This window comes from Chryseobacterium sp. 6424 (genome assembly GCF_003692615.1).
Classification (GTDB): Bacteria; Bacteroidota; Bacteroidia; order Flavobacteriales; family Weeksellaceae; genus Kaistella.
In genome coordinates, this window is sequence record NZ_CP023540.1 from 1,730,140 (window position 1) to 2,191,512 (window position 461,373).

Consider the following 461,373-nt stretch of genomic DNA (forward strand, 5'->3'; position numbering starts at 1 on the left):
AAAACTATCCCGAGGGAAACCAAAACTCCTATAGCAGTAAGTTTCTTAGTATCGAAGTGAGCGCCTTCAACTGCGTTTGACATTTGTTGTGATTTTAATGCGCAAATTTATATTAAAACCTAATTACATGAATATATTATTTTAATAAACTTGCAGCAGCATAAAAAAAACTCCCGGTTGGGAGTTTTATGATTAAGCTTTAATGTAAAGTGCTTTTTTAATTTCTTCTTTCACTTTCTCAAGTTTTGGGAACCATTCTGCGAATAATGCTGCGGAATATGGTGCCGGTGCGTCTGGTGTGGTAATTCTTTTTATAGGCGCATCCAGATAATCGAAAGCTATTTGCTGTACCATGTAAGTGATTTCAGTCGCGATGGAACCCAGCGGCCACGCTTCTTCTAAAATAACCAGTCGGTTGGTCTTCTTTACAGAGTTGATGATGGTCTCATAATCAAGCGGGCGAACGGTACGAAGATCAATGACTTCTACCGATATGCCTTCTTTCTCCATATCTTCAGCTGCCTGCATCGCTAATTTCATGATTTTACCGAAAGAAACCAAGGTAACATCCTTACCTTCTTTCTTAATATCTGCTTTACCGATTGGGATGTAATATTCTTCTTCAGGGATTTCCATCTTATCGCCGTACATCTGCTCAGACTCCATAAAGATTACAGGATCGTTGTCCTGGATGGCACTTTTTAACAGTCCTTTTGCATCGTAAGGGTTTGAAGGCACTACCACTTTAAGCCCTGGGGTGTTGGCAAACCAATTTTCCAAAGCCTGGGAGTGTGTTGCACCTAACTGACCTGCAGAAGCTGTAGGACCACGGAATACGATAGGGCAATTCCACTGGCCACCGCTCATCTGGCGAATTTTAGCGGCGTTATTGATGATCTGGTCTATACCTACCAGAGAGAAGTTGAACGTCATGTATTCTACGATCGGGCGGTTACCATTCATGGCAGAACCTACGGCGATACCGGTAAAACCAAGCTCTGCGATTGGGGTATCTATCACTCTTTTGGGCCCGAACTCATCCAGCATTCCTTTAGAGGCTTTATAGGCTCCGTTGTATTCCGCTACTTCTTCCCCCATCAGATACACGGATTCGTCTTTGCGCATTTCCTCGCTCATTGCCTGGGCAATCACTTCGCGAAAAGTATATTCCTTCATATTTATTGAAAAATTAGATTACAAAAGTAAGCATTTTTAGACAGAAGGCACAAAAAAAACACCCCAAGCGGAGTGTTTAGTATCTTTAGAAGCAGGTTTTAGTTCACTTTATGCCAAGTTTGCGTTTTCACAGCGATTCCCATTACGATGGCTTTCACTTTCAATTCATTTCCTTCGCGCACTACTTCGGTTTTATAGGATTTACCGTCTTTTGGGTTGGTGATGGTACCGTTGACGAATTCTTTTCCGTCTTTAGAAAGTCCGCGGATAATTTCCAGACCGATCAATGGTTTGTTTTTACGGTCATCCTTACATTTCACACAGTTGGCATTTTCTGGCTTAATCAGCAGTTGGGTGATCTTGCCGTAATATTTACCATCATTTTTCTTAAAGATTTCGACGATAGATTTGGGTTTACCGGTTTCATCATCGATGGTTTTCCATTTACCTTCAATTTGGGCATAAGACAATGTTGCAAATAACATGGCAACAAAAGCGAAGATTATTTTTTTCATTGATAAAATTATTTAATTTTTATTTTGATAAATGTAACTAAAAAAAGTTAAACACAAAATATTTTTATATGCCAACCATTGCTTTCATTGCCTTACGGAAGATTTTAGGATTAAACATTAGTTTAATTTCCGGTTAATCACACGGTCCATATAATCCTGATACCAGGCCTTGGCCTTCATTTGGCCCTGTTTTACTTCCGCGTTATTTATTTTGCCTATCAAATTATCTTCAAAACCTAAGTCCTGTTTGTCGTACAGTCCTGTGAATGATTTCCCGTCGAAAAGATGAATGTAGTCGCCAATGATAAACTGCTCAAGCCCAGAGGAATTTACGATAAGATAATCCTCTGGCGTAGGAGTCACCAAACTACGGCCCCAACTGCGGATTTTCTTGTTATATCCCATTAAGTCGGCAAGTGTAGGGTAAATATCCATCTGCTGGGCTGGCTGTGTGACAACGCCTTGTAAACCATATCTTTCGTTCGGAGAATAGAATAATATGGGGATCGCAAAACGGTTCATGGCCTTTTCATATTCAGGATAACCTACCTGGTTGGTATGATCTGCTACCAATACAAAAATGGTATTTTGGAACCACGGCATTTTTTTAGCGGTCTCGAAGAACTTTTTCAGCGCATAATCGGTGTAGCCAATCGGCGCATGGATATCAAGTGTTCCTTTCGGGAATTTGCCTTCGTATTTCTGTGGAACTTTGAAAGGATGATGAGATGATACCGAAAACATCGTGGCCATAAAAGGTTTTTTTTTAACAGCAAGGGTGTTTGCGAAATATTGGAAAAACGGCTCATCCCAGATACCCCACATCCCATCGAAATCCGCATCATTGTTATATTCGGTTTTGCCATAATAATGTTTGAAACCTAAAATATTCCCAAACCCCTGAAATCCCATTGACCCGTTGGGCGCACCATGAAAAAACGACGTGTCATAACCCATTTCATTGGATACTGAGACGATGGACTGTATCTTTTGGTTGGAATAAGGGGAACCGGTAAAAGCATCCTTCAGTGCCGGGATACCGGCAAGGATGGAGCTCATCCCATGGATAGACTGGCGGCCGTTCGCGTAGGCATTTTCTGCGATCAGGCTATGCGCTGCCAGACTGTCGATAAACGGCGTGTAAGAAACAAAACCATCAATTTTTGTATCGCGGTTAAAGGCGCCGATGTATTCTTTACCGAAACTTTCGAGTATGAAAATAACCACGTTGGGTTTAGGCTCCTCTACTTTGCGGATATAGGTTTTATATGGCTTAATATTTTGCTGGATGAAGTCATCATCCACAAACTTTACTTCTTTGAAATTATTACTGCCCAATGTCCGGAAAAACGAAAAAACACTGTTTAGCACTACGTTTGCCTGTAACGGATTCTTTACATGACGGTTAGCATCCACCATATTGATAGGGCGTGTAGAGTGCCGGAAATCCCCGCGAATGCCACCAACCACCAGCGTAGCCACCAAGCACAGCGTTACCACCGATGACACAAAATACTTCCACTTTACCAAGATATTTCGTGGCTGTATCTTTACTTTTTTATAAAGAAAAACCCAAAGCGTCATCAGCACGATATACGATAATATCACAAAAGGATGCTCGAGTATCGAAACAAAAAACACCTTCGCCAAATTATCCTCATGCTGCGCTACACTCATCGCCGCCATTGTAAGACGTGCCTGAGAGAATTTGTAATAAATGAAATCACCGAAATTCATCGCGTACGCTACCCCGTTGGTAATGAAATACAGCCAGAAAAGAAATCTCTGATAGTATAGCTTGGTATTCACCGTAAGTGGTACCAAACTAAGCAGGATGAAAAGCGCATTCACATACAGAATGGCCGTGGTGTCAAAAGCCGTCCCATGGTAAGTCAATACCAGATAATCCTGAACGCCATCTATTTTAATAAGATTCCGGTTAAAAATATAAAAAAGGAGTCTAGCGGCCTGGTAAAAAAGATACGCCAGAAGAATGCGGTAGAACAAGGTGGCAGTTTCCTGCAGTCGAAGGTCTTTCATCAGTAAAAACAATGGCGCAAATTTACACTAAATTCGTGTTTGTGCGATAGAAAGCCAGTTTCCGGAAATTTAAATAAAACCTTACTTTTGTATTACCTAATAAACAAAAGCATCCCTGCATGAATTTCATCAAAAATAATCTTGCCAACGCATTTACCCTCGCTAATCTGTTTTCAGGAAGTGTCGGTGTTATACAACTGCTTGCGGGTAATTATCACCTCACCGCGCTGTGCATCATCATTTCGCTGATTCTTGATTTTTTTGACGGTTTCGTGGCACGCGCGATGAAATCAAACTCTAACTTAGGCGCTCAACTGGATTCGCTGGCCGACATGGTGAGTTTTGGCCTGCTGCCAGGCATTGTGATGTACGAGGCGCTGGAGCCATTCGGTCAACAGTTTTTGGGGATGCAACTGCCATTTAGCATACAATATTTCGGGATCTTCATTGCTTTGTTTTCGTGTCTGCGACTGGCAATCTTCAATTTAGATGAGGAACAGACCTATTACTTCAAAGGTTTAAACACACCCTCCAACACCATATTGGTTTTCGGTTTGTACTATGCGTTTTTAGAGAATGGCAACTTTGCTTTCCTGTTTGAAAATGCGGCATTGCTTGTTCTATTCACCATCATTTCTTCCTGGCTGTTGATATCGCCGATAAAAATGATTGCCATGAAGTTTAAATCAAAGAAAATCTCCGACAATTCCCCCAAAATTGTACTGTTGGTAGGTGCCATTGCTATTCTGCTCCTTTTCGGCATCACCGGCATTCCGCTAACTATGCTGTATTATCTGGCCGTTTCGCTGGTCTTCCAGAAAAAACTCGGCTAAACTTTTATTAAAACTGATGAATTTAAAACTCCATAAACCCCTTTGTACCTTCGATCTCGAAACTACCGGCACCAATGTTGCCAAAGACCGAATCGTTGAAATCAGCATTCTGAAAGTCTATCCGGATGCTTCGCGCGAGAGCCGCACCTGGCGTGTAAATCCCCAAATGTACATCCCGAAAGAAGCCACCGCCGTACACGGCATCAGCGATGATGATGTAAAAGACGCACCGAAATTCCCCGAAATCGCCCCCAAAGTGATGGAGATGATTACCGGCACCGATTTGGCAGGCTTCAACAGCAACCGTTTCGATGTGCCTTTACTTGCGGAAGAATTATTACGCGCTGGTTTTGACTTCGACCTAAATAAGTTCAAACTTGTGGACGCACAGACGATTTTCCACAAAATGGAACCACGGAACCTTACCGCAGCTTACCGCTTCTATTGCAGAAAAGAACTTGTAGATGCCCATTCCGCGGAGGCTGATGTATTGGCGACTTTCGAGGTGCTGGATGCGCAGGTAGGCCATTATCCGGATTTACCAAAGGATATTGCCGGTCTTAGCGAATTTTCCTTCCACCACAAATTTGCAGATCTAGCAGGTTTTATCGCTTATGATGCAGAACAGAAAGAAATCTTCACATTCGGGAAATACAAAGGCCAGCGCGTGAAAGACGTCTTCCAGAAAGATTTGGGATATTACGGTTGGATTCAAAACGCTGATTTCCCACTTTATACCAAAAAAGTGCTCACTGCTATTCAGTTAAAAAGCAGATTTTAAAAAATATTCTTGTATGAAAATTATTTGCATTGGTCGTAATTACGCCGCACACGCCGCAGAACTGGGGAACGAAATCCCTGAAAATCCGGTGATCTTCATTAAACCCGATACCGCAGTGCTGAAAAAAGGTGCGGATTTCTATATCCCAGAATTCTCGCAAGATGTACATTATGAACTGGAAGTCGTGTTGAAAATTTCAAAAGGAGGCAAGTACATTCAGCCTGAAAACGCTGCACAATACTATCAGGAAATCGCACTCGGTATTGATTTTACGGCGCGTGATCTGCAGAGCCAGCTAAAAGCGAAAGGTTTGCCTTGGGAATTGGCGAAAGGTTTTGATGGCTCCGCGGTGATTACAGAGTTTTTCCCGAAAGAAGATTTCGATGTGAAAGACCTTCATTTCTCACTTCACAGAAACAAAGAAATGGTGCAAAATGGCCATACGAAGCAGATGATTTTTTCGCCGGAGGACATCATAGCGTTTGTATCGAAATATTTCACGTTGCGTGTGGGCGACCTTATCTTTACCGGCACCCCGGAAGGCGTAGGAAAAGTGTACGAAAACGATGTGTTAGAGGCTTACCTGGAACAACAGAAAGTGCTGGACCTAAGGATTCAGTAAACGTAATTTTTCTGTCACAGATAATTTTTGTAATTTTAAGAAAACAAAACCTAAAGTTATGACAAATATCGTATTGCCCGTAGATTTTGGAGATTCAACCGAAAAACTCATCAGCAGCGCAGTAAAATTTGCAAAAGAAGTGAATGGCCGCATCTGCCTTATACATGTGGCACCCGCGGACATTGGTTTTGCCATTGGCGACATGGGTTTCCAGTACTTTCCGGAAGTGGAACAAAATGAGATCAAGGAAGAGCTTCTTCAACTAAATAGCCTTGAGCAACGAATCCTAAGCGAGGATCTGGAGTGTGAACACCTACTGAAACAAGGGGTGCCCGGCGACATCATTTTAGAATATGCCAAAGAGAAAAACGCAGGCTATATCGTAATGGGTTCGCACGGACGCAGCGGTATTTATGATGTATTTGTAGGTAGCCTTACCAAAGAACTCACCCGCCGGTCAACCATCCCGGTACTTGTGATCCCGATGCATTAAGTCACCTTTATCATTAAAATACAAATCCCGGAACTGCGACAGCACTTCCGGGATTTACATAAAATTAGACGAATCAATTATTTAGTCTTCTTTTCTGTGGATTTTTGGATCGTAGTACGGATACTTACCTTCCGTAGGAGAAAAATACTCTTTATCCTTATCTCCCCCAAGCTTTGAAACCAATACCCAGCACCAGTAGGTGAACAGCGCCGAAGCTACCAGAAATAAAACCCAGTTGATCAGGTTACCTGCTGCATCAAACAAACCGAAAGACCATTTAAATGCATCGCTTAAGAAGAGAAAGAAAGACGTCATTTTTTCCTTTTTTAAATTAACTTTGCACAAAAATAATAAAAATGTTCCGATTACTTTCAAAAGAAAGCAATATTTTTTCTGCTCCGGTTTATATTGGTGTACTTCTTTTAATTGTTATTGGATTTAATTTTTTGGATTTCAACAGGTTAGGAATCCTCTCTGCGGCAATTACGTTTGCGGGCGTGGCTTTAGGCTACTTTTGTTTCAACGCAATAGCGCTTAATTATCAGACCCATCTGCCGCTTTTTTTGTACACAGCATTTATTTTTGCCCTATACCCGGGAAATCTTGATATTGGCATCGCCGTTTCTCTTTTCACCAATGCCATTATTCTGTTGTTACTTACCAATCCCGATATGTCGGTCCGTAAAAACTCTTATGTGCTGGTAGGAGTCTTGTTGGCGCTTAATTTTATCTTTTTGCCCACTACCTGGCCCATGTCGCTGTTCGTTATATTTCACATTATCGGCACTTCAGATCGGGTGGGGCTGCATTTTTTCAGGCTGTGTTACGGCATTTTAGTGATTGCGCTATCCTATTTCAGCATCGCCTATTTCTTGGATATGAATGCGTGGGATGATGCGTATTTTCCGTTCGGGAAATTCAGGCCATCAAAGAACCTTCAAGACCTGTTCTGGCTGATACCGACCGCTGTGATGCTGATTCATGCTGTTTGGGACCATTTCCGCAACTATAACCGGAAAAGCCCGGCAAGTAAATTCAAATACACATTTTTACTTGTATTTTCGGTAGCGCAACTTATCACCATTGTACTGTACATGGGCAACAGCTACGAATATCTGTTGTTACTTGCGTTTCCGTGTGCGATCATCCTCAGCAGGATGCTGAAATTTCTACCTAAAAGCTGGCTACAGGAAACTGCGCTCTGGCTTCTTATTCTCTCGCTGGTTGGTTTTAAACTGGCTAATTTTTAGACTTAAATTATAAATGAAGTATGATTCAGATTGAAGAAAAACTCATCTCCGAAGATATATTTTCCGAAGAGTTTGTATGTAACTTAACCAGATGTAAAGGCGCCTGCTGTGTTGCCGGAGACGTAGGTGCCCCACTTGAAAAATATGAAACCGAGATACTGGAAAATATTTTCGATCAGGTGAAACCTTATCTTCGGCCTGAAGGTGTAGCCGCCCTTGAAGGACAGGGGACCTGGACAATTGATCCCCACGATGGTGATTATGTAACCCCGATGGTGAACGGGGAAGAATGCGCGTACGTTATTTTTGACGATAAAGGCATTACAAAATGTGGCATTGAAAAGGCCTATGAAGATGGCGCAGTAGAGTGGCAAAAACCCATCTCGTGCCACCTCTACCCGATTCGTGTGACGGAATATTCGACCTTCACCGCGCTCAACTATCATGAATGGGAAATCTGCAACCCAGCCTGCGAACTGGGTAAGGAACTAAAGGTGCCGGTATATAAATTCCTGAAAACGCCTATTACACGAAAATACGGTGAAGAATTTTATGAAACCCTTTGCGAAGCAGCCGAAGAATGGGACCGCGAATTCAATCCAAAGAAAAAAGGTTACCTTTAAAATAAAAAAATGTCTGAACACTTTGAACTTTTAGATATTTACAAAGCCGTCATTTCGGTGATCGCTGGTCTTATTTTGGGTTTCGAGCGCGAAATGAAAGACAAATCCGCAGGTTTGAAGACCATTACTGTAATTTGCCTCGGCTCTACCCTTTTCTCTATCATCTCCTACAAGCTGGCAGGCAATGGCGACCCTACACGGATAGCCTCTTATATCGTGAGCGGCATTGGCTTCCTTGGCGCCGGTGTCATCTTCAAATCGGGCTTTACAGTGTACGGACTAACCACTGCCGGGGTGATATGGATTGCGGCGGCCATTGGGATGGCGATAGGCTTCGGTGAAGTGTATATGGCTTTTACCTTTTTGGTTTCGGCGATATTGGTAATAAATGCGGGCAGTTTCATTTCTCGTAAATACCTACCCCAACACCTCAACAAAATCCTGAAACTACAGTTGAATGAAGATAACTTCCGTGAGAAAACAGAATTAATGGAGCAGATCCGCAGGTTTGCCTCGCGCGCGGAAGAAATCGCTATTGAAAAGAAAGACCGTCATATTACGCTGACGCTTGAGATTCGTATTAAGAATTCCGAATTGGTGAAATTTGAGCAGTATCTTGTAGAAAACGAACATCTGTTATATTTCAGTTACTGATTCTCCGTAAAAAAAGCCGCCGCATCGTAGATGCGGCGGCTCTTTTGGCGTCTTTTTATAGACTTATTTTTTAATTTCCTCTAAAAACTCGTCGTGTGAGATCTGAGATTCATTTTTTGTAGCTTTTTCAAGGATCACATCTTTCAGTTTGGCCATCCCAACTTCAGAAGAGATCTGACGAAGCTGATCCTGATCTTTCAGCATTTCTACCGCATATTTCTGGATTTCTTCATCACCTAAATGGTGGATACCGTAAATCGCCAATTGGTTTCTTACCAACTGCTCTGCCTGTGCTAATACATCAGCATAATCAAGCTTTATTTCGTTATCGTTCATCAGTTTCCCTTCGATGATCTGGAATTTCAGTTGCTTCTTCTCGGATTCAAGGATTTCCTTAGCTTGGTTTTCATCCTTTACATTTTCATTGCTGAACATCAACCATTTTACCAAGAATTCCTCAGGTAGCTGTACTTCTTCTTTTTCGTTGATTTGCTCGAGGATTTTATTTACGAAGTGTACATCTGCATTCTGCTGAAAGTATTCATCAAGTTCGGTTTTCACCTTTTCTTTCAGTTCATCTTCGGATTTAATGTTTCCTTCACCATATACTTTATCGAAAAGTTCCTGGTTAAGTTCCGCAAGATTCAGTGCGTAGAAGTCTTTTACCTTCACTTCGATTTGGTCGTGGTGCAGGTGTGCGGTCTCTTCTTTACCGAAGCCGAGTTCAGAAGCAAGGGTTTCGTTATTTTGAAGATCTTCTTTTGAAACTTTTACAGAATCATCCATTTTAAGGTCTTTCACAAGATTGAAAGCCTCTTTTTTCTCGTTGTTAATCACGATGTTCTTTGGCGGATGGTTGTGCGCACCTTCAGCATCCTCTTCTACTACTTGGCTGATTTCCAATGCGATATGAGAATCATCACCGATGTTTTCTTGTGCAACCTGTTCAGCAAAACGCTTCTGCATATTTTCGATGCTCTGCATGATTTCCTTCTCAGAAGCTTCTACTTTATAATGTGGAGCCTCATATTTTGCAAGGTCAATAGTGAAATCTGGCTCATAACCTACTTCAAATGCTACTGAAAGCTGCTCTGCATTCAGGTTCAGCTCATCTACCGGCTGTGGGATAGGCTGGCCTACAAGGCGCAGGTTTTTTTCGTTGATATAACCGTTCAGTGCTTCAGAAACCTGCTTGTTGATTTCATCGTACGCAATCCCGGCTTCATATTGTTTTCTTACCATGCTCAGGGGCACTTTTCCTTTTCTGAAACCCGGAACCTGTGCATTTTTAGCATAATTAATCAGTTGTTTTTCAACTTTTTCCTTATAATCCGATTTATCTAAGGTAACTGTAAGTAACGCGCTTACTTCATCGTGATTGGTCGCTGTAACGTTCATTGTTATATATTGAAATTTTAGTTCGCAAAAATAGGAATTTTTTTTAGAATATTGGGTGGTTTATTGCTAAATTAAAAAACGGGAATGCACTACACACAGAGTTCTTCCCGCTGAAAATCAATCGTATCTGTTAATTGATGCCAATTACCGCGTTCACATCTGTCTCACCACCGGTGGTTTTCCCCTGCTGATTGGTTGCTGTAGGGAAATTTTGCTGGGCAGTAGCCGGCAGATGTACTAGTTTAATAACTGTATTTGCGTTGTTGGTGATGCTTTTTACATGCCATTCGGTGCGCAGACCTAGTTTCTGCCCGTCGGTTCTTACCACATCATTGTCGCGGCGCAAAATAGTGATGTCCGTTCCTGCAAACTCGTAGGTAATGAAATGCTCGTCTTTTTCTTGAGCAATTTCCTCATTCACACTGTCATAGTGGTCATTGTGTTTTACCAGGAAATCAAGTGATACATCATACGTTTGGCCTGCCAGAAGTGTAAGCTTTTTATCCGCAATCCCACCAATATAATTAATCGTTTGTCGGTCTTGCGGGTTGTTTTTATTCACCGCGGTCAACACTACTTTTTCAATTTCATCATGTTCATGGATATCTTCAGGAATATCGGCTGAATCGCGGCACGAAATCACCAGAACAACAGCAAAAAGCAATAGTAAGAGTTGGGTTACATTTTTCATTTTTAAATATTTTTATTGGTTAAATTAAAATTTGAACTGAAGTGTAGCGACGATATTCCTGCCCGGTTCTGGCATAAAATAGCGCAGGCGGTTAAGATATTCGCGGTAGTCTGTATTGAAGATATTATTGAACTTAAGGTGAACATTGATGTTTTTCAGCGGGCTGATCCCTACCCCGAAATGGAAGATATTATAACCCGGCGGCGGCGTACTGTAGTCAATTTCGCGGGAGACCATCATTCCGTTTTCAATGAAATCCACTGTTTGATTTCTCATAGGAAAACGCTTCTGCCGGGCTGTCGTTTCGTTTTCAAGCCTTATATAAAATTTGGACTCGGAAGTCGGTTTCCACTCGATCACATTGCGCCAGTGGGTTGGCATCATCAAAATCAATGGTTCATCATGTGAATAATCGTGCCCACGCAACAGGCTGAAAGAGGATGTCCAGCTCAACAGGTCCGAAACTTTCAGCGCCATATCCGCATCTATCCCTAAAATCTGTGCTTTGATCTGCTGATAGTTCCACACCACGAAAACGCCACGATTGGTGGTTTTCACACCTGTTGGCACCTGATTTATGAACGAATCTGAAAACATCAAGTAAGGATTAATCTCCACTGTAAACCCTTTCAATAAACTTGCTTTTGCCAATGCGGTAAAGTTCAGGCTGTACATCGTTTCTTTACCAATGCGCAGATCACCTTCTTCCATAATCGCCGCGGAATGATGCAGGCCGTCCGCGAAAAGTTCTGCCGCGTTGGGCGCACGATCGGTCTTTGCCGCATTAAATCTTAAAGTGAAATCTTTCCCTACCATATAGTTCATGCCAATATTACCCGATAAGTTGTGATAACCCAATACCGGCCTTGCCAGCACACGACTCCCGCTTTCCTTAATAAAAAACTGCGGATACAGTGTGGTGTAAGTATCCCAAGTTGATCGGTCGTAATATTTATACGCATCGAAACGGTTAAAATCATATCTGATGCCGGCTTCTACATCAACTTTGGGGTTAATCGCATATTTGAAAATCGAAAAGGCACCGGCGTCATAGCGGTAATAATCAGGGATCAAGCGGCGTGCTTCTGTAGCTGGATTGGGGTAATTATCTTGCATCCTGCCAGAAATGCCACTTTCCAAGCTCCATTTCCCTCTTTCTAAAAGATGACTGAGCGTGGCCTCATGCGTGGTTAACTGCAGGTCCATCGAAGGCACATCGCTGAGTTCTCCTTTACGGATATCAAATTCCTGCCGTTGGTTTAATTGAAAACTGTACTGAAAATCTAACCGTCCAAAGCCTGCAAACCTTTGATAAGCAGAAATCTTTGCAATATGATGTGTGACTTCTTGCCTCGGTGCGCCGATGTCGTAACTGAAGTCATCTAAAAAATAAGGCTGCCCGAAATTGATGGCCTGATAAAAATCCTGCGGCCCTCCTAAATGTGCTCCCTTAAAGATCCCAAACGTCTGCTGAATAGCGCTGTAACTAAGATCTATGCCATGCAAAAAACTGCGTTTCCCTATTGAAAAATTGAATGAGCCTATATCAGCACCCGTATTTTGAAGGGTATGATGAGACACATACTGGTCGCCGAGCTTCCGGTAACTACCCCCAGATTTCACAAACCACTGGTTTTCCCAGGTCTTTACAATTTCTGTCGACACTTCACCACCACGCCCGTTACTGATGGCAGAAAACTTCAGGTTTCCGTACAGCGAATCTTTTTTGGCGATTTCAGCTGGCTCTAACAACACTACACCGCCGGAGACTTCGTTACCATACCGCAGCGCAGAGGCACCTTTCACCACATCAATATGGCCGAACTGGTTCACATCCACATTCGGGGCGTGCTCTACTCCCCACTCCTGCTCAGCCATTTTCACACCATTATTCAGAATCGAGACACGTGTGCCATAAAGCCCATGGATAATAGGTTTCGAGATATTGTTACCCGTTTTCAAAGTGGTGACACCGGAAATATTCTTAAGTAAATTCCCAAGATTTTCTGGGGCACTTTTAGCGATTTCTTCTTCATTAAGCGTTCGCAGCACCACAGATCCCCCTTTTTTGTGGTTGGCGTGTATGGTAACTCCCTCAATGTCACCACTGTGATGCTCCAGACTTATGTTAATCATCAAATCCCTATCTACATTGATGAAATCGGTGAAATTATTACAGGCCGGGTGTGTGACCAAAAGTTTATGCGTTCCTTTCTTTACCCCGCTTAATTTGAAATTACCGTTGTTGTCAGAAGTGGTTTCAAGCGTCCCAAGTACGAGTCGCGCACCCGAGAGTACTGTTTTGTCATGAAAATCCTGTACGGTACCGGTTATTGTAAAATTTTTTTGCGCATGCATGAGTGTAATTCCAAACAGGAAAAACACTATTTTAAGAAGTGAATTCATTAAATAGATAAATTGCGCAGATGATTCTGTGAAAAATCTGCATAGTGACACATGATTTAAATTAAATTAAACAGCGTACACTGGGGGACCCCGAAGATAAAAAGCAGTAAAGGACTGGGAGTTGAAGCCATGAGCCACAAACCAATTGACCACCGATACAGCCTCTGCCTCGGAAAAAGCAAGAGGGAATTCCGCTGGAATCACAGAATGGCCGGTGCTTAAGAAATGACACCAGATACACGAAGCCGAATGCCCCGCCAAGGTTTCCTTGGAAAAGGTTTTCTCCGTATTCTTTTTCGCGAATTTCAGCAGAACCGGGCTGTTGTGCTGGTGCAGGCCCTGGGCGAATAACGCAACGAAAAGATAAACCCCCAAAAAGAGAGTTGATAAGAACTTTGCTATATCCTTATTCCTAAACATCCGGGCGAAAATAAGGATTTTATCCGAATCGGCGAAACAAAAACCGCGCATTTAAACAAGAATTAAAACAGCATCTTCCACTCTCAAAAACAAGGTTTATTTAAGGGAGTTTTTGTAAATTTGTAGTGAAAATTTTGAGTATGAAAGAAAGCGCTGTAAAAAAAATTGCAGTTTTTACGTCAGGTGGCGACGCACCTGGGATGAACGCCGCACTGCGGGCAGTTGTACGTACTGCCAGCCATTATAACATTGACTGTTATGGTGTAAGAGAAGGATATAATGGTCTTATAAATGATGATTTTACCAAAATGGGCCCGCGCTCGGTAAAAAATATCATCACCGAGGGAGGCACCATCCTGAAATCAGCCCGTTCCTTGGAATTCAAAACCAAACAAGGGCGCCAAAAAGCCTTCGATAACTGCCAGAAACATGACATTGATGCACTGGTTTGTATCGGTGGTGATGGCACTTTTACCGGCGCAAAAATTTTCAATGAAGAATTTGGTATTAAAGTAATTGGTGTGCCAGGTACCATTGATAATGATATTTTCGGTACTGATAACACCATAGGTTATGATACCGCACTGAATACCGCGATGGAAGCCATCGATAAAATACGTGATACCGCTACCTCCCACAACCGGGTATTCTTCGTGGAAGTGATGGGACGTGATGCCGGCTTCATCGCACTGAACAGCGGGTTGGCTACCGGCGCGATTGACATCCTGATCCCGGAACGCAAAGACAGCATCGAAGACCTCTTCAAAACCTTCGAACGTGCGGAAAAAGCCGGAAAGGCATCCAGCATCGTTGTAGTAGCAGAAGGTGAAAAGCTGGGCAGCATCTATGATCTGGCCAAAGCCACCAAAGCTGGTTTCCCGGATTATGATATTCGGGTGGCAGTTTTAGGACACATACAGCGCGGTGGTTCGCCAAGCTGTGCAGACCGTGTACTTGCCAGCCAACTTGGTTATGCAGCTGTAGTAGGACTTATGGAAGGCCGTACGAATGTGATGGCCGGTCTGAAATCTAATCAGATTGTTTATACGCCCATCGAGGAAGCCATTAAAAAACATAATGAAATTGACGCTAACCTGCTGAAAATTTCAGAAATTCTGGCCATCTAATTTAAATTAACATTATTAATCATTAAAAAAAACAAAATATTATGTCGACAATTAAAGTAGGAATTAACGGATTTGGTAGAATCGGACGTCTGGTTTTCCGCGTAATGACGGAAAGAGAAAATATCGAAGTTGTTGGAATCAACGACCTGATTGATGCTGATTACATGGCTTATATGCTAAAGTACGATTCCGTACACGGAAGATTCAACGGTGAAGTTTCCGTAGAAGGAAATGACCTAATCGTCAACGGAAAAAGAATTCGTGTAACTGCTGAAAAAGACCCTAACAACCTGAAATGGAATGAAGTAGGCGCAGAATATATTGTAGAATCTACCGGGCTTTTCCTTTCTAAAGAAACTGCGCAGGCACACATCAACGCTGGCGCTAAAAAAGTTGTACTTTCCGCTCCTTCAAAGGATGATACCCCAATGTTTGTAATGGGTGTAAACCACATGGATCTTACGGATGATATTAAAATCTTTTCAAACGCTTCTTGCACCACCAACTGCCTGGCCCCGCTTGCAAAAGTAGTGCATGATAATTTCGGTATCGTGGAAGGCTTGATGACTACTGTACACGCTACTACAGCCACACAGAAAACAGTTGACGGACCATCGATGAAAGACTGGCGAGGTGGTCGCTCTGCACTTAACAACATTATCCCGTCCTCTACCGGTGCCGCAAAAGCCGTAGGTAAAGTTATACCTTCCTTGAACGGCAAACTTACCGGCATGTCCTTCCGTGTACCGACTGCGGACGTATCTGTGGTAGATTTAACGGTTCGTTTAGAGAAAGCTACTTCTTACGAAGAGATCTGTGCTGCGATGAAAGCCGCTTCAGAAGGTGAACTTAAAGGTATTTTGGGATATACAGAGGATGCGGTGGTTTCTCAGGATTTCGTAGGCGAAAAAAGAACTTCTGTATTCGATAAAGACGCCGGAATCATGTTATCACCAAACTTTGTGAAATTGGTGTCATGGTATGATAACGAAATGGGTTACTCTAACAAATTAGCAGACCTTTTGGTACACTCCGCAAGTTTATAATAAGCAAGACATACCTCTTAAAAACCTTCCTTCCCGGAAGGTTTTTTCGTTCATAAACACCACGTCAAGATTTTATAGGCAAGATTTTTGTACAAACTCCAAATAAAAAATGCTTGCAAAACCGCAGTTTTATAACGCTCCACACTTCCGGAGTTTTTGGGAAAAAGGAAATGGAAAGGAACTTCTGGATTGGGCAAATATCACCATCGACATACAGGACTTTGATCAGTTTGCGCCACTTTACCATCAGTATGACGAGCTGGCCGATGATGTAGTGAAGGAAACCTATCTGAAGATGCCTTACAAACAAGCGAGCTCGCTGATCCATCATGGTGCCAGCAACAGGATCTCCGTTGATGATGACTATCCAGATATTCTTAAAGAATTCTTCATGCAAATGCAGCAAGTACCTGTATGGTTGAATAGAGACCTGGCAAATGCAGGCGCCCGTTTCTGTATGAGAAGCGGCACCAATGCCCTCATTATCCTTCGTGATTTTTCCCTTATGGGCGGTTACGATTATGCCTATCTGAATAAGCCTCTGATCTTTACCGGAATCTTGAAAAAAGGAGCCGTAAAAAGACTGAAGGACACCCTTGAATTCTGGATTGGCGTTACGCGTGAAAACGCGCTTGAAATTAATTCCGAAGCTTATCAACTCGTTGTCCGTACACGGTTGATGCACGCCTATGCACGCTTAAAAATAAAATCTGAAAGCACTAATTGGGATTACGAAAAATGGGGTGAACCTATTAATTATTGGGATATGATCGCCACGTATACCGGTTTCAGTCTGGTATTGATGCAGGGTTTACGGAAATTAGGGCTCGAAATTTCTGAACAGGAAGAACTCGGTGTTTTTCATCTTTGGAAGTACATTGGATATCTGCTCGGTATCCCAGCGGTATATTTGCCAGAGAACCGTCAAGAGGCGGTAAAACAATTATACCTCTGGAGTTCGGTACAGGACCAGGGCGATGAGGATTCTGTGCAACTCGCCCGTGCGCTGCTGGATGAAAATCTGGAAAATACCATCTACAAATATCCTTTCCAGCGGAAAATGCTGCTGAAGCTTCATCAAAGCATGAACTGGTTTCTGCTGGATGAAGACATTAATGAAAGACTACAAATTCCGAAGGTTGGGATAGCCACCGCTTTCCCGAAATTCATCATAACCGCCAACAAAATCGCACAAAGAATTTTCAGCCTTGATGATCCCGAGAAATATCAAAAACTTGTCATACGCGGTGATAAAGACCAAGTGCAGGTGCTGGAGGATTACATAAAACACTCCCCAAAAGATTTCAGGTATTAGAAATAAGAAAGGTCCGCAAAAATGCGGACCTTACTGGTTGTGTTTAACTAAAGTTTTATCTGACGATCATTTTGGTAACAGCTACCCCGTTTTCAGATTCCAGTTGCACCAGATACATACCGGATTTCAATACGTTCAGGGAAATGGTTTCCTCTCCGTTTTCCTTGTTAAGTTTCACTGTTTTAACGAGTGCACCAGATAAATCATACACGGAGACAGTGCCGTTTTTAGCATTGGTAAATCTTAGGTTGGCTAAACCGTTAGTAACCGGATTTTGCGCAAGCTTCAGTGAAACATTGTTTTTATTAGTACCTGTTTCATCTGTAGCTAGGGCTTGGGCGGCCGCGTTACCGAATATCCTGAAACCTCCCGGCTCTATCGTAATCGGCGCCGATGTACTGTTAACTGCTATTGTAGAATTATCCATGAGATTTACCCAGTTGCCGGTGTACGGAAAATCTGGAACTATGTTTTGTGGACTCAGCGTAAAGTTCGCCAAGATGACTACATTCTTCAATGCTGAAACAGCCGTTTCTTTCCAGATATAAATCCTAGGTGTCAGATTGCCGGACTCTACAGTGAAGGTTTTGGTATTAAATACTTCGTTAGACAATCTCAGTTCAAGGATTTTTGCCCAGGTATCAAATACCGATTTTCTGTCTGTATTGGTGTCATAGCCTAACCCGAAGGCGGTGGGTTTCGGGCTTAGCTTACAATCGCCCGGCAAAGAATCACCTTCCGTATTTACCGTTACACCATCTTCGCAGGTAAAGATACTTTTGTCATATCCAAGTTCTGCAAACTGCCAGATCATCTTTGGGCCTGGAACCGTAAGGAAAACTGCGCCATACGCTTTCTGGCGCTGCAATGCGTTGTTTAAATTCTTTGTGTCATAACCACCTGCCGCGTTACCGAAAGTGATATTCTTGTACATCAGCCTTTCTTCATCATGACTTTCACCATAACTCATGGCTCGTCTTTCGGTGAAACCGTGTGCTTCATAATCCACTCTGCTGAAATTGCTGGAAGCAGCGAACCCCATGGTATTCTGGTTATAGGCATTGGTATGTTTGTCCCACATCATAATTCCTTTACCTTCGCCGATGCGGTAATTTGCCCACTGCGTTTCCTCGGAATCGGTACCCAGGTGTTCAAAAATAATGTATGAAGACGCGTCATGGCTCCATTGGTTATCGGCATAGCCACGCAGGATGTTCACACGGTCAATTTGAAAACTGTTGGTACAGGCATCATCGCTGGCTGTGCAGTTTTGTGTAAAGCCTTTGGTTAAATCCCATCGGAAACCGTCTACTTTATATTCTTTAATCCAATGCTCGATGACACGGTTTACGTAATATTTTGTTTCCGGTTTTGAATGGTTAAAATCATTGAAAACATTGTAAGAATGCTTCGGTACCTGATTGAAATAAGGGTTATTGGCAGCGGTATCACCAAAGCCATCACCATCAGGATCATTCATCCATAACCTTTGTAACGGACTACGGCCAGTGGCGTGGTTCAGTGCGATATCTAAAATCACCGCAATACCATTCTGGTGGCAGAGATCAATAAATTCCTTGAATTTTTCGGGTGTTCCGTATGCTTTATCTAACGCATAGTGGAAGGAGGTGTTGTAGCCCCAGGAATTGTTGCCTTCAAATTCCATCACTGGCATCAGTTCAATAGCGTTGATCTTAAGTGATTTAAAATAAGCCATCTTATCAATCAGTGATTGCCAAGTCCTTTCAGTCGTAAAATCACGCACCAGCAATTCATAAACGATCAGGTTTTCTTTCGCTGGTTTCGCAAAGTTGGTAACCTTCCATGGATATTCAGATTGAGCGGTTTGGATAACCGAAACTTCAAACTGCTGTCCCGCCGGATATGCAGGCAGATTCGGGTAAACCATCGCATTTTGATTGATATACGGATCATCATATGGCGACAGCACGATTGGTGAATAAGGATCCGCGACCTTCACACCATCAGCGGCTCTGTACTGAAAAGTGTACACTTGCTGTGGCGTAAGCCCGGTAATCTCAATCCAATATAAATCAGGGTTTGTTGTGTCTCGCTTCATTAGATAGGCATCACTCACGGTCCAGTTATTAAAACTTCCAATAACGTGCAAGTGAAACTTATTTGGTGCGTAGATCGCCAGCCCCACTTTGGTAGGGTCCGCAGGATCATAATTAATCCCTTGTCTGATATAAGAAGGAATGGCTTGAGATACCACAGGTAATGCTAACGTGATATTAAAGGATTTGGTAACACTGCTGGTACCTGTGGTCGCAACAACATCAATCGTTGCAGTCTGGTTTGCGGTATAAGCATAGTTAAGTGTGGCAGATGCTGAAGGAGAAGTGTAAACAGTAGTCCCATTAGCTTTAACGGTATAAGTCGCTGCTTGAGAAGAAGTCCCCGTAATGTTAATCACCGCGCCTGGGTTTACCACCGTCGTGCTTCCGGAGAGTGGGTTGGTAAGATTAAACTGAAATTTCCCCACAGCCAGACTAATATCCTGGGATTGATAAGAACCATTCTGGGTTTTTACAAGAAAACTGACTTTTGAAAGCGGCTTTTCTCTGTTTCCGTAAAACGATTTCACCGTGTTCATCGTAAAAGTGTACGTCCCGGTAGATCCGGAGCTTGATACATGCGTGAGCTTATTGGCGGCGTTAGAGGCTCCCCAACTGCCGTTCGTAGGCGCGTCTGCCTGTACATTCGAAGAATCTGTGGACCAAGCCCAAAGATATAACGCCTTGGAGGCGGCCACACCAAAGGCCGTTTCGTTTACGGTAAACGTAATGGTGATAGATTCAGTTTCATCAAACTGTGACGGGTTAACCGAATACTGTATATTTTGTACTTGCTGCGCAAAAGCTACAGATGGTAACAGCACAGCCAAAATAAAGGCATAAAAATATTTCATCTGAATTTATTTAAGACAGTAAAAATAATAAAAATACCTGTCTTTAAATTCTTTATTTTATGATATTCAGCTGGTGATGTACTTTGGTAATTAAGATCCTGCTTCTTGCGGTTCCTGCGGCAGCATCTTACCCTGATCGCGGATGACCGATGTATTCTCTATGCTGAAGTTTTTGCCGGCAAGCAGTTCGGTAAGCAAAGTACGCATCTGTTCGGCGGCCACCTGTGGTAAATGCGATTTGCGGGCAGCTTCCATTACCTGCCGTTTTCCGTTTTGCTGAACTTTGGCCAAGTCATCTTTACTAAAAAGGTTAAAGAACTGCTCTTCGATGTTGTAATATTTGTAATCGGTTTCTGTAGAAAGAATTTCGGGTGGCGGAAAATGCACAAGCCTCACCGAACGGTTTTGCTCATCAATTTCCCATTTAAATTTCTCGAAATCATATCCTACCAACACTTTAGCCTGCACAATTACGAGCGCTTTTTTCTTCGATGGAATAAAATTAAATATCCGTGAAGTCTCTTCATAGTTATAAATCTCATTGAAATGTCCTTCCGCAGATACAATTTTGAAGACTTTGCGCATGCTTTCAGCAATGGTGTGCGAACTTTCGGTAATCACGGGTGGTGGCGAAACTGTTTTTTTTAAGGCTAAAAAAGTGATCAGCCCGCCCAGCATCAGCCCCAAAAGCAGCATCAGCAAAATCATCAAAGAGTTTACTGATTCGCTTTGTGTCATCTGATACATAAAAAATCCGAGGGATATTACCACGGCCAAGCCGATCAGCCAGATGATGGTTTTTGTATTTTTAGTATTCATGCACAATTATTTACACATCTGTATCAAATAAAGTGCAAATAGCGCATTGAAGGAAATTTATTGACCGGGATATTTCGGCGGTAGGATGAGTTCATCCCATTTCCCTTTGAGTTCAAGCTTTTTGAAGTAATAATTTCGGGCTATCATCCTTAGCATCAGGTCTTTGTCCACCAGATTCCAGAAACTTTCACCATGTACTTTTCGCGGCTTTCGGATTTCATGGAAAACGGTGGTCCAGTTATCGGGATTATGGTCAAACTCAATGATACCGCAGTGTTCTGGTATTTTATCATGATCTACCATCCCCATCGGAAGCAGGAAACTGAATTGATTGCACAAATAATCGCCACATGAGATTTTATCGTGTTTCAAGAATTTCTCTTTGGTTTTCGCATTCTGATAATGCTTCTTGAAATCGTTTTTGAAGTCGCTTTTAGAAAGTTTTATTTCAAATTCGTGGCTACAGCCGCCTTCATTCACCACCAGAATATCAGCTTCCCAGTCGGAATGGAAATGATTGGTGAGTACCAGATCTTTCTCAAAATCGCAGAACTGATTGATGAAATTATAGGTAAGTTCTTCTGCCTTAATCATTTAAACATATTTATGAAACCAGCAAGCTACAGCCTCGAATGTCCGAATGGTCTATCCGGCCTAAAACCTGAAAGGTGTGACCTGATTTTTTACCCAAATCCTGTGTCGCAATAAAACTGCAACTGTGTCGGTTTGCCAGGTCTATAATATTTATGGCACCGGTGCGGCCATCTTCCATATAAGAAAACGGGTCTTCGGTATTGCGGATTAACACGCGCATCCAGGCCGGGCTTTGGTAAATGTTTTCACCCATAGAATAAGCCTGCGATAACAGTTCAGTCATCGAATATTCCGAAAAAATACGGTCTGTACCAAATCCTTGCTGTAAAATCCTCAGCAGTTCATCCTTGGTCATCTCCTCTTTTCTACCTTTCATGCCGCCTGTTTCAATAACGGTGAAGTTTTCATTTGCATATAATTTCTGACCGTTTTTTTCAGTGGAATCTAAAAAATCCAGCAACGCAAAAGACACCCCGAATAACACCACCTTTTTGTTTTCTACAGAAAGGCGATGCAAAAGTTGCCAAAGTTCTTCATGATTATACAGAAAATAGCCGTTTTCTGGTTTGGTAGATTTCTTCATCAGGTAATCCACCATATAAATCAGCGATGAATGTTGCTTCTCGAGGTAACTGGGCAATAGGCCAAGAAAAACATACTCTTCCGGCGGGCCTATAAACTGGGTGAAACTGCGGTAAATACTTTGCTGATACAGTTTTTCATCAGCAATATGGTGTTTTGAAAGCGTCATTCTTGTCGTCCCTGAACTCTGGAAGAACAAACTGCTTTGTTTACCCGCATCAAGGATGGTATGGTTCTTAAACATCTCGATGGGCAGAAACGGTATCTTATGCACCTCATCCACAGATTCAGGAGAAATATGAAGGTAGTCCACAAATTTTCGGTACACTTCTACCTGTTTATACTGATGCAGAAAAGTCTCCAGACAGTGTTGGCGGAAAGCAGCTTCGGTGTTGATATTAAATATAGCGTTCATTGGAAAATGCCTGAAGTTAATTTTAAGACTCGAAAGTCCTGAGGTCGAATTGTTCACCGGTGAAGACACCATAAGTAAAATAGCTGATCCAGTCGCCTAAATTGATGTATTTCGCCTTCGCTTCAAGATCAAGTATCATAGGGAGATGGCGGTGTCCGTAGATGAAATAATCAATCTTTTCTGTTTTCAGTTTTTCTTTAGAGTAAATGATCAGATACTCTTTATCTTCTCCTAAAAACGCTTTGTCTTCCTCGCCCGAAATCATTTTATTTTTAGTAGAAAGGTACACGGCGATTTTCATTGCAATATCCGGATGAAGCCACCGGAATGCCCATTGCGCCAACGGATTGGTAAAAAGTTTTTTCATCCTTTTATACCCTTTATCTCCCGGTCCCAGTCCGTCACCATGTGCCAATAGAAAATGTTTTCCGTTGATATCGAAATATTGCTTTCCAAAAAAAACCGTACAGCCAATTTCTTCTTCAAAATAGTTTTTCATCCACAGATCATGGTTGCCTACGAACATAAAAAGCGCAATACCGGCATCTTTAAGCTCCGCAAGTTTCCCCAAAACCCGTACATATCCTTTGGGAATTACATGATGCCACTCGTGCCAGAAATCAAAAAGATCACCCATTAAAAACAACACCTGCGCGTCGTGCTTAATCTCCTCCAGCCAGCGAATGAATTTTTCTTCACGGATTTTGCTCCGTTTGGCGTCCGGCGCACCAAAATGCTGGTCTGACGCAAAATAAACTTTCTTATCTGGCTGTAAATGAATCTGTTTCATGGGCTAACAAGGCATTCCGATGGATTATGAATTAAGAGGGCAATTAATTTTCTTCAGCAAACCATTCTCCGTAAGAGTTTTCGGTTTCATGAAGTTTAAGGTAAGCGAGTTGCACATGTGACGGGAGTTGCCGTTTAATTTTATCAGCGATTTCATAGAGCATATTTTCGCACGTAGGCTGGTAGTTACAGAAAATCACTTTATGCCCTTTCTCCTCCAGCTCTTTCCCCAGTTGAAGATGCGGCGAAGCGCCATTTACTAACACCGCATGATCCCAAATATCTACAATCTCTGATTTTACAATGCTTTTTATATCACCAAAATCTACCACCATCCCATTCTTCGGATCGCCCAAATCGGCTATGGGTTTCCCTTTCACACTCACAAACAATTTATAAGAATGCCCATGCATGTTTTTGCATTTGCCATCGTAATTATACAGAACATGAGCGGTCTCAAAGGTGAAAATCTTGGTAATTCTTATCATGGTGCAAAGATAACGAAAGTTGATTTATCATCTTGCCAGATGAAAAGTTGCGTTTGCCTATGGTACAAAACAAAAAGTGCCACAAAGATTTCTCCCCATGGCACAAAAATATAACCAAAAAAATTACTGAAATTGCGCAGCTTCCGTGGAATCCTTCATAGCGGTAACCGAAGAATTGCCAGCGGTAATAATCGTTTGTAACGCATCAAAATAAGAAGTACCAACGAAGGTCTGATGCTTTACAGCCCTAAAACCTTCTTTCTGAAGGGCAAACTCTCGTTCCTGAAGTTCGCTGTAACCAGCCATACCCCGTTTTTTGTATGCTAAAGCCAGTTCAAACATCGAAGTATTCAGCGCATGGAAACCGGCAAGGGTGATGAACTGAAATTTATAGCCCATTTTTGCCAGTTCCTCACGGAAGGTCTCCATTTCAGCGACAGAGAGTTTCGCGGCCCAGTTGAAGGAGGGCGAGCAGTTGTAAGCAAGCATTTTACCGGGATATTTCGCGTGTATCCCTTCAGCGAATTTCCATGCATATTCTAAGTCAGGATTGCTGGTTTCCATCCAGATAAGGTCTGCGTACGGCGCATACGAAAGTCCACGGTCGATGCCCTGTTCCACCCCATTTCTCACATGATAAAAGCCTTCGGAAGTACGTTCCCCGGTAATGAACTTACGGTCGCGTCCATCAATATCAGAGGTTAGCAAATCAGCGGCATCAGCATCTGTACGGGCTACCAAAACAGTAGGCACACCGCAAACATCAGCAGCAAGCCGTGCCGCGATTAGTTTGTTTACCGCTTCCTGGGTGGGTACCAAAACTTTACCGCCAAGATGTCCGCATTTTTTGGCAGAAGAGAGCTGATCTTCAAAATGTACCCCGGCTGCACCTGCCTCGATCATCTGTTTCATAAGTTCATACGCATTGAGGTTTCCGCCAAAGCCTGCCTCAGCATCTGCAACAATAGGGACCAAATAGTTTTTGCGGTTGACTTCATCTACCCTATTAACGGACTGAATTTGGTCTGCGCGCAGTAGCGCATTATTGATTTTTTTAACAACACTTGGGACCGAATTGGCAGGGTAAAGGCTTTGATCAGGATACATTTCCCCGGATAAATTGGCATCTGCTGCCACTTGCCAACCAGAGAGATAAATCGCCTCCAGTCCTGCGTCAACCTCCTGTACTGCTTGGTTTCCGGTAAGTGCGCCAAGGCCGGCAACAAAATCCTGACGGTTAAGCTTCTCCCAAAGTTGCTGCGACATTAGCCGGGCAATGGTATGCTCGATGTTATAAGTCCCACGCAGTCTAAGGACTTCTTCGGCACTGTACGGTCTTTCAATGCCTTTCCAGCGGGGATTTTCTAGCCAGTCTTTTTCAAGTTGGGCTGTTTCGTTTTGATTTTTCATAATATTTAGATTTATTTTAATGATGGTGATTTCAGAGATATTTATAAGTTTCGAGGGTAAGGAATTCCGCGAAATAATCATTTAATACCAAATCGCTGAAAATCTCAGCTGCCAGCGAAAATTTTCCGTTTTCAAACCGTTCAGTCCCTATATATTGACGGATTTTCTGTAATTCTTCTTCCTGCCACTGTAAAATGAGTCCGGGTAAAAGCCGTCGCCCATCATCAAGTTTCACATCATTTTTAAGCCACTGCCAAAGCTGTGATCGGGATATTTCTGCTGTTGCCGCATCTTCCATCAAGTTATAAATTGCCGCAGCACCTACGCCCATCAACCACGATTCTATGTACAGAATCCCAACATTGATGTTCTTTCTAACCCCTGATTCCGTTACTTTTCCCTCAGGGACTTCAAGCAGGTCTTCGGCTGTAATTTGATATTCAAGAAACTTCTTATCTATTTGATTTGGTTGTGGCATATACGCATCAAAAATATCTTTTGCTATCGCTACCAGGCCAGGATGCGCCACCCATGTCCCGTCATGCCCATTCTTCACCTCACGCTCTTTGTCTGCCTTTATCTTTTTGAAAGCGGCTTCGTTTTCTTTCACATTATCTTTCACCGGTATATGTGCGGCCATACCACCAATTGCGTGTACATTTCTGCGATGACACGTCTGGATTACACTTTTAGAATAGGCTGCCATAAATGGTGATTCCATTGTGACCTGATCCCGGTCCGGAACCGTAAATTCAGGCAGATTCCTAAACTTTTTTATGTAAGAAAATATATAATCCCAACGTCCGCAGTTGAGGCCGGCACTATGTTCTCGCAGTTCATACAGGATCTCATGAAGCTGGAAGGATGCGGTGATGGTTTCAATTAAAACGGTGGCTTTGATGGTACCGTTGGGAATGTTCAGGTATTGTTGCGAGAACATGAAAACCTCGTTCCACCATCGCGCTTCGCGGTAATGTTCTAATTTTGGGAGATAGAAATAGGGCGCACTGCCTTTTTCAATTAGTTTCTGCGCATTCCGGAAGAAATAAATCCCGAAATCTATCAGCGACGCAGAAGCCTGGTCACCGTTAATGAGGATATGTTTTTCTTCCAGATGAAGACCGCGTGGCCGAACCTGTAATACGGCAGTACGCTCGTTCAGACGATATGCTTTGCCACTTTCATTCAAGAAACTGATGGTGCCAGTTACAGCATCGCTTAAGTTGATCTGCCCGTTCATACAGTTCTCCCAAGTGGGCGAATTGCTGTCCTCGAAATCTGCCATAAAAGTTGACGCACCCGAATTGAGTGCATTGATAATCATCTTACGCTCCACGGGCCCGGTAATTTCAACACGTCGGTCGAGCAAATCTGCGGGAAGCGGCGCGCATACCCAATCCGATGTGCGGATGTGTTCGGTATCCGGGAACAATCTAGGCATTTGGTGATGATCAAAATCTACCTGCTTCATGGCACGTGCAATGAGAAGTCGCTTTCTGGCTGAGTTAAATTTCTGATGCAACTGCACAAGAAACTCTTTCAATTCAGGTAAAAAGATTTCTGGATAAGCTTTTTGGGTAGTTATTCTAAAGTCTTCTGTAGATATCATAATTCAAATAATTATCAGTCCGCATAGCAAATCTACTTAAAATATTTTCACCATCAGCGAACGTTCGCTAAAATATCAGCAGAATAATTATGCAGAAAATATAGATTTTTCGTTAGCTTTGTATTCATCAGCAATTTAAAATACAAATCACGAATTATATAACAAATGGTACAGGACGGAGGATTGATAAAGTTAATTTTCGGACTGAAAGTGAAACAGTTGCGACAAAGGAAAAATCTGTCCTTACAAGAAGTAGCTGCCTTAACCGGAATCTCGAAATCTTATCTGAACGAGATTGAAAATGGTAAAAAATACCCAAAGCACGATAAAATCATCCCCATCGCGGCAGCGCTGGGCTGCACTTACAATGATTTGGTCTCTACCAAACTTGATAAAACGTTGGCACCTGTGATGGAAATGGTACAGTCGGATTTTTTTAAAGAAGTGCCACTTGAACTTTTTGGCATCAATAAGAATAACCTAATCGGCATCATCAGCGAGGCGCCTAAGCAAGTAACCGCTTTTGTAAATACGCTGATTGAAATCTCAAAAAATTATAACCTCAGCAAAGAGAATTTCTATTTTGCCGTCCTGCGAAGTTTCCAGGAACTTCATGACAATTATTTTGAAGAAATTGAAGAAAAGGCAGCGGCATATACCTCTAAAAACCATTTATCAGGCAACCCAAAAAGCGATGAGCTGGCTGCGTTGTTACAAAAAATTTCGGTTACGAAATTGAGACGGTGGACTTTGAAAGTTACGGCGCCGGCGGAAAACTGCGTTCACTGTTCATTCCTGAAAAAAACTGCTTCTACTGAACGCGCTGCTGAACGAAAACCAAAAGACATTTATATACGCAAAAGAAATCGGGTTTGAAGTATTGCAGCTAAATCCCCGCCCACACACCTATTCATGGCTTGATTTCAAAAGTTTCGAAGAGTTGTTGCATAATTACTACGCCTCTTATTTCGCGGGCTGTTTGTTAATCCCAAAAGAAGTCTTGAGTAAGAAAATCTGGCAGTTCTTTCAGTTACCGGTATGGCATCCCGCGTCTTTCGATCAGTTGATGTCGTCATTTACAGATTCTCCCGAGACTTTTTATTACCGGCTCACCAATATACTCCCGCAGGATTTGGGTATTAAGGATTTATTTTACCTCTGTCTTACCCGTAAAAAGCATAGTGACGATGTACATATCCTAAAAGAACTTCACCTGAATCAGCAACAGGCACCTTATGCAAATGCTACGAGCGAGCACTATTGCCGAAGATGGGTAGCCATTAAAAACCTGCAAAACCTATCTGAAAACCAAACCGTTACAGCAGCACAAATCTCCCATTACAAAGACAGCGGCCTCAGTTACTTGGTAATCTCTACCTCGCAGAAAAATCCGTTTTCGGACGGTACTAACCGCAGTTACTGCCTTGGGATTTTATTGAACAGTAGCATCATCAAGAAAATTAATTTCCTAAAAAACGGAAGTATACCGGCCATTAACGTAGGAATTACCTGCGAGTCCTGCAGTATATTGGATTGTGAGGTCCGGCAGGCCCCTCCTGTTCGGCTAGAAAAGGAAATCTTCAGCCAGCAGATGATTCGCTCGGTAGAAGCTATAAGACAACAGGTTCTTCAATCCTCCTAAATACTATGTCAGTCACCGATCTGCTATTCCCGAACCGCTGCCTGGAGTGTAACAGGATTATCGCCGCAGATGATCTTGTTTGCGCGTTGTGCTATAGCCTGATTAACTTCCGGCATTATGATTTTGAGGAAAAAAATCCATTACAGGAGAAATGTGGTCTGTTATTTCCGGTGAAATATGCATTTGGACTGATGCAATTTGAAGATGAAAGCCTGAGCCGGAAAATTGTACATCAACTTAAATATGCCAACCGGGAGAAAGTGGGCAGCATCCTTGCCGACTGGGTTGCGGAAAGAGTTAAATTCAACAAAGACAAACCGGACGTACTAATCACCATTCCGCTGCATCCAAAGAAAATGAAATCCCGAGGCTATAATCAGTTACATTTATTTGCAGAACGCTTATCACAAAGATTAGGCATCCCGTGTGACCACAGTCTGCTAAAAAGAAATTCGCACAAAACAGCACAGGCCAGAAAAGACCGTAAACACCGCGCAGAAACGGAAAACCAATTTTCGTGCACGCGAGAAGTATCAGGTCAGCATATACTGATCATTGATGATGTTTTCACGACCGGCAATACCATGAGTTCGGCCGCGTGGGAGTTGCTACAATCGGGTGACAACATGGTTTCTGTACTTGTAATGGCGGTGGATTAGCGCTGTAGCTTCTCGCCGTAACTTAGGTCGCCGGCATCGCCCAAACCTGGGGTTATATACCCTTTTGCCGTTAATTTTTCATCAATAACCCCTACCCAGACTTTGGCGTCGGGATATTCTTTCTCAATGGTTTCAACCCCTTGTCGCGAGGCAATAGCTGCGACTATATGTAATTGTGATGGCTTGCCGTGGCCCAGCAAATCCTTAATGGCTTCAATAAGACTTGCGCCTGTAGCCAACATAGGATCAGCTACAATCAAAGGTCGGCCATCAATATTGGGGCAGGTAAGATAATCCTGTTTTATAGAAAAATAATCATTGGCATCGTGTTTCCGGTAGGCAGCCACGAAACCGCAATCGGCTTTGTCGAGATAATTTAAAATACCCTGAAAAAGTGGCACACCTGCACGCAGAATGGTCGTGATAACCGGCTGAACCGCAATTTCTTTTACCTTAATCTTATCAAGCGGAGTGGTGATTTCTATTTCTTTCTGCACTAATCCTTTGCTGATTTCAAAAGCGGCAATTTCGCCGATGCGCTCCATATTTCTGCGGAACTTCATCCGGTCGTTCTGGATTTCGATGTTACGAAGTTCGTTAATCCAAGTATTTACAAGTGAAAACTGATCTGATAAAACAATGGCCATAATTGTATTTTGGGTTAAATTTCGGAAAAATAAAAATTAAAAAAAAAGCCTTCCAGAAAAAATTCTGAAAGGCGCATGTTATTTCTGTCGGAAATAAACTTCAATAGGAACACCGGTAAAACCGAAATGTTTCCGAAGTTGATTTTCGGTAAATCTCTTATAAGGCTCTTTCACATACTGTGGAAGGTTACAGAAAAATACGAACTGTGGGCTAGGCGTTGGCAACTGCACACAATATTTTATCTTCACATATTTCCCTTTGGTGGCAGGTGGTGGTGTGTGCTCGAAAACCGGTAGCATCACCTCATTCAACTTAGAAGTCTTTATTTTCTTCGCACGGTTTTCATAGACTTCCATAGCGACTTCCACTGCTTTCAGGATTCTCTGTTTCGTCAATGCAGAGATGAACAGAATAGGAATATCCGTAAACTGACCGATCCGTTCTTTAATTTTATTCTCGAAATCGCGGGTGGAATTGGTACTTTTATCCTCTACAAGGTCCCATTTGTTCACTAAGATGACAATGCCTTTGCGGTTTTTCTGTGCAAGGCCAAAGATGTTCATATCCTGGGATTCCCAACCAAGGGTAGCATCTACCATAATAATCACCACATCGGAATATTCAATAGAACGGATAGACCTCATCACCGAGTAGAACTCCAGATCTTCTTTTACTTTAGCTTTACGGCGCATTCCGGCGGTATCTACAAGCACAAACTCGTGGCCGAATTTATTATACAGCGTCTCGATAGAATCTCGTGTGGTACCCGCAACATCGGTAACAATATTACGCTCTACATCTAAAAGTGCGTTGGTAAGAGTAGATTTCCCTACGTTTGGGCGACCGGCAATGGTGATTTTCGGCAGGCCTTCGAAGGGATCTTTATATTCTGCGGTAGGAAATTCCTTCACGATATCATCAAGCAGTTCACCAGTACCGGATCCTGTTGAAGAAGAAAGTGTATAATATTTCTCAATGCCTAATTGATAAAATTCGGTCGCAGCAAGTTCTTCAGTGGCAGAATCCACTTTATTCACCACCACATAAACTGGTTTGGTTGAGCGGCGCAGCATTTCGAAAATTTCCTGGTCGGTATCAGTAAGACCTTCCTCCACATTCAGCATGAAGATGATAGAAGTCGCCTCATCAACGGCTAACTGCACTTGCTTGGAAATTTCTTCCTGAAATACATCGTCTGTATTTACCTCATAACCACCAGTGTCAATAACCGTAAATTCTACCCCATTCCAGTCAGATTTCCCGTAATGACGGTCGCGCGTAACACCCGCAACAGAATCTACAATCGCTTCCCGACGTTCCAGGAAACGGTTAAAAAGTGTGGACTTACCAACATTCGGCCGTCCTACGATCGCAACAATATTGCTCATAAAATTTGTTTAATAATAAGATTATTAATGGGTTACTTCAACTTTTGAAGCCCAAAAATTTTTGCAAAGATAGTTTATTAAAATTTGGCATGAAAACGCACGGTAAAAATGCTTGTCTAAGCAAAAAAAGACTGGCTATAGCCAATCTTTTATATTCTACACACGCTCAATCTCTGCACCTAAAGCGCGGAGGCGGCCATCAATATTCTCATAACCGCGGTCTATCTGTTCGATGTTATGGATGACTGAATTCCCTTCTGCCGAAAGCGCCGCGATCAGCAACGCGTTACCCGCCCTGATGTCTGGCGAAACCATGGTGGTACCACGCAGTGGCGATTCGTGATTAAGGCCCACGACTGTAGCTCTGTGGGGATCACAAAGGATGATTTGCGCACCCATATCAATGAGTTTATCGACAAAGAACAGCCTGGATTCAAACATTTTCTGATGAACCAGCACAGTACCTTTCGCCTGGGTCGCCACTACTAAAATAATCGAGAGCAAATCTGGGGTGAAACCCGGCCACGGCGCATCTGAAACCGTAAGAATTGATCCATCAATGAACTTTTGAATGGTATATTGCTCCTGAGAAGGGATAAATATATCATCCCCACGCTGCTCCAGCCGAATACCGAGTTTACGGAATGTGTTAGGGATCACGCCAAGCTCTTCCCAGCATACGTTTTTAATGGTAATTTCAGATTTTGTCATGGCAGCCAAACCAATCCATGAACCGATTTCCACCATATCCGGCAACATTGTGTGTTCTGTCCCGCTAAGTTTTTCCACACCTTCAATGACAAGCAAGTTGGAGCCGATACCTGAAATATTGGCGCCCATGCGGTTGAGCATTTTGCATAATTGCTGCAAATAAGGTTCGCAGGCAGCGTTGTAAATACTTGTTTTCCCTTTTGCAAGTACAGCGGCCATTATGATATTGGCTGTACCAGTGACGGAAGCTTCTTCTAAAAGAATGAACTTACCCGTAAGTTGCGCCGCTTTCAACGAATACAGATGAGCGTTCTCATCATATTTGAATTCAGCACCCAGTTCTACAAAACCCTGAAAATGGGTATCTAGACGGCGGCGACCAATTTTATCGCCTCCGGGTGTTGGCATATACGCTTCACCAAACCGAGCGAGCATTGGACCTAAAAGCATGATGGAACCGCGCAGTTTGGAGCCATCTTCTTTAAAATCATCTGATTTTATGTATCCGAAGTTTACCGCATCGGCTTTGAAGGTATAATCGCCGTGGCCATTCTTGGTAATTCTCACACTAAAGTCGCCTAGAATTTCGATGAGGCGATTAACGTCGTGGATATCGGGGATGTTCTTAATCCGTATTTCATCATCAGTCAGCAGTACGGCACACAGGATCTGCAATGCCTCGTTTTTAGCGCCTTGCGGCGTAATCTCTCCCTGAAGTTTTTTTCCTCCTTTAATCTTAAATGTTCCGCTCATTCCCTACTTCCTGTTTTTATTTTGATGAAAATTTCTTTTTTTGTTTTGGTTGTTTTGCTGGTTTTGGCTATTCTGCCCGTTTTTACCATTAGATTTCCCGTTGCTACGGTTGTTCGCGTAGTAGATCTTGCTTTTTTCAAGGGAATCAATACCGGTAAGATCCAGCCGGTTTTCTGAAAGATCCTTTAAATGACGGAAGATCACCTCATCCTGTACATGTTCTTTGTTATATACATTGTAGGATTTCTTCATATTGTTTGCGATCACTTGTATCAACGCGTCTTTTTCATCACCAGGCTCTAATTGTATCGCCTTTTCGATCAGTTGTAAGATGCTTTTCCCGTAAAATTTAAACTCACCCTGAAGTTTGGGATATTCCATACGTTTGGGCTTTTCCTTTATTTCTTCGATGGTAGGAAAAGGAAACGGCGAATCGACATCCAAGTCGTAACCGGAAAGTATAAAAAGGTGATCCCAGAGTTTATGTTTGTAATTATCTTCGTCGCGAAGTTGGGGATTGCGCTGTCCCATAAAATCGACAATAGCAAATGCCATCTCATTACGCTCTTCTTTAGTCGCAAGCTCTTTGCATCGGGTGACGAGCTGCTGTATGATTCTGCCATATTCAGGCATATGGAGCCGCGGCCTCGAGGTGTTATATTCCATGACTGCAAATATATGAATTAGTTTCAAGGTATTATGCGGCGTGCTACTACAGAAATCTTCGGATTAAATTAATTTCCGACAAATCTTTTGCGCTCTTCTGGTGTGGGAAGAAAGCATTTCTGTGAGGCCAGTTGCTGCCTGTGTTTGGAAATTCGGTCATAGAAAAAATCGGTGATCGCGGATGGTAAGAACCTTAAATAGCTTAGCAAGCGGTACTTGCCACCCAGGATTTTTGCGATGGCAAAAGCTGCCTGCGACTTCATATAATAAAACCCTCCGGGCCCGGGTTTCCAGAGGTACACCGTATCGAAATTTTCGGTGCGCAGGTTTCTTTCAGTGAGAAATTGCTGTCCAAAATCAGACTGCAGCGCCGCGAACATGATTTTCTTCTGATGATCATTCTCAAGAATCCATTGTACCCAGTGATTACAGAAGCCGCAATCGCCATCATAAAAAACGTAATATTTATTTTGATCAAGCATTTCAATTTATTTTTTCGGGGAGTAAATTATGTTTAAACCGAAGGTCTTTCTCTAAAGTCAGCAAATACTTTACCAGTTGCGTGCGTTGCTGGGTAGATAAATTTGACTGTGGATGTACCAAAAGGTAGGAATCCAGCGGCATTTCGTGATTTCCAACCATTTCAACGGCTTCTTTCAGTTTGTGCGCCTGCCGTTTAGGCTCATAAGTAGCGAATACCGAGAAGTTAAGGTGCTTCCTGCCTTCATCAATATGGCTTTTCATGAACCAGCCGACAGGTTGCAAACGTGTATACCAAGGGTAATTTGTTTCATTACTGTGGCAATCGTAACAACTGTTTCGGATAATGGCCGACATATATTCAGGTGCTTTTTTAATTCTTAAAAAATCCATATCGGGATTTGTCATCGGATTATTCCGTTCTACAGGAAAAAATTGTATCAAAATGAATGCTATAAACAGTACTGCTAATAACTTTTTCATATTTCATGGCATATTTAAAAAGGAAATTACGAATTATAATTTATTTCTTTACTTTCATTCGTAGCGATAGATATTATAAATTGAATCTTCTTTTTCAATTGATTGAAACTTATTATCTTTGCACTGTAAAAATTTAACAATACACATTATGTCATTAGTAGGAAAAAAATTCCCGAATATTGCGATTGACGCAATGAGCGAAATGGGAGATGATTTGAAAATCAACATCTTTGAAGAAGCAACTTCTAACCAACAAAAAGTGTTGCTGTTTTGGTATCCAAAAGACTTTACTTTCGTTTGCCCTACCGAATTACATGCATTCCAAGAAGCTTTAGGCGATTTCGAAAAAAGAAATACCAAAGTGATCGGTGCGTCTTGCGATACCAATGAAGTACACTTTGCATGGCTGAACACATCTAAAGATAACGGCGGTATTGAAGGCGTAACTTACCCAATCCTTGCAGATACGCACCGTCAATTGGCCAACATCCTTGGGATCGTTGACCAAGAGTTTGAATATGATGAAGAAGGAAACGAAATCTTCTCTGGCTCTAATGTAACTTATCGCGCCACTTATCTGATTGATGAAACCGGAAAAATCTTCCACGAGTCTGTAAACGATATGCCATTGGGAAGAAACGTAAAAGAATATCTAAGACTGATTGATGCCTATACCCACGTACAGAAGCACGGTGAAGTTTGCCCTGCAAACTGGGAAGAAGGGAAAGATGCGATGCAGGCTAACAGAAAATCCACAGCCGAGTATCTAGCTTCTAAGAACTAAAAAAAGCAATCACCTTATTTTCACTAAAAAATAATAATATGTACACAGAATTAGCTGAAGACACCCTGCAACAGTTGGTAGCGGATCACGATAAAGTAGTGGTTCAGTACGGTGCTACATGGTGCGGAAACTGCCGCATTATGAAACCGAAATTCAAAAAACTGGCTGCAGAGAATGAAGAGATCCCTTTCTATTATGTAGATGCGGAAAAACTGCCAGAAAGCCGCAAATTGGCAAAAGTGGACAACCTGCCTACATTTGCCATCTTTAAAAATGGTGAACTGATAAACCAGGTACAAACCAACCAGGCAGAGAGTCTTATTAATCTTTTTAATGAATTAAACTAATGAAACTACCCATCATCAGACAGTTTTATCAAACCCAAACCCCTGAGAAGCTAGAGGCTACGCTGGAGGTTCTGGAGGCATTCTGCGAATTTCGTGGTGCTACCGATGAAGACCTGAACGTTGCCGGAGAACTGATAACCAATATCTGTGGCGCATTAGAAGTTCATCAAAGTGTAAATAACGGGGTTGCGGAACGCGATGCGCTTAATGGATTTGCGCAGAAGGTACTGGGATCCATTGATAAATAAGACTTTTATAGTCGTTGAATAAAATAAGGCAGGAAAAATTGATTTTTTCCTGCCTTATTATTTATCGCTTGCCGGCTTTTTTGCCGTGCTCGTGTCTTTGGTGTTTATCGTGTTGCCGTTTGTCATCGAACTTTCGGTTCTGCTGCTTCCTCACATCTTTCTGGTAGGCATTATTTCGGCTTTTGTTATGCCCGGGCGTGTAATCCCTGGCATTTCCACCGTAGATTTTTTTCATTTGTCCCGGTGCGTTCCTTCTGGCAGTGTTGTTTTTAGAGTAAACAGTATTGCCTTTTCTGGCAACCACTCCCGGTCTGCCATAGACAGCGTCTCGCCGTACTACCCTGCCGTTTTGGTACACATTGCCGTTTCTGTCCCGGTAGATCTCTCCCTGGCGGTACACATTACCATCCGGCGCACGATAAACGCCATTATTGTTGGTTGGGTATCTGTTATTACCGTACACATCATTTGTGGTTCCACAAGAAGTTAAGGTAAGGGCAAGCCCAAGTACTGCGGATATTTTGATAAGATTTTTCATAATTAATATTTACAAAGACAATCGTTTCAATCATAATGCCAAAATCGCCTATTTATTGCCTGCTTATTGTAATAAAATATTAATTAACAACTTTGCTGCGGCGTTCCAATAATAGAATATCCCGCCACACACCATTCATCTTACCGATTTTTTCTCGAAAACCTACTTCGCGGAACCCGAACTTTTTATGTAACGATATACTGGCTATATTCTCACGGAAAATGCCCGCCTGAAGCATCCAGAAACCTTGCTTTTCACTGTCCTCAACCAATTTTCCGAGCAGTCGCGCGCCTAATCCCTGGCCGTGTACCGAATGGGCAAGATAGATACTCACCTCTGCCACACCACGGAAACAATCGCGCGGGCTCACCGCCTGTATTGCAGCCCAACCTACAACTTTACCATGTTCATCCACGGCAACAAAACGGCAGTTCTGCAGATACTTCAAATCCCAGGCTTCCCAACTTGGCGCATCGCGGTCGAAGGTGGCGTTACCGCCTGCGATCCCCTCTTTAAAAATCGAGATGATGGCAGCCCCGTCTTTAGGCTCTACAGGTCTTATCAGATAATCCATGACTATAATTGCATTAAGACAAATATCATTAAATGATTATGAGCGAAGTTCACGTTTCAGGAATTTGGCTGTAAGACTTTTCTTTGATCTCGCGACTTCTTCCGGGGTGCCTTTCGCGATGATCTCACCGCCTTTATTTCCGCCTTCCATCCCTACATCGATAATATGATCGGCAAGTTTTATCACATCTAGGTTATGCTCGATGATTACAAAGGAATTACCGAGGTCCACTAACTTATTGATGGCATCCATCAGTACCTTCACATCTTCAAAATGCAGTCCGGTAGTAGGTTCATCCAGAATATAGAGTGTATTTCCGGTTTGTTTTTTAGACAGTTCTGTGGCCAGTTTTATACGCTGTGCCTCGCCACCGGAAAGTGTGGTGGATTGTTGCCCCAACGTGATATATCCCAGACCGACATCATGTAAAGTCTTTACCTTGGCATAAATTTTCGGTAAGGGCTTAAAGAATTCAGTAGCTTCATCGATCGTCATCTCCAGCACATCGGAAATGGATTTACCTTTATACCTCACCTCTAGAGTTTCGCGGTTAAAGCGTTTTCCGTTACAGGTTTCGCAATGCACATATACATCAGGCAAGAAATTCATTTCGATCACTTTCAGTCCACCACCCTGGCAGGTTTCGCAGCGGCCGCCTTTTACATTAAAGGAAAACCGACCTGCTTTATAACCACGGATCTTAGATTCGGGGAGTTCGGCAAAGAGATTCCGGATATCGGTAAACATGCCGGTGTAAGTGGCGGGGTTTGAACGTGGTGTGCGCCCAATAGGTGCCTGATCCATGTCCACGATCTTATCGATATGCTCAATACCTTCAAATTTTTTATACGGCAATGGCTCCTGAACGGCACGGTAGAAATGTTTATTTAGAATAGGATAAAGCGTTCCGCTGATGAGTGAGGATTTGCCACTTCCTGAAATACCTGTTACCACCACGAGTTTACCCAGCGGAATTTCGAGCGTTACGTTCTTCAGGTTATTGCCGGTGGCGCCTTTCAGGATCAGGGATTTTCCGTTTCCTTCCCTGCGTTGCGCGGGTATCTCGATTTTCCGTTTTCCGGTCATATAATCCGCGGTCACGGTATCAGCTTTTAGCAGATCCTCAGGTTTTCCCTGCCACAGTACCTCCCCGCCGAATTTGCCGGCACGCGGGCCGATATCCAATACTTCATCGGCTTCCAGAATCATGTCTTTATCATGCTCCACCACCAAAACGGAGTTGCCGATGTCGCGCAGATTTTTCAGTGAGTTTATCAGTCTTTCATTATCTCTCTGGTGAAGACCAATGGAAGGCTCATCAAGGATATAAAGCACATTAACGAGCTGCGAACCAATCTGTGTCGCCAAGCGGATGCGTTGTGATTCGCCACCCGAAAGCGTCCGCGAACTGCGGCTGAGACTCAGGTAATCTAGCCCTACATCAAGCAGAAACTGCAGACGTGTTTTAATTTCCTTTAAGATTTCGTGTGCGATGACTTTATTTTTCTCACTGAATTTATCTTCTATTTCGTTCAGCCACTGCATGAGATCCAGCAAGGACAGCGCGTTGACTTCCGCAATGTTCTTACCGGCGATCCTAAAACTTAAACTGGTTGGCTGCAGGCGTGTCCCTTTACATTCGGGGCAGGTTTCTTCGGTGGTAAAATGTCTTTCAAGCAGGGTGGCGTCATAGCTTTCCTTATCATCAATCATCTCTGTAATGATCGGCACTAAACCATCGAAATTAACTTTTATTTTCTTTGTGATGCCCGCATATTTCAGGTCTTTGTTAAATTCTTTATGGCAGCCGTGATAGATGTAGTGCAAGGCTTCTTCGGGGATGTCTTTAATGGAGGTAGAAAGACTCAAACCAAAGATTTCCAGAATGTTTTTTATCTGCCCGACAATCCATTTATTCGACTTCATATCTTCCAATGGCAACATACCTCCCTGGTTTACGGAGAGTTTCGGATTCTCGACAAAATAATCGGTGTTTACCTTCTGTACGGTGCCAAGGCCTTTGCAAAACGGACAACTGCCTTTTGGGGAATTGAATGAAAAGGTATTCGGTTCGGGCAAGGCAAGCGATTGTCTCGACTCGGAATCCATCAGGTTCTTTGAGAAATACTCGATATCGTTGCTGCCTAATATCTGGATGCCGATGGTGCCATCACCCATTTGCATCGCTGTGCGGATGGATTTTTCCATGCGGTTTTCGGTGGCGCTTTCACCAATGATCCAGCGGTCGATCACGATATCAATATCGTGGGTTTTGTAACGGTCGAGTTTCAAGTCGTTTTCAATATCCTGAATTTCACCATCAATTCTGGCCTGCGAATAACCTTTTTTGGCCATCTGAATGAAAAGTTCATGATAATGCCCTTTTCTTGAACGAATGACGGGTGCCAGCAGCATTACTTTACTGCCACTGTAATTTTCTTTTATCACCTCTATTATCTGTTCTTCGGTATAGCTTACCAACTTTTTTCCTGTGGTAAGGGAATACGCATCTGATACGCGCGCGAAGAGCAGCCGTAGAAAGTCATATAACTCCGTTACGGTCCCTACGGTTGACCGCGGATTTTTGTTTGTGGTTTTCTGTTCAATCGCGATTACGGGTGAAAGTCCGTCAATTTTATCAACATCAGGTCGCTCCAGCCCACCCAGAAACTGTCTTGCATAAGCCGAAAAGGTTTCGATATACCTACGCTGTCCCTCAGCAAAAATGGTATCGAAAGCCAACGAAGATTTTCCGCTGCCCGACAGTCCGGTAATCACCACCAGTTCATTACGTGGGATTTTTACTGATATGTTTTTTAGGTTATGTTCGCGTGCGCCATAAACCTCTATATATTCTTTATTATTTTCCATGTAGGGTTTCCTGAAATTTTGTGTTTTAGGAGTCTGCAAAAATACGGATTTTTTGTGGGTTAGCCATTGCAGCAAAAGCATATACAAAAACCGTACGCAGCCGGTTACGCACATGGAGAGTGCTGTTTATTATCCTATAGCAAGACGCCGCAGGCGTGGCTTTTGTATCTTTGATTTATATAAAATCATACACTTATGAAAGTAGATATCTGGAGTGACATCCGCTGCCCATTCTGTTATGTAGGCAAAAAGAATTTCGAGAAGGCTTTGTCCGATTTTTCAGATGCGTCGGATATTGAGGTTGTTTGGCATAGCTTCCAGCTGGATCCGCAACTGAAAACACAACCCGAACGCGATCCTTATGACTTTTTCGCGGAAGCAAAACAAATCCCTCTCACACAGGTAAAAGCCATGCACCAACATGCGTTGCAAGCCGGAAAAATGGCTGGCATTGATTTTAATTTTGATGAATCAAAGGTTGCCAATTCCTATCGCGGACATCTTCTAATCCAATATGCAAAAACCAAAGGTCTTGGGGATGAGATGAAAGAATTGATGTTTAAAGCCCAATTCATTGAAGGGAAAAACATAGATGACCCTGCTACCCTGCTTGAAATAGGCAAACAGGCCGGTTTTACAGAAGAGGAGATCAATATCGCACTGGCTTCAGATGATCTGGCGCACGCTATATCTCAGGATGGTCTCATGGCGCGACAATTAGGCATCAATGCCGTACCTTTTTTTGTCTTCAATGATAAATATGGTGTTTCCGGGGCGCAGCAGCCCGCACTCTTTCTGGAGGTGCTCGAGAAATCCTGGGAAGAATTTTCCTCAGGTGACAAAGGGCTACAAATTATTAATGAAGGAGACGTATGTGATACCGACGGAAACTGTGATTAAAACCAATTCATTTTAGGTCTGAATATTGATGCAAAACTCATAAAAACTATATATGAGTCGTGGATTTGTAAAAGAAGATGACCAGGAGGAAATCCCCATCGTGCCACCCCGAGCGGATTTACCTGTCGGAACAGAAAACCTGGTGACACCGGGCGGATATAAGGAACTGCTAAGTGAACGCGAAAAACTGCTTGCTGAACAGGAACAGCTAGATGCCTCGAATGAAAAAGAGTATCGCATCGCCGTCAATTATCTGAACGCCCGCCTTCATCTGCTGAACGAAAGGATTAACAGCGCAAAAGTGGTTGACCCAACCAGATTTCCCCAACAAGAGGTTCATTTCGGTACTAAAGTGACGATAATGAACATCAATAATCAACAACAGCAGACTTTCGAGATTGTAGGTGTGGACGAAGCAAAGATCTCTAAAGGTAAAATTTCATTCATCACACCGTTGGCAAAAGCTTTAACCGGTAAGAAGGTGGGTGAAAGCGCTATCCTGAAATTACCCGGCAGGGAAACAGTGTTCAAGATTTTACACATCAGCTAAAGGCGGTTATTAACATACGTCAATGCACGCCTTTGTGGTCATCCGTATCTTTGCATTAGAAATTAACACCCAAAAATATATCATTATGAAAAAATTATTATCGGTACTTACCATGTTGCTGTTATCAGTCTCAACTTTTGCGCAGCTTACCCTTAAAAGTGACCCCGCACACTCCAGAATTCAGTTTACAGTGATGCATTTAGGCATCAATGACATCACAGGAAACCTTGAAAAAGCAAACCTGACAATAAACGCAAACGAGAAAAATTTTGTAAATTCTACAGTGAATTTCTCTGCCGACATCAACTCGATTAACACGCACATCGAAGCACGCGACAACCACTTGAAAAGCGCGGATTTCTTTGATGCAGCCAAATATCCGACACTACAGTTTACCAGTACATCGCTTAAAAAAGTACGCAACAATTATTATACACTAAAAGGTAACCTTACGATGCACGGCATTACCAAACCTGTAACACTAACGCTGGTATACCGCGGCTCCACCGTGAACGCCATGAATAAAAAAACAACCTATGGCTATCAGGTAATGGGAACTTTGAAAAGATCCGACTTCAAGGTTGGTTCTAATTTCCCCGAAGCAGTCATCAGTGATCTGGTAAGAATTAAAGGTGACTTCGAGTTGACTTCAGAATAAAAAATGATGATTAAAGATTCTTTAGAGGAAATCCAAATTCGGGTTTCCTTTTTTATTTAAAAGCGTGGAAGCGCTTAATGACAGTCGGTGAGAAAGTATATCGGCTCGTTTTGGTGGTGGCAGCCTTCACATCAAGCTCATACCAAGGTGAAATACCTGTGTTAAAAGGATTCTGAAGGATATGGATGTCTTGTGCAGGCATAAAACTTTCGGCAAGTAAGTACAGTCTTTTCCCTGCAGTATTCTCAGCCACGCCGACAATCATCACCAGATGGCCGGGGCTTCCGGGTTTTATAATAAAGTCACCGGGTTGGATGTCGGTATTTCTTTCAACTTCAAATGATTCGCGATCCAGGGAAATCGTCCCCGCATACTGAAAAATAATACTCAGGTAATCGCGGAACGCCAAATAATCATCCCGCAGGTCCTCCGTTTCAATAAACTGTACCTTTTTATTTCTTTCCACAGTCCTCAAACCCTTGCGGTAATCTGCCCAGGAATAGAATTGCCTGCTAGTGAACTGAAAACCAATCTCTTCAAAACGTTGCCGCGACCAAAGATACTCCGCATACAGGCGCATCCACGCATCGGCGCACTGCTGCAAATCGCGGTTTCCTACATCAATTTTTAAGACAGCAGCATGATTGGCCTGATTTTCTATGGGGACAGCGCGGAAATCGCGTACCGGAAAACCCGGTGGCAATAAGGGGAAATTCACAAGATACTCGCCAAAGCTTCCAGGCTGTGTTTTCACCCACTGGTAGCCGCCAGGCGGGCTGAAACGGGTGTTGATCTTATTTTTGGTTTGGTCAAACTTCAGTTCCTGTGTTATTTCAGTCACTTGCGAAGCCATTGGCTGAAAAACAAATGATAAAAACAGAAAAAAAAGCCGCGTGGTTGCCACTAAAGGTTATTTTACCAAATTTAACCATTATTTTGAAATATCCACTGATGTAAGAGTTATAAAAAAACATCATTATATTTGCTTCTATCGAAATGAAAAATCTGCTTTGGGGATTAATGCTGTTCACTAATTTCGCTGCTGTTTCTGCACAGCAGGACAGCATTTATATACATGTTGCACTGCACGAGAGCAGTAACCTTATCACCGTAAACCAAGAAATTGCCTATACCAACCGTACGGCGACACCGCTACATAATATTAAACTGCTTAACTGGGTGGCCGCCTACAAACCGCAAACTACCGAACTGGCGCACCGCAAACTAGAAGACCGGAAGAATGACCTTTATTTTGCTAAAAACAGTGCGCTTGGTAAATTACAACAACTGGATGCCACTATCGGGAATAACAAAGTACCAGTTCAGCACCTAAATGATGAGAACATTTATTTTCCGCTTACCGAACCGCTGGATCCCGGTGAAAAGATAACAGTAAAACTGCAATACCAACTGCTGCTGCCTTCAACGGATTTCACCGGTTATGGCTTCGCGCCCGGCACTTGGGCCTTAAAATACTTCTTCCTAGCGCCTGACAGTTTCGAGACGCATGAACAGACGCCGAGATTCTATACCGACACTGAGGAGAACCAAAGTCCCGGAAATTACTGGAAAATCATCCTGGATGTACCGGCAAATCATTTCTCGCAGAGCAATTTGCCCGCAAAAGCGTCCAACTATTTTGAAGGAACCCTTAGCGGAGATCCGGAAATACTAATCTCAGCAAATAAAAATCCCGTCATCATCGCACAAGTCGGTAACCAGCAGGTCTCTGTAGCGTTCGGCTATGCACTTACCGAGTCGGAAAAGGAACATCTGGAGTTTTATCTACCGCTTCATCTAAAATATATTCAGGAAAAAACGGGTTTCCTACCACAGAAAATTTTCATCTCGTCAAAATTCCGGAAGAATGAAAGTTTCATTGGGATAGATGACATTGATTTCTGGAAGTTCCATTATCAGCTTTTCAGTGAGAAAGAACAGGTTGACCTTACTTACTTCAGCATCATTTCAAAGAACGTCATCGAACAGGCGGCGATCACTGAAAAAAACACGAATCACTGGATCATTAACGGACTGAAGACCCATCTCGAAATTCAATACATCGACGAAAATTACCCTGACCGTAAATTGCTTGGCGACCTTCCCGAAAACGTGAAGATTTTCGGCATGAAACCACTGAAATTCTTCTACGCCTCAAAACTGCGTTTGGCAGAGCGCTACGGATTGGCGTACCAATATATGATCACGCAAAACCTTGATCAGGCGATTAATGAACCTTTCCAAAACCTAAGTAACTTCAACGCGACTGCTATCAGTCATTTCGAAACCGGCACTTTGTTTTCTTTCCTTGCCGAGAAAATGGGGCAGGAAAAATTCGATGCGTTTTTAAAGAACTTCTTAGCACAGAAAAAAGAACAACAGATTACGCAAGAGGATTTTCTGGATCAGTTGACGGTCGCTTCGGGCTATTCGGCAGAATTCCTAGAGACGTTCATCAACCACAAGAACCGTGTGAATTTTAAACTTAAAAGATACTATAAAAAGTCAGACGCGCTTGAACTTAAAATTTCAAAGAATACGGCGCTAAGCATCCCATTTGTTATTGAGACTGAAAATGCCGAGGGTAAAACCGAAACCTTCTGGTTTGATACTGACCACAATAAAGGCAACAAACTCTACAAAATTCCGCTGACTGAAGCTGAAAAAATCGTCATAAACGATGATTACACCTTCCCAGAGTCGAACTTCAGAGATAATTACCTGTACACCAAAGGACTATTCGCGAATACGAAACGGATAAAACTGAGACTTTTCAATGATATTCCCAACCCCGAATACAATGAAATATATCTGAATCCTAGGATCAACTTCAATGCGTATGATAAAGTATTGGTGGGGGTGAATCTTCGAAACACCTCTTTCTTCAACAGAAAGTTTGTGTATTCGTTAACACCTTATTTTAGTTCCGGAACGGGCAAACTCACCGGATCAGGCGGCATTGCCTACTCTTTTCAGCCCGCAGAAAGTTTTTACCGTTCGCTTGATATAGGATTTTCGGCCTCACATTTCCATTACGACTATGATTTGACCTATCAAAAGTTTTCAACTTTTGCCAACATCAATTTCTCTAAAGATCCGCGGAGCGCTATCGGGCGCAGTTTAGCTTTTTCCTATAATTATTTCGAGAAAGACCTCAACCCGTTACTTGACCCGGAGAAAGAATATGGCAAATATAACCTGTGGAGCTTGGGATACAGCTACGCTGACCGCCGGGCCATCCATGAAAAGTACTTTGGGACTAACCTACAGTGGATGGAGGATTTCCAGAAAATCATGGCGGAGGCATCTTACCGTTGGGAATTCGCAAAAGACAAGAAGATTTTCTTCCGGTTTTTTGGGGGGTATTTCCTTACCAATAAGACCAAGAACAACCTGTTCGATTATGGTATTTCCCGTGTCAGCAATTATTCATTCTCCTACGGACTTTTAGGGCAAAGCGCCACTTCCGGCCTGTTATCGCAACAGCTCATCCTCGCAGAAGGCGGTTTTAAATCTAATGTTGGCAACACAGCCAACCAATGGATCACATCGGTCAATGTAGATTCGCACGTCTGGAGATGGTTCAACATCTATGCGGATGCTGGTATGTATAAAAGCAAGCACCGCAAAGCGGAATTCATTTGGGATTCGGGTATCAAGGTAAAGGTGATCCCGGATTTCTTGGAAGTGTACTTCCCCATCCAAAGTTCATTAGGTTTTGAGCCTTCCTATAAAGACTATGCACAGCGTATACGCTTCACCTTGATGCTGAATTTTTCGGCTATAACCGATTATTTCAGACGAGGCTGGTTCTAAGGAGACTTTACAGGGGAATTTTTGTAAATCACTTTAAATGAAAGCACAGAAAAAAAGCCGCCTAGCAGAAAACCCATTGCCGCACCCATCAGAATATCCATAGGGAAGTGAACGCCCAGATAAATTCGGCTATACGATACCATACCTGCCCAGAAATAAAGGAGATACGGCAGATACCTGTGTTTATGACGTAAAAGCATACTCATTAAAGTGCTGATAAAAAAAGTATTGGAAGCGTGACTGGAATAGAAACCATATTTCCCGCCGCATTTTACTTCGCGCATCAATGCATCTAAAGTAGGATCGTGGCACGGCCGTAATCTGCCGATTCCGCTTTTAAAAATACCGGCAAGCTGATCCGAAATGGTTACCCCTAACGCTATGAAGATCAGGATAAAAACCACATGACGCACGGCATAGCTTTTCACCAATAGATAAAGGAAAATTACGTAAAGCGGCACCCAGATCCAGGTGGCGGAAACCATGATCCAAAACTGATCAAACGTGTTGCTGCCTAGATTATTAAAGAACAGAAAAACCTCTTTATCCCACTGTATAACTTCGTGCATATCAACGGCTTACTGGTCCTGTATAATCGTCATTATCTGCCAAGTTCACTTTAGGAGGTTCATTGTCCAAAGCGGTTTTCTGAGCAGATTCGGCTAACGGATTATAATCCTGCGCAGCCTGTTTCACCTTATCGATCTCACGCTTTATCTCGGAGACTGGGTTGTCAGTTTCTTTAAGGATTTCAGTCTTCACATCTTCCATGGCACCGCGCATTTTGCGTACACCCTGTCCCAGGTCACGGGCAATCTGCGGAAGTTTATCGGGCCCAAAGAGGACCACAATCGCCACCGCTATTAACAACATTTCGCCTATACTTAATTCCATCCCGTAAAATTACAAAAGTTTATCAAACTGATTAAGTGAAGTTTTAATGCGTACGCTTGTTTCGGAAAACGTAATACACAATGACCGCACTGGCCGACATCAGAACAAACCCAAGGAAAAACGGTGCCCCCGGAAATATAAACGGTGCCGAATCGTGCGTAAAGTAATAAAAAGTGTTCGTCATTAAAGGCGGACCAATAATGGCGGTAAGGCTTACCAAACTCGCCAGCGCGCCCTGTAGTTCGCCCTGCTCATTCCGTGGGACTTCCACCGAAATTACCGACTGTAAAGCTGGGCCGGCGATCCCGCCAAGACCATATGGGATAAGAAACGCAAACATCATCCAGCTTTGTGTGGCAAATGCAAACAATAGCATCCCGAGAGCATATAAAGTAAGTCCGTAGAAAATACTTTTTTCGTTCCCAATTTTGGGTTGTATGTATCGGATTAGATATCCCTGAACCAAGGCAGCCATAAACCCTGAGATCCCAAGGGAGATGCCTACCAAGGTTTCTGTCCAGTTAAATTTGTACATTGTATAGAAAGTCCAGTTGGTTTGCACCGCATGTCCTGCGATATATACGAAAATAAGCGCAGCGATAAGACCTAAAATCTGTGGATATTTTCGCAGTTGTAACAGCGAGCCGACTGGGTTTGCACGTCTCCAGTTGAATGGTCGCCGGTTTTCCTTCTCTAAACTTTCGGGGAGTATAAACCAACCGTAAAGGAAATTCACAAGACATAGTACAGAAGCCGCATAAAAAGGGATACGGGCACCGTACTGCCCCAGCACACCGCCAATCACCGGCCCAATGATAAAGCCCAGACCAAAAGCGGCGCCTATCATCCCAAAATTCTTCGCACGGTCTTCATCAGTGGAAATATCGGCAATGTAGGCACTTGCCGTAGTAATGCTGGCACCGGTGACGCCGGAGAACAGCCTGCCGACAAATAACCAAAAGATTGTCGGAGCCAATGCCTGTATCATGAAATTAATTGAAAAGCCGAGCAATGAAAATAAAATAACCGGTCGGCGCCCATATTTGTCACTCAATCCACCTAAAACCGAGGCAAAGATGAACTGCATGCCGGCGTACGCAAAACTCAGCCAGCCACCATATTGTGAGGCTACACTAAGATCGGGGTTGTTTATTAGCTCCTGGATCAGCTTTGGGACGACAGGTATGACAATGCCCCACCCCGTAATATCAATTAGCAGGGTGATGAATATGAAGCCAATGGCAGCTGATTTCTGTTTCTTTTTCATTCCAATATGCAAAGATAGTTTTTGTAACAATACCCCATCTTTATGAAAACAAAAAATCCTTCTTGCGAAGGACTTTTTGAGGAGTGTATCTTTTTATTTTCTTTTATCTTCTGTCACCTTATCTGCTGCCAGTTTATTCGATGTACCTGCAGGATTTTTCTTCTTCAGCAAGTCATACGAAACCGCAGATGCAATGAACCAGGTAGAATAGGTACCGAAGCCTACCCCAATCAGGAGCGCAAACATAAAGCCCCGAAGATTTTCCCCACCGAAAATAAAGATGGCCAAAATTACAAGGAAGGTCATGAAAGCTGTGTTAAAGGTTCTTCCCAAGGTACTGGAGATGGAATCATTAAACAATCCTTCAAGAGTAAGTGATTTTTTCTCGGCTAAATATTCACGGATGCGGTCGAAAATAATTACAGTATCATTAATTGAATAACCAAGAACCGTAAGAATCGCCGCAATAAAATCCTGATTGATCTCCATATTAAACGGCATCACGTTTTTCAGGAGTGAATAAACCCCAAGAATTACGATAGCATCGTGCACCAGTGAAGCGATTGCCCCGGTAGAGAACTGCCATTTCTTGAAACGTACAAGGATGTAAAGGAAGATCCCCGCCAACGCGATCAGCATGGCGATTGCACCACCACTCTTAATATCATCAGCCACGGTTGGTCCTACTTTTACAGAACTTACAATACCATAATTGCTGGCACCAGAATCTTTAAACCCGCTAATCTGCGCGTCCTCCGGAAGATATGGCTGTAGGCCTGTGAAGAGTTTGTTCTCAACATCCAAATCTGCTTCAAGGCTTTCTTCATCAACCCTGTAATCGGTTGTAATTTTCAACTGGTCGCTGCTTCCGAAAGTCTTTACATCAACTGCATTTTTTTGTCCTTCTTTATTTACGAACTGCTTTTCCAAACTCTCCGCAGCTTCATCGGCTACAACCGGATTTGCAAAACGTACGACATAGCTTCGGCCTCCTTTAAAGTCTACCCCATATTTAAAACCTGAAGTAAAAATGGATGCAAGACAGATTAAGGTAATAATCCCAGAGAAAATATAAGCAAGTTTTCTTTTGCCGATAAAGTTAATCCAAGTATTTCTGAAAATATTCTTACTAAATTTCGTCCAAACTGACAGGGATTTCCCTTTCTCGAGTCTGCTGAAGATCAATACTCTGGTCAATACCACACACGTGAACATCGAAAGCAGGATACCGATACCCAATGTTACAGCAAAGCCCTGAATAGGCCCGGTACCGAAAATATACAGTACAATGGCAGTAAGCAAGGAGGTAATGTTACCATCAATAATCGCTGAAAGCGAGAATTTGAAGCCTTCGTTATACGCCTCGCGGATGTTTTTACCAGCGAAGAGTTCTTCCTTGGTTCGTTCATATACAATTACGTTGGCATCAATAGACATCGCCATAGATAATACGATACCCGCAATACCAGGCAATGTAAGCGTAGCATCCACCGAGTCCATGATTCCTAGCAGATAGAAAAGGTTGATACTAATGGCGATGATGGCGTAAACACCGGCTCCGCCGTAATAGAACAACATGTATAAAATAATGATTACAAACGCGATGATGAAGGAATACATACCGGCCTGTACAGATTCTGCGCCCAGCGATGGCCCAACGACCTCAGCCTGAACGATCTTCGCACCGGCTGGCAATTTACCCGCTCCCAGTACGTTTACCAAATCCTGCGCTTCTTCCTGTGAGAAACTGCCCGAGATTTGGGTACGCCCGTTCGGGATTTCATTTACGACATTCGGTGCGGTATATACCACATTATCAAGCGTTACCGCTACTGGTTTGTTTACATTGCGACTGGTAAGCGTTTTCCAGTCTTTGGATCCTTTGGAGTCCATCTGCATATCCACCACAATTCTACCAAGGTCATCATAATTTACCCTTGCAGATTCTACAGCGCCATCTACTGGTGCTTTCTGGTTGATATTGCCACGGATGGCATACAGCACCAAATTATTCGGATCGTTGACTTCCGGCTTATATCCCCACATAAATTGAGAATATTTCAAGTTTTGTGGTCTTAAATTTTTCGCAGCTTCGCTGTTGAGGATTTTATTTACAACCGCTGTATCAGAAAGTTTTACATTGGCTACACCATTAGACCTCAGCGTACCCAATTGCATCAGCGCTACCAAGTTTGTATTGGCAGGCACCCCGATAGAATCCGCTTTTGCGTTAACGATCGTGTTTAACTGCTCAAAATAAGGTAATACTTCCTGAACCTGCTGTACTTCCCAGAACTGAAGTTTGGCAGAAGTCTGAAGCATTTTCTTCACGCGGTCGATATCTTTTACGCCTGGCATTTCTACGGAGATACGTCCGGTACGTGGTACACGCTGAACGTTTGGTTGGGTAACGCCCATTTTATCGATACGTGTACGGATGACTTCATAGGCGGTACCTGTAGAAAGTTCGATGCGGTTTTCTATGATATTCCTAACTTTATCGTCGGGTGTGTTGAATTTGATTTCAGAAAGGTTGGTATTCCCGAAGATTTCAGGGTCGGCAAGTTTCAGGTTGGTTCCCTTTTCTTTATTTACCTGCTCGAATTGGGTAAAGAAATCTTTAATGTAAGTATTGGTAGAGTTTTTCTGTTGCTGATCTGTCCTGTCCAATGCCTCGATGAGTACAGGGTTGGTGGAGTAATTGGTAAGGTTGTTCACCAAATCTCTCTGGTTAATTTCCAATAGAACGTTGATGCCGCCTTTAAGGTCTAGCCCAAGTTTCATCTCTTTCTCTTTGGACTTTGAGTAATATAGTTTTGTAAAACCGAGATTCAGGGTGTCTTTTGAAAGTCTGGCCAGTTCTTTCTGGTATTTCTCCGGATTATCACCGGCTATTTCAGTGGCCTGCTTCTCCAACTTGCTGGCATACCAGGTAGGCAACAATTCGTTAAGGCAAATAAGCCCAAGAATGACTGCAACCAGCGTAATAAGTCCTTTTCCTTGCATTGTTAATAGTTTACAACATTAAAATTATAGTCGGCAAATATAATGATTTTCACTACAATTAAGAATTTTTAACAGAATAATTTGGAAGGCCGAACAATCATCAATCACAGGTATTATTTGCCCTTTAGAGAATGCTAATACGGCACAAAAAAAGGAGAAACTTTCAATTTCTCCCTTAAACCGCCGCATTTTGCCAATACGATGTTGTGTACTTTATTTTTTCTAGAAGAAATTAACAGCAACAAATCCTCCGAAGTTGTTTTGATTGGTTTTCATAGGGCCATACCAGTCAAAATTTGATGCCGCTCCGAAAGTAATATCTCTATAAGTCAATCCGGCACGAAGCATTATATAACTTCTCGTATGAAAGTCATATCCTAGATTATGGGTATATAATCCTTGTAATCTTGTATAAATATTTAATTTTTCGGTTAGTTTTGGTTTGTATTCCACTAATGCAAGAGCATCAAAATTTGCGTTTTTTGATAAATCAACTCTTGGATTTATTATTGCTAATAATATAGTTACCCCCGAAAATCGGACAGTAAGTTTAGTTGAAAAAAAACAATTAAATTTACGATATGTCACAGCGAAGAAAATTCAATTCAGGATTTAAATTTAAAGTAGTGGTGGAAGCTTTGAGCGAGCGATACACTATGCAGGAACTCGGCCGAAAGCACGATCTGCACCCCAACCAGATTTCTTCATGGAAGAAAGAGTTCCTGCAAAAAGGCGCCGATGTTTTTGGTAAGGAGACCGCTGCAGAAGATAAAAAAGAGGATGTCGACAAGCTTTATAAGGTTATCGGTCAGCAGAAAATGGAGATTGATTTTTTAAAAAAAGCCTTGTCATGAAACAGTGCCGCCGAGCCCGTAAAGCTCATATTGACAAGGCCAATGCGCTCAGCGTTAAAAAGCAGTGTGAGGTGTTGCAGATATCGCGCAGCTCCCATTATTACAGGAAAGTTCCGCAAAGCAGTCTGAACCTGAATCTGATGCGGCTGATCGATGAAGAGTTCCTGAACCGTCCCTGGAAAGGAGTTCCCAGGATGACCAACTGGCTCCAAAAGGACATGGGGTATACCATCAACAAAAAGCGTGTGGAAAGGCTTTACCGGGTGATGGGTCTGAGTGCTTCGGCACCTGGCCCTGCCACCTCCAAAAAAGGCAAAGGCAAGAAACACAAGATCTTCCCATATCTTTTGAGAAATTTAAACATTACGGCTTCCAATCAAGTTTGGGCAATGGATATCACCTATATTCCTGTGCAGGGCGGCTATCTTTATCTTTGTGCGGTAATCGATCTGTACAGCAGGTTTGTGGTAGGCTGGAGCCTGAGCAACACGATGACTTCCGAATGGTGCCGCGATACCGTGGAGACGGCCATTGGAAAATACGGCAAGCCTGAAATCTTCAATACCGATCAGGGCAGTCAGTTCACTGCAGATCTCTTCACCGAATTTATCACCAAACAGGGAATAGCCCTAAGCATGGATGGCAAAGGACGGGCGTTGGATAATATTTTTATTGAAAGACTCTGGCGAAGTGTGAAATACGAGAATGTTTATCTGTATGCTTATCAGGATGGACGAGCGTGCTATGACGGCCTGAAACAGTATTTTCAATATTACAACAACGAGAGAAGGCATCAAAGTCTTGCATACGAAGTACCTGCGGAAGTCTACGACCGTACAAAGAAGGAGGCGGCATAAATGAACTTTCACACAGTTTTACACATTCCCACACTACACGGAAAAATCTTTGAAGGGATTTTTCCTATGTGGAAATTTGCAAAACTGCTACCCTTAAAAACAAATAAAATCAAACTTAACTTTTAAGATTTACTGTCCAAACTTTGGGGGTAACTATAGATACGGTATTGTTTCTACGGCCCACCGAAAGTTTAACGATCTTTCTTCAGCAATTAGGAAGAGGTTTGCGCTTATCGGATGATAAAGATGTCCTAACGGTTTTAGATTTTGTTGGACAAGCCAGGGACGAGTACGACTTCGAAAATAAATTTCGTGCGCTTATTGGCAAAACAAATACTACAGTTCTCAAGGAAATCGAGCAGGATTTTCCTCATTTACCTTTAGGATGTTCGATCGTATTAGAGAAAAAAGCGAAAGATTTTATCCTTGAAAATATAAGGAAAGCGACCTCTATTAATAAACGACAATTGGTCTCTAAAATCCAGAAATTTCAACATGATACCCATTTAGAACTCACCTTAAGCAACTTCCTTGCGTTTTATAATTTACGACTCCAACAGGTGTATAAAAACCATACTTTTAACGAACTCTTAGAAGAAGCAGTAAGAAAGCCTTTTAATAAAGTTAATTATGCCAGCTATAAATCGATGATTTCCAATAAGCTTATGGCTACGGAATCGCTGAGTTATTTCAAATTCATTTTAGAATTAATTGATCAAAATTTCGAGCTCGCCAACTTGGAGTGGTCAGAGAATAATAAAATATTAGCAACTATGGTTTTTTATGATTTCTATCAAAGCGCCTCCAAAGAGATGTCGCTTGAAGACGGCATTAGAAGAATAGGCGAGAACAAAGACATGGTAAAGGAGCTTCACGATTTCATTTCCTTCAAGATAGCGCAGATCAATTATGAGGAATTCCCACTCGAAGATTTTGCATTTCCTTTTCCACTGAAACTACATTCAAGGTATACAAGAGATCAAATTTTAGTGGCGATGCAATTAAGCACAATAGAAAGTAAAAGTTCAAGCAGGGAAGGGGTTGCAGAAAATAAGCTTCTTAACTGCGAGGCCCTTTTCGTGAACTTAAAAAAGTCGGAAGAAGATTTTTCACCTACTACAATGTATGACGACTATGCCATTAATGAATCCTTATTTCATTGGCAATCTCAAAATAAAACCGCCGATACTTCAGTGAAAGGAAAATCCTATATTAACCAGTTGAAAAGTAAGAAGATCATTCTTTTATTTATACGAGAATCAAAAACAGACGCTGACAGTTTTACGCGGGGCTACGTATTTGTTGGCCCAGTTAGTTTCGTTGAATTTACGGGCTCAAAACCAATGTCCATCACTTGGCAACTAAGCAAAGAAATGCCACATTTCCTGTGGCGAGATTCCGCAAAACTACAAGTAGGTTAAAATTAATTATTACATTAGATGCTATTGCAACAAAAAACCATGTTGCCTCTTATATAATACTTAGTATTGAATCTGTTCAACTAGAAATTAATACAACCCACAAAAAAACCGCTCCGCAGCATGCGGAACGGTTGTGGCCCAGCTTGGGCTCGAACCAAGGACTTGCTGATTATGAGTCACTTTTTTTATGTTTTATTATATTTTTAGTTTAATTTATAATACTTTATTTCTCTCTGATTATCAATATTTTACACCGTTTTAATTTTCAGATTATTTTATTTTATCTTACTTTTACAACATAAATGTTCGTCAAATGTTCGTCAAATGTTCGTCAAAAATTTAAGATAAAATCATGACTACTTTTCAATTTACTCTCAAAAATGGTTCAAAAGCCAATGGTGAAAAAAGTATCGTTGCGCTGTTTATTAAAGACCGCAAAAATACCAGCTTATCAATTCAGAAATCGTGTAAAGAAGAACAATGGAGTTTTGAGACAGAACGGGTAAAAAAGAGCCATCCGGAATACCAAAAAATCAACACTTTTATTGAAAAATATAAAATGATTATCCAAAAAATCATCGATGATTTGGAGGATGAGAATATCCAGTACACCCTACCTGATTTAATTGACCGCATAAAAAACTTTAAGGGAAAAGGAAAGACAAAAACTTTTACCGAATTTATTTCTGAAAACACCGAAAATCTTAAATCTCTGGACAAATTAGGTTCTGCTAAAATTGAAAAGCAGACGCTGCAATCGCTACAAACTTTTCTTGGCAAAAAAGATATTGGGTTTAATGAGCTATCTTTCCAATGTCTAAAGAAATATGAGAATTATTGCGTTTTGAAGGGAAACAAACCAGCTACGATTGGAATGAGACTTCGCACGATCCGCTATATTTTCAACATGGCGATAAAGTCTAAAATTATTAAGGAATCTCAATACCCGTTTAAAGAATATAAAATATCAAGTGTAAAAAGCACGAGCAAAAAGGAATTTTTGACACAAGATGAAATCAGCAAACTTATCAATTACGAACCTGCAAATGAGTACGAACAATTTGCCAAGGACATGTTTCTCTTCAGCTATTACGGGCGCGGAATCAATTTTATAGATGTGTTAAAATTAGAAAAGAATGGCATATACAATGATACGGTTAGTTATCTGCGCACTAAAACCGGCGTTGCTGTACGATTTAAACTTACCGAGATTTCCAAGGAAATTATTGAACGGTACCAATCGGATCCTGAATCTAAATTGATATTTAGAATTCTGAAGGACAACAACACGGAAGTAACCTATGTAAAAAACAAGTCCGCCAAATATTTACAGGTGTATGTAAATCCTTATCTGAAGACGATGATGTCGAAACTAAAAATCAGCAAAAACATTACATACTATTGCGCAAGGCATTCCTTTGCAACTGCTCTCAAGTTTAATAATGTTTCAATTGAAATCATCCGTGAAGCATTGGGACATAAGGACATTAATTCTACCATGTCTTATCTCAATTCTTTACCTGATGCAAAACTGGATAAGATTATTGAGGATGTTATTAAATAGGGATTTTACTTTCTGTTCAACGAAACTGGTATTCAATGACATTGAAGTTGTGATTTTATCGAACATTCCTCGTCCTATAATCTAATCATTATTTAATATCTTCATAATTTCTTCCATTGTTTGAATTAAAATTTCAAAGCTTGGACTTTCCCCTACAATCATATTGCTTTGCATAATTTTATAATCGTTTCCCCATTCTTTAATCACTTCTTTGGGAGGAATAATATTGATAAATCCCTTTTTGTGATTTTCATAATTAATCCATTTGGAACGATTCATTTTCTCTCTAAATACCACAATCTTCTCAAAAAGCTCATCATCTACTAAAGCATTTTTACCATAATCGCTATAATAAAGTTGATACAAATCGAACAAATGACGACTCATCCTCTCACCTCTAATTCGATCTTTCGGTTTTGAAAACTCTTCATGAAGCAAAAGAATTTTTTCCAAAAAAGTTTTTGTCGGCACGGTAACCAATACTTCAAATGGCGGTAGTGAAAATGGAGCTTCTTCGTAATAATCTTCAATAAATGATTGAACCATTTTTCTCTCGGAAGGTTCGGTCATTGCTCTTGCGCCCATTTCAATTAATACCTTTTGTTGAACATAACTTTCTTGAGGCATTACACTTTTATAAACCAACTCTAAGTGATTAGGATCACTTAAATCGTCCACAATTTCTGAATATTTGATTTCGTAATCGTTTGGAGAAATACCCAAGTTCTTCAACTGGCATTCTAATTCTTCTCTAAAATCCGATATCACAAACTTCCCCGCAGTTTTACGCAGTTTCTTCATTTGTGTTATTGTGTCGGGCTCTGCAGAAAACCCCAATAAATTTCTATCAATAATCAAATCAACATCTTCGGAAAAGCGTTCGATAATTTGATACGCTTTGCTTAAAGAAGTTCCACCCTTAAAAATAATCTGATCCTTATATTTTGACTGAAAAACGGCGCGTAACACCATACAAACCCACCAATCCTTTTCTATTGCAAATGGCGCATAACCTGTAGATAAACCTAACTGATTTAAAGTTTCAACCCGCTGTTCCTTAGTAAGTTGTTGATGCCACATTTTATGATAGGTTTATATTTTTAATTCTTTTCTGAATCCAAACTGGTGCAAATTTCAGCTGAGAATTCAAGATATTTTCGTCTAATTTCTTAATATATGGGATAAGTTTTTCTTCAAAAGCTTGTGAAATATTTTTCTCGCCAGTAATTTTATACGCCTGAATGATAAGTTGCAGCAGGCCATCTTTTACAGCCAAATTTCTCGGAGAAGTTTTCTTGAACTTAATTTTGCTTTTCCCTATGTTGATTTCCCGTTGCGCACCATCGGTTAAATATACAGCGTGCAAAGGAATTTGAGTGGAAAGTCCGAGAAGATACATTGCCATAACCCCCGTAGGTGCAATCCTGGCTTTATCTCGTTTGGCAATCTCTTTAGCAATCTGTTCTATACTTGGATAAACAATTCCTAAAAGCTCATCCTTTTTTGGGTTTAAATAAATTCCATGAGCCAAGCGAACGACAACCCCTTGCTCTTCCAATCGACGAAGGACTTGGCGGATATTTTCTGGAGTGCCAAATTTTTGAAAATCTTCTGCGAAAAATATTTTTCCCTTTGAAGACTTCCTTATCTTGTTTTCTATTTGACTATGAGTATTTTGCATCACTTTTTGAAAATTATTTGTCACAAATTTAGTAAATATTTGTGACAAAAGATAGAGAGGCTACAATCGCTTTTGCAACAATCTAAATTAAAATTTTCAATTTCCTATTCCCTAAACCTCCTGAAATTTTCTGCCTGCTCAAAAATTTCTTTGTACACTTCGTCGCGGGTTACGGGTGGATAGCCGTGTTCGGCAAGCTTCAAAATTAAATCTACTTTCAGTTCGGCTTTGATGTCTTCTCTTTCGCTCCAGTCGGTATATTTGGCTTTGTCATCCACGATGATTTTGATGTCTTTGGCGAGGGCAATGAGTTTTTCTTCAGGATACTCAAATTTGTATTTGTCCCGGATTTCTTTCAGGATATCATAGAAAGATTTCTCCTCGAAGTCGATTCCTAATTGCTCGAAAGAATATTTCTCCGTTTTTAGATCGCGTAGCAAGTCCGCCATTTGTCCGGCAAGATCATCCAAAACATCGTTGGCCAAAACCATATCTTCACTTCTTTCATTGTATTTGTCTACAATCGTTTGAAGCCTTTTAGTGAAATCAACCCCTTTTACTTTATTCACTTTCTTGAAATCATCAATTGCCATTTTCAAAAGCCGTTGCAGAATCTTAATTTTCGTATTCGGAAGTTTAATGCGGTCGATTCTTTCCAGATACTCTTCACCGAAAATATCTATTTTTTCTCCTGCGTTTTCATCCATTTTGAAAACTTCTTCCACACCGTCACTTTGTACGGCTTCTTCCACCATTTTAGCAACGCGGGCGTTCATCTGCGCAATATCCGGTGCTTCTTTTTTCGTAAGTTTATAAATGATGGAACGAATTGCCACAAAATAATGGATCTCCTCTTTCTCAGAATAAGTAAACGCTTCCGATGAACAGCAGATGTTATACGCCTCCTTCATCTTCCGCACGATTCGCATAAAGCGCTTTTCCAAATCTTCAGTCGTTTGGACAAATTCTGCTGCTAAATTGAGGTTTTCCAATTGCTGAACCGGGCTGCCTTCAAAGTAGGGTTTAGTATTGAAGTTGTGGAATATTTTCCGCAGCAAATCCAACTGGTCTTTTACAATGGTAATGGCTTTATCAATGTCTTCAAACTCGTTTTGGTCTTCTTTATTGAATTTCGCCAAAGCATAATTCATATTGTTTTTGATGCCGATATAATCTACAACCAAACCTTTATCCTTCCCTTTAAATTTTCGGTTGACCCGTGAAATCGTTTGAATCAGAGAATGCTCCTGAATGGGTTTATCAATATAAATACTGTCCAGAAACGGTACATCAAAACCTGTAAGCCACATATCTACCACAATGGCGATTTTGAAATTGGATTTTTCCTGCTTAAACTGCCGGTCCAGTTCCTTGCGGTCGTCTTTCGTTCCGAGCAGTTCATACAAATCCTTTTCATCATCTTTATCCCTCGTCATCACCATATTGACTTTGGCAATCGGTTTTAACTCCTTCATTTCCTTTTCAGAAAGTTCTATGCCGTCCTCATGCGTTTTGATGATGCCCCATTCCGGGCGGAGTTCTAACAGTTCTTTATAAAAATTGTACGCAATCTCCCTGCTCGAAGAAACAAACATCGCCTTTCCGCATACCGTTGCACCTTCGTTTACCCGATTTTCATAGTGTTTTACAAAATCTTCTGCAACGGCTTTCAGCCGGTCTTTGTCGCCAAGAATGGCATTCATTCCGGTAGTCGCTTTTTTGCTTTCTTCCACCTGATATTCGCTGGAACCTTCTGCCACGCACTGGGCATAGTATTCTTCTATCTCTTTTAGTTTTTCCGTTTTCAGGATTACTTTTGAGGCACGGCCTTCATACACAATCCGTACGGTGATTTCATCCTGAACAGATTCGTTCATCGTATAGGCATCTACCACATCGCCGAAAACTTCAAAAGTTTTGTCGATCGGTGTTCCGGTGAACCCTACATAAGTGGCGTTGGGCAAGGACTGATGCAGATAATAGGCGAAACCGAAACTGGTCTTCACCTCCTTATCGGTGATTTTAAGATTTTTATCGAGGTTAATTTGCGAACGGTGCGCCTCATCCGAAATACAGATGATGTTGTTCCGCTCGGAAAGCAGTTCGGTATCTTCCGCAAATTTGTGGATGGTGGTGAGAAAAACTCCGCCACTTTCTCTGTTTCGCAACTGGTTTCTCAGGTCTTCGCGAGATTCTACGCTTACGATATGATTATCACCAATGAAGTTTTTGGCGTTGGTAAAAGTTCCGGACAGTTGCTCGTCCAAATCGGTACGGTCGGTGATGAGGATGATGGTAGGACTTGCCATTTCTGTACTCCGCATCAGCAAGCGAGAAAGATATAGCATGGTGTAGCTTTTCCCGCATCCGGTGGCTCCGAAATAGGTTCCGCCCTTGCCGTCGCCCAAAGGTTTCCGGTGGGCTAAAATATTTTCGTACAGTTTTCTGCTGGCGTAATATTGCGGATACCGGCAGACAATTTTCTCCTGCTTCTTGCCGGTGTCCGGGAAAAAGATAAAATTGTGAATCACATCACGAAGTCGGTCTTTATTGAATAGCCCTTTGATCATCGTGTAAAGCGAGGCAATTCCGTCTTTGGAAATCTTTTCGTGGCTTTCGGCTTTTCGCCAACCGTAGAAAAATTCGTACGGCGCAAAAAGCGAACCCGCCTTATTATTCACTCCATCGCTGAGCACCAGAAACGCATTGTATTTCAGCAGTTCGGGGATGTCCCTTTTGTAGCGGATGGTGAGTTGCTTGTAGGCATCGTGGATGGTGGTATTTTCCTGAATGGCAGTTTTAAATTCAAACACCACCAAAGGAATTCCGTTGATGTACAGAATACCGTCCGGAATTCTTTTTTCCGAACCCTTTATCTCCAACTGATTCACAAAGTGGTAGATGTTTTGGTCTTTGTCGGAATAATCGATGAGCTGGATGAACAAATCTTTTTTAGAGGCGTCTTCGCGTTTCAGCGTGAAACCATCGGCAATGAGTCGCAGAATATCACGGTTGCTCTCGTAGAGCGCCGAAGAGGAAAAATATTCCAGTTTCAGGATGATTTGCTGCACCTCGCCCGGCGAAATATCCGCATAAATCTGATAGAGGAAATTTTTTAAATCCTCTTTCAGCAGTACCTCTTCCAGCGTTTTGTGGATGTGCAACCCAGAAGTATGCGGTATGCCCTGCTCTGCCAACAAGGATATAACGCTTTGCTCTAATTGGGATTCGGTGAATTTCATTAAAAAATGTTAAAATATTAATTTCTAATAACAAAAATAAGTATTTTAGCAGAGAATTTATGGAAAATAATCAAAACACTTTTATTGCGCCAAAGTTAACAGGTTCTCGTTTTGATGACCATTCTATACCCGTAGATCTATTAGAAAATTTTGCAGTTCTTCAAGATTTGATTTTCGACATTGCAAAAGACATTTATTTAGAACAAAATCCCGAAAGACAGCGCGTTCCTAAAGGTTTTACAGATGATGTTTATTTAAAACTAGTGGATGTAGATCCGGGAAGTGCAATTGCTAAATTTATTTTGGCAAGCACTATCGGCTTATCGTCCGGTCTTTTCCCAAAAAACATTGAATATTTCGAACAGGCAAAAGATAAATTAATACAATTTGTTGAGCAATCAGAAAAAAAAGAAATTACACCCGAATTCAAAGACAAGTATAAATTTTATTTCAATAGATTAGGTAAAAACTTATTAGAAAACGAAGAATTGATATTAAATCCTAATTCTACTTCCCAGTATAAATCAGCAATCAATATCACTACCAGGAAACAAATTATACTTTCATCGAATAATAACCGCGAATACAGCAGTTCTATTACAATTAATGCTCTGGTTCACGAACTGGATCAGGACAAAAAAACTTTTGGTATTACTTTCGGCGAAACGAAATTGCAAAACATACCCTGCGGAGATTTTTTCCATGAAATTCTTTCTGCATTTGTAGAGTTTAAAAACAATGCACTTATATCTATAAAAGCCACCGGTATTTACAATAGCAATGATAAACTGGTTAAGATTGATGAGATAGAGTCTGCCAATATTCTCGATCCGCTGGATGTCTCCGTAAGACTTAAAAATCTTTCCGAATTGAAAGACGGTTGGTATCATGGTGAAGGTAAGGGATTGAATTCTGAAAATCTGAAAAAATTTGAGAATGCTTTTTCATCTTTTTATGATTCACACCTTCCACTTCCTGCAATTTTTCCTACCATTGATGGCCATATACAATTAGAATGGTCTATTAACCAGTCTGAAATATCCCTCGAAGTAAATACAGATGACTTTACAGCAGAATATTTTGCTTCTGATATTAACAGTGATGATTTTGAAGAAGTTCACTTATCATCATTATTACAGGAACACGCCTGGGAAACCATTAATAAAGACATTTCATTAAAAATGATAAAAGTTTAATGAAAGAGGAAACACTATTACACAGACAAATACACCCCACATTTATTTTGGGAAAAATTATATCTGCACAAGTATTTGAGATTTCATCCCAAGTCTTTACTCCTACGCCGAAAGATGATTTTAAATTATCGGTTTATAATGGTGAAAAATTTACTCCAAAAGAATCTTATGAACATTATACCAAAGAATTAGTTTCTGCCGGAACTGCTTCTGTAACGATACGCGAATGTAAATCTCAGGTACTAAATGTTACAGAAGATAATGATCCTTTTGATGGACATAGTTACATTGATTATACAGGATTATCAAACGGTGAAATAAAAGCAAAAGCAAAAAAACTTAAGGCTATAGCCATAACCCGTGGTTTAACCTATATTCCTGAAGAATATTAAAACCGCGAGATTCTCGTTAAATCTCGCGGTTTTTAAATAGTTTATTGGGTAGGCGGTAGGCCCTGCTCTGCCAACAGGGATATAACGCTTTGCTCTAATTGGGATTCGGTGAATTTCATTGGTTATTTATTTGAAAATCTTCTAAATTTAATTTCTGTTTTTTATCATATGAACCTTTCCAAACAGTTTTGGTTAGTTTTTCCAAGGAAATGTTTTCGACCAAAAATTTCACCCATGCTTCTTGAAATACATAATCGTCGTGAACTTCATCATAATGGCAAAAATTTGTATTACAGTCAAAAGGATCGTTTTGCCCTTCATCTTGTGCAGTCGGCCTAATTGAAAATGCATAGTACAAACATTTCAAATCAAAATGATTAATTTTTTTTGAAAGCTCAATTTCGTCGTTAACAAGCCTTATTACTTCGCCAGGTTTTAATTTTCCAGGATTTAATACTTCTTTATGAACTACCTTATCTTTAATAATCGTAGTAATTTTTTCATAATTAAATCTATCTTCTTCAGAAAGATTATTCCAATTAACAAATTCTATTGCTAAATCACTCCTATTTGTGTTAGAAATCTTGGGAACTTGAATTAATTTAATACTGTACTCCTGTGAATCAAAAACATCATTAGGTAGTGCATTTTTATATCTATCAATAAATTCCCTCAAATCTTTAACCTCTTTGGAAAGTAACGTTTTACTGGCAATACTTTGCCCGCTAGTTCTAATTCGGGAAAACTGCAATGCAAACGATAGTGATTCATTCAAAGCATATTCTTCACCAAAAAAATCTATTAGCTTGCTTTCGAAATTATAAAGTAAAGATTGGCATTCTCCAAAAATCGTGATACCAATTTCATCTTTTTCAATATGTCTATGCTCAATTTTATTTCTCAGTTTTATAAAGAAATCTAGATTAGCTTTTTGTGAAAGGCTTAGTTGTCCATATTTAGTAATGCATGTTTTCAGTTCCCATGCTTTTTTTTCTCCTTCAATTAATTCATATCGTCCACTTTTATTTTTATAATAGAATTTATCACCAATGGTGTAGTGGAAATGCGCTTGAAACAATTTAGTCCATGCCATAATCATATTTGTAATATAGCCTTCGACTCTATAATTAGTCCGGGGCTTATTATAAATCTCTACTGCTAAAAGCGCACATTCAATCGCATTTTCGAGAATAACCTTTGTCTTTCCTTTTCGTAGTTGCATTTTTATATTTTAATCAGGCATCTCTTCCAAAATTTGACGTGTTGTCTCTTCTGTTTCGATCCAAGAAATTGTAAGGTCGATAAGTTTTTTTAAACTTTGAACATCCTTCCCTTCCCATTTTCTTTCATAGTGAGTTTCGTCATTTCCCAACCAAACTGCTCTTTTTGCAACATTTTTTATATTATCACTTTTAATGTAATCATTTATAACTGGCATTAACATTTTGGCTTTAATTTCACTTTCTTTTTCGGGATATAATTTGCAGGAATAATCCTTTATTAAAAATTCTAAAGCTTTTCGGAAGCCTACACCCGAAATCTGGTCAAGATTGTAGTGTTCTGCAGTTTCAGCTTGATTGTATATGGTTATAAAATTTGGTGAAATACTAGAAATTATTTCACTAAATTTTTTAACTTCAAGAAACCCTCCAATAGCATTTTTATAAAAATAAGTGTTCGATTGTAACTTTTCGTAAACAGTTACAAAAGCCTTTCCACAAGCCAAATTTGTGCATATTATAAAAAAACTTAATTCAGAATTTTTTAATGAATGTGAATTAGTTTTTGGAATTATGTGTTTATGGCAGTAAGGACAAAAATCTATAATTCTGCCAATATCGAATACCCGACTATCCAAATGTATTTGCATAATTTTATTGTTTTTATTTCGCCATCGCGATTTTCCTCAGCAGCCGTTTTTTTATTACTTTACATTTTAAATCATAAAATGTCCTTTACTTTTAACTAAGTCTTTGCTCTAATTGGGATTCAGTGAATTTCATGGTTTTTATTTTTTAGACAATTTCGTCGTCATCAGTTTCGGTAGATAAATCATCAATTGCTTTATCTATAATATCTTCCTTTTCAGCTATTTTTTTCTTTGCTCTATTTTCTAAAATTGCTACAATTTTACTCATACCTGGGATTCCATCCAATTTATCAATGGCGATTTGGAATTTATAGCTTTGCTCTAGAGCCTCCATTAATGGGTGATCAGAAGCCTCATAATTTGAAATTAACTTTCCTGGATTTTCTGACGAAACTTGTAGAAAAGCAGAAAGTAACCGATATCTTAATTCTTCACTCTCTTCATGATCATTAAGATTATTTATTTGCTTGGATAGTCCTTCGTATGTTTTACTTAAAACCTCTTTATGAGAATACTCTTCGATTAATCTTTTTGAAAGATTAAGTTTTTTATTTGCCGAATACGTAAACCAAAGTACTGGTATATAGATAGGAATTATTGCCAAAACTAGCCGTGGCAATTTGAGAATGGTTTCCTCAAGTTGATGACCACTAAATATATAATAAATACTCACGCACACAGGTAATAAACTGACAGCGATCATCATATATATACCTCTATTAAAACTTTTTCGTAAATCACTTGATTGTTGCATTTCTTCCGTTCTTTTTGCTGAAAATGCCGAGGACAAACCAGCTGTCATTGCATTGGGCAATAAACTTTGTATTTCATCTATATTAGCTTTATATCGATCTTTATGATCTGACTCAAAAAGCGAGAATTTTTCTTTATATTCTATATTAATACTATTAACTCTATTAGTAGCCACATTAATTGCAGTATCTAACTCAGAATATATTTCTTCAAGTTGTTCTTTCTTTCCTGGAATATGCATTGCAGACCCATCTTCCTCTTCATCATCATATCCAAAAATATCTTGATATAACTCATCAATGTCTTTTACTCTATTATTAATTAGAGAGAGTGAAGTTTTAGATTTGTTAGCATTATTTTCTACAGAATTAATAAAACCTTCAATTCAGCTAGTTTTTCATCTAAATTTGGATAATTTTCAGTAAATGAATCGATTTTATCAATTCTTTCGCTTAATTCCGAAAAATTATTTTTTGCTTTCTCGTCAATTTGTTCAATTTGTGTTTTAAGAACTGTAATTTCATCCTTCTTACTTACTATCTCGTTGAAAAAACTCTCCGCATCCTTCAATTTTTGCTCAATATTAGAAACAAAAGTAGTTGCTTCATTAAATCTCTGCTCACTTCTATTCTTATATTCTGCTGCTTTTCGCGAACTTTGAAATGCTTCAGATTGAGATTCAGATGTTTTGGAAACGATTTCTTTTCTAATTTCATTATCCTGCGCTTCAAGTTTAGTTATTCTTTCCCATAACTTCTTTCTCTCGTCTTCCAGATACTGAACTTTCTTTTTCAAATCTTTATCTTCAAAAAATGCCATAGTTAATGTTTTTAATTTTCCACCGCCATTTTACCCAGCAGCAGGCTTTTTAGTTCTTCGAATTTTTGGGTTTGTCTGGTAATTAGTTTTATTTTTTTTATTAAATTACCTATTATTCCATCATATTTTTTAACTATTTCATTTTGGGGTATTAAAATCTTGAATGCTGTTAATTGCGGAACAGTTAATTGATTTTGAACAGAACCTGAATCGTCGAATTCAAATTTATTAATGTAATCAAAAAGATATTTTGCAAAAAAATCTTCATTCGGTATTACTACAATTAATCTTACAATAGGAACAAAAGGCTCATCTCTTAAAACACAAAATCCAATTGTACCTCTTGCGGAAATAGAAATGCTTTTTTTGAAAATTTTTGCCTCGTTTGTAAATCCATAAAGACCTTCATCGGTAACACCATTTGAATAAATGGGAATTCTACACTCAGTAGACTTAATGTTTGAAAATACATTGGGTCTGTCACCTCCCGCTGATAGCGTTGCAATTTCTTTAATCGGTTGCAAATTCCACCCCTCCGGAATTTCCTTGCCCAGTTCTTCGTTGTATACCATTTTTCCTCCGGAAGATTTGTAAGTTGGGTGGGTGGTTGATGGTTGATGGTTGTGGGATTCTTTGCTCTTTGTTCTTTCTTCTTTGTTCTCAACCGGAAATTCAAAATCCTCAAACCAATGCTTATAAATGGTTTGTGCGGTTTCCTCTAATTTCCAGCAAAGTTTTTTGTTCAACAGGATGCGCTGCTCCACGGCTTGGTATTCCGCAACGATCTCTTTTTGCTTTTCGAGGGAGGGCAAAGGAAATTTCATATTCAAAAAATCTTCCCACTCCAAACTTCCTCTTACACCACCAACGGCCAAAAAACATGCTTCGCGGTCAAACTCGCTTCGCGTAAACCACATCATAAGATAATCTGGAGAAAGACTGCCTTCATCTACAATTTCAAATATTGGATAAGCTTGCGATATAATACCGGGCTCGTTCTTTTTCCATAACGCAACGGGCATCTTTTTATCTCTGCGCACTTGCATAACGCTACACGCAAACTGATTTTTGCGAATAATCTTGTAAGTGGACATATCTGTTCCCACCACATTTGCAACAGAAGTAATGAAGTTTTTATTAATGGTCAAACCTGCCAAATTGCTTATTTCCAAATTCCGGTTACGCTCGTCCACCAATCGGATATAGTCGCCCAGTCTTTTATAATTCGAATGCATACCCCAATTTTTCAAAAACTTTCTTTAAATCCTCATTGCTCTGCTGCTCTTCTTTCAGCAAGCCTACGATGTCCTGTTGAAGCTCCGTCATTTTCTCATGATAATCCACATTCTCATCGCGGTTTACAAACTCGATGTATTTGCTGGGCACCAATGAATAATCTTTGTTTTTAATTTCTTCTTTCGTGGCAGAATAGCAATATTCTGGGATGTTCTGGTAGGAAATACCCTCAACAATATCTTCATTGGGCGTCCACTGTTTTGTGGTTTCATCGTAGTTGTTCGCAGTCTGCCAGCGATGGTAGGTATGGGCGATATTGTAAATGTCGAGTTCCGAAAACTGCGTGAATTTTTTCTCAAAAGGAATCCCCTTTTCCCGCAAATCCATAAACAGGACTTCATCCACACGGTGGCGATAGCGGCGTATTTGGTCGCCTTTTTCCACGGTGTGTTGCTTTTTATTTTTGTTCAATATCCAGAGCGTTACGCTGATATTGGTAGTATAAAACATATTCTGCGGTAGAATGATGATGGCTTCCACGAGGCCGTTTTCTACGAGTGTTTTTCGGATGGCTTTTTCCGTGCCGTCGCCACTCAGCGCACCGTTGGCAAGGATGAAGCCCGCCACGCCGTTCTCGGAAAGTTTGGAAACCATGTGCAAAATCCAGCCGTAATTGGCATTGCTGGTAGGCGGAACTTCGTAGCCGTTCCATCGTGGATCGTCCACCAGTTCATTCGCAGCACGCCAGTCCTTTTGATTAAAAGGCGGATTGGCCATAATGAAATCGGCTTTCAAATCCTTATGCTGGTCGTTGGAAAAAGTGTCTGCCGCCACCTCGCCAAGATTTGCGGAAATCCCGCGGATAGCGAGGTTCATTTTTGCCAGTTTGTAGGTGGCATTAGTGTACTCCTGCCCATAGACGGAGATTTGCTTCTTGTTGCCGCTGTGCTCGTTTACAAACTTTACCGACTGCACGAACATTCCACCGGAACCGCAGCAAGGATCATAGATTTTGCCCTCGAAAGGTTCTATCATCTCAGCAATCAAGTTTACAATGGATTTTGGGGTGTAGAATTCGCCTTTGCCCTTTCCTTCCGCCAAAGCAAAATTGGAGAGGAAATATTCGTACACGCGACCTACCAAATCGTGCTCCTTATCCGCAATGGTATTTATTTGATTAATGGTATCCAGCAATGCCGAAAGTTTACTCACATCCAGCCCCAGTCGGGAAAAATAATTATCAGGAAGTGCACCTTTCAGCGCAGGATTGTTTTGCTCTATCGTAAAAAGCGCGGTATCTATTTTCAGGGCGATGTCGGATTGCTTCGCCTGCTGCATCATGTAGCTCCAACGCGCTTGCTCGGGTAGATAGAAAACATTTTTCATGGTGTAGAATTCCACCATGTCGGTAAACTGTTCTTTGCCTTCGGCAATGAGTTCCTGTTTTCTTTCTTCGAAGGTATCTCCTGCAAATTTCAGGAAGATGAGACTGAGGACAATGTGTTTATATTCAGCAGATTCCACAGAACCCCGCAATTTGTTTGCGGAATCCCAAAGTGTTTCTTCAATGGATTTGGACTTGGTAATTTTTTTGGCCATTCAAATTATCGTTATTCTTCAAAAATAAGAAAAAATAACTTTACTATATTTTCTTTTAATTTGATTCTCTGAACATCTCGGTTCTTTTTCTTCAGGTAGAATCTCGGTTAGATAGTCGTTCCTTAACAAAACCCACTATTTAATTTATTTTTAAAAACAGGATTAGAAAACAGCATAATTTGTATCTTATAAAATAAGAAAATAATTTTCTGTTTCAGTAGTTCCATCATTTTCTTCATGTTCCAAGCGGTTGCAGCTAGTAATGCATTGATTTGTGGTCCCGTTTCTCCCATGAAGTAATTTTTTGCCAGCCTAAAATCGGTTTTTAAATGTCCGATGATAGGTTCTATTGCCGCTCTGGTTCTAAATTTTTTGCGCTTTGTCTGCTTTTGATAAGCAGTGTCTTTTTTTCTTGGAGTGCTTGGGATGGAGATTTTCACGCCCTTTATTTCTGATTTTCCTCTGCCACCTCTATCGTAAAGGAGTTCTTTTGGGAGCTTTTGACCACCGGTTTCCATCTGTTCCAAAAGTGGTTCTATGGTGTGACCATCGTAAGGAGTTTGCAAAAATGCTTTAATCCCGAGAATGATTTTCTTGCCTTTGTTGGCGGTGGTTATCAAACCTACCTTATTCCCAAATTCATACTGGCTATGCGCTTTTCCTTTGGCAATACATCGGGTAAAAGGCTTGTGAATGCTGTAAATTTTATCGGCATCGTTTCTTTTTTGTGTGACAACCTTGGTGTATAATGTCATTAAATCTTTATAAAATTCTTGCTGTTCTGCATTAAAATTCCGTTGCAATTCACGAATCAGTCTCATGGCGATGGTTTTGAGCTGTCTTTGAGATTTCCTTGCCGCTTTTGCCCGCTTGGGATGTTTTCCGTTGTAGGTGTTGCGCACCATTTGTTTGCTGACTTTTGTGTAGCGTTGTCTTTGTTTTATGCCTTCATTTCCGGCTATTTTGTTGCAATAATCAATCACTTTTTTGCACAATTTTGCATCGGTAGGAAAAGAGGTATTATTCTCCTGAACGGTAGTATCGGACAAAACAAAATTTGAGGTGTTCGTCTTGGCATCGTGCATTCTTACGCTGTAGGCAAAGATTTTTTCGATACCTTTTTCGCCAATTCTTTTTCGGAAATGAACAAAATTACTCGGGTCACAAGGAAATTCGTGTTCAAAGAAAACACTGCCACAAAAATGCTGCATATAAGGATTCATGATCCAGGCTTTTTCCAACGTCTCATCGCCCAAATTATACAAATGTTTCAGTAGCAAACAACCCACCATAAACCGAATCGGATGGCTCGGATTGCCCACTTTGGAATACAAGGGCGAAAATTCTTTCTCAAAATAATTCCAATCTATTTTTTCTGAAAGTAGAACAAGTTCATGCTCGTGGTCAATAAAATCCACCAACATTGGGCGGAATAATTCTGGCTTCTTTTCTGGATTTTTCCCCAACATATTTGCAAGGTTTTAATGCTCTAAGATACAAATTCTTGCAATAAAAAACAAGCTATTCTAAACCCAAAATACTAATAATCAGTAAATTATAGGTGGTTTAAGGAGAGACTAGATAATATTAGCCAAGATTCTACAATTTTTTCATTTTTCAAGTAAAACCTTCACTACCTATGATTTTTCGAGAATTTAAATTCCAAATGCAGAATCCTCTAGCTCATAAAATTTTATGATGTTACCCCCTTAAATTGATAATATTTTTAATGCTTTTATAATAATGTTCTTATTTTTCACCTGCTTATTAAAATCTTCATATGTGAAAACAAAATCTTTAGGCATAGTTTACTGTATTTAATATATAATCAGGCATCTACAAGGTTTTTAGCCTTGAAAATTTATAATAAAATGTCCAGTTTTTTAATAAAAAAACTGGACAAACAACACTTGATTCACCTACTCTCATACCCCTCCTTAAACTTCAAGAACTTTTCTGCGTCCTTTGGATTTTTCTGCATCCATTTGTTCATCAGCATGGTGTTATGTTCCAGCTGCTTTACTTGCGCTGTTTCATAAATCGCCTTGTTTTCATTCTTGATCTCCTTGAGGATTTCCTCTCGAACCTCGGTCTTGGTGCGGATGCTCTCTCGGTACCAAGTTTTTCCGAGATAAACAGTTGCTGATAAAATAAAAAATGTAACCAGCAATATAGCCAGGATTCCGAAAAACCAATATTTAACTGTATCTGATTTCTGATGGAATTTTTCCAGATGCTTTATAACGTCCGGAGATAATTCTGCGATAATATTGTTGGGGATGGATTTAAGCAATTCCTGCCGTTTTAGATTTTCTTCATGTGCCAGTGCTTGGATTTTCTTCACATCCTCCTTGATGTCGCAGTACATGTGGAAAATCGCCTTCCCCGAAATTTCTACCGCCTTATTACTTTCTATGACGCGGTGCAAAAGTTCGATGCCTGCATCTTGTGAAGAATAATTTTCTGTATTCTCTTGGTTGTTAAATTCGTTGTTATTCATTTTCTTTTTTTTATTGATGTTTTTTTTAAAGACCTATCGCCTCCTTTTTCTCTTCCTCAGCAATTCGTCGTCAGCCGCCGGTGTGTAGCTCGGTTTGAGCAGTTCCTTCACGGCATTCTCAATCTCCTTGAGGGCTGATTTTTCCGGATGCTTTATTTCGTTCGTTTGCGGATTACTCTGACTGAAAATCGCCGAATGGTGGTTTTCCGCATTCCGGTTTAGGATTTCTTTGATGTCCTTAATCTTCAGTTTACTGGTGATCTCCGAAAGTTTGTAACCGGGATGGTACTGCCTCTGGGTTTGGTCGTTTATGTCCTTTAATCTAACAATCCGCATCCCCGAAATACCGTCCTTCACATTCTGCGAGAGCGTCACTCTGTAACCACATCTCCGCATATAATCCACCAAGTCGTCAAAATTTCTTGAGACCTTCAGACAGTTTTGCAGAACTTTCAGCATCTGCTGCTTTTTCTCTTTCCCTATTTCCACATCTGTTTTCAGGTTCATCTCTTTGCAGACATTTCGAACCGATTCACCAAAGCGTTTCCCGATATTGGCAGATTTTACCGTGCATTTACCATAAACATCTATGCGGTTCACGATGAAGTGGATATGTTTCTGCTTCGTGGAATGGTGGACATCCAAGACGATCTGGTTATTTTCTGTAAGTCCCACATCCTTCAATGATTTTAAAGCCAGTTCCTTCAACTCTTCGTTCGTCAGACTGTCGCCAATTTCCTTTGGTGGAGAAATGTAACCCGTCAAAGCCCATTTCTTTACATTCGGATTTCTCTCGGCGACAATCTTCATCTCTTCAAATCTTTCCTCCGGCATTGTTGAAAGCAGGTTGTTGGAATAAACACATTCCGCCGTGCCTTTGTCATTACCGTTGTATTCAATCGCAATCTTACTGATCCTCCTCGTCGTTGCCGAATTGTTCATGCTTGATGATTTGTTGGTAGAGGTATTCCCGGATCAACCTCGTTGTGGTTTGAATTTCCTCAAGAATCTCTTTCTTGTTTTCAAACTCATTCCATTCTCTGTTCCGGAGCAGATTGGATATCCTTATAAAATTGTTGCCGTAATTCAACAGAACCGCGTCGGTTTGAAACTCGTTTATTTTGAGTTCTTTTTCGGTTGAAACCAGTCTTAAATATTTTGATATTTTGAGTTTGTAGAAGTCAGCCTCCTTTTGAATTTTCTCAAACTCCTTTTCGGTAAAACGAACTGAGACTACCTTCGAAAATTGGTTCGCCGTCTTCTTTTTCAAACCTCCCTCTCTACCGATTTCGCGAAAGCGGTTCCTTCTTTTTTCTTCTGCAACCTTTGCAATTTGCTGCTCGGAAATCTGTCTTACAAACTGTTTTAAAAAGTCATTTTTCATATTGTGTTTATGTGGTGTTTAATTTTTTTATAATTTTAAACTATGGGCTTGAATCGTAGTTCCAGACATGCGTTTCCGACGATAGGAGGAAACCAAAATGTTCCAATTTTACGATGAGCGGATACGCTTATTGTAAACATTGGGTACTTTTTGCACTAAGTACATGGCAAGTTTTTACCCAGCTTTTTTAGAGCATTCCACCTGTGCTTATTTTGCGCAGGCCGGCTTGTATGAATCTTCATCTTTTTCTCCTGTAAATATTCCGGTTTCCCTCGGACTCGTGTATGGCTGTTTGATTTTTTTCAAGCTTATTTTCAAGTGTCTTTTCTTCCTGTGATATCAGGAAATCATTCAGATCTTGATGACGGAAATATTCATTCGACCGGTCATCTGCCTCCGGGAATATTTTCAAAATTGAATCCCTGCACTGTTCGCCGGCGCGGTCGTTATCCAAGTACATTTCGACAGATTTATAATTTCCAAAAAGCCCGGATGCCTTGTGAACCATGGCGACAGAGTTCAGAATTAGATAGTCGGAAGGTGTCTTTTCTGGTTCTAAAATTTTATGGGAGAGGTAATCGGTAAAGCCCTCGAAAACCTTGAGGTTTTCAGAATTATTTTTTATCGTGGTGATATCCTTTTTTCCAAGACAGATTTTGGAAAAACTGCTGCGGATTTCGTAGCCTCCCGAATCGTTTTTAAAACCGAGCCCAAAATATCTCTTGTCGTTAATCCGGTAGTGGACTTCGCTCAATGCCGATTTTTGTGACTCGAGTTTTCTTGATTTCAAATAGTCTAACAATGCCGGGTGAATAACTTCCTTTACTTCGAGAATTTGATTTGTATTTTCAGTAGTAATTGCTTCCGTCACACTCGGCTTTTTATAAGAAAAATCGAAACGAGAAAGATATTCAAGAGCATCGGATACAGTGCATTGTTTGAGCTCCTGAACTATCGACACGACATCGTATTGTTTTCCAGTGCCAAAATCAAAGGCAATATTTTTCACATAATTCATTAATAAACTTGGCGTTCGTTCTTGTCGATTGATAGCATAATAATAGGCTGTTTTCGGATGTTCTTTGCTTGGGAATAGAGAAAAACTTTCCATTACTTCTTTGATGCTGATATTCTCGTTCGCTTGTTTGCAGTTCATTTTTTGTGTTTTTTAAAGTTTATCTTTTTATATCCAGTTATGTTTTTACCGTTTTTCCATACCTGCCTACTTAAATATTGAATATCAGTTAGTTATATTAATTAATGACTTACCTTGTTGTTACCTGTTAATTGGATCCCTTCTTTAACTATGGTAGTTTTTAGGTAAAGTCTTATCTATTTGATTACCTTCATAAAAATTTGAAAATGAGTTCTGTAAGTCCACTTAGGTAAGTAGGTAGGATAAATTGAATGTCAAGGATTTAAACTTTCTTTCAGTCAATCTTTCTTCGGATCAGGTAGCCGTAAACCTGCAGTTTCGGATGCTTGATTCTTTCATACTTGAGCCTGGTGAGCGCCTTTCCGACCTTGATGTTGTTCAATCTTAAATTCAGGGCGTTGTTCATTGCCACAACGATGTCCGTCGCCGTAAGAAAATCCTTGATGTCCTTCGATTTCTCGAAGTGTGCGGAAACGATTTCCTGCTCAAGTGAAAGCTGGGAAAACTGCTCGTTCCTCAGCTCATTAGCCTCTATGTCCGAGAGCGTCATTTCCGGTTGGTAAATTTTTCTTTCAAAAGCATTGTGGTACGCCTGCGCCCATACCTTGTCTATGTCTATTTCCTTGGAATAATTGAAGTTAATGCTTAAAACTTCGAAAACCAGCCACCTTACGCTTCCTGTCTCGTCGGTAAGGAAATCTGTTCTGTTGGTGGAGGCAACAAAGGAACATATCCTATCCATGTTCTCCGGCTTCCGTCCGTAAGGCACCCTTACTTTTGCGCCGCCCATCGAGATGAAGGATTTCAGGGTGTTGACATCCGATTTGGACAGCACGGCCAGCTCGTCCGCATTGAGGATGAAATTTTTGCAGATGGCAATGATGCCGTCCTTGTCCACTGTGACATTTTCGGAATAATAATCCCTGAGCCCGTCCGGGATGAGGAACCGCAGGAAGGTGGTTTTGCCCGTGTTCTGTTTGGAGCTTGCCAGCACGAGGCACTGCTTGTTGACATAGTCTTTCTTCAGGGCGCAGAGCACGGCGCGGGTCAGCCACTTCTCGAGGTGGTAGCGGAACGCTTCGCTGTCGTTGGTCCGGACAAATCCCGCCAGCTTCCGGATATGGTCTTCGCCGTCCCAGCCCGCGAGTTTTTTAAAGTATTCCGCTATCGGGTTGTATCTCTTTATCAAGTGGCTCCGTACGAGGATCTCCAACTTCTGCATGGTGATCTGCATCCCGGCCTGTACGAGTTCTATCAGCAGGGAGTTGATGTTTAGCTCCGTCCAGCTGTCCTTTCCCTTGAGCGATATTTCTATCTCCAGGGCGATGGCGTTAAAGCGAAGGTCATACTTGCTTTCAAGATACTTCATCACCATATCGAAAATGGTAGTGGTCTCGGAAGCGGTTTGGTACAGAACAGGGATTTTTTGCTCCTCAGCCGGCTTGTTGGTTATTTCTTCCATCGCTCCAGAATTTCCTGCTCGAATGCGTCATAGTCATCATTTTGTATTTCCTCCACATTATCCCCCAGAAGATAAGCTTCGAGGTCCTCTTTGCGAAAGTAGATTTTCTTTTGCCCCTTCTTTTTGTAGGCCTTCAATTTGCCGTGGTGTTTGAGTTGGTAGAGATAGTCCGGATCCAGGTTGAGGAACAGCGCAGCCTCTTCCTTAGAATAGATGTTCTTGGTTCCGAGGGCGAGCATCTGTAGCGCCTTCGAGGTAAACTCTTTTTGCGAGTTTACCAAAGTGGACATTTGGCTTTCTAGCGCAGCTAGTCTTTCTTGGTCTTTCATTTCGTTGAATTTTGTTGAGGCCAAGATATTTCCCAAAGAAAAAGCCGCCTAAAAGCGACTTAAAAAGTTTTTTGTAAAATAAAACAACCTAAAGAAATGTGCATTTCGCAGGAGGTTTTGTTTTATAATATATTATGAAATTTAATTTTAAAAACGATAAAAAATCGCATTTAAATAATTGATTTACAATAAAATGATTAATCTAAAATATTTATCTGACAAATTGAAAATACCCATATTCCTACTAAAAAAGACATCAAGAAAGATATTTCGACAAATTTTTAGAATTTATGGGCTGGTTTTCTAGTTCTCCCTTCCGTGTCAGGGCGGAAGCTGTTTCGTTTATGATTTCGGCAGTCTCCGCCTGAGAATATTTTTCCGCCTTACATTTTTCAATCAGGTCGGTATATCGGGAGAAGAAGTCAAGGATAGGTTGAATACTCACGCCGTTTCGTGGAATTTTTGTAAAAATAATCTTGCCATTCTTTCTTTTTCTTAGCAGAAAATCCTCTAGCGGCTGTCTAGATTCCTCACTTATAAAATACTCCGTCATAAGGTTAGATATATTCAAATTTGTCGTGTTCCTTAACTCAAATGGAAAGTCCGAGGTTTTCAGCAATCGGTTATTTTCGTCAGCCAATAAATGAATCTCGGTGCTGATATCCTTATGAATCTGTATCTCTCCTGCTAGGCTTTCCTTAGTATGCTGAATTTCTTTTTTCAATTCGGCAGCATGATGGGTAACCGTATCGGCAGCATTTTGCTTCTCCAAGAAAACAAAGCGTTCGTCATATCTCTTCCTTTGAAATTCTCGAAACGCTTTCAGAGGTTTTCCGGGGTGATCCATTTTTGCCTCAAGCAATACCAAAATAATGATCTGTATAACGATATAGAAAAAGACTTCAACAAAGTCCGGCTCCATCTCCTGTATCTGCATCAGTATCTTTACGCCCCAGAAAAATGAAAGTACAACGGATATGGCCAATCCCGACACCACTATTAAAAAACGGTCTGTGTTCCAACTGTTATACCAACTGGCTTTCTCTGAACGATAATAATTGATAGCAAATGGGCTTACAGCGAACCAGATCCGGCCAAGAAGAAAGCTCGGAATGAGTATTGTGAAAATTAGTATCGTGGTATAAGCGACAAGATATATACTATCCATTTAGTTTCTATACAAAATAACAGCACTAATATAGCAATAAAATAAATTTAAAATGTTCGTCAAATGTTCGTCAAAAATAAAAAAAAGACACTTACAAAATTTCGTAAGTGTCTGATTTTTAGAGTGGCCCAGCTTGGGCTCGAACCAAGGACTTGCTGATTATGAGTCAGCTACTCTAACCAACTGAGTTACAAGGCCAGAAAACAGATTCATGGCATTCCTCTGTTTTGCGAGTGTGCAAATGTAAAAATTTTTCCTATATCATGAAAATTTTTATGCTTTTTCCTGACATAATTCTACCAAAACCCCATTCGTAGATTTCGGATGCAGAAACACTACCAGTTTATTATCAGCGCCATCTTTGGGCTCTTCAGAGATAAATTCAAAACCTTCATTCTTCAGACGCGCGATTTCTTCCACGATATTTTCCACCCCAAAAGCTATATGATGGATGCCCTCCCCTTTTTTACCAAGAAAACGGGCAATCGGGCTGTCAGCATTGCTGGCTTCTAGCAGTTCTACCTTACTGTCGCCCACTTCATAAAAAGAGGTGGTAACGCCTTCGCGCGCTACCTTTTCCTGTTTATAGGATGATTTCCCTAAAAGTCTCTCAAAAAGCCGGTCGGAGGTTTCCAATGATTTCACGGCGATGCCTATATGTTCAATTTTCATGATTCACAAGTTTAAAAAAATCCAGTGACAGTAACAAATCATGCAGAACAAGCACTGCATTTCATCGATATTCCGTCTCTGAAAGTATCAAACAAAAATACTAAATTTGCACTATGAACGAAAGTAACAGACAAAGAAAAGTAGCACAGATTATACAGGAAGACCTGGCAGAACTCTTCCGTAAGCAAGCCTCGGAAAGCGCACAGAATTTTCTGGTGACCGTTTCTGATGTTAAAATAACAGCAGACCTTAGTATTGCCAAAGTGTACCTGAGCATCTTCCCGACTCATTTCCGCAAGCAGATTATGAAGGAGATTGAGGACAACAAATCTGCTTACCGAAACTTCATGGGTCAGAAAATGGGCAAGCAGGTAAGGATCATCCCTGACCTTCATTTTTACCTCGACACCACGCTCGATGATGTGGAAAAAATAGAAAAAGAACTGAAAGGCGAAGGCGACAACCCTATTCTGTAACTCCTGATTTTGCTGTAGGTTTTGAAGAATACGCCGATTTACATTGCTACACGCTACCTTTTGGCCAAAAAAGGCAGCACCGCCGTTACGTTTATTACGTGGCTCGCGGCCATTGCCATGATGGTGGCTGTTACGGCGATGTTTATCATTATCTCGGTATTCTCCGGTTTAGAAGATTTGAACAGAGATCTTATCGCCAATCTTCATGCAGACGTTACAGTGAAAAGCGCTTCGGGAAAGACGCTGCGCAACCTCGGCGAAACCGAGAAAATATTGCTTGCTGAACCCGAAATAGCACATTTCTCGAAAGTGATTGAAGAGAAAGTGTACCTCAATTTCCGAGGTAACGGTGATATTGCCAACCTGCGCGGCGTAGATTCGGCGTATATTTTTGTAAACCCCATCGATCAGAATATTTTTTACGGTTCTTATCCAAGTTTTAAATATTCTAACGAAGTATTGCTCGAAAACAAACTCGACAACCGCCTCAGGATCCCTGTTGGGGAGAGTTCGGAAGTCGCCAGCCTCATGATGCCCAAACGCGGTACCGGCATCATCAGCAAAGAGGAAGATATCTTTAATAAACGAGACATCTATGTTTCCGGTGTTTTCCCCGGGAACGATCAGCTTGATAACACCATCATTTCTCCCATCGAACTTACCTGGGAACTTTTAGAACTTCCGAAGAAATCTGCCTACCAGATTGTCATCAAACTTAAAAATCCTGAAGCAGCGGATACGGTTAAAGCAAAACTGGCAAAAAAACTGGGCACAGACTATCTACTTACCACAAAATCTGAAGAGAATGCCGCCTTCTGGAAGATGATAAACACCGAGAAACTTTTTATCTATCTCATTTTCGCGCTGGTAATTTTCATCACCACCTTTAATCTGGCGGGGGCCATCATCATCCTTCAGCTTGATAAAAAGGAGCAGGCGAAATCGCTTATTTCCCTTGGGCTTAGTCTAAAATCGCTTCGTTACATATACTTTTATACCGGTATCTTAATCGTAATTTTCGGGTTGCTGAGCGGTTTGGTTTTAGGCACAACCATCAGTTATTTCCAGATTGAAACAGGTTTTTTTAAAGCCGGCGCGGGATCTGACCTGCCTTTCCCGGTACGGATCCGGGCCGTGAATTATTTGGTTGTCGCGGCTACCGCAGCAGTATTCGGACTTGTGGTCTCCTGGTTCTTTTCAAAAATCAACAGGGTTTATTTCACCAAATAAACTTCACCTTTCAGTAATTTTAATCTTTAATGAAAGTTGGTAAGATTTATTAACTTTGTTTCCTATATTGAACATCCATGAAAAAAATCGCCTCATTTCTGCTGGCTTTCATCGTTTCCGCAGTTTTTGCACAGCCAGCGAACTATTATAATGGGACTGCCGGATTGACCGGTTATGCCCTGAAGACCAAACTTTTCGAAATTATCTCGAACGGGCACATTGACCGAGGCTATGGCAGCCTGTGGGATGGCTACAAAGTTGGTGATTTAGATAAATATTACGAAAATGACAATTCGATCCTAGATATTTATTCTGAAAAACCTGCCGGTCCCGATGCGTATAGATATACCCCTGGCACCAACCAATGCGGTGGCACTACCCCATCATCAGAAGGTGGTTGCTATAACCGCGAACACCTTTTCCCGCAAGGATTTTTCAATGAAGGTGCTCCCATGAAAAACGACTACCACCATGTGAGGCCTACTGATAACGTGGTAAATGGTAAGAGAAATAATTACCCTTTCGGCACGGTAGGTACAGCGAGTTGGACTTCTACCAACGGCTCGAAACTCGGTACCAGTAATTTCCCCGGCTATGGAGGGACGGTGTTTGAACCTATTGATGAGTTTAAAGGAGATGTGGCGCGCAGCCTGCTCTACTTCATTACCCGATATGAGGATAAGGTGCAGGGCTTCGATACCAGCAACGTGCACAACCCACAGGATGGGAGCAGAACCCGCGTTTTCGAGCAGTGGTACATTAATCTGTTGATCAGTTGGCATTTGAAAGATCCTGTTTCGGCATTTGAAATCGCAAGAAATAATTATGCATACACCTTCCAGGGAAACCGGAACCCTTATGTGGACCGTCCTGAATTCGTAACGATGATCTGGACTTCTACACTCTCCACCACCGAAACATCCGAAGCGGTAAGCACCCTGCGAATTATCCAAAATCCGATAAGCAATGGAGAACTGAGGGTTGAGGGGAAAAACCTTTCAAAGATACCTTCAGCACAAATCATCTCTGCCACCGGACAGGTTGTTCAGCAAATTCCCCAACCTTTCAAGAACGGGAATAGTATCAAGCTTCAGCACAGAAACAAAGGCGTTTATTTCCTGAAGATACAGCAAAGGACTTTTAAATTTATCATTCCATAGAATACTTTGAGCCGACTAAAAGTCGGTTTTTTCATGTTTAACAGAATCATGGTTAAATATCATTATATATAGCATTCACTACAATAATTGTTTGTGTAACTTTGTGCTCCAATTTATTTTAAAATGAAGAAACTAACTATTCTTTTCCTGAGTTTCGTATTTTCGATAACACTGGCACAGGCACCAGCAAATTATTACACCGGAACTGATGGCCTTACCGGCGCACAATTAAAAACCAGACTCTACCAGATTATTTCTTCCGGTGCTTCGGACATGGGCTATGATGGCCTTTATAGCGCTTACCCAAGTACTGATACAGATAAATATTACGAAAATGACGGTAGTGTATTGGACATTTATTCTGAAAAACCTACCGGTACAGACCCTTATACATACCGCCACGGACAGAAAAAATGCGGAAACTACGGTGCAGAAGGCGACTGCTATAACCGCGAACACATTGTGCCACAGAGTCTTTTTAATTCTAAGCGTCCAATGGTTTCGGACCTTCATCATGTAAGGCCAACGGATGGTAAAGTGAATGGCATGCGCAGCAACTACCCGTTCGGTATGGTAAACAATCCGTCTTTCACTTCAAAGAACGGTACCAAGGTAGGCCCCAGTGCCTCACCCGGATACAGCGGCACAGTTTGTGAACCCATTGATGAGTTTAAAGGAGATGTGGCCCGGATGATACTCTATTTTGTCACAAGATACGAAACACAACTAAGCAGTTTCTCTACTGGTAATATTCTTGGAGGATCGGCTTATCCAGGATTACAGACCTGGGAACGCGATGTCTTGCTGGCGTGGCATGCACAAGATCCGGTTTCACCATTAGAAATCGACCGGAATAACGCAACGTTTGCTATCCAGAAAAACAGAAATCCCTTTATTGACAGACCAGATTGGGTACAGCAGATTTGGGGAGGAACACCCATTATTGACAATCAGGCCCCAACAGCTCCTTCAAATCTTCAGGTAACCAGTACAAGTACTGCGTTTGCAACCCTATCCTGGAGTGCCTCTACAGACAATGTAGCGGTGACTTACTACAAAATTTATGTGAACGGAGTCTTTCACAGCAATTCAGTTAATACAACGGCTACAGTATCCGGTTTATCCCAGGGGACGACCTATAGCTTCTACGTCACCGCCGTGGATGCCGCTGGCAATACATCTGCAGCGAGTAATACGGTAACTACAACTACACTTACGGATAATCAGGCACCTACAGCGCCAACCAATCTCGCCGTAACCTCTGTAGGAAGTAACAGTATTTCTATACAATGGAGTGCCGCAACAGATAATTACGAAGTGACTTCCTATGATATTTATGTAAACGGGGAACTTCAGGGTTCCACCAATACAACAAGCACCAACGTTTCTAACCTTAATCCCGCTACCACTTATACTATATATGTTTTAGCAAAAGATGCAGCAGGTAATGTATCACCTGCAAGTAACACCATCACGGCGACTACCAATGCTATCGGTATTAACTGTGGTGATGAAAACTTCGATAACATACCCGCAGCTTCCTCTAACTACTCCACTTATAACTGGACCAGCAAAGGAATCTCTTGGACTTCAGAAGACTCGCGCACCGACCAAACGATAAACGGACCTGCAATTACGATCCGCAACGGCTTCCTCACCGCACTTTCAGTTCCCAATGGAATCGGTAATCTAACGGTGACAACACAACTTAAATATTCTGGCTCCCCAGGCACGCTAAAAATCTTAGTGAATGGTGAAGATACAGGCAAAACAGTTCCTTATTCTAGTCAAGTGACAACAACCACAGTAACAGGCATTAACATCTCCGGCACCGTCGAAATCACGCTACAGAATACCAGCACAGACAACCGCGTAGCCATTGATGATATGAAGTGGACCTGCTATGCAACCGCTAGCGTGAAAGAAAATGGTGACTCAACAACATTTACCATATATCCGAACCCAGTAAAAAATGGCGAACTGTATGTACGTGGCGCCAGACTTGCCGATATGGAATCTGCACAGATTTTCGACTTCAGTGGCAAAATGGTTCAGTCGGTTTCAAAACCTTTCAAAAACGGTTCGGTTATCAAACTCAATAACTTACCGAAAGGCATTTACATCCTGAAAGTTGGGCAGCAAAACGCTAAATTTATCGTACAGTAATCCACCTTTTGATTACAAAAAAAACCGGTTCCAAGAGCCGGTTTTTTCATGCAAAATTTTTAAAGTAGCATGAAATATTCACGTTAAAACTGCCTGCATTCACGCCGTAATTGCTAATTTTGAATCATGGAACACACCAAGCTAGGCCTTATTGGCCGAAATATCTCCTACTCTTTTTCAAAAAAATATTTCGAGAACAAATTCCGGCAACTGATGCTGCAAGACTTTGATTATCATATCTATGATTGTGAAGACCTTGCACAGGCCCAAACGTTGCTGAATAATTCGCAGATCTTAGGATTAAATGTAACCATTCCGTACAAAGAAAAAATCCTCCCTTACCTTGATGAACTCAGTGAGGAAGCGCGCGAGACTGGCGCGGTAAACTGTATTTTACTGAAAGATGGTTTAAAAAAAGGCTTCAATACCGATGTGTATGGCTTCGAAAAGACGCTCGCACTTCATCGGAAAGCGCATCACCAAAGCGCCATCATCCTCGGTGATGGCGGCGCGGCGAAAGCCGTGCAGTATGTATGTAGAAAGTTACAGATTCCATTCAGCACCTATTCGCGGCGCGGCGATTTGCGACTTCAGGATCTTGATGCACACTCTGTAGCGTCCCACGAGATCATCATCCAATGTACGCCGGTAGGCACTTTCCCAAATGTGGATGACTGCCTGGAGTTTGCGTTCGATGCGCTTACCTGTAACCATCTGGTTATTGACCTGATCTATAACCCCAGCGAAACAAAATTCCTACGGAAAGCAGCCGAAAAAGGCGCTAAAACCGTAAACGGACTGTATATGCTAGAGCAGCAGGCAGAAAAAGCCTGGGAAATTTGGAATTTTCAAAAAAAATAAATTAAATTAGTGCGCTATAAACACACTTGATAAAAAAAATGGCCATTAATCTAATAAAAGTTTGCTATGATTACAGAAGATCCAATCTCTGACCAGAATGGGGAGAAACCACTAGAAAAAGTTTCGCACAATCCCGCAGAAAACACCCAAAGTTCCGCTGAAGCCGCTTTCGACGGGCAAGGCGCCTATACTACCGGCAACGAACCAACAGAAACTGATGCGCAGGACAACGGAAATACAGGTCCTGATACTTCAGAAAGTACTGAGAGTAATTCAGTTGAAGTAAACGATACCGCCACAGAAGAACAACTGCCGACGGAAGACTTTGCAGTAATAGATCAGCACGAGGACACACCGGAACACGAAGACGATGCTTCTGATAAAATAGCCACACTTACCCTCCCGGAACTGCTGAACGAGATGGAAGACATCAGCCGGAAAGATGATGCCGGCAGCTTTCAAAAACGTTTTTCCCAACTCAAGGAGCAAGCCACGAAACTCATTCACGCGGATACTGAAGAGCAGAAAAGCAAATTTTTAGCAGAAGGAAATGCTGCTGAAGACTTCAGTTACCAGCATCCGGAACAAGCCAGATTTTCGACAACATCCAACCTCTTCCGCGAAAAAAACGAGGCCTATACCAAAAAACAGGAAGAAATTCAGCAGAAAAACCTCGAAGAGCGACAAAACATCATTGAAAGACTTAAGAACCTCTATACAAATACCGAAGCCGGCACCAATCTTTTCAAAGCCATCCGCGAGATAAAAGAAGCCTGGAAAAATGCGGGACAGGTGGCAAAATCTGAATTCAAGTTGTTAAACAACAACTATTTTCATCACCTGAACCAGTTCTATCAAATGCTCGACATGAACAAAGAGTACATGGAGCAGGAATATGCACACAATCTGGAAAAACGCCAGCATATTATCGAACGCGCCAAAGAACTTGAAACCGAGCCGGCCGTACAAAAGGCATTGAATGAACTTCAATACCTCCATAAACTCTGGAAAGAAGAAGCCGAGCCTGTGGCAGAAGAATTCCGTGAGAAAACCTGGGAAGAATTCAAGGAAATCTCTAACAGAATACATGACAGAAAAGCAGAGCTTTCCGCACAGATTGATGTAGAACAGCAGGAAAACCTCGAAAAGAAAAATAAAATCATCGAGGAAATCAAAAAAATTGCTGCGCCTGAAAAAGAGGCCAACCATTCTTACTGGCAAAACGCCATCCGCCGCATCGAAGAACTCAGAAGTGATTTCCTGAAAATCGGCAGCGTCCCACGTCGTGTCTCTAACCAGAACTGGAATGATTTTAAACTGCATCTAAAGAACTTCAATACCGCTAAAAACGAATTTTATAAAAGTTTAAAGAATTCTCAGCAGGCCAATTTAGAGCAAAAACTAAAACTCATACAAACCGCGAAAGACAACAGCACTTCCGAAGACTGGGATGTTACAGTGCCACTCTTTAAAAAACTACAGGAAGACTGGAAGAAAGTTGGCCACGTACCAAAGAACATGACCAACAGGGTGTGGGATGAGTTTCGGGATGCCTGCAATACGTTTTTCAACAACTACCGCGAAAAAAACAATACCAGTGGCGATAACTGGAAAGAAAACTACAAGCAGAAAAAAGCGCTGCTTGATGAACTTAAAGAAATCACCAACGAAGAAGGCAGCGTAGAACGCATCGAACAGATCAAAAACAACTGGAACAGCATCGGGAAAGTACCGCGCGAAAAACTCAGCATCAATACTGAGTTCAACAAAACGCTCCGTGAAAAACTGAAGCTGAACAAAATCCATGAATACGACCTGAAAGAAGAAGGCCTCTCTGAAAATCAGCTTACCGATAAAGCAAGGAAGATCAAAAACCAGATTGCGGATATCGAAGCAGAAATCGTAAAAATGGAGAACAACCTCGGCTTCTTCACCAATCCTACCCGCGAAAACCCACTGTTGAAGGAGACTTACGAAAAAATAGACGAGAAGAAGGCACAGCTTGAAAGTATGAGGCAGAGTCTGCACAACATACTGGTTGGCGAAAACCAGTAGTCACATACCGGTATCCCGGAAAAACCAAAACACCCGGCAGCAGTTGGGTGTTTTTATTTTAAATGAAGCTATACGAAAATGACAGACGAATTATACATGACACGCTGCCTGGAACTGGCAAAAATGGCACATGGCAATTGCTATCCCAATCCCATGGTGGGCAGTATTATTGTACACAACGGAATCATCATCGGTGAAGGATACCACCAAAAAGCAGGATGTGGCCACGCAGAAATCAATGCCATAAATTCAGTTGAAAACCCAGCGCTTTTACCCGAATCTACCATGTATGTCACTTTAGAGCCGTGCGCACATTACGGCAAAACCCCGCCATGCGCTGAAAAACTCGCGGAGATTGGTTTCAAAAAAGTAGTGATTGGCGCTATGGATAGTCACGAAAAAGTGAATGGTAAAGGAAAACAGATCCTCGAGAACGCAGGCATCGAAGTCAAGACTGGCGTGCTAGAAACCGCGTGCCGCGAGATCAATAAAAGATTTTTCACGTTCCACCAAAAGAAAAGGCCCTATATTATCTTAAAATGGGCACAGTCGGCAGATGGTTTCATGGATCAGGACTACAAACCTGTGCAGATAGGCAACGAACTCACCAAACAATTCGTCCACCAACTCCGCTGCCAAGAACACGCTATCTTGGTCGGCGCAAACACAGCCCTGCACGACAACCCAAGCCTTACTACACGCGAAATCGAAGGGCGCAATCCCATCAGAATCCTAATTGATCCGGGACTTAAAGTGCCCGATGACTTTAAAATTTACAATGACGAAGCACCAACCCTGGTACTCAATACGAAAACAGAAGCAGAAGTGAGCGGAAATAAATTTCTGAAGGTCTGCAAAGAACATTTATTGGAAGACTGCATGAAAATCCTGCATGCGCAACAAATACAGTCGGTGCTAGTGGAAGGAGGCAGTTTTACGCTGCAAAACTTCATTAACGCGGGCCTGTGGGATGAAGCCTACATAATTAAAAATGAAAACCTTTTGCTTCACAACGGTACCAAGGCTCCGGTTTCTCAGGCGGCACCTTCTGAAACCGCTGTATTTCGCGATAATATCATTGAATATTACAAAAATACCTGAGTTTGGACTTTTCATTCAAAACCATAAAATCCTCTGTAGAAAATGTACTGCTTCGTGAAAAAGGCAGTAAGTTTATAGGATTTGTATTTCCTGTTCGTGATGAGGGTGAGATAAAATCAGCCCTTCAGAAAATACATGCCGAACATCCGAAAGCCACTCATCACTGTTATGCTTTCCGCCTAGGACTGCGCGGCGAGCAGTATCGCGCAAACGATGACGGCGAACCAACCGGCAGCGCAGGACTGCCAATCTATAATCAACTTCTCGCACATGACATCACCAATATCCTCCTTATTGTCGTAAGATATTACGGTGGTACAAAACTGGGGGTTTCAGGATTGGTGAAAACTTATAAGGAAACCGCAAAGCTAACTTTAGAAGCCTCCGAAATTATCATAAAAGAACTTGAAAGTCAACTTGAAATCAGTTTCAGTTTTGAAAAGCAAAACCAAATATTCACTCTGTTAAATAAATTTGACGCGAAAATCAGCGATTTCATCAGTCACGACCAATGTACCATAACCGCTTCTGTAAAAACAGCGTTAAAAGAAAACATCTCGGAACAATTGTCCGAGATGCAAAATATTGAATATTCCTTTTCTGATTAATCTCTGCGTCCCATTAGCATGGATGCCCAGTAAAGCAATTGTGCCAGAGAGCCCAATGCTGCCACTAAATAAGTTCTTGCGGCCCATTTCAGACTATCCTGCACGCCTACATATTCTTCTGCGGTCACCGTCCCGGTTTCCTTCAGCCATTTCATGGCGCGGTTACTGGCGTCATACTCCACCGGCAATGTCACGAAGGCAAAAAGTGTTGTAACAGCAAACATCAGTACGCCTACCCCAAGCACGGTGGTATTACCATTTGGGTTTTCGATGGTTTGTGTCGCAGCCATCAGCATGATCCCCGCGATCAGTACGAATTGCATTAAATTTGAACTGATGTTTACAAGCGGTACAAGTTTCGAACGAAGTTGCAGCATTGAATATCCCACCGCATGTTGCACAGCATGTCCACATTCATGCGCGGCCACTGCCGCCGCCGCTGCGTTACGCTGCATATAAACTCCCTCGGAAAGATTCACCGTCTTATCCATAGGATTATAGTGATCGGTCAACTGCCCGGGGACTGAAATTACTTTTACATCATGAATATTGTTGTCGCGTAGCATTTTTTCTGCCACCTCTTTGCCAGACATCCCGTTTCTGAGGTGAACTTGTGAATAATATTCGAATTTCGATTTCAATCTTGATGAAACAAGCCAGCTCACCAGCATCGAGATCCCAATAATTACATAATAACCTGTCATTTTATCTTACTTTTATATTTAAAATTACCATCACTTAAGTTGTAAAAAACATGCCAAACTTTTAAAATCTGTTTTAATCATCTATCTTTGTTTCATTAAATAAAAACCATGTCGGAAGTTACAGTAATTGAGGTAAAAACCAAAGACGATCTACAGCGTTTCATCCGTTTTCCGATGGAACTTTACAAAAATAACAAAAATTATGTTCCGGCCTTAATCAACGAAGAAAAAAACACGTGGGATCCTAAGGAAAACCCGGCGCTGGACTACTCAGAAGCCAAACAGTATCTGGCCCTTAAAAAGGGTAAAGTGGCGGGCAGAATCGCCGTCATCATCAACCATAAGGAAGCTCAGGAACTGGGGATCAACAAAGTACGTTTCGGTTGGCTCGACTTCATTGATGATATAGAAGTTTCAAAGATGCTTATCAATACCGCGGTGGCCTTCGCAAAACAAAATAACATCAAAAAAATTGAAGGTCCGATGGGTTTTACCAACCTCGACAAAAGTGGCATGCTGACCATGGGGTTTGACAAATTGGCCACGATGATCGGGCTTTACAATCACGCCTATTATCCGCAACACCTCGAACGGCTGGGCCTTGTAAAGGAAAAGGAATGGGTAGAGTTCGAGATGGAATTCCCCACGGTTCTGCCGGAAAAAGTGGACCGTTTCAGCAACCTGATCGCAGAGAAATACAAACTGCGCGTCATTCATTTCAAAAGTAAGAAAGAAATCTTGCCGCTGGTGGAACCGATGTTTAAACTGCTTGACCAAACCTACAGCGCACTCTCTACTTACACCCCAATCTCCGATGAACAGATAAAAACCTACCGAGAAAAGTATTTTCCGTACATCGATAAAAATTATGTGATTTGTGTGGAAGATGAAAACCATGAGCTTATTGCTTTTGCTGTTACCATGCCTTCCTACTCGCACGCTTTGCAAAAAGCCAAAGGCAAGCTGTGGCCCTTTGGTTGGTGGCATTTCCTACAGGCCGGCCGCCGGAATGAGCGTGCCAACTTCTACCTAATTGGTATTCACCCAGAATATCAGCGGCGCGGCGTTACCGCCATCATCTTTAAGGAGATTTTCATCAGGTTCAGAAAAATGGGTATAAAATTTGCCGAAACCAACCCGGAGCTGGAAGAGAACAAGAGCGTACAACTGCTGTGGCAGGACTACAATCCTGTCAACCATAAACGTCGCCGTACCTATTCACTGGAAGTCTAAAGAACCGGATTATGAAAAAACAATTGTACATTTACATGGGTATGGTGCTGGCATTCATCATTTACAACCAGTTTTTCCAGCTGCCGGATGAACGTTTGAACGCCTTGATCAATATACTTTTTGCCAGCTTCCTGTTCCTATATATCGGTTATATGGCGTTCTTGGTCCTTAAAAGACTAAAGCGGAACCGGTAATCATTTAGATTCATTCTAAATACCATTTTAGCCAGATTTGTAACGGATTTCAGCGGCTATTTTTTTTCTCTGTCGCACATATTCCGTAAATTTGTTGATTCAAAAAATCGATGTAGATATGAATATTCCAGAAAATTATATCCCAATACTTATTCAAATCGCCGTAGGCTTTGGTTTCGTGCTTCTTTGTATTTTGGGTACACACTTCCTGGGTCCGCGCCAACGAGAAGATTCCGTTAAAAAGAATGAAAACTTCGAATGTGGCATTGATGTAGAAGGTAACGCCAGAACGCCGTTTTCGGTAAAATACTTCCTTACTGCCGTACTGTTCGTTCTGTTCGATATTGAGATTGTGTTCTTCTATCCTTACGCTGTAAACCTGCGTGAATTTGGGGTAGAAGGTTTTCTAGCCGTGCTTACTTTTATTTCTGTGTTTTTCATTGCGTTCATTTACGTATGGAAGCGCGGTGCCCTCAATTGGGATAAGTAAGTGCTATTATTAACTTTTTAAAGAAACTAAACATGTCAGATACTAAACCAGTAATCAGAATGGATGCCGAACCTCCTGAGGGGTTCGAGGGCGAAGGATTCTTCGCTACCAAGCTCAGCAGTGTGATAGGTATGGCCCGAAAATATTCTTTATGGCCGCTGCCGTTTGCCACCTCTTGTTGTGGTATTGAGTTTATGGCGGTACTGAACCCTACTTACGACGCCTCACGTTTCGGTATGGAACGGAACTCGTTTTCACCACGTCAGGCAGACATGCTGATGGTATGTGGTACCATATCAAAAAAATTAGGCCCTGTGCTTAAGCAGGTGTACACCCAAATGGCAGAGCCACGTTGGGTAGTGGCCGTAGGTGCTTGCGCCACCAGTGGCGGGATCTTCGATACCTATTCCGTACTGCAGGGGATTGATAAAATCATCCCAGTAGACGTATATGTACCGGGCTGCCCACCAAGACCAGAGCAAATCATTGAAGGGGTGATGCAGGTGCAGGCGCTTTGCGAAAGCGAAAGCATCCGCCGCAGAGATATGCCCGAATACAAACATTTATTGGAATCCTACGGAATAAAATAAGAAAGATGACCAACGAATTTGTATTAGAAGCCATCAGCCGGGAGTTTCCGGATTCTGTGATTTCACACGCCGAACCTTACGATTTTTTAACCCTCGAAATCAAAAAAGAAGACATCAAAAAGGTAATTCATTACCTGCGGGATTCTTCGCTACAGATAAACTTCCTGACCGATATTTGCGGCATCCACTATCCGAACGATCCTGCAAAAGAAATCGGTGTCATCTATCATTTACATAACATGATGACGAATTTCCGTATTCGCCTCAAAGCCTTCATGCCCCGTGAAAATGCAGAAGTTGATACCCTTACCGACCTGTATGCAGGTGCCAACTGGATGGAGCGCGAAACGTTTGAATTCTTTGGGATTAAATTTAAAGGTCACCCGGATCTGCGTGTGATTCTTAATATGGAAGATATCGGCTATCACCCGCTTCTGAAGGAATACCGCTTAGAAGACGGCACCCGTACCGATAAAGATGATAAAATGTTCGGAAGATAAAACAGCAACAGTATCCTGGTTTGCCAGGATGCTTAAAGCCATCTCAATATGAAAGACAACGCGTTATCAAATATACTGAACCAGCACGAAGCCAAAGAACAGATCGATGGACAACTGTACACCCTCAATCTAGGGCCTACACACCCTGCTACCCACGGGATCTTCCAGAATGTTCTTACGATGGATGGGGAGCGTATTTTACACTCTGAGCAAACCATTGGCTACATACACCGTGCTTACGAAAAAATCTGTGAGCGTAGAAACTTCGCTCAGATCACCACCCTTACCGACCGTATGAACTATTGCTCAGCGCCTATCAACAACATTGGCTGGCACCTGACAGTAGAGAAACTCATCGGTTGTGAAGTTCCGAAACGTGTAGATTATATGCGCGTGATCATGATGGAACTTGCCCGTATCGCCGACCATATGGTTTGCAATGGCGTTATCGCGATGGATGCCGGGGCTATTACCGGTCTTACCTATCTCTTCCAGGAAAGAGAAAAGATCTACGAACTTTATGAACAGGTTTGTGGCGCCAGAATGACAACCAATATGGGACGGATTGGCGGCTTTGAAAGAGATTTCAGCCCTAAATTCCATGAACTGTTACAAACCTGGCTGAAGAATTTCCCAAAAATCTGGGGCGAATTCTGTACCCTGAACGAGAGAAACCGAATCTTTATGGACCGTACCATCAATGTAGGTCCTATTTCTGCTGAACGTGCGCTTAGCTATGGCTTTACCGGGCCTAACCTGCGTGCGACCGGTGTAGATTATGATGTACGGGTGGCCGATCCATATTCCTCTTATAACGATTTCGATTTCATCATCCCTGTAGGTACCAGCGGCGATACTTATGATCGTTTCATGGTGCGCCAGCAGGAAGTTTGGGAAAGTTTAAAAATCATTGAACAAGCCTACAAAAACCTGCCGGAAGGTAATTTCCATGCAGATGTACCTGAATTTTATCTGCCGGAAAAAGCAGATGTGTACAACAACATGGAAGCCCTCATCTATCACTTCAAAATTGTAATGGGCGAAACCGATGTCCCTAAAGGAGAAGTGTATAATTGTGTAGAAGGAGGTAACGGCGAATTAGGTTTCTATCTCGTGAGCGATGGTGGCCGAAGCCCTTACCGTCTGCATTTCCGCCGTCCATGTTTCATCTATTACCAGGCCTATCCTGAGATGATCAAAGGTGGCATGATCTCCGACGCGGTGGTTACCATGTGTTCGATGAACGTAATTGCCGGTGAATTAGACGCTTAGCAGAATTATAAAATTTAGATTATTATTAGATTAATCTAACTATCAAACAAAAAAAATTAGATCAGCGATAAGATTTTCAGGATGCGATTTCGTGTAAAATCTACAATCTAAAATCTAAAATCTTTAATATGAGCGAAACCATAGCTTTTCAGCCTGAAACCTTGAAGCAGGTACAAAAAATTATCGCCAGATATCCGGAAGGCCGACAAAAATCTGCACTCATCCCGGTACTCCATCTAGCACAGAAAGAATTTGGTGGCTGGCTAGATGTTCCCGTGATGGATTATGTGGCCGGCATCCTGAATATCAAACCTATTGAAGTGTATGAAGTTGCTACTTTCTACACCATGTTCAATATGCAGCCGGTAGGCAAATACGTACTCGAAGTCTGCCAAACAGGCCCTTGTATGGTAAGGGGCAGCGATCAGATCCTAAGCCATATCCGTGAAAAACTAAACATTAAGAATGGTGAAACTACTGCCGACGGTCTATTTACATTAAAACCAGCGGAATGTCTCGGCGCTTGTGGATACGCACCCATGATGCAGCTTGGCAAATTTTACCACGAAAATCTAACCATAGAAAAAGTAGATGAAATCCTTGAACTTTGCAGACAGGGAGCCATTGCTTTAGACTAACTTTATAAGAAATGAGTAAAAAACTTTTACTTAAAGACGCACATATCGAAGGCATACGTTTTTTCGACGTATACCGGAAGCAGGGTGGCTACGAAGCGGCAGAAAAAGCGCTAAAAATGACTCCCGATGCCATCGTGGAAGAAGTGAAAACCTCTGGCCTCAGAGGTCGTGGTGGCGCAGGATTTCCTACCGGGATGAAATGGAGCTTCCTCGCAAAGCCAGAAGGCATCCCACGGTATCTGGTAGTAAATGCCGATGAATCCGAGCCAGGTACTTTCAAAGACCGCTATCTGATGGAGTTTATTCCACATCTGCTGATTGAGGGGATGCTGATCTCTTCATTCGCGCTAGGTGCAAACACCGCTTACATCTACATCCGTGGTGAATACTCCTGGATACCGGACATTCTTGAACAGGCGATTGATGAAGCCAAAACAGCCGGTTTCCTAGGTAAAAACATTCTAGGAACAGGCTATGACCTTGAAATATACGTGCACCGCGGAGCTGGCGCCTATATCTGTGGTGAAGAAACCGCTTTGTTAGAGTCACTCGAAGGTAAACGTGGTAATCCGAGACTGAAACCGCCGTTCCCGGCTGTGAAAGGTCTTTGGGAATCCCCAACGGTGGTGAACAACGTGGAAACCATTGCCGCAGTTGTTCCTATCATCGATATCACTGGTGCCGAATATGCGAAGATTGGTGTAGGACGCTCGACAGGTACAAAATTAATCTCTGCTTGCGGAAACATCAACAAACCTGGCGTGTATGAGATTGACATGACCATCACGGTAGAAGAATTCATTTATTCAGATGAATATTGCGGAGGCATACCAAACGGCAAAAGATTGAAAGCCTGTATCCCTGGCGGAAGCTCGGTACCCGTTGTGCCAGCGAATCTGCTGTTGAAAACCATCAATGGCGAACCCAGATACATGAACTACGAATCATTGGCTGACGGTGGTTTTGCAACCGGTACCATGATGGGTTCCGGTGGCTTTATTGTTTTGGATGAAGACCAGTGTATCGTAAAACATACCATGACACTTGCGCACTTCTACGCACATGAAAGTTGTGGACAATGTACACCATGCCGCGAAGGCACACCGTGGATGTACAGAATTCTTAAAAAAATTGAAAACGGTGAAGGAACAATGGCAGATATTGATCTGCTTTGGGATATCCAGCGAAAGATTGAAGGGAACACCATCTGTCCGCTTGGCGATGCAGCCGCGTGGCCTGTTGCAGCAGCAATCAGACATTTCCGGGATGAATTCGAGTGGCACATCAACAATCCGGAAGCTTTGACCCGAAACTACGGCCTGGCACATTACGCAGACCCTATACCTGTACCGGCAAACTAATAAATCCCGAAAGGGGCGGTTTAACAAGGCAATTTAACACTGCCAAAAGCGATCATTATGAGCGAAGAAACTAAAAAATTTAAAATTACCATCGACGGGCAAACCACCGAAGTATTGCCGGGCACTTCTATCCTTGAAGCCGCCCGCCAGATCGGCGGCCGCTCTGTACCACCCGCGATGTGCTACTATAAACCACTTGAAAACAGCGGAGGCCGATGCCGCACCTGTCTGGTAGAAGTATCAAAGGGATCTGAAGCAGATCCCCGACCTATGCCTAAACTTGTGGCAAGTTGCCGAACCGGTGTAATGGACGGGATGGAAGTAAAAAACCTTACCTCCGAAAAAACACAGGAGGCACGCCATGCAGTTACCGAGTTTTTACTCATCAATCACCCATTGGATTGCCCTGTGTGTGACCAGGCTGGGGAATGCCACCTACAAGATTTGGGTTACGAACACGGTTTAGAGCGTACCCGTACCGAATTCGACCGCAGAACGTTCGATTCTGAAGACATCGGGCCTTATATAAAATTACACATGAACCGCTGCATCCTGTGTGCACGATGTGTACTTACCGCAAATCAACTTACCGAGGAGCGCGAGCACGGAATCCTTTTCCGTGGTGAAAAAGCAGAAATCTCTACTTATCTGAACAAAGCCCTGGATAATGATTTCATAGGAAATGTGATTGATGTTTGCCCTGTTGGCGCCTTGACTGACAGAACTGCACGATTCGCACAGCGTGTATGGTTTACCAAACCTGTAAATGCGTCTTGCAGCTGCGAAAAATGTTCCGGTAAAGTGGTATTGTGGATGAAAGGAGAAGAGATCATCCGTGTAACTGCCAGAAAGGACCAGTACGATGAAGTAGAGGAATGGATCTGTAACGAATGCCGGTTTGAGCGCAAAGACCTTAAATATTGGTCTATCGAAGGGCCAAGAAACATCGACCGTCATTCGGTGATCTCACTCAACCATTACGAAAAGCCTAAGAACATGATTAATTTGCTGAACAATGCAGACGCAAAGGAAATCAGTGTAAAAGACGAAAATAAATAATTTAGTTATCATATAACCCTTGCGTTATCATAGCAAAGAAGAGATATTATGGATTTAATTACCTTTAAGATCATTTTGGTGGTTTCACTTTTCGCACTCTCCATGGGAGTTGCCGCCTACTCTACTTGGGGCGAAAGAAAAGTGGCAGCCGCACTTCAGGACAGGATCGGACCAAACCGTGCAGGGCCATTCGGTATCTTGCAACCATTGGCTGATGGCGGAAAACTGTTCTTTAAAGAGGGTTTTATTCCTCAGAATGCCGACCGTTTTCTATTCTACCTCGGGCCGGCGATTACGATGTTTGTTTCACTTATTACCGGCGCGGTAATCCCATGGGGTAAAAGTCTGAATATCGGCGGGACTTCGTTTGATATTCAGGTAGCCAATATTGATATTGGTGTACTGTATCTTATCGGGATGGTATCCATCGGTGTTTACGGAATGATGATTGGTGGCTGGGCTTCCAACAACAAGTATTCATTAATCGGCGCGATCCGTGCTTCTTCGCAGATGATTTCTTATGAACTGGCGATGGGACTTTCACTGTTATCCATCATTCTGATGGCGGGCAGTTTAGACCTTTACGCGATTACATCTTCCCAAGGGGAAGGCAAAATCTGGGGTTTGATACCAATCGATGGCATGAACTGGAACATCTTCTATCAACCATTGGCTTTTATCATTTTCCTTGTAGCGGCACTTGCGGAAACCAACCGTCACCCATTCGATTTGCCCGAATGTGAATCGGAGCTTGTAAATGGTTATATGACAGAATATTCATCCATGAACTTCGGGCAATATATGTTTGGGGAATATGTGAACATGTTTATTTCTAACGCTTTAATCGCTACGCTGTTCTTCGGTGGCTTCAATTATCCAGGTATCAACTGGGTATCTGAAAACTGGGGCGAAAATACCGCGGGTATCCTGAGTATTCTGGCGATGCTGTTTAAAGTGATCATTGGAATCCTGATCTTTATGTGGATCCGATGGACGATCCCGAGATTCCGTTACGACCAGTTGATGCATTTAGGATGGAAAAGTTTGATCCCGCTTGCCCTGCTGAACTTAATTGTAACTGCCGCGGTCATCATCTTTTTTGCACAATAAAAAAATAAAGTTTTCTTGCTAAAGTAAAGTTTTAGCTTAAAACCAGAAAAATATGAAACTTACCAACCGATCTAAAGTAGTCTCGAACAAAGAGATGACTTTTATGGAAAAAATATACCTCCCAGGAATTATAAAAGGGATGGGCATTACGCTGAAACATGCCTTGCAAGGCTCTAAAGGAAAAGTGTATTCTTATCCTGAAGTACAAAAGCCACGCGCTAAGGTATGGCGCGGCCTGCATGTACTGAAACGTGATGAGGAAGGTCGCGAGCGTTGTACGGCCTGCGGACTTTGTGCCGTGGTATGTCCTGCTGAAGCCATTACGATGACTGCTGCAGAACGTACGAAAGAGGAAAAGCACCTTTATCGCGAAGAAAAATACGCTTCTGTATATGAAATTAATATGCTGCGCTGTATTTTCTGTGGTCTTTGTGAAGAAGCTTGCCCGAAATCTGCGGTTTACCTTACCGATCGTTTGGTAGATGTGGAACTGAACCGTGGCAGCTTTGTGTACGGCAAAGATAAACTTGTGGAAAAAATCAACGCGCGGATTGATGTATCAGACCGCCAAAGCGAAAGACAAAAAAAAGCAGTTAAATAGATGGAACAGATTATATTTTTCCTTGTAGCATTGTTGGCTGTTGCCAGCGCATTCTATTTTGTTTTCGCACGTAATCCGCTGTATGCTATTTTATCGTTAATCGTTACGTTTTTCTCGATTGCGGCCATGTATATTCTGCTGAACGCCCAGTTCCTCGGGATTGTACAGATTATCGTGTATGCCGGTGCCATCATGGTGCTCTTCCTTTACATCCTGATGATGCTGAACCTGAATAAAGCTGACGAAAGCAAAAAGCAAAACATCAGCAAGTTTATCGGTGTATTTGCGGCGGGGATTCTCCTAATCGGGATTTTAGGGGCTTTCAAAGGTCTTAACGCCACTACATATGGTGCAGATGCGCATACATCTGTAGGTTTAACCAAAGATCTGGGTCGTTTGTTATTCAACGAATATGTGTTGCCGTTTGAACTGGCCTCTATCCTCATTCTGGCAGGTATCGTAGGCTCTGTTCTTATCGGTAAAAAAGATCTGTAAAACATTATTCCTAAAATTTAGTAAAAATCTTAGGTCATAAAAAATATTATGGGAGAAGTAAATTCATTTATACAGGCTGTGCCGCTGGAGTATTTTATAATTCTCAGCGCACTACTTTTCTGCCTGGGCGTTTTGGGCGTGTTAATCCGCAAGAACGCAATCATCATTCTGGGTTGTGTGGAACTGATGCTGAACTCTGTCAACCTGATGCTGGCCGCATTCTCCAGCTATAAAGGAGATGGTAACGGGCAGATCCTCGTGTTTTTCATTATGGTAGTGGCGGCTGCCGAAGTGGCCATTGGCCTGGCCATTATCGCTATGATGTACCGCAACACCAAATCTGTGGACATCAGTATTTTTAATAAATTAAGAGGATAAGGAGAGTATGGAAAATTTAATTTACGCATTAATACTTTTGCCACTTGCCGGGTTTCTTGTGAACGGACTTTTCGGGAAGAAGATGCCAAAAATGGTGGTCGGCACTATCGCGACACTGGTGGTATTCGCAGCTTTTTGTATCGCTGTAAGCCTTTTCGCCCAGTTTGAAGCAGATTCTCAGCCTGTTATTGTACGTGCTTTCGAATGGTTTCGGGTAAATGGTGTACAAGTGAACTTCAGTTTTCAGGTTGACCAGCTATCACTGATGATGACGATGATTATTACGGGCATCGGTTCGCTTATCCATCTTTATTCTATCGGTTATATGAGCCATGACAAAGGTTTTTATAAATTCTTTGCTTATCTTAACTTATTCATCTTCTCGATGTTACTGCTTGTACTTGGCAGCAACTATCTTATTTTATTCATCGGTTGGGAAGGGGTTGGCTTATGCTCTTACCTGTTAATTGGTTTCTGGTACACTAACCAAGAATATGGCGCGGCCGCCAGAAAGGCTTTTATCATGAACCGAATTGGTGATCTTGGGATGATTATGGGTATTCTGATGATTGCCTACCAAACCAACGCGGTAGATTTCCTTTCTGTAGCACAGAATTCATCAAAATTTGAGCTTGACTCACCGATCATTATCTTCATTACCATCAGTTTATTTATCGGTGCGGTAGGTAAATCCGCCCAGGTTCCTTTATTCACGTGGCTTCCAGATGCGATGGCTGGCCCAACACCGGTGTCTGCATTAATTCACGCGGCAACAATGGTGACCGCCGGTATTTATTTGGTGGTACGTTCCAACTTTTTATTCTCGCTGGCGCCATCCACTATGGAGGTGATCCTTTTCATCGGGTTGTTAACGGCTTTAGTAGCGGCATTTATCGGTCTTCGACAGAATGATATTAAGAAAGTGCTGGCCTACTCTACTGTTTCGCAGCTTGGCTTCATGTTCGTGGCATTGGGTGTTGGCGCTTATACTACTGCCATGTTCCATCTGATGACGCATGCTTTCTTCAAGGCATTGCTGTTCCTTGGTTCCGGCTCGGTGATCCATGCCATGAGTGGTGAACAGGATATGCGTTTCATGGGAGGTTTAAAAAAGATTATTCCTGTAACTCATATTACCTTCCTTATCGGTACGTTGGCGATTTCGGGCTTCCCGTTCCTTTCGGGGATGATCTCAAAAGATGAAATCTTAACCAGCGTGTATGGCAACAACCCCTTGCTTTGGGGTGTACTGTTCATCGTAGCTACTTTAACGGCTATCTATATGTTCCGTGCGTACTACCTTACTTTCCATGGGGAATTTCGCGGTACTGAAGCGCAGAAAGCTCACCTGCATGAAAGTCCTAAAACCATGACAATCCCGCTCATCATTCTTGCAGCCTTGTCAATCATCGGTGGTTTCATCAACCTTCCACATTTCATTGGCCATGGTGAATATGCCTTCCTTGGTGAATGGCTGAACAATATTTATGTGTACGATACAGATTTGCCTACTGTACCTTTCGGAACAGAGATGATTTTGCTGAGCCTTACCGTCATCATGTTCTTTACGGTTTGGTTTGTGGTGAAAAACATCTATGTGAATAAGAAAAAAATGGCTTTGCCTGATGAAAAATATACCGGCTGGGAAAGACTCTCGAACCGAAAACTATATCTTGATGAATTGAATAACGCGATCATCGTGCGTTTTATTGAAGGATTGGGTGTTGGTGGCAACATGTTCGACAAAGGTGTCCTAAACAGATTTGTTGATTTCATCGGTAGTGGTGCCGAAGATTCCGGGCGAGCGGCGAAACGTCTTCAGAACGGAAATGTAGAGAACTATGTGCTCATCATGTCTCTGGCTATCGGAATTATCTTAATTGTTAACTTTTTATTACAATAGTAAATGTCGTATCTCTTATTAACATTCCTTCTATTGCCTCTGGTAGGTTCTGCAGTAGTGTTCGCGTGGAAGAATCCCGCAAGTAAACTGGTGGCGCTGGGATTTGCATTTGCACAAATGTTCCTCACCTTTTATATGCTTTCCGGGTTTGATTTTAAGCCTACTGTAGATGGTGTTCTTCAGTATGAGATTAATTACCCGTGGTCTCAGTTTATAAAAAGTAACCTGCATTTCGGTATTGATGGCATGAGTATGGTGCTTTTGCTGCTTACGAACATCCTTACCCCATTAATCATTTTGTCTTCATTTAATGAGAAGCCTGGGTACAGAAACACGTTTTATGGTCTTATCCTGCTGATGCAGTTTGGCCTTATCGGAGTTTTCACTGCGTTGGATGGGCTTCTATTCTATATCTTCTGGGAAGTAACGCTGATACCGATTTGGTTAATCGCCGGAATTTGGGGGCAGGAGAATAAAAAAATACAGTTTACCACGAAGTTCTTCGTCTACACCTTTGTAGGGTCGCTGTTTATGTTGTTGGGTTTTATCTACGTTTACACCAACTCCGCCTCGTTTGCACTTACAGATATGTACAATGCTGAGTTGAACGCTACCGAACAGACGGTTGTTTTCTGGTTTATCTTCTTTGCGTTTGCTGTTAAACTCCCGATTTTCCCATTCCACTCCTGGCAGTCCGATACATATACTTACTCGCCGACACAAGGTACGATGCTCTTATCGGGTATCATGCTGAAGATGGCAGTATATGGCGTCTTAAGATATTTGCTTCCGGTGGCACCAGAACCTGTGTTGGGCATTTCAGGTAAAATCGTCCTCGTACTTGCGATTGTAGGGATTGTACACGGTGCGCTGATTGCCATCGCACAAAACGATTCCAAACGAATCCTCGCTTATTCTTCGCTCTCCCACGTAGGATTGATGGTGGCAGGTATTATGGCTTCCGCAATCCTTACCATGGAAGGTACACTAATGATTGAAGGGGGCGAAGGCGCTTTGATACAGGCATTTGCCCACGGTATCAATGTGACGGGACTTTTCTACTGTGCCGATATTCTATATAAAAGATTTAAAACCCGCGACATCCGTCAGATGGGTGGTTTAGCGAAAGTAGCTCCTAAATTTGCGGTACTTTTCATGATTATATTGCTGGGTTCGGTTGGTTTACCTTTAACAAATGGTTTCATTGGAGAATTTATCCTTATTAAATCCATTTTTGATCTTAACAAACTAGCCGCTGTCATCGCAGGTTTAACCATGATTTTCTCGGCGGTGTATCTGTTCCGTTTCTATGGCAAAGCCATGTTTGGGGAAGGTGACGAGCGCGTGTTGGCTTCCGCTGAAGACCTTTCTGCGGTAGAATTTTCGGTGCTTGCCTCTTTAGCGGTATTCGTTATTCTGCTGGGACTTTTCCCACAGCCGGTGATCGAAATGGTGGGCAGCCCACTGAAGTTTATTTTTACTTCTATGCTGAATTAAAAAATTAAATAATTAAGAAAAACAAAGCTCGGGACTTCATGTAATTGACTTTTCGGCTTAAATCTCAAATCTAAATTAAATGAGCGTTCTAATAATTATATTCCTTACCGCAGTGGCAGCGCTTTTTGCTGGGGTGTATGAACAAGGAAGATTCTCTAGATACATCAGCATCCTGGGACTTTTAGTGGCATTCTATGTAAGTTTCTTACCAGAGGCTGATTTTTTTGCCCAGTACAAATCGATGTTTGAATATACTGCCAACGCAGCCCTTTTCACGAAAGTTGCATTGGTGGTAACATTGCTGATTTTTTTCCTGGGCGGCTTTGCGTTCAGTAATCACCGCAGCCATCAGTCGGAACTGTATGCACTGATGCTTTTCGCTTTGTGCGGAGGGATTGTACTGTTTGGTTTTCAAAATTTGGTGACGTTATTTCTTGGTGTAGAAATTCTTTCTATCCCGTTATATGTACTGGCAGGAAGTAACAAGACCGACCTGCGTTCCAATGAAGCCTCCATCAAATATTTTCTGATGGGCGCGTTTGCAACAGGATTCCTGCTTTTTGGTATCGCGTTGGTTTATGGAAGCTCCAGCAGTTTTGATCTGTACCAAATCCATGAATATTCGGTAAATAACCCTAAAGATTTCATTTTTGCCGCGGGTGCAGTGCTGATGTTGGCTGCCTTGGCGTTTAAAGTTTCGATGGCGCCGTTCCATATGTGGAGCCCGGATGTTTACCAGGGGTCACCTTCATTAATCACCACTTTCATGATGTCTGTGGTAAAGATTTCCGCGTTCTTTGCTTTCTTTAAAGTGATGACAATAGGATTTTCAGGCATTACCAGTGCTTGGGTTAATATTATCGGGGTATTGATTATTATTACGTTATTCCTAGCGAATACCATGGGACTTGCCCAAAGTAACGCTAAAAGAATGCTGGCTTACTCCTCTGTATCACACGTAGGTTATCTTGCGCTTATTTTCTTCGGTCTCAACAGCCTTTCTGCCTATAATTTAGCATTCTACCTATTTGCTTATTCATTGGCAACTATTGGTGTCATGATGTGCCTGATTTGGGTGGAAAAACTAAAGCGCGAAACCTCATTCAACGCGTTCCGGGGTCTTGCTCAGACAGAACCTTTATTGGCGGTAACCGCAGCCATAGGCATGCTATCGATGGCCGGTATTCCATTGACAGCAGGTTTTATGGGTAAGTTCGCGATCTTTGCGCAGGCGATCAAGTCGACACCATTCCTGGTGCTTATTGCGATCTTAGGCTCTGCGATTTCAATCGCTTACTACCTGCGGCTGATTATGGCGATGTTCTTCCCGAAAGAAAGCAGTTTTAAGACGTCTGAAAGAGTGCCGTTAACTTATAATATTGTAGCAGTATTTATCATTATAGCTTTGGTAGCGTTCGGGATTTTCCCAGATCTTTTCGCCCGCCAGTTCGGACTTTGATATTTATTCGCTTAAAGATAAAGACGCCGCGCATCACTTTGTGATGCGCGGCGTCTCTTTAATATTGACCACATAAAATCTAAATCTTCTTCAACAATATCTTGGTACCTCTGAATTTCTTTTCCAGGAAAGCAATTACATCTTTGTTGTGAAGGAATAGACCCGCTGCAAAACCTATCATGCTACCGATAATGGTATCCACCAAGCGCGAATACATCAGCGTGTCGATATCCAGATATTGCACACCTGCTGTTTCGGCCAGAATGATCGTCATCGGCGTAATAAAGATGGCTGCCAGCAGATAATTTCTTACGATCATCATTTCTGTAAGGAACTGCAGAGAAGCCAGGATAAATATCAATGCCAATGCTGTAGGTTGGGTACTGAAGATAAACCAGGTAAGCCCAAGCCCTAAAAAAGTGCCGAAGATCCGGTGCAAATTCCGCTGTGATGTGTGTGTAAGGTCCTTCCCCTGCAATACGGCCAGCGCAGAGACGGGTATCCAGTAAGGGCTGCCTTCGTCCACGGCATAACCTACCAGCAATGCCGCACCCAGCGCAACCGCAAGAATAATACTTTCGACGGTTTTTGTGTAACGTGATTTCCGGGGTGTCATTCGTGGGATATCCACCACATGCTTTGCGATATATACGGAATATAAAAACGCCAAAACTACAGCGAGTATGGAGCCCATCGCGAAAAGCCCAACGTGCGTGGGCAACAGACCAAGATTATGGTCAATATTAGTCGCAACGGCGCAAGCCATGATAAAAAAGAAATTCCGCGGCGGCGGAATATCAAAATAAGAGGTGATTAGATGTGCCTGAAAAGCCACAAATGCCAGTGAAAGGGCACTGAACCACGGGTTAAAACTGAACAGAAGCCCAATGATGAAAGATAGCGTCATCCCAAACGCACAAAATATTAAATGTGTAATCCGTTTTTCAAGTGAAGCGTGTGTAAAATACAGAATGGTAAGTGCGCCCATGCAGGCAATATTCCCGAAATAAGGTTTACCCACAAGCCAGCCAGTGAACACACAAAGCCCTACGCAAATCCCCGCTAAAAGCGGGAAATGCCATCTGCGTTCCGTCTGCTTGATTTCGACAAACGATCTTGCATACTCTCGGAAGGTATGCCGAAACCTCCTTTTCATGATTACAACACGTCTTTCTTTGCTTTTTCCCATAATTCATCCATTTGGGTGAGTGACATATCCGACAGTTCGCGTTTTTCTTCTTTTGCGAGCTGCTCCATTTTCTGAAAACGTTTAATGAATTTCAGGTTGGTACGTTCCAAAGCAGAATCTGGATTGATGCCGGTGAGTCTGGCGTAATTGATCAATGAGAAAAAAAGGTCGCCAAGTTCTCCTTCTTTCTTCTGAGGATCTTTTTCGGTATGAAATTCTTGCAGTTCTTCCTCAACTTTTTTCCAGGCTTCCTCGGCATCCGGAAACTCGAAACCGATGCCTTTTACTTTCTCCTGTATGCGATAGGCTTTTACGATACTCGGTGTACCTTTGCTGACACCGGAAAGTACGGAGCGGTTACCTTCTTTAAGTTTCAGTTTCTCCCAATTCTGTTTCACTTCTTCCTCATCTTTTACATGGGTATCGCCATAGATGTGCGGATGCCGGAATATAAGTTTTTCGTTAAGGGAATTTATAACATCCGCGATATCGAAACTCTCTTTCTCAGAACCAATTTTTGCGTAAAACACCAGATGCAGCAGCACATCGCCGAGTTCTTTTTTAATTTCGGGCAGGTCTTCCTGTAGTAAAGCGTCTGAAAGTTCATAGACTTCCTCCAGCGTTAGATGGCGCAGCGATTGCAGGGTTTGCTTTTTATCCCAAGGGCATTTTTCGCGCAAGTCATCCATGATATCAAGCAAGCGCGAGAAGGCTTCAAGTTTCTGTTCTTTGGTATTCATTGCAAATATATATGTGTTTTTTGGGCATTCGGGAATAAAAAAACCTTGCCAAGGTCGGGACCTGACAAGGTTAGTGCCTTGTGTGTACAGACACCAATTTTATTAACCCATCTTGCGTGGAGTGCTTTTAGGTGCTGCTTTGGCTGCAGTAGCTTTTACTTTTGGCGTGGCAGCTTTTTCAGTTTTGGGAGCGGCTTTCTTAGTTTCCTTTTTTTCAGTGGCTATAGGCTCTTCCTGTTTCTCTTCGGTAGTTTCTTCAGCTTTTACGAAACTTTCTGGTGTAATGTAGCCAGCTTTGCTCAAGATGTTATACCACTGCGCCAGTTTTTTGATATCTGAAACATAGACACGGTCTGTATCATAATCCGGGAGTGCGGTAAGCATGAAAGCACGGAGTTCGGCATCAGAGGATTTGTGCGAAATGGTTTCTTTATACTCGTAATTCTTAGCGATATTCTCGAAAACATCAAACAGTGGGACTTCTTTATCAAAAGTGAACATGGCGATATTATCAAGTAGGCTGACCTGTGAGGTATTCCCAATGCTGAGTTTTTTCTTCGTTAAAACATCTTCAACGATAAAGCCGTTTTTCAACTGCGAAATTAATTTGTATAATCCCGGTTTGCCAGAGATTGAAATTATTTTTTCTAACTGCATTTTTTTATTTTTTTTAGTTTAGTTATCTGTTTTTTTGTCGGTTTAATGCTTAATTCTATTTCGGGAACCTCATCTTATAGTTTACGGCCACATCGCCTTGGGTAATTTTCATCAGGCGCCCTTTCACCAGTTTTTTCTTCAGCGAACTGAGATGATCGGTAAACAAAATCCCCTCTATATGGTCGTATTCGTGTTGTATTACACGGGCACGCATGTCGGAGAATGTATCGGTATGCTTTACGAAATCTTCGTCATAATATTCAATAACGATGGTTTCTTTTCGCTTCACATCCTCGCGTACATTGGGGATTGAGAGGCAGCCTTCGTTAAACTTCCACTCCTGGCCGGATTCTTCTAGGATGCGTGCGTTAATGAATACTTTTTTAAAATCTTTCAGTTCGTGCGCAATATCTGCGTAATCCTCATCATCGGCAAGTGGCGAAAGATCGGCTATGAAAAGGCGGATATCCAGGCCTACCTGCGGGGCTGCGAGCCCGATGCCGTGGGCAGCGTTCATGGTATCGAACATATTCTCAATCAGTTCTTTCAGGTCCGGGTAATCTTTACTGATTTCCTGGCATTGTTTGCGTAGTACTGCGTCGCCAAAAGCGCGTATTGGTAAAATCATTTCTTCTGTTCTAAAAAATTCTGTAAAATAATGGTGGCGCTTATTTTATCTATTAATCCTTTCTCCTCTCTTTTCTTCTTGGTTTTTCCGCTTTGCGAAATATAAAATGAAGCCATTTTAGAGGTAAACCTTTCATCAAACCGGTACACGGGTACCGTGGGGAACATGGTTTTAAATTTTTCTATAAAGCCAAGGATTTCCTGCTCTATCTCGGAAAGCTGGCCTTTCAGGTCGGTGGGAAGTCCTACCACAATAGCCTCTACCGTGTGTATTTTCAGATAGTTCTGTAGGTAATCCAGGATTTTTGGGGTCGCCACAGTCTCCAATCCCGAAGCGATTAGCTGAAGATCGTCTGTAGCTGCCAGTCCGCATCTTGCCTTTCCGTAATCTATCGCGAGGATTTGTCCCATAGGTTGCAAATTTAATAAATTTTACGCAACCCGATTTCATCCGTCAGATATAAATAGGAGCGGTATATTTCAAAATATTTTATAAATTTAATTCATTAAAAAAATGAACGATGAAAACACTGATCCTGATTCGCCATGCCAAAAGCGACTGGCCTGAGGACACCGAGGATTTTGACCGGCCCCTGGCCGAAACAGGAGTTGAAAATGCCCTGAAAATGGCGCGTCACCTAATAGATAATCACATACAGATTGATAAGTTTATCACCAGCCCCGCCCTTCGTACGCTGAATACGTGTAAGATCTTCAACCAGTGCTACCTGATTGATATGGAGACCAATAAGAAACTCTACAACCCCAATGAAAGCAACTTCGAATCGGTGATCTATGACCTGCCAGATGATGTAACATCGGTAGCGCTGTTTTCACATAATAATGGCATCTCGAATTTTGCCAATACAATGAGCGATCAGGTACTTTCGTTACCCACCTGTGGTGTTGCCGGTTTCACGCTGAACTGTGATTCGTGGAGCGAGTTCGATCAGGCCTCCAAAAAACTTTCATTCTATTTCGAACCCAAAAATCTTTAAAAAAGGAATTAAAAAAACCCTTCCGGAGCAGCGGAAGGGTAATAAATATCCTGACTAAGGCTGTCTTTGCAGATCCAGATCCTCGAAATCGAAACTGAAGTCCGTAATATCCGAGATAGGTTTCATCTTGGCACTTTGGGCTTTGCCGTTTTCATCATAACTGAAGATCACGAAAGCGTCTGCATCATAGCTTCGGTCATCCCACTTTGCGATAAAGGTATTTTGGGAATAAGGCAGTAACTCGCCTTTCAATCGTGGTGAGTTTTTGCAGAAGATGCGGTAAGTATTCCCTTCCTGCGTAATGGTTACATCGCCAAACCAGGCATCGCGGTAGGTACCAGTGAACTGTTTTGCTGTAGGCTGCAGGTTTTTCTCTTTCTTAAAGGCAGCCGACTTGGCGAACACCTCTTTTTTACCTTTTTCGTAATCTGAGTTCATTTTAGCCATTCGGTCAGCGAGGGTTTTCAGCCAGTTGCGGTCCTCAATCCCTAAATAAGCATCTTTAATAGTATTGGTAATGGCAGTGAAAGCGGCGCCGCTTTGTTGGTTGGTTAGGACGATGATACCGAGTTTCAGATCAGGGATGAGGGTAAACTGTGTAACGGTACCGATGAGTCCGCCCGTGTGATACACCTGCTGATATCCCTTCACGTCGGTTAAAAACCAACCGAGGCCGTACCCCGCAAAGTTAGAGTCGTAGGTGTTTTTTATCGCGACAGGCGTATTGATGTGCAGATTCCACAGTTGTTGTATTTGTTTGTCAGAAACCAGCTTCTTACCGTCTTTGGTGGTAAAACCATTCATCAGAAAGTCTGCCCACAGCGTCATATCGGTAATATTACTGATGATGCCACCCGCTGCATCCGCGGTCTCGTTCCAGTCATGTGGTACGGCTACCGCCTTGCCGTTTACAGGCGCATGAGCGTCAATAATGTTGGTGACGCCGGCTGCTTTTGCACGATTGTAATTACCGAAACTGGCAGCCATTCCCACCGGTTTCATGATGCGCTGTTCAATAAATTCTGCCCAAGTAAGTCCTGAAACCCTGCGGATGACCTCGCCGGCAACAATGAACATGATGTTGTTATAATCAAGTGTAGCGCGGAAAGAATGTTCTGGCTTCAGGTAACGTATATTGTGTATGATGTCATTTACTGTCAGTGGCCCGCCTTCCGGGAAAAACATCAGGTCGCCCTGTCCTAGCCCGAGACCGGCGCGGTGAGTGATAAGATCCTTGATGGTGACTTCTTGCGTTACATAGGGATCATACATCCTGAATTCGGGGATATATTTTATCACTTTATCATCAAAACTCAGTTTGCCCTCATCAGCAAGAATGGCCAGCGCGGTACCGGTAAACCCTTTGGAGTTAGAGGCTATGCCTACCAGCGTATTTTCATCCATTTTCTGTTGGGTAAGCAGCGAGCGTTGCCCGAAACCTTTAGCATACACCGTTTTGCCGTCTTTTATAATACCGACAGAAATACCCGGTACATCAAAGGTCTTTAAAGTCTGTTGAATAAGTTCATCAATCTTTTTCTCATCGGCCTGTGCAAAGACCATAACAGAGAACAATACAAATAATAAAGTGAATCTGCGTGACATAAATATTTTTGGTTTGTACGAAGATAAAGATTTTTAACCAAGATCGCCACGCACACACGCTGGTGGTCTGCAAATTGTACTCGTCAGGCAACTACAATCGCTTGTGGCATTCCTCACATTCTATCCGAAAATCCTACATTTGTAATAAAGTAAAAAGTAAAATGACCAGTAAAAAAGATTTTTTTCTTGAATGCTACCAGCTTGGTATCATCAAATTTGGGCGCTTCACCCTTAAAAGTGGTATTGAAAGTCCGTTTTATGTAGACTTGCGTCCACTCTCCTCTGACCCGAAAATCCTCAAGCGACTCGCCAATTATCTGCTCGATATGTTACCGCTGGATAATTTCGATCTTATCTGTGGCGTGCCATATGCCGCGTTGCCGATGGCGACGGCCATGTCGCTGGAGAGCTATCTGCCACTCATCATTAAGAGAAAGGAGGCCAAAGACTACGGTACGAAAAAACTTATTGAGGGTATCTATACCAAAGGGCAAAACTGTTTGCTGGTGGAAGACGTTATTACCTCCGGGAAATCCCTGCTCGAAACGATTCCGGAGATTGAAAATGAAGGTATCAGCGTATCTGATATCGTCGTAGTTCTCGACCGCCAGCAGGGTGGCAAGGAACTGCTGGAAAGCCGCGGTTACCGCGTACACACTTTGTTCACCATTTCAGAAGTGTGTACCATGTTGCAGGAAGAAGGTCATTTATGTGATGATGAAGTCATGCGGATACAGCAGTTTCTAAACGGCAACCAAGTGACTTTTGAAGATAAAAAAAGACTTAGCTACGAACAGAAACTGGAAGCCGCAGATCATTCTGTCACCAAAAAGCTGCTCGAAATTGCCATATCGAAGAAAACAAACCTTATTGCCTCTGCTGATGTGCTGACGACTAATGAACTGCTCGACCTTGCCGACCGCATCGGGCCTCACATCGTCGCCCTAAAGACCCACATCGACATCATTACCGATTTCGATCCTGATACCACCATTCTCCCACTGAAAGACCTGGCGACAAAACACAACTTCCTGCTGATGGAAGACCGTAAATTCGCGGATATTGGCAATACGCAGGAACTTCAGTTTTCTTATGGGATGTACAAAATATCAAACTGGGCAGATTTCGTTACCTCACATGTCATTGGTGGCTACAATTCTTTAGATTGCTTCCTGAATGTTGGCGTAGTAGCCATATTAGGGATGTCTTCTACAGGTACGCTCACCGACCGCAATTATCATACAGAAGCACTTAAGGTCGCCCAGGCACATCCAAATGTCATTGGCGGTGTATCTCAACAACAGCTACCTGATGAGTTATTACTGTTCACACCCGGCATCAGCCTTGCTGAAACTGGTGACACCAAAGGGCAGCAATACCATACACCGGAACATGCATTCAGAAACCTGCATACAGATTTCATCATCGTAGGTCGCGGCATTTACAAAGCGGAAGATGCGGAAAGCGCAGCGCTGCAATACAAGATAGCAGGCTGGAATGCTTACCAAGAAACACTATAGAAACCTTCGTCAAAGTCATAAAGTCACCAACAGTTGGTGACTTTTTCATTATCCATTAAAGTGCCTTGCTGGCGATTATTTAATTATGCTTTAAAAAACGTAATTTTGCAGCTGCGGGGAAATCTCCGTTTTCTTTACAATAAATTTACCTTAATGGAACTTATACACCGAAACTTACTGATAGGAATACACGATGCCCTGCACGAAACTTTCTTTGAAGACCGCAAATATGCCGACAAAGTAATCGAGCGGCTGCTGAAAGCCAACCGCAAATGGGGCAGCGAAGACCGAAAGGTAGTTTCGCAGATTTTCTACGACATCATCCGCTGGAAAAAACGCCTCGAATATTACATGGGCGAAGGCGCAAAGCCCAACAATATTTACAAGATGATACTCGCCTATTGCCTGTGGACCAAAACCCATTACAAGAAATTCGAGGAATTTGACGGAATAAAGATTGCCGATATTTTAAATAAACTCAAGAAGAACACGGTTCCTACAAAAGCCATCGAACATTCCGTTCCCGAATGGCTTGCCAGTACGCTCGAAAAAGAACTTGGCCCTACTTGGGAGCGCGAGATGATTGCCCTCAATGAGCAGGCACCCACCATTCTGCGTGCAAATACTTTAAAAACTACCGCAAAAGAGTTGATTTCGGATTTGAAAGATGAAAACGTAGAAAGTTTTGCCATCCCAAATTATCCTGACGCCGTACAGCTCGAAGAGAAAAAGAATGTCTTTCTTACCTCAGCCTTCAAAGATGGTCTTTTTGAGGTGCAGGACGCGTCATCACAAAAAATTGGCGAATTGCTGGATGTACATGAAGGTATGCGTGTGGTAGACGCCTGCGCGGGAGCCGGTGGAAAAACCCTGCATTTGGCAGCGCTGATGGGAAATAAAGGGCAAATCATCGCTTTGGACATTTTCAACTGGAAACTTGCCGAACTAAAAAGACGCGCAAAGCGCGCTGGCGCTCACAATATCGAAGCCCGACTGATTGATGATAACAAAGTCATCAAAAGGCTTCATGGCAAAGCCGACCGTGTGCTCATCGACGCACCATGCTCAGGTCTTGGCGTGCTGAAAAGAAATCCTGACTCTAAATGGAAGATCGATCAAGATTTTATCGACAGAATAAAGGAAGAACAACAGCAAATTCTGCAAGATTATAGTAAGATGCTTAAAGTAGGCGGGAAAATGGTGTACGCCACCTGCTCAATCCTACCAAGCGAGAATAATGAACAGGTAGAAACTTTCCTTCAGAACAATCCCCAATATAAGTTATTGCGTGAAGAGCGTATTATGCCAAGTGAAGGCTTTGATGGGTTTTATATGGCACTCCTCGAACGGAAATCTTAATACCGGTAACGTAAACATGCAAGGCAGCCTAAAGGTTGCTTTTTTTTTGAAAATTTTAAAGGAGACACACTATTTCTTACACATTAGATAAATATTATTTATAAAATCAAGCTGATAAAAGAATAAATTTAACTTAAATGTGATTTTTATTTTTATTTTTAAAGTTTAATGATATGTTTGCATTAGAATTTTAATTAAAAACTAATAACTGCTTATATAAATTAATCTTATGTGTGGAATTGTATGCTTATTTGATGCCCGACAGAATACTGAGACGCTGCGGCCGCAGATACTCGAAATGTCGAAAAAAATCCGCCACCGCGGCCCGGACTGGAGTGGGATATACCAGGATAAAAATGTAATCTTTTCGCACGAGCGCCTGGCTATCGTAGATCCCACATCGGGCAAACAGCCTCTTTACACGAAAGATGGCAAAGTGGTACTCGCTGTAAACGGCGAAATCTATAACCATCAGGAAATCCGTAAAGAATTTCCCGATTACGAGTTCCTTACCCAATCCGATTGCGAAGTAATACTCGCATTATACCGCCGCGATGGTAAAAATTTCCTAGAAAAACTGAACGGTATCTTTGCTTTTGCATTATACGATTCCGAAAACGGCGTTTACCTCGTAGGCAGAGACCACATGGGGATTTGCCCGCTGTACCACGGTTGGGACCGCAGCGGCAACTATTATGTAGCGTCAGAACTTAAAGCTCTGGAAGGTGTCTGTAAAACAATCGAAACTTTTCTGCCAGGACATTTTCTGTACAGCGAAGATGGATATGATCTACAGAAATGGTATCACCGTGACTGGGAAGATTTTGAGAACGTAAAAGGTAACACGACCGATATTTCAGCCATTCGCGAAAGCTTGGAAGCGGCAGTGCACCGCCAGTTGATGAGCGATGTCCCTTATGGCGTACTGCTTTCCGGCGGTTTGGACTCTTCGATAATCGCGGCTGTAACCGCAAAATATGCCCGTAACAGGATTGAGAGCGGCGACACGCAGGAAGCCTGGTACCCGCGCCTGCACAGTTTTGCCGTAGGCTTAGAAGGCAGCCCCGATCTGGAAGCGGCAAGAAAAGCGGCAGATCATATAGGATCTATCCATCATGAAGTACATTTTACCGTTCAGGAGGGACTGGATGCGGTGCGCGATGTCATTTATCATCTGGAGACTTATGATGTAACCACTGTCCGGGCCTCTACACCCATGTATCTCTTAGCACGGGTCATCAAATCCATGGGTATCAAGATGGTACTTTCGGGCGAAGGCAGTGACGAACTGTTTGGTGGTTATCTTTATTTCCATAAAGCACCCAACGCCCGCGAATTTCATGAAGAAACGGTAAGAAAACTCAGCAAACTCCATTTATATGATTGCCTGCGAGCCAACAAAGCCCTGATGAGTTGGGGAATTGAGGGGCGTGTACCTTTTCTTGACAAAGAATTTATAGACACCGCCATGTCTGTAAATCCTAAAGACAAAATGATTGATAAGACCAAAGGCAAAATGGAGAAATGGGTGCTTAGAAAAGCCTTCGAAGATCTTTTGCCAGAATCTATCGCGTGGCGGCAAAAAGAACAGTTCTCTGACGGTGTGGGTTACTCATGGATTGATTCGTTAAAAGAATGTGCTGAAAAAGAAGTAAGTAATGAGATGATGGCTAACGCAAAATTCCGTTTCCCGCTCAATACACCACAGAATAAGGAGGAATACCGCTATCGCACCATCTTCGAGGAACATTTCCCAAGTGAGACTGCCGCAGCCACAGTACCATCAGTACCGTCTGTTGCTTGTTCAACACCCATCGCCCTGGAATGGGATGAAGCCTTCAAGAAAATGAATGACCCCAGTGGGCGGGCGGTTATCAGTGTACATGAAGACAGTTATTAGACTTACAATATTCCGTTGTTACGACCTGCATTCTTTTCACCGGATGCAGGTTTTGTTTATAGGTGCGGTTTTTGATGTGACGTTTGTATGTCAAAGGAACAGACCTTCAATTCTCCCACGAAAAAAATACTCCCCTTCATCCTTGCTACTGCTATCTTTATGCAAATGCTGGATTCTACGATTCTCAACACCTCGTTACCTTCCATCGCCAAAGATCTGAACGAGTCACCACTGGATATGCAGAACGCGATCATCAGTTATGTGCTTACGCTGGCTGTTTTCATGCCGGTAAGTGGCTTTCTGGCAGATAAATTTGGCACCAAAAAGGTTTTTATTTTCGCAGTCGCAATATTCAGTTTGGGCTCGCTGTTTTGTGCTGCATCTATGAATCTTACACAATTAGCACTTTCGCGTGTGATGCAGGGTATTGGCGGCAGCCTGATGACGCCTGTGGGCAGACTGGCGTTGATGAGGACTTTTGATAAGAATGAACTGTTACCCGCCATGAACTATGCGATTGTACCGGCATTGATAGGTCCCGTACTCGGTCCTGTAGTAGGCGGTTATATGGTTGATTACCTGTCGTGGCACTGGATTTTCCTGATTAACTTACCGATAGGTTTGGCGGGTATCTTGCTCAGCATTCGATATATGCCCAATTATCAGTCAGAGAAAATCAATTTCGACCTGAAGGGTTTTTTAATCTTCGCATCTGCTTCGCTGCTTCTGTCAGTCTCACTTGAACTTTTTGGCACTTCGTCTCACACAACACCCATCCTGTTTATTTTCGTACTCGGATTCTTAATGGTCTTTTACTATTTCTGGCATGCAAGCCGTACCGAAAACCCTATTTTTCCGCTCAATCTTTTCCAGGTGCGTACATTTCGGGTGGGTATCTTGGGTAATCTGGCGACACGGCTTGGGATTAGTTCCATACCGTTGTTGTTACCTTTGATGATACAAATTGCTTACGGAGAAAGTGCGGTAGTTTCCGGCTGGATAGTGGCACCGATGGCACTTACGGCGATGGCAGGAAAATCTACCGTCATTAAAATATTGAATAAAATTGGCTATCGTAAAACATTGATGACCAATACGTTTATTATTGGGATCTTGATCTGCGTTTTGGGTATTCCCGGAATCGATAGTTCGATTTGGTGGTTCGTACCGATTATCGCTGTCATGGGTTTCTTCAACTCCATACAGTTCACTTCTATGAATACCATTGCGATTGCCGACCTTCGCAACAGCCACACGAGCAGTGGAAATTCGCTGCTGGCCGTCAATCAGCAATTGGCCATCGGCTTTGGGATCGCATTCGGACTTATCGTGCTGAAGTTATTTGAAAATAACACCCAATTAATGCATGGCAACCCCCATATGGCTTTCCGATACACCTTCATCGTTGTAGGGTTACTGACGATTCTGTCAGGCTTTGTTTTCAGAAGACTGCATTACCGGGACGGCGAAAACATGCGTTCGGAAGCGTAATATCACAAATTATCCTACATCAAGCGTATTATAGCGAACATGCGATAACTTTACCTATTGATATATTTCCGCAAAGTATTAACATCGCATGTACAATTATTAAAAGTTATTACGTATCATTAATCATTCGCTGTAGGATTCTGCTTTGCCTAAAAACCATTTTATTAAACAGAACGCTTATGAAAAAAATAGAATTCGGACTGATGACTTTCGCTGACATGTCCCCAGAACCCAATCCAGGGAAAGGTACCAACGCTCATCAAAGGATACAGCACCTTCTCGAAGAAATAAAACTCGCAGACAAGCTGGGTGTAGATGTTTTCGGTATTGGCGAGCATCACCGGGACGATTATGCGGTATCATCCCCTGCCACAGTTTTGGCCGCAGCCGCAGCCGTGACGCAGCAAATCAAACTTACGAGCGCGGTTACGGTATTGAGTTCGGATGACCCGGTGCGCATATATCAGCAGTTTGCGACTGTAGACGCCATTTCTGGTGGCAGAGCCGAAATTATGGCAGGCCGAGGCTCCTTCATAGAATCTTTTCCGCTGTTCGGTTACGATTTAAATGATTACGATGAACTCTTTGAAGAAAAACTTGCACTCCTCTTGCAGATAAACAAAGCGGAAAAAGTGACTTGGAGCGGCAATCTTCGGGCACCGTTACATCAGGCAGGCATTTATCCGCGTGCTGTAGATGGTGAATTACCCATCTGGTTAGCTGCCGGTGGTACCCCGGCCTCTGCCTTACGCGCTGCCAAATTAAATTTACCACTGATGCTCGCCATCATCGGGGGTGTTCCGCGGCAGTTTGTACCTTTCATTAATCTTTATAAAAATTCTGCGCTCGAAGCCGGAATACCAGCAGAAAAGTTGCAGATTGGCATTAACAATCACCTTTTTATCGGCGAGGACGGCGATAAAGTAGCTGATGATTTTTTCCCTTATTATGCACAGATGATGGACCGTGTAGGGCGCAGCCGCGGCTGGCAACCCATGTCTCGCGCGCAGTTTGATTATATGCGCTCGGCGGAAGGATCGCTGATGGTAGGCAGCGTAGCGCAAGTGGTAGAAAAAATCGTGTATGAACACAAACTTTTTGGGTTTACAAGGTTTTTCGCGCAAGCCAGCATGAGCTTCGTTCCGCACGAACTTACGATGAAGTCCATTGAGCTTTTTGCGACACAGGTAATACCAGAGGTGAAAAAACGCTTGGCAATATCGTCTTAAGTTACATAACTTTATAAATACTAAAAACACATAGCCTATCATGTCGAACATCGGGTTAATTATCGAAGAAAAAGCTGCCGACATTGGCAATTTCCTGGTGGGCAGGTTATTACCTTTCCGGGAGAAACGTGCGGTAGGTCCATTTGTATTTATCGATCACATGGGTCCTGCAGCATTGAAGGATTACCAGAATCTTGATGTACCGCCACACCCGCACATTGGGTTATCCACCCTCACATATTTGCTGGAAGGTTCAATTCAGCATAAGGATTCTCTTGGAAGTGACATCGAAATCAAACCAGGCGCTGTAAACTGGATGACCGCCGGGAAAGGCGTTGTACACTCTGAACGTACACCTGCATATCTGCGCGGAACCGATAAAAACCTGCATGGCTTCCAGATTTGGGTAGGCTTACCTAAAGCGTTGGAACAAAGCGAACCCACATTCCATCATACCGAAACAAAAGACATCCCACAATGGACAGAAGGAAACTTGCAATATAAACTTATCGCCGGTGAACTTTTCGGTCGCAAATCCCCGGTGCCGGTACACAGCCGTTTATTCTTCCTTGAAATAAAAAGCAGTGCCCGCACAGAGGTGAACATAGGGGAAAACCTTTTCGGTGAAGTAGGGATGTACGTGCTGGAAGGCAGCACCATGATCGAAGGGAATACCTACAGTGTAAAACAGTTACTTATTGCTAAAGATACGAAACTATGCACGTTCGAGATGGCAAAAAACACCACACTTTACCTTTTCGGAGGAGAGCCTTTCCCCGAAGAACGCTATATCTTCTGGAACTTTGTGAACTCTGACAAAACCATTATTGAACAGGCAAAATCAACTGGCACACGCAAAACCACCATGCCTTCCTGAAAGTACCGGGTGATGAAGAGGACTTTGTGCCACTTCCACGCGCCATACTTCAGAGTCGGCTGTCTCTTTAGTCATCATCAATTCCTTCGGATTTAAAATTCCTCAATAAACCAATAATTCTGAAAGTTTCTGTAATTTCATTCACTAAAAATATTAATCATGGACGACAAAAAACGACTTACCCGACAAACTGGCGCACCGGTGCCAGACAACCAAAATGTACAGACCGCCGGGCCACGCGGCCCACTCCTGATGCAAGATTTCTGGTTTTTGGAGAAAATGGCCAACTTCGACCGCGAAGTAATCCCCGAAAGAAGAATGCACGCCAAAGGTTCGGGCGCTTTCGGAACCTTTACAGTAACGCACGATATTACCCAATATACTAAAGCCTACATCTTCAGTGAGATTGGCAAGAAAACCGAAATGTTCGCCCGTTTTTCTACCGTTGCCGGTGAACGCGGAGCGGCAGATGCGGAAAGAGACATCAGGGGATTTGCACTGAAATTTTATACCGATGAAGGCATTTGGGATCTGGTTGGTAATAATACACCGGTATTCTTCTTCCGCGACCCAATGAAGTTTCCGGATCTTAACCATGCGGTAAAACGCGACCCGCGCACCAATATACGCAGTGCCAATAATAACTGGGATTTCTGGACATTGTTGCCTGAAGCATTACACCAAATAACCATTGTAATGAGCGACCGTGGCATCCCAAAAGGCTACCGCCACATGCACGGGTTCGGCAGCCATACTTACAGTTTTATTAATAAAGATAATGTACGGCATTGGGTAAAGTTCCATTTTAGAACGCAGCAGGGCATTGAAAACCTGTCTGAAGAAGAAGCGATTGAAGTGATCGGCCGCGACCGTGAATCTTCACAAAGAGATCTGTATGATAACATCGAGAAAGGGAATTTCCCGAAATGGACCATGTTTGTACAGATCATGACCGAAGAACAGGCCAAGCACTACCGTTTCCACCCGTTTGATTTAACAAAAGTTTGGTCTAAAAAAGATTTCCCGCTGATTGAAGTAGGCGAATTTGAATTGAATAAAAATCCGGACAACTATTTTCAGGATGTGGAGCAAGCCGCATTCAATCCTACGAATATTGTTCCGGGAATTGGTTTCTCACCAGATAAAATGCTGCAAGGCAGATTATTCTCTTACGGGGACGCACAGCGTTATCGTCTGGGGGTAAATCATTTCCAGATTCCAGTAAACAAGCCAAGATGCCCCTACCATGCTTTCCACCGCGATGGGCAGATGCGTGTAGATGGCAACTACGGCTCCACAAAACACTATGAACCTAACAGTTACGGCGAATGGCAGGAGCAGCCAGAAGCCAAAGAACCGCCGCTGGAACTGTATGGTGATGCTTATACGCACAACTTCCGGGATGATGATGAGGATTATTACACACAACCCGGCGACCTTTTCCGCATTATAAAAGCAGATGGTAAAGCTGAAGCTTTATTTAAAAATACAGCGATACATTTGGGCGGGGCTGAAAAATTCATCCAGATCCGACACATCCGAAACTGCTACAAAGCCGACCCAGAATATGGCGAAGGAGTAGCCTACACACTTGGTATTGATATGGATGAGGTGATGAATTTCGATATGTCACCCTACGACCGTTGGGCACCTAAAAAAACACATCAGCCATAATGATGAAAAGTGGAAGATCAGGTCTTCCACTTTTTTGCCCTAGAGAAATCTTTTTTTGCACATCTGGGCACAAATATGGCAACAAAATCGCTGAGCAAAGCTCAGAGATAAAATCTTCAAACATTAAATATTATGATAGATATCAAACACCTAAATCATGGGCAAAAAGGCTCATTTGATCTTTATTATGAAGGCACCAAGGCCGGAAACATGACTTACACATCCGCAGGCAAAGACAAAATAATCATCGACCATACGGAAGTTTCCCCGGAATATGGCGGAAAAGGTCTGGCGAAGGAGCTTGTTTTTGCCGGCGCTGCCTACGCCAGAGAAAATGGGAAGAAGATAATTCCGCTTTGTACGTATGCGAAATCGACATTCGAGAAGCATCGAGAACTACATGATGTCCTCGCCTGATCTAATGACACAGCAGCCGCTACTGTAAATCAGTAGCGGTTTTTTTTGCTTATTGATTGTCACCAACCCTACTTTATAATAGATGATTTGAAATATAAACTGCGCCGCGCCCCGGATTGAACGGCCTGTCTGAGCTCTTTCCCTTATCGCGCCGCCTGCGGCGCGCGATAAGGGAAAAGCGAGTAGTGAAAGCCGGAAATGGCGCCCAAGATAAATAAAAGATTTTAACAACCTCATCGTCTTCTACAACTGTCAAAAAAACTATATTTGCCCATTAATTTTTGACATATAATGAATTCTGCCACTATTCTGTTACTTTTCGTATTCGCGTATTTTATCGGCCTTTTGGTGATTTCTTACTTTACCAGCCGGAACGCGGATAACCAGTCCTTCTTCATTGGGAATAAAAAAAGTAAGTGGTGGCTGGTGGCTTTCGGGATGATTGGCACCAGCCTCAGTGGTGTAACTTTTATCTCGGTGCCTGGCACTGTGGGGAAAATGACTGCGGGCGACTATCCTTTTGGCGGTTTCGAGTATTATATGATGGTCATCGGGTTTTTTCTCGGATATTTTATTGTCGCCGCTATTTTGTTGCCGCTGTATTACCGCATGAATCTCACGTCAATCTACACTTACCTTGGCAGGCGGTTTAATGTGGAGGCGCATAAGATTGGGTCTTTGTTTTTTATTATCTCGCGTTCGATTGGTGCGACTGCACGGCTGTATTTGGTAGTGAATGTGCTTCAGATCTTCCTGTTGCAGGGCCTTGGTATTCCGTTTTGGGTTACGGCGGCGGTGATTTTGCTGATGGTGTTGCTCTATACTTTTGAGGGCGGTGTGAAAACCATTGTGATTACCGACACGCTGCAGACTTCGTTCATGATCCTGAGTTTATTGGCCTGTATCGGATTTATTCTTTCCAACCTTAACATGAGTGCGGGCGAGGCTTATACAGTATTGGCGGAAAAGGATTATACGCATTTTATAAACTTTGATGTAAACTCGAAGACATTTTTCCTGAAAACAATTCTCGGAGGTATGTTCATTACGATTGCGATGACTGGCCTTGATCAAGAGATGATGCAGAAGAACATTTCGGTAGATAACCTGAAAAACTCTAAAAAGAATATGCTTACGTTTGCCGTTACGCTGCTTTTTGTGAACCTCGCCTTTCTTTTCCTTGGGGGCTTGCTGTATCTTTTTGCGATGGAAAATGGCGCACAATACGCCCAATTGACTGAAGTGATAAACGGTAAGGAAAGCATCACGAATGTATTTGGTTTTAAAGATTCCGCCGGCAACATTAGCAATATCATGGGGGACGATCTGTTCCCTGCCCTGTCACTACAAGGGTATTTTCCGCTTTTTATCTCGGTGATTTTCATCATCGGGCTGATTTCGGCGCTGTTTCCTTCGGCTGACGGCGCGTTGACAGCGGTTACCAGTTCTTACTGTGTGGACTTACTGGGTATTAATGAAGATAAAACTAAAACAGAGCAACAGAAGAAAAAATTAAGGATGCAGATCCACCTGATTTTTACGGTGCTGTTCTTTGCACTGATCATGATTTTTAAAGCCATTGATGATAAATCTATTGTATATCTTATTATGGAAGTGGCCGGTTATACGTATGGGCCGCTGTTAGGGCTGTTTGCGTTCGGTATCTTTACGAAACATCAGATCATCCGGAAGTATGCCATCGTTGCAGTAACACTTATCGCCCCTGTGGCTACGTATTTGCTGAATCATCTGGTATCACAGCACACGGATTACCGAATTGGGGTGGAACTTATCATCATCAACGGATTCCTTACATTTATTGGTCTTTGGCTGATACGCGACCGCAGCCAAAATCGCGTGATAGCGTAAACATAAAAAAACCTGTCTCTTCTTAAGACAGGTTTTTTTACGCTAAGAAAACGTGTTTATTTACGTTCCATCCCTTTGATGAAGATCTGAATGTTGACTTCATTTTTAATCACGCCATTGGTGACCGGCATCTGAAATTTCACACCGAAATCTTCCCGGTCGATGTCTTTAGGTTCGGTGGCAATATTCACTTCCCCGTTATTCAGGGATACATTGGCGTTAAAACTCACCGGCTTGGTAATTCCTTTGATGGTAAGGTTACCGTCGATTAGCGTATTATAGTCGCCGCCCTGGTTGGGCGTCACTTTTGTAATCTCAAAAGAAGAAGTAGGAAACTTTGCTACGCCAAAAAAATCATCGTCTTTCAGGTGACCTACCAGTTTATCATGCTGTTCGGCATCGCCTTTAAGGTCTATTGAATTAATAGAATTCATATCAGCCACAAATTTTCCGCTTTCGAGTTTTCCTTCCTTTACGGTAACTTCCCCACTTTCAAATTTAATGGTTCCGAAATGGCTCATATTGTCGGATTTTATTACCTTAAAACCCTTCCACTCTACCCGGCTGTTCAGCGTATCAAGCTCGTATACGTTACCTTCGCGGGTAGTCGCTACTTCTGTTGTTTCACTGGTTAGCGGTTTATCTTTTCCGCAGGAAATGGCAGTAGTGGCAACGGCTGCAGAAATGGCGAGTATGTTCAATAGTTTGCTCTTCATGACCTGATATTTATTTGTTTTGTGCTAAAATAGCCAAATTTATTAAGTTTAGGAGTAAAAAAACTTATTTTTGTACCTATGCTGTTAGAGATTCAACATTTGTCTTTTTCATATTTGCCCGGGCAAAACTTTTCTGTGACCTTAATTTAACGGTTGAAAAAGGGAAGACCGTAGCATTGGCTGGCGAAAGCGGTTGTGGCAAATCTACACTGCTTAGTTTGATGTATGGCTTACTGGACTGGGAAAAAGGAGAGATCTTCTTTGATGGGAAACCGGTGTACGGACCGCGAAAAAACATTGTACCTGGCGAAAGCGAGATGAAGTTTGTAGCACAGCATTACGACCTGATGCCTTATGCGACTGTGGCCGATAATGTCGGCAAATTCATCTCGAACATTAACTTAAAAGAAAAGAAAGATCGTGTAAATGAACTGCTGGAAGTCGTGGGACTTACGGCATACGCACACGTACTGCCAAAATTCTTGAGTGGCGGGCAGCAGCAACGCGTGGCCATTGCGCGGGCACTGTCGGTTTTACCGAAATTGCTTTTGCTGGATGAACCTTTCAGCAACCTGGATTTTCCCAGGAAAATAAAACTGCGCGAAAGGCTTTTCAACTACGTGAAGCAACACGGCATCTCAATGATTATTTCTACGCACGAAATTCAGGAGATCATGCCTTGGCTCGACCAGATTGTGGTATTGAAAGGCGGGCAAATAGTACAAGCGGGTAGCCCAGAAGTAATGTATAAAAATCCTTCCAACGAATACGTAGCCGGACTTTTCGGCGAGATAAACACTTTTACAGAAGCGGAAGCGGCAGCATTGGGCCTGCATAAAACCCTCTATTACCCGTACGAAATTGTGATGTCCGACGAAGGTATTGCTGCTACTGTTTTGGAAAGCAGATTTGCCGGCAATTATTATTGGACAAAGATTGTCGTTAACGCCAAGGAAATCCTGATGTATACTGCCGTAAGAATTGAAGGAGCAGTTACGGTCTCTTTCAGTAAAGAATAGCTATAAATGATGATAATATCGCCTAAAAACTACTGTATTTTGGCACTATCTTTGGATTTTTTTGTGTATCTTTACTCTACAGACTAAGGAAATTTTTGGTTAATTCTCTTTCTGCCTTTTAAGCGAAGATTAGTGTTGTTCCACAGCCAATCCAGCTTTTAGAAACGGAACCCTGTCCAAATTTTTCCTTTTTTTTTATGCCTTCTTTACAAATTCAGATTTCAGCGCCATAGCGCCAAATCCATCAATTTTACAGTCGATATTATGGTCGCTGTCTGGTCGCAGGCGGATGTTCTTTACTTTTGTACCTGCTTTTACAGGTTTCGGTGCGCCTTTTACAGGCAAATCCTTCATCACGATTACTGAGTCGCCGTTCTGTAACTCGTTTCCGTTGATATCCAAAATCTTATCCGACAGCTCGCCTTCCGCTGGGTCCCACTCGTAGAAACATTGTGAACATACCATGAGGTCATCTTGGGCATAAGTAAATTCTGACTCACATTTCGGGCAGTGCATTGTATCGCTCATAATTTTTACTTTCTAAAAGTTAATAATTTAATTCTCAAAAAAACAAAAGCCACCTGCATTTGCAGATGGCTTGTGGAGGATATCGGGATCGAACCGACCACCTTTAGACTGCCAGTCTAACGCTCTAGCCAGATGAGCTAATCCCCCGTATGGTATCAAATCTGAATTTGAGATTGCAATAATACGAATTTTTCAAATTAAATACCACATATTTTTTTAAGTTTTGCCAAACCTTTTAACCAGCGTGTGCAGTTTCCCGCAAGAAATCACCCAAAGAGAAGCTTCGCTGTTCACCGTTTAAGAGGTTTTTCACTGTAATGGTTCCGTCTGCGATTTCCTGTTCGCCGAAGAATATCAAATTAGGAATCCCCTTCTTCTCGGCGTAGGTAAACTGTTTTTTCAGTTTGGCCGCTTCAGGATATAGTTCGGTAGAAACCCCGGAGTTGCGCAGTTTCATAATGATTTTTGAGGCTTCCAACGATTCTTTTTCTCCATAGTTTGCAAAAAGATACTGTACCGAACCCGAAGCTTGCTCAGCAAAAAGACCAAGTTCTTCCATCACCAGATATATACGGTCTAGCCCAAAAGAAATCCCGATGCCCGGTATATTTTTCACGCCGAATACTTCGGTAAGGTTATCATAACGGCCGCCACCACCAATGGATCCCATGGCTACACCGCGGGCTTTTACTTCGAAGATGGCGCCGGTGTAATAATCTAACCCACGAGCCAGGGTAATATCAAACTTCAGGTTTTCTGCGGAGATGCCTAACTGGAGGCATTGTGTTAGCACAAATTCAAGTTCTGTAACACCTTGTGTGCCTGTTTCGCTGTCTTTAAATTTTTCTTTAAGTTGTAATACATTTTCAAGCGCATCCGTACGCTGGCTGAAAAGGAAATCAAGCTTATCGATGGATTGCTGGGAGATGTTTTTCTCGAGCAACTCTTTTATCACGCCTTCTTTCCCAATTTTATCAAGTTTATCAAGTGCGACCGTGAAATCAATTAACTGATCCGAAATTCCCGCATATTCCGCGAGTCCTGAAAGAATTTTACGGTTATTGATGTGAATGGTCACCGGTATCTGCAATTCGTTGAAAGATTTTAGGTAAAGCTGCACCAGTTCTACTTCCTGCCACAGACTCACACTTCCTACAACATCGGCATCGCATTGGTAAAACTCACGAAAACGGCCTTTCTGCGGACGGTCGGCACGCCAAACCGGCTGAATCTGATAGCGTTTGAAAGGGAAAACCATTTGCCCGTGATTCATCGCTACGAAACGTGCAAAAGGCACCGTAAGGTCATAGCGTAAAGCTTTTTCAGAGATCTGGGCGATGAGTTTCTGCGAATTTTTGCCCTCCCAGTCTTCGGATACTGTTTTAGCGGCGAAGTCACCTGAATTCAGGATTTTAAAGATCAGCCGGTCGCCTTCTTCACCATATTTACCGGTAAGTGTCGAAAGGTTTTCAAAACTGGGCGTTTCAAGCGGCTGAAAACCGAAGAGTTCAAAATTTTTCTGCAATACATTGATGATTGCTCTTCTGTTCATAACTTCTGTGGCGGTAAAATCGCGGGTCCCTTTGGCTAGGCTTGGCTTCATGCGTATCTGATATTTTTTTGGTAGCTGATGTTCTAATTACTGCAAAAATAAGGAAATGCCAGTATCTAACGCTAAAAAGGGACCGAAAGTGTTTCGGTCCCTACAGAAATGAGCTCATGGTTATGGCTTAATATTTAGATGGAATCCAGGATATCAATGATTTCTTCGCCATAATTTTCTATTTTATGTTTTCCGAAACCTTTGATGTCAAGCAGTTCTTCTTTTTTTGCCGGCCGGTAACGTGCAATGGAAAGCAGTTCCTTATTGGTGGCAATAAAGTAGGCGGGCAGCTTCTGGTCTTTGGCTTTTTCGCTGCGCCAATATTTCAGGGATTCCAGAATTTTTAATTCATCCGCGTTTAGTTCTTCCTCGGTTTCGGTAATATATGTTGAGGAATCTGTTTCGTTTACTGTAGGTTTATTTTCTTCATAGTACAGGATCACCGACCAATTATAATCGCGAAAATCAAATGTCAAAAAAAATAAAACCAAATGTCCAAAAAAACCGCTATACAGCGGTTTTCTTGTTATAATCAATCATTAACAAATCGGGTCGGTAAATGTCCTTTACGTTAGTATCCGGCTCAAAAGTGCTGTACTTATGATCCTGAGGTACTCGTTTTATCACACCATTTAAAAGATCTTTCAATGCCGTTTCAAGCAACTTTAAACCCATTGGACACAGTTCATCACGCCACAGCTTTCCGGCGGATTCTTGGGGCGAAAGATAATACTCTGGAGGAATCCAGCACCAGTCTTGGTATGCAATATCGCCGCGGTCTATTCCGGAGTTCAACCAGAACACCGTCCCGCCGGTAATTGATTCCTTCATCCGTATTGCCCACTCAATAGATGATCGGCCTCGATGCCGCGGTAAAAGTGAAGGATGGTAACCAAGCCAGCCATGGCGCGGAATATACCGCGTTTTCTTTCCAATATAGTCAAAGGAGTGTGCTGTTATTCCAAGATCACACGCCGGCATCTTGTCAGCCGTTAACGTTCCAGCAGGCACAATAGGCACACCAAACCGCCGGGCCGCTGCGCCTATATATTTATCATCCAATGGGCAACAAACGCCGACCACTTCAATCTCTAATCTCCTGCAAAGGTGGAAAACCTCCTCCGCAAAATACTTCTGTCCTGATATAAAAACTTTATAACTATTCATTTCCTAAATATTTAAATCCTTGTATTGCTCTGAAATGCCCGCCATATCCTCCGCTGTTTGCCTTTTTAACACCACCCTTAATTTCGCCGGGAAAGCCCTTTGATGTCCGGTTAATAGATGCGTTACTCCGCGCCTTATTACTGCCGTGAAGTTTCGCACTATTTTGAACCCACTTTTTAGAATTTCTCAGATAGCCGCAAAGCTGCGGGTGGGAAGTGTGAAAAAAGGTTCCATACTTATGTCCACGCCTGCCGTTGCCATCAAGGTGGTGCTGCATAATTGCGTTTAGAAAGGTAGTTCCAACACCTGCTCCTTGCCACTCTGGCATTACAACCAGGCGAGTTGCGCGGTAGGCTTTAGCCGTGAACATTGGGCAGACGGCAACGTGGCAGACTAACTCTCCATTAACGGTGCCTACAAAGTATTCAGCGCACGGCGGGTGCTTCAGGTCTAAATAATAATGCTCCTTAAAAAATCGCCAGTAACTTCCGTTGACCTTCCAAATGTCGAGCTGGATATCTGGCCGCCTTCGGGCTTTTTTTTTACTTCCGATACTCGCGTATCATAAACCCAGTCTGGCTGTAGCCAGTCGATTACATCATAGTGGCAGGAGAGTAGCACAATCTGCTTTCCTGTCTTGCGCCAACTCTTTGCAAAGGCTGCGGCACCGATTTTGGCAATCTGACGGTCAACTACCGAAGTGAACTCATCAACCACTACTTTATCGGGTGCGTCGCAAATCAACCGCGCCAAGCCTGCGCGGAACTGCTCACCGTTAGATAGCACCTTGAACGGTCGTAACCACGCCGGAACATCACCAAGCCCGACCGCGGAAAGCGCGCCGGTCACCACGTTCATGTTTTCCGCATTGGGCGCGATATCTTCAATAATAGGCAGGTTTGCATCCCAGCCATGTGAAAGTTCAACTATACCGGCGTCAGGCCAAATCTGCTTACCTATGGAAGTTTTACCGGAACCGGACGGTCCTACGATGAGACCGATCCGCCAGCCATCTTCCTCGATGGGGATTTCAGCAACATGCTCCCAATTATGGCCGCTTTCTGCATTAAAGAGGCTCTTTACTTTTTCGCTTCTGAAACCTGTGAAATTATCGCAGGTGTGTTTTACATGAATTTTCATACTGATACTACTTTTAAATTTTTAAATCCCATTTTTTTCAGCTTTTCAAAAAGCTCTTTCTGTTCTTTTTCCGTGTCTGTCTTAATGATCACGGCGTGTTGTTCTTTGTACTTAAAGTTTGACATTTATATTTATTTTAGTTTATCTTTGCCGCTCTGACCACTATACACAACGAAACCCGCTAAAGAGGACTTTTCGTCCTCCGTAGCGGGTTTCCGTGTGTTTTTAAAAGTGGTCAGAGATTTTTAAAAAGCGGAGGGCGTTTTTTTATTTCCCGCCTCCTGGGGAAATTACTTTAGTTCAAACACTTCAAAATGCTTCCTGTCCAAAAGTTCAATGCCTCGATAGATCAGCAGCCCCGGCGGTCGCAGTGTTCCTGATTGCCGATTCATCCATAAAACAAACGAGATTGTTTCGTTTACGTTTCCGAAGCGGTAACCGGATTTTTGTTTAAACAAAAACCATAACCAGTTGAAGATCGTGACGTTTCCCAACACATCGAGCGTGTAGGTTACGCCGCGAAAATCCGCCGCGAATTCGTCTAACGCGGTTCCGATTTTCGACCTGAAGAACTTAGAGAACACACCGATCACGAACGCGACCGGGATTACATACTTCAGAACGTAAAACGCGAACAGCATAAGGCCGATCCACATGAGTACAACCAGTACCCGGTTTACAGCTGCCTTCATCAGTCGAACAGGGCTTTTTGGTCATTAGAATCAATAAAGAGATCGAGCAAAGGCTTATTCAGCTGAATGGAAAGCCTCTTGAACTGTTCATAGCTGTCTGTCAACATGTATGGATAGTTGGCAGGCGAAACGGGTAGTTCATCATTAAAATCAGGATTAGGAACCGGTTGGATATCATCATCGATCTCGATGGTTTGATCGCCTTTTACGATGTCCCACGGCTTTTGTTCTACCATTGTAGGTTGTGAGAAAACCACAATCTTTAATACGGGATCAATAAAATGCGTTGTTGATTTGATGCTGATAATGTCGATGTCAAACATAAATTCTGCTCTGTTGATTTCAATTACTCTAACCAGCTTATTGACAGGGTGGTCAGAGATTTGGTACAGTGGGTTATTTTTACCGCTAAATTGATACTCTGTTAATTCTATTGGTGTTTTCATATTAGTTGAACTTAAAAGCTTTTGTTACTTGTCCTTGTATTGTATGATTGGCGAAATCCCTCCCCACTATTTGGGCAAATATTGCGTAGCCTGAATTATTACTAAATGTTTGAGTGACACTTGAACTGCCAACAATCGTTCTAAAGAGATTCCCTGTTTTAATAAAGACTATAAGTATATCAGTAGGTGTTGACGAAGAGAAAGCTACATTATTGTTATTATAATGTTGAAGAGCCTCGGCATGAAGTGAGGAATAACCATGTTTTGCGAGTGATGACCTATTTAAACTATTAGCAGAATTATAGTAGCCTAACCCAATATCAGATATAGCAGAATCAGGTGTACCATATCCTGCATGCTTTGCCCCAAATGATACTTTTAGTTCTATGTAGAAATCATCACCTTCTGCGAAAATCTCGCTACTCTTTAAAGATAGCTTTGGAACCGAACCTGTACCACTTGGAGTAACTATTGTAAAATTTCCACCTACAGCGTTGTTCAAAGGTGATGGAGTTATAGCACTGTCATAAACAAAATCCCAAGTGATAGCACTGGTATTAATGTTTTCTATCTCTTGTACAATCTTTATATTCAGTTCGGTAATATGTTGCTTCACACCACTCGTAATACGCACATAGTAAGTACCAATTGGAAAATTATGAAAGTTATAATAAAACACCAATTCCTGTCCATTTAATGAAGTTTGTATTTGGTTGTCGGGGATGGTTAGAACCACGGTTGTTTTATCAGCTGCTAAGATTTCAATCTTTCTACCTACCGCACTTAGGTTTAGATTAACACCTCGCAGCAATATATATTCAACAGAATTAAATCTGTTCTGTATGATTGGTGGTGAAATATTGTTAACACTCATTGGCCCATCCGAGCCTATACCACCGTTCAGCAGATAAGAGATGTTCGTAGCTTGCTGCGCGGTAAGACCTGTCAGACCTTTATACAGGATATTGTACATATTGGTTACCATAGCCTCTTGTCCCGCTGCATTCTGTACTTTTACGCGGTCAAATGTAGCATCGGCACTCTTATCAGGCAATCCTGTAATCGTCATCGGCTGACCGCCCGTGTCAATTCCCCAAGGTGCGCCTAAAACGAGTCCCGCCCCCGGAACTGAGGTGGGTTTACTGTTTGCCACATTTTTACCCAGATCGCCGACTTCCAAAACAGTTCCGTCTTTCATCATCACATACCCCGTCTTGGTATAATCATAGGTCGCAATGTTTTCAGGCAGTTCGCCAATGTTCAGTCTTGCTTTCCAGGCATTTGCATCCGATTCACTTAAATTAGAGGCATTACGCCGGGCAAGGTGTGCGTGCGCATTAAGATCATTCAAGTGGGCGTTAAATACCTGCATGTTCAGGGTGCTTTCAAACATCTCAGCAAGCCCCTGAATGCTGCCAACGGGTATAGCTTCATCCCGATGCCAAAAGCTGGAAAAGGTCGCCTGGAACTGCTGTTCTGTAGGGAAATCGCCGGTCTGAAACCAGCTGAATATCGTATTAAGTGGTGTTGCCATTATTGAAAGTTTGGTTCTATAAAGTTGACGATCCGCGAAGGTTGGATGTTATTGTGCGCCGCGCCTCCGCCTGTTTTTGAAGTGTTTTGGTTGCGGTAAGAGTTGTTACCGCCAGATTCGTAAGTTCTTCTCGCTACGAAGGTGCCGCCACCGTGGTCGTTGTATAAAGCCTCCGAACCCGATTGGTGGTCGTGCGCGGGGATTTCATTAATTGTCAGGGTGTGCGTCTTTGTACCAATGGTATTACCAAGATTGGCAAAATCGTTGTCATTAGGGTCGCGACGACAATGGTTTTTCCGCGGAAATCAACACACTCTTTCCAACCCACTGGGATTTCGCTGGCAGGCCTGCGGAACGGGAATACCACACCGCCGTTGATGATCGGCGCAGTTTTCAGTTTAAGCAGGTTCACTTCTTCAACCAGCGAATCAAAGGCGGTTTGGCTTACTTTTCCCGCCAGCTTGTTCATCAGCGCACGAATGTTATCCAGCTTTACAAAATCCGCCCAGTTATAGGTGTTTACCGAGTTCCCGAACTTCACGGTCTTTTTTACGATCAGGACTTTTTCGCTCTGGTCCTCGAACGTTTTTTTGATGTCTTCAGAATGTATGTAAACGGTGTTGGAGGCAAGGCCGCCTTCAAAATAGTACAGCTGGCCTTCGATAGCCACGATGCCCGGCGCCACATTGGAACCCACGGTTTCGCACCCTTTCAGGATCGTAAGGTTTCCAGCAAGATCGCCCAATACTTCAAAGATGCTGTACGCCTCTTCAATCAGCGACATCAGGTCTGCGGTAAGTGGTACACCGCCGGTCTGGAGGAATTGGAAGTTGTATTTCATATATATTCGATTCTGTAATTTTTGCTTTGCAGCATATAATATTCAATCTCAGCACGCAACTGAAGTTCATTTATCCCTGCCGGGGCTTTTACTATGAAATCATAGTCACTATTTAACTCAGCTTCTGTGTATAAGTAGATCGGGTTACTGTTAATGTACAGGAACTGCGTTTTAGTCCTCAATTGGTCATCTTCACCCTCAGTGTACAGATAAACGCCGTCGTACAAAACCGCCTTTACGATTTTAATTCTGCGTTCTACCGGGTCAAAATAATCATTCAACCTTTTTTGTAGACTGAACTTCTGGCAGGTCGTATTCATGCGGATCAGGTTCTGCTTCCGATCCTTCAGAAACGCTATGTAGAACTCTTCGAGCGGCACAATTACAACCAATATAAATGAGAGCAATAACGGCGTTCTTAAAAAAGTCGGCAGCCATTCAATGGCAAGCTTTTTAAAATCTATATCAAATACCCTATCCATTACGCCTCGTATTTCAGACCGGTGAAGTCCTCTATTTTAAATCTTCCTGAAGCCGGAATGACGGACATATTAACTGGCTGATAAAGGCCGTATCCGTTAAGCGCCGGATCTATCCATTTACTTTGAATTTGCAATGTTTGCAAGTCTTCCACACCATCTACCGCTAATATGGCCGCCTCCAATCTCTGTATGGATAACTCGCCGTTGAACGGAAGGTTTTTAAGGAAGTTCTCAATGGCGATCTGTACCGGGAATTGAGCCGTTAAAATGTTCATGCCGTTAGACTGTAGGACCATCGGATCATACTTTATCTTAAAGGAAAATTTTAAAACATCCGGCAGATAGTTGATGATGGTTACGTGATCCCCTGCGGGTGAAACTTCTTCGATGTACTTTGCAAACGCGGTCATCACCGGTGTTGGGAAAATCTCATCCAGGTTTTCTGGCGCAATTTTCAGAACGATCTTTGCGCGGCCATTATCAATCACGCGGTTACAGGCCGTATATTTTATGAGTTTTGAGTTTTCAATCTGTTCCGGTGTGGCCACGACATCTACGCCGTTATCATTGTAGGTTGGCTTGAACTGGTCGCTGTCGGTGATCAAGTCAAAACCGTATTGGAAACGCAAAGCTTCCGACCGGTACCGGCGAAGGTTAAAAACCTTCTGGTTGGCAATCATGTCTTTGATCTCCTGAAGGTGCAGATTGGCGGCATTTTGAAAATTGAAGATCACCCAGGCCACGACTTCAAGAATTTGTCCCCAAATAGAAGTTTTCGATGCAGTTGTTAGACCCGTAAGTTGTGTCTTTGTTTCTTTGGCCGCTAATAGTTGCGCGAATATTTCTGCAAATGTTTTGTTCATATCAGCTTACTTTGAATGTTTTTTCAATCTGCATCCAGCCAATTCCGTGATGCTGTTCGATCTTTTCGGTTTGTGTGAAGGCTGTGGCGGGTTGTATTTTTTTTGCTTTATAATAATTTAGGATGTCTGTGTTTTTTGCGATGTTATCCGGCAGCTGTAGTACACCGCCAGCTTCCAGAACATCAGACACGGAAAGCCCGTTTGCAGCCGAAATGGCAAAAGCATTCATCACACTTCCGGTGTGCTGGATGGCGATGTCTAAAAGTGACTGGTTATGCAGTACAGTGATTTCCATTTATGCGATTTTGCCGTTCAGCTGTTTGTACTTTTTCAGTTCCTCGGTAAGTAAGTCGATGCGCTCTTCAAGTTCCCGGATGGTTTGCTCAGCCTCGTTAAACTTCTTGATCGCAGACTCCAGCCTGGTACCTAAATCATCCACAAGATTTTTGTAATAGCCCAGAAGCTTTTCCGCGTTTTCAATCTGTGAACTTTCGGCCTCGGCCTGCGCCTTCTTGCGGCCAAAAAACCAACCGCCAAAACCGGTGGCCAATGTAGCCAGCAGAACGCCGAGGTTCTCAATAAAAATTTGATTCATTCGATTTTAATTATGCTTACCGCGCCATTGGGGGCGGTTGCCGTTATGGTCATGTTTTTAATTTCAAAAATGACGGCTTGCGCCAGTCTTTCCGCGAACTTATCTTTAGATTCTTCCGGGCTGTTTTCTTCCAGTCCGCATTCATCCATTACCTGGATGATTTTATCTTTCAATCTTGCTTCAGATGTTGCCATTTAAACCTATTTTAAAAAGTCTTTAAACCTTGTTTCAATCTCAATAAACTGAGGCTTATTTACGAGTGCTATGGTACTTCCGGTGTTTGTGGTAAATTTCATCTTTTGTATTTCCTGAAGCAAGTCGGTCATCAGTTGCTTCAGCGTTTCATCCTGTTTTTTGAGTAAAAAACCCGCATCGTTAAAAGAAAATTCTGCCGCCTCTGTCCGCATGATCACCTCATCAATCTCTGATACCATTTCCACATACAGCCGGTTCAGGTCTTCCTGTATTGGTGAAACCAGCACAAAGCTCTGCAGCTTGGGTATCAGAAGGAACCGCCGGTCATCGCTCACGGTAGCCGAAAGCTGCACATCGGTATATTCCAGCTCTCCATCGCTCACGGTGCAGGTTCCCGCATCCTTATCAACCGAAACAACCGAGGCGGGAAAAGTATTCACCTTCCGTCTGGCTAACTTGCTCAGGGCTTTCTGTAATTCCGTCATAACTTATTGCCAATGGTTACCGTTCTGCGTGCGCCGGAAGTTCCGAAGCTCGTCACCACCTTTTTTATAAAATACTTTCCCTTACGGTTCGGGTGCTCCTTGTCGATAATCTCTGCCGCCATCCCTCGTGTGGCAAACGGAATTAAAAACGATTTCACAGAGCCTTCGAAGCCTGCGTATTTCAGCTTCTTTAATTCCGCCGAGGCCATTTCTTTAAGCTGTGCCTCATTAGAGACAATATGAGTGTTCAGTGACCGTATTTCTCCATCCGGGTCACCAACCTCCACCGTTGTTTTCTTGTTGTCCTTTGCGATATAGGTGTATTTCACCTTTATTTTTTTATCATCCTCTGTTTTAAATTCAAGATCGTTACTTACAAGGTTGTAATTCAGATCATATTTTGCTGTTTGCCCTATATTAGTAAGCTGTGCCAGTCCGCAGTATAGCCGTCCGGCATCATCAATAAAAGAAGTCATCATGTGATTTTCTTTAAAGTACTGCAACACCTGGGTGCCGTTTTGCTCTTTTACAATCAGCTTATCAATCGGGTGGTGCGGAATGTCAGGCGAAAGCTGAAGACCAGTTCCCGACACTACCTCTGTCAAAACCTCCCTCAGCGTAGTTTTTCCAAAAGCTTTTGTAATGTTCTTTCTTCTCAGCAGCCACATCGCGTCCTCGCAGTGGATCTCAAGCGGGATTTTCGGGCTGACTTTCGATACATAACCCGCAAACTCCATCTTTTCAAACTTGCCGTCGTAGGCCAGCGTGATCTCTACCTTATCGCCCGGCTTTATCACCTCCTCAATGAATTTCAGCTCGCCGGTGCTGCGGATCCTGAATTTTGTGGGCAACTTTATCAAAGCGGTGTCCATCAGATCCTCCACAGATTTGGTGATCTCCACCTCGTGCACCGAGCTGAAGGTATAATCACCGATCACTATTTTACATTTCAGTATGAACATTACCCAAGCTTTTCCAGCAGACTGCCGTTATTTTCTTTCTCCGCCAGATCTGCGTAGAAATCCTGATCACTCACCGCGGTCACGGTATACTTTTGCATTCCCTGCATGCCTGCCATGTCTTCAAGTTCGAGCGACTTAAAAACGAGATTGCGGATCTGAAAAAGCTCCAGAAATGAACTGCCGATGACCTCCATCGAGTCGTTGATCTCAAACATCCGGCTCAGCTCCAGCACCTGCTCGCTTGGATACAACTCCGGGGTTTCCGGGTTGAAGCACAGCCCGCGGATATTTAGCGTATAATCTTCTGTATTGATGTATTCTTTCACCGTCCCGCGCCGGTCTTTACCTACGGTGGCGGTTTCTACAATGGTTTTGGTGAGGCCTAATGATATTAGGGGCTCGTTCGGAAAAACAAACTGCTGACCTTTGTACGAAACCTTTAAGGTCTGGAAGTAAGGCTTACCCATCAGCAGACCGGCACCGATGCCGTTCAGGCTCGGCAGCACGAGCAGTGTTTTATTCTTTGCCCACCACGCGGGGAACGCGGGACCCACATAGCTGAATGCCTGCGCGGTTAATTTTCTGATATCAAACTCCATTTTACTTTTTACTTGGCTCTTTACGTAGTCTGCATTTGGTTTACACTGTTCACGGCTCGTAGCATGAGCTCCTGCACCTTGTCGCCTAAATTATTGATCCCTTTGTCGCTGCTGTCCACGTGAATCACGGTTTGATCCTGCAGCTTGCCGATTGTGATATTAATATTCGTTTGCTTGGATCCACCGCCGGTGATGCCATCGGCTTTCGCGGCAGCACTTCCGGCCCCATTTCCACCTTTACCTTTTCCCTTTTCAGTGCCGCCTCCAGCGCCTAAAAGAGAATTGAAAACGCCGTTATCTTTTACGGGACCTTTCGGTGTTTCAGGTGCGCCGGTCTTTGGAGCCCGAATGGTTTTCTTGCCCATCGCTACACCTTCACCATAACCCTGACCGTACAGGCCGCCCAGTTTCTTTCCTGACTCTAAAAATTTAGCGGCAGTTTCAGTCCCCGCAAGATTGCCCATAACGCCTTTACCAATATCAAATGCTTCCTGAAATTTTCCGTTTTTTAAGGCGGTAAACGCCCTGCCTATCCCGTCGATAGCTTTGATAAGATCGTTAATCCTGCCGATTACGAAGTCGCCGATCATCTGCGCGAAGCCTTTTAAAACTGCCCATGCACCCATTACAAAACCGCGAAACTGTTCAAAGTTTTTCCATGCCCATATAACGCCTGCCACCAGTAGTCCGATAAGTGTTATAATGAAACCGATCGGATTGGCTCGCATTGCTGCATTTAGAACCGTCCACGCTCCAGACCATCCATAGGTCGCAATGGTATTAAAAATAATTGCAGAGGTTGACCACGAGACAGCCCAAGCCAGGTAAGCGGTGCGAGCCGCCGCAATAAGTAGGATACCACTATAAATTGAGTAGGCGATGACAAGTGTGTAAATTACCGACCTGTACTCATACATCCATTTTAGCATCGGCAGAATCCTACCGGCGAAGGCGGTGCCTACATCGAAAATAGGCTTCACCCATTCGGCAAATCGCAGCGCGACATTACGTGTGACCGCGGCAAAAGCATCCATCATTGTAGACCATTTTCCGCCTGCTGTTTCTGCCATTTTTTCTGCCATTTTGTGATACCTACCACCTTCAGACGTAGCAATCCTGAAGGCTTCCGATATCATATCGGAAGAAATAGCACCTTGTTCCATCTTGCCCTTAAGAACTCCCATTGAGAGACCGGTTTGATCGGATATTATTTGTAGTGGGTTAAAGCCCTGGTTAATGAGCTGTAGAAGATCTTGCCCCATCAACTTTCCGGTAGCCATAATTTGTGAGTAGACCAGCGAGAGGCTTCCAAGCTTCTCCTCATTACCCATGGCAATATCGCCCAGCATCTTCATGTTTGGCATAATGCGCTCCTGAGCAATCCCGAAACCGAGCATCGTCTCTGCTGCTTTATTCATTCCCTCACCGGAGTAAGGGGTGAAATTGGCATATTGAGTGAGCTGATCCAGTAAAGCCCTGCCTTTTTCTGCGGATCCCAAAAGGACCTCAAATTTAGTATTGGTCTGTTCAGCCTGAACACCGATATTAAACAAAGCCTTTACCGACTCAAACGTAACAAATGCGGCACCCAACCGGGTAACCACGCCCACAAGACCGCCAAGACTGGATCCGCCTCTTTTACTGAACTGATCTACATCTTCATCCAGATCATCAACCTGATCATTCACCCGCTTCAGCGCGTCGCTGATCCGCGCGAGTGGCGAGGTGAACATGTCTTTAAGCGAAAGCGTAAATCCGTACATTATACTTCTGGTTTTTCTCTTTGTCTGATATCGTTGAGCTGGGCGATCTTTTCGCCCCACTCATCATCGGTTAGTTTTTCGGGATCGATGCCGAGGTAATACTCCAGCATCGTGTCCATATAGCCGATGAAGTTGGCTTCAATACTGCCGTCTGAATCTTCTATAACTTTTTTAGCTCGGCCTTTTTGTTTTCCATTAAACCTTCAAGCTGTTCGGCGGCACCAAAGAAATAAGCGTCTTCGGTTCTCACCAGTTCGTCACCGCCAAGCCAGCAGTCGGTAAGGATGCGCTCCACGAAACTCAGCGGATCGGTCTGCATCTTCGCCATTGCGGCTTTCAGAATTTTACGTGAGGGCTTTTTAAGGAAGCCTTCTTTGCCGTCCTCAAATTCGAGTTTAAAAATTTCGCCGTGTGCGGCTTTCCAGTCCTCGATCTGTTTGTCTGTAATTTTTGACATTTTATTTTGTTTTATGGGTTGTTTTCTTAATAAAAAACCCGCCCGAAACCGAGCGGGTTTTAATGTAATGGGATGATATGTAGGTTATTTTTGTGCGAGTTTCTTCAGGAAGATAAAGGGCAGTTCTACCACCATGTTCTTATCGCCCTGGTTGGCCTTCTTGGCATCTTCGGTAAACTCTACGCTTTTCAGGATGTCGGTCACAATCGGTCCGGCGTCTTTCGGCACGTAGGAAACCGTGATGTCGATGTTCAGGTTCAGGATGTCGTTATCCTTTGCGTCGCGCACCATCGCCTCGTATTCAGACTGCAGCACGCTCAGCTTACCGTCGGCGGTTTTGTTGCCGCGCCCGATGCTGTGGCCCTCATTACCGCGCCCGAAAATCACTTCTTTATCCTGCTTTATGGTGTACTCGATGCCGGTAATGCCTTCCAGGATCCTGCCGCCGATCACGGTGCTTACGTCCGCCCAGCTGTATTCTTTACTGTTAAATGTGCTCATGCTTAATTAATTTGAGTAGTGAAACCGATGTTTACGGTAAAGTACTTCGCGTAGCCTACCGGAAGCAGCTGTATGGCCACGTTCATGTTACCGGTGGTCAGTACGTCCTGTCTTTCATCGATGTAAACTTTTGCGTTGCTCAGCTCGCCGCGCTGTACCATCAGACCGTCAAGCTGGCTCTCCACTTCATTCTGCCAGCTTTTGATGATCGCGGGATGAATGCTTCCTTCGTCAGTCACCGGCACCTCGTCACCGAGGTTCTCAATAAGCGAGCTGTAGGCAATCATCAGTGCCTTATCCATCACGAAGCCGTTGGCCAGGCTGCGGAAGTCGTCGTTTGCTTTGGTCAGCGTTGGATCATCGGAAAAATAAAAGCCTGATCGTCCTGCAAAGTTTCTCAGGATGATATAGCCTTTGTCGTGTATTGTGTCCCAGGCAGAGCTTAGGCTTTGCACCGTTCCGCCGTTCGTGAAGTACGCTGCGGTATTTTCCACTGGGCCGTCTTTCACGCGGCCGATATTCCGCTGCGCGGGTGTAGATGCCAGCCGTCCGAGTGCCAGACCTATCGAAGCCTCTTGTGCTCCGTCGGTATTGCTTAGCAAAAGCGAAACTTTATTGAAATCTGTGGTTTTGTAGTCTTTCAGTTCCGATGGGTTACCGCTGAAACCGTTTCCGGAAATCACCACCCGAATCGGGAAGTAATTGGCTTCTGCCTCCTCAGCGAGTGCCTGTGCCTTGATTACCGCCTTGTCCACATCGGCATCCAGCCCGGCCGAGACCGTTTCAGAACCGAGTGATTTTTTGATGATACCCAGAACGCGGATCGCACCGTTGGCATCGCCGAGCAGTTTCTTGGCATACGCCTGCGTTTTGTCGGCCATGTTTTCCATTGTGGTGGCATCGCTCACCAGCATGATCCAAAGTTCCGCGCCGTTACCGGCATAGTCATAGAACGCTTTTACATGTTTGTAGGCAAACGGGTTTTCGGCGGCCGTGATGCCTTTGTCAGCTGCATCCTGCAGTGAGAAGAGCTGCACACTCTGTCCGAGCGTGATCTTCGTGGCTACCGTCACACCGCTGATCACAAGACCGGGTGTTTTTTGTATATCCGCTACCAGCAGACCGAGTCCGGTAGTAGCGATGTTGAAAATGATCTTTGGTAATCCCATTTTGTTTGTTTAGATTTTTATTAGTTTTCCGAGCACAAAGCCCAGCGCCAGTGCGATAAGCATGTTGCTGATGGCTCCCCAGATGCCGCCTTTTTGGGTTTTAGTTTCCGTTTTAGAGGTTTCGCTCTCTTTCTGGAACTTGCCCTCATATTCGGCTTTTATCTTCGCTTCCAGCGCAAGGCTGTCGCACTCTGCCTGGATGAAGATGCTGTCGTGCTCAATCCTCACGGTCGCCTTTGCGTTGCCGCTCTTTTGGCTGAACACTTTCGGCTTCTCCGGTCCCTGGGCCTGCTGCAGTCCCTGAGCGGAGTCTAACGGCGGGCATTTCGCAAAACTCGGAATCGGGATTCCGAAGCTCGTGCTGCTTTTTGGTGTGTAGAATACTGTGTCGCGGTACTTTTCCACCTTGTAGGCGCTCGTCTCCTGCGTTTTCTCTGTGGACTGGGTGACCTGCTTTTTTACAGAACAGGCACCCAGCGCCAAAGAAAACAAGACAATGGACAGTAGCTTATACATCTTTGTATTCGGTTTTAGCGTCGAAACTCGGGCAGGCTTTTGAGACTTTTGGGAAATCTCTGTGCCCCTGTATCTTCGCGTTTGGGAACTTCTTGCGCCACGCGGTGAGGTACCTCAGCAGCGTCAGCTTCTGCGCACACGTCCGCGTGTCCTTTGGCTTGCCGTCTGCATCAATGCCGCCGATGTAGCAGATATTTATTGTTTGCGAGTTGTAACCTGCTACGCCGTTAGACACCTGGTCGATGGGAAGCAGCTCAACCGCATTGCCGCCGGCTTCCACAATGACGTGGTAACCCGGACTTTTCCACCCTAATTGTTGTCTCCAGTAATTCTGGATCGCCGACACCTTCGCGTTCGGTTGCGTAGCGGAGCAGTGTACGGCAATGTAGTTGATGCCTCGCATGACTTATTTTTTAGGGTTCGCCGCCTTTTTTGAAGTAGACTTGGTCTCCTTCGCAGGCGTGGCGTTTGGCGCATCCGCTGGCTTGGGTGCATCTGCCGGAGTTTCTGGCGTCACGCTTCTCACCGATGTGCTCGGTGCCTCCGCTGCCGGCGTCTCAGGCGTGATGCTTTTCACAGTCTCCACCTTATCGGTGATGCCTTCCACAATTACTTCAGCTTTGCCCTCTACCTCAATCGGCGAGTCCATCACGTTTGGTACCTCTACGGTTTGATCTTTTGTGCGGATCTCTTTGCCGTCATCGGTTACAGTCGTTACCGGAACTTCAGCGGCCGGAACCGTCCCATCGGTTTTTACCGTGTTGTGATGTTTCGTCACCTCTTTGTCGGTGATCGTCGCTGCGTGAGCCGTGGCATACATTTCCTGCTTGAACAGGAAGCCGTCAGACGTGGTGAATACTTTCTCCTCCTCAGGGTTGTTTGCGAAGTACTCTTTTACTTTTTTATCTTGTGACATAGCGTTTTCTTTTTTTATGAGATTAAACTTTTGGGCAGCCCCCCGCGGTGGCGGGGGACCGGAACCAAAAAGATCTTTCTTTAGATAATACCGCCGAAGTATTTCGGGTTATTAGCTCTCATCGCACCGATCAGCGCACGCTGCGCGAATGATAGGGTGTCAGCCTGGTACGCGGAGTCGTTCAGATTTGCGTACATCTTCACAGACCCCAGGGCTCGGAAGGTTTCCTCGGTTGCCCAGAAGAAGGTCGCGCGTTTGTCGCCGTTTTCTACTGCCGAACCCATCGGCTTCTTAACACCTGCAGAGGTGAAGAGTGGCGTTTGTGAATACTGGAATACGTTGAAACCGTACATTTTGTTCTCGTTAAGGATATCCTTGTAGAGTACTTTGTCCTCCTTGCGGATTCTGGCCATGTGATCAGGCGTCAGACAAACGTTAAGCTCACTCGATAGGTCAAGGCCCGCCATGAACGCTTGCACATCGATGATGGCATCCACCATAGAGTCATTCGCGCCTACGGTGATCAGCTTGTTGAAAGCATTGTTCACGGCTGGTGTCCATGCAAAGGCTGCACGCACGCCCATATTTCGGTCAAGCGCCTGCTTGTGCCGTTTGATGATACTGGTACGCTTGTCGTACTGCAGTTCCACATCCTGAAGCTCGCGGTGACGCGTTTGCTCGGTGCTGTAGGTTTTCAGCACTACCTCGTGCGGAATGTCTTTAATGTTCGCCAATGGAAGCGGATCTTCATTACCGTTAAAATAATCCTCAAAGACCGCAGGTTCCACACCGGCTTCCACCAGATTGATCTTATCGTGGTCCACCCATTCACTCAGGTCTTTAGATTTGGTAATAAACGAACCGTCCGGGAAGGGATTCTCGATAAGTTCGCTCGTCCAGACCTGCGTCTGCAAAGCCATCATAGCTTTACCGGCAAACAGGGTTGGCGCGAAATACTGTACCGTTGCACTGATAGTCGTGATAGCAGCTGCGGCAATTACGGCCTGTGGTTGAGTTGCACTCAGATACGGTGCCAACACAAAGCTTAGTATCAGGGCGATTAAGAAGTTAACCGCAAGGGCTGATAATGATAATCTTTTCATAATAATTGTAGGTTGTTTTTGTAAAAATGGTTGTTTAGGCTTTGTGTCTCACGCCGTTGGCATAATCCGTCGCCAGGGCCTGGTACTTTTCCGGTTCTTTCTCCGCTATTCTGCGCAGTTCCGCAGGGTTATGCTTCTGCAGGTAGTCGAAGGTCTTCTCAGCTCCCGCAGCGGTTGCGCCTGTAGCTTTTCCGCCTATGGCAGAAGCCACAGCGGTGTGTCTTCCGTCTTTCACGTTCTCAGCTTCTTTGTCGCTGATAAGTTTCGTGAAAGATGCCTTTTGTGCCTCGAAGTTCTCAGCCGTAAAAGAGCCGATAGTCGTCTCTTTCAGTGCCTCCGGAATCAACCCGAGTGCGACAGCCTTATCAACCAAAGCCGAAGCCTCGTCTTTTTGCAGCGCCTCAAACTTTTGTTTCCACTGGTCTCTTTCGCTTTCCCCGTTGGTTTTGGCAGTAGCCAGTGCAGTAACTTTCGCCAGCACTTCCGCCTCTGTAGATTGTGCCGGGGCACCCAGTGCGGCGGCAATTGCAACTAATGACATATTTTCTTTTTTAGTAGGTTGTTGTTGGGGTATGTTCGGGCAGCCACACGCTACCATCATCGCGATGGTATCAGTGTCCGCCTGTATTTCTTCATCGATGATGGAATCTACCAAGCCAAGCGCCTGCGCTTCTTTGGCATCCATCCAGTAATCCTTTTGCCACATCGCTTCGATGTCCGCTTCCGGTTTGTTCATCTTTTTGGCGTAGGCGCTGCGGTAGGTATTAGTCAGTATTTCAAGAGCCTTTAAATCCGCTTTCACGTCGTCTTCATTCCCGAAGACGTCGGTGGCGGGTTTATGGATCATAAACTGCGAGGTCTGGTAACATTGTGCCGGGAAGTGGCACATGATGTACGTGGCGGCAGAGGCAGCCAGCGACCCTATAATCAGATTTACATTGGCAATTCTTTTTAATTCGTTCACCACTTCCTGCGCTTCAAAGACGCTACCGCCTACACAGTTGATGTAAACCTCCGCCTCCGTAATTCCTGCACCCAGGGCGCCGTCAATATGCACCTTAATAGCGTTGGCAACTTCACCCTGCCAGATCCTGCCGGTGATGCTGAGTTGCAGTACCGAGTTGGTAGTCGTGGCGGTGATACGGAAATCTTTGTTTTTGTGCATTGTAGCTTCGTAAGTAGGTCACAAAATTGGCGCACCGCAGCCCTAAAAAAAAACCGGCAAAAGTAGAACAGAATTTTTGGCCGAAATTTTAAGCCAAAATTCTTAATTAATAGTTCCGCGATTTTTTCTCAATGCCTTATTAATGGAATTTTGTGACAATTAATAAGCGATGCAGGACTTTATCTTCAATTTAGATCTCGAAATTAAAAACGGTGACTTTGCCGTAGGCGAAAGCGACAGCCAGCACACAGAACACATACTCATCGCCAATAAAGGCGAATACAAAGCTGCGCCCGAGCTCGGCGTGGGCATCACCCAGATGCTTAATTCCGAAGATGCAACCGAGTTCCTCATTGAAGCAAAAAAGAACCTTCAGTATGATGGCCAGCAGGTAAATGACATCCGCTTTACCGAAGACGGCAAATTAAATGTTGATTCAAATTATAAGTAATGGCTAAAAAAGTAGTGGAAGTACAGACTTGCGACACTGAGGAGGTGAAAACCCAGGGGCGTATGCGGAACGCTGAGCGCGACAAAAAACAAAAGGATGCCTTGGGACTCTATGTGCGTGGCTATTCCCTCCAGTCAATTTCCGAAATGGAAACGATCAAGGTAGGCGTTAAAACTTTAAACGAGTGGAAAAAGAAATATAACTGGGAAGAGGAGAAGCAGCTGCAGAATATTTCACCAAATGAGATCAAAGCAATGATCCGCTCCAATATCGCTGCCATAAAATCCGGCAAGCAGATGCCGTACAGGCCTGATGATATTTCGAAACTCGCCTCCGCCTGGGACAAGATGGATGATGCCAAAAAGAAAGCGGTTTACTCTATGGAGACATTCGACAATTTTATCGACTGGTTTCAGGATATCGTCGCCAAGTCCAAATTGCAAAAGCGTGAAAAGAACCTTCAGCTGCTTAAAGAGATCCGTCTCCTTCAGGAGTCTTATATCGAAACACTGATTTAAATGACCGCTACCGAATACAAAACCGCGCTCGAAAGTTTCAAATCCAAATCAAAGATGATTAAGGAGCTCACGTTCAGTTCCATCATCAAAGAAACTGCGGAGGAGCAGGAAGAGCGGATTAAATACCTGCTGCAGCCGGAAAACTACACTCAGTTTTTCGACTATTATTTCGGCATGGGTGTGTCGCTTTCTTTAGCCGACGCACCGTGCGCAGACTTTCACCAAACCTCGTACGACAGAACCTTTGAAGATCCATTCATTGTGCAGTGGCGCAAATGGTTTCGTGGTTCTGCCAAGTCCATCCACTCAAACGTCGGTAACCCATGCCACCTGAAGGAAAACAATGAGCTGAATTTTGGCGTGCTGATCGGTAGGAATGAGAACCTGGCCAAGATCCTGCTTTCGGATCTGCAGACTCACCTTCAGTGGAACGAGCGCTACATTAAAGATTTTGGCGTTCAGATGAGTTACGGTAACTGGGCAGACGGCGAGTTCGATACCACCGACGGCAAAAAGTTTAAGGCACTCGGATTAAACCAGCCTTTCCGTGGTTTAAGAGTCGGCCAGTACCGTATCGATTTCGCTTCACTGGATGACTGCGAAGACCGCAAGCAGGCTAAAAACATCGAACTGACCCGCGAGAATGTGGAGAAAGTAACCGGTGATCTTGCAAAAGCTTTCCACCTCCGCCGTGGCCGTCTCCTGATTCCAAACAATTACATTGTAAAGAATGGTCTTTGCGATGGCATCAAAGGCGCTTTCAAAAATTCAAAGCATTGGCACGAGCATACGGTGAACCTGTCTGATGAAAACGGAAACCCGAGCTGGCACCAGCGAATGAGTAAAAAAGATATAAAACTCATCAATTCTAAAACAGATTACTACACCTCGCAGCGTGAGGACTATAACAACCCGATCGAAAAGGGCAAGCTCTTCAAAGCCGAGTGGCTGAAATTTGAGGAGGTTTCGGATTCTGTGATCTGGGATGGCCTTATTTGCTTCTGGGATTTATCCTATACCCGCAACGGCGATTACAAAGCCGGTGTTATTCTCGGTTTTAAAAACGGTAGAATTACCGTGCTCAATGTTTTCTGCCGCCAGTGCGACCTGCCGGAAGCGATGGAATGGCACTTTGCCAAAATGCGTGAGTATAACGAAAAGGGCACCTCCGTGCTGTCATTCTATGATGCCACGGTTTCGCAGGCTGCAGTATTTTCCACTGCCTGGCTTTCAGCTGCGGAACGTGAGAAATACGCGAGTGTCCCGATTCCGAATTCAACCTCTACAGACAAACATATGCGGATTGAGGCAACTCTAACGGACGTATTTTTTAACAAGCTGATTAAGATCAGCGCGAAACTGAAAGACACACACGACTGGGAGAGTGCGCAGGAGCAAATTTTATCATTTGAAAAAGGAACCAAAGCGCACGACGATTTACCGGATGCGCTGGAGTGTGCGGTAAGATTAGGCCGCAATTATTTCGGCTATTCCGAGAGTCAGCATGAAGGTTTCAGACCAACAATAGGCAAAAAGAAAACCCGCAGAATATGAGTAAAGATAGATTTGAAATTGAAAAAGTTGACAGATACTATTTTTTTGATGGAAGAAATTCAAAAAGATATGTTGAAACAACCTTCTGGTATAATCCCTACACTTTAGAGCGTAAGGAAACTCAAAGAAACGAATTCATTACTGCCGGATCTGAATATAAACTTCCAGAATGGGCGAGATCAATTTCTTTACGAAGAAAAGATTTAGAAAGCGACCGTATATACTAAGAATATGACCCCACGCAAAGAAATTTTTATAAAAGCCAAAGAGGCATTGATGACTATTCCTCAACTGGAGCTCGTGGACTTTAACCGGAAGCAGTTTGAAAGCGAAGACTTTCCGAGCCTTTTTGTCGCTGCGCTTATTTCGATTCCAAACATCGAATATGAAACCATGACTGAAGAGGGGCAGACCGGAACCGCCACAGTTACCGTAACACTGTTTTGTCGCGACGGCTGGATGGATCAGCATAATGGCACCGCCGACCCGGATCACGGACTGATGGAAATTGACCTCCTCGATGCCATTGCCGAAAAACTGCAGTTTCTGGCAGGTACTCAGTTCTCACCGCTACAGCAGGTAAACGATGCTGAGGAAACCGTAGACATGGGCGGCATGTTCGCCTATGCACAGACTTTTGACACACGCATCCGGCGCAAGCTCGGGCGCAGATATACAAACCGAACGATAACGCACTGATTATGGCATTTTTAACAAAGGATGAGCTCAGCACGGTAGCTCCCGCAGATTTTATAAAACTCGTTGCCGGTGGCTCCGAAGATGACGGTACCATCGATCAGCTGATTACCGAGATGATCTCGCTCATCAAAACCAACCTCGGCAGCTACTACGATGTGGACACCGTTTTTTCAAAGACCGGCGAAGACCGCGATCCTACCGTGCTCATGTACCTGAAGGATCTCGTCTATTACAAATTGCTGAAACGCCGCAAGCCGGGAGCTCAGCTGAATGAGGACGAGTACAACGAAGCCATGAAGTGGCTCGAAGACATATCCAGCGGCAAGCGTCGCGCAAACCTGCCCACCGTGAAGACAGACAGCGACGGTGATGGTGTGCCGGATGAGGACGTAAAATTTATGAAGCTCGGAAACCGCAGAAATTATCAGAATGGCTGGTAATATTCCTAAACTAGAACGGATATTGCGACGTGCAGCCACAACCTTGCCGGAGGATATGCTGAAGATAATGGAGGTTGAATCTCTGAATTTTATAAAGAAAAACTTTCGCGACCAGGGCTTTAATGATTCCGGTCTCGATAAATGGAAACCGCGTAAGACAACCGATCGCAAAGGTCGCGACATTACCCGCTACCGAACCAACCGAAAGGGCAATGCAGGCGACTTTACCAAATTCGGACGCAAGAATCTCAAACGTGCGATTTTGGTCGGCCACAATACCGGCGGTAATAAGCTTAAAAACTCCTTTCGCGCCAGACGCTCAAAACTCAAAGTAGTTATTTATACATATAAAAAATACGCTGAAAGGCACAATGAAGGTAAAGATGGTATGCCGGTCAGAAGATTTTTCTGGAAGTCCAAATACCTGAACGATAAAATCGCTGAAAAAGCTAAAAAATTACTCGACAAAACTTTTAAATAATATGGCATTCACTCAACACCACACCCACATCGGCGGCAACCTCGTGGGAAACAAGATAAGCCTCTCCGGCAACCAGTCTCAGGACGTGAAGAAAGTCACGCGCCTGATGCTCGATACCATGAAGACACACCGCCGCCTCTGGCGCAAGGAGCTCAACGACTGGCAGTTTGCACGCCAGGCGCGATACAGTGCCGAGATGCCGAGAAACCACTACATGCAGGAGGTGTACGAAGATGTGATGATGGACGGCCACCTTACCGGCATCACCGAGAACCGCACCCTGCGCACCACCAACAAAGATATTATCCTGGTGGATCCGAAAGGCGCCAAGTCCGATGAGCACTCCAAATTCATCGAAGATAAAACATGGTTCGAGGATCTGATCAACTATGCGCACAAATCGGTTTATTATGGCACCTCGGTGGTCTTCTTGAGCGAAGTGGATAAGGGCGAAATAAAAGCCGTCAGCCTCGTGGAGCGTGGCCGTGTCATCCCGGAACTCGGTTTGATCCTGAATGATTATGCACAGAATGTCGGTCTGCCGTACCGCGACTACCCGGATCTGCTTATCGAATGCCAGATGTATGACCATATCGGTATCTTGGAGAAAGCTGCGCCATACACGATTTTGAAGCGCCACTCCTGGGGTTCCTGGGATGAGTTCGAGGAACTCTTCGGTGTGCCGATCCGTATCGCCAAAATCGCTTCCCAAAGCGAAACCGTAAAAAATGAAGTAGCAGGCTGGCTCGAAGAGATGGGCTCCGCACCTTACGGCGTTTTCCCAATCGGTACCGAAGTCGAGATTAAAGAGAACTCCAAGGGCGATGCCTTCAATGTTTTCTTTAAGAAACTGGAGACACTGGATAAGGAACTCTCAAAGCTCATTATTCACCAGACCATGACCACCGACAGCGGCGGCAGCCGTGCGCAGGGCACTGTGCACGAGAATACACTGGCGGAGCTGGTATATGCCGACGAAAAGAAGATCCTCGCCATCCTCAATGATAAACTGTTGCCGGCAATGCGCGCCATCGGCTACAACATCCCGGACGGTTACAAGTTCAAAGTCTCACAAACCAAGGATCCCAGTGCGCAAATTAAGATTGACGGTGAGCTGATGCGAAGCGGCTATAAGCTGAGCAAGGCGTATGTGGAGGAAACTTACGGCGTGGAGCTGGACGAGACCCCGGACACCGTAATACAGGATGCTGTAAGCGGAAAAAAGCCTTAGGCCTGCTTGCGCTGAACTACCGGAGTAAATGCTGCGACAATCATTACACCGCAGACTATACGGCAGACTTCAGCATAAGCAGGCTGATTGAGGACTATCTGGAGCAGCTTTTCAATGAGAAGAAAGTGAGTCCGGAAAACCGGGAAAAACTGTGGAAGGTGTATTACGATAAACTCTCTGCGGGGGTAGACGTGGGCTTTTCGCCTAAATCTGAGTTCTGGGATGAGCCCCTGGCCAAATCCCTGAAAACAAGTATTGCAGAGTTCTCTGCATTTAAAGAGACCAGCTTCCGGAAAACACTGGAGGATCTGCTGACCAAAGACGGAAAACTTACTCCAAAATCCGAGTTCCTGAAAGAAGCCTACAAGGTATCCGGCGACTATAACACCCGATGGCTGGAAACGGAGTACCACCAGACAGTGGCCAACGCACAGAGTGCAGAAAAGTGGCAGGATTTCCAGCGAAATAAGAACTTATATCCTAATCTTAGGTACAGCACTGTGGGCGATGGCCGGGTAAGACCGGAGCATGCAGCCTGGGATGGTATTGTAAAACCCATAAACGATCCGTGGTGGAAGGACAATCTTCCGCCTAATGACTGGGGTTGCCGCTGCACGGTAGTACAGACGGACGAACCGGAGACCGACCAGCCCACCGGTGGAACCCAGCTTAAAATTGAGTTTGCCAATAATCCCGGCGTAAGCGGAAAGATCTTTAACGGTTCCGGTTACATGACCTCTGGCGGCTTGAATCCGGAACAGATTGAGAAGGTTGCGGCCTGGGGTCGTTTTATGTTCTATAAGCTAATAAGGAAAGGTAAAGAAGCGGCAGAGTTGGCTAAACATGCCGCACCCTATAAGATTGTGTACAAATCCGAAAGTGGCGCAGCAGTAAAGGTGAGCCCTTTTGCAGACAAGTATGATTTGGATAAGAATATAACAACGGCAACTATTCTGGCGGATAATGCGATAACCGTAAAAATAAGGCCGCATATACTGATTGAAGGTTATAAGAACCCTGAATATCAAATACGCAAATTAATGGCAGACAGAAAAGAGCAGAAAGGCAAAGGAGTATCCTCTAATCTTAAATCAGCGAAGGCGCAGGGCTGTAAAATAATCGTATTTGAAATTATGCCGGAATATCCAAGCGACCTTAACCGGCTTAAAAACAGCATTCGTGGTAATATACTGCAGAACTATAGAAAAGATACCTTCAGTGAGTTCATATTTATACGGGAAGGTAAACTGATTGAAAAAATAAGCGCAGAGGACCTGCTAAAATAAAAAATGCGACATAACCTTGTCGCGGAGGTAGAAGATTGAAGTCATCGCTCTTCGGGAGCAAATATACAAACAATTGTCATACCACCAAATAAAAAGCGTTTCAAGACCATTGAAACGCTTTTTAATTACTTGTAAATCCCGCTTTTGTTTAATATGGCAGAGACGGTGGCCGCAGAAATGGGCGGGAACCGTTCCGCCGTTTTATCCAGCAGTGCATCGAGCCGCCACTGTGGATATTTAGCCTCAAGCTCGGCAAAATACTGCCGCACCTGCTCGTCTCTTTTCTGCCGTCTCTTGGTTTTTTCGCTGGTCATAAAACAAAGATAACGCGCGGCTTTTACTTGTGCAAGCCGGAGTTTACCACTTCAATCCTTCCACATTAAACTCCACTTGTCTCATACCTTCCTTGTAAAAATCAACCTCGATTACCATCTTTTTAGATTTCTTAATGTCGCTTAACACTTTAGATGAAGATTGTAGAAAAATAATGTTTGAACTCAAATCCGTGCTTTGGTTAACACCCAAGCTGTATGGCGCTTTATCATCAAATTTAATTCTAACTGGATTTTCTGTCATGATTTGCCCTGGCTCAATCTGATATATCACGTCAGTCCGTCCGTTTCTTGATTGTATTAGCAATGTTGAGGTAGAACCGCCGCCATAAGGAAATTCAAACTCCAGAATATCCTTAGATGTAGTCATTGCCAACTTTCCGGATTTATCCATTTTATCCGTATTCTCAGGGTAAATCCAGTTATCAGGCGCGGCATCTGCAACCGCTGTTGTTTTCTGGGTTGATGTTTCTGTCGCGTGTGGAGTTGCCTTATCATCAGTAAACATCCCGATAATCATAAATAATACGAAGATGCCCGTAATAGGCAGGCAGCCGTACTTTAAAATTTTGCTGTTTGTCTTTTTGTTTCGAGCTCCCTGATCATCAGGTGTCAATTGTGTTTTCATTTTTTAAACGATTCGGTATTTGGTTGGGGTAATGATATCCATATACTCATAATGAATATTTACGCCGGTCTTCGACCACGTGCTCATATTTCTATACGGTATTATATTTTCGTTTGCCTCCAGTCTGGCTACAATCTGATCGGCAATTTCTTCATCAAAGAAGCTGTGAAAATCAATGTCGATTTTCTCCTTGCTTTCTGGTATATAAGGTGGATTTTCAAATTCGATGTAGACAGTTTCATCCAAATCGAAGACATCCTTATGAAAGGAGTACAGTAGCGTTGTTTTCATCTCGTTGTATTTTTCTCAAATGTAATAAAAAAAACCGCACACTACACAAGCGGCGGTTTTTTATGAAATTCTTTGATGGCAGCTGATTGTATGGTCTGTGTCTGGCCGTCTTTTATCGCGCTCCATTCGGTCTTTATGTTACCCCGCTTGTCTGGTTCATGCTCATCCAGCACGATGGTATAGCCCTTTTTTTCCAGCGCCTCCCGCACTTCTTCGTAGCTGTACCAGTAGTTGTTTAGTTTAATCATCGTTTTCTTTTTGTAAGTTTCTCATCAATTTCTCATTAGTCATCGCCTCTTTGGCCTTGTCGGGGATCAGCTTAAAACTGCTTTTCTCTTTGCCCAGGCTGTTAAACTTTTCCTGTAGTTCTGGTGGCAGCTCGCTAAAGCGTTTTCCCTCCGGTTCCGGCAGCTCCTTGCGCCTGTCATTGCGAGCGGAGCGAAGCAATCTCTCGCGTTCCTCGGCCTTTCGATCCAAGTAAAGCTGCGCCCACTCCATCACGGTCATGCTGTTAAAGCTGTACACCTTGCCAAATTCGCCGGTTCTGGCAAACTTCAGCATCAGGATGATGTCATCCAGCGTATCGGTACGGAAGCGGTCATACAAATCGCCCGCGAGGATGGTGATCTGGAAATCCTCCATTTCCTTACCGGTGACCAGCAGAAAGAACTCTATCACGCGGATAATCTGCGGCACCACGTCTTTCTTTTGTCCTTCGGTGCAGATTAGCGCGCTTTGTTCAATGCTTCCGCGGATCGTGAGGTTCTGCTCCAGCCTGGCCAGTTGGTTGTTAAACTGCTTAGCCGTACAGGTCGCTAATTGCATCAGTGTCGTCGGCGGCTGATCTGCTTCCTTTGATTTTATTAAGTGCTGCGAAGTGTTGTGCATACATCTTTGGGTTTTGTTTCACGAGCTCCAGCTCATTTACGTAGTTATCGAAATTGCTCATCTTAAAGAGGGTACTCGGGCGCAGGTAGGGCGCCATCACGGCGTTGTTTTTCCACTGCACCGTCTTCAGCTGTATCACCTCTATGATTTCCTCCTGTTCGTACCCGGCTTTCAACAGTGCTGAAATAAGCGTTAAATTGCTTTTAATCGGCCGGAACTTGGTGCCGGTGACCTGCTTCAGATAGTCGAGGATCTCGGTTTCGGGGGTTTGGGGTTGTTCCTTATTCATATTTAAAATTTGTCCAGTGAATGATTTTACCAGTGAAGTCTTCATCGAAATAAGCAAAGAAGTCCTCCACACAATTGAAGCCATCATTCTTAGCTAATAGCTCCAAGTCTTGAGTCAAGGAATCAATATCATCTAACCCGTGGTGAAATACCTCACCAAACCATTCACCATTGATAAACACTTCAACATGTCCAGTATGATGTCGTATATGTATGCCCTGTGTAGAAACCACCTGAACTCGTGGCGCAAAGCGAAAGGCATTTTTCGTGCGGTTATTGATAAAGAAGTCAATCATCATCCCAGGCTTCCACCGGTTTTTTTCATCTTTGCGGATGGTGTGGATTTTTGGAAACTCTAGTCTGTTGTCGGCGGGTAGTTCATCCCAAGTTCTACCAAATTTCTCTTTGTGCAAATCGAAATACTTTATAAACTCGGTATCCTTTCCGCCAAAAAAATCGTTTCTAAAAAAGCCCTCCCAAATCTTTTCGATAAATAATGTAGGCTTTCCGTTGAGCTGTGTTGAAAAGGGAAGAATCATCAATTCAAATTTTTAAGTTTCTCTCCCTGATTCCACCACGCTTTTGTCATCGGCTTCTGGGCGCTGCGGTAGTTGTTACTGATCGCCGAATTGATCTGCCGGTGCAGCTCTTTCAGCTCCTCTACGGTGTGTGCGTAAAGCGGTTTTTTATACTTGCTCCTGTTCAGCATCCAGGCGTTGAATTTCCCGAAGTCGCCCGGTTCTTTCAATCCTGCCTTCTCGGCCGCCGCCAGTATCTTGCTGCGCCAGGCTTTCTGTACCATTTCGGCCTTGAAAGCTTCAAACTCAGCTTCTACATCTTTCAGCCGTGGTGCGTGGCATGCATACAGCCGGTCAATCTCTTCCGCCGTCAGTTCCTCGATGTTAGTGGTGCGGAAGCCGGTGAAGCCACAGATCTCGATGGCTACATCGCTGGGTTTGCGCGAGGCAAACAACTCTTGTAAATCTTGTAGGGTTGCCATTTTGTTTTCTTTTGGATTATAATCTATTCTGCTTATAAGCCCTATGTATAAGGGGTTTTGCTTATGTTCCTCCGGCAGGGCTCGAACCTGCAAACTCCGTCTCCGGCGATTTTATCCTTTGTAAATCTATCGTGAGGATGGTGCCGGACTTTCCCGGCGGTCACAAACTAATTAACCACGGTTAATCGTAATCTCATGTGTACCGGAAAGGTCTTCCCTGTACAAACCGCTGAAGTAACCTACCGCCACAAGGATGAACACAATCCCGATAACGAAGCCGACAGCGAATCCTATGATAAAGGTGAAAACATCCATCATTACAGTGCTGAGAAGTTAAGCTCCACGCCCTCATACTTGCCCTCTTCGTTTTTCTTCCAGACTTTGAAATAAGTCTTGCTGCTCGGGCGGGAGATACTCTTGTCAATCAGCGTCATGATGTCGCTCCACTCAGCTTTCAGCTTCGCGTTTCTTATCCGCTCGGTGTGGCGTCTCAGGCCGAGGATTTTCTTGGGATCCAGTTTGCCGCGACTGGTCTGGAAAGCGTCTTCTACCAGTGTGATAATGAAGTCGTCGCCGGTGATGCTCTGGCGGATCAGCTCCATCAGTTTCTCCTTCGCGCTTTCTATCGTGAGCTCGTCGAATGAGATCTGCTCGTTCACATTCACCTCGATCTTGATGGTGCGGTTGAAATTGTACCAGGTGTAATTTCCCTTACCTTCGAGCTTCACGGCATTCTCTTCGCGCGCGGCATCGATCACCTCCTGCACCAGTTCGGTGATTTTGGCTTTAAAGGCGGTCGCCCTCTGGTTGATCGTCTCCGCTTCACTCAGGAGCGCAAACGCGTACTTTTCTCTGAGCCTTTCGGCGGGCGTGGTACGGTTGTACGGAATCTCGGTTCCGCTTTCATCCGTCCACGTTTTGTCTTTTGGGGTTTGCTTGAATTTCATAGTATGTTATCTTGAATTAATAATTGTTGTTTCTGGTTGCGGAGGTCTTTCAGACGATCATGCAGGTGGTCATACTCCAGCTGGCTTTCTGCTTCCTCCATCTGTTGTTGTACTTCGAGGATCATCTGGTCGAGTTCCTCCTCGTTGGGTGCGAATAGTTCTGTCATTTTTTAATTTTTTGTCTTTATTCTTGGCTCTTGATTCTCTCAATCTGTTCGGTAATCTTCGGGTTGTTGGCCGCGTAATCTGTAATCTCCAGCCATTCCCCATAGTGTTCGTACTGTCCGCAGCGGTCTTGCCCGGCGCGTCGCTGCGGTGCCCGCCAATGGCTGTCTGTTATCACTTTTAATAGCGCCAGGATGCGCGGACTGGGCGGACCGCTTTGCTTATCGAAGCTGTGTAGGTGTAGCCAGCACCGGTCGTACCAGGTAAGTACATCATAAAGGCTGTCGAGCGCCAGGATCTCGTGGTTGTATTCTGTATTCATATTATTTTTTATTTCCCCAATACTTCTCGGCTCCCTCGTCCCAGATCACATACTCGCCGCCATTCTTGCCGATGTACCGGCCTTTTGAAAAGGCTTTAAATCCCTCGATCCATATTTTCAAACTTGCATCATACATCACCTTCATCGCGGTTTTTCCCATTGGACTCTTGCCTTCGCACTGGCTGTTGTAGATGAAGAGCTTGTTTTTGAACTCGTTTTTCAGGGCCATGTATTCTTTAAAATTCATCCAGGTGTACTGGAAGCTGTCCACCACAATCACGTTCGGGCTTTGCCGCTTCCGCAGTCTGTCCTTCAGCTCCTCCATCGTCTCGCAGATCAGCTGCACGCGGCGTCCGCAGTCCTGCATATTGTTGTCCATCCAGGCTTTCTGCATCGTGTGCGCGTCGCCCTCTTCCAGTGAGTTGTAAAGCACTCTTTCAGTTTTGGCGAGTTCTTTTATCAGCTGCAGCAGGAAGTTGGTTTTGCCGTTGCCGGAGTTTCCGTACACAAACCAGGTCCCGGTCTTTTCCGGTCGGTCGAACGCGGCAAGGAAGTCATCGGTAAAGTCAAAGAGCTTGTATTTTTTTGCTAAAAGGTCGCTGCTGCTGAGTGCTTTATTCATAGTAATCGAGCGTAAACATTTTGTATTTAAATTCACCCTCTATGTCCACCTTCCAGATTTCTACTGACTTAAGGTTTCTTTGCGTTACCCTGTAGAAGTGATCGGCGGAAAACGTATTTGTTTTAGGAACTTCTTTTATTAAAGACTTAAAGTGATTTTCAAAGCTTTCAGCGTACGTTGCGTATGAATATTCTGCCATTTCTTTCACAAGTGCTTTCACCTTCAACTCCTGATTCTGCTGTAAGCATTTATGCTCTGTTATTTTCCAAGGCATATTTCTATAATTTTGGCAGGTTCAACACTTTTCTCACAAAATCCTCCGTCAGCGCTTCGCCCGTTCTTTCAGCCTCACGCATCGCCGGTACCAGAACATCGTGCAGCTCGCCGTAGTTGTCGCACTCCCTTTGCAGGAACTTCACCAGCGCCTTGTCTTCAACATCCTTTAAAAACTCATTAAATCGGGTATCAATGCTTTTTAAAACGCGGATCCCGTACTTCACGCGGCGGTAGAACTGCGGCATCCCCGGACTGTTTTTCTTTTTCAGCTTTTCAATTTTTTGCAGAAGCTGGTCGGTACCTATCAGCACCAAACCGCACTTTTTATTCAGGTGATCGTGGAACTCCTTGATGTTGCACAGGGTGGTCTGCTTCATATACTCGGCTTCATCGAAGATGATGATCGGGTTTCTGCCGTTTAGGCGAAGGCGTTGCAGCTCTTTGATGATGGCGTTAATCTTACGGCTTTTGCTGTGCACCTGTGGCAGCTTCAGCACGTCACACAGCTTATCAAGCAGATCTGCGATGGTGTCCATACTGCCCACGGTAATCTTGAAGTTATCCTTCGGGTTCTGGCGTATAAACAGGTCAGACAGGTAAGTCTTCCCACAGCCCGTCTCTCCGATCACGATATTGGTGTAGCCGTAGCGTTTGGCGTCCTCCAGCGTGGCCAGCATTTGTAAGGCCTGTGGCGTTTCAAAGAATCTCCAGTATTCCTTCTGCCCACTTACATCAGTGCCTATGGCCTCGGCGATCAGCCGAAAGTATTTATCCGCGATTGCTACTTCCTTACCGCCACCTGCCGGTACGAAGTATTTGCCGTTGCGCATCTGGCTGATGTAGTTGGACGGTATTTTATATGTTTCAGCAAATTCGTTGGCCGAAAAACCGTTCTCATCCATCCAGGCTTCCAGGTTATTAATAATGGTGTCTTTGGTCGTTTTATTCATGGTCAAGGTATTTATTAAGGTTTACTTTTTGTTTCAGATATTCTTCCTGGCTTTGGCTCCAGTCACGCTCGGTGGCTTTGGCTTCTTTTATTTTCTGCTTCTCGATCATCTTTTGCGCAGGTTGCAGGCGCTTCGCGTTCTTTCGGTCTTTATGCTGGCCCCTGCTGTCGGTGAGCAGCGTTTTCACCAGTGATCCTTCCAGTTCTTTGTAATCGGTAAAGAATTCGTTGACCAGTCGGGCATCTTCTGCCTGCACGTCGAGGATTTGGTTTTTAATTTCTTTGTTGAAGCTCCGCACCAGTTGCAGCTGCTCGCCGTCGCCTTCTTTTCTGTCATAGAGCGCCATCGGCTGCTCGTGTTTCTGCTGAAGCAGGAAGCTGAGTTGATTCTCCTCATTGTAAGCCAGCACCTGAGTGAGATCGTCCGGGTTGTACTTAATCTTCCAGCTCAGATGATCGTAGCGGCGGAAGTTGCTGTCGAAGGAATCGTAATAATATCGTACGCCTTCAATCTTCGGCGCGATGCCGCTGTGTGATCTGCTGTTCAGGTATCCAGTTTCCTGCCCGAAGTGCAGCAGGAACTCCTGCTCTGTAACCATTTTTTTAGCGTCTTCCGGCATTTCGGCGTAGGCCTGTAGGAATTTATCTCTTAGCTCCTCGCGCTCTCTTTCGATGAAGGCGGTGAGCTGTGCGATGCAACCGAACTCATCCGGGAAGCTGGCTTTTATCTTCTGTAGATATTCCGGGTTTGGCTGTTTGGCTGCTTTCACTCCGTGGCCGCTCCAGTTCGGCATCAGCTGGCAATACTTTTTATTGAAGTACCCAAACCACGGCTCTATGATCTTCGCTTTAGCATTACCCACTTTGGCAGGGATATACACCTCTGAGGCTGCTTTGTAGATCGGCATCATCTTGCCTTTTGCATAATTGTCAGACTGTAGCTGCAGTACTTTATGCTTCGCGCCGAAAAGTTCCTCAGTATGAAGAATGGCATTCCGTACGGCTGCCTGAATGAGTGCGGCGTTTTCCACCTGTCCGATGGCATAACCGATTGGATATTTAAGTGAAGGATCCAAGACCACCACCATCGTCAGGCGGTTGTGGTAGGTGGTGCCTTTATCGTCGGTTTTCTGGTAGTAAAGTTCCGCATCCCAACCATCGAGCGTCCAGTAAAGGAGTGGCGAGCTCGGCGCGGTGCGCTTCACCTGCATCCCGATGCTGTTATCGAATGATTTCTCGCCGTGGTTGCCTCCGTAGGTGTAAAGCTTCCATAGTTTGCGGTAATTCCCGATGCTGGAGGCGGTGAGGCATTTCCAGCCGGTAACTTTTGCCGTGTGCTCGTATAATCTGGCGATCTGCTCATTGTCCAGGTTACGGTGATCACGGAGGAGCGATCTGAGGAAAGCCTCCTGCTGTGCGTCTTTCACCTTCGCCGCGTTTTTACCCAAAAACTTCTCGCTGATCAGCGACTTATAACCGTCTTTCTGGAAGGCTTCCAGCTTGTCGCGCAATCTGCGGTCCGTTCCCGGCAGTTTGTGGCCGGTCTGTTCTTTCACCTCGGCAAGTGCTTTCGCGGCTTCTGCCCACACTTTGGTGATGGTTCCGCCGCGGCTTTTTCTGAACATCTTCATTTCTTTGATGTAAGCGTCCAGAGCCTGAAGCATCTCCGCGTCCGCCACGTACTGCTCCTGATGTTCAGGAGACAGTGTGCGGTTTTCATCTACCATATATGTCGCGAAATAGTCCACGGCCTCGTAATCGGTTTGTCTGTACTTTAGGATCTGGTGCTGCACCTGCTTTTTTGGCGGATAACCGAGTTTTTTAATGATCTTCACCCGGAAGCGCTCCGGTATGGTGTCGAATTCTACCAGGGCGTAATTACCAAGGCCTCTTGCGTCACGAGCCTTGCGGATCTTACCAACCCTGCACAACTTATCATAGTTGGGCTTTGTCAGGATCTCGCCATCTTCGTAAAGAAGCGCCGCAGGAACCGTGAGTGTGTTATTGTAAAATTCGTAAGCCATGATAATTTTTAAAAAAGCGCCTGTCTTTCCAGGCTGTCAGCTGTCTTTCCAACCGTCAGAATGCGTTCGCCGTTTAGTGATGATACGCCCGTCCCGCATGTGGTATCTCTATTCTTTCCATGCTGTCATCGGTTGGCTTCCAAATCACCGAAAGGTTACACTTAAGCTACTAGCATTCGTCTGCTCTCGGCCTTTTTGCAAGGCACTTCTAAAGGGATGCTCCACTCCGGGAGTCGAACCCGGAACTTTGCCCATGTGGAAGTGGCTGCTAGCAGCCGGTGAAAAATAGGTGATAAACGGAGGCGCCTACACCGATGACGGCGGTGGCACCAAGGGCGATACAGATGACCTGCGCTAAGATGTGCGCGGCAGAGGTAATAATGCTTTTCATGAGGGTGTATTTAAAGGTTTGTACGTTGGTTTCAGTGGGAAGCCCATAAAGTGGCTGTACGTGGCGATCTCTTTTCTGCCGGTCTCGGCATCAGTTACCGGAATGGTCTTGTAGCTAAATAGCCGGTGGAGTAATTTTTTCATGGCTTTAATAGATTAATTCTGTTGCTAATTATTTTTTCGAGTGCCTCAACCGCAGCGAGGTGATTTTTACTATGAATCCTCTTGAAACTTTTCTCCGCGGCTTGTGCTTCACACCCTAATAGCTCCCCAACCAATACCCAGTCGCCGCGTCTTTTTTTATTAAGCAGATTTGTAAGCCGCTCCTGATGTTTTTTTTCCTCATCTGTTAAAGGTGGATAACTTTCTGCTTCTCGATTGGTTACTGTCATCGTTTTTATATTTTTTGTATTACTTTTGTATTGATTACGGTACAAATATATAAACAGTATTCTAATTAACAAACATTATTCTAATTAAAACATTAGAACAGTGTTTAAGTAACTGATTTTCAATGACAAAAATTTTACATTGATATGGACAGTAAGCCAATAGAGCGCGTCCAAGAGATTATTTTAGATGAACGCCTTTCCATAAGCGCTTTCGAGAAGGCATGCGGCTTATCCAATAACTCAATCCAGACAGCCATAAAAAGAAAATCTAATCTCAAAGATGAGACTATAAACAGTATTCTAAATGCTTTCCCTCGTTATAATCCTACCTGGATATTAACTGGAAAGGGCTCAAAACTTGTGGATAACGTGTTGGCAAGTGATAGCAAAAACCATAATAATTACGGATCTACTCCTGTAGTAATTACAGTAGATTCTCATAACGAAGATAATATCGTCCTGGTACCGATGAAGGCACAGGCCGGTTATATTAAAGGTTGGAGCAACCCTAATTTTATCAAGAAGTTGCCAACCTTTCGCATGCCCGGACTCAATAACGGCGTTTTCCGCATGTTTGAAGTTTCCGGAAACTCCATGTTTCCCACCTTGCCGGACCGCAGCTACGTGGTGGGATCATTCGTGGAAAACTGGGTGAAAGACATCAAGGATAACCGCCTCTACGTGATTGTTTCAAACAAAGTAGAAGACGGCCTCGTGAAACGCTGCATCAATAAGATCGAAAAGTACAACAACCTGATCTGCAAATCTGATAACCGCCGAGAATATCCCACCCAAAGCCTTCACCCCGATGATATTCTGGAAGTCTGGGAAGTGAAGCTTCACCTGAACTTCAACATCCCGGATCCGGCAGACATTTACGACCGCGTCAATGACTTGGAGGGAGAGGTAATCAGCCTCAAAGAGATTGTTAAAAAAGCAAAACTCCTCCCTTAATCAGTTGCTAAACCTCTGTAAAGCCCATAAACAGGGCTTTTTTTATGTTTTATGCCTGCAAAATAGGGTATTCAGTTTGGTGTTTTTAGCACAAAATCGCATATTTTTTACATAAATAATATATTCATTTCGCTTTTTTTATAGCCTAAAAGGTATGCCCTAAGGTATGCCCTAAGGTATGCCCAACTGCTTTTCAACGCAAAATCCAGCCGTACAAAAGTGGCCGGCGCTGGGCACAAAAAAACCGCCTTTCAGCGGTGTGTATTACTACAAAAAATGCCCTTATAGTGCGCTTCCGGTGCGTGTTGGCAGTTATTTTAGGCTATAAACCCCATTTCAGAAGATCTGGGCCTTTAATAGGTAATTATAAAACGTTTAAATAATAATTAATCGGTAGTTAATAGACATTTCATTTTAATTCCTCAAAAATTGCGTTTTATGCTAATCGCCCTACCAGTCGGCATTCCCGCAATTTTTTCACCTTTTTTTTGACATTTTATTTTAATGCCCATACAATAATTCTCTTCATCCTGAACAAAAGCGGACTCGAACTTTATTACATTATGCTGTTGCAGAAATCGGTCAAGTGCCTGCTGGTCGCTGTTAATATAAGGTTCTGCCACACGTATTTTCAATACTTTAACATTCATCGCATTTGTGTTTTTAAGGTTATGGAAGATGTTATTTGTTCCCGATAAACAACAGTTGATCCACACGGATTTCTGTAATGAAATGCTTAGTACCATCCTTATCATCCCAGCTGCGGTACACTACTTTGCCTTCCACGGCTATTTCTTTGCCTTTGGCGACATATTTTTCCATCAGGTCGGCAATCTTACCATTTGAGACAAGGTTGTGCCATTGGGTTTCCTCAACTTTCTCCCCGAGTCCGTTGATATAATAATCGGTAGTGGCGAGGGATACTTTTGCGATTTTACCTTTTTCGAACTTTACTGTTTCTACATCTTTACCTGTTCTGCCGATGAGGGTTACTCTGTTTCTTAATGACATGACTTTAAATTTTTAATTAAACGTTGGTTTCGGGCTTCACTTTTTTTTCCCGAAATCTCTGTTGCAAAGTTTCAGCGGTTTTGTGACAAGAGTCGGTAAGAAAGCATTTAAAATCATTTGTAGTCGTTTGTAAACGGATAATATGATGTGGGTCTTACGAAATTTTTAGTCATAGCGTTTTTATCTGCTCACCGGAAATAAATATCTTTGATGAAAAAGAACCATGCAAGAAATAAAAGCAGGCCTTTGTGCCTACGGAATGAGTGGCAAACTCTTCCATGCGCCATTTCTGAACGCACATCCAGGATTTTCGCTGAACGCAGTAGTAGAAAGACATAAGCACGAAGCGGCAGACAAATATCCTGATATCCGGCATTTCCGCTCGGTCGAAGACATGATACACGATCCGGAAGTGGACCTGGTGATTGTAAACACACCGGTACAAACCCACGCAGAATTTGCCGAAATGGCTTTGCAAGCAGGTAAACACGTGATCGTAGAAAAACCCTTCACCGTTAACGCACAACAAGCAGAGGATCTTGTTGAACTTGCCGCTAAAAAAAAATTATTCCTCAGCGTGTATCAGAACCGCCGGTTCGATCGGGATTATCTTCAGGTAAAAAAGATGATAGACAGTGGTAAACTCGGCAAAATCCGTGAAGCGGAAATCCGGTTCGACCGCTTCCGGACACAGCCCAGCCATAAGCAACACAAGGAAGATCCGCAGCTGCCCGGCTCGGGTGCCCTGCATGACCTCGGCTCGCATCTTATCGACCAGGCCATACAGTTATTTGGTATGCCTACGAGGGTTTTTGGCGATACATTTTCAATGAAAGGAGCTGCTTTTGCCAATGATTATTTTGAAATCATTCTTTTCTATGCTGATGGTTTACGGGTAAGGATCATTTCCTCTGCTTTTGCCAAAGAGGCCGCTTGGGCCTATGCAGTACATGGCGACCAGGGAAGTTTCTTGCAGCAACGGAGCGATCATCAGGAAGCTGAACTTGCCGCCGGCGCCGTTCCCACCGGAAAGGACTGGCAACAACCATTGACGGAAACTGATGGCCTCCTACATTATTCAACTTCAGACACCTACCGCACAGCGCTGTACAGCATCCCCGGCAACTATATGGATTACTATCAGGCAATATATCATCATCTTATTTTCGATGAGGCAGCACCCTCTCCCGGACATGAAATCATTAATAATATGAAAATCATTGATGCTGTACTGAGAAGTTCCGCATCGGGCATGGTAATAACCCTTTAAATAATAATACTGATGACATTAATTCTAAAATCATCGGTAAGTGAAATTAATTACCGCACAACCAATACTTTAATACATTTTTAACTTTTATAAGGTCTGATATTTGTATAGGCAACCCAAATCAATACAAATATTAGCACTATGAAAAACACCAACACCCAAACAAACAAAGGCGGGCGCAAGGTCAAACCTACATCCAGCGCGGCCGATGGCCTACGAGAACTATTCGTTGATGAGCTGAAGGATATTGTATACGCAGAGCGTGCCCTCCTGAAAGCCCTGCCAAAAATGGCAAAAAACGCCAGCGAGCCCAAACTTATTGCCGCCATTGAAGATCATATCGCCGTAACCGAAGGACAGGTACAGCGCCTGGAACAAATCTTTGAAATCCTTGGCGAATCCAACCGTGGCAAGAAATGCGACGCCATGGAAGGACTCATCAAAGAAGGCGAAAGCATCATAGAAGAAACAGAAATCGGCCCAGTCCGCGACGCAGGTATTATCTCTGCCTCTCAAAAGATAGAGCATTACGAGATTGCGTCATACGGCACACTGGCAGCCTTCGCAAACACCTTAGGCGAAACAGAGATCGTTTCGCTATTGGAGGCCACACTTGCCGAAGAGAAAGAAGCGGATGCCATCCTTACTGAATCCGCCTATAATTCAATCAACTTTGAAGCTGCTGAAGAAGATCAGGAGTGAAATAATATCTAAAGGCTGCCCCGTGCAGCCTTTTTAACTGAAAAATTATTCCTATGAAACACAAATTATTTATAAAAATTGTTCCGCTGGCCCTTTCGCTGACATTCGCCCCATTCAGTGCGCAACGCGGTATCCCGCCAAAAGAAGTAACTAAAATCACCCATGCCACCAATTATCCGGAACACCTTGATTTTCTTCCGGAAATGGTGAATCTATTGAAACCAGCCGAAGGTTGGAGCGTCTCCATCGCAGCCTCCGGACTTGGGAAACCACGCATGTTATATTTAACTCCAGAAGGGAACATTTACATCACCCGCCGGGATGCAGGTGATGTTTTGCTGCTTAGGGATCTTAATAAAGATGGTAAATTCGAAGATTTAAAAACTGTTGTCGCCGAATTTAAAGGCGTACATGGCATCACGATGAAAGATGGCTGGCTGTACCTTTGCAACAACAACGAGTTGCGCCGCTATCGCGTAGATGCGGACGGAATGCTAAGTGGAAAAGAAATGCTTTTCAATGACATGCCAAGCGCCGGGCAGCACCCCAACAGAACGATGGATTTTGGCCCCGACGGCAAACTGTACATCTCTATCGGCACCTTATGTAACGACTGTAAAGAAATGGACCGCGAAGCCGCGACAATGGTACAGGTGGATCCCACTACATGGAAACGAACCATCTTCGCCTCTGGATTACGCAACACCATTGGATTCGATTGGCATCCGCAAACACAGGAACTTTGGGGTGTAGACAATGGCGGAGATGCCAAAGGCGACGACTGGCCACCTGAAGAACTTAATAAATTAATGACTGGTAAAAATTATGGGTATCCCTTTGCCTATGGTAAACGCGAAGTCGATAAATCACGTGAAGACCCTGCCGGCAACAGCAAAGAGAAATGGGTGGAAAACACAGAACCTTCTTCTTATGAATTTCAGGCACACATGGCTCCTATAGGTTTTCAGTTCTTCCCGGCGGGCACCCCTTTTAGCGGAGATGGTATCGTAGCCTGGCACGGTTCCTGGAACCGAAGTACGCCCGTAGGTTTTAAAGTACAGTGGGTGAAGTTTGTAAACGGCAACCCTACCGGTGCTGAGGATTTCCTTACAGGATTCCTGAAAGGTAAAACCCGTTTTGGCCGGCCTGCTGGTGTCGCTATTGCGCCCAACGGCACTGTTTATATATCTGATGACGCCAATGGCGTACTGTACCGACTCACTAAAAATTAATGATTATGAAAAAGCTTCTAGTAAGTATTCTTTTTGTGGGTTGTGCCGCGGCCCTACCCGACCAACCTACTACCCGCATCGAATTTGACTCGCCAGAGATGTACCCGGAAGGGATTGCCTACGACAGTAATGCTGACGTATATTATGTATCATCTGCCAGATTAGGCAGCATTGGCAAAGTAACACCACAAGGCGCGTACACATCGCTCATTAGCGACCCATCATTCAAATCCAGCTACGGACTGAAAATTCACCCAGACGGCAAGCGGATTTTTGCCTGCATCAGTGATGCCAATTACAGTAAATACACCTCACCTGATACCCGTAAAAAGATGGCGCGTCTCATTGGGATTGATCTTGCCACTGGCCGCAAAACCGATGACATTGACCTGTCAAAACTGGTACCCGGCGAACATTTCGCTAACGACCTGACCTTCGACGCACAGCAAAACGCGTATGTTACCGATAGCTTTGCCAACGTTATCTATAAAATAACTCCGGGCGGACAAGCCTCTGTTTTTTCCGATCATCCGCTGTTCAAGACCAAAGGCATCGGCCTGAATGGTATCGTATATCATCCGGCAGGCTATCTCCTTACCGTAAGTTCCGGCACAGGGACTATCTATAAAGTAGACCTAAGTAACCCTAAAAATGTGACTAAAGTGATGACTGAACAGTTTTTTGTAAACGGCGACGGCCTATTACTGAACAGTGCTGATAAACTGGTAGTTGTACAAAATGGTGGCAGTGATAAAATCTATGAACTCACCTCACAGGATAACTGGGCCAGCGCCAAACTTACCGCTTCTACCTTGCTGGCAGACCGGTTCACCTATCCTGCGACCGCCACAAAAGCGCAGGACAAAGTTTGGGTAATGAACGCTAAATTTTCTGAACTTACCGACAGTACTGGGGTCCCCTCGCGGAAATTTGCCATACAACATGCACGGCTAATGCCCTTACCGAGAGCTAAATAAAAACAATCTAAGGCTGTTTCGCGAGAGACAGTCTTTTTTATTTAAGTGAAAGGTAAATTATTTAATGAAAGGCAAACGACAGATTTCGCTTTAATTAAACTTAAAGAATCTACTGTAGATAGCACAAAAACTTCAAAACACGCGCCCTCTTTTCCACATACCTCGCATATCGGTCATCAAATTGAAATTCACTATATTTGGATTCTTTTATCAAAATTTTAATTTTTTATAATGATTCTAATTGTCGATGATTCGCCGGAAAACATCATTTCACTCAAAAAAGTACTCGAGAAGAATGGGTTTGAAGTCGATACCGCAGCGTCCGGAGAAGAGGCATTAAAAAAAATACTTAAAAAATCCTACGTCCTCATCATCCTGGATGTACAAATGCCCGGCATGGACGGTTTCGAGGTGGCAGAAGCCATTTCAGGCTACAGCAAAGCCAAGGAAACCGCCATTATTTTCCTCTCTGCGGCCAGCTCCAACGTAAACCTTATTACCCGCGGATACTCATCCGGCGGGTTGGACTATATCAGCAAGCCGGTGGATATGAATATCCTTTTGCTAAAGGTAAAAACTTTCTACCGCATCTATGAGCAAAGTCGTGCGTTAAACGAAATGCAGAAAAAATTGTTGGAGGAGATTGAGTACCGAAAAGAAGCGGAGCGCAAGAAAGATGAATTCATCAGTATCGCCAGTCACGAACTGAAAACGCCTATGACGAGCGTGAAAGGTTACATACAGTTGCTTGAAAGAAGCCTGGAGAAAGAAGACATAAAAACCGTTCGTACGCGCCTGCAAAAAGTACAGAACCAGGTAGAAAAACTCAATCTGTTGATTGCCGACCTGCTTGATATTTCTAAAATCGAGAGCGGAAAACTGAAATTTAATAAAAAACACTTTTCTTTCAGTAAAATGCTCGCGCATATAGTAGAAGTGATGCAGCACTCCCACCCCCATGTATCGCTGATACAGCATATACAGGAAACCGAGAAGATCTACGGGGACGAGATGCGCATCGAACAGGTGATTATCAACTTTATTACCAACGCCATCAAGTATGCCCCCGGCACTACGGAGATCCAAATCATCCATGAACTTCGGGACGATCAACTGTACTTCAGCGTAAAAGATTTCGGCATCGGACTTTCAGAAGAGCACCGTGGCCGTATTTTCGATAAATTTTATCGTGTGGAAGAAACCTCTGAGCGCTTCCAGGGCTTAGGCATCGGACTCTACATCTGTCGGGAAATTATTGAACGGCACCAGGGGACCATTGGCGTGAACAGTACACCCGGCGAAGGTTCCGAATTTTATTTTTATCTGCCCTTACATCCAGAAAAAGAAGAATTAATCTACGATTATGATGAACTTTAAAAGAAACCTGCTCTACGGATTGGGTTTATCGTTACTGCTATTATTTATCAGTTCCCTGGCCTCTTACATCAGCATCCGAAACCTCATTGAAACATCGCAGATGATGCGCCAGAGTAACCAGATCATTAAAAATATGGGCGAGGTGCTCTCTTTGGTTAAAGATGCCGAAACCGGCCAGCGCGGCTACCTTCTCACCAATGATGAGCGGTTTCTGCAACCCTACATCAATGCGAAAGATAAACTGACAACCGAAGTGGAGGACCTGGCGACCGAAGTCACCAAAACACCTACCCAAAAAGCCAATCTTGAAAAACTTAAAGAAAACATTGCCAACAGGGTACGTATTCTTGATGAAAACATCAACTTCAAAAGAAACGGCGAAGGCGTCAGCTCCATCAAATTACTGAGCGGTAAGCGATATATGGACGACATCCGCAGCCAAATAACGCTGATGCAGGCAGAGGAAGAAGCCATCCTGAAGGAACGTACCGAAAATATGGAGCGTTTCGCCTCTTTTACACCGTGGCTTATCGTAGTCTCCGCTATTTTAGCCATCACCATCACCTTGTTCTTTTTCCGAAGGGTCTCCCAGGATTATGATGAAAAAACCACCCTCACCGATGAATTGGAACAAAAAAACGAAGAAACACAAAACCGTCTGGCAGCTATCGAGAAAGTAGCCGGGCAAATCTCCTCTGGCGATTACAACATTCTTTGGGACCAAAACGCACAGAATACCCTTGGCAGTGTAGCTGAACCTCTTAATCAAATGGCCGCTTCGCTGCAAGATTCCTTCAATGAACTCGAGAACCGCGAGTGGCTCAGCTCTTCGATCGCACAGCTGAACGAACAGATGATGGGTGAAAAAACCCTCGAAACACTTGCCACGCACATCCTCGATTTTGTTACGACACAAACGCAGAGTTGTGTAGCCGCATTGTATCTTCAACAAGAGGACAACCAGTTACACCTTGCCGGCGGTTACGCCCTTTCCAATGACCTCAAAAGGCAACTCGCCATTGGGGAAGGTATCGTAGGCCAGGCTTTTCAGTCGGAAAAACAAATGGTGGTTAACAACATCAGCGAAGCTGATATTACCATCAGCTACGCCACAGGCCAAGCAAAACCCGCGAGCGTTGTCGCACTGCCTATTACCCGATATAATATTCCGCTCGGCGTTATAGAATTGGCCTCAACGAAAGAATATACGCCACTTCAGCTGGAGTTTCTAAATGCAATAGCCGGTAACATCGGTCTGGCATTCTTCGGTGCGCAAAGCCGCATCAGGCTTCAGGAACTGCTCGAGGAAACACAGGCACAATCGGAAGAACTACAGTCGCAACACTCTGAACTTGAAAACATCAATGCCGAACTTGAGGCGCAATCGCAAAAACTTTTGGCTTCAGAAGAAGAACTGCGTGTACAGCAAGAAGAACTCTTACAAAGCAATCAGGAATTAGAAGAAAGAACCAGCTTACTTGAAGAAAAAAACCTGCTGATTGAACAAAGAAATCTCGATATCCAGCAAAAATCCATCGAACTGGAGCAAAGCACCAAGTATAAATCAGAGTTTCTAGCGAACATGTCCCATGAACTCCGTACCCCGCTCAACTCCATCTTACTCCTTTCTAAATTAATGACCGAAAGCGATGACCTTGATGAGCAGTATGTAGAATATGCGGAGGTCATGCAAAGCTCTGGACAAGGGTTACTGACACTGATTGATGAAATCCTGGATCTCTCAAAGATAGAATCCGGTAAGATGACGCTTGAAATCAATGAAGTGACGCTGGAGGAGATCACCAATGACATGAAAATGCTGTTTTCACCGATGGCCCGTGAGAAGAAACTACAACTCAACATCCTCACCGAAACCACGGCAGCGCCCGTACTGCATACCGACAAAGTACGTTTGGAGCAGATTCTTAAAAACCTACTTTCAAACGCCATTAAATTTACTTCCGAAGGCAGCATTACGCTAAATGTATCGGGAGATGAAGCGCAGGGAAAAGTTATCTTCAAAGTCGCAGATACTGGTATTGGCATCGCTAAAGACAAAATGAGACTGGTGTTTGAGGCCTTCCAACAGGCCGATGGCTCCACACAGCGTAAATATGGTGGCACCGGGCTTGGGTTATCCATCAGTCGAGAACTGGCGAAACTACTTGGTGGTGAAATCACCCTGCAAAGTACCGAAGGACAAGGAAGTGAATTTACCCTCACCCTGCCCATCGACGCTGAAAAAGCACCGGAAATACCTGTTGCCGAAATTGATGAAGGACCGGTAATACTTATTGAAAACACGCCCGAACAGCCCAAACGTTTTATCGCCGACCATATCCCACAACCTGTGGAAGACGACCGCGATAATATACAAGACGGGGATAAAGTCATACTGATTATTGAAGACGACACACCTTTCGCAAAAATCCTGCTTGATTATACCAGAAGCAAAAATTACAAAGGTCTCGTTGCCGTACGTGGTGACGCGGGTCTCGAGATGGCACAGCATTATAGACCACTCGCTATCCTGCTCGACATCCAGCTACCGATCATGGATGGATGGCAAGTGATGGAAGCCCTGAAATCTAATCCACAGACCAAACCAATCCCTGTACACATCATGTCCTCCATGAAGTTCAAACAGGAAAGTCTGTTGCGCGGCGCCGTGGATTTTATTAATAAACCCTTTGCGCTGGAGCATATGCAAGACATCTTTAAGAAACTTGAAAACGCGCTGAACAAAGGCCCTAAAAAAGTGTTGATTGTAGAAGAAAACCAGCAACATGCAAAAGCCCTGAGTTTCTTCCTGAGTACCCATAATATCAATACAGATATTGCTACGAATGTAAAACAAAGCATCGACTCATTACAGAAAAGAGAGATCGACTGTGTGATTCTCGATATGGGCGTCCCTGACAGAAACGCCTACGAAACCCTGGAAACCATCAAGCAAAGCCAAGGACTGGAGCAGCTGCCCATCATTGTATTTACCGGCAAAAACCTGTCACAGGGCGAGGAAAACCGTATTAAGAAATACGCGGATTCCATTGTCGTAAAAACCGCTTATTCATACCAGCGAATTCTGGATGAGGCCGGGCTTTTCCTGCATTTGGTAGAAGAAAAAAACAAGAAAAAGCACGAGGGGCTTTCAGCATTCGATAATTCCGGCGAGTTGCGCAACATCCTGAAAGACAAAACCGTACTGATTGCCGACGATGATGTAAGGAATATTTTCTCACTCACCAAAGCACTCGAAGTACATGGTATGAAAGTCATCCCTGCCATGGATGGGAAAGAAGCACTGAAGGCTCTGGAAAACAATCCGGCCATCGACGTGGTGTTGATGGACATGATGATGCCTGAGATGGATGGCTATGAAAGCATCCGCGAGATACGCGCCACGCCGAAGTTCCGTAATTTACCGGTGTTGGCAGTTACCTCTAAGGCCATGATGGGCGATCGTGAAAAATGCATCGCAGTGGGAGCGTCCGACTATATCTCGAAACCTGTAGATATCGACCAGCTGATGTCCTTGCTGAGGGTTTGGCTGTATGATAAAATTTAAAAAAACTTCAGTATGAAAAAAGAAATTCTCATCATTGATGATGACAGCAAAAACATTTTTGCGCTAACTGCCGTACTGAAGGCAAAAAAATATCAGTGCGTTTCGGCCCTCAGCGCAAGCGAGGGACTCGAAATACTTAGGAATAACCATCAGATCGCTGTCGTTTTAATGGACATGATGATGCCCGAGATGGACGGTTATGAAGCCATCAGTCTGATGAAGAATGATACCGCGCTTAAGACGATCCCCGTGATCGCCATTACGGCGCAGGCCATGACCGGGGATCGCGAAAAATGTCTGGAGGCCGGTGCCGACGGATATATCTCGAAACCAGTGAATGTGGACGAACTTTTGCAGGAGCTTACCAAAATTATCAATTAAATTGCATTCAGAACACAGTGACGAGCATCTGGAAACACTGCTTTCCGATGTACTGGAAATTTACGGTTACGATTTTACAGGCTACTCCAGAGCTTCGCTGAAGCGGCGGGTAGTAAGGCTTTATGAACTTGATAAGTTCGTGAGTTTTGCCGAATACCGTTATAAAATACGTACAGAACCAGCATATTTCAAACGGTTTTTAGAGCAGGTGACCATTAATGTGACTGAGATGTTTCGCGACCCAGGTTTCTACAAATCCCTACGTACCGAGGTATTGCCAAGACTTGGCACTTACCCTTTCATCCGCATCTGGGTGGCGGGTTGTAGCACCGGCGAAGAAGCATACTCCGTAGCTATTTTCCTTAAAGAGCTCAACCTGCTCCATAAATCGCTGATTTATGCGACAGACATTAATAATGCGGTGCTCGAAAATGCTGCGCAGGCCATCATTCCTATGAGCAAACTGCAACTCTATACCGAAAATTATCTGGCAGCCGGTGGTAGCGAGCAGTTTTCTGATTATTATTCGGCCAATTATTCGTTAGGGAAACTGAAAGATGAACTGCGCTCTAAGATTATTTTCTCCAGCCACAATCTGGTGACCGATAATTCGTTCAATGAGTTTCAGTTGATCCTTTGTCGGAATGTGATTATCTATTTCGACAGGCCGCTACAGAATAAAGTTTTCGATCTATTTGATAACAGCCTTGAAAAATTCGGGTATCTGGCTCTTGGCACTAAAGAATCTCTTGATTTCTCGCCAGCAGCCAAAAATTTCTCGAGACTTAAAGGCGAAAAAATCTGGCGTAAAATTAATTAATGATGACATGTGAAGCGTTGGTTATTGGTGGATCTGCCGGCAGCTTGGAGGTGCTGTTAAAAGTACTCCCTGGCCTGCAATCACCATTGCCTTTTCCCATCATTATCGTATTACACCGCAAATCCGGTAAAGACAACATCCTTACCGATCTGCTTGCTGCCAAAACCAGCCTTAAAGTAAAGGAAATCGAAGAAAAAGAACCCATACGTCCTTCGACAGTGTATATAGCGCCACCAAACTATCATCTGCTGATGGAAAGAAACAGAACTTTCTCTTTGGATGCTTCAGAAAAAGTGAATTTCTCGCGCCCTTCACTTGATGTAAGTTTTGAAAGTGCGGCAGATACCTATCGGGACCGGCTCGTTTGTTTGCTGCTATCCGGTGCCAACGGTGATGGTGCTGTCGGACTTCAGAAAGTAAAAAACAAAGGCGGTGCGGTACTGGTACAAGAACCTGGTTCAGCTATAGTAAGCTATATGCCAGCGTTTGCCCTCGCTCAGGTAGGTGCAGATGCCATACTAAGGCCAAGTGAAATGGCGGCATACGTTAACAATTTAGCTAAAAATTAAAATGACAAAAAAAGTATTTATTTTTGATGACAATATAGAAATCCTGGAACTTTGTACAGAAATCCTACAGGATCTTGGTCTTGAGGTGAAAACCACCCCCACCACCAATAAAGTGGTTGAACAGGTGAAATCTTACATGCCCGATTTAATTTTCATGGATAACTGGCTGCCCGACATCAGCGGTGTAGAAGCTACGAGACTTTTAAAAAATGACGATGCACTGAAAGATATTCCTGTACTCTATTTCTCCGCGAACAGCAACATCAGTGAGTTGGCCAGCGAGGCCGGTGCCGACGATTATCTGGCCAAACCCTTTGATATTGATGCTTTTGAAGAAATGGTAAAGAAGTATTTGGGGTTGTAACCACAGGTTATTTGGATATAAACTGATTAAAAACTTGGTTTTTCATGAACTCAGTTTTCTCTGTTGTTCAGGTATTCTTTTATATGCTCTCGTGGTATGAGATCCAGCACCGCATTCACGCGGATGATCTTATGCTCGTTGATAATACTTTTAACCGCTTTTTTTGCGTCAGGATAAGTGGTGAGCCGTTCTAAAAGTCCATAGACATTCACCTTTTTTTTGTGGGTATTCTCAGCATCACCGCCAAACCACGAGCCGTTGAAATGGTGGCTCACGTAATTTTTGGGTAAATCCTGCGAAAAATAAACAGAGGGATAAAGTTTCACACCGTGTTTCAGTTCCTGGATCGTGTCGCTGTAACGGTCTGCGCCGTATTCCTTTTCAAGCATTTCGGAGAAAATATCAGTGTTGATGCGTTCGAAGAATCCATCCTGGCAGTTGTACCATTCCATGAAATCTTTTGAAAGCTGATGCTTCGGCTCCGCCATCCAAAACGCTGAATACGGCACACCTTTCACCTCAAAACCGCAAACCGCCTGCTCATTCAAGAATTCATCGAGCGGAAGTTTGAGTTCCATATCTGTATCCATGTAGATGCCACCGTGCTCGTACATCACTTTCGAGCGCACATAATCGGAAACAAAAGCCCATTTTCCCTGCGCATAGGCATCTTTCACGTACTGATTATCTTCCAGCGGTGAGTTGCTGTCATTCCACTCAATAATTTCGAAATCCGGATGAATACGCTTCCAGGAGGCGATGCAGTGTTCCGCAAGTTCAGATTTTGGCTGTCCGCCAAACCAACAGTAATGTATTTTTTTTGGAATCATAGGAGATTTTAATTTTAATATTTCGGAGGGTGGCTGCAAAGATTGAACCTAACGCGCATTTTTTTCTTTTTAAATAAGTGCTATTTTTAATGTTTAAAAAACCTTAACCAAATGACACGTGCACTCATTACATTATTCCTATTATTACATTATACGATGAATTCCCAGCAACTACCCGACCGTTACCACCCCAAACCCTATGTTGAAATAAAAAGTCCCGATTGGGTAAAAAACGCCACACTTTACGAACTCAATGTTCGGCAGTTTTCTGCCGAAGGAAATTTTAAGGCAATTGAAAAACAACTTCCGCGGCTGAAGAAAATGGGCATCGACATTATCTGGCTGATGCCCATACAGCCCATCGGCGAGGTGAACCGCAAAGGCAGCCTTGGCAGCTACTATTCGGTAAAGGATTATCTCGGCATCAATCCTGAATTTGGCACGGATGCCGATTTCCGAAGTTTGGTGAAAGCCATCCACGCACACGGAATGTACGTGATCCTCGATTGGGTGGCCAACCACAGCAGCTGGGATAACGAATTGGCAACAAAGCATCCCGACTGGTACACGAAATCACGCGACGGCAAATTCCAGTCCACGCCTTGGCGGGATTATGATGATATTATCGATTTTGACTACTCAAAACCTGAACTTCGGAAATACATGACAGACGCGCTGAAATTCTGGGTGAAAGAGTACGATATCGACGGCTACCGCTGTGATGTGGCGAGTTTTGTACCGATCGATTTCTGGGAAAATGCCCGCGCTGAACTCGATGCAATAAAACCCGTTTTCATGCTGGCCGAAGCCGAAGATAAAGAACTTCACCGAAAAGCTTTTGATGCGACGTACAACTGGACATTGTGGAACATCCTGCATCAAATTGCCATTAACAATAAAAGCGCAAAAACACTCGGCGAAGCCTACATTGCCGAACATGTTTCGATTTTCCCGAAAGAAGGGATCCGCATGAACTTCATCGACAATCACGATAAAAACTCGTGGGAAGGCACCCAATACAGCAATTTCGGAGACGCTTTGAAAGCAGCCACCGTCTTCACCGTGATGATGGATGGCATGCCACTCGTTTACAGTGGCCAGGAAGCGGGACTGGACCGCTCACTTAAATTTTTTGAGCGTGACCCGATCGAATGGAAAGATCACGAAAACGCAGCGCTCTACACCACCCTTTTCACACTTAAACACAAAAATCAGGCGCTCTGGAACGGCAGGCACGGCGGTGAAATGGTAAGAATTATGAATGACAACATGGAGCAGGTGATTTCATTTGTACGCGAGAAAAATGGCGACAAAGTCTTGACTTTCATAAATTTAAGCAAGGAAAAAGTGAAGGTTAGTTTCGATACGTCTTACGATGCCGGCACATACACCAATCTCTTTACGAGAAAAACCCAAAAAGTTTCCAAAGAAATGAAGCTGACTATGGAACCGTGGGATTTTGTGGTGCTGCATAACTCAAAGTAAAATCAGCAATTTCTAAATTACAAAAATGCCTCACTTTCGATGAGGCATTTTTTTCAAAATATTTTAGTCGACCATCGCTTCGCCAGCCTTTCGGTAGGTGAAATTGCCGTAGATATGTCTCCGTGCAAAGCGGCTCGGCGAATCTGCGTTCACCATCTTGATGTAGGTATTGCGCGGCACACCGATGTATTCATACATCTTGCCGTTCAGGTGCTGTACTTTCAGGATTTGTTTTTCATATTCAAAATCCTGGATATTTGATTTTGCAGTGGTTTCAGTATATTCTTCTCGATATTTTTCCTGGGTTTCCGGGTTGATGCTAACCAGGAAATGATAGGCCTCAATCACCTTTTTGCTTTTCTCCTCAGCTTCCAGCTTTCCGGTCTCATCATTCACGAATTTGTCGGGATGCGCGTCCTTCATGGTGTTGCGGTAGATAGTTTTGAGGTCTTTCAGTGTCGCGGTTTTGTCTACACCAAGCAGTTTTCTGTGTTCGCCAATTCTTTTCATATTTGCGGTTCTGTGGGATTTGGTTTATAAGTATCGCGCTCTAATCCAATGTTTAACGCTATCGTTACATCTGAATTTCGGGGTGCAAAATTAGGATTTTAAAATTTAAGGCAGATTTTTTTGGTTTGGGCGCCTTTTCCCGCCCTCCGTTCCCGCTTCCGCCGTGCCGGCGGAGAGCTCCACTCAGGTCGGGGCGCGGGTACAGGGCAATAATACCTTTCGGATGAAAATGAAGGTCATCTTTAAAAACAAACACCGGAGACCGCGCAAAACCCTAGCCCGGATCGCAGCGGCATCCTTTTTCGCTGATTGAGCGAAAGCGAAATCAGCGGAAAAGATACAGCGGAGAGCCGGATAAAGCTCCTAAAAAATTGAACAAAAACCCTATCTTTGCAGCTTAAAATTTTACAGAAAATGAATCCCTTTATTGAAGAACTGAAATGGCGCGGCCTGTTTGCCGACATGATGCCCGGTACCGATGAACAACTGAATAAAGAAGTGACTACAGCGTATATCGGCTTCGATCCTACGGCAGATTCGCTTCATATCGGGAGTTTAATTCCAATCAAAGTTCTGGCGCATTTTCAGCAGCACGGTCACAAACCGATCGCGCTTGTAGGCGGCGCAACCGGCATGATCGGCGATCCATCGGGAAAATCAACGGAAAGAAACGCGCTGGATGAGGAAACACTCAATCATTACGTAGCTTGCCTAAAAAACCAGCTTTCTAAATTTCTTAAGTTCGACGGCAGTGAAGCCAACAGCGCTGAACTGGTGAACAATTATGATTGGATGAAGGAGTTTTCTTTCCTCGAATTCATCCGTGATATTGGCAAGAACATCACCGTGAATTACATGATGGCCAAAGAGTCGGTGAAGAAAAGAATCACCGGTGAAGGCGGCGCGGAGGGAATGAGTTTCACGGAATTTACTTACCAGTTGCTTCAGGGCTACGATTTCTTGCACCTGTACCGTGCGAAAAATGTGAAACTTCAGATGGGCGGCAGCGACCAATGGGGAAATATCACCACCGGAACAGAACTAATCCGCAGAAAGGCGCAGGGCGAAGCGTTCGCACTGACCGTACCGTTGATTACAAAAGCGGACGGCTCGAAATTCGGCAAATCTGAAAGCGGTGAAAATTACTGGCTCGACCCAAAGAAAACTTCACCTTATAAATTCTACCAGTTCTGGGTGAATGCGACGGATGAAGATGCGGAACGTTTCATAAAATTCTACACTTTTTTAAGTAAAGAAGAAATCGAAATTTTAATCGCCGAACACAAAACCGCGCCACACGAAAGAAAACTTCAAAAAAAACTGGCTGAAGAAGTGACCGTTTGGGTTCATAACCGTGAAGAATTTGAAAAAGCGGTGAAAGCTTCGGAAATTTTGTTCGGGCGTTCAACGGCGGAAGATCTGGTGAATTTGGATGAAGCTACTTTCCTCGAAGTTTTTGAGGGTGTACCGCAGAAAGATATCGCGAAAAGTGAAGTGCTGGAAAGCAGCGTGATTGATCTGATCTCAGAAAAATCCGGTTTCCTAAAGTCTAAAGGCGAGGCGAGACGTGAACTTCAGAGCAATTCGATCTCCATCAACAAGGAAAAAGTAAATGATACTTTTGAGATTAAGGAATCAGATCTCATTGACGGAAAATTTCTTTTACTGCAAAAAGGCAAGAAAAACTACTTCATCGTGAAGGCTGTTTAACAAATATAAATTCCGGTTTCAAGCCGGATTTTTGTTATTTCATGCATATATTTTGAGGCTTGTCATGCGACATATAAACAAGTGTTTAACTTTTTATGTTGTAATTTTGGCTCAAATTATTATTTTTAATGGCAGTTATTATTTTCATCATCGTGCTCTGGTATTCAGGGCTATTTTTTCAGACTTTTTTCCTGCACCGTTACGCAGCGCACCAGACTTTCAAAATGTCGAAATTCGGCGAGAAACTATGTTATGTTCTGACTTGGATTACGCAGGGATCCAACTATCTTTCCGCTTACGGCTACGGCGTAATGCACCGCATGCACCATGCCTACGCCGATACGGAGAAAGATCCGCATTCCCCCAAATACGACCACAACTTGTTTGCGATGATGTGGCGTACCAAGTCTATTTACCAGCAAATTAACCAGCAGAAGGTAAAGATTGAGGAGAAATTCACCAAGAATGTTCCGCAGTGGGAGGCTTTCGATAAGTTCGCCAGTTCATGGGGTTCAAGAATTGGCTGGGCAATTGCCTACACCGCTTTCTTTTACTTTTTCGCAACCGCCTGGTGGCAGTGGATCCTGCTTCCGGTGGCGTACATGATGGCGCCAATTCACGGGGTAATCATCAATTGGTTCGGACATATTTACGGCTACGTGAATTTTAAAGTTTCAGATACTTCTAAAAATCTTTTCCGTTTCGATTGGCTGATGATGGGCGAAGGTTACCACAACAACCACCACAAATTCGGCGGACGTGCCAATTTCGGTGGCGTAAGATGGCACGAGATCGATGTTACGTATATGATTATGCTTCTGCTTGATAAAATGAAGCTCATTAAACTAAAACCCGTACCTGTGGTAAAAAGGGAAGTGTAACATTTAATAATTAACCGGATGAACAGTCCGGTTTTTTTAATTCCACTGCTCGCTTGATGCTCCGTTAAAAATAATATCTTTGTGTTATGGATTTATCTTATCTGGTTCGTGAACCGCAACACATCACGCCCGAAACGCCACTGCTGATTTTACTTCACGGTTACGGGAGCAATGAAGAAGATTTGTTTTCGTTTGTTCCTACCCTGCCCGAGGATTGGCTGATTGTGAGTTTCCGGGCACCACTGAACTCGCCGTACGGCGGCTACTCTTGGTACGATATCGATCTGATGAATGTTGAAAATCGTGTAGATGTGCCGCAGGCAAAAGAATCGCTGGATGGGCTTCTAGATAATATCATGAAAATCACCAACCAGTATGGACTTACCGAAAACGACACGCATCTCATCGGTTTCTCTCAGGGTGGAATCATGTCTTACGCGCTGGCTCTGCAAAACCCTGAACTTTTCCGTAAAGTTGCCTGTCTAAGCGCTTATCCTGAAGAAAAAATAATGCCTAATATGGTGAAGGATAAAAAGAAACTGGAGCATCTTCGCTTCTTTATTTCCCATGGCACTGATGACGCGACTGTGCCGCTCGAATGGGGCAGAAAAGCCGCTGAACTGCTGTACGATTTAAGTTGCTATTTCACTTTCCGTGAATACATGAATGGACATGGCGTCAACCAGAAAAATTATATGGATCTGATGGATTTCCTCAGAAAATAGATGATTAGAAAGAATCTTTCATTTGTCGTGCTGATTTCTGCGACATTTTTCATGCGAAAGTTCAGCTTGTCGTAAATTCTGTTCAGTTAAACACACCTTCGCATGCATCCATACAAAGCTGGATGATTACAGCACCAATTCCGAAGCTTATTGGTTTAAAGAATTTGCTGCGGCTTACCGGTGGCTTTTCGGGTTATAAATTATCTTGATCATACTGATTGGGATGGCTATCTTTAATTTCATCAACAGTACCAAGAACTTTTTCCTTCAGCGAATCTTGATATTCCTGAAGTTTTGCTGCCACTTCCCTATTACCAGCCCCTATAATTTTTGCGGCAAGAATCCCGGCATTTGTGGCACCATTCAGGGCTACTGTAGCCACCGGAATCCCCGAAGGCATCTGAAGAATTGAAAGAACAGAATCCCAGCCATCAATCGAGTTTGATGATAATATCGGCACGCCGATCACCGGTAAAGTAGTACAACTGGCGACCATACCCGGCAGATGTGCGGCACCGCCAGCTCCTGCAATAATAACGCTAAGCCCTCTGGCATGCGCTGTTTTGGCATAATCGAACATTCTTTCGGGTGTGCGGTGGGCGGAAACTACGGTAAGTTCGTACGGAATTTCCATTGATTTTAAAAAGTCTGCCGCCTGCACCATTATTCTCAGATCGCTTTGGCTGCCCATGATGATTCCGACCATTTTTGTGTATTTCTTTAATTATATTGATGCCCTAAAGTTAATAATTTTATGAGCACGAAACGACTGTCTTTCGTATGTAAAGAGTACTTTTGCAGCGTGAAAATCAAAAAAGATTATGGGCTAATATTGGCCATATTAACAGTAGCGATTGTTTGGGGAACAACTTTTCTCGGTATCCGTGTAGCGGTAGAAACCATTGCGCCCTGGTATGTAGCAGGTATCCGGCAATGTATAGCGGCACTTTTGCTGCTCGGCATCCTGATGTACCGGCAAGAGTTCCGCTGGATAGGCTGGAAAAATTTCTTCGTGCAAATCTTATTTTCTGTACTGATGCTGGTGATTGCCAACGGCATGGTAACCGTCGCTGAAGAACAGGTAACCAGCAGTTTGGCCTCATTGATCAGTGCGGCTTCCCCACTTGTTGTATTTCTGGGGAGCGTACTTTTGGGTCTTCAAAAATTTACTGTCCGGGCGCTGGCCGGGGTGCTGATGGGTTTTTGTGGTATTCTGTTAATCTTCCGTGATGGGTTAGAAGACTTGTTGAATCCGGAATACCGATTGGGTATTATTTTTATCTTCATTGCCATCAGTGGCTGGGCTGCCGGCTCTATATTCACTAAAAAATTGCAACTTCAGAACCAAAACATTTCGCTGAACCTTTTTTATCAGTTTGCCTTCGCAGGGATTTTCCAAACGCTTTTGGGCTGGTGGATCCATGGGGATTTCGCTACAGAAGACTGGTCTTTTAAGAGTGTATTGGCAACTTTGTATCTGGCTGTGTTCGGTTCGGTAGCGGCATATTTTGCGTTTCATTATGCATTAAAGAAGATTTCGCCTACACAGATTTCTTTGCTTTCTTATGTAAATACCATCATTGCCATCATCCTGGGATGGTGGATCCTTGATGAGGAAATTTCGGCTGCTTTTATCGCTGCCGCGGTACTGATTATCGGTGGGGTTTTTATTACCAATTACCAAAAAGGCATGTTCAGGCGGAAGCGGGCTTCATCATAAACCATTAAGATTTCACCTGTACCAAAGATTTTATCAGGATGAGTTTCCCCATCAGTTCATCGCGTGAATCTGCGAGTACATTGATGTGTCCCATTTTTCTGCCAGGCTTCGTCTGTGTTTTCCCATAGAGATGAATGTATGTTTTCGGTAATCTCAAGACTTCTTCAAGACCTTCATACCGTGCTTTTCCTTCGAAACCATCTGCACCGACTAAATTTAACATGCCTGAAAAGCCAAAAGCATCGGTATCCGCAAGTGGGAGATCTGTTATCACACGGTAAAACTGCTCGAACTGCGAGTTCGCATTGCCTTCCTGAGACTGATGTCCCGAATTATGTAGGCGTGGCGCAGTTTCGTTCACCCAAACCTTACCTTCGCGGTCGAGGAACAGCTCGATGGCAAATAACCCGGGCGATTGTGCGGCGGCGGTGAATTTCTTTGTAATCTCAAGGATTTGTTGCTGTACTTCCTGAGAAATCTGCGCTGGGCAAATATTAAAATCCAACAGGTTAAGCTTGGGATCAGCGACCATTTCTGTCACCGGGAAGGTGCGCGACACCCCCTCTTCATTTACCGCTACGATGACCGAAAGCTCTTTATCAATATCCACTAATTTTTCAAGCACGGAAGGCGCGTCCCAAAGGTTTTTAAGATCATCTTGGGTACGGATCACCTGTACGCCTTTCCCATCGTAACCACCGGTATTCAACTTCTGAACGAATGGCAGCGGGAAACTGGCTTCTTCCCTATTTTGAATGATTTGAAAATCCGGACTGGGGATTTGGTGCTGAAGATAGAATGCTTTCTGAAGAATTTTTTGCTGAATTATTCGGATAATGGAAGGATCTGGGATTACTTTTACACCTTTTTTCTGCAAATCTGCAAGTGCATCGGTATTTACATGCTCAATCTCGATGGTCACCACGTCTTTGCCTTGCCCGAAATCCATCACTGTCTGATAGTCGCTGAAGGAACCTTGCGTAAGATTTGAGATGGCGCTGCATGGCGCATCAGCCTGCGGATCAAGGGTGTACCATTCGTCATCATACTTCAGGGCTTCCTGAATGAGCATCCGGCCCAATTGGCCACCACCGAGAATTCCTATTTTCATGGTAAAATATTTGCGCGGTTTTTGAATAGTTTAAAATCCTTATCGCCGCAAAAATACAAAAGCTATACATGAAATAATAAAAACTGCGCGGTTATTTAAATATTTAATGGAGAACGGCTGTTGCCACGTTTTTTTATTTTTACTTTGTATGAAATAAACTATGGAGGTCTTAATTATCATTCTTTCTACGTTGCTGATCTTGCTCAGCATTCTGCCGCTATCGAAGAACCAGCACTGGGTATTCCGCGTACCGGAATTCATGAAACTGCAGATTTTCATTTTGCAGGTTCCGGCACTTATTCTCTGCAGTATTTTCATGGAGCGTACCGTTTGGTTTTGGGTATTGAATGTCTCTCAGCTTTTCCTGGCGGCTTATCATCTATACATCCTCATCAGATACACTACCTTTTATCGGAAAAAATACATTTCTGACGCAGCGACACGATCAGAAACCATTAAAATCATCTCCGCGAACGTATATCAGTTCAATACCGATTACCAAAAATTCCATCAGTTGATCCACAGGCACCGCCCCGACATCTTCATCACCATGGAAAGCAACGCGGCATGGGAACACGCCAACCGGCCGCTCGAAAAAGAGTATCCTTACACAAAAAAAATGACGCTCGAGAATACGTACGGGATGCACTTCTATTCTAAAATACCATTTACCAAGGCCAAATTCCATTTCTTCGTGGCAGATGACGTCCCGAGTATCGAAGTTCATTTTGAAACAAAGACCGGGGAGCACTACATTGTTTACGGAGTACATCCGCCGCCGCCAAGTCCAACGGAAGAAACCACGTCTAAAGAACGCGACGGCGATCTGCTGTCACTGGCAAAAAAAATCAAGAAACAGCAATTGCCGTGTTTGGTTATAGGGGATTTCAATACCGTAGCGTGGTCGGATACCTCTATCCTGTTCCGTAAAACGAGTGAACTGATTGATGCCCGCCTTGGAAGAGGGATTTTGGCGACATTTCATGCCAGATATTGGTTTTTCCGTGTGCCGCTTGACCTATTGTTTCACAGTCCTGAAATCTTTATCAGCGAATTGAAGACGCTCGAAAATTTTGGTTCAGACCACTTCCCTATTTTGTGTGAATTCAGCATTAACAGTGAAGATCCACAACAGGCTAAGGATATTAAGACGACAGACAACGAAGATATGGAGGAGGTAAATAAACTGATTGAAGAAGGTAAAGCTGAAGAAAGCGACAACCGTACAAGTAAATAATCTTACAGTTTAGACAGCTTGAAATAGCCTACATGTATTGGGTTGGGGGCGACTTCTGGAACCGGGCGAAGAACAATTGAATATTTCGACCGCATAGCTGCGGGTAAAACATCTTCCACCCGAAAAACATCATCCACATCTACCCCATATTTATCGTCGATATGGCTTACAGCACCTTTAAACCCCATTGTTTTGTAGAAATCGGTCTGTTTTGCCTGCTTTACGGCGGTTGCCATATCATTTGCTACACATAAGTGCTGCTGATGAAACTCCTGGAAAACCCCTGGTTTATAACCACCTAAGCTGAAGAAAAACAATTGCGGACCGTGCTTTACTTCCGTTTTGTTCATAATACTTACCTGATGGCCCTGTACGTAATTAACCTCCTGATAACCATCAATATGAATATCACCGCCAGCCTCTGGCCAAAACGACTTTATCGCAGGAACCAAATCACGAATTTCTTCCGCAATACCAAAGAAAACATCGTGCTGCTCCGTGTGTCGGCCTTTGGGTGTCGCTCCGAGTAAAATATAAAAGAGTTTCGGCATTTCTTAAATCATTTGGTTTAAACGAAAATCATGTTATTGAAAACTGCTTGTGCCTTAAGTTCTGTTTCCTGCCACTCTTTGGCAGGATCACTGTCTGTGGTGATGCCGCCGCCCACGTATAACAAAGCTGCATTTCTGTAAATTTCCGCGCAACGTAGGTTTACAAAATAATGTACCTGACCGTTACCTTCGATGCGGATATATCCTGCGTATAACTTTCGTGGATGCGCTTCAAAATGTTCGATGGCAGACATGCACAATTCCTTCGGTATGCCACAAACCGCCGGAGTCGGGTGCAATTCGGCAATCAGCTGCTCAAGATACTGTGGGGAAAGCTGTGCTTTGAAATCTGTACGTAGATGCTTGATATTCCCTGAAGGGTGGTCGTATGTTTCAGATTTACGGACGTTGGTGGCATTTTTTTCGAGAATTTGGAAGATAAAGTCGGTTACAGGGTTCTGCTCTTCAATTTCCTTGCTGCCCCATTCTTCGTTTAGCGGAAGCGTACCTGCGAGCGCCATGGTTTCAAACAACCCATTTTTTGGGGTAAACTTTCCTAAGAGTTCGGAAAAAGCGCCTATCCAGCATTTTTCATCTTTAATAAAAAGATAAACCAGGGCATTTGGATAGGTATTGCAAAGTTCTAAAAAAGTGTGTGTCAGGTTTAATTTTCTGTCAAACGCTATTTTTTTCCTGCGCGAGAAGACCAATTTCGGCAAATTGTTTTCCTTTAGAAATGAGATAATCTGTGTAAGTTTCTCATGATACACCGCCTCCGTTTCTTCGGTAAAACCATGAAGTTCCGTATAAATCTCATCGCTATACAACGGGTTTCCCCGCAGTTCGTCCACAGAAATCGGCCGAAGCGCTCCCTTAAAATCCACTGAGGATTTTCCTTCAAATGAAACAAAAGAAACCGTCTCATCACCCATGTCTTCGTGTAAGGAAAGGTAGTTTTCTGCAAACGGAAACTTTAAATACAGGGCCATTCTTTAGCGTGGAATAATGTTGTTGGTCATGGTCGTATGGTTAATCAGGCTGCCTTTTTCATCGCGGATTTCGATTTCGGATACATGCATGGTATTTCCTTTTCGGATGAAGCGCGCGGTACCGGTAACAACGCCGTCTTTCTTGCTACGCAGGTGATTAGAGTTGATATTGGTGCCCACGGGCGCGTATTTTTCGGTATCCACATGCAGTACCGATAGGCAGGAGCCGAGCGTTTCGGCCAAGACGCAACTGGCGCCACCGTGCAGGATCCCGTAGGGCTGATGCACTTTTGGCGTTACCGGCATTGTGGCTGACAGGGAGTCTTCTGTTACATCAGTAAAAACAATATCCAGGGTTTTCCCAAGGTTTTCGCCACCCCAGTTATTCAGTCTGTCGAGGATTTCTTTTTTCTTGCTGTCGTTCATCGTCGTTAGTAGATTTTCGGGTTCCATTTTTCAGGATATTTGGGGGTGATTTTCCGGTAGTATTCTTCCATTTCGCGCATGATGTCTTCGTAAGTGCGGGTTTCGAGATCTTCCACTGAAATTTTATACCCCAAGTAAATGATTTTATCCTTGAAGTCACCTGCGGCTACTACAATCGGTACTTTGGCAGCCAGCGCCATGTGATAAAATCCTTTGCGCCATTTGGGTACCCGACTTCGGGTGCCTTCGGGTGTAATCACAAGGCTGAAGTCTTCTTTTTTAAATTCGTCAACCACAAAATTCACCAGATCATTCTTTTGTGAACGGTCGATACCAATGCCGCCCAGCGCTTTCACTACGGGGCCGTACCATGCTTTGGTATGCTGATCTTTAATAATGATTTTCAAAGGTTTATCAAGCGCCCAGTAAGCAAGGTTGCCCAGCAGATATTCTGCATTAGAGGTGTGTGGCGCGACTACGAGTATACAACGGTTAAGGGTTTGGGCATCGCCTTCAAGCACTATACGCCAACCCACTATTTTAAGCAGGAGTTTTCCTATCAGTTTCTTCATGGTAAAATAAGTTGTGCGTTGGGAATGTGTAAACCCGCCGCGGCTTATGTAAGTTTTAAACAAAAAAGTATAACCAAAGAATGGTTATACCTACAAATATATTGATTATTAATCCTAACTTAAAATAAAGTGCTGACGAAATCGACGATTTTAATTGCGATTTCTAAGACAAATTGTACCATGGTTATTGTTTTTTTGAAGTTGGTATGAAGCAGGTTAAAAATTAACACCACGAAATTAATAAATAAATTACTGGTTTACAATTTATAATGTTAATTTTTAGCTAATTATTTAAGAGATGAACAGGCACAGGGCAAATACCGTGTTTTCACCTTGCCCCGGCCCGCACACTCTCATTACTTAGTTTTGATGGAAATCTCGTTTTTGCCGTTTTTAATGGAGATGTCTACATTCTCCATATTACGCATGTTCAATTTCATGGAGTCGATGATTTTGTCTGCGGCGGCTTTCGGCATTTTTTTACCGTTGATGATCACGCTGTCTTTATCATTAGAATTATACTGGATTGTTGAACCATTGATCTTGATCTTGTTCTTTTCGATAACCACCCCGTGTTGATTGTCATCCTGATCATCATCATCGCCATCACCATCCAGGTCACCGTTAAGGTTCAGATTATTTTCCTTCACCTTGAAAACCTTTGTGTTCATCGGTATTACGAGTTCATAATTCACGCTATAATCACGAAAACGGTGTTCATAAGGGTATTTTACGAAATTGGGCAGTAATATTCTGTTGTCCTGCACTTCTACCGGCGCATTTAGCTGGATTGGGACGTTGTATCCCTTACCTTCTTTTTTGATGATTAGATAAGGTGCCTTTGCATCAGCACTTCTAGAAACATCTACGTAAGGATAATCTTCTTCAAACACCGATTTTTTGTCGGAATAAATATCATCGTCATAGGCGGTGAAGTTCTGGGGAATCGCAATCTGCTTCACGTCAATATATAAACTGTCGGAAGTGGTATTGATGGCTACATTTTCGGTATCTTCCTTATATCCTTTATAAATCATGTCTTTCTTTGCCATATTAATTCCGAAATAGGTCGCGAAACCAATAAGAATTACAAACAGTGCTCCCAATACGTAGCCTACATTACGGAGTTGGGTCTTGGGCGAGATCAGTTTAATGGAAATAAGACTGAATAAAATCGCAGGAATTAAAGTCCCAATCAGCATCATGGCATATAAAACATTGCTGAGGCCATCATCCGCAAACATGAAATTAAACTCATTCATCCCAGGGAAATCTGGGGTACCAAAAATCCCAAAAACAAAGAAGGTCCCAATGATACAGCCTAAAGCCATCAGACCGAAAATACCGCCCAGCGCATACCGGATGACATTCCACAATCCGCTGCCCGCTGTGCTTATATAAGGTTTGTTTTCCTGATAAAGTTCGCCTACACGTTGGGTAGATTCGTTCGCGAATTGTACCAATTTATTCGACTCGTTCTTTAGATTATCGAAATTCATGGGTTTTCCCTTCATTTTCAAAAAATCCGTGGCGGTTTCTGCTTTGGGTAATACAATCCACAGAATCACGTAGATGATGATGATCAGCGTGGTTGAAATAGCAGCCGTGAAAATCCCTAGAATGGCAATGGCTAACCAAATGGCGCGCATAGCGCTCACGTCAACCCCCGCATAATGCGCCAAACCTGCACAAACGCCGGCAATTTTTTGTTTCTCCGGATCGCGGAATAATTGTTTGGTACCGGTAAAGTTGCCTGAAGAAGTGCCTTTCCGCGAGGATTTTTCAGAGAAATAAGCCTCTTCCTGTTCTTCAATCTGTTCTGGTTTTCCGATCTGGGCAATCACTTTTTCCACATCGGCATCATTTATCACTTCTCGTTTTCCGAGGGCATCCTTAAAGATTTCTACCATTCGGATTTCGATGTCGTGCATCACCTCATCAGCTTCAGCCGCATCCAGTGAACTGCGCAGCGCGGCGAGGTAATCGCTGAGTTTGATATAGGCATGTTCCTCAATCGTAAAAGAGAAACCTGCGAGTCCTATTGAGAGTGTTTTGTTCATGGTTTTAAGATTTAGGTTCAAACGAGTTTTGAGGTTCGCCGGAAAGGTTATTGGTTTTGGTGATTTGGTTTACAGAGTCGGTAAGTTCTTGCCAGGTATTCTGCAGTTCTGCCAGAAAAAGTTTTCCTTTATCGGTGATCTGGTAATACTTTCTTGGTGGTCCTCCGGTAGATTCTTCCCATCTGTAGGAAAGAAATTCGCCGTTTTTCAGTCTTGTGAGCAGTGGGTACAAGGTACCTTCCACTACATCTAGTCTTCCTTTTCTAAGCTCATCAATGAGGTCAGAGACGTACATCTCTCTCCTATCGATAAGGCTTAGGATACAGAATTCCAGAATTCCTTTACGCATTTGCGCTTTGGTGTTTTCTGTGTTCATATTGTGGTTATTAATTGGTGATGTCTTCGCTGTAAAACTTTTACTTTATCCTACAATGCAAAGATATATATTTATTTTAGTATTATGCAATACAAAGTAGTAAATTTTTAAAAAAAAATATTAAGAATGAAGTGTATACGCGATCCACAAAGTGCTGAAAGACCTTGAAGGAACTATTTCAGCGTAAAAATGTAACTTTAACATAAATAAATCCAGTTGAAAAAGATAATATTTACCACACTTACGATCCTGCCCATAACGTTACTGGCCCAGAAACAAGATTCAGCTAAATTAATCTCAGAAGTTCGGATTGATGCTTATCATAAACCTTCCGCGTTCATGGCGTCCACCAAATCGGTTTCGGTCGCTGGCTCTTCTATTTTAAATCAAAATCCGCCCGACAGACTGCTTGAAAGTCTCAACCTGTTACCTGGCGCAAAAATGGAAGAACGTTCACCGGGCAGCTATCGACTGTCGGTGCGCGGCAGTTCACTCCGTTCGCCTTTCGGCATCCGGAATATTAAAATTTATCTTGATGACTTCATCTTCACTGATGCGTCCGGAAATTCTTACCTCAACCTGCTGGACCCCGATCTACTTCAGGAAATAGAATTGTACAAGGGCCCTGAAAGTGGTGATTTCGGCGCGGTAACGGGTGGTACAGCGCTACTGAAAACCAAGACAAATGAAGACATCAGCGCTAAGGTTTCAGGCGGGAGCTTCCAGCACTTCAAGGGTGCGGTAAACGTTGCACAACAGTCGGGAAAGCATTTCCTACAGGCCTTAAGCAGCTATACCACGACCGATTCTTATCGTGACCAAGCCGCATTGGAACGCAAATTCTTGTTCTTGAAACATCAATACGCGTACGCCGCCGGCAGTGAGCTACGTTCGATGGTATGGCTTTCGGACCTTCATTATGAGACGCCCGGTGGACTTACACTTGCGCAAATGAAGGCCAACCCCAGACAGGCGCGGCCACAAACACCAACCACGCCCGGTTCAGCAGAACAAAAAGCTGGGATTTACAATAAGATGATTTTCGCAGGACTTTCAAATATTTACCAACTGAACAGTAATATAAGCCATTTAGCAGCCATCCAAGGCAGTTATAATGATTTCAAAAACCCTTTTATCACCAATTTCGAGAAACGGTATGAGCAGCATTCGGCATTCCGGACCCACCTGAACTTAGAAGTGAGGAAACCGCATGCGCTGTATGAAACCAGAATCGGCTTCGAGGGTGCTGCCGGCAAAACAATCATCAAAAACTATGATAATTTGAAGGGAATCGCAGGTAATCCACAGAATTTCGATAATCTAACCACCCACAGCGGGTTTTTGTTCTTGTCGCAAAAAGCAACCTTTGCGGACAAGCTTTTTGTGGACCTTTCCGGAAGTTTAAATTTAATGCAATATCGCTGGCAAAGCACCTTCCCTGAAACAGAAACTGGCCGAAAACGTTTCAATGATGAAATCTTACCAAACTTAGGCGTCACTTACCGCTTTGATGAGAGATTTTCAGTTCGCGGAAAAATCGGGAAAGGTAATTCGGCCCCAACTACGGAAGAAATCCGTTCTTCCGCACAGGAAATAAACAGCGCTTTGGAAGATGAATACGGCTGGAACAAAGAGATCGGGCTGCGCAAACAATGGGGGAATGTATTCTTCACTGAACTCAGCCTGTTTGATTTCCGACTTAAAAACGCTATCGTAAGGCGCGAAAATGAACAGGGGCAGGAGTATTTCATCAATGCCGGCGAAACGGTGCAGCGCGGAATCGAATTTATCGCTGAGACTAAAAGATTTACTATAATGAATGCTTTCCTGAAGGGAATCAAATTGTATTTTTCAGGAAACTTCTATGATTTCACCTTCAAAAATTATCTGAAAAACGGTACTGATTTCTCCGGGAACAAACTTACCGGCGTACCCACGAGTTCTTTAGAATCATTGATCCATCTGCAACTTCGTGATGGAATACAGATAGACATCAGCCATTTCTACACCTCTTCTATCCCGTTAAATGACGCGAATACGGTAAAGGCGGAACCTTCAATGGTCGGAAATATCTCGGCGTCTTATCCCTTCACTGTCTTAGGAAGCGATGCGGTAATGAAACTTGGCATCCAGAACCTTTATAATACAAAATATAGTTTGGGTTACGATATCAATGCTTTTGGCAGCCGCTTTTACAATCCGGCAGCGAGCAGAAGCTATGTGGTGAGCTTTCAGTTTATGCTATAAATGGTTACTGTATTTACAACATATTAATCTAAGTGCAGTTTAATTTCTGTTTTTAAGGAAAACCCAACCGTAGAAAACTCTTCCATCAGGCAATTTCAGTACATACCAATAAGTATCTGTCGGTACAGGCCGGCCTAACCATCTCCCGTTCCAAGTGAGACGGTCTGGTGCCTGCTGCTGATGCACGAGTACCTGCTGACGATCGAATATCTGTACTGTTGAATTTGCCCCATCGAACACATCCAGGTCTTTTACTTCCCAGATATCATTGATGCCGTCTTCATTTGGGGTAAATGCATTCGGAATATTAACGACCACGCCTTTTTTGGGCAAGCCAATGCAATCTTCACCAGAGAATTTTACATAGAAGGTTGTTTGGCCCACCGGAAGATTATAAAATACATTGCCCGTTTGCCACGTCGCCCCATCAATGGAATATAAAATAGTTTTGCTGCCCGTAGCCAGCACGGTGAAGGTGTTTCCGTTAGCGACCAATTGCGTAATGATGGGCACTTCAAAATGCCGGACTTCAAAACGTTCGGTAAAAGTACATCCGTTGGTGGCGACTACACTTACCGAATAAGTGCCGGTAGTATTTACGTTTAGCAATTGATTTTGTGTAGAAATTACCGCACCTGAAGGGTCGCGCCATTCATAGGAAACGATGTCCAAGCCTGTGAAATCGGGTTGTATATCAACGCTGTCATCATTATAAGGACAGAAATAATAATCAGGAAGATCGAACATTGGGGTCCGCTTCAACGTAATATCAATCATACTCAGGGCTGGGCAAAAGCCTGCGTAGCTTACTTTCACAAAAATCCTGTTCCCTGCAGCAGCGGTATAACGGAAACTTCCGGGATCCTGTATTTGGTTGATATTTTGATGGATATCCGCCATCGACTGAAAATATTCGAAGGTTGCTCCGGCGAAAATCTGGCTTTCAAACTGGCGGAGATCAACAATTTCAGTCCCGTCATTTCCGATATCACAAGTTTCAAGTGAGAAAGGCGCATTTGTTAAAAGCGGCACCGGTGTACCTGCACGAAGTTCGACTGTTGACACATCATTACAGCCCGGTATATTCTCTACTTTTACAAATAAGGTAAATGGTAAGGTGGTAGTGGTGAAGTTTTCGGGATTCGTTAGGACATTTATGTTGTTCTGCGCGTCATTCAAGGTACGGTAGAAGAAAAATCGCTGCTCGGGATCGGGGATATCCACCATTCGGGAAGTGTACTGCAAGAGGTTTACCTCATATTGCCCATCAAGATTATGATCACAGATTCCTGAAATAACAGAACTGATGGCTTTTGGAGGAAAATACGTACGAAGATGAATTGGCTTCACCGAATAGCAGCCCGTGTCAATCACCTGAAAACGTGCATACACGGTGACGAGTGATTGTAGCGTAGCCCTGGTATTGCCTATTTCTGTACCTGCCACGCCGGCATTGGCCTGCGCCTCTGTATTATAAAAGCTCACCCGGATTCTATTCAGCGGGGTGGCATTCTGTGCCGGATCAAACATTTGTTCTATAGCCTCAGTAAGTGTAAATGTCTCATTAAAATTAAACTGTTCATCGCAGGTCCTCAAGGTGGCTTCAGTAAGGACTGGGGCTGGTATAAAATCCAGATTCAATAGAATCCTACTTACTGAAAAACAGTCACCGCTTGTAAAAGCTGTTCTTACATATACGATATTCTGTCTCGATGCATTGTAGTTGGTGGGGTTGGTAATTTGGCCGCCAAGTGTTTGGTTCGTGTATGACGTAAAATAGGTAAAGGTTACCGCATCTGTCCCGGAATATATTTCGGACTCGTGTTGACGCAGGTTGTAACCTTCTGTTTCATCATTATTGTTATCACACACCCTACTTCTATTAACAGTGATCTCTGGTACGACTACCGGTGTTGGGGACAGCGTAAAGGTGACCGGATATACCTCGGTACAGCCATTCACCGTCACCCGGATATAGAGTTGGGTTGTCCCGGTTAATGTTAAAGTAGTTACGGGATTGGTGTCATTCTGGGCATCTTGCTGTGTAGGGAAATAGCGTACTGCGGCCGGCTGAGCGCCAGCAATGGGGGAATTATAAGCATTCAGGCTAAAGGTTTCTGTACCGTCATTACCTATATCGCAGCGGCTGAATGTATTTGTAATCGCCACAGGATGTGTCAGTACAATCGTGATTGGCCTTACGGTATAGCAATCCTGTGCCTGCGTGAATCTTACCCAATACCGTTGGGTTACCGAATTGCCATTCTGGTCAATCACTTGTTGCGGAGAAATAGATCCCACACCTGCCTGGGCATCATCATTATTCCGGTGATAGGTAATCGTAATCCCAGTAGTTGGGGCAACAAGCATTGTAGCCGTAAGCTCATCAAGATTAATCGGCACGTCCTCTGTCCCATTAAAACACCGGTTGACGGTTATTGCGTTGGCTTCTACCTCGCTGAAATCCACATCAAGCAGTATCTCACCTACCGAAAAACATCCGCCAGGCTCCTCCACTCTTACATAAACCGCAAAAACACCTTCCCGAACGGTACTCAGTTCAGTGCCAATACCAGTGTATGCTTCCTGATACGTTAGGTAATACCGTATGGTCACATTTGGGTCATTAGAGACTAGTGGCGAAATATTAAGGTTATAATTATAGGGTTCTGCATTATCATCGTTAATATCGCATTTCCTTACTTTAATGGTCAGTGGTGTATTGATCCTCGGCCCTGGGGTAAACTGTACAGTAACAGGACCAAGCACCTGCGCGCAGCCAGATGTTGTGAAGCGCAGCCAAAACTGCATACCGTCCCTAAGATTTACCGTTGTTACTGGATTTCTTGAATTTTGTGCATCAGCCGCCGATAAATGGTAAGTAACAGTACCTGAAACGGCACCTGTGAGTAATTGTGGCGTAAAAGAAGACAGTACGAAACCATTTTCCACCCCATCATTATTGGCATCGCAAACCGTTACCCGATCGGTAGCCAACAATTGGTTGATGAACTGAAAGGTAAGCCTCGCCACACGATAACACTCAGGATTGTCCTGATTCTGGATGCGGACGTTGATTGTCTGCTCTGCACTCAGTGTTATTGTATTTGGCAATGCATTTACACCGTTCTGCGCATCAGCCAGGCTATTGTGATAAGAAAAAATTAAGGTTGATATATCCTGAGAAGTAAGAAATTGACGGTAATCATCAAGATTAACAGTCTCGGATGTTCCTTCAGGCAAACAGAATACTTTGGTATAGTCGCGCGCTACCGGAAAACCGGATGCCAAAGTAACGTTAATACTATCAGTCAACGTAAAAACACTGCCACAGATGTTGTACATTGCTCTGGCGGTGTAGGTAGTGCTTTGTTGTGGACACACATTCAGTGAATTTCCTGTACCGATTCTAGTATTATCAGCCGCATACCATTCTATCACCGGGGATACGGTGTTGCCGGCCGGGCTGAACCTCCAGCCTTCACCATTAGCTTCCCACACACCTGTGTTTCTGTTGGCGGGCGAATATCCCAAGGTTCCATCTGCATTCATGATGCCTAGCAAAGCGTTACTGAAGCGCGCTGTTGCACATGGTAAAGGTTTTCGGTCTATAAATATTTCTATTTCGTTGGTAAACTCAGTCAGTACTATTTGTGTGGAAGAACGGGTTTGGCAGCCAGGCGTTCTGCCTTCAAAAAAATTAATCACGAGTTTTCGGCACGCGCCAGACTGGATAACTGAATAATAAATCTCCGAAGAATCAATGTTAGAAAATACCAAATCCTGCAACACACCAAAAATAGAATTACGGGGCAATAAAGGATTTGGGTTTATAGCTTCGATATTCGGATAACTTATTTTCCCTAGCTGCGAGACGTCAAAAGTCACCAAACCGTTTGATCCAATTACCAGTTGATTAAAGCTTTGTCCGAAAAAACAAAACGTAAAAGGGATATTAACCTGTTGCGCAAATAAATCATCGTAATTAGCATTCAGCGGGGTGCCTGAATTGAAGGGGATATATGGTGTAAACGCAGTGCTTTCTACTTGGTAAGAAGTGGTTTCGCGCAGTGTCGGCAAGTTTGACGTTAAACTGATACAATCTGTAGAATTGAAATTATAGTCACAATTCACAGTTACATCTTCACTACCCCAAGAGTCTGTAATGGTAAATGGAGTACACACCTGCCCTTTATGCAACGCATAATATCCGGTCACAAGAATGATTAAAAAGGTATAAAGATTTTTCATGCCTTACTGTTTTTAAAAAAAGATATACAGCGTTAACGTTCTACAGGCAATTAAATTGTAATCAATTACATTTGTGTCAAAAAAATTATTCGCATGAAGAAACTCATCAATAACTATTCCGCTATTTTCCTGCTTCTGACCGGAATTTTTATCGGAAGCCTGGTCGGCATTTTCGCTCCGCAAGCAGTTATTTACCTGAAACCCCTCGGCGACATCTTCCTCAACCTGCTGTTCGTGAGTGTGGTTCCGCTCGTATTTTTCGCGGTGGCCAACTCCATCGCTTCCCTTGAACAACAGTCGAAATTCGGTAAAATCGTCATCTCGATGATTGGCACATTCCTCCTGTTCATCATTGTTTCAGCGGTTTTCACAATAGTTGCGGTCTATCTTTTCCCCACCGAAGCACTGCCGTCAAATGGCGGCGAAATACCTGAAAGCGGAACCTCGACCTCATGGAATGACCGATTGGTGAGTTTCTTCACTGTAGGCGAATTTACAGAACTTTTTTCCAGAAAAAACATGTTAGCCTTATTAATTTTCGCTTTTCTTACCGGAACCGCTGTGCGCAAAGCTGGCAAACCGGCAGAAATCTTTGCGGGTTTCCTCGCATCGGGCTTCGAAGTGATGAAGCAGCTGCTCCTTATGGTGATGAAAGGCGCGCCCATCGGTCTGGGAGCGTACTTCGCTTACCAGGTAGCGACCATGGGACCAGAACTTTTTGGCTTTTATGCCAAACCGCTGGGTCTTTATTATGTGGCCGGCGCGATATACCTCATCGTGTTCTTCTCCCTGTACGCCTGGACCGCAAAAGGTAGCGGCGGCGCGAAAATCTTCTGGAAAAACAACATCTATCCCAGCCTCACCGCGCTTTCCACATGCAGCAGTTTTGCCACCATGCCCGCGAATCTTCAGGCAGCCGCGCGCATCGGCATTCCTTCATCCATCGCGAATATCGTGATCCCGATAGGCAGCACGCTCCACAAACAAGGTTCCTCCATGTCTTCAATCATTAAGATTTACGTCGCATTCCTGATTATTGGCGAAGATTTCTTTGATCCGATTAATCTCATGCTTGCGCTCGGCATCACGATTTTTGTGAGCATCGTGGCGGGTGGCATCCCGAACGGCGGCTATATCGGTGAGATGCTGATGATTTCGGTGTACAATCTTCCGGTGGAAGCTATTCCGGCTGTGATGATTTTAGGGACACTTGTGGATCCGCTCGCAACGGTACTCAATTCCACCGGTGATACTGTTGCGGCGATGTTTGTCACGAAGATTTCGGGTGAGAAATTCCGTCCGCCACAACTGGAGTGATATTACATTTAGTTTTTAATTAAACAGACCTGGTGCTCAGGCAATTGTCTTAAGTCATATTTTTAAATTTTTTATTTTTAAATAACTTTAAAATAAGTCAGAAATGTTCAATTTTGATCCCGAGACGCTTTTTTCAATAGAAGTTCCCATAGCCGAACTGTTTCTGAGAGGAACCATCATTTACCTTGGAATCTTGCTGCTGATGCGCGTTCTGCTACGGCGGATCGGTGGTGAACTGGCCATGATGGATCTTGTATTCATTATTCTCATCGCCGAAGCCGCCACACATTCCTTTGGAGGATACGAGTCGGTGAGCGAAGGTTTCATCGTAATACTGACGTTGGTTGGATGGAATTTTGCCGTGAACTGGCTGAGTTTCCATTTCCCTTTTATCGAAAAGTTAGTTTCAGCGCGGTCCATACAGATTGTGAAAGACGGCAAACTATTGCGACGAAACATGCGCCGCGAATACATTACGCAGGAAGAACTTCTGGAGTCACTTCACCGCGAAGGTATCGATGATATTTCAAAAGTAAAGGCTGCTTTTGTAGAAGGTGACGGCGCCATTACGTTCGTAAAAAAGGATTAAACCAGTTTCACTTAAACCTGAATATCAACGAAAAACGGAAAGCTGAAAACGTCCGTATGTTTTAGCAAAAACGTCCGTATGTGTTTAGGAAATGTCCTTCGGGTTTTAAATGTATTCTAAAATTTTGATCCCGCTAAAAGAAACGCAGTATAAAAAAAGCTGTTCCGAAAAACAGCTTGATATCATTAATTTTTAAAGGTCTTTGGTCCAAACCCAACGTCCGTGGCTGGGTACCGCTTCTTCTTCCCAGTTTGCAAGCAAATGTTCGATGCCGGATTTCAACTCGGGACCGCTCATCGCCGTGCCGTGACCCGGAACTAAAATCTGTGGATTCAGCGCGGCCAGTTTCTCCACCGATTCGCGTGCCTGGCTCCAATTCGTCGTGAGATAGACCGGCGGACCGCATATTTCTTCTTTTTGAATCAAAACTTTATACAATGAATCCTGCTTCACCGTAATCAGGGCATCTGCCGAGATCAGCACACCGTCCCGTTCCCGGTACAGCGCCACCTGACCGGGAGAGTGGCCCGGCACGTGAATCCATTCCCAATCGATCAAATAGGGAACTTCACCGTTATCCGGTAATTGTTGCAGAACTTCGCTGATGTTGATCGGTTCGTGCGGATAAACCGAAGAAATCTTCGCCAGAACACCACCTTCCACCGACGTATCGGGCTGCGGATAGCTTTCCATTCCTGTTAAAAATGTCGATTCTAAGGAATGCGCGTAAACCGGAACATTCCATTTTTCAATTAAATCAACGATGCTGCCGACATGATCGAAATGTCCGTGCGTCAGGATGATGGCTTTTGGTGAATTGTTCTCTCCGAAGCGTTGTTGCGCGACTTTGATAATTTCCTTCCCCGATTTTGGCATTCCGGCATCTACCAAAACCCAATCGCCACCGGGATTCCCGATCATGATGAGGTTTACGATCTGGTTGGTGTAATAGGCTACATCGGGAGTTACCTCGCGAAGTTTTCCGCTGTCAACCGAGGTCATCGGAATTATCTTGTTGTCTTTGCTTTGTTCCATAATGTGTTTTTTTTATGAAAAGGCGGCAAAATCAGTGCCGCGCAGTTTGACATTGAGTAATTATTAAAACTCAAACGCACAAAGAATCATGCGTGAATTCTAATAGTGAAGACTTTTATATAACTATTTTAGCGGAAAGCAACTCACCTAAGGTATAAAAATCAAAGATTTTTTCGGTGGCTGATAGATATTCTTTGATGAATTTAAAACGAAAAAAGCTGCTCCCGAATTTGGAACAGCTTTAAAAATAAATCAAGACAAAAACTATTGATAAGCCTGAATTGCTTTGTTAATGGCGTCAACCTGCTGATTGATCGTGGTGCTTGATGGATTTGCCTTCAAAACTGCCATCTTTTTAGCCAAACCGTCGCGCAGAATCTGCACAATCATCATTTTAGCCTGCGGGTTATCGTCAATCTGGCTTTTCACCTGGGTCAGGATCTTGGTTACGTTTTCAGTTGCTTTTAGATTGTCCGAACTCATGATCCAGTTATAAGCTTCTTCCGCTGCGGCACCTAGTTCCGAGTTCTGGAATTTCACAAACGGATAAAACGCGGCTGTTGACGCGATGGCCGGCATGTGTTTCTGCATTTTGTTTTTAACGATGATGGGAAGCAATTCGGCAATCAGATCATCGCTGGCGCCCTCCAGATCGATCTTATCGGCGAATGCGCCTACGCGCGCCGGGTCTGCCGCTGCAATGCCCGCAAGCGAGCTTGCCTTCACCGAATTTGAAAGTGCACCGATGCCTTTCTCAAACAGCGGTACATACTTTTTGTCCTTCGTTTTAGCCAAAGCAGTAATTGCTGCAGCCTGAACTAAAGTCTTTGGGTCGTTGGCCGCCATTTTTTCAACTTCTGCAAGTGCTGCTTTCGCCTGATCTGCTTTTGACAGATCGAGTCCGCTCAAAGCTTTCATACGAATTCTGAAATTCGAATCTTTAAGCGCCGCAACCAGCGTTTTCAAAGATGCTGCGCTATTCGATATGTTTTCAGCGGCATTTTCCACAGATCTGTAACGGCTCAGGAAGTCTGTTGAAGTTGAATACTGCGTGAAATACTGCTCCGGTGTTTTATTATCGGTGAATTCTGCCAGCAAAACGCCGTCAGCATTGATGTTGATGAAATCCGGATTCTTTGACACGGGAAAATAGAAGTCGTTTTTATCTTTCGCGCTTACCCAAACATTTTTCCGTGAAGGCTTTCCGTTTTCGTAAACATCCAAAGCCAAAGGAAACTCAAAATTTCCGCCCAACTGTGTCTGGTTCACCGTTACTCTCACCTGCTTTTTCACCGGCTCGAAAGTAGTGGTGTACGAGATTTTCGGATGTCCACTGCCAAAAAACCACTGATTGAAGAACCAGTTCAGATCCTTACCCGAAACTTTTTCGAGCGAAAGCCTGAACTGATGCGCTTCTCCGGTGCCGTATTCATTGGTTTTAAGATAATCGTGCATGCCGGCCCAGAAAGCCTCATCGCCAAGATAGTTTCGCAGCATGTGCAGAATAGAACCTCCTTTGTTGTAGGAAACGCCATCGAACATGTCTTCTTTGTTGTGATAATTGAAGCGCACCAAATCTTTGGTGACGTTCGAAGGATCGCGGAAATAGCCTTCCGCAGCTTTCATTAAAGTATAATCGGCGAAATCTTTTCCGTATTTATGCTCGTTCCAAAGATATTCCGAATAATTGGCGAAAGATTCGTTTACGGTAAGGTTGCTCCAGCTTTCAGTCGTCACCAAATCGCCAAACCAGTGGTGGAAAAGTTCGTGGGAAATCACATCCTCCCAGCGGTTTTCATCGATCAGGTCGCCGGGTTTTTGTTGCGCAGATTCCTGGTGAAGGACGGCTGTCGTGTTCTCCATGGCTCCTGAAACATAGTCGCGGGCGGTGATTTGGGCATATTTAGACCACGGATAATCGTAGTTTAGTTTTTTAGAGAAAAACTCCATCATTTCCGGTGTGTTACCGAAAATCTGTTTTGCATACGGCTCATATTCGCGCTCAACATAGTAATCAACGGGAATGTTCCGCCATTTGTCCTTCACCACCGCGTAATCGCCCACACCCATGAAGAACAGATAAGGTGCGTGTTTCTTGTCCATCACCCAATGGTCGGTGCGCAAACCATTGGCTTCTTTTACCGAAGATTTCATCAGACCATTAGACAAAGTGACGTACTTATCGGGCACGGTCATATAGATTTCCTGTGTGGTTTTCTGATTGGGCTTATCGATGGTCGGGAACCAGGCGGAACTGGCTTCGGTTTCGCCCTGAGTCCAGATCTGAATCGGTTTATCGGGATCTTTGCCCTGCGCATTTACAAAATAAAGTCCCTTTGCATCGGTGATGGCGGCGCTGCCTTTGGTTTTCACCTCGTTTGGCCGTGCGGTATATTTAATGTAAACCGTGTAGTCTTGGTTTCGTGTATAGGTTTTATCGAGGTTTATCTTCAGAAAATCGTCTTTGTACTGATATTTTAAAGGAGATTTCGAGCCGTTTTTGTCCAATGCCACTTCATGGATCAGCATCGCTTTGGCATCAAGCACCAGCGAATCCGACGGATAGAAGTGCGGGCTGGCGGTAAGCCACGCCTCGCCGTTCATCTGCTCTTTTGCATAATCGAAATTCACTTTCAGTTTGGTGTGCTTCAGCTCGGTAGATTTGGTGTGCGTTGCGCGGTAAACTTCGGTTCTTCCGGAAGTTTCGGTCTGTGCGAAGGCGTTTCCGGTAAAGAGGATTCCCAGTAGACTAATGGAAATGATCAGTTTCTTCATGTATTCTGTTTAAGATTGTTCTTTTTTTGATGTTTAAATATATCAAATGTAAAATATTAGTTCTGTTATTGCTTAGTAAAAACGAGTTCCACACCACCCTGTTTGAAATCGAAAGTGTTTTTGCCCGGATTAAATTTAATCTTTATTCCCGCCGCCATGAACTGGAATTCGGTATCCGAAACCACTTCAAGCGGAAAAGAACCCTGACCCGTTGCCTGAGCCATAAGGTTGTTATTCTCTACAAAAATTTTAATATCCAGCGGAAAATTCGGGGCTTTATAAACTCCTTCATAGGCTTGCAAAATGGATAAATCGACGGTTTTTACTTTAAAATCAGGCATTTCAAAATCCATATTCATCGCTGTTTTCAGCATATTGATCGAGTTCTGATTCACATCATAATCAGACTGGTTGGTGATGAAGCTTATGCCGGCTTTGTCTTCAGGAAAATAGAAAAGCACCGACCGAAATTCCTCGATCCGGCCGCTGTGACCATAACCGTATTTGTTGATGAAAGGCACTTTCGCCAAGCCGTAACCGTAGTCATCCTTGAAATTTTTCATCTGGGCGAGGCTCGTTTTTGAAATCAGTTTTCCATCTTCAAGCGCAATGATAAACTGAAGCAGTTCAGTCGGCGTTGAAATCAGATTTCCGGCGCCACCGGGAACACTCATATCCGTTTCCGCGGTTTTTTCAAAACGATTATTATTGAATAAATACGAATTCGCTTGATTTTCCTTTGGAGTTATCTTTCCTCCAACCTTAGTTAAATTTAGCTTCAAAGGCTTTGCAATCTTGGTTTGGATGAGATCTGCGTATGGTTTTTTGTAAATTTTTTCCAGAATGTATCCGAGCAGGATGTAATTGGAGTTGCTGTAAGCATGCTTTTCACCCGGCGCAAAATCGCTTTTGTATTTCGCGATGATGTCAACCATCTGCTTTTCTGTCTGTGGATTTTCGTGATAGCCGAAGTATTCTGCTTCATCCGTGAGATTGTGAATACCTGTGCGGTGCTGCAGCATTTGCTCGACGGTAATTTGAGCGGCATTCGGAACGGACGGAAAATATTCTGAAAGCTTGGTCTGAAGCGACAGTTTTTTCTCTTCAACCGCTTTCATCACGAGAACTGCAGTTAAAATTTTAGATACCGAACCGATGCGGTACTGCGTATTCATGTTGGCTTTCTGCTGGGTTTCCGCATCTGCAAAGCCGGTCACCTTTACAAAATCAGGTTTTCCGTACGTTGCGAGGGCATAGCTTCCGATTGCTTTGTGATGTATTGCAAGCGAATCCAGATAAGCGGAGAGTTTTTCGCGGTTTCCCTGCTGTGCGCAGCATAAACTCACCAATCCGGATAGGGCAAAGGAAAATAATTTTGTTTTCATAACTATCGGTTTTGCTTAATGGGTAGCAAAAAAACCGATTAGTTACGAGGAAAGAAACCGTTTGGGACTGCTGAGATTGGATTTTCGGGAATAGATTGTATTGAATATGCTCGTCGCTTTATAAATTTTCTTTCAGAAAATTCTTTAATCTGTCAGGGTTTTGTTTGCAGTGCCAGAATAATTTCACAACAACCTCATCCTGTTTCATTTCGTAAAAAACTTTAATCTGCCTTTTGGCTATAAGCATATATCTTATGTTGGATGAAAACTCGGAGGAAGGATGTTGAATAACACCGACCAGGATGGACTTTTTGAACTTAGCAATATCCTTACGCAACACGTTGAGTTCTCTTTCCGTCCAGTTGTTTTTCAAAAAAAGAACTATCTCAGCTAAAGAAATTCGCGCCGTATCGGTAATTGTAAAGATCATGATCTGAAAATTTCGTCGAACATCTCGTCGGTCATCTCACGATAGCGGCCGTTCTTATAATCGTCCTCGCTTTGTTCCAAGACTTTTTTGAAAAGTTCGTGACCTTCGATCTCATCCCAGGAGTAAGTTTTATCGCCGTCCGAAAACTCCACGCTTTTTATTCCGCTGAGCTGCGACAAAAGCTGTTTGAGAAAGGGAATATCTGCGGTATGATCTAATTTTACAGTAAGTTCCATGGCAAGAAAATTTTAATAAAAGTACGAAAAAAAACTGACTTTCAGCGATTTACTTAAGCAAAATCTTTACCCCATTAAACTGAATAGCTAAACCGCCACCGGCGCTTTGATTCCCGGATAAGGATCGTAGTTTTCGAGTGTAAAATCTTCATATTTAAAACTGAAAATATCCTTGATGTCAGGATTGAGTTTCATTGTTGGCAAAGTCTTCGGCGTGCGCGAAAGTTGCTTTTCAACCTGTTCGAAATGGTTGTTATAGATATGAACATCACCAAAAGTGTGCACATAATCGCCAACTTCCAGGTCACAAACCTGCGCGACCATCATCAGCAGCAACGCGTAACTTGCAATGTTGAACGGTACGCCCAGGAAAACATCGGCGCTTCTTTGATACAGTTGCAGCGAAAGCTTCCCATCCGCCACATAAAACTGAAACATCGCGTGACACGGCGCCAGCGCCATGTTCGGGATCTCCGCGGTGTTCCAGGCGGAAACAATCAATCGGCGGGAATCCGGATTTTTCTTGATCTGATCGATCACTTCAGAAAGCTGATCGATTACCTTGCCGTCCGCGCCGCGCCAGCTTCGCCATTGTGCGCCATACACCGGACCCAAATCACCATTCTCATCGGCCCACTCATTCCAGATCGACACACCGTGGTCATTAAGATATTTGATGTTGGTATCACCTTTCAGAAACCAGAGTAACTCATAAATTATTGACTTTAAATGAACCTTTTTTGTGGTAACCAGAGGAAAACCTTTACTCAGATCAAAACGCAGTTGGTAACCGAAGACACTGCGCGTTCCGGTGCCGGTACGGTCGGTTTTAATGGTTCCGTTGTCTAGAATATGCTGAAGTAAATCGTGGTAGTTTTGCATTGAAACTGAAATACATTTTGAATTTTAAATGCTGATCCGAGCGAAATCCCGGAGTGATTTTTTTTAAGAGCTACAAATCTAATAAATATTTTTCACCGTCTGGCTAATACCATTCATTGTGAAAATCTGCTCTTTCGATTTCCCATGCATTGCTTTGGCAATAGGACTCGCAGGTGAAATGGTATGTATTTTCACACCTTGAGTTTCAATTACTCCTACGGAACTTACCACATAGAAAAACCCTGAACCGGTTTCGACTAAGGCTCCAAATTTCGCTTCCGTACAAGGTTCGGGACTCAGTTTTGCAGTCGAATTCTGCTGTTCAAGACATTCATTGAGTTGCCGTTGCAAATTATTGATTTCCTGTTGTACCATTTCGCGCGAAGTTTCGTACTTGTCGCCCATCGAACTTTTGGTATCGTTATTAGCTGCACGTGTCTCAGCGATAATTTTTTCGAGGTTTGCAACCTTGTCTGACAAACGCGCTCTTACGGTAGCTACCAGTATCGTTTTATCCATTTGTGTAATATTCACTTTTAATTCAGGCGAAGTTTTTAATTTAATCAAAACATCATAGCTGTTAAAATAAACAACCGCTAAAAAAGGAATTTTTTAACGGTTTGAGATGAAGAGGGGAGTCTTCGTTTATTTTACACCGTATATTTATTTAATTAACTTCTTAATAAATTCTAGGCCGTAGGTAATCCCGCTTGTTATTTCCTTTTCCATCTGGACAAGATCCGGATTTCGGTCTGCTTTATTCTCCCACTTCGCGGCCGTTTCTGCGAGGCTGAAAAGTCCGGCAGTTCCGGCGGTTCCGGTGAGTTTGTGCAGGATTCCCTTAATCCGGACCACGTCTTTTTGCTTGCAGGCTTCTTTAAGCGCAAGGCCCGATGCTTCCGCTTCTTGTATGACTAAATTAAGGAACATCTTCCGGAATTCCTCGTCATCACCAATCTGCTGTTCCAGATATTTCATGTCGAGATAAAGTTCGGAATTCTCAGATTTCTCGGTCTCATCAAGCTTTTCATAGACATGTATTTTAAGCGCATCCAGAAGTTCAGCCTGGCGTAAGGGTTTGGTAATGAAGTCATCCATCCCAGCAGCGAGGCATTTTTCCTTTTCGCCAACTACGTTTCCGGCAGTCACACCGAAGATGATGGGTTGTTTGCCCGGAAGCATCCGAATTTGCTTAGTCGCTTCAATACCATCCATCACAGGCATCTGAACATCCATCAATATCAGATCAAAAAACTTGTTTTTACAGACTTCCAGCGCTTGCTTTCCATCGGTAATTTCTGTAAAAACGGCGTCAGGTACCAGCGACTGCATCATTCGGTTGTTCAGGACCATATTCACGGGATTGTCATCGACCAAAAGGACATTCAGGCCGCTGAGCGGTGTTTCTTTTCCCTCTGATTCCTCAGCGGACGGCTTTTTCTCGGTCTGTTGCACGGCCTGTTTCAGTATATTGTAAAGATCACGTGATTTTATGGGTTTCAGAAGGCAGAAACTATTCTCGCTTTGCCGGAATGAATTGATGACCTCGTGCTCTTCTGAAGACGTGTGCAACACCACCAGCGGCGACACCTCATCTTGCTGGGAATAAAGCTCGCGGATTTTCGTGATGGTTTCGAGGCCGGAGATTACTGGCATATGGTAATCCATCAAAATGATGTCAAAACGTTCACCAGCCATGAGAATCTGCAGGGCTTCCATACCGTTGGCCGCAAGCCTTGACTTGATGTTTTTGTAGGCCAGCATGTGCTGAAGGATGATCCGGTTGTTCTCATTATCATCTACAATAAGCACACTTCTAATTCCGAGGTTAGCGATATCTTCCTCTACATTGTCCTCCACTTCTTCGTACGGAACCTCGATATCGAAATAAAACTCTGAGCCTTCACCAAGCGTACTTTTAAGTGACAGCGAAGTCCCCATATATTTGAGGATATTGTTTGAAATGGTGAGCCCCAAGCCTGTGCCACCATATTTTTTGCTGACAGAACTGTCTTCCTGTGTAAACGCGTCGAAAATCCGCTTTTGCTTGTCTTCAGGAATGCCGATACCGGTATCTCTTACTGCGAACCGAAGCGTGATGCGTGCATCATCCATCTTCAGTTTCTGAACCTTAAGCTCAATTTCGCCTTTAGCAGTGAATTTCACGGCGTTACCAAGAAGGTTTACCAGGATCTGTTTAATCCTGGATTCATCAAGGAAAAGGATTTCTGGAAGTCCCGGTTCAATGTTCAGAAGCAGTTCAAGGTCTTTTTTCTGTGACTGGAAAAGAATGACGTTCATTACCTGGCCTACCATATCATACACGGCACAACGGTCGATCATCAGTTCCATCTTGCCGGATTCAATTTTAGAAAAATCCAGTATGTCGTTGATAATTGAAAGCAAACTCTCGCCCGATTCGTTAATATAATTCAGATACTGGGTCTGCATTTCGTTCAGTGGGGTTTTCAGAAGGAGGTCTGAAAAACCGATCACGCCGTTTAAGGGAGTCCTAATCTCGTGACTCATGTTGGCAAGAAACTCTGATTTTGCCTTACTGGCCAAATCGGCAAGTTGTTTTGCGTTTTCAAGTTCCTGCGTTGTTCTGACGCGCTCTGTAACATTTTGAACAGATACAATTACGCCACCGATTACACCATTCCCAAGAAACCAAGGATTTACTTCCAAATCATAATGTTGCATATCCTCCTTACCGGGAACGGCTACAACAAAATTTTCGTTTTTGTAGGCTTTACCCTCCAGGGCATCCATGTATATTGTGATGCGTTCTTCGGGCACATTGGGCGAAACGTCAAATAGATTTCTGCCGATAATGGTTTCATCCATAGAGAACTCTGCGCTCCACTTACTGCTTACAAAGAGATAGTTAAGATTTTGATCGAACATCGCCACTGCTACAGGTACATCGCGGATGAAAGATTGAAGCATCGCTTCTTTCTTCTCAAGTTCCAGATATGTTGTTTTCGCGGTGTCGATATCCTGTATGATGCCAAAAACTTTGTTGCAAACCCCATCTTTAAACTCAGGAATGCCGATGGCACGAACCCAGATCTGTGTACCGTCTGCCTGTACAAGTTTGAACTCTTCATCGTAAGGAGTGCCGGTTGTCAACGCCCGCTGAAACAAATAATTTATGCGGTCCTGACTTTCTTTTACGTAAAAACTAATCGCGGTCTCGTAATCGGGTTCGAAATCGTCCGACACTTTATGGATTTTTTTGGTAGTTTGGGACCAGAAAGTCCTTTTGTTTTTCAGATTTACTTCCCAACCGCCTACCATTGCGGCAGCGCTGGTCTGCTCTAAGATTTTTTTGGTGTAGATAAGGTCTTTTTCCAAAGACATTTTTTCAGTCACATTCAGAGCCGTACTCAGAACATACGGTTTACCTTCGTCATCAATTTCTACCATATTATGATACATCCACACAAGTTCTTCGTTATCTTTTGAACAAAGGACCATATATCCGGAATCTTCACCGTTTTCAGCAATCCTGTCGTGGTAGTCCTATAACAATGGTAGATTGTTTTTAGGGACTAGATCCCTCAGGTTAAGTTTCTTGGTTTCCTCTAGAGAATATTTAAGGATCTCACGCCCTTTTTCATTAACAGCCAGGATATTGCCCTCCATATCGTGCATACTCATGAGGCCAATGGCGTTTTCAAAAAAGGTTCTGAAACGTTTTTCAGAACGTTCTATTTTCTGTTTATCATTTACAAGTCGTGTAATATTACGGCCAAAACAGAAACTTTTGTTTTGCTTCTTGCTCCGTTTAAAGTTCCATTCAATGTATGCTGATTCGCATGATTTCAGAATAAAATTTGTGGTAACGGCATGTTCGCCACCAGTCCAATCAACTTCTTCTAAATTAATATCAGCGTTCCGCATTTTCAGGACCTCCGAAAAGGATTTGCCGATAACGTCTTCATTCTTCAAACAAAATGCATTTTCGAAAGCAGGATTTATCTTTTTAATTTTAAAATCATAATCCATTACGCCAATCAGGTTGTTGGTAACAGAAAAAAGCTGTTCGAAATATTCAGCGTTTGAATATCTGACTCTATCCATCAGATTACGTGAAACGGCGGCGCCCAGTTTTTCAAGGGCTGAGATCTGTGATGAAGAAAGTGTTTTGGGTTTATAATCAATCACACATAAGGTACCGAGCACCAAACCTTCCTCATCAAGTAACGGAATACCGGCATAAAACCGGATTCCGCTAGCGAGAATCAACGGGTTATCAGATGAGCGCTCATCCTCTAACGTGTCCTTAATTATAAGGGTTTTCCCGCTTTGCACAGCATATTGGCACACGGTATTCTGGCGGTCTATAAAATCCAGCTCTATACCTACGCAACTCTGTACGGTTTGTGTATCCCGTTCCATTATTGAGAGAAAAGAGGCTGGGCTGTCCGCAATAAGGCGGGCAGTTTCTGTAAAGACGTCCAGACTGGGATCTTTCGCCAAACCTATCAGGTCGTGATAAGCCAGTTTTATCAGTCTTTTCTCTTCGTTTTCTGGTAACGGAAATTCATTCATAGGATACACAATATGATGGAAAATTACAGATATTTACCGGAAATAAAATTTATTTTTCAAAGACTGCATAATCACCGGCTTTCAGCACGAAACCTTTGTCTTGAGAAAAGTCGCGCGGTGTATTTTCAAAAACATTTTTATACACGCCACGTACCGCCGCATCATCTAGTCTGAAAGTTACCGCTTCCTGTGACAGGTTCAGTACAGTAAGGACTTCATCTTTACCATTTTTCCTAAGATAAGCCATGATTTTGTCATCAGCGGAGGTCTTCAACAGATAAGTAGAAACCGCAGGATCACCGCCCCGCAATGCAGGATTATTAGATTTTAGATTCAGTAAAGTTTTATAGAAATCATGAAGTTCATAGGTTCCGGTCCATGGGATTGGATCTTTGGTGAAGAACTCCAGTCTTTTTGTTTTCAGAGGAAGTTCCTGGCCGTTGTAGATCAGCGGTACGCCGTTCCAGGTGATAGAAAATACAGCAAGTGGCTTTGCGAGCAAGCCATACTTTTCATATTCTGTTCCGTTCCAGGTATTTTCGTCATGATTTGAGGTAAACCAGGCGCGCATGGAGCCGTTACCTATCGCGTCATATCTTTTCAAAAGTGCCTTCAAGTCGTTAAAACTTGCTTTGCCTTCATTATAATCCTTGGTTTTGTGCATCCAGTTCCAGATATAACTGGCGTCGAAAACCTTCCCATATTCAGGATTGTCGAGTTCATCGAATTCACCGAGCCAAAACAGAGGCTTGATTTTTTCAACTTCCGGTCTTGCCTGTTGCCAGAAATCTACCTCCACCCAGGCTGCCAAATCGCATCGGAAACCATCAATATTGGTTTCGCGCACCCAGAATTTCATTGCCTCGATCATTGCCTCGCGCATTTTCGGGTTGCTGTAATCAAGCTCGATGATGTCATCCATACCTGAAGCGATCTGGAAATCATTGGTTTTAGGGTCTTTCAGGTAAAAATCAGGATTGGTCTTGGTCCATACATGATCCCAGCCGGTATGGTTTGCCACCCAGTCGATGATGACTTTGAAACCCATTTTGTGCGCCTCATTCACCAGTTCTTTAAAATCCTGCATGGTACCGAACTCCGGGTTTATCGCAGTGTAATCTTGGGCGGCGTACTGGCTGCCGAGCGGACCTTTTTTATTCTTCTGCGCGATTGGGGTAACTGGCATGAGCCATAGCGTTTTCACGCCCATATCCTTCAGGCGTGGCAAGTCTTTCTGAAAGGCACGGAAGGTTCCTTCTTGGGTGTACTGGCGAACATTTACTTCATATATATTGGTGGAATGCTTCCATTCGCTGGGCAGTTCATTCATATGGGTATTCTTTTGTGTATTGCAGGACAGCAGTCCTATGCCGATTAGGGATAAAACAATAAGTTTTTTCATTTCTGATGAAGATTTGTAACAAATTTACCATTTTAAATATAAAAAGGTATCATTTGCATAACTAAAATATCGTGTCGGCACAATAAAAAACCCCGATCAATTCGGGGTTATAGGTTTGTTAAACTTCATCGGAGCCATCTTCTTCGTAGAAGTCGTCATTGAAGTCATCTTCTTCTTCCTCATCATCGAAATCTCCGCTGTCTTCACCGGCAAAACTACCGGAGCCGAAGTCTTCATCAAAATTCGTAAAGTCATCATCCATCAAAGGAATAGCAGAGTTTTTAGTGCTCTTTTTAGCACCGGATTTGCTGGGCGCCTTCAAAGGCATCTTACCGAAACGGAATACGGTTATCGGATAGTTTACCGCAGGTTTTTCATCGATAATCTCTACCAGTTCAAGGAAAAACTCCCACAAATCCATAAACCCGTACTGAAAATGCAGCTTATCGCCTACTTTGCTGAAGGCTTCGTTAATGTAGACATCCGACATAATTTCGCCATCGCCATCATCACTCATATCTTCCAGCGGAACGGTTTTTACCACGGTACCATCTTCATCAAGGATGTTGAAGAGTGAAAGGTCATCGCCCATGAGTGTAAATGCACTCTTAATCCCCAGATGCAGGTTCCAGAGATTTTGCTTATCTTTTATTTCGATATCTCTGAAAATATCGTCTTTGGTGTCTAAAATTATGCGGATTTTATATACCATTTTTGCTTTAAAATTTAGGTATCTTTTAACTTGATTTTCGGGTACAAATATAAAACAATAGAACTTTGCCAAAAAAGCTTCGTTTTCCTTTTTATTAAAAAAGTTTTGCTTACATTCCGCGCTTTTCAGGTGCTTTTTCGAGCAGAAAACTGAATTGTGTCCCTTCCAGATAAACGCTTTCCACGGATATATTTTCGCCATGCGCTTCCAGAATGTGTTTTACGATAGCAAGTCCCAGGCCGCTTCCGCCATCGTTCCGGTTACGGCTGGTCTCTACCCGGTAAAACCGCTCGAATATGCGTGGTAAAGCTTCCTGCCGAATGCCCATCCCGTTATCTTCCACTTTTATTAAAATTTTACTTTTCAGCTGATGGGTTTTAATGATGATCTGCGCCTTATCGCGGTTGGCGTAATGTATGGCGTTTGATATTAAATTGATGAGCACTTGCGAAATCTTCTGTTTGTCGGCATTTACAAAGAGTTGCGTTGTGGCGCTCTGTAGCTGAACCAAGGCGTCTTTGCGCTGCGCCTCAAGATCCAACAAGTCGATGATTTCCCGAATCAGGGCATTAATATCAAAACGGCTGATGTTCAGTGTAATCTCGCCCGATTCATACTGGTTGATCATATCCAGGTCCTGTACGATGTTCAACAGGCGCTCTACAGATTTATCAATACGTTCTAAATATTTATCACGGATGGCCAGATTTTCCACCCCGCCATCCATCAGTGTCTCCACATAACCCTGTATGGAAAAGAGCGGTGTTTTCAGTTCATGGGAAACATTGCCGAGGTACTCTTTCCGGTAAGTCTCCATTTCCTTCATCGTATCAATTTCGGTGGCATTTTTCTGTCGGATTTCCGTAAAACGCTGCTCGAGTTCTTTAAGGTCGAGGTTTTGGTCGTTATCGGGCGTAATTTCTGGCAGAATATCTGATATTTTCTTGATCTGTTTCTTACCATATACATTGAAGAGATAATCAAGAATGACATAATTCAGCACGAAAATAACCACAATACAAGCCGCCAGAGCAAGATAGAAACCCTGCAGATCGCGGACCGCCGTACTGTGAGAATAATCGAAAAGCACGGCTACCAGCGACATGGCAACCGTAAGATACAGCGAAGCAAGGAGTGTAAGTCTGTGAAACTTCATCAAAAACTTTTAAACCACTAATTTATAACCAATACCTTTCAGCGTCTGAATGGTGCCAATGCCAAGTTTCTCACGTAGGCGGCGAATATGCACGTCGATGGTGCGTTCGCCCACGATCACATCATTTCCCCACACTTTTTCGAGGATTTCCTCACGTTTAAATACTTTATTGGTGTTCGAGGCCAGAAGATAAAGCAGATCAAACTCTTTCTTCGGTAACAGAAACTGCTGCCCTGCCTTTGAGACGCGGAAGTTGTCTTTATCGATGCTCAGATCACCGGCGGTGACGGTTTGTTTGGCTTCATACACATTTGAGGTAAGTTCAAGCAGTGCATTTACTTTTGAAATAAGAATTTTTGGTTTAATGATTTTCACAATGTAATCATTCGCTCCAGCCTGAAAACCTGCGAGCTGAGAAAACTCCTCGCTTCGCGCGGAAAGAAATACAATAAGCGTCTTCTGTAGTTCAGGGATTCTCCGCAAATCCTGGCAGGTTTCTATTCCGTCTTTTTCCGGCATCATCACATCAAGCAGGATCATATCGGGGACGATTTCTTTGGCTTTTTCGATGCCTTCATTGCCGTTTTGGGCTGTGTAGACATCATATCCCGCTTTTTCGAGATTGTAAGACAGGATTTCGAGAATATCCTGCTCATCATCTATTAACAGTATTTTTTTCTGATTCATCTTAAGACTTTAACCTTTCAAAGTTAGTCAATTTTAGAGACGATAAAACGCCTTGAAAAATCTTCACAATAAATTAATATGACGCTGATTTTTTTAATAAATATTTAAAAGTTATTTAAAATGAGCGCAACGCGTTTCGCCACCAGACAACAGACCTTTGCCGTGATAAAATTATTAAAAATGAAGATCAGCAAACTGAGTATTGCAGTTGTTTTCCTTTCTACACCATTTACTTTCGTTTACGGACAGCAGGCAAAAAACGATACGGTTCAAAAAGAGAAAAATATCGAAGGCGTAGTTATTCAGGCATCAGGAAATAAAAAGACGGAAACGGCAATTCTGGGGGAACAGAAGAAAGCTATCATCCAAAAACAGGCAATCAGTGCTGCAGAAATCACCAGAAAAGGAATTTCGAACGTGGAACAGGGATTGACAAAAGTAACCGGAATCACCGCCGTAGAAGGCCGCGGGCTTTTCGTAAGAGGGTTGGAAGAGCGTTACAACACTTTACTGATTAACGGTCTTGCGTCGCCTTCAAATAATCCATTTCAGAAAATCATCGCGCTGAAGCAGTTTCCGACGGACGTTGTAGGAAAACTGAATATATACAAAACTTTCAATTCGAACCTTTACGCAGATTTCGCAGGTGCAACTTTCGATATCGAAACTTTAACGATGGACAAAACTTTCACTAAAGTTGAATTCGGCTTCGGTTATAACACACAGACGACATTTAAAAACTTTAAGGTAAATCCACACGCTTACACCGCGGCAGGTTACTTAGGTTTGAATTCGCGGGACCGCCAGTTGCCGTCTCAGGTTAAAGGTTACGTGCCGACGAACTATAATTTCACGCAAAATGAATCTGTAAATTCATTCAAAGACGGCTGGAATGCAGATAACATCAAAGCGCTTCCAAATACAAGCATCGGCTTTACGACCGCGCAAAATTTCAGAATTAGTGATTCAGGAAAACTCGGACTTTTGCTTTCCTTGAATCAGGGCAGTAAATATGAAATGCTTGAAGGTGATAAAAACCAGTTCATTTCCCTTCAGACGGAAGGAAAGATGAACAATGATCTTCACCGAAAAGAATACACTTACGAATTGGAATCATCAGCTCTTTTAGGACTTGGCTATAAAGACCGCGGTTTGGATGTGGCTTTAAATGCGATTTTCCTGCAGAATTCTAGCAATATGATCTCGGATTTCGTGGGTTATAAAGACCAAAAAGTTCAGGATGCCGGCAGACGTTTTTTCCGGGTTGATCAAATGGACCTTTCAAAATTTGCTGATATACAATTGTTGGCGAGTCAGAAAATCGGCGACAGACACGTGATCAAAGCCGGTGGTAGCTGGGTAAGCAATAATTTCCAGCAGCCGGACCGAAAAATTTCCGAAGGTTTCTTAACCGGCGTTCCAAATCAGGTGGAAATGACTTTTGGTGGAAACAACCTGATCCGCCAATACCTTGATGTTAACGGAAAAGATTATTTGTCAGGTTTCGCGGAGTACTCAGTTTCACTGGGCGAAAAGGGTGACAGAATAAGCTATCCGTGGCAAGTGGCAGTTGGATACAACGGTTTCTTTGACAGACGAAGCAATTCATACCGATTCATCGCCTCGAACATCGACAACGTACAGCTTAGAACCGTGGTCGTAGATATTGACAATCCGCAGCAGACTTACAACGATTATATCATGCGCGGCGCCTTCCACTTTAAAGAAGAAACCAACGAGAATGACTACCGCTCGAATCTGTATCAGTTTATTAATGCAGGCTATATAAACCTTAATTACAAACCGGACGATTCCTGGGATATCCTGATCGGTGGACGTGTGGAAAACAACCTGAACATCACCCGCTACAAAGAACAGAGTGATAAGGAATACAATAATCTTCAGAGAAACCAATATTTCATCCTGCCTTCATTCTCTTTGAAAAAGGCATTGAATTCAAAATCGAACATACGTTTAGCTGCAAGCAAGACGATCACAAGACCAATTCTTATCGAGTACATGCCGATCACGTATATCAACCCGGATAATGAAAACATCATCGGTAACATCAATCTGAAAAACAGCGAAAACTATAACCTTGACCTTAAATACGAGGTCTTCCCAACGAACAGGGAGCTTTTCGCGGTAAATCTTTTTGCTAAAAGAATCGATCACGCAATTGAGAGAAGCTACACCGCTTCCGGAAATTCAAATGGTGTGGCGATTACCTTCTTTAATGCTAAAAAGGCCGTGCTGGCAGGAGCTGAGCTTGAAGGAATCTTAGACCTTTCCAGAATTTCAGAGTCGATGTCAAACTGGAGCCTTGGTGCAAATGCAACTTTAATGTATTCAAATGTGGAGCGCAGCGCGGAAGAACTCGAGCAGGAAAAACCGGCCAACTTCAGCGGAAATCTAAAAGACAGACAACTTCAGGGTGCCGCACCGTGGACAGCCAATGCAGATTTAAAGTATGAATTTAAAAATGCCAAAAACTTGCCCCACACATTGTCACTGATTTATAATGTTTCTGGTTCCAAGATATTCACGGTAGGAACTTCCGGCCTCGATCATATTTATGAAAGACCTTTTCACCAACTCGATTTCGTATACAACGCACAACTCACAATAAACTGGAATTTAAAACTCGGCGTGCAGAACATTCTCAACAGTACTTACAAGTTGGAACAGGGTGAAGAAGGGTACATTCCTCTGGACGTAAGAACCAACATACATACCGATTACAGACGCGGTACGACTTTCAACTTCTCGGCCGGATATACATTCTAAGCCAAATCTTAAACATCAAAGTAATTTAATATTATGAAAAAACACATCTTAAATCTATGGGCGCTGGCTGCAATTTTCGCAGTGACTTCATGTACCGTTGAAATTCGTGAAGATGCCGACATCAATGGCGGCGGTACCACACAAAATCCGTCAACCGGTGCGGTTTTAAGCGGAACGGGAACACTTTCGGGGACTTTAAAACAGAACACTACCGTGAAGAAAGGAAATTACACCCTGGAAGGCGTGGTAAAAGTTCCGGAAGGAATTACTTTGACCATCGAGCCAGGTGCAACTTTCACCGCAAAAACGTCTGTGAGCAGCAGTATTGTGGTTCTTCAGGGCGGAAAAATCTTTGCCGAGGGAACAGCGGCCGAACCTATTGTATTTACATCTGACAATAAAAAACCCGGCGACTGGGGCGGTTTGACCATCTACGGAAACGCCCCTATCAAGGCGATAAACGGCGCAGCAAAAGCACTTTCTGAAGACGGAAACAATGTATACTATGGCGGCGATAATCCAAATGATAATTCCGGAATTCTAAAATATGTACGAGTTGAATATGGCGGAAAGAAAATCGGTGACGGTACTTCTGAAACCAATTCACTTACTTTTTATTCTGTAGGCGCCGGAACAACGCTTGAGAACCTTGTGGCATATATGGGTACTGATGATGGTTTCGAATTTTTCGGTGGAACCGTAAGTGCTAAAAACATCGTGTCTTACGGTAATTACGACGATTCTTTCGACTGGCAGGATGCATGGAGCGGACAAAACAACAGCACTTGGTACGCTTACCAAACGACGATTGGAAACTTCGGAATGGAAATAGAAGCATCAGGAAACGCGGACAACACAGCGCCGAAAATCAATGGGATCACATTGATTCGCGAAGCCAACACCAAGCCGGAAACCGCGGGTTCAATTGAAGTTTCCGCAATCCAGTTCAAAAAACACGGAAACGGCATCTTTACCAATGTATATATTGACGGCTATCAGGATACAGACGGCAAAAAAGCATACGCTGTGCTGATCCAGGACGCCGCTACCGAAGCCGAGCAGGTGAACAAAGGCAAGATCATTGTGCAGCCGGTCAACCATATTAATTCAAGTAATCTGAACATGTGGGGCTACAGCTACGTGCCTAGCGCGCCGAAAACTTTCACAAGTGACGCCAACGTAAAAAAAGTAATCCTTACGTCAGGAAACTGGGCCACAGTAAACGGCGTTGACCTTTTGGCAAAACTTAAATAATTTTCATTCTTCATATCAAACAGAAACCACCGCGCTGCGGTGGTTTTTAATTTAAACTGAAAGAGTTATTCTTCGTCCTCGTATTGTTCCAGATAATAAGCAAAAGAAAATTCCTCCATTTCGTCTTCCACATCTTCCAGGGTTAATAGCAAGTCCTCGAACGTTTCAAGTTGGTCAACGCTCATATTTACGAACTCGATATGCAGCGGCAATTCCGCAAATCCACTCACGTAATCACTTAAAGCATCCAGATTATCGCCGAAAAATTCGGGCAGCGAGGCTTTTTGTTTAAGTTGCGCATAGAAATCTTCATAATCGCCGATTTCGGTAAAGTCGATGTAAATGGTTTTCATAGTTTATTTAATGTCTTATTGCTTTTGGAAAGTTTTGTAATGATCGTGAGTAAGCCACACATCGCCGTTCTCAGTGAAAACGATGCGGTCTGCATTTCGGCGACCACATGTATAATTCACGTCTGCCTCAAAATATTGTGCGCCTGTAGGCAAAGTTTTTTCCCTGTTGCTGAATTTATCTCCGCCAATCGCCCTGCCCGGCAAAACATCGCACAAATTACCTTTTGAAGCCACCCAACCTTTGTTGCGCGCCTCGCCTTTTGTGAGGTAATATTCCGGGAGTTTTTTATGGGTCTGAACAAAGTCAACCACGAGTTTTTCGGCGGTTAATTCGTCAATTTCTGAGTTGTTGCCAGAAGAGTTTGAGGCTGAATTTTCAGAATTATTTTTTTCCGGGCTAAATGTTTCGGAAAATTTCTCATTGTTATTTCCGGTAGAATTTCCGTTTGTGGAAACCGTCTCCGTGTTCTCATTTTTCTCAATGAGATAATTATCGATGAGATACATCACCAGAAACGCCGACAGCATCCCAATGATGAAAAACAGAACCAGTTTTATGCTATGTTTCATCTATTGTTTTGATTTAATATTACGACCTCCACTCTTCAGGAATATCACACACCGGAATAGGCTGAATCTTGTGCTGTGCCGCGCTGTTCATCTTTGAAAAAATCCGGAAAACCTCAAGATCACGCCCGGAATAATCGGCTTCCGTTTTAGTTCCCCACTCTTTCTGGATTTTTTCAAGCTCCGGATACGTGGCGCCAATCTGCTGCTCATCGGTCCGTTCCGCATCCCAAAGCCCGTCCGTAGGGATGGCATTTTTAATGGATTCAGGTAAATCCAGCGACCGGGCAAGTTCGTAAACCTCTGTTTTGTAGAGGTCTGCAATCGGCGAAACATCTACGCCACCATCACCGTATTTGGTGTAAAAACCAATCCCGAAATCCTCCACCTTATTGCCTGTACCACAAACCAATAAACCGTTTATTTGCCCATAATAATAAAGCGTAAGCATCCTGAGGCGCGCGCGCGTGTTGGCAAAAGCCAGTTTCTGATCGGGGAAATGCGCTTCATCAACTTTAAAAGTTTTATATAAAGCCTCAAAAGGTTCATTAAGATCTACGGTTTGCCCCTTAACATTTGGGAATTTATCTTCAAGAAAACGAATATGTTCCTGCGCACGGCTTGCCTGGTCTTTTTGTTGACGGATGGGCATTTCTATGGCCAAAAGCTTCAGCCCCGTCATGGCACAAAGTGTAGAAACCACCCCGGAATCTACCCCGCCGGAAATACCGATTACATATCCTTCAGCACCGGCATCCACTGCGTAGTCCCGAAGCCAGGTCACGATTTTTTGGGTAATTTTTTCTGTCTGCATATGTTACTTTTTTTAGAAAAGGATTAGGCTACGGCCATCTAAATTTTCGCTATTTTTGTAGCTGTTAATCTTCTGTAAAAATAATGAAGTTTTTTAGATATCTGCTTTGTACGGCCATTTTATACACCTTACCCACATCATGCAAAAAAGATGCTGAAAATATGTGGCAAACAGATGTTAGACCAAATGGGGAAACCATTAAAATACATGATATTTCAAAAGAATTTTATGATCTGAGGTTGCCACTGGAGGTGTTTCAGCAGAAATATCCGTGGTTCCAGGGTACGGTAAGTGACGAAGATTATGCCATCAGACGTGCGGATACAGCGGAGGCCAAAATATACCGTGATGCGATTGCGAAAATCGATCAGGAAAAACTGGCCCGAGAACTCACCCAACTGTTCTCACGCATCAAACATTATTTCCCAGAGATAAAAACACCTGAGGTTTTCCTTTATTCATCAGCATTGCAGGGGATTATGGAACCGGTTTTCTATCACGATGAAGAAAATAAACTGTTCATAGATGTATCTGCTTTCATGGGCGAAAACAATGCTAATTATCAGGGGTTGGAATCTTATTGGCAAACCTCCATGAACCCTCAGAATATCGTACCGAAAGTTTCATTGGTCTTTGCGCAGCATTTCGTACCGCAAAAATTTGATCATCAGAAGTTTATTGATGAACTTGTGTACAATGGGAAAATAATGACGTTACAGGATGCCTTTCTGCCAGAATTTCGCGATGAACTGAAAATTGGCTACACACCAAAACAGTTGGGTTGGGCTGTCGCCAATGAAGTGAACATCTGGAGTTATTTCGTAGAAAACAATCTGGTTTTCAGTGATGACTTGCGGCTGAAAGAACGCTTCATCAATCCCGGTCCGTTCTCGAAATTTTATACTGAGATAGATAACGAGTCGTCCCCACGCATCGGGATTTTTGTAGGATGGCAAATCTGCAGGAAATTTTACAACGAAAAACCAGGCACGAAACTGACTGATTTTTTGCAACTCGACAGCCAAACCATCTTTAATGAAAGTAATTATAAACCTAAAGACTAACCAGTAATGTTAAACCTGAGTATTTCAGGGAAATATATAGATTATTAAACTAAAAATATGCGAAAGACACAAATCACCATCGAGGTAGAACTTGATGAAAACCATATCCCCGAAAAAATGCTTTGGAACGCCCAGGATGGCGGCATAGAAAAGCAGGAAACAAAAGCCACCATGATCTCCGTATGGGACAACAAAACCATGGAAGCCCTGCGAATTGACCTCTGGACTAAAGATATGCCGGTGGACCAAATGAAGATGTTTCTGCATCAGATACTGGTATCACTTGGCAATACCTATCAGCGTGCGACCGGCGAAGAAGATGTAGCCGCGTGGATGGAAGAGATGGCAGAAGAATTCGCGGTGAAATCTGCCATTAAAATGTAATAAGTGCCTGTCAGTTAGCTTTTTGCTAACAGTTCAGCACTCTTTAATAAAATAGTTTAACGCACAAATTGCAGAAGCTGAGAAGCCAAAGCCATTTGCCAAAAACAAAATCTTATGAACTTCAACACTAAAGTTATACACGGCGGGCAACAACATGAACCCGCTACCGGCTCGGTAAACGTCCCTGTATTTTTAACCTCCACTTTTGCACAGAAATCACCCGGCGAACATTCGGGTTACGAATATTCGCGTGCTGCGAATCCTACACGTCAGGCACTTGAGGATTCACTGGCAAGCATCGAAAACGGCGCGCGCGGATTGGCTTTCGGATCTGGCCTTGCAGCCATCGACTGTGTTTTAAAATTATTGAATCCTGGTGATGAGGTAATCGCGGTAGATGACCTGTATGGCGGCAGCTACCGAATGTTCACGAGACTTTTTGAAAAATATCAGCTTAAATTTACTTTCATCAGTTTTGATGACGCCAATGAAATTTCAGAAAAAATCTCAGACAAAACCAAACTGATTTGGATTGAAACACCTACCAATCCTTTAATGAAACTGGTAGATATTAAAGCAGTGACCGAGATTGTTAAAGGAAAAGACATTCTGGTAGCGGTTGATAACACTTTCGCCACGCCTTATCTTCAGCGACCGATCGACTTGGGTGCCGATATCGTGATGCATTCGGCCACAAAATATCTGGGCGGCCATTCTGATGTGATCGCTGGTGCCTTAGTCGCCAAAACTGCCGAACTGGGTGAGAAATTACACTTTATTCAGTTCGCGAGTGGTGGAATACTAGGCCCGCACGACGCATATTTGGTTCTCAGAGGAATTAAAACTTTAGCTTTGCGCGTACAGCGACATTCCGAGAACGGTCTTGCCATAGCGAAATATCTCGAAAATCATCCCGCGGTTGAAAGGGTAATTTATCCGGGGTTAGAGTCACACCCACAATATGAGCTGGCTACCAGACAAATGAAAGATTTTGGCGGCATGGTATCTTTCACCTTTAAATCAGGGAAAAAAGAAGACGCAGTGAGGTTTTTGGAGCATCTGAAAGTTTTCACGCTGGCCGAGTCACTTGGTGGGGTAGAATCTCTGGCAAATCACCCGGCACTGATGACGCACGCTTCTATCCCCGAAGAAAAACGGGCTGAACTTGGCATTACCGACGACCTGGTACGCCTGAGCGTTGGCATTGAAGATGCAGAAGACCTTATTGCAGACCTCGAAAGCGCTTTCAACAAATAAAATATCATCAGCGGGCAACCCTTTGCCCGCTTTTTTATGCTTTTAATAAATGACAGATTTCCAAAAATATATCCAGCGTTATCTTGACGTTATCCCTTCAGCCGATTGGAAGTCTGAGATGGAAGTTTGGGGCGAAAGAACAACCCAGTTGTATCAGAAACTATCCGGAAAAGAAGGAGATTTTGCCTACGCTCCGGGGAAATGGACACTGAAAGAAGTCTTGCAACACCTGATTGATTCCGAAAGAATATTCGCCTACCGTGCGCTGCGCTTCTCCAGAAAAGACAAAACGCCTTTGCCAGGTTGGGACGAAACGATGTACGGAGAAACATACCTGTTAAACAACCGGTCAGTAGAAAGTTTGGTTGACGAGTTTAAGTCTCTTAGGAAAAGCCATGTTTTGTTTTTTAAACATCTGACTGAAGGGCAACTCGCTGAGACCGGGATTGCAAATGGTAACGCAATATCCGTAAAAACCCTCGGTCAACTGATTGTAGGACACAACATTCACCATTTGAACGTGATTAAAGAAAGATATTTACCTATACTAAAACAAACATCATGATCTGTCCCTGCTGTTCAGCGAAGGATTATAACGAATGTTGCTACCTTTACCATTCCGGTGAGGAAAACGCACCTACGGCAGAAGCTTTAATGCGTTCACGATACGCTGCCTTTGCCCTTAAAAACGCGGATTATCTGTACAATACTACCCTCCCGGGAAAGCGAAAGTTTCATCCTAAAAAAGAGCTGCAGGAATGGGCGGAGATAAACATATGGACAAAGCTTGAAATCCTGCGTACACCAGCTTTAGATGTGGTAGAATTTCGTGCGTACTATACGGATGATGAAGGCCAACCGCAGATCCACCATGAATTATCGCGCTTTCGTAAGGCGAAAGGCTGCTGGTATTATGTTTCCGGCGATTTTTTATAGGTAAGCGACAAGTCAGCCGGCCCCATTTTTCTTTTTCTGTCGCAGTACATACAGGTACAGACTTTCCACTTTGGTCCTTGCCCACTCGGTTCTCCTTAAAAACTTCAGCGAGGAACTGATGCTGGGGTTATCCGTAAAACATTTGATGTTGATCTGTTTTCCGAGCCCTTCGAAGCCGCCATAATATTCGACGAGTTCTTCGAGAATGGCATCGAGGCGTTTACCGTGCAGCGGATCTTTTGATTGTTGTTCCATCCAACAAAATTACTCATAAATAGGCGCCGGTTATTTAGTTTTAAACTCTTTAATGTAATTTTGCCTTAAAATTCCAACATATGCAAAACCTCATCGATGCCCTTAAAAATGGCGGAACTATACTTTACCCTACGGATACCATTTGGGGAATCGGCTGTGATGCGACCGATGTGGGCGCCATCAATAAAATATTTGAGATTAAGAAAAGGGAGAAGACAAAATCTGTCATCATTCTGGTAGAGTCGGTAAAGCGACTACAGGACTTGGTAGAAGTACCGGAAATGGCTTGGGATATCATGGACCTGTCGGATAAGCCCGTCACCATCGTGTACGATGATCCGAAGGGTTTGCCTAAAGAACTTCTGGCCGAAGACGGCAGCATCGGCATTCGGTTGGTGAAAGATGATTATTTAAAAAAGCTGATTGGTAAACTCAACAAGCCGTTGGTTTCTACTTCGGCAAATCTTAGCGGCCAGAAATCACCGATGCAGTTTTCTGATATTTCACCGGAAATCATCAGCGCGGTAGATGCCGTGGCAGAAGAAAACCATGATAAAATCTCGGAATATCCCGGTTCCTCCGTCATCAGAATGTGGATGGATGGGCGCGTGAAAGTGCTCCGCGAATAACCGCCTTATGTTCAAAAAAAAATTCCGGAAAAACTTTTTCCGGAATTTCTTATTGGTTTTTACTGTTGTTTCAAATGCTGATTAAAATAATCGGTAACCTGCTGCATGAGATGTACGCGGTCCTTACCCACCACGTTGTGTGCGTGCCCGGGATACACGAAATAATCGAGCTGTACGCCATTATCCACCGCGGCTTTCAGAAAATTCACCGAATGTTGCCAAACCACCACATCATCCTGCGTACCGTGGATCATGAGTAACTTGCCCTTAAGATTCTGTACCTTATCCAAGAGATTGGCTTTCTTATAACCTTCGGGGTTGTTTTGTGGGGAATCCATATAACGTTCGGTGTACATGATTTCATACATATTCCAGTCGATCACGGGTCCGCCAGCGACACCCGCTTTGAAGACTTCCGGATGCTTCAGCATGAAACTGGTCGTCATAAAGCCGCCATAACTCCAACCATGGATCCCCATGTTCTGCGCATCCACATACGGCAGCGACTTCAGATAATCCACCCCTTTTAGCTGGTCGTTCATTTCTGTTTCACCCATATTGCGGAAGACTGCCTGCTCGAATTTCAATCCGCGGTTAGAAGATCCCCGCCCGTCCATGCTGAAGATGACATAGCCGTTTTGTGCCATATATTCGTACCAAAGATTACCAGATTCTGGGAAGCTGTTGGTAATCAACTGCAAATGCGGCCCGTTATACAGATAGACAATCACGGGATATTTTTTAGCCGGATCAAAGTCTGTCGGAAGGATCAATTTGCCGTAAAGTGGGGTGCCGTCATCAGCCTTCAGGTTTACATTTTTGATTTCAGGTCTTTTATAATTCTTCAGCGGATTCTCAGCGGTAAGTATATTTTTTGAAGCTAATGTATGCGTATTAATCACATTTACACTCCTTGGCGTCGTCGCGTTGCTGTAAACATCGTAGAGTTGGCTGCCGTCCTTACTTAGGATGCCGGTGTGCATGCCAGGTGCCGAGGTTAGCTTTTGAGTCCTGAAACTGTTCCAGTTCACTTTATACAGATGTCTTTCAAGCGGGCTCTGCTGTGTGGATGCATAATATATCTCTTTCTTTTTCTCATTAAATCCGAGTACGTCCGTCACCAGCCAATCGCCTTTGGTAATTTGCGCGACAAGGCCTTTATCAAGGTGATAATGAAACAGATGATTGTAGCCGGTACGCTGGCTTTGCCAAATGAAATCGGTGTTTGAACCCGGGAAAAACAGCAACGGATGTTGTGGTTCTACATATTTGTCAGATTTTTCTTCGAAAAGTGTTTTAACCAGGTTTCCCGTCGCAGCATCGTACTGGTTCATTTGCAGATGGTTCTGGTCACGGTTGAGTATCCCTACGAAAATATGTTTAGAATCCGGACTCCATGTTACTGCCGTTAAATACTGCTCGGGATCGCCTTCGATGTTCAGAAAGCTCTTCTTCCCGGAGTTTACATCATAGACACCCAATGTTACCTGATGGGACTTTCCGCCAGCCATCGGATATTTAATATTGGTATTCTTGGCGGGAGTTACCGACCAGTCGATGACCGGATAATCATTCACCATGCTTTCATCCATGCGGTAAAAAGCGATTTTGGAAGAGTTTGGCGCGGCAAAGATTCCTCCGCTGATGCCAAACTCGTTGCGGTGAACCGACTGACCATTCACTATATTCGCATTGGCATCATCAGTAATAGCCACCGTTTTGCCATTACGATGTACGTAAAGGTTATTTTTAACAGTGAAAACAAGTGTCTTTTGATCCTGTAGAACCTGTACATTTTCCGCCCCATCTTCCAGCGCGGCCCAGTCAGAGATCTTCCAGTCGCTGCCTGATTTTTCTATACGGTAATATTTACCGTTTCGGGTAAAATACCCTTTGTTTTTATCAGTAAACCGAATGGGCGGAAAAGCTTTCAGTTTTTGCTCAGTGGAAAGATTCTTATTCAGTTGATAAAGGGAAACTAGGGTGTCCGCCTTCATACCCTGCATTTCGGTGATGAGGTAAGCGTTGCGGGTGCCTTGTATGTAAGCTTTGGCATCATCCGTCCACGAAAACTGCGAGACAGACTTTACTGCCAGGTTGCTGCGGAGTCCATTCACGGCTTCTGCCATGGTATATTTCTGGTTTTGGGCATAGATCAGACTGCCGAAACCTATCAGTAATAAAGGTAATTTTGAAAACTTCATTTCTTAGATTTAATGGTTAAAAATAAGAAATAAAAATGAATTTGTTAAAGAATGTTAATACACCGATTGATAGACAGCTGTAAACGGATCTGCTTTCGTTGGGGTACGATTCCATTGGTATTGATGGGTCCAGTAGGCGAATTTCATGGAAAGGATGCCCAGGCCCGCACCAAAAAGCACATCAGAAATATAATGTTTATCATTCACCATGCGCATAACTCCGATGCCGGCCGCGAATCCGTAAGAAACATACGGAACCCAACGGTAATCTTCACCATATTCGATGGAAAGCATTGTGGCACCAGCAAACACATTCGCCGTATGACCGGACGGAAATGAATAGGCAGTACCATCTGGTCGGGTTTTCTTGAGTGTTTTCTTCAGCACATATACCAACCCGAGGTTTATCGCCTGCCCTTTTACTAAAATGGCGGTACGGTTCGCCCAGTCTGTTTTTGGAGTCATACCGACGAGCTGAAAACCATAAACAGTCAGCATTGGCGCGAACTGCGCATAATCATCAAAGCGGTTGGTGAAACCCAAAAGATGCTCTGCTTCTGTGCCATTTTCTGGTGTTATTCTTTTCCGTTTGGTGTTATCAGATAAAATGCCGGCAGTCATCAGCGCTGCCGGAACATATATTTGTTGATACCTAAAAAGAAATCGTTCCGTAGAATCGGGCTGCTGGCCGAAAGACAGCCCGAAACAGAGCAGAAACCACAGCCACAGACTTTTCGGCATCATCAACTTTCTTATTTAAAAGTAATTTTTCCGCCGATGACGTTTCTTACTTTGCGATCCTCAGGATTTCCGTAGATATCGATGATGCCGCCGGCTCGCGTGGTAGCATCTACCGAACCCGAGACATTCACCTCTGCCTGTCCGCCTGCATTGGCTGTGACTTTCACGTTTTCAGAATTCACTTTTTCACCAAAATATTTTCCGCCGGCATTTACCACCACATCCTGGCTATCGGCCACGCCATTAAGTTTTATTTCACCGGCTGAATTGGCTTTTACTGTAAGTTTGGCAGTTCTTACCGGCAGTTCAATCACAGAACCTTCATTTGATACCAAGGTCAACATGCGTGAATCAAGATCATGATCCGCCACTATGGTAGAACCCTGGCTTGCCTGAATATCGCGCAGGTTTTCGTAATACACAACCACTGAAACATTGCCGCCCTGAAGGATTTTTGCCGGCGCCATCCTGATTTTTAGTTCACCGTTTTTATTAACGGTTTCCACATCGGGATTTTCCTGCTCCAGCTCTACCCTGCTGTTGTCGGATTTTATCAGCGAGATGTTAAGTTTGTCATACACCTTCAGTGATGAAAATTCGCCTACGTTGCGCGCAGACTGTGCAAAGGCGAGCTGTGCCGCTGCCAAGAGAAAACTTCCTAATACTTTCTTCATTATATTTAATTTTACTCCTGTAGAACGTTGCCTGCAGGAATTTATTTTTGTTCTTGTTTTACGAGCAAGGTCACCAGGTCCTGCAAAACACGCTGTGCTACGAATGTCGCAAAATCATTGCGTTCGAGATGCGGCAGGAAAAGTTTATGGGTATGCTCTTTTTCTTTGATGCGGATACTGTAGAAAACAGTGCCTACTTCATTGTTAAAATCATCAGTCCCGGGACCGGCGACACCGGTGGTGGAGAGCGCTATATCTGTACGGAATAACTGCTGACAGCCACGGCTCATCTCCTGTGCGACTTCTGCTGAAACTACCGTAAAATCCCGTAGCGTTTTTTCAGAAACATTTAAGAGTGCTATCTTTTTGTGATAATCATACGCCACAATGCCTCCCGAAAAATACTTGGAACTGCCGGGAACGGAAGTAACGAGTCTGGCGATGTCGCCACCGGTGCAGCTTTCGGCAGTTGAAAGCGTAAGATTACGCACGGTAAGGATTTCTTTCAGGATTTCCTGAATATCATTGCCTTCCCAGGCGATCACCTGGTCACCGATTAGCGGTTTCAGTTTTATTATTTCATTGGAAATCTGCTGTTCCAGCCATTTTTCTTCTGTCCCTGAAGCGGTGAGGCGCAGTTTTATACGGTTGCCTACCGGTAAATAAGACAGCGATATGAAATTTGGTAAAGCAAGCTCCCATTCCTCGATGGTTTTTGCCAACAGACTTTCGGGGATACCCACCACTGATACGATACGCGAGATGCTGTAATTTAATGGATAATGTTCTTTCAGATAAGGGATGATCTTCTCTTTCACCAAGGGTTTCACCTCATGAGGGACGCCGGGCAGGAAAATCGCGGTTTTCCCCTGTTGATGGACCATCTGGCATGGTGCGGTTCCATATTCATTTTGGAAGATATATGCGCTGCGGAGGACTTCTGCCTGGCTTCTGTTGAGAGGCAACAAATGCTCGCGCTTTCTTTTGGTCATCAGTTGTTTCAGATGCTGAAAAGTCGCTTCGTCCTCTGCCAACTCATCATTGAAATAAGCGGCAAAGGCTTTTTTCGTTCTATCATCTCTGGTAGGACCTAAACCGCCTGTGGTAAACACTAAATCTGCTGCGGCAAAACCTTCTGAAAGCGTTTGTGTGATTACGGCCACGTCATCGGGGATGGTAAAGATCCTTATAACCGCGATACCTATACTTTTCAGTTGCTGCGCAATAAAATTAGCGTTGGTATCCACCGTATTTCCCGAGAGAATTTCGTCGCCAATTGTGATGATTGCTGCTTTCATTTCGTTTTTTGAACGTTTAAATTTACACAAATAAACAGTGTATTCGCAGCATTTTTTGAAAAAACAATAAAAAAGTGGATTTTTAAAAATCCACCTTTATACTTTAATCATGTTTTACCCAAACCAGGTCATCTACTTGATAACCGATGCTTTTGGCTTTTTGCAGGAAACGCTGTTTGATAGCCTCCGGAACAGATTTTTCGCGTGAGAGAATCCATAAATTCTTTAGACTGTCGCCCACTACAAGTGCGTATTGGTAATTCTCATCAATATCGATCACATTGTACCCCGACCAAATGGGTTTGAAGAACGACACCTTAAGTTCGCCCACATCTTCAGCCCCACGGAAACGGGCTTCGCCGATGCTTTGCTTGCGCTTGTTCTTTACATAATCATAGCCTTGGTTGTCTACTTTTATATGACCGTTGTTCTTTAATGAATATTGGGCGGTTACGTTGTTCAGATTTTTTTCGAAACGAAAATCCAGGCGTGCAATTTCATACCATTTACCTAAATACTTATCAGCGTCGAAATTTTGAACAGCGATAGCACCTTTCGGAATACCGGCCGCACACGAATTTAAAAGTAAGATCCCTATAATCCCTACCGAGAGTGGCAGAATTGTTTTAGACAGTTTATTCATAATAAGATTATTTGCCCTTTAATAATCAAATATAATGCCTTCGGAAAAAGCAATATGGCGGAAACCCCTGCCCAAAGTCTTGGTATCAAGCCCTGTGAAGCGGCTGAACGCAGGCAAAATCAATTGTTTATCAGAAAAGGCAAAACACGGCAGTTTAATCATCTGCCTTCCTTGTCCTGAAAGCACAACGCCCGGATGTATATGCCCGGAGATGGTAAATTCGCCATGAAGGTATAACGGCTCGTGAATAAAAGTGAACGGTGACTTCCTTAGCGAAGTTTCGACAGCGGTAATACAGTTTTCCTGGTAAAATTTATTCGGAATACGGTCATGATTCCCTTTGATCAGTATAAATTGAAGATGACTGAAACTGTTCCGCCATTTACAGAAAATATCCAGATCGCTGTTTTGGCCCGCATGGAAAAGATCTCCTACCACAATGATGCTTTCGGCACTGAAAAAATTCACCAACTCTTCCAACACCGCCAAATCATCAAGCAATACCTGAGATGAGACCGCAATCCCACTGCGCCGGAAATGCGCCGATTTCCCAACATGTACATCACTGATAACCAACGCTTTCTCGCGCGGCCAATAGACAGCTCTGCGGTTGGTGAAAATAAGAGATTCGCCGTGTATGTTTTTTTCGAGTAGTTTAATCATGCGCAGGAAACGCCTTTACTGCAAAGTTCTTTTCATTGATTCTTTCTGGAGCCGCATAATCCGCGCATCAAGATCTTCACTGGTGAGGGACTGGCGCAGACTGTCCACTTTTATAGGGAAGCTGAGCGGTGTAAAAGCTTTTGCAAATTTCAGGATAATTTTTGATTCTTCAATCCTGGTGAAAGCATTCATCAGGCGGTATTCATCAATCTGCTGGTTAAATACTTCCGCATAGGCTTGTTTCAGCAATAAATTTTCGGGGCTGTACTCTTCTAAGACGTTGAAGATTAGTCCGGAACTGGCTTGCAAACTTTTATTATTTTTCTGTATACCGGGGTAGTTTTGAACTACCATACCGGAAATTACCGCAATATCCCGAAACTTGCGGCGCGCCATTTCCGTGGCGTTTACACTGCTCATCACATCCTGGATTAAATTTTCGCGAGAAAGAAGTTGTTTCAATACTTCTTCATCCACCGGTATTGGTTGTGAACTTAGAAGCTCAAAACCATAGTCGTTCATTGCCATTGAAAAAGAAATCGGCGTAATTTTAGAAATCCTAAAGGCGATCAGCGCTGCCATGACCTCATGGATCAGGCGGCCCTCGAACGGATACATAAAAAGGTGATGCCCGTCGCGGGTTTGGATCATCTCCACCAAAAACTCGTCGTCTTTTGGGATGTGCGAATTACGCTCTTGGTTGGCAAGCAACGGATGCAGAAACCTTAGTTCCTTCTCCGAGGATTTTGCCTGCAATGAATCGGAAAGTTTCAGGCGAAGAAAATGGCTTAGGTGTGACGTCAGGGGCAATCTTCCACCCAAATAACTCGGAATCATGGCTTTGCCTTTGGCATTTCTTACGTAAACAGTCATTTCTTTGATATGTGAAACCTCCAGCACGCGCCCAGCCAGGATGAATTTATCCTCTTTCTTAAGCCTGGTGATAAAATATTCTTCGATCATCCCAATATAGCCACCACCCAGAAATTTCACTTTAAGCATCGCATCACTTACGATCACACCAATGTTCATGCGGTGTAGCATGGCAATCCGCCGGCTCGTCACTTTGTAAAGCCCGTTTTCGAGGGTGACTTTATGGTACTCTTCATAGTTTTTCAGGGCGCCGCCGCCTACAGTGATGAATTGCAAAAGGCTTTCCCATTCGGTTTCGGTAAGTTCCTGAAACGCAAAAGTGGATTTTATTCTCGGGTAAAGTGCTTCCCCACGGAAACCATCTCCCACCGCCAGTGTCATCATGAACTGTACAAGTACATCAAAAGGCATGATGACGGGCATTCTTGGCTCAATTACTTTCTGTTTCACGGCTTCCTTTAAGGCCGCTACCTCCACCAGCTCAAGGGAATGTGTGGGGACGAAATAGATTTTAGACGTTTCAAACGGGGAGTGGCCGCTGCGCCCCGCGCGTTGCAAAAACCGCGCAACACCCTTGCTGGAGCCAATCTGTATGACTGTATCTACAGGTTTGAAGTCAACGCCCAAATCCAGTGAAGAGGTTGAGATTACGGCTTTCAGATAGCCGGAGCTCAGGTTTTCTTCAATCCAGATTCTCAGTTCGCGGTCGATGGAACTGTGGTGTATGGCAATCTGACCTGCGAAATCGGGATATTCCTTCAATAATAACTGATACCACATTTCGGCCTGGCTTCGGGTATTGGTAAAAACCAGCGTGGTTTTGCTTTTCAGGATTACCGGAATCACCTTATCGGTAAGTTTCGCGCCCAAATGGCCGGCCCAGGGCAATACTTCCACCTCATCCGGGAAAATTGGGATGATGTCGATTTTCTTCTTCTCTTTGGCTACTACCCTTGTTTTTTTCAGTGCGTAAGGGATGAGGACCTCCATGGCTTCTTCCAAATTACCGATGGTTGCCGTAATGCCCCATATTTTTATATTTTTCTGATAATGAACAATTTGGGAAAGTGCCAGCTCTACCAAAACCCCACGTTTTGAGCCCAGTAACTCGTGCCACTCATCTATGGCTACACATTTTAAACCTTTGAAAAACCTTGGATGATTTTTCTGTGCCAACAATAATTGTAAACTTTCGGGCGTGATAATCAGGATTTCGGGCATCTTCCGGGTCTGCGAAGAGCGTTCTGCCTGGGGTGTATCACCGTTTCTTACCGCTACTTTCCAGTCGAGGCCGATTTCCTCAATTGCTTCCGTCATGGCTTTTGCGATATCTTTGGCCAAGGCACGCAGCGGAGTAATCCAGAGTAACTGCAAACCGTCTGTCTTGCGTTCCGGATGGTTCAGAAAATCTGTAATGACGGCTAAGAATACCGAAAATGTTTTACCAAAACCTGTAGGCGCGACCACCATGCCGCTGTAGCCTGAGCTGTATTTTTGCCATGTATCGCGCTGAAAACCAAAAGGCTCGAAACCTTTGCCTGCCAACCAACGGTGGATGATTTGATACCCTTCAGTGTTTGTGAATGCCTTCGCCATTATTTGATCAGTTTTTTCACTTCTTCAATATCATCAATCTCATCGGCTTTTTTATCTTTCCGCCACCTCAAGATTCTTGGGAAACGCAGTGCAACACCACTTTTATGTCGGTTGCTGAAACCAATTCCCTCGAAGGCGATTTCAAACACCAGTTCCGGCTTTACCGTTCTTACAGGCCCGAATTTTTCAAGTGAATTTTTGGTTACAAAACGGCTGACTTCCATAATTTCCTTATCGGTAAGTCCGGAATAGGCTTTGGCAATCGTGACCAGCTGATCCTCTTTTTTTACCGCAAATGTATAATCTGTATAATATCCGCTACGGCGGCCGCTGCCTTTTTGCGCATAAATAAGAACCGCATCAATCGTTAACGGATCCACCTTCCACTTCCACCAGTCGCCTTTCTTCCGGCCAGAGTGGTAAAGTGAATCTTTATGTTTTAGCATCAGGCCCTCGCTGTTGTTTTCGCGGGAGTCGTTGCGGGTTTCAGCCAGTTCCTGCCAAGTGTTGAAGGGTACGATTTCGGATAGCTGAATATCTTGCTGTCCGGAAGAATGCAGTACGTCCTCAAGAATGGCGCGGCGTTCGGAAAGTGGCTTCCCGCGTAAATCATCTTCATTAAATTCCAGAATATCATACGCGAACACTTTAACCGGAATTTCTTTGAGCATTTTCTGGGTGATGCTTTTGCGATTTAACCGTTTCTGTAGTTCATTAAAATTAAGAACCTGCCCATCTGTAACGGCAAGAATTTCGCCATCAATGACGAAATTACCCTGCATATCTTGGAGCACGGCCGCTATTTCCGGAAATTGTGGGGTGACCAGTTCTTCACCGCGAGACCAGATAAAGACCTCGTCATTACGCCTGATCAATTGTCCGCGGATGCCGTCCCATTTATATTCTGCCTGCCATTGTGTAGGTTCGCCCAATTCTTCGGGTGTTTTCTCGAGCGGATAAGCCAGGCAGAACGGATATGGTTTTGAATTATCGGGATTGATGTTGGTACCCGAAATCAATTCTTCAAAATTGATCTCATTGATGCTCCATTTTCCCATGATGCTGTGCATCAGCTGGCTCGAATCGATTTCTGAGTATTTCGACAACGCACTGATAAGGAGCTTTTTGGACACCCCGATCCGGAAACTACCGCCAATCAATTTGTTAAATATAAATCTTTCTGTATAATCCAGGCCATTCCAGGATTCGGTAATGTACGCTTTTTTTCCTCTTCTGTTTTGCTGCTAAGTTCGGCAAGTTCGTCCATCCATTGGGACAGTGGTTTTTGGATGTCATTTTGTGGAGGTGGCAGGATCAGAGAAATGGTTTCACCCAGATCACCGACCGATGAGTAACTTTCAGAGAAAAGCCACTCGGGCAGTTGAATAATCTCGAGCGCCCATTGCTTCAAATAATTGGTATTGACGGGCCGCTTAGGGCGTTTACCCGTGAAAAGTGCCAGAAACCAAAGCTTATCATTCTCTGGCGCGGTATGCAGGTAATGCACCATTGCATCAATTTTCGCGTTGGTCTTATTGGTGCTTTCGAGTGCAGAGATGAGTGCGGCAAAATGCTTCATGATGCTGTATTTCCCGGTTGGGGTGTTTCAGTTTCTTCTTTTAATATTTCAGTTTCTTCTTCATCGCCATAATTGGTTTTCACTTCGTAGGCTTCAATACCCAGTTCATTAAGATATTTAGAGAAAACCGCTGTCTGGCCGTGGGTTACGTGCACCTTTTCAGCACCTGTGGCCTTCACCGTGGCTAAAAGTCCGCCCCAGTCGGCATGATCTGATATGGCGAAACCAGCATCCGCTGAGCGCCACCGCCGCGAGCCGCGCACCTGCATCCACCCCGAGCACAACCCTGTCGCCCTATTCGGGATTCTGCGGATCATGTTAGAATCTAATAGTGCGGGTGGTACGATTACAATCTCATTGTTAATTTTCTTCAAGTCTTCATTGAAATATACGGTTTCGTATTCCGGGAGACTGACGCCACATGAAGTGATCGCCTCGTTGATTTTGGCTACTGAGTTGTGTACAAAAATTTTCCCACAGCCTTCTACAGCCTTCATGATACGCTGGGCTTTGCCTAGGGAGTACCCTATGAATACTGATGTCTTGCCTTCTTCGCGGTTGCGCAGGTGCCAGTTTTTCATCTGCTCTGCATACTGTTGGGGATCAAGCCAGTTATAAATCGGGAGTCCAAAAGTGCTTTCGGTGACAAATTCATGACACTTTACGAGTTCAAAAGGTGTTGAAAGTCCGTCATCCTGCACTTTATAATCCCCTGAGAATACAGTAATGTATCCTTTATACTCCAAGCGGATCTGTGCCGAACCTACAATATGACCTGCGGGATGAAACGAGAGTTTCACTCCATTTATCATTATTTCTTCCCCATACGAAAGCGACTGCACCTCAATATCAGGGCCTATACGGTGCTGAAGGATGGGTTTGGTGAAATGGTGACATAAGTATTTCTTCATGCCCCATTTCGCATGGTCGCCGTGCCCATGAGAAATAATCGCCAGATCGACCGGTCGCCATGGATCGAGGTAAAATCTGCCGGGTACACAATAAATACCTTTGCTGGTAAACTCAATGATTTTCAAAGTAAGAAAGTTTTAAACTACCGCCGAATCAACAAATATTACGCCTAAAAACTTCAGCGCATATGCTTATCTTAACGCATTCGTCTTATATACAATCTCGCAAGTCTTGTTAAGGTGCATTATGGTCAAATGAAAGATGTGTACCTAAACAAAGGTTAAAAAAAGCCCTCAACATTATGGAATGCTGAGGGCTTGTATAAAGTCTGGTTATTTTAATTATAAAGCAGTCGCGGTATAAGTTACTTTTTGTGTGTAAGTTCCCGCTGGTTTTCCTAAGATGTCAGCAGATGAAGATTTAGCCGCTGGAATGGTATAATCTATATTCAAGGTTTTAGCGCTTCCAAGCGGTGCATTTACAATTAGAGGTTGGTTAGTTGTAGATAAAACTACTGTGTTTTGTGTTCCGCCCATGTTCCCGCCAGTTGCCGCTTTGATCGTTAAAACATTTACCGGGATTAAGTTTGTTCCATTCACAAAATTCGCTCCGTCCGCTTTTACATTTACCGTAAAGTTTTTCGTTGAAGTTACTTTCAAAGCATTGGCCTGAGTTACGGTTTGTGTAGAATTATAATCCGCTGCTGTCACATAGTTGAAGGCAACTGCACCATCAATTGCCGCACTTCCAGCGTCAATAGAGATGACATCGTTCAGGGTGATGTTTACCGTGGTGGTAGCGGTGGTGTTCTGAGCCTGAACTTTGTTTGTTCCAAATACGATTGCTCCGAAAGTAAGGGCTGCGATTGCGAATGACTTTTTCATAATATTTTATTTTTAATTTATGTGTTACTTCTGTTTAGTTGTTCACTTTTGATACTGCAAATTTATGGCGCCCACGAAAGTTTCTTTGTAGTGAAAATTGGAAGTTGATGTAGTAAAATAACTACAAGGATTTTTCTAAAATAAAAAAACACTCAACATCAAATGCCGTGGGCTTATACGTAAAACATTCTCACAGGTCCGTTATGGTGCAATTATTGTTAAATTAAGGCAGCAAACCCACCAAAAGGTTGCCTCCGCGGGAGTATAGCCCGGATTGAAACGGCATCCTCCGCGAGCGACAGCGAGCGGCGATACAGTGGAAAGCCGGCCGACCTGTCGTAAAGTGACGGCCCCGTGATGCTACTAAAGAACAACCAAAAAAAATATTATTATGATTACTTTAATCCCTGATGTGCCCGAGAATGTGGCCGCCTTCCGCGCCAGCGGAGAGATTACCAAAGAAGATTTTGAAACCCTGGTGTTGCCACATGTTTCAGCCAAGGTAAACACCTTTAATGAACTTAACTATCTGCTCTTGCTGGATACTGACCTTGATAAGTTTACCTACGGCGCATGGATGCAGGATGCTTTCCTTGGTCTTAAAAATCTCACCAAATGGAACCGCGCAGCCATTGTCACCGATAAGGAGGCGGTAAAGAAGTTTACCGACGGATTCAGCAAATTCATGCCCGGAGAATTCAGAGGCTACGGCAAAGAGGAGTTGGCGAGCGCGATATCCTGGTGCGCCCACGGAGATCATGAAAGTCTAACTAAATAAAATACAGATATGTCAACAGAAAATTTAAACCAAACAGAAGCCATTAAAAAACTGAAAGAACTCTCTGAAAATGCCAGTGTGTGCATGTTCTGTACAGAACTTACACAACTACCGATCAACACGCGCCCAATGAGCTTACGCGAAACGGATGCTGAAGGTAACCTGTGGTTCATCAGCAGTGCGGACAGTAATAAAAACTTCGAGATTTCGGAAGATAACCGTGTTCAACTTCTGTTTATGAATAACAGCAAATCCGAATATCTGTCGGTGTTCGGTAAGGCTTATATCTATAAGGACAAAGCGCTGATTGAAGATAAATGGACGAATTTTGCCAGCGCGTGGTTTGAAGAAGGTAAAGACGACCCTAAGGTCACGCTCATCCGTGTAAGTCCTGAAAAGTCTTACTATTGGGATACCAAAGCAGGAAAACTGGTTTCGCTGATTTCCTTTGCGGCCGCCGCCATCAGTGGTGGTACCACCGATAATGATGATGGTGTCGAAGGCCAACTGCACATTTAAATACTCCTTCTGTCAAGCTTTATGTGGCAGAATCAATAAAAAAAGGGTGGGTTTCACAGCTGTGAAACCCACCCTTTTTATCTTAACACTTCTGCGAGGAAGTTTTTCATCTCATTCCAGGATTTTTCGTCGGCATCTTTATCATAGGCTATCGGCAGATTGAATTTCTCGCCTGTCGTAGTAGCTTCAGGATTAGTAAATGCATGCAAAGCGTTCGGATAATCAATGAATCTGTAGTTGATGTTGGCACTATCCATTTCTTTTTTAAAAGCGCTGATTTCTTCCTTTGAGACCATTGGGTCGGCCGCACCGTTGAGCACCAGATATTTTACTTTGTTATTTTTGGCACGCACGCCGGTTTGTAAATTCCCGTGGAAACTTACGACTCCTTTGAAGTCGCCGGAAAGCCTGGCCATATTTAGTGCCTGCGCGCCACCAAAGCAGTAGCCAATAATGGCCATCCTGCTATAATCGGTTTTTTCAGCCAAGATCACCTGGTGCTTTGCCGCATCGAACATTCTGCGCGCATCTACCCGGATGTTATAGAAGTGTGAGGATAGCTTCTGTGCTTCTTCCGGTGTTTTTACCACTTTCTGGTCACCATAGTAATCTACCCCTACGGCGTAATAGCCCAACTCAGCCAGTTGTTTCACCCTGTTTTTTATATAATCATTCAGTCCCCACCATTCCGGCAGCACAAAGACTACAGGCAACTGTCCTTCAATATCCGGATTATAGGCCGCGAAAGAGCGGTGCGTGATTCCGTTGATCTCGGTTTTCAGTTCTTCGGTTTTAATATGGTCTGAAGATGCCATGTCACCAGCTGTGGAAACTTCAGCTTTATCATTGCATGCAACGAAAAACAGGGAGATCAATACAAACAAATGACTGAATTTCATATGATTTATTTTTAGATCATCATGATTAATGAATGTGCTTTTCAGCATGGTAAGAACTTCTGACGAGCGGCGAGCTTTCGATATGCCGGAACCCTAACTGCCCCGCGAACTCTTTGTACTCCTGAAACTCTTCCAACTCTACAAATCGCTGCACTGGCAAGTGTTTTTTGGTCGGTTGTAAATATTGGCCAATCGTAATAATATCAACATTGGCACCGCGGATGTCTTCGATGGTTTGCAGCACTTCGGCTTTGGTTTCGCCCAGCCCGAGCATCAGTCCGGTTTTGGTGCGGCGCTGCCCAGCTTCTTTCATATAGCGCAATACTTCGAGGCTCCTTTCGTATTTTGCCTGTATCCGGACTTCACGGGTCAGTCTTTTTACAGTTTCCATGTTATGAGAAATGACTTCAGGTGATACCTCCAACAAGCGGTCGATATGCTTAGTAATTCCCTGAAAATCCGGGATTAGAGTTTCCATAGTGGTTCCGGGTGAAATACGGCGTACGGCATTTACTGTTTCGGCCCAAAGAATAGATCCCATATCCTTTAAATCATCACGATCTACGGAAGTGAGCACAGCGTGCTTAATCTTCATGAGTTTAATGGAACGCGCCACTTTTTCTGGCTCATCCCAATTAACATCCAAAGGTTTACCCGTTTTCACACCACAAAAGCCACAGCTTCTTGTGCAGATGTTACCCAGAATCATAAATGTGGCGGTACCTTCGCCCCAGCATTCACCCATATTGGGGCAACTGCCGCTTTGGCAAATGGTATTGAGTTTATATTTATCTACCAAACTGCGGAGTTCGCGGTAGTTTTTGCCGGTAGGCAGTTTTACGCGAATCCATTTCGGCTTTTGTATCGTGGTATCTAAGGTTGGCTGATTCATTTCTTTAAAATAAAGGCAAATTTAGGCAATTTGCAATTGTTATTGGTCTTCAAATTCATTGGATTTCAGCAGGGCGGCCAGCAGTTTTTTGGCGCGCATGATGCGGATCTTGGTATTGGCGACGGTCAGGTTCAGTTCTTCAGCAATTTCTTTGATGCTTTTCTCCTCAAAGAACCGTAACCTGATGATTTGCTGATAATTGGCATCCAGACTTTCAATCACGCTTACAATCTGCTGGTGGTCTTCGGCTGAAATAAGCAGTTCTTCCGGCGAACGTGCAAACTGGTTTCGGTACTCATCAAAATTGTCGGTAGAGTCTTCATTTTCGCGGCTTTTCTTGCGCCAGTAATCAATCACGGTATTTTGGGCAATGGTTAAGATCCACGTCTTGAACTGGAAGTCCGCATCATACAGGTCAAGCTTAGCCAATACTTTCGAAAATACGGATACCGTAAGTTCATCCGCTATGTTCTCATCCTGCACTTTTTTCATTACAAAGCTGAATACATCTACCCAAAAGATATTGATAAGCCGTGTCTGTGATTTCTGGTTTTTTTGCTTCGCGAGCTGAATCAGATTTAAAAGTTCCGTATTATCCATCGTGTAACAAAGATAGGGATTCGCATTTATCCAAGGAATAATACTGCGACAGCACGCCATAAAAGTAATTTTACTTAATTTGCAGTATATAATATATGTATGAAAGCTAAGAAAAAATATAAGAAACAAATCCTGAAATCCCTTAAAGAACTGGCCGCCACCGAATATTCGCTGCTTGAAACCATGACGAACCTGATGCTACTGAAGGAAATGAAGGAGCGCAACATCAACTTCAAGAAAGGCGACACGTTTTCTTTTGAGGACAGCATTTTCGATTACAGTGAGGACAAAAACATCCGACAACTGGCCAAACTGCGAAAAAAAATGCTGAAAACCATGCACAAGCTGGTTGAAAAAGGATCATTCAAAGACGCTGAAATAGAGTTTCTTGCCTAAATCATAATCATCTCTGCTTGCCGATCGGAAAACACACGCGATACACAGAATTTTCGCGTTTGCATTTGCCATGAAGCTGCTCCACCATAGCATCAATGATGAAGCAGCCCAATGATTTGTGACGCTCTTTGCTGCCGAAAGAGGTGCCATTATCCTGATATTCCATATACACGGTATCTTCTTTCAGGTAGAGTTTCAGGGTAATCCGCAACGCAGTGTTTTTTTCCGGGGTGGCGTGTTTCAAGGAATTGGTAAAGAGTTCGTTCAGCAGTAAACCATACACAAGCCCCTGATCTACGGGCAACTGAAATTCGCCGATCTGTGTATCCACGATAATTTCTTGCGGGTAACCTGCTTTCTGGGCATTGATGATCTTATGGGTAAACGCTTGGGTTTCGATGACTGAATTTTCAAAATTATTCATGTCATACGAAAACAGATGATGGGCCAATGAGATGGTACTGATACGCGAATGTAACTGCTCGAACTTATTCTTGTAAAACTCGCTGGTGGTTTCATCACGCTGAAATCTAACCAAACTAAGTATTACCGAAAGATTGTTTTTTACACGGTGGTTCAGTTCGCGTACCAGGAACTGTTTTTCCTCGATATTCTTTTTAAGAACCGCATTTTTCTCAGAGATGCTTTGTTTCTGGAGTTCTATCCGTTCTTTGTTTTTTGAGATCAGGCGCAGGAAATACAGCAGCAATAACGTGAAAAATACCAATAACAGGGTACAGAGCAACAACATGTTATTCCAACGTTTGGTGCTTTTCATGCTGTTCTGCAAGTCTGTTTGGCGAAGTTTATCGGTTTCAGAGTTGTACATCAGATCCAGCTCCTGTACTTTCACTTCGCGCTGGGCCTCAGTGTTTTTTTGCGTCCATTCTGTGGCCAAACGGTAATGCTTCAACGCATCGAAATAGCGTTGCTGCTGCTCGGCAATCTGGCTTTTCAAGTAGTAAGCATCGGCGATGATGTAGTAAATTTCGACTTTCGGTACAATTGCGATGGCGGAATCCGCATACTTTTCAGCCAGTTCCTCTTCATTACGGTCAATATAAAACCTGCACAGCGTGTTGTACATGGCTGCCGTACCACTGTAATTATGGTAGGCTTTGCAGAGTTTTACGGCTTTTTCAAAATGTTTACGTGCCTTTTCAGGTTGACTGTAAGAGGACAGGCCCAGCAGCATATTCAGTATGGCTCCGTTTTTCCGGTCGTTTACGACTTCGGCATATTTTTCGGCTTCTGACGCCAGTTTCAGCGCTGTACGGTGGTCATCAAAAATACGGTAATAGGATGTTTTTCTGATTAAAAAATAGGTGTTATGCGTGGGTTTCAGCGAGGGATATTTTTGCAGTATCTTCTCCGCGGCATCAAGTTCGCGCTTACAGTTTTTCCGGCTCATACCAATTTCATAGATCAGGGCGCGCTGCATGTGAATGCGAAGGCGCAGTTCGGGCGACAAAGGATGACTGAGCATATTCTGCGACAGTGCGAAGGCCTCATCCACCAAGCCCAGATCGTTGAGAGATTCAAGTTTAATTACATCCAACTCCCAACGCTGGCTTTCGGGGTAGTTGTCGCGCTGTTGATTAATCAGATCCAATACTTCGCGGTGCTGGGAATACAGTACTTTTTTTTCTAAATCACGCTTCAAGACAGAAAAACTGTTCTGGGCCTGAACAATTAATGTGCTGAAAATGATGAAGAAACAAGTAAATATTTTAAGCATTAAGCAAAACTAATCATTCTGACTTAAAATTATTAACTTTAAAAAACAAATTTAATCTCCCCATTTTGTTTTACGAAATTAGATAAGTTGAAGCCTCCTTGGTGACAGATTTACATGGCTGTAATGGCAAACAGAAACTTTAACTTAATTGAAACCGGCTAATGAATAAGAAAACAAGTTCTTTACAATCCCACACGATAAGAGAATCCTGCCTGAAACCAACGCCCGGGCATAGTAAGCCCAAAGACTTCTGTATATTTTGTTGCCGTAAGATTGTTAATTATTAAAAAGATCTGAAGATCGTTGTAATGATAGTTCAGTTTTAGATCCAAAAGGTGATAATTACCGGTGGTCACCCTTTCATTATAGCGATATACCCACTGCGCCGAAAGATCTTTATACAGTTGATTTTCCACTTTTGCTACCAACTGGTGTCTCAGGTTTTCCATTACATAGCGTGACAACAGTGCCTGTGGCTGTTTGTAATTATTGTCGAGGAAGGTGTAACCTACCGAATATGATTTGACAAAGAAATTAAATTGCTGTCGCAGCTCTAATTCCAGCCCTTTTGTGTCAATACGGCTGATATTCTCCGCATGCCAAATTTCGTTTTCTGTGGCTTTTACCCAATCAATTGAATTTTCGGAAGTCCTTACAAACACGCTGCCTTTTATCTGCGTATTTTTTTTAAGATAACGGTAACCCAATTCTGCCGAAAGTGCGTGTTCGGGCTGTAGGTTGGGGTTACCAACTTCAGTCTTACTTTCGTAGTAAAGATCTGTAAATGTGGGGACACGGTTTACTTTTGATATATTCCCGTAAAATTTATGATATTGATTCAGGTCATAACCAACATCAAGTCCCGGGTAATAGAAGTTGCCTTCACGGTCGTAATTCGCCCAAGAAATACCGGGAGATACCTTAAGTTGGTCATTAAAGAAAGAAAAATGATGCTCAAAGAAAATTTGGGTAATAAAACGGTCGCGTTTCCCAAGATTGTTACTCGACAACATCTCTTGCCGTAACTCAAGGCCAAGTCCGGAGGTCCCAATTGCAGACTGTAGCGTGGCATTAATTTCGCCACCCAAGTTGTTGCCGATATGGAGGTTGCGGTAAATCTCTGGTTTGCCACGTATAAACTCATACATATCCTGGCCGCGCCGCCAATAGAGATTGGAACGTAGGGTGAGTCTGTCGAGCCGTTGATCCGCACTTATGCTTACAATGGAAGCCTGGGTTTCCTCGTATTGATCTTTGGCTGAAGGTGAGGCGTAAAAACCATTTGCACCGAACTTTTTTTCCTGAATCCCGGCCTGAAATTTAATATTTGCTGATGCCAAGCGGAAGTGATTCTGATAAAATACATTGTTGATTTTATAATCAGTGTTATAACGATAACCTTCAGATCCCGACGAGGTTGCCTGCATGAAATGAGCGAGTTTTTCAGTGCCAAAATGCGCACTAAGGCCCAATGAATAGGTTTCAAAATCCCCGCCACTTGCTGAAACCGTAGCGATTGGGCTTGGGCTTGGTTTTGTAACGATGTTGATGACGCCGGCATACGCATTCTGTCCAAACCTTCTGGCCGCTGGCCCTTTTATTACCTCGATTTTTTCTACAGAAGAAAGGTCGAACGGGATGCTCATGGAGTTATGGCCTGTCTGGGAATCATTTATTCGTACGCCATTCACCAGGATCAACACCTGCTCAAAACTGCTTCCCCGCAAAGAAACATCTGCCTGTACCCCATTGGCGCCTCTTTTCCGAATGTCGAAACCTGTAATCTGTGCCAGTATTTCATCGACATTGGTTGCCGGCGACTTCTGGATTTCCTCCCGGTTGATTACCGTGATATTTTCACTGATTTTACTCACGGGCATATCCAGAAATTTGCCGTGTACAACCACTTCGGCAATTTCGGCTTCATCAGTTTGCCCTAAAATTTGGGAACCAATTCCCAAAAAGAAAATACTTAATAGCTTTAAGTTCATATAAACCTGAATATAACGGCTTTCGTACCACGCTTCAGTAAGAATAACACCGAGTGGTTCCTCCAAAACGCGAAGATAATAATAATTATGGTTACAGCCACGCTGCTAAAAATGATGGAATAAATTCTCTGCAATAAACTTTTATAACTCCTTATTTCTAAAGTTTTTAGCGCATATATTTATTACAGATTAATGCATTTCGGAAGGATAAATTAAAAAGCGAACTCTTTTTGAGCGCGCCTTTATTTATATTGCTATAGTCTTAAAACTGGGAAACAAGTTAAATTTACTGGTTATAAATCCTAAGAATCTCTACGAGTTCGGGTACGGAGCGTATCTGGAGTTTCTCAAACAGTCGGTTCTTATACGTACTGATGGTGGAGGAATGAAGGTTCAGTTGATTTGAAATTTCCTTAAGTGGAAGACCTTCCGCAAGCTTGTTGGCAATCTGCAGTTCGCGGTCGGAGAGCGCCTCAAACGGAGAAGTTTTGGCCGCGCCGGTTAAAGATTCCAAAAACATGGCTTCCTTTACTTTATCACTTACATATCGGCCTTTGGTGAGCATCGCTGTTAAAGCAGCCTCAATCTCAGCCGTAGAACTTTGCTTGCTTAAGTAGCCGCCAGCGCCCATCTTCAGGTAACGCATACCATACATTTCTTCATCCTGAGAGGAAAATATCAGGATCCTTAATTCTGGCTTGTGTATTTTTATGTAATCTATCGCATCCTGTACGGTACCATTGGGCATATTAACGTCTGTTATGGCCATGTCCAACGCCTCGTTCTGGATTATTTTGTACAGCGATTTATAGTCCTCTACTTCAGTAATAACGGCATCCGGCATCAGGCGCTTGATCGTTTGTATCAAACCCATCCGAACGATGCCATGATCATCTGCTACAACAATTCGCACATTAGATTTTAAATCCTTCATTCATTAAAGTTAGGTAAAAAAATAGAAACAGTTGTGCCTTTACTTTCAGACGAAATGATGCTGATGTTTCCACCCATCAAGGATATAAAATTTTTTACAATTTTCAAACTCAATCCCACACCTTTTTTCGCCAGCCGTTCCCTGGAATACAGGATTGTCATAAGTATAAATCGAAGATAAATATTGTTCATCCATCCCTATACCCGAATCTGTTAGCGAAAGCACCGTCTGCTCATCTTGCGTAACAAGTTGTAAATAAACATCTTGCCGGGGAAAAGAATACTTTACCGCATTGTTTAAGATTTTATCTAAAACAAATTCCAGCAAAATGCGGTCGGTTACTACAAATGCATCGGAATCTCCTTTAAAGTGCAAATTAATGCCCTTTTCTGTTAATTTCGCCGCATTTTTTTCCTTTAAATAATGATAAATATCAGTTATCTTGATTTTTTCGGGCTTCATCTTGAAGTCCCCGTACTGTGTTTTCAACCAGGCAGAGCTGTCCTGCAGGGTTTGCAGATTTTTTTTAGCATCGTTTTTTACCTGTGGCAACAGTTTGAAAAAATCTTCCTCGCTGATGGTTTTCTGTTCCAGCGCTTCTATCAGCCACAGAAAATTCCCGAACATTTCTTTTCCGTCGTGAGACAATATCGAGATCAATCCGTTCTTGAAATTGATTTCGTTTTCCAGTTTTTCGATTTTTATCTGCAGTTCCTTAATGTTGTCATTCATATAAGCACAAATGTAGAAAAATCTGCCAGAAAATTTTAAGGCCTATTTTTATGCCCTACATACTATCCATTTCTTTGCCAAACCATTTAGCAATCATGTCCGACAGGGTTTGTTTTAATAAAGGTTTGGTTAAAAAATCTGACATCCCGGCTTGCAGACATTTTTCTTTTTCACCCGGGAGGCTGCCTGCGGTAAGGGCAATGATCGGGATTTCAATGTTTTTTTCTATCGACCTTATTTTTTTAGTAGCTTCAATACCATTGAGTTGTGGCATTTGGATATCCATTAAAATAAGATCCGGACTTTCTTTTTCGTATTGCTCCACCGCTTCTACGCCATCTTTTGCTTCGATGACCAATGCCTGCGGCAGAATATCTTTTAAAAAAGTTTTGGTAAGAAGCAGATTAACGGCATTATCTTCAGCGATCAAAATTTTTATTTCATGAGTACTTACTTCACTTACGACATTTTTTATCTGCTCTTGTTTTTTCTTTTCCGCACTCTTCAAAGTGGATAAAACCTGGTACATCTGCTTCATGCGGATGGGTTTTACGAGTCGGTTTTCAATCTCTAGTTCATCACATGCCTCCTGTAGCTGTGTGTCGTCGGACGAGCTGTACAACACGATATACGGCGCGGCATCGGAAGCAGCCGGATCCATACTTTTTAGCTTTCTGATGGTCTCCAGTCCGTCCATAATCGGCATGTGATAATCCATAATAATCACATCAAAATCGGGTTTATCCATGACTAAAAGCAGTGCTTTCAGGCCGCTGTCGCATTCCACAACTTCGATATTCTTGCGCTCCAGCATCCTTTTTAGGATTTTCCGGTTGTTGTCATTATCATCTACAATCAGCACCTTTTTAATATCGGTCAAGCTCAGGTCATATTCCTCTTCCTCGGTATCAAACAGAATATCAAAGAAGAAGTCGCTGCCCTTGCCCTGCTCGCTTTCTACCTGCAACACGCTGTCGAGAAGTGCTAAAATTTGGTTTGAAATTGTAAGTCCTAAGCCTGTGCCGCCGTATCTTTTGGTGATGCTGCCATCTTCCTGCGAAAATGCCTCGAAAATATCGGACTGTTTTTCTTTGCTGATCCCAATACCTGTATCGCGCACGCCGAAGCGGATTCGTTTTTTTGCTTCACCCAAATCTTCTAAAACCTTCACGTACAATACAATTTCTCCTTCTTCGGTAAATTTCAAAGCATTGCTCAGTAGATTTACAAAAACCTGCTTCAAGCGCATGGCATCTGTCCAAATATATCTTGGGATGCTGTCGTCAATATCAATAAGCATTTCCAAGCGCTTTTTGTTATTGTTATACGAAACAATATTGAAGGCCTCGGAAACCAGCTCCTCTATTTCAACTTTATCAAGTGTAAGTTTCAGTTTCTGTTTCTCTAATTTCGAGAAGTCCAGAATATCGTTGATGATGCTATACAGGGAAACGCCGGATTGGTTGATGATCTCCAAATATTGCCGCTGCGTCTCGTCCAGATTGGTCTCTAAAAGCAATTCTGTAAAACCGATGATTCCGTTCAGCGGTGTGCGGATTTCATGGCTCATGTTGGCAACAAACTCCGATTTCATCGCATAAGCTTTCTCGGCCAACTCTTTTGCCGCCAGAATTTCGTTTTCCATTTTTTTCCTTTCGGTAATGTCCACTGCGTTCGCCATCACCTGTAAATTGCCGTCCACATCCTCATCTATCGCACTCATAAAGTGCCAAACCGCTTTTTCGCCGTTTTTCTTGCGGATGGTCATTTCCCCTGAGGCATGATTTGCTTTTTTAATCTGTCTCAGGTACAGTTTCACATTATCATGTTTTTCCGGGATGATGAGGTCGTACAGGTCGTAACTCATCAACTCTTCCCTTGAAAAACCAGAGGCTTTCAAGCCCGCATCATTTACATCCAGAAAATTACCTTCAATGTCATGGATGCTGATGATGCCCTGATTTTTTTCAAAAAGACCACGATATTTAAGCTCACTTCTTCTGAGTGACTCTTTTTTCGCGGTAAACTCCGTCACGTCTCTACCGATGGAATATGCCAAGCCTGTTTCTACCTCGGGAACGCAGGTCCATTCTATCCACTTCACTTCACCTGATTTGAGGATGTATCTGTTGGTAAAATTGCTTAAAAATTCGCCACGCGATAAGGCCTCCAAAGCCTGCACTGTACTTTCGCGGTCTTCAGGATGAACGAACTCCAGAAAGCTTCTGCTCAGAAAATGCGCATCACTCCAGCCCAACATTTTTGAAAAAGTGGGGTTTAGTTGTACAAATTTGCCCTCTAAAGACAGGACGCCTAATAAATCGTTGGAGGTCTCGAAAAGTGCTTTATAATTGCTCAACAACTGTTCCTTTTCTTTGACCAAAAACCATTTTAAGGCTTGGCCCGCGAGTTTATCAACGATTTCTTCCTCGGACTTATCTAAATTTTTCTCCTCTCTATTAAATAAATTCAAATGAGCGATAAGACTGTCATCAAGGCCCGGGATGCGGTAACTTCTGCGAAATTTATATGTTGATTTCTCAAACTCATATACCGAAGTCTGCTTGTCCGAAAAATGAGGATTTTGAGGGTAAACCTGCTTAATAGAAGCATCACTGGAAGCCAGAACATACACTTTCCCTTCGGAGAGGATACTTATGCTGCATAAATCCACATGGGTCATCTTAACCGCAGCGTACATCAAAAAATCAAAAACATCCGTATATTTTTTTTCGAATGCTTTTAACTTCTCAATCTCATGCTGATCCGGGGATTGATCATGGCTTTCAGGATGGGTCATAGGAATACTTTTTTAGAAGACTGTTAAATTGCCGTGAAACTGTAATATACATTGATAGAGTAAGTGGCATTTTCTTTCCCCACCAAAGTTTGTGCGCCCGCAGGTGGAATGGTGTATCGTACGTTCAGGTTGCGGTCCAAAACGGGTGTTCCGTTCGAGAGGATTTTTTGGGGAGTTTTGGATAAAGATGCATTTACACCGCTCCCATCAATACCGATCTGCAAAATATTAGAATTGATATTGGTCTGCAGGCCGCCTTTTTTGAAATAATTTTCGTCCGATTTCACATAAAGTTCATAACTCTCATTGTTGGAAAGTCTTATTTGGTTGGGCACCGTTTGTGTTTGCCCGTTGGCGTAATGAGCGGCTGTATTAAAATTGAAATTCACATTCTGTCCGCCACTCGGGATGGTGATTTCGGAGCGTGGAAGAACCTTTAGCTGCACAGCGGTGTTCTGATTGCTGGTGATGGAATTATCTGCACTTCTGGCACTAAAATTCAATTCAAAAGTATAGGTTCCTGCCTCAAAAAAATGGTTTCTGAAATCTTCGGCAGACACATAAAGCTCAGGGATCAAGCTGGTTCTGTTTCCTGCCACGACACCGGCACTTGCCGCGGAAAAATTCTGAAAAGTAGCGGATAAAGGTTTTGTTGTAAGTTCGTTCCCGTTACTTCCCAATCGGATGGTGGCTATATTTCTGCTTCCCGCAACGCCTTTGGAAGACGTGAACTGTACCGTTGAGGAAGCTGCTTTAGCCCAAAAATTAAAATCTACCGTGTGCGCGATTTCCACATTTCCCAAATCTAGGGTTCGCGTGCCTGCCGGGCGGTAATCATTCAACGAAGATATTTCAATGTACTTTGCTAAATTTGTCGTGTTCCATCTAATGGCAGCAGGTATGACTAAAACAGTTTTAAAATTACTCGGCGTGAAGTCATAATTCTGACTAATGTTCATGGAGTAATTCCCTGACCGCCAAGCATTGGCAGTAAACTGCGCGCCCGGAATTTTAAAGGTAAAATTGATATTTCCGCGGTTGAAACCTCCTGCCAGAACGTTCGCAGGCGGTTCAAACCAGCTCACTGGGCCCGTACTGAACGACTGAAAGCCGGGTAAAGAACCATAATATCCTACAGACGGCATTTGCCCGCCCATACTCTCGAGCTGCCATAGCAGAACAGAGGTAGGTAAGGTAGCCGAAGAAGAGGTATGAATAAAATTTTGCCCGGACGTTGAGATAAATGTAGGAGCCGTAGGAGCGAAACCAAGAAAGTTATAATCCCAGTTGGTTCTGTTGGCGTTGCCCATCACCCTGGTAGGCACGGAGGTGAATTCAGTTCTGTTAAATATATTATTTTCCGGAATGGTCAGGTACACATCCTGCGCCTTCGTAACTGTAGATCCGCAGCAGAGGGCAAAAATCCCCATTAAAAAACTCCTCATCGTTTTCATACCTCTAAATTTAAAACTTTTTCACCTTAATCGTGGTGTCTTTCTTCTTATATTCAAAAATCAAGGTTTCCGAAAACCCTTCTTTAGTTACCTGAATGGTTTGGCTAGGTTGCGTATAGCTGTATTTATCGTTTTCGATATAGATTTGGTATCTGCCCTCTTTAAGGAAGAACTCAAACTCGTCTTTCTGATTGACTACAGCGGTATGAATGGCGCCATCTTCCCCTTTGGCGTACACTACAATGCCGGTAACATCGGTTTCCAAAGTGTCATACGCCTGTTTGATCTCGGTAAGTTTCCCGCTAACTCTGATGTTCTTCACCAAACCAACTTTGCGGTTGATGTTACTGTTCACCATCATCACAGGGTCCATCATCAGTCGTGCGCCGGCACTTTCATTCACTTTCAAAGTGTAAACACCTTCTGGCACGTTCTGGAAAACCACTTTTCCGTTTTTATCCGTCATCGCCACAAAATTGTCGAGTTTCACAATTTCATTGGCCAGCACTTTCTCGCCATTTTCAAGGATTCCATTGTAATTTTTATCTTCAAACAGCTGGAAACTTACCTTATGATTGCCAAGTGTGGTAGCGGCGCTGAAGTATTTTTTAATACCGAGTCTGAACTGGTAATAACTGCCGCTGGTAGCATACGCCGCGGTGGATTTGTAGCCAGAGAAATTAAAATAACCCGTGGATGCCCAGGAAGGTGAAATCTTATACTCCAGATTTCCGGTGATGTTGCTGTTGAGGTTTTTATAAAGCTCCGAATAAGAGACTCCGGCCGAAAAAGATCCGTTCAGTTGATTTCTGAGCATCTGGAAATTATACGAAGCATACCCATTGTAGTTCGCGAAATTGCGGTCTACATCATAATAAGAATTCAAATCAAATACATTATTCGCGTTCCACTGCGCGGTTCCGTTCAGCGAGAAAGATTTGTATCTGTAAGACAAAGTAGTCTTCAAACTGTTAAACCAATCTGTTTCATCATTCTCTTTCGAGTATGAATATTCCGCCATCAGATTCAGGCCGTGCGCACCGAAAGTGGTGCTGATATTGGTTTCAAAACGGTAAGAAAAAAGTTCTTGCGCGGTATAGACACTCGCGGTTTTCTGTCTTTCCACCTTCGGGGCCAAGAGGAAATTCCAGTTCTTCGCGGAAAACTGATACCCCGTCCCCAGCGCTTCTGTACTGTTAAAATAATAACGAACATTGGCGGCACCCGCTTCGATGGGCGCATTCTGGAAACTGAGAAACTCCGGATCTACCTGCGAATTCTGGTACTGGATGAAGGCGCGCTGCGTCGCAGAAAACTGGTGACCAATCCTTTGGTTGGTGAAAAAAGAGCCGCGTTTTATGCCCGCGTAACTTTTCGTGGCAAATGAGTTTACCGACTGAATGTCCCACTTCCCTACCTTACCGTCGTAATTGGCCCCAACTAAAGCTCCCGCGTTTTCATCGTGGTTTGCAAGACCTTTTTCGTGGCTTAGGCCCAGTTCGGTACGGATGGTGTGTTTTTCATTAATGATGATTGATGATGCCGCGTTGGCTACCTGCGTATCTACACTGAAGCGCGGATCGTGGTCGTAGATATATGAAACCTTCCCGATGAAAGATTTACCATTGCCGAAACCGTATTTCGCGCCCACCACGGTAGAACCTTCGGATTGCTGGAAATAGGTCCCGAACAGGTTGAAATTATTTTCGAGCGCGAGGATTTCAAGCTGATTATTTTTACCTATCAAAGTCGAAATTTTTCCGCCACGTCCGAAAACCGGGTAATCATAATCGCTGCTGTTTACATTGCCGAGGCGCAAAACCGTATTTTTCCTTTCCAGTTCCAGCCAGGTATCATAGATGTTGTAGCGGCCATCCGCCAGATAATAATCCGCGCCAAGATTCACGCGCGAATTCAGATTTTCGGTTATACGGAACGCAGTGTTTCCTCTTAACTGAAGAAAATTGAAGCCCGAACTGTTTTCGTTATAGCCAAATTCCGCAAAATTAGTTCCGCTAACGGCTTCATTGCCACGCGCAACCTGTCGGTTGTTGGATAAAATTACCAAATGAAGCGTGTTGCTGCCCACGATTTCGTTGGTAAAGACATCTGTGGCGGTTGCGTTGATATTAAATTCGGGGAAAAGAGTGTTCTGTTTTCTGACCAAAATCCTGAGCTCAACGGTTTGTTTTTCCAAACCTTCGAGCGTTACGGTTTGCTGTCTTGGCATCATTTCCAGACCATCAGGGACGGACTGCAAGTCAATTTTAACTGTTCGTTTACTGTAACCCTGGTTTTCTATCATTAAAAGAATGGAGGATTCGGGCGCGGCAGGATTGATGAAATTCTCGTAAGATGCAGTGTAGATCGCGATGTTGTTGTTTTCCTCTTTTTTAACGGAGAAAGATGCGCTTTCAGTTTTGGCGGCGGCTGATTTTAGATAAGAAACATTAAATTTAATCTCACTGGATCTCAGTTTCATGAAATCCACATTCGCGATGAGCTTTACCGGAAGTTTTTTTGACTGGCCGGCCGCTAACGTGAATTCATTTTTGGGATAATAAAGCAATCCCGGATATTTTTCCTGAGGGATGATGTTCTGAACGGTGATTTCTTCCGCACTTTTATTCTCCACCACGAGGGAATTAGTGAAAGTTGAACCTTTTTCAACCGCAACACTTCCGTTTTCAAAATAGATCGCGACCTCCTTCTTTTCCTGCGCATAGGAAAACGAAAGCTGCAGAAGAAATGCCAGGAACAGGGCCGTTCTTCTAAGGATTAACATCGATATTCTATTTTGTGGTTTCAAGACTTGTTTTTATTAAAATTTAAAGTTTTTTTCGCCTACGCGTAAATCATTGGATCCGGCCATTTTTATGATCGCAACACCGAGGAAGTTTCCGGAAATGTTCTCCGGTAATGAAAACTGCACCACCTGATTGGTATCCGGCATCATCGAAATTGAAACTGCCGGCAATTTAATTTCCTTACCCGTATCTGTATTCGTGAGTTCAAACTCAACGGTGGCATCATTGATCGTATTCCCATCGTTGTGGATGCTAACCGCGACTTTTCTGTTCGCAGTATTTTCTGTAGAAACCTCTGCAATATTGGTAATATCCAGACTTTTGATGTTGTTCCCTGGTGGTGTATAAAAAATATGCAGCCCTACTTCAAACAAAGTGATGATCCCGATTCCGTTCTGAACCTTTGCCTGATCGGTCTGCTGCGGAAGTTGGGTAAAAAACAGCATACTGTTGGTCACCACCGACTTTGAGGCGTTAGCCGGGATCTGCATCGTTACTACAATCTCCTTGGTGCTTTTCGCGGGAACCGTTACGGAATTTTCCAAAGTAGATACCCAGGCGGCATTTGAAGTCTTTGATGTACCTGCGTTAAAATACACTTTGTTTCCGTCTTCTTCTCTAGCCCAATCTTTATAGTTGAGGTTAAAAACGTAATCCTTATCCGAACTGTTATTCAGCGTAACGGTCTTTGATATTTTTTCACCTGGGTTACCGGTGAAAAACAGACGTGTAGGCGACATCGAAATACTTTGTGCCAAAAGCATAGAAGATCCTGTAAGGAGGATGAATGTAAAAAGGTGAATGAATTTGCGCATGGTGTAAATGGTTTAAAAAAATAAAAGATTCCCAAAACTACTGAAAACGTAACTAAAGGAACCTTTACAAACTAAAAAAAAATTTATATAGCCGGTGCTGTATAAGTTTATTTGTTTAATTGTTCTCTTTTAACACTGCAAATTTACAGCGGTGGTGAAAGTTTCATTGTAGTGCAAATTGGAACCTCATGTAGTAAAATCACTACAAGAATTTCTCTAAATAAAAAACCCTCAACATTTTTAAATATTGAGGGCTTATATTTTTCGATATTTTAATTATAAAGCAGTCGCGGTATAAGTTACAGTTTGTGTATATGTTCCCGCTGGCTTACCCAGGATATCCGCAGAAGAAGATTTTGCTGCTGGAATGGTATAATCCAGGTTTAAGGTCAAGGCGCTTCCCAGTGGAGCGTTTGCCACTAAGGTCTGATCCGCTGCTGATAAAACCACCGCGCTTTTTGTTCCGCCCATCGTGCCGGCTGCTGTAGCCGCTTTAATCGTTAAAACGCTTACAGGGATTACGTTGGCTGAAGTGGTCCCATGAACGAAGTTCGCGCCACCTGCTTTTACTTTTACGTTAAAAGGCTTTGTTGAAGTTACCTTCAAAGCGTTGGCTTGGGGAACTGTTTTCTCCGAGTTATAATCCGCCGCCGTCACATAATTAAAAGCTACTGCGCCAGAAATTGCGGTACTTCCTGCATCGATTGAGATCACATCATTTAAGGTAATGCTCACCGTGGTGGTTGCGGTGGTGTTCTGAGCCTGAACTTTGTTTGTTCCAAATACGAGTGCTCCGAAAGTAAGAGCTGCGATGGCGAATGACTTTTTCATAATATTTTCTTTTATTTGTTATTCTTGTGTAATTGTTCTCTTTTGATACTGCAAATTTACAGCGGCGGTGAAAGTTTAATTGTAGTGGAAATTGGAACCTCATGTAGTAAAATCACTACAAGAATTATAGATGTATTAATTAAAAAAGCCCTCAGCATTTATTGAATGCTGAGGGCTTATATTTTTGGATGTTTATTTTAATTATAAAGCAGTCGCGGTATACGTTACTTTTTGTGTGTAAGAGCCTTTGGGTTTACCTAAAAGCACCTTTGATGCTTTTTCCGCGGAGATGGAATAATCAATATTTAAAGATTGTTTTGCCCCTAAGGCTGCGTTGCTTACCAGGATTTGATCTGCTGTAGAAAGCGTCACTTCATTCATGTTTCCGCTTAAACTTCCGCCTGGCACTGCTTTTACCTGCAATACATCTACCGGGATCATATTGGAACCGCTTACAAAATTGGCGCCCTCGGATTTTACTTTTACATCGAAATTTTTAGAGGAAATGATGACTAAACTATTCGGCACCGTCACGTTTTTCGTAGAATTATAATCTGCCGCATTTGCATAACTGAAACCCACCGCTCCTTCAGAAGCCATACTTCCCTCGTCAATGGAAATTACATCTGCTAAAACAATGCTTACGGTGGTAGTGGCCTGCTCAGATTTTTGTGCCTGAACCTTATTTGTTCCTAAAGCAACAGCTCCCAGAAACAGCGAAGCGATAACGATTTGGTTTTTCATAATGGGATAAATTTACAGGAGCTGAAATAAAAATAGCTGTCATTGTGGATTAATAATTCTGTGTATGTTGCTATATCAAAATTAATAATATTTCTGATATCACCAAATCATTTTTTCTACTGTTTAAATAAAACTGCGAGAAATCATAAGGCACTACACCTAACCGCTGAGGACTGTCTACAGGCTGACATTGCGCCATTAAAGTAATAAAGAAACCTTGTAAATACATGAAAATGACCTATCAAACACATGCTGTTTAATATCATTGACTCATATTTGAATCTGATTTTCAGAATGGAGACTTATTACCGTTTGCATGGTAAGTTCTAATCAGTTCATGTTCCATGTCTATGGGGTTCCAGATATATTAATGATCTGCGGTGCATTAAATATCCCGTTCTTCAGTTCGTAAAAAGCGCCGTTGATGATAGAAATTTACACCAAAAATCAGAAAGAGTGGATTCACTGAAGCCGCGGTCAGTTGCTGCGTTAACTGTTCCGCAGTAGTCACCGCTGTATCAATTAGCCTGATGGGCGTCTGGCTTTGTGCTGTGGTGTAGCTGCCGCTTTCAAAATTAATATCCATGGCTGCTGAGACCAGCTGATAGTGTATCAGTTCTTTCACGGATTCGTATGGAAGGCCCATATAGGTGCAGAATTCTTCGACCGTGAGAAACCTGATGGTCGGATTTGTGCAAGTAGGTTTGATTCTGGTCATCAGACTGCGGCTATAGCGTTCGCTTTTGCCGGTGATGCGCTGAATGTCTTTTGGATAAAGTAGAGTCGGACGGGTCGTGTTTTCATCGTAGTGTTTGTAGTAGAAGCAAAGTTTCACATTCTCAACGACAACTTTTCAGTAGGTATTCGATAGTACCGTAAAATTTTTAATGCGGAAGGGAGCAAGTAGGTATGGAAGGTAATAAGTGGTAATAGAGGTGAAGGTATAAAACAGTATATACCTTATAAATAAACCGCTAATGTCAGGAGATTTTGCGCAGCGGAGGAAGTCACATTTGTAGATTGCTTTCGCTGCGTCCGCAATGACGCAGCTATCGAGCAAGGTTCTTAATGCCCAACATAGGACATTTTGGAACTATAGACCCGAGAAATTAATATAGGCAGGAAGCGTACAGCTACGTTTGAAATAATCCAAATCATTAACAATCCAACAGGTATGACTGGACAAGGGTTTGCACATTGTCCACCTGTCCAAAACAGATGAATTTAAGCTGTACATTAATGATAAAAACGAAGTTTATATTTATGATCTGAACCTCTGTAAATTTGCTTTGTTTCATCTTTCCTAAATTTAAAAACTAAATTTATATTCGTTTCGGTTTTTAGGGAAGATTACAAAAGGTTTTGTTACCATATGATAATGGGAAGTATGTTAACCTAGTTTATTTTTTAGCCTACTCTACCTAATTAGATTAAAATAAGTATCATACACTCACAGATGTATTATGTTTCTTGCTAGTTTAACATTCCAGATGACTTTGGCGGATCAGCTCAGTGATTTGGATAAGATATTGTAATGTTGCTATTTAGGCATAAAAAAACCTCAATCAAATAAATGATTGAGGTTTAAAAAGACTGGCGGCGACCTACTCTCCCGCTTTCGCAGTACCATCGGCGCTAGAGGGCTTAACTTCTGTGTTCGGAATGGGAACAGGTGAGCCCCTCTGCTAAAACCACCCTAAATATGTTATTTAGAGTCAAGATGCTAGATTCAAGATGCAAGACTTCAATCTTGGTTCTTGGTTCTGATATCTTGGTTCTATTGTTATCGATAAAAACGCTCACAAAGAGTAAACCTTTAATGCACTTACGTGGATATTGGGTATATTAAGCTATAAATCTACGGGTAATTAGTACTACTCGGCTATGACATTACTGTCTTTACACCTGTAGCCTATCGACGTGGTCATCTCCCACGACCCTTAAAAGATGTCTCATCTTGAGGCAGGTTTCGCACTTATATGCTTTCAGTGCTTATCCTTTCCAAACGTAGCTACTCAGCGGTGCACCTGGCGGTACAACTGATACACCAGAGGTTTGTTCAAATCGGTCCTCTCGTACTAGATTCAAGCCCTCTCAAACATCTAACGCCCGCAATAGATAGAGACCGAACTGTCTCACGACGTTCTGAACCCAGCTCGCGTGCCACTTTAATGGGCGAACAGCCCAACCCTTGGGACCTTCTCCAGCCCCAGGATGTGACGAGCCGACATCGAGGTGCCGAACCTCCCCGTCGATGTGAGCTCTTGGGGGAGACTAGCCTGTTATCCCCGGAGTACCTTTTATCCTATGAGCGATGGCCCTTCCATACGGAACCACCGGATCACTATGTCCTGCTTTCGCACCTGATCGACTTGTAGGTCTCACAGTCAAGCACCCTTATGCCATTACACTCTACGCACGGTTACCAAGCGTGCTGAGGGTACCTTTGAAAGCCTCCGTTACTCTTTTGGAGGCGACCACCCCAGTCAAACTACCCACCACGCAATGTCCTTCTTTGCAGAAGTTAGGCTCCAAGTAAACAAAGGGTGGTATTTCAACGTTGACTCCACGGACACTGGCGTGCCCGCTTCATAGTCTCCCACCTATCCTACACATTGTTTACTCAAAGTCAATACGAAGTTATAGTAAAGGTTCACAGGGTCTTTTCGTCCCATTGCGGGTAATCGGCATCTTCACCGATACTACAATTTCACAGAGCTCATGGTTGAGACAGTGCCCAGATCGTTACACCATTCGTGCAGGTCGGAACTTACCCGACAAGGAATTTCGCTACCTTAGGACCGTTATAGTTACGGCCGCCGTTTACTGGGGCTTCAGTCAATTGCTTCGCATTGCTGCTAACAACCTTCCTTAACCTTCCAGCACCGGGCAGGTGTCAGACCCTATACAGCATCTTTCGATTTAGCAGAGTCCTGTGTTTTTGATAAACAGTCGCCTGGGCCTCTTCACTGCGGCCACCATTGCTGATGGCGTCTCTTCTTCCGAAGTTACGAGACTATTTTGCCTAGTTCCTTAACCATGATTCACTCTAGCACCTTAGGATTCTCTCCTCGACTACCTGTGTCGGTTTTGGTACGGGTTGCTTCACTTCGGCTTTTCTTGGAATCTATTTCCCTGCAGCAGCTTCGCCCGAAGGCTAGGCCTTGACTATTCCGTCAGTCTCCAGCAAGTACGTAAATCCGTCCCCTTTTTAGTGTGAGCAAGTATGGGAATATTAACCCATTGTCCATCCACTTCCCCTTTCGGGTTCGCGTTAGGTCCCGACTAACCCTCAGCTGATTAGCATGGCTGAGGAAACCTTAGTCTTTCGGTGAGGGGGTTTCTCGCCCCCTTTATCGTTACTTATGCCTACATTTTCTTTTCTATAAGCTCCACAATACCTCACGATACTGCTTCTGCGCCGATAGAATGCTCCCCTACCAGATATAACTCTAAAGTTATAAATCCATAGCTTCGGTACTATACTTATGCCCGATTATTATCCATGCCGGACCGCTCGACTAGTGAGCTGTTACGCACTCTTTAAATGAATGGCTGCTTCCAAGCCAACATCCTAGCTGTCAATGCAGTCCAACCGCGTTGTTTCAACTTAGTATAGATTTGGGGACCTTAGCTGTTGGTCCGGGTTCTTTCCCTCTCGGACATGGACCTTAGCACCCATGCCCTCACTGCCGTGCAACATTTATTAGCATTCGGAGTTTGTCAGGAATTGGTAGGATTTGACTCCCCCGCATCCAATCAGTAGCTCTACCTCTAATAAACTTATCACGACGCTGCACCTAAATGCATTTCGGGGAGTACGAGCTATCTCCCAGTTTGATTGGCCTTTCACCCCTACCCACAAGTCATCCGAAGACTTTTCAACGTCAACCGGTTCGGTCCTCCACTTTGTGTTACCAAAGCTTCAACCTGCCCATGGGTAGATCACAAGGTTTCGCGTCTAATCCTACTAACTATAGCGCCCTGTTCAGACTCGCTTTCGCTCCGCCTCCGCACCTGAAGTGCTTAAGCTCGCTAGTAAAATTAACTCGTAGGCTCATTATGCAAAAGGCACGCCGTCACCCAACTTGTGGGCTCCGACCGCTTGTAGGCGTACGGTTTCAGGTTCTCTTTCACCCTTCTATTCGAAGTGCTTTTCACCTTTCCTTCACAGTACTTGTTCACTATCGGTCTTTCAGGAGTATTTAGCCTTGGAGGATGGTCCCCCCATATTCAGACAGGATTTCACGTGTCCCGCCCTACTCATTTATCACTTATGTATGCCTTTCATATACGGGGCTATCACCCTCTATGGCTGTTCTTTCCAGAACATTCTATTAAACATATAAAAGCTTTTGGGCTAATCCGCTTTCGCTCGCCACTACTTACGGAATCTCTTCGATTTCTTTTCCTCCGGGTACTTAGATGTTTCAGTTCGCCGGGTTTGCTCTCTAAATAAATTTAGAGTAATACATCTTCAATGTATTGGGTTGCCCCATTCGGACATCTCGGGATCAATTCGTGTGTGCCAATCCCCCGAGCTTTTCGCAGCTTACCACGTCCTTCTTCGCCTCTGAAAGCCTAGGCATCCGCCATACGCCCTTAACGATTTCTTTCCTAATATAAATTAGTTTAGTTGTTTTGTCGATAATTCAATTATCAACCTATTTTTAAACTCCGCACCCGTAAGTGCTCGGTTTTCTCTTTGTGATGTTCTTACCGTTAATGTCAATGATCTTTTTTCTTGTATTAATGTAATATGTAAAATGTATTAATGACGGCTCCGTCATTTGTAGTATACATTTCCTGATATCACACTCATACATTATACTTTGTACTTTCATACATCATACAATATGTGGAGAATAAGGGAGTCGAACCCTTGACCTCCTGCGTGCAAGGCAGGCGCTCTAGCCAGCTGAGCTAATTCCCCTCTAGTTCAGACTAAGAAACTCAAGATGCTAGATTCAAGACTTTTCAATTCGTTGTCTTGGCTCTTGGCTCTTTCATCTTCCCGTCTTTTCAATTAGTAGTCTCGGGCAGGCTCGAACTGCCGACCTCTACATTATCAGTGTAGCGCTCTAACCAGCTGAGCTACGAGACTGTCTTGTTAAGACTTTTAGATTCAAGATGCTAGATACAAGACTTCTACTGTCTTGATTCTTGCCTCCTGGCTCTTGTATCTCCTCCCTAATACTAATTTTCTAGTGGGTGTATTTTTAAATATCAACCAAAAGTAAAAAACTAAAGCATCTTTAAGTAAAGTACAGCGATACGTAAAAGTATCTTTGTATTTGTTTAACGTCTATAAGACGCTCTAAAATGAGATGTTCCAGCCGCACCTTCCGGTACGGCTACCTTGTTACGACTTAGCCCTAGTTACTTGTTTTACCCTAGGCAGCTCCTTTTACGGTCACCGACTTCAGGTACCCCAAACTTCCATGGCTTGACGGGCGGTGTGTACAAGGCCCGGGAACGTATTCACCGCGCCATGGCTGATGCGCGATTACTAGCGATTCCAGCTTCATAGAGTCGAGTTGCAGACTCCAATCCGAACTGAGACCGGCTTTCGAGATTTGCATCCTATCGCTAGGTAGCTGCCCTCTGTACCGGCCATTGTATTACGTGTGTGGCCCAAGACGTAAGGGCCGTGATGATTTGACGTCATCCCCACCTTCCTCTCTACTTGCGTAGGCAGTCTCACTAGAGTCCCCAACTGAATGATGGCAACTAGTGACAGGGGTTGCGCTCGTTGCAGGACTTAACCTAACACCTCACGGCACGAGCTGACGACAACCATGCAGCACCTTGAAAAATGTCCGAAGAAGGGTCTATTTCTAAACCTGTCATTTCCCATTTAAGTCTTGGTAAGGTTCCTCGCGTATCATCGAATTAAACCACATAATCCACCGCTTGTGCGGGCCCCCGTCAATTCCTTTGAGTTTCATTCTTGCGAACGTACTCCCCAGGTGGCTAACTTATCACTTTCGCTTGGTCTCTGAATCCGAAGATCCAAAAACGAGTTAGCATCGTTTACGGCGTGGACTACCAGGGTATCTAATCCTGTTCGCTACCCACGCTTTCGTCCATCAGCGTCAGTTAAATCTTAGTGACCTGCCTTCGCAATTGGTGTTCTAAGTAATATCTATGCATTTCACCGCTACACTACTTATTCCAGCCACTTCAAATTTACTCAAGACCTGCAGTATCAATGGCAGTTTCATAGTTAAGCTATGAGATTTCACCACTGACTTACAGGCCCGCCTACGGACCCTTTAAACCCAATAAATCCGGATAACGCTTGCACCCTCCGTATTACCGCGGCTGCTGGCACGGAGTTAGCCGGTGCTTATTCGTACAGTACCTTCAGCTACTTACACGTAAGTAGGTTTATTCCTGTACAAAAGAAGTTTACAATCCATAGGACCGTCTTCCTTCACGCGGGATGGCTGGATCAGGCTCTCACCCATTGTCCAATATTCCTCACTGCTGCCTCCCGTAGGAGTCTGGTCCGTGTCTCAGTACCAGTGTGGGGGATCTCCCTCTCAGGACCCCTAAAGATCATCGACTTGGTGAGCCGTTACCTCACCAACTATCTAATCTTGCGCGTGCCCATCTCTATCCACCGGAGTTTTCAATAATAATTGATGCCAATCATTATATTATGGGGTGTTAATCTTCCTTTCGAAAGGCTATCCCCCAGATAAAGGCAGGTTGCACACGTGTTACGCACCCGTACGCCGCTCTCTCTCTTCCGAAGAAAAAATACCGCTCGGCTTGCATGTGTTAGGCCTCCCGCTAGCGTTCATCCTGAGCCAGGATCAAACTCTCCATTGTATGTTTGTTCTGACTCTACTTAAAGTATTGACGCTTTAGTTTTTCCTTACTTTTTTGGTTGTTATTTGTATGTCAATGATCTCTTTTCTTTTCGCTTCCTTCAGAACTTTTTATCTGTCGTTTGTTCTGATTTGCGAGTGCAAAAGTATAAACTATTTTTTAATTGACCAAATGTTTTGGAGAAAAATTTAAAACTTTTTTTCGTAAGCCTTAATCTCCGCTAAATTCAATCCTAATCTTCTACTCCGCTCCCCGCTTCTCTCGATTTGGGATTGCAAAGATACAACTAATCTTGAATCTGCAAAATGTTTTGTGAAGTTTTTTTTTAAGCATTTCTGAAAGCTATCCAAAATCCTAAACAACATCTCGGTCTCTTATAATTCAACTACTGCGCTTCCCCTCATTTGGGACTGCAAAGATACGCCATTTATCTCCCATTCCAAATCATCCAATCATTATTTTCTCGCATAAGTCACAACTCCCTGAACCAGAACATGAAAAAATTCACACCAATCCCTCAAAACAAAAAAACCACCCGAAAGGTGGTTCTTAAGAGATATAGTTATTGCTCCCGTCCTGAAATAGCGATACAAAAAAGAAATCGTTATCATGGAAGAAAGAAACAATTATGTGAAAAGCACTCAGCGCGATTACAGTATGTCTTTTAAATTGAGTGTTGTAAAAGAAATCGAGTCTGGGGAGTTATCTACTGTGGGTGCCTGCCGTAAGTATGGTATCCAAGCCCGAAGCACTGTTGTGAGTTGGCTTAGAAAATTTGGTACCTTTGATTGGGAGAACCAAACACCATCGAATATGCCAAAGTCACCAGAACAAAAGATTATGGAGCTTGAAGCCTAGGTAAAGCTTTTGCAAAAACAGAAAGCTTTACTTGAGAAACAGGCTTATGTGGCGGATAAAAAAGCCATTATTTTCGATATGATGATCAACCTTGCCGAAGAGGAATATCAAATTGACATACGAAAAAACTCACCACCGGAACTATCGAATCTTTCCGAAAGGAACAAAAAGAAACCATAAGTTTCTCCTGTGAATTGTTCGGGGTGGACCGGCAGGTTTATTATCGTTATTTTAAACGAAGAGCAAAGCGACAACAAAATGCACAGCAGGTTGTGGATTGGGTAGCAGAGCTGCGAATGATTCATCCCAAGATGGGTGGAAAGAAGTTGTATTTTCTTTTGAAAGAGAAGCTTGAAAGCTTAAAAATTGGCAGAGACAAATTCTTTGACATCTTAAGGGCTAACCATTTGTTAATCATCCCCAAAAGAAGCTATCACAAAACAACCAATTCGTATCATCGTTTTAAAAAACATAAAAATTTGATTAAAGATTATCAATACAAAAAGCCCAATAATGTTTGGGTATCAGACATAACTTACTTGGGAAACAGAGAAAACCCTGCCTATTTAAGTTTAATAACCGATGCTTATTCTAAGAAAATAGTAGGCTTTGATGTGTCAGATTCCTTGGCAACGGCATCTTGTCTAAATGCTTTAAAAATGGCACTGAAAACTGAAAACACAAAGAACCTTATCCATCACTCGGATAGAGGGTTACAGTATTGTTCAGATGATTATCAAAAGCTATTGAAAAAGCATAAAATACGTTGTAGCATGACACAAGAATCCGATCCTTATGAGAATGCCATAGCCGAAAGAATTAATGGAATTTTAAAACAGGAATATGATATTGATAAATTTAATGTAGATTTGAATACAAGAAAGATTTTGGTCAAACAAACCGTAGAGGTTTATAATAAGTTAAGACCGCATTTGTCAAATCATTATTTAACACCGATGCAAATGCATCAACAACAGGAATTAATACCAAAATCTTACAAAAAGAAAAACAGTACAAATACGAATATCTGTACTGTTTAATAAAAAAGACACTATTTCAATTCAATGATTGTGCGATTAAAAGCTCATCCCCTGCTGCACCGGTAACCGGTCTTCACCGATTTCAATTCAATGATTGTGCGATTAAAAGGAATCATTCACCTGGGCGATGTCCATGGTTTATCATTTCAATTCAATGATTGTGCGATTAAAAGAGATTTTATAACTCATGACGATACTTATAAAATTTAGTTTCAATTCAATGATTGTGCGATTAAAAGTGCATAAAGGTGTAACCTTTCATTTCACCTTTTCCAGTTTCAATTCAATGATTGTGCGATTAAAAGGTAACCCAGCGCAGCAGGAAATATATAAACTTACCGGTTTCAATTCAATGATTGTGCGATTAAAAGTCGCATTTTCGGCATTAGCTTTTGCCAAATCTGCTGTTTCAATTCAATGATTGTGCGATTAAAAGCCAATTGATTTGTTTGCAAATATTCAACCCATCGCTGGTTTCAATTCAATGATTGTGCGATTAAAAGTTAAATCCTGCTGTTGCGATTGCAGCGGGCGTAACTTGTTTCAATTCAATGATTGTGCGATTAAAAGCTAATATACGAATTTAAAAGAAAAATAAGTCTTGTTGTTTCAATTCAATGATTGTGCGATTAAAAGGGTGTTCCTTCCGGAGTTCTATCTCTTCAAAGCCTACGTTTCAATTCAATGATTGTGCGATTAAAAGCCCAGCGGATACTTCAGTACGTTCTCTTATTAATGCGTTTCAATTCAATGATTGTGCGATTAAAAGATTTATCATTCGTAAAGGATGACGGAACGTTTTACGTGTTTCAATTCAATGATTGTGCGATTAAAAGACTTGTTACCGTTTATAAGACTTTTCTTTTTTTGTAGTTTCAATTCAATGATTGTGCGATTAAAAGAATTTTTCTTGCAAAATTTCGCAAACGCCCTATTGGGTTTCAATTCAATGATTGTGCGATTAAAAGAACCAATGCTGTTCAAGTACATTTGTGTAAGTTCGTTGTTTCAATTCAATGATTGTGCGATTAAAAGTTTAATTTGTCCCATCTTACTCGAACATCATTTGATAGTTTCAATTCAATGATTGTGCGATTAAAAGAGTCAGCATTATATGGAAAAACTGCAATTAGGTGGGTTTCAATTCAATGATTGTGCGATTAAAAGAAAACTACTCCATCAAGTCCGTGAAGCGACTATTGGTTTCAATTCAATGATTGTGCGATTAAAAGTTTACAGCAGGTTCAGGGATCAGTCCAATTTTGGATGTTTCAATTCAATGATTGTGCGATTAAAAGTTGAAAATATCCTTCCTTTTGATGTTGCTATATAAGTTTCAATTCAATGATTGTGCGATTAAAAGGTAGAATGAATTTTTCATTCACGAGGTAATGACTGTGTTTCAATTCAATGATTGTGCGATTAAAAGAATAAAAACAGTTAAAGTTGATTGTTTTTTGCCTAAGTTTCAATTCAATGATTGTGCGATTAAAAGGTACTTGCCCTCTTGCGCTGCATCAAGTCTTATCATGTTTCAATTCAATGATTGTGCGATTAAAAGAATGTATAAATGTGTCATAAAAGATTAATTCTCCAGAGTTTCAATTCAATGATTGTGCGATTAAAAGTAGACCAAAACACCGAAAACCTATCATTTAATCCTGTTTCAATTCAATGATTGTGCGATTAAAAGCAGCCGAAACAGCAAATAAAAAGGCTATGTATGAGTTTCAATTCAATGATTGTGCGATTAAAAGAACTGAAATGTACCCAAAAGTTTATCGGGTTCATGTTTCAATTCAATGATTGTGCGATTAAAAGCTGTTATAAAGTTTTTGCCTATTCCCTTACTACAGAGTTTCAATTCAATGATTGTGCGATTAAAAGCTTTCCAACGCTTCCAAAAGTTCTTCCTTATCGGCTGTTTCAATTCAATGATTGTGCGATTAAAAGTTGCGGAATGCATGGAAATAGCAAAGGAAGGCTATTATGTTTCAATTCAATGATTGTGCGATTAAAAGTGCTTTGTGGGTATTAATCGACTATTATTTAAAGCCGTTTCAATTCAATGATTGTGCGATTAAAAGGACCAAAATACAGAAAATCTTTCATTCAATCCTCTGTTTCAATTCAATGATTGTGCGATTAAAAGGTACCACATTTACAGCAGATGAGTATGGTATATATAGTTTCAATTCAATGATTGTGCGATTAAAAGATAAGTTTACTACACAATAGTCATCATACTGTCCTGGTTTCAATTCAATGATTGTGCGATTAAAAGTCCTAATGCATCTATTGATATTGAGTATGAATTTGGTAGTTTCAATTCAATGATTGTGCGATTAAAAGAAAATCAGAAAGCAAGGGATTATAACACCCAAATGGTTTCAATTCAATGATTGTGCGATTAAAAGCTTATGACTTCCGCAGTATCTGTCTTGCGGTTTCTGTGTTTCAATTCAATGATTGTGCGATTAAAAGAAAGGGACGAAAATGGCAAATTATTGAGGGATGAAAAGTTTCAATTCAATGATTGTGCGATTAAAAGGGTTCTTTGCTTTTTCTTCGCTCAATTCCTTCTCTTGTTTCAATTCAATGATTGTGCGATTAAAAGTCCGTCACCACAATCCCCCCGAAGTTGGTGTAGGTGCGTTTCAATTCAATGATTGTGCGATTAAAAGCATTAAAAGACATTAATATATCAATAATGCAGACAGGTTTCAATTCAATGATTGTGCGATTAAAAGACCAGCATAATATAAAGATATGTCGTCATTTTTTGTTTCAATTCAATGATTGTGCGATTAAAAGTACGCGTTTGCGAAAATAATGCGGCTCGAACTGTATGGTTTCAATTCAATGATTGTGCGATTAAAAGTATCATGAGCCTAACAGACCAACAACACGAAACCTACGTTTCAATTCAATGATTGTGCGATTAAAAGAAGATTTATATATCTCAAAAGAAAAAGAGCAGATAAGTTTCAATTCAATGATTGTGCGATTAAAAGAAAGCGTTGGTGTGACAAATACCCCTTAATAAAGTGTTTCAATTCAATGATTGTGCGATTAAAAAGAACTCAAAAAAGCGAACACATCAAGCTCTTTCAATGGTTTCAATTCAATGATTGTGCGATTAAAAGACGAGTTGAGAAACCGGTAACGATGTAAACAATGCCGGTTAGTTTCAATTCAATGATTGTGCGATTAAAAGCGCCGAAAACGAATTACTTGCCAACGCTAAATTCAGGTTTCAATTCAATGATTGTGCGATTAAAAGCTGAATTGGTAACAAGATTCTTCATTAAGTAGGCAAGTTTCAATTCAATGATTGTGCGATTAAAAGATGCGAATTTTTGCAGATCAGTTTCGACATTCCGCGTTTCAATTCAATGATTGTGCGATTAAAAGCCGATCTTGAAGCAGCCGCAAAAGTAAGAAAGGAAGTTTCAATTCAATGATTGTGCGATTAAAAGCAAATCTGAAAGCATTAGCGGTTCCATAACAGCGTGTTTCAATTCAATGATTGTGCGATTAAAAGATACACCTACGCGCTGCACTCTTCAGTTTCAGGAAAGTTTCAATTCAATGATTGTGCGATTAAAAGAAGTCAAAGCAGGAAACATTAGTCAAACTTTCAAGTTTCAATTCAATGATTGTGCGATTAAAAGGCACACGAAAACAGCGGAACTCATAAAACAGCAGGTTTCAATTCAATGATTGTGCGATTAAAAGTCATACTTTTCAATAATAACTTCACCGTAAAAAACGTTTCAATTCAATGATTGTGCGATTAAAAGCAGATGTCGTCAGCTCAATATCTTGAAAATAAGGCAGTTTCAATTCAATGATTGTGCGATTAAAAGGTTTTTGTGGCATCGTATGTTATTGCAATATCATCAGTTTCAATTCAATGATTGTGCGATTAAAAGATGAATTGATGACTACGTCCTCTTTAGTGCTTCCGGTGTTTCAATTCAATGATTGTGCGATTAAAAGCGCTGCACGAGTTATTGAGCGAGCCGGAAAAGGATAGTTTCAATTCAATGATTGTGCGATTAAAAGTTGGCTCTATGGTAATGCCTTCAAGTGTCAAAATTGTTTCAATTCAATGATTGTGCGATTAAAAGACTATCTGCGAGCAATCTCGCTGAAGATGGCAAAGCAGTTTCAATTCAATGATTGTGCGATTAAAAGATTGTAGCCCCAATTAACAAGTGAGCAGTTAATTAGTTTCAATTCAATGATTGTGCGATTAAAAGCGTCTGTATAAACTGTTACTACTTCGTGAATGTCGCGTTTCAATTCAATGATTGTGCGATTAAAAGGGTGCATCCTGCCAGCAATTTTTCAAAAGCATCCTTGTTTCAATTCAATGATTGTGCGATTAAAAGTTTAAGTAGCAACTCCTCCGGTGAAGGAGTTGCTTGTTTCAATTCAATGATTGTGCGATTAAAAGGATGCCTCTGCCGGTAACTCCGAAATTCTGTTCCCGAGTTTCAATTCAATGATTGTGCGATTAAAAGAAAGTTTCATTAAATGAAATTCCTGATCAGGATTGTTTCAATTCAATGATTGTGCGATTAAAAGGGCAAGAACATGAATCCATCTGGCAAACTTGAATATCGTTTCAATTCAATGATTGTGCGATTAAAAGTACTCCCAGAAGTGATAGAACGATTAATATTGCGAGTTTCAATTCAATGATTGTGCGATTAAAAGTGCCACAGGCGCTGAAGGCTGATTTGCTAAAGTTAAGTTTCAATTCAATGATTGTGCGATTAAAAGAGAGGGTTTGGCCTTCTGTTTCTGCTGCTATTTTATGTTTCAATTCAATGATTGTGCGATTAAAAGTAGCGATAATTTAGTGAGCAATACTCCTGCAATCGCTGTTTCAATTCAATGATTGTGCGATTAAAAGTTGAGAAATCTTGAATATCGCCCGAGAAATTCATTGAGTTTCAATTCAATGATTGTGCGATTAAAAGTTTTCGTCTTGCGCTGCGTGATATATTTCCATCAAGTGTTTCAATTCAATGATTGTGCGATTAAAAGTTCCAGTACGTTGGTACTACGTGCGTTTTGGTACAAGAGTTTCAATTCAATGATTGTGCGATTAAAAGTCCGAAAATGCCGCAAGCCTTATTTTGGTTTCAATTCAATGATTGTGCGATTAAAAGTTTAGCTAAACCTAAGGCACGTTTTAGGTCTAATAAGTTTCAATTCAATGATTGTGCGATTAAAAGCAGCCATGGTAAGAGATTTTTGGATTTTCGATATTTGTTTCAATTCAATGATTGTGCGATTAAAAGAGGGATTTAAGAAAGTCTATAGCCGTTCAGCATTATAGTTTCAATTCAATGATTGTGCGATTAAAAGCTTTTAGCGGTGAATTCAGACATACTTTATCACATGTTTCAATTCAATGATTGTGCGATTAAAAGAGAGGGTTTGGCCTTCTGTTTCTGCTGCTATTTTATGTTTCAATTCAATGATTGTGCGATTAAAAGTAGCGATAATTTAGTGAGCAATACTCCTGCAATCGCTGTTTCAATTCAATGATTGTGCGATTAAAAGTTGAGAAATCTTGAATATCGCCCGAGAAATTCATTGAGTTTCAATTCAATGATTGTGCGATTAAAAGTTTTCGTCTTGCGCTGCGTGATATATTTCCATCAAGTGTTTCAATTCAATGATTGTGCGATTAAAAGTTCCAGTACGTTGGTATACGTGCGTTTTGGTACAACGGTTTCAATTCAATGATTGTGCGATTAAAAGATACAAAAGGGCCGTTTAATAGTGATGAATATTTGTTTCAATTCAATGATTGTGCGATTAAAAGTCCTCGGCATCCACAATGCCATCGGCATAAGCGGCAGGTTTCAATTCAATGATTGTGCGATTAAAAGAACCTTATAAATCTGTATTATAAGGTTTTTTATTAGTTTCAATTCAATGATTGTGCGATTAAAAGGCGGGTATTGATCGTGGCGACATTGCGTATCAGGATGTTTCAATTCAATGATTGTGCGATTAAAAGTTTGGGAAGTCACTTTTTAATGAACTTTTAAAATAGTTTCAATTCAATGATTGTGCGATTAAAAGATGAAGATGCTACACCTGCCAGATCGGACATTGTTGTTTCAATTCAATGATTGTGCGATTAAAAGGCTACAACCACGAAGCCGGTAAAGCACCCTTAGCGGGTTTCAATTCAATGATTGTGCGATTAAAAGATAATCTGCAGAGTTCCCGGCTGAAGGGTTTTCTGAAGTTTCAATTCAATGATTGTGCGATTAAAAGAATCCGCTCCGGCGGGTTTTTCGTTTTAATGTAACAGTTTCAATTCAATGATTGTGCGATTAAAAGACAAAACAGAAACTTATGAGGTGAGTGTTTCGCAGTGTTTCAATTCAATGATTGTGCGATTAAAAGAGGAAAATGGCTGAAGGGTGATGGTACTTATACAGATGGTTTCAATTCAATGATTGTGCGATTAAAAGAAAAACCAAAACGCGGCCATGCAGGCGACGTCAATGTTTCAATTCAATGATTGTGCGATTAAAAGACTTGACATCAACAGTAAAAGCGAATTGGTCATCTGGGTTTCAATTCAATGATTGTGCGATTAAAAGAGTGTATCGCGCCTGTCGTCCCGGTCTTTGAACATTGTTTCAATTCAATGATTGTGCGATTAAAAGAACTATCAGAACTCCCATTCCGCGAAAAGATTGATATGTTTCAATTCAATGATTGTGCGATTAAAAGTGGCGGGAATCAGCGGACTAGCAAGATTCCTGGACATGTTTCAATTCAATGATTGTGCGATTAAAAGCCGGCGCATCCGGCTATTGTAACGCCCTGTTTATGGGCTTTTACAATGCTAATATAGACATTTTTTATCTTAAAAAATCGTCGGTGACCAATAATCGGTTTTTGTATGGGCACCGACAACTTTGTAGGAAACTGTGAATCAGCAGTATTGTGATTTTTATCGTAGATGTCAAAGAACATATGCGCCAAAAAAACAGACTACCGACAACTACTGTTTAAAGAAAAGTATCCAATTTGTTCGGTTCTTTACCCGTAATTTCTTTCTCCAGCCATCGCTCATTTCTACTCTTAAAAATGATTAAGCTGTCTTCCTCCATATTCATAATTTGTTTGGCAAGATGCTGAAGTTCCTTTAATTTCACCTCCGTAATTTCGCCCTCGAAGACAGAGTTCTGTATCCAATTCAGATATTTGCGACATAGTTTCAGCATTTTACCCACGCGTTTTTCGCCCATATCATATACCAATATCACGTACATCCTACCACCATGCTTTAAAAGGTTTGTATTCTTCCATGTTCAGCATATGCTTGGTAAGTTTATAACATTCAAGTTTAACCAAGTGTTTATAGCTTACGTTGCGACCCAGCGCGCGGTGCTTGATGGTTTCGTTGAGGCGCTCTTCAAATGCACGGACAAATATTTTACGGGCTGCGTCTTTCAGGACCACACTATTCACCTGCACATCAAAGTCCTTGGCCTGTATCTCCTTTTTATTCAAAACTTTAAATATGACACGATCCACCAAGATCGGTTTAAAGATTTCGGCCAAATCCAATGCCAGCGAATATCGGCGGTAACCCGGTTCATGAAGAAAACTGATGGTCGGATTTAGCTGTGTATGATAGATCTGGCCTAAACACAGGGAGTAGCACATCATATTCCCGAAAGATACCAGCGCGTTCACCTCATTTTTGGGAGGTTGCTTGCTGCGCCCATTCATGGCAAAATCATTGAGGATTAAATCAAAAGCATCATAATAAACTTGCCTGATATTGCCTTCAACTCCCATCAACTGATCAATTTCACTGGTCTGTGCAATAGAAGCCGCAAAACTGGCAACTGTATCAATATGCGCCTGCAGATCTTTGCCGCGGGACTGGTAATATCTGAGATTTTTAACAATATTAAAAGCCGCACCTTCCACAAACTTGCGCGCGATGGCCAGGCGCTTGGTTTTTGAGAGATAATGTTTGGTCTGCTCAATCTGCATTTTGCCCGCCAACAGATATTCTTTAGGCAGAAAGCTTCCGGTATAATGTTCATAATAATCAAAAAAATGAACGCCGATCTGTTGTTTTCCCAGAAAATTATAGAGTGCCGAATTGGCATCCAAAGCTCCAAAGCAATATAAATCTGACACGCCTTCTACCGGGATATATTTCGGTGTGCCTTCCACGCCATTTTCATCTACGGGCACGAATTTCAAGGTATTGTCTTTGCGGCTCAAGCGCCCGGGATTGAAGAGGTAATAGGTTTTTTTCATGGATTAAATCATTTGCGTTCGCCGTGCTTCAAGTTTTTTGGATTGTTGATAATATATTGGGCAATCCGGAAATGCTCCTGCTGGTTTCGGATAACATGATCGTGAAAACGAGATTGCCAGCCGAAATTTAGTGTGGGCAGCATCATATTAATCTGTTTGGTGCACGCAGATTTGTATGATCGGATGATTGTAGATACCGATCCCGGTTTGGGTGAAATATCCGCCATGAATTGATTTTTTGTGCCCGCGCCACCGCCACCGCCACCACCGCCACTGCCAGAGACGTTGCATTGCAACGTCTGTGCGTTATCAAAATGATCTGTACCCTCATTGCATTGCAACGTCTGTGCGTTATCAAAATGATCTGTACCCTCATTGCATTGCAACGTCTGTGCATTATCAAAATGATCTGTACAGCTATTGCATTGCAACGTCTGTGCATTATCAAAATGATCTGTACCGCCGCTGCACTGCAACGGCGGTACAGTAGCAGAAGAATCCAAAATCAGTATTCCGTGCATATGATCCGGCATAATTACAAATTCACCCACCTGTGCATGAGAAAAATGTTCTGGAATTTCGAGCCAAAATTGCGAAGCAATTTCACCCGCCTCAGATAATTTTACTTCAGCATTTTCGATTTTCCCGAAATAATGTAGCCTGTTCTGAGTACATATGGTTATGAAATAGGCTCCTGCGCTGGTATAATCCCAGTTTCTCCACCGTGCAGATTCAATACGATATTTGTTTTTGAATAAGGACATAACTATTCATCAATATAGCAGAGTTCGTAATAAGAGCATTTTTTACAAATACTTTTTGGAACAAGAGGCGGACATTCTTTAGAGTTAATAATGTATAAAGCTTTTTCCACCCACGAGTTTACCTGATTTATAAAATCCGGGTTCCAGACAATCGTATCTCTCAGTTTAAGTTTGGGGTATTCCAGAATCGCAGAGGCGTCAGATATTCCATTCTTATGAAGTACATATAAATAGTAAATGACCTGTGCCTTGTGCGCATGTTCTACTTTGTCGGATTTTTTCACTTCATGGACTACCTTGTTTTTAGCATCATAAAAGTCTATTTTGATTCCGTCTATAGCCAGTTCTGTGTACTTTCTGGCCCTGTCCAGGTAAGTAGTTTCGGCAATCAGCTTTCCCTCCGCCACTATTTCAGAGTTATGCTCCATTTGTATACCATTGGCAAACAGCCATAGTTTTCTATGACAGGTGTGGAGGTAGGCTATGTGTGTGCCGGTGAGGTGCATGTTCAAAAATCAAATTGATCATCAATATTTTTATCAATAGAATAATAACCTATAATTGAATCGTACTTTAGATTAATAGCGATCCTCGTATCTCCAAATAGCTGATCCTTTGAAAACTTAGGTTCATATCCAAATACCGACACAAGCAGTTGATTGGCTTCTAAAAATCTTCGTTCGGCAATTTTTGTTTCATATTCTTCTATAAGATTAAAACATAACACTTCGATTTTCTGATTTTTATTTTCCAGAACATCATCAATCCAATCACGCCAATGTCCTGCTATCCAATCGTCTTCAAAATCTTTGATAATTGAATTATTTAAACCAGTTTCAAAGTCTCTCTGCTGAACTTCATTATATCCTTTTTCATAAACTTTATTACAAACCTGAATTAAATCGTCTTCTCCTAATTCGCAATTGTTTAAAGCCAATAGATTTTGCCAAGTATCTGCCAAAACTGTATCATCATAAAATGGCGTTTTCCCTATTGATTTCTCAAAAACATATACAGGAACAGTATCGCTTTGCAGACTCAAATCCTTATCTGTTGGATAAATGCGCTTTTTACCGGCTCTATTAACTCTACCAAAACGTTGAATTAAAGCATCAATCGGTGCATTCTCAATAAAACCGATATCATAATCTATATCTAAACTTACTTCAACGGCTTGTGTCGCAATCAGCAGTTGTGGCCGCTTCGAGGCATCATCATTAGTGATGGCTCTTTCAATAATCGTTCGATCTCTCTTGTTAAATCCGCTATGCAAAAGCTGAACAGATCCTTCAAATTTTAATTGGTTATACAGTTTTTGGGCTGTCTTCACATTATTTACAATAATCAACACCGACTTTCCTGCGTTTAGATAACTCTCAATCATAACAAATTCTTCTTCAATTGTAGAATTTTCCATACAGTACAATTGGTGCCTTTTTCTGTCCAATACAAGTCTATCTTGTTCTTGGTCTGCGTCAGGTCTGATCAATATAGAATTATTACCATCATAAACTTCTGCAATAATCAGTTTCAGCATAAAATCTGGAATTGTGGCAGACAAGAAGAAAAATTTAGTGTTGAATAGCTTTCGATACAATTTTATAGTAGCTAAAAGCATCCCGGTCAATAAAGCATCATAGGTATGAAACTCATCAATGATGAACAAAGCTTTCTTGTAATCAAAAAGTGCAAATTCCCAACCTTTTCCTTTAAGAGAGGTTTTTAAAATCTGATGAAGAGTGGCTACTTTGATGGGATAAAACAATTCCTTGGATAACGATTTTTTATCCCATGCTTCCTTTTCAATTTTTTGATAATCTTTTTCACCATTACTGTATTCTTCGGAAATCTGATCGTAGAAAAAATCTAACGTTTTTGAATGCAAAGCAGTGACAACTTCTCCATTATAATGCTTTTGCAATCGTGTAACCATTGCATTAATGCTTGCTGTATAGGGCAACAAGTAAAAAACTCTGGAATTTTCAGATTGATTTGCATACACCCAATTTAAGGCGGCTTCTGTTTTGCCAGAGCCGGTGGGAGCATGAAGAATTGCATCCGTTTTAATCCTCTGCAGCCTTTCTTGAAAAGGGCGAAAAGGTAAGTAAACTCCATCTTTTGCAGGTTGAAAATCTGCAATACCAAGTTGCTTATATTGGGGTATATCATTTTCTTTTCTTGCAGAGGCCAAATGGTCAGCAGCCATTAGCAAAGCTCTTGTCAATGAAAATTGCTTTCTAATCTCAATGCTTTGAATAGCCTTTTTTTGATATTTAGCATTCAAGTACATTTTGATGTTTTTTGGCAACTCCTTTACCGCATCCTGCTGAACCAATTGCATATTTACTTCAAAAATCGCCAACCAGGTTTGAATGTTATTTTCTGTAAAAATTAAATTATCAGTTTCATACCAATGATTGATATAATCACCAATTTGAAAAGGAGATAAAGCCCCTCTCTTTTCTGAATGTGTATCCACAATACCTTTATGATGGGTAGCTATAGCAAACAATTCATCATCTTCTAATTGTAAAAAATTAATGCAAAATAAAAGCGAAACTAACTCGTGGCGAATGTCGACACTTTTGGCACCTTTCAGTCTGCTGACAAAATCTCTATGAATCTTACCCAGATCATGAAAAACAGCAACTCGTCTCAATTTCTCTTTCCAGTACTTTTTTTCTTCTACAGATAAAGGGAGTGAATACAGTAAGTTTTCTCCGGCTGTAATTACATGGCGGGTATGCATTTCAAGCGTTGTGATGCCATCACTCTTAGCGTAAAACTGGTCAAAATAGCCTTTATTCATCATTAAAATGGTGCAGGTAAAAAGTAACAGGCTTTTCGGATATGGTTTTATAAATCCTATTATAGGTTACTTCAGTATCATTATCATGAGGTATCGAAATAAAGACTTTGGATGCTTGTGGTATTCTTCCGGAACCCACTTCTTCATTTTCAAGATAAGACTCTGCTAATTGAACCAATTGTCCGCCCGCTTGCAAACCCGCTATAAAAGGTAGCAGAGAGCCTCCCATATTTCCTCTTTCAGTTTTTTCGACTTCGATGATTGCTACGCTATCAATCTTCAAAATATCCTGCGAGCGACCTAACGAAGGTGTACCGACCGGGCTTTCAAAATAGTCTTTCCAATCTAATCTATCAATCCAAATAGTAAGTTGCGGAGCAGTATGAAATTCTCTTATATATGCATCAGTACCTTTGCTATGTGTTTTTACTTTACGTCCGTCATATTCTAATCGCCGCCTAGTTTCCATGTCTTGGGCTATGGTATCGTAGCTATATTTGAAACCCAATTTCACTTCATTAGCCAAAACAATTCTACCCAAACAACAGCCGATAATCCCTAAAACCAAAGAGTAGCTTGGTGTATGCATACACACAGCATTGCCAGAAAGAATAAACGGAAGCCGAGGTGTGGCGGTCCATCCTGAAAATTGTATTTCCAGTAATTTATCCATTCGTTAAATATTTTTTGTTGAATTGATTTACAATGTCAACTGGTGATGCCAATACAAATCCCTCTTTTAGCTCTTCCATTATCTCTTCTTCATTTTGCAAATACCCTTTTCTAAAACCTACATAAATAGGCGTTGCTAATTTGTCTTTATAGTCGTTATACAACTCAAGTAGTAATTCAGTATTTAGAATTGGCTTTTCACCTGTTCCTATAAATAAATTATTGAAGATTGGATTAGCAGATTCTAAACCCGCGAGAATTAAAACTTTAGGCGAAACATCCGCCCCGAAAGCTGCTTGCTTTGCCCCACCTCGCAAGTAAGCTAAACCTTTCAATAACCCTGCTGCATTAAGATTTCTATTTGCAGCAGCATTTTTCAATTCATAACGGATAAATTTCACACCCAAACTGGATTGATTCAGCTTATCGGTATGCTTCGTGACCATGTCAGAAGATAGTTCCTGCTTGCTACCAAGGTTATCATACACACCTAAACGATAATACTCCAAATTGAAAAATCCTTCTAAATGTGCCGAATAAAATTTGGTAGAGTATGGTAAAGGAGTTCCCTCTTTCAAGTGAACAAAGGCTTCATCAATATTGATGGTGCGCATATTTTTGATGCCTTTTAAAATAGATGATTTGAAGGGTGAAGTTCTCTGAACACTTTCTTCACCTTTTGCTCCGGCTTTCATATAGCCAAACAAATCATCTTCCGGAAATTCTATTGGATTTAATTCTGTAGAAATTTTATTCGTTGTTCCTTTTTCAGAACCTTCTCCCACGGCTCTTAATTCACTTGGGTTCCAACCATTTTCTTCATTGCTGGTATCCCTAAGCCATCTTCTCCAAGATTGCGCGGAAACGTAAGGTACGTCCTCTAATCTGTTATTCACTTTTTCCTTAAAGGTCTTAGGGATAACGCGGTTTTTATCTTCCTGTACTCCCAAACCTGCTCCGTTCAGGAATGCTGCGGTTGCATCTATCAATAATGCTCCGGTAATGTTGTTTAAATTTGCCATGTTTTAAGTTGTTAGTTTATGTGAGTTAATAATTCTTTTGAGGATTGCACTGAGGTCTGCTTGAGTAAAAATTTTATTGCCAAAATGCAAATGTTACGATTGCTATTACCAAGAGGATTGGTCATTAAATCTTCAATCGACCATTTGTCTTCCTTCGTTTGCTCCATTTCTTTAAGGTGCTGATTTGTATTGTAAATAATCTCAGTCAGCAAAGCATAGAAGTTGTCATTTTCTGTTACCAGAGAGTTTATTGTCCTTTCAAATTTTTTATAAGAGGGTTTACCCGTTTCAAAATTGAAATTATTAGCGTAGAAGTAGGTTTGGTAGTCGGTTGCAAATTCCCGAATTCTATTCAACCACCGTTGAAATATATCAGCAGTTATTGAAAGGTTCCTTAAATTATGAAACTCAAAACTTTGCTGGTCTGATTGTGAGAAAAAAATTCGCAACAGTTCATTTAAACCATATTTCTTGAAGTTATAATCTTCATCATAAAAAATTTCGACAATTTCTTCTAAAGTTATTTCTGTATAGTTGAGAGCATCTAAAATGATTCTGGAAAATCCTACTTTTTGGTTCTCATTAGGATTAGTAAGATTGAACGTTATGGTATTCACTTTTTCATCTTTCTGAATCAAGCTGACAATCCATTTACATGCTTCAAAAACTTTCGAATATTCAATATTTATGTTGGGAATTTCTTTGCTTGTAACCTCTTTTTGAGTGAAATAATGAATAAGTTTTTGGTATTGATAAAAGTTGTTTTTTATTGGTAATTCATTTTTATGATCCAGAATTGCGATTTGTTGTTCTAAGCTCCACTCATGGTTTTCTGTTGCTTTTACCAACACTTTGAATAACTCAATCTTATACTCTGAATCATTCCAGGCATCCGTTTTCTCTAATAGTTTTTCAAATGATTTAGATTTATACTTTTTAATAAGCCTTGCGATATATTTAGCCGTCGGAATAAGGTTAGCTTTGCCTATTTCTTCATAATAAACCTCTATAAACCCTGGGGAAACGCCTTCATACTCTACTTTCTTTTTCCCTGATCCAAATACATTTGGGTATAGTAGAAACCAATCTTTGCTTCCTCCCAGTGATTCAATAAAACTATATGCACTTTCATTTCTCGATAAAATTCCTTTTAGCTCTGGGCTGATTGAGGGATTTCTTATAAGCCTTTGTAGCTTTCTAATCAAGGCATTAGGTACTCTGTCAATCTCACAACTTGCACCAGTACCTGAATTAGAAAAACTCCAGAGGTTCAAATCAGAATAAGTCTCTTCCAAATCCTCTTTTTCTGTTAAAATAGCAAGTGCTTTTAGTAAATAATCACCTTTGGCAAAATCACGTATATTCTCGATAGATTCTGCAGATGAAGCGCCCTGTATTTTTTCAGATACAGTTTTTACACTCTGCGCTATCATTTCGCGGGAAAGTTCAAAATTTGAGGAATCTACCAATAAAATTCCCCCTTTATACAATAATGCAGACAATGGCAAAAATTGCAGAATCGCAATACAAATTGGATGAATCTGAATTGGGTATTTAGCCTGAGGCAACGCCTGCGCATCAGAGCCCAATCCACCAATTAAGGGAAACCAGGAACGATTAAGACTGGTATCGGTATTTTCAATATTCTTTAGTTCTTTATTGAGTTGCTTGGCATCCCTGCTTGTGGCAACCAATATTTTTTTCTGTCTTTCAATTTCTTCTTTGTAAAAATCTTGAAAGGATTTATTAAATCTCAGACCCGAAATTTCACAAACCCTTTCTCCATCAGATTCAAAGCCATCCATTATTGCATTTAATAGATGATGATAAGTATTCTCACCTGCATTATTGGCTTTCTTGGCGGGATTAACCAAGGGATTATTCAAGCTAAAAATCATTGTATAGCTTTTCAAACGTTTGTTGATTTCCTTTAAATCAACACTATTGCAAAGCTGTTTCAGAACGAGAGGACTAACCTCCGAAACGCTCTTTAGTTTAGCTAAAGCTTCTATTGTCATCAATGCGTTATTTAGCATTGCATTTCCAGTGTATGTTTTAAATATTGTCATAATCTCTTAATTTCTATTTCATCACCTCCACACATCCGCATCCCATACTATTATACACCCCAACCCCGGCATTCAATAACAACTCCACAAACCGCCGCTCCGCCGTCACGTTTAACTCAAAATTCATCCATCCTCTTATTTTTGTTTCCGCTTCCGTATCGGCCTTGATTGTCAGCAGCCGAGATTTCGGGAGAGTTTTCATAAAGACAGTTCCCATTAGCAACAGGGCACCTTCTGCGCTTTCTTCATCAAAGACAGTGGCTATCTTATTCCTCCAGTTATAAATCAAACATTCCGTAAACCGAGGATCGTCCGGGGGCAGAAAGTCATATTTTCCATTCTCTTTCATCAATCCAGCAACGATGGGGGACAGAGGTCTAATTATAATATTCACGAGTTCATGCTCTTTATAATTCTGCAAAGGATCTGGCAAACTCTCCACTGATTTTACTTTAAAACCCGCCTTCGATTTCTTATCCGCAATTACAACTTCCTCACTCTGAAAAAGTCCTTTCACAAAGCTTTCCATAGCTTGTGGCAAATGAAAACTCACCAGAAAGCTTGCTTCGTGCCCTATCATCAGTAACCGGTCACCCTCAATTCTAAATGGGAAGTTCAGTTGAGAGAACGTAAATAACTTAAAACCTTTTCCATACCCATACTCATGTAGGAAGGATGCATACGAGGCATCACCCTTTGAAAGGATGTGGTAAATGGCCGCACTTAGCGGATATTGATAATTAATAGGCAGGGCGGCAACTGCGCCTGTCCCCTCCAGCCGGATCAAAAATTTCATGTAATATAGTGTAGGAACTTATTGGGATATCATAAGCAAGAAGAATTTCATCATGTGTTTTATACGATAAAGTTAAAATAATAATTAATATATCGACAAATAATATCATATTTCTTCGAATAATATGTAAAAAAATCATACTCTTGATTAGTCCCAAATTTTCGGATTAAAAACTTTCCTATTAATACCATTTCCTTGCATCCTTGTTGCGGAATCCTTCCCGTTTCCTCCCGAAAAACATCCGTTTTGGCAACAAATCCGCAACAACTCCCGAACAAAGCTGCACCAAAACCCATAAAAAAAACCTTCCTGAATGGAAGGTTTTAGATCTATGCTTTGGGATTTTTAGAATTTCAGATCGCCGTTCACCTCGCGAACTGCTTTCGCAGCCGTAGCGAATTTTTCTTTCTCAGCGTCGGTCAGGCTGATCTCTACGATCTTCTCCACACCATCTTTGCCGATGATTGCCGGTACGCCCAGGCAGATATCGCTTTCGCCATATTCACCATCAAGCATCAGGGAGCACGGGATCATCTTCTTGTGGTCGCAAAGGATGGCCTGCACCATTACAGAAACTGCCGCACCCGGCGCGTACCAGGCTGAAGTTCCTAAAAGTTTTGTAAGTGTAGCACCACCAACTTTGGTCTCTTCTATCACGTAAGCCTGTTGCTCATCATTCAGGAACTCAGATACAGGAACGCCGTTGCGTGTCGCCTTGCTCATCAGTGGCAGCATACCGGTGTCGCTGTGCGCAGCGATTACCATTCCGTCCACATCAGAGATCGGACTTTCAAGGGCTTCTGCCAGGCGGTATTTGAAACGTGCAGAATCGAGCGCACCGCCCATACCGATGATCTTGTGCTTCGGTAAGCCGGAAGTCTTATGTACGAGGTAAGCCATCGTATCCATCGGGTTCGATACCACGATGATGATCACATCAGGTGAGTGCTTCACCAGGTTCTCAGTCACTTCCTTCACGATTCCCGCGTTGATGCCGATGAGTTCTTCACGTGTCATGCCCGGTTTTCTTGGGATCCCGGAGGTAATTACGGCTACTTTGGAGCCAGCAGTCTTGCTGTAATCGCCGGTGGTACCGGTAATCTTGGTATCAAAACCATTCAGCGAAGCGGTTTGCATCAGGTCCATCGCCTTGCCTTCGGCAAAACCTTCCTTGATGTCAACTAAAACCACTTCTGAGGCGAAATCTTTCATCGCAATGTACTCTGCGCAACTCGCGCCTACTGCTCCTGCTCCTACTACGGTAACTTTCATAATGTATGATTTATTAAATTTTCAATGTTTTCTCCCCGGGCTGCTTGCCGGTGGGCTGACATTTATTCCGCTTTCGTCTCACCATCATCCCGATGGTGCTCTTTCATTAAAAATGCACACAAATTTAAGAAATTACCTACCGGCAACCAACATTCGGCGTGTTATTTTACCATTTATTTTATGAATCTTCATGATGCTTTTTTACTTATCCCACATCAAGGATTTTGGAGGCATTCTTGCATACCTTTGCATAAATTTTTTCTAGAAATGAGCTTTGCACGACAGCTTACCGAAGGTTACCGAAACCGAAAATTCGATATCGACAAGCGAAAGACCGAAGATTTCATGGAGCGCTTCTTCCGCTTCATTTTCTTTCTGGAGTTGCAACGCTGCTCGGAGATGGGTGAGATAGAGGCACGTCTGCGACAATTCCGGGCAGAGTTTGAAGAGCTGCTGATTTCTGCGGCTGGCGAACAATCCCCCGGAGCCGACTATTTCTTTGAACGTTTCCCGAAAGTATATGAAATGCTGAAAGAGGATGCCACGTTTATATTTGAACACGACCCTGCGGCAAAAAGTGTGGAGGAAGTGATGTTTTCTTATCCCGGTTTTTTTGCGATCGCAGTGTACCGCTTCTCACATGAACTCGAGAGAATGAAAATCCCACTCATCCCCCGCATCTGGACCGAACTGGCACATAGCCGAACAGGGATAGACATTCACCCCGGAGCCACCATCGGCCGTAAGTTCTTCATTGATCACGGCACCGGCATCGTGATTGGCGAGACCACCGTCATTGGCACACAGGTAAAACTGTACCAGGGTGTGACGCTAGGCGCATTATCGGTTAACAAAGACCTACAGCACGAAAAAAGACATCCCACCATTGAAGACCGCACGGTAATCTATGCCAATGCCACTATACTTGGCGGCGATACGGTGATCGGCACCAACTCCCTAATCGGTGGTAATGTGTGGATTACAGAAAGTGTGGCACCAAATTCGGTGGTCTTTCACAAAGGACTCGTCACCGTTAAAAATAAAATGCCGGTAAACGAGCCTATTAATTTCATCATCTGAAACAAGCATCTGCTTACCTAAATATCAACGATTTAAAAACAACTTATATGAAAATGAACACCGTTTTAGACGCCATTGGTAATACCCCCATTGTGCGCCTGCAAAATCTTTTCGGCCAGCACGAAGTCTGGATGAAGCTTGAAAGACAAAACCCGGGCGGCAGCATTAAAGACCGGATCGCATTAGCAATGATTGAAAAAGCCGAGAAAGAAGGCAAAATAAACAAAGACACCCTAATTGTAGAGCCTACCTCGGGTAACACTGGCGTTGGACTCGCGATGGTTTGTGCGGTAAAAGGCTATCAATTGATACTTGTAATGCCGGAGAGCATGAGTGTGGAGCGCCGCAAACTTATGTCGGCTTACGGTGCGAAGTTTGTGCTTACCCCGCGTGAACTCGGCACCTCTGGCGCAGTAAAGAAAGCGCTGGAAATGGCTGAGGACCTCGAAAATGTGTGGATTCCGCAACAGTTTGAAAACCAAGCCAACCTGGAGATACACCGGCAGACGACGGCACAGGAAATCCTGAACGATTTTCCCGAAGGTTTCGATTATTTGATTACCGGTGTAGGTACCGGCGGACATATTACCGGCGTCTCTGAGATCCTGAAAAAAGAGTTCGCAAACCTTAAAAGCTATGCTGTAGAACCTAAGGATTCCCCGGTCATTTCAGGTGGCAGCCCGGGTCCACACCCGCTACAGGGCATTGGCGCGGGCTTTATCCCAAAAGTACTGAACACGGATATTCTTGACGGCACCATCCAGGTAGAGAAGGAAGAAGCTTTCGCTTTCACCAAAAAACTGGCCCAACACGAAGGCATTCTGGCCGGTATTTCCACTGGTGCTTCATTGGCGGCAATTCAGCAGAAACTGTCAGAAATCCCGGAAGGTTCGCGCATCCTCACCTTTAATTACGATACCGGTGAACGGTATTGGTCTGTAGAAGGACTGTTTGGCGAAAACATCTTTGAAGGTTAAACAATGCAAGCTGTCTTACAAAGGCAGCTTTTTTATTGGTAACGTTTCTGGCATTTGGGGCACACGTACGTTTTGCGCTTTATCTTACCCATTTCTTCGATGGCCAGTTCGGATTTGTCTTTAGGGCAGTTCTTTCTTCCGTAAACGAGGGTTTTCTCTTTCACCTCTTCTTTTTTAGACTGTTCCAAAAACTCGAAGGCATAATTAACCACTGTTTCAATGAGATAGATGAGTTTCTTTTCAGGGATGTCCTTCACAAGGCTTTCAGGGTGAATCTTCGCGCGGTACAGCGCTTCTATGCGGATGATGTTTCCTACGCCTGTAAACAGTTGCTGCTCCATCAGGGCGTCACCAATCATTTTTTCGGCATATTCCTGCTGAAGTGTACTAAGTATATATTGGCCATCAAATTCTTCTTTCAGGATGTCGGTACGGTAATCAAAATGCTTATCGGGTTTACCGTTAATCAGTTTGGTTTTGGAGATATAAAAATTAATTTCCTCGTCCCCGAAATGCAGGGTGAAACTGGCGTTGGATTTTTTCCTTTTGTTGATGAGTACACTACCGAACAAACCCAGATGAACAGTGACAAAAAAGTCTTTAAACACGAAAATGAGGTTTTTGCCAAACGCGTCAATATCCATCAATTTGATGTTATGCAGTGGCGTTTTGTCCATTTCACCATAACCGGTGGCTTCAGTAACGGTTTTTCCTTTAAAACGGACTAATCGGTTTTTAAGATTCAATATCGTAGGTCCTTCGGGCATGATGTTATGATTTGTTTAAAGTTTGTCTGGTACGTACAGATACCTCATATATTTTTCGGCGGATCTGCTGCATACGCCCGACTGGCTGAAGTTCGGGTGCATTCTCGAAAGGATCGAAAGAGAGATTTTCATATTCCATCGTGTGATACGCGGTGATATCCTGTTGCGGCAGGATGATCTTCCCGACGGTTACAAATTTCGAGTGCCGCTCGCGCCAGTTCTTGAGCAGATTGTTCACCGGCGTGAGCTTTTCATTCACCGCCAACTGCACCTGCAGGTCAAGCGAAAGGTCATTATTTCTAAAAAAATCTTCCAGATAAGCCTTTTGATCCAATTGGTTGCCTTTTTCAATTACCCGTGTGAAATTAGGTTTTAACCGGATCTTTGCCACACGGTCACCCAGGCGGAAACATCCAATCGAATGATACTGATAAGACGGCAGAACCTGTCGTTCGATATCCAATACTTTAAGGACATTACGTACCACGCTTCTGACTTGTCTGTCGAAGAAAATACTCATCCCCGCCCGCAGCAGCGCAGGGACTTTCAAAGCAGCTCGGAAGACATTGCGCCCAACTGCGATAAAAAAATGATTGGCTTTGATATGGATATTCAGGAATTTCGCGACTGAATTGGTGATGAACACCGGCAGATTGACGAGTGGGAATTTCGCGCTTACCGGTAAAGTCTTGTTGTAGATCTTCAATGAGCAACCATACAGCGGATATTCCCATTTACCCCCCAGCACAAAAAAGTTGGGATGCGAATACCGAATGATAACCCCCAGATTACTGCCCTGCAGCAGCGCCTGAAAATCGGCGGCCTCATTTTTCACCGGGACGAAGTGCCCACGAACAAAACCAAACGCTCGGGCATGCGCATTGCGCGTATGATGTGGTGTTTTATTAACTTTCCGCGATGCTTTTACGGCTTGTTCAACCAGTTGAAGGTCTTCTGCGAGCAACTGTTCTTCCTCGGCTGTCAGCGCATCCATCTGTGGGGAATACGAAAGATATTTTTTCATAATCAGGTTTTCAGGCATTCATCAAAAATGAAACCACGCCCGGTTATTCTGCCCACTGCAATAGGAAATGGTAGGCTTTCTCGGCACCACAGATACAGTCGCTGTAGGCTTCAGTCGTCATTTCGCGGTCGAGAATTTCCTTGAAGTTCTTCCACCGTGAGCCGGTATGGTCGCCATATATGCGGAAGTACGCGAACGGAGCCTGTATAAACGCTGCGTTGGCCGATAACTGTTTGGCCATCATGGTCCCGCCGATTGTAGCGCCTTCCATCACATAGAGCAATCCCCACGCTTCGGCGGTATTCTTTATAGACATGGGTTTTATGTTAAGTGAAACGGGCACTTCCAAAACCTGCAGGTCCTGTATCACCAATGGTAACTTGCGGCGTTGCGGCAGATTGATGTCGCTTGCTGCGCTTACAGGTAGCCGTGCAAATATCTGTTCTTCAGTGGCGGCCAGCAGCGCGAAGTTATGCTTAAGGAGTCGGGTATAATCTTCAAGAGAAAAAGTACCGCTAAAGATACCTTCTGAATTGAATTTCGCTTCCGTGAGGTCGTGGAGATGGCGGGTCTGTGTCTTTAAAATTTCTGAAATCATGCTGCTTCTATGGTTTTCTGAATACCAGGCTAAAGGTACTGCCTTCGCCTTCTTTACTTTCATACGAAATATTGCCGCCCAGCCGTTTCATGATGCGGTGTACGATGGAGAGTCCCACGCCGTTCCCCTGAAAACCTTTGGCGTTATCCATCCGGTTGAATATCTTGAACATTTTTTCCTGTGCTTTGGCCGGGATGCCGATGCCATTATCTTTGATGGTATATACTACAGTATCGTCTTGAACAGTCCCATTGATTTCCACGCGTGGCATTTCACTTTTGCTTGAATACTTCACCGCGTTACCGATAATGTTCAGGAAGGCCTGCATCAGCATGGTTTCATCAGCAAGGACTTTGGGCATGTTACCCAGCACAATTTCGGTGGTCTGGCTGATGGTGAGTTGGGCATCATAGCATATTTTTTTGATGAGGCCGGCGGTTTCCAGTTCCTGCAGGTTAAGTTCGGATGATTTCGCACGGCTCAATTGCAATACGCCACGCATCATATTCTCCATCCCCAATATTTCCTGCAAAATGCTCGAGATGCGTTTCTGCACCTGCGGATTATCGTAATGGGTACGCTCCAGCAATTGGGCGTTAAGTTTCATTACCGTCAGCGGAGTGCCGAGGTCATGGGAGATGGTGTATGAAAAACTGTCGAGTTCTTCATTAAGGTTCTTAAGTTCCTCATTCAGTTCCTGTACACGGCGGAACTGCGTATAAGTGGTTTCCAGGATGGCCGTCACCACTTTCTTGGCCGCAAAAATATCACGGTTTTTCCATGGCGTGGCTTTGCCTTTGATGTTTTCTATATAAGTGGCAAAAGATTTCCGTGGGGAGATCACCATCTGTTTATCGCCATTCAGCAGCGTTTCCGCAGTATCTTTAGAAGGATTACCGGCCCAGAGTTTCTGTGTATCCACTTCTTTGCGGAACCAGATCAGCAATTCATTGCGGCGGTCATCGGTAAAACCAAACATCACGCCTGCCGCGTTCTGTATTGGTCCCATATTACCTTCAAGCGAATGGCTAAAATCATCTGTGGAATAGAAATTATTTAATGGGTTTTCGCGCGCGTACTGCACTATTTTCAGGATATCATCCTCATCAGGCACGTCACCGGAAGTCCGGATGTGTTGCCCTACGACTACAGCCAAGCCATCCGCCTCCGGGTACCGGCGGATTTCATCCATATTACTGAACAGCGATTCCTCGAGGCTTTCATATTGCTGAAACTGATTTTTGAGTACCTGTATCCGTTTATCCAGTTCGATATTATCTTCGAGTGCCTGTCGGGATTTATAGGAGGTATAGGCGTTGGCGGCGATTACGGTAAAGACCTCTGAACGTATACGGTTGACGAGATCAATATGTTTTGGCACTGTATTCTGGCAGGTCACCATGCCCCAAAGCCGGTTTCCCACCACAATCGAGGTACTGAAGGCGGAGGATACACCGGTGTTTTTAAGATACTGCCCATGTACCGGAGACATGGCCCGCATCGTACAATACGTAAGATCGAGCGGGCTGTCGCTGCTGCTGATAATAGGTACCGGTGCGCTGTACACGTTGCTGAAGATACGCTTGCGTTTTTTCAAGTAAAGTTCGCGGGCCTGGCGCGGAATATCACTTTCAGGATAATGCAGGTGCATGAAACTTTCGACATCATCTTTCACCTTTTCGGCAATCACCTTACCGCTGCCATCTTCCAGGAAACGGTACACCATGATGCGGTCGTAGCCTATCGCATCATGTATGGCATTCAGCAACTGCTGCCAAATCTCCCCGGAGGTGGCGGCACTGCTGATGCTTTCGTATTTTTTCGATACGAAGGTGCGCTGAATGAAATACTCGAGCACCCGCTCCAGTTCCAAGAAGATATTTCCGTTGTAGCGGTAGATGGTGAGGTGATATATTTGCTCACGCAGTGTGATCTTATCCAAAAAGACATCTACTTCGCGCAGTTCATTCAGGTTAAGGTTCTGCAAAACGACTGAACTTAGCAGTTCCGCAAAGACAACAGGTTCTTCCTGCATTTTCTTGCCAAAATGTTCAGGACTGAGGGCTACTATTTCGCTGATATTCTCGCTGAAGAATTTCAGGGTATGCGTTTCAGCATCAAGACCTATAAGATATCCGAAGTTTTGTATATGACCGGATGTATGAATTTTCTCCTCGTGGCAATCGGCTAATTTCATAAAAAAAGGTAATAGGAAGATAACCTAACAAAGGTAATGATTTATCATTACTAATTCTCTTTTTCGAAGTACAGGCGGTAGTATTTGCCTTTTTCATCCTGCCCGGTCTCGATCATTTTACGGTCGCCGTGTACATAAATATGGAAGTTTTTATCGAGTTTGATGACACTTTTGAAGTGACGCCCCTGTTTCTTAACCGCTGCCTCATTTATAGCAAAATCTTCTGAGATGGACACTTGCATTTCCTGCTCATAATCAGACTTAAAATTACCAAAACTTTCAATCACATGTTCATCCTCCAACACTTCTTTGGTAAAAGTCTCATAATCGAAGGTTTCCTTTTCTTTGAAAAAGTTGATGGATTTATTCAGAAAATCGGCCTGGTCGGCTTTTGAAACCTCGAATTCCTGCGGCAGCTGCTTGGTGATGAAATCTTTGTACACGGTAAGGGTTTCCTGGGTGTGGAAATACTCATCGTCGCGCTGTTTCACTTTCAGGAAGTGCTCGAACCAGTAATCGGCATCGCCGTTTTTATTGTTATCGACCACCGAAACCGCGAAACCTGTTTCCTTGCTGCTGTTGTAGATCAGTGCGCCTTTATCGAGTTTTGAAAGCCCGATCCCGTAATCCTTTTCAATGTCAAAAGTTTCGCCCTGCGGGAAGATCTTGAGGAAAGGATTTTTATTTTCAGTCTTGAAAATACCTACGGAATCCACCTTGCTGCCATCCTGGTTTTCTTCGCCTTCAAAATAAACGATGAAAACTTCGCCGTTTTGCACTCGTGGATTTTCAGTTGCATCGTAAAGGTGTTCCGCGATATTCTGTGATTCCTGTACAAAGTTCCTGCTGTCCTCAAATATTTCTGAAACCGCCCCGTACACCGGATTATTCACCAAATAAGTTTCGCTGTAAAAACGGAACTGTTCTTCAGATTTAAAGGCTTTTAGGAAGAAATCTTCGAGGAGATCCGTCATCTCTTCATCGAGTTGGAGCTCTTCCTGCGAAAGGATGAGCGACTCCTGATTGATGCGGTTACCGACTTTGTGAACGATTATTTTTGAGATCATAATTTGCGAAGTATTTTAAGCATTTTGTTTACTTTTCTTTTGTGAGATATTTCTAAAGAAATATTTGCGTGATTATTGGCTTCATAAAAATTATGAATTTCCAAAAATTCCATCTCCATCAATTCAATTATCTCCACATACTTATTTAAAACTTTTTCACTAAATTCTTGATCATCTATTTGTTTATCTCCTACAAACTCTATAATATTCATCATTAACAAAGCAGAATATTCATCAGAATCAATCAACGCATAATTGGTAGCACTTTCAAATAACTTAAATAAAATTCTTTTATATGCGAGATATCTCTGAGTTTTTTCAATCTGTTCTTGTCTTCTGTCGGGAGATATACCTTGAGCACCTATCGCAACAAAAGAGCATCCAATATGTTCCTTTTCTAATATCGGAATGACCTGAATACAAGTATGCAAAACAGACCAAATTTCATTGCTATTCGTAAGATACGAAAATCTATTTTTTGATTCCCGATGATTCTTATCGTAAAATTTAATGGCAATAACGTTCTTATCAAAAACTTCACACTCAATAAAATAAGTGATATTTGATTTCGTTGAGCGAAAAACAAAAAGATGAGCAATAACTTGCCCATCTTTATATTTCCTCCGATGATTTCTTATCGGATAAACTTTCATTATTTTAGTAAAAGATTACTCCATAATCTCTTATATGGATTATAAAATCTTACCAACTTAGCATCACTCAAGGGAGCCACTTTATCTGTTCCTATCGGCTTCCAATTAAGTCTATCAGCTTTTCTAGTGCTGGCAAGACTTCCTTTTCGCGAAGGTACCTTTTTATTCATTACAATGATTTTTACTTTGCAAATGTATGCAAATTTTTTACCAATTCATAACAAGTGACAAATACACAAGGCTCAAGCAAAATAATACTTGACTGAAAAATCGCCGCAAACCTAGGTTTGCGGCGATCAATATTATCAGAAAGCAGTTTTACTTCACTTCTTCGAAATCAGCATCCTGCACATCGTCAGCACCTGTGTTTCCACCAGGGTTACCCTGCGAAGGATCTGCACCCGGCTGACCTTGCTGGCCTGCTGCATACATTTCCTGTGAAGCTGCCATCCAGGCTGCGTCTAGCGCTTCGGTTTTGGTTTTAATGCTTTCGATGTCTTTCGATTCGTAGGCTGTTTTCAGTTCAGCTGCGGCAGATTCTACAGCTGCTTTTTTGTCAGCAGAAAGTTTGTCGCCAAACTCTTTCAGTTGCTTTTCAGTCTGGAAGATGAGACCGTCCGCTTTGTTCAGTACTTCTACTTCTTCTTTCTTTTTGGCATCCGCCGAAGCATTTTCTTCAGCCTCGCGTTTCATTCTTTGGATTTCATCGTCTGAAAGTCCTGAACTCGCCTGAATCTTGATCGACTGCTCTTTACCGGTTCCTTTATCTTTCGCGGAAACATGCAGGATTCCGTTCGCATCGATATCAAAAGTTACCTCAATCTGCGGAACACCTCTTGGCGCTGGCGGAATGTCTGTCAGGTCAAATCTTCCGATCTCCTTGTTGTCGTTGAACATCGGTCTTTCACCCTGTCCTACTCTGATCGATACTGCTGGCTGGTTGTCGCTCGCGGTAGAGAATACCTCCGATTTTTTAGTTGGGATGGTGGTGTTTGCCTCGATAAGTTTCGTGAACACAGAACCCATGGTTTCGATACCAAGAGAAAGCGGCGTAACGTCTAACAGAAGAACGTCTTTCACGTCACCTGTTAAAACTCCACCCTGAATTGCCGCTCCAATCGCCACTACCTCATCCGGGTTCACCCCTTTTGAAGGTTTTTTACCGAAGAATTTCTCTACTTCCTCCTGAATGATCGGGATTCTTGTAGAACCACCTACTAAAATCACTTCATCAATGTCTGAAACTGTTAGTCCGGCATCAGAAAGCGCTTTCTTACAAGGCTCCATCGATCTTCTTACCAGATCAGCGGAAAGTTGCTCGAACTTAGCTCTGGTAAGCGTTTTCACCATGTGTTTCGGGCCGGTTGCGGTTGCGGTAATATATGGCAGGTTGATCTCAGTCTGTGACGATGAAGAAAGCTCGATCTTCGCCTTTTCAGCAGCTTCTTTCAAACGCTGAAGCGCGATCGCGTCCGCCTTTAAGTCAACGCCTTCCTCTGCTTTGAACTCATCAGCCATCCAGTTGATGATCACATCATCGAAGTCATCACCACCCAGGTGCGTGTCACCGTTCGTGGACAGTACTTCAAAAACGCCGTCTCCCAGGTCAAGGATAGAAACGTCGAAAGTACCACCACCTAAATCATACACCGCGATCTTCTGGTCTTTGTGCGCTTTGTCCATCCCGTAAGCCAACGCTGCTGCCGTAGGCTCGTTGATGATTCTTTCAACAGTTAAACCAGCGATCTCACCGGCTTCTTTCGTAGCCTGTCTTTGCGCATCGTTGAAGTATGCCGGAACCGTAATTACCGCTCTCGTCACTTCCTGGCCGAGGTAATCTTCCGCCGTTTTCTTCATTTTCTGAAGCGTCATGGCCGAAATTTCCTGTGGTGTATATTCTCTGTCGTCTATCTTTACTTTTACGGTATCATTCGGTCCGCTCACCACCTGGTAAGGCACGCGGTTGATCTCGTTCGCGTCATCTTTGAAGTGGGTACCGATAAATCTTTTGATCGAATAAATCGTCTTGTTCGGGTTGGTCACAGCCTGTCTTTTAGCCGGGTCGCCCACTTTTCTTTCGCCATCTTCTGTAAAAGCCACGATAGAAGGCGTGGTTCTTTTCCCTTCTGCATTTGGGATCACCACTGGATCCTTCCCCTCCATTACAGCTACACAGGAGTTGGTGGTTCCTAAATCGATTCCGATTATTTTGCTCATATACGTAAGTTTTTTTGTTACATTAATTATTTATTACTGCTGCTTTCTCCAAATGCATACCAAGGAAAAAAGTGTGACAAAATGACATTTTTTATCTTGAATGTGAAGGTATGCCACTTTTGTTTTGAAGAATTATCCCGCGCATTGCCTTGCCCTTTTCTATCAAGTACTTTAAATTATTTTTAAATTTATTAATATTAATTTAGATATAATTAAGCAAATATTGCAAATACTTGAATTGTATGTTGCAGAAATGGACGGGACTTGTTGTTATATCATTTCTACACGTTGATATAGCATTTCTGTACATTGATATATCATTTCTGCATGTTGATATACCATTTCTGTACGTTGATTTACCATTTCTGCACGTCGCGGAGGCATTTCTACACCTTGCGCAGACATTTCTATACCTTGCGCACACGCTTCTTTGCAACATCCAATGGTTTTTCCATTTCTTTAATTGTTTTAATAAAGGTCGCTCTCATTAATAAAAGAAAACACGCCCTAGCAGAAATGTTTTGCCCTTGCTCAGTTTAAAAATATCAGAATGAACAGGTGAAACCGATATTGAAACTGCGTCCACGTTCAAAGATACGGCGGCTTTTATCATCGGAACGGGTTCGGCTAAGGTGTTCAGCATACGCCCGGTCGAACAGATTGGTGATTTCCGCATCTAAATACGCATTTCTGAATAATCCGTACCTAGCAGACAGGTTCGCTACGAAGAAATCAGGTGTTTTAAGTTCACCAAAATCTGGGTTTACCCGGTTTTGTGCCGCCGCATACCGTAAATTGGCTGCTATAGTCACCGGTGACAGATTTGCCTGCAACTTCCACCGGATGTCTAAAGGGGATACCTCGGGTAAGGGTGTCTTCGTGTCGAGATCTTCGGCATAGGTATAGGCCACCGCCATTTCAGATGTTAGTTGTGGCAAGATTTTCCAGTTCAGCCTCGATTCAAAACCAGTTTTCATGGCTCGGTTTGTATTTTGCATCTGCCGCACGCCCGGACTCATCATGGATGCCGGCATGATGTCGCGACGAATAATACCAGAGATATAATCATCAAGCCGTGAATAAAATACATTTGCCTGGAAAAAGACTTTCCCGCGGGTGTAAGAGTAAATGAGGTCGGTCTGGGTGTTGGTTTCAGGCTTCAGATGTGGATTTCCCAATACTTCATAATTATCATTCCCGACCACGAAAAGGTTAATGTAACGCTCTGTAAGGCTGCCGCTGCGCTGTGCACGGCCTAGCCACAAGGCCAGCTGGCTGTTATCATTCAGATTTTTGGTGTAGCCCAAACTCAGGTGATGGTTAAGGTCTTCCGCAGATATATTGCCATATAATTTCCTGAACAGTTCAGAAGGTTTACCTGCATCGGCCATATTGTAGTCGAGCCTTGCGGAGGCTGTAAATTTAGCACCCAAGAACCACCGCTGATATTCCGCAAACCAACCCAGTTGCGCGATTTCGGCATTTTGCCACGCGCTGCCATCGCGGGGTTTCATACCCGGCATCATGGGCATCACCATCCTGATGTTTTCTGCCTGCTCATGCTTATAATCAACCCCGGTATAGAGGATGTTGCCCTCCCAGGATTTTTTAAGTTCGGCACGACCGCCATACGTAATAGATTTCACATCAGAGACCATTGACCGGTTCGCCGTCCCCATGGAATGATCTACGACTGAATAGTAAGTGTTGACATCAAGCTGATTAAAGAAAGATCCGTTGAATGCTGCCAAATGTTTTAGCTGGAACATCCACGTTTTATCATAAATAAGATCCATCTGCAAAGCGGCAAACTCTACATCACGCCCTTGGTTGGTATTTATCTGAAAGGTTGTGAGCTGACCGTCATTCCATTTAAAGTTACCTTTTGTCCCCACGTTATATTGAAGGAATGCCGAAGGCACTTCATTTCCGTCGCCATCTGTATACCGGTTGCCGGTTTGGTACGAGCCAAACAAGTCCCAAACGATTTTTTTAGAGGAAACCTCTGTGAAGATTTCATTTCTGAAGATACTTCCGTTACTTTCAAAACCTGTTGTAATTCGGCCATTCAATAAGGGTTTTTCTGTAAAAACCGGTTTCATGGTAATGAAATTCACGGTGCCGCCAAAACTGCTTCCGTTCCTGAAATGGTAAGGTCCTTTGAAAATTTCGGCTTCCTGTACCATATTCATGTTTATCTGGCTTACCGCAGGATCCATCCGGCTTGGGCAGGCGTTTACCGCATTGGCGGCACCATCGATAACGATATTGAGTTGCTCATATTTAAAACCGCGCAACACAGGATCGGTCGCATAATTACCGGCTTTTCTGATGCCTGAGATTTCGGGAAGCGCGTTTAAAAAGCGGCCGGCATCATGGTTCAGCAAATCGGTATTTGAGGGAGAGATTTTAGACTTGTTTTTATCGTGGCTGTTGATCTTTACGATTTTCACGACTTCGATATCACGTACGGCAAGGCTGTCGAGTGGATGGTTTTGGGCAAACGCCAACACTGCGGAACTCAGCAGAATTGGCATAAGCCCTTTTCTCAGTCCAGCTTGGACTGAAGAAACAAATAAGTTCATTGGAAATTTAAATTTTAAGATTAATGATTTACGCACCTTCGATACAGATGCGGAAAGGATCAATGGTTTTTAAAATTTAAATATTAGGTGGTGGATTGGGCACGCCAATGAAGATTTGGCTCCATATTTTAACCGAGATTTCAGAAGTTACATTAACCGTAGCCAGCTCAGTAGTATCCTGAAGAGGAATATCATGCATGACTGTATTGATAAACGTAAATATTAGGCTGCTGAAATTGTAGCTTTCTGAAGTATTCTGCGATTGTTTGTTGGCCTGGCATTTCCCATGACACTGCATGGCAGGACGGTTTTTGTTTTCACAAACTGTTTCATAATAGGCTCGGTTTAGCTGATAATCCGCCAATAACAACAGATTCTTGCTGCCCGAAAAAAATATTATGAAAGAAAACAATATGAAAGATACCCGTTTCATTTCTGCCAGTCACCAATAAACACCCAGTCCTGTTAAAAGGAACGCTGCGCAAAACAGGCAGCGTTCTTTTTATTTTTTAAGGGTAAGAATATATTCCACCATTTTTTTTGCGTTCTCTTTGCTCATGCCTGCGTGCGGTGTCATTGGGATTTGCCCCCAAACGCCCTGGCCACCTTCGATAATTTTTTCTGCCAAATAATCCATATCCGCTTCACTATATTTATCGGCTACTTCTTGATAAGAAGGCCCTACAAGACGTGCATCGGTTTTGTGACAGGTAAGGCAGTCCGCACCTTCGATAAGCGCCAGTCCTTCATGTTTGCCAGCGGCCGCAGAATCTACTGTTTTCACGATTGGCTCTTCAAGCATTACATTACTTTCTTTGCTTACTTCAGGTGTATTCTTACTGCATGATACTCCTACTATTAACAGAGCGATTGCTAAATATTTGTTCATTTTATTAAATTTTTACCAAAAATATCTTAATTTTACTTTAACTACAAAGCAAATTTCAGGATAAAAATCATATAATATATATGACTGGAATCATACTTGCATTCGGTTTAATGTCCCTAATTTTGAACTATAAACAACTGAATTATGAAGTCACTAAAGACCGTTGCATTCGCGACCCTGACATTCGCCCTATTTTCTTGCGGAGGCGATAGTAAAACAGATTCCATCCCAACTGCCTCAACAACTGAAACTACCGAAGCAGGCGCAACAGCAGCATCCGGAGCCTCAGATTACGACCCTAAGAGAGGTTTAGGTCCGCACGAAAACATCGATGTATCTAAATTTGATCCTGCCATGGCAGCTGCCGGGAAAAAGATTGCTGATGTAAAATGTACCTCTTGCCATAAACCAACGGAAGAGAAACTTGTAGGCCCAGGCTGGAAAGGTGTTACACAAAGACAAACCCCAGAATGGATCATGAACTTCATCTCGAATCCTGACCCGATGATTGATGTGGACCCTGAATTACAGAAACAACTGGAACTTTGTCTGGTAAGAATGCCAAACCAAGGACTAGCTGATAACGAGGCCCGCGAGATCTTGGAATACATGCGCGAAATCGACGGCGCGAAGTAACTTTTCCGACAGCAAAAAAAATCAATATATAATGAAAAGTCTTAAATTATTCGGACTGGCATCCGCAGTGGCCTTAAGTGCCCTTACAGGATGTAAACCAAAAGGCACGGAAACCGCCGTGAGCGGCGACGCTGCACAGAAAGTGTATGTGGCGCCCGGCAAATATGATGAGTTCTATAACTTCGTCAGCGGTGGTTTCAATGGCCAGGTAAACGTGTATGGATTACCCAGCGGCCGCCTGCTGAAAGTACTGCCGGTATTCTCTCAGAACCCTGAGAACGGTTACGGTTATAGTGAAGAAACCAAACCTATGCTACAGACTTCCCACGGATTCATCCCCTGGGATGACCAACACCACCTTTCCCTTTCGCAAACCAAAGCTGAGATTGACGGAAGATGGTTGTTTGCCAATGCCAACAATACCCCACGCGTAGCCAGGATCGACCTGAAAACATTTAAAACAGTTGAGATTCTGGAAATCCCGAACTCTGCCGGCAACCACTCCTCCCCCTTCCTTACCGAAAACACGGAATATGTAGTGGCAGGAACACGTTTCGCAGTACCGATGGATGACCAAAACGGTGATGTCCCCATTAATTCCTTTAAGGAAAACTTCAAGGGTGTACTTTCATTTATCGGGATTGATCAGCAAACCGGGGGCATGGACCTTTCTTTCCAAATAGAAGCGCCGGGCATCAACTTCGACCTTTCGCACGCCGGTAAGGGAAAATCTGGGGACTGGTTCTTCTTCTCCTGCTACAACTCCGAGAAAGCCAACACTTTATTAGAAGTTAACGCTTCGCAAAATGATAAAGACTTCATCATGGCTGTGAACTGGAAAAAAGCGGCAGAACTTGCCAAAGCCGGAAAAGGCCGCAAAGTGACCACTGAGTACGCACATAACAAATGGGACGAAGCTACGCACAGCGCCACTTCTACCATGAAAAAAGAGGTGATCGTACTTTCGGTACAGGACATGAAAGACGCGATGTATATGATCCCTTGTCCTAAATCTCCGCACGGGGTAGATATCGACCCAACCGGCGAATATATTATCGGTTCAGGGAAACTGGCAGCGCTGATCCCAGTGTTCAGTTTTGATAAGATCCAGAAGGCGATCGCAGACAAAGCGTTTGCCGGGGAATTTGACGGAGTACAGGTGATTAAATACGAAGCCGCATTATACGGTGAAGTTCAGAAACCAGGCCTTGGCCCATTGCATACCGAGTTTGATGGCAAAGGAAATGCCTACACCTCGATGTTCGTGTCATCAGAGGTTGTGAAATGGAACATCAAAGACCTTAAAGTCCTTGACAGACAACCAACCTATTATTCCGTAGGTCACCTGATGATCCCTGGCGGCGACTCTGGCAAACCTTTCGGTAAATATCTGGTCGCTTATAACAAGATCACCAAAGACCGTTACCTGCCGACAGGACCTGAGCTCGCACAATCCGCACAGCTTTACGACATCACAGGTGATAAGATGCAGCTATTGCTGGACTTCCCTACCTTCGGTGAACCCCACTATGCACAAGCGCTCCCCGGAGAGATGATTTCGAAAAACCAGGTGAAGTTCTTTAATATCGCCGATAACAAGCACCCGTATGTAACCAAGGGAGAAGCCGAAAGCAAGGTAGTGCGTGAAGGCAACAAAGTGCACGTTTATATGACCTCCATCCGTTCGCACTTCGCGCCGGATAATATCGAGGGCATCCGGGTTGGTGATGAAGTTTACTTCCACGTAACCAACCTCGAGCAGGATTGGGATGTACCGCATGGTTTCGCGATCCTAGGAAATGAGAACGCCGAACTCCTCATCATGCCAGGGGAAACCTGCACGCTGAAATGGGTACCGAAAAAGCCAGGCATGTTCCCAATGTACTGTACCGACTTCTGTAGCGCACTGCACCAGGAAATGCAGGGATATGTGAGGGTGTCGCCAGCCGGCAGCAATACGCCACTCATCTATTCTCTCAACAATAAGAAAGACAATGCTCAGAGCCCTGTCAAAACAGGTGAAACTAAGTAAATCAGAAATAAAGGGCAGAGATTTCTGCCCTTTTTAATTCAATCGAAATGAAAAATAATGCTTTAACCAAACTCTCCCGTATCTTGCTTGCGGTATGTGGTGTTGCGCTGGCAGTTTCTATTTTTGTCCCCTTGTGGTCTATTTACCTGACCGCACCCCAATATCCGGAAGGTCTTGCCATGTTTTTATGGCCGAACAAGATTACCGGCGAATATGAAATCATCAATGGGCTGAACCATTATATCGGCATGAAAACCATTCATCCGGAGGACTTCTGGGAGTTTAAAGTGCTGCCTTACGCGCTTGGTTTCTTTGCGCTGCTCTGCTTCCTTACAGCTTTCCTGAACAAAAGATCACTCCTCTATATTCTAGCTGTACTTTTCATGCTCTTCGGCATCGCCTTCATGGTAGATTTCTGGCTGTGGGAGTACGATTACGGGCATAATCTGGATCCCAACGCGGCCATTGTAGTACCCGGCATGTCGTATCAGCCACCATTGATCGGGTTCAAACAACTGCTGAACTTCGGTGCCTATTCTTACCCGAATATCGGTGGCGGAATTATGTTTGGCGTTGCGATAATTTTGGCTATCTTAGCGTTTATAGAGTACAGAAAAACCAAATCTGTTTAAAAAATCAGTTCCACATATTAACAATTAATTTATGATGACTTTTACCAAAACCTTAGTTGCAGCAGCCTCGGTGCTGGCTATTCTTTCCTGTCAAAAAAGCGGCCCGAAAGACTTCGCACTCGGAAAAGACCAGTGCGACAACTGCCGTATGACGATTACTGAGGTGGGTTACGCTACACAACTGCTTACTGATAAAGGGCGTGCCTATAAGTTTGATGACATCATGTGTATGAACATGTATGAAACCGCCAACCCGGACAAGGCCAAGAACGCAAAACTGTATGTAATAGATTTCCCGAGCGGTAAATTCCTTGAAAAAGCCAAAGCCATCTTCGTAAAAGGCGGAAGCATAAAATCCCCGATGGGCGGCAACATACAAGCCTATCAAAATAAGGCCGCCGCCGAGAAAGCTACCGCATCTTTGGGCGCAAGTATAACTAAATAAAAAAACATGCTCAGATTAGTATTGCTCGTTTTACCGATATTGCTTTTTTCAAAAGTATTGAAAGTGGGTAAAAATGAACAATTCAGGACCATTAACCAAGCTGTCGCCGCATCGCAAAGTGGCGACAGTATTTTAGTGTACCAAGGCATTTACCGCGAAGGCAACATCAACATCACAAAGCCCCTGTCGCTGATTGGGATTGGCCAGCCAGTACTGGACGGGCAAATGAAGTACGAAATCATATCAATGCGGGCGAACAACATCCGTATCAAGGGATTCCGCATTATCAACTCCGGCGAGGATGAAATAAAAAACATCGGTGCCATACGCCTTTACGACAGCCAGTACTCTACCATTGAAGACAATATATTCGAGAATAACTATTTCGGCATCTACATCCAGCGGGGCTACCGCTGCCTCATCCAACGTAACAGAATTACCTCTTCCCGCGCAAAGTCGCAGGAAAAAATCGGTGACGGCATCCATGCGTGGGTAAGCGAAGAAATCTGGATTAAAAACAACTATATCGAAGGCCATAAAGATGGCATCTATCTTGAAAAAGTGATTAAATCCTACATCTACAGCAATTACTCCAAGCGTAATTTGAGGTACGGACTGCACTTTATGTCCTCTAATGATGACGTGTACGTAAATAATGTATTTGATAATAACAATGCCGGTGTAGCGGTGATGTACAGCAATAATGTAGGCATGGTGGGCAACCGTTTCATCAACAATTGGGGAGATGCCAATTACGGATTATTGCTGAAGGACATCAGTTTCAGTAAAATTAAGCACAACCGGTTTTCAAGCAATACCACAGCCATTTTCATGGACGGCGCTACCAAAGTAGATCTTTTCAAAAACACCTTCGAAGACAACGGATGGGCGATGAAAATCAACTCTAACTGCATGGAAAACCGCGTGATAAATAATAATTTCATCAATAACACTTTTGACGTCAGCACATCGGGCACGATGGCCATGAACGACTTCAAGCGCAACTATTGGGACAAATATGAAGGCTATGACCTGAACCGGGATAAGATTGGTGATGTACCCTTCCACCCACTCAGCCTATATGCGGTATTGGTAGAAAACAATCCTTCGATCATGCTGCTGTTCCGTACCTTCTTTGTAGACCTGCTGGATAAGACCGAGAAGATCATCCCCAGCCTTACGCCCGAAAACTTTGTAGATGAGGAACCTTTGATGAAAAAAGTTTCTTGAGCCCACTTACATAAAAAAGCAGCTAACTGCCATGATAGAAGTAAAAAATTTAACCAAGAAATTCAACAGATTTACGGCGCTTGATGACATCAGCCTGCAGTTTACCAATACGAAATCGGTCGCACTGATAGGCCCCAACGGCTGTGGTAAAACTACGCTGATAAAATCTATACTTGGGCTAAATGTGATTGAAACCGGCGACATCCTGGTAGAAGGCAAAAGTGTAAAAGATGATTACCGCTACCGCAGCACCATTGGTTATATGCCACAAATTGGGCGTTACCCAGAGAATATGACGATTGGGCAAACCATAAAAATGATTCGGGAAACCCGTAAACTGCCACAGGAGCAGCTTGATGATGAACTTCTAAAGAAGTTTGAACTCGAAAAGATATACGATAAAAAAATGGGGACCCTTTCGGGCGGAACCACGCAAAAAGTCAGCGCCGTGCTCGCCTTCATGTTCAACCCAAAGATCATTATACTTGATGAGCCAACCGCTGGTCTTGACCCATTGGCCTCGGAAATCCTGAAAAAGAAAATCATCCGCGAAAAAGACAAGGGCAAACTCATCATCATTACTTCGCACCTGTTGAGCGAGCTTGATGATATGGTGAATGAAATTGTATTTATGAACGATGGCAAAATCATCATTCATCAGTCTGTGGCGGATTTGATGACCGAAAGAAAATCAGAAAAGATCTCCGAATCGATTGTCAGCATCTTAAAAGAAATGAAAAAATGAACCAGATCGCGCGCTTTATCCTCTTTGATATTTTAAAAAACAAAATCGTCATCTTTTATACCATTTTGCTGTTCATTATTTCGTGGTCGGTACTGGGTTTAGAGAGTAATTATACCAAAGCCACGCTTAGCCTGCTGAATGTGGTATTGCTGGTGGTACCGCTGGTGAGCATTATCTTTTCCACGATTTATGTGTATAACAGCAGCCAGTTCATTGAGTTGCTGCTCAGTCAGCCTGTTGCCAGAAGCCGGGTGTGGTTCAATATATTCTTAGGACTTTCAACAGCGCTGGTGCTTGCGTTTCTTATTGGCTGTGGCATCCCCATTTTCTTATATGCCTCCTTAGAAACTGGGTTTTCGCTGATTATTATCGGGGTGTTATTATCGGTGATCTTCACTTCATTTGCCATGCTTTCTGCCATCATCAGCCGCGACAGGGCCAAAGGAATCGGCCTCTCCATTTTTATCTGGATTTTCTTCAGCATCATATACGATGGTATTCTGATGATCCTGATGTTTCAGTTTGCGGAATATCCTATTGAAGGAATTATGGCGACATTGGCAGGTCTGAATCCGGTAGGACTATCAAGGATTTTCGTATTACTGCAACTGAATATTTCAGCGATGCTTGGCTATTCGGGGGCAATTTTCCAGCAGGTTTTCGGTTCTGGGGGCGGCATGGGGATTTCGTTGCTTGTCCTGTTGATTTGGGCTACCGTGCCATTTTTACTCTCACTCATTAAATTCAACAGAAAAGACCTATAATATCTGTCAAAAGTCACTGATAACCATCACTTTGTATGATTGCAGTCATACACATCATTCTGATTTTGAATGTATTTTTATACAAAATTAAATCAAATGAAAAAAACTGCCTTTATCTTAGGAGCGCTGCTTTTTGTATTCACTTCTTGTGAAAAAACCGACACTGTAGCAGCCGCCAACACTGATAATCAATCGGTAACTGTAGGGCATGGCCAAGACGGCATTCAGGACGATGTTTCTAACCCAAACATTGTACAACTGGCGGTGAAAAACCCCGACTTATCTACGCTGGTTACAGCGGTACAAACAGCCAAGCTTGAAGGGGCACTCAGCAGCACAGGGCCATTTACGGTATTTGCGCCCCTAAATTCAGCTTTTGACAAACTGCCTGCCGGCACTGTAGATGGATTACTGAAGCCTGAAAAAAATGACGAACTTTCTGATATCCTCAGTTATCATACCTATGTCGGTGTCATCAAGGAAGATCAAATGGCTGATGGACAAACCTTGGGCATGGTGAACGGAAAAAACATTAAAATAAGCATGGTAAACGGCAAACCCGTCATCAATGGAAAAGCAAGGATTATGGCTACCGTACCCGCGTCTAACGGTGTGGTATATGCGATTGACGAAGTATTACTGCCAGAAAAACAGTGATTCAGTTTATTAAATTTAATTGTTTTAAACAGCGCGGCAAACTTTGTTTGCCGCGCTGTTGTTTTACAGATTTGCCGGCAGTCCGCGCTTTTTCAGATTGATAAAAATCACCAATAAACCTGTGAAAATTACTGCGGAGAACAGCAATAAAAGTTCATTGGCAAACGGCACCGCAATATATTTAATGGAAAAAATACCCATAATCCCCAAAATGGCTTCATTGAGGAAAATACCAAGTAAAAAAAGCTTCAGACCTGTCAGCAGTTTGTTGGGTACCATAAAATAATTGGTCGCTAAGACCTGGTTCAACAGGAAAGTAGCGATACACATCAGTAAAACCAAATGCAGATAGGCAATCACTACATTCCTGAACCCGAACGCAAACTGGCTGATCACCGGGATATTACTGCCCAATTGCAACGCAATCTTCACCGCAAATGCAAAACCCGTAAAAATAAGTACAAAACGCTGCATGGGCGACCATTTAAGAACCAGATTCGTCCAGTTTCTCTTCACGAACCTGAACAGCAGTACTGCCCCGACGGTTTGTGAAAGGGTAGCAAGCACTATAATGGCAAACAGATACATCGGCAGTTTCATCCACAGCACCGAAAGTCCGAACCCGATCAAACAGCCAAAAAACATCAGCCAAAACAGCCACTTGTTTTGCTTTTCTGTCATCTGTGCTCCCGCTTCGCGTATGGAAAACAGAAGTAAACCGATACATGAAAAGATAAAGAAGCCGTTATACTGAAAATGCAGATAATAATATTCCGACGCCAGATATAAATTTTGGGAAATATTGCCCGAACTCATCATGTAAGACAGACCAAATACCCCTACAGAGGAGATGACCGCAAAAAACAGCCCACCGAGAAACCATATTTTAGACATTTCCTGAAACTTACGGGCATCGCGGAAAAAGAAGAAGCAGAACACGAAACTCGTAAGCAGCGCCGCCGCCGAAGCCACGATAGAACCCCAAAAATAGCCACCATAAATGAACAGTCCCAGCATCGAAAACGAGGCTATCAGATTGGCCATGATCAGATAGTCATATTTTTTCAGATCAATCGCAGTGTTCATTTTACTCAGATAATTTACGATGAGTACATACAGCACATGCGTAATCCAACCATAGAAAGCAAAATGCGAATGGGCGTCCTGCAGGTGTTTCTGATCTACAAAAGGAAGCGAGTATAAAATTTTATACCGCATCACTACCCCCAGGAAAGCCACAATTAAAAAATTGAATATCGAGAATTTCAGCCAAAAAATGCGTTGCATCAGTAGTAAATTTTATGATTGATGAGTTTAATTTTTTCTTCGCGTTCCATTTTCTTTACCGTACGGATAACGGTTTCGATCGCCAAACCGGTAGAGTTGGCCATTTCTTTTCGCGTAACGTTGATGATGGTTTTCTCGTGAGGCTCCATCCCCAAACCTTTTTTATAAATTTTCAGGAAATTTATAATACGCTCGTGTGGGCATTGGTGTACGATGGATTTCAGGCGCATGGTTTTTTCGTACGCCTTTTTGGCGATTTCCTTGGTAAAATCAAACAACAGATCAGGATGTGCCGCCATGAACTCCCGAAAATGCGCTGTAGTGAAACTGAACACTTCCGCTGTTTCGCTCGCGATCATAGCGTTGGCCGGATATCTTTCGCCCAATAAAAAAGGGGGTTCCCCTAAAAACTGGTTCTCGAGCACTTTATTAATCAAAAACTCCTTCCCTTCAGAATCGATATTATAAATCTTCACTTCACCTTCCAAAAGATAAAAAAGGTGACTTGCCCTTTGATCTTCACGAAAGAGGACATCTTTCTTTTTCATTTCAAGGACGGGGATGCCGTTTTCAAGTAATATCTCTCGTGTAAACATTGGCAGTTTTATTTCAAATTTAACAAAATTTATTCATACACCACGCCCAAGGCGCTTCAAAAAGGGATAAAAATCGTTATTTTTGAACATCAATAGAAGATGCGATTATGGCAACAACTTTCAACCCACGGGATATTACTTGGCTGGCCTTCAACGAACGTGTGCTGCAGGAAGCGATGGACGCCAATGTACCGCTGCATCTTCGTATCAGATTTCTTGGGATCTTCTCGAACAACCTCGATGAGTTCTTTCGAGTGCGGGTGGCCGGGCTTAAACGTGCGATGGATTTCAAGGAAAAATTCATCACCGAATCCTTTTATCAGCCACCTACAAAAATCCTTCAGAACATCAATGAGATTGTCATCCGACAGCAACTGAATTTCGATAAAACCTGGCGAAAGATTCAGATTGAAATGGCAGCCGAAAACATCTTCATAAAAACAGCCAACAATCTTACAGAAACACAGAAAAAATTTGTCCGCCAATATTTTGATGAAACGGTAGAGAGTAACGTGATCCCTATTTTGCTTCATGAAAACGCGCCGATGCCTTATCTTCGCGATAAGTCGCTTTATATGGGAATCGCGATGCGGCGTAAAGACGTGCAGTACGCCAGTAATTATGCCATCATCGAGATCCCTTCGCGTGCAGTGGGCCGTTTTGTACTGCTCCCTACCGAAAACCAGGAGAAAAATGTAATGTTGCTGGAAGAAGTGATTGCCTTTAACCTGCCACATATTTTTTCATATTTCGGGTATGATGAGTTCGTGGCGCACTGCTTCAAAGTGACTAAAGATGCCGAATTTGACCTTGATAATGATATTAAAACTACACTCGCCGAAAAAATAGAAAAAGGCATCAAGTCCCGCCGTAAAGGGAAACCTACGCGTTTCGTCTTCGATCGTGAGATGGATAAGGCATTGCTGGAGTTCCTCATCCGGAAGCTCAATCTTACGAAAAGAGACAGCATTATACCCGGTGGCAAAATTCATAATTTCCGGCATTTCATGGATTTCCCTGAGGTCTTCAAAGATGATGCAACTCCCGAAGAAAGAACCTCGTTTGAACACCCCAAATTTCTTCAACAAAGAGTCACCGATGTCATTCAACAGACTGATGTGCTGCTTACCTTCCCCTATCACCGTTTCACGCCGGTCATCGATTTGCTGCGCGAAGCGGCCATGGACCCCGAGGTAAAATCCATACAAATTACCGCCTACCGCCTTGCCAGCCAGTCAAAGATTGCAAACGCGCTCATCAACGCGGTTCGTAACGGGAAAGAAGTAACTGTAATGCTGGAACTTCGTGCGCGGTTTGACGAGGAAAGCAACCTGGTCTGGAAAGACCTGCTGGAGCAGGAAGGCGTAAAAGTGCTGGTCGGCATCCCGAATAAAAAAGTACACGCCAAACTTTGCATCATCAAGAAGCGCTCGCAAAACAAAACCATACAGTACGGCTTTGTAAGTACCGGCAACTTTAATGAAAAAACAGCCAAAATCTATGGCGATCACTTATTGATGACATCAGACCGTGGCATCATGGCAGATATCAATAAAGTCTTTCACGTTTTACGCAAGCCTAAAAACGATTTTCTGCCCACCCTGAAATCCTGTAAAAACCTGTTGCTGTGCCCACAGTTTATGCGCGAAAAAATCACGCAGCATATTGAGCTTGAAATTGCGGAAGCCAAAGCAAACCGAAGAGCGGAAATCATTATTAAAGTAAACTCGCTGAGTGACCGCGATCTTATCACCAAACTATATGCAGCCGCTGAGGCCGGTGTGACAGTGAAACTTATTGTACGTGGGATCTACTGCGCCGTGAACCAAAAGAACTTCAAGAAAAAAATCCACGCCATCAGTATCGTAGATGAATATCTGGAACATGCGCGTGTGATGTATTTCTACAACAAAGGCCATGAAGACCTCTACATTTCTTCAGCCGACTGGATGACGCGGAACCTTGACCACCGCATTGAAGCCGCCGTTAAAATCACCCAGAAAAACCTAAAGAAAGAAATCAGGGACATGCTTGACATTCAGCTAAGTGACAATGTGAAAGCACGCATCCTTGATAAAAAGCTCCGGAACGAATATGTGAAGACCGACGGCCCCGAGTTACGCTCCCAGGTCGCTACCTATCATTATCTGAAAAACCTCGGTAATCCTGCATAAACCGTTTTCCTATTTGCGTAATCATTAAAAAACCTTACCTTCGCCACACTTTTGGAAAAGGGAACCACGTGCGAATCGTGGACTGTCCCCGCAACTGTAAATCACATAAAGAAATTACCTCAAACAAACCACTGGAAACGGGAAGGTGAAGTAATGTGAAAGTCAGGAGACCTTGCCAGAAACACGATTAATAAACGCTTTCGGAGGAAGAGACGTGAATGTGCCGCACAATTTCTGTTCGGTTTTATTTACCCACATTTTTCCGATAAGTACCACACTAACTTATATAATTCTTATGAGAAAGAAATTATTTTTTGTGGGTGCGATGCTTGTCGTAAGTTCAAACATTTTCGCCCAGCAGGAGCAAGAATCCACCATTGATGAAGTCACCATTGCTTCAAAAACACGCCAACAACTCTACAAAACCGGCAAAAATGTACAGTTGATCACCGCAAAAGACCTCGAGAAACAGCAGGGAAAATCGCTTACAGAAGTATTAAACCAAGTCGCAGGTTTTCATACCGTAGGAAACTATGGCAATTCTCCCGAACCGAAGGCCCTGAAGATCCGTGGCGGGAAAAGTGCCAACATCTTGATCTTGCTTGATGGGATTCCGCTGAAAGATGTTACAGGAAACGATTATACGCTATCAGACCTGCGCCTGCTGGCTTTAGAAAACATCGAAAGCATCGAAATACTAAACGGGGCCTCTTCGGTACTGTATGGCAGCAACGCGACTGTGTCGGTCATTAACATCAAAACAAAACATACTTCAGTTAAAAGTATAGAAGGAATTTTATCCGCGCGCGCCGGCTCCTTTTCCACTTTCGGACAAAATGCGTTGATAAAAGGCAGGTGGAAGCAGTTCGGTTATCAGGTGTCCGGTTTTAATGAAAAATCCGAAGGTATTTCTTCAGCCGCAGGAAAAGATTTCGAGAAAGACGGTTTTGAAAAACAGAATTTTAACGCCCAGGTGGGTTATTTAGGCGAGGCCCTGCAGGCCAACATCAGCGCTGGCTGGCAGCATCACCTTTTCGATTATGATGGTGGCGCTTTTACCGACGCAGAATACCGATCCGACGACCGGCAACACTACGTTAGCGCGAATGCCGGCTATCGTTATAAAAACGGCGAAATTACGTTTAACGCACGCTTTTCGGGCAATGAAAGACTGGGTGAGAGCTGGGTAAACAACCGCTATGAAGATCAGTTCTCCTACACCGGAAGAAACTTCTTTGCGGAACTGTTTAACAATTACCGATTTTCAGAATTCGCCAGCATCACCGCCGGTGTACAGTATGAAGACCAAAGGATGGGCGCAAAATCGCTACCGTGGGGCGGATCTGGGCTGCATGATGATTTATTCATAGATGACACTACGTTTCATCATTTCGATGTGTTTGCCAACCTGCAACTCAGTTACAAATCATTACACGCTGATGCAGGCGTTCGAATGACTGAAAACTCTAAATTTGGCAATTACTGGGTGTACAGCCTAAACCCATATTTACTGAAGGAAACATCGGAACTGTTTTTTAAAGCTGGCTATTCTTATTCTACCGCATTTATTGCACCGACGCTGTATCAAACTTACGGTTCGCTTCCTTATGTTCTGCCGAATTTCGAACTTACCCCAGAAACAAACAGCGCGCATGAAATCAACCTCAGCGCCGGTAAGAAAGACAGAAGTCTAAGCATCACTGCCAGCCTTTTCTATCGTGATGAACAAGATGCATTTGCCTATGAAACAGTAGATTACACCACTTATGCCGGCCAGTTCAGAAATATCGCGCAAAATTCCGCCAAAGGTTTCGAGATTGGTGCGGACTATCAACCTGTGAGACAGCTTCGTTTTGGAGGAAACTTCAGCTTTACTGAAAAAGAGGAAAATACGACGATGCTAAGACAGCCTAAACAGCGCGTGAATTCGTATCTTGATCTTCAACTTTTGAAAAATACGCAGATATTACTGAACCATCAGTTTGTCTCCTCCCGCACAGATTCTTACTATGACGGATCTACATTCAGTGTGAAAGAAGTTACTTTAGAGCCCTACCATGTATTCAGCCTGAATGTACAACAAAAAATACGGCCACATGTGGAAGCCTATTTACATGTCGGCAACCTGTTTAATGAGCGGTATGTGGATATAGTGGGTTACCGCGTGAAGCCACGCCATTATACTTTTGGCGTTAATTACCGATTTTGAAGCTAATAAAATTTTTGGGAGCGTTGTTAGGGCTTAAAGCCCTAACAACGCTTTTTAAGGTGAGGGTTCAAGCCCCAGCGTGGCCGCTTCGCGGATGACGAAGGTTCGGGCTTCGGTTTTATCATTTGCGATCTCGCCTTCCAGGATTGCTTCTTTTACTTTTTCCTTCAAAATCCCGATCTCACGACCTGGCTTCAAATTGAAAAGCCCCATGATTTCCTCGCCTGAGATTGGCGGCTGAAAGTTTCGGATATGGTCTTTCTCTTCCACCTCCTTTATCTTTAGGGCTACATATTCAAAATTCTTCTTGAATTTCGCCTGTTTATGGCTGTTTTTCGTTGTGATATCTGCTTTGCAAAGGGTAAAGAGATCTTCTAAATCCTCACCGGCATCGAAGAGCAGACGGCGCAAGGCCGCATCAGATGTTCCGTCATCAATCAATGCGATGGGACGTGATGAAAGTTTCACCATTTTCTGCACATACCTAAGATCATACCCCAATGGAAGTTTAAGCCTCTGAAACAATTGTTTTACCATTTTTGAGCCTAAAAACTCATGCCCATGAAAAGTCCAGCCTGTACCTTCAACAAATTTTTTAGTGGGTGCTTTGCCTATATCATGAAGTAACGCGGCCCAGCGTAGCCACAGCTTATCGGTGTTCCGTGAGATGTTATCTACGACTTCCAGCGTGTGCCAAAAGTTATCTTTGTGTGTTTGCCCTTCCACTTCCTCTATGCCGCGCAGTGCAGTTAACTCAGGAATGATAAGTTGTAACAGACCTGTTTGTTCCATCAATTTCAGACCTATGGAAGGCTTTTCAGACAGCATCATTTTGTTAAATTCAACCATCACCCGCTCCATGGATACAATCGAGATTCTTGCGGCTTCTTTCTTAATGGCCTGTAGAGAACGATCTTCAATACTGAAATTCAAAGTAGCGGCAAAACGTATCGCGCGCATCATCCGCAGCGGATCATCAGAATACGTCTGGCTGGGCTCAAGCGGTGTGCGTAAAATCTTGTTCTGTATATCAGTTATGCCACCAAACGGATCTATCAGTTCACCAAAGGCATCTTGATTAAGAGAAATCGCAAGTGCATTGATGGTAAAATCACGACGTTTCTGGTCATCCTCCAGACTTCCTGTTTCAACGGAGGGCTTGCGTGAATTTTCGGCATAACTTTCTTTCCGTGCCCCTACAAACTCGAGATCGAGACCGTGATGGCGGAACATCGCTGTACCGTAATTTCTGAATACCGACACTTTTTGGTTTGGGTTAATTTCTTTCGCGACTGCCTGTGCCAAGGTGATACCGTTGCCTTCGGTAACAAAATCGATATCCGTGGGTGCCTGCCTTTTCATCAGCAAATCCCTTACATATCCGCCAACGATGTAGACCGATTGGTTATGTTGCGCTGCAATGCCAGATATGAGTTTAAAGAGTTTTAGATTTCTATTTTGGGAAAGATTGATCATCATGCAGGTTACGGTAATTGGCTGCAAAGATACGGAAAGTGCTGCGTTAGGAAAAACCAGTTGATGTGACGGAAAATGATGGACGTTCTTGGCCTGCTGTTGGCAAAAGCCAGCTGTTTATTTCTTCTTCTAAACATTGGGTTTGTAGAATGATAGCATTTATAAAATCATCTGGGATGTTGGTTGTTTCGCTGTTTTCAAGGTTCCACAACTCGTCGCTCATCATTTGATATTCCGTAAAGATTCTTTTAAAACGATCGCTTTTTTCTTCTAAAGCCTGTATTTCTTTTTGATGGCTGCTGAATTTCCGGTACGGTCTTTTGGGAGTCATAGAGAGTTTTTTTAAAATTAAAAGATAAGAAAACCGTGAAAAACGGCTGTTAGAAGTAAAATACCACCATTGCAATGTTTTGGAAATGAAACTATTACATAACACTCGAAGAATTATAATTTAAAAGTAAATATAATATCAACATGAAAAAATATTTTAACAGCTTTTTCTTAATCTTTAACATATAGTTATAAATTTGCATTGATACCTATATATGAAGACTCTTCTGCTGCGGCAAAAACAAGTGATCCTTTTCATTATCGCCGGTGCACTGAGCGCGGTGGTGGAGATTGGGTCTTTTAAAATATTCAGTATTTATCTGCCTACTGTATTCCCCTGGGAGTATCGTTTTTATGGCATACATTTCCCGCTGAGCAATATTTTCTCTACCAGTTGTGGTATCCTCACCAATTATTTCCTGAGCATCTGGTTTGTATTCGTACGCGGCCGCCATTCTAAAAACCGGGAGTTCGTGTACTTCATGGGCGTATCATTCCTTTCTACGATGGTAAGCCTGGCCTTTTTCCAGATATTTTTCGGGTTTGTATTCTCCAGTCATCTAGATTTAAGTATGATCGTCATCAGCCGCGAGATGTTGAGTAAAGTTTCGGCCATCTTGCTGGTTTCTGTGATGAATTATACGGTGAAGAAAAAAATTATTTTTAACGGGTAAAAGCCGGTGGATAATCCTTTAAGAAGATAAAAAAATGACAAGAATCCTGAATTATATATGGCGTGGGTGGATGGTTATTTTGGGAACTGTGCTTACACTGGCGCTGGGAATCCCTGTCCTGTTGCTCTCCATCAGAAAAAATCATTATAAATACGCCTACAAAGTCATCAGACTATGGTGCTACGGGATGTTTTACGGGATGGGTTTCCGCTATGAACTCATACGGCTGACGGATAAAAAAATAGATCCGTCTATGCAGTATGTATTTGTATCTAACCATACATCTATTATGGATGTAATGCTGCCGTGCATATTGATGCCTCATCATCCTTTATGCTACGTGGGGAAAAAAGAACTGGTGAAGATCCCCGTTTTCGGCATCATTTACAAAAGAGTTTGCGTGATGGTGGACCGCAGTTCGGCCAGGAGCCGCGCTGAGGTTTATCGCCGTTGCGCAGAAAGAATGGAGGAAGGCCAAAGCATTGTGATCTTCCCAGAAGGTGGCGTACCCGATGACACTTCGGTGGTGCTGGATCAGTTTAAGGATGGTGCTTTTATTCTTGCCTCCAAACATGAGTCGCCTCTGGTGGTGTTTACATTTACAGGTTTGAAGGAGATGTTCCCTTTCGATCATTCCAAAGGACACCCGGGGAAAGTCAAGGTGTATCTAAACGACATCCTGAGCCCTTACCACAGCGTAAATGAACTGAAAAATGAAGCGCACATGCTGATAAAAAATGTATTACTGGGACAAATTGAGAAAATAAAATAACTATATTTGTTACTAAGTAATTCTTAACAAATATGTCAACAAACAATTCTAAAACCAATTGGGGCCAGTTTATCCCTTTGGTAACGGTGTTTTTTTTCTGGGGATTTGTTGCGGCGAGCAACGATATCTTGATACCTGTTTTCAAAAAAGCATTTAATCTCACCCAAGGACAAAGCCAGTTAGTCTCACTCGCTTTTTACATTGCCTACACCGTAGGTTCCCTGATATATTTATTCATATCCAAATCTTTAAAGAACGATTTAATCAACCGAATTGGTTATAAAAACGGCTTGATATACGGCTTACTTATCTCCGTAGTGGGTACGTTATTCTTTATCCCAGCGGCTAATAACAGTTCCTTTATACTCATGATCAGCGGGTTGTTTATTATTGGTTTAGGATTTTCTCTTTTACAGATCGTCGCAAATCCTCTGGCCATTGCTTTAGGACCTAAAGAAACCGGTTCGCAACGACTTACACTTGCAGGCGGGATCAATAATTTTGGAACAACCGTAGGACCACTGATTGTTTCTTTTGCCATTTTTGGTGTAGCGACCGCGGAAAATACAGAAGCCAGCATCGAAAGCGTAAAACTCCCATATTTAGGACTTGGTATCGCCTTTATTCTGGTTGCTCTGCTTATTAAATTCTCGAAACTGCCACAGATCACCGCTGTTGTAGAAGAAGACACAGCTGATGCACCAGACGGGCACCACCGAACATCCGCATTTCAGTATCCGCAGCTGGTACTTGGGATGATCGCGATCTTCGTCTATGTGGGTGTAGAGGTAGCTACCGCAAGTAACCTACCCGCCTATATGGAAAACGACCTTGGTTTTGAAACCAAAGATATTGCGCCTTATATTTCACTTTACTGGGCCTCCCTCATGATTGGTAGATGGGGCGGCGCAGTAGAAGCATTTGACGTGAAAGCTGGCACCAAAAAAATCCTACGGTTCTTAGCACCTTATTTGGCCTTTGGTGTATTTCTGGGAGTAAACGCTATCGCCAAACACGACCTCAGCCCTTTCTATATCTATGGCGCGGTGATATTGGTAATGATTGCGGGTGATATCATGAGTAAAGGAAATCCCGCAAAGATGTTGCTGATTTTCTCGTCTCTTGGCATTCTGGCACTCCTGCTGGGGATGGCAACTACGGGCATGGTTTCGGTGTATGCGTTTACGAGTGTGGGGTTATTCTGTTCTACCCTTTGGCCCTGTATTTTTGCACTCGCCATCAATGGTTTGGGCAAGCATACCAATCAGGGATCCAGTTACTTGATCATGATGATTATGGGGGGCGGTATCGTATCTTGGCTGCAAGGCGTTTTAGCGGATATGACCAATATCCATTTCAGTTATATCATAGGAATTGTATGTTTTGCGTATTTGGCATTTTATGCCATCCGTGTGACTGGCATCCTGAAAGCACAGGGCATTTCATTAGACCAAATAAAAAATGAAAGCGGCCACTAACCGATATTTATTACAGAAAAAAAGATTTTGGGCGGGTATTTTACTTGCCCAATTTCTTTTGTTTTACCTTTTCTCGAAACTCGATTTCTTTATAAATCTAAGCGCCGGTCTATTTGAATTTCAAAAAGCAGTCCACCAAAGAATTTTTGCGGCTGTTCACTTTTCTGTTGGTGATGTATGCTATATCATATTAGCGGGTTTGTTTATTTTTTTAATCGTAAAGATGATACGAAGACACAGCAGAAAGAAATACGCCATCATCACACTTATCATGCTGAACGTCTTCTATTTCATCTATCAACTGGCATGGGGGATGCTGTATTTTCAGCCGCCTATTATGCAACAACTGCCGAAAGAAGACATCACCGTAGCAGAAATTAAAAGTCTGGCTATACAGTATCTGAACAAATGCATAGAAACAAGAAAAAACGTTAAAGAAGACCAGTCGGGTACTTTCAAAATCACAAGCCTTCAGGAAATTAAGTTTGAAATCTTACAGCAGCAGGAAGCAATACCGCTCTTATTTAATGACAAAAAAAGTACAGGAATCGATGCCTTCAAACCAAGCTTATTCAGTAAGATCATGGGATTTTCAGGGATTCTTGGATATTATAATCCCTTTACGGCAGAGGCTCAATATAACGCGCTGCTGCCATCTACTTATCTGCCATTCACCCTGGCGCATGAAAGCGCGCATCAGTTAGGTTTCGCACGCGAACACGAAGCTAATTTCATTGGCTACTTAATCGGAAAAGAAGCAACCAATCCCGAATTGCGGTATTCCACACAATATTTTGTATTGAAATCACTTCTAAATGCACTGGCAGAAGAGCATCCGGATTTTGTAAAGACCATCATCCGACAATACTCCCCCGGAATGAAGCGAGACCGTGCCGCGGAAAGAAAACACCGTGAAACCCATGAAGGGATATTTGAAGAGATATTCGGCTTTACAAACGATCTTTTTTTGAAGGGGAACCGCCAGGAAGGCAGCATTACCTATTCCTACTTTGTGGATTTGCTGGTAAGACATGAACGTTTGAAATAAAAAAAGAATCGCATCTTACGATACGATTCAAAAACACAAATGATGAAAAAAAATTTATGCCCGAATAAAAGCTATGCCCTTATTAAGACGGTGTAAAATTACCACAAAACTTTTAATTGACCAAATTTTATCCATGAAACGGATATAAAACAAGTAATTTTATGTGACATATAAAAATCTAATAATAATAAATTACTAATTTTGGCAATTTAATTGTAATAATACTTTCAGTTTGATAAAGAATATTTATCACTACAAAAGGTTTAATAACGAAAAAATATTTCATGTTTTATTAAAAAAAGTTTAAAATATTTTTTCCAAACCACCATAAAAGCACTTACAATATATTATTTCGACTGAAATATAAACAGTTGATTAAAATTTATATATCTCAAAACATCTTAAAGTCGGAATTTGGAGTGTAATTATTTGTCTTTCATTAATAATCCGTTAAAGAAATTCACATTATAAACAACCACGATTTACCATATTGTATAATAAACAAAAAATCCCTTTATGAAAAGGGATTTTGTAGCGAAGACGGGAATTGAACCCGTGACCTCAGGGTTATGAATCCTGCGCTCTAACCAACTGAGCTACCTCGCCGTTAAAGTGGTGCAAATATATAAATATTTTGGGATGTAACAAAAAATTAGTTCAGATTTAAATAAGAAATTACATCCGCCGCATGGTCTGGCTTGGCAATGATCTTATTGTTGGCATCAAGCACGAAATAAGTTGGCGTGGCAACTACATTATATTTCTCCGCAAAAGAACTGTACCAACCCTTCAATTCAGTATCATTAATCCACGGGAGGGTTTTGGCTTTATTATCGTAGGCAATTTTGTCAGTATCCAAAGAAAGCGCGATGATTTCTATATTTTTTGATTTCATTGCGCGATATTTTTCAATGAGTTTCGGCACATCGGCTTCACAGTGCGAACAAGTGGATGTCCAGAATACAATGACTTTTTTATCTGCCTTCACCTGATGAATAGATTTCGCAGTGGTATTAGACGGTTGATTAAATACATAATTCTCTAATACAGCACCGATTTCTGTGTTGCTATTGGTAGCGATGGTGCGTGCAAGACGGTCATTAACCGTACATTTCAGGTTCTTCGCCTCAGTAAGATAACGGTTTTTCAGGTCTTTCATACCGTAAGCATCGAAGATTTCAATCAGTTCAGATAAAATAGTCTGGCCGCGGGGTGTTTCTATATTTACTACTTTTAGGAGCTTGTCCACATCCGCAATCAGGTTGGCATTATCACCAGCGTTAAGATACGAGATCAGTACAGGACGTAGCAGAGATGAGGTCTCCAGCATTTCGTTGGATTTGTTCAGAAAGCTTGCCATCTCATCATGTGTGAGTTTCTTGGCCGGGTTTTTCTCTACATATTGGGCGTAATTGGTATGGTAAAACTGAACGAATGGATACTTTGAAATGTCTGTAGTAGCAGCGGAAAGCCTGTTAATTTCACGGTCTAATGCCTGTCTGAATTCAGAGTTTGCGGTGTAATAATCCTTGATTTGGTGGAGTGCGGGGAGAATATATTCTTTTTTCTGCTGCGCATCCTGAAGGGCATTCATCAAAGCATTACTCTCATCGAGATACTGAACATGGGTAATTTTACCATTTTCAGTATCAAACTTTAGTCTTACATCTTTGTTTTCAGAAATAAGGTTTATAGAGGTGTTTCCTTCCGGGAAATAGAGTTTCAACATCCCTATGTAAGGTTTCGTAACATTTATCTGCCAAACATTTCCTTTGCGGATTTCTTTCGCGTTCAGGATGTCTTTGGAACCGTGCAGCGTGTATAAGTACACTTCTTTCGGGCTGAAGCTTGCCGGTGCTTCCACATTTATTTTAAACTGTGATGATACAGTGTTCACTACCAGTATTGATATAATAACTAAAAATCTTTTCATGATGTAAATATAAAAAAAAACTCACCATACAAATTGGTGAGTTTCATTAAGCGTTAAGCCGCCTTGTGCTGTAGTTTTTTCCTGTAGTAGAGGAGTATTATAAATGCTGCGATCATTAATACATATACATACAGATCAATGGGTGAAGCCGGTGTACCAGGTCCAACCGCACCACCTCCACCGCCCGGTGGCGCCTGTGGAGTCATAGGAGGTGCAGGGATTTCTTCAGCCTTGCCTACTATCCCGACCATTAGAAACAGCAGCAGAATAAAATTGGTAAATATTTTCATAATTTGTGTATTTATCTAATGATTTTAGTACTGATTTTAGCTCCGGTTTCAGAAACAGCGGTTACGATGTACGCGGAATTACCTTTCGTAAGATTCAATATAAAATCGCGATCTGCTGGAACATTATTTTCGGAAATTATTAATTTGCCAGATATATCGAACACCTGTACCTGCGCCCGCTTCCACTGTGGATCAAAGCGAACGACGAACTGGTCTGCCGGCGGATTATACACCACCATGGTACGCGAGGGCTTTACGGCCACATCTGTTGAAAGCGCTTTATCGGGTTGCCCATAGTAAAGATTATACTGATCACTTGTCACAGGAATCTCCTGATTTTGGGCGATTTGTTTTACTTCGCCATCAGGTGCCTGATAATAGAATCCTGTCCCGCTGGAAAGTTGTGTTGCTCTATCATTCACCAATTGTGCATTCTCCCGTATTTCAAATTTTAAAGCTTTGATATCTTCATTGTATAACGCTAATGGTATTGCTTTCCCTTTAAAATCTACTTCATTGGCTTCATTTATATAAAGCCAGTACATGTTTTTGAAGTTGGGATCTACACCTCCGTTCACCGGATGCTCTTCGTAAGTGCCAATAATATTTGCACTTCCCAAAGTAGATTGTACTGTTGGAGTAGCTGAATTGCCACTTACGGCATCAGGATAAACGACATAATAGGTACGTGCCATTTCCTGGCCTTTCTCATCAAGGGCTATAACTCCCAATTGTTTCACACTGTTGGAAACATTACGAGCTGCTGTAACACTGTACGGCGTACCCGTAACTCTCGGTGTATAATTAAATCTTCTTAATGTATCAAAATTAAGGGTACGGTTTTGCCCACTTTGAGGGTTGTTATTTCTCATTTTAACGACAAAAGTCTGCATCGGTCTGATGATAACCCCTACATCGCCTACGGGTGCAGCACCATTTGTAAAGTTAATTACTTGGGCATTCCTTGAAAATGTACCGCTTACCAAACTTGTCTCTACAGTACCAGGATCAACACGTATTCCCTGGATATCAGTCAGGGCATTACCATCGCCGTTGGTATCATTAACCCCAATCATCCCTAGATCCAGATTTGTAAGAAATGGATTACCGAACTGATAAATATTCTTGCCAAATGTAGCTATAGACCAAGGACTAGCTGGGTTTGTAGCATAATCCCACTGATCCTGTAGATATGTATTGTACCTTTCATTATAGTAATTCCTGTTATTTCCACCAGAACCAAAATCTACGGCACTGCCCGCATTCTGTAATACCTCAGAAATCCCTTCAGCAACAGGAACGCCCCGCAGGGTATACACAGTACCGTTAGCTACAGGCGCATTAGCCGGCATACTTGCTGGCGGATTAGCGGTATCCAACCCATAGGACCCCAGCATATAGTAGGTATTACCTTTGGTTGTAGAAGAAGATACTGGTAAATTATCAGACACAACCGCCGTATTGTTAAATACCAAAACTTCATTATGGGAGTATCGGGTATTGGTAAAAGTTTTACCGAATGTCCCTATCGCATTTGGTGCGCCAGAAAGACTTGAAATCGTCTTATTACTAAATGGCAGTGCAATCTGTTGATAAGTGCCATGTCTTGCAGCACGATATTCTTTGTCTACCACCCCGACAATATTAGCCTGCGAAAAGCCCTGAAGGTATAACTGGCCATAGGTTGAAGGGTTAGTTGCATTTGCATAATCACCCGGTCGGTTCATTCGGAGGATAAAGTTACCGCCCGTAGTTCTATTAGTTCCATCAGCATTTAATGTTCTAAATACATCAGTGGTGCCGTTACCGACAACCATTACATTTCCTCGTACTTCGTAGATGGCATCCCCTTGTGTTTGTAAACCACCACCATTATACACCAAAGCATTTTCGCCAACGAAAAATCTGGTATTAGGGCTTACATGGAAGAGGACCTGGGCTGATGAAGTAAAACTTGCCGCTAAAAGCGACAGCGTAAGTATATTTTTTCTCATCGTATATGGTTTTGTGTCAATTGGATATGCAAATATCGTACAAAGGTATTTCTTTTTCTAAAAAAACTCAAAATAAATAGTCGTAAATATTAGAAAATGACATTGTTAGCATCCAGAGTCAGCTCATCATACTGATCGATATCAAACATATAATTTTCCAGAACTTTCTCGGTAGTCCCGCGCAGTCCGCGGGCACCAAGCCCTTTGTCCATCGTTTCTTCTACAATTCTTTCAATGGCCTCATCTGTAAAGGTAAGCGTAACACCATCCATTTTAAACAGTTCTACAAACTGATTTACGATAGAGTTTTTAGGCTCCTTCATGATTCTCACCATGGTATCTTTGGTAAGTTTATCCAGATAAGTGACGATAGGGAAACGCCCAAGCAACTCTGGGATCAGACCGAATTTACGCAGGTCTATCGCGTTAAGTTGGCTCAGGATGTAAGCGTCATCTTCTGTTTTGTTTAACTTTTCAGCACTGAAGCCAATAGCCTGCTTGTTCAGTCTTCTTTCAATGATTTCCTTGATGCCATCGAAAGCACCGCCAGCGATAAAGAGGATGTTTTGGGTATTTACCTGAATATATTTTTGATCCGGATGCTTTCTACCACCTTGTGGCGGCACATTTACGATACTGCCTTCCAAAAGTTTTAACAATCCCTGCTGTACGCCTTCACCGGATACATCGCGGGTGATACTTGGGTTGTCGGACTTCCGGGCGATTTTATCAATCTCATCGATGAAAACAATGCCTTTCTCGGCTTTGTCCACATCGTAATCAGCCACCATCAGAAGCCTGGACAGAATGCTTTCCACATCTTCCCCTACATAGCCGGCTTCGGTTAGGATCGTAGCGTCAACGATGCAAAAGGGCACATTCAGTTCGCGGGCAATGGTTTTGGCCAGCAATGTTTTCCCAGTACCGGTTTCGCCGATCATAATGATGTTCGACTTCTCTATCTCTACCTCACGTTTTTCATCCTGTGCATGAAGAAGTCTTTTGTAATGATTGTACACTGCGATAGACAGTTGCTTCTTCGCCTGGTCCTGCCCTATGACATACTGGTCAAGATAAGTCTTAATCTCTTTAGGCTTTTTAAGTTCTGCCATGCTTTCGGCTGCCAAGAAACTACTGCCCGATATATTCTCTTTAATAATGGCATGTGCCTGCTCGATACAGTTTTCGCAGATGAAACCTTCGTTACCGGAAATCAGCAGCTCTACTTCATTTCTTTTTTTTCCGCAGAAGGAACATTGGTTCGGATTCATATATAATGATAAGTATTTTTAAAAAAGTTGTCAAAGCAGAAATACTTTGACAAGGGTTTATTAGATATTCGTAATTGCTTGCTGAATCTCAGCATATTCTTCACCGGTCAGTTGCAGCCGGGGATTTTTAAAATTCATGTCTTCTACCTGATGGATAGGGATGAGATGGATGTGCGCGTGCGGAACCTCGAGTCCCACTACTGCCACGGCGATGCGTTGCTGAGGAAATGCCTTTTGCAGTTTTTTTGCTACCTGCTGCGCAAAACCCCAGAGATCTTTAAATTCTGCCGCGTCAATGTCGAAAATGAAATCTGTTTCATGCTTTGGGATGACCAATGTATGCCCTTCTACCAACGGCATGGCATCCAGAAAAGCCAAATGCCGGTCATCTTCGGCAATTTTATAAGCTGGGATCTCACCCGCCACTATTTTGCTAAAAACAGTACCCATTTCAATAAGATTTAAAGATAGATTTCTAATACTTCAAAAGAAAGCTTATTACCGTTGGGTAACACTATTTCAGCATTTTCGCCTACCACTTTACCCAAAAGGCCTTTTGCAATTGGGGTATTTACAGAGATCTTTCCGGCTTTCAGGTCGCTTTCGTTATCTGGCACCAGCGTGAATTTCTGTTCGGCCTTGGTGGCGTTATTTTTCAGGCGCACGGTGGTAAGGATGGATACTTTCGAGGTATCCAACTGGCTTTCATCAATAACTTTAGAGTTGGCAATGGTATCTTTCAGTTTGGCGATTTTCATCTCCAGCATTCCTTGTGCTTCTTTAGCAGCATCATATTCTGCATTTTCAGAAAGATCGCCTTTGTCACGCGCTTCAGCAATCTGTTGGGTAATCTTGGGTCGCTCTATTGTTTCCAACTGTTCAAGTTCAACCTTCATCTTGTCTAAGCCTTCTTTGGTAACATAACTTGCCATATTTCGTGTATTTAATGTTAGTATAAAAAAATAATCCGACATTTGCCGGACAATGATTTCTGTTTCAATTCGTTTTACAAATATATAAATTTATTTCGAATGCGAAGAAAATTTTCGGTTCTGTTTTTGGCAATTTCACTCATTATCAGCGGCTTAATTATCAGCTCCTGCCGCGAACGCGAAGAAACCGTTCGCTGTTTTCCGCAGACCCCCATCAACGTAGTCCTTAACCTGAATCTACCCGCATATTACCCACTGCAAACAACAAACGGATGGGTATATATTAATGAACAGCAGTCGGGAACCCGCGGATTAATCGTGGTGCGTACTACTACTGGTTTCCGCGTGTACGACCGCAATGCGCCACATATTTGCCCTGATGCCAACACGACGCTTTCTGTAGAGAATAACATCCGGATCGTATGCCCACAAGATGGCGCAGAATGGATTTTGATTACCGGCGAACCCATTAAAGTCGCGCCCATGGCACCAAAGACATATCGGTATAATTATGATGCCTACAGCGGCATCTTAACAATTTTTGATTAAAAAAAACCACATGAAGATTGTTATACAAAGGGTTTCTGAAGCAAGTGTAAAGACAGATGGCATCACTGTAGGATCCATCTCACAGGGTTTGCTCTTGCTTGTAGGCATTGATGAAGACGACCGGCAAGAAGATGCCGACTGGCTGATACAAAAGATCTTGAATCTACGCATTTTCGGGGATGAGGAGGACAAATTAAACCTTTCCGTGCTTGATGTTGCCGGTGAAATCCTCTGTATCAGCCAGTTTACACTGATCGCCGACTATAAGAAAGGCAACCGCCCATCATTTATAAAAGCCGCCAAACCACCTACAGCCGTGCCGCTTTTTGAATATTTTAAAGAAAAGATCGCTGCATCGGGACTGATAACCGAAAGCGGAATCTTCGGTGCAGATATGAAGGTCTCTTTACTTAATGACGGACCGGTAACCATCGTGATGGATTCTAAAACAAAAATGTAACCCGCCCTGGTACTTCATTCACCTGAAATTTAAGTACTTTTGAATAAATCTTTTAGATATGAGATTTATCGCCTTTTTTATTGCCTTATCCCTGATTTCCTGCGACAATAAGGAAAAACGAGCCGCCGCAGAACTTGCCATGCATAAAAAGTGGGAAGACAGCGTGAACGCCGAACGTCGCAAAATCAACGAACGCATCGCGAAAAAGAACAACGTTAACCAGTTCGCAGACCTCAGTGGCGAACATCAACTGAGGTTCTCATCAGATAACACCGTTTTTTCGGGCAAAGTACATTTTGACAGATCAGGCAAAGACCGATATACAGTTGTCGGCAAAGCCACTTCCGGCAGTAATTACCTCATCATAGAAGGCGAAATAAAACAGGTTTCGCATAAACATCTTAATTTTATGGGTGACATTCGGCAGAGTATTGACGGGAAAACATATCTCCGTAACAAGAACACCACTTTCCTTAATGAAGGGAAAGGTAATTTCTGGCGGTTACAGCACAAAATTAATGGCGAAGGATTTGTAGATTATATTGATATTTATTTTTAAATCAAACGAAAATGCTGCATTACGAAATCTCAGGAAACGGAAAAGAACCACTGGTACTCCTACACGGGTTTATGGAAAACAGCCTGATTTGGGAGGAAATGGAGCCTTACCTGTCCACAAGTTTCCGACTCATTAAAATTGATCTCCCCGGTCACGGCCAATCGAAGACCTACGGTGAAACACACCCGATGGAACTGATGGCTGAACAGGTGAAAAACGTGACTGATAAACTGCAGCTTGCCCCCTTCCACATCCTGGGACATTCGATGGGCGGATATGTTTCTTTAGCTTTGGTAGAGAAATTCCCGCATTTGCTTAAAAGCATGACGCTCTTTTTCTCGAGTTTCTTGGCAGATGATGAGGACAAGAAAGAACAGCGCCTGAAAAGCCTACGGATCATTAAAGAAGCCTTTCCTAATTATGTGAAAGCCGGCGTCCCAAATCTTTTCAACCCGAATGAGAAAGACATTCTTGAAGGAAAAATTGAACTCGCCAAGGAAATAGCCCTCTCCACCAGAACGCAAGGCGTGCTGGCCGCAGTGAAAGGCATGGCGGAGCGCAAAGACCATACAGAAACCATCAGCACCTTCGAAGGCAAGATCCTGCTCATTGCAGGAAAACATGATTCGGCGGTAAAGACTGAACTTTTACTGAAAAAACTGCCAGGGAAAACAAATATCAAATCTTATGTAGTGGATTGTGGACATAACGGACATTGGGAAAAGCCAGCGATTTGCGCAGAAATCATCAACACAGAACTTTTGCACAACCTCCCGAAAAAACTTGTATTTTAGGAATTAAAACTCTTCCGCTTCCATTTTTTCCTTGAAGTCCTCGATGGTTTCTTCTATACTTTTAAAATATTTACCACCGGCCGCATTGATGTGCCCGCCACCATTGAAATACTTACGGGAAAACTGGTTAACATCCACCTCATCTTTAGACCGGAAAGAAATCTTGATGAAATCCTCGTAAAGATCTTCCATAAAAAAGGCGGAAACCTGTGTTCCCATAATACTGAGCCCGTAGTTCACAAAACCTTCCGTATCCCCTTTCTGAAAGCCTAACTCTTTCAGTTCGTCGCGTTTCAGCCACAGAATGGCCACTTTACCATCTTTTACCACTTCAATTCTGCCCAGGATAAGCGCCAGCAAATGCAATCTTGACACCGTATTGGTATCCCAGGTATTAGATGTGATCATCGCCGGATCAGCACCTTTCTCTATTAAATCTGCCACGATACGATGTGTGGTAGCGCTTGTCGAACGGAACCGGAAGCCGCCCGTATCGGTCATGATGCCGGTATATAGGCATTCCGCGATATTTTTATTCACCAAAGACTCTTCGCCCAACGCCTGAATGAAATGATATACCATTTGCGAAGTGGCAGGAATTCTCACATCAGAATACACATAATCAAACGCGTCTGGCTGCTGGTGATGATCAATAAGGATTTTCGTGGCACGCGCTTTTTCAATCCAAGGGCCTACAAGATTGCCGCTGCGGTGTGAGGCGTTAAAATCTAGGATAAAGATTACATCTGCATTATAAATGGCTTCGCCAGCCTGTTTCCTCTTATAATCCGCGATGGTGATCTTTCGGGCGTCGGGCATCCATTTCAGGAATTTAGGAAAATCGTTGGGTACGATGACTTCCGGCTGCAGCCCTTTCTGCTGTAGGAAGTGCTTTAATCCCAAAGAAGAACCTATGGCGTCCCCATCGGGGTTATAATGCGTGATGATAACAATTTTATTCTGTGGGACCAGCAAATCTTTTATAGCAATAATTTCGGCAGACGTAAACATAAGAGTACTTTTGTGGGATCAAAGATAGCGCTTTTTCAGTGCCGTTGACGCGGCGGAAAAAATACTGAGGCGGGTAAAAACCGGAAAGGCTGATAATCTGCTGATTAATATTTTAAAATTATTAAAATAAATTTGCACAAAATAAAAAGTTCGTTATCTTTGCAGTCTGAAAAATAAGATATAGTTTTTTACTTAAAAATATAAGCAATGAGCAAGAGAACCTTCCAACCATCAGAGAGAAAAAGAAGAAACAAACACGGTTTCAGAGAGAGAATGTCCACCCCGAACGGAAGAAGAGTCTTGGCTGCAAGAAGAGCGAAAGGCAGAAAGAGTTTAACCGTTAGTGCTGCACGCGCTAAGAGATAACCTCATAAATTATCATATAAAATGTGCTTGAAAAGTAATTTTCAGGCATTTTTTGTTGTTAAAATTTCCTAAAATTTCGGTTCTGAAAAAAGTTTTATCTATTTTTGAAAGGTTATCCTATACCCTTATAAAATCGGCTTCACGGCAGATTTTTATTTTAATAAAACCATTATGCCACACTCCTATCACGAAGGTCAAGATGTCATTCAGCTGAAGAATGCGAAGATTGCACAAAAGAATTTTACCGTACTGAACGAGGTAAACCTCAACATCAAGCGTGGGCGCTTCTGCTATCTTATCGGCAAAACCGGCTCCGGAAAAAGTTCTTTACTGAAAACGCTGTACGGGCATATTCCACTGTCGGGCGGGCAGGGCACCGTAGCGGGTTTTAACTTAGAAGGTTTACGCACTTCTGAAATCCCCAACCTTCGCAGAAAGCTCGGGATCGTCTTCCAAGATTTTCAGTTGCTGACCGACCGCACCGTAGAAAAAAACCTGCGCTTCGTACTGGAAGCCACCGGCTGGAATGATAAAAACAAGACCGATGACCGAATTAATGAAGTGCTGAGCAGTGTAGGGATGAAGTCTAAAAAACATAAAATGCCGCACGAACTTTCTGGAGGTGAGCAACAACGTATTGCCATTGCGCGCGCGCTGCTGAACCACCCGGAACTGATCTTGGCCGATGAACCCACCGGAAACCTTGACCCTGAGACTTCAAACGAAATCATGACCTTGCTGAAGCAAGTGGCTTTTGAAAACAATTCCGCTGTGGTCATGGCGACGCATGACTACCACATGATCCAGAATTTCCCGGGAGAAGCGATTCGCTGTGAAGACGGAAAGGTAACTGTGCTTAATACCACGGAACTTTTCGAATAAAACTTTGCTCACAAAACATAAAAAGACCTGTAAACAAAAATAGTTTACAGGTCTTTTATTATATCAATATTTCTTTAGCCTTTAAACTGGCCCATCGCGATAAATTTATCCTGACGCTGGGTCTCAAGTTCTTTCCCTGTAAATGCGGAAAAAGCCTTAATATTCTGTAAGATGGAGCATTTCAAGTTCTCATAGGCCACCTCAGGCTCATAATGTGCGCCACCCAGCGGCTCAGCGATGATGCCATCAATAAACTTCTCGCGAAGGGCATCTGCTGGAGTCAAGTTCAGCGCGTTGGCAGCATCCTCTTTATGATCCCAGTTTCTCCAAAGAATCGAGGAGCAGCTTTCCGGTGCGATAACGGTATACCACGTATTCTCGAGCATATAGACTTTGTTACCCACGCCGATACCTAAAGCCCCACCGCTGGCACCTTCACCAATAACGTAACAAAAAATGGGTGTCTTAAGCATCGTCATTTCAAAAATATTACGGGCAATGGCTTCTCCCTGGCCGCGCTCTTCAGCTTCAAGGCCGGGATATGCGCCTGGGGTATCTATTAAAGTAATCACTGGAATTTTAAACTTTTCGGCAAGTTTCATCAGGCGCAACGCTTTACGGTAGCCTTCCGGATTGCTCATTCCAAAACGGCGCAGCTGGCGCTCCTTGGTTGTTCTGCCTTTCTGGGTACCAATCAACATCACACGTTGCCCGTCGATTGTGGCCAAACCACCTACCATAGCAGGATCATCAGCGAAATTACGGTCGCCATGCAACTCCAGAAAGCTGTCTTTATCTGTAATTCCTTTGATGAAATCCAACGCGTAAGGGCGGTTGGGGTGGCGCGAAAGCTGAACCCTTTGCCACGGCGTAAGGTTTCCGTAGATTTCCTTTTTCTTTTCTATAATTTTATCTTCGATCTGGGAGCAGGCCAGTTTCACATCCACCCCGCTCTCTTCGCCTACGAGCGAACAGGTTTGGTACTGATCCATCAGCTCTTTTACCGGAAGTTCAAAATTTAAATATTCCATTTGTTGAGTTAAGCTTTAGCCTTCAAATTTAGCAAAATATACGGAATCATCAGATATTATCCACTGCATTTCTTATCCGTGACAAACTTTCTTCTTTCCCGAGGATGTTAAGAATATCCGGCACATCAGGCCCTTTCAGTTCACCCACCAGTGCCAGACGCAGCGGCATCATCACCATTCCCATGCCCAGCCCACGCTGTTCTGCAAACTCATGTACCGCGGCGCGGATGCTATCGGGATCAAAGGCTGACATGCTTTCTAAATGGTTTGCCAAAGCGCTCATATTTTCTACAGCTGCATCATTCCAGGCTTTTTTCACGGCTTTTTCATCGTAGACAGCCGGTTTTTCAAAGAAGAATCTGCCTTCATTGTAAATATCTTTCACAAAGGTAGCGCGCTCTTTCATAAGGCTGATTACTTTCAGCAGCTTTTCATCGGACTGACCTTCGAGATCCAAATCGCGAACCTGTTGCAATAAGTGCAGGATCTGTTCATCAGACTTCAGTTTCAGGTATTCATGGTTAAACCATTCTGCTTTTTCCTTATTGAAACGTGCGCCGGCTTTATGTACTTTATTGAGGTCGAACTCTGCTACCATTTCTTCGAGAGACAGTATTTCTCGGTCGTTGGCAGGACTCCACCCCAACAGTGCGACCATATTGATGAACGCTTCGGGCAGATAGCCATCTTCACGGTACCCTTTGGAAACATGGCCGGTTTCTGGATCCTTGAAATTTAGCGGAAATACGGGGAACCCGAATTTATCACCATCCCGCTTGCTGAGTTTCCCTTTACCTTCGGGCTTTAATATGAGTGAAAGGTGTGCGAACTGCGGCCGTTGCCAACCCATAGCTTCGTACAGAAGATAATGAAGCCCTAGTGAAGGCAACCATTCTTCACCACGGATGACGTGTGAAATCTCCATCTCATGGTCATCAATAATGTTGGCAAAATGGTAAGTGGGCATACCATCGTTTTTTACCAAAACCTTATCGTCAAGTGTGTTGGTGTTTACCGAGAATTTCCCGCGGATGATATCTTCGAGGTTCAGGACACGGTCAACCGGCATCTTGAAGCGTACCACGTAGGGCACTTTATCATCAATCAACTGCTGAACTTCCTGTGGTGAGAGGGTAAGGGAATTTTTAAGACGGGTTCTAGTAAGATAATTATAAGCAAACACCTCTCCGCTGAGCTCAAATTCTTTTCTGATCTCATCAAGTTCTTCCGGAGTGTCGAAGGCCAGATATGCGTAGTCGGTTTTCAGTATTTCTTTCAGATGCCGGTCGTAGATCCCGCGGCGTTCGGATTGGCGGTAAGGGCCGTATTTGCCCCCGTGTTTCGGGCTTTCATCGGGCACTATACCACACCATTGCAGCGCTTCCATGATGTAATCTTCGGCACCTTCCACATAACGTGCGGTGTCGGTATCTTCTATCCTTAAGACGAAATCCCCGCCTTGGTTTTTGGCGAAAAGATAATCGTACAGCGCGGTTCTTACTCCACCTAAATGTAAAGGCCCTGTAGGGCTTGGCGCGAAACGCACTCTTACTTTGCTCATTTTACTAAAAAATTTAAGGTGCAAATTTAAGTAAAATAGGTGGATTGTAGTATATTTGGCGCTTTATATGGGATATGACAAAGGTCGTTAAAGAAAATAAATTTTCATTTTATTTAAAAGGGTACTCGCGGGGGTTTATACCTGTAAAAACGGCAGAAAAGAAAATAGAGGAGCTTTATAAAGCCCTTTCTAGCAATGACATCAAAAAGGCCGAAGCAAGAGTTGATTATTACAATAAAATAGACAGTAAAGTTAAAACCGTACGGAATGGTACAAAAATAGAAGATTTACTGAATCCTCGGAGCAAGAAAGTTTATTATTTCGACACATTTGAATTTGCCAGATACTTCCCAAAAGACAATTTAATTGATTTTGCCTTTGGTGATGTGAATACCATTCTAGACATCCCGACGATAACCAAGAGCCGGCCCATTCACGGGGATAACGCGAATAACATCCTGATGAATTTGAATAAGGTGCGACATTTCATCTCTGTACGGGATTCCTTAAAATTCTCCGCAAAGAAGAATCTAATGGTTGGCAGGGCGGCTGTTCATCAAAAGCACCGCATCAAATTCTATGAGCAGTATTTTAACCATCCTTTATGTGATTTAGGACAGATCAATAAAAATGGTGGAAATCCGCAGATGCTGAAACCAAAGATCAGTATAGAAGAGCACCTGAAATATAAATTTATTCTGAGCCTGGAGGGAAATGATGTTGCAAGTAACTTAAAATGGATCATGTCATCAAATTCCATCGCTATTTCCCCTCCTTTGAAGATGGAGACCTGGTATATGGAGGGAACCTTAGTACCAAACGAACACTTTATCTGCATCAACGAAGATTATACTAATCTGGAAGAGAGACTTCATTACTACCTTGATCACGAAAATGAATGCAGAAATATTATAGAAAATGCACAAGAATACCGTAAACAATTTGACAACAAAAATGCAGAAAGTTTAATTTCGCTTTTGGTATTAAAAAAGTATTTTAAAAACATCCAGTAATAAAACGAATTATCATGTTAGAAGTAGGAGAGAGACCGTGGGGAAAATATTATGTTTTGGAAGATGAACCACAGTATAAACTGAAAAGGATTGAAGTAAACCCCGGGCAAAGACTTTCATATCAGTATCATCATCAGCGACAGGAATTCTGGACGATCGTCGAGGGAACAGCAGTGGTGGTTTTGGATGGCGCAGAACATCATTTGAAATATGGTGAGAGCATATACATCCCGCTGGGTGCAAAACACCGGATCATGAATTTATCTGATAAGCCACTTGTTTTTATAGAAGTACAAACCGGAACCTATTTTGGCGAAGATGACATCGTACGCATAGAGGACGATTACGAAAGGAAATAGCGGTTACCGCCTTCAGATTTCTTTTTTTGCGGTCACAATCATATCCACAGCACGATCAAACTTCGCTAAGACCGTCTTCCAGTCAAAATTATCGGTAACATACTTTTGGGCTCTTAACTTTTCTTTCTGGTGATCGTCTTCCGAGAGATCTATATACTTCTGTAAACTTGAGGTGAAGGTTTGCTGATCATCGAAAGAAGCCCCTGTATTACTTTTCACGATATGATCATAAAGTACCGCACACGATCTGTTAACAATTACCGGAACACCTGCGGCCATGGCTTCCAACGTCACCAGCGAAAGGCTTTCATAATACGAAGGCATGATCATCGCCAAGGCATGGTACAGGTACGTGTGCTTCAGTTCTTCACTCACAAATCCTGTATAAAAGACAGAACTGTCGTGATAGGTCTTTTTCATGTAATTTTTCCCTACCACCACCAGCTTATAATCATTGTACTGAGGATTCGATTTTTTGAACTGCAAGAAATAATGAATCATTTTATCGCATCCTTTAGCCAGGTCTATCCTACCGATGTATATAAAATATTTCTTTGATGTCAAGTTTTCGGGCAGTTTTTCAAACTTTCCGGCATACGGAGTAATGCCCAGGCCGGCTACATCAACGTTTTCTGAAGTTTTGAAATGCTTCTCCACCAGCGACCTCTCGCACTCGGTATTATACATGATGAATGTAGGCAGGGAAAATATGTTCTCATATGGCTTTGTATAAAGTATCGGCTCATCGTGGGCAGTAGGCACGAAAATAGATTTTTCAGCCACAATAGGCATCCCGACAACTGTAGGATAATATAGATAGGTGAAAAAGATAAATACATCGAAACGGTTCTTGTTCTCAGAAATGTATTCAATCAAATCTGGGACGTAAGGGCCTTGGCCGATTAGCCACTTATCAATATGCTGTTGGGTTACCTTAGAGATCCTAAAGGCTTTGTCTACCCTATTGAATACACCAAGAAATTTTAAGATCTTGAAATATTTCTTCTTTTTATAGATAGCGCGTCTCGCCTGGCGTGTGGTTTTTTTTCTTTGCTTGAAGGTGCGGAAGCGGCGTACGGCAATGCCATTCACCAAATCTGGACCTTCCGGGTAATAATTATCCCAGCCATGATAATCCAGCGCAGTAGAGCTTAGGACTTCCACCGAATATCTCTTCACAAGCTGTTCAGCCAAGATGCGGGCATGGAACTCGGCCCCGCCATTAACTTCTAACCCATATCTCTGAACAACGATGGCTATTTTTTTATCCATAGATTTTTATAGGAAGTTAAATCTTAAATATTTCACCTTCCAGCGTATTTTTAACTTACGGACCAGATTCAGTGGTTTTGGTTTCAGTTTCCCTTGGTAATTTTCAATAAAATCATCCACCGCCTGAAGTACACGCCGCGAATTTTGGCCATCGCGGTGCGCCTCATGATGCAGCGTATATTGATGAATCTCGTCCATCAGCTCTTGTGGTCTTTGCAAGGCTCTCTCAAGCGCTTCGCCGATCGCATCCTTATCGTTTACATCTATCAAATGCTTACCCGGATGCGTGTTCCTGTACGTCACCACCGGTTTATCCAGCAGCATGGCTTCAATAATGATGGATGAGCTGTCGCATAACATCACATCTATCTTCCTCAGTGTCTCCAAACCATCATTAAACCTTTGGAAGTTCACATGCGGGAATTCCTCTGCCAAGGATCTATACTCCGCTATCAACGCAGGATCATCCAGTTTTGGGTGGAAAGTGATGAGCCAGTCCCATGGCTTTGTAGCCATTAACCCGCGGAGTGTATCATACAACTTGTCTGCCGACGAAATATCTTTCGTGAAAGTCGGCGAATATAAAACCAGCGGACGCGGATTCCCAGGTGCGCCGGGAGCTACTTTAAAAAAAGGATCTACCTTACACCAACCGGTTTCATAAATCTTGAAGAAACCTTTCTCTTGGGATAGTTTCTGGAAGTAAGCAGTGCTGCTTGGCCCTTGGGTACAGTAAATATCAAACCAGCCACGAATGGTGAAATGGTCGTCTATCCTTTCGATTCTTTTTTTCATCGCGTAGCCATGAAAGACCTGCACCTTTACCCCCGGGAAAAAATCGTACACATGATTTCCCGGCGCAAAAACAGCAATCGGATTATAATCAATCACTTGTTGTATGGTGCTGAGTTGTTTTTCCTGCTTCGTGAGTAAAACATCGCATGGCTCTTCGATAAACCACGCAACTTCATCACCGTTCTTCCAGATCTCCTCTTGCAAAGGCCGAAGGATTGAATAACTGTAAGGAAGCGAAACAAAAAATAAATACTTCTTAGGCATCTTGATAGATTTCGCCAAAAATACAGAAATATCCAACACTATAACCCGTAAATTTAATCAACGACCGCCAAAATACGGGCTATTTGTAGTCGGGGTAATGTTTAAACACAATTTCGGATTATATTTGCCACGAAAAAGTTCTGAAAATAACAGCTATCATAAATAAAGTAAATGAGTGTAAAAATACTGATTGATCTGGAGCGGCTTCGGAGACCATTTTCGGGCATTGCCAACGTGTTCAGGAATCTTGCGCGCGGGATCGAGGAAAGCGCCCACCCTTTCAGCATTACTTATTTCGGCAAATTCTCTTCGGTTGGTTTTCCTTTAAAAGCAAAAAAGGAATGGAAGAGACGGCATAAATTTTATGAAAACTTCAGCAAAGACTTTCAGATCATCCATGTAAGTCATCAGGCGTCTTCTTATTTCAAGAAAAATTACAGGAAGTCGCTTAAAGTCGTAACATTGCATGACCTTAATTTCCTGCATGAAAACCTGCCGGACAATAAAAAGAAAAAATTGCTGTCCGCAGTGAGGCAAAACCTGGAATATGCGGATTACATCATTTGTATTTCACATTTTGTGAAAAAAGATTTTGAGGCTAACCGACATCTGTTTCCTTTAAAGAAACTCAAAGGAATTGAAGTCATTCATAACGGGCTACAACTCCCAGAAAACCGCGGATATAAGTTAGGGAAATTCAACAACTTCGCAGACAGAAACTACATTTTGAACATCGGTGTGCTCTTCGAGAAAAAAAACCAACTGAGGCTGATCGAAATGCTACCGTTCTTGGACCGGGACCTGGTGATGATCGCCTCGGAGGAAAGAGAACCCTACGCCTCGGAAGTAAAAAACCGAATTAAAGAACTGCAACTTGAGGACCGCGTCCACATCCTGAAGAACATCAGCGAGGAAGAGAAATACGCGCTCATACAGCATTGCGAAGCGCTGTGCCATCCCAGTACGGCTGAAGGATTCGGGATTCCGCCTATTGAAGCCATGTCGCTTGGGAAACCCGTCTTTCTTTCTACCTTTACAAGTTTACCGGAAATCGGCGGTGACTACGCATATTATTTTGAAGATTTCGAAGCTGAAAAAATGGCCGCATTTTATACAGAAAAGGTAAGCAGCTTCCACAAAAATAAAGAGGATCTGGTACCTGAAATAAAAAACTGGACAAAACAATTTGATTACAAAGTGATGTCCAGCAATTATCTAACATTCTATCAAAAAATAGCAGAAAATGCTACTTCCTGAATTCGATTACCGTTTTTCGGATGATATCAACACACTCCATTATCTGCTCTTCGGTGATGACCAATGGCGGCGCCAGTCGGATGATATTGCCGTGGGTAGGCTTGGCGAGCAGGCCGTTCTCTTTCAGCGCCAGACATAAGTCCCAGGCGGTGGTGCTTTCAGGGGTGTCGTTGATTAAAATTGCATTCAGCAAGCCTTTACCGCGGACTCCACTGATCAGATCGGTTTTCTCAATGAGTTTCTCAATCTCCGTACGGAAGATGTTACCCAGTTTCTCTGCTCTTTCCGCCAGATTCTCTTCTTCCACCACGTCCAGAGCTGCGGTTGCCACAGCACAAGCGAGAGGGTTCCCGCCAAAAGTAGAGCCATGCTGCCCCGGCTTGATGACGTTCATGATGTCATTATTGGCGAAAACGGCCGACACAGGATACATTCCACCTGATAACGCTTTTCCCAATACCAAAATGTCCGGCTGCACATCCTCATGGTTACAGGCAATCATTTTACCGGTACGCGCGATGCCGGTCTGCACCTCATCAGCGATAAATAAAACATTGTGCTGCTTGCAAAGTTCAGCCGCTTTTTTCAGAAAACCTTCATCGGGCACATAAACGCCTGCCTCTCCTTGAATGGGTTCCACTAAAAATGCCGCGATATTCTGAGCGTCATTCTTCAAAACTTCTTCCAGCGCGCCGAGGTCATTATAAGGAATCTTTACAAATCCTGGCGTGAAAGGACCGTAATTTTTGCTGGCGTCAGGATCGTTGGAGAATGAAACAATCGTTGTGGTACGCCCGTGGAAATTGTTTTCACACACAATGATCTTTGCAGCGTTCTCCTGGATGCCTTTTACTTCATAACTCCATTTGCGGGCTAGTTTTACCGCGGTTTCCACAGCTTCCGCGCCGGAATTCATTGGTAAAACTTTATCAAAACCAAAGCGTTTGGTTACTTTTTCTTCGTATTCGCCCAATTTGGAATTGTGGAAAGCACGGGAAGTCAAAGCCAGCTTCTGAGCCTGTTCTGTAAGCGCTTTCACGATCTTAGGATGAGAATGACCCTGATTCACCGCGGAATAGGCCGAAAGAAAATCGTAGTATCGTTTGCCTTCTACATCCCATACAAAAACGCCTTCACCACGGTCTAGAACTACCGGAAGCGGATGATAATTGTGTGCGCCGTACTTATCTTCCAGCTCGATATGGTAATTTGAGGTGTTGCGTGTTGCGTTCATTATTTTGTTTTAAGATGTATTTAAATTAAATGGGTAGATTATTTATCGTTATAGTGCCCGTAGGCAGAAATAAGAATTACCACGACTTGAAGTTCCTGTATTTCATAGACATGTCGGTGCTTAGCCGAAATTCGTCTGGAATAAGTTATTTCTTCAAAATGTTTTAACCTCTCCGGCTTGCCAATACCAACAGTAGGATTGCTTTCCAATTCTTTAATGATCGACAATAGTTTTTTGAGCGCAGCTTTTTCACCGGACTTTTCAAGCTTTAAGATATCTTTTTCAGCTTGTTCTGAAATTTTGATGATATATTTCACAACACACTTCTGAAAAGTTTATCCTTAAGTTCTGGTGTCAAAGTCTTCACTTTCCCATCGCGAACTGCTTCTTTAGATTCTTTTACTTTATTAAAAAATTCTTCTTTCGTCATTTCAGCATCGTCCGGTTGCGTTTCGAAGCGGATTTTCATCTCCTTCAAGAATGCTTTGATCACGGAAGACTGCTTCTCGGTTTCGGGGATGATAATGATATTTTCCATAACCCAATGATTTCTACAAAAATACTGATTTCAAAAGATCCGCCAAACGTATTCACGTATTTCAATAAAAAACACCAGCAAAATGGTGCTGGTGTTCCTAATTTTTAAAACGAATACTATTAATTATTCTCAAAACGTTTGTCCATTTTGAAATCTTCCATAAATTTCGTAGTGTAGTTACCCGCAAGATAATCCTCGTCTTCCATCAGCTGTCGGTGGAACGGGATCGTGGTCTTCACACCTTCGATATAGAATTCCTCCAGCGCGCGGCGCATCTTTGCGATGGCTTCCTCACGCGTCTGAGCCGTGGTAATAAGCTTCGCGATCATGGAATCATAGTTCGAAGGAATTGAATATCCTGAATACACATGCGTATCTACGCGAATTCCGTGACCCCCCGGGATGTTCAGGCCGGTAATCTTGCCTGGTGATGGCCGGAAATCGTTGTACGGATCCTCAGCGTTGATTCTGCATTCAATTGAATGAAGTTTCGGATAATAGTTCTTTCCGGAAATCGGGCTGCCCGAAGCAAGCAGGATCTGCTCGCGAATCAGGTCATAATCTACCACCTGCTCTGTGATCGGGTGCTCTACTTGGATCCGCGTGTTCATTTCCATGAAATAGAAGTTACGGTCTTTGTCCACGAGGAATTCGATGGTCCCAACGCCTTCATATTTAATGTATTCTGCGGCTTTCACAGCTGCAGCACCCATTTTTTCACGAAGTTCATCGGTCATAAAAGGCGACGGCGTTTCTTCCGTTAATTTCTGGTTTCTTCTTTGCACGGAACAGTCTCTTTCTGAGAGATGACAGGCTTTTCCGTATTGGTCACCAGCGATCTGAATTTCGATGTGGCGTGGCTCTACGATGAGTTTTTCCATATACATACCGCCGTTTCCGAAGGCTGCTGTAGCTTCCTGTACCGCAGAATCCCAGTGTTCGTGCAGGTCTTCGGCCTTCCAGACTGCGCGCATTCCTTTTCCACCACCACCTGCGGTAGCTTTGATCATCACAGGATAACCCATTTCTTCAGCAAGTTTCGCAGCGGTTTCGTAAGAATCGATCAATCCGTCAGAACCGGGCACGCATGGCACTCCCGCCTCTTTCATCGTGGCTTTTGCATTGGCTTTATCGCCCATACGGTCGATCTGCTCGGGTGTTGCGCCGATAAATTTGATGCCGTTTTCCTGGCAGATTCTTGAAAAGTTAGAGTTTTCTGAAAGGAAGCCGTAACCTGGGTGGATCGCATCCGCGTTGGTAATCTCAGCCGCAGCGATGATGTTTGAAATCTTAAGGTACGAATCTTTGCTCATCGGTGGGCCGATGCACACGGCTTCATCCGCAAATCTTACATGGAGACTGTCTTTGTCTGCAGTGGAATACACCGCAACGGTTTTAATCCCCATTTCTTTGCAGGTGCGAAGGATTCGCATGGCAATCTCGCCTCTGTTGGCAATCAATATTTTTTTGAACATCTTTTTTGGTTTGAAAATTAGATAATTTGAAAATTAGGTAATGTTGTGATGAAAGAATAATCTAACATCTAAAGTCTAACATCTACTATCTAATAATTAAGATGGATCTACAAGGAATAAAGGCTGGTCGTACTCTACCGGCGTTGCGTCATCAACTAGGATTTTAACGATCTTACCGGAAACTTCAGATTCTATCTGGTTGAACAGTTTCATCGCTTCTATTACGCAGACAACCTTACCCACAGATACCTCATCCCCTACATTTACGAAAACATCTTTATCAGGCGCTGGCTTTCTGTAGAATGTACCAATCATGGGAGATTTAATGGTTACATAGTTGCTGTCATCAGAAGCAGGATCTGCTACAGAAGTTTGTGCAGGTGCCGCGGCTGGTGCCTGTGTTGGTTGCGGTGCTTGTGGCGCAGTGTGGTAAACGGCCGGCTGTGGCATATAGCTCATCTCGCTGCCGCCCAATGGTGTTTTGATGGTGATTTCAAAGTCTTTGGTTTTGTATTTTACTTCAGAGACTTCAGCTCGAGAGACGAATTTAATTAGATTCTGGATGTCTTTAATGTCCATAATGGGATTGTTTGATTGTTATGTCAAAGATACTAAAAATGATTAAAAACCAACAAAAAACCACTCAAAATTGAAAAATCTGAGTGGTTTTTGTATAAAAATGAAGTATTTTCCTTAGAAAATATTTTCTTAGTTTTCTTCAGTGGTCTCTACTGTTTTCTCCATTACAACCTTACCTCTGTAATAAAGTTTACCTTCATGCCAGTGCGCTCTGTGGTATAGGTGCATTTCACCGGAAGTTGCATCTTTTGCTAATTGAGGAACCTCTGCTTTGTAATGGGTTCTTCGCTTATCTCTTCTTGTTGACGATTGTCTTCTCTTTGGATGTGCCATTTTCTTATAATTTTGTTTGATGAGCGATGAGGATTTGATTGCTCAAGCTCATCATTTTAAACTATTTAATTTTTATCTTTTAATTTCTTCAATGCTTCCCACCGTGGATCCACAGGCTGTTCTTCTTCTGTTTCTTTCGGGCTATACCGCTCCAGAACCTCTAGATCTTCCGCTGATACATCGGGCGAGATCTTTTTCATCGGAATGGCCAGCACCACACTTTCATATATTAGCTGTGCGATGTTAAAGGCATGATCCGCGGCCGGAATGGTAATCACCTCCTCTTCGCTGTCATCATACGCTTCACCGAATTTCACCAGTACGCGAAGATCATTTTCAACTTCATAACGAAAATCGTCGGCGGTAAGGTCGCAGACCAAATTCACGGCACCTGCTGTCCTGATATCGAACTCCAGAAACGTGGTATGCTTATCCATGATGATATCTGCCACAATTTCCGGTGCTGAAAATTCCTGTTCTGTATCGAAAAGTTGAAAGAACGCTTTATTTATCTCAAACTGGAATTCGTGTCTGCCGTTTTTCTGTCCAGAAAACACGATGTCGTAGTTTCTTAACTTGTCCATAAAATGAGTGTGCAAAAATATGCATTTTTTTTAATATTACAAATAATTTTAGAAAAACAACGCGTCACCTGGTTATTTTTATGCTATCAGTGCGTTGTTTCTTCCGGCAAATCCTCATCCACACCGTTATTGGCCGAAGAACGGCGCGGCCGGAGGCGGTTATTCATCAGGTCATTATATTCCGTTCGGTGCTTAAATATTTTCACGGCGGCAAAAAGGGCTTCACTAAAACTTTGCTCATCCGCGATGTTTTTACCAGCGATGTCGTAAGCCACACCATGATCGGGTGAGGTGCGGATGAAGGGCAGCCCCGCAGTGTAATTCACCCCCTCATCATAAGCCAAAGTCTTGAACGGCGCGAGTCCCTGATCGTGATACATCGCTAAAACCGCATCGAATTTGCCATATTTCCCAGGCTGAAAGAAACTGTCGGCAGGATATGGGCCAAACGCCAACACGCCATTATTAAAAGCTTCCTGAATGGCCGGAGTGATGACCTCGATTTCTTCGCGCCCGATGACCCCGCCATCACCTGCATGTGGGTTAAGCCCCAAAACGGCAATTTTAGGCTTCTGAATCTGAAAATCCTCAATCAGGCATTGATTAAGCATTTTGATCTGTTTCTTTATTTTCTCTTTCGAAATATTCTGTGCGACCTCAGCAATTGGGATATGGTGCGTGGATACGGCTACTTTCAGGTTTTCTGTGATCAAAAACATCAGCCCTTTCTTCTGGAATTTCTCTTCAAGATAACCAGTATGGCCAGCGTGGGCGAAACCCAGCTTCATCATCTCATCTTTATTGATGGGCGCGGTCACCAGCACATCTACATCGCCATTTAAAAGGGCATTGGTAGCAGCCTCCAACGAGTCGATGGCCATTCGGGTAGATTCTTCCGTAGGTTTACCCAATTCAACAGTGGCATTCTCCTTTGTAAGGTTTACCATGTTTATTTTATCGGGTTGTGCCTGTGAAGCCTCATTGATGTAATTGAAAGTAAGCTGTAGCTTGAAAATATTCTTCTGATAGGTAAAAAGTTTCCCTGAACCAAAAATAACCGGTGTGAAAAAATCGGTCACCGACTTGTCTTTCAGCGCTTTCATAATAACCTCCGGCCCGATGCCGTTAAAATCTCCTATGGAAATGCCTACTCTCACTTTTTGGTGCTTGAAACTCATTTTTATAATTATCTTTGAGGTTTAATAGTATTTCACAAATTTATAAAATTAGTAACAACTATTATCAATTACTGTTCATTATTAAAAACCCGTGTTTTAAACCCAACATTATGTTCACCGGAATTATTGAAGCGACCGGCCTTGTAAAAAACATTACAGAGCAAGGCGAAAATATACATTTCACCCTCTCCTCTCCTTTTACTGAAGAACTAAAGATCGACCAAAGCGTGGCCCACAACGGCTGTTGCCTGACGGTGGTAGAGATTTCCGACAACACCTACCGGGTTACGGCCATCGCCGAAACCCTGGAAAAGACCAACCTCGGATACTGGAAAGAAGGTACGGAAGTTAATTTGGAACGCTGTTTGAAGTTTGACGGAAGGCTGGACGGGCATATCGTGCAGGGCCATGTCGATACTACAGGAACAGTAAGCGCTATTGAAGACCGGAACGGAAGTTTCTTTGTAACCATCACTTACAATGAAACCCAGGATTTTGCAACCGTCTCACAAGGATCCATCACAGTAAACGGAATCAGCCTTACAGTTGCAGAAAGCGGAAACGGTAGTTTTTCGGTAGCCATCATTCCTTATACGTGGGAATTTACCAATATGAAAAACATACAGACTGGCGATATTGTAAATCTGGAATTCGACATTATTGGGAAATATGTAACGAAACTTATGAAAAGAAATGCCATTCTCTAAATATAAAGGGTACAGTCTGCGGAACAAAGTCTTTTGGGGCTTTTTGCTGATTTGCCTGCTGAGCATCGCCAGTTCCTCTACTCTTTCTTATTTCATCCTGCGGAACAATGCGGTGGAACAGAGCCGCACGGACCTTCAGAAAAAATCCGAGTCGCTGATGTCGGCGTTGGATTATGCCGTGAGTCATGTACAGGTAGATTCTAAAGATTTACCTACCGTCCTGGCAAATGACATTTTTGAAATCGCTGATATCAATAACCAGGATATCATCATCTACGATTTGAAAGGCGAATATCTGATATCGAACAAAGATTTTAACTTAATCGCCCAGAAAAAACTGCCCATCGAAGTCCTGAACCGAGTCCTTACGAAAGAAGGCCGGGTAGACATCCAAACATACGACAAGAAAATTGGCGCCAACGTCACTTCATCCTATACTATTTTAAAAAACAACATGCTGCAGCCGGTGGCGGTGGTATATTTCCCGTTCTATCATAACGACAGTTCTTACTTCAGCGTTTTCAATAAATATGTAAACTACATCATCATTGTAAATCTGCTGATTATTGCGCTGGCAGTTTGGCTCAGTTGGATCATATCAAACAATCTCACCAAAGCAGTGACCAAATTTTCTGATATGATCAACCGCATCACGCTGTTTGAGAAAGATCCGGAGCCCATCCGCTACTATCAGAACGATGAATTAAACCAGTTGGTGAAAGCTTACAATAAAATGATTCTGCAGATAAAAGAGCAGAAAGAACGCCTGAGTTTCCAGGAAAAGGAACAGGCTTGGCGTGAAATGGCAAAACAGGTGGCCCATGAAGTAAAAAATCCGCTGACGCCAATGAAGCTCACGATTCAAAATTTTGAAAGAAAATTCGATCCCGAAGATCCTACGATTCGTGAAAAGGTAAAAACCATGAGCAAAACCATCGTCGATCAAATAGATCTGGTCGCGACGGTCGCCAGCGCGTTCTCGCAATTCGCACAGTTGCCGGAGAAAAACAATGAAATATTCGACCTGAATAAAGAGATTAAAAAAATCATCAATGTCTTCAGTGATGACAGCATCTATTTCCATTCGAACAAATCGTTCATCATGATGGAAATGGATAAAACATACTTGTCGCGTATCGTTACCAACCTGGTTGCCAATGCACGCCAAGCGGTAAGTGATGAGCGCGAGAGCATCATTAATGTCGATACAGAACAACACCAAAAACGTGTCATCATCACCGTAGAAGATAACGGCACCGGTATCCCCGAAGAACTCTACAACCGTATTTTCGAACCCAATTTCACCTCAAAAACCAGCGGTACCGGCCTGGGACTTAGCATGGTAAGAAAAATGGTAGAAGATTACAAAGGCGAAATCCATGTAGAATCGGAAGTTGGGAAAGGCACGAAATTCACCATCCATCTGCCGACAAATCTTTAGCAATGAAGCCATTTGTATTCCGGCAGTTTGTGCTGCAACAACATACAGCGGTATTTCGTGTGGGAACGGATGGTGTTTTGCTGGGTGCCCTTTGTGGAATTACCGAACAAGCCCAAAAAAACATCCTTGAAGTTGGCACAGGCACCGGTTTAATCTCTTTAATGATCGCACAACGGTGTTTGTCAGCAAATATTTTGGCTATAGACATCAATCCGGAAGCGGTGATACTTGCAACCGAAAATTTCGGCAACTCCTCATTCACTAACAGGCTTCAAGCGATGAATACTGATTTTAAGACATTTAAAACGGAGCAAAAATTCGACCTGATTATCTCCAACCCGCCTTATTTTGAAAGTAATCCCTCGGAAAAAGATGCTTTAGCGCGCCAGCAGCGTGAACTTACCTTTACCGACTTGATTGGCGGAGTGACTGAAAACTTGTCCACTCGTGGGCTGTTCTCCGTTATAATCCCGTATGCTTCGGTTACAGAATTCATTGATCATTGCCAAGCAAACCGCTTATTCCTTCAACGGAAAATCGTGATTTTCGGGCGTAAAGAATCGGAGGCAAAAAGAGCTGTGCTGGAATTTGGCTTTACCGCTACCGAACCTGTCACTGAACATTTCATCATAGAAGAGGCGCCACGGGTATATTCTGAACAATATTTAGCGACTACAAAGGATTTCCATGTATTCAAAACAGGTGCTACTTCGGACCGTTAAGTGTTACCACAATATCCTTATTGATATTTTTTGCTGAAGAGTACTTTGCATCACAAACTGAGGTGGTGAGGGTATAATTGCCTTTGTCCACCAAAATATAATTCTGGTTTTTAGCCGGCACATCGAGGTTATAGAATTTTTTACCGCTGATTTTTACGATCAGATTACATTTCGACTGGTTCACGATCTGCACATAGGCCTCCTTGTTTGACGGGTCGCTGTTGAACAGATGCGTAAGCAGTTCGGCGGTACGTTTGTTCTTATCATTCACGCCATCTTTAGCCACATCTTTTTTTACAGCGGTTTTTAATTTTTCGGTACTGATGGGTTTTACGGTCGGTTTTGCTGCCGAAGCTTTGGCAGCGGGGGCTTTATCGTTATTAATGACCGCTACCAGCTTCCTTTTGAATTCGGGTGTTTTGGGATGATAGGGATTGTTTTTAATGAAATTCGCGATCACCTGTGGGTTGGTGCTTTTTTCTACTTGCGCTGCGGTATATTTCGATTGGCCGAAGATTGGAAAAGACACAAAAAAAAGTAGAAAATAAAGATATTTTTTCATCAATGACATGATTTTTAAGACTTTAAATTTTACCTATAACGAAGAATTGTTCTTTTTAGTTTGTACGGAATTTATTATCTTTGCCACGCTTTAAAACTAAGCTAAAATAAGACAAATCTTAATAAAAAAACAAATTTATGTATACACCGGGTGCTGCAGACGTAGCTAAATTAAGAAACATTACAGGTGCAGGTATGATGGACTGCAAAAAAGCATTGGTAGAAGCCGAAGGAGATTTCGACAAAGCGATTGAAATCCTTAGAAAAAAAGGACAGAAAGTAGCTGCGAACAGAGCTGACAGAGAGTCTACCGAGGGTGCTGTAATCGCTAAAGTTAGCAGCGACGCTACCAAAGGCGCCATCATCGCGCTGAACTGTGAAACCGATTTCGTAGCGAAAAACGAAGATTTCGTGAAGTTAGCACACGAACTTGCAGAACTTGCGGTAGGTAAAACCAAAGAAGAATTTTTAGCTACAGATTTCAACGGAACTACCGTTGCAGACAAACTTATTGAGCAAACGGGTGTAATCGGTGAAAAAATTGAGATCGGAAGCTTCGAAACCATCGAAGGACCTTTCCTAGGTGCTTACATCCACGCTGGTAACAAAATCGCGGCTATCACCTCACTTTCTGCTGATGTAGATGGTGCTGCCGAAGCGGCAAAAGCAGTTTCTATGCAAGTGGCGGCAATGAACCCCATCGCGCTTGATGAAACCAAAGTATCTCAGGAAACCATCGACAGAGAGCTTGATATCGAGAGAGACATCCTTACAAAAGAAGGCAAGCCTGCAAACATCATCGATAACATCCTAAAAGGTAAGATGCAGAAGTTCTACAAAGACAACACCCTGGTACACCAGCAATTCATCAAGGACAGCGGACTTTCCGTAGCAGATTATGTGAAATCTGTAAGCGCCGACCTTAAAGTGGTAGGTTTCGTAAGAGTAAGCCTTACTTAATCAATTTCTATAAAAGATTTAGAAATCTCTCTCAAAATTTTTGAGGGAGATTTTTTTTGACATTAAAGGTGTAATTTTGCACTCCCATATTTCGGTTATGAATTTCATCAGAACATCATTCGTCTGTATTTTATTATCTCTTTTTTTCACTGCAAAGGCCCAGTATATTTCCGTAGACAGCAGTACGTATAATGCTGAGCAACTGGTGAAGCAAATCTTCTTCGGAAACCAGAGCACGAGTTGCATTGAAGTTGAAAATGTGTCGGCAAAGGGCTTCACCTTCGCGGATGGTGATAAAAGTTTTGGATATTACAACCGAAACGGCAGTGATTTTGAGATGGATGAAGGCATACTTCTCACCACCGGAAGCCTTACACAAGCCATCGGACCGAACAACAATATCATCTCTTCATCCGATCCCTCTTGGGCAGGTGATACCGATCTAGAAAACAGTCTGGATATTCAGAACACCTACAATGCGACCATCCTCGAATTCGATTTTACCGTAAACAATACCAACCGTGTAAGTTTTGATTATCTTTTTGCTTCCGAACAATATTTAGTTAATGGGTCACCATCACAATGTAAATATACCGACGGTTTTGCCTTTCTGATAAAAGAGGCAGGCACGGCAAATCCTTACCGAAACTTAGCTGTAATCCCCGGCACCGATACTCCCATCCGCTCAAACACCGTCAGAGGATCTGGCAGCAATATTTGTTCTGCCGTAAATGAAGCCTATTTCGGGCAGTATAATCAACCAGAAAGTCCAACAAACTTTAATGGGCAAACCAAGATCCTTACTGCTGCTACAGAGGTAATACCGGGGGTTAAGTATCATATAAAACTGGTTATTGCAGACCAAGGTAATGGCTTTTATGATTCCGCGGTATTTCTAAAAGCAGGAAGCTTCGTCGGTAAAAAAGATCTCGGCCCAGACCGGCTGATCGCCCAGAACAATGCTTTATGTGAAGACACGTCCCTAATGCTTAATGCAGAAATCCCAGGCGCCACTTACCAGTGGTTCCGGAACGGAACTGCGCTTACCGGTGAAAATGCCGCGACTTACAACGTGACTTCCGCAGGCGTATATGAAGTAGAAATCAATACCAACAGCTGCTTTCTAAGAGGCGCTGTACAGATTGACTATGCCGCTAAACCTGTGGCAGCCAGTAAATCTTACTGTAATTATAACAATGGCAAACCAATCCCAGTCAACCTGCAATCATATAACCGTGACCTTATAAGCAATTATCAATCTTACTTTAAAGTTACCTATGAGAATGCTTTTGGTGACATCTTACCCGATAATTTCACTTATACGAACGACCTTACCATTTATACTAAAGTCCAAAGTGGTAACTGCGAAACAGTAACCGTGCCTGTGGAACTTCGTACGCCTGTTGCCTCAACCATACTTCAGGACCAAACCATCTGTGCGGGATCTACTACACGGTTGCAAACCGAAAATACCTTCATCTACTACAAATGGATGCGCGAAAATGGTGAAATCATCAGCGAAGGTAACACCACATATTTTATTGATGATGTACCGGTAGGAAAATATACCGTAGAACTTACCTCCACAAACGGTTGCAAACTACAGCAAGATGTTATAGTAAGCACGATCGCATTACCGGTGATCACATATCGAAGTTAGTGGGAACACCGCTACAGTATTTGTTTCCGGCGGGCAGACACCGTATGAATATTCACTGGATGGAGTAAACTTTCAGTCATCCAACCTATTTGCAGGCCTCCAGCGCGGCATGCACACCGTGTACGTTCGGGACGCGCTGAAATGCAGCATTGTTTCAAAGGAATTTCTGATCATCAACCTCATCAATATTCTTACCCCAAATGCCGACGGTAAAAATGACCTATTGGATTATACTGACCTAAAGATCAAAGAAAATGTTTCCATTAAAATATTTGACCGTTCAGGCACCATCGTCTATACTTCAAAACCGACAGATTTTACTTGGGACGGTAAACTGAACGGGCGCCCACTTGCTACCGGAACCTACTGGTACGTACTTTCGTGGACTGAACCTTTCACCCAACTGCCCGTAAATTATAAGGGTTGGATCTTACTTAAAAACAGAAACTAATCCTTCAACGAAATATCTTCAAAACTACGGAAACCGTTGAGGAAATCTTTCACGTTCATGCGTTTTTTTCCTTCCAACTGTAGTTCTTCGGGGAAGTAAAAACCGTCTGCTGTAGAGATCTTTAATTCATTTTTATTGATGGACAGTGTGCCAGGTGTTTCGATTTCAGTAATTTCAAACCGTCCTTTATAGATCTTCAGGGATTTTTCTTCACCGTTGATCAGCAATGTGGTGAATGCACACGGATAAGGCGACATCCCACGGATGAAATCATGTATTTTCCTCCCTGTCAGGCTCCAGTTGATGCGGGTATCTTCTTTAAATATCTTAAAGGCATTCTTCGGTTCGGCAACTTCGGGTTGTGGTTTTTCTGTAATTGAATTTTCTGCCAGTCCGTCGAGGGTTTTTACGACAAGCCTTGCCCCCATTTCCATCAGGCGGTCGTGTAGCTGGCCGGCATTTTCATCAGGCAGAATATCAAGTTCTTCCTGTAGCAGAATGTGGCCTTCATCTATTTTTTCATTAATAAAAAACGTGGTAGCGCCAGTTTTGGTCTCACCATTGATGATAGCGTAGTTAATCGGCGCCGCACCGCGGTAATCGGGCAGTAATGAAGCATGAAGATTGAAGGTACCGAGCCGTGGCATCTGGAAGAGTATTTTGGGCATCATCCGGAAGGCGACAACTACGAAAACATCTGCATCAAGGGATTTGATTTCCTGTAAAAAATCGGTATTACGGAGTTTTTCGGGCTGAAAAACCTTCAGATGATTTTCCTCCGCATAGATTTTAACAGGCGATTGGGTGATTTTCTGTCCGCGCCCGCTGGCTTTATCCGCTACGGTAACTACGGCAGCAACTTTATGTGGGGATTGGTGGATCGCTTGCAAAGCGGTTTTTGCAAATTCGGGTGTACCGAAGAATATGACTTTCAATGGTTTCATTTCAATATTTTTAGGTGTTTCCGCTGTAACAGTAGGTACGGAAATTCAGCATTTTTACCTCACCCGAATCAAGCAGATGGATAAGATTTTCAAGAATAGTTTCTTTCTGGTGATAATTTAGCTGTATGGCAATCTCTTCTACAGTGGAGGGTCTTACTTTAAGCGTCTGTATGATTTCCTGACCGATGTCGCGGCCGAAAACACTTTCGCGCTGTCTTTCGCATACAGAGCAGGTACCGCAGTTACGCACATTTTTTTCACCGAAATAAGACAGGATCATTTTCATTTTGCAGTACTCCGTATGTTGTACAAAGAACTTCATCTCCTCCCATTTTTGCAGTTTGTTTTTCTGTATCTGTTCAAAAAGGCCCCAATATCTTCCGTTATTAGACCGCTCGTCACGCGGTCTCAGGAACTTCACGCTGGCTAAGGCGCCATCAATATATTCCACATAACCTTTTTGCTGGATATCTTTAATACGTTCTTTAATCAGATGTACATCTGTATCGGTTTTACGGCTTAGAGTAAGTTCGCTGAAGAGTATCTTGTGTGTGGCCAAACCAGGATAGTTACGCAACAGCAACTCAATGAAATACGCATCATTCTTAGCCAGAAGATCAAGCTCATTCGGCGAAATCTTAAGTTCCAGCGAAGACAAAGACCGGTGGGTATTGAGGAAGATAATTTCCTGTGTGTGCAGAAAATTAAGCACATTTTTAATCTTTGCCAACGAGGATTTTGTAAAATGCTGGATGCGGTGAAGGTGAAGCTGAAAAACCTGTTCAGGCAAGTCGTTTTCGGCGATTTGAAAACCAGAATACAGATAAGAAACAATAGCCGAAAACTCTTTTTTGGATGGGATTTGGTTTCTTAAAATCTTATCAAAGTTATCGAGCTCCTGCTCATTCCAGAGTAGAAAGGCAAAAGAATCGCTTCCGTCTCGGCCAGCGCGCCCGATTTCCTGATAGTAATTCTCCAGCGATTGCGGTGGCGAAAAATGCATCACAAACCGAACATTATCTTTATCGATGCCCATCCCAAATGCATTGGTAGAAATCAATACATGGCTGTTGCTGTTCAGCCATTGTCTTTGCCTGGCATTTTTTTCTTTTGCCGGAAGCCCCGCATGGTAAAAATCTACATTCTGTATCTGGTTTTTGCGCAGGAAGGCGACCAACTCTTCACTCTCTTTACGTGTTCTTACATAAATGATACCTGAAGCGACATTGTGCCGCATCAAATCGAGCAGCCGCTGATATTTATCTGCTATCTTATCGCTGATGATCCTTATATTGGTTCTTCTGAAACTTTTTTTGAAGAGTTGGGGATCCTTAAGATTGAGTTTTATCTGGATTTCCTGAAGCACTTTTGGGGTGGCGGTTGCGGTAAGTGCCAGACATGGTATATTGCCGAAATGACGCCGGAAATCTTTGATATTCTGATAGCTTGGCCGGAAGTCCTGTCCCCATTCTGAAATACAGTGGGCCTCATCTACGGCGAGAAAGGAAATCGCAATTTCCTCTAAATTCTGAATAAAGATCCTGTTTGTAAGTCGTTCAGGAGAAACATATAACAGCTTAGTAATTCCTTCTTTGCAAGAGTTGTAGATGATTTCTGCCTCAAAATCCTCAAGTTCTGAAGAAAGATATTCCGCTTCAATACCTCGGTTTTTGAGTTGGCTTACCTGATCTTTCATGAGTGCCAGCAGTGGTGAGATGACGATGCACGTACCCTCTGAAATAAGTGCCGGCAACTGATAACATAATGATTTGCCGCCGCCGGTAGGTAACAAAGCAAGCGTGTCTTTACGGGATATTACCGCGGTGATAATCTCTTCCTGCAAATCGCGGAAGTTACCATGCCCCCAGAAGTGCTGAAGGGTCTGACGGATCAACTGCCGATATTCTTGCGCTGGAAACATGGGAGTAAAATTAGGGAAAAGATAGTACATGAAACAAAAAAAGCCACGCGTTGCGTGACTTTTATTTGTAACTAAGTGTTTTGTTATTTAGCTTCGAAGTAAACTCTTCTGTTCGCTCTGTTCTTCCATTCCGGACATTTGGTTGCCGGGTTACATTCTGGGTATTTAAGGTCTTTTTCACCTCTACCTACAGCGTTTAGCTTATTGGCATCCACCCCGTTTTGGATCAGATAGTTCTTCACTGTGTTGGCTCTTCTTTCAGACAGTCTTTGGTTATAAGCATCAGACGCTCTGGTATCCGTACCGCCTACTACGTTATAATTACCGTTAGAAGAATTGATGTAGTTCACCGCATTGTTAAGGATCGGTGTATTTGAAGGCAGGATTCTGTCAGAATCAAGATCGAACTCGATACCTTCCAACACTCTGGTATTATCAGAAATGGTAGAGCCAGTAGGACAACCGTTATTTTCTACAGGTCCTGGTACGGTTACACACTTGTCATAAAGATCTATCACACCATCAAGGTCTGTATCTAAGGCTACCCCTGCGCCATCAACTCTGGCTCCTGCAGGCGTATCAAGTTGTCTGTCCCAATCATCGCAAACGCCATCGTTGTCTGCATCTCCTTTTTTACATACTTCGATATCCTGGTTTTTGTCTGCCAACACATCAAGTTTGTAATAGATTTCCTGTAATGGGTCGTGCCACATGAGGTGCGACTGGTGTTTTCCTAAATTAAAGCTTAGACCAAGGGTTGCGTTCAGGAAGTTGTCAGAAGTTTGTTCTTCTCTGTAATTATACTGTGTTCCGCCACCATCGAAGGTATCATCGGTAGTTACTACGTACATTAAACGACCTTCTAGATCTACGCGGTTGCTGATTTTGTACTTAAGACCAGCACCTGCCTGGCCAAACAGCGACCATGTTTTGGTAGATGGTTTTACTTCAGTTACCAGTCTTTGGCCCGCTGCGTCTTCTACATACGCCCTGTAACCTATTGAACCAATACCTGCGTAACCGTGAAGTGCCCATCTGTAAGGAGATTTGTTATCTACTCTTCTCAAAAGGTTCGAGAAGTTGATATCCCCAAGTAATGAAACAGCATCATATTGAGTTCTCGCACCCACATCCTGATAACCTGTCCCTGTAGCATCATCAGTTTTTGTGTTGAAAAATCCTTGTCTGGTTTCCCCTCTGTCGTATTGTAGTTTCAATCCGAAGGCGTGGGTAATCGCTTTATCAACACTTAAATACGCAGAATATCCGAAAAGGGTTTTCCCGTTTCCGTTATTGATTGATGTTAAATCGGATGAGATGAGGAACGGAACTCCTGCTCCGATGGAAACAGACCAATCATTAAACCTTTTGGAATCCTGTGTGAAAGGAGACACATTCGCAGAGCCGGAACTGTAGGTATTCGGGTACCCATCAGTCATCGCAACCGCGATGGAATCCTGTGCGAAAACAACGGCTGGCAGTGTAAGTGCCAATGCAAAGCTTGCTAAATTTAGTTTCATAATTTATTTTTAAAGTTAATTGTTTATTATTTTAAGGCGTTGCTACATCCGCAGGGCAACCTTCATTGGTAGAGAGGCCTGGGACTGTCACACAACGGTCATAAAGATCTATGACACCATCCATATCCATATCCAATGCAATACCCGCGCCATCTACCCTTGCACCGGCCGGTGTATTTAGCTCTCTGTCCCAGTCATCACACACACCATCATTATCGGAATCTCCTTTTACGCAGACTACCAACTCTTTAGATGCTTCATCTAAAACTAAAATCCTAGAGGTAATATTCTGCATTGGATCATGCCATGCAAGATGAGTATCATGTTTGCCCAGTTTGAAAGACAATCCAAGGTTGATGGTAACCATATCATCACTACGTGATTTATTGATAAGGTTATAATTAATACGTGGGACACCTATGTCATATGTCTCACCACCGCCATCAAATTCGTCATCACCGCTATGGATGTACATTCCCCGGAGTTCTACATCAATCAGTTTAGAGGCATTATATTTTATACCAGCGCCTCCCTGAAAGAACAATGATGAGATGCCAAATTTTTGGTCTACTGCAATTGGAAGCCGGTTTGGTGCAATCACAGAGAGATCATTATCAAGCAAGAGTGTTTCAAAACCTTGTACACCAAGTCCGGCATAGCCATGCAAAGCCCATCGGTAAGGTGAACGCGTGTCTGACCTTCTTAGAAGGTTAGAAAAATTAACATCTGCCAAAAGTGACAGTTGCTGGTATTTCGTATATGCTTCTGCTACGCCTGCAGCTGTTCCGTAAGGTTCAGGCAAACGGCCTTTCTGATTGGTTTCACCAGTCTGAAACTGAAGACTGAGGCCGAAGGTGTGCGAAATCTGTTTATCCAGACTTACATAGGCATTCCATCCCCAGTTAAATTTGTTCCCATAAAAGGAAGTAAGGTCTGATCTTAGCATGAAGGCACCACCACCACCTACGGAAATGGCCCAGTCATTATACTTTCTGGCAGCATTATCAAACGGGGCTACCTCTGCAGCACCACTTGAGAATGTATTGGGATAACCCCCTGGGTTTTGTGTAGTCGCTACATCCTGTGCATGAAATGCCATCGGAAGAAGTAAGCTGAGGAATAAACTTTTTTTCATAATCTATGTTATTAGTTATTAATTTCTGAGAGCAACTTGCGGGAGAAATCTCGTTCATAGATATGCTTATAATGAGGGATTTGCAGACGTGGACTTTCAAAACAAAGTCTGCCATACCTCACAATATCAATATCAATCACTCGATCCCTATATTCCCCTGTAATCGACGAATCCTCAACCCTTCCCATGCTTACTTCAATGGTTTTTATTGCATTCAGCAGCGAAATCGGGGATAATTCGGTCTGTAAACGTACTGCAATATTACAAAAAATAAGGTCACTGTCAAATTCTACCGCCTTCGTTCGCATCATATCACTACAGGCCAAAACTACCCCTAAGTCCTTCTCAAAGCGCGCTATAGCTTCATGAATATTCTCCTCGGGATTTCCCAGATTACTACCTAGTAACAAAACCACCATCTGCTGCGACATATCGTAAAATTATACTTTATAGATTATGAAAAGTTTCTTAAAAAATGTCTTGGCAAATATAGTTGCGATAATGTTGGTGGCAGGGCTTTTTTTCACGTTTTTAATTCTCATGCTTACCGTAAGTGCTTTCAGCGACAGCAATAAACCTGCCATTATTAAAAATTCTGTACTGACGCTCGATTTTAAGACAAATATTATTGACAGTCCCGCTGAAGATCAGGAAGATATGTTTGCCTTTGGCCAAACCCAAAAAAACATCTTGGTCTATGACATGGTAGAAGCCATTAAAAAGGCTAAAACTGATGATAAAATTAAAGGCATCAGTCTTGAAACTGATGGCATTATGGCTGGCATGACGCAATTGGACAATGTACGTACCGCCCTTGAAGACTTCAAGAAAAGTGGAAAATTCGTTTATGCTTACGGTAATAATGTCTCGCAGGGCGCCTATTATCTAGGTTCTGTAGCAGATCAATATTACCTGAACCCTTCCGGCGGCATCGAACTGAAAGGACTCTCCACTGAAGTAATGTACATGAAAAGTTTTACAGAAAAATTCGGAATCGGGCTGCAAGTCATCCGGCACGGGAAGTATAAATCTGCCGTAGAGCCTTTTCTACTCGATGAAATGTCACCCGAAAACCGCGAACAGCTTAGCGTTTTATTAAATGACCTCTGGAGTGCCAACGCCGGTAAAATGGCCCAATCCCGCAAAATAGACCCAATACAGTTCCGGACCATTGTAGACAGCCTGTATGGCGCCATTCCTGAACTCGGTGTACAACACAGACTCGCGGACAGGCTCCTTCAAAAATCAGAATATGACGATTTGCTGAAAGCTAAACTTAAACTCAGCGAAAAAGATAAGCTCAGCAAAATCAGTTTCAGCAAATACATCCGTTCTTACTCGGAGGATAATGTAGATAAAGATAATCAAGTAGCTGTTCTGTATGCCTCCGGTGCCATTTATAATGGTGAAGGCTATGATGAGATCTACGCCGAAAACTTTGTAAAAGAAATCAAGAAACTTACCAAGGAAGATAAAATAAAGGCCGTAGTACTACGCATTAACTCACCGGGCGGCAGCGCCAACGCTTCTGATGAGATCCTTTTCGAGCTGCAACAACTTAAGAAGAAAAAACCTTTGGTGGTATCTTTCGGCGACTATGCAGCTTCCGGGGGATATTACATCGCGATGGCCGCAGATCGAATCTATGCTGAACCCAATACCTTAACGGGCTCAATTGGTGTGTTCGGCTTGTTCCCTTACTTTAAAGAATTAGCCAACAAGAATGGCATCAGTTCGCATGCGGTAACCACCAATGCCAACTCAAATTTATATTCTTCCATCAATGGCATCACACCCGGTGGCGTTCAGATGATGACTAAGAGTGTAGAAGGCACTTATAAACGCTTTGTACATTTTGTAACCCAAAACAGAAAGAAAACCTTTGAACAAATTGATGCAGTAGGTGGCGGCAGAGTCTGGAGCGGCACACGGGCTAAACAGATCGGTTTAGTAGATGAACTCGGCAGTTTGAATAACGCCATCGGCTTCGCAGCTCAAAAAGCCAAAGTATCCCGCTATAATGTGGCGGCTTACCCGAAAAAAATATCACAGTTTGAGCAGATCTTTAAAAATATGGATAGTGAGCAGATTACCAATAAACTACTTAAAACTAAATTAGGCAACGACCAGTTTTTGCTTTTCCAGCAAATTACCGACCCGAAAATGAAAGCAGGTGTGATGATGGAAATGCCCCTGCAACTGAAATTTTAGCATAAAAAAATCCCGGTAAATACAATTACCGGGATTTGATTTTTATAAAGTGCTTATGCCCTTCTGGTAGCTAAACCGTAGATCCATAAGACAACCAACGCGCCTAAAACGGCAAGGAACATACTTTTGATATCGAACTCATCTACTGTTCCCCAGCCAAGCATGGTACCGATCCACCCACCTACAAAGGCACCTACGATACCCAGTATAATGGTTAAGATCCAACCCATTGCCTGATTTCCTGGCATAATGAATTTAGCGATTGCACCGGCGATAAGACCAAAAATGATCCAAGTTAAAATACCCATAGTTTTAAAATTTTAATGTTAATAATTTGTGATTTGGTTTTCTTATTTCAAAAGGAAAGCGATATATGCTATCTATTTGCGCTTTCTGAAAAACGAATCAACAAATTCTGTTCCATTAAATAATTGCAGGTCATTAATTTTTTCGCCAACCCCAATATATTTTACCGGGATTTGAAACTGATCTGAAATTCCGATCACCACACCTCCTTTAGCTGTACCATCTAATTTGGTGACTGCCAACGCATTTACCTCGGTGGCCGCTGTGAACTGTTTGGCCTGCTCGAAAGCGTTCTGCCCGGTAGAGCCATCAAGCACCAAAAGAATTTCGTGAGGCGCATCTGGAATAACTTTCTGCATCACTCTTTTGATCTTCGTAAGTTCGTTCATCAGATTTACCTTATTATGAAGACGGCCTGCCGTATCAATAATTACTACATCCGCATCATTTGCTACGGCACTCTGCACCGTATCAAAGGCTACAGAAGCCGGATCCGAGCCCATGCCCTGTTTTACGATGGGCACGCCGACACGCTCACTCCAGATAACCAGCTGGTCTACGGCGGCCGCGCGGAAGGTATCGGCTGCGCCTAACACCACTTTTTTTCCTTCGGATTTGAACTGATGTGCAAGTTTACCGATTGTGGTGGTTTTTCCCACACCGTTTACCCCGACTACCATGATGACGTATGGTTTCTTAGTTTCATCAATATTTCCGGTAGAGGCGTGTGGGTTTTCGAGCAGCAGGCCCGAGATTTCTTCGCGCAGGATCCTGTCGAGTTCTTCGGTACTTACAAATTTGTCGCGGGCCACGCGATCCTCGATCCTTTGTATGATCTTAATGGTGGTAGATGCACCTACATCAGAAGCGATGAGCACTTCTTCAAGATCATCCAACACTTCCTCGTCCACTTTGGATTTTCCGACTACGGCTTTGGATATTTTCTCGAAAAACCCCTGGCTGGATTTTTCCAGGCCTTTATCTAAAGTTTCTTTCTCTTCTTTTTTAAAAATCTTTTTAAACCAACTCATTTTCGTAATCGGGGGGATTTGTTTTAGTGTTACAGACGCAAATATAACGAAAAAACTACCTAAAATTAGGTAGTTTTTATATATCATCAACTGCTGGCAGCGCTTATTTTTTCAAATAAGCATCCACTTCGTCAGCGTTCATTACTTTCTCGTCGAAAATGTAAGCTCCAGATTTTGGGGACTTCACCATTTTCACGACTTTGGTCATTTTTTTAGACCCTGCACCACCCTGAAGCGTTGCTACTACTTTCTTTGCCATTTTTTATTTCTTTAAAAAATTACTTGATTTCTTTGTGTAGGGTGTACTTTTTAAGAACAGGATTAAATTTTTTAAGCTCTAATCTTTCTGTAGTGTTCTTTTTATTTTTAGTTGTAATGTATCTTGACATTCCTGCTACACCGGTTTCTTTGTGCTCTGTGCACTCCAGAATTACCTGTACTCTGTTACCTTTTTTAGCCATTACTTGTTGTTTTTAATATATCCGTTTCTTGCTGCTCTCTCTATCGCTTCTTCGATACCAATTTTATTGATAACTCTCAATCCGTGCGCAGAAACTTTTAAAGTTACAGATTTTTCCTGCTCTGGAAGGTAAAACTTCTTCTCCAATAAATTAATTTCAAAACGACGCTTCGTTTTGTTATTTGCGTGAGAAACGTTGTTTCCAACCATAGCACGCTTTCCTGTTATTTGGCAAATTCTTGGCATATCTCGATGTTCTTTTTTACTACTAAATATTTGAGAGTGCAAAATAACAAAGAAATTTTCAGATAGACAAATATTTATCTCTTAAATCTTTGCAATTTGTTACACTGCCCGCAAGAAATCCGCCTCTTTTGTTTACATGATGTTCACCTCTCGCTCCAGGGTAATACCAAAAGTCGCGTTTACAGATTCAATAATCTTTTCAGAAAAATCATACACTTCCTTTCCGGTGGCCTCACCCGTTGCATTGATGATGACCAACGCCTGCAGGGGGTGACTGGCTACATGACCGATTTGTTTTCCCTTCCAGCCACACTGTTCAATCAGCCAGCCAGCCGGCACTTTCACACCATCCTGGGCGGGATAACTGGGCATTGCAGGAAATTCTTTGGCCAAACTTTCATAATGTTTTGTAGAGATTACTGGGTTTTTAAAAAAACTGCCCGCATTTCCTGTGACTTGAGGATCGGGGAGTTTGCTTTGGCGAATGTTGATGACTGCCTTGGAAACCTGCTGAATGGTAGGCACTTCAACGCCTGCCGCTTCAAGCTCAGTTTTTATCGCGCCATAGGTTGTTTTGATGTGGTGGTTTTTTGTTGAGAGCCTGAAAGTGACTTCCAGAATTACATACTTGCCCTTTCCTTCTTTTTTGAAGAAAGACTCTCGGTACCCGAATGCACACCGTTCGGCCGTAAAAATTTCTGTCTCACGTGTTTCAAGGTTGAGGGCTTTACAACTGTAAAATGTATCTTTAATCTCCACGCCGTACGCTCCGATATTCTGCATAGGTGATGTGCCAACGTTGCCTGGAATCAAAGAAAGATTTTCGAGTCCGCCGTAATCTCTTTCTAAACAATAAGTAACGAACTGATGCCAGTTTTCGCCTGCTTTAGCCGTTATCAAAACTTCCTCTTCATTGATGATTTCTTCTGAAGCACCTTTTAAATCAAGTTTAATGACGATGCCGGAAAAATCTTGGGTGAAAAGAATATTACTCCCGCCACCCAGAAATAGTTTCGGCAGCATATTATCATCCGCAAACCGAAGCGCGCTGAGCAAGGCCGGCTCAGAATCCACTTCCACAAAATACCGTGAATACACATTGATGCCGAACGTATTGAACGATTTCAAAGAAACATTCTCCTGAATTGTTGCCCCTGCATTAGAATAATCTGCCATACATTAACAATCCTGTTTTTTAAATATTGAATTCGAGCTTATATTTCTGAAGGGCGTCATTCAGCAGTTCAGCACTGCGTTTTAGGTCTTCTTCTTTAAGCACATAGGCGATCCTCACCTGTTTCTTACCCAATTCCGGATTGCTGTAGAATCCTCCGGCAGGCGCTACCATAATGGTTTCATTGTTATGCGAATACACTTCGAGCAGCCATTGTGCAAATTTCTCGGAATCATCAACCGGCAATTCTGCCACACAGTAAAACGCGCCTTTAGGTTTTGGGCAAATTACGCCAGGGATCGCGTTCAGCAAATCTACCAACAGATTACGGCGTTTGGTATATTCTTCACGAACTTTTAAAATATAAGCAGTATCATTCTGGTGAGCCGCCGCTGCCGCGATTTGCCCTAACAGCACGGGACTGAGACGTGCTTGCGCAAAAAGCATGGCCGCATCATGGATTTTTTTAGAACGTGTAACCAGACAGCCAATTCTTACGCCACACATGGAGTAGCGCTTAGACTCGGAATCTATCACTATACAATGTTCTGTAAGTTCCGGGAAAGCCAGCATAGAGATTTGCTGCTGCCCATCGTAAACATATTCGCGGTACACCTCATCTGAAATGATGGTGATATCATGTTTAAGCGCAATTTCGGCCAGTTTCTTCAGTTCCTCGGCGGTGTAGAGATAACCGGTAGGATTCCCTGGATTACAGATAAGGATCGCGCGGGTTCTCGAAGTGATTTTCTTTTCAAACTCCTCTACCGCAGGCAGTGCAAAGCCAGTATCAATAGTAGAAGGCACGGCCACAACCTTCACGTTGAAGGTATTGGCAAAGCCGTTATAGTTCGCGTAGTATGGCTCTGGAATAATTACTTCATCACCATCATCACACAGGGTGGATATTGCGAAGTTCAGCGCTTCAGAACCGCCATTGGTTACAATAAAATTATTGGCCGACAAATCTGTAAAACCTAAGGAATGGTAATAGGTCTTCAACACTTCGCGATACTCGATATTACCTTCGGAAAGCGCATACTCCAGTACTTTTAAATCTATGTTTTTTATAGCATCCAGGGCAGTTTCGGGGGTTTCAATATCGGGCTGACCGATGTTCAGGTGATACACATGCACCCCTTTCTGTTTTGCCTGTATTGCGTAAGGCACCAACTTTCTGACTGGTGAGGCTGGCATTTCCTGCGCCCGCTTTGATATTTTTGGCATTTTATTGAATTTTTACAAAAATAAGCAAATTTTATCAGCCATAAATCAGTTCTTTACCTGAGCTATCGCACAAAAAAACCACAGGCAAAGCTGTGGTTTAACTATTTAGATAAAAGATGATTAATTACTTATAAAGCCTTTATTAATCAACAATGGCTTGATGTCGGGTGTTCTTCCTGTAAAATCTTTGTAAGCCTGATTCAGGTCCACAGAATTACCTACCGATAGAATATATTTCCTGAAACGGTCGCCATTCGCTCTCGTCATTCCCCCATTTTTACTGATCCAGTCCCACGCATCTGCGTTCAGCAGGTCGCTCCACATATAAGCGTAATATCCGGCTGAATAACCGCCACCCCAGATATGCGCGAAATAAGGCGAGTGATATCTTGGCGGAACTTGCTTAAGCGTAAAGCCATATTTGGTAAGCACATCTCTTTCAAAATCCAACGTTGGTTTGAACTGAGATGCATCTGTCACCGAATGCCAACTCATATCAATAATTGCAGCGGAAACCAGTTCTGTAGTGGAATATCCCTGATTGAAGGCTGCCGCGTTCTTTATCTTGTCAACCAGTGTCTGCGGCATTGGCTGCTTGGTTTGGTAATGGATCGCATAATTCTTTAGGATCTCTGGCTCCAAGGCAAAGAACTCATTGATCTGCGATGGAAACTCCACAAAATCCCGTGGGGTATTTGTGCCTGAGACTGAAGTATATTTTTGGTTAGCGAACAAACCGTGTAACGTATGCCCAAACTCATGAAACATGGTAGAAACATCGTCGTACGAAATAAGCGATGGCTTGCCCTCGGCAGGTTTTTGATAATTGAACACATTTACAATTACGGGTTTCTGACCTAGGATATGCGACTGCTCCACGAAATTGCTCATCCACGCACCACCGTTTTTATTGTTTCTGGTATAAAAATCAAGATAATAAAGCGCCATTGATTTTCCGTCATGATCGAAGACTTCATACACCACTACATCCGGATGGTACACCGGCAGATCCGTGCGTTTTTTGAAGGTGATACCGTAAAATTTTTCTGCCGCGTAAAAAACACCTTTCTCCAGCACAGCTGTTACTTCAAAATAGGGTTTTATGGCATTCTCATCCAAATCGTATTTGGCTTTTCTCACCTGCTCGGCATAGAAGTTCCAGTCCCAGGGTTCTACGGTAAATCCGCCTTTTTGTTTATTGATTAACGCCTGAATTTCATCACTTTCTCTTTTTGCTGTAGCGATGGCAGGTTTGGCCAATTGCGCTAGCAGGTTCATCGCATTTTCAGGTGTCTTGGCCATCTGGTCCTGGAGTTTCCATTCGGCGAAGGATTTTTTACCCAAAAGATGTGCTTTTTCCATGCGCAGTCTTGCCTGCTTTTCGAGGATATCGCGGGTGTCATCCGCATCCCCTTTTTCAGCACGGTACCAAGAAGCCTTAAATAACTTCTCTCTTGTGGCGCGGTTTTTCAGGTTTTGCAAAAGCGGCTGCTGCGTAGTATTAAGCAAGGAAAGCAGATATTTGCCTTCATGTCCGGCCTCTTTGGCGGCAGTAGCGGCGGCTGCCAGCTCATCGGCGGAAAGTCCGTCAAGCTCTTTAACATCTGAGATCAGCACCGCATTGTTTTTTCTGGCTTCTAACAAACGGTTTGAAAACTGGGTGGAAAGTGTCGCCATCTCCTGATTGATTTTCTTCAACTGCTCCTTTTTTTCAGCAGAAAGATTGGCCCCCGCAATCTCGAAGTTTTCGCGGTAAAGCGCTACGATTCTTTTCTCTTCAGCACCTAGGTTATTGGTATCAATCCCCTTTACCCTTTCATAAAGTTTTTCGTTAAGGTAAATTTTATCACTCAAGCCAGAGAATACCGGCGCGTATTCTTCTTCCAGCTTCTGCAAGGTCGGATTGGTGTTGGAACCTGTTAAATTATAGAAAACAATCTGGGCGCGCTTCAGCACTTCGCCACTGTTTTCCAGGGCGGCAATGGTATTCTCAAACGTTGGGCTGTCGGTATTATGGGCAATTTTATCAATCTCAGCCAATTGCACTTTCATTCCGTAATCAAATGCAGGTTTGAAGTGCTCGTCCTTTATTTTATCGAATTCGGGTGCCTGATATTGCAGCCCACTTTTTTTCATAAAAGGATTGGAGGACAAAGTGGCATCCGGAGCAGGGATTTCTTTAGTAGTAGCTTCTGTAGTTTTCATCGTAGTACATGCCGAATTAATTGCCAGCGAGTAAATTAATAATACGGAGGTAATATTTTTCATTTTTAAACTGTTAATTAGGGTAAAGATATTAATTTTAACCAAAACTAAACACCATGAAAACCAGTCTTTATTTATCCGCCTTTTGCGCAGCACTGCTGTCATGCAATATTAAATCTGAACACGTGCTGCCAGCCAGTTTCGCCCCGAAAGAAGGTAAAGAAACCATCACGAGTAAAGAATTTAATGTAAATTTTGATGAAATAAAAGTAGTACAGTCGATTTCCGCGGAAGTCATAAAAGCTGACACTGAAAAAGTTGTGATCTCTGCACCACAAGACATTCTGGAAGACATTTTAGTGGAAAATAACAACGGCAAGTTGGTGATACGCTTCAAGCCTGGACTTCAAATATCGGCACGGAACGTACGTGCTAAAATTTTCGCTAAAGATTTCCATACGATTGAGGCAGCTTCTTCTGCCCGTATTGATATCAAGGACCAGTTCACGCAAGACCAAACAGAAGTTGAGGTATCAAGTTCCGCGCAGATCAGCGGCCATCTTGAAGCCAATGAGCTCAGTATTGACGTCTCCAGTTCCGGCTTGTTCTCGGGGAAAGTCTGGGCGATAAATCTTGAGGCCGAAGCCGCTTCTTCCGGCAGCATACAACTGTCAGGAAAAACTAAAAACGCGGAACTTGACGCTTCTTCATCAGGAACTATAAACGCCATAAAACTAACAGCTGAAACCGCGGAAGCCAAAGCTACAAGCAGCGGAAGTGTAAGCATCAGCGCCATTAACCAACTAAGCGCCACCGCAAGTTCTTCGGGAAGTATCGAAGTTCTGAAAAAAGGGCCACTGAACATCATTACCCAAAATTCAGACAGTGGTGGTAGGATCGCCGTACGCTAACTTACAGACATTGATTTTGAAAAGCGAGCCTTGGGGAAGACTCGCTTTTTTTGATTTGTTGTGCATCCTAAGATTTACCAGCCGCCCGAGGCACCGCCACCACCAAAACTGCCGCCGCCACCAAAACCACCGAATCCGCCGCCTGATCCGCCACCAAAACCGCCGCCACCAAAACTACCGGGGAAAGGAAAGAAGCCACCGGGGTAAGTTCGCCGGCCACGTCTGGAGAGTATAACGTCATCGTCGTTGCCAAAGCGACCGCCACCGCCACCTTTATTGCCAAATAGCACACTCAGGATGATAATGACTACGAAAGCGATCAGAAGAATTTTAAAAACACCTCCACCTCCGGAAGTTTCTTTGGTAACCGGATGAAATTTGCCTTCTACCGCTTCCATCAGCGCGGTAGTGCCACGGTTGATCCCCTCGTAGTATTTCCCTTGACGGAAGTTTGGCGTAACAATATAATCCAGAATCTGGCCGGCAACCGAGGCCGTCAGGTATCTTTCGACCCCGCGGCCCTGCTGTATAGAGAATTTGCGGTCTTCTACCGCGATCAGAAAAACGATACCGTTATCCTGTTCTTTCTCCCCTATCCCCCATTCTTCACCGTACATCGTAGCGAGGAAATTAACATCCTCCCCTTTGGCATTCGGGATAATAATGACTGCGATCTCCGTAGAGGTGGAATCGGCAAAACTAATGAGTTTCCGGTTAAGCAGTTCCTCTTCCTGCGCTGTCAGCAGCTCTGCCTCATCATAAACCGGATACAGCACCGCAGGCTTTTTCGGCACAAGTTGGGCAAACGCCATCACCGCAATACCCAAAAGTAAGAAGGTGCATATTGTTCTAAGAGAAGGTAATCTCATTGGGAAGTTCGTTGCGATTTTCGCCCGAAAGCGGGAAATGTTTTTTTAACTCTTGGCCTGTTTCAAGAATTGCATTGCGGAGTCCTTCAAAATAATTACCGCGTGCAAATGAGGCTGTTATGCGGTCGTGCATCTGGTCCCAGAACTGCTGATGTACTTTCGCATGGATACCCTCGTCACCGATAATGGTAAGGTAATGCTCATCAAAATTAATATGGAACAGCACCGCATTTTTCTCTGCCGTTTGGTTCTGGCAAAGCGTTTTAAAGACATCAAAAGCTATCTCGGCATTGTTACCGCCAGAATAGGAGTCGATATGCACGCGGATTTCGCCAGTAGAGTACTTTTCCGCTGACTGAATAGCCTCTACAAGGGAAGCCATTTGCTGCTCTGTAAGAAAATTACTCATTAATTTGTAAAGACTTCAGGTGCTCTTTCTGCGCCCGCAGCCGCTTTAAAATAAGGTTTCTCTTTAAAATTGGTAAAATTGGCCAGAATATTATTCGGGAACGTTTTAATCGTAGTATTATAATCCTGCGCAGCCTCGTTGAAATACACCGTCTCACTACGGATACTGTTCTCAATGGCAGTATATTCGCGCTGGAAATTCAGGTACTGCTGGTCTGCTTTCAGGTTAGGGTAATTTTCTACCACGGCCATCAATCTGCTGAGTGCGCCACTAAGTTCGCCCTGCGCTGCCTGGAAACGTGCAAGATCAGCCTCGGTCATATTTGTAGGATCTACAGTGATTGAGGTGGCTTTCGAACGTGCCTCCACCACGTTGGTAAGGGTTTCTTTCTCGAACTGTGCGTAGCTTTTTACGGTTCTTTCCAGGTTGGGGATAAGGTTCGCGCGTTTTTGGTAAACCGTTTCTACGTTCGACCACTTGGTATTCACGTTCTGTTCTTTTGCGGTGAAGGTATTGTAACCGTTTTTCCCCCAGAAGAAAAGGATTACTACGATTACTACAAGAGCGATACCGATAGTCCCGGCGCTCATACATCCTCTGTTTTTCATAGTTTTTATTTTTATGTTTAAAGATTCGGTACCCAAATATACAATTTAAGTGCTAATTTTGCCAAAAACTAAAGAAAATGATAACGCTTGTGGTAGCTATGGGACTGAACGGTGAGATCGGAGCTGATAATCAGTTACTTTGGCACCTCCCGAAAGATTTAAAACATTTTAAGGAAATTACCAGCGGGCACCCGGTGATCATGGGCCGAAAAACGTATGAAAGCATCGGGAAGCCTTTACCGAACCGTACCAACATCGTGGTTTCGCGCAGAAATAACTGGTTTGAAGAAGGCGTACTGATTGTCGGCAGCCTGAAGGAAGCTTTAAAATTCGCTAAAAAAATTGATGAGTACATCTTTATCATCGGCGGTGGGGATATCTATAGACAAACCATTGAAGCCGCTGATAAATTAGAAGTGACCTTGGTGAATGCAACCATAAAGGCCGAAGTACACTTCCCGACAATTGATGAAAAACTCTGGACAAAAACAGCAGAAACCTGTTTTGAAAAAGATGAGAAGCACGCATATGAGTTCTGTTTCCAGACTTGGGAGCGGAAAAAATAATCCTTGAAAAATCGCCGGTCATGTGACTGGCGATTTAATTTTATAACCAGATATCTTTGGAGAAATAATTTACTTTGAATTCTGACTTGTGAAATCTATCTTTGCAACACTAAAATTATCGACATGAACAAATACATAAAATTTGTAATTGCCGCCCTGATGATTGCGGGCGGAATTTACCTGATGATGAACCGAAACATAGGCTGGGGCATCGTGATGGTGATTTTCTCTGCAATCCCCGTACTGCTTTTCTTCAAAAATGAATTCATACTGCTTGCCTTCTGGTTCTTACGAAAGCAAAATATGGAAAAAGCCTCAAAATGGCTTTCTAAAATCACCAATTTCAAGTCTCAACTCCACCGATCACAATTTGGGTATTTCCATTATCTGCAAGGCCTTACCCTCGCACAGGAACAACCCCAAAAGGTAGAGCCATACATGAAAAAAGCCCTGGAATACGGCCTTAACATGAAACATGACCGTGCTATGGCTACCCTGAACATCGCTGCTGGTGCCATGCAGAAAGGTCGCCGGCAAGAGGCCATCAAGCTGCTGGAAGAAGCCAAAAGACTTGACACAGCAGGTATGATGACCGAGCAAATAAAAATGATGAAGGACCAACTGAAAATGCCCTCTATGCAGAAGCACGTCCACAACCCGAATATGCGCCAACGAGGTCGCTTCTTCTAAAAACAAAACAAGATCCTGTCTGCTGAGACAGGATTTTTCATTATTATCCTTTGTGGCTTTACATTTCTGAATTTTGTTCAGCACCGTAAAACTTCGGCATTTGCCAATGATATTTCACAGCCAAGGTACGGATGGCTACAATGAGCAAAATAGTGAAAATCTGTATAAAAACATAGGAAAGCCTGCTGTAGTTTACCAGCAACAGAAAAGCGCTGCCACCCAAAATACAGGCGGTGGCATAAATTTCTTTCCGGAAAATGAGCGGAATACGGTTCAGCAAAATATCACGGATGATGCCGCCAAAACACCCGGTAATTGTACCAAGTGTAAGACAAATCACCGGATGCAGGTCGGCATTGAGCCCTTTTTGGATTCCCACAATGGTGAAAAGCCCAAGACCAAAACTGTCGAAAATAAAAAGAGTCACCTGAAACTTCTGCTCCAGCGACTTGAAAATCATGGAGACAATTGAAGTGACGAAGATCACCGTACACATCACCAAGTCGCGCATCCAGAAAACAGGCACGTCCAGCAGCAAGTCGCGCACGGTACCACCACCTACCGAAGTAATAAAGGCAATGATAAGCACCCCAAAGGGATCCAGCCGTTTCTGCATGGCCGCGAAACTGCCAGACATGGCAAAAGCCACAGTCCCCAAAAGTTCGATCAGGAGGTTTAGGTTTTCATGAACCATAGCGCTGAAAGTGGTTATGGATTATCTAAATAAGATTGATTTCTACGATCTGGTAAATTGAATATTAAACAGCATGCCAATAAAACTGCTGAATTTTTACACGCGTACAGTATCGGGCACCAACAATTCGTAATGGCCGCCGAAATTGATAATCTCTCGAACGATACTGCTGCTGATGAAAGATTTGCTGGCAGAGGTCAACAGAAAGATGGTTTCAATTTTATTATTCTTGGTAAGCTCTCGGTTGGTTTGCGCAATGGCTTTTTCAAACTCGAAATCTGCGGGATTCCGTAGGCCTCTCAAGATGAAGTTTACGCCCCGGCTTCGGCAGTAATCAATGGTAAGTCCTTCGAAATGATCTACCTCAATTTTCTCGTGTTTCGCAAAGGTATTTTTAATAAACTCCATTCGCTGCTCGAGGGAAAACATGTATTTTTTCTGTGAATTCTGCCCGATCGCGATGATGATCTTATCAAAAAGCGGAATGGCTCTTTCTACAATATCATAATGCCCCAGCGTAATAGGATCGAAGGATCCGGGAAAAACGGCAACTCTCATTAGTTTTATTTATTTAATGCTTTTTCTACCTCATTTCCACAAAGATCTTTAATCGAAATTCCGTAAATCTTTGCCTGTTGTGGCAGGATGGAGGCTGGTGAAAAGCCAGGATTTGTATTCATTTCCAGCATATATGGGATGCCGTTCATGATGATAAATTCGCTGCGAGAAAAACCGCTCATCCCGAGAGATTTGTAGGCTTTTTTAGCGATATCTTCAACTTGCAAACGGGTTTCTTCATCAATCCGGGCAGGCGTAATTTCCTCAGAGGCTCCTTCATACTTGGCTTCATAATCGAAAAACTCTTTATGAGGAACAATCTCAGTAATACCCAGCACGATAATTTGTCCCTGATAATCTACCACACCTACAGAAACCTCCATCCCATCAAGGGAACACTCTATCAACACCTCGTCATCTTCAGCAAAAGCCACCTCCAGCGCTTTCTGAAATTCCGCGGAAGTCTTTACTTTTGAAATCCCCAGCGAAGAACCTGACTGATTGGGCTTTACAAATAGAGGAAGGCCCAGTTCAGCGACCACAGTCTCTGCATTCACCTCATCTCCTTTACGGATATAGATGCTTTTGGCGGAAGGGATGCCATATTTTGAAAGTACCGCCAGGGTATCTTTCTTATTGAAAGTAAGGGCACTCTGGTAAAAGCCACAGCCGGTATATTTTTGCCCGATTGTATCCCAATATGCCTGCAATTCGCCGTTTTCGCCCGGACGACCGTGGATGATATTGAAGCATACATCAAATTTCACCTCAAACCCGCTGTCGAGACTTACCGAAAAATCTGCTTTGTTTACGGGGAGTTTCTGCCCACGGTCATCCAGGAAATACCACTCGTCCTTCAGGATGATGACCTTATAAACGTTGTACAAATCGCGGTCGAGCGAGTCATAAATAAGTTGGCCGCTTTTCAGCGAAACTTTATATTCATCGGAGTATCCGCCCATCACTACGGCGATATTTTTCTTTTTCATGGTAGATCTCTAAGTGAGCAAATTTAAAACAAAATGTTTGAAAAGCGCTGTACGCAGGCTACAATCTACATACTTTACTGCTGGCTGACTTTTCCACCGAAATTTAAATAACTAAAACAGCGTGCTACGTTTTTATTTTGGATACAGAAACCTTATTTTTGCACGGTATGAAAAGATGGTATCTCTACCCTTTTTCCATCGGTTATCATGTGGTTACGGCTGTACGTAACCGAATGTACGACTGGGGAATATTCAAATCAAAGAAGTTTAAAACTCCCATCATCAATGTGGGCAACCTCTCGGTAGGTGGCAGTGGCAAATCACCGATGGTGATGTACCTGGCTGATTTGCTGTCGCGGCATTACCGCACCGGTGTTCTTTCCCGTGGCTATGGGCGACTGACCAAAGGGTACGGAATCACCAATTACGATAGCAATTATAAAACGGTGGGTGATGAGGCGATGCAGCTGTTTGAAAGATACCGGAACCGCTTTGTCATCGGTGTGTCGGAAAAACGGGTGCCGGGCGCTAAAAAAATGATCGCAGATATGGATCTGGATGTGCTGGTACTGGACGATGCTTACCAACACCGCGCCATAAAACCGGGATTCAACATCCTGATGACCGATTATAACGACCCTTACTTCAAGGATTTTCTACTGCCTGCCGGTGATCTTCGCGAAAGCCGCAACGGGGCATCGAGAGCACAGATCATCATGGTATCTAAATGTCCGGAAGATATTACCGAAGAGAAGAAACAGTTTTATATTTCGCGCATCAGGCCGCAGCATAACCAGAAAGTCTTTTTTTCGAGTATTGGGTATGATGAGAACGTGTACAGTAAAGACAAATTTCTGCCCGACAACAATTTAGGCTATTACGATATTCTACTGGTAACCGGCATCGCGAACCCGAAACCTTTGCTGAAGCATCTTGCCAGATTCTCACAGCGTGTAAAGCACCTAAAGTTCAAAGACCATCACAATTTCACAGATCAGGACGTAAAAAACATCGTTAGCGAATACAAAAAACTCGGTGAGTATAAATTGATCCTGACTACAGAAAAAGATTACGTGCGCCTGAAAACCTTCGATTACCTCCGCGAATTGGTGTATTACTGGCCTATCAACGTCATTATTGACCGGAAGGAAGATTTTGACAACACTATTTTGCATTATTCAGACGCCAAACACTAAGTATCATCACCTTCAATTGAATTTAATAATTTTGCCGTATGACCCCGCAGCGCAAAATTATCCATGTTGATATGGATGCATTTTATGCATCTGTAGAGCAGCACGACAATCCCGAGCTTCGCGGCAAACCAATCGCTGTAGGTGGCGGGCAGTACGGTGTGGTGGCTGCCGCAAGTTATGAGGCCCGGAAATTCGGCGTACGCTCTGCCATGCCCGGGCGGCTGGCACAGCAAAAATGCCCACATCTAATTGTAGTGAAGCCACGTTTCCAGCGTTACAAAGAAATCTCGCTCCAAATCCGCAACATTTTCTATGAATATACAGACCTTGTAGAACCGCTTTCCCTTGATGAGGCTTATCTGGATGTTACTGAAAATAAAAAAGGGATGGAGTCTGCCAACAACATTGCCCGCGAAATCCGTACACGTATATTCGAAGAAACCGGCCTTACCGCATCCGCCGGAATTTCTGTAAATAAATTCCTGGCCAAAGTTGCCTCTGATTATAATAAACCGAACGGACAAAAAACCATCCACCCAAGTCAGGTCCTAAAGTTCATGGAAGAGCTACCGATTGAAAAATTCTATGGTATCGGGAAAGTTACAGCCAATAAAATGCATGAAATGCACATCTTCAAAGGTGCCGACCTGAAGAAAAAGACGCTGGAAGAACTTGTGCAACTTTTCGGTAAGTCTGGCAGTTACTATTATCAAGTCGTGCGCGGCGTACATAAAAGTGATGTAAAACCGCACCGGGTACAGAAAAGCGTAGGCGTTGAGGAGACTTTTTGGGAAAACCTGCTGGATGAAGAAGCTGTTTTTGAACAACTTAAAATCATCAGCGAAGACCTTGAAAGCAGGCTGCTGAAAAAGGAAATAAAAGGTAAATCTCTTACCCTGAAAATAAAATACAAAGATTTCACCCAATACACCCGCAGCACCACCCAAGATACATACTTCAGCGGTGCTACCGAATTTTTTGAAATGGCCAAAAAACTCTGGCAATTGCGCCCATTCGATAAGCCGGTGCGGTTGCTTGGCCTTTCACTTTCCAGCCTCAACACACAGGAAAAAAAACAGGTTTCCGTACAGTTGAAGATTCCTTTTGAAGAAGGTTATTTTTCGGACTAACCAACATCTAACAGAACTTTGGCTACTGTTCTTACCATAGGTCAATCTCAGACACAATAGTTCCGTGTAATTTTGCAGTTGAAAATAAACAATACAATTTATATCATGAAAAAACTATCAGTTCTGGCATTATCCGTATTTCTGTTTGCCGCATCTTGTAAAGAATCAAAGACCGATACCGCTACTGTAGCCACCGAACAGGCTGTTGCTGAAAACACTGGCGACACCTTCACCGTAAATACCGACAGCAGCACCGTTAACTGGAAGGCCTATCATAAAGGAGGTCTTAACCCAAGATTCGGGTTCACCAAGACCACCGGAACCCTGTCTGTAGAAAACGGAAACCTTACTTCCGGAAGCCTGGTATCAGACATCAATACGCTTACTACAAGTCCTGACGCGGTAGACCCGACTATGAACGATGGTAAAACATCTGCAGATCTTGACGGTCACCTAAAAAGTGCAGATTTCTTCGATGTAGCAAAATATCCTAATGTGAAATTCGATATTACCAAAGTGGAAGATCTTGCAGCCGGAACTGAAAGCAAAGTGGAAGGTGCCAACAAAACCATCAGTGGAAACTTGACCATTAAAGATAAAACAGTAAACGTTACTTTCCCGGCTAAAGTAGAAGTGACTGGAAATACGGTAAACCTGACTTCAAAATTCACCATCAACCGTCAGGATTGGGGACTGGCTTACGGAACCGAAGGCGATCCGAAAGACTGGATGATTTCTCAGGAAGTGGATCTTGAACTTAACATCGTAGCAGCTAAATAAACTGCCGGATATATCTTACAATAAAGGCTGCATCTTGGTGCAGCCTTTTTTATTGTCCATACTTTTAAAATCAGTTATAAAAACTTTCGATCATGTTTTTATCACCAAAATCTCCATTAACTGTTAAGCGTAATTTTATCCAGGATATGATGCGTAGGCGTTTGCCCGGAAATCGTGATGAGTTTCACATGTTCTGGCAATACATTTTCCTTTAAATTCTGAATAAAGAAACTTGATTTTTCACCAAACAGGCGTAAATCTACAATCACCGCTTCCAAGTTCGCCTGCGAGCAGAGGTTAAAGACGCTTTGGGTTTCGGTAGGTTTCAGCACCTCAAACTTTTTCTGCTTTAGAAAATTAGAGACTCTGGACAGCGGATATATTTTATTATCGAGGATAAGAACTTTACTTTTCATAATTCGTTTTCAGGTATTTATACAATTACAGTGCCTAATCGTGCCAAAGTATGTAAAAGATTCATTTTTAATAAGATATTTTCTTCATCTGATGATTTTAATAGGAGACCTAACCATGAAAATCAAACCACACAAACCCACCCTCCTCTGTTTGGGGATGGTTTTTGCTACCTACAGTGCATTAAACATTTTTATGCATGAACCCGACGATGATTCAGTATTTCCATTGGTATTCCGATGGGGATTCCACACTATATGATGAGGTAAAAGAAAACGCAGCGTATCTGAAACAACTTGGCATCTCCGCAGTATGGCTGCCACCGGCCTACAAAGCCTCTGGTGGTGGGTTTTCCGTAGGTTACGATCCTTATGACCTCTACGACTTGGGCGAATTTGACCAAAAAGGCACTATTGCCACCAAATATGGCTCCAAGGAACAGTATCTTTCTGCCTGTAAAACCCTTCAAAACCATCAAATCTCTGTCATCGCAGATATTGTACTGAATCATAAGGCAGGCGGCGATGAGAAAGAAGTCTTCCATGCTATCAAAGTCAATCCAGAGAACCGCCTCGAATACCTTTCAGAACCCTTTGAAATTGAAAGTTATACCAAATTCACCTTCCCTGGCAGAAATGGGCAGTATTCAGATTTTGAATGGAATTTCACCTGTTTTTCCGGGGTAGATTTTGCCGAAGGCGAAGAAGGCATCTTCCAGATCATACATGAACATGGGGAAGGCTGGGAGGACATGATTGATGATGAAAAAGGCAATTACGATTACCTGATGTATAATGACATCGAACACCGTAACCCATTTGTGCGGGAAGAGCTTAATACCTGGGCTCAGTGGTACCATGACCAGGTTTTCTTTGATGGTGTAAGACTGGATGCCGTGAAACACCAGTCGCCGGATTTCTATAAAGAATGGCTTTACACCCTGCGCACCAATACCGGCAAAAACATTTTTGCCGTTGGCGAATATTGGGCGCCAGGCGAACTCCACCTGCTCGAAAGATATATTGAAGCTACCGAGGGTTGCATGAGCCTGTTTGATTCCTCATTGCAAAATAATTTTCACCAAGCTTCTTTATCTGGTGGCGATTATGACCTACGAACGATATTTGATGAAACATTAACGCAAGCCAACCCTACCCTTTCAGTCACAGTAGTTGACAATCACGATACCCAACCGCTTCAGGCACTGCAAGCGCCAGTTGAAGAATGGTTCAAACCTTTGGCATATGCGCTCATCCTTTTGCGGCAAGATGGGTATCCCTGTGTATTTTATCCAGATCTGTTTGGGGCACATTATACCGATAAGGACCATGAGGGCAACGATCAGGAAATCTTCTTAAATAAAGTGGACGGTATCGAGGCATTACTGCAAGCCCGACAATTATTCGCCTATGGCACGCAACATGATTACTTCGATGAAGCCCATTGCCTGGGCTGGGTTCGTGAAGGTGATGCCGAACATCATGGCTGCGCGGTCGTACTAAGCAACAGGGAAGCCTCTTACCGTGCGATGGCGATCGGGGAGAGATATGCAGGGCAACAGTTTTACGACTATCTGGGCAGGTGCAGCGAGCAGGTGATTATTGATGAAAACGGTTGGGGGAATTTTCCGGTGCCGGCCGGGAATGTTAGCGTTTGGGTAACGACAGCACACCAAAATCCAACCCCGAATAATTAGTCTTAAAATATACTAATATGCAAGGTAAATAAATATTATTTTACTAATTTTGCTTTGTAAAGTTAACATAATAAAATGAATTTTGAGCGCATCCAGGAGAAATTAGAAATACTTGCAGACGCTGCCAAGTATGATGTATCTTGCTCTTCCAGTGGTGGTAACAGAAAAAACAAAGGCGGTTTAGGCAACAGCCACGCCTCTGGCATCTGCCACACCTATACCGAAGACGGGCGTTGTGTATCGCTGTTGAAAATACTGCTCACCAACCACTGCATTTACGATTGCGCCTATTGCGTATCGCGCAAAACCAATGATGTAAAACGTGCCGCTTTTACGGTAGAAGAAGTGGTAGAGCTTACCATTAATTTCTACCGCCGGAACTATATCGAGGGGCTTTTCCTGAGTTCAGGGATTTTCAAAGACTCCGATACTACCATGGAAAGACTCGTACGGGTGGCCAAAAAACTTCGGCTCGAGCATCATTTCAATGGTTACATTCACCTCAAATCCATTCCTGGTGCCAGTGATGAACTAATGAAAGAAGCCGGGCTGTACGCAGACCGACTTTCGATCAATATTGAGATTCCTACAGAAAAAGGCCTTAAACTTCTGGCGCCCGATAAGTCTCATTCAGAAATGATAAAACCCATGAGTTTGGTAAAAAACGAACTCATCCTGTATAAAGAAGAGAAAAAAATCTTCCGGAAAGTCCCGAAATTCGCCCCTGCCGGCCAGTCCACGCAGATGATTGTCGGCGCTACCAACGAAACCGACCTTAAAATCATTAAAGTTGCCGACCATTTTTATCAGAATTTCAATCTGAAGCGCGTGTACTATTCCGGGTATGTACCGGTTTTGGAAGACAGCCGCTTACCTTCCGTGCATTCGCAAGTCCCCGTACAGCGTGAAAACCGGTTGTACCAGGCCGATTGGCTGATGCGGTTTTATGGTTTTGAAGCCAACGAAATTCTGGACCCTGCAAACCCGTTTCTCGACCTTGAAATTGATCCTAAATTAGCCTGGGCACTTCGCAACCGTGAAAGATTTCCGGTGAACATCAACACAGCGCCTAAAGAAATGATTTTACGCGTGCCTGGAATCGGCACTAAATCAGTAGCAAAAATTTTAATGGCACGCCGGTTTCAGAAACTGACACTTGAGAATCTGAAAAAAATGGGCGTTGCCGTCAACCGTGCCAAATATTTCGTGGAGTTTGAAAGCACCAATGTTTTTAACCGCTTTATTGATGAGCAAAATTTTCGAAATATTATCCTAAATGGTATGAAATCAAAATTCCATAATCCTTTTTCACAACAACTTTCACTTTTCTAAATGACCACCCTGGTGTATGACGGAAGCTTCGGCGGACTGATGACCGCTGTTTTCGAGGTATTCGAATACCGTTTTGCGCCTGCCAAAATCATCAGTAAAAGTGATTATCACCAAGAAGATATTTTTGCCGAAACACGCCAAGTAATTACAGATGAAACAAAATCTGACCGGGTAATTGCCCGCCTTGAAAAAAGCCTGGGCAAAACCGGCATCAGGCAGTTACTAATGGTATATCTTTCTGAACGCAGCGATGCCGGAAACCTGATACTTTCTGCTGTGAGACAAGCGATAAACGCACCACAGGAAAACGTACTGCAGAATTTCGGCAATGATGACATCATGGAAATCGCGAAAATAAGCAAAAGTATGGCAAGGGAAATCCACCGCCTGCACGCTTTTGTACGTTTCGAAAAGTTGGAAGACGGCAGTTTCTTTGCCAAGACCGAGCCTGACTTCAATGTGTTGCCAGTGGCGTTTAAGTTCTTTAAAGACCGTTATGCGGATCAGAAATGGATGATTTTCGACCTCAAAAGGAACTTTGGCGTTTACTATGACCTTAAAAATACTGAATTTTTCTATCCGGAAACAGAGCAGTTGCTGCTGTTGAAAAATGCCCAAAACCTGCACCATACCGAAGAAAAGAAATACCAAAAACTGTGGCAGCGCTACTTTACAAAGACCAATATCACCGAGCGGAAAAACCTGAAACTGCACATTCAGCATGTCCCGAAGCGTTACTGGAAATACCTCACTGAAAAATTTTAAAACCCATCCATTAAAATTTAGGAAAATTTTAATAGTCGACTTCAGCACCTTTTGATACATTTGACACTTATTCCAGACACTTTAAAAATAATAAATTATGAATACAACACAGGTAAAAGCCTACGGAACGGAAGCAAAAGATAAAGACCTCGAACTGATGCAGATTGAGCGGCGCGCTGTACAGCCGCAGGATATTGAGATTGAGATCCTGTACTGCGGGGTGTGCCACAGCGATTTGCATACCGCCCGCAACGACTGGGGTGGCACAAAATACCCATCAGTCCCCGGCCACGAGATCATTGGCCGAATCACCAAAATAGGTGAAGAGGTAACTAAATTTAAAGTAGGCGATCTTGCCGGCGTAGGTTGTCTTGTAGATTCCTGCCGCGAATGTGAAAGCTGCAAGAAAGACCTGGAACAGTATTGCCTTAACGGCTCAGTAGGAACATATAATGGGCGCGACCAGTTTCTGGGCGGACACACGTTCGGCGGATATTCTGAGAAAGTAGTGGTAGACCAGGCTTTCGGGCTGAAAATCCCTGAGAACCTTGACCTTAAAGCGGTTGCTCCCTTGTTGTGCGCCGGCGTTACTACATGGTCGCCACTGAAACATTGGGATGTGAAAGAAGGCAGCAAGGTGGCAGTGATCGGGCTGGGCGGACTGGGCCACATGGCGATAAAACTTGCCAAAGGTTTAGGCGCTGAGGTAACCCTTTTCTCGCGCAGCCCCGATAAAATTCAGGATGCGCTGGATCTTGGTGCCAATGCCGTAGTCATCTCTACTTATGAAAATGAGATGAAAGCGGTGAAAGGAAAATTCGATTTAATTATTGATACTGTACCTTACGACCACGATATCAATCCGTACATCTCTACCCTTAACATCAGCGGGACACTTGTTTTGGTAGGATACATCGGCAAAATGGGCGACGCGCTGTTTACTCCACCAATGATTGGCGGACGAAGATCTGTGGCCGGCTCTGTAATTGGCGGCATTAAAGAAACACAGGAAATGCTTGATTTCTGCGGCAAACACAACATTTTGCCCGAGGTAGAGATGATTAAAATGCAGGACATCAATACCGCCTACGAAAGAATGCTGAAAAGCGATGTACGCTACCGCTTTGTCATCGACATGCAAAGCCTTAAATAATTTCATCATACGGCTAAACAAACATCCGGTCTTGTCTTCGGCAGGCCGGATGTTTTTATTTTATGTGAATTATCATATTCATAATAAATAAGGGTATAAAATACTACATTTGTGCAGATTATACCAATTGATGAAAAAACTTCTACCACTTTTATTTTTACTGTTTTCGTACACGCTCGATGCACAACTCGACCGCGAGCACTGGTTTCCGCCGATGTTCGATAGGACAAATATCCCAAGGAATACCTTCGAATCTATATATATTTCTACGAACGAAAGTACTCCGTTCCCAGTATCCATCTATCACCAAAACGCTGTTATTGCTACCGTGACGGTAAGTAAAGGAAATCCGGTAAGATACAAAATAGCTAACCGTAATCAAATCATTACCGAAAACGCCGCTAATCTCTTTACTCCTGTAAGCATGGGTTATTACCTTAAAGGTGAGAAAGCGTTCTACGCGACATTCAGATTTTCAACTTTTAATCATGGTGAGATTGTAACCAGCAAAGGGACTGCAGGTTTAGGTACAGAATTCAGGGTGGCAATGGCCCCAATCACGGCATTGAATCCGATACTGAACTTTATGACCGGTATTATGGCCACGGAAGACAACACCGAAATTACGATCACTGAATTTGATCCGGGAATTGTTTTTACAGATAACGTACCCAGAACCCGGTTTGATATAATTCTTCAGAAAGGCCAAAGCTACCTCATCGAAGGAGGCGGCGACATTTCAAACAATGCAAAAGGCTTCATTGGGGCAAAAATTTCGTCTAATAAGCCGGTGGTCGTCACAAACGGTAACTTCAATGGGCAATATGCCACCACTTCGACAAACAGTTCGGATATCCTCATGGATCAATCCGTCCCGATTGACAAACTTGGGCAAGAATTTGTACTGATGAAAGGCAATGGCGATTTGAGTTCGGGAATGGAGAAAGCCATTGTAGTCGCTACCGAAAACGGCACAAATATTTACGTTAACGGCAGCACCACCCCTGCTGCCACCTTAGACGCTGGCGAATTTTTCCTGACAGCTTCTGAAAATTATCAGCTTCAGAGAGACGATCATTATAACATGCACCTAAAATCAGATAAAAACGTGTATGTGTATCAGCTACTGGCCGGTGACGGTACTACATCAGAATTGGCGACGGGCGGTTTCAACTACATTCCACCGTTAAGTTGTTATCTGCCAAAACGTATTGACGAAATAGGACTGATAGATGAAAACGAATATGAATCAAACTATGCCGGGAGTACAAATGTACCGACAAAACTGAACATCATTACCGAACGTGGCGCGCATATAGAGGTATTCAGAAACGGGAGTCCTATTGCATTAACCTCACAGAATGGACCTTTCGATGTTACCGGAAACCCCAACTGGGTAACCTATTCTATAAAAAACATTACCGGAAACGTCAGCTTAATTTCTTCGCGGGCGGTAACTGCCGGTATTTCAGCGGGGAATGACGCTGTAGGCTATGGCGGATATTTCGCTGGTTTCTCTTATCTGCCAGTGATTGTGAAAAGTGCCGGTGAATGCTTACCGGACGTAGTTTTGGAAGTCACCGAAGGCTTCAGCAGTTATCAGTGGTTGCTTAAAACAGCCTCGGGATATGTAAATGCACCCGGCGAAAGCACAAAATATCAGTATCGGCCCACGCAAGCCGGCATCTACGCAGTAAAACTGAAAGAAGGTTCGTGCACAGAGATCCAGACCGCTGATTATAAATTCTTTAATTGTAATACCTATACCAATTACACCTTTGATACCTGTAGTGACGTAACGGTGACGCCAAGTTTCGTACTGAGTTCGCAGCTTTACAACATCAGTTCAGCGACAGTAGTTTCTCCGCCAGCAAAAGGTTCCGTAAACATTCAGCCAGATGGGAAAATTGTATATACCGCCTACCCTAACGCGACAGGAACCGACCGGTTTAAATTCTCTTTTTGCGGAACTGGCCTGATCCCCGATTGCGAAACGGTACAGATCACCGTCAACCTGAAGCAAGTGGTTGCCCAAGATGCTGTACTGACCGTATGCTCTGCCACCAATACCGGCATTTTCGACTTAACTGCCGCTGCCATCAATACTGATGCGGCTGTACTTAAAACCTATTATCAGGACGCTGCATATACACAGAAAATCCCGGAAAAGGAACTTGCCAGCTACGTTTCGGCGGCTGGGTTTGTCTATGTAAAATTAGAAAACAGTTTCCCCTGTACCAATACCGCAGTCATAGAACTCCGTATACAAAACCCACCCATTATTTTAGCTGATGCTTACACGTTTATCCATTGTGATGAAACGTTGGATGGAAGTGTGGACGGCTTTTACCATGCCGATCTAGATAGAATAACCCCCGCCGTGTTACCGGTAAACAATGGGTTTAACGTACGATATTACTCCACACCCGAAAGTGCGTCTGTCGGTGGTGCTGATAATGTTACCGGCACTTATCCCTTCAACCTTGCAAACCCTTCGGTCTGGATTCGGGTCGAGTCTTCTGTCTGTCCACCAAATATCACGGAAATCCGTTTAAAAACAGGCAATCCTTTCCCGATTATCAAAACAGTAAGCACTGAGGTATGCGACAACGACCTGAATCAGACAGAAACAGTTTCCATAGAGCAGTTCGGTTCGTTATTTTCTACGGAATCTTTCGACCGTATAGCGATATTCGATGACTTGACAAAAGCGCAACAAGGCAACAGCCTGTTTGAAATAAATACTTCCCAGACCATTACGAATCACAGGACCTTCTATTTCAGGTTCAGTAAAGCAGGTTGGTGCGATGTCATCGGCACTTTACATCTCCGCCTCAAACAACCGTTATTGTCTCCCCTACTTAAGGATCAACAGATTTGTGAAGAAGGCTCCACCATTCTTGATGCGGGACCTGGTTTCAGTGCCTATCAATGGAGTACAGGCGACACCAGCCAAACGATTTCCGGTGTGAAGGTGGGCGAATATTGGGTAGACCTCACTTCCAATGGCTGTACATACCGGCAGCATGTTAAAATCACCAAACTACCCGATTCTGAAATTACCAGAATAGAGATCCAAGGCAGCACCGTCACCATACATATAAGTGGCGGCAATGCCCCTTATTATTACTCGCTGGATGGTGGCACATATCAAACCTCTAACGTATTCACGCAAGTCTCGGCTGGTGAGCATACCGTGGCTGTGATGTCGGCGGACCGTTGCAGCCCAGTAAAAGCCACCTTCAATGTTATACAAATCTACAACGCTATTTCGCCCAATGGGGACGGCATTAATGATTACCTGAATTACAGTGGATTATTAGGTAAAGAAGAGCCAAGCCTGAAAATCTTTGACCGCCTCGGAAACTTGGTTTTCAGTGGTGATGCAAACAACCGCTTTTTATGGGACGGGACAGTCGCGGGAAAGAAAGTACCCACCGGAACTTTCTGGTTTGTAATCCGCTGGCGAGAGCCAAAAGCAGCTTTCTTCACCGAATTTGCCGGCTGGGTACTCGTGAAAAACAGAAACTAAAAGAAAAGCCTGAATCAACATTCAGGCTTTTTTGTTTCTAATCTGTGGTCATTAAACGTTCCACGGCTTTTTCGGTTTGTGTTTTAAGTTCCTGGAGGCTGCCATTGTTATGGATGACTTCATCGGCAAGTTTAACTTTATTTTTTTCGGGCATTTGTTTCGCGATGATGGTCTCTACTTCCCGATAGGTTTTCGCGTCGCGATCCATCACCCGCTTGATCCGGATATTGTCTTCGGCAGTTACCAATAACGACTTGAAGCATGCTTTATGCAAATCCAGTTCAAAAAGCAGTGCTGTTTCTTTAAAGATCAAAGACTTATTCTGTACCGCGGCCCAGTCTTCAAAGTCTTTTTTTACGGCTGGATGAACCAAAGCATTAAGTTGATGGCGTAGTTCATCAGTATCAAATACCTGTTTAGCTACATATTTGGTATTGTAGTGTCCGTTTTCGTCATAGGAATTTTCACCGAGAAGATTGATGATCTGCGCTTTCAGTATTGGGTCTTCATTAACGATTTCTTTAGCCCTGGTGTCTGAATAATATACCGGGAAACCCATCTCTTCTAGAAAATTTGCCACGGTGGATTTCCCAGAGCCGATGCCGCCAGTAAGCCCGATAATTTTACTTTCCGGTTTAGTTGTATGCTGATGTTCTGTCTCCATATTAATATCCGAACACTTCGTTCATGCTGAAGGTTTCATCCAAACGTACGCCTTTTTCGGTCATTTTCAGACTGGCAAGCTCATGGTGAGCGTCATGTTCAAAAAACAGCAGATATTCATTATCTATGCACTGTTTCAGGAACTTGCCTTTTTCTTCCATCGTAAGCAGTGGCCGTGTATCATAGCCCATCACATATACCTGAGGGATATGCCCGATGGTCGGGATAAGATCTGCCGCAAACACGATGGTTTTCTCCTGATACTGCAATACCGGCAGCATTTGTTTTTCTGTATGCCCGTCTACGAAAATCACATCCATCTTCAGATCTGGCGCGAAGCCGTAGTTACCGTTCTGTGGCGTTGGGAGAAAATTCAGTTGCCCGCTTTCCTGCATCGGGAGGATGTTTTCTTTCAGGAAACTTGCCTTTTCACGCGGGTTTGGTTCGGTAGCCCACTTCCAGTGTTCCTCGTTGGTCCAGAACTGCGCATTTTTAAAGGCTGGGCGATAGCCGCTCTTATCATCATTCCACTCGATGGCGCCGCCGCAATGGTCGAAATGCAGGTGGGTGAGAAATACATCGGTAATATCTTCGCGCACGAAACCGTATTTTTGCAGATTTTTATCCAGGGTATCATCACCAAAGAGGGAATAATGCCCGAAGAATTTTTCATCTTGCTTATTACCCAGGCCACAATCGATTAAAATTAACTTTTTACCGTCTTCAACCAGTAGTGAGCGCGTACTGAGCTCTATTAAGTTCCGCTCGTCGGCAGGGTTGGTTTTTTCCCAAAGGGTTTTGGGGACGACACCGAACATGGCGCCACCATCAAGTTTAAATTTTCCGCACTGTATAGGGTATAGTTTCATTTATATTATTTTATAATTTCTAAAGTACAAAATATTTTTTAACGTGATACGGTATCGGCAAACGTTAAGTTAAATTGCACGAATATGCATAAGGACGAAGTGTAAAATCGGTGAAATTTCGACCTGAAGTCGCGAACACTTGGCAAACTTTTCAAACACAAGTATAACTGTTGCCCTGCATTCTTCGTTCTTTTTATATGTTTCTCAACTTTCTCATCTTCTCTGCGATTCTCTTTTCATTTTGCTCCGGAGAAGCCTGCAATTCTTTAATAATATGCTGAAAATCCACCTCTTCTCTGTTCTGAGAAAGTTTCGAGGCTATGTGGATTTCTGTCGGAAAAATATTGATGCCAAAGGCGCCCTGCATCTCATGGCGGATTTCCTCTTCGCCAATATCTTCCGCAAACATTGGGCAACGCTGCTTTCTTTCGTATTTGAAAGTGAGTTTTTTCAGGTGCTGATAAAGCTCATCATCATTCATTTTTTTAATGGTACCACGAATCTGTACGGCCTCATAATTCCACGTAGATACATTTTTATGATTGTACCATGACGATGAGATATAGCTGTTTGCGCCCAAAAAATCACACAAGACCACATCACCATCCTGTAACACCTTGGCTTGTAAATTCCCTTTTGAAACATGTGTCTCAAGGTAAAAGCCATCACTGGTCTCCTTCAGCAAAAACATTGAATGGGTGGCGCAAAGCTTTTCCTGGTCGGAAATCAGCAGCGCAAAACCGTTTTCGCTGATGATTTCTTTCATCAGATCCTGGTCCTGGCTTCTATATATTTCGGGGATGTACATTTATAATTATTGATGGATATTAAAAAAGTGTATCCGGTCTTTTCGGACTATTGATGTTTAAATGTCTATAGGCTTTTTCGGTGACTTCACGGCCGCGCGGTGTCCGGATGATGAATCCTTCCTGAATTAAAAAAGGTTCATAAACTTCTTCTAAAGTTTCCGGGTTTTCACCAATGGATGTTGCCAAAGCTGAAATCCCGACAGGTTTCCCCTTGAAATTTTCAATCATCACCCGCATGATCCGGTTATCCATATCATCCAGCCCAAACTCATCCACGTTAAGAGAGTTCAGCGCGAATTTGGTGATACCTATTTCAATTTCGCCATTTCCTTTGATTTCCGCAAAATCCCGAACCCTTCTTAATAACGCGTTGGCAATCCGGGGGGTTCCGCGGCTTCTTCTGGCAATTTCCAGGGCGGCATCTTCGTAAATCTTCACTCCCAAAACCCTTGCGCTTCTTTCAATAATCATCCCAAGCAGTTCTACGGTATAATATTCTAATCTAGACTGTATCCCGAATCTGGCCAGCATCGGCTTCGTCAGCATCCCGGAACGTGTGGTCGCCCCAACCAACGTAAAGGGATTGAGACCGATTTGTACCGAACGTGCGTTTGGCCCGGTTTCCAGCATAATATCGATTTTATAATCTTCCATCGCCGAATATAGATATTCCTCTACAATGGGCGAAAGCCGGTGGATCTCATCAATAAACAGCACATCATTCTCCTCCAGATTGGTCAGTAAACCGGCGAGGCTGCCAGGCTTATCGAGCACTGGCCCCGAGGTAATTTTGCAGTTCACACCCAATTCATTAGCGATGATATGCGCCAAGGTGGTTTTACCAAGACCTGGCGGACCATGTAACAGCACATGATCTAACGCGCTGCCACGGTTTTTGGCGGCCGCTACGAAAACCTGCAGATTATCCAAAGTCTTACGTTGCCCGGCAAAATCCTGAAAACTTTGGGGCCGGATTTTCTCCTCGTGCAGCAGTTCATCATCAGAAAAGTTACCCTTATCCGGATGTAAAAAATCAGGCATGTTTTTATGAAGTTTGTATAATCTCAAAGGTAAAATTTTTTATTGATTTTCCCAGCAAATACATAGATAAGCAGTAAGCGAGGCCTGCGGCACAAAAAATATTGCCTGCTTTGGGTTTAAACATTACATTTACCTCTATGAAATTAACCGGACCTTTCAAACAAATTGTGACCCTCGCCAATCTGCCGTTAAGAGGCGCTATTTCTGATGAGCAACTGGAAGTAATAACGGATGGCGGAATCCTTACCGAAAACGGCGTGATTAAAAAAACAGGCATTTTCACGAATCTGAAAAACGAATTCCCCCAGGCTGGGATAAATTTAATTGAAGATGAACAGATTTGTCTGCCCGCCTTTGTTGATGCACATACGCACATCTGTTTCGGTGGTAGCCGAGCAAACGATTTTGCCATGCGTAACGCGGGTAAATCTTATCTGGAGATCGCTGAAAGCGGTGGCGGGATCTGGAGCTCCGTACAACATACACGTGCCGCCACTGAGCAGGAACTGATTGAGACTACTCTGGCGCGGGCCAATGCCCTGATAGCACTTGGGATCACCACCATCGAAATAAAATCGGGGTACGGTTTGGACCCTGAAAACGAACTGAAAATGCTTCGTGTCATTAAAAAGGTGCAGCAACTTACAAAAGCAACACTGATCCCTACCTGTCTTTCAGCCCACTTAAAACCGAAAGATTACAGCGGAAGCGCTGAGGAATATCTGGATCACATCGTTACAGACATACTCCCGAAAGTTAAAGCAGAACAACTCGCCCAACGTGTGGATATTTTTATCGAACAATCCGCGTTTCAGCCGGAAGAAAGTAAAAAATTCCTGTTGAAAGCCAAAGAATTAGGTTTTGAAATCACCGTACACGCTGATCAGTTCACCCCCGGAAGCTCCAGAATTGCGGTAGAGGTTGGCGCAAGGTCAGCCGATCATCTAGAAGCGACCATAGACGAGGATCTGGCTTATTTAGCACAATCTGAAACCGTTGCCATAGCCCTGCCCGGCGCAAGTTTAGGTCTGGGAGAGAAGTTTGCCCCAGCCCGCAAAATCTTAGACAAAGGTGGTATACTTGCGATTGCCAGCGACTGGAATCCCGGTTCGGCGCCCATGGGAAACCTCATCACACAGGCTTCGATACTCGCCACTTATCAGAAACTCTCCACCGCCGAAGTCCTGGCTGGCATGACCTTCAGAGCCGCGTTTGCCCTGAATTTAATGGATCGCGGCACACTCGAACACGGGAAAAAGGCAGATTTTGTTACTTTTAAAACGGATCATTTCCAGAACGTGCTTTATCATCAGGGAAGCCTCACGGCAAAACAAGTGTATATTAGCGGCGAAAGGATTCAGTAAAAATATTTATCTTAACACCATCAAATTTTATCTTCAATGAGTAATTTAGAAATGTGGGAAGTCTTCATCCAAACCAAACCCGGGCTTTCGCACAAGCACGCAGGCACCATACAGGCACCGACAGCCGAAATGGCCCTGCAAAACGCCCGTGATGTCTATACCAGAAGAATGGAAGGAACCTCGATCTGGGTGGTGCCAAGCAAATATATGGTAACATCTGAAGGGGTTGACAAGGAAGCGTTTTTTGACCCTGCGGATGATAAACTGTATCGCCACCCGACTTTTTATCAAATCCCGAACGATGTGAAAAACATGTAAATAACGCTCGGCTTTAGGTCTAGACTTGCTCCCCCGCTCATATAGGCCGCTGATGCCTATCTTCTAAAAAATATAGAATTTATATGATGAATTCACTTTATAACTATCTGCTGAAACTTGCCGATGACACCCTGATTTTCGGGCAGCGCCTCGGAGAAATCACCGGCCAGGGCCCATATCTGGAAGAAGACATTGCCCTAACCAATATCGCGCTCGATTATTTGGGGCAAAGCAGCAATTTCTTTAAATATGCCGCGCAGGTACAGAATATGGGTAAAACCGAAGACGACCTCGCTTTTCTTCGTCTTGAAAAAGAATATCTAAACTGCCAACTCTCCGAACTGCCCAACGGCGATTATGCAAACACCATTTTGAAGGTATATTTCTTTGCTGCCTATCAGGTAATTCTGTACACGGAACTGATGAAAAGTACCGATGAACAATTGGCGGCACTGGCCGAAAAATCCTTGAAAGAAGTGAAATATCATTATACACATGCTTCGTCGTGGGTAAAGATGTTTGCTGGCGGCACCCACGAAAGTCAGCAGCGGCTGCAAACCGCCATCGAAAACCTTTGGGAATACACAGCCGGGATTTTCGCTGCTACAGAGGGGGAAGACGATCTGGTACAACTACAGATGGTGCCCGCCGGAAAAGAAATCCATTCGCAATGGCTAAATAAAATACAAGCTGACTTTAGTGCGTTTGGTGTACAAATCCCCAGCAATGAATTTATGCAGAAAGGCAGCAGAACCGGCTACCACACCGAATATTTCGGCTATATTCTGTGCGAACTTCAGTACATGCAGCGCACGTACCCGAACTGCGTTTGGTAATATCATCGGGTAAATCGTTAATTTTTTTTAAATAACCTTAGCAAACTTCTTGTCTTAAATCACCCATCATTTTGAATCATCTGTTTGAAATTCTTTCTCAAATCCCGGATCCTGAAATCCCTGTGATCAATATTGTAGAGCTGGGCATTGTGCGCGAAGCAAAAATGATTTCAGAAGAAGACGCGGAAATCGTGATTACCCCGACCTATTCTGCCTGTCCCGCGATGTTTAATATTGAGGAAGATATCATTAAACTATTCAAGCAAAACGGAATTACCGCTAAAGTGATCACCAAAATCTCCCCGGTATGGACCACCGACTGGATCACCGATGAAGCACGCGAAAAACTTCGGGCTTATGGGATTACGCCGCCTGAAAAAGGTGCGCACGAAGACCACTTGAACGTCCCGAAAAAATGTCCCAGATGCGGATCTACTGACACTAAACAGATGTCAAGGTTCGGATCTACACTTTGTAAAGCCAGCTATCAGTGTAATGACTGTCTGGAACCGTTCGATTACTTTAAATGTCACTGATATTTTTGAAATCCGCCAACTTTAAGAAACCCTTAAGCCAAATTATCCCGAACTTTAAAAAGTGAATGAATTTATTGAAACATTCATTTCAAATCAGAAAACCAAATCTAGAAATATGTACACGCAACTTGAAATAGAAACCTTGCTTGAAGGTAAACTCCAGATCGCTTACCTCAACCAGCCGGAAACCTACAACAGCCTGAATAAAACATTGCTTAGGGAACTCCGGACTTTCATCCATGAAGGCTCTAAAAACCCTGAAACCCGATGTCTGGCTATTTCAGGCCGTGGGAAAGCGTTCTGTTCCGGGCAGAACCTCAAAGAAGCCCTGTCGCTGGGCGATGCTAAGGAAGAACGTATCATACAACGCATCGTGATTGATTATTACAACCCGCTGGTGAAGGAAATCGCGAACTGCAGAAAGCCCGTCGTATCACTGGTGAATGGTCCTGCAGTGGGCGCTGGCGCGATGCTCGCACTCATCTGTGATATCACTTTGGCGACCGAATCTTCTTATTTTTCACAGGCATTCGTAAATATAGGCTTGATTCCCGACACGGGCGGCACGTACTGGCTGCCTAAGATCATGTCGCGGCAACAGGCGAATTATCTTGCGTTTACAGGGAAAAAAATAACTGCTGCCGATGCCAAAAACATGGGTTTCATTGCTGATGTCTTTAGCGATGAAAACTTTACCGCTGAAACGACGGAGGTTCTCACAACATTATCGAACCTGCCTACAAAAGCCATTTCGCTGACTAAAAAAGCCTTTAACGAGTCTTATACCAACACGATGGAGCAGCAGCTTGATCTTGAGGGGATTTTGCAGCAGGAAGCCGCGGAAACCGCCGATTTCATGGAAGGAGTGACGGCTTTTTTAGGAAAGAGAAAACCGAATTATCAGGGGAAATAGACAAAAGATGCAAAAACCAAGAACCAAGAAGCGGCAGGAATAGCGAATTTTAAAATGTGTTAATTTGAAAATTTGAAAATGATGAGAAACGATAAAGAGAACGTAATTGTCAGCAAAACATTTGATTTCGCGCTTCAGATAATCGATTTCTCAGAATTACTTTTTGAACAGAAAAGATTTTCGTTAGCGAATCAAATCTTTAAGGCAGGAACATCAATCGGAGCTAACGTCCGTGAAGCCAGAACGCTGAAAGCAAAGCAGATTTTGTACACAAAATGAAGATAGCAGCTAAAGAATCGGAAGAAGTTGAATATTGGCTAATGCTCTGTAAACATTCCGACAGATTAATCTCGCCATCCGAAAATTTGTTCTCCGACCTTAAAAGCATACAACTGATCATCTCCAAAATTATCTCAACATCCAAATCTTCAAATTAGCACATCAACACATTCTCAAATTAGCACATCCACACATTCTCACATTAACACATTTTCAAATTTTCAAATTAACCAAATGACAGTAGGTATCATCGGCTCCGGAACCATGGGAATCGGCATTGCGCAGGTTGCCGCGACATCCGGCTGTGACGTATTTTTGTATGACGCGAACGCGCATCAAACCGAAAAATCACTATTAAATTTAAAAAACACACTGACAAAACTGGTAGAAAAGCAAAAGATTTCTCCCGAAAAAAGTCAGGATATTCTCTCGAAAATCAAAGTCTGCACAGAACTTTCAGCCTTTGAAGACTGCGATCTGGTGATCGAAGCCATCATCGAAAACAAAGAGATCAAAACAAAGGTTTTTAAGGATGTAGAAGAAATTGTGTCTGAAAACTGCGTAATTGCCAGCAACACATCTTCCATCTCTATCACCTCTCTTCAGGCCGAACTGAAAAATCCCGCGCGTTTCATCGGCATCCATTTCTTCAATCCGGCTCCGCTGATGCCTTTGGTGGAAGTGATTCCGGGACTTTTAACGGGTGATGGTCTAGCTACGGAAATGTATGCTTTAATGGAAAAATGGGGAAAAACGCCAGTTATCGCGAAAGACGTGCCCGGATTTATCGTAAACCGTATTGCCAGACCTTTCTACGGCGAAGCATTAAGAATTGTTGAAGAGCATATTGCCACACCGGCACAGGTGGATGATGCGATGCGCACTTTGGGAAATTTTCGGATGGGACCGTTCGAGCTGATGGATCTTATCGGGATTGACGTAAATTTCTCGGTCACCAAAACCGTGTATGCCGACTATTTTTATGATCTTAAATACCAGCCAAGCCTGCTGCAACAGCGGATGAGCGAAGCCAAACTGTTGGGCCGTAAGACCGGCAAAGGATTTTATGACTATACTCCCGGCGCCCCGCAGCCTGTTGCGGATAAGAATGAGGAGCTGTATCAACAGATTTTCATGAGAATCATCTCCATGCTCATCAATGAAGCGGTAGAAGCTAAAAGGCTTGGGATTGCGAATGATGAAGATCTTGAGCTTGCGATGCAGAAAGGCGTGAACTACCCGAAAGGTTTGCTGGCCTGGGGAAGAGAGATCGGCTACGGGAAAATTTCCGATACATTACAGGATCTTTACCGTTATTACCAGCAGGAAAGGTACAGGCAGAGCCCGCTGCTGACAGAAATGTAGTTGAAAAACATTATCTAGCATGAACCGAAGAAGGATAACCGGTGCGTTTGCAGCAAGCCTGGGATTTACATGTTTATCGTGTACTTAATTTCAATAAGTCTGGCAGGAAAGAATCTTTACTTAAACGTAAATAAAAACACATAAAAAGTTTATTTAAATTTAGGTCAGTCCATTATTATTTGATAGATTGGAATATAGCAAAACTTATCATCTATTCAATCCACCCTCTCGAAACCCTAATTAACTATGTCACCACACGAACTCGCAGAATACATGCTTCAACAAGACGAATTTTCAAAATGGATGGGGATCAGACTCATAGAAGTACGCGAAAGATACTGCCTGATCGAGATGCCCATAAAAGCAGAGATGATCAACGGCCTGAGAACCGTGCACGGCGGCGTTACCTTTGCGCTGGCCGATTCTGCCCTCGCTTTTTCAAGCAATAATACCGATGATGCTTCTGTAGCGCTGCACTGCGCGATGAATTTCACCAAAGCCGTTAAGCTTGGCGATACCCTAACAGCGGAAAGCATCCTGATTTCCGATACGCGAAAAACCGGCGTTTATGATATTTCCATTAAAAACCAACACGGCGATCTGGTGGGCAGCTTTCGCGGAACAGTGTATAAAATCGGTAAAAAAGTCACCAGCTTATAACGCATTCCACACCTTTAAATATGAACTTCAAAAAAATTGAAGTTTTTTTTATTCCAGATGTAACAAAATCCTAACTCCCGCTGTCTTACCTATAAACTAAACTATGACTCATGCAACTTTTAAGGATACGGTATTCTGTCTCAAAGATGAGATGTACCGTTTTGCCAAGAGATTTGTGATGAGCAGTGACGAAGCTGAAGACATCGTACAGGATTTAATGATGAAATTCTGGCAGAAAAAAGAAGAGCTGGCCACCTTCGGAAATCTGAAATCCTATGCCATGAAATCGGTAAAGAATGAGTGCCTTAACCGGCTCAAACACCATGACGTGAAGTTGGGCTTCGCGGATTTTCAACTTCACCGCAGCGAGCTTTACCAGATGGAAACCAATAATCTGAAAGACCAGATCCTGTGTTACATCAGGCAATTGCCCGAAAAACAGAAAGCCGTGATTCACCTGAAAGATGTAGAGGAATATCAGATTTCAGAAATCGCGGAAATGCTGGAAATGGAAGAAACTGCGGTACGGGTGAACCTCATGCGTGCCCGGCAGAAAATTAAAGAACAAATCACCCAATTGATGAATTATGAGAACCGACAGATCTCAGGATAAATACGACGAAATCTTCCAGGAGCTTCGGGAAGAGAAAATGAAGTGGGATTTCGATGATTTCCTGGCTGAAGCTGAAAAAAAAGAGGCCCAATCCATTAGAATTCCCAAAAAGAAAAGCGCGTCTCCGCGGAAATTTTATTGGCTCGCCGCAAGTCTTGTACTGCTTGTATCACTGGGCGCCTACGTCAGGTTTTCAAATTACGGCAGCGTCAATGAGCAGGACTTGCTGGTTCAGGACCAAATCCTGAAACAAAAAGACGCCTTTAATGCCGAGAATGGCTTTGCCATGCAAAAAACCGACTCTATAAAGACAACCGACAGCGCCCACATCCCGTCGGTATTGAATGACGAAGCCGTGATGGATAAGATTCTGCCAAAAAGAGGAGGGCTGAAAAAACAAATCCGACCACAGTTCGCCAAAAATGCCACTGATGAAATATCTGCCGCGACAAAATCTGCAATGCTCCCGGATTATGAGTCTAACTATGTTATCATCAACGGACAACGCATCGAGAATGAGCAGGAAGCCATTGATGTAGCCAAATATTCGTTGCAAATGCTGTCCGAAAACGTATCTAAGACAGTCGCACATACCGATGTGCTGCCTACTTTCACCGATTAATCAACCATTGATGGATAAAACCTTTGCCATTCATCATACAAAAATTTAAAAATCATGAAAAAAACCATCTTAATATTCGCTTTTCTATTCGCTTTTCTGAACGTAAATGCACAGAAAGAGAAACTCGACCAACTTTTTGAAAAATATCAGGAAACAGAAGGTGTTACCTCCATCAAAATTGCCAAACCGATGTTTAATATGCTGAATAAACTCAACATCAACGACTCGGAACTTGACCAGATCAAACCTCTCTTAAGTAAAATCAACGCACTTAAAATTCTGGTGGTAGAAAAACCCGATACGCAAAAGACGGACGACAACAAACAGACAGGCACCTTTCAGAAACTTCAGGCAGACATCTCCAACTCCCTCAAAAATCTGAAATATGAGGAACTGATGACGGTCAACAGCAAGGACAATAAAATTAAATTTCTGTCTTCTGATGCAACCAATGGCATCTTGGATAATCTTCTGCTAAGCATTAATTCCGAAGACAACACGGTGCTGATGATGCTCGACGGAAAAATCTCTATGGATGATGTAAACAATCTTGTGAATGAAGTGCAAACAACCGCATCTACATCTGGGGTAACAACAAAAAGCGTGGCTACGCAGGAGAGAAACGTAGGTAAGTTCAGCGGCATACAGGTATCATCGGGGATTAATGTGTCTTTCACGCAGGATCCAAGACAAAAAGTAACCGTAGATTCGGACAGACCAGAACTTATAAAAACCGAAGTAGTGGGCGGTATACTGAAAATTTATGTAGAGAACAACCATAATGCGAAATTTAAAAAACTGAATGTCACCGTTTTCGCACCAAAACTTAATAAGATTGCGGTAAATTCAGGTGCGAGTTTCAATTCATTAAATACCATACAAAGCGATTATTTCCAGGTGGCAGTCACTTCAGGAGCAAACCTGAAAGCCGACCTGGAGACGAAAGGAAAAATAGAACTGTCCACCACATCTGGCTCCAGCGCAAGACTGAATATGCACGCAGACGAACTGGACATGAATGCGACAAGCGGCGCTTCAGCAACATTGTACGGAAAGTCAAACGTAGCAACATTCGATGCCACCAGCGCAGCGATGATAAATGCACAGGATCTGGTCAGCCAAAGGTCAAAAATCAACGCCTCGTCCGGTGCAAGCGTAAAAGTGAACGCCACCGAAAGCATTAATGTCACCGGAACTTCAGGCGCCAGCGTAAGATACCGGGCCAACGCCAGCGTTCAGCGCAATGCCTCACTCACCGGTGGCGCGTCCCTGAAACCATTATAGAAAAACTTTAACCATGAAAAACTCATCAATTATTTTTACCGCGATCTGCCTGCTCTGCCTGCAATCCTGTATCGTCTCGAATACCCCGAAAATGGGTTTCTTCGATAATCCTTATTACGATTATAAAGACGCAAAATTCAAAAGCATCAACGTACCGATGTTTATTGCAAAACCGATGATGAAAAAAGCCCTGCGGGAAGAAGGTGGTAATGAAGAACTCATTAGCTTGATTAAAAAGATTTCCGATATCAAAGTATTGACGGTTGAAAACGGTAACCAAACTATGCTCGCAGATTATACAAATTATCTTACCCACAATAATTTCTCGGAATGGATGACGATTAAAAAAGAAAATCAACTCGTGAAGTTTCAGGCAAAACAAAAGGGCGAGACCATCAAAAAACTGCTGATCACGGTAAATTCGGGCAATGAATTGGTTTTCGTGGATGTCTCCGGTAAATTTACAGCCGATGATATTTCGAGAATCATCAATTATTCTGAAGATAAAGACGTAAAAAAAATTGTCTCAAAATAACATCACCCCAGGATTCTCTGGGGATTTTCGTCTAATCCAGGAACTAAAGAAACTAATTTCCTACCCCAGCTTTCATCGTAATTAAAAAAACACTAATTTTGCACAGAAAGTAAAGATGTCTATCCACAACAAAATCGTAGAAACGGCCATCACTTTCGATGACGTACTTCTAATTCCGTCTTATTCCGAAGTTCTGCCGAACCAGGTTTCCCTAAAATCAAGACTTTCCGATAAAATCACGCTTAACGCACCCATCGTCTCTGCAGCGATGGATACCGTGACCGAAGCTGAAATGGCGATTGCCATGGCCCGCGTTGGCGGCATCGGTTTCATCCACAAAAATATGCCGGTCGATGAGCAGGCCGCGCAGGTGTACCGCGTGAAACGTTCTGAAAACGGCATGATCAGCGATCCGGTGACCTTGTCTAAAGATCATACTTTAGCCGAAGCAAAGGAAATGATGGCCCATTTTAAAATTTCAGGTTTACCGGTGGTAGATGCTGATAATAAACTGATCGGCATCATCACCAACCGCGATGTGAAATATCAGGAAAACCTCAACGCGAAAGTAGAGGAACTGATGACCAAAGACAAACTGATCACTTCCGATAAAGAAACCAACCTGGAGCAGGCCAAAGAAATTCTGCTCAAAAACCGCGTCGAGAAACTTCCAATCGTGGACAAGGAGTTCAAATTGGTCGGCCTGATTACCATTAAAGACATCGACAATCAACTTGAATATCCAAACGCCAACAAAGACCAGAACGGCCGACTGATCGTAGGTGCCGGCGTGGGCGTAGGTGAAGACACGATGGACCGCGTTGCCGCTTTGGTGGAAGCCGGCGTAGATATCATCGCTGTAGATTCTGCGCACGGCCATTCACGTGGTGTTTTAGATAAAATTAAAGAAATCCGCAGCGCTTTCCCTGAACTTGATATCGTAGGCGGAAACATCGTAACAGCCGAAGGCGCAAGAGACCTCATCGATGCGGGCGCTAATATTCTGAAAGTGGGCGTTGGGCCCGGCTCGATCTGTACGACAAGAGTGGTTGCAGGTGTTGGCGTACCGCAACTTTCCGCGATTTATAATGTTTTTGAATACGCTAAAACCAAAAATGTAGCGGTAATCGCGGATGGCGGAATCAAACTTTCGGGCGACATCGTGAAAGCATTGGCATCGGGCGCCAGTGCGGTGATGCTCGGATCTTTACTTGCCGGAACAGATGAAGCGCCCGGTGAGGAAATCATTTTCCAGGGACGTAAATTCAAAGCGTATCAGGGCATGGGTTCGCTTTCGGCGATGCGTCGTGGCGGCAAGGAAAGATACTTCCAGAGCGAGGCGAAAAAATTTGTACCGGAAGGCATCGAAGGCCGCGTTCCGCACAAAGGTAAACTTGAAGAAGTCGTTTTTCAACTTACAGGCGGAATCCGCGCCGGTATGGGCTATTGCGGCACCAAAGACATCGACACGCTACAGCGCGAAGGCAAAATGGTTAAGATTACGGGCAGCGGTCTGAAGGAATCTCACCCGCACGATGTCATCATCACGCAAGAAGCGCCAAACTACTCGCTTTAGAATCAATAAATAAAATAACGGCTGCAGAATTGAGTTTTGCAGCCGTTTTCTTTAAATTTAAAATTACTTTTTAATGAATTTCAGTTCGCTTAACTTAGCTTGATTTGAAATAATTCTAAGTACATAAACGCCCGGTTTCAGGTCCTTACGTTAATCTTTTGACTAAATTTTTCATTCCGAACCAACTGACCGGACACATTAAAAATCTGTAAAGTTTGCGCAGATTCCACACCCGAAACCGTGATAAAATCTGTCACAGGATTTGGGAACAGCTGCACTTTTACTTTTGTAGCATCACTGGTCGCCAAATTTGAACTGTGGACGTCACCGGTCATTACAGAATTTGTTGCGGTAAGGTTTCCACCACATTCGCCGTTGGTCAACGCTACATTTTCAACCCACGTTCCGTAGGTGTTATTCGGCGGGTTTGTGGCTGCGCTGTTTCCGGTAGCGTTGTAATAAATCAGATAAGGATTTTCAAAATCGCCGTTGCCACTGTCTGCTAAAAACTCCCATCGGCTGAGCGCATTATTCCACTGGATTTTAAATTCACACGTACCGAGTCCGCCGCATTCCTGATCGCCTGTGACCGGAGTGGTAATATAGATTTTCTTGTTGTAGCTGTCAATCCCTGTATTGCTGAACAAAAAATTTTGATTTTCAAACAGGTTGTGGCAACCATTGAAGGTGATGGTATTCTGTGCGAATACAAAACTACCCATCGCGACCGCTACAGTAAAGTATAGTTTTTTCATCGTTATGGTCTTTGTGGGTAAACACCCTGCAACGCAATAATACATTTCATTGCAAGATAAGGCTGCATATTGTTGTGGGGCTGGTTGCCGCCGCTTATACCAACTGCCTGCGCATTCATACTTACGTTGGGAGTTGTAGTTGTATATTCTTTATCAAGTGCTTTCGTATTTGCAGATACAGCGTTAGTAGGCAGATTTGTGTCACCGTCAGCAGTGCTGCCGCGCAATTGGTGTGTGTGCATCGGCATTTCAGTGGTACTCAGCGTATGTGTTTCAGTACCCGCCATCTCTCCCTGTTGCCTTGGCGAGAGACCGCGCCTTGACCAGCGTGAACCAGTGCCCGTCCGCGCATGTCAGGCAAAGCAAATGTTGTTACACCATTTCCGCCATACGTAGTTCCCAAAAGCGAGAAAAGTGCGGTATTCTGTGCAATAGGTAGCAATTGGCCGTTGCATTCCGCCCAACCAACGGGAGCAAAATTAAAAGCAACGAAAGCAATTTGTCCTAAAAACGGTTCGCTTGCTTGTGCTTTTAGCGGCGTAAGGGATGATGCTACCAACAGGGATAGAATTATTTTTTTCATAAAATCAGTTTTAATGTTATGCGAATATACTAGTATTAAGTAATAAATTCGCAGGTGGTTTAACCTTTTATTCTGAAAACTGCAATTGCGTTTCTATATTAATGATTTCACACTGGCATCGCGTTTGCCGCACTTATAATCCATTTTATGTAGGAAATGTGTCGTGATATATTTCATGCGGCAATTCTTCTATACTTCATTTAAATAGGATACCTTTGTCCCATTAAACTTTTAAAGCTAAATATTAGAGATGAATAAATTAATCACAACATTTGCAATAGCCTTCTTAATGCTGCAGGCCTGCAAACAAAACCCTGAAAACACTTCTACAAAAACTGAAAATGCCATTGAAATAAAAGTAAGTGGCGAAACTGAAACCCAAAAAGCACTCGCACCTCCTTTTGTTCCGGCTCAAATAGGTGACCGTGCAGCCAAAAAAGTCATCGTTCACCTTGAATCTACTGAAGAGGAAGGTGTATTGGCAGACGGCGTAACCTACAAATTCTGGACTTTCAACCGTACAGTTCCGGGATCTTTCATCAGAATCCGTGTGGGTGACGAGGTAGAACTTCACCTCAAAAATGCCAGCAACAGCGTAATGCCGCACAACATTGACCTTCACGCGGTGAACGGGCCGGGCGGTGGCGCTGAAGCAACCAATGTAGCGCCGGGGAAAACCGCTATCTTTAATTTTAAAGCACTGAATCCAGGACTTTACGTGTATCACTGTGCTGCGGCACCCGTTCCATTGCACATCGCAAACGGAATGTACGGTCTGATCTTGGTGGAACCTGCGGGCGGACTTCCGAAAGTTGACAGAGAATATTACATCATGCAGTCTGAATTCTATACAAAAGGTAAAACCGACGAGAAAGGTCTGCAGGAGTTCGACCAGGACAAAGGTGTTGACGAAAAACCAACCTACGTAGTTTTTAACGGAAAGAAAAACGCGTTGATGGGCGAAAACAAACTTGAAGCTAAAGTTGGCGAAACTGTAAGACTTTTCGTTGGTAACGGTGGTCCTAACCTGGTTTCATCATTCCACGTAATCGGTGAAATTTTCGACAGAGTGTATATGGAAGGCGGAACCAAAATCAACGAAAATGTGCAGACAACGCTTATTCCGGCGGGTGGCGCGGCGATCGTAGAGTTTAAAGTAGAGGAACCTGGCGAATATGTTTTGGTTGACCATTCCATCTTCCGGGCGTTCAATAAAGGTGCAATTGGAATCTTAAAAGTAACCGGTGAAAAAAATCCAAAAGTTTATCATAAAGTTCAATAGTCATTCTATAAAAGAAACTGCTGTGCGCAAATATTTAAAATTAATTATCTGCTTTGGCAGTTTCTTTTTTCTATATCAGAGCTGTGACAAAGCCGCCACCACAGACACTTCAGATAAAATTTCAGCTTCAGCCAAAGAAGTTTCGATAAATCCTGAAGTAAAAATGGTGACCATAAAAGGCGGCGAATACCAGCCTTTTTACGGTGAAGACAGTTCTTTGGTTGAGGTAAAAGATTTTCTGCTGGATGAACGGCCCGTAACGAACCGTGAGTTTCTGGATTTCGTTAAAAAAAATCCGCAATGGAAACGCAGTAACGTCAAAGCCATTTTCGCGGACGAAACCTATCTAAAGGATTGGCAGGATGATGAAACCCTTCCGAAAAACGCGGATCCGAATGCCGCTGTCACTTTCGTGTCGTGGTTTGCAGCGAAAGCTTACGCAAAAGCTGCCGGAAAACGTCTTCCGACGCTTGATGAATGGGAATATGTGGCGATGGCCGACGAGGAAACTGCAAATGCGAGAAACAAGCCCAGCTATTCGGCACATCTGATCAATCTTTACAACGAAAAAGACCGTCAAACGCATAAAGTAAAACTTTCAAAACCCAATTATTGGGGCGTTTACAATATGTTTGATATCATTTGGGAATGGACGGATGATTTCAATTCGATCATGACGACCAGTGACACACGCAGCGGAACATTCGATGACAAGGGACTTTTCTGTGCGGCGGCGGCCACTACAGCCACGGATGCGCTGAATTACGCATCGTATATGCGGTATGCATTCCGGGCGAGTTTAAAAGCGAATTACACGGTATCCAATCTAGGATTTCGGTGTGCAAAAGATCTCTAAATATGAAAAGTATAATTTTTTACCTCTTCTCAATTTTAGCTTTAACGGCGTGCAGCCAAAAAAATGAGGAAGTTTCTACCAGCAAAGACACCAGGGGAAATTCCATTTTCGTACTCGATTCGAAATGGCAAAACCAGGACGGCAAAGAACTTTATTTAAAAGATTTGAAAGGTAAAAACCTCGTAATGGTCATGATTTTTACGAGTTGCCAGACGGCCTGTCCACTCCTGGTGGCTGATATGAAAAGCATCGAAGCCAAAATCGATAAAAAAGTTTTAAAGGAAACCAACTTCGTCCTCATCTCGATTGATCCTGAAAACGACACGCCGGAAGTTCTGAAAAAATACGCCCGAAAGGAAAATCTGGACCGCGCACCGTACACACTTCTACGTGGCGATCTGGAATCTACGCGTGAACTTGCCAATGTGCTGGCCATAAAGTACAAACAAATTACGCCGATCGTTTTCTCGCACTCGAATATTATTACGGTATTTGACAAGAACGGTGAAATGGCCGGACAGGAAGAAGGTACCGTGAAATCTGCTGCCATTGCGGAGATGGTGAATGCATTGAAATAAAAACGTTTTCTTTATACTGTAACGCAAAAAAATTACGTGCTTTCAGGTTCCTGAAAATCATCCTGACCTAATTTCTTGCTGAAATCATCAATCCGCCAATCCGTCGCGGCATTACCTTTTGCGATTTTTTCTTTTGCATAAAGACGGAAATCGTTTTCGGTTTTTTCTAAAAGATAATCATAAGGCCCCACTGCCGAAATAAGTTTCACCAAAACCGGCGCAATCTCCAGCGTGATGAAAAGTCCCATGATGAACGCGGCAGCAACAGCGATGATTTCCGAATTTTTTCCGAGCTCGTCGAGCGCCTGAAGTCTTGCCGCAAAACCATTGAATTTGTCTTCAAAGGTTTCGGTTTTCTTTCGCTCGGTTTCAATGTTCGTGTAAACTTTCGAAATTTCTTTGTCTAAATATTCCAAACGCGGTGCGATGGATTTCTGATAATTTTCCAGATCCTGCCGGCGCTGTTCTTTGAGTTCAGCTTTCCGTTTTGCGTTTGTACCGTAACCAACTTTTCCGGAAGTCAGACCGCTTTGCTTTCCTAAAATTTCCTTTTCAAGCTCTACCGAAGCGGAATCATAAGCTCTTTGATACTCTGCCGCGCGCGCCGTGATCTGTTTTTTCTCGGTTTCAAACGGACCGGATTGCTGCAGAATCCGACCGTTCATCTCGGCCTGAAGTTGCGTTTTGTTCCTTTGGATGATGGTGTTGAGCTGCTTGTTGACTTCTTTTTCGAAGATTTTGAGTTCGAGTGGTTTTGAAATAATGATTCCAAGAAACGCTGCCAGAATCAGTCGCGGTAATGACATTAAGAGCTGATTCCACCAGGTTCCGGTCTTTTTAATCGATGAAACAATGTATCTGTCGAGGTTGAAGATCATCAGACCCCAAAGTAGGGCGAACGCCACGGAAATCCAGATATTATCAAAAACGGTAAACATCGCGTAACCGGCTGAAAGTGTCGCGAATACAGACGTGAAGAGCACGATGCCGCCGATGCCTGCAAACTTGTTCCATTCGGAGGGCGTTTTTCGTAAAATATGGATATTGCCGCCAGAACAAATCAGTAAAAACTTCTGAAACCAATTCATCCGGTGGGTTTTTATAGGCTGAGGTTGTGGAATTTTCATAATCTATTTGTAGTTAAGAACGTATCAATGTTACAAATAGTATTAGGTTTAACCAAGTAAAATCTTTGTATAACTTTTGTAGAGGATTTTACAAAATAAATTATTGATAACGAAACACTTACCTATCAAAAGGGAAACAACCTGAACTTATAGCCCGGATTGAAACGGCATCCTTTTTCGGTGGTGGAGCGCCAGCGGAAGCACCGAAAAAGATAAAGTGGAAAGCCGGTCGGGTCTTCGGAAATGCATCTACCTTTGATGCTCCTTAAAAATCTACTTCAGACGGTCAGGATTCTGTTTCAGAAAACTCTCCCAACCTGTATAAGATTTCTCGGCGACGGCGTTCCCGGAATTGAAATGATGGCAAACCGCCACCGCCAACCCATCGGAAGCATCGAGATACTTGGTCGGGAATTCCTTTAGGTTGAGCAGGCTTTGCAACATGCCGGCGACCTGTTCCTTGCTGGCGTTCCCGTTGCCGGTGATGGCCATTTTTATCTTTTTCGGCGAATATTCGGTGATCGGGATATCACGATGCAGCGCTGCGGCCATCGCCACACCCTGTGCGCGGCCGAGTTTGAGCATACTCTGCACATTTTTTCCGAAAAACGGAGCTTCGAGCGCGACTTCATCGGGGTGAAATTCGTCGATGAGTGCTAAAGTTCTGTCGAAAATGACTTTGAGCTTGGTTTCGTGATTGTCGTATTTCTTAAGGATCAGTTCGTGGATGGAGATCATTTCCATCTTCCCTTTGAGGACGGAAATAAGGCCGAAACCCATGATGGTGGTTCCGGGATCGATGCCAAGGATGATTTTTTCGGTTTGCACAGTGCAAATTTAAAGTTTTAAATGATGTGCATCAGGCAGATTTGGGAAGAATTCGGTTTGTGAGAAATTTTATAACTTTTCTTCATCAATTTTAAAAACATCCACATGACACGCCAGGAATTTCTCTCTACAACATTTGCCGCAGGATTAGGACTCGCGGTAGTACCCGGAATTTTAAGCTGTGCCACGCCGCGTAACACCTTCACACCGATGGTTCCGAGCGCTGGTGACCTTAAAACCGTACGCGGAAACGTTTCACGCTATACGAATAAGGGCGGAACGGTAGGAATTTTTGAGACAAAAGATGGTTTCGTGGTGGTAGATTCGCAGTTTCCGGATTCGATTCAGCCGGTTTTAGATGGGATTTCGGCTAAAGGAAAACCGGTGCTTTATCTGCTGAACACTCATCATCACGGCGATCACACCGCCGGGAATTTTGCCTTTAAAGATCAGAAAACTAAAATTGTCGCGCACAGTCGAGTACCGGAATTTCAGCGGCTGGCAGCCGAAAAAAGTAATAAGCTGAGCGAACAGCGTTACGCAACCGAGCTTTTTGATAAGGAATTTGCCATCGAGCTGGGTCGTGAGAAGATTCGCGCCTACCACTTCGGCAACGGCCATACGTTTGGTGATGCGATGTATCATTTCGAAAACGATAACGTAGTGCACATGGGTGATCTGATGTTTATCAATATGATCCCGGTTTACCGGACTGCCGATGGTTCGGACTCGCGAAACTGGATTTCGGTTCTGGAAAAAGCGCTTTCAACCTTCGGTGATGACACGCGGTTTATTTTCGGGCATGCTGATGTTCCCGAGCGCTCGGTGGGCAGCAAAGAGAACATCCGTGAAATGATTAGTTTTCTCACGGCTTCCAATGAATTTATGCTGAAAGCCATCAAAGACGGCAAGAGCAATGACGATTTACTTAAGGAGCACACTTTTATTCCCGGTTTTGAAAACCGAACAACGCCACAGCGTTTCAAAGGCTTCCTTGACGAATTAAGAATTACACTTAGCTAATTGCCAAGTATTTAGAAAAATAAAGTCGCCGCTGATTTATTATGTTAACCTTTGTGGTATCATAGTTGTATCTATTCTGATGCACATTCGAAATTCTTTTGAATACGCGCACAACAAAGATAAACTATGATGGACACAAATACTCAAACTGCGGATTTCGCAGTGATCAACCGCGACTTTAAATCATTTATTCTTGAAACCCAACATCCGTGTGTGATGGCCAAATCGGTTTTCAAGATGAATAATTATGACCTTCATGTTTATGATGATATGCATGGGCAAGCTGACATTTCCCAACTGCTCGCCGATCTTGGGACCTATCTTGAAGGTGCTTCAAAAATTGATTCGATGGACTTCCGTTCATTTGTGGCGGTTTTCCCAAATAATAAATTTGAGGATGAACTTTCTTTTGAAAATGCCCTTTGGGAAACGCTTCAGAAACTTCATAACGCTGATGATGCGCCGTGGGACGAGAACGTAAGCAAAGATCCAAATGATGCGGAATTCAGTTTTAGCCTGATGGGCAAAGCTTTTTATGTCATCGGAATGCACCCGAAAAGTTCACGGATGGCCCGACAGGCGCCTTATACCGCTTTAGTTTTCAATCTGCATTTTCAGTTCGAGAAACTGCGCGAGATGGGAACCTACCAAAACGTCCGCGATATGATTCGCAAAAACGATGAAAAGCTACAAGGCAGCATCAATCCCGTGCTTAAAGATTTCGGTGATGATTCTGAGAGCAAGCAGTACAGCGGCCGAAATGTTGAAAGTTCCTGGAAATGTCCGTTCCATCATAAACACAGCTAATGCAAGACGTAACACATACCATCCCACCACAAACGGGTAAAGCATTTTTACTGAACAAAGGCCAGATCTTAACCGTGATCGATCCCCAAGGCTGCCAGGTCAGTGACATGGTGATGCTCAAACGGAACGATCATGGCGAGAAGATTTCATCCGGAAAGACGCTGGACTTCGAAGAATCAATCCTGTTAACAGCTGGAAATTATCTTTGGAGCAACCGTTCTCAAAAAATGGCCAAAATCATCGCCGACACCAATGGCCGCAATGATTTCCTTTTGGCGCCCTGCAGTAAGGAAACTTTTGAAATCATGTACGATTACAAGGGTTATCACCCAAGTTGCCTGGAAAATCTTACGAAGAATTTGGAGCCATTCGGCGTTACGCAGGACGAAATTCCGACTGCTTTCAATATCTTCATGAATGTACAGTTCGATGCAAAGGGAAAAATTTCCGTTTTGCCGCCCACTTCAAAAGCTGGAGATTACGTACAGTTCGAAGCCATGATGGATTTGCTGGTCTGCCTCACGGCGTGCTCTGCGGAGGACAGCAATGGTGGAAGTTTCAAGCCGATACAATACAGAATAGAGAATAATCCGAAATAAAAAGATTACACTTTAAAACAAAAAACCGTGTCGCTAAAAAAGTGACACGGTTTTTTTGAGTTTGTTAAATTAAGTAATCGTACCAAATATCTTACATATTCCTCCTGTACTTCCCGCCTACTTCGAACAGCGCGTTAGTGATCTGGCCTAATGAACAGTATTTCACCGCTTCCATCATGATCGCGAAGAGATTCTGCTGGTTGATCGCGGCACTTTGCAGGTCCTTCAGTGCCTGTTCAGTTTTCGCGGCGTTAGCCTGCTGATAATTCTCGAGATTTCGGATTTGCTGTTGCTTTTCCTCTTCCGTAGAACGGATCACTTCGCCGGGCAATACTGTGGGCGAACCATCTTTGCCAAGGAAAGTGTTGACACCGATGATCGGATATTCGCCAGTGTGTTTCAGCCATTCATAATGCATCGATTCCTCCTGGATCTTCGAGCGTTGATACATGGTTTCCATTGCGCCTAAAACACCTCCACGCTCTGTGATACGGTCAAATTCTGCATAAACAGCTTCCTCCACAAGGTCTGTAAGTTCTTCGATGATGAATGATCCCTGCAAAGGATTCTCGTTTTTGGCCAGACCAAGTTCTTTATTAATAATCAATTGGATTGCCATTGCTCGACGAACCGAATCTTCCGTAGGTGTGGTGATCGCTTCATCGTATGCATTGGTATGCAGTGAGTTACAGTTATCATAGATCGCGTAAAGCGCCTGCAAAGTCGTTCGGATATCATTAAAATCGATTTCCTGCGCGTGCAGCGAACGTCCGGAAGTCTGGATGTGGTACTTCAGCATCTGGCTACGTTCGTTGGCGTTGTATTTTTCGCGCATCGCTTTAGCCCAGATTCTGCGTGCCACACGACCGATCACCGCATATTCCGGGTCGATACCGTTCGAGAAGAAAAAGGAAAGGTTTGGCGCAAAATCATTGATGTCCATACCGCGGCTCAGATAATATTCCACATAGGTGAAACCGTTAGCAAGCGTGAATGCGAGCTGCGAAATCGGGTTCGCGCCGGCTTCGGCAATGTGGTAACCCGAAATAGATACGGAGTAGAAATTCCTTACTTTTTCTTCAATGAAATACTGCTGCACATCGCCCATCAGTCTTAAGGCAAATTCGGTGGAGAAAATGCAGGTGTTCTGTGCCTGGTCTTCTTTCAAAATATCCGCCTGAACGGTTCCACGCACGGTGGCGATGGTTTCGCCTTTAATTTTTGAATAAACATCAGCATTTAAGACTTCGTCCCCCGTCAAACCGAGCAGTTTAAGTCCCAAACCGTTGTTTGAAGGCGGCAATTCACCATGATAAACCGGTCTCTTCAACCCTTTATCATCGAATTTGGCTTTTAATTTATCTTCTACAACATGCCAAAGATTGTTTTCCTCGATATATTTTTCGCAGTTCTGATCGATGGCCGCGTTCATGAAAAACGCGAGCAACATAGGCGCCGGCCCGTTGATCGTCATCGAAACGGAAGTCATCGCATTTACCAAATCAAAACCTGAATAAAGCTTTTTGGCATCATCCAAAGTGGCGATCGACACGCCCGCATTACCGATTTTCCCGAAAATATCGGGTGGAAGCGCCGGATCCTGACCGTAAAGCGTCACAGAATCGAAAGCTGTGGAAAGCCTTTTGGCATCCATATCCGCCGAAACGTAATGAAAACGTCGGTTGGTTCTTTCAGGCCCGCCTTCGCCGGCAAACATTCTTGTCGGGTCCTCGCCTGTTCTTTTAAAAGGATAAATACCGGCCGTGAACGGGAAAGCTCCCGGTACGTTTTCCTGACCTTTCCAGCGGATGAGATCACCCCAATCCTGGAATTTCGGCAACGCGATTTTCGGAATTTTAAGATGTGAAAGCGTTTCAGACTTTGTTTGAACCTTGATTTCCTTGCCACGCACAAAATACGAATAAGAGTCAGCGTTGAGTTCTTCCTTAAACTGGTGCCAGCCGTGCAGGAAGTAGGCGTTCTCTTCAGAAAGCTGCTTTTTGGTTTTCTGGAAGACTTTCTCGATCTTTTCCTGGCAATGCTCGTCGCCTTCCAGCGCGTGTTTGGCACCTTCCAACTGATAAAGTTTTTGTGCAATCAAAGCCTGTTCAACAACATTTTTATCGTAAGCACGGTTGATATCGACGATTTCGGACAGGTAACGCACCCGTTTTGGCGGTATGATCGTGGTTTCCTCCGACACGTTTTGTTCTTCGTATTCACTTAAGTTTAAAGCTGTAAACTTTGAATTTAATTTTTGGATGAGCGAATTGTAAAGCTCTGTGGTTCCCCAATCGTTGAACTGGCTGGCTTTGGTAGAGAATACCGGCATTTCATCCAAAGGCTGATCGAACAGCACGTGGTTTCGCTGGAACTGCTTTTTCACGGCCTGAAGCGCATCGAGGGCGCCACGTTTATCGGATTTATTCAAAGCGATCAGGTCTGCATAATCGAGCATGTCGATCTTTTCGAGTTGGGTGGAAGCACCATATTCAGGCGTCATCACGTACATCGAAACATCGGCAATGTCGGCGATTTCGGAACCCGACTGGCCGATTCCGGAGGTTTCAAGGATGATGACATCCGGCCCAGCAATCTTTAAAATATTCAAAGCTGAATGAATGTGCGGCGACACCGAAACATTGTTCTCGCGCGTAGCCATCGAACGCATATACACGCGCGAATCGTTAATGGAATTCATCCGGATACGGTCGCCGAGCAGCGCGCCGCCGGTTTTTTTCTTTGATGGATCGATCGAAATGATCGCAATTTTCTTTTCAGGATTCGAACGGATGAACCTTCGCACCAATTCGTCGGTTAAAGAAGATTTTCCTGCGCCGCCCGTTCCGGTGATGCCGATGATCGGGATGATGGAATCCTTGGCTCTACGGTCGATTTCATTAACCAGATCAGTCTTAGTTTCCGAGAAGTTTTCAACCGCGGAAATCACTTCAGCAATGGACTTTGAATCTTCAAAACGAATCTGGTCCAGCTTTTCGACACCGACATTTTCACCGGTCGCGTAATCGGATTTCTGTACCAAATCATCGATCATTCCCTGAAGACCGAGCTCGCGGCCATCATCAGGTGAATAGATTCGGGTGATGCCGTAATCCATCAAATCTTTAATTTCTTCAGGCAAAATAACACCGCCACCGCCACCAAAAATACGGATGTGCGAAGCGTTCCTTTGCCTCAGCAGGTCGTAGATGTATTTAAAATATTCATTATGACCGCCCTGATAGGATGTGATGGCGATCGCATTGGCATCTTCCTGAATCGCGGTGTTCACCACTTCTTCAGCGGACTTGTCGTGCCCGAGGTGAATCACCTCCACGCCGGTGGCCTGAATGACGCGGCGCATGATATTGATAGCGGCATCGTGCCCATCGAACAGGGCTGCGGCGGTGACAATTCTGATTTTGTTTTTGGGAGTATATTTTTGGCTTTCCATTATTTAATTTTGGGTGAAGCCAAAGATAAGGATTTTTGGAAATTATGAAAATGGGGAGCAAAGAATACCCATAATACAGCGGGGATGACGGAAAAAGGCATAAAAAAAGCTTCCGAAATAATTCGGAAGCTTCGTAGCCCGTAGGGGAATCGAACCCCTCTTACCAGAATGAAAATCTGAGGTCCTAACCGATAGACGAACGGGCCGTTTATCTTAACTTACGCAAGTTTGTTAACGTGCTTTGTAAGTTTGCTTTTCAGGTTAGCTGCTTTGTTTTTGTGGATGATGTTTTTCTTCACCAATTTATCCAACAAAGAGATTACTTTTGGCAATTGTTCAGCCGCAACAGTTTTATCTTCTTCATTACGCAGTACTTTCAAAGCTGTTCTAGCAGTCTTATGATAGTATCTGTTTCTTAATCTTTTCTTTTCGTTCTGTCTGATTCTTTTCAGCGCTGATTTATGATTTGCCATATCTCTTATAACTTGGGTGCAAAGATATAAAATCTTTTTTAATTACAAAATGTTTTTTTTATTTTTTTTCAATCATCATTCTTTGTAGCCTATAGGGGAATCGAACCCCTGTTGCAAGAATGAAAATCTTGAGTCCTTACCACTAGACGAATAGGCCTTTGTTTTAGGGACTGCAAAAATAGAACTAAAGTTTTAAACTTGCAACACCTTTTTGAAATTATTTTAAAACTTTTTCAATCACCGAATTTTTAATGCCTTTTTCTTCGATGGTTTTTTGGGCTTGCACCGCTTCTTCCAAAGTAGCGAATTTGCCATAGGTATAGTAGAATTTTCCGTCTTGTTTTACCCTGTTTACATCTTTCAGCGCATTAAGCATTGGTGAGTTGCTGCTTAGGCGCTGTTGTGTAACAGCAAGTTCGAGCGTGTAATAACCGATCCCTAACTTCTGGTTAGGCACAAATGAAACCGGCGCGGCATTTTTGAAACCGGCGTCTTTGGCTGTTTTTAGGTTGTTATCCCTTACCGAAGCCAAATTAGTAGTACTGTAATAATACTTATACAGCCTGTTTTCTTTAATCGTTAATATGTAATTAAGGCCTTTCAGTGCCGGGTCGCCACTGTTGTATTTCACTGGGGCAGACATCAGCAGGATTCTGAAATCATTTTTAAGCGGTTTCTCCTCTGGTTTTTCCGGTTCGCGTGCGGCGGATACAGATGCATTGCGGTCAAACGCTTTCTTATAACTGAGGACTGCTTCATAAATACTTCCGGCGATCTCATCCTGTCCTTTATCTGATGCCAGATACACTGCCTCATCATAATTACTGATGAAACCTGTTTCTATAAGTACAGAAGGCATGGCATTAAGACGAAGTACGTGGAGGTTCTGCTGTTTTACGCCCCGGGAAAGACGTTTGTCTTTTTTCACAAAATTTTCCTCTACGAAACTGCCAAAAAGCAAACTGCTTTCAAGATACTTGCTTTGCTGGATCTTAAGCGCGATGAGTGATTCGGGAGATTTCGGGTCGTATGAGGCAAACATCTGGCGGTCTTTTTCATCAAGAAAAATCACATCATTCTCCGCTTTGGCGACTTCAAGATTGGTTTTGTTCTGATCGGGGCCCTGTACGAATGTTTCCGTTCCGTAAGGGGAAGTTTTCGTACTTGCGTTACAGTGCACGGAGATAAATAAATCTGCCTTACTGCGGTTCGCCAGTGTCGTACGGTCTATCAGGGAAGGAAATTCATCTACCTTGCGTGTATAAATGATTTTGTAATCTTTATTCTTCTCCAGCATACGCCCAATTTTCAATACGATTGAAAGGGCAATATCCTTTTCGCGAACCGTACCCAAATCGCTGTAATACCGGTTAGCACCATGATCCGAACCGCCATGTCCGGCATCGAGAACGATGGTAAATTTTTTCTGCGCTGGGCTGAGACTGAAGATTACGATAAAAAGAAAGAGAAAATATTTTTTGAGAGAAAAACTAAACCTAATCATCTGCTGATTTTAAAATTTATGCTAATTTTGACCCCAAATTACAGAAAACCCCGCTTTGGTCAAAAACGGCTTCAAAAATAGATTACTAATCTTAATTATCCTAATTTTTAACAATTTTTTAGCGTTTACCTACGCTCAAAATTTGCCTGAAAATAAGGGAGTTAACGATACGATTACGCGTACGGACACGCTGCGAACCATCCCCGAACGCCTTGAGGATGTGGTAGAAAGTAAGGCTGAAAACATTCGCAATGATATCCCGAAAAAGATGACTTACCTGAACCGAAAAGCACAGGTGAAATATCAAGATATGCAGATTGACGCGGATTATATTTCGATTGATTGGGACCGATCAATGATTTTCGCACGCGGTGAACTGGATTCGCTGGGGCGCATCCGTACCCCTGCCATCGCCACACAAGGCGGCAAGAGCTATGAGTATGACGAGTTTACCTACAACATCAAAACCCGCCAAGCCATCGCCTTCAATGCAAGGACTGAAGAAAGCGAAGGTGTTATTATAGCCGAAAGAACCAAAAAATATAACGACTCGGTTTTCTTCATGCGGCGGGGGAAATATACCACGGATGAATATTTCATTAAAAAGAAAGACACCATCGCGGATTATTACCTTTTGGCGCCCAACATCAAACTGATCAAAGGCAAAGAAAAATCACAGGTCATCACCGGGCCTATACAAATGTACATTGAACAGGTGCCTACCCCACTTGTGCTGCCGTTTGCCATTCTGCCGTTTTCCGATAAGCGGAGCGCCGGCATCCTGATCCCGAGTTTCGGGGAACGTGAAGATGTAGGCTTCTTCCTGAATTCCCTTGGTTATTACCAGCCTATCGGCGACCATTTCGACTTGAAAATCCTGGCAGACCTATACACAAAAGGTAGCTGGAACCTGCGGCCAGAGATGAACTACAAGAAAAATTACCGTTATACCGGTAACTTTTCAGCGGATATAGGCACCACAGTACGCGGCATCCGCGGTTTGCCCGATTACTCTAAAACCGGAACCTACAGAATCGCCTGGCGGCATCAGCAAGACCAAAAAGCCAATCCGTTCCTTACCTTTTCTGCCTCGGTTGATGTGGTGAGCAACAGATTTTATAACAATACGGTCAATAACAATTACGCTTTTAACCAAAATAACCTGAACGCACAGCAGAACTCAAGCATCAGTGTCGTAAAAAGGTTTTTAACACTTCCTGTAACCATCACGGGGACGGCCTCTTACTCACAGAATTTTTCTACGGGCTTTGCGGACCTTAAATTGCCTGTGCTGAATGTGGCTATTAATCAGTTCTATCTATTTAAACCCAAATCTGGCATCAGAGAAGGGCTTTTAGAAAATATCACGGTCAATACCGGCCTAAATTTCAATAATTTCGTGCAGACTACTGAAGATGAACTCTTCACCCCGGCGATGTGGGACAAGATGCAAACCGGCCTGAAAAACAACATCACCCTCGGTACGAATACGACCATTGCTAAATATTTCACTTTCTCGCTGAACGCCAATATCGACAATGCCTTAACTACCAAGACTTTAACCCGAAATTACAATCCGGTAACCAATAAAGTTGAAGACATCCTACAGAAGAAAATCGCGGGCTATTCCTCTTTTTCTACCGGCGCGAGTTTGCAAACAGTACTTTATGGTATGTTGAATTTCAAGCGTACTTCGGCGGTACAAGCCATCCGACACATGGTGACTCCGCAGATCGGCTTCACCTATTCACCAGATTTTTCGACGCCCGGTTTCGGATACTACAGAAATTATTATAACGACCGCGGCGAGATGACACCATACTCAATCTTTGACCGTGGGATCGTAGGTTCGCCCAATTCAGGTCTTGTACAGGCGCTGAGTATTTCGGTAAATAACAATCTTGAAATGAAGGTGCGGTCCAAGACAGACTCTACCGGTGTAAAGAAGATCAAAATATTCGAAAGTTTAAACTTCAACACAAATTATAATTTTGCGGCACCTGAGCACAAATGGTCTATCTTCTCTTTCAGTGGGCAAACCACGCTGTTCGATAAACTGAACATCAATACCGCACTGAATCTGGAGCCTTACCAAATCCTTTTTGCGCCCGGCGAAAATACCGGTGTACGCACGCAGAACTTTGGTTATTTCAGTCTTCAGGGTTTTAACGCGCAGTTATCTTACCCGCTCAGCAGCGAAATCTTCAAGAAGAAAGACAGCGAAGACCTCTCTAAGAAATATCCTAAAAAAGGGGAAATACGTAATGAGAATTATTACTTCGATGAAGACAATTATTCGCGTTTTGAACAGCCGTGGTCACTGAACATCAACGCACAGTACAGCTACACACGAAGTCTCAGCCGCTTCGGCAGTAAAATGGCTTCCATAGGTTTGGATGGCAGCATCAAACTCAGCCCGTACTGGAATATTACCGGTAATCTTTATTATGATGTGATTTCAAAGGAAATTGCCAACACCCAACTCGGCTTTTCGCGTGACCAGCGCAGTTTCACCATTAACTTTAACTGGATCCCCTACGGGCAATATAAAGTGTATGACTTCTTTATCGGTATAAAGGCCAATATCTTAAGAGACGCGCTGAAGTACAGGGACCGCAGTTTCACGCAGCCTAACGCGCCTTTCTAATTAATTTTTGAAAGAATTAAACATTAGTTTATATTTGCGACTACAATATTGTGTTATGAAAACAATAATATCTACTACCAACGCACCGGCGGCCATCGGCCCATATTCTCAGGCAAATCTCATTAACGGGGTTCTGTACATATCAGGCCAGATTCCTTTAAACCCTGAAACCGGTAAACTGGTGGAAGGCATCGAGAAAGAAACGCACCAGGTGATGAAAAATCTGGAAGCTATCTTAACAGAAGCCGGAATGACGTTCAAAAACGTGGTAAAAGCCTCTATCTTTCTTAAAAACATGGATGATTTCGCGGTAATGAATGATATTTACGCGTCTTACCTAGATCCGCAGTACTTCCCGGCGCGTGAGACGGTACAGGTATCTTGCCTGCCCAAAAATGTGGATATCGAAATTTCAATGATCGCACATCAGTTCTAATGAATTTTCTTCGAAATACCATTGCAGTATTTGTAGGCCTTGGTGTAGCTGCGCTGATTATTTCGCTCGGTGTACGGCTGAACGCCGCGTGGATCACCTATGACGAATATGCGCCGTTTGGCCACTGGGAGCAGCTTCTGCAAGCCATGCAGTATAAGCCTTACTTCTTTGTGGCGCTGCTTGTTTCCTCAGGCATCGCTGCAACTGTAGGTGGTGTAGTAACTGCCATCATCGTAAAATATGCCAAAGTAGCTTATGCGATCCTCATTGGGTTTATACTGTTGTTTATGGCGATGCTCGATATTATTATTTTCCCATATCATCCTACTTTTTACAAGATCTGTATTTTCCTTACCTTTTTTCCGTTTTCATGGATTGGCGGAAAGATTACGGAAGTTATTTATGAACGTAAAAAGAAACGCTTACGCAGATCACAAAACAAAAAAAACGCAGCTCTATAAAAGCTGCGTTTTAAATTTATACTAAGTATTCCTAAGGCATTTTGAATCCGCGGGTAGTAATTCTGCCAATTTCATCTACATATCTTACCTGTACATTTCCTTTATAAGATTGTAAGATACGCTCTACATCTTTTTGGCTGTTTACAGGTTTACCATTCACTTCAATCACGATATAGTTATCTACGATACCGATTTTGGCCATTTCGCTTCCGGCCACTACATTTTTAGCGATTACGCCACTGTTAAGACCATAATTTACTTTTAAACGTTCACTCAATGGTTCGAAATCAGCGCCTATTTTTTCACTTACCGTCAAATCAGCCTTACTTCTGAATGTTGTGCCGCCTTTTTCATCACGTAGTGTTACGTTTACTGTATTTGCTTTACCGTTTCTAAGATAAGTCACCAGCACTTTATCCCCAGGTCTCTTGCTTCCTACCGCGAATGAAAGGTCGTAATAGTTAGAAATTGTGGTATTATCCACTTTTGTGATGATGTCGCCTGTACGTAAACCTGCCGCTTCCGCACCACCATTAGCCACTACTTCTGTTAAATATACACCGTCACCGGATTTCAGGTTGGTTCTGTTTTGCTGATTGTAGGCTGTCACCTGTCTGGTATCAGATAAATCAAGTGATTTTACACCTAGGAAACCACGCTGCACAAGCCCAAACTGCTTAATATCTTCCACTACTTTTCTGGCAAGATTCGCAGGAACGGCAAAGCCATACCCCTCATAATATCCTGTTTTTGAAGAAATTGCAGAATTAATACCGATGAGTTCTCCATTTGTGTTAACCAGCGCACCACCCGAATTTCCTGGGTTAATGGCCGCATCGGTTTGGATGAAACTTTCAATCGGGGTTCTCGATTGCTGGCTTAACAAATCAATGCTTCTGCCTTTTGCGGAAACAATCCCCGCTGTTACTGTAGAGTTTAGCCCCATTGGATTTCCTACAGCGAGTACCCACTGCCCCACTTCCACATTATCGGAGTTGGCAAAATTCAGATATGGGAGCCCTTTATCTTCAATTTTGAGCAGTGCGATATCTGTTGTGGGGTCCGTTCCTACTAGATTGGCAACGTAAGATTTCTTATTTGAAAGTACCACTTCTAGTTTGCTTGCCCCAGCGATCACGTGATTATTGGAAATGATATAGCCATCGGGCGAGATAATTACCCCAGACCCCATGCCTGAAGGCATATTCTGCGGAGGTTGCTGTTGTCTTGGTATGCCGAAAAACATATCGAACATATCCTGTTCGCTTCTTCGGTTGGACCTGTCTGCGTAATTTTTAATACTAACTACAGCGGGGACCGTCATTTTGGAGGCTTGCACAAAATCATCACCAACAGCGGAGGCATTGATAGAGACAAAGCGAGACTCGGTATTTTTAGGAGCGAAATAAGAGAAATCGCCATTTTGCTGCTGATCGAAATAACTGATCGCACCAAAGGTTGTGGCCCCGGAGATAATCCCTACAAAAGCGTAGGGGAGCATTTTTTTCAAGATATTGTTCATCTTCATATATATTATAAAATTTATTTATGGCTTACTGTTGTCAAATTTAATGCTAAATAAGTATTGATCTCATTAAGGCCGTTTCAGATTTAACTAAATATTAACAATAATTACCAGTTTTTAATTGTATTTAAATATTTGATTAAAATTTAGTATAAATGTTAAGACCATGACCTGTCATAATCCCTGCCCTTTTGTCAGTTTAATACCAAAAATTGTTCATAATAAAAATTTTTTCACTTCAGCAGGTTTCGTTATTTTTGAGTCATTGCAAAAAAATTTATGAAACTGAATATTACCAACGAAACGGACACTTTAAAATCTGTAGTATTAGGCCTTCCGCACTCCATCGGTGAAGTACACTCACTAGAAGACAGCTATGACGCTAAATCCTACCACTCTATCTATAACAATATTTACCCGGAAGAATCCTCCATCATCGCAGAAATGGCGGCTTTTGAGGATGTACTGAAAAAGTATAATGTAGAGATCCACCGGCCCCATCTTATCGAGAATTACAACCAAGTATTTTCCCGCGATGTCGCCTTTGTGATTGATGATAAGATGATCATTTCAAACATCATACAAGACCGTTACAATGAGCAGGATGCCTACCGTGAAATTTTCGCGCACGTTGGATGGAAGAAAATTGTAAATCTGCCAGATTCCGCACATATTGAAGGCGGCGACGTGATACTATGGGATGACTTCCTGTTCATAGGAACTTGTTTTTCAGAGGATTACCGCAATTTCAAAACAGCCCGCACCAATGAATATGCCATCGAAATCTTGAAGGAATACTTCCCGAAAAAGCGCATCATCGACCTGGAGCTAAGAAAGAATGACACCGACCCTTTTACCGGCATCCTTCATCTGGACTGTACCTTCAACCCTGTTGGTAAAGATAAATGCATCATCTACAAGGATGGTTTTGTGGATGACAGCGACTATCGCCTGCTGCTGGATATTTTCGGTGAAGAAAACTGCTTCCATGTAACTACGGAGGAAATGTTCCAAATGAATCCTAATATCTTCTCGATTTCACCGCAGGTGGTGGTTTCCGATAAGTCTTTTACCCGCATGAACAATCACCTTCGTAATGAATGGGGAATGACGGTGGAAGAAATCCCTTACCGCGAAATTTCTAAAATGGGCGGTTTACTGAGATGTTCCACCCTTCCTTTGGTTCGCGGATAATTATTTTAAATTTTAAAAAAAGATATGCAGACAACAGATACTGTACTGATGATAGAACCTGTGGCTTTCGGCTATAATGCACAGACGGCAGCCAACAACTACTTCCAGATAGAACAGCGGGGCCGGGACATTCAGGAGAAAGCTTTGCAGGAATTCCAGGGCTTTGTCACAAAACTTCAGCAAAAAGGCATACAGGTGATCACCGTTAAAGATACCTTGCACCCACATACGCCCGACTCTATTTTCCCTAATAACTGGGTGAGTTTTCACCGTGATGGTAACGTAGTACTTTACCCGATGTTCGCGCCAAACCGCCGGGTAGAAAGACGTTCGGACATCCTTGATACATTACAGTCCCACGGATTCCGCATCAATAAAGTTGATGACTGGTCCTCGCATGAGAAAAACGAGAAGTTCCTGGAAGGTACCGGAAGCATGATTTTCGACCATGACCATAAAATTGCCTACGGCTCGGTTTCCCTACGCTTGGATGAGCATCTTTTCAAAAAATTTTGCGAGGCCTATCATTTCCGGCCAGTCATTTTTCATTCATTCCAAAATGCTAACGGCGAGCGGCTACCGATCTATCACACCAATGTGATGATGTGCGTCGCAGACCGCTTTGTAGTGATTTGCCTAGATTGTATTGATAATGAACTTGAGCGTGAAAAAGTACAGGAAACCATCAAATCTACCGGAAAAGAAATCATTGAAATCTCCGAAGACCAATTACAGCAGTTTGCGGGTAACATGCTTCAGGTAAAGAATACCACTGGAGAAAAATTCCTGATAATGAGCCAAACCGCGTATCAGTCGCTAAAACCAACGCAGGTACAAGCCATTGAAAAACACTGCGAAATCATCTCTGCAGACCTTCATACGATCGAAACAAACGGCGGCGGCAGCGCCAGATGTATGCTTGCAGAAGTTTTTTTGCCGAAAAATTAAATCCTTATCCCTATCGAACTTAAAAATCCACCGCTTCTGGCAGTGGATTTTTTTATGGATTGTAAATGAAGCGAGACACTATCTGGTCCGTGATTTTACATCGCTGCTGGCATCATTGATATCCCGAACTTTTTTCACTTTCTTGTTACCGAAATTGTACACGATGCTGGCACCTACACTCTGCCGGTACATATCATTCCTGATAGCGTTGTAATTACCATTATCCTGAACATCGGTTATTTCAATTATGTTGGTACGCAACACATCATTTACACTTAGGGTGAAAGTCCAGTCATTCCATATTTTTTTAATGTTGAAGTCAAGGCTCATCAAATCCTTTAACAGTCCGAGTTCGATCTGCTGTTGATCCACATAAAAATAGCTTACCCCCAGAAACCAAGTCTTCTTACTGTCAAGCCGAACCGAATTATTGGTTTGGATAAACAGGCTGGTGGATTTTGTATCATTTACATACGCTACGAACTGTCCGTCAGCACTCAGAAAGCGGTCGCCAGTCGTTGGGTCCACCGCCAGACTTCCTTTATTGATATTATGCTGCACACCGATATTGAAATTAAGCGATAGCGCCTGCTTGAAGAAGGCTTTATTGATTCCCAAAGCCGCCGACATCTCTTGTTTTGTGCCGAAATTGGTACGGATATACCTCAACTGATTCACGGTACCGACAGTTCCATCGGGACTGACAGGGAAACCCTGCAATGGCACCTGGGTAAGAACATCCTTGAACAAAGAGTGATTGAGTATCACGAAATAAGAGTTCTTGTACATATACGTCAGCTCCTGGTTATAGGTCTCCGAAGCTTTTACAAAAGGGTTGTTCTGCGTATAATTATATTCCGTAAGCAAATTCTTAACGGGATTCAGTTCCCAGAAACTCGGTCTGCGCATTCTGCTCGAAAATGAGTATGAAAGGTTGTGATGATCGTTCAACGCATAATTCAGACTGATGTAAGGCAAAATATTATTGTAATTTCGCTCGATCCTCCTCAGGCTGGGGTCTTGCTGGTTATCAGAAGTCCCTGTGCTGCTGGTAATTTCGTAACGGGCCCCCACTTTTCCTGAAAACTTATCCGAGAGTTTCTTTTCTAAAGTAAGATAAAAGCCATAAATGTTTTCATTATACACAAAATGGTTGGGTGTAGCGGTAACTTCAGTCCCGGTCAACTGCCCTGAATTGTCGTAAAGATAATCGTAAGTGGTGTTTTGGGTATCATTATCAGTTTCCGTGCTGTTGAAATTGGCGCCCACCGACACGGTGAAATCTTCTTTAAACTTCTGCGTATAATCTGCCGTACCGGAAAAATTATTGATGATTTGCGGCAAATCCTGATATACATAACGAGTCAGCAACCCGTCGGTACCATCCGCAAAAGCAGCGATGGTGTTGTTATCCGTCATCTGGAAGCGTTTATAATTCAGGTACGCGGCGTTTAGGTTCAGTTTACTGCCCAACGAATCGGTTTTCAGTTCATAGTTAAGGTTGAAGTTGTTGTTATATGACCTGGCATTTTCTTGATTGCGTGAATTACTGAAATTCGTATCAAGCAAATTCCCCTGCTGATCGTAAGTTCTTAGCGTATTGAAAAAATTAATATTTGCGTGGTAACTTTTGTTCGCCCAGCTGTTCCATGAAAGGGCAATGTTGCTGTTATCGTTCAGTTGGTAATCAATATTCATATAACCCCCGAGGTTTTGGTTGGGATCATCAATATAGCCCGTAGATTCGTTAGTTACCAGACGGTTACCGTTGCGCATTTCATAATATTGCGCCTGTATATTCGCGCCGCCACTTAGATTGGCACTGATGCCGAGTTTGTCTTTTCGGTAATTCCCGGTAAAACTTGCGGAATTATTGCTGTACTTATTCACGCTGCTCGACAGCCGCATATTACCATTAAGGCCATCAGTAGATTTTTTCTTTAGTATGATATTGATGATGCCGTCTGAAGCTTCCACCTGAAACTCGCTGCCTGGCATCGTAATCACTTCAATTTTCTGGATGTTTTCGGCCGGTGTATTCTTCAGGAATTGTACAAGCGAAGCCGCGTCCATATTGGATTTGCGTCCGTTGATGTAAATGATCGCGTTGTTTTTTCCGGCAATTTTAAGGTTGGTATCATCCGTAGAGGAAATCAGCGGCGTTTGTTTCAGGATATCAAAGGTTGTATTTCCTTTAGCGACTGGCGCGTTGGCCACCTCGTACACAAAACGGTCACTTTCTTTTTTGAAAACTTTTTTCGTCATCAAAACTTCCTGGATGTTTTGCACCTTTAGACTGTCTTTATTTTCTTGTTGTCCGAAGGCCAGGATTGCAGAGCAGACGGCGAGGGAAATGGTGAGCTTCTTCATGATTAGTTTTTTAGAAAAGAACAGGGAGGCGGTTGGGTTATGAAAAATGATTTGATATGGTGCTCCCTGCTCTTGTAGGTTATGTTTTAATGGTTATCAGTTTGTATTGCAAAGATATATTATATTTTTAGTATTATGCAATACAAAGTAGTAAAATAATTTTGTTTAAATATTTAACATATTGATTTACTGATGATTAATTTTTAATTATTTATACTTCTTGATAATTAAGACAATCTACTTTATAGCTACGTTACATACAGGCATAAAAAAAGTGGACTTCTCATCCACTCATAAAATTTATTCCTGTAATCATTGCCTATCGAACCGCGCAAGCTTTTTATCGATCCAAATTGTAGCAAAAGGGAAAAAAGCCGCAATAAGCGCGAATACGAAATCCTCGTCATCCCACTTAAAGATCTTTCTTGCGGGTAGCACCATCAGCAGGTAAAGCGTGAAGAACAATCCATGGATATTCCCCATGATGATGATATAAATGGTGGGCAACAGCCCTTCGCGGTCATAGCGAATCCAGATCATCGCCGTAAAAAGGAAAAACCAAGAGATGGCTTCGGCCTTACAGACTTGCCGGAACCAACGGATGATTTTCTCTTCAGGATATTTTGCAAAAAAATTATCAATTACATTCATAACGTTCGTTTATTTGTAAAAGGCACTGCCATCTAGATATTCAAATACTTCCGGTGGCAGCATGGGTCGCACGTTTTTGCCGGCTTTTATCATCGCGCGGATTTCAGTGGCTGAAATTTCAATAACCGGGGCTTTTACCAATGAAATGTTTTTGTGCCGCTGAAACTCATCTGGGGATTCTGACCTGGTGAAAACCCTAGGATATACGATGATGTGGTGATTTTTCACTAAGGTTTCGGCATTTTTCCACTTCCCGAGATTTTCAAGATTGTCTTCTCCCATTATCAGGGCAAATGAATAATCCGGATATCTTTCTCTAAGGTAAGTAAGCGTATCTATCGTATAGCTGGGTTTCGGCAACGCAAATTCCACATTGGAGGCACGCATTTTTGGATAATTTTTAAGTGCCAGCTGCACCATGTCGAGCCTGTTATGATCGCTGAGTAAGGATTTTTTTTCCTTAAAGGGGTTATGCGGGCTCACCACGAACCACAACTCTTCCATATCAGAATTTTCGAGAATGTAATTCGCCAAAATAAGATGACCAATATGAATTGGATTAAAACTCCCGAAAAACAATCCCACTTCCTTCATAAGTACCGGAAAACCGCAATATTTATATAAATTTATGCGCCCGTAAAGATAAAGAATTTAATTGTCTTACGCTGGCAGCCACTTTATGGTCGCTGTAACGACTTTGCTTAAAATAAACTCCTGTAATTTCAGTTAATACAACTATTGAGATATATATTCTGCATAATGCTCCTCCTAAGCTGTCTTTACAAGGCACAGCAGCGCGAATATTGGCTCAAGGATCTGCAAACCGGCAACCAAACGAAAGTAAGCGACTCTGTGGCGGCCACCAAATTTCTGGATTCTCTGGCACAGAACAGTTATTACTTTACACAAGTAAAAGAGGTAAGACAAAGTGGGCAACGCATCGAAATAATTTTCGATAAAGGCCGTAATTACAATGAAGCGTATGTAATGCCGGATGAGACGCTGCGCCGAGATTTTCAGTTACTGCCTGAATTTTTCACCAAGAACATCGACTCACTGAAAAATACCTTCCACACCAAATATCGTGAGCGTGGCTTTGCCTTTAACAGGATCAGGTCGAAATATATTGGCCATCAAAACGGAATCCCAAAAGTAGAAATCACCGCTGTGACGGGTGAGCAGCGCAAAATCACCGGTTTTGAAATCCGAGGCTACGAGAAAGTGCCGCGGCGTTTTATCAGAAACCTCGAAAAAGAATTTACAGGAAGAATGTATCAGGAGCAAAATCTGCTGCAGATTCAGCAATTTTTGCAGAATCACCCTTTTATTTCGCTCGAAAAGCCGCCACACACGCTGTTCACCAAAGATTCTACACAGATTTTCTTGTTTCTGCAGAAGCGAAAATCCAATTCTTTTGACGGAATCATTGGTTTCGGTAATGATAAAGACAAAAAGTTTTCGTTCAACGGCAGCCTAAATGTAAACTTCAGGAATATGTTTAATGGCTTCGAAACCATCCATGTTTTTTGGCAAAGAAATCCTAATAAAGGCCAGACTTTTGACCTCAGCACAGATGTTCCTTACCTGTTTAAATCGAATATCGGCCTCAATGTAAACGTAAATATTTACAGGCAAGACTCCACATTTGCGAACGTAAAGTTTCTGCCGGGCGTGTATCTACATGTAGGCAACCGCCAGAAACTGGGACTGCGTGCCACTTTAGAAACATCCGCTGTTCTCGACAGCCTCTACACACAGGGCCGCGATTATAATAAGAAGGGCATTGGCATGTGGTACAGTTATACAGAACCCACTGAGGTGGAGCTGTTTCTGCACAAAACAAAAATACATGCTGAAGTTGATTTTATCACCACAAAATACGCAGACACAGCGCACAACACTACGCAACGACGCCTCTTTTTTTCTGGTGAAAGGAACTTTCATGTCTCTGGGAACCATTATCTTAATCTAAGAGGCGAAACAGCGCTGATGGATACGAAGGGAACCTTGGCTAACAATGAATTACTGCGTTTCGGTGGCTGGGATTCGTTTCGTGGGTTTAATGAAGACGCTTTGCTGTCCGATTTCTATTACTTTGGCACCGCCGAATACCGCTACTTGGTGGGCGAACAGGCCTTCTTCGATGTTTTCGGGCAGTACGGACAACTCAATAATAAAAGTCTGTCTTTAAAACCAAGATTATACAGTATCGGGCTCGGGTTCAACTTCTATCTGCCGATTGGTTTGATGAGTTTTCAAATCTCTAATGGTAACGAATTCGGCAACCCAATAAAATTTAGCGACACCAAAATCCATTGGGGTATCTTGAGCAGATTTTAGGGAATTACCTATCATTAATTAAAAGCCGCGGTCGTATTCTTTAATTGGTACGTTTACTGCTAACCACTGGGAACATTCATCATTAATTTAGCTATGGGTATTCTTGTGTTATTAAATTCTTACTGGCAGGAAATATTATGGGGTGCCGAGGAAACTGATTTTCTTTCGCAGGTAGCGGTACGCACGGTACTGATGTTCCTGATCATCGTCATTGCCCTCAGATTGTTGGGCAAGCGGGGCGTAAAGCAACTTTCGGTCTTCGAGCTTGTGGTGATCATTGGATTGGGCTCTGCCGCGGGCGACCCGATGTTTTACAAAGAAGTAGGAATCGTGTTTTCGCTTCTGGTATTTGTAATCATCATAGGTTTTTATGCCCTTATTACTTTTTGGGTGGCAAAATCTAAAAAATTTGAGGATTTGGTGGAGGGTAAATCGATCTGCCTGATTGAAAAAGGTGTTTTTACGATTGATAATTTTAAGAAAGAAAATCTGGGCAGCGAAGAATTTTTCTCCGAACTTAGGCTTAAAGGAATCTCACAGTTGGGACAGATAGAAACCGCCATCGAAGAAACATCGGGCGAAGTAAGTGTTTTCTATTATCCGCCTGAGGAAACCCGATATGGCTTACCCATCATGCTGAACTCTCTTGATAATCCGCTCACCTATATTGACAAAGCTGCACATTACTCCTGCACCTTCTGTGGTTATACAGAAGAAAAAACATCAGGACCCGCAAGCCCGTGTCCATCTTGCCAAAAAAAACAGTGGGTAAAATCTAGTAATAAAATAAGGATTACCTGAGTAATTTTCTATTAAAATCCCCTGCCACAGGTATTGTAGCAGGGGATTATTTTATTGATCTCTATAAATTTAGTATTGAAAAAGTGGTCTTCTATCCATCAGTTCATTCACTTTTTTCCGCACATCGGCGAGCACATCCTCATTTTTAAGGTTCATTACAACATCGTTTATCAGACCGGCAATGGTTTCCATATCGCTCTCTACAAGGCCGCGGGTAGTAATTGCGGCAGTACCTAAACGAATACCGGAAGTGGTGAATGCCGACTTATCATCAAAAGGCACCATGTTTTTGTTACACGTAATATCCGCTTTTACAAGGGCTTTTTCGGTTTCTTTTCCGTTTACGTTTTTATTGCGCAGGTCAACAAGCATCAGGTGATTATCCGTACCACCGCTTACAATGTCGAATCCGTTGGTGATCATTGCTTTAGCCAGCGCCTTGGCATTGGCCACCACCTGTTTTGCATACGTAGTGAAGCGATCATCAAGTGCTTCGCCGAAGGCCACAGCCTTTGCGGCGATTACATGCTCCAGCGGGCCGCCCTGTATTCCGGGGAACACTGCGCTGTCGAGTACCGCACTCATCATTTTGATGTCGCCTTTCGGGGTTTTGTGCCCGTAAGTATTTTCAAAATCCTGCCCCATCATAATAAGTCCGCCACGCGGTCCGCGCAGGGTTTTATGGGTGGTGGTGGTCACTATATGGCAATGTTCAAACGGTGAACTAAGTAAGCCTTTGGCAATAAGCCCTGCGGGATGAGCGATGTCTGCCCATAAAGTTGCACCAATTTCATCAGCGACTTCACGGAATTTCTTAAAATCGAGATCGCGGGAATAAGCGGAATAACCGGCAATCAGCATCTTAGGTTTCACTTCCAGCGCTTTTTGGCGCATGGCTTCATAATCGATAAGTCCACTTTCGCGGTCTACGCCATAGAAATGCGCTTCGTATTGAATCCCTGAGAAATTAACCGCGGAACCGTGCGTTAGATGCCCGCCCATCGAAAGATCAAGTCCCAGGATTTTGTCGCCCGGTTTCAGCACCGAAAGATACACCGCTGCGTTGGCCTGCGAGCCGGAATGTGGCTGAACATTGGCATAAGCCGCCCCGAAAAGTTGCTTAGCTCTTTCAATTGCCAGCGTTTCTACCTCATCCACTACTTCGCACCCTCCGTAATATCTTCTGCCGGGGTATCCTTCCGCATATTTGTTGGTAAGGACACTTCCCATGGATTTCATTACGCTATCAGAAACAAAATTTTCTGACGCTATTAGTTCTATGCCGTGTGTCTGGCGGAGTCTTTCCTGCTCAATCAGGTCAAATATTGGGTCCATATAAATACGATTTAAAGGGTAATTTAATGTAAATTCTCTCCGAAAAACATCAGGAAATGATTAAAATCTTTTGGGTTTCAGTTTATTCAATGATGATCTTCTGTCTTTCAAACATACGGAATTTTTCACGAAGAAAAAACTGCCCGAAAGCGATCCTCCCTTTCTGGAATATGTGCGTGTGTAATATAATTTTAAGTAATTTCGCCGCAGAAGTTTACACAGATGAAAATTGGCGACACAGTATCGGTAATCGACGACAACCTGAAAGGGATTGTAACTTCCGTACATGATGATGACGCAATCTTTCGGGACGCTTATGGTTTCACCCACCGTTTTCCAAAAGATAAACTGGTGGTCTATAATGCTTCGATTTACGAAAACATCCATACTGTAAGAAAAACCGAACCTGCAAAACCCGCTTCAAAAAAACATCAGCGTAAACATCTGGTGTTGGATCTTCATTTTGAGAACATGGTCACGGATCCCTCGGCATACAATCCCATGGAACGGTTATTTATGCAGAAAGAAAAGCTGGTGGAAACGCTGGAGTTTTGCAGGAAAAACAACCTGAAAAAGCTCGAGATCATACATGGCATCGGCGACGGCGTGCTGCAACGGATGGTACACGACTATCTGGCAAGCCAAGTCGGGCTTGATTTCGATGACCACGATTTCTTCTTCCATCAAAAAGGGAGCGTTTTGGTCTCTTTTAAATAATTTTTATTAAGGTTTCTTTGTATCAAGTGGCAGCAGCCGGAAATAGGTCGCGACAAATACGCCGTTTTGTACAGTGCCGCTAACTTCTGCCTGCCGAACGGTATTACAAAAACCGTGGGTGGCATGCGCATCCCCATGATCGTCGATTTTCGTCCCGTCAACAAAGTAGCTTTTTCCGCCGGTACGTATTGCCAGGTCGCAGCCTTTCTTATCCTTCATCTTGAACTGGCATTGCCCGCAGGAAGCTTCCACAACTTTTTTAACGAACGTTACCTGCTGTGCAGAGAGCGTGATGATACCGAAAAGGAAAAATAATGACAGGAGTTTTCGCATCTTGTTTATTTTAAGTAAAGTTAAACATTTACACAAATCGTCACACAACACACGGCCTGAAAAGGCTGACATTTTTTTAGTAAATTTGCCCACACGTTATCATTATGCAAAAACTTTCGCTGCTTTTTACCAAAGACGGTTTACAGTATCAACTCCTGAAAAACAAAACAGTTACGGAAGAACAGGCAAATTTTGCCGATGAACATTCGCCTGCTGATTTTATTGAAGAAAAACTTCTTAGGGTCTTAAAAAGTGGAAATGCGGGTCACATCTCCGTCATTTCGGCACTGAACCACTTTACGCTGATGCCCATGGGTTTTGCAGAGCATGAACTGGGGTATGACCTTATTGCCCTCAACGCGCCTGTCGTAAAAGAAGAAGAGGAACTGATGCTTTCGGTGAACAAAAAATATGGCGTACAGTTTTATTACACCTTCCCGAAAACGCTTTACCGAACAATAAAGGAACTGAAGATCCCGGCGAATTTCAATTTTTCAGGCGAGAAATTCCTTAACAGCATTACAGCGAAGAACCAAAAGGAAATCCACATCAACCTGTATCATCACCAATGTGAGTTTATTGCGCTCGACCGTAAGAAGCTGGTGCTTTATAATAATCTCGATGTAAATTCAGAGGTTGACTTTTTGTATTTCATCATGTTCACTTTAAGTAAGATTGGTTTTGGCACGCATGAAACGCAGTTTTTAGTCTATGGCGAAACTACCGAGAACGAAACCTTTATTTCAGAACTCCGCAAATTCGTGAAACATCTGAAAATTGTATATGATAACATCCCGAAGCGAAACTTCATGATGGAACAGAAATAACCTTAAAGAACCCGCACCACTATATGTACCGAATTATCTCCGGAAGATGGAAATCCAAACGAATTGCCGCCCCCAAAAACTTTGAGGTCAGGCCTACGACTGATTTTGCGAAAGAAGCACTTTTCAGCATTATCGAAAACCGTTTTAATATCGACATCAGTTCCGGCTCCGTGCTCGACTTATTCGCGGGCATCGGCTCCCTGTCGCTGGAGTTTGCTTCGCGCGGCTGCGAAGACATTACTGCTGTGGAGATGAATCCGCGGCACGCTGCCTTTATCGGCAGTACAGCAGCCATGCTGGATATGGCGCTTCAGGTAAATGTACAGCGCGGTGATGTGTATGATTATCTGAAGAAAAACCGAAACCGGAAAATGTACGATCTGGTGATTGCCGACCCGCCATTTTCTACCGAAGAAAAAAAGTATCAGGAACTTATTTCAATGGTTCTTAATAACCCTTATTTAAAACCACACGGCATCTTTATCCTAGAGCATCAAAGCCGCGTAAAATTTGAACATCCTAACCTGCTGGACACCCGAAAATACGGCAACGTAAGCTTCTCATTCTTTAGAGCCAATGAAGAACAGACTGCTGAAATTACCGAGGAAAATTAAGCACAAAAGCCTTTCACATTATGTGGAAGGCTTTTTTTATCTACAACACCTCTAATTTCAGATCGATGCTGTTTCCGAAGAATTTCTTTGAGATTTTTTCGAAGTTTTTGGTAAGATCCGAAAGGTAAAACTGATAACTGGGCTGCGGGTTTTTACCGTTAAGCAACTGGTTACGGTCTAAGATCATCCTAAGCTGGTTAGCCACAATCCCCGGCGAATCAATCACCCGTACGCGGTTGCCATAATACTGGCGGATTTCATTTATTAGTAACGGATAATGTGTACACCCCAAAATTAACGTCTCTATATTCTTTAATTTATTATTACTCAGGTAATTATAAATGATAGAATGTGTGATTGGATGGTTTTTAAAACCTTCTTCAATGGCCGGCACCAGCAGCGGAGTTGCCAACTCATCTACTTTGATAAATTTATTGTGCTTGCGGATGGTTTTTCGGTAAAGCCCTGAGTTTACCGTGGCTTTTGTAGCGATTACGCCAACATTGTTATGTATTTCATACGCTACTTTCTCCGCGACGGGATTTATGACATCAATGACAGGGACTTTACCTGCCGTTTCTTCCATTACTTCTTTTAAAGCATTTGCCGTGGCCGAGTTACAGGCTATGACGATGGCTTTGCAGTTCTTCTCGAGCAGGAAACGCGTAATTTTGGTGCAGTATCCTATAATGGCTTCGCGGGATTTATCACCATACGGCAGGTGTTTGGTATCGCCGAAATAAATCAGGTTTTCGTTAGGGAGCAGGCGTTTAATTTCCTTCGCCACAGTAAGTCCGCCCACACCGGAATCGAAGATACCTATAGGCTGATCGGGTTTTAAGTGGCTAAAATCCTGCAATGTTTTTTTCAAAGGGCAAAAAATTTAATGCAAAAATAAGCATTATGAAGCGGCAAAAGGCCTAAAAACAATCGGAATTTCGCTACCATACGGTTGCTAATCTACAATAAACAGGTCTGAGGCAATACCATCAGCCAGAAACCAATGTTCGGCAGGGATTTTCAGAAAGCCATTTTCTTCTGTAAGTGTACCTTCCTGTAATTTCTTGTTTATTTCGGGCTGTAACTGCTGTAGGATATGGGTACTGAATTGGTTTTGCAACACAGAAAGCTCTATTCCACGGGTGGTGCGCAGGCCAATCATTAGCAATTCATTTAACCGGTCCTTCTCTGTGAGGATTTCGGTTTCAGAAAGCAATTGGTTATTGCCCAAAGCGTCTATATAACGCCGGTTGTTGGCGATGTTCCAGCTTCTTTGGCGTTCACCGTTGTAGGAATGTGCGGACGGGCCGATTCCCAAATATTCCTTACCCTGCCAGTATGCTGAATTATGGCGTGAATGAAAGCCGGGCTTCCCAAAATTTGAAATCTCATAATGGTCGAAACCCTGGTCTTTCAGGAAAGCCGAAAGATAGTAGAACTCTTCAGTCTGCTCTGTCTCTTTGGGTGGTTTTATTTTTTTCTGGTCAATCCAACTGCTTAATGCTGTCTTGGGCTCTACGGTAAGCGCATACGCTGAAACATGCGGAACCTGCAATGCCACAGTCTTCCGCAGATTTTCTTTCCAAAGCAGCATATCGGAAGTGGGTGATCCGTAAATAAGGTCGATGCTGATGTTCTCAAACCCAAAATCCTGCGCACGTTTGATGGAGCTTTCTGCCTCTGAGGCGTTGTGCGCGCGATTCATTAACTTTAAATCATCATCGAAAAAACTTTGCGTACCAATAGAAAGCCTATTAAATACACTGCCGGAAAGTCCCTTCAGAAAATGGGCGTCGAGATCGTCGGGGTTGGCTTCCAAGGTAACTTCAATATCGGATGAAAATGTAAAGTGTCTTAAGACCTCATCGGTTAAGGATTTCAGCTCATCTGCATTCAACAGAGAGGGAGTCCCACCACCGAAATACAGGGATTTTAAGTTCTTGTCCTTCAGCTCATCTTTGCGTAGTTGTAATTCTTTTTTCAGTGCAGCCAGCATGTCTTCTTTAGCACTTAAAGAAGTAGAGAAGTGGAAGTTACAGTAACTGCATTTCTGTCTGCAGAACGGGATGTGGAGGTAAATCATCAATAGAAACCGTCGCCGATGCCTTGTAATCGCTGAATATTAATATCGGAAGCCCCGCGTATTGATGAAATTCTCTAAATTATAACCAACGCTGAGCATAAAACTGTTGCCGGCAAATTGTTGGATATCCGAAAGGCCGAAATTATAGGTAGCCCCAAAGAAAAAATCATTCACTTTTGCGGTAATGACCGGTGAGATGCCGAGGTTTTGGTTGCCATATTTGTTGTTACCCGTACGGAAACTTGCACCCGCAGAGAAGGAAGCGTCTTCATCTCCGGCGGTAGCCATCAGGTTGAAATCATAAATCTTTGCCGAATTTGTATTTAGGTTCATCATCACCGAAGGGCTTATATAGAATTGCTCACTTAGGTAAAAATTATAGCCTGCGTTAAAGATATACTTGGTAGGTTCAGGCTCGATGCCGTTTACGATCGGGATATCGTTGGTAATGGCAATGTCATTCACCGAAATGCTGCCGAAAAGCCCACGGTAAGTTACGGCCAGCCCTAAATTGGCGTATGCCAAGAAAATACTGTTATTGCCTTCTGCAAGTGTGGGATCACCGGGATCTTGTGGATTTAGTTTAGCCAGATTAATATTCATGTTATAGAGACTAACGGATGTCCCGAAAGAAAACTGGCTGCTGCGCTCACCATCATCATCAATCGGAATAAAATAAGACGCGCCGCCTGTAATCCCATTAGATGACACCGGCCCATTCTGGTCCCTGAAAAAGCTGAGTCCCGCACCTACCCTGTCGAACACATTGGCATGAATACCAATAGACTGCACGTTGGGGGACTGATCGAACTGTGAGAACTGTTTCTGATAGTTAAGATTCAGCACAACATCATCCGTCTTACCATATTGCGCAGGATTGAAGAGGAAATCCCCCTCCATCAAATACTGCTGATAAAAGGGCAGTGTCTCCTGACTTTTATAAAAACCCAGGAAGAGAAATATGAATAATAAGGCGGCTAATTTCCTCATAATGTGATTGAAAAAAGATAAAATATTCTGCAAATATAGCAAACTTTTCACTGTGATTGTGGCGCAAGATAGCTCCGCCATTTTTGCACTGCAGCTTCCATATCCCGCGGCATCGGGCTTTCAAAATACATTTCCTTCTTAGTGGTTGGATGAATAAAACCTAGGGTATGTGCATGCAGGGCCTGTCGGGGCAACACCTCGAATACATTTTTAATGAACTGCCGGTATTTGGGTAAATTCACCCCTTTCAGGATTTGGTCACCCTCATATCTTGAATCATTAAAGAGCGTGTGCCCAATGTGTCGGAAGTGCGCACGGATTTGGTGTGTACGCCCAGTCTCGAGTTTACATTCTACCCAAGTCATATATTTAAATCTTTCAATGACCTTATAATGCGTGACTGCATGTTTGCCTAGGCTGCCGTCTTCAAAGACCGCCATTTGCATCCGGTTTTTCAAGTCGCGACCGATGTTTCCGGTAATCGTGCCGTGGTCATCTGCCATATTCCCCCATACAAATGCCCAATATAATCGTTTGGTCTTTCGGTCGAAGAATTGTTTTGCAAGATAGCTTAGCGCATATTCGGTTTTGGCAATCACCAATAGCCCTGAAGTATCCTTATCAATACGGTGCACAAGGCCTACACGGTCAAGGTCAGATTTTTGTCCGTTTTTTTCGAAATGAAAAGCCAGCGCGTTCACCAATGTACCGTCCCAATTGCCATGGCCGGGATGTACAACCATGCCTGGTGCCTTATCGACCACGATGAGGTCTTCATCTTCATACACAATATCAATCGGGATATCCTGCGGAATAATCACGTTCTCGCGTGGTGGCCTTGCCAGCAATACAGAGATTTGGTCGCCTGGCTTTACGCGATAATTTTGTTTTACCGGTTTGCCATTTACTACTACGTTACCTGCGCGGCAAGCCTGGGAGATTTTGTTGCGTGTGGAGTTCTGGCGGAAGATGTGCAGGAATTTATCAATCCGCAAAAGCTGCTGCTTCGGGTCTACTTTAATGCTGAGATGTTCAAAAAGCTCGGCGGCTTCACTTTCATTTACCTCCTGCCCCAGCAATTCTTCATCTAAAAAATCTTCCTGATCCTCGCTCATGCGTTAAAAAAAAGCTTCAACTTTCTGCTGAAGCTCGGGTATTTAATTGTTTTGTTATTCTACCACTACTTTTTTGGCTTTTGGCTTTTCAGCTGGGGCTGTGGCCGGCGTAGTGGCTTTTGCCGGCGGAGTACCGGTAGTGATTTTGGGCCTATTGTCGGTCGTAGGTTTTGCTTCGGATCTGGCAGGCTCCGGTTTGGGAGTTTCGGCTTTTGGCTGTTCCTGTGGTAATGTTCTCGGCGCAGGTTCAGTGTAAAAAGGCTCTTCGAGACTCGGATCCACTTCTTCGAGTTTTATACGGTATATGGAGTTCAACTGTTTAATCTTCGTTCCCATTTCCGCGGGTGTTTTCTTACTCGACCAAATATCTATCTGCATCCCCTGATCCCGTACATCGTAAGGTGCCGGATCTTGGTAGTACACGATATCAGACTCGTCCTGCTTACCATCTTCGCTTTCTACAAGGCCCACTTCAAAGAGATTCTGCGCGATGATGGCTTTTGCCTGCTGAACGGTAAGCCCTACTAAATTGGGTACATTGATGTTTCTTTTCGGCCCTGCGCCAATCACCAGACCGATGCTAGCAAACCTTGGGAGCAGCGTACCAGGTTTCAGTACAGTACCGTTATAGGTCATGCGCAGCACGGCATCTCTTTGTATGCTTGGTTCATAGATGGTGTCACCAACCTTCAGTCCAACCTGCTCTAATTGCCTGAACGCCAAACCTTTATACCTGTCTAAAACATCAGGGACCGAAACTTTAGCATAAGTCCTGGGATTTACCCTTAGCATAATCGTACGGCCGTCTTTTACGCGGGAACCTGGCGAAGGATATATCTGCAACACCTGAAACGGGCGGTATTTAGGATCGAATTTAAAACTGTCTACTTCATAATCCAGACCAGAATCATCCAGGACTTTAATAGCGTCATGCACCGATTTATTAATGACATTAGGTACTGGGATTTCTTTGCCATGGTTGGTATGAAGCTCTAACCAACGGAAAGTAAGCCAAACAAGTCCTGTAAAAACTGCGGCTGCCAAAAGGATATTTAACAGAACTTTCCAGTGGAAAAGCGATTTAAGCATATTTATTCATCTTTAATAATAGCTTTGCAAATATATAAAATAATCTTTTCGGGCGTTTCGTAAACTTCATCTTTCAGTATTCTGAACATCAGCTCCCTTCAGAGGAATATCTACATACATATATCGCCAGCAGACTTTGAACACAATATCCGAAAACAGTATCTTTGCAGCCTAATATACACTCATGATTTTATCCATGACTGGCTTCGGCAGAAGCGAAGGCGTTTTCGAAGGCAAAAAGATCACCCTCGACCTGAAGTCTCTTAACAGTAAATCCTTCGATCTCAATATCAAAATGCCCGTTCGGTACAAAGAGAAGGAATTTGAAATCCGCAAAATATTGAATGAACGCATTTTGCGTGGTAAAGTAGATTGCTACATCAACCTCGAGACACTGAACGATACCGCTGAAGCCCACATCAACCACGAACTGGTGCGCACCTACATGAACGAACTTAAGAACCTTGCCGCCGACGGCCCCGATTTCGAGTATCTGAAAATGGCGGTCCGTATGCCCGACGTCATTTCTACCAAACAGGAAGAACTGGGTGAAGAAGAATGGCTGTTCCTGCAAAAACTGGTGGACGAGGCGCTTGGTAAATTTGAGGACTTCCGACAGACCGAAGGCCAAATCCTGCACGAGGAACTGAAACGCAACATCCACAACATCGAAACGTATCTTACCATGGTGCAGCCCTACGAAGGTGTGCGGCTGGAGGCGGTGAAAGAGCGCTACCTAAGCACATTAAAGGAGTTTAAGCAGATTGATGAAACAAGATTCTATCAGGAAATGGCTTACTACACCGAAAAACTGGATATTTCTGAAGAAAAAGTACGCCTTACCCAACACCTGAAATACTATACCGAAGTCATGAAAAATGAAAACAACAACGGTAAAAAGCTGGGCTTCATTTCGCAGGAAATCGGGCGCGAAATCAACACCCTGGGCTCCAAAGCTAACCATGCCGAAATACAGAAACTGGTAGTGATGATGAAGGATGACCTCGAAAAAATCAAAGAACAAACCCTAAACGTACTGTAACCCAACAAAAAACTTCAGGAATACCGCGAATCATGAATAAAGTCCTCATCTTCTCAGCACCTTCGGGCAGCGGAAAAACCACTTTGGTAAAATACTGTCTTGAAACCTTTCCGCAACTGCAGTTTTCAGTTTCGTGCACCACAAGGCACCCACGCGGCACCGAACAGGATGGTATCGACTATCATTTTATCAGCCCAGAAGAATTCCGGCAGAAAATCACTGAAAGCGCTTTTGTTGAATATGAAGAGGTGTACACCGATAAATATTACGGCACGCTGAAGTCTGAGGTGGAAAAAATCTGGCAAAGTGGCAAGACCGTCATCTTCGATGTGGATGTAAAGGGTGGCATTTCACTCAAAGAATATTTCGGCACACAGGCGCTTTCTGTCTTCATCATGCCGCCATCTGTAGCAGAGCTCGAGCGCCGACTAATTTCCCGCGCTACCGATGACACCGAAACCATCCGAACCCGTGTTGAAAAAGCCGCCGAAGAAATGGCTTTTTCGCCATCGTTTGATAAAACCATCGTCAACAACGATCTTGATGAAGCTAAAAACGCCATCAAAGCGCTTGTCGAAGGCTTCTTAAATTCATGAAAGTAGCGATTATCGGTTGTGGCTGGCTTGGGGAGCGTCTGGCAAAATATCTGTCGGCGCAAGGTTTTTATACCATCACCACAACGACTTTAGCCGAAAAACTGCCAAGATTGCAGAAAATCTCCTCTGAAGCTCATTTGTTAAGATTTGGGCTTACGGCGGATCTTTCATTTCTTGATGCTATGGATGCTGTTATCTTCAGTATGCCGGCCGCGCGCAACGATTGGCACCACGGCTTTCAGCAACTGAATACAGATTTCCCTAAAAGTATCTTTTTCAGTTCTACAGGCATCTATCCGCAGCAAAGCGGCATATATACAGAAGAATATAAAGACAACCTGCGAAATGATCTGGTACTTTCTGAACAAACCGTGCTCCAGAAATACCCAAAAACCAACATCCTTCGACTCGGCGGCCTGATGGGTGATGGGCGCAATCTGGGTAATTTTTTCAGGAATAGCACTCCGCAGGATCCCGGGAAAGCCGCCAATCACATCCATTATGAAGACATCATACAGGCAGTAGTAAAAATATTGTACGCAGAGGTGCATGCTGAAATCTTCAACCTCGTAGCGCCCGTACATCCTACCCTGGCCGAGATTTTGTCTTTAGACCAGGGCAGCGCAAAGGAACCCCCACGTATTGTCTCGGGCGAAAAGTTTATTCAGAATTTTAATTATACATTTATACATTCAAATCCACAATATTTTAGTAAATGAGTACAGAAACATTAGATAAAGCCAAAGCCAATCTTCCGGTACGCGGATTTCTGAAAATTGATGACCTTGTGATCCCACAAGGCGAAGCGCTGGTACAGGCCATTCTTGATTTAAAGAAAGAAAAAAATGCGGTCATTCTCGCTCATTATTATCAGCTGCCAGCGATACAGGACATTGCTGACTTCCTGGGCGACTCGCTGCAATTGGCAAGGCAGGCAAAGGATACCGATGCCGATATGATTGCGTTCTGTGGTGTACATTTCATGGCTGAAGCGGCTAAGATCCTGAATCCCACTAAAAAAGTTGTATTACCAGATACCCAAGCCGGCTGTTCACTGGCCGATGGTTGCAGTGGCGAAGGCCTGCGTGCCATGCGCGCGCAGCACCCAAATGCACTGGTAGCTACCTATATCAACTGTAATGCCGAGACTAAAGCCGAGAGCGATATCATTGTCACCAGCTCAAACGCTGAAACCATCATAAAAGCGTTGCCGGAAGACCGCCCGATCATCTTCGCGCCAGACAAAAACCTTGGCCGCTACTTATCCAAAACCACTGGCCGCGACATGATCCTATGGGACGGAAGCTGTATCGTACATGAAGCTTTTTCGATGGAGCGCATTGCACGCCAGCTTGCCGAAAACCCCGATGCCAAACTAATCGCGCACCCAGAAAGCGAAGCTGCGGTACTCGACTTGGCACATTTTATAGGCTCTACCTCAGCGCTGCTGAATTATGTAGAAAAAGATGATACACAGAAATTTATTGTAGCCACAGAGGAAGGTATTCTGCACGAAATGAAAAAGCGCGCGCCGCATAAAGAACTGATTCCGGCGCTGGTTTTTGATGAAAGTTGTAACTGCTCGGAGTGTTTTTACATGAAGAGAAACACGCTGGAAAAACTTTACCTGTGTATGAAGTATGAACTCCCGGAAATCATCATAGAAGAAGAATTGCGCCTGAAAGCCCTGAAACCCATCGAAGCGATGCTGGAACTCAGTAAAACCATCAAATAAACCGCTGAAACTTTTTAACCTTAAATACAGCCCATGACTTCCAGGATTATCTTTGAAGATCTAAAAATATACGCATACCACGGGGTTCTGCCAGAAGAAACCATCATCGGGACTTATTATCTCGTCAACCTTGAAATTCATGCAGATTTGTGGAAAGCTACACAAACCGATGATTTGCAGGACACGGTAAACTATGCTGAAATCAACAGCATCATTCATAACGAAATGAAAATCCCGTCGAAACTGATAGAGCATGTTGCCGGCCGAATCATCAAGACTGTTAAAGAAAAGTTCGCCCAAATCAGCTATATTTACGTAAAGATCACCAAAACAAATCCACCGATGGAAGGTGAGATGAAAGGCGTGAGCGCCGTTTTCGAACAGCATTTTAATTAAGATTAAGCGCGTAACATTTAAAAGACCATCATGAGATACCTGATACTTTCCTTACTCTCCGCAGTACTACTCAGCATATCGTGGCCCACCTACGGCATCCCGTTTTTCATATTCTTTGCCCTGGTGCCGCTGCTGATGGCAGAGCATGATATCACAAGATTTTCTGCGATAAAACACAAAGGCTGGGCAGTTTTTGGGCTATCATACCTCACCTTCATGGTGTGGAATATCGTGACTACTGGCTGGCTTTACGGCTCCAAAAACCCCGATGGCAGCCATTCTCTGGCGGCTGTGGTATTGCCTGTGGTGTTCAATTCGCTTTTTTATGCATTGGTATTTCAGTTATATCACTGGTATAAAAAAGCGCAGGGGACGTATTTCGGACTGGTATTTTTTGTCGCTGTGTGGATGTGTTGGGAAAAATTTCATCTCAGTTGGGAACTTACGTGGCCGTGGCTGAATTTAGGAAACGTTTTTGCGGATTATCCGAAACTGATACAGTGGTACGATACCTTAGGCGCTACCGGTGGTTCCTTCTGGATCTTGCTGGTGAATGTCTATATATTTTACACACTGAGGATCTGGCAGGCCGCACGCAAAAGAAAAGCCTTGGTCATCAATGTAAGCATCATTGTCGTGGCAGTGGCGCTTCCGATGCTGATTTCTTTAATGAAATATGAAAACTTTAAACTTCAACCTTCAGGCAGTGTAAACGTACTGATGCTACAGCCTGAACTTGACCCTTATACCGAAAAATACTCGAAAGACAGCCTTACCATCTTAAATGAACTGCTGACTTTAGCAGAACAGCATTCCACCGGGAAAATTGATTATTATCTTGGGCCGGAAACTTCCCTGCCTGGTTATGGCTCCATCTCCGAAGCAGGTTTTGAACAGAGTGTACTGCTGAATTCCGTAAAGAGCTTCCTTACCCGACACCCAGGCGCTGTTTTTGCCACAGGTATTTCCTCGCATCGTTATTATCGGGAAGATGACATAAAACCCGACGCTGCCTATCAACTCTCCGACGGTAGTTTTGTAGAAAGTTACAACGCTGCCGTACAGTTAATCCCGGGACAGAAAACCGAAGTTTATCACAAAGGGAAACTCGTTCCTGGCGTAGAGATCTTCCCATACATTAGCGTCCTTAAACCTGTTTTAGGCAATGCGATGATCGATCTGGGCGGGACAGTAGCTTCATTGGGGATGGATACGGAGCGTAAAACATTCGATAATCCTTATAATAAAGGAAAACTGGCACCTGTGATCTGCTATGAAAGCATCTATGGTGAATTCGTGACCGAATATGTGCAAAAAGGCGCTAATTTCCTTGCCATTATGACCAACGATTCTTGGTGGGGGGTTACACAGGGGCATAAACAACTGATGGCTTACGCCAAACTGCGGGCTATAGAAAACCGCCGCGAAATTGCAAGATCCGCAAACAGCGGGATTTCCGCACATATTGACGCACGTGGTGAAGTGCAGGCCGATACTTTCTATGGTGATAAAACCGCACTGTTCGCAAAGGTCAACCTGTACGAGCACACTACTTTTTACACCCGAAGCGGTGACCTGCTTTCACGCCTGATGGTATTCGTTTTGGGATTCCTTGTTTTTTATACATTGATAAAGAAATTCCAGAACCGGAAGAGAGACGCCTGATGGCATCTAAGACGCTGCGTCGTTTTTATTCTTTTTATATGTAAAATGATTCAGTAAAATCCTGATGTCATAATATTCAAAGGTGGGGGGAAGCGCCTGTTTCCAGTCCGTTAATGTTTCGTGACCGTCGTTTTTCCTGAATTCCTTTTCAAAGGTTCTAATCTTTTCTTTATCAAAGATCCGTGACAAATCCAGCAAACCTTGCTCGGCAAATTTAGCCAGATGACCGAAAATAGTTTCGGGTACCAAACCACGTTCGCGCGCAATTTCAGGGATTGTCTTTCCTTCTTCAAATAACTGAAAAGTGAGGATATGCGAGGGGACTTTGGCTATTTTAGCGCTTACCTGCACATCATTCTCCTTATCGAATAGGGGCGTTTCCAGCAAGCGTATCGTTTTAAGGTCATTCAGATAATCCTGAAGGTCACCTAAAAATACCCGATAATCTTCATTGTACTGTTTAAGCCCTTTCACACCTTTTGTTTCGGCGTAAAAATCCTTCAGCGGCTGGAAAACTTTGGTATTTATTTCAGAAAAGAAAAAATTAACGGCGCCTTTGGCTTTCTGTTCAATCTCTTCCCAAGTATCTGTCCCTTGGATGAATTTCTGTGTTTTCTGGCGGATGATCTTCCCGAACTTATCATATACTTTGGCATAGCTGCTTGCCTGTACTTTTACTGCCTGATACAGGAAATCGGCCTTGTCCTTATCAACCAGTTTCGCGTTTTTGGCGGTGCGGTACCATGTTTCGACCGCATGTTCTATCCAAAGACAATTCAGTCGGCTAATGATTTTATGAATGGAATAATCGTATTTTTCGGCATTCAAAATATCCTCAATACGCTCATTAGCATGGGTTTCTTCTTGAAATTTTGAGACGCGGTGGTCGGCATAGATGACTTCAGGTGTGATCTTGGATTTCAGCACGATTCCCTCTAAAGTCCGGCAGCGCGAAAGTGCCACATATACCTGCCCGGACGCGAATGATTTCCCGGCGTCGATGATGAGCCTGTCAAAGGTAAGTCCCTGCGATTTATGGATGGTGACAGCCCATGCGAGCCTGACCGGATATTGGTTAAAGCTGCCCAATACCTCTTCCTGTATGCTTTTATCTTCATCCAGTGAGTAGCGTTTCTGCTCCCAGGTTTCCTTTTTTAGTTTATAAACCTCATCATCACCGTCAATAAGCACATTGATCTCATTTTCGGCTAACGAAACCACTTCTGCCAGCTTACCATTAAAGTATTTTTTGTCTCCGCTCGCATCATTCCGTATGAACATGATCTGCGCGCCTACTTTCAGTTCGAGGACCTCCTCATTAGGAAACTGGTTTTCATTAAAGCTGCCGATGATGTCTGCCTGATAGAAATGTGATTTACCGGGCAGATCTTTCAGTTTTTTCTGATTGATTTCATCCGCCATGCGGTTATGTGACGTCAGGTAAACATAGGCTTCGTCTTTCGGTTCGAAATCTGGCAGGTATCTTTCGTTCAGCGCATCGAAATCAATATCGTTTATTTCACCGTCCCGGATGTCATTGAGTATTTCAAGGAATTTCTCATCTTTTTGGCGATAAACGGTCGTAAGTTCGAGGGTAATCAGCGGGATTTCCTTCAACGCGTGACTGTCGAAGAAGAATGGTGACGCGTAATACTGTTTCAGTACATGTTCGTCACGCACTACCGGTGGTAACTGATAAAGATCGCCAATCAAAAGAAGTTGCACCCCACCGAACCGCTGCTGGTTCCGGCGTACATGCCGCAATGAAAAATCCATCATATCCAGCACATCGGCACGCAGCATCGATACTTCATCAATAATAATGATTTCTATTTCGCGCAGGAGTTTTAATTTGTCTTTCCGGTATTTGAAATGCGGCATCAAATCCGCAATATTATTGGCAATATTGCTGTCGATACGGTCGGTAGTGGGTAAAAAAGTACGCAATGGCAACCCGAACATGGAGTGTATGGTGACGCCACCAGCATTGATGGCCGCGATCCCGGTTGGTGCGACTACGATGTGTTTTTTCTGTGTGCGCCGTACAAATTCATTCAGGAAGGTGGTTTTACCCGTACCTGCTTTCCCGGTAAGAAATATGCTGCGGCTGGTATGTTCGGCTAAATGGAAAAGCGATTCATTCATCGCCTCAAATTTAAAGAAAATAGACTGCAAAAAAGAAAGTTTGAGCCTCGCCCGGAAATTTATAATGATACATCCCGCACAACGTCACAATAAAACAGCGGTTAATTTGTGATTATAGGTTGAAAGGCAATATTTTTGCATCATCTGAAAAAAACCTCATGAAATACTACCTCATCCTTGCCGCCACAATTCTCACCCTGGCTGCCTGTGCAACAAAACAGGCATCAGAAACTGAAAATCTACCGGAAGATATTTCGCTGAAACCTGAAAACAATCTCGCTCAACAGCAAGACCGCGAAATGCTGTCTGCGATGATGAAGGATATCGAAGCCCAGATTGCCCGTGTTACCTGTACCGACGCATCGAAGTGGAAGTTTGCCCCCATCGGTGCAAAAGCTTGTGGTGGACCGAGTGCTTATATCGCCTATCCCACTGAACTTGAAGATGAGCTGCTGCCCAGGATTGAAACTTATACCCAAATGCAGCGTGCGTTTAATATGAAATACCAGTTAATGTCTGACTGTAGAATGGTGCTGCCACCTTCGGGCATTACATGCGAAAATGGCAAAGCTGTGCTGGCAGAAGGGCTTTCTGCAGATGTACAGCGGATAGATGCATTGTAACTAGTCTTTATACCAAGCAGCGTACTTCACGTAATTGTTGGCGATGCGTTCTACTTCGCCTTCCAGCAGTTCAGAGGAGATGTCTTTGATTTTTCGGGCAGGGATCCCTCCCCACACTTCGCCAGACTTAATGTGCGTGCCCTGCGTTACTACCGAACCTGCGCCTATAATGGAATTGCTTTCTATGGTGCAATCGTCCATCACAATCGCGCCCATACCGATTAGTACATTATCTTTGATGGTGCAGCCATGCACAATGGCATTATGCCCAATTGATACATTATTGCCAATCTGAAGCGGAAACTTCTCGTATGTGCAATGCAGCATCGCGTTATCCTGTACATTTACTTTGTTGCCCATCTTTATAAAATGCACATCACCCCGAATGACCGCGTTGTACCAAACACTGCAATCGTTGCCCATGGTTACATCGCCAATAACTGTCGCTGTCTCTGCAAGAAAAGTATTGCTGCCAAAAGCAGGTTGTTTACCTAAAAGTTCTTTGATTAAAGCCATAATGCTGTAATTTTAAATTTTTAATATCGCCGGATTATTGAAAATGACAATAACAGAAATATAATTTTGTGGTCCTGAAAGCCGGTTTATAATGCGTATTTTTGCAGTTCAAATTTAATCAAATAAAATGAGACAAATCCTTATAGAACCTACTGAAAACCCGAAAGTACTAAAGTTCGTGGCAGATTATACGCTCATCCCCGGATCCCTTGAACTAGACCGTACTTCTGATATTACTGAAATACCGCTGGCACAGGAGCTTTTCAACTATCCCTTCGTGGAGCGTATTTTCATCACGGCAAATTTCATTGCCGTAGCCAAGCAAGACACCGTAGAATGGGAACATGTGACAGAAAGCCTGAAAAATGTGATTGAAGACGAGTTACTCGCCAATCCGCGCATTTATCGTCAGAAAAGAAAGGAAATGTACCAGATTTACTCGGAAATGACACCGAACCCAATGGTGATGAAGTTCGTATCAAGCCGTTTACTGATGGATGGTTTTGTAGAGGTGAAATCGCGTGAAAATGCTACGCAAGTACCGCTTGCCGCTGCCATTTTTAAAGAATTCAGTTTTGCCAAAGAAGTATTTATCTCAGATAATTTTGTGGCTGTTACCAAAGATGTTTCCGTTGAATGGCATGAAGTGATGGTGGCTGTAAGGGCGTTTATCGCGGATTATTTACAGAACAGCGGAGTAATTTCAAACCTTGAACCTCAGAAACACGAAAGTCCGGTTGAGAACATCATCAACCGTGATTATACGGAAACCGAACAGAAAATCTCTGACATCCTGAATGAGTATGTAGCACCAGCCGTAGAAGGTGATGGCGGTAAAATTTCGTTGATTGAGTATGATGAAACCACCAAAACAGCCAAAATGTTGCTTCAGGGCGCGTGTTCTGGTTGCCCTAGTTCCACCGCCACACTGAAAGGTGGCATAGAAAACATCCTGAAACAGTTTGTACCGGAACTGGTAGAAAAAGTAGAAGCAGTTAACGGATAAAACAGAATTACGCACAGCAACAGCGACACCTTACTGATCTTATTATGGGTAAAAAAGGAATATTATTGGTAAATCTCGGCTCCCCGCGGTCTACCAGCGTGGAAGACGTTAAAGAATATCTGGATGAATTTTTAATGGACGAAAAAGTGATCGACTACCGTTGGTTTTTCCGTTCATTATTGGTAAGAGGCATCATCCTGCGGACACGCCCGCCAAAATCTGCAGCGGCCTACAAAACAGTCTGGACGAATGAGGGTTCGCCGCTGATCGTTATTACCAAAAAAATACAGCAGAAGCTACAGAAACTGGTAGAAGTCCCTATAGAAATCGGGATGCGCTATGCCGAACCCAGTATTGAAACCGGTATCCGGAAACTTACCGACCAGGGAGTCACCGAAATTGTACTGTTCCCTCTTTACCCGCAATATGCGATGAGTACGACGGAAACCGTAGTGGACAAGGCGGAGGAAGTCCGTAAGAAATCCTTCCCGGGTATTAAAATCAGCTACGTACAGCCTTTCTATAACCGCGAAATCTATATAGATTGCCTTGCGGAGAGCATCCGAGAGAAGTTGCCGGAGAATTTCGATGCGCTGCAGTTTTCTTATCATGGCGTGCCCGAACGGCATATCTACAAAACAGACCCTACCAAAACCTGCAACCTCAACGACTGCTGTACACGCGAGGATAACCCGAGCCACCAGTTCTGCTACCGCCACCAATGCTTTAAAACCACCGAAACGGTTATTGAGAAACTGAACATCCCGAAAAGCAAAACCGTGGTCTCCTTCCAGTCGCGCCTTGGCAAAGACAAATGGATTGAGCCTTACACCGATGAAACCCTGGAAAACTTACCAAAAAAAGGGGTGAAGAACCTGGCCATTGTTTGCCCGGCTTTCGTATCTGACTGTCTGGAAACTTTGGAAGAAATTTCTGTGGAGGGCCGCGAGGAATTTCTGCATGCCGGTGGAGAAAACTTCCATTACATCCCGTGTCTTAATGATGAAGACCGCTGGATTGAAGTGGTAAAAACCCTGTGCGAGGAGCAACTGGAAACGTTTTATCTGGTGTAAGAAACCCTAATCCTGCACCAAAAACCAAATCCCTAGCCCCGATAGCAGCGGCATCCTTTGGTGCCGCGCCAGCGGGACCAAAGATACAGCGGATAGCGGGAAGTAGCTTCTGGAAAAAAAATCAGCGCACCGGCGTGCGGAACTCGCCGTACCCTAACAATCCATCGTAATTGCTGCCAAATGGGCGGTAATACAGATATGCCTGATAGAGGTTTTCGGTCTGCCAGAAGTTACCGTTTATTTGCCCGAAATCAAGGGGTTCGCTGGCTTTTTTGGTGGCTAGAATATAGTTATAGAAGCCTTGTTTCAGGTAGGTCTTGGCCACGTACATCCCGCGGCTTTCGTCGTACACCATTTTATTTTCGGGTGTCGCGGTAAAATCGTTAAAACTGCCCATCACGTAAATTTCTTCATCGGTCTCTTTTGATTCTAACGTAAAATGCACCCATGAATAGTCGGCTTCGCGGTCGGCATTACGCTCTATCCCCAAATCGTTCCGGCGGAAGTAGAACGCGCTATTCACATCTGGTTGATACTGGTAATTGAGCGGGAAAGCCCATACTGGATGCAGATAAGTATGGTTGATATTGGCTACAGTTTCGGTACCAGCGACCATATCGAATGCCTGGCTGATGTTTTTGTTATCGAAATAATAAAACTCGTTATTGCCGGGAAATGAAAGGCTCTGCTGTTGGAAAAGAAGTTTGTTCCCTATGGTCGCACTTGGTTTTTGGTTATAGAGACCCATATGCCAGTTATTGTTCTGGATAAGGTTCAGGCTCACAGAATTTGTATTCTGCATGAGTGCGGAACTTTGTCCAAGTGCCTGTACTTCTACCCGCTGGTTAATCTGTGGACGGCGCGAATCCTGCGTTCGGGTTACATTTACCCCTACGATGGCGCCATCTTCCATCATCGCGAAACGCCTTTTAAATAAAGGCCGGTCGGGAGCATCTTTATAGACCACCAGTTCAAAATTGCCTGAGATTTTAGGCCGAATTTTATCATTCGGAAATACGAGGGTGTAGTGGGTATAGGGTTGTAGTGTATTAAATGAATACTGAATATCATCAATAAGTCCATTGAGACTGCCCGTGGCATATTCGGTAAAGAAAAGGCCGTCGTCCTGCCAGTTCCTGTCGAGATGTTTTATGGTATAGCGGTACAGCGTGCTGGAGTTGGAGAGATCATCAAATTTAAGGATCAGCTGCTCGCTGAAACCAATCACCGGTGTTTGATCATTGGTTTGTGGATTGAAGAGCTGTATGCTGCGGATCTCCTGTGCACAAAGGTAAGTTCCTAAAAATAAAAACAGGGATAAATATTTCATAAGTATAAAGATAACGCATTCCTACCTATTTTGTTGTAAACTGTGCCGCTGGTAAAATTTGTATTTTTGCGTTTTTAAATCTTTGTTATGTTTCATATACAATCTTTTGCATTCAATCCGTTTTCAGAAAACACGTACCTCCTCTATAATGCGCACAGAAATGCTTACCTTATTGATCCCGGCAACTTTTCTGAGGATGAAAATCAAAAAATCGCGCAGTTCATCAGCGATAACAATCTCAGCGTAAAGAAGATCTTGCTTACCCACGCCCACATCGACCATGTACTGGGACTGCAATGGGCGTATGACCGCTATAAAGTGCCGGTGCTCTTACATGAGACTGAACAAGAGATACTTGACAGGAATCCTATGGATGCAAACCGTTTCGGTTTTTTCTTTAAACCGTTTGAAGGCGACATCCAATACCTCTGCGAAGGTGACATACTGAAACTTGATGAGGATGTACTGGAGATTAAACATGTACCGGGGCATTCGCCAGGGCATATCGCCTTTTATTGCAATGCACAAGATTTCATTATTTCCGGTGATGTTCTTTTTGAAGGAAGCATTGGTCGCACAGATTTATATAAAGGTAACCAAGCCGAACTTCTGAACAGCATCCGAACCAAGCTCTTCACCCTGCCAGAAGCAACAAAAGTCTACAATGGCCACGGAAATCCTACCACTGTAGACTTTGAGAAGCGGTATAACCCGTTCTTTAAATAATTAAGACTTCCACTTGATGCCGCAGCCAATGCTTGGGCGCTGCTGCTCTTCTTGTGGCTCACCGGCAAGTAAATTCTCAAAAGCGATGATGAGGTCTTCGCCAGTAACTTCTTTCTGGTTGCCAGGACGCGAATCATCCATCTGGCCACGGTAAATAAGATCTAATTTTTCATCAAAGAAGAAGAAATCCGGCGTACAAGCAGCCTGATACGCTTTTGCCACAGCCTGGCTTTCATCAAATAAATAAGGGAAATCAAACTTTTTATCCATTTGGAAAGCGATCATCTTCTCGGGAGAATCATCCGGATATTTTTCTACATCATTGGCATTGATGGCAATAAACTCGATGCCTTTATCCTGATAATCTTCGTAAAGTTCCGCCAGTTTATCGATGACATGAAGCACAAACGGACAGTGGTTACACATAAAAATCACCAAAGTGCCCTTTTCGCCTTTCAGTTCTTCAAGTGACTGTATTTCGTTGCTGTGCGATGGGTTAGGGAGCTCGAAAAAAGGAGCCTTTGTACCAAGTGCAAGCATATTTGAGGGTGTTGCTGCCATTATTGTTCAGGTTTTATGTTAAGATTATGCAACAAAGATAAGGATTCTTCCACCGGATTTTCAAAACTTACCCAATGGATGTTGGTCTCTTTGCGGTACCATGTAAGTTGTCTTTTCGCAAAACGGCGCGAGTTTTTCTTGATTTCTTCCACCGCAAAATCCAGCGTCCATTCGCCATCGAAATATCTAAAGAGTTCCGTATAACCCACAGTTTGCAAAGGTACCAAATGGCGGTAAGGGAGTAAACTTTCTGCTTCTTGGAGGAGGCCTGCCTGCATCATCAGATCGACACGCCGGTTAATCCTTTCATAAATGATTTCGCGAGGCGCTGTGATCCCAATACGGTACACATTAAAATCGCGTTTTTTAACAGAGGTAGAAATATTTTCGGTATAGCTTTTTCCGGTTTGCCAAATGACATCAATGGCGCGTAGTAGCCGACGCGGATTTTCACGGTCAACGGTGCTGAAATATTCAGGGTCCAGAGATTCGAGCAGGTTTTGTAATGCTTCGATGCCGTGTGTATTCATCAGTCCCTCCAGCTTTTGCTGATTTTGGTAATCGGCTTCGGGTAGATCGTTCAGGCCTTCAATAATGGCTTTTTCATACATCATACTGCCGCCTACCATAATCAAAGTATCTTTTGTACTAAAAAGTTGCTGAAGTTTTGCCGTAGCGTCTTTCTCAAACTGACCAATGCTGTAATAATCCTTTACGGAAAGATGACCAATGAAATGATGCGGTGCCTCGGAAAGCTCTGCCGCAGTTGGTGTAGCCGTACCGATCTTCATCTCCTGAAAGAACTGGCGCGAATCGCAGGAAAGGATTTCGGTCTTGAAGTGTTGGGCAAGCGCCAGGGAGAGTTTGGTTTTACCAATGCCAGTTGTCCCGATAATGGAGATTAGATTTTTCACAGCGCAAATTTCCTGATAATTTCTGAAATACAGAAAGGACGGAGAAATTCTGCCCAATACATTAAAAAACCACCCGAACTTATGGGTGGTCTATCATCATTAATCTACAATTTCTGCATCAATTGTTTTGTCAGTCTTTCGCTCCGCTTCCCAAACTACAAATTTTTCTGCTTCTTTCATAAGCATAGGTATTGCGAAAGCGAGCAGCGCCAGATCATCAAGCACCCCAATCCCCGGCAACCAGTCTGGGATAATATCAATTGGGGAAACCAAATACAGCAATACGAGGCCGGGCAACACTACATTTTTATATTCGGGCCGATAGCCACCTGCTGACATCACCGATTTCACCATTCTTACAATTACCGGAATTTTCGCAATAAATCCTTTGTGTTTAAAGGCTTCTTTGGCCAAAGCAATTTTCGAGAGTTTCATTTATCGTGTTTATATTTTAGCAAACAGCATTCGCAAAATCTGTACCGTGAAATAATAAATTATGTTAAATTACTTAGTAACGTTATCGATAAATTCGTTGACGGATTTGCTGTTCCAATCCTTTGACGCATCTTCTTTAAGCAAGATCCTGCCATTTTTATCCAATAGAAAAGTGGTAGGGAAAGCTTTAGGCAAAATATTCTTGGAAACCGGGCTCTGTGCTATATAAACTGGCGCGGTGTAATTGTTTTCTTTCAGGAATTTCACCACCGTGTCTTCCTGGTCTTGCATAGCAATCAGTACAAACTCGATCTGCCCTTTTCTGTTTTCATACAGTTGCTGTATCGTAGGCCATTCTTCGCGACATGGCGGGCACCAGGTTCCCCAGAAATTAAGGAAAACCAGTTTATCTCCTTTCAAATTTTTCAGGTTGGTACTGGGTACATTGATGCCTTTCAGTTCTACATCGTAATCAGAATCTTGTAACGTTACCGCATTCTCTATCGCTGCTATCGGGAAAAACAGGTCTTTAATCTTCAGTTTAACCGACGGAAACAGGTAAAGCACGGCCACGAAAACGACAGCGATGATGTAAAAAATATTCTTTCTTAAAAATGTCATGTCAAATGAGGTTTAAAATTTCTTCAATGGCATCTTTACCACGGTTTTTGGCGTAATAGACCTGAAGGTCGTTATAAAATACTTCGCGGGGGTACACAGTTTCGTTTTCTTTAAATTTTTTCAGAAGCTCTACCCCATATTTTGGGCGTGGCCCCCAAGTGTTTCTTACAGTAAAGTCTTCACTAAGAATCAATACTTTCGGGATCGACTGTGTACCGTTGGTTAGAAACTGGTCAATAAGTGTAACGTCTGCGTCTCTTAAAAAAACTTTCACTTCGATGCCTGCAGCTTCAAAAAACTTCGCGACTGCGGGTACTGTCGCGCTGGCGTCCCCACACCAAGGCTCGGAAATGATAAGAATTTTACCCTTAAATTGTTTGTTTTTCACCTCCTCAAGGTGTTCTGGTTCTATGCTGAAGGTTTTCAGGGTTCTTTCCATGCGGTGCAAGCCGAGTTCGTAGTAAGTGAAATACTCGTCGGTATTTGCGGTTTGCTGTACGCGTTTTTCGGCTTCCTGCATGTACTCATTAAACGTGAGGGCCTGATTCCAATATTTTTCCATATTCTGGTATGCTATATTTATATTTTTCTCAATTTATTAATCATGTATAGATCTGCCAGCACAAAAGCGGCCAGATTCTCCACAATAGGTACGGCACGCGGCAATACACACGGATCGTGGCGGCCTTTCCCTTCTACTGTAACGGCATTGCTGTATTTATCTACACTTTGCTGTGGTCGCAGGATTGTCGCCACCGGTTTAAAAGCCACCCGGAAATACACATCCATGCCATTTGAAATTCCGCCCTGTATTCCCCCTGAAAGGTTGGTTTGGGTGGTAAAATCTGTATTAAAGAGATCATTGTGGGCCTTCCCTGTCATTTTCGCGCCGCAAAATCCGCTGCCATATTCAAATCCTTTGGCTGCATTAATATTCATCATCGCTTTGGCCAGTTCTGCCTGTAACTTGCCAAAAACGGGTTCGCCGATGCCTACTGGCAGGTTTTTGATGACACAGGTGATGGTTCCGCCAATGGTGTTGCCTTCTTTTTTGATTTCCCTGATGCGGGCAATCATTTTTTCGGCGGTTTTCGGGTCCGGGCAGCGCACCTCATTGGATTCTGTATTCCGGAAATCGAGTTCCTGATATGGCTTTTCACAGAAAATCTCGCCCACAGATGATACATAAGCATGTATTTCTACCTCCTCAGGAAGTAGCTGTTTGGCCAGGCTGCCGGCCACCACCCAATTCACCGTCTCGCGTGCTGAGGATTTGCCACCGCCGCGGTAATCGCGCAGCCCGAATTTTTGGTCATACGTAAAATCTGCATGGCTCGGGCGATAGGCTTGGGCGATGTGGTCGTAATCGCGGGATTTCTGGTTTTCATTCTCTATTATAAAACCAATGGGCGTGCCTGTGGTTCTACCCTCAAAAATACCGGACAGAAACTGCACAACATCACCCTCTTTCCGCTGGGTAACAATGGCTGACTGGCCAGGTTTCCGGCGGTTGAGCTCATGCTGAACAGCCTCAAAATCCACCTGCAAACCCGCAGGGAAATTATGGATGATGCCACCATAAGCTGGGCCGTGGCTCTCACCGAAGGTGGTAAGTGTAATGAAATTCCCTAATGTGAACATGTTACAAAGTTATGATTTGGGCGCGGTATATGAAAGCCTGCCGGCAAATTATTGACCGCTGTTAAATTGCTGTATAATCTGCTGGAGCTGCTTCTTTTCCTGTGGGCTCATGGCTCTCCAGACAAAGCCCTGCTGAAGACCTTCACCTATCAGCTGTGGGAAAATACCAGCATTGAGATTTTGCTGAAGATAGAGCGGTGATATGGCAGGAAGCGGTGTATCAAACGAAAACGGATATCCCTGAACTACATGGAATTGCAGATTACCTATTTGGTGGGTTTTAAATTCATTCAGTTCAAAGATACGGGGTTTAAGCCACTGGTCTGCTTGTGCTCCGGTCATGAAACTCCCTAATCTAAAGGTGGGGAATATGTTTATGACCAGTTTCGGGAATGAAAAAAAAACACCTACCAGTAATGAGAAACCTAAAAAAACGAAAAAGGCCAGTTTCTTCGAGATGAGGTGATGAAACATTACAAATCCTATAACAAAAAAAACATCCAAGAAAAAGCGGTATTGCGCCGAAAATGTAAGCACTAAAGCGACCTTCACCAATATTGTCACCATTAGAAACCTGTGGATTGTTGATTTACTCCGAAGGCAAAAAACAAAGAAAACCACCAGACTCAGGATAAGAGAAATATGAATAAACCCTTTAATCCCCGGAAGGAAAAGCCATTTAATTACAGTTTCTGAGAGACTGAACCCAGAGATTTCAGCAAAAGTATATTGCAGATCATAGGTCTTCATCATTGCCATTTCGGCAGAATCCTGCAATATTGCCGGATGTGGCTTCCATGAAAGTCCAAAATCAAACATTTGTACCGGAAAAAACGGGTAACCAAAAACCCAGCTATTCTTCAGCACAAAAATAAGTAATACCAAAAGTCCCGGTATTAAATGCGGCAACCCCCACTTTTTATGGAGAAACATATAACCGAAAACAAATATCGGCAGCCAAACAACAGTAGGCTTCAAGCAGAAGACAAATACCGCAAACGCAAAAAGCCAGGTATAGCTTCGGTTACCGTGTAAGATTTCCTGCAGCAGGATCAAGGAAAAGACGATTGCTGGCAAATCAGGCGACGGCGACTGTACAAACAAGAATAAAATCGGCAGAAAAAAGAGATGGATCCAGCATTTCTTTTCAAAAATATAAATAAGAAAAACACCAGCGGCCAATACATTTATCCTTAAAAAAGAATCAGAAAAATGCGAGAACCCTGCCTGGAATATATGCCAGATCGACATTTGCCCTATCACCAAATCAAGATTAGCAATCCCCTTCACCATCCCGAATTGCGTCAGCCACTTGATGGTAGGAACATAATATCCGAAATGATCGAGAATGAACGGGAAACCTGCCCCAAAAAACAGGAGTATCAAAAAACTGATTGGCAACAAGATACCCGCATTTGACCACAGTTGTGAAACCGCGCGGTACCCTTTAAAATACATAAAGCAAGCCCCACCAGCAATAAGGTAAATAAGTTCTAAAAACTCATTCAAAGGCGCGACAAACGCAATCAAAGTCCACGATAATGCTACAATAAAAATCCCCCTTAGCAATGTCCCGGAAATACTGTCGTCCTTTTCTCTGCATCTCAACTGTACCAAAGCACCAAAACCCAGCAATACTGGGAAAAGAAGTAACATCGTGAAGATCAAATAAAGCATAAAAAAAGATTGTTTAAAAATAAACAATCTTTCCCTTATATTTGATTTAAATAATCCTTATTGAACGCGGCCATCCTTACGGTCACCAGCTCTACCAATGGTATATCCGGTAGCACCACCCACGATACCACCTACCACTGCACCAGCGGCACGGTTCCGTTTATTAATCAGCGCACCGGCTGCCGCGCCACCTACAGTACCGATAATGGTCCCTTTAGCGGCTTTACTCATGCCTTGCTTTTGTGTAGTCCCCTGTGAAGTGCCTGCGGTACTGCCCGAGCTAGCCCCTGAGCTTGAAGAATATCTTGGCGTATTATCCACATATACCGTTTTAGTTTCGCGGATCACTTGCGGTTTTGCCGCGGCTATTGCCTGTTTTGATTTACGTTCTTCCTCTATGCTATCGGCCTTACGTTGTGTTTCATAAGCCATTTTTTCTTTTTCAATAGCTAATTTCTGTCTTTCAATCTCCAGCTGCCTTGCTTGGAACTCTATTTTTTGCTGTTCTAAAGATTTCTCTGCAACTGTATTATCCTTTGTACAGGCCGTCATTAATAAAACCGACATAAACCCTGCTGTGACTATATTTTTCATGACAATATATTTTCGTTAATAATACTTGCTTTATGCCAAAAACAAAACCAAGTAAGCGTTAAGGAAATGTTAAAAAGTAAAAATTATATTAAAAAAGCAAGACCTTCATCTGAAAATCTTGCTTTATGAGGTTCCTAGCGGATTCGAACCGCTGTAGATGGTGTTGCAGACCACTGCCTAACCACTCGGCCAAAGAACCATTTGGGTTTGCAAATATAATAATTTTTTGATATTCACCATAAAAAAATCCTTGCCTTATTATTTCGGCTTTAATCCTAAAAATATCCGCCTATTTTAAAGTCCGTATTTTTGTACTTAAAAGTATAATAAATGAAACATTTTGAACTTTCAGTTCTGGATCTGGCTCCCGTAAAGCAGAACAGGACCATCCACGATACATTTAATGACAGCCTCGATCTTGCACGCCACGTAGAAAAACTGAAATATAAAAGGTTTTGGCTTGCAGAACATCATAACATGGCCAGTATCGCCAGTTCCGCCACTTCAGTCCTGATTGGCTTTATCGCGAACGGCACGAAGACAATCCGCGTAGGCTCTGGCGGCGTGATGCTTCCAAACCACAGTTCGCTGGTAATCGCTGAACAATTCGGGACCCTCGAAAGCCTTTTCCCAAAAAGGATAGATCTGGGCGTAGGCCGCGCGCCTGGAACTGATGGACTCACGGCAAAAGCCTTAGGACGGAACCCGATGATCATCAACGAGCAGTTCCCAAGACAAATCCAGGAGCTTCAACGGTATTTCTCGGTTGAGAACGCAAACAGTCCGGTACGTGCGATACCGGGTGAAGGTTGTAATGTCCCGATTTATGTTTTGGGATCGAGTACCGACAGCGCCTGGCTGGCTTCTGAACTTGGTCTTCCGTACGCTTTTGCAGGACATTTTGCGCCACAGATGATGGAAAGCGCGTTTGAGATCTACCGCGAAAACTACAAACCAAGCGAAGAATTCCCGGAACCTTACATTATTTCGTGTGTGAATGGTGTGGCTGCGGAAACTGATGCAGAAGCACAGAAACTTTCGAGCACGCTTTATCAAATGTTCGTCAACATCATCCGGAATGACCGCAAACCATACGCTCCGCCAGTGGAAGATATCGACGCGATTTGGAATCCGATGGAAAAAGCACATGTAAAAAATATGCTGCGTTATAGTTTCATTGGTAGTGAAGAATCGGTGAAGAAACAATTCGCAGATTTCCAGAAACAGTTCAGGGTGGATGAGATCATGGTGACTTCAGCGATTTATGATCATCAGGCGCGGTTGAAATCTTATGAAATCATCAGGAAAGCCACAGACTTGCTGTTGTTGTAAAGGTATTTCTTTTTGAAAACGGTTTTGGTAAAACGCCAAACTCCCGCGTCCCGGCTTGAGCGGAAATCCTTTTCTGTTGTCGCGGCGGCTTCGCCGCGCGACAACAGAAAAGATTGGGAGCGGAAGACGGAGGAAGACGCCCAAATAAAGATTGCTGAATCCTTTAAATCTAAGTATCTTTGCACCATCTAAAAAAGTAAAATGTCGGATATTAAACTCAATACCATTCCTGAAGCGATTGAAGACCTGAGAAACGGTAAAATCATCATTGTGGTTGATGATGAAAACCGCGAAAATGAAGGCGACTTTCTCTCCGCTGCGGAACTTACCACCCCAGAGATCATCAACTTTATGACCATCCATGGCCGTGGGCTTATCTGTACACCGCTGCCCGAAAAACGCTGCGACGAGCTAGGCCTCGACATCATGGTGACGCGCAGCAGCGACCCGAAAGAAACTGCTTTTACCGTTTCTGTGGATCTATTGGGTGAGGGCGTTTCGACCGGGATTTCTGCCAGCGACCGCAGCAAGACGATTCTGGCACTGATGGACGAGAACACAAAACCTACTGATTTTATGCGTCCGGGACATATTTTCCCGCTGCGTGCCAAGAAAGGTGGAGTTCTGAAAAGAGCCGGCCACACCGAAGCTGCGATTGATTTAACCAAACTTGCGGGCCTCAAAGAAGGTGGCGTGATCTGCGAGATCATGAACGAAGACGGCTCGATGGCCAGACTTCCGGAACTGGTGGAACTGGCAAAAAAACACGACCTAAAGATCGTTTCTATTGAAGACCTCATTCATTATCAGCTTAAAAAAGGCGATCTCATTGAAAGAATCGAAGAAAGAAAAGTAAAAACACATTACGGTGAGTTTGATTTCTATGCATTTAAAGAAACCAGTACGGATCAAATCCATTTTGCTCTTACAAAGGGTACGTGGGTTGTGGACGAGCCGGTTTTGGTGCGTGTGCAGGCATCGAACTCTTATTTTGATGTGCTGAACAGGTTGACCGCAGGTGAAAAACCTTTGCTTGAGAAAATTACAAGTATGATTAACGCCGAAGGAAAAGGCGCTTTAATCTTCATCAATAATGTATCAAATGCTGAAAATACGTTGAGGAAACTTCAGCAGTTCCTAGATTTTCAGGATGGGCAGGAGCAGCGCCCAACGCTGGCCTCGAACTACCACGATTATGGCATCGGTACGCAGATCCTGAAGAATCTTGGCATCACGAAATTCCGTGTGATCACGCAGAACGTGAATCAAAAACCTCTGGTAGGCGGCTATGATGTGGAAGTGACGGAGATGGTGCAGTTGTAGGAAAAAGTTAAAAGTAATCCTGCTTCGTTAGAGGCGGGATTTTTTTATCACATCGTGTTTCAGCGATGTACTACAGATTATTTAAATCATTAAGATTTATTAAGTTTAAAGCACTTGTCCTTTAATTTTGCTATTACCGCAGATCATCATCCCAGTTTGGGTAAGACCCTCAAGGTTTTGAAAATCTTGGTTGTTTGCATTTCTCGCCTGTATTTTTCGTTTTTGAACTTAAATGGTTCTTCAAGGCGTTTTCAAAATACGGAAACTGCGTCCTTTCCAGCAGCCAGGTAAGTTCGGAAATAATAGCGTTTTCGTCCGCCTTATTTCCTATGCTCAGCAACACGAAATAATAAATCACCGAATAGTATTTTTTCCAGCCAAAGCCGAGGTTATCAAGGCTGATTGTATCTAATATTGACCGCAGCTCATCGATCTGATTGGTTTTCAGAAAGACCACCGCGCAAAGGATTTTCCAGACTTCTTCATGGGTTTGTTTCCGATCTGCGGGTACGTAAGCGACGTCTTGTTCGGATTGTGGCGTATGGTTTTTAACTAAAAACTTCAATTCCTCGGTTCTATTGGTAAAGATCAGCAGTTCCAACACCGAATATTCAAAACTGCAAACCGATTTTTTTGAGGCCGGGATATACTGAAGCCGCGCGCGTTTCATCTCCTCAAATTTTTGCGCAAAGAGTTCTTCATTTTGCGAAAGATCCGCATAGAGAAGCTCGACGCCGAATTTCATTCCGGCCGGTATCACATGAATATCTCTGGTAAGCGGTGTTTCGGTGACTTTTTGGTAATAAAGCGCCATGAGTTCGTGGTTTTGTGACAGAAAAGCATCCTGAAACAGAAATCCATAAGCGAAAATTTTGGCTTCGTTGCTTTGATTGTACTTTAAATAAGCCAAAAAATATTGCGAATACATGCTACCTAAACTATCCCGCATCGGGTGATTTTCCATAAAATATTTGCGCGCGAGCGGAAAAGAAAGCAGCCGCTGATGAGCCATGATCAGCATCTCGGGCGACTCTGAGATTCGCCGGCAAAGGTCTTCACTTTTCTGCCAGAAGTCGTTACCACTGTTTTCCTTTGAACCAAAGAAGGCTTCTATTTCAATATTCCCATACGATTGCCGAAAGTGGCTGAAACTGGGGAAGCCACAATATTTCGCGAGCAAATCCAGCGTGAAGAGGCTTGTTTTTGAGGATGCCTTGATCAACCCAAAAAACCGTCGCAGCGTCTGTGCGCTTACCGAAACATTTTGGTTATCGCGCAAATTTTTTGCAATGATTTCACAATCAGCGGCACTTACGATCTGTTTTCCAAACTGTTCGGTGACGCACTGTTTCAGTTTTACGATAACTTCGGCTTCTCGGATCATCATTTTGTATTGGCGCCAAATATAAAAAAAAATGAAGAAATTTTATTGTACAGGATTGTACAGTGGCAGAATGTTAAGATAAGTTAATTTTATCGCACTTCTCTCGTTGAAAAAAGATGTCCTAAAAGAAAAGATGAGCGACATAGTTTGGCGGGAAAATGAGATAATATTGTACAATAATAATTTAATAATATGATGAAAAATTTACCACAAAAATCAATCGATCTTCTATCACATATCAATAATGAAATTGGTATAGACATTTACAAATATGGGAATGATGAAGTTTTAGGGAAAATAGCAGGTATGATTAGTTTTCAAACATATGCGGTTTCCTCACTTTATAAGCCGCTCCTCATCGCCTTTGGGCTTTTCATTTTTGGATTTTTTGTTCTTGAACTGGGATGGATTGGGCATATCCTTTATGGACTTCTTGGATTGATACTATTTTTATCATGTGGATTATTGTACGGCATATTAAGCCTTACATCAAAATTAAAAACTGATTTGCAATGCATCACAAAATTTGGTTTAGACACTACGCGGTATATTGTTTCGGATTTAAATCAGGTTAACACTCGTTTGCGGGAAGATATTCCTAATCCCGTGAGTTTGATATTTGAAGGAGCAATTGCCGCATTTCTTGCACCAGCTATCTCTCAAAATTGCAGTAAAATACCATTTGCTGGAAAAGTAATCACTTCGGGCAGTGACAAAGCGTTAGGTATAGTTGTGTCAAATCTGAAAAAGCAAGAGGATAAAATGAATTTTTTTGGAAAAATTGCAAATGCTAGTAGTGAACTTTCTTTTAAATGCGATGAAGTTGAACATTTTTTACAAGATTTTTCTACGAAAGTAGAAAACATTATTAATACAGGAGTAAAAGGTGTTCAGTTACCGTTTAGAATTGCGATGTATGGAACAGCTGCCGTGCTAGGCTTTTTCATGCTATGCATCTCAATATTTTAATATATTTATATGTCCACACACCTCTACAAAGTAACCGCTAAAAAAGAAATGGGCAAGATTGCGAAAGGCATGTCCGTAGAAATAGTGATAAAAAACGCGTCGCGAAAACCTAATCAAAAAGAAGTTATCGACTCACTTAACCTTAAATATGGTGCTAAAACCGCTGCGTCCGGATTGAGTCTCTCCAATTTTGAGATAACCGAAATGTAATCACAACCTCAAGCTCACTTCTTCAGTGAGCTTTTTAAATCAATTTACCTTGAAGCACGTTACCTTCAACCCTTGGATCGGTTCCGATTATGAAAAATCGGAATTAGGCAAACTGCTTATTCTCGGGGACTCGCATTATTTTAATAATGATGAACCTGAAAACCTCACTAATTTTACAAAAGCACAAATTGCCGAGTTAGACAGTATTTCAAGCAACTTTCATAATAAAATACGGCAGTTTTTTGGTCATCAGAAACATTCGGAATTTTGGAAAAAAGTTGCCTTTGCAAATGGTATTCAAAGCGCCTTTAAATTTGCCAATCAGGTTCCGACTAAAGCGGAAATGAATCAGGCGGAAACTGCATTCAGAGCTTATCTTGATATTGTGAAACCCGATAAAGTCATTGTTTTTTCAAGCCGGCTATGGGAACATTTCTTTAACAAGCCTGGCTGGGGAATACATAAGGACAAGATTGATGACCGATGGAATATCAGATCGCTTGATTACGAAGGCGGCCAGTGTCTGGCAATTGGTCTTTATCATCCGTCAGCTTACGGTTTTTCAGTCCCAGCATTTCAAAAAGTAGTAAATAGATTTTTACAATTTTAAAATGGCATTACAAACCGCCATACTTTGGCGTCCTGATGCAGTATTTTTGAAGGATAAAAAAACACTCTTATGAAAACGATCTCACACGAACTGGACGAAGGTTCCCAGAAAGTTTCCCTAATGATACTGGTGCTGGTAGCATTGTACGAATTGGCAGCAATACTAGGTGCAACAGATCTGCTTAATACGTTGCGTGGACCGTATGATGATATTGGAATTATAGCGTTTGGTGTACTCAACACTATGTTTTGCTACGGTAAGAGGTGGCTCCGATTCTCTATTGGCAGTACAATTATAGACTGGAGCTATGCATTATTTTTATGCATTGGTGTAGGTGGTCTTACGTATTTGTTTGCGAATGTCTTGAGAGAAACTTTCAAAGTATTATAACATAAACACAAATGATGAGGAAACCCGGATCAATTTTGATTCGGGTTTTTTAATGTTCACTGTTTGAGATTTGGGTATTGACACTGTGTACTTTGTACAGCTTTGTACACAAATGGGGTGAAATTTTGCCGTAAATTTGCGTCACACAAATGATGAGTTAATCTATTCCTATAACTGCCAACGGCCGTAAGGAATAGATTTTTTCGTTTCGGGTGGTTCTATTTGCTTTTTTTTGCTAAATCACATTTACAGTTTTTCCTTTTAATTATTACACCTGGCGGTGGACTGAATGGGTTTCGGGGAAAAATTTTCTGTTTAGTATGAAGCGGCGGTTCTCCGCCTGACTTTTAAGCTTAAGTTAATATATTGTCGATGTTGTAATCAAAAAGAGGGATAGCCCGGTGTTCAGATTGGCGCTCTCTTCGATTGCAATGACCGCACAATGCTCACTCCTAGCCACGGCAGGAAAAATCCCGACTCATCACTGAGCCGGGATTGCTGTCTATCTAAACCTTATAGGTTTTCAGAACCTATAAGGTTTGGTTTTTGAAACCTATAAGGTTGAGAGAGAAGTGTCGGAATATCCTGGCTTATGCCTGTACGTTGTTTCCACCCAATACGAAAGGCTCCACTTCCTTGATTTCGCCGAACTGCTGCTCGTAGTTTGCGATGTTCTGCTGCAAGGCAGAAAGTACTCTCTTCGCGTGAAGCGGCGCCAAAATTACTCTTGAACGTACGTTAGCCTGCTGTACACCCGGCATCAGCTGAATGAAATCCAGTACAAACTCAGATGGTGAGTGGTTTACTAATGCAAGGTTACAGTAAACACCTGCTGCTACCATCTCGTTCAGGTTGATGTTGATGTTGTTTGGATCCTGGTTTTGGTTTTGGTTGTTGTCCATTTTTTTTTAATTATAAATTATAAATTTTAGATTTTAAATTATAAATGTTCATTTCTGATTTAACGCAAAGCGCGCAAAGATTTTCGCTAAATATTCAAAAAAAATTACAGACGCAATGGCGTTTCACTTAGCATTGGCGAACATTTAAAAAAGATTTTAGACTATGAATTCAATTTAAATCCATAATCTAAAATCTATAATCACTTAGTTGATGTCCTCGAACTCTTTCTTGGAACCTACGATGATGTTCTGATAGTCTTTCAGACCTGTACCCGCAGGGATTCTGTGACCTACGATTACGTTTTCTTTCAGACCAGTCAGGTAGTCTACTTTCCCGGAAACTGCAGCCTCATTAAGCACTTTGGTCGTCTCCTGGAAGGAAGCTGCCGACATGAACGATTTGGTCTGAAGCGCCGCTCTGGTGATCCCCTGAAGAACCGGTGTCGCCGTTGCAGGCAATGCTTCGCGCACTTCTACCAGGGCTAAATCTTCACGTTTCAGTTTAGAATTCTCGTCACGAAGTTCTCTGGCAGTGATCATCTGACCTGGCTTGAATTCTTTCGAATCACCTGCATCAGTCACTACTTTCAGTCCGAATACGCGGTTGTTTTCCTCAAGGAAGTCGAATTTGTGTTCTAATGCACCTTCAAGGAACTGTGTATCACCACCGTCCACGATCTCAACTTTGGTCATCATCTGACGAACGATAATCTCGAAGTGCTTGTCATCGATCTTTACTCCCTGAAGTCGGTAAACTTCCTGGATCTCGTTAACAAGGTATTCCTGAACGGCTGTTGGGCCTTTGATTTTCAGGATGTCGTCCGGCGTGATGGACCCATCGGAAAGTGGTGAACCTGCTCTTACGAAGTCGTTTTCCTGCACCAGGATCTGGTTTGAAAGTTTCACCAAGTACTTGGAGATTTCTCCGGTTTTTGCCTCTACGATCAATTCGCGGTTACCACGCTTGATTTTACCGTAAGAAACTACACCGTCGATTTCTGTTACTACAGCAGGGTTGGAAGGGTTACGCGCTTCGAAAAGTTCCGTAACTCTTGGAAGACCACCCGTGATATCGCCGGATTTCGCGGATTTACGCGGAATCTTGATCAGGACTTTACCGGCCTTGATTTTCTCGCCATCATTTACCATCAAGTGGGCACCCACCGGAAGGTTGTAGGCTTTTTGCTCTACACCTTTAGAATCTACTACTTTCAGGGTAGGTACGGCTTTCTTGTTTCTGGATTCTGAAATTACTTTCTCCTCGAAACCTGTCTGCTCATCGATCTCCAGCGCGAATGAAACCCCCTGAATGATGTCCTCGTACTCTACTTTACCGGCAGATTCAGCAATGATTACCGCGTTATACGGATCCCATTTCGCAATGGTATCGCCTTTTTTCACTTTATCGCCAGGTTTCACCAATAGTTCGGAACCATAAGGTACGTTAGCTACCATCAGCGGCGTACGTGCAGCATTATCAGCAACCAAACGGAATTCAGTTGAACGCGAAACAAGGATTTCAGCAGTTTTACCTTCTTCATTTTCAGAAGTTACGGTTCTCACCTCGTCCATTTCCACGATACCGTCGCGACGTGCAACGATCGATGGATTTTCAGAGATGTTACCCGCGGTACCACCCTGGTGGAAGGTTCTCAGCGTAAGCTGAGTTCCCGGTTCACCAATAGACTGTGCAGCGATAACCCCAACAGCTTCACCCATATGAATTGGTTTACCTGTCGCAAGGTTACGTCCGTAACATTTCGCGCAGATTCCTTTTTTGGTCTCACAGGTCAATGGTGAACGAACTTCTACCAGTTCAATACCTGCGTTCTCGATTTTTCTTGCTAATGATTCATCGATCAATTCGTCAGCATTGGCAAGAACTTCATCTGTTTCAGGATCGTACACATTATGTAAAGAAACTCTACCTAAGATTCTTTCGGCAAGTCGCTCTACGATTTCGTCGTTTTTCTTTAACGGAGAGATTTCAGTACCTCTTAAAGTTCCACAGTCGTCTTCAGTGATGATGACATCCTGCGCAACGTCTACCAATCTTCTGGTCAGGTAACCAGCATCGGCAGTTTTAAGAGCGGTATCCGCAAGACCTTTACGTGCACCGTGGGTGGAGATAAAGTACTCAAGAATTGAAAGACCTTCCTTAAAGTTCGCTACAATCGGGTTTTCAATAATTTCCGCGCCTGTAGAACCTGCTTTTTGAGGCTTGGCCATCAATCCACGCATTCCGGAAAGCTGACGAATCTGTTCTTTGGAACCCCTCGCACCGGAATCAAGCATCATATAAACTGAATTGAACCCACCTTGGTCGGTTTTCATTCTGCTCATAATCATCTCGGTCAATCCGGCGTTGGTGTTGGTCCAAACGTCAATTACCTGGTTATAACGTTCTGTATCTGTAATAAGACCCATGTTATAGTTGGCCTTAATTTCGTCTACGTTTTCTACCGCCTGCTCGATCATAGTTTTCTTTTCTTCCGGAATCACAATATCACCCAAAGAGAACGAAAGTCCACCCTTGAATGCGTTTGAATAACCTAAGTCTTTCATATCATCCAAGAACTTCACCGTAGTTGGGAAGTCGGTGTCTGCTAAGATTCTACCAATTACATTTCTCAAAGACTTCTTAGTAAGAAGTTCGTTGATATAACCTACCTGCTTTGGTACAATTTGGTTGAATAAAATTCTACCAACAGTTGTATCAATAAGTTTAGTAGTAATCTCACCATTTTCTTTAACCGGAAGACGACATCTAACTTTTGCATTTAAGGAAACTTGTCCTTCTGCGTAAGCGATTTCTACTTCTTCGGGTGAATAGAATGCAAGACCTTCTCCTTTAATTTTAACTTCGTCCGTTGAAGAGGCTTCTTTGGTCATGAAATATAGACCCAATACCATGTCCTGAGAAGGTACGGTAATAGGAGAACCATTTGCAGGGTTCAAAATATTCTGAGAACCTAGCATTAATAACTGAGCTTCAAGGATGGCTTCTGGCCCTAATGGTAAGTGTACCGCCATCTGGTCACCATCGAAATCCGCGTTGAATGCCGTAGTTACCAATGGGTGAAGCTGAATCGCTTTTCCTTCAATCATTTTTGGCTGAAAGGCCTGGATACCAAGTCTGTGAAGCGTAGGTGCCCTGTTTAGAAGAACCGGGTGACCTTTCATCACGTTTTCTAAGATATCATATACAACAGGTTCTTTTCTGTCAATGATTCTTTTTGCTGATTTTACAGTTTTTACAATACCTCTTTCGATTAGTTTTCTAATGATAAACGGTTTGTAAAGTTCTGCTGCCATATCTTTTGGGATACCACACTCGTGAAGTTGAAGGTTTGGACCTACAACAATTACCGAACGCGCCGAGTAATCTACACGTTTACCCAATAAGTTTTGACGGAAACGACCTTGCTTTCCTTTCAATGAATCTGAAAGCGATTTCAATGGTCTGTTAGATTCAGATTTTACCGCTGAAGATTTTCTGGTATTATCGAAAAGAGAATCTACCGCCTCTTGAAGCATACGCTTCTCGTTTCTTAAGATTACTTCAGGAGCTTTGATCTCTAAAAGTCTCTTCAAACGGTTGTTTCTGATGATTACACGACGGTAAAGATCATTTAAATCAGAAGTTGCAAAACGTCCACCATCCAAAGGAACCAATGGTCTCAATTCTGGTGGTATTACTGGAAGAACACGCATAATCATCCATTCCGGACGGTTAATCATTCTGGTGTTTGCACCACGGATGGCTTCAACAACATTTAATCTTTTTAATGCTTCTGTTCTTCTTTGTTTTGATGACTCGTTGTGTGCTTTGTGACGTAGGTCGAAGGAAAGAGTATCAAGATCGATTCTCTTTAACAATTCTTCTACTGCCTCCGCTCCCATTTTAGCAACGAATTTATTAGGATCAGAATCATCCAGATATTGGTTTTCTGCAGGAAGGGTATCCATGATATCCAGGTACTCTTCTTCTGTTAAGAATTCTTTATCATCGAAGTCTGAACCGTCTGGTTTTTTAGCGATACCTGCCTGGATAACGACATATCTTTCATAATAGATAATCATGTCGAGTTTCTTGGAAGGTAAACCTAAAAGGTATCCGATTTTATTTGGTAACGAACGGAAATACCAGATGTGAGCCACAGGAACTACCAAACCAATATGGCCGATACGCTCTCTACGAACTTTTTTCTCGGTAACCTCTACCCCACAACGGTCACAAACGATTCCTTTATAACGGATACGCTTGTATTTTCCGCAGGCACATTCGTAATCCTTAACAGGACCGAAGATTTTCTCGCAGAACAAACCGTCTCTTTCTGGCTTGTGGGTTCTGTAGTTGATGGTTTCGGGCTTTAAAACTTCTCCTCTTGAATCCTGAAGAATGGACTCTGGTGAAGCAAGACCGATCGTAATTTTACTGAAATTACTTGTTTTATTTTTATTTGACATTTTTGAAAATTTAGATTTTAGATTTTAGATTTTGTCTGATTAACTTTTGAAAATTCAAAACTCAATACTCAAAATTTAAAATTTATTCTTCCAGTCTTACATCAAGTCCAAGACCCTGCAATTCATGCAACAATACATTGAAAGACTCCGGAATACCAGGTTCTGGCATTGCTTCACCTTTCGCGATTGCTTCATAAGTTTTTGCTCTACCGATAACGTCATCCGACTTCACGGTAAGGATTTCTCTAAGGATATTGGATGCACCGAATGCTTCAAGTGCCCAAACCTCCATCTCTCCGAAACGCTGTCCACCGAACTGTGCCTTACCACCAAGCGGCTGCTGAGTGATAAGTGAGTATGGCCCGATAGAACGTGCGTGCATCTTATCATCAACCATGTGACCCAATTTCAGCATGTAGATTACCCCAACTGTAGCTGGTTGCGTAAATCTTTCACCTGTACCACCGTCATATAGATAAGTGCTACCGAATTTCGGTAAACCTGCCTGCTCAGTGTATTCCGTGATTTGCTCAAGACTAGCACCATCGAAGATTGGCGTTGCGAACTTCATTCCTAACTTTTGGCCTGCCCATCCTAGTACAGTTTCGTAAATCTGACCGATGTTCATACGTGATGGTACCCCAAGTGGGTTCAATACGATGTCTACTGGAGTTCCGTCTTCCAGGAATGGCATATCCTCTTCACGAACGATACGGGAAACGATACCTTTGTTACCGTGACGACCCGCCATTTTATCTCCTACATTAAGTTTACGTTTCTTAGCGATGTAAACTTTAGCCAATTTGATGATTCCTGCTGGTAGTTCGTCCCCGATTGAAATTGCAAATTTCTCACGGTTTTTAACTCCTTGGATGTCGTTATACTTGATTTTGTAGTTGTGGATCAATTGCTTGATCAGCTCGTTCTTATCGGCATCAACGGTCCAGTCTGCTCCGCTTACATTCACGTAATCTTCAACGCTCTGAAGTAGTTTCGTGGTAAACTTCGCACCTTTTCCGATGATTTCTTCGTCAAGGTCGTTGTTCACACCCTGGGAAGTCTTACCGTTCACAAGTGTCCCGAGTTTTTCAAGAAGTGTGTTTCTCAACTGATCGAATTTCGCTTTGTACGTGTTTTCGATTTCCTCGAGTTTAAGCTTCTCTTCAGTTCTCTTTTTCTTGTCTTTAATGTTTCTTGAGAAGAGTTTTTTGTTGATTACCACACCTCTCAATGATGAATCTGCCTTCAAAGAAGCATCTTTCACGTCACCGGCTTTGTCACCGAAGATCGCGCGGAGAAGTTTCTCTTCCGGAGTTGGGTCTGATTCACCTTTTGGAGTAATCTTACCAATCATGATGTCTCCAGGCTTCACTTCAGCACCGATACGGATCATACCGTTTTCGTCGAGGTCCTTAGTCGCTTCTTCAGAAACATTCGGGATATCTGCTGTAAGTTCTTCCATACCCAGTTTGGTATCACGAACTTCAAGAGAATACTCATCTACGTGGATTGAGGTAAACCAGTCTTCACGTACAACTTTTTCGTTGATTACGATTGCATCCTCAAAGTTATAACCCTTCCAAGGCATGAAGGCAACCACAAGGTTTCTACCCAATGCCAGTTCACCGTTTTCAGTTGCGTAACCGTCGCAAAGAACCTGACCTTTCTGCACTTTGTCGCCAACTCTTACGTTTGGTCTCAAAGTAATGGTAGTACTCTGGTTGGTTTTTCTGAATTTGGTAAGTTTATATGTCTTAGTAGCCGATTCGAACGATACCAGATCGTCATCCTCGCTTCTTTCGTACTTAATTGTAATCTTATCAGCATCCACATATTCTACCGTACCGTTTCCTTCGGCATTGATCAGAATACGTGAATCTCTGGCTACCTGATCTTCCAGACCTGTACCTACAATCGGTGCCTGTGGCTTCAATAGTGGAACAGCCTGACGCATCATGTTAGATCCCATCAACGCACGGTTCGCATCATCATGTTCCAGGAAGGGAATCAATGAAGCGGAGATACCTGAGATCTGGTTTGGTGCAACGTCGATCAGATCAACCTGCTGAGGCTCCACTACCGGATAGTCACCATCCAAACGTGCAATTACACGGTCAGTAGAAATAGTACCGTCTTCGTTCATCTCAACGTTTGCCTGAGCGATCACTTTATCTTCTTCGTCTTCCGCATTCAAGAATACGGCTGGAGTCTTAAGATCCACTTTACCATCAGTCACCTTACGGTAAGGCGTTTCAATAAATCCTAAGTTGTTGATCTTAGCATAGATTCCTAAAGAAGAAATCAAACCAATGTTTGGTCCTTCAGGCGTTTCGATCGGACAGATTCGGCCATAGTGCGTATGGTGAACGTCACGTACCTCGAAACCTGCTCTTTCTCTTGATAAACCACCAGGTCCGAGGGCAGAAAGACGACGCTTGTGCGTAATTTCTGACAGCGGGTTGGTTTGGTCCATGAACTGGGAAAGCTGGTTGGTACCGAAGAATGAATTGATAACCGATGTTAATGTTTTCGCGTTCACAAGGTCAATTGGCGTAAAGATTTCGTTATCACGAACGTTCATACGCTCACGGATCGTTCTCGCGATTCTGGAAAGACCTACACCGAACTGACCAGCAAGCTGCTCGCCTACCGTTTTAATCCTCCTGTTCGACAAGTGGTCAATATCATCAACCTCTGCTTTAGAATTTACCAACTCGATCAGGTGTCTCACGATCGAGATGATGTCTTCCTTGGTTAAAACTTCCGTGTTTTCAGGAATATTCAAACCTAATTTCTTGTTCAGTCTGTAACGGCCAACTTCGCCCAGGGAATAACGCTGCTCAGAGAAGAACAGTTTCTCGATGATTCCGCGTGCAGTTTCCTCATCTGGCGGATCTGCGTTACGAAGCTGACGGTAAATATATTCTACTGCCTCTTTTTCGGAGTTGGTAGGGTCTTTCTGTAGGGTATTCTGGATGATAGAGAATTCGTTTGAATTTTCTTTGTGAATCAGGATCGATTTCACACCAGCATCCAGGATAAGATCTAAATGTTCTTTTTCAAGAATCGTTTCACGGTCAAGGATGATCTCATTTCTTTCGATAGAAACCACTTCACCAGTATCTTCGTCCACGAAATCTTCAAACCAGGTGTTCAAGACTCTCGCAGCCAAAGTTCTTCCTTCCACTTTCTTCAACGCTGCTTTAGAAACTTTCACTTCTTCTGCAAGGTCAAAGATCTGAAGGATATCTTTATCAGATTCAAATCCGATCGCTCTCAATAGCGTAGTAAGCGGTAATTTCTTCTTACGGTCGATATACGCGTACATTACGCTGTTGATATCCGTTGTAAATTCCATCCAAGATCCTTTGAAAGGGATAATTCTGGAATAATACAACTTGGTACCGTTTGCGTGGTAGGTCTGTCCGAAGAACACACCCGGCGAACGGTGAAGCTGAGTAACGATAACACGTTCAGCACCATTGATGATAAATGATCCGGAAGGCGTCATATAAGGAACCGGACCTAAATACACATCCTGTACAACCGTCTGAAAATCTTCATGTTCAGGGTCTGTACAGTAAAGTTTTAGTCGGGCTTTGAGGGGAACTGAATACGTCAGTCCTCTTTCCACACACTCGTCGATAGAGTAGCGTGGTGAATCAACCAAATAATCCAGGAATTCCAACACAAACTGGTTTCGGGAGTCTGTAATCGGGAAGTTTTCTTCAAAGGTTTTGTAGAGCGTTTCGTTTACTCTCTGTTCCGGCAGGGTATCCAACTGGAAAAATTCTTTGAATGACTGGATCTGAATGTCCAAAAAGTCAGGAGTCTCAATTTTTCCCTTTGCAGCGGAGAAATTGATTCTTTCATTTCCCTGAGTTTTAGCGACGGCTTTAGATTTACTCATAAAAATTTTAAAGAATGAGGGGTTAAAAAATATTTTGTTTTAAAAAATATCAGAAAGAGAATAGAGAAAGGAAGAAAGAAGAAAGACTTTTGATGTTTGGCGCTATCAGAATTAGTCTTGTTTCTTTGTTCTTGATTCTTGATTCTAATTTCTAACTGCAACGCCGGTATATCTTTTCACGGAGTAGTGCAAAATATTTTTTGGATCTTTTGAAGCTGATTAATTATACAATGAGATAACACGTAAAAATCTCTGTTCCGAAACGGAAAGAGCTGATTTATAATGTCTTACTGATTTTATGTATAATACTTAGCGCCAAAAGGAGTGCAAATTTACGAAAACCAATTCGATTTCACAAGTAAAAAACCATCTCCGAAGAGATGGTCTGTTATAAAGTTTAGGCTTACTGTTAAGATTATTTGCCCAAAAAAACTTAATTTTTTTTAAATATAAATCCATCTAATTAAGTTATGATGGACCTTTTAATTATATGCAAATAAGTATTTGTAACTATTATAACATTAAGTAATTACTACAGATTGCGGTCTAAATTTGTATGCTTCATAATAGCGATAACATCAGTGCTGACAATCAATTCTTAAAAAATTAACAAATTTTTGCTAAACAATCATTTAACTTCGCTTTCGTTTTTACGGAAACATAGCAATTAATTTTATTGTGATAAGAATTTTTTATCAATGCTTTGTTCGTCTTTATTTAATATTTAGAAATAATATACCAGTTTGTGCCATTACTCTGCACGGTTATTCCACTGTTTCCAGCTGCGCCGTTTAAAGGATAATTTGTAATACTGGCACCGTTCAAAAAAATTGGAGAAGAGATGGACAGTGGAGTTCCGTCATAAACAATATGGTAGATTTTTCCAGGTGTATTAGCAGCGGGAGGCAGACTGATGTTGCCAGTTGCCAAAATAGTGTAGTCTGTAGATAAAAGCATTCCATTTTTAGACGCTATATTGTTATGAGAACCTGGCAAACCTCTAAAACTGCCAAGTACTCCATTATCATCTACTACTACAGTTTTAGTAGCTGTAAATGTCTGTGTAGGTTGAGGAACTACCGTGGTAGTAGCTGCCAAGGAAGATGCTCCGCGAGGAGTGGTATAGATACTGTTAGTGGCACCGGAAACTGGTAAATTTCTAATTCTAAGTGCTCCGCCAATATCTAATGTTTCTGAAGGATTTG

Annotated in this window: 452 protein-coding genes, 8 tRNA genes, 3 rRNA genes, 5 pseudogenes, 1 CRISPR repeat array and 1 riboswitch (2 of these 470 cut by a window edge); of the genes and pseudogenes, 192 read left to right on the top strand and 276 right to left on the bottom strand. The window is 43.1% G+C overall.

Annotation, left to right across the window (positions count from 1 at the left end):
* The 4 genes from CO230_RS07990 to CO230_RS08005 form a co-directional block, all read right to left on the bottom strand.
* On the bottom strand, positions 1-83 hold the 5' portion of the coding sequence (locus CO230_RS07990; RefSeq protein WP_122028115.1) for a KUP/HAK/KT family potassium transporter. It extends 1,906 nt beyond the left edge of the window; the window shows 83 of its 1,989 coding nt (coding positions 1-83); its start codon is at positions 81-83; its stop codon lies beyond the left edge, outside the window.
* Positions 84-192: 109 nt separating this feature from the next.
* Positions 193-1,176, bottom strand: coding sequence for a pyruvate dehydrogenase complex E1 component subunit beta (locus tag CO230_RS07995; RefSeq protein WP_122028116.1), 984 nt, complete (start codon positions 1,174-1,176; stop codon positions 193-195).
* A gap of 98 nt (positions 1,177-1,274) precedes the next feature.
* Entirely contained in the window at positions 1,275-1,691 is a 417-nt protein-coding gene (locus tag CO230_RS08000) for a DUF2147 domain-containing protein (RefSeq protein ID WP_122028117.1), read from the bottom strand.
* Between the two features lie 117 nt (positions 1,692-1,808).
* A complete protein-coding gene (locus CO230_RS08005) occupies positions 1,809-3,731 on the bottom strand; it encodes an LTA synthase family protein (RefSeq protein ID WP_122028118.1) in 1,923 nt (640 codons plus the stop codon).
* Between the two features lie 119 nt (positions 3,732-3,850).
* On the opposite strand from CO230_RS08005, the gene CO230_RS08010 reads away from it, so the two are divergent.
* The 4 genes from CO230_RS08010 to CO230_RS08025 are packed head-to-tail and all read left to right on the top strand — an operon-like array spanning position 3,851 to position 6,460.
* Positions 3,851-4,564: a CDP-alcohol phosphatidyltransferase family protein gene (locus CO230_RS08010; RefSeq protein WP_122028119.1), complete on the top strand. Its 714-nt coding sequence runs from the start codon at positions 3,851-3,853 to the stop codon at positions 4,562-4,564.
* 16 nt (positions 4,565-4,580) lie between these two features.
* Positions 4,581-5,345: a 3'-5' exonuclease gene (locus tag CO230_RS08015; RefSeq protein WP_122028120.1), complete on the top strand. Its 765-nt coding sequence runs from the start codon at positions 4,581-4,583 to the stop codon at positions 5,343-5,345.
* 13 nt (positions 5,346-5,358) lie between these two features.
* On the top strand, positions 5,359-5,967 hold the full coding sequence (locus tag CO230_RS08020) for a fumarylacetoacetate hydrolase family protein (RefSeq protein ID WP_122028121.1): 609 nt from the start codon (positions 5,359-5,361) through the stop codon (positions 5,965-5,967).
* A gap of 58 nt (positions 5,968-6,025) precedes the next feature.
* Complete coding sequence (locus CO230_RS08025; RefSeq protein ID WP_122028122.1) at positions 6,026-6,460, top strand: universal stress protein; 435 nt, start codon at positions 6,026-6,028, stop codon at positions 6,458-6,460.
* An 81-nt stretch (positions 6,461-6,541) separates the two neighbouring features.
* On the opposite strand, the gene CO230_RS08030 is transcribed toward CO230_RS08025, so the two are convergent.
* Positions 6,542-6,775 carry a hypothetical protein gene (locus tag CO230_RS08030; protein WP_122028123.1) on the bottom strand — a complete coding sequence of 78 codons (234 nt, stop codon included), beginning with the start codon at positions 6,773-6,775 and terminating at the stop codon, positions 6,542-6,544.
* A 41-nt stretch (positions 6,776-6,816) separates the two neighbouring features.
* On the opposite strand from CO230_RS08030, the gene CO230_RS08035 reads away from it, so the two are divergent.
* The 3 genes from CO230_RS08035 to CO230_RS08045 are packed head-to-tail and all read left to right on the top strand — an operon-like array spanning position 6,817 to position 8,987.
* The gene (locus CO230_RS08035) at positions 6,817-7,710 is read left to right on the top strand and encodes a DUF6427 family protein (protein WP_122028124.1); all 894 of its coding nucleotides are present in this window, start codon (positions 6,817-6,819) and stop codon (positions 7,708-7,710) included.
* Positions 7,711-7,730: 20 nt separating this feature from the next.
* A complete protein-coding gene (locus CO230_RS08040; RefSeq protein WP_122028125.1) occupies positions 7,731-8,333 on the top strand; it encodes a DUF3109 family protein in 603 nt (200 codons plus the stop codon).
* A gap of 9 nt (positions 8,334-8,342) precedes the next feature.
* On the top strand, positions 8,343-8,987 hold the full coding sequence (locus CO230_RS08045; RefSeq protein WP_122028126.1) for an MgtC/SapB family protein: 645 nt from the start codon (positions 8,343-8,345) through the stop codon (positions 8,985-8,987).
* Positions 8,988-9,050: 63 nt separating this feature from the next.
* Here CO230_RS08045 and CO230_RS08050 read toward each other — a convergent pair whose 3' ends face one another.
* The 4 genes from CO230_RS08050 to CO230_RS08065 form a co-directional block, all read right to left on the bottom strand.
* Positions 9,051-10,385: a trigger factor gene (locus CO230_RS08050; protein WP_122028127.1), complete on the bottom strand. Its 1,335-nt coding sequence runs from the start codon at positions 10,383-10,385 to the stop codon at positions 9,051-9,053.
* Between the two features lie 130 nt (positions 10,386-10,515).
* Positions 10,516-11,076 (bottom strand): hypothetical protein, encoded by a 561-nt coding sequence (locus tag CO230_RS08055; RefSeq protein WP_122028128.1) that lies wholly within the window; start codon positions 11,074-11,076, stop codon positions 10,516-10,518.
* Positions 11,077-11,100: 24 nt separating this feature from the next.
* The gene (locus CO230_RS08060) at positions 11,101-13,482 is read right to left on the bottom strand and encodes a TonB-dependent receptor (protein ID WP_122028129.1); all 2,382 of its coding nucleotides are present in this window, start codon (positions 13,480-13,482) and stop codon (positions 11,101-11,103) included.
* 66 nt (positions 13,483-13,548) lie between these two features.
* The gene (locus tag CO230_RS08065) at positions 13,549-13,953 is read right to left on the bottom strand and encodes a DUF2946 family protein (protein WP_122028130.1); all 405 of its coding nucleotides are present in this window, start codon (positions 13,951-13,953) and stop codon (positions 13,549-13,551) included.
* 89 nt (positions 13,954-14,042) lie between these two features.
* On the opposite strand from CO230_RS08065, the gene pfkA reads away from it, so the two are divergent.
* From pfkA to CO230_RS08080, 3 genes are all read left to right on the top strand, one after another.
* A complete protein-coding gene (gene pfkA / locus CO230_RS08070) occupies positions 14,043-15,029 on the top strand; it encodes a 6-phosphofructokinase (protein WP_122028131.1) in 987 nt (328 codons plus the stop codon).
* A gap of 41 nt (positions 15,030-15,070) precedes the next feature.
* A complete protein-coding gene (gap, locus tag CO230_RS08075; RefSeq protein WP_122028132.1) occupies positions 15,071-16,075 on the top strand; it encodes a type I glyceraldehyde-3-phosphate dehydrogenase in 1,005 nt (334 codons plus the stop codon).
* A gap of 109 nt (positions 16,076-16,184) precedes the next feature.
* Complete coding sequence (locus CO230_RS08080) at positions 16,185-17,390, top strand: oxygenase MpaB family protein (protein ID WP_122028133.1); 1,206 nt, start codon at positions 16,185-16,187, stop codon at positions 17,388-17,390.
* 55 nt (positions 17,391-17,445) lie between these two features.
* Here CO230_RS08080 and CO230_RS08085 read toward each other — a convergent pair whose 3' ends face one another.
* The 8 genes from CO230_RS08085 to aceB all read right to left on the bottom strand — a co-directional run bounded on the left by CO230_RS08085 (position 17,446) and on the right by aceB (position 27,028).
* The gene (locus CO230_RS08085) at positions 17,446-20,322 is read right to left on the bottom strand and encodes an alpha-amylase family glycosyl hydrolase (protein WP_122028134.1); all 2,877 of its coding nucleotides are present in this window, start codon (positions 20,320-20,322) and stop codon (positions 17,446-17,448) included.
* Between the two features lie 90 nt (positions 20,323-20,412).
* On the bottom strand, positions 20,413-21,141 hold the full coding sequence (locus CO230_RS08090) for a DUF4230 domain-containing protein (RefSeq protein ID WP_122028135.1): 729 nt from the start codon (positions 21,139-21,141) through the stop codon (positions 20,413-20,415).
* 57 nt (positions 21,142-21,198) lie between these two features.
* Positions 21,199-21,735 (bottom strand): hypothetical protein, encoded by a 537-nt coding sequence (locus CO230_RS08095; RefSeq protein ID WP_122028136.1) that lies wholly within the window; start codon positions 21,733-21,735, stop codon positions 21,199-21,201.
* 10 nt (positions 21,736-21,745) lie between these two features.
* Entirely contained in the window at positions 21,746-22,732 is a 987-nt protein-coding gene (locus CO230_RS08100) for an acyl transferase (protein WP_122028137.1), read from the bottom strand.
* 22 nt (positions 22,733-22,754) lie between these two features.
* Positions 22,755-23,522: a UDP-2,3-diacylglucosamine diphosphatase gene (locus CO230_RS08105; RefSeq protein ID WP_122028138.1), complete on the bottom strand. Its 768-nt coding sequence runs from the start codon at positions 23,520-23,522 to the stop codon at positions 22,755-22,757.
* Between the two features lie 43 nt (positions 23,523-23,565).
* Positions 23,566-24,009, bottom strand: a complete 444-nt coding sequence (locus tag CO230_RS08110; protein WP_122028139.1) for a 6-pyruvoyl trahydropterin synthase family protein — start codon at positions 24,007-24,009, stop codon at positions 23,566-23,568.
* Positions 24,010-24,132: 123 nt separating this feature from the next.
* Positions 24,133-25,419, bottom strand: coding sequence for an isocitrate lyase (gene aceA / locus CO230_RS08115; RefSeq protein ID WP_122028934.1), 1,287 nt, complete (start codon positions 25,417-25,419; stop codon positions 24,133-24,135).
* Positions 25,420-25,450: 31 nt separating this feature from the next.
* A complete protein-coding gene (aceB, locus tag CO230_RS08120) occupies positions 25,451-27,028 on the bottom strand; it encodes a malate synthase A (protein WP_122028140.1) in 1,578 nt (525 codons plus the stop codon).
* Positions 27,029-27,193: 165 nt separating this feature from the next.
* Here aceB and CO230_RS12590 point away from each other — a divergent pair, with 165 nt between their 5' ends.
* The 3 genes from CO230_RS12590 to CO230_RS08135 are packed head-to-tail and all read left to right on the top strand — an operon-like array spanning position 27,194 to position 29,329.
* Positions 27,194-27,904: a helix-turn-helix domain-containing protein gene (locus CO230_RS12590; protein ID WP_122028141.1), complete on the top strand. Its 711-nt coding sequence runs from the start codon at positions 27,194-27,196 to the stop codon at positions 27,902-27,904.
* Between the two features lie 4 nt (positions 27,905-27,908).
* On the top strand, positions 27,909-28,670 hold the full coding sequence (locus CO230_RS12595) for a hypothetical protein (RefSeq protein ID WP_410492839.1): 762 nt from the start codon (positions 27,909-27,911) through the stop codon (positions 28,668-28,670).
* A 5-nt stretch (positions 28,671-28,675) separates the two neighbouring features.
* Positions 28,676-29,329 carry a ComF family protein gene (locus CO230_RS08135; RefSeq protein ID WP_122028143.1) on the top strand — a complete coding sequence of 218 codons (654 nt, stop codon included), beginning with the start codon at positions 28,676-28,678 and terminating at the stop codon, positions 29,327-29,329.
* Here CO230_RS08135 and upp read toward each other — a convergent pair.
* The 6 genes from upp to CO230_RS08165 form a co-directional block, all read right to left on the bottom strand.
* The gene (gene upp, locus CO230_RS08140) at positions 29,326-29,976 is read right to left on the bottom strand and encodes a uracil phosphoribosyltransferase (protein WP_122028144.1); all 651 of its coding nucleotides are present in this window, start codon (positions 29,974-29,976) and stop codon (positions 29,326-29,328) included. The genes CO230_RS08135 and upp overlap by 4 nt on opposite strands.
* 78 nt (positions 29,977-30,054) lie before the next feature.
* Positions 30,055-31,365, bottom strand: coding sequence for a ribosome biogenesis GTPase Der (gene der / locus CO230_RS08145; protein WP_122028145.1), 1,311 nt, complete (start codon positions 31,363-31,365; stop codon positions 30,055-30,057).
* 156 nt (positions 31,366-31,521) lie between these two features.
* Positions 31,522-32,829: a UDP-N-acetylglucosamine 1-carboxyvinyltransferase gene (gene murA / locus CO230_RS08150; RefSeq protein WP_122028146.1), complete on the bottom strand. Its 1,308-nt coding sequence runs from the start codon at positions 32,827-32,829 to the stop codon at positions 31,522-31,524.
* 3 nt (positions 32,830-32,832) lie between these two features.
* Positions 32,833-33,495, bottom strand: a complete 663-nt coding sequence (locus tag CO230_RS08155) for a DUF4290 domain-containing protein (protein WP_122028147.1) — start codon at positions 33,493-33,495, stop codon at positions 32,833-32,835.
* 68 nt (positions 33,496-33,563) lie between these two features.
* Positions 33,564-33,977, bottom strand: a complete 414-nt coding sequence (locus CO230_RS08160; RefSeq protein ID WP_122028148.1) for a thiol-disulfide oxidoreductase DCC family protein — start codon at positions 33,975-33,977, stop codon at positions 33,564-33,566.
* A gap of 1 nt (position 33,978) precedes the next feature.
* Positions 33,979-34,458, bottom strand: a complete 480-nt coding sequence (locus CO230_RS08165; protein ID WP_122028149.1) for a heme-binding domain-containing protein — start codon at positions 34,456-34,458, stop codon at positions 33,979-33,981.
* Positions 34,459-34,606: 148 nt separating this feature from the next.
* On the opposite strand from CO230_RS08165, the gene CO230_RS08170 reads away from it, so the two are divergent.
* From CO230_RS08170 to CO230_RS08180, 3 genes are read left to right on the top strand one after another with little or no spacing between them, the layout of a single operon-like run.
* A complete protein-coding gene (locus CO230_RS08170; protein WP_122028150.1) occupies positions 34,607-35,242 on the top strand; it encodes a peroxiredoxin in 636 nt (211 codons plus the stop codon).
* 38 nt (positions 35,243-35,280) lie between these two features.
* Positions 35,281-35,589, top strand: coding sequence for a thioredoxin family protein (locus tag CO230_RS08175; protein ID WP_122028151.1), 309 nt, complete (start codon positions 35,281-35,283; stop codon positions 35,587-35,589).
* The gene (locus CO230_RS08180) at positions 35,589-35,837 is read left to right on the top strand and encodes a DUF6952 family protein (RefSeq protein ID WP_122028152.1); all 249 of its coding nucleotides are present in this window, start codon (positions 35,589-35,591) and stop codon (positions 35,835-35,837) included. Before CO230_RS08175 ends, CO230_RS08180 begins: the two co-directional genes overlap by 1 nt.
* 61 nt (positions 35,838-35,898) lie before the next feature.
* On the opposite strand, the gene CO230_RS08185 is transcribed toward CO230_RS08180, so the two are convergent.
* The 3 genes from CO230_RS08185 to uvrA all read right to left on the bottom strand — a co-directional run bounded on the left by CO230_RS08185 (position 35,899) and on the right by uvrA (position 39,820).
* Complete coding sequence (locus CO230_RS08185; protein WP_122028153.1) at positions 35,899-36,375, bottom strand: hypothetical protein; 477 nt, start codon at positions 36,373-36,375, stop codon at positions 35,899-35,901.
* Between the two features lie 79 nt (positions 36,376-36,454).
* Positions 36,455-36,949, bottom strand: a complete 495-nt coding sequence (locus tag CO230_RS08190) for a GNAT family N-acetyltransferase (protein WP_122028154.1) — start codon at positions 36,947-36,949, stop codon at positions 36,455-36,457.
* 36 nt (positions 36,950-36,985) lie between these two features.
* A complete protein-coding gene (gene uvrA, locus CO230_RS08195) occupies positions 36,986-39,820 on the bottom strand; it encodes an excinuclease ABC subunit UvrA (protein WP_122028935.1) in 2,835 nt (944 codons plus the stop codon).
* Between the two features lie 195 nt (positions 39,821-40,015).
* Between uvrA and CO230_RS08200 the strand changes: the two genes are divergently transcribed.
* From CO230_RS08200 to CO230_RS08210, 3 genes are all read left to right on the top strand, one after another.
* Positions 40,016-40,720 carry a DsbA family protein gene (locus CO230_RS08200; protein WP_122028155.1) on the top strand — a complete coding sequence of 235 codons (705 nt, stop codon included), beginning with the start codon at positions 40,016-40,018 and terminating at the stop codon, positions 40,718-40,720.
* Positions 40,721-40,772: 52 nt separating this feature from the next.
* Positions 40,773-41,270 carry a GreA/GreB family elongation factor gene (locus CO230_RS08205; protein WP_122028156.1) on the top strand — a complete coding sequence of 166 codons (498 nt, stop codon included), beginning with the start codon at positions 40,773-40,775 and terminating at the stop codon, positions 41,268-41,270.
* A gap of 85 nt (positions 41,271-41,355) precedes the next feature.
* Positions 41,356-41,928, top strand: coding sequence for a YceI family protein (locus tag CO230_RS08210; protein WP_122028936.1), 573 nt, complete (start codon positions 41,356-41,358; stop codon positions 41,926-41,928).
* A gap of 52 nt (positions 41,929-41,980) precedes the next feature.
* On the opposite strand, the gene CO230_RS08215 is transcribed toward CO230_RS08210, so the two are convergent.
* Complete coding sequence (locus CO230_RS08215; protein ID WP_228438092.1) at positions 41,981-42,832, bottom strand: DUF4846 domain-containing protein; 852 nt, start codon at positions 42,830-42,832, stop codon at positions 41,981-41,983.
* A gap of 92 nt (positions 42,833-42,924) precedes the next feature.
* Between CO230_RS08215 and CO230_RS08220 the strand changes: the two genes are divergently transcribed.
* The gene (locus CO230_RS08220) at positions 42,925-45,744 is read left to right on the top strand and encodes an aminopeptidase (protein WP_228438094.1); all 2,820 of its coding nucleotides are present in this window, start codon (positions 42,925-42,927) and stop codon (positions 45,742-45,744) included.
* Here CO230_RS08220 and CO230_RS08225 read toward each other — a convergent pair.
* The 5 genes from CO230_RS08225 to CO230_RS12210 form a co-directional block, all read right to left on the bottom strand.
* Complete coding sequence (locus CO230_RS08225; RefSeq protein WP_122028158.1) at positions 45,741-46,313, bottom strand: phosphatase PAP2 family protein; 573 nt, start codon at positions 46,311-46,313, stop codon at positions 45,741-45,743. The two genes, CO230_RS08220 and CO230_RS08225, sit on opposite strands and share 4 nt — an antisense overlap.
* 1 nt (position 46,314) lies before the next feature.
* On the bottom strand, positions 46,315-46,638 hold the full coding sequence (locus tag CO230_RS08230; protein ID WP_122028159.1) for a twin-arginine translocase TatA/TatE family subunit: 324 nt from the start codon (positions 46,636-46,638) through the stop codon (positions 46,315-46,317).
* A 43-nt stretch (positions 46,639-46,681) separates the two neighbouring features.
* Entirely contained in the window at positions 46,682-47,905 is a 1,224-nt protein-coding gene (locus tag CO230_RS08235) for a TCR/Tet family MFS transporter (protein WP_122028160.1), read from the bottom strand.
* Between the two features lie 93 nt (positions 47,906-47,998).
* Entirely contained in the window at positions 47,999-50,911 is a 2,913-nt protein-coding gene (gene secD, locus CO230_RS08240; protein ID WP_122028161.1) for a protein translocase subunit SecD, read from the bottom strand.
* A 222-nt stretch (positions 50,912-51,133) separates the two neighbouring features.
* Positions 51,134-51,499, bottom strand: coding sequence for a hypothetical protein (locus CO230_RS12210; RefSeq protein ID WP_162990005.1), 366 nt, complete (start codon positions 51,497-51,499; stop codon positions 51,134-51,136).
* Between CO230_RS12210 and CO230_RS08245 the strand changes: the two genes are divergently transcribed.
* The 4 genes from CO230_RS08245 to CO230_RS08260 all read left to right on the top strand — a co-directional run bounded on the left by CO230_RS08245 (position 51,493) and on the right by CO230_RS08260 (position 55,607).
* Complete coding sequence (locus CO230_RS08245; RefSeq protein WP_122027439.1) at positions 51,493-51,765, top strand: transposase; 273 nt, start codon at positions 51,493-51,495, stop codon at positions 51,763-51,765. The two genes, CO230_RS12210 and CO230_RS08245, sit on opposite strands and share 7 nt — an antisense overlap.
* A complete protein-coding gene (locus CO230_RS08250; RefSeq protein WP_122027438.1) occupies positions 51,762-52,622 on the top strand; it encodes an IS3 family transposase in 861 nt (286 codons plus the stop codon). Before CO230_RS08245 ends, CO230_RS08250 begins: the two co-directional genes overlap by 4 nt.
* Before the next feature lie 143 nt (positions 52,623-52,765).
* A complete protein-coding gene (locus tag CO230_RS08255; RefSeq protein WP_122028162.1) occupies positions 52,766-54,043 on the top strand; it encodes a DUF3427 domain-containing protein in 1,278 nt (425 codons plus the stop codon).
* A gap of 352 nt (positions 54,044-54,395) precedes the next feature.
* Positions 54,396-55,607 (top strand): site-specific integrase, encoded by a 1,212-nt coding sequence (locus CO230_RS08260; protein WP_122028163.1) that lies wholly within the window; start codon positions 54,396-54,398, stop codon positions 55,605-55,607.
* Positions 55,608-55,688: 81 nt separating this feature from the next.
* On the opposite strand, the gene CO230_RS08265 is transcribed toward CO230_RS08260, so the two are convergent.
* The 3 genes from CO230_RS08265 to CO230_RS08275 form a co-directional block, all read right to left on the bottom strand.
* On the bottom strand, positions 55,689-56,687 hold the full coding sequence (locus tag CO230_RS08265; RefSeq protein ID WP_122028164.1) for a nucleotidyl transferase AbiEii/AbiGii toxin family protein: 999 nt from the start codon (positions 56,685-56,687) through the stop codon (positions 55,689-55,691).
* 1 nt (position 56,688) lies between these two features.
* Entirely contained in the window at positions 56,689-57,312 is a 624-nt protein-coding gene (locus tag CO230_RS08270) for a DUF6088 family protein (protein ID WP_228438096.1), read from the bottom strand.
* Positions 57,313-57,392: 80 nt separating this feature from the next.
* Entirely contained in the window at positions 57,393-60,530 is a 3,138-nt protein-coding gene (locus CO230_RS08275) for a type I restriction endonuclease subunit R (protein WP_122028165.1), read from the bottom strand.
* 59 nt (positions 60,531-60,589) lie between these two features.
* Between CO230_RS08275 and CO230_RS08280 the strand changes: the two genes are divergently transcribed.
* Both CO230_RS08280 and CO230_RS08285 read left to right on the top strand, forming a co-directional pair.
* Complete coding sequence (locus CO230_RS08280) at positions 60,590-61,726, top strand: hypothetical protein (RefSeq protein ID WP_122028166.1); 1,137 nt, start codon at positions 60,590-60,592, stop codon at positions 61,724-61,726.
* Complete coding sequence (locus tag CO230_RS08285) at positions 61,726-62,118, top strand: hypothetical protein (protein ID WP_122028167.1); 393 nt, start codon at positions 61,726-61,728, stop codon at positions 62,116-62,118. Before CO230_RS08280 ends, CO230_RS08285 begins: the two co-directional genes overlap by 1 nt.
* A gap of 115 nt (positions 62,119-62,233) precedes the next feature.
* On the opposite strand, the gene CO230_RS08290 is transcribed toward CO230_RS08285, so the two are convergent.
* The 16 genes from CO230_RS08290 to mce all read right to left on the bottom strand — a co-directional run bounded on the left by CO230_RS08290 (position 62,234) and on the right by mce (position 77,066).
* Positions 62,234-63,340 (bottom strand): DUF3644 domain-containing protein, encoded by a 1,107-nt coding sequence (locus tag CO230_RS08290; protein WP_122028168.1) that lies wholly within the window; start codon positions 63,338-63,340, stop codon positions 62,234-62,236.
* A gap of 9 nt (positions 63,341-63,349) precedes the next feature.
* A complete protein-coding gene (locus CO230_RS08295; RefSeq protein WP_122028169.1) occupies positions 63,350-63,988 on the bottom strand; it encodes a DUF4145 domain-containing protein in 639 nt (212 codons plus the stop codon).
* A 145-nt stretch (positions 63,989-64,133) separates the two neighbouring features.
* Positions 64,134-64,982: a hypothetical protein gene (locus tag CO230_RS08300; RefSeq protein ID WP_122028170.1), complete on the bottom strand. Its 849-nt coding sequence runs from the start codon at positions 64,980-64,982 to the stop codon at positions 64,134-64,136.
* Positions 64,983-65,101: 119 nt separating this feature from the next.
* On the bottom strand, positions 65,102-65,560 hold the full coding sequence (locus CO230_RS08305) for a hypothetical protein (RefSeq protein WP_122028171.1): 459 nt from the start codon (positions 65,558-65,560) through the stop codon (positions 65,102-65,104).
* Between the two features lie 11 nt (positions 65,561-65,571).
* Positions 65,572-66,795, bottom strand: coding sequence for a restriction endonuclease subunit S (locus CO230_RS08310; RefSeq protein ID WP_122028172.1), 1,224 nt, complete (start codon positions 66,793-66,795; stop codon positions 65,572-65,574).
* A complete protein-coding gene (locus tag CO230_RS08315; RefSeq protein WP_122028173.1) occupies positions 66,779-68,395 on the bottom strand; it encodes a type I restriction-modification system subunit M in 1,617 nt (538 codons plus the stop codon). Before CO230_RS08315 ends, CO230_RS08310 begins: the two co-directional genes overlap by 17 nt.
* 122 nt (positions 68,396-68,517) lie before the next feature.
* A complete protein-coding gene (locus tag CO230_RS08320; RefSeq protein ID WP_122028174.1) occupies positions 68,518-69,864 on the bottom strand; it encodes an IS5 family transposase in 1,347 nt (448 codons plus the stop codon).
* A 446-nt stretch (positions 69,865-70,310) separates the two neighbouring features.
* Positions 70,311-70,895 (bottom strand): hypothetical protein, encoded by a 585-nt coding sequence (locus CO230_RS08325; protein WP_122028175.1) that lies wholly within the window; start codon positions 70,893-70,895, stop codon positions 70,311-70,313.
* A gap of 33 nt (positions 70,896-70,928) precedes the next feature.
* Positions 70,929-71,837: a relaxase/mobilization nuclease domain-containing protein gene (locus CO230_RS08330; protein WP_122028176.1), complete on the bottom strand. Its 909-nt coding sequence runs from the start codon at positions 71,835-71,837 to the stop codon at positions 70,929-70,931.
* A complete protein-coding gene (locus tag CO230_RS12445; protein WP_228438098.1) occupies positions 71,803-72,279 on the bottom strand; it encodes a plasmid mobilization protein in 477 nt (158 codons plus the stop codon). Before CO230_RS12445 ends, CO230_RS08330 begins: the two co-directional genes overlap by 35 nt.
* A gap of 238 nt (positions 72,280-72,517) precedes the next feature.
* Entirely contained in the window at positions 72,518-73,435 is a 918-nt protein-coding gene (locus CO230_RS08340) for a toprim domain-containing protein (RefSeq protein WP_122028177.1), read from the bottom strand.
* A gap of 274 nt (positions 73,436-73,709) precedes the next feature.
* Complete coding sequence (locus CO230_RS08345) at positions 73,710-74,897, bottom strand: VapE domain-containing protein (RefSeq protein WP_122028178.1); 1,188 nt, start codon at positions 74,895-74,897, stop codon at positions 73,710-73,712.
* Complete coding sequence (locus tag CO230_RS08350) at positions 74,885-75,226, bottom strand: helix-turn-helix domain-containing protein (RefSeq protein WP_078704759.1); 342 nt, start codon at positions 75,224-75,226, stop codon at positions 74,885-74,887. The genes CO230_RS08345 and CO230_RS08350 overlap by 13 nt, the downstream gene beginning before the upstream one ends.
* 256 nt (positions 75,227-75,482) lie before the next feature.
* The gene (locus CO230_RS08355) at positions 75,483-76,394 is read right to left on the bottom strand and encodes a hypothetical protein (protein ID WP_122028179.1); all 912 of its coding nucleotides are present in this window, start codon (positions 76,392-76,394) and stop codon (positions 75,483-75,485) included.
* 124 nt (positions 76,395-76,518) lie between these two features.
* Positions 76,519-76,592 (bottom strand) — tRNA-Ile (locus tag CO230_RS08360).
* 75 nt (positions 76,593-76,667) lie between these two features.
* Positions 76,668-77,066 (bottom strand): methylmalonyl-CoA epimerase, encoded by a 399-nt coding sequence (mce, locus tag CO230_RS08365; RefSeq protein ID WP_122028180.1) that lies wholly within the window; start codon positions 77,064-77,066, stop codon positions 76,668-76,670.
* Between the two features lie 113 nt (positions 77,067-77,179).
* Here mce and rbfA point away from each other — a divergent pair, with 113 nt between their 5' ends.
* The 8 genes from rbfA to CO230_RS08405 all read left to right on the top strand — a co-directional run bounded on the left by rbfA (position 77,180) and on the right by CO230_RS08405 (position 86,723).
* Positions 77,180-77,542: a 30S ribosome-binding factor RbfA gene (rbfA, locus tag CO230_RS08370; protein ID WP_122028181.1), complete on the top strand. Its 363-nt coding sequence runs from the start codon at positions 77,180-77,182 to the stop codon at positions 77,540-77,542.
* Positions 77,543-77,563: 21 nt separating this feature from the next.
* A complete protein-coding gene (locus CO230_RS08375; RefSeq protein ID WP_122028182.1) occupies positions 77,564-78,772 on the top strand; it encodes an ABC transporter permease in 1,209 nt (402 codons plus the stop codon).
* Between the two features lie 77 nt (positions 78,773-78,849).
* The gene (locus CO230_RS08380; RefSeq protein WP_122028183.1) at positions 78,850-79,932 is read left to right on the top strand and encodes an endonuclease; all 1,083 of its coding nucleotides are present in this window, start codon (positions 78,850-78,852) and stop codon (positions 79,930-79,932) included.
* 123 nt (positions 79,933-80,055) lie between these two features.
* The gene (locus CO230_RS08385) at positions 80,056-82,098 is read left to right on the top strand and encodes an endonuclease (protein WP_122028184.1); all 2,043 of its coding nucleotides are present in this window, start codon (positions 80,056-80,058) and stop codon (positions 82,096-82,098) included.
* Positions 82,099-82,224: 126 nt separating this feature from the next.
* Complete coding sequence (locus CO230_RS08390; RefSeq protein WP_122028185.1) at positions 82,225-82,959, top strand: shikimate dehydrogenase family protein; 735 nt, start codon at positions 82,225-82,227, stop codon at positions 82,957-82,959.
* Positions 82,960-83,025: 66 nt separating this feature from the next.
* Positions 83,026-85,014: a DUF349 domain-containing protein gene (locus CO230_RS08395; RefSeq protein ID WP_122028186.1), complete on the top strand. Its 1,989-nt coding sequence runs from the start codon at positions 83,026-83,028 to the stop codon at positions 85,012-85,014.
* Between the two features lie 78 nt (positions 85,015-85,092).
* Positions 85,093-86,115, top strand: a complete 1,023-nt coding sequence (ribD, locus tag CO230_RS08400) for a bifunctional diaminohydroxyphosphoribosylaminopyrimidine deaminase/5-amino-6-(5-phosphoribosylamino)uracil reductase RibD (protein WP_122028187.1) — start codon at positions 85,093-85,095, stop codon at positions 86,113-86,115.
* 2 nt (positions 86,116-86,117) lie between these two features.
* Positions 86,118-86,723, top strand: coding sequence for an IMPACT family protein (locus tag CO230_RS08405; RefSeq protein ID WP_122028188.1), 606 nt, complete (start codon positions 86,118-86,120; stop codon positions 86,721-86,723).
* Here CO230_RS08405 and CO230_RS08410 read toward each other — a convergent pair.
* On the bottom strand, positions 86,720-87,427 hold the full coding sequence (locus CO230_RS08410) for a zinc metallopeptidase (protein ID WP_122028189.1): 708 nt from the start codon (positions 87,425-87,427) through the stop codon (positions 86,720-86,722). The genes CO230_RS08405 and CO230_RS08410 overlap by 4 nt on opposite strands.
* Before the next feature lie 108 nt (positions 87,428-87,535).
* On the opposite strand from CO230_RS08410, the gene CO230_RS08415 reads away from it, so the two are divergent.
* The 16 genes from CO230_RS08415 to CO230_RS08490 all read left to right on the top strand — a co-directional run bounded on the left by CO230_RS08415 (position 87,536) and on the right by CO230_RS08490 (position 102,207).
* Positions 87,536-88,660, top strand: coding sequence for a GNAT family N-acetyltransferase (locus tag CO230_RS08415; protein WP_122028190.1), 1,125 nt, complete (start codon positions 87,536-87,538; stop codon positions 88,658-88,660).
* Between the two features lie 11 nt (positions 88,661-88,671).
* Positions 88,672-88,854, top strand: coding sequence for a hypothetical protein (locus CO230_RS08420; RefSeq protein WP_122028191.1), 183 nt, complete (start codon positions 88,672-88,674; stop codon positions 88,852-88,854).
* A gap of 118 nt (positions 88,855-88,972) precedes the next feature.
* Positions 88,973-89,344 carry an NADH-quinone oxidoreductase subunit A gene (locus CO230_RS08425; RefSeq protein WP_122028939.1) on the top strand — a complete coding sequence of 124 codons (372 nt, stop codon included), beginning with the start codon at positions 88,973-88,975 and terminating at the stop codon, positions 89,342-89,344.
* Positions 89,345-89,376: 32 nt separating this feature from the next.
* Positions 89,377-89,934: an NADH-quinone oxidoreductase subunit B gene (locus CO230_RS08430; RefSeq protein WP_122028192.1), complete on the top strand. Its 558-nt coding sequence runs from the start codon at positions 89,377-89,379 to the stop codon at positions 89,932-89,934.
* Between the two features lie 5 nt (positions 89,935-89,939).
* Positions 89,940-90,434 carry an NADH-quinone oxidoreductase subunit C gene (locus CO230_RS08435; protein ID WP_122028193.1) on the top strand — a complete coding sequence of 165 codons (495 nt, stop codon included), beginning with the start codon at positions 89,940-89,942 and terminating at the stop codon, positions 90,432-90,434.
* Positions 90,435-90,482: 48 nt separating this feature from the next.
* Positions 90,483-91,706, top strand: coding sequence for an NADH-quinone oxidoreductase subunit D (locus CO230_RS08440; RefSeq protein WP_122028194.1), 1,224 nt, complete (start codon positions 90,483-90,485; stop codon positions 91,704-91,706).
* Between the two features lie 128 nt (positions 91,707-91,834).
* On the top strand, positions 91,835-92,344 hold the full coding sequence (gene nuoE / locus CO230_RS08445) for a complex I 24 kDa subunit family protein (RefSeq protein ID WP_122028195.1): 510 nt from the start codon (positions 91,835-91,837) through the stop codon (positions 92,342-92,344).
* Positions 92,345-92,355: 11 nt separating this feature from the next.
* A complete protein-coding gene (nuoF, locus tag CO230_RS08450) occupies positions 92,356-93,705 on the top strand; it encodes an NADH-quinone oxidoreductase subunit NuoF (RefSeq protein ID WP_122028196.1) in 1,350 nt (449 codons plus the stop codon).
* A gap of 57 nt (positions 93,706-93,762) precedes the next feature.
* Positions 93,763-94,764 (top strand): 2Fe-2S iron-sulfur cluster-binding protein, encoded by a 1,002-nt coding sequence (locus CO230_RS08455; RefSeq protein ID WP_122028197.1) that lies wholly within the window; start codon positions 93,763-93,765, stop codon positions 94,762-94,764.
* 48 nt (positions 94,765-94,812) lie between these two features.
* Positions 94,813-95,874, top strand: coding sequence for an NADH-quinone oxidoreductase subunit NuoH (nuoH, locus tag CO230_RS08460; RefSeq protein WP_122028198.1), 1,062 nt, complete (start codon positions 94,813-94,815; stop codon positions 95,872-95,874).
* Positions 95,875-95,926: 52 nt separating this feature from the next.
* The gene (locus CO230_RS08465; RefSeq protein WP_122028199.1) at positions 95,927-96,475 is read left to right on the top strand and encodes a NuoI/complex I 23 kDa subunit family protein; all 549 of its coding nucleotides are present in this window, start codon (positions 95,927-95,929) and stop codon (positions 96,473-96,475) included.
* The gene (locus CO230_RS08470) at positions 96,476-96,970 is read left to right on the top strand and encodes an NADH-quinone oxidoreductase subunit J (protein WP_122028200.1); all 495 of its coding nucleotides are present in this window, start codon (positions 96,476-96,478) and stop codon (positions 96,968-96,970) included.
* 48 nt (positions 96,971-97,018) lie between these two features.
* Complete coding sequence (nuoK, locus tag CO230_RS08475; RefSeq protein ID WP_122028201.1) at positions 97,019-97,348, top strand: NADH-quinone oxidoreductase subunit NuoK; 330 nt, start codon at positions 97,019-97,021, stop codon at positions 97,346-97,348.
* Positions 97,349-97,355: 7 nt separating this feature from the next.
* A complete protein-coding gene (nuoL, locus tag CO230_RS08480; RefSeq protein WP_122028202.1) occupies positions 97,356-99,251 on the top strand; it encodes an NADH-quinone oxidoreductase subunit L in 1,896 nt (631 codons plus the stop codon).
* Between the two features lie 3 nt (positions 99,252-99,254).
* The gene (locus tag CO230_RS08485; protein WP_122028203.1) at positions 99,255-100,748 is read left to right on the top strand and encodes a NuoM family protein; all 1,494 of its coding nucleotides are present in this window, start codon (positions 99,255-99,257) and stop codon (positions 100,746-100,748) included.
* A 79-nt stretch (positions 100,749-100,827) separates the two neighbouring features.
* Entirely contained in the window at positions 100,828-102,207 is a 1,380-nt protein-coding gene (locus CO230_RS08490; protein ID WP_122028204.1) for an NADH-quinone oxidoreductase subunit N, read from the top strand.
* Between the two features lie 79 nt (positions 102,208-102,286).
* Here the strand turns inward: CO230_RS08490 and CO230_RS08495 are convergent, their stop codons facing one another.
* The 5 genes from CO230_RS08495 to ruvX form a co-directional block, all read right to left on the bottom strand.
* Positions 102,287-103,396, bottom strand: a complete 1,110-nt coding sequence (locus tag CO230_RS08495) for an FUSC family protein (RefSeq protein ID WP_122028205.1) — start codon at positions 103,394-103,396, stop codon at positions 102,287-102,289.
* Positions 103,366-104,136, bottom strand: a complete 771-nt coding sequence (gene mazG, locus CO230_RS08500; RefSeq protein WP_122028206.1) for a nucleoside triphosphate pyrophosphohydrolase — start codon at positions 104,134-104,136, stop codon at positions 103,366-103,368. Before mazG ends, CO230_RS08495 begins: the two co-directional genes overlap by 31 nt.
* A gap of 102 nt (positions 104,137-104,238) precedes the next feature.
* Positions 104,239-104,793 (bottom strand): DUF5606 domain-containing protein, encoded by a 555-nt coding sequence (locus CO230_RS08505; protein ID WP_122028207.1) that lies wholly within the window; start codon positions 104,791-104,793, stop codon positions 104,239-104,241.
* Between the two features lie 55 nt (positions 104,794-104,848).
* Positions 104,849-105,421: a peptide deformylase gene (def, locus tag CO230_RS08510; RefSeq protein WP_122028208.1), complete on the bottom strand. Its 573-nt coding sequence runs from the start codon at positions 105,419-105,421 to the stop codon at positions 104,849-104,851.
* Complete coding sequence (gene ruvX / locus CO230_RS08515) at positions 105,418-105,831, bottom strand: Holliday junction resolvase RuvX (RefSeq protein ID WP_122028209.1); 414 nt, start codon at positions 105,829-105,831, stop codon at positions 105,418-105,420. Before ruvX ends, def begins: the two co-directional genes overlap by 4 nt.
* Before the next feature lie 110 nt (positions 105,832-105,941).
* On the opposite strand from ruvX, the gene CO230_RS08520 reads away from it, so the two are divergent.
* Complete coding sequence (locus CO230_RS08520; RefSeq protein WP_122028210.1) at positions 105,942-106,418, top strand: SixA phosphatase family protein; 477 nt, start codon at positions 105,942-105,944, stop codon at positions 106,416-106,418.
* A gap of 54 nt (positions 106,419-106,472) precedes the next feature.
* Here CO230_RS08520 and CO230_RS08525 read toward each other — a convergent pair whose 3' ends face one another.
* On the bottom strand, positions 106,473-108,023 hold the full coding sequence (locus CO230_RS08525) for a serine hydrolase (protein ID WP_122028211.1): 1,551 nt from the start codon (positions 108,021-108,023) through the stop codon (positions 106,473-106,475).
* A 161-nt stretch (positions 108,024-108,184) separates the two neighbouring features.
* Here CO230_RS08525 and pyrF point away from each other — a divergent pair, with 161 nt between their 5' ends.
* The 9 genes and pseudogenes from pyrF (at position 108,185) to CO230_RS08570 (ending at position 120,359) form a co-directional block, all read left to right on the top strand.
* Positions 108,185-109,543, top strand: coding sequence for an orotidine-5'-phosphate decarboxylase (gene pyrF / locus CO230_RS08530; RefSeq protein WP_122028212.1), 1,359 nt, complete (start codon positions 108,185-108,187; stop codon positions 109,541-109,543).
* Between the two features lie 153 nt (positions 109,544-109,696).
* Positions 109,697-110,902 carry an RsmB/NOP family class I SAM-dependent RNA methyltransferase gene (locus CO230_RS08535; protein WP_122028213.1) on the top strand — a complete coding sequence of 402 codons (1,206 nt, stop codon included), beginning with the start codon at positions 109,697-109,699 and terminating at the stop codon, positions 110,900-110,902.
* A 229-nt stretch (positions 110,903-111,131) separates the two neighbouring features.
* Positions 111,132-112,802, top strand: a complete 1,671-nt coding sequence (asnB, locus tag CO230_RS08540) for an asparagine synthase B (protein WP_122028214.1) — start codon at positions 111,132-111,134, stop codon at positions 112,800-112,802.
* Between the two features lie 87 nt (positions 112,803-112,889).
* Complete coding sequence (locus tag CO230_RS08545; protein WP_122028215.1) at positions 112,890-114,293, top strand: MFS transporter; 1,404 nt, start codon at positions 112,890-112,892, stop codon at positions 114,291-114,293.
* Positions 114,294-114,472: 179 nt separating this feature from the next.
* Positions 114,473-115,522 (top strand): Atu2307/SP_0267 family LLM class monooxygenase, encoded by a 1,050-nt coding sequence (locus tag CO230_RS08550; RefSeq protein ID WP_122028216.1) that lies wholly within the window; start codon positions 114,473-114,475, stop codon positions 115,520-115,522.
* A 40-nt stretch (positions 115,523-115,562) separates the two neighbouring features.
* Positions 115,563-116,470: pseudogene (locus tag CO230_RS08555) on the top strand (pirin family protein).
* A gap of 88 nt (positions 116,471-116,558) precedes the next feature.
* The gene (locus CO230_RS08560) at positions 116,559-118,073 is read left to right on the top strand and encodes a catalase (RefSeq protein ID WP_122028217.1); all 1,515 of its coding nucleotides are present in this window, start codon (positions 116,559-116,561) and stop codon (positions 118,071-118,073) included.
* Positions 118,074-118,205: 132 nt separating this feature from the next.
* On the top strand, positions 118,206-118,490 hold the full coding sequence (locus tag CO230_RS08565) for a GNAT family N-acetyltransferase (protein ID WP_185140487.1): 285 nt from the start codon (positions 118,206-118,208) through the stop codon (positions 118,488-118,490).
* Positions 118,491-118,781: 291 nt separating this feature from the next.
* On the top strand, positions 118,782-120,359 hold the full coding sequence (locus CO230_RS08570) for a sodium:solute symporter (RefSeq protein ID WP_122028218.1): 1,578 nt from the start codon (positions 118,782-118,784) through the stop codon (positions 120,357-120,359).
* A 56-nt stretch (positions 120,360-120,415) separates the two neighbouring features.
* Here the strand turns inward: CO230_RS08570 and CO230_RS08575 are convergent, their stop codons facing one another.
* A complete protein-coding gene (locus CO230_RS08575) occupies positions 120,416-121,075 on the bottom strand; it encodes a YceI family protein (RefSeq protein WP_122028219.1) in 660 nt (219 codons plus the stop codon).
* 176 nt (positions 121,076-121,251) lie between these two features.
* Between CO230_RS08575 and CO230_RS08580 the strand changes: the two genes are divergently transcribed.
* Positions 121,252-122,094, top strand: coding sequence for an ABC transporter ATP-binding protein (locus CO230_RS08580; protein ID WP_410492843.1), 843 nt, complete (start codon positions 121,252-121,254; stop codon positions 122,092-122,094).
* A 195-nt stretch (positions 122,095-122,289) separates the two neighbouring features.
* Here CO230_RS08580 and CO230_RS08585 read toward each other — a convergent pair whose 3' ends face one another.
* From CO230_RS08585 to CO230_RS08715, 31 genes and pseudogenes are all read right to left on the bottom strand, one after another.
* Complete coding sequence (locus CO230_RS08585; protein WP_122028220.1) at positions 122,290-122,622, bottom strand: zinc ribbon domain-containing protein YjdM; 333 nt, start codon at positions 122,620-122,622, stop codon at positions 122,290-122,292.
* A 73-nt stretch (positions 122,623-122,695) separates the two neighbouring features.
* Positions 122,696-122,769 (bottom strand) — tRNA-Ala (locus tag CO230_RS08590).
* An 88-nt stretch (positions 122,770-122,857) separates the two neighbouring features.
* Positions 122,858-124,225 carry a histidine--tRNA ligase gene (hisS, locus tag CO230_RS08595; protein ID WP_122028221.1) on the bottom strand — a complete coding sequence of 456 codons (1,368 nt, stop codon included), beginning with the start codon at positions 124,223-124,225 and terminating at the stop codon, positions 122,858-122,860.
* Positions 124,226-124,359: 134 nt separating this feature from the next.
* On the bottom strand, positions 124,360-124,701 hold the full coding sequence (locus tag CO230_RS08600; RefSeq protein WP_228438100.1) for an HRDC domain-containing protein: 342 nt from the start codon (positions 124,699-124,701) through the stop codon (positions 124,360-124,362).
* Between the two features lie 31 nt (positions 124,702-124,732).
* Positions 124,733-125,392 (bottom strand): formyltransferase family protein, encoded by a 660-nt coding sequence (locus CO230_RS08605; protein ID WP_122028223.1) that lies wholly within the window; start codon positions 125,390-125,392, stop codon positions 124,733-124,735.
* The gene (locus CO230_RS12550; RefSeq protein WP_262601777.1) at positions 125,385-125,669 is read right to left on the bottom strand and encodes a hypothetical protein; all 285 of its coding nucleotides are present in this window, start codon (positions 125,667-125,669) and stop codon (positions 125,385-125,387) included. Before CO230_RS12550 ends, CO230_RS08605 begins: the two co-directional genes overlap by 8 nt.
* Positions 125,670-125,711: 42 nt before the next feature.
* Positions 125,712-125,945 (bottom strand): annotated as a pseudogene (locus tag CO230_RS12630) (hypothetical protein); the annotation flags it as partial.
* Positions 125,843-126,532 (bottom strand): hypothetical protein, encoded by a 690-nt coding sequence (locus CO230_RS12455; protein WP_228438102.1) that lies wholly within the window; start codon positions 126,530-126,532, stop codon positions 125,843-125,845. The pseudogene CO230_RS12630 and the gene CO230_RS12455, both read right to left, overlap by 103 nt.
* Complete coding sequence (locus CO230_RS12555) at positions 126,529-126,657, bottom strand: hypothetical protein (RefSeq protein WP_262601778.1); 129 nt, start codon at positions 126,655-126,657, stop codon at positions 126,529-126,531. The genes CO230_RS12455 and CO230_RS12555 overlap by 4 nt, the downstream gene beginning before the upstream one ends.
* Positions 126,658-126,822: 165 nt before the next feature.
* Complete coding sequence (locus CO230_RS08615; RefSeq protein WP_122028224.1) at positions 126,823-127,224, bottom strand: hypothetical protein; 402 nt, start codon at positions 127,222-127,224, stop codon at positions 126,823-126,825.
* Positions 127,224-127,670 carry a hypothetical protein gene (locus CO230_RS08620; RefSeq protein ID WP_122028225.1) on the bottom strand — a complete coding sequence of 149 codons (447 nt, stop codon included), beginning with the start codon at positions 127,668-127,670 and terminating at the stop codon, positions 127,224-127,226. The genes CO230_RS08615 and CO230_RS08620 overlap by 1 nt, the downstream gene beginning before the upstream one ends.
* 1 nt (position 127,671) lies before the next feature.
* Positions 127,672-129,204 carry a hypothetical protein gene (locus CO230_RS08625; protein WP_122028226.1) on the bottom strand — a complete coding sequence of 511 codons (1,533 nt, stop codon included), beginning with the start codon at positions 129,202-129,204 and terminating at the stop codon, positions 127,672-127,674.
* Positions 129,204-129,443, bottom strand: a complete 240-nt coding sequence (locus CO230_RS12635; protein ID WP_410492877.1) for a phage baseplate protein — start codon at positions 129,441-129,443, stop codon at positions 129,204-129,206. The genes CO230_RS08625 and CO230_RS12635 overlap by 1 nt, the downstream gene beginning before the upstream one ends.
* On the bottom strand, positions 129,419-130,045 hold the full coding sequence (locus CO230_RS08630; RefSeq protein ID WP_122028227.1) for a hypothetical protein: 627 nt from the start codon (positions 130,043-130,045) through the stop codon (positions 129,419-129,421). Before CO230_RS08630 ends, CO230_RS12635 begins: the two co-directional genes overlap by 25 nt.
* On the bottom strand, positions 130,042-130,527 hold the full coding sequence (locus CO230_RS08635; protein ID WP_122028228.1) for a hypothetical protein: 486 nt from the start codon (positions 130,525-130,527) through the stop codon (positions 130,042-130,044). The genes CO230_RS08630 and CO230_RS08635 overlap by 4 nt, the downstream gene beginning before the upstream one ends.
* On the bottom strand, positions 130,527-131,390 hold the full coding sequence (locus CO230_RS08640) for a hypothetical protein (protein WP_122028229.1): 864 nt from the start codon (positions 131,388-131,390) through the stop codon (positions 130,527-130,529). Before CO230_RS08640 ends, CO230_RS08635 begins: the two co-directional genes overlap by 1 nt.
* 1 nt (position 131,391) lies before the next feature.
* Positions 131,392-131,685 (bottom strand): hypothetical protein, encoded by a 294-nt coding sequence (locus CO230_RS08645; RefSeq protein WP_122028230.1) that lies wholly within the window; start codon positions 131,683-131,685, stop codon positions 131,392-131,394.
* A complete protein-coding gene (locus CO230_RS08650; protein WP_122028231.1) occupies positions 131,686-131,985 on the bottom strand; it encodes a cell wall anchor protein in 300 nt (99 codons plus the stop codon).
* The gene (locus CO230_RS08655) at positions 131,982-132,179 is read right to left on the bottom strand and encodes a hypothetical protein (protein ID WP_122028232.1); all 198 of its coding nucleotides are present in this window, start codon (positions 132,177-132,179) and stop codon (positions 131,982-131,984) included. Before CO230_RS08655 ends, CO230_RS08650 begins: the two co-directional genes overlap by 4 nt.
* Before the next feature lie 6 nt (positions 132,180-132,185).
* Complete coding sequence (locus tag CO230_RS08660) at positions 132,186-132,665, bottom strand: hypothetical protein (protein ID WP_122028233.1); 480 nt, start codon at positions 132,663-132,665, stop codon at positions 132,186-132,188.
* Entirely contained in the window at positions 132,662-133,627 is a 966-nt protein-coding gene (locus CO230_RS08665; protein WP_122028234.1) for a late control protein, read from the bottom strand. The genes CO230_RS08660 and CO230_RS08665 overlap by 4 nt, the downstream gene beginning before the upstream one ends.
* On the bottom strand, positions 133,627-134,226 hold the full coding sequence (locus CO230_RS08670) for a DUF6046 domain-containing protein (RefSeq protein ID WP_122028235.1): 600 nt from the start codon (positions 134,224-134,226) through the stop codon (positions 133,627-133,629). The genes CO230_RS08665 and CO230_RS08670 overlap by 1 nt, the downstream gene beginning before the upstream one ends.
* A 20-nt stretch (positions 134,227-134,246) precedes the next feature.
* Positions 134,247-135,989: a tape measure protein gene (locus tag CO230_RS08675; RefSeq protein ID WP_122028236.1), complete on the bottom strand. Its 1,743-nt coding sequence runs from the start codon at positions 135,987-135,989 to the stop codon at positions 134,247-134,249.
* A gap of 160 nt (positions 135,990-136,149) precedes the next feature.
* On the bottom strand, positions 136,150-136,446 hold the full coding sequence (locus tag CO230_RS08680; protein WP_122028237.1) for a hypothetical protein: 297 nt from the start codon (positions 136,444-136,446) through the stop codon (positions 136,150-136,152).
* Positions 136,447-136,530: 84 nt separating this feature from the next.
* Positions 136,531-136,947, bottom strand: coding sequence for a hypothetical protein (locus tag CO230_RS08685; protein ID WP_122028238.1), 417 nt, complete (start codon positions 136,945-136,947; stop codon positions 136,531-136,533).
* A 2-nt stretch (positions 136,948-136,949) separates the two neighbouring features.
* The gene (locus CO230_RS08690) at positions 136,950-138,116 is read right to left on the bottom strand and encodes a DUF2586 family protein (RefSeq protein WP_122028239.1); all 1,167 of its coding nucleotides are present in this window, start codon (positions 138,114-138,116) and stop codon (positions 136,950-136,952) included.
* 9 nt (positions 138,117-138,125) lie between these two features.
* Complete coding sequence (locus CO230_RS08695) at positions 138,126-138,632, bottom strand: hypothetical protein (protein WP_122028240.1); 507 nt, start codon at positions 138,630-138,632, stop codon at positions 138,126-138,128.
* Positions 138,625-139,035: an N-acetylmuramoyl-L-alanine amidase gene (locus tag CO230_RS08700; protein ID WP_122028241.1), complete on the bottom strand. Its 411-nt coding sequence runs from the start codon at positions 139,033-139,035 to the stop codon at positions 138,625-138,627. Before CO230_RS08700 ends, CO230_RS08695 begins: the two co-directional genes overlap by 8 nt.
* A 3-nt stretch (positions 139,036-139,038) precedes the next feature.
* Entirely contained in the window at positions 139,039-139,452 is a 414-nt protein-coding gene (locus tag CO230_RS08705) for a hypothetical protein (RefSeq protein ID WP_162990006.1), read from the bottom strand.
* Positions 139,453-139,628: 176 nt separating this feature from the next.
* Positions 139,629-140,651 (bottom strand): hypothetical protein, encoded by a 1,023-nt coding sequence (locus CO230_RS08710; RefSeq protein ID WP_122028243.1) that lies wholly within the window; start codon positions 140,649-140,651, stop codon positions 139,629-139,631.
* 34 nt (positions 140,652-140,685) lie between these two features.
* The gene (locus CO230_RS08715; protein ID WP_122028244.1) at positions 140,686-141,816 is read right to left on the bottom strand and encodes a Clp protease ClpP; all 1,131 of its coding nucleotides are present in this window, start codon (positions 141,814-141,816) and stop codon (positions 140,686-140,688) included.
* A 169-nt stretch (positions 141,817-141,985) separates the two neighbouring features.
* Between CO230_RS08715 and CO230_RS08720 the strand changes: the two genes are divergently transcribed.
* The 9 genes from CO230_RS08720 (at position 141,986) to CO230_RS08760 (ending at position 148,476) form a co-directional block, all read left to right on the top strand.
* The gene (locus tag CO230_RS08720) at positions 141,986-142,267 is read left to right on the top strand and encodes an oxidase (protein ID WP_122028245.1); all 282 of its coding nucleotides are present in this window, start codon (positions 141,986-141,988) and stop codon (positions 142,265-142,267) included.
* On the top strand, positions 142,267-142,785 hold the full coding sequence (locus CO230_RS08725; protein ID WP_122028246.1) for a terminase gpP N-terminus-related DNA-binding protein: 519 nt from the start codon (positions 142,267-142,269) through the stop codon (positions 142,783-142,785). The genes CO230_RS08720 and CO230_RS08725 overlap by 1 nt, the downstream gene beginning before the upstream one ends.
* The gene (locus CO230_RS08730; RefSeq protein WP_122028247.1) at positions 142,786-144,339 is read left to right on the top strand and encodes a hypothetical protein; all 1,554 of its coding nucleotides are present in this window, start codon (positions 142,786-142,788) and stop codon (positions 144,337-144,339) included. It begins immediately after the preceding gene.
* Positions 144,336-144,566: a hypothetical protein gene (locus CO230_RS08735; protein WP_122028248.1), complete on the top strand. Its 231-nt coding sequence runs from the start codon at positions 144,336-144,338 to the stop codon at positions 144,564-144,566. The genes CO230_RS08730 and CO230_RS08735 overlap by 4 nt, the downstream gene beginning before the upstream one ends.
* Positions 144,567-144,570: 4 nt before the next feature.
* Entirely contained in the window at positions 144,571-145,038 is a 468-nt protein-coding gene (locus CO230_RS08740) for a hypothetical protein (RefSeq protein WP_122028249.1), read from the top strand.
* Positions 145,039-145,040: 2 nt separating this feature from the next.
* Positions 145,041-145,478, top strand: coding sequence for a phage protein Gp36 family protein (locus tag CO230_RS08745; protein ID WP_122028250.1), 438 nt, complete (start codon positions 145,041-145,043; stop codon positions 145,476-145,478).
* Entirely contained in the window at positions 145,468-145,959 is a 492-nt protein-coding gene (locus CO230_RS08750) for a phage morphogenesis protein (RefSeq protein ID WP_122028251.1), read from the top strand. Before CO230_RS08745 ends, CO230_RS08750 begins: the two co-directional genes overlap by 11 nt.
* An 85-nt stretch (positions 145,960-146,044) precedes the next feature.
* Complete coding sequence (locus CO230_RS08755; protein WP_228438104.1) at positions 146,045-147,190, top strand: DUF935 family protein; 1,146 nt, start codon at positions 146,045-146,047, stop codon at positions 147,188-147,190.
* Between the two features lie 158 nt (positions 147,191-147,348).
* Complete coding sequence (locus tag CO230_RS08760) at positions 147,349-148,476, top strand: phage minor head protein (protein WP_162990007.1); 1,128 nt, start codon at positions 147,349-147,351, stop codon at positions 148,474-148,476.
* A gap of 125 nt (positions 148,477-148,601) precedes the next feature.
* On the opposite strand, the gene CO230_RS08765 is transcribed toward CO230_RS08760, so the two are convergent.
* The 19 genes from CO230_RS08765 to CO230_RS08835 all read right to left on the bottom strand — a co-directional run bounded on the left by CO230_RS08765 (position 148,602) and on the right by CO230_RS08835 (position 157,990).
* Positions 148,602-148,790 (bottom strand): hypothetical protein, encoded by a 189-nt coding sequence (locus CO230_RS08765; RefSeq protein ID WP_122028254.1) that lies wholly within the window; start codon positions 148,788-148,790, stop codon positions 148,602-148,604.
* Between the two features lie 43 nt (positions 148,791-148,833).
* Positions 148,834-149,436, bottom strand: a complete 603-nt coding sequence (locus CO230_RS08770) for a hypothetical protein (RefSeq protein WP_122028255.1) — start codon at positions 149,434-149,436, stop codon at positions 148,834-148,836.
* Between the two features lie 3 nt (positions 149,437-149,439).
* Positions 149,440-149,727 carry a hypothetical protein gene (locus tag CO230_RS08775; protein ID WP_122028256.1) on the bottom strand — a complete coding sequence of 96 codons (288 nt, stop codon included), beginning with the start codon at positions 149,725-149,727 and terminating at the stop codon, positions 149,440-149,442.
* A gap of 41 nt (positions 149,728-149,768) precedes the next feature.
* Entirely contained in the window at positions 149,769-149,975 is a 207-nt protein-coding gene (locus CO230_RS08780; RefSeq protein WP_122028257.1) for a hypothetical protein, read from the bottom strand.
* Entirely contained in the window at positions 149,968-150,552 is a 585-nt protein-coding gene (locus tag CO230_RS08785; protein ID WP_122028258.1) for a hypothetical protein, read from the bottom strand. The genes CO230_RS08780 and CO230_RS08785 overlap by 8 nt, the downstream gene beginning before the upstream one ends.
* Positions 150,527-150,904: a conserved phage C-terminal domain-containing protein gene (locus CO230_RS08790; RefSeq protein ID WP_162990008.1), complete on the bottom strand. Its 378-nt coding sequence runs from the start codon at positions 150,902-150,904 to the stop codon at positions 150,527-150,529. Before CO230_RS08790 ends, CO230_RS08785 begins: the two co-directional genes overlap by 26 nt.
* Positions 150,897-151,442 (bottom strand): hypothetical protein, encoded by a 546-nt coding sequence (locus CO230_RS08795; protein ID WP_122028260.1) that lies wholly within the window; start codon positions 151,440-151,442, stop codon positions 150,897-150,899. Before CO230_RS08795 ends, CO230_RS08790 begins: the two co-directional genes overlap by 8 nt.
* A complete protein-coding gene (locus tag CO230_RS08800; RefSeq protein ID WP_162990009.1) occupies positions 151,442-151,903 on the bottom strand; it encodes a hypothetical protein in 462 nt (153 codons plus the stop codon). Before CO230_RS08800 ends, CO230_RS08795 begins: the two co-directional genes overlap by 1 nt.
* 171 nt (positions 151,904-152,074) lie before the next feature.
* Complete coding sequence (locus CO230_RS12215; RefSeq protein WP_162990010.1) at positions 152,075-152,221, bottom strand: hypothetical protein; 147 nt, start codon at positions 152,219-152,221, stop codon at positions 152,075-152,077.
* On the bottom strand, positions 152,221-152,850 hold the full coding sequence (locus CO230_RS08805; RefSeq protein ID WP_122028262.1) for a DUF3164 family protein: 630 nt from the start codon (positions 152,848-152,850) through the stop codon (positions 152,221-152,223). Before CO230_RS08805 ends, CO230_RS12215 begins: the two co-directional genes overlap by 1 nt.
* The gene (locus tag CO230_RS12220; protein ID WP_162990011.1) at positions 152,847-153,017 is read right to left on the bottom strand and encodes a hypothetical protein; all 171 of its coding nucleotides are present in this window, start codon (positions 153,015-153,017) and stop codon (positions 152,847-152,849) included. Before CO230_RS12220 ends, CO230_RS08805 begins: the two co-directional genes overlap by 4 nt.
* Positions 153,018-153,034: 17 nt before the next feature.
* Entirely contained in the window at positions 153,035-153,337 is a 303-nt protein-coding gene (locus CO230_RS08810; RefSeq protein WP_122028263.1) for a hypothetical protein, read from the bottom strand.
* 1 nt (position 153,338) lies between these two features.
* Positions 153,339-153,959 carry a hypothetical protein gene (locus CO230_RS08815; protein WP_122028264.1) on the bottom strand — a complete coding sequence of 207 codons (621 nt, stop codon included), beginning with the start codon at positions 153,957-153,959 and terminating at the stop codon, positions 153,339-153,341.
* Positions 153,952-154,233: a hypothetical protein gene (locus CO230_RS08820; protein WP_122028265.1), complete on the bottom strand. Its 282-nt coding sequence runs from the start codon at positions 154,231-154,233 to the stop codon at positions 153,952-153,954. The genes CO230_RS08815 and CO230_RS08820 overlap by 8 nt, the downstream gene beginning before the upstream one ends.
* A 4-nt stretch (positions 154,234-154,237) precedes the next feature.
* Complete coding sequence (locus tag CO230_RS08825; RefSeq protein ID WP_122028266.1) at positions 154,238-155,185, bottom strand: ATP-binding protein; 948 nt, start codon at positions 155,183-155,185, stop codon at positions 154,238-154,240.
* Entirely contained in the window at positions 155,178-157,208 is a 2,031-nt protein-coding gene (locus tag CO230_RS08830) for a hypothetical protein (protein WP_122028267.1), read from the bottom strand. The genes CO230_RS08825 and CO230_RS08830 overlap by 8 nt, the downstream gene beginning before the upstream one ends.
* 268 nt (positions 157,209-157,476) lie before the next feature.
* Positions 157,477-157,599 carry a hypothetical protein gene (locus CO230_RS12560; RefSeq protein ID WP_262601779.1) on the bottom strand — a complete coding sequence of 41 codons (123 nt, stop codon included), beginning with the start codon at positions 157,597-157,599 and terminating at the stop codon, positions 157,477-157,479.
* A complete protein-coding gene (locus CO230_RS12225; protein ID WP_162990012.1) occupies positions 157,596-157,742 on the bottom strand; it encodes a hypothetical protein in 147 nt (48 codons plus the stop codon). Before CO230_RS12225 ends, CO230_RS12560 begins: the two co-directional genes overlap by 4 nt.
* Positions 157,739-157,990: a hypothetical protein gene (locus tag CO230_RS08835; protein WP_162990013.1), complete on the bottom strand. Its 252-nt coding sequence runs from the start codon at positions 157,988-157,990 to the stop codon at positions 157,739-157,741. Before CO230_RS08835 ends, CO230_RS12225 begins: the two co-directional genes overlap by 4 nt.
* Before the next feature lie 144 nt (positions 157,991-158,134).
* On the opposite strand from CO230_RS08835, the gene CO230_RS08840 reads away from it, so the two are divergent.
* Entirely contained in the window at positions 158,135-158,944 is an 810-nt protein-coding gene (locus tag CO230_RS08840; protein WP_122028269.1) for a helix-turn-helix transcriptional regulator, read from the top strand.
* Between the two features lie 422 nt (positions 158,945-159,366).
* Here CO230_RS08840 and CO230_RS12270 read toward each other — a convergent pair whose 3' ends face one another.
* Both CO230_RS12270 and CO230_RS08850 read right to left on the bottom strand, forming a co-directional pair.
* Positions 159,367-159,594 carry a hypothetical protein gene (locus CO230_RS12270; RefSeq protein WP_185140488.1) on the bottom strand — a complete coding sequence of 76 codons (228 nt, stop codon included), beginning with the start codon at positions 159,592-159,594 and terminating at the stop codon, positions 159,367-159,369.
* A 31-nt stretch (positions 159,595-159,625) separates the two neighbouring features.
* A complete protein-coding gene (locus CO230_RS08850) occupies positions 159,626-159,955 on the bottom strand; it encodes a single-stranded DNA-binding protein (protein ID WP_122028270.1) in 330 nt (109 codons plus the stop codon).
* Positions 159,956-160,178: 223 nt separating this feature from the next.
* On the opposite strand from CO230_RS08850, the gene CO230_RS08855 reads away from it, so the two are divergent.
* The 10 genes from CO230_RS08855 (at position 160,179) to CO230_RS08900 (ending at position 171,215) form a co-directional block, all read left to right on the top strand.
* Positions 160,179-161,225, top strand: a complete 1,047-nt coding sequence (locus CO230_RS08855) for a Gfo/Idh/MocA family oxidoreductase (protein ID WP_122028271.1) — start codon at positions 160,179-160,181, stop codon at positions 161,223-161,225.
* Between the two features lie 141 nt (positions 161,226-161,366).
* Positions 161,367-161,927, top strand: coding sequence for a ferritin-like domain-containing protein (locus CO230_RS08860; RefSeq protein WP_122028272.1), 561 nt, complete (start codon positions 161,367-161,369; stop codon positions 161,925-161,927).
* Positions 161,928-161,980: 53 nt separating this feature from the next.
* Complete coding sequence (locus CO230_RS08865) at positions 161,981-163,159, top strand: PQQ-dependent sugar dehydrogenase (RefSeq protein WP_122028273.1); 1,179 nt, start codon at positions 161,981-161,983, stop codon at positions 163,157-163,159.
* A 5-nt stretch (positions 163,160-163,164) separates the two neighbouring features.
* Positions 163,165-164,136, top strand: coding sequence for a gluconolaconase (locus CO230_RS08870; RefSeq protein WP_122028941.1), 972 nt, complete (start codon positions 163,165-163,167; stop codon positions 164,134-164,136).
* A gap of 231 nt (positions 164,137-164,367) precedes the next feature.
* A complete protein-coding gene (locus CO230_RS08875) occupies positions 164,368-165,513 on the top strand; it encodes a hybrid sensor histidine kinase/response regulator (protein ID WP_122028274.1) in 1,146 nt (381 codons plus the stop codon).
* Positions 165,500-169,081, top strand: a complete 3,582-nt coding sequence (locus tag CO230_RS08880; protein WP_122028275.1) for a response regulator — start codon at positions 165,500-165,502, stop codon at positions 169,079-169,081. The genes CO230_RS08875 and CO230_RS08880 overlap by 14 nt, the downstream gene beginning before the upstream one ends.
* Positions 169,082-169,093: 12 nt before the next feature.
* Positions 169,094-169,462 carry a response regulator gene (locus tag CO230_RS08885; protein ID WP_122028276.1) on the top strand — a complete coding sequence of 123 codons (369 nt, stop codon included), beginning with the start codon at positions 169,094-169,096 and terminating at the stop codon, positions 169,460-169,462.
* 1 nt (position 169,463) lies between these two features.
* Positions 169,464-170,282: a CheR family methyltransferase gene (locus CO230_RS08890; protein WP_122028277.1), complete on the top strand. Its 819-nt coding sequence runs from the start codon at positions 169,464-169,466 to the stop codon at positions 170,280-170,282.
* Positions 170,282-170,851, top strand: coding sequence for a chemotaxis protein CheB (locus CO230_RS08895; RefSeq protein WP_122028278.1), 570 nt, complete (start codon positions 170,282-170,284; stop codon positions 170,849-170,851). Before CO230_RS08890 ends, CO230_RS08895 begins: the two co-directional genes overlap by 1 nt.
* Position 170,852: 1 nt before the next feature.
* Positions 170,853-171,215: a response regulator gene (locus CO230_RS08900; RefSeq protein ID WP_122028279.1), complete on the top strand. Its 363-nt coding sequence runs from the start codon at positions 170,853-170,855 to the stop codon at positions 171,213-171,215.
* A 50-nt stretch (positions 171,216-171,265) separates the two neighbouring features.
* Here CO230_RS08900 and CO230_RS08905 read toward each other — a convergent pair whose 3' ends face one another.
* Positions 171,266-172,045 (bottom strand): glycosyltransferase family 32 protein, encoded by a 780-nt coding sequence (locus tag CO230_RS08905; RefSeq protein WP_122028280.1) that lies wholly within the window; start codon positions 172,043-172,045, stop codon positions 171,266-171,268.
* Between the two features lie 111 nt (positions 172,046-172,156).
* Between CO230_RS08905 and CO230_RS08910 the strand changes: the two genes are divergently transcribed.
* The gene (locus tag CO230_RS08910) at positions 172,157-173,530 is read left to right on the top strand and encodes an alpha-amylase family glycosyl hydrolase (RefSeq protein ID WP_122028281.1); all 1,374 of its coding nucleotides are present in this window, start codon (positions 172,157-172,159) and stop codon (positions 173,528-173,530) included.
* A 63-nt stretch (positions 173,531-173,593) separates the two neighbouring features.
* Here the strand turns inward: CO230_RS08910 and CO230_RS08915 are convergent, their stop codons facing one another.
* A complete protein-coding gene (locus CO230_RS08915) occupies positions 173,594-174,040 on the bottom strand; it encodes a KTSC domain-containing protein (RefSeq protein ID WP_122028282.1) in 447 nt (148 codons plus the stop codon).
* A 414-nt stretch (positions 174,041-174,454) separates the two neighbouring features.
* On the opposite strand from CO230_RS08915, the gene tyrS reads away from it, so the two are divergent.
* From tyrS to CO230_RS08935, 3 genes are all read left to right on the top strand, one after another.
* Positions 174,455-175,750, top strand: a complete 1,296-nt coding sequence (tyrS, locus tag CO230_RS08925) for a tyrosine--tRNA ligase (protein WP_122028284.1) — start codon at positions 174,455-174,457, stop codon at positions 175,748-175,750.
* Between the two features lie 128 nt (positions 175,751-175,878).
* Positions 175,879-176,631 (top strand): acyl-CoA desaturase, encoded by a 753-nt coding sequence (locus CO230_RS08930; protein ID WP_122028285.1) that lies wholly within the window; start codon positions 175,879-175,881, stop codon positions 176,629-176,631.
* Between the two features lie 86 nt (positions 176,632-176,717).
* Positions 176,718-177,356, top strand: a complete 639-nt coding sequence (locus CO230_RS08935; protein ID WP_122028286.1) for an alpha/beta hydrolase — start codon at positions 176,718-176,720, stop codon at positions 177,354-177,356.
* A 193-nt stretch (positions 177,357-177,549) separates the two neighbouring features.
* Here CO230_RS08935 and purE read toward each other — a convergent pair whose 3' ends face one another.
* Positions 177,550-178,062, bottom strand: a complete 513-nt coding sequence (gene purE / locus CO230_RS08940; RefSeq protein WP_122028287.1) for a 5-(carboxyamino)imidazole ribonucleotide mutase — start codon at positions 178,060-178,062, stop codon at positions 177,550-177,552.
* 48 nt (positions 178,063-178,110) lie between these two features.
* Here purE and CO230_RS08945 point away from each other — a divergent pair, with 48 nt between their 5' ends.
* Positions 178,111-179,076 carry a DMT family transporter gene (locus CO230_RS08945; RefSeq protein WP_122028288.1) on the top strand — a complete coding sequence of 322 codons (966 nt, stop codon included), beginning with the start codon at positions 178,111-178,113 and terminating at the stop codon, positions 179,074-179,076.
* A gap of 4 nt (positions 179,077-179,080) precedes the next feature.
* Here the strand turns inward: CO230_RS08945 and CO230_RS08950 are convergent, their stop codons facing one another.
* Positions 179,081-180,187: a 5-(carboxyamino)imidazole ribonucleotide synthase gene (locus CO230_RS08950; RefSeq protein WP_122028289.1), complete on the bottom strand. Its 1,107-nt coding sequence runs from the start codon at positions 180,185-180,187 to the stop codon at positions 179,081-179,083.
* A 160-nt stretch (positions 180,188-180,347) separates the two neighbouring features.
* Between CO230_RS08950 and CO230_RS08955 the strand changes: the two genes are divergently transcribed.
* Positions 180,348-181,424 carry an endonuclease/exonuclease/phosphatase family protein gene (locus tag CO230_RS08955; RefSeq protein WP_122028290.1) on the top strand — a complete coding sequence of 359 codons (1,077 nt, stop codon included), beginning with the start codon at positions 180,348-180,350 and terminating at the stop codon, positions 181,422-181,424.
* A gap of 2 nt (positions 181,425-181,426) precedes the next feature.
* Here the strand turns inward: CO230_RS08955 and CO230_RS08960 are convergent, their stop codons facing one another.
* The 6 genes from CO230_RS08960 to CO230_RS08985 all read right to left on the bottom strand — a co-directional run bounded on the left by CO230_RS08960 (position 181,427) and on the right by CO230_RS08985 (position 186,398).
* Entirely contained in the window at positions 181,427-181,975 is a 549-nt protein-coding gene (locus CO230_RS08960) for a DUF1543 domain-containing protein (protein ID WP_122028291.1), read from the bottom strand.
* 17 nt (positions 181,976-181,992) lie between these two features.
* Positions 181,993-182,964 (bottom strand): chorismate-binding protein, encoded by a 972-nt coding sequence (locus CO230_RS08965; RefSeq protein ID WP_122028292.1) that lies wholly within the window; start codon positions 182,962-182,964, stop codon positions 181,993-181,995.
* Positions 182,965-182,967: 3 nt separating this feature from the next.
* Positions 182,968-183,390 carry a PaaI family thioesterase gene (locus tag CO230_RS08970; RefSeq protein WP_122028293.1) on the bottom strand — a complete coding sequence of 141 codons (423 nt, stop codon included), beginning with the start codon at positions 183,388-183,390 and terminating at the stop codon, positions 182,968-182,970.
* Positions 183,391-183,395: 5 nt separating this feature from the next.
* Positions 183,396-183,962 (bottom strand): 1-acyl-sn-glycerol-3-phosphate acyltransferase, encoded by a 567-nt coding sequence (locus tag CO230_RS08975; RefSeq protein ID WP_122028942.1) that lies wholly within the window; start codon positions 183,960-183,962, stop codon positions 183,396-183,398.
* A gap of 356 nt (positions 183,963-184,318) precedes the next feature.
* The gene (locus CO230_RS08980) at positions 184,319-186,022 is read right to left on the bottom strand and encodes a PspC domain-containing protein (protein WP_122028294.1); all 1,704 of its coding nucleotides are present in this window, start codon (positions 186,020-186,022) and stop codon (positions 184,319-184,321) included.
* Between the two features lie 4 nt (positions 186,023-186,026).
* Entirely contained in the window at positions 186,027-186,398 is a 372-nt protein-coding gene (locus tag CO230_RS08985) for a PadR family transcriptional regulator (RefSeq protein WP_122028295.1), read from the bottom strand.
* Positions 186,399-186,614: 216 nt separating this feature from the next.
* On the opposite strand from CO230_RS08985, the gene CO230_RS08990 reads away from it, so the two are divergent.
* Positions 186,615-188,645 carry a TonB-dependent receptor gene (locus tag CO230_RS08990; protein WP_228438105.1) on the top strand — a complete coding sequence of 677 codons (2,031 nt, stop codon included), beginning with the start codon at positions 186,615-186,617 and terminating at the stop codon, positions 188,643-188,645.
* A gap of 39 nt (positions 188,646-188,684) precedes the next feature.
* Here CO230_RS08990 and CO230_RS08995 read toward each other — a convergent pair whose 3' ends face one another.
* Positions 188,685-192,896, bottom strand: a complete 4,212-nt coding sequence (locus CO230_RS08995; RefSeq protein ID WP_122028296.1) for a T9SS type B sorting domain-containing protein — start codon at positions 192,894-192,896, stop codon at positions 188,685-188,687.
* Between the two features lie 93 nt (positions 192,897-192,989).
* Between CO230_RS08995 and CO230_RS09000 the strand changes: the two genes are divergently transcribed.
* On the top strand, positions 192,990-194,213 hold the full coding sequence (locus tag CO230_RS09000) for a dicarboxylate/amino acid:cation symporter (protein WP_122028297.1): 1,224 nt from the start codon (positions 192,990-192,992) through the stop codon (positions 194,211-194,213).
* A 103-nt stretch (positions 194,214-194,316) separates the two neighbouring features.
* On the top strand, positions 194,317-194,802 hold the full coding sequence (locus CO230_RS09005; protein WP_122028298.1) for a DUF421 domain-containing protein: 486 nt from the start codon (positions 194,317-194,319) through the stop codon (positions 194,800-194,802).
* Positions 194,803-194,994: 192 nt separating this feature from the next.
* On the opposite strand, the gene CO230_RS09010 is transcribed toward CO230_RS09005, so the two are convergent.
* The 13 genes from CO230_RS09010 to CO230_RS09065 form a co-directional block, all read right to left on the bottom strand.
* On the bottom strand, positions 194,995-195,837 hold the full coding sequence (locus tag CO230_RS09010) for an MBL fold metallo-hydrolase (protein ID WP_122028299.1): 843 nt from the start codon (positions 195,835-195,837) through the stop codon (positions 194,995-194,997).
* Positions 195,838-196,101: 264 nt separating this feature from the next.
* Positions 196,102-198,612 (bottom strand): M1 family metallopeptidase, encoded by a 2,511-nt coding sequence (locus CO230_RS09015; RefSeq protein WP_122028300.1) that lies wholly within the window; start codon positions 198,610-198,612, stop codon positions 196,102-196,104.
* A 65-nt stretch (positions 198,613-198,677) separates the two neighbouring features.
* A complete protein-coding gene (locus tag CO230_RS09020; RefSeq protein ID WP_122028301.1) occupies positions 198,678-199,997 on the bottom strand; it encodes a serine hydrolase domain-containing protein in 1,320 nt (439 codons plus the stop codon).
* Positions 199,998-200,115: 118 nt separating this feature from the next.
* A complete protein-coding gene (locus CO230_RS09025; protein WP_122028302.1) occupies positions 200,116-200,427 on the bottom strand; it encodes a hypothetical protein in 312 nt (103 codons plus the stop codon).
* Positions 200,424-200,663: a hypothetical protein gene (locus CO230_RS09030; protein WP_122028303.1), complete on the bottom strand. Its 240-nt coding sequence runs from the start codon at positions 200,661-200,663 to the stop codon at positions 200,424-200,426. Before CO230_RS09030 ends, CO230_RS09025 begins: the two co-directional genes overlap by 4 nt.
* Before the next feature lie 87 nt (positions 200,664-200,750).
* Complete coding sequence (locus CO230_RS09035) at positions 200,751-201,545, bottom strand: thymidylate synthase (protein ID WP_122028304.1); 795 nt, start codon at positions 201,543-201,545, stop codon at positions 200,751-200,753.
* Between the two features lie 78 nt (positions 201,546-201,623).
* Positions 201,624-202,064, bottom strand: coding sequence for a hypothetical protein (locus tag CO230_RS09040; RefSeq protein WP_122028944.1), 441 nt, complete (start codon positions 202,062-202,064; stop codon positions 201,624-201,626).
* A 144-nt stretch (positions 202,065-202,208) separates the two neighbouring features.
* A complete protein-coding gene (locus CO230_RS09045) occupies positions 202,209-205,025 on the bottom strand; it encodes a response regulator (protein ID WP_228438107.1) in 2,817 nt (938 codons plus the stop codon).
* A 45-nt stretch (positions 205,026-205,070) separates the two neighbouring features.
* Positions 205,071-206,102 carry a PAS domain S-box protein gene (locus CO230_RS12460; RefSeq protein WP_228438109.1) on the bottom strand — a complete coding sequence of 344 codons (1,032 nt, stop codon included), beginning with the start codon at positions 206,100-206,102 and terminating at the stop codon, positions 205,071-205,073.
* Between the two features lie 49 nt (positions 206,103-206,151).
* A complete protein-coding gene (locus tag CO230_RS09050) occupies positions 206,152-207,504 on the bottom strand; it encodes an alpha-amylase family glycosyl hydrolase (RefSeq protein ID WP_122028305.1) in 1,353 nt (450 codons plus the stop codon).
* 118 nt (positions 207,505-207,622) lie between these two features.
* Positions 207,623-208,216, bottom strand: a complete 594-nt coding sequence (locus CO230_RS09055; protein WP_122028945.1) for an IS1096 element passenger TnpR family protein — start codon at positions 208,214-208,216, stop codon at positions 207,623-207,625.
* 109 nt (positions 208,217-208,325) lie between these two features.
* A complete protein-coding gene (locus CO230_RS09060) occupies positions 208,326-209,372 on the bottom strand; it encodes a sensor histidine kinase (protein WP_122028306.1) in 1,047 nt (348 codons plus the stop codon).
* Positions 209,373-209,381: 9 nt separating this feature from the next.
* Positions 209,382-210,059, bottom strand: coding sequence for a response regulator transcription factor (locus CO230_RS09065; protein WP_122028307.1), 678 nt, complete (start codon positions 210,057-210,059; stop codon positions 209,382-209,384).
* Between the two features lie 180 nt (positions 210,060-210,239).
* Here CO230_RS09065 and CO230_RS09070 point away from each other — a divergent pair, with 180 nt between their 5' ends.
* Together CO230_RS09070 and CO230_RS09075 are read left to right on the top strand one after the other, a co-directional pair.
* Positions 210,240-212,846: a TonB-dependent receptor plug domain-containing protein gene (locus CO230_RS09070; RefSeq protein WP_122028946.1), complete on the top strand. Its 2,607-nt coding sequence runs from the start codon at positions 210,240-210,242 to the stop codon at positions 212,844-212,846.
* A gap of 33 nt (positions 212,847-212,879) precedes the next feature.
* The gene (locus tag CO230_RS09075) at positions 212,880-214,100 is read left to right on the top strand and encodes a hypothetical protein (protein WP_122028308.1); all 1,221 of its coding nucleotides are present in this window, start codon (positions 212,880-212,882) and stop codon (positions 214,098-214,100) included.
* A 65-nt stretch (positions 214,101-214,165) separates the two neighbouring features.
* Here the strand turns inward: CO230_RS09075 and CO230_RS09080 are convergent, their stop codons facing one another.
* Genes CO230_RS09080 through nadE form a run of 3 tightly spaced genes read right to left on the bottom strand, consistent with a single transcriptional unit; the run spans position 214,166 to position 215,834 of the window.
* Positions 214,166-214,453 carry a barstar family protein gene (locus CO230_RS09080; RefSeq protein ID WP_122028309.1) on the bottom strand — a complete coding sequence of 96 codons (288 nt, stop codon included), beginning with the start codon at positions 214,451-214,453 and terminating at the stop codon, positions 214,166-214,168.
* Positions 214,454-214,468: 15 nt separating this feature from the next.
* Positions 214,469-215,023, bottom strand: a complete 555-nt coding sequence (locus CO230_RS09085) for a ribonuclease domain-containing protein (RefSeq protein WP_122028310.1) — start codon at positions 215,021-215,023, stop codon at positions 214,469-214,471.
* 19 nt (positions 215,024-215,042) lie between these two features.
* Positions 215,043-215,834: an NAD(+) synthase gene (nadE, locus tag CO230_RS09090; RefSeq protein ID WP_122028311.1), complete on the bottom strand. Its 792-nt coding sequence runs from the start codon at positions 215,832-215,834 to the stop codon at positions 215,043-215,045.
* A gap of 83 nt (positions 215,835-215,917) precedes the next feature.
* Between nadE and CO230_RS09095 the strand changes: the two genes are divergently transcribed.
* The 5 genes from CO230_RS09095 (at position 215,918) to CO230_RS09115 (ending at position 219,475) form a co-directional block, all read left to right on the top strand.
* Positions 215,918-216,898: a gliding motility protein GldB gene (locus CO230_RS09095; protein WP_122028312.1), complete on the top strand. Its 981-nt coding sequence runs from the start codon at positions 215,918-215,920 to the stop codon at positions 216,896-216,898.
* 57 nt (positions 216,899-216,955) lie between these two features.
* Positions 216,956-217,282 carry a gliding motility protein GldC gene (gldC, locus tag CO230_RS09100; RefSeq protein ID WP_122028313.1) on the top strand — a complete coding sequence of 109 codons (327 nt, stop codon included), beginning with the start codon at positions 216,956-216,958 and terminating at the stop codon, positions 217,280-217,282.
* 114 nt (positions 217,283-217,396) lie between these two features.
* Complete coding sequence (locus CO230_RS09105; protein ID WP_122028314.1) at positions 217,397-218,539, top strand: cystathionine gamma-synthase; 1,143 nt, start codon at positions 217,397-217,399, stop codon at positions 218,537-218,539.
* A gap of 49 nt (positions 218,540-218,588) precedes the next feature.
* A complete protein-coding gene (locus tag CO230_RS09110; RefSeq protein ID WP_122028315.1) occupies positions 218,589-219,104 on the top strand; it encodes a DinB family protein in 516 nt (171 codons plus the stop codon).
* A complete protein-coding gene (locus CO230_RS09115; RefSeq protein ID WP_122028316.1) occupies positions 219,101-219,475 on the top strand; it encodes a YchJ family protein in 375 nt (124 codons plus the stop codon). The genes CO230_RS09110 and CO230_RS09115 overlap by 4 nt, the downstream gene beginning before the upstream one ends.
* Before the next feature lie 12 nt (positions 219,476-219,487).
* On the opposite strand, the gene CO230_RS09120 is transcribed toward CO230_RS09115, so the two are convergent.
* Positions 219,488-219,730 (bottom strand): VF530 family DNA-binding protein, encoded by a 243-nt coding sequence (locus CO230_RS09120; protein ID WP_122028317.1) that lies wholly within the window; start codon positions 219,728-219,730, stop codon positions 219,488-219,490.
* An 80-nt stretch (positions 219,731-219,810) separates the two neighbouring features.
* Between CO230_RS09120 and CO230_RS09125 the strand changes: the two genes are divergently transcribed.
* Complete coding sequence (locus CO230_RS09125; RefSeq protein ID WP_122028318.1) at positions 219,811-220,359, top strand: L-threonylcarbamoyladenylate synthase; 549 nt, start codon at positions 219,811-219,813, stop codon at positions 220,357-220,359.
* A gap of 59 nt (positions 220,360-220,418) precedes the next feature.
* On the opposite strand, the gene CO230_RS09130 is transcribed toward CO230_RS09125, so the two are convergent.
* From CO230_RS09130 to CO230_RS09175, 10 genes and pseudogenes are all read right to left on the bottom strand, one after another.
* A complete protein-coding gene (locus CO230_RS09130; RefSeq protein ID WP_122028319.1) occupies positions 220,419-222,563 on the bottom strand; it encodes a S9 family peptidase in 2,145 nt (714 codons plus the stop codon).
* A gap of 54 nt (positions 222,564-222,617) precedes the next feature.
* Entirely contained in the window at positions 222,618-223,307 is a 690-nt protein-coding gene (locus tag CO230_RS09135) for a phosphatase PAP2 family protein (RefSeq protein WP_122028320.1), read from the bottom strand.
* A gap of 8 nt (positions 223,308-223,315) precedes the next feature.
* The gene (locus CO230_RS09140) at positions 223,316-223,978 is read right to left on the bottom strand and encodes a head GIN domain-containing protein (RefSeq protein WP_122028321.1); all 663 of its coding nucleotides are present in this window, start codon (positions 223,976-223,978) and stop codon (positions 223,316-223,318) included.
* Positions 223,979-224,019: 41 nt separating this feature from the next.
* On the bottom strand, positions 224,020-225,276 hold the full coding sequence (locus CO230_RS09145) for a CinA family nicotinamide mononucleotide deamidase-related protein (protein ID WP_122028322.1): 1,257 nt from the start codon (positions 225,274-225,276) through the stop codon (positions 224,020-224,022).
* Between the two features lie 103 nt (positions 225,277-225,379).
* On the bottom strand, positions 225,380-225,919 hold the full coding sequence (locus CO230_RS09150) for a lipocalin family protein (protein WP_122028323.1): 540 nt from the start codon (positions 225,917-225,919) through the stop codon (positions 225,380-225,382).
* 18 nt (positions 225,920-225,937) lie between these two features.
* Entirely contained in the window at positions 225,938-226,582 is a 645-nt protein-coding gene (gene pdeM, locus CO230_RS09155; RefSeq protein WP_122028324.1) for a ligase-associated DNA damage response endonuclease PdeM, read from the bottom strand.
* Between the two features lie 15 nt (positions 226,583-226,597).
* Positions 226,598-229,051 (bottom strand): ligase-associated DNA damage response DEXH box helicase, encoded by a 2,454-nt coding sequence (locus CO230_RS09160; RefSeq protein ID WP_122028325.1) that lies wholly within the window; start codon positions 229,049-229,051, stop codon positions 226,598-226,600.
* Positions 229,051-230,630, bottom strand: a pseudogene (locus CO230_RS09165) (ATP-dependent DNA ligase). Before CO230_RS09165 ends, CO230_RS09160 begins: the two are co-directional and overlap by 1 nt.
* Positions 230,627-231,667 carry a ligase-associated DNA damage response exonuclease gene (locus CO230_RS09170; RefSeq protein WP_122028326.1) on the bottom strand — a complete coding sequence of 347 codons (1,041 nt, stop codon included), beginning with the start codon at positions 231,665-231,667 and terminating at the stop codon, positions 230,627-230,629. Before CO230_RS09170 ends, CO230_RS09165 begins: the two are co-directional and overlap by 4 nt.
* Before the next feature lie 216 nt (positions 231,668-231,883).
* Entirely contained in the window at positions 231,884-232,426 is a 543-nt protein-coding gene (locus tag CO230_RS09175) for a peptidoglycan-binding protein LysM (protein WP_122028327.1), read from the bottom strand.
* A 391-nt stretch (positions 232,427-232,817) separates the two neighbouring features.
* Between CO230_RS09175 and CO230_RS09180 the strand changes: the two genes are divergently transcribed.
* Positions 232,818-233,204, top strand: coding sequence for an STAS/SEC14 domain-containing protein (locus CO230_RS09180; protein WP_122028328.1), 387 nt, complete (start codon positions 232,818-232,820; stop codon positions 233,202-233,204).
* Positions 233,205-233,213: 9 nt separating this feature from the next.
* Positions 233,214-233,723: a pyridoxamine 5'-phosphate oxidase family protein gene (locus tag CO230_RS09185; protein ID WP_122028329.1), complete on the top strand. Its 510-nt coding sequence runs from the start codon at positions 233,214-233,216 to the stop codon at positions 233,721-233,723.
* A gap of 77 nt (positions 233,724-233,800) precedes the next feature.
* Here CO230_RS09185 and CO230_RS09190 read toward each other — a convergent pair whose 3' ends face one another.
* The 3 genes from CO230_RS09190 to CO230_RS09200 are packed head-to-tail and all read right to left on the bottom strand — an operon-like array spanning position 233,801 to position 236,114.
* Positions 233,801-234,622 (bottom strand): dienelactone hydrolase family protein, encoded by an 822-nt coding sequence (locus CO230_RS09190; RefSeq protein WP_122028947.1) that lies wholly within the window; start codon positions 234,620-234,622, stop codon positions 233,801-233,803.
* A 25-nt stretch (positions 234,623-234,647) separates the two neighbouring features.
* Positions 234,648-235,514 carry a lipoyl synthase gene (gene lipA / locus CO230_RS09195; protein ID WP_122028330.1) on the bottom strand — a complete coding sequence of 289 codons (867 nt, stop codon included), beginning with the start codon at positions 235,512-235,514 and terminating at the stop codon, positions 234,648-234,650.
* Positions 235,515-235,553: 39 nt separating this feature from the next.
* The gene (locus CO230_RS09200) at positions 235,554-236,114 is read right to left on the bottom strand and encodes an RNA polymerase sigma factor (RefSeq protein WP_122028331.1); all 561 of its coding nucleotides are present in this window, start codon (positions 236,112-236,114) and stop codon (positions 235,554-235,556) included.
* 99 nt (positions 236,115-236,213) lie between these two features.
* Between CO230_RS09200 and CO230_RS09205 the strand changes: the two genes are divergently transcribed.
* A complete protein-coding gene (locus tag CO230_RS09205; protein WP_122028332.1) occupies positions 236,214-236,510 on the top strand; it encodes a hypothetical protein in 297 nt (98 codons plus the stop codon).
* A gap of 7 nt (positions 236,511-236,517) precedes the next feature.
* On the opposite strand, the gene CO230_RS09210 is transcribed toward CO230_RS09205, so the two are convergent.
* The 17 genes from CO230_RS09210 to CO230_RS09285 form a co-directional block, all read right to left on the bottom strand.
* Positions 236,518-238,248 carry a sensor histidine kinase gene (locus tag CO230_RS09210; protein WP_122028333.1) on the bottom strand — a complete coding sequence of 577 codons (1,731 nt, stop codon included), beginning with the start codon at positions 238,246-238,248 and terminating at the stop codon, positions 236,518-236,520.
* Positions 238,249-238,430: 182 nt separating this feature from the next.
* Positions 238,431-240,305, bottom strand: a complete 1,875-nt coding sequence (locus tag CO230_RS09215) for a TonB-dependent receptor (protein ID WP_228438111.1) — start codon at positions 240,303-240,305, stop codon at positions 238,431-238,433.
* A 220-nt stretch (positions 240,306-240,525) separates the two neighbouring features.
* Positions 240,526-241,173, bottom strand: a complete 648-nt coding sequence (locus CO230_RS09220; protein WP_122028334.1) for a response regulator transcription factor — start codon at positions 241,171-241,173, stop codon at positions 240,526-240,528.
* Entirely contained in the window at positions 241,170-241,250 is an 81-nt protein-coding gene (locus CO230_RS12465) for a hypothetical protein (RefSeq protein ID WP_228438216.1), read from the bottom strand. The genes CO230_RS09220 and CO230_RS12465 overlap by 4 nt, the downstream gene beginning before the upstream one ends.
* Positions 241,219-241,905: a sensor histidine kinase gene (locus CO230_RS09225; protein WP_228438113.1), complete on the bottom strand. Its 687-nt coding sequence runs from the start codon at positions 241,903-241,905 to the stop codon at positions 241,219-241,221. Before CO230_RS09225 ends, CO230_RS12465 begins: the two co-directional genes overlap by 32 nt.
* 55 nt (positions 241,906-241,960) lie before the next feature.
* Positions 241,961-244,705, bottom strand: coding sequence for a PAS domain-containing hybrid sensor histidine kinase/response regulator (locus CO230_RS09230; RefSeq protein ID WP_122028335.1), 2,745 nt, complete (start codon positions 244,703-244,705; stop codon positions 241,961-241,963).
* 23 nt (positions 244,706-244,728) lie between these two features.
* Positions 244,729-246,150 carry a hypothetical protein gene (locus CO230_RS09235; RefSeq protein WP_228438115.1) on the bottom strand — a complete coding sequence of 474 codons (1,422 nt, stop codon included), beginning with the start codon at positions 246,148-246,150 and terminating at the stop codon, positions 244,729-244,731.
* Positions 246,151-246,169: 19 nt separating this feature from the next.
* Entirely contained in the window at positions 246,170-248,944 is a 2,775-nt protein-coding gene (locus CO230_RS09240; RefSeq protein WP_162990014.1) for a hypothetical protein, read from the bottom strand.
* 36 nt (positions 248,945-248,980) lie between these two features.
* Positions 248,981-249,781 carry an Fn3-like domain-containing protein gene (locus CO230_RS09245; RefSeq protein ID WP_228438117.1) on the bottom strand — a complete coding sequence of 267 codons (801 nt, stop codon included), beginning with the start codon at positions 249,779-249,781 and terminating at the stop codon, positions 248,981-248,983.
* A gap of 276 nt (positions 249,782-250,057) precedes the next feature.
* Entirely contained in the window at positions 250,058-250,612 is a 555-nt protein-coding gene (locus CO230_RS09250; protein WP_122028338.1) for a peptidoglycan-binding protein LysM, read from the bottom strand.
* A gap of 201 nt (positions 250,613-250,813) precedes the next feature.
* Positions 250,814-251,356: a peptidoglycan-binding protein LysM gene (locus tag CO230_RS09255; RefSeq protein ID WP_122028339.1), complete on the bottom strand. Its 543-nt coding sequence runs from the start codon at positions 251,354-251,356 to the stop codon at positions 250,814-250,816.
* Between the two features lie 385 nt (positions 251,357-251,741).
* Complete coding sequence (locus CO230_RS12275) at positions 251,742-252,191, bottom strand: hypothetical protein (RefSeq protein WP_185140489.1); 450 nt, start codon at positions 252,189-252,191, stop codon at positions 251,742-251,744.
* Positions 252,192-252,947: 756 nt separating this feature from the next.
* Positions 252,948-253,055 (bottom strand): 5S ribosomal RNA (gene rrf, locus CO230_RS09265).
* Between the two features lie 149 nt (positions 253,056-253,204).
* A 23S ribosomal RNA gene (locus CO230_RS09270) occupies positions 253,205-255,972 on the bottom strand.
* A 243-nt stretch (positions 255,973-256,215) separates the two neighbouring features.
* A tRNA-Ala gene (locus CO230_RS09275) sits at positions 256,216-256,289 on the bottom strand.
* A gap of 97 nt (positions 256,290-256,386) precedes the next feature.
* A tRNA-Ile gene (locus CO230_RS09280) sits at positions 256,387-256,460 on the bottom strand.
* Positions 256,461-256,676: 216 nt separating this feature from the next.
* A 16S ribosomal RNA gene (locus tag CO230_RS09285) occupies positions 256,677-258,193 on the bottom strand.
* The 16S, 23S and 5S rRNA genes sit together here with 2 tRNA genes alongside, the layout of an rRNA operon.
* Before the next feature lie 609 nt (positions 258,194-258,802).
* On the opposite strand from CO230_RS09285, the gene CO230_RS12470 reads away from it, so the two are divergent.
* From CO230_RS12470 to CO230_RS09290, 3 genes are read left to right on the top strand one after another with little or no spacing between them, the layout of a single operon-like run.
* The gene (locus CO230_RS12470; RefSeq protein ID WP_228438118.1) at positions 258,803-259,051 is read left to right on the top strand and encodes a transposase; all 249 of its coding nucleotides are present in this window, start codon (positions 258,803-258,805) and stop codon (positions 259,049-259,051) included.
* Positions 259,052-259,060: 9 nt separating this feature from the next.
* Entirely contained in the window at positions 259,061-259,231 is a 171-nt protein-coding gene (locus CO230_RS12475; RefSeq protein WP_228438120.1) for a hypothetical protein, read from the top strand.
* Between the two features lie 23 nt (positions 259,232-259,254).
* Positions 259,255-260,091, top strand: a complete 837-nt coding sequence (locus CO230_RS09290; protein WP_262601792.1) for an IS3 family transposase — start codon at positions 259,255-259,257, stop codon at positions 260,089-260,091.
* A gap of 13 nt (positions 260,092-260,104) precedes the next feature.
* Positions 260,105-266,929: direct repeats of the CRISPR family, unit length 30 nt; unit sequence GTTTCAATTCAATGATTGTGCGATTAAAAG.
* Between the two features lie 214 nt (positions 266,930-267,143).
* Here CO230_RS09290 and cas2 read toward each other — a convergent pair.
* The 10 genes from cas2 to CO230_RS09345 form a co-directional block, all read right to left on the bottom strand.
* Entirely contained in the window at positions 267,144-267,407 is a 264-nt protein-coding gene (gene cas2, locus CO230_RS09295) for a CRISPR-associated endonuclease Cas2 (protein WP_122028340.1), read from the bottom strand.
* Between the two features lies 1 nt (position 267,408).
* Positions 267,409-268,413 (bottom strand): type I-B CRISPR-associated endonuclease Cas1b, encoded by a 1,005-nt coding sequence (cas1b, locus tag CO230_RS09300; RefSeq protein WP_122028341.1) that lies wholly within the window; start codon positions 268,411-268,413, stop codon positions 267,409-267,411.
* A gap of 8 nt (positions 268,414-268,421) precedes the next feature.
* On the bottom strand, positions 268,422-269,177 hold the full coding sequence (locus CO230_RS09305) for a transposase (RefSeq protein WP_122028342.1): 756 nt from the start codon (positions 269,175-269,177) through the stop codon (positions 268,422-268,424).
* Positions 269,178-269,179: 2 nt separating this feature from the next.
* Positions 269,180-269,683 (bottom strand): CRISPR-associated protein Cas4, encoded by a 504-nt coding sequence (locus CO230_RS09310; protein ID WP_122028343.1) that lies wholly within the window; start codon positions 269,681-269,683, stop codon positions 269,180-269,182.
* Between the two features lie 2 nt (positions 269,684-269,685).
* Positions 269,686-271,989, bottom strand: a complete 2,304-nt coding sequence (cas3, locus tag CO230_RS09315) for a CRISPR-associated helicase Cas3' (RefSeq protein WP_122028344.1) — start codon at positions 271,987-271,989, stop codon at positions 269,686-269,688.
* Positions 271,979-272,659 carry a hypothetical protein gene (locus CO230_RS09320; protein ID WP_122028345.1) on the bottom strand — a complete coding sequence of 227 codons (681 nt, stop codon included), beginning with the start codon at positions 272,657-272,659 and terminating at the stop codon, positions 271,979-271,981. The genes cas3 and CO230_RS09320 overlap by 11 nt, the downstream gene beginning before the upstream one ends.
* On the bottom strand, positions 272,652-273,680 hold the full coding sequence (gene cas7i, locus CO230_RS09325) for a type I-B CRISPR-associated protein Cas7/Cst2/DevR (RefSeq protein WP_122028346.1): 1,029 nt from the start codon (positions 273,678-273,680) through the stop codon (positions 272,652-272,654). The genes CO230_RS09320 and cas7i overlap by 8 nt, the downstream gene beginning before the upstream one ends.
* A gap of 11 nt (positions 273,681-273,691) precedes the next feature.
* Positions 273,692-275,749: a hypothetical protein gene (locus tag CO230_RS09330; protein WP_162990016.1), complete on the bottom strand. Its 2,058-nt coding sequence runs from the start codon at positions 275,747-275,749 to the stop codon at positions 273,692-273,694.
* Between the two features lie 13 nt (positions 275,750-275,762).
* Positions 275,763-276,545, bottom strand: coding sequence for a CRISPR-associated endoribonuclease Cas6 (gene cas6, locus CO230_RS09335; RefSeq protein ID WP_122028348.1), 783 nt, complete (start codon positions 276,543-276,545; stop codon positions 275,763-275,765).
* A gap of 345 nt (positions 276,546-276,890) precedes the next feature.
* Positions 276,891-277,817 carry a malate dehydrogenase gene (locus CO230_RS09345; RefSeq protein ID WP_122028350.1) on the bottom strand — a complete coding sequence of 309 codons (927 nt, stop codon included), beginning with the start codon at positions 277,815-277,817 and terminating at the stop codon, positions 276,891-276,893.
* A gap of 267 nt (positions 277,818-278,084) precedes the next feature.
* Between CO230_RS09345 and epsC the strand changes: the two genes are divergently transcribed.
* Together epsC and cysK are read left to right on the top strand one after the other, a co-directional pair.
* Positions 278,085-278,897 (top strand): serine O-acetyltransferase EpsC, encoded by an 813-nt coding sequence (gene epsC / locus CO230_RS09350; RefSeq protein ID WP_122028351.1) that lies wholly within the window; start codon positions 278,085-278,087, stop codon positions 278,895-278,897.
* 47 nt (positions 278,898-278,944) lie between these two features.
* Complete coding sequence (cysK, locus tag CO230_RS09355; RefSeq protein ID WP_122028352.1) at positions 278,945-279,874, top strand: cysteine synthase A; 930 nt, start codon at positions 278,945-278,947, stop codon at positions 279,872-279,874.
* 32 nt (positions 279,875-279,906) lie between these two features.
* On the opposite strand, the gene CO230_RS09360 is transcribed toward cysK, so the two are convergent.
* The 10 genes from CO230_RS09360 to CO230_RS09405 form a co-directional block, all read right to left on the bottom strand.
* A complete protein-coding gene (locus tag CO230_RS09360) occupies positions 279,907-280,641 on the bottom strand; it encodes a hypothetical protein (RefSeq protein WP_122028353.1) in 735 nt (244 codons plus the stop codon).
* A gap of 4 nt (positions 280,642-280,645) precedes the next feature.
* Positions 280,646-281,665 carry a hypothetical protein gene (locus tag CO230_RS09365; protein ID WP_162990017.1) on the bottom strand — a complete coding sequence of 340 codons (1,020 nt, stop codon included), beginning with the start codon at positions 281,663-281,665 and terminating at the stop codon, positions 280,646-280,648.
* 43 nt (positions 281,666-281,708) lie between these two features.
* Entirely contained in the window at positions 281,709-282,263 is a 555-nt protein-coding gene (locus tag CO230_RS09370; protein ID WP_162990018.1) for a biliverdin-producing heme oxygenase, read from the bottom strand.
* A gap of 7 nt (positions 282,264-282,270) precedes the next feature.
* Positions 282,271-284,460, bottom strand: a complete 2,190-nt coding sequence (locus CO230_RS09375) for an ATP-binding protein (protein ID WP_122028356.1) — start codon at positions 284,458-284,460, stop codon at positions 282,271-282,273.
* A gap of 50 nt (positions 284,461-284,510) precedes the next feature.
* A complete protein-coding gene (locus CO230_RS09380; RefSeq protein ID WP_122028357.1) occupies positions 284,511-285,527 on the bottom strand; it encodes a nucleoid-associated protein in 1,017 nt (338 codons plus the stop codon).
* Positions 285,524-286,180: a hypothetical protein gene (locus CO230_RS09385; RefSeq protein WP_122028358.1), complete on the bottom strand. Its 657-nt coding sequence runs from the start codon at positions 286,178-286,180 to the stop codon at positions 285,524-285,526. The genes CO230_RS09380 and CO230_RS09385 overlap by 4 nt, the downstream gene beginning before the upstream one ends.
* A gap of 318 nt (positions 286,181-286,498) precedes the next feature.
* A complete protein-coding gene (gene dnaK, locus CO230_RS09390; RefSeq protein ID WP_122028359.1) occupies positions 286,499-288,397 on the bottom strand; it encodes a molecular chaperone DnaK in 1,899 nt (632 codons plus the stop codon).
* Between the two features lie 545 nt (positions 288,398-288,942).
* A complete protein-coding gene (locus tag CO230_RS09395; protein ID WP_122028360.1) occupies positions 288,943-290,982 on the bottom strand; it encodes a TonB-dependent receptor domain-containing protein in 2,040 nt (679 codons plus the stop codon).
* 76 nt (positions 290,983-291,058) lie between these two features.
* Positions 291,059-291,346 (bottom strand): hypothetical protein, encoded by a 288-nt coding sequence (locus CO230_RS09400; RefSeq protein WP_162990019.1) that lies wholly within the window; start codon positions 291,344-291,346, stop codon positions 291,059-291,061.
* Between the two features lie 138 nt (positions 291,347-291,484).
* Positions 291,485-291,871 (bottom strand): c-type cytochrome, encoded by a 387-nt coding sequence (locus tag CO230_RS09405; RefSeq protein WP_122028362.1) that lies wholly within the window; start codon positions 291,869-291,871, stop codon positions 291,485-291,487.
* Positions 291,872-292,015: 144 nt separating this feature from the next.
* Here CO230_RS09405 and CO230_RS09410 point away from each other — a divergent pair, with 144 nt between their 5' ends.
* The 8 genes from CO230_RS09410 to CO230_RS09445 all read left to right on the top strand — a co-directional run bounded on the left by CO230_RS09410 (position 292,016) and on the right by CO230_RS09445 (position 299,012).
* Entirely contained in the window at positions 292,016-292,507 is a 492-nt protein-coding gene (locus tag CO230_RS09410; protein WP_122028363.1) for a c-type cytochrome, read from the top strand.
* 31 nt (positions 292,508-292,538) lie between these two features.
* Entirely contained in the window at positions 292,539-294,539 is a 2,001-nt protein-coding gene (gene nosZ / locus CO230_RS09415) for a Sec-dependent nitrous-oxide reductase (RefSeq protein WP_122028364.1), read from the top strand.
* A 47-nt stretch (positions 294,540-294,586) separates the two neighbouring features.
* Positions 294,587-295,171, top strand: coding sequence for a hypothetical protein (locus tag CO230_RS09420; protein ID WP_122028365.1), 585 nt, complete (start codon positions 294,587-294,589; stop codon positions 295,169-295,171).
* Positions 295,172-295,202: 31 nt separating this feature from the next.
* Positions 295,203-295,616, top strand: coding sequence for a nitrous oxide reductase accessory protein NosL (locus CO230_RS09425; RefSeq protein ID WP_122028366.1), 414 nt, complete (start codon positions 295,203-295,205; stop codon positions 295,614-295,616).
* A gap of 6 nt (positions 295,617-295,622) precedes the next feature.
* Positions 295,623-296,846, top strand: a complete 1,224-nt coding sequence (locus CO230_RS09430) for a nitrous oxide reductase family maturation protein NosD (RefSeq protein ID WP_122028367.1) — start codon at positions 295,623-295,625, stop codon at positions 296,844-296,846.
* Between the two features lie 31 nt (positions 296,847-296,877).
* Complete coding sequence (locus CO230_RS09435) at positions 296,878-297,591, top strand: ABC transporter ATP-binding protein (RefSeq protein WP_122028368.1); 714 nt, start codon at positions 296,878-296,880, stop codon at positions 297,589-297,591.
* Positions 297,588-298,355 (top strand): ABC transporter permease subunit, encoded by a 768-nt coding sequence (locus tag CO230_RS09440; RefSeq protein WP_122028369.1) that lies wholly within the window; start codon positions 297,588-297,590, stop codon positions 298,353-298,355. The genes CO230_RS09435 and CO230_RS09440 overlap by 4 nt, the downstream gene beginning before the upstream one ends.
* A gap of 96 nt (positions 298,356-298,451) precedes the next feature.
* Complete coding sequence (locus CO230_RS09445; protein ID WP_122028950.1) at positions 298,452-299,012, top strand: fasciclin domain-containing protein; 561 nt, start codon at positions 298,452-298,454, stop codon at positions 299,010-299,012.
* A gap of 63 nt (positions 299,013-299,075) precedes the next feature.
* On the opposite strand, the gene CO230_RS12280 is transcribed toward CO230_RS09445, so the two are convergent.
* Both CO230_RS12280 and CO230_RS09455 read right to left on the bottom strand, forming a co-directional pair.
* Entirely contained in the window at positions 299,076-300,299 is a 1,224-nt protein-coding gene (locus tag CO230_RS12280; RefSeq protein ID WP_185140490.1) for a hypothetical protein, read from the bottom strand.
* Positions 300,299-300,895 (bottom strand): Crp/Fnr family transcriptional regulator, encoded by a 597-nt coding sequence (locus CO230_RS09455; RefSeq protein ID WP_122028370.1) that lies wholly within the window; start codon positions 300,893-300,895, stop codon positions 300,299-300,301. Before CO230_RS09455 ends, CO230_RS12280 begins: the two co-directional genes overlap by 1 nt.
* A 107-nt stretch (positions 300,896-301,002) precedes the next feature.
* Here CO230_RS09455 and ppk1 point away from each other — a divergent pair, with 107 nt between their 5' ends.
* Positions 301,003-303,069, top strand: coding sequence for a polyphosphate kinase 1 (gene ppk1, locus CO230_RS09460; RefSeq protein WP_122028371.1), 2,067 nt, complete (start codon positions 301,003-301,005; stop codon positions 303,067-303,069).
* Positions 303,070-303,093: 24 nt separating this feature from the next.
* Positions 303,094-303,263, top strand: a riboswitch (cobalamin riboswitch).
* Positions 303,264-303,364: 101 nt separating this feature from the next.
* Positions 303,365-305,278, top strand: a complete 1,914-nt coding sequence (locus CO230_RS09465; RefSeq protein WP_122028372.1) for a TonB-dependent receptor plug domain-containing protein — start codon at positions 303,365-303,367, stop codon at positions 305,276-305,278.
* 54 nt (positions 305,279-305,332) lie between these two features.
* On the opposite strand, the gene CO230_RS09470 is transcribed toward CO230_RS09465, so the two are convergent.
* Both CO230_RS09470 and CO230_RS09475 read right to left on the bottom strand, forming a co-directional pair.
* The gene (locus CO230_RS09470) at positions 305,333-306,757 is read right to left on the bottom strand and encodes a CCA tRNA nucleotidyltransferase (RefSeq protein WP_122028373.1); all 1,425 of its coding nucleotides are present in this window, start codon (positions 306,755-306,757) and stop codon (positions 305,333-305,335) included.
* A gap of 43 nt (positions 306,758-306,800) precedes the next feature.
* Positions 306,801-307,160, bottom strand: a complete 360-nt coding sequence (locus tag CO230_RS09475; protein ID WP_228438122.1) for a hypothetical protein — start codon at positions 307,158-307,160, stop codon at positions 306,801-306,803.
* Between the two features lie 139 nt (positions 307,161-307,299).
* On the opposite strand from CO230_RS09475, the gene CO230_RS09480 reads away from it, so the two are divergent.
* The 4 genes from CO230_RS09480 to CO230_RS09495 are packed head-to-tail and all read left to right on the top strand — an operon-like array spanning position 307,300 to position 311,056.
* On the top strand, positions 307,300-307,758 hold the full coding sequence (locus CO230_RS09480) for a GtrA family protein (protein ID WP_122028375.1): 459 nt from the start codon (positions 307,300-307,302) through the stop codon (positions 307,756-307,758).
* A 34-nt stretch (positions 307,759-307,792) separates the two neighbouring features.
* A complete protein-coding gene (locus tag CO230_RS09485; protein WP_122028376.1) occupies positions 307,793-308,530 on the top strand; it encodes a lysophospholipid acyltransferase family protein in 738 nt (245 codons plus the stop codon).
* 32 nt (positions 308,531-308,562) lie between these two features.
* The gene (locus CO230_RS09490) at positions 308,563-310,008 is read left to right on the top strand and encodes an MFS transporter (RefSeq protein ID WP_122028377.1); all 1,446 of its coding nucleotides are present in this window, start codon (positions 308,563-308,565) and stop codon (positions 310,006-310,008) included.
* 58 nt (positions 310,009-310,066) lie between these two features.
* The gene (locus tag CO230_RS09495) at positions 310,067-311,056 is read left to right on the top strand and encodes a DUF3810 domain-containing protein (RefSeq protein ID WP_262601887.1); all 990 of its coding nucleotides are present in this window, start codon (positions 310,067-310,069) and stop codon (positions 311,054-311,056) included.
* A gap of 532 nt (positions 311,057-311,588) precedes the next feature.
* Here CO230_RS09495 and CO230_RS09500 read toward each other — a convergent pair.
* The 7 genes from CO230_RS09500 to greA form a co-directional block, all read right to left on the bottom strand.
* A tRNA-Met gene (locus CO230_RS09500) sits at positions 311,589-311,662 on the bottom strand.
* Between the two features lie 46 nt (positions 311,663-311,708).
* Positions 311,709-312,989, bottom strand: a complete 1,281-nt coding sequence (locus tag CO230_RS09505) for a peroxiredoxin family protein (protein WP_122028379.1) — start codon at positions 312,987-312,989, stop codon at positions 311,709-311,711.
* A gap of 53 nt (positions 312,990-313,042) precedes the next feature.
* Positions 313,043-313,279, bottom strand: coding sequence for a signal peptidase (locus tag CO230_RS09510; protein WP_162990020.1), 237 nt, complete (start codon positions 313,277-313,279; stop codon positions 313,043-313,045).
* A gap of 11 nt (positions 313,280-313,290) precedes the next feature.
* Positions 313,291-315,273: a T9SS type A sorting domain-containing protein gene (locus CO230_RS09515; RefSeq protein WP_122028381.1), complete on the bottom strand. Its 1,983-nt coding sequence runs from the start codon at positions 315,271-315,273 to the stop codon at positions 313,291-313,293.
* A gap of 89 nt (positions 315,274-315,362) precedes the next feature.
* On the bottom strand, positions 315,363-316,544 hold the full coding sequence (clpX, locus tag CO230_RS09520; protein ID WP_122028382.1) for an ATP-dependent Clp protease ATP-binding subunit ClpX: 1,182 nt from the start codon (positions 316,542-316,544) through the stop codon (positions 315,363-315,365).
* Between the two features lie 60 nt (positions 316,545-316,604).
* Positions 316,605-316,994 carry an HIT family protein gene (locus CO230_RS09525; RefSeq protein WP_122028383.1) on the bottom strand — a complete coding sequence of 130 codons (390 nt, stop codon included), beginning with the start codon at positions 316,992-316,994 and terminating at the stop codon, positions 316,605-316,607.
* A gap of 11 nt (positions 316,995-317,005) precedes the next feature.
* Positions 317,006-317,476 (bottom strand): transcription elongation factor GreA, encoded by a 471-nt coding sequence (greA, locus tag CO230_RS09530; RefSeq protein ID WP_122028384.1) that lies wholly within the window; start codon positions 317,474-317,476, stop codon positions 317,006-317,008.
* A gap of 99 nt (positions 317,477-317,575) precedes the next feature.
* On the opposite strand from greA, the gene CO230_RS09535 reads away from it, so the two are divergent.
* Genes CO230_RS09535 through CO230_RS09550 form a run of 4 tightly spaced genes read left to right on the top strand, consistent with a single transcriptional unit; the run spans position 317,576 to position 319,838 of the window.
* Entirely contained in the window at positions 317,576-318,025 is a 450-nt protein-coding gene (locus tag CO230_RS09535; RefSeq protein WP_122028385.1) for a hypothetical protein, read from the top strand.
* Between the two features lie 10 nt (positions 318,026-318,035).
* Positions 318,036-318,485: a D-aminoacyl-tRNA deacylase gene (gene dtd / locus CO230_RS09540; RefSeq protein ID WP_122028386.1), complete on the top strand. Its 450-nt coding sequence runs from the start codon at positions 318,036-318,038 to the stop codon at positions 318,483-318,485.
* 58 nt (positions 318,486-318,543) lie between these two features.
* Complete coding sequence (locus CO230_RS09545; protein ID WP_122028387.1) at positions 318,544-319,044, top strand: hypothetical protein; 501 nt, start codon at positions 318,544-318,546, stop codon at positions 319,042-319,044.
* An 11-nt stretch (positions 319,045-319,055) separates the two neighbouring features.
* Positions 319,056-319,838 carry an alpha/beta fold hydrolase gene (locus tag CO230_RS09550; protein WP_122028388.1) on the top strand — a complete coding sequence of 261 codons (783 nt, stop codon included), beginning with the start codon at positions 319,056-319,058 and terminating at the stop codon, positions 319,836-319,838.
* 3 nt (positions 319,839-319,841) lie between these two features.
* Here the strand turns inward: CO230_RS09550 and CO230_RS09555 are convergent, their stop codons facing one another.
* Positions 319,842-320,849, bottom strand: coding sequence for a DHH family phosphoesterase (locus CO230_RS09555; RefSeq protein WP_122028389.1), 1,008 nt, complete (start codon positions 320,847-320,849; stop codon positions 319,842-319,844).
* Between the two features lie 207 nt (positions 320,850-321,056).
* Here CO230_RS09555 and rpmH point away from each other — a divergent pair, with 207 nt between their 5' ends.
* Complete coding sequence (rpmH, locus tag CO230_RS09560) at positions 321,057-321,215, top strand: 50S ribosomal protein L34 (protein ID WP_039365072.1); 159 nt, start codon at positions 321,057-321,059, stop codon at positions 321,213-321,215.
* A 171-nt stretch (positions 321,216-321,386) separates the two neighbouring features.
* A complete protein-coding gene (locus CO230_RS09565; RefSeq protein WP_122028390.1) occupies positions 321,387-322,097 on the top strand; it encodes a cell division ATP-binding protein FtsE in 711 nt (236 codons plus the stop codon).
* Positions 322,098-322,171: 74 nt separating this feature from the next.
* Here CO230_RS09565 and CO230_RS09570 read toward each other — a convergent pair whose 3' ends face one another.
* Together CO230_RS09570 and gltX are read right to left on the bottom strand one after the other, a co-directional pair.
* Positions 322,172-323,128 carry an acetyl-CoA carboxylase carboxyltransferase subunit alpha gene (locus CO230_RS09570; RefSeq protein WP_122028391.1) on the bottom strand — a complete coding sequence of 319 codons (957 nt, stop codon included), beginning with the start codon at positions 323,126-323,128 and terminating at the stop codon, positions 322,172-322,174.
* A 49-nt stretch (positions 323,129-323,177) separates the two neighbouring features.
* Positions 323,178-324,689, bottom strand: coding sequence for a glutamate--tRNA ligase (gene gltX, locus CO230_RS09575; RefSeq protein ID WP_122028392.1), 1,512 nt, complete (start codon positions 324,687-324,689; stop codon positions 323,178-323,180).
* Between the two features lie 74 nt (positions 324,690-324,763).
* On the opposite strand from gltX, the gene CO230_RS09580 reads away from it, so the two are divergent.
* Positions 324,764-325,702 (top strand): glycosyl transferase family 90, encoded by a 939-nt coding sequence (locus tag CO230_RS09580; protein WP_122028393.1) that lies wholly within the window; start codon positions 324,764-324,766, stop codon positions 325,700-325,702.
* Positions 325,703-325,716: 14 nt separating this feature from the next.
* Positions 325,717-326,061, top strand: a complete 345-nt coding sequence (locus tag CO230_RS09585; protein WP_162990021.1) for a phosphomannose isomerase type II C-terminal cupin domain — start codon at positions 325,717-325,719, stop codon at positions 326,059-326,061.
* Between the two features lie 12 nt (positions 326,062-326,073).
* Here CO230_RS09585 and CO230_RS09590 read toward each other — a convergent pair whose 3' ends face one another.
* Both CO230_RS09590 and CO230_RS09595 read right to left on the bottom strand, forming a co-directional pair.
* On the bottom strand, positions 326,074-327,333 hold the full coding sequence (locus tag CO230_RS09590) for a glycosyltransferase family 4 protein (RefSeq protein WP_122028395.1): 1,260 nt from the start codon (positions 327,331-327,333) through the stop codon (positions 326,074-326,076).
* 6 nt (positions 327,334-327,339) lie between these two features.
* Positions 327,340-328,392 carry a UDP-N-acetylglucosamine 2-epimerase gene (locus CO230_RS09595; protein WP_122028951.1) on the bottom strand — a complete coding sequence of 351 codons (1,053 nt, stop codon included), beginning with the start codon at positions 328,390-328,392 and terminating at the stop codon, positions 327,340-327,342.
* Positions 328,393-328,563: 171 nt separating this feature from the next.
* Here CO230_RS09595 and CO230_RS09600 point away from each other — a divergent pair, with 171 nt between their 5' ends.
* Positions 328,564-329,649, top strand: coding sequence for a glycosyltransferase family 4 protein (locus CO230_RS09600; protein ID WP_122028396.1), 1,086 nt, complete (start codon positions 328,564-328,566; stop codon positions 329,647-329,649).
* Here the strand turns inward: CO230_RS09600 and rocD are convergent.
* From rocD to pdxA, 8 genes are all read right to left on the bottom strand, one after another.
* The gene (rocD, locus tag CO230_RS09605) at positions 329,639-330,883 is read right to left on the bottom strand and encodes an ornithine--oxo-acid transaminase (protein WP_122028397.1); all 1,245 of its coding nucleotides are present in this window, start codon (positions 330,881-330,883) and stop codon (positions 329,639-329,641) included. The genes CO230_RS09600 and rocD overlap by 11 nt on opposite strands.
* Positions 330,884-330,921: 38 nt before the next feature.
* A complete protein-coding gene (locus tag CO230_RS09610; RefSeq protein WP_122028398.1) occupies positions 330,922-331,200 on the bottom strand; it encodes a Txe/YoeB family addiction module toxin in 279 nt (92 codons plus the stop codon).
* Positions 331,197-331,421: a DUF2683 family protein gene (locus tag CO230_RS09615; RefSeq protein ID WP_122028399.1), complete on the bottom strand. Its 225-nt coding sequence runs from the start codon at positions 331,419-331,421 to the stop codon at positions 331,197-331,199. The genes CO230_RS09610 and CO230_RS09615 overlap by 4 nt, the downstream gene beginning before the upstream one ends.
* A 119-nt stretch (positions 331,422-331,540) precedes the next feature.
* On the bottom strand, positions 331,541-332,896 hold the full coding sequence (gene accC / locus CO230_RS09620) for an acetyl-CoA carboxylase biotin carboxylase subunit (protein ID WP_122028400.1): 1,356 nt from the start codon (positions 332,894-332,896) through the stop codon (positions 331,541-331,543).
* A 96-nt stretch (positions 332,897-332,992) separates the two neighbouring features.
* Complete coding sequence (gene accB / locus CO230_RS09625; RefSeq protein ID WP_122028401.1) at positions 332,993-333,475, bottom strand: acetyl-CoA carboxylase biotin carboxyl carrier protein; 483 nt, start codon at positions 333,473-333,475, stop codon at positions 332,993-332,995.
* Between the two features lie 129 nt (positions 333,476-333,604).
* Positions 333,605-333,808 (bottom strand): 50S ribosomal protein L32, encoded by a 204-nt coding sequence (gene rpmF / locus CO230_RS09630; RefSeq protein ID WP_122028402.1) that lies wholly within the window; start codon positions 333,806-333,808, stop codon positions 333,605-333,607.
* A 65-nt stretch (positions 333,809-333,873) separates the two neighbouring features.
* A complete protein-coding gene (locus CO230_RS09635; protein WP_122028403.1) occupies positions 333,874-334,392 on the bottom strand; it encodes a YceD family protein in 519 nt (172 codons plus the stop codon).
* Between the two features lie 86 nt (positions 334,393-334,478).
* A complete protein-coding gene (pdxA, locus tag CO230_RS09640) occupies positions 334,479-335,570 on the bottom strand; it encodes a 4-hydroxythreonine-4-phosphate dehydrogenase PdxA (RefSeq protein ID WP_122028404.1) in 1,092 nt (363 codons plus the stop codon).
* A gap of 110 nt (positions 335,571-335,680) precedes the next feature.
* Between pdxA and CO230_RS09645 the strand changes: the two genes are divergently transcribed.
* The 3 genes from CO230_RS09645 to CO230_RS09655 are packed head-to-tail and all read left to right on the top strand — an operon-like array spanning position 335,681 to position 338,440.
* Positions 335,681-336,277: a riboflavin synthase gene (locus tag CO230_RS09645; protein ID WP_122028405.1), complete on the top strand. Its 597-nt coding sequence runs from the start codon at positions 335,681-335,683 to the stop codon at positions 336,275-336,277.
* The gene (locus tag CO230_RS09650; RefSeq protein ID WP_122028406.1) at positions 336,264-337,718 is read left to right on the top strand and encodes a sensor histidine kinase; all 1,455 of its coding nucleotides are present in this window, start codon (positions 336,264-336,266) and stop codon (positions 337,716-337,718) included. Before CO230_RS09645 ends, CO230_RS09650 begins: the two co-directional genes overlap by 14 nt.
* 2 nt (positions 337,719-337,720) lie before the next feature.
* Positions 337,721-338,440: a tRNA1(Val) (adenine(37)-N6)-methyltransferase gene (locus CO230_RS09655; protein ID WP_122028407.1), complete on the top strand. Its 720-nt coding sequence runs from the start codon at positions 337,721-337,723 to the stop codon at positions 338,438-338,440.
* Here CO230_RS09655 and CO230_RS09660 read toward each other — a convergent pair.
* Positions 338,424-339,002 carry a DUF6759 domain-containing protein gene (locus CO230_RS09660; protein ID WP_122028408.1) on the bottom strand — a complete coding sequence of 193 codons (579 nt, stop codon included), beginning with the start codon at positions 339,000-339,002 and terminating at the stop codon, positions 338,424-338,426. The two genes, CO230_RS09655 and CO230_RS09660, sit on opposite strands and share 17 nt — an antisense overlap.
* Before the next feature lie 137 nt (positions 339,003-339,139).
* Here CO230_RS09660 and tsf point away from each other — a divergent pair, with 137 nt between their 5' ends.
* From tsf to CO230_RS09675, 3 genes are all read left to right on the top strand, one after another.
* Positions 339,140-339,961 carry a translation elongation factor Ts gene (tsf, locus tag CO230_RS09665; protein ID WP_122028409.1) on the top strand — a complete coding sequence of 274 codons (822 nt, stop codon included), beginning with the start codon at positions 339,140-339,142 and terminating at the stop codon, positions 339,959-339,961.
* A 97-nt stretch (positions 339,962-340,058) separates the two neighbouring features.
* Entirely contained in the window at positions 340,059-341,621 is a 1,563-nt protein-coding gene (locus CO230_RS09670) for a choice-of-anchor L domain-containing protein (RefSeq protein WP_122028410.1), read from the top strand.
* Positions 341,622-341,730: 109 nt separating this feature from the next.
* Positions 341,731-342,072, top strand: coding sequence for a T9SS type B sorting domain-containing protein (locus CO230_RS09675; RefSeq protein ID WP_122028411.1), 342 nt, complete (start codon positions 341,731-341,733; stop codon positions 342,070-342,072).
* On the opposite strand, the gene fmt is transcribed toward CO230_RS09675, so the two are convergent.
* The 5 genes from fmt to folK all read right to left on the bottom strand — a co-directional run bounded on the left by fmt (position 342,069) and on the right by folK (position 348,023).
* Entirely contained in the window at positions 342,069-343,016 is a 948-nt protein-coding gene (gene fmt, locus CO230_RS09680) for a methionyl-tRNA formyltransferase (protein WP_122028412.1), read from the bottom strand. The genes CO230_RS09675 and fmt overlap by 4 nt on opposite strands.
* Positions 343,017-343,026: 10 nt before the next feature.
* Positions 343,027-344,937 carry an ATP-dependent DNA helicase RecQ gene (locus tag CO230_RS09685; RefSeq protein WP_122028413.1) on the bottom strand — a complete coding sequence of 637 codons (1,911 nt, stop codon included), beginning with the start codon at positions 344,935-344,937 and terminating at the stop codon, positions 343,027-343,029.
* 83 nt (positions 344,938-345,020) lie between these two features.
* Entirely contained in the window at positions 345,021-346,457 is a 1,437-nt protein-coding gene (locus CO230_RS09690) for an OmpA family protein (protein ID WP_122028414.1), read from the bottom strand.
* 31 nt (positions 346,458-346,488) lie between these two features.
* Positions 346,489-347,592, bottom strand: a complete 1,104-nt coding sequence (locus tag CO230_RS09695) for an OmpA family protein (RefSeq protein ID WP_122028415.1) — start codon at positions 347,590-347,592, stop codon at positions 346,489-346,491.
* 11 nt (positions 347,593-347,603) lie between these two features.
* On the bottom strand, positions 347,604-348,023 hold the full coding sequence (gene folK, locus CO230_RS09700) for a 2-amino-4-hydroxy-6-hydroxymethyldihydropteridine diphosphokinase (RefSeq protein WP_122028416.1): 420 nt from the start codon (positions 348,021-348,023) through the stop codon (positions 347,604-347,606).
* A gap of 25 nt (positions 348,024-348,048) precedes the next feature.
* Between folK and sppA the strand changes: the two genes are divergently transcribed.
* Positions 348,049-349,803 (top strand): signal peptide peptidase SppA, encoded by a 1,755-nt coding sequence (gene sppA, locus CO230_RS09705; RefSeq protein WP_122028417.1) that lies wholly within the window; start codon positions 348,049-348,051, stop codon positions 349,801-349,803.
* 53 nt (positions 349,804-349,856) lie between these two features.
* Here sppA and CO230_RS09710 read toward each other — a convergent pair whose 3' ends face one another.
* The 8 genes from CO230_RS09710 to CO230_RS09745 form a co-directional block, all read right to left on the bottom strand.
* The gene (locus CO230_RS09710; RefSeq protein WP_122028418.1) at positions 349,857-350,111 is read right to left on the bottom strand and encodes a GlsB/YeaQ/YmgE family stress response membrane protein; all 255 of its coding nucleotides are present in this window, start codon (positions 350,109-350,111) and stop codon (positions 349,857-349,859) included.
* A gap of 72 nt (positions 350,112-350,183) precedes the next feature.
* The gene (gene ftsY, locus CO230_RS09715; protein ID WP_122028419.1) at positions 350,184-351,140 is read right to left on the bottom strand and encodes a signal recognition particle-docking protein FtsY; all 957 of its coding nucleotides are present in this window, start codon (positions 351,138-351,140) and stop codon (positions 350,184-350,186) included.
* 103 nt (positions 351,141-351,243) lie between these two features.
* Positions 351,244-351,399 (bottom strand): DUF4295 domain-containing protein, encoded by a 156-nt coding sequence (locus CO230_RS09720; RefSeq protein WP_122028420.1) that lies wholly within the window; start codon positions 351,397-351,399, stop codon positions 351,244-351,246.
* 19 nt (positions 351,400-351,418) lie between these two features.
* On the bottom strand, positions 351,419-351,601 hold the full coding sequence (gene rpmG, locus CO230_RS09725; RefSeq protein ID WP_015806891.1) for a 50S ribosomal protein L33: 183 nt from the start codon (positions 351,599-351,601) through the stop codon (positions 351,419-351,421).
* Positions 351,601-351,846, bottom strand: coding sequence for a 50S ribosomal protein L28 (gene rpmB, locus CO230_RS09730; protein ID WP_122028952.1), 246 nt, complete (start codon positions 351,844-351,846; stop codon positions 351,601-351,603). The genes rpmG and rpmB overlap by 1 nt, the downstream gene beginning before the upstream one ends.
* Positions 351,847-351,978: 132 nt before the next feature.
* A complete protein-coding gene (gene murB, locus CO230_RS09735) occupies positions 351,979-353,022 on the bottom strand; it encodes a UDP-N-acetylmuramate dehydrogenase (RefSeq protein WP_122028421.1) in 1,044 nt (347 codons plus the stop codon).
* Positions 353,023-353,041: 19 nt separating this feature from the next.
* Positions 353,042-354,247: a pyridoxal phosphate-dependent aminotransferase gene (locus CO230_RS09740; RefSeq protein ID WP_122028422.1), complete on the bottom strand. Its 1,206-nt coding sequence runs from the start codon at positions 354,245-354,247 to the stop codon at positions 353,042-353,044.
* Positions 354,248-354,367: 120 nt separating this feature from the next.
* Positions 354,368-356,515: a M3 family metallopeptidase gene (locus tag CO230_RS09745; protein WP_122028423.1), complete on the bottom strand. Its 2,148-nt coding sequence runs from the start codon at positions 356,513-356,515 to the stop codon at positions 354,368-354,370.
* 53 nt (positions 356,516-356,568) lie between these two features.
* Between CO230_RS09745 and CO230_RS09750 the strand changes: the two genes are divergently transcribed.
* Complete coding sequence (locus CO230_RS09750; protein WP_122028424.1) at positions 356,569-357,363, top strand: head GIN domain-containing protein; 795 nt, start codon at positions 356,569-356,571, stop codon at positions 357,361-357,363.
* Between the two features lie 74 nt (positions 357,364-357,437).
* Here CO230_RS09750 and CO230_RS09755 read toward each other — a convergent pair whose 3' ends face one another.
* Genes CO230_RS09755 through CO230_RS09765 form a run of 3 tightly spaced genes read right to left on the bottom strand, consistent with a single transcriptional unit; the run spans position 357,438 to position 359,249 of the window.
* A complete protein-coding gene (locus CO230_RS09755; RefSeq protein ID WP_122028425.1) occupies positions 357,438-358,232 on the bottom strand; it encodes a TPM domain-containing protein in 795 nt (264 codons plus the stop codon).
* Positions 358,213-358,641, bottom strand: coding sequence for a TPM domain-containing protein (locus CO230_RS09760; protein WP_122028426.1), 429 nt, complete (start codon positions 358,639-358,641; stop codon positions 358,213-358,215). The genes CO230_RS09755 and CO230_RS09760 overlap by 20 nt, the downstream gene beginning before the upstream one ends.
* Positions 358,641-359,249, bottom strand: coding sequence for a LemA family protein (locus tag CO230_RS09765; RefSeq protein ID WP_122028953.1), 609 nt, complete (start codon positions 359,247-359,249; stop codon positions 358,641-358,643). The genes CO230_RS09760 and CO230_RS09765 overlap by 1 nt, the downstream gene beginning before the upstream one ends.
* Positions 359,250-359,326: 77 nt before the next feature.
* On the opposite strand from CO230_RS09765, the gene CO230_RS09770 reads away from it, so the two are divergent.
* Both CO230_RS09770 and CO230_RS09775 read left to right on the top strand, forming a co-directional pair.
* Complete coding sequence (locus tag CO230_RS09770) at positions 359,327-359,815, top strand: dihydrofolate reductase (protein ID WP_122028427.1); 489 nt, start codon at positions 359,327-359,329, stop codon at positions 359,813-359,815.
* Between the two features lie 123 nt (positions 359,816-359,938).
* Entirely contained in the window at positions 359,939-360,505 is a 567-nt protein-coding gene (locus tag CO230_RS09775; RefSeq protein ID WP_122028428.1) for a DUF2892 domain-containing protein, read from the top strand.
* A 58-nt stretch (positions 360,506-360,563) separates the two neighbouring features.
* Here CO230_RS09775 and CO230_RS09780 read toward each other — a convergent pair whose 3' ends face one another.
* The 3 genes from CO230_RS09780 to CO230_RS09790 form a co-directional block, all read right to left on the bottom strand.
* Positions 360,564-361,199, bottom strand: a complete 636-nt coding sequence (locus CO230_RS09780) for a trimeric intracellular cation channel family protein (RefSeq protein ID WP_122028429.1) — start codon at positions 361,197-361,199, stop codon at positions 360,564-360,566.
* A gap of 96 nt (positions 361,200-361,295) precedes the next feature.
* Positions 361,296-361,757: a pantetheine-phosphate adenylyltransferase gene (gene coaD / locus CO230_RS09785; protein WP_122028430.1), complete on the bottom strand. Its 462-nt coding sequence runs from the start codon at positions 361,755-361,757 to the stop codon at positions 361,296-361,298.
* A gap of 5 nt (positions 361,758-361,762) precedes the next feature.
* Positions 361,763-362,746 carry a D-alanine--D-alanine ligase gene (locus CO230_RS09790; protein ID WP_122028431.1) on the bottom strand — a complete coding sequence of 328 codons (984 nt, stop codon included), beginning with the start codon at positions 362,744-362,746 and terminating at the stop codon, positions 361,763-361,765.
* A gap of 167 nt (positions 362,747-362,913) precedes the next feature.
* Between CO230_RS09790 and lpxK the strand changes: the two genes are divergently transcribed.
* The 3 genes from lpxK (at position 362,914) to CO230_RS09805 (ending at position 365,852) form a co-directional block, all read left to right on the top strand.
* Positions 362,914-363,942: a tetraacyldisaccharide 4'-kinase gene (lpxK, locus tag CO230_RS09795; protein ID WP_122028432.1), complete on the top strand. Its 1,029-nt coding sequence runs from the start codon at positions 362,914-362,916 to the stop codon at positions 363,940-363,942.
* Between the two features lie 38 nt (positions 363,943-363,980).
* Positions 363,981-365,072, top strand: coding sequence for a DNA polymerase IV (dinB, locus tag CO230_RS09800; protein WP_122028433.1), 1,092 nt, complete (start codon positions 363,981-363,983; stop codon positions 365,070-365,072).
* A gap of 105 nt (positions 365,073-365,177) precedes the next feature.
* Entirely contained in the window at positions 365,178-365,852 is a 675-nt protein-coding gene (locus CO230_RS09805) for a YceI family protein (RefSeq protein WP_122028434.1), read from the top strand.
* Positions 365,853-365,968: 116 nt separating this feature from the next.
* On the opposite strand, the gene CO230_RS09810 is transcribed toward CO230_RS09805, so the two are convergent.
* Complete coding sequence (locus CO230_RS09810; RefSeq protein ID WP_122028435.1) at positions 365,969-366,268, bottom strand: hypothetical protein; 300 nt, start codon at positions 366,266-366,268, stop codon at positions 365,969-365,971.
* Between the two features lie 197 nt (positions 366,269-366,465).
* On the opposite strand from CO230_RS09810, the gene CO230_RS09815 reads away from it, so the two are divergent.
* From CO230_RS09815 to CO230_RS09835, 5 genes are all read left to right on the top strand, one after another.
* On the top strand, positions 366,466-367,962 hold the full coding sequence (locus CO230_RS09815; protein ID WP_122028436.1) for an alpha-amylase: 1,497 nt from the start codon (positions 366,466-366,468) through the stop codon (positions 367,960-367,962).
* A 75-nt stretch (positions 367,963-368,037) separates the two neighbouring features.
* Positions 368,038-369,294, top strand: coding sequence for a putative DNA modification/repair radical SAM protein (locus tag CO230_RS09820; protein WP_122028437.1), 1,257 nt, complete (start codon positions 368,038-368,040; stop codon positions 369,292-369,294).
* On the top strand, positions 369,295-370,059 hold the full coding sequence (locus tag CO230_RS09825) for a TIGR03915 family putative DNA repair protein (RefSeq protein WP_122028438.1): 765 nt from the start codon (positions 369,295-369,297) through the stop codon (positions 370,057-370,059).
* 97 nt (positions 370,060-370,156) lie between these two features.
* Entirely contained in the window at positions 370,157-371,212 is a 1,056-nt protein-coding gene (locus tag CO230_RS09830) for an NAD(P)-dependent alcohol dehydrogenase (RefSeq protein WP_122028439.1), read from the top strand.
* 130 nt (positions 371,213-371,342) lie between these two features.
* Positions 371,343-374,744 carry a T9SS type B sorting domain-containing protein gene (locus CO230_RS09835; protein WP_122028440.1) on the top strand — a complete coding sequence of 1,134 codons (3,402 nt, stop codon included), beginning with the start codon at positions 371,343-371,345 and terminating at the stop codon, positions 374,742-374,744.
* Between the two features lie 37 nt (positions 374,745-374,781).
* On the opposite strand, the gene coaE is transcribed toward CO230_RS09835, so the two are convergent.
* The 4 genes from coaE to ruvB all read right to left on the bottom strand — a co-directional run bounded on the left by coaE (position 374,782) and on the right by ruvB (position 378,126).
* Complete coding sequence (coaE, locus tag CO230_RS09840; protein ID WP_122028441.1) at positions 374,782-375,408, bottom strand: dephospho-CoA kinase; 627 nt, start codon at positions 375,406-375,408, stop codon at positions 374,782-374,784.
* 1 nt (position 375,409) lies between these two features.
* Positions 375,410-376,276, bottom strand: a complete 867-nt coding sequence (locus tag CO230_RS09845) for an MBL fold metallo-hydrolase (RefSeq protein WP_122028442.1) — start codon at positions 376,274-376,276, stop codon at positions 375,410-375,412.
* 193 nt (positions 376,277-376,469) lie between these two features.
* A complete protein-coding gene (locus CO230_RS09850) occupies positions 376,470-377,084 on the bottom strand; it encodes an FMN-binding negative transcriptional regulator (protein ID WP_122028443.1) in 615 nt (204 codons plus the stop codon).
* A 19-nt stretch (positions 377,085-377,103) separates the two neighbouring features.
* Positions 377,104-378,126, bottom strand: a complete 1,023-nt coding sequence (gene ruvB, locus CO230_RS09855) for a Holliday junction branch migration DNA helicase RuvB (protein WP_122028444.1) — start codon at positions 378,124-378,126, stop codon at positions 377,104-377,106.
* 137 nt (positions 378,127-378,263) lie between these two features.
* On the opposite strand from ruvB, the gene hutI reads away from it, so the two are divergent.
* The 13 genes and pseudogenes from hutI to guaB all read left to right on the top strand — a co-directional run bounded on the left by hutI (position 378,264) and on the right by guaB (position 389,027).
* A complete protein-coding gene (gene hutI, locus CO230_RS09860; protein ID WP_122028445.1) occupies positions 378,264-379,490 on the top strand; it encodes an imidazolonepropionase in 1,227 nt (408 codons plus the stop codon).
* A gap of 36 nt (positions 379,491-379,526) precedes the next feature.
* Entirely contained in the window at positions 379,527-379,808 is a 282-nt protein-coding gene (gene paaB, locus CO230_RS09865) for a 1,2-phenylacetyl-CoA epoxidase subunit PaaB (protein WP_122028446.1), read from the top strand.
* Between the two features lie 83 nt (positions 379,809-379,891).
* Positions 379,892-380,644, top strand: coding sequence for a 1,2-phenylacetyl-CoA epoxidase subunit PaaC (gene paaC / locus CO230_RS09870; RefSeq protein ID WP_228438124.1), 753 nt, complete (start codon positions 379,892-379,894; stop codon positions 380,642-380,644).
* Positions 380,645-380,715: 71 nt separating this feature from the next.
* Positions 380,716-381,180 (top strand): 1,2-phenylacetyl-CoA epoxidase subunit PaaD, encoded by a 465-nt coding sequence (gene paaD / locus CO230_RS09875; RefSeq protein WP_122028448.1) that lies wholly within the window; start codon positions 380,716-380,718, stop codon positions 381,178-381,180.
* Positions 381,181-381,295: 115 nt separating this feature from the next.
* On the top strand, positions 381,296-382,093 hold the full coding sequence (locus CO230_RS09880) for an enoyl-CoA hydratase/isomerase family protein (RefSeq protein ID WP_122028954.1): 798 nt from the start codon (positions 381,296-381,298) through the stop codon (positions 382,091-382,093).
* 78 nt (positions 382,094-382,171) lie between these two features.
* Positions 382,172-382,530 (top strand): annotated as a pseudogene (locus CO230_RS09885) (four helix bundle protein).
* A gap of 43 nt (positions 382,531-382,573) precedes the next feature.
* On the top strand, positions 382,574-383,737 hold the full coding sequence (locus CO230_RS09890) for a 3-hydroxyacyl-CoA dehydrogenase NAD-binding domain-containing protein (RefSeq protein WP_410492879.1): 1,164 nt from the start codon (positions 382,574-382,576) through the stop codon (positions 383,735-383,737).
* A gap of 246 nt (positions 383,738-383,983) precedes the next feature.
* The gene (locus CO230_RS09895; RefSeq protein WP_122028450.1) at positions 383,984-384,397 is read left to right on the top strand and encodes a PaaI family thioesterase; all 414 of its coding nucleotides are present in this window, start codon (positions 383,984-383,986) and stop codon (positions 384,395-384,397) included.
* A 103-nt stretch (positions 384,398-384,500) separates the two neighbouring features.
* Complete coding sequence (locus CO230_RS09900; protein WP_122028451.1) at positions 384,501-385,010, top strand: RNA polymerase sigma factor; 510 nt, start codon at positions 384,501-384,503, stop codon at positions 385,008-385,010.
* The gene (locus CO230_RS09905; protein WP_122028452.1) at positions 384,985-385,632 is read left to right on the top strand and encodes a hypothetical protein; all 648 of its coding nucleotides are present in this window, start codon (positions 384,985-384,987) and stop codon (positions 385,630-385,632) included. Before CO230_RS09900 ends, CO230_RS09905 begins: the two co-directional genes overlap by 26 nt.
* Positions 385,633-385,686: 54 nt before the next feature.
* Positions 385,687-386,916: a DUF4252 domain-containing protein gene (locus tag CO230_RS12230; RefSeq protein WP_162990022.1), complete on the top strand. Its 1,230-nt coding sequence runs from the start codon at positions 385,687-385,689 to the stop codon at positions 386,914-386,916.
* 13 nt (positions 386,917-386,929) lie between these two features.
* The gene (locus CO230_RS09915) at positions 386,930-387,451 is read left to right on the top strand and encodes a DUF4252 domain-containing protein (protein ID WP_122028453.1); all 522 of its coding nucleotides are present in this window, start codon (positions 386,930-386,932) and stop codon (positions 387,449-387,451) included.
* A 115-nt stretch (positions 387,452-387,566) separates the two neighbouring features.
* Positions 387,567-389,027, top strand: a complete 1,461-nt coding sequence (gene guaB / locus CO230_RS09920; protein ID WP_122028454.1) for an IMP dehydrogenase — start codon at positions 387,567-387,569, stop codon at positions 389,025-389,027.
* Between the two features lie 137 nt (positions 389,028-389,164).
* Here guaB and CO230_RS09925 read toward each other — a convergent pair whose 3' ends face one another.
* Genes CO230_RS09925 through CO230_RS12605 form a run of 3 tightly spaced genes read right to left on the bottom strand, consistent with a single transcriptional unit; the run spans position 389,165 to position 390,365 of the window.
* Entirely contained in the window at positions 389,165-389,782 is a 618-nt protein-coding gene (locus CO230_RS09925; protein WP_228438126.1) for a T9SS type A sorting domain-containing protein, read from the bottom strand.
* Positions 389,783-389,784: 2 nt separating this feature from the next.
* Positions 389,785-390,069, bottom strand: coding sequence for a hypothetical protein (locus CO230_RS12600; protein WP_317124747.1), 285 nt, complete (start codon positions 390,067-390,069; stop codon positions 389,785-389,787).
* A complete protein-coding gene (locus CO230_RS12605) occupies positions 390,042-390,365 on the bottom strand; it encodes a phage tail protein (protein WP_317124748.1) in 324 nt (107 codons plus the stop codon). Before CO230_RS12605 ends, CO230_RS12600 begins: the two co-directional genes overlap by 28 nt.
* Positions 390,366-390,615: 250 nt before the next feature.
* Here CO230_RS12605 and nirK point away from each other — a divergent pair.
* The 3 genes and pseudogenes from nirK to CO230_RS09945 form a co-directional block, all read left to right on the top strand.
* Positions 390,616-391,632: pseudogene (gene nirK, locus CO230_RS09935) on the top strand (copper-containing nitrite reductase); the annotation flags it as partial.
* A 37-nt stretch (positions 391,633-391,669) separates the two neighbouring features.
* Entirely contained in the window at positions 391,670-392,503 is an 834-nt protein-coding gene (locus CO230_RS09940) for a formylglycine-generating enzyme family protein (protein ID WP_122028955.1), read from the top strand.
* 2 nt (positions 392,504-392,505) lie between these two features.
* On the top strand, positions 392,506-393,081 hold the full coding sequence (locus CO230_RS09945) for an SCO family protein (RefSeq protein ID WP_122028456.1): 576 nt from the start codon (positions 392,506-392,508) through the stop codon (positions 393,079-393,081).
* A gap of 32 nt (positions 393,082-393,113) precedes the next feature.
* On the opposite strand, the gene CO230_RS09950 is transcribed toward CO230_RS09945, so the two are convergent.
* Positions 393,114-394,208: a DUF4407 domain-containing protein gene (locus tag CO230_RS09950; protein ID WP_122028457.1), complete on the bottom strand. Its 1,095-nt coding sequence runs from the start codon at positions 394,206-394,208 to the stop codon at positions 393,114-393,116.
* Positions 394,209-394,481: 273 nt separating this feature from the next.
* The gene (gene ruvC, locus CO230_RS09955) at positions 394,482-395,036 is read right to left on the bottom strand and encodes a crossover junction endodeoxyribonuclease RuvC (protein WP_122028458.1); all 555 of its coding nucleotides are present in this window, start codon (positions 395,034-395,036) and stop codon (positions 394,482-394,484) included.
* A 105-nt stretch (positions 395,037-395,141) separates the two neighbouring features.
* Here ruvC and CO230_RS09960 point away from each other — a divergent pair, with 105 nt between their 5' ends.
* The 3 genes from CO230_RS09960 to CO230_RS09970 all read left to right on the top strand — a co-directional run bounded on the left by CO230_RS09960 (position 395,142) and on the right by CO230_RS09970 (position 397,465).
* Complete coding sequence (locus CO230_RS09960; RefSeq protein WP_122028459.1) at positions 395,142-396,059, top strand: MBL fold metallo-hydrolase; 918 nt, start codon at positions 395,142-395,144, stop codon at positions 396,057-396,059.
* Positions 396,060-396,185: 126 nt separating this feature from the next.
* Positions 396,186-396,866 (top strand): guanitoxin biosynthesis heme-dependent pre-guanitoxin N-hydroxylase GntA, encoded by a 681-nt coding sequence (gntA, locus tag CO230_RS09965; protein WP_122028460.1) that lies wholly within the window; start codon positions 396,186-396,188, stop codon positions 396,864-396,866.
* Positions 396,866-397,465: a DUF1989 domain-containing protein gene (locus CO230_RS09970; protein ID WP_122028461.1), complete on the top strand. Its 600-nt coding sequence runs from the start codon at positions 396,866-396,868 to the stop codon at positions 397,463-397,465. The genes gntA and CO230_RS09970 overlap by 1 nt, the downstream gene beginning before the upstream one ends.
* A 91-nt stretch (positions 397,466-397,556) precedes the next feature.
* On the opposite strand, the gene CO230_RS09975 is transcribed toward CO230_RS09970, so the two are convergent.
* The 5 genes from CO230_RS09975 to CO230_RS09995 all read right to left on the bottom strand — a co-directional run bounded on the left by CO230_RS09975 (position 397,557) and on the right by CO230_RS09995 (position 402,896).
* Positions 397,557-400,919: a methylmalonyl-CoA mutase family protein gene (locus CO230_RS09975; protein ID WP_122028462.1), complete on the bottom strand. Its 3,363-nt coding sequence runs from the start codon at positions 400,917-400,919 to the stop codon at positions 397,557-397,559.
* Between the two features lie 134 nt (positions 400,920-401,053).
* Positions 401,054-401,125, bottom strand: a tRNA-Glu gene (locus tag CO230_RS09980).
* Between the two features lie 12 nt (positions 401,126-401,137).
* Positions 401,138-401,392 (bottom strand): 30S ribosomal protein S20, encoded by a 255-nt coding sequence (rpsT, locus tag CO230_RS09985; protein ID WP_122028463.1) that lies wholly within the window; start codon positions 401,390-401,392, stop codon positions 401,138-401,140.
* An 85-nt stretch (positions 401,393-401,477) separates the two neighbouring features.
* Positions 401,478-401,549: transfer RNA gene (locus CO230_RS09990), tRNA-Glu, on the bottom strand.
* Between the two features lie 60 nt (positions 401,550-401,609).
* Positions 401,610-402,896 (bottom strand): N-acetylmuramoyl-L-alanine amidase, encoded by a 1,287-nt coding sequence (locus CO230_RS09995; RefSeq protein WP_122028464.1) that lies wholly within the window; start codon positions 402,894-402,896, stop codon positions 401,610-401,612.
* A gap of 55 nt (positions 402,897-402,951) precedes the next feature.
* Between CO230_RS09995 and CO230_RS10000 the strand changes: the two genes are divergently transcribed.
* From CO230_RS10000 to CO230_RS10010, 3 genes are read left to right on the top strand one after another with little or no spacing between them, the layout of a single operon-like run.
* Positions 402,952-405,543, top strand: a complete 2,592-nt coding sequence (locus CO230_RS10000; RefSeq protein WP_122028465.1) for a putative LPS assembly protein LptD — start codon at positions 402,952-402,954, stop codon at positions 405,541-405,543.
* A 55-nt stretch (positions 405,544-405,598) separates the two neighbouring features.
* A complete protein-coding gene (locus CO230_RS10005) occupies positions 405,599-405,979 on the top strand; it encodes a RidA family protein (RefSeq protein WP_122028466.1) in 381 nt (126 codons plus the stop codon).
* Positions 405,979-406,440 carry a hypothetical protein gene (locus CO230_RS10010; protein ID WP_122028467.1) on the top strand — a complete coding sequence of 154 codons (462 nt, stop codon included), beginning with the start codon at positions 405,979-405,981 and terminating at the stop codon, positions 406,438-406,440. The genes CO230_RS10005 and CO230_RS10010 overlap by 1 nt, the downstream gene beginning before the upstream one ends.
* A 31-nt stretch (positions 406,441-406,471) precedes the next feature.
* Here CO230_RS10010 and CO230_RS10015 read toward each other — a convergent pair whose 3' ends face one another.
* Positions 406,472-407,962 carry a trypsin-like peptidase domain-containing protein gene (locus CO230_RS10015; RefSeq protein ID WP_122028956.1) on the bottom strand — a complete coding sequence of 497 codons (1,491 nt, stop codon included), beginning with the start codon at positions 407,960-407,962 and terminating at the stop codon, positions 406,472-406,474.
* Positions 407,963-408,244: 282 nt separating this feature from the next.
* Here CO230_RS10015 and CO230_RS10020 point away from each other — a divergent pair, with 282 nt between their 5' ends.
* Positions 408,245-409,159, top strand: coding sequence for a dimethylarginine dimethylaminohydrolase family protein (locus CO230_RS10020; protein WP_122028468.1), 915 nt, complete (start codon positions 408,245-408,247; stop codon positions 409,157-409,159).
* 24 nt (positions 409,160-409,183) lie between these two features.
* Positions 409,184-410,107, top strand: a complete 924-nt coding sequence (ctlX, locus tag CO230_RS10025) for a citrulline utilization hydrolase CtlX (protein ID WP_122028469.1) — start codon at positions 409,184-409,186, stop codon at positions 410,105-410,107.
* Between the two features lie 78 nt (positions 410,108-410,185).
* Here the strand turns inward: ctlX and CO230_RS10030 are convergent, their stop codons facing one another.
* From CO230_RS10030 to nadD, 3 genes are all read right to left on the bottom strand, one after another.
* Positions 410,186-412,477 carry a TonB-dependent receptor domain-containing protein gene (locus CO230_RS10030; RefSeq protein WP_122028470.1) on the bottom strand — a complete coding sequence of 764 codons (2,292 nt, stop codon included), beginning with the start codon at positions 412,475-412,477 and terminating at the stop codon, positions 410,186-410,188.
* A gap of 312 nt (positions 412,478-412,789) precedes the next feature.
* Positions 412,790-413,128, bottom strand: coding sequence for a DUF3817 domain-containing protein (locus CO230_RS10035; protein ID WP_122028471.1), 339 nt, complete (start codon positions 413,126-413,128; stop codon positions 412,790-412,792).
* Positions 413,129-413,137: 9 nt separating this feature from the next.
* Positions 413,138-413,722 carry a nicotinate (nicotinamide) nucleotide adenylyltransferase gene (gene nadD / locus CO230_RS10040; protein ID WP_122028472.1) on the bottom strand — a complete coding sequence of 195 codons (585 nt, stop codon included), beginning with the start codon at positions 413,720-413,722 and terminating at the stop codon, positions 413,138-413,140.
* A 165-nt stretch (positions 413,723-413,887) separates the two neighbouring features.
* Here nadD and CO230_RS10045 point away from each other — a divergent pair, with 165 nt between their 5' ends.
* Positions 413,888-415,468, top strand: a complete 1,581-nt coding sequence (locus CO230_RS10045) for a hypothetical protein (RefSeq protein ID WP_122028473.1) — start codon at positions 413,888-413,890, stop codon at positions 415,466-415,468.
* Positions 415,469-415,561: 93 nt separating this feature from the next.
* Complete coding sequence (locus CO230_RS10050; protein ID WP_122028474.1) at positions 415,562-416,269, top strand: DUF421 domain-containing protein; 708 nt, start codon at positions 415,562-415,564, stop codon at positions 416,267-416,269.
* Between the two features lie 69 nt (positions 416,270-416,338).
* Here CO230_RS10050 and glyA read toward each other — a convergent pair whose 3' ends face one another.
* Positions 416,339-417,604 carry a serine hydroxymethyltransferase gene (gene glyA / locus CO230_RS10055; protein WP_122028475.1) on the bottom strand — a complete coding sequence of 422 codons (1,266 nt, stop codon included), beginning with the start codon at positions 417,602-417,604 and terminating at the stop codon, positions 416,339-416,341.
* Positions 417,605-417,826: 222 nt separating this feature from the next.
* Between glyA and CO230_RS10060 the strand changes: the two genes are divergently transcribed.
* Entirely contained in the window at positions 417,827-418,321 is a 495-nt protein-coding gene (locus tag CO230_RS10060; protein ID WP_122028476.1) for a Smr/MutS family protein, read from the top strand.
* Between the two features lie 6 nt (positions 418,322-418,327).
* On the opposite strand, the gene CO230_RS10065 is transcribed toward CO230_RS10060, so the two are convergent.
* On the bottom strand, positions 418,328-418,654 hold the full coding sequence (locus CO230_RS10065; protein ID WP_122028477.1) for a DUF6370 family protein: 327 nt from the start codon (positions 418,652-418,654) through the stop codon (positions 418,328-418,330).
* 104 nt (positions 418,655-418,758) lie between these two features.
* Between CO230_RS10065 and CO230_RS10070 the strand changes: the two genes are divergently transcribed.
* On the top strand, positions 418,759-419,481 hold the full coding sequence (locus CO230_RS10070) for a DUF3822 family protein (RefSeq protein ID WP_122028478.1): 723 nt from the start codon (positions 418,759-418,761) through the stop codon (positions 419,479-419,481).
* Between the two features lie 23 nt (positions 419,482-419,504).
* Positions 419,505-420,095 (top strand): RsmD family RNA methyltransferase, encoded by a 591-nt coding sequence (locus CO230_RS10075; protein WP_122028479.1) that lies wholly within the window; start codon positions 419,505-419,507, stop codon positions 420,093-420,095.
* Between the two features lie 40 nt (positions 420,096-420,135).
* Here CO230_RS10075 and murI read toward each other — a convergent pair whose 3' ends face one another.
* The 5 genes from murI to CO230_RS10100 all read right to left on the bottom strand — a co-directional run bounded on the left by murI (position 420,136) and on the right by CO230_RS10100 (position 425,372).
* Positions 420,136-420,966, bottom strand: coding sequence for a glutamate racemase (gene murI, locus CO230_RS10080; RefSeq protein ID WP_122028480.1), 831 nt, complete (start codon positions 420,964-420,966; stop codon positions 420,136-420,138).
* Between the two features lie 84 nt (positions 420,967-421,050).
* Positions 421,051-422,178, bottom strand: coding sequence for a radical SAM family heme chaperone HemW (gene hemW, locus CO230_RS10085; protein ID WP_122028481.1), 1,128 nt, complete (start codon positions 422,176-422,178; stop codon positions 421,051-421,053).
* 39 nt (positions 422,179-422,217) lie between these two features.
* Positions 422,218-423,168, bottom strand: a complete 951-nt coding sequence (locus CO230_RS10090; RefSeq protein WP_185140491.1) for a type IX secretion system membrane protein PorP/SprF — start codon at positions 423,166-423,168, stop codon at positions 422,218-422,220.
* A gap of 47 nt (positions 423,169-423,215) precedes the next feature.
* The gene (locus CO230_RS10095) at positions 423,216-424,283 is read right to left on the bottom strand and encodes an RluA family pseudouridine synthase (protein ID WP_122028482.1); all 1,068 of its coding nucleotides are present in this window, start codon (positions 424,281-424,283) and stop codon (positions 423,216-423,218) included.
* 54 nt (positions 424,284-424,337) lie between these two features.
* Positions 424,338-425,372 (bottom strand): PASTA domain-containing protein, encoded by a 1,035-nt coding sequence (locus tag CO230_RS10100; RefSeq protein ID WP_122028483.1) that lies wholly within the window; start codon positions 425,370-425,372, stop codon positions 424,338-424,340.
* A 184-nt stretch (positions 425,373-425,556) separates the two neighbouring features.
* On the opposite strand from CO230_RS10100, the gene CO230_RS10105 reads away from it, so the two are divergent.
* The 6 genes from CO230_RS10105 to lnt are packed head-to-tail and all read left to right on the top strand — an operon-like array spanning position 425,557 to position 430,806.
* On the top strand, positions 425,557-426,414 hold the full coding sequence (locus CO230_RS10105) for a YicC family protein (RefSeq protein WP_122028484.1): 858 nt from the start codon (positions 425,557-425,559) through the stop codon (positions 426,412-426,414).
* Between the two features lie 32 nt (positions 426,415-426,446).
* Positions 426,447-427,010, top strand: coding sequence for a guanylate kinase (gmk, locus tag CO230_RS10110; RefSeq protein ID WP_122028485.1), 564 nt, complete (start codon positions 426,447-426,449; stop codon positions 427,008-427,010).
* Positions 427,007-427,729 (top strand): hypothetical protein, encoded by a 723-nt coding sequence (locus CO230_RS10115; RefSeq protein WP_122028486.1) that lies wholly within the window; start codon positions 427,007-427,009, stop codon positions 427,727-427,729. Before gmk ends, CO230_RS10115 begins: the two co-directional genes overlap by 4 nt.
* On the top strand, positions 427,726-428,745 hold the full coding sequence (nadA, locus tag CO230_RS10120) for a quinolinate synthase NadA (RefSeq protein WP_122028487.1): 1,020 nt from the start codon (positions 427,726-427,728) through the stop codon (positions 428,743-428,745). The genes CO230_RS10115 and nadA overlap by 4 nt, the downstream gene beginning before the upstream one ends.
* Positions 428,746-428,778: 33 nt before the next feature.
* Positions 428,779-429,141 (top strand): dihydroneopterin aldolase, encoded by a 363-nt coding sequence (gene folB, locus CO230_RS10125; RefSeq protein ID WP_122028488.1) that lies wholly within the window; start codon positions 428,779-428,781, stop codon positions 429,139-429,141.
* 30 nt (positions 429,142-429,171) lie between these two features.
* Complete coding sequence (gene lnt, locus CO230_RS10130; RefSeq protein WP_122028489.1) at positions 429,172-430,806, top strand: apolipoprotein N-acyltransferase; 1,635 nt, start codon at positions 429,172-429,174, stop codon at positions 430,804-430,806.
* Positions 430,807-430,812: 6 nt separating this feature from the next.
* Here lnt and CO230_RS10135 read toward each other — a convergent pair whose 3' ends face one another.
* Positions 430,813-432,951, bottom strand: a complete 2,139-nt coding sequence (locus CO230_RS10135; RefSeq protein WP_122028490.1) for a helix-turn-helix domain-containing protein — start codon at positions 432,949-432,951, stop codon at positions 430,813-430,815.
* Between the two features lie 158 nt (positions 432,952-433,109).
* Between CO230_RS10135 and CO230_RS10140 the strand changes: the two genes are divergently transcribed.
* Entirely contained in the window at positions 433,110-433,574 is a 465-nt protein-coding gene (locus CO230_RS10140; protein ID WP_162990023.1) for a hypothetical protein, read from the top strand.
* Here CO230_RS10140 and CO230_RS10145 read toward each other — a convergent pair whose 3' ends face one another.
* Complete coding sequence (locus tag CO230_RS10145) at positions 433,575-434,090, bottom strand: gamma carbonic anhydrase family protein (RefSeq protein WP_122028492.1); 516 nt, start codon at positions 434,088-434,090, stop codon at positions 433,575-433,577.
* Between the two features lie 127 nt (positions 434,091-434,217).
* On the opposite strand from CO230_RS10145, the gene CO230_RS10150 reads away from it, so the two are divergent.
* Together CO230_RS10150 and hemH are read left to right on the top strand one after the other, a co-directional pair.
* Positions 434,218-435,096, top strand: a complete 879-nt coding sequence (locus tag CO230_RS10150) for a NifU family protein (RefSeq protein ID WP_122028493.1) — start codon at positions 434,218-434,220, stop codon at positions 435,094-435,096.
* A 44-nt stretch (positions 435,097-435,140) separates the two neighbouring features.
* Positions 435,141-436,169 carry a ferrochelatase gene (gene hemH / locus CO230_RS10155; protein ID WP_122028494.1) on the top strand — a complete coding sequence of 343 codons (1,029 nt, stop codon included), beginning with the start codon at positions 435,141-435,143 and terminating at the stop codon, positions 436,167-436,169.
* A gap of 121 nt (positions 436,170-436,290) precedes the next feature.
* On the opposite strand, the gene CO230_RS10160 is transcribed toward hemH, so the two are convergent.
* Positions 436,291-437,499: a type IX secretion system plug protein domain-containing protein gene (locus CO230_RS10160; RefSeq protein WP_122028495.1), complete on the bottom strand. Its 1,209-nt coding sequence runs from the start codon at positions 437,497-437,499 to the stop codon at positions 436,291-436,293.
* Between the two features lie 87 nt (positions 437,500-437,586).
* Between CO230_RS10160 and CO230_RS10165 the strand changes: the two genes are divergently transcribed.
* Positions 437,587-438,225: an MBL fold metallo-hydrolase gene (locus CO230_RS10165; protein ID WP_122028496.1), complete on the top strand. Its 639-nt coding sequence runs from the start codon at positions 437,587-437,589 to the stop codon at positions 438,223-438,225.
* Here the strand turns inward: CO230_RS10165 and CO230_RS10170 are convergent, their stop codons facing one another.
* The 9 genes from CO230_RS10170 to CO230_RS10210 all read right to left on the bottom strand — a co-directional run bounded on the left by CO230_RS10170 (position 438,226) and on the right by CO230_RS10210 (position 444,867).
* Positions 438,226-438,786, bottom strand: a complete 561-nt coding sequence (locus tag CO230_RS10170) for a thioredoxin family protein (protein WP_122028497.1) — start codon at positions 438,784-438,786, stop codon at positions 438,226-438,228. It lies immediately after the preceding gene.
* Positions 438,786-439,700 (bottom strand): tRNA (adenosine(37)-N6)-dimethylallyltransferase MiaA, encoded by a 915-nt coding sequence (miaA, locus tag CO230_RS10175; RefSeq protein WP_122028958.1) that lies wholly within the window; start codon positions 439,698-439,700, stop codon positions 438,786-438,788. Before miaA ends, CO230_RS10170 begins: the two co-directional genes overlap by 1 nt.
* Before the next feature lie 99 nt (positions 439,701-439,799).
* Positions 439,800-440,135 (bottom strand): YkvA family protein, encoded by a 336-nt coding sequence (locus tag CO230_RS10180; protein ID WP_122028498.1) that lies wholly within the window; start codon positions 440,133-440,135, stop codon positions 439,800-439,802.
* A 69-nt stretch (positions 440,136-440,204) separates the two neighbouring features.
* Positions 440,205-440,756 carry a TlpA family protein disulfide reductase gene (locus CO230_RS10185; RefSeq protein WP_122028499.1) on the bottom strand — a complete coding sequence of 184 codons (552 nt, stop codon included), beginning with the start codon at positions 440,754-440,756 and terminating at the stop codon, positions 440,205-440,207.
* A gap of 1 nt (position 440,757) precedes the next feature.
* Positions 440,758-441,318 (bottom strand): thioredoxin family protein, encoded by a 561-nt coding sequence (locus tag CO230_RS10190; RefSeq protein WP_122028500.1) that lies wholly within the window; start codon positions 441,316-441,318, stop codon positions 440,758-440,760.
* A gap of 17 nt (positions 441,319-441,335) precedes the next feature.
* Entirely contained in the window at positions 441,336-442,397 is a 1,062-nt protein-coding gene (gene aroC / locus CO230_RS10195) for a chorismate synthase (RefSeq protein ID WP_122028501.1), read from the bottom strand.
* Between the two features lie 48 nt (positions 442,398-442,445).
* Complete coding sequence (locus CO230_RS10200) at positions 442,446-444,074, bottom strand: LIC_10190 family membrane protein (RefSeq protein ID WP_228438131.1); 1,629 nt, start codon at positions 444,072-444,074, stop codon at positions 442,446-442,448.
* A 57-nt stretch (positions 444,075-444,131) separates the two neighbouring features.
* Positions 444,132-444,668: a YMGG-like glycine zipper-containing protein gene (locus tag CO230_RS10205; RefSeq protein WP_122028503.1), complete on the bottom strand. Its 537-nt coding sequence runs from the start codon at positions 444,666-444,668 to the stop codon at positions 444,132-444,134.
* A gap of 128 nt (positions 444,669-444,796) precedes the next feature.
* Positions 444,797-444,867: transfer RNA gene (locus tag CO230_RS10210), tRNA-Cys, on the bottom strand.
* A 131-nt stretch (positions 444,868-444,998) separates the two neighbouring features.
* On the opposite strand from CO230_RS10210, the gene CO230_RS10215 reads away from it, so the two are divergent.
* Both CO230_RS10215 and ribB read left to right on the top strand, forming a co-directional pair.
* On the top strand, positions 444,999-446,000 hold the full coding sequence (locus CO230_RS10215; protein ID WP_122028504.1) for an LLM class flavin-dependent oxidoreductase: 1,002 nt from the start codon (positions 444,999-445,001) through the stop codon (positions 445,998-446,000).
* Between the two features lie 201 nt (positions 446,001-446,201).
* Positions 446,202-447,323, top strand: coding sequence for a 3,4-dihydroxy-2-butanone-4-phosphate synthase (ribB, locus tag CO230_RS10225; RefSeq protein ID WP_122028506.1), 1,122 nt, complete (start codon positions 446,202-446,204; stop codon positions 447,321-447,323).
* 169 nt (positions 447,324-447,492) lie between these two features.
* Here ribB and CO230_RS10230 read toward each other — a convergent pair whose 3' ends face one another.
* Complete coding sequence (locus CO230_RS10230) at positions 447,493-448,710, bottom strand: hypothetical protein (RefSeq protein WP_122028507.1); 1,218 nt, start codon at positions 448,708-448,710, stop codon at positions 447,493-447,495.
* Positions 448,711-448,899: 189 nt separating this feature from the next.
* Here CO230_RS10230 and CO230_RS10235 point away from each other — a divergent pair, with 189 nt between their 5' ends.
* From CO230_RS10235 to CO230_RS10250, 4 genes are all read left to right on the top strand, one after another.
* Entirely contained in the window at positions 448,900-449,676 is a 777-nt protein-coding gene (locus CO230_RS10235) for a hypothetical protein (RefSeq protein ID WP_122028508.1), read from the top strand.
* A gap of 9 nt (positions 449,677-449,685) precedes the next feature.
* Positions 449,686-449,886, top strand: a complete 201-nt coding sequence (locus CO230_RS10240) for a peptidase (RefSeq protein ID WP_122028509.1) — start codon at positions 449,686-449,688, stop codon at positions 449,884-449,886.
* 49 nt (positions 449,887-449,935) lie between these two features.
* Complete coding sequence (locus tag CO230_RS10245) at positions 449,936-450,496, top strand: hypothetical protein (protein ID WP_122028510.1); 561 nt, start codon at positions 449,936-449,938, stop codon at positions 450,494-450,496.
* Positions 450,497-450,565: 69 nt separating this feature from the next.
* Positions 450,566-450,886 (top strand): hypothetical protein, encoded by a 321-nt coding sequence (locus CO230_RS10250; protein WP_122028511.1) that lies wholly within the window; start codon positions 450,566-450,568, stop codon positions 450,884-450,886.
* 590 nt (positions 450,887-451,476) lie between these two features.
* Here the strand turns inward: CO230_RS10250 and CO230_RS10255 are convergent.
* The 4 genes from CO230_RS10255 to CO230_RS10270 all read right to left on the bottom strand — a co-directional run.
* A complete protein-coding gene (locus CO230_RS10255) occupies positions 451,477-451,788 on the bottom strand; it encodes a DUF3467 domain-containing protein (protein WP_122028512.1) in 312 nt (103 codons plus the stop codon).
* 204 nt (positions 451,789-451,992) lie between these two features.
* Positions 451,993-456,258, bottom strand: coding sequence for a DNA-directed RNA polymerase subunit beta' (rpoC, locus tag CO230_RS10260; RefSeq protein ID WP_122028513.1), 4,266 nt, complete (start codon positions 456,256-456,258; stop codon positions 451,993-451,995).
* An 82-nt stretch (positions 456,259-456,340) separates the two neighbouring features.
* Positions 456,341-460,168, bottom strand: a complete 3,828-nt coding sequence (rpoB, locus tag CO230_RS10265; RefSeq protein WP_122028514.1) for a DNA-directed RNA polymerase subunit beta — start codon at positions 460,166-460,168, stop codon at positions 456,341-456,343.
* Positions 460,169-460,885: 717 nt separating this feature from the next.
* Positions 460,886-461,373, bottom strand: partial view of a hypothetical protein gene (locus tag CO230_RS10270; RefSeq protein WP_162990024.1) — the 3' portion only. The gene runs 736 nt beyond the window's last position; only the last 488 of its 1,224 coding nucleotides appear in the window; its start codon lies off the right edge, out of view; its stop codon occupies positions 460,886-460,888.

Bases quoted from the DNA above. Each gene is read 5' to 3' on its own strand.
- coaD (WP_122028430.1), bottom strand. From the start codon at position 361,757: ATGAGAGTTGCCGTTTTTCCCGGATCCTTCGATCCTATTACGCTGGGG.
- CO230_RS09025 (WP_122028302.1), bottom strand. From the start codon at position 200,427: ATGATCTTTACAATTACCGATACGGCGCGAATTTCTTTAGCTGAGATA.
- CO230_RS09320 (WP_122028345.1), bottom strand. From the start codon at position 272,659: ATGGATAAATTACTGGAAATACAATTTTCAGGATGGACCGCCACACCT.
- CO230_RS08565 (WP_185140487.1), top strand. From the start codon at position 118,206: ATGATAGATATCAAACACCTAAATCATGGGCAAAAAGGCTCATTTGAT.
- CO230_RS08280 (WP_122028166.1), top strand. From the start codon at position 60,590: ATGGAAAATAATCAAAACACTTTTATTGCGCCAAAGTTAACAGGTTCT.
- sppA (WP_122028417.1), top strand. From the start codon at position 348,049: ATGAAAAGTTTCTTAAAAAATGTCTTGGCAAATATAGTTGCGATAATG.
- CO230_RS08645 (WP_122028230.1), bottom strand. From the start codon at position 131,685: ATGGAAATCACTGTACTGCATAACCAGTCACTTTTAGACATCGCCATC.
- CO230_RS09755 (WP_122028425.1), bottom strand. From the start codon at position 358,232: ATGAGATTACCTTCTCTTAGAACAATATGCACCTTCTTACTTTTGGGT.
- CO230_RS08185 (WP_122028153.1), bottom strand. From the start codon at position 36,375: ATGAAAAATCTTATCAAAATATCCGCAGTACTTGGGCTTGCCCTTACC.
- cas2 (WP_122028340.1), bottom strand. From the start codon at position 267,407: ATGTACGTGATATTGGTATATGATATGGGCGAAAAACGCGTGGGTAAA.
- der (WP_122028145.1), bottom strand. From the start codon at position 31,365: ATGAGCAATATTGTTGCGATCGTAGGACGGCCGAATGTTGGTAAGTCC.
- CO230_RS08380 (WP_122028183.1), top strand. From the start codon at position 78,850: ATGAAAAAAATCGCCTCATTTCTGCTGGCTTTCATCGTTTCCGCAGTT.
- CO230_RS08435 (WP_122028193.1), top strand. From the start codon at position 89,940: ATGACCAACGAATTTGTATTAGAAGCCATCAGCCGGGAGTTTCCGGAT.
- CO230_RS09995 (WP_122028464.1), bottom strand. From the start codon at position 402,896: ATGATTAGGTTTAGTTTTTCTCTCAAAAAATATTTTCTCTTTCTTTTT.
- paaC (WP_228438124.1), top strand. From the start codon at position 379,892: ATGATGAATTCACTTTATAACTATCTGCTGAAACTTGCCGATGACACC.
- CO230_RS09150 (WP_122028323.1), bottom strand. From the start codon at position 225,919: ATGAATAAACTGTCTAAAACAATTCTGCCACTCTCGGTAGGGATTATA.
- CO230_RS08100 (WP_122028137.1), bottom strand. From the start codon at position 22,732: ATGAACGCTATATTTAATATCAACACCGAAGCTGCTTTCCGCCAACAC.
- CO230_RS08175 (WP_122028151.1), top strand. From the start codon at position 35,281: ATGTACACAGAATTAGCTGAAGACACCCTGCAACAGTTGGTAGCGGAT.
- CO230_RS08385 (WP_122028184.1), top strand. From the start codon at position 80,056: ATGAAGAAACTAACTATTCTTTTCCTGAGTTTCGTATTTTCGATAACA.
- CO230_RS08180 (WP_122028152.1), top strand. From the start codon at position 35,589: ATGAAACTACCCATCATCAGACAGTTTTATCAAACCCAAACCCCTGAG.
- CO230_RS08850 (WP_122028270.1), bottom strand. From the start codon at position 159,955: ATGTCATTAAGAAACAGAGTAACCCTCATCGGCAGAACAGGTAAAGAT.
- CO230_RS08495 (WP_122028205.1), bottom strand. From the start codon at position 103,396: ATGGGAAAAAGCAAAGAAAGACGTGTTGTAATCATGAAAAGGAGGTTT.
- cas1b (WP_122028341.1), bottom strand. From the start codon at position 268,413: ATGAAAAAAACCTATTACCTCTTCAATCCCGGGCGCTTGAGCCGCAAA.
- CO230_RS09250 (WP_122028338.1), bottom strand. From the start codon at position 250,612: ATGAAAAAGTCATTCGCCATCGCAGCTCTTACTTTCGGAGCACTCGTA.
- fmt (WP_122028412.1), bottom strand. From the start codon at position 343,016: ATGAAACCATTGAAAGTCATATTCTTCGGTACACCCGAATTTGCAAAA.
- CO230_RS10020 (WP_122028468.1), top strand. From the start codon at position 408,245: ATGAAACTGAATATTACCAACGAAACGGACACTTTAAAATCTGTAGTA.
- CO230_RS09050 (WP_122028305.1), bottom strand. From the start codon at position 207,504: ATGAAAAAACTTATTGTTTTATCCCTAATCGGCATAGGACTGCTGTCC.
- CO230_RS08660 (WP_122028233.1), bottom strand. From the start codon at position 132,665: ATGACGGAATTACAGAAAGCCCTGAGCAAGTTAGCCAGACGGAAGGTG.
- CO230_RS08885 (WP_122028276.1), top strand. From the start codon at position 169,094: ATGAAAAAAGAAATTCTCATCATTGATGATGACAGCAAAAACATTTTT.
- murB (WP_122028421.1), bottom strand. From the start codon at position 353,022: ATGGCAGATTATTCTAATGCAGGGGCAACAATTCAGGAGAATGTTTCT.
- CO230_RS08190 (WP_122028154.1), bottom strand. From the start codon at position 36,949: ATGGATTATCTGATAAGACCTGTAGAGCCTAAAGACGGGGCTGCCATC.
- CO230_RS10180 (WP_122028498.1), bottom strand. From the start codon at position 440,135: ATGAAACTCTCGAAAATTGCTTTGGCCAAAGAAGCCTTTAAACACAAA.
- CO230_RS08630 (WP_122028227.1), bottom strand. From the start codon at position 130,045: ATGAAATACAACTTCCAATTCCTCCAGACCGGCGGTGTACCACTTACC.
- CO230_RS08440 (WP_122028194.1), top strand. From the start codon at position 90,483: ATGAAAGACAACGCGTTATCAAATATACTGAACCAGCACGAAGCCAAA.
- CO230_RS09305 (WP_122028342.1), bottom strand. From the start codon at position 269,177: ATGTCCTTATTCAAAAACAAATATCGTATTGAATCTGCACGGTGGAGA.
- dtd (WP_122028386.1), top strand. From the start codon at position 318,036: ATGAAGATTGTTATACAAAGGGTTTCTGAAGCAAGTGTAAAGACAGAT.
- CO230_RS09330 (WP_162990016.1), bottom strand. From the start codon at position 275,749: ATGACAATATTTAAAACATACACTGGAAATGCAATGCTAAATAACGCA.
- rbfA (WP_122028181.1), top strand. From the start codon at position 77,180: ATGAACGAAAGTAACAGACAAAGAAAAGTAGCACAGATTATACAGGAA.
- CO230_RS08570 (WP_122028218.1), top strand. From the start codon at position 118,782: ATGAATTCTGCCACTATTCTGTTACTTTTCGTATTCGCGTATTTTATC.
- CO230_RS12270 (WP_185140488.1), bottom strand. From the start codon at position 159,594: ATGAATGTTAAAGTATTGAAAATACGTGTGGCAGAACCTTATATTAAC.
- CO230_RS08315 (WP_122028173.1), bottom strand. From the start codon at position 68,395: ATGGCCAAAAAAATTACCAAGTCCAAATCCATTGAAGAAACACTTTGG.
- CO230_RS08830 (WP_122028267.1), bottom strand. From the start codon at position 157,208: ATGGCTTACGAATTTTACAATAACACACTCACGGTTCCTGCGGCGCTT.
- CO230_RS08015 (WP_122028120.1), top strand. From the start codon at position 4,581: ATGAATTTAAAACTCCATAAACCCCTTTGTACCTTCGATCTCGAAACT.
- CO230_RS09590 (WP_122028395.1), bottom strand. From the start codon at position 327,333: ATGGATAAAAAAATAGCCATCGTTGTTCAGAGATATGGGTTAGAAGTT.
- CO230_RS09185 (WP_122028329.1), top strand. From the start codon at position 233,214: ATGTCAACAGAAAATTTAAACCAAACAGAAGCCATTAAAAAACTGAAA.
- nuoF (WP_122028196.1), top strand. From the start codon at position 92,356: ATGAGTAAAAAACTTTTACTTAAAGACGCACATATCGAAGGCATACGT.
- CO230_RS09145 (WP_122028322.1), bottom strand. From the start codon at position 225,276: ATGAAAGCAGCAATCATCACAATTGGCGACGAAATTCTCTCGGGAAAT.
- CO230_RS08165 (WP_122028149.1), bottom strand. From the start codon at position 34,458: ATGAAAAAGTTATTAGCAGTACTGTTTATAGCATTCATTTTGATACAA.
- CO230_RS08785 (WP_122028258.1), bottom strand. From the start codon at position 150,552: ATGCAATTAGCGACCTGTACGGCTAAGCAGTTTAACAACCAACTGGCC.
- CO230_RS08415 (WP_122028190.1), top strand. From the start codon at position 87,536: ATGTCGGAAGTTACAGTAATTGAGGTAAAAACCAAAGACGATCTACAG.
- CO230_RS08085 (WP_122028134.1), bottom strand. From the start codon at position 20,322: ATGAAATATTTTTATGCCTTTATTTTGGCTGTGCTGTTACCATCTGTA.
- CO230_RS08855 (WP_122028271.1), top strand. From the start codon at position 160,179: ATGCAAGAAATAAAAGCAGGCCTTTGTGCCTACGGAATGAGTGGCAAA.
- nosZ (WP_122028364.1), top strand. From the start codon at position 292,539: ATGAAAAGTCTTAAATTATTCGGACTGGCATCCGCAGTGGCCTTAAGT.
- ruvB (WP_122028444.1), bottom strand. From the start codon at position 378,126: ATGCCTGATTTTTTACATCCGGATAAGGGTAACTTTTCTGATGATGAA.
- CO230_RS08275 (WP_122028165.1), bottom strand. From the start codon at position 60,530: ATGAAATTCACCGAATCCCAATTAGAGCAAAGCGTTATATCCTTGTTG.
- CO230_RS08420 (WP_122028191.1), top strand. From the start codon at position 88,672: ATGAAAAAACAATTGTACATTTACATGGGTATGGTGCTGGCATTCATC.
- CO230_RS08795 (WP_122028260.1), bottom strand. From the start codon at position 151,442: ATGATTCTTCCCTTTTCAACACAGCTCAACGGAAAGCCTACATTATTT.
- CO230_RS08345 (WP_122028178.1), bottom strand. From the start codon at position 74,897: ATGGAAGAAATAACCAACAAGCCGGCTGAGGAGCAAAAAATCCCTGTT.
- CO230_RS09565 (WP_122028390.1), top strand. From the start codon at position 321,387: ATGCCACACTCCTATCACGAAGGTCAAGATGTCATTCAGCTGAAGAAT.
- CO230_RS09420 (WP_122028365.1), top strand. From the start codon at position 294,587: ATGAAAAATAATGCTTTAACCAAACTCTCCCGTATCTTGCTTGCGGTA.
- CO230_RS09040 (WP_122028944.1), bottom strand. From the start codon at position 202,064: ATGGATAAAACGATACTGGTAGCTACCGTAAGAGCGCGTTTGTCAGAC.
- CO230_RS08735 (WP_122028248.1), top strand. From the start codon at position 144,336: ATGAGTAAAGATAGATTTGAAATTGAAAAAGTTGACAGATACTATTTT.
- rpoC (WP_122028513.1), bottom strand. From the start codon at position 456,258: ATGTCAAATAAAAATAAAACAAGTAATTTCAGTAAAATTACGATCGGT.
- CO230_RS08410 (WP_122028189.1), bottom strand. From the start codon at position 87,427: ATGACAGGTTATTATGTAATTATTGGGATCTCGATGCTGGTGAGCTGG.
- rpmF (WP_122028402.1), bottom strand. From the start codon at position 333,808: ATGGCACATCCAAAGAGAAGACAATCGTCAACAAGAAGAGATAAGCGA.
- CO230_RS09020 (WP_122028301.1), bottom strand. From the start codon at position 199,997: ATGAAAACAAAATTATTTTCCTTTGCCCTATCCGGATTGGTGAGTTTA.
- CO230_RS08065 (WP_122028130.1), bottom strand. From the start codon at position 13,953: ATGCGCGGTTTTTGTTTCGCCGATTCGGATAAAATCCTTATTTTCGCC.
- dinB (WP_122028433.1), top strand. From the start codon at position 363,981: ATGACCCCGCAGCGCAAAATTATCCATGTTGATATGGATGCATTTTAT.
- CO230_RS12470 (WP_228438118.1), top strand. From the start codon at position 258,803: ATGGAAGAAAGAAACAATTATGTGAAAAGCACTCAGCGCGATTACAGT.
- CO230_RS09535 (WP_122028385.1), top strand. From the start codon at position 317,576: ATGCGAAGAAAATTTTCGGTTCTGTTTTTGGCAATTTCACTCATTATC.
- CO230_RS09810 (WP_122028435.1), bottom strand. From the start codon at position 366,268: ATGAAAAGTAAAGTTCTTATCCTCGATAATAAAATATATCCGCTGTCC.
- CO230_RS09975 (WP_122028462.1), bottom strand. From the start codon at position 400,919: ATGGAAAGCCAAAAATATACTCCCAAAAACAAAATCAGAATTGTCACC.
- gldC (WP_122028313.1), top strand. From the start codon at position 216,956: ATGCGAAAGACACAAATCACCATCGAGGTAGAACTTGATGAAAACCAT.
- CO230_RS09485 (WP_122028376.1), top strand. From the start codon at position 307,793: ATGACAAGAATCCTGAATTATATATGGCGTGGGTGGATGGTTATTTTG.
- CO230_RS08350 (WP_078704759.1), bottom strand. From the start codon at position 75,226: ATGAAAGACCAAGAAAGACTAGCTGCGCTAGAAAGCCAAATGTCCACT.
- CO230_RS10115 (WP_122028486.1), top strand. From the start codon at position 427,007: ATGAAAGTAGCGATTATCGGTTGTGGCTGGCTTGGGGAGCGTCTGGCA.
- CO230_RS09230 (WP_122028335.1), bottom strand. From the start codon at position 244,705: ATGACCCATCCTGAAAGCCATGATCAATCCCCGGATCAGCATGAGATT.
- CO230_RS08095 (WP_122028136.1), bottom strand. From the start codon at position 21,735: ATGATTAAGGCAGAAGAACTTACCTATAATTTCATCAATCAGTTCTGC.
- ctlX (WP_122028469.1), top strand. From the start codon at position 409,184: ATGCAGACAACAGATACTGTACTGATGATAGAACCTGTGGCTTTCGGC.
- CO230_RS09570 (WP_122028391.1), bottom strand. From the start codon at position 323,128: ATGGAATATTTAAATTTTGAACTTCCGGTAAAAGAGCTGATGGATCAG.
- CO230_RS08710 (WP_122028243.1), bottom strand. From the start codon at position 140,651: ATGAAAAGATTATCATTATCAGCCCTTGCGGTTAACTTCTTAATCGCC.
- CO230_RS10100 (WP_122028483.1), bottom strand. From the start codon at position 425,372: ATGCTTAAATCGCTTTTCCACTGGAAAGTTCTGTTAAATATCCTTTTG.
- ppk1 (WP_122028371.1), top strand. From the start codon at position 301,003: ATGGCAACAACTTTCAACCCACGGGATATTACTTGGCTGGCCTTCAAC.
- CO230_RS12560 (WP_262601779.1), bottom strand. From the start codon at position 157,599: ATGAAAAGCATTATTACCTCTGCCGCGCACATCTTAGCGCAGGTCATC.
- CO230_RS10140 (WP_162990023.1), top strand. From the start codon at position 433,110: ATGAAATACTACCTCATCCTTGCCGCCACAATTCTCACCCTGGCTGCC.
- CO230_RS09925 (WP_228438126.1), bottom strand. From the start codon at position 389,782: ATGAAAAAACTATACTTTACTGTAGCGGTCGCGATGGGTAGTTTTGTA.
- nadA (WP_122028487.1), top strand. From the start codon at position 427,726: ATGAGTACAGAAACATTAGATAAAGCCAAAGCCAATCTTCCGGTACGC.
- lpxK (WP_122028432.1), top strand. From the start codon at position 362,914: ATGAAAAGATGGTATCTCTACCCTTTTTCCATCGGTTATCATGTGGTT.
- CO230_RS08225 (WP_122028158.1), bottom strand. From the start codon at position 46,313: ATGCACGAAGTTATACAGTGGGATAAAGAGGTTTTTCTGTTCTTTAAT.
- CO230_RS09905 (WP_122028452.1), top strand. From the start codon at position 384,985: ATGAGAACCGACAGATCTCAGGATAAATACGACGAAATCTTCCAGGAG.
- CO230_RS08250 (WP_122027438.1), top strand. From the start codon at position 51,762: ATGAAACAGTGCCGCCGAGCCCGTAAAGCTCATATTGACAAGGCCAAT.
- CO230_RS08685 (WP_122028238.1), bottom strand. From the start codon at position 136,947: ATGAGCACATTTAACAGTAAAGAATACAGCTGGGCGGACGTAAGCACC.
- CO230_RS08690 (WP_122028239.1), bottom strand. From the start codon at position 138,116: ATGGGATTACCAAAGATCATTTTCAACATCGCTACTACCGGACTCGGT.
- uvrA (WP_122028935.1), bottom strand. From the start codon at position 39,820: ATGGAAAATAATAAAGAATATATAGAGGTTTATGGCGCACGCGAACAT.
- CO230_RS10185 (WP_122028499.1), bottom strand. From the start codon at position 440,756: ATGACATTTTTAAGAAAGAATATTTTTTACATCATCGCTGTCGTTTTC.
- hemW (WP_122028481.1), bottom strand. From the start codon at position 422,178: ATGATTTACCTCCACATCCCGTTCTGCAGACAGAAATGCAGTTACTGT.
- CO230_RS08505 (WP_122028207.1), bottom strand. From the start codon at position 104,793: ATGCAGTTAGAAAAAATAATTTCAATCTCTGGCAAACCGGGATTATAC.
- CO230_RS08880 (WP_122028275.1), top strand. From the start codon at position 165,500: ATGATGAACTTTAAAAGAAACCTGCTCTACGGATTGGGTTTATCGTTA.
- CO230_RS09365 (WP_162990017.1), bottom strand. From the start codon at position 281,665: ATGAAAAAATATCTTTCGTATTCCCCACAGATGGATGCGCTGACAGCC.
- gltX (WP_122028392.1), bottom strand. From the start codon at position 324,689: ATGAGCAAAGTAAGAGTGCGTTTCGCGCCAAGCCCTACAGGGCCTTTA.
- CO230_RS09160 (WP_122028325.1), bottom strand. From the start codon at position 229,051: ATGGCGAAGGCATTCACAAACACTGAAGGGTATCAAATCATCCACCGT.
- CO230_RS12230 (WP_162990022.1), top strand. From the start codon at position 385,687: ATGAAAAAAACCATCTTAATATTCGCTTTTCTATTCGCTTTTCTGAAC.
- lipA (WP_122028330.1), bottom strand. From the start codon at position 235,514: ATGAATCAGCCAACCTTAGATACCACGATACAAAAGCCGAAATGGATT.
- CO230_RS09175 (WP_122028327.1), bottom strand. From the start codon at position 232,426: ATGAAAAAGTCATTCGCAATCGCAGCCCTTACTTTCGGAGCAATCGTA.
- CO230_RS08245 (WP_122027439.1), top strand. From the start codon at position 51,493: ATGTCACAGCGAAGAAAATTCAATTCAGGATTTAAATTTAAAGTAGTG.
- CO230_RS09660 (WP_122028408.1), bottom strand. From the start codon at position 339,002: ATGAAAAAATATCTTTATTTTCTACTTTTTTTTGTGTCTTTTCCAATC.
- CO230_RS10035 (WP_122028471.1), bottom strand. From the start codon at position 413,128: ATGAATGTAATTGATAATTTTTTTGCAAAATATCCTGAAGAGAAAATC.
- CO230_RS09670 (WP_122028410.1), top strand. From the start codon at position 340,059: ATGAATTTCATCAGAACATCATTCGTCTGTATTTTATTATCTCTTTTT.
- pfkA (WP_122028131.1), top strand. From the start codon at position 14,043: ATGAAAGAAAGCGCTGTAAAAAAAATTGCAGTTTTTACGTCAGGTGGC.
- CO230_RS09525 (WP_122028383.1), bottom strand. From the start codon at position 316,994: ATGGGTACTGTTTTTAGCAAAATAGTGGCGGGTGAGATCCCAGCTTAT.
- CO230_RS08750 (WP_122028251.1), top strand. From the start codon at position 145,468: ATGGCTGGTAATATTCCTAAACTAGAACGGATATTGCGACGTGCAGCC.
- CO230_RS09000 (WP_122028297.1), top strand. From the start codon at position 192,990: ATGAAGAAACTCATCAATAACTATTCCGCTATTTTCCTGCTTCTGACC.
- CO230_RS08030 (WP_122028123.1), bottom strand. From the start codon at position 6,775: ATGACGTCTTTCTTTCTCTTCTTAAGCGATGCATTTAAATGGTCTTTC.
- CO230_RS08520 (WP_122028210.1), top strand. From the start codon at position 105,942: ATGAAAACACTGATCCTGATTCGCCATGCCAAAAGCGACTGGCCTGAG.
- CO230_RS09065 (WP_122028307.1), bottom strand. From the start codon at position 210,059: ATGAATCAGAAAAAAATACTGTTAATAGATGATGAGCAGGATATTCTC.
- CO230_RS08910 (WP_122028281.1), top strand. From the start codon at position 172,157: ATGACACGTGCACTCATTACATTATTCCTATTATTACATTATACGATG.
- CO230_RS09685 (WP_122028413.1), bottom strand. From the start codon at position 344,937: ATGTTTCCAGCGCAAGAATATCGGCAGTTGATCCGTCAGACCCTTCAG.
- CO230_RS09255 (WP_122028339.1), bottom strand. From the start codon at position 251,356: ATGAAAAACCAAATCGTTATCGCTTCGCTGTTTCTGGGAGCTGTTGCT.
- CO230_RS10160 (WP_122028495.1), bottom strand. From the start codon at position 437,499: ATGAAATATTTATCCCTGTTTTTATTTTTAGGAACTTACCTTTGTGCA.
- purE (WP_122028287.1), bottom strand. From the start codon at position 178,062: ATGGTCGGAATCATCATGGGCAGCCAAAGCGATCTGAGAATAATGGTG.
- CO230_RS10010 (WP_122028467.1), top strand. From the start codon at position 405,979: ATGAATTTTCTTCGAAATACCATTGCAGTATTTGTAGGCCTTGGTGTA.
- CO230_RS09240 (WP_162990014.1), bottom strand. From the start codon at position 248,944: ATGTTAATCCTTAGAAGAACGGCCCTGTTCCTGGCATTTCTTCTGCAG.
- CO230_RS08625 (WP_122028226.1), bottom strand. From the start codon at position 129,204: ATGGCAACACCACTTAATACGATATTCAGCTGGTTTCAGACCGGCGAT.
- CO230_RS08655 (WP_122028232.1), bottom strand. From the start codon at position 132,179: ATGGCAACATCTGAAGCAAGATTGAAAGATAAAATCATCCAGGTAATG.
- CO230_RS09205 (WP_122028332.1), top strand. From the start codon at position 236,214: ATGAAAGCTAAGAAAAAATATAAGAAACAAATCCTGAAATCCCTTAAA.
- gntA (WP_122028460.1), top strand. From the start codon at position 396,186: ATGATGGACACAAATACTCAAACTGCGGATTTCGCAGTGATCAACCGC.
- cas7i (WP_122028346.1), bottom strand. From the start codon at position 273,680: ATGGCAAATTTAAACAACATTACCGGAGCATTATTGATAGATGCAACC.
- CO230_RS09045 (WP_228438107.1), bottom strand. From the start codon at position 205,025: ATGGTCCTTTGTTCAAAAGATAACGAAGAACTTGTGTGGATGTATCAT.
- CO230_RS12215 (WP_162990010.1), bottom strand. From the start codon at position 152,221: ATGATGGATGTTTTCACCTTTATCATAGGATTCGCTGTCGGCTTCGTT.
- ribD (WP_122028187.1), top strand. From the start codon at position 85,093: ATGACAGACGAATTATACATGACACGCTGCCTGGAACTGGCAAAAATG.
- CO230_RS12220 (WP_162990011.1), bottom strand. From the start codon at position 153,017: ATGACAGAACTATTCGCACCCAACGAGGAGGAACTCGACCAGATGATC.
- CO230_RS08805 (WP_122028262.1), bottom strand. From the start codon at position 152,850: ATGAAATTCAAGCAAACCCCAAAAGACAAAACGTGGACGGATGAAAGC.
- CO230_RS09010 (WP_122028299.1), bottom strand. From the start codon at position 195,837: ATGGAACAAAGCAAAGACAACAAGATAATTCCGATGACCTCGGTTGAC.
- CO230_RS08535 (WP_122028213.1), top strand. From the start codon at position 109,697: ATGGAACTTATACACCGAAACTTACTGATAGGAATACACGATGCCCTG.
- CO230_RS09645 (WP_122028405.1), top strand. From the start codon at position 335,681: ATGTTCACCGGAATTATTGAAGCGACCGGCCTTGTAAAAAACATTACA.
- mce (WP_122028180.1), bottom strand. From the start codon at position 77,066: ATGAAAATTGAACATATAGGCATCGCCGTGAAATCATTGGAAACCTCC.
- CO230_RS10090 (WP_185140491.1), bottom strand. From the start codon at position 423,168: ATGAGGAAATTAGCCGCCTTATTATTCATATTTCTCTTCCTGGGTTTT.
- nadD (WP_122028472.1), bottom strand. From the start codon at position 413,722: ATGAAGGAAGTGGGATTGTTTTTCGGGAGTTTTAATCCAATTCATATT.
- CO230_RS10230 (WP_122028507.1), bottom strand. From the start codon at position 448,710: ATGATGATCCGAGAAGCCGAAGTTATCGTAAAACTGAAACAGTGCGTC.
- asnB (WP_122028214.1), top strand. From the start codon at position 111,132: ATGTGTGGAATTGTATGCTTATTTGATGCCCGACAGAATACTGAGACG.
- cas6 (WP_122028348.1), bottom strand. From the start codon at position 276,545: ATGAAATTTTTGATCCGGCTGGAGGGGACAGGCGCAGTTGCCGCCCTG.
- CO230_RS12590 (WP_122028141.1), top strand. From the start codon at position 27,194: ATGGTACAGGACGGAGGATTGATAAAGTTAATTTTCGGACTGAAAGTG.
- CO230_RS09220 (WP_122028334.1), bottom strand. From the start codon at position 241,173: ATGAAGGATTTAAAATCTAATGTGCGAATTGTTGTAGCAGATGATCAT.
- CO230_RS10050 (WP_122028474.1), top strand. From the start codon at position 415,562: ATGGGTATTCTTGTGTTATTAAATTCTTACTGGCAGGAAATATTATGG.
- CO230_RS09750 (WP_122028424.1), top strand. From the start codon at position 356,569: ATGAAAACCAGTCTTTATTTATCCGCCTTTTGCGCAGCACTGCTGTCA.
- CO230_RS08620 (WP_122028225.1), bottom strand. From the start codon at position 127,670: ATGAAAACACCAATAGAATTAACAGAGTATCAATTTAGCGGTAAAAAT.
- CO230_RS09135 (WP_122028320.1), bottom strand. From the start codon at position 223,307: ATGATGCCGAAAAGTCTGTGGCTGTGGTTTCTGCTCTGTTTCGGGCTG.
- cas3 (WP_122028344.1), bottom strand. From the start codon at position 271,989: ATGATGAATAAAGGCTATTTTGACCAGTTTTACGCTAAGAGTGATGGC.
- CO230_RS10095 (WP_122028482.1), bottom strand. From the start codon at position 424,283: ATGAGCGAGGATCAGGAAGATTTTTTAGATGAAGAATTGCTGGGGCAG.
- CO230_RS10250 (WP_122028511.1), top strand. From the start codon at position 450,566: ATGAAAACGATCTCACACGAACTGGACGAAGGTTCCCAGAAAGTTTCC.
- gmk (WP_122028485.1), top strand. From the start codon at position 426,447: ATGAATAAAGTCCTCATCTTCTCAGCACCTTCGGGCAGCGGAAAAACC.
- CO230_RS09765 (WP_122028953.1), bottom strand. From the start codon at position 359,249: ATGAAAAACAGAGGATGTATGAGCGCCGGGACTATCGGTATCGCTCTT.
- CO230_RS08000 (WP_122028117.1), bottom strand. From the start codon at position 1,691: ATGAAAAAAATAATCTTCGCTTTTGTTGCCATGTTATTTGCAACATTG.
- CO230_RS09505 (WP_122028379.1), bottom strand. From the start codon at position 312,989: ATGAAAAGATTTTTAGTTATTATATCAATACTGGTAGTGAACACTGTA.
- CO230_RS09375 (WP_122028356.1), bottom strand. From the start codon at position 284,460: ATGAAATTAGCCGATTGCCACGAGGAGAAAATTCATACATCCGGTCAT.
- CO230_RS09440 (WP_122028369.1), top strand. From the start codon at position 297,588: ATGAACCAGATCGCGCGCTTTATCCTCTTTGATATTTTAAAAAACAAA.
- CO230_RS08455 (WP_122028197.1), top strand. From the start codon at position 93,763: ATGAGCGAAGAAACTAAAAAATTTAAAATTACCATCGACGGGCAAACC.
- CO230_RS09710 (WP_122028418.1), bottom strand. From the start codon at position 350,111: ATGGGTATTTTAACTTGGATCATTTTTGGTCTTATCGCCGGTGCAATC.
- CO230_RS10015 (WP_122028956.1), bottom strand. From the start codon at position 407,962: ATGAACAATATCTTGAAAAAAATGCTCCCCTACGCTTTTGTAGGGATT.
- CO230_RS10030 (WP_122028470.1), bottom strand. From the start codon at position 412,477: ATGAAGAAGCTCACCATTTCCCTCGCCGTCTGCTCTGCAATCCTGGCC.
- CO230_RS08285 (WP_122028167.1), top strand. From the start codon at position 61,726: ATGAAAGAGGAAACACTATTACACAGACAAATACACCCCACATTTATT.
- CO230_RS08010 (WP_122028119.1), top strand. From the start codon at position 3,851: ATGAATTTCATCAAAAATAATCTTGCCAACGCATTTACCCTCGCTAAT.
- CO230_RS10255 (WP_122028512.1), bottom strand. From the start codon at position 451,788: ATGGACAACAACCAAAACCAAAACCAGGATCCAAACAACATCAACATC.
- CO230_RS09110 (WP_122028315.1), top strand. From the start codon at position 218,589: ATGACAGATTTCCAAAAATATATCCAGCGTTATCTTGACGTTATCCCT.
- CO230_RS08870 (WP_122028941.1), top strand. From the start codon at position 163,165: ATGAAAAAGCTTCTAGTAAGTATTCTTTTTGTGGGTTGTGCCGCGGCC.
- CO230_RS09055 (WP_122028945.1), bottom strand. From the start codon at position 208,216: ATGGTATATAAAATCCGCATAATTTTAGACACCAAAGACGATATTTTC.
- rocD (WP_122028397.1), bottom strand. From the start codon at position 330,883: ATGAACGCAACACGCAACACCTCAAATTACCATATCGAGCTGGAAGAT.
- CO230_RS09465 (WP_122028372.1), top strand. From the start codon at position 303,365: ATGAGAAAGAAATTATTTTTTGTGGGTGCGATGCTTGTCGTAAGTTCA.
- CO230_RS09405 (WP_122028362.1), bottom strand. From the start codon at position 291,871: ATGAACAAATATTTAGCAATCGCTCTGTTAATAGTAGGAGTATCATGC.
- tsf (WP_122028409.1), top strand. From the start codon at position 339,140: ATGTATACACCGGGTGCTGCAGACGTAGCTAAATTAAGAAACATTACA.
- CO230_RS09815 (WP_122028436.1), top strand. From the start codon at position 366,466: ATGAACCCGACGATGATTCAGTATTTCCATTGGTATTCCGATGGGGAT.
- pdeM (WP_122028324.1), bottom strand. From the start codon at position 226,582: ATGATTAAACTACTCGAAAAAAACATACACGGCGAATCTCTTATTTTC.
- nadE (WP_122028311.1), bottom strand. From the start codon at position 215,834: ATGCAGACAGAAAAAATTACCCAAAAAATCGTGACCTGGCTTCGGGAC.
- CO230_RS08210 (WP_122028936.1), top strand. From the start codon at position 41,356: ATGAAAAAATTATTATCGGTACTTACCATGTTGCTGTTATCAGTCTCA.
- CO230_RS09895 (WP_122028450.1), top strand. From the start codon at position 383,984: ATGTCACCACACGAACTCGCAGAATACATGCTTCAACAAGACGAATTT.
- CO230_RS08545 (WP_122028215.1), top strand. From the start codon at position 112,890: ATGTCAAAGGAACAGACCTTCAATTCTCCCACGAAAAAAATACTCCCC.
- CO230_RS08560 (WP_122028217.1), top strand. From the start codon at position 116,559: ATGGACGACAAAAAACGACTTACCCGACAAACTGGCGCACCGGTGCCA.
- CO230_RS09030 (WP_122028303.1), bottom strand. From the start codon at position 200,663: ATGGAACTTACTGTAAAATTAGATCATACCGCAGATATTCCCTTTCTC.
- CO230_RS09385 (WP_122028358.1), bottom strand. From the start codon at position 286,180: ATGAAAGTTTATCCGATAAGAAATCATCGGAGGAAATATAAAGATGGG.
- upp (WP_122028144.1), bottom strand. From the start codon at position 29,976: ATGGCCATTGTTTTATCAGATCAGTTTTCACTTGTAAATACTTGGATT.
- CO230_RS09125 (WP_122028318.1), top strand. From the start codon at position 219,811: ATGCAAAACCTCATCGATGCCCTTAAAAATGGCGGAACTATACTTTAC.
- CO230_RS09060 (WP_122028306.1), bottom strand. From the start codon at position 209,372: ATGAAGTTTCACAGACTTACACTCCTTGCTTCGCTGTATCTTACGGTT.
- rpsT (WP_122028463.1), bottom strand. From the start codon at position 401,392: ATGGCAAATCATAAATCAGCGCTGAAAAGAATCAGACAGAACGAAAAG.
- CO230_RS09430 (WP_122028367.1), top strand. From the start codon at position 295,623: ATGCTCAGATTAGTATTGCTCGTTTTACCGATATTGCTTTTTTCAAAA.
- CO230_RS09720 (WP_122028420.1), bottom strand. From the start codon at position 351,399: ATGGCAAAGAAAGTAGTAGCAACGCTTCAGGGTGGTGCAGGGTCTAAA.
- CO230_RS09695 (WP_122028415.1), bottom strand. From the start codon at position 347,592: ATGAAAAAAAGTTTATTCCTCAGCTTACTTCTTCCGATGGCATTTCAT.
- CO230_RS09455 (WP_122028370.1), bottom strand. From the start codon at position 300,895: ATGTTTACACGAGAGATATTACTTGAAAACGGCATCCCCGTCCTTGAA.
- clpX (WP_122028382.1), bottom strand. From the start codon at position 316,544: ATGAATCCGAACCAATGTTCCTTCTGCGGAAAAAAAAGAAATGAAGTA.
- CO230_RS09595 (WP_122028951.1), bottom strand. From the start codon at position 328,392: ATGCCTAAGAAGTATTTATTTTTTGTTTCGCTTCCTTACAGTTATTCA.
- CO230_RS08860 (WP_122028272.1), top strand. From the start codon at position 161,367: ATGAAAAACACCAACACCCAAACAAACAAAGGCGGGCGCAAGGTCAAA.
- CO230_RS08200 (WP_122028155.1), top strand. From the start codon at position 40,016: ATGAAAGTAGATATCTGGAGTGACATCCGCTGCCCATTCTGTTATGTA.
- CO230_RS10235 (WP_122028508.1), top strand. From the start codon at position 448,900: ATGATGAAAAATTTACCACAAAAATCAATCGATCTTCTATCACATATC.
- CO230_RS08020 (WP_122028121.1), top strand. From the start codon at position 5,359: ATGAAAATTATTTGCATTGGTCGTAATTACGCCGCACACGCCGCAGAA.
- CO230_RS09845 (WP_122028442.1), bottom strand. From the start codon at position 376,276: ATGAAACTATACCCTATACAGTGCGGAAAATTTAAACTTGATGGTGGC.
- folK (WP_122028416.1), bottom strand. From the start codon at position 348,023: ATGTCGCAGCAGATGGTGGTTTTGTTACTAGGTAGTAATCTGGGAAAT.
- hutI (WP_122028445.1), top strand. From the start codon at position 378,264: ATGAAATTAACCGGACCTTTCAAACAAATTGTGACCCTCGCCAATCTG.
- CO230_RS12460 (WP_228438109.1), bottom strand. From the start codon at position 206,102: ATGAATGAATTTCCGTTACCAGAAAACGAAGAGAAAAGACTGATAAAA.
- CO230_RS08745 (WP_122028250.1), top strand. From the start codon at position 145,041: ATGGCATTTTTAACAAAGGATGAGCTCAGCACGGTAGCTCCCGCAGAT.
- aceB (WP_122028140.1), bottom strand. From the start codon at position 27,028: ATGATATCTACAGAAGACTTTAGAATAACTACCCAAAAAGCTTATCCA.
- CO230_RS08810 (WP_122028263.1), bottom strand. From the start codon at position 153,337: ATGAATACAGAATACAACCACGAGATCCTGGCGCTCGACAGCCTTTAT.
- CO230_RS08970 (WP_122028293.1), bottom strand. From the start codon at position 183,390: ATGAACGACAGCAAGAAAAAAGAAATCCTCGACAGACTGAATAACTGG.
- CO230_RS08305 (WP_122028171.1), bottom strand. From the start codon at position 65,560: ATGGCATTTTTTGAAGATAAAGATTTGAAAAAGAAAGTTCAGTATCTG.
- CO230_RS08875 (WP_122028274.1), top strand. From the start codon at position 164,368: ATGATTCTAATTGTCGATGATTCGCCGGAAAACATCATTTCACTCAAA.
- CO230_RS09105 (WP_122028314.1), top strand. From the start codon at position 217,397: ATGAACTTCAACACTAAAGTTATACACGGCGGGCAACAACATGAACCC.
- CO230_RS12600 (WP_317124747.1), bottom strand. From the start codon at position 390,069: ATGGCGGGTACTGAAACACATACGCTGAGTACCACTGAAATGCCGATG.
- ftsY (WP_122028419.1), bottom strand. From the start codon at position 351,140: ATGAGTTGGTTTAAAAAGATTTTTAAAAAAGAAGAGAAAGAAACTTTA.
- CO230_RS08325 (WP_122028175.1), bottom strand. From the start codon at position 70,895: ATGAATAACAACGAATTTAACAACCAAGAGAATACAGAAAATTATTCT.
- CO230_RS09600 (WP_122028396.1), top strand. From the start codon at position 328,564: ATGAGTGTAAAAATACTGATTGATCTGGAGCGGCTTCGGAGACCATTT.
- CO230_RS08980 (WP_122028294.1), bottom strand. From the start codon at position 186,022: ATGAACAAAACACTCTCAATAGGACTCGCAGGTTTCTCTTTTACGATT.
- CO230_RS08080 (WP_122028133.1), top strand. From the start codon at position 16,185: ATGCTTGCAAAACCGCAGTTTTATAACGCTCCACACTTCCGGAGTTTT.
- CO230_RS08470 (WP_122028200.1), top strand. From the start codon at position 96,476: ATGGAACAGATTATATTTTTCCTTGTAGCATTGTTGGCTGTTGCCAGC.
- CO230_RS09075 (WP_122028308.1), top strand. From the start codon at position 212,880: ATGAAAAAACACATCTTAAATCTATGGGCGCTGGCTGCAATTTTCGCA.
- nuoE (WP_122028195.1), top strand. From the start codon at position 91,835: ATGAGCGAAACCATAGCTTTTCAGCCTGAAACCTTGAAGCAGGTACAA.
- CO230_RS09380 (WP_122028357.1), bottom strand. From the start codon at position 285,527: ATGATCTCAAAAATAATCGTTCACAAAGTCGGTAACCGCATCAATCAG.
- CO230_RS08090 (WP_122028135.1), bottom strand. From the start codon at position 21,141: ATGAATACTAAAAATACAAAAACCATCATCTGGCTGATCGGCTTGGCC.
- CO230_RS08105 (WP_122028138.1), bottom strand. From the start codon at position 23,522: ATGAAACAGATTCATTTACAGCCAGATAAGAAAGTTTATTTTGCGTCA.
- nuoK (WP_122028201.1), top strand. From the start codon at position 97,019: ATGGGAGAAGTAAATTCATTTATACAGGCTGTGCCGCTGGAGTATTTT.
- CO230_RS10200 (WP_228438131.1), bottom strand. From the start codon at position 444,074: ATGCTTTATTTGATCTTCACGATGTTACTTCTTTTCCCAGTATTGCTG.
- CO230_RS08485 (WP_122028203.1), top strand. From the start codon at position 99,255: ATGTCGTATCTCTTATTAACATTCCTTCTATTGCCTCTGGTAGGTTCT.
- CO230_RS08490 (WP_122028204.1), top strand. From the start codon at position 100,828: ATGAGCGTTCTAATAATTATATTCCTTACCGCAGTGGCAGCGCTTTTT.
- CO230_RS08615 (WP_122028224.1), bottom strand. From the start codon at position 127,224: ATGAAGGCAGCTGTAAACCGGGTACTGGTTGTACTCATGTGGATCGGC.
- rpoB (WP_122028514.1), bottom strand. From the start codon at position 460,168: ATGAGTAAATCTAAAGCCGTCGCTAAAACTCAGGGAAATGAAAGAATC.
- nuoL (WP_122028202.1), top strand. From the start codon at position 97,356: ATGGAAAATTTAATTTACGCATTAATACTTTTGCCACTTGCCGGGTTT.
- CO230_RS08395 (WP_122028186.1), top strand. From the start codon at position 83,026: ATGATTACAGAAGATCCAATCTCTGACCAGAATGGGGAGAAACCACTA.
- CO230_RS08955 (WP_122028290.1), top strand. From the start codon at position 180,348: ATGGAGGTCTTAATTATCATTCTTTCTACGTTGCTGATCTTGCTCAGC.
- CO230_RS08045 (WP_122028126.1), top strand. From the start codon at position 8,343: ATGTCTGAACACTTTGAACTTTTAGATATTTACAAAGCCGTCATTTCG.
- CO230_RS09850 (WP_122028443.1), bottom strand. From the start codon at position 377,084: ATGTACATCCCCGAAATATATAGAAGCCAGGACCAGGATCTGATGAAA.
- CO230_RS09015 (WP_122028300.1), bottom strand. From the start codon at position 198,612: ATGAAGAAACTGATCATTTCCATTAGTCTACTGGGAATCCTCTTTACC.
- CO230_RS09115 (WP_122028316.1), top strand. From the start codon at position 219,101: ATGATCTGTCCCTGCTGTTCAGCGAAGGATTATAACGAATGTTGCTAC.
- CO230_RS12225 (WP_162990012.1), bottom strand. From the start codon at position 157,742: ATGAAAAAATTACTCCACCGGCTATTTAGCTACAAGACCATTCCGGTA.
- CO230_RS08825 (WP_122028266.1), bottom strand. From the start codon at position 155,185: ATGAATAAAACGACCAAAGACACCATTATTAATAACCTGGAAGCCTGG.
- hisS (WP_122028221.1), bottom strand. From the start codon at position 124,225: ATGAAGCCAAGCCTAGCCAAAGGGACCCGCGATTTTACCGCCACAGAA.
- CO230_RS08705 (WP_162990006.1), bottom strand. From the start codon at position 139,452: ATGTATGCCACGGCTCACGCAGCGACGATCACCGACAAAGAGGTGACG.
- CO230_RS09775 (WP_122028428.1), top strand. From the start codon at position 359,939: ATGAACAAATACATAAAATTTGTAATTGCCGCCCTGATGATTGCGGGC.
- CO230_RS10075 (WP_122028479.1), top strand. From the start codon at position 419,505: ATGTACCGAATTATCTCCGGAAGATGGAAATCCAAACGAATTGCCGCC.
- CO230_RS09425 (WP_122028366.1), top strand. From the start codon at position 295,203: ATGATGACTTTTACCAAAACCTTAGTTGCAGCAGCCTCGGTGCTGGCT.
- CO230_RS08790 (WP_162990008.1), bottom strand. From the start codon at position 150,904: ATGAATAAGGAACAACCCCAAACCCCCGAAACCGAGATCCTCGACTAT.
- CO230_RS08310 (WP_122028172.1), bottom strand. From the start codon at position 66,795: ATGCATTCGAATTATAAAAGACTGGGCGACTATATCCGATTGGTGGAC.
- CO230_RS09960 (WP_122028459.1), top strand. From the start codon at position 395,142: ATGACACGCCAGGAATTTCTCTCTACAACATTTGCCGCAGGATTAGGA.
- CO230_RS09095 (WP_122028312.1), top strand. From the start codon at position 215,918: ATGAAGTTTTTTAGATATCTGCTTTGTACGGCCATTTTATACACCTTA.
- CO230_RS09005 (WP_122028298.1), top strand. From the start codon at position 194,317: ATGTTCAATTTTGATCCCGAGACGCTTTTTTCAATAGAAGTTCCCATA.
- CO230_RS08930 (WP_122028285.1), top strand. From the start codon at position 175,879: ATGGCAGTTATTATTTTCATCATCGTGCTCTGGTATTCAGGGCTATTT.
- CO230_RS09120 (WP_122028317.1), bottom strand. From the start codon at position 219,730: ATGGAACAACAATCAAAAGATCCGCTGCACGGTAAACGCCTCGATGCC.
- CO230_RS08525 (WP_122028211.1), bottom strand. From the start codon at position 108,023: ATGTCACGCAGATTCACTTTATTATTTGTATTGTTCTCTGTTATGGTC.
- CO230_RS09880 (WP_122028954.1), top strand. From the start codon at position 381,296: ATGTACACGCAACTTGAAATAGAAACCTTGCTTGAAGGTAAACTCCAG.
- CO230_RS10060 (WP_122028476.1), top strand. From the start codon at position 417,827: ATGAAAATTGGCGACACAGTATCGGTAATCGACGACAACCTGAAAGGG.
- CO230_RS10105 (WP_122028484.1), top strand. From the start codon at position 425,557: ATGATTTTATCCATGACTGGCTTCGGCAGAAGCGAAGGCGTTTTCGAA.
- CO230_RS09190 (WP_122028947.1), bottom strand. From the start codon at position 234,622: ATGAAATTCAGTCATTTGTTTGTATTGATCTCCCTGTTTTTCGTTGCA.
- tyrS (WP_122028284.1), top strand. From the start codon at position 174,455: ATGAATCCCTTTATTGAAGAACTGAAATGGCGCGGCCTGTTTGCCGAC.
- CO230_RS08340 (WP_122028177.1), bottom strand. From the start codon at position 73,435: ATGAACTGCAAACAAGCGAACGAGAATATCAGCATCAAAGAAGTAATG.
- CO230_RS09545 (WP_122028387.1), top strand. From the start codon at position 318,544: ATGAGATTTATCGCCTTTTTTATTGCCTTATCCCTGATTTCCTGCGAC.
- CO230_RS10215 (WP_122028504.1), top strand. From the start codon at position 444,999: ATGAAACATTTTGAACTTTCAGTTCTGGATCTGGCTCCCGTAAAGCAG.
- CO230_RS08840 (WP_122028269.1), top strand. From the start codon at position 158,135: ATGGACAGTAAGCCAATAGAGCGCGTCCAAGAGATTATTTTAGATGAA.
- glyA (WP_122028475.1), bottom strand. From the start codon at position 417,604: ATGGACCCAATATTTGACCTGATTGAGCAGGAAAGACTCCGCCAGACA.
- CO230_RS08160 (WP_122028148.1), bottom strand. From the start codon at position 33,977: ATGCTTGATCAAAATAAATATTACGTTTTTTATGATGGCGATTGCGGC.
- CO230_RS10190 (WP_122028500.1), bottom strand. From the start codon at position 441,318: ATGGAAAAATATTGGAATCAGGCCCTCACGTTTAATGAGTACATGCAG.
- dnaK (WP_122028359.1), bottom strand. From the start codon at position 288,397: ATGAGCAAAATAATCGGAATCGATTTAGGAACCACCAACTCCTGTGTA.
- CO230_RS12445 (WP_228438098.1), bottom strand. From the start codon at position 72,279: ATGAAAAATGACTTTTTAAAACAGTTTGTAAGACAGATTTCCGAGCAG.
- CO230_RS08170 (WP_122028150.1), top strand. From the start codon at position 34,607: ATGTCATTAGTAGGAAAAAAATTCCCGAATATTGCGATTGACGCAATG.
- CO230_RS09915 (WP_122028453.1), top strand. From the start codon at position 386,930: ATGAAAAACTCATCAATTATTTTTACCGCGATCTGCCTGCTCTGCCTG.
- CO230_RS08780 (WP_122028257.1), bottom strand. From the start codon at position 149,975: ATGATTAAACTAAACAACTACTGGTACAGCTACGAAGAAGTGCGGGAG.
- accB (WP_122028401.1), bottom strand. From the start codon at position 333,475: ATGGACATTAAAGACATCCAGAATCTAATTAAATTCGTCTCTCGAGCT.
- CO230_RS09070 (WP_122028946.1), top strand. From the start codon at position 210,240: ATGAAGATCAGCAAACTGAGTATTGCAGTTGTTTTCCTTTCTACACCA.
- CO230_RS09690 (WP_122028414.1), bottom strand. From the start codon at position 346,457: ATGAAACTAAATTTAGCAAGCTTTGCATTGGCACTTACACTGCCAGCC.
- CO230_RS08465 (WP_122028199.1), top strand. From the start codon at position 95,927: ATGAAACTTACCAACCGATCTAAAGTAGTCTCGAACAAAGAGATGACT.
- cysK (WP_122028352.1), top strand. From the start codon at position 278,945: ATGAAAATGAACACCGTTTTAGACGCCATTGGTAATACCCCCATTGTG.
- CO230_RS09745 (WP_122028423.1), bottom strand. From the start codon at position 356,515: ATGAAAAATATTACCTCCGTATTATTAATTTACTCGCTGGCAATTAAT.
- CO230_RS08965 (WP_122028292.1), bottom strand. From the start codon at position 182,964: ATGGCCCTGTATTTAAAGTTTCCGTTTGCAGAAAACTACCTTTCCTTA.
- CO230_RS08730 (WP_122028247.1), top strand. From the start codon at position 142,786: ATGACCGCTACCGAATACAAAACCGCGCTCGAAAGTTTCAAATCCAAA.
- CO230_RS08945 (WP_122028288.1), top strand. From the start codon at position 178,111: ATGAGCACGAAACGACTGTCTTTCGTATGTAAAGAGTACTTTTGCAGC.
- CO230_RS09970 (WP_122028461.1), top strand. From the start codon at position 396,866: ATGCAAGACGTAACACATACCATCCCACCACAAACGGGTAAAGCATTT.
- CO230_RS09395 (WP_122028360.1), bottom strand. From the start codon at position 290,982: ATGAACTTATTTGTTTCTTCAGTCCAAGCTGGACTGAGAAAAGGGCTT.
- CO230_RS08935 (WP_122028286.1), top strand. From the start codon at position 176,718: ATGGATTTATCTTATCTGGTTCGTGAACCGCAACACATCACGCCCGAA.
- CO230_RS09580 (WP_122028393.1), top strand. From the start codon at position 324,764: ATGACAAAGGTCGTTAAAGAAAATAAATTTTCATTTTATTTAAAAGGG.
- pyrF (WP_122028212.1), top strand. From the start codon at position 108,185: ATGACCAGTAAAAAAGATTTTTTTCTTGAATGCTACCAGCTTGGTATC.
- mazG (WP_122028206.1), bottom strand. From the start codon at position 104,136: ATGAATACCAAAGAACAGAAACTTGAAGCCTTCTCGCGCTTGCTTGAT.
- CO230_RS08905 (WP_122028280.1), bottom strand. From the start codon at position 172,045: ATGATTCCAAAAAAAATACATTACTGTTGGTTTGGCGGACAGCCAAAA.
- CO230_RS08265 (WP_122028164.1), bottom strand. From the start codon at position 56,687: ATGTGGCATCAACAACTTACTAAGGAACAGCGGGTTGAAACTTTAAAT.
- CO230_RS08765 (WP_122028254.1), bottom strand. From the start codon at position 148,790: ATGACCAGCGAAAAAACCAAGAGACGGCAGAAAAGAGACGAGCAGGTG.
- ruvX (WP_122028209.1), bottom strand. From the start codon at position 105,831: ATGGGACAAATCCTCGCGATAGATTACGGAAAGGCAAGATGCGGACTG.
- CO230_RS08670 (WP_122028235.1), bottom strand. From the start codon at position 134,226: ATGGAGTTTGATATCAGAAAATTAACCGCGCAGGCATTCAGCTATGTG.
- CO230_RS09825 (WP_122028438.1), top strand. From the start codon at position 369,295: ATGACCACCCTGGTGTATGACGGAAGCTTCGGCGGACTGATGACCGCT.
- CO230_RS09820 (WP_122028437.1), top strand. From the start codon at position 368,038: ATGAATTTTGAGCGCATCCAGGAGAAATTAGAAATACTTGCAGACGCT.
- CO230_RS08950 (WP_122028289.1), bottom strand. From the start codon at position 180,187: ATGAAAATAGGAATTCTCGGTGGTGGCCAATTGGGCCGGATGCTCATT.
- CO230_RS10205 (WP_122028503.1), bottom strand. From the start codon at position 444,668: ATGAAAAATATAGTCACAGCAGGGTTTATGTCGGTTTTATTAATGACG.
- CO230_RS08040 (WP_122028125.1), top strand. From the start codon at position 7,731: ATGATTCAGATTGAAGAAAAACTCATCTCCGAAGATATATTTTCCGAA.
- CO230_RS08865 (WP_122028273.1), top strand. From the start codon at position 161,981: ATGAAACACAAATTATTTATAAAAATTGTTCCGCTGGCCCTTTCGCTG.
- CO230_RS09210 (WP_122028333.1), bottom strand. From the start codon at position 238,248: ATGCTTAAAATATTTACTTGTTTCTTCATCATTTTCAGCACATTAATT.
- CO230_RS08320 (WP_122028174.1), bottom strand. From the start codon at position 69,864: ATGTTGGGGAAAAATCCAGAAAAGAAGCCAGAATTATTCCGCCCAATG.
- CO230_RS08720 (WP_122028245.1), top strand. From the start codon at position 141,986: ATGCAGGACTTTATCTTCAATTTAGATCTCGAAATTAAAAACGGTGAC.
- CO230_RS12550 (WP_262601777.1), bottom strand. From the start codon at position 125,669: ATGCAGCACCACCTTGATGGCAACGGCAGGCGTGGACATAAGTATGGA.
- CO230_RS08975 (WP_122028942.1), bottom strand. From the start codon at position 183,962: ATGAAGAAACTGATAGGAAAACTCCTGCTTAAAATAGTGGGTTGGCGT.
- CO230_RS10145 (WP_122028492.1), bottom strand. From the start codon at position 434,090: ATGGCTTTAATCAAAGAACTTTTAGGTAAACAACCTGCTTTTGGCAGC.
- CO230_RS09950 (WP_122028457.1), bottom strand. From the start codon at position 394,208: ATGAAAATTCCACAACCTCAGCCTATAAAAACCCACCGGATGAATTGG.
- CO230_RS09635 (WP_122028403.1), bottom strand. From the start codon at position 334,392: ATGGACAAGTTAAGAAACTACGACATCGTGTTTTCTGGACAGAAAAAC.
- CO230_RS08700 (WP_122028241.1), bottom strand. From the start codon at position 139,035: ATGCGAGGCATCAACTACATTGCCGTACACTGCTCCGCTACGCAACCG.
- CO230_RS09435 (WP_122028368.1), top strand. From the start codon at position 296,878: ATGATAGAAGTAAAAAATTTAACCAAGAAATTCAACAGATTTACGGCG.
- CO230_RS09410 (WP_122028363.1), top strand. From the start codon at position 292,016: ATGAAGTCACTAAAGACCGTTGCATTCGCGACCCTGACATTCGCCCTA.
- CO230_RS08430 (WP_122028192.1), top strand. From the start codon at position 89,377: ATGTCAGATACTAAACCAGTAATCAGAATGGATGCCGAACCTCCTGAG.
- CO230_RS09515 (WP_122028381.1), bottom strand. From the start codon at position 315,273: ATGAGAAAAAATATACTTACGCTGTCGCTTTTAGCGGCAAGTTTTACT.
- CO230_RS07995 (WP_122028116.1), bottom strand. From the start codon at position 1,176: ATGAAGGAATATACTTTTCGCGAAGTGATTGCCCAGGCAATGAGCGAG.
- CO230_RS08055 (WP_122028128.1), bottom strand. From the start codon at position 11,076: ATGAAAAATGTAACCCAACTCTTACTATTGCTTTTTGCTGTTGTTCTG.
- rpmB (WP_122028952.1), bottom strand. From the start codon at position 351,846: ATGCCAAGAATTTGCCAAATAACAGGAAAGCGTGCTATGGTTGGAAAC.
- CO230_RS09830 (WP_122028439.1), top strand. From the start codon at position 370,157: ATGAATACAACACAGGTAAAAGCCTACGGAACGGAAGCAAAAGATAAA.
- CO230_RS10170 (WP_122028497.1), bottom strand. From the start codon at position 438,786: ATGGCAGCAACACCCTCAAATATGCTTGCACTTGGTACAAAGGCTCCT.
- CO230_RS09360 (WP_122028353.1), bottom strand. From the start codon at position 280,641: ATGCCCGAAGGACCTACGATATTGAATCTTAAAAACCGATTAGTCCGT.
- CO230_RS09225 (WP_228438113.1), bottom strand. From the start codon at position 241,905: ATGAATGACAACATTAAGGAACTGCAGATAAAAATCGAAAAACTGGAA.
- CO230_RS09655 (WP_122028407.1), top strand. From the start codon at position 337,721: ATGAAGCCATTTGTATTCCGGCAGTTTGTGCTGCAACAACATACAGCG.
- gap (WP_122028132.1), top strand. From the start codon at position 15,071: ATGTCGACAATTAAAGTAGGAATTAACGGATTTGGTAGAATCGGACGT.
- CO230_RS09245 (WP_228438117.1), bottom strand. From the start codon at position 249,781: ATGCGCAAATTCATTCACCTTTTTACATTCATCCTCCTTACAGGATCT.
- CO230_RS08835 (WP_162990013.1), bottom strand. From the start codon at position 157,990: ATGACAGTAACCAATCGAGAAGCAGAAAGTTATCCACCTTTAACAGAT.
- paaB (WP_122028446.1), top strand. From the start codon at position 379,527: ATGAGTAATTTAGAAATGTGGGAAGTCTTCATCCAAACCAAACCCGGG.
- CO230_RS09790 (WP_122028431.1), bottom strand. From the start codon at position 362,746: ATGAAAAAGAAAAATATCGCCGTAGTGATGGGCGGATACTCCGATGAA.
- CO230_RS08915 (WP_122028282.1), bottom strand. From the start codon at position 174,040: ATGAAAAGAATTGGCGAACACAGAAAACTGCTTGGTGTAGACAAAACC.
- CO230_RS08290 (WP_122028168.1), bottom strand. From the start codon at position 63,340: ATGCAACTACGAAAAGGAAAGACAAAGGTTATTCTCGAAAATGCGATT.
- lnt (WP_122028489.1), top strand. From the start codon at position 429,172: ATGAGATACCTGATACTTTCCTTACTCTCCGCAGTACTACTCAGCATA.
- CO230_RS08680 (WP_122028237.1), bottom strand. From the start codon at position 136,446: ATGTCAAAAATTACAGACAAACAGATCGAGGACTGGAAAGCCGCACAC.
- CO230_RS08960 (WP_122028291.1), bottom strand. From the start codon at position 181,975: ATGCCGAAACTCTTTTATATTTTACTCGGAGCGACACCCAAAGGCCGA.
- hemH (WP_122028494.1), top strand. From the start codon at position 435,141: ATGGGTAAAAAAGGAATATTATTGGTAAATCTCGGCTCCCCGCGGTCT.
- CO230_RS10070 (WP_122028478.1), top strand. From the start codon at position 418,759: ATGCAAAAACTTTCGCTGCTTTTTACCAAAGACGGTTTACAGTATCAA.
- CO230_RS09740 (WP_122028422.1), bottom strand. From the start codon at position 354,247: ATGCCAAAAATATCAAAGCGGGCGCAGGAAATGCCAGCCTCACCAGTC.
- CO230_RS08205 (WP_122028156.1), top strand. From the start codon at position 40,773: ATGAGTCGTGGATTTGTAAAAGAAGATGACCAGGAGGAAATCCCCATC.
- CO230_RS08665 (WP_122028234.1), bottom strand. From the start codon at position 133,627: ATGTTCATACTGAAATGTAAAATAGTGATCGGTGATTATACCTTCAGC.
- CO230_RS10150 (WP_122028493.1), top strand. From the start codon at position 434,218: ATGAGACAAATCCTTATAGAACCTACTGAAAACCCGAAAGTACTAAAG.
- CO230_RS08355 (WP_122028179.1), bottom strand. From the start codon at position 76,394: ATGGATAGTATATATCTTGTCGCTTATACCACGATACTAATTTTCACA.
- CO230_RS09035 (WP_122028304.1), bottom strand. From the start codon at position 201,545: ATGCAAAACTACCACGATTTACTTCAGCATATTCTAGACAACGGAACC.
- epsC (WP_122028351.1), top strand. From the start codon at position 278,085: ATGAGCTTTGCACGACAGCTTACCGAAGGTTACCGAAACCGAAAATTC.
- CO230_RS08650 (WP_122028231.1), bottom strand. From the start codon at position 131,985: ATGAATCAAATTTTTATTGAGAACCTCGGCGTTCTGCTGGCTACATTG.
- CO230_RS09235 (WP_228438115.1), bottom strand. From the start codon at position 246,150: ATGAGGAGTTTTTTAATGGGGATTTTTGCCCTCTGCTGCGGATCTACA.
- CO230_RS09585 (WP_162990021.1), top strand. From the start codon at position 325,717: ATGTTAGAAGTAGGAGAGAGACCGTGGGGAAAATATTATGTTTTGGAA.
- CO230_RS09510 (WP_162990020.1), bottom strand. From the start codon at position 313,279: ATGAAAATATTTACCAATTTTATTCTGCTGCTGTTTCTAATGGTCGGG.
- CO230_RS09900 (WP_122028451.1), top strand. From the start codon at position 384,501: ATGACTCATGCAACTTTTAAGGATACGGTATTCTGTCTCAAAGATGAG.
- CO230_RS09675 (WP_122028411.1), top strand. From the start codon at position 341,731: ATGCACACCGTGTACGTTCGGGACGCGCTGAAATGCAGCATTGTTTCA.
- CO230_RS09480 (WP_122028375.1), top strand. From the start codon at position 307,300: ATGAAGACTCTTCTGCTGCGGCAAAAACAAGTGATCCTTTTCATTATC.
- CO230_RS10165 (WP_122028496.1), top strand. From the start codon at position 437,587: ATGTTTCATATACAATCTTTTGCATTCAATCCGTTTTCAGAAAACACG.
- CO230_RS08295 (WP_122028169.1), bottom strand. From the start codon at position 63,988: ATGCAAATACATTTGGATAGTCGGGTATTCGATATTGGCAGAATTATA.
- CO230_RS10065 (WP_122028477.1), bottom strand. From the start codon at position 418,654: ATGCGAAAACTCCTGTCATTATTTTTCCTTTTCGGTATCATCACGCTC.
- rpmG (WP_015806891.1), bottom strand. From the start codon at position 351,601: ATGGCTAAAAAAGGTAACAGAGTACAGGTAATTCTGGAGTGCACAGAG.
- CO230_RS09805 (WP_122028434.1), top strand. From the start codon at position 365,178: ATGAAAAAACTATCAGTTCTGGCATTATCCGTATTTCTGTTTGCCGCA.
- CO230_RS08775 (WP_122028256.1), bottom strand. From the start codon at position 149,727: ATGAAAACAACGCTACTGTACTCCTTTCATAAGGATGTCTTCGATTTG.
- greA (WP_122028384.1), bottom strand. From the start codon at position 317,476: ATGGCAAGTTATGTTACCAAAGAAGGCTTAGACAAGATGAAGGTTGAA.
- aroC (WP_122028501.1), bottom strand. From the start codon at position 442,397: ATGTTCACATTAGGGAATTTCATTACACTTACCACCTTCGGTGAGAGC.
- CO230_RS09140 (WP_122028321.1), bottom strand. From the start codon at position 223,978: ATGAAGAAAGTATTAGGAAGTTTTCTCTTGGCAGCGGCACAGCTCGCC.
- CO230_RS10135 (WP_122028490.1), bottom strand. From the start codon at position 432,951: ATGAATGAATCGCTTTTCCATTTAGCCGAACATACCAGCCGCAGCATA.
- CO230_RS08230 (WP_122028159.1), bottom strand. From the start codon at position 46,638: ATGGAATTAAGTATAGGCGAAATGTTGTTAATAGCGGTGGCGATTGTG.
- CO230_RS08135 (WP_122028143.1), top strand. From the start codon at position 28,676: ATGTCAGTCACCGATCTGCTATTCCCGAACCGCTGCCTGGAGTGTAAC.
- folB (WP_122028488.1), top strand. From the start codon at position 428,779: ATGACTTCCAGGATTATCTTTGAAGATCTAAAAATATACGCATACCAC.
- CO230_RS09945 (WP_122028456.1), top strand. From the start codon at position 392,506: ATGAAAAGTATAATTTTTTACCTCTTCTCAATTTTAGCTTTAACGGCG.
- CO230_RS08895 (WP_122028278.1), top strand. From the start codon at position 170,282: ATGATGACATGTGAAGCGTTGGTTATTGGTGGATCTGCCGGCAGCTTG.
- CO230_RS12280 (WP_185140490.1), bottom strand. From the start codon at position 300,299: ATGCAACGCATTTTTTGGCTGAAATTCTCGATATTCAATTTTTTAATT.
- CO230_RS08585 (WP_122028220.1), bottom strand. From the start codon at position 122,622: ATGAGCGATACAATGCACTGCCCGAAATGTGAGTCAGAATTTACTTAT.
- CO230_RS08330 (WP_122028176.1), bottom strand. From the start codon at position 71,837: ATGAACAATTCGGCAACGACGAGGAGGATCAGTAAGATTGCGATTGAA.
- CO230_RS09650 (WP_122028406.1), top strand. From the start codon at position 336,264: ATGCCATTCTCTAAATATAAAGGGTACAGTCTGCGGAACAAAGTCTTT.
- CO230_RS08820 (WP_122028265.1), bottom strand. From the start codon at position 154,233: ATGCCTTGGAAAATAACAGAGCATAAATGCTTACAGCAGAATCAGGAG.
- CO230_RS12455 (WP_228438102.1), bottom strand. From the start codon at position 126,532: ATGAAAATTCATGTAAAACACACCTGCGATAATTTCACAGGTTTCAGA.
- nuoH (WP_122028198.1), top strand. From the start codon at position 94,813: ATGGATTTAATTACCTTTAAGATCATTTTGGTGGTTTCACTTTTCGCA.
- CO230_RS10005 (WP_122028466.1), top strand. From the start codon at position 405,599: ATGAAAACAATAATATCTACTACCAACGCACCGGCGGCCATCGGCCCA.
- CO230_RS09770 (WP_122028427.1), top strand. From the start codon at position 359,327: ATGATAACGCTTGTGGTAGCTATGGGACTGAACGGTGAGATCGGAGCT.
- CO230_RS08815 (WP_122028264.1), bottom strand. From the start codon at position 153,959: ATGAATAAAGCACTCAGCAGCAGCGACCTTTTAGCAAAAAAATACAAG.
- CO230_RS08235 (WP_122028160.1), bottom strand. From the start codon at position 47,905: ATGAAAAAGAAACAGAAATCAGCTGCCATTGGCTTCATATTCATCACC.
- CO230_RS08390 (WP_122028185.1), top strand. From the start codon at position 82,225: ATGGAACACACCAAGCTAGGCCTTATTGGCCGAAATATCTCCTACTCT.
- accC (WP_122028400.1), bottom strand. From the start codon at position 332,896: ATGTTCAAAAAAATATTGATTGCCAACAGAGGCGAGATTGCCATGCGA.
- CO230_RS09130 (WP_122028319.1), bottom strand. From the start codon at position 222,563: ATGAAGTTTTCAAAATTACCTTTATTACTGATAGGTTTCGGCAGTCTG.
- CO230_RS09780 (WP_122028429.1), bottom strand. From the start codon at position 361,199: ATGGTTCATGAAAACCTAAACCTCCTGATCGAACTTTTGGGGACTGTG.
- CO230_RS09470 (WP_122028373.1), bottom strand. From the start codon at position 306,757: ATGATGATCAATCTTTCCCAAAATAGAAATCTAAAACTCTTTAAACTC.
- secD (WP_122028161.1), bottom strand. From the start codon at position 50,911: ATGCAAGGAAAAGGACTTATTACGCTGGTTGCAGTCATTCTTGGGCTT.
- CO230_RS08605 (WP_122028223.1), bottom strand. From the start codon at position 125,392: ATGAATAGTTATAAAGTTTTTATATCAGGACAGAAGTATTTTGCGGAG.
- CO230_RS08025 (WP_122028122.1), top strand. From the start codon at position 6,026: ATGACAAATATCGTATTGCCCGTAGATTTTGGAGATTCAACCGAAAAA.
- CO230_RS09310 (WP_122028343.1), bottom strand. From the start codon at position 269,683: ATGCACCTCACCGGCACACACATAGCCTACCTCCACACCTGTCATAGA.
- CO230_RS08050 (WP_122028127.1), bottom strand. From the start codon at position 10,385: ATGAACGTTACAGCGACCAATCACGATGAAGTAAGCGCGTTACTTACA.
- ribB (WP_122028506.1), top strand. From the start codon at position 446,202: ATGTCGGATATTAAACTCAATACCATTCCTGAAGCGATTGAAGACCTG.
- CO230_RS08900 (WP_122028279.1), top strand. From the start codon at position 170,853: ATGACAAAAAAAGTATTTATTTTTGATGACAATATAGAAATCCTGGAA.
- CO230_RS12465 (WP_228438216.1), bottom strand. From the start codon at position 241,250: ATGGGTGGAAACATCAGCATCATTTCGTCTGAAAGTAAAGGCACAACT.
- CO230_RS09345 (WP_122028350.1), bottom strand. From the start codon at position 277,817: ATGAAAGTTACCGTAGTAGGAGCAGGAGCAGTAGGCGCGAGTTGCGCA.
- CO230_RS09615 (WP_122028399.1), bottom strand. From the start codon at position 331,421: ATGGAAAATATCATTATCATCCCCGAAACCGAGAAGCAGTCTTCCGTG.
- CO230_RS08005 (WP_122028118.1), bottom strand. From the start codon at position 3,731: ATGAAAGACCTTCGACTGCAGGAAACTGCCACCTTGTTCTACCGCATT.
- CO230_RS08060 (WP_122028129.1), bottom strand. From the start codon at position 13,482: ATGAATTCACTTCTTAAAATAGTGTTTTTCCTGTTTGGAATTACACTC.
- CO230_RS09370 (WP_162990018.1), bottom strand. From the start codon at position 282,263: ATGATTTCAGAAATTTTAAAGACACAGACCCGCCATCTCCACGACCTC.
- CO230_RS08635 (WP_122028228.1), bottom strand. From the start codon at position 130,527: ATGGATAGGGTATTTGATATAGATTTTAAAAAGCTTGCCATTGAATGG.
- CO230_RS10045 (WP_122028473.1), top strand. From the start codon at position 413,888: ATGCTCCTCCTAAGCTGTCTTTACAAGGCACAGCAGCGCGAATATTGG.
- def (WP_122028208.1), bottom strand. From the start codon at position 105,421: ATGATTTTACCAATACGCGCTTTTGGCGACGCAGTACTACGCAAACAA.
- CO230_RS12555 (WP_262601778.1), bottom strand. From the start codon at position 126,657: ATGTCAAACTTTAAGTACAAAGAACAACACGCCGTGATCATTAAGACA.
- CO230_RS09080 (WP_122028309.1), bottom strand. From the start codon at position 214,453: ATGAAAACCATTTACATCGACTTTACCGAAATCGGCGATTATGAAGAT.
- murA (WP_122028146.1), bottom strand. From the start codon at position 32,829: ATGAGCGGAACATTTAAGATTAAAGGAGGAAAAAAACTTCAGGGAGAG.
- CO230_RS08985 (WP_122028295.1), bottom strand. From the start codon at position 186,398: ATGAACACAGAAAACACCAAAGCGCAAATGCGTAAAGGAATTCTGGAA.
- CO230_RS08725 (WP_122028246.1), top strand. From the start codon at position 142,267: ATGGCTAAAAAAGTAGTGGAAGTACAGACTTGCGACACTGAGGAGGTG.
- CO230_RS08575 (WP_122028219.1), bottom strand. From the start codon at position 121,075: ATGAAGAGCAAACTATTGAACATACTCGCCATTTCTGCAGCCGTTGCC.
- guaB (WP_122028454.1), top strand. From the start codon at position 387,567: ATGTCTATCCACAACAAAATCGTAGAAACGGCCATCACTTTCGATGAC.
- CO230_RS09200 (WP_122028331.1), bottom strand. From the start codon at position 236,114: ATGGATAATACGGAACTTTTAAATCTGATTCAGCTCGCGAAGCAAAAA.
- CO230_RS09490 (WP_122028377.1), top strand. From the start codon at position 308,563: ATGTCAACAAACAATTCTAAAACCAATTGGGGCCAGTTTATCCCTTTG.
- CO230_RS08740 (WP_122028249.1), top strand. From the start codon at position 144,571: ATGACCCCACGCAAAGAAATTTTTATAAAAGCCAAAGAGGCATTGATG.
- CO230_RS08800 (WP_162990009.1), bottom strand. From the start codon at position 151,903: ATGGCAACCCTACAAGATTTACAAGAGTTGTTTGCCTCGCGCAAACCC.
- CO230_RS08550 (WP_122028216.1), top strand. From the start codon at position 114,473: ATGAAAAAAATAGAATTCGGACTGATGACTTTCGCTGACATGTCCCCA.
- pdxA (WP_122028404.1), bottom strand. From the start codon at position 335,570: ATGAGTTTCAAGCACCAAAAAGTGAGAGTAGGCATTTCCATAGGAGAT.
- CO230_RS10240 (WP_122028509.1), top strand. From the start codon at position 449,686: ATGTCCACACACCTCTACAAAGTAACCGCTAAAAAAGAAATGGGCAAG.
- CO230_RS08675 (WP_122028236.1), bottom strand. From the start codon at position 135,989: ATGTACGGATTTACGCTTTCGCTTAAAGACATGTTCACCTCGCCACTC.
- aceA (WP_122028934.1), bottom strand. From the start codon at position 25,419: ATGAAAAATCAAAACGAAACAGCCCAACTTGAAAAAGACTGGCTAGAA.
- CO230_RS08640 (WP_122028229.1), bottom strand. From the start codon at position 131,390: ATGAACAAAACATTTGCAGAAATATTCGCGCAACTATTAGCGGCCAAA.
- CO230_RS08035 (WP_122028124.1), top strand. From the start codon at position 6,817: ATGTTCCGATTACTTTCAAAAGAAAGCAATATTTTTTCTGCTCCGGTT.
- CO230_RS08770 (WP_122028255.1), bottom strand. From the start codon at position 149,436: ATGAAAACACAATTGACACCTGATGATCAGGGAGCTCGAAACAAAAAG.
- CO230_RS09555 (WP_122028389.1), bottom strand. From the start codon at position 320,849: ATGTTTACGTCTGCCGAAATTATTGCTATAAAAGATTTGCTGGTCCCA.
- CO230_RS09445 (WP_122028950.1), top strand. From the start codon at position 298,452: ATGAAAAAAACTGCCTTTATCTTAGGAGCGCTGCTTTTTGTATTCACT.
- CO230_RS09180 (WP_122028328.1), top strand. From the start codon at position 232,818: ATGATTACTTTAATCCCTGATGTGCCCGAGAATGTGGCCGCCTTCCGC.
- CO230_RS08110 (WP_122028139.1), bottom strand. From the start codon at position 24,009: ATGATAAGAATTACCAAGATTTTCACCTTTGAGACCGCTCATGTTCTG.
- rpmH (WP_039365072.1), top strand. From the start codon at position 321,057: ATGAGCAAGAGAACCTTCCAACCATCAGAGAGAAAAAGAAGAAACAAA.
- CO230_RS08715 (WP_122028244.1), bottom strand. From the start codon at position 141,816: ATGCACAAAAACAAAGATTTCCGTATCACCGCCACGACTACCAACTCG.
- CO230_RS12605 (WP_317124748.1), bottom strand. From the start codon at position 390,365: ATGAAAAAAATAATTCTATCCCTGTTGGTAGCATCATCCCTTACGCCG.
- CO230_RS09085 (WP_122028310.1), bottom strand. From the start codon at position 215,023: ATGAAACATAGCATAAAACTGGTTCTGTTTTTCATCATTGGGATGCTG.
- CO230_RS09835 (WP_122028440.1), top strand. From the start codon at position 371,343: ATGAAAAAACTTCTACCACTTTTATTTTTACTGTTTTCGTACACGCTC.
- CO230_RS08300 (WP_122028170.1), bottom strand. From the start codon at position 64,982: ATGCATATTCCAGGAAAGAAAGAACAACTTGAAGAAATATATTCTGAG.
- CO230_RS08695 (WP_122028240.1), bottom strand. From the start codon at position 138,632: ATGTATAAGCTACTGTCCATTGTCTTGTTTTCTTTGGCGCTGGGTGCC.
- CO230_RS08220 (WP_228438094.1), top strand. From the start codon at position 42,925: ATGAAAAATCTGCTTTGGGGATTAATGCTGTTCACTAATTTCGCTGCT.
- CO230_RS09550 (WP_122028388.1), top strand. From the start codon at position 319,056: ATGCTGCATTACGAAATCTCAGGAAACGGAAAAGAACCACTGGTACTC.
- CO230_RS08995 (WP_122028296.1), bottom strand. From the start codon at position 192,896: ATGAAAAATCTTTATACCTTTTTAATCATTCTTGTGACCGGATATTAT.
- coaE (WP_122028441.1), bottom strand. From the start codon at position 375,408: ATGGAGACAGAACATCAGCATACAACTAAACCGGAAAGTAAAATTATC.
- CO230_RS08425 (WP_122028939.1), top strand. From the start codon at position 88,973: ATGAATATTCCAGAAAATTATATCCCAATACTTATTCAAATCGCCGTA.
- CO230_RS08155 (WP_122028147.1), bottom strand. From the start codon at position 33,495: ATGGAATATAACACCTCGAGGCCGCGGCTCCATATGCCTGAATATGGC.
- CO230_RS09760 (WP_122028426.1), bottom strand. From the start codon at position 358,641: ATGAGTAATTTTCTTACAGAGCAGCAAATGGCTTCCCTTGTAGAGGCT.
- CO230_RS08260 (WP_122028163.1), top strand. From the start codon at position 54,396: ATGACTACTTTTCAATTTACTCTCAAAAATGGTTCAAAAGCCAATGGT.